The sequence below is a fragment of the Pseudomonas sp. 9Ag genome (assembly GCF_902506445.1).
In the GTDB taxonomy this organism is placed as follows: Bacteria; Pseudomonadota; Gammaproteobacteria; order Pseudomonadales; family Pseudomonadaceae; genus Stutzerimonas; species Stutzerimonas stutzeri_AB.
The window spans coordinates 285,090-737,941 of sequence record NZ_LR733836.1; the positions used below are offsets into that span (position 1 = coordinate 285,090).

At 60.9% G+C, this 452,852-nt stretch carries 424 protein-coding genes, 5 tRNA genes, 1 other RNA gene, 4 pseudogenes and 3 riboswitches (1 of these 437 only partly in view); of the genes and pseudogenes, 227 read left to right on the plus strand and 207 right to left on the minus strand.

Going from position 1 to position 452,852, the window contains the following annotated elements:
• The 4 genes in view from ALTERO38_RS01230 to ALTERO38_RS01245 are tightly spaced (each overlapping or abutting the next) and all read left to right on the plus strand, a layout consistent with a single transcriptional unit that may run on beyond the window.
• Positions 1–479: the 3' portion of a glycosyltransferase gene (locus ALTERO38_RS01230; protein WP_159966972.1), read on the plus strand. 811 nt of this gene lie to the left of the window's left edge; only the last 479 of its 1,290 coding nucleotides appear in the window; the start codon falls outside the window, past its left edge; it ends in the stop codon at positions 477–479.
• A complete protein-coding gene (gene crtY, locus ALTERO38_RS01235) occupies positions 472–1,638 on the plus strand; it encodes a lycopene beta-cyclase CrtY (protein ID WP_159966973.1) in 1,167 nt (388 codons plus the stop codon). The genes ALTERO38_RS01230 and crtY overlap by 8 nt, the downstream gene beginning before the upstream one ends.
• Complete coding sequence (locus ALTERO38_RS01240) at positions 1,635–3,137, plus strand: phytoene desaturase (protein ID WP_148925383.1); 1,503 nt, start codon at positions 1,635–1,637, stop codon at positions 3,135–3,137. Before crtY ends, ALTERO38_RS01240 begins: the two co-directional genes overlap by 4 nt.
• Entirely contained in the window at positions 3,134–4,066 is a 933-nt protein-coding gene (locus ALTERO38_RS01245) for a phytoene/squalene synthase family protein (RefSeq protein WP_159966974.1), read from the plus strand. The genes ALTERO38_RS01240 and ALTERO38_RS01245 overlap by 4 nt, the downstream gene beginning before the upstream one ends.
• On the opposite strand, the gene ALTERO38_RS01250 is transcribed toward ALTERO38_RS01245, so the two are convergent.
• Together ALTERO38_RS01250 and ALTERO38_RS01255 are read right to left on the minus strand one after the other, a co-directional pair.
• Entirely contained in the window at positions 4,020–4,553 is a 534-nt protein-coding gene (locus tag ALTERO38_RS01250; protein WP_102836767.1) for a sterol desaturase family protein, read from the minus strand. The genes ALTERO38_RS01245 and ALTERO38_RS01250 overlap by 47 nt on opposite strands.
• A gap of 93 nt (positions 4,554–4,646) precedes the next feature.
• Positions 4,647–5,690 carry a nitronate monooxygenase family protein gene (locus ALTERO38_RS01255; protein ID WP_159966975.1) on the minus strand — a complete coding sequence of 348 codons (1,044 nt, stop codon included), beginning with the start codon at positions 5,688–5,690 and terminating at the stop codon, positions 4,647–4,649.
• Positions 5,691–5,836: 146 nt separating this feature from the next.
• On the opposite strand from ALTERO38_RS01255, the gene ALTERO38_RS01260 reads away from it, so the two are divergent.
• Positions 5,837–6,676 (plus strand): 23S rRNA (adenine(2030)-N(6))-methyltransferase RlmJ, encoded by an 840-nt coding sequence (locus tag ALTERO38_RS01260; protein ID WP_159966976.1) that lies wholly within the window; start codon positions 5,837–5,839, stop codon positions 6,674–6,676.
• Positions 6,677–6,787: 111 nt separating this feature from the next.
• Here the strand turns inward: ALTERO38_RS01260 and ALTERO38_RS01265 are convergent, their stop codons facing one another.
• Both ALTERO38_RS01265 and ALTERO38_RS01270 read right to left on the minus strand, forming a co-directional pair.
• On the minus strand, positions 6,788–7,762 hold the full coding sequence (locus ALTERO38_RS01265) for a serine/threonine protein kinase (RefSeq protein WP_159966977.1): 975 nt from the start codon (positions 7,760–7,762) through the stop codon (positions 6,788–6,790).
• Positions 7,763–7,829: 67 nt separating this feature from the next.
• The gene (locus tag ALTERO38_RS01270) at positions 7,830–8,537 is read right to left on the minus strand and encodes a ComF family protein (protein WP_159966978.1); all 708 of its coding nucleotides are present in this window, start codon (positions 8,535–8,537) and stop codon (positions 7,830–7,832) included.
• A 93-nt stretch (positions 8,538–8,630) separates the two neighbouring features.
• On the opposite strand from ALTERO38_RS01270, the gene bioB reads away from it, so the two are divergent.
• The 10 genes from bioB (at position 8,631) to ALTERO38_RS01320 (ending at position 20,999) form a co-directional block, all read left to right on the plus strand.
• Entirely contained in the window at positions 8,631–9,689 is a 1,059-nt protein-coding gene (bioB, locus tag ALTERO38_RS01275; RefSeq protein WP_159966979.1) for a biotin synthase BioB, read from the plus strand.
• Between the two features lie 103 nt (positions 9,690–9,792).
• Complete coding sequence (gene bioF, locus ALTERO38_RS01280) at positions 9,793–10,974, plus strand: 8-amino-7-oxononanoate synthase (RefSeq protein WP_159966980.1); 1,182 nt, start codon at positions 9,793–9,795, stop codon at positions 10,972–10,974.
• Positions 10,967–11,689: an alpha/beta fold hydrolase gene (locus ALTERO38_RS01285; protein ID WP_159966981.1), complete on the plus strand. Its 723-nt coding sequence runs from the start codon at positions 10,967–10,969 to the stop codon at positions 11,687–11,689. The genes bioF and ALTERO38_RS01285 overlap by 8 nt, the downstream gene beginning before the upstream one ends.
• Positions 11,686–12,510: a malonyl-ACP O-methyltransferase BioC gene (gene bioC, locus ALTERO38_RS01290; protein WP_159966982.1), complete on the plus strand. Its 825-nt coding sequence runs from the start codon at positions 11,686–11,688 to the stop codon at positions 12,508–12,510. Before ALTERO38_RS01285 ends, bioC begins: the two co-directional genes overlap by 4 nt.
• The gene (bioD, locus tag ALTERO38_RS01295) at positions 12,507–13,205 is read left to right on the plus strand and encodes a dethiobiotin synthase (protein WP_159966983.1); all 699 of its coding nucleotides are present in this window, start codon (positions 12,507–12,509) and stop codon (positions 13,203–13,205) included. Before bioC ends, bioD begins: the two co-directional genes overlap by 4 nt.
• Before the next feature lie 89 nt (positions 13,206–13,294).
• The gene (locus ALTERO38_RS01300) at positions 13,295–13,552 is read left to right on the plus strand and encodes a hypothetical protein (protein ID WP_102837545.1); all 258 of its coding nucleotides are present in this window, start codon (positions 13,295–13,297) and stop codon (positions 13,550–13,552) included.
• A 238-nt stretch (positions 13,553–13,790) separates the two neighbouring features.
• Complete coding sequence (locus ALTERO38_RS01305) at positions 13,791–15,596, plus strand: phenylacyl-CoA dehydrogenase (RefSeq protein ID WP_159966984.1); 1,806 nt, start codon at positions 13,791–13,793, stop codon at positions 15,594–15,596.
• Between the two features lie 115 nt (positions 15,597–15,711).
• A complete protein-coding gene (locus ALTERO38_RS01310) occupies positions 15,712–17,049 on the plus strand; it encodes a GGDEF domain-containing protein (RefSeq protein ID WP_159966985.1) in 1,338 nt (445 codons plus the stop codon).
• 155 nt (positions 17,050–17,204) lie between these two features.
• Positions 17,205–18,998 (plus strand): acyl-CoA dehydrogenase C-terminal domain-containing protein, encoded by a 1,794-nt coding sequence (locus ALTERO38_RS01315; RefSeq protein WP_159966986.1) that lies wholly within the window; start codon positions 17,205–17,207, stop codon positions 18,996–18,998.
• Between the two features lie 222 nt (positions 18,999–19,220).
• The gene (locus ALTERO38_RS01320; protein ID WP_159966987.1) at positions 19,221–20,999 is read left to right on the plus strand and encodes an acyl-CoA dehydrogenase C-terminal domain-containing protein; all 1,779 of its coding nucleotides are present in this window, start codon (positions 19,221–19,223) and stop codon (positions 20,997–20,999) included.
• Between the two features lie 526 nt (positions 21,000–21,525).
• Here the strand turns inward: ALTERO38_RS01320 and msrA are convergent.
• Positions 21,526–22,173, minus strand: coding sequence for a peptide-methionine (S)-S-oxide reductase MsrA (gene msrA / locus ALTERO38_RS01325; RefSeq protein ID WP_159966988.1), 648 nt, complete (start codon positions 22,171–22,173; stop codon positions 21,526–21,528).
• Positions 22,174–22,267: 94 nt separating this feature from the next.
• A complete protein-coding gene (locus tag ALTERO38_RS01330; protein WP_148925366.1) occupies positions 22,268–24,943 on the minus strand; it encodes an EAL domain-containing protein in 2,676 nt (891 codons plus the stop codon).
• A gap of 110 nt (positions 24,944–25,053) precedes the next feature.
• Between ALTERO38_RS01330 and ALTERO38_RS01335 the strand changes: the two genes are divergently transcribed.
• A complete protein-coding gene (locus ALTERO38_RS01335; RefSeq protein WP_159966989.1) occupies positions 25,054–25,581 on the plus strand; it encodes a hypothetical protein in 528 nt (175 codons plus the stop codon).
• Positions 25,582–25,647: 66 nt separating this feature from the next.
• Here the strand turns inward: ALTERO38_RS01335 and aceF are convergent, their stop codons facing one another.
• Together aceF and aceE are read right to left on the minus strand one after the other, a co-directional pair.
• Positions 25,648–27,657 (minus strand): dihydrolipoyllysine-residue acetyltransferase, encoded by a 2,010-nt coding sequence (aceF, locus tag ALTERO38_RS01340; RefSeq protein ID WP_159966990.1) that lies wholly within the window; start codon positions 27,655–27,657, stop codon positions 25,648–25,650.
• 24 nt (positions 27,658–27,681) lie between these two features.
• Complete coding sequence (aceE, locus tag ALTERO38_RS01345; protein ID WP_159966991.1) at positions 27,682–30,327, minus strand: pyruvate dehydrogenase (acetyl-transferring), homodimeric type; 2,646 nt, start codon at positions 30,325–30,327, stop codon at positions 27,682–27,684.
• Between the two features lie 276 nt (positions 30,328–30,603).
• On the opposite strand from aceE, the gene glnE reads away from it, so the two are divergent.
• The 13 genes from glnE to ALTERO38_RS01410 all read left to right on the plus strand — a co-directional run bounded on the left by glnE (position 30,604) and on the right by ALTERO38_RS01410 (position 46,226).
• Positions 30,604–33,549: a bifunctional [glutamate--ammonia ligase]-adenylyl-L-tyrosine phosphorylase/[glutamate--ammonia-ligase] adenylyltransferase gene (gene glnE / locus ALTERO38_RS01350; protein ID WP_159966992.1), complete on the plus strand. Its 2,946-nt coding sequence runs from the start codon at positions 30,604–30,606 to the stop codon at positions 33,547–33,549.
• Between the two features lie 43 nt (positions 33,550–33,592).
• Positions 33,593–34,516: a branched-chain-amino-acid transaminase gene (gene ilvE, locus ALTERO38_RS01355; protein ID WP_159966993.1), complete on the plus strand. Its 924-nt coding sequence runs from the start codon at positions 33,593–33,595 to the stop codon at positions 34,514–34,516.
• Between the two features lie 79 nt (positions 34,517–34,595).
• Positions 34,596–35,630, plus strand: a complete 1,035-nt coding sequence (gene waaF / locus ALTERO38_RS01360) for a lipopolysaccharide heptosyltransferase II (RefSeq protein WP_159966994.1) — start codon at positions 34,596–34,598, stop codon at positions 35,628–35,630.
• Positions 35,631–36,632: a lipopolysaccharide heptosyltransferase I gene (gene waaC / locus ALTERO38_RS01365; protein WP_159966995.1), complete on the plus strand. Its 1,002-nt coding sequence runs from the start codon at positions 35,631–35,633 to the stop codon at positions 36,630–36,632.
• Positions 36,632–37,753, plus strand: a complete 1,122-nt coding sequence (locus tag ALTERO38_RS01370) for a glycosyltransferase family 4 protein (RefSeq protein WP_159966996.1) — start codon at positions 36,632–36,634, stop codon at positions 37,751–37,753. The genes waaC and ALTERO38_RS01370 overlap by 1 nt, the downstream gene beginning before the upstream one ends.
• Complete coding sequence (rfaP, locus tag ALTERO38_RS01375; protein ID WP_159966997.1) at positions 37,750–38,565, plus strand: lipopolysaccharide core heptose(I) kinase RfaP; 816 nt, start codon at positions 37,750–37,752, stop codon at positions 38,563–38,565. The genes ALTERO38_RS01370 and rfaP overlap by 4 nt, the downstream gene beginning before the upstream one ends.
• Positions 38,562–39,299, plus strand: a complete 738-nt coding sequence (locus tag ALTERO38_RS01380; RefSeq protein ID WP_159966998.1) for a lipopolysaccharide kinase InaA family protein — start codon at positions 38,562–38,564, stop codon at positions 39,297–39,299. Before rfaP ends, ALTERO38_RS01380 begins: the two co-directional genes overlap by 4 nt.
• On the plus strand, positions 39,296–40,048 hold the full coding sequence (locus ALTERO38_RS01385) for a lipopolysaccharide kinase InaA family protein (RefSeq protein WP_159966999.1): 753 nt from the start codon (positions 39,296–39,298) through the stop codon (positions 40,046–40,048). The genes ALTERO38_RS01380 and ALTERO38_RS01385 overlap by 4 nt, the downstream gene beginning before the upstream one ends.
• A complete protein-coding gene (locus ALTERO38_RS01390) occupies positions 40,045–41,484 on the plus strand; it encodes a lipopolysaccharide kinase InaA family protein (RefSeq protein WP_159967000.1) in 1,440 nt (479 codons plus the stop codon). The genes ALTERO38_RS01385 and ALTERO38_RS01390 overlap by 4 nt, the downstream gene beginning before the upstream one ends.
• A 97-nt stretch (positions 41,485–41,581) precedes the next feature.
• Positions 41,582–43,336: a carbamoyltransferase gene (locus ALTERO38_RS01395; RefSeq protein WP_159967001.1), complete on the plus strand. Its 1,755-nt coding sequence runs from the start codon at positions 41,582–41,584 to the stop codon at positions 43,334–43,336.
• Positions 43,323–44,237, plus strand: coding sequence for a glycosyltransferase family 2 protein (locus ALTERO38_RS01400; protein WP_159967002.1), 915 nt, complete (start codon positions 43,323–43,325; stop codon positions 44,235–44,237). The genes ALTERO38_RS01395 and ALTERO38_RS01400 overlap by 14 nt, the downstream gene beginning before the upstream one ends.
• Positions 44,237–45,373 (plus strand): glycosyltransferase, encoded by a 1,137-nt coding sequence (locus ALTERO38_RS01405; protein ID WP_159967003.1) that lies wholly within the window; start codon positions 44,237–44,239, stop codon positions 45,371–45,373. The genes ALTERO38_RS01400 and ALTERO38_RS01405 overlap by 1 nt, the downstream gene beginning before the upstream one ends.
• Positions 45,366–46,226 (plus strand): glycosyltransferase, encoded by an 861-nt coding sequence (locus ALTERO38_RS01410; RefSeq protein ID WP_159967004.1) that lies wholly within the window; start codon positions 45,366–45,368, stop codon positions 46,224–46,226. Before ALTERO38_RS01405 ends, ALTERO38_RS01410 begins: the two co-directional genes overlap by 8 nt.
• A 209-nt stretch (positions 46,227–46,435) precedes the next feature.
• Here ALTERO38_RS01410 and ALTERO38_RS01415 read toward each other — a convergent pair whose 3' ends face one another.
• On the minus strand, positions 46,436–48,265 hold the full coding sequence (locus ALTERO38_RS01415; RefSeq protein ID WP_159967005.1) for an O-antigen ligase family protein: 1,830 nt from the start codon (positions 48,263–48,265) through the stop codon (positions 46,436–46,438).
• A gap of 115 nt (positions 48,266–48,380) precedes the next feature.
• Between ALTERO38_RS01415 and msbA the strand changes: the two genes are divergently transcribed.
• A complete protein-coding gene (gene msbA / locus ALTERO38_RS01420; protein WP_159967006.1) occupies positions 48,381–50,198 on the plus strand; it encodes a lipid A export permease/ATP-binding protein MsbA in 1,818 nt (605 codons plus the stop codon).
• A 112-nt stretch (positions 50,199–50,310) separates the two neighbouring features.
• Positions 50,311–51,732, plus strand: coding sequence for a bifunctional D-glycero-beta-D-manno-heptose-7-phosphate kinase/D-glycero-beta-D-manno-heptose 1-phosphate adenylyltransferase HldE (gene hldE, locus ALTERO38_RS01425; protein WP_159967007.1), 1,422 nt, complete (start codon positions 50,311–50,313; stop codon positions 51,730–51,732).
• Between the two features lie 49 nt (positions 51,733–51,781).
• Here the strand turns inward: hldE and ALTERO38_RS01430 are convergent, their stop codons facing one another.
• The 4 genes and pseudogenes from ALTERO38_RS01430 to ALTERO38_RS01445 all read right to left on the minus strand — a co-directional run bounded on the left by ALTERO38_RS01430 (position 51,782) and on the right by ALTERO38_RS01445 (position 55,078).
• Positions 51,782–52,669, minus strand: a complete 888-nt coding sequence (locus ALTERO38_RS01430; protein WP_159967008.1) for a metal ABC transporter ATPase — start codon at positions 52,667–52,669, stop codon at positions 51,782–51,784.
• 36 nt (positions 52,670–52,705) lie between these two features.
• Positions 52,706–53,521 (minus strand): aldo/keto reductase, encoded by an 816-nt coding sequence (locus ALTERO38_RS01435; RefSeq protein ID WP_178114615.1) that lies wholly within the window; start codon positions 53,519–53,521, stop codon positions 52,706–52,708.
• Positions 53,518–54,690 carry an FAD-binding oxidoreductase gene (locus ALTERO38_RS01440; RefSeq protein WP_159967010.1) on the minus strand — a complete coding sequence of 391 codons (1,173 nt, stop codon included), beginning with the start codon at positions 54,688–54,690 and terminating at the stop codon, positions 53,518–53,520. Before ALTERO38_RS01440 ends, ALTERO38_RS01435 begins: the two co-directional genes overlap by 4 nt.
• Before the next feature lie 68 nt (positions 54,691–54,758).
• Positions 54,759–55,078: pseudogene (locus ALTERO38_RS01445) on the minus strand (multidrug efflux SMR transporter).
• Positions 55,079–55,222: 144 nt separating this feature from the next.
• Between ALTERO38_RS01445 and waaA the strand changes: the two are divergent.
• A complete protein-coding gene (waaA, locus tag ALTERO38_RS01450) occupies positions 55,223–56,491 on the plus strand; it encodes a lipid IV(A) 3-deoxy-D-manno-octulosonic acid transferase (protein WP_159967011.1) in 1,269 nt (422 codons plus the stop codon).
• A 150-nt stretch (positions 56,492–56,641) separates the two neighbouring features.
• Here waaA and ALTERO38_RS01455 read toward each other — a convergent pair whose 3' ends face one another.
• On the minus strand, positions 56,642–58,093 hold the full coding sequence (locus tag ALTERO38_RS01455) for a TolC family outer membrane protein (RefSeq protein ID WP_159967012.1): 1,452 nt from the start codon (positions 58,091–58,093) through the stop codon (positions 56,642–56,644).
• Positions 58,094–58,288: 195 nt separating this feature from the next.
• A riboswitch (TPP riboswitch) is annotated at positions 58,289–58,395 on the plus strand.
• Between the two features lie 103 nt (positions 58,396–58,498).
• Between ALTERO38_RS01455 and thiC the strand changes: the two genes are divergently transcribed.
• Positions 58,499–60,379 carry a phosphomethylpyrimidine synthase ThiC gene (gene thiC, locus ALTERO38_RS01460; protein WP_159967013.1) on the plus strand — a complete coding sequence of 627 codons (1,881 nt, stop codon included), beginning with the start codon at positions 58,499–58,501 and terminating at the stop codon, positions 60,377–60,379.
• 414 nt (positions 60,380–60,793) lie between these two features.
• The gene (cytX, locus tag ALTERO38_RS01465; RefSeq protein ID WP_372239394.1) at positions 60,794–62,062 is read left to right on the plus strand and encodes a putative hydroxymethylpyrimidine transporter CytX; all 1,269 of its coding nucleotides are present in this window, start codon (positions 60,794–60,796) and stop codon (positions 62,060–62,062) included.
• Here the strand turns inward: cytX and ALTERO38_RS01470 are convergent.
• Both ALTERO38_RS01470 and ALTERO38_RS01475 read right to left on the minus strand, forming a co-directional pair.
• Complete coding sequence (locus ALTERO38_RS01470) at positions 62,028–62,756, minus strand: RsiV family protein (protein ID WP_159967015.1); 729 nt, start codon at positions 62,754–62,756, stop codon at positions 62,028–62,030. The genes cytX and ALTERO38_RS01470 overlap by 35 nt on opposite strands.
• Complete coding sequence (locus ALTERO38_RS01475; protein ID WP_159967016.1) at positions 62,756–62,986, minus strand: hypothetical protein; 231 nt, start codon at positions 62,984–62,986, stop codon at positions 62,756–62,758. Before ALTERO38_RS01475 ends, ALTERO38_RS01470 begins: the two co-directional genes overlap by 1 nt.
• Here ALTERO38_RS01475 and ALTERO38_RS01480 point away from each other — a divergent pair.
• The 9 genes from ALTERO38_RS01480 (at position 62,985) to ALTERO38_RS01520 (ending at position 72,333) form a co-directional block, all read left to right on the plus strand.
• Complete coding sequence (locus ALTERO38_RS01480) at positions 62,985–63,602, plus strand: NUDIX domain-containing protein (RefSeq protein WP_102837507.1); 618 nt, start codon at positions 62,985–62,987, stop codon at positions 63,600–63,602. The genes ALTERO38_RS01475 and ALTERO38_RS01480 overlap by 2 nt on opposite strands.
• Positions 63,599–64,045, plus strand: coding sequence for a DUF1249 domain-containing protein (locus ALTERO38_RS01485; protein WP_102837506.1), 447 nt, complete (start codon positions 63,599–63,601; stop codon positions 64,043–64,045). Before ALTERO38_RS01480 ends, ALTERO38_RS01485 begins: the two co-directional genes overlap by 4 nt.
• A 155-nt stretch (positions 64,046–64,200) precedes the next feature.
• Entirely contained in the window at positions 64,201–65,016 is an 816-nt protein-coding gene (gene cpdA, locus ALTERO38_RS01490; RefSeq protein WP_159967017.1) for a 3',5'-cyclic-AMP phosphodiesterase, read from the plus strand.
• A 132-nt stretch (positions 65,017–65,148) separates the two neighbouring features.
• The gene (locus tag ALTERO38_RS01495; RefSeq protein ID WP_159967018.1) at positions 65,149–65,766 is read left to right on the plus strand and encodes a YqiA/YcfP family alpha/beta fold hydrolase; all 618 of its coding nucleotides are present in this window, start codon (positions 65,149–65,151) and stop codon (positions 65,764–65,766) included.
• An 18-nt stretch (positions 65,767–65,784) separates the two neighbouring features.
• Positions 65,785–67,671 (plus strand): DNA topoisomerase IV subunit B, encoded by a 1,887-nt coding sequence (gene parE, locus ALTERO38_RS01500; RefSeq protein ID WP_159967019.1) that lies wholly within the window; start codon positions 65,785–65,787, stop codon positions 67,669–67,671.
• Positions 67,668–68,648, plus strand: coding sequence for an esterase-like activity of phytase family protein (locus ALTERO38_RS01505; protein WP_159967020.1), 981 nt, complete (start codon positions 67,668–67,670; stop codon positions 68,646–68,648). The genes parE and ALTERO38_RS01505 overlap by 4 nt, the downstream gene beginning before the upstream one ends.
• Positions 68,645–69,172 carry a TIGR02281 family clan AA aspartic protease gene (locus tag ALTERO38_RS01510; protein ID WP_159967021.1) on the plus strand — a complete coding sequence of 176 codons (528 nt, stop codon included), beginning with the start codon at positions 68,645–68,647 and terminating at the stop codon, positions 69,170–69,172. Before ALTERO38_RS01505 ends, ALTERO38_RS01510 begins: the two co-directional genes overlap by 4 nt.
• A complete protein-coding gene (gene parC / locus ALTERO38_RS01515; protein WP_159967022.1) occupies positions 69,169–71,418 on the plus strand; it encodes a DNA topoisomerase IV subunit A in 2,250 nt (749 codons plus the stop codon). Before ALTERO38_RS01510 ends, parC begins: the two co-directional genes overlap by 4 nt.
• A gap of 219 nt (positions 71,419–71,637) precedes the next feature.
• The gene (locus ALTERO38_RS01520) at positions 71,638–72,333 is read left to right on the plus strand and encodes a membrane integrity-associated transporter subunit PqiC (RefSeq protein WP_159967023.1); all 696 of its coding nucleotides are present in this window, start codon (positions 71,638–71,640) and stop codon (positions 72,331–72,333) included.
• 252 nt (positions 72,334–72,585) lie between these two features.
• On the opposite strand, the gene ALTERO38_RS01525 is transcribed toward ALTERO38_RS01520, so the two are convergent.
• Positions 72,586–74,133 (minus strand): AhpA/YtjB family protein, encoded by a 1,548-nt coding sequence (locus tag ALTERO38_RS01525; protein WP_159967024.1) that lies wholly within the window; start codon positions 74,131–74,133, stop codon positions 72,586–72,588.
• A gap of 198 nt (positions 74,134–74,331) precedes the next feature.
• Between ALTERO38_RS01525 and serB the strand changes: the two genes are divergently transcribed.
• On the plus strand, positions 74,332–75,546 hold the full coding sequence (gene serB / locus ALTERO38_RS01530) for a phosphoserine phosphatase SerB (RefSeq protein ID WP_159967025.1): 1,215 nt from the start codon (positions 74,332–74,334) through the stop codon (positions 75,544–75,546).
• Between the two features lie 51 nt (positions 75,547–75,597).
• On the opposite strand, the gene ALTERO38_RS01535 is transcribed toward serB, so the two are convergent.
• The 6 genes from ALTERO38_RS01535 to ALTERO38_RS01560 all read right to left on the minus strand — a co-directional run bounded on the left by ALTERO38_RS01535 (position 75,598) and on the right by ALTERO38_RS01560 (position 84,218).
• Positions 75,598–76,674: an NAD(P)-dependent alcohol dehydrogenase gene (locus ALTERO38_RS01535; RefSeq protein WP_178114617.1), complete on the minus strand. Its 1,077-nt coding sequence runs from the start codon at positions 76,672–76,674 to the stop codon at positions 75,598–75,600.
• 150 nt (positions 76,675–76,824) lie between these two features.
• Positions 76,825–78,891, minus strand: a complete 2,067-nt coding sequence (locus ALTERO38_RS01540) for an EAL domain-containing protein (RefSeq protein WP_159967027.1) — start codon at positions 78,889–78,891, stop codon at positions 76,825–76,827.
• A 62-nt stretch (positions 78,892–78,953) separates the two neighbouring features.
• Positions 78,954–80,777: a molecular chaperone gene (locus ALTERO38_RS01545; RefSeq protein WP_159967028.1), complete on the minus strand. Its 1,824-nt coding sequence runs from the start codon at positions 80,775–80,777 to the stop codon at positions 78,954–78,956.
• Positions 80,778–80,930: 153 nt separating this feature from the next.
• The gene (asd, locus tag ALTERO38_RS01550; RefSeq protein ID WP_148925330.1) at positions 80,931–81,833 is read right to left on the minus strand and encodes an archaetidylserine decarboxylase; all 903 of its coding nucleotides are present in this window, start codon (positions 81,831–81,833) and stop codon (positions 80,931–80,933) included.
• 11 nt (positions 81,834–81,844) lie between these two features.
• The gene (locus ALTERO38_RS01555; RefSeq protein ID WP_159967029.1) at positions 81,845–82,660 is read right to left on the minus strand and encodes a rhodanese-like domain-containing protein; all 816 of its coding nucleotides are present in this window, start codon (positions 82,658–82,660) and stop codon (positions 81,845–81,847) included.
• 43 nt (positions 82,661–82,703) lie between these two features.
• Positions 82,704–84,218, minus strand: a complete 1,515-nt coding sequence (locus tag ALTERO38_RS01560; protein WP_159967030.1) for an HDOD domain-containing protein — start codon at positions 84,216–84,218, stop codon at positions 82,704–82,706.
• 170 nt (positions 84,219–84,388) lie between these two features.
• On the opposite strand from ALTERO38_RS01560, the gene motA reads away from it, so the two are divergent.
• Together motA and motB are read left to right on the plus strand one after the other, a co-directional pair.
• Positions 84,389–85,240 carry a flagellar motor stator protein MotA gene (gene motA, locus ALTERO38_RS01565; RefSeq protein WP_102837490.1) on the plus strand — a complete coding sequence of 284 codons (852 nt, stop codon included), beginning with the start codon at positions 84,389–84,391 and terminating at the stop codon, positions 85,238–85,240.
• 8 nt (positions 85,241–85,248) lie between these two features.
• Complete coding sequence (gene motB, locus ALTERO38_RS01570) at positions 85,249–86,277, plus strand: flagellar motor protein MotB (protein ID WP_148925327.1); 1,029 nt, start codon at positions 85,249–85,251, stop codon at positions 86,275–86,277.
• Between the two features lie 34 nt (positions 86,278–86,311).
• Here the strand turns inward: motB and rsgA are convergent, their stop codons facing one another.
• On the minus strand, positions 86,312–87,343 hold the full coding sequence (gene rsgA, locus ALTERO38_RS01575) for a small ribosomal subunit biogenesis GTPase RsgA (RefSeq protein ID WP_159967031.1): 1,032 nt from the start codon (positions 87,341–87,343) through the stop codon (positions 86,312–86,314).
• A 128-nt stretch (positions 87,344–87,471) separates the two neighbouring features.
• Here rsgA and ALTERO38_RS01580 point away from each other — a divergent pair, with 128 nt between their 5' ends.
• Both ALTERO38_RS01580 and orn read left to right on the plus strand, forming a co-directional pair.
• On the plus strand, positions 87,472–88,281 hold the full coding sequence (locus ALTERO38_RS01580; RefSeq protein ID WP_159967032.1) for a class I SAM-dependent methyltransferase: 810 nt from the start codon (positions 87,472–87,474) through the stop codon (positions 88,279–88,281).
• A 28-nt stretch (positions 88,282–88,309) separates the two neighbouring features.
• Positions 88,310–88,852, plus strand: coding sequence for an oligoribonuclease (gene orn / locus ALTERO38_RS01585; RefSeq protein WP_148925324.1), 543 nt, complete (start codon positions 88,310–88,312; stop codon positions 88,850–88,852).
• Between the two features lie 74 nt (positions 88,853–88,926).
• Here the strand turns inward: orn and ALTERO38_RS01590 are convergent, their stop codons facing one another.
• The 3 genes from ALTERO38_RS01590 to ALTERO38_RS01600 form a co-directional block, all read right to left on the minus strand.
• A complete protein-coding gene (locus ALTERO38_RS01590) occupies positions 88,927–89,568 on the minus strand; it encodes an oxidoreductase (protein ID WP_159967033.1) in 642 nt (213 codons plus the stop codon).
• 20 nt (positions 89,569–89,588) lie between these two features.
• Positions 89,589–91,268 (minus strand): C13 family peptidase, encoded by a 1,680-nt coding sequence (locus tag ALTERO38_RS01595; RefSeq protein WP_159967034.1) that lies wholly within the window; start codon positions 91,266–91,268, stop codon positions 89,589–89,591.
• Positions 91,269–91,339: 71 nt separating this feature from the next.
• On the minus strand, positions 91,340–91,795 hold the full coding sequence (locus ALTERO38_RS01600; protein ID WP_159967035.1) for a MaoC family dehydratase: 456 nt from the start codon (positions 91,793–91,795) through the stop codon (positions 91,340–91,342).
• A 181-nt stretch (positions 91,796–91,976) separates the two neighbouring features.
• Here ALTERO38_RS01600 and ALTERO38_RS01605 point away from each other — a divergent pair, with 181 nt between their 5' ends.
• From ALTERO38_RS01605 to ALTERO38_RS01615, 3 genes are read left to right on the plus strand one after another with little or no spacing between them, the layout of a single operon-like run.
• Positions 91,977–92,339 carry a CidA/LrgA family protein gene (locus tag ALTERO38_RS01605; protein ID WP_102837482.1) on the plus strand — a complete coding sequence of 121 codons (363 nt, stop codon included), beginning with the start codon at positions 91,977–91,979 and terminating at the stop codon, positions 92,337–92,339.
• A gap of 5 nt (positions 92,340–92,344) precedes the next feature.
• The gene (locus ALTERO38_RS01610; RefSeq protein ID WP_256663930.1) at positions 92,345–93,055 is read left to right on the plus strand and encodes an LrgB family protein; all 711 of its coding nucleotides are present in this window, start codon (positions 92,345–92,347) and stop codon (positions 93,053–93,055) included.
• A 9-nt stretch (positions 93,056–93,064) separates the two neighbouring features.
• The gene (locus ALTERO38_RS01615) at positions 93,065–93,655 is read left to right on the plus strand and encodes an LON peptidase substrate-binding domain-containing protein (protein WP_159967037.1); all 591 of its coding nucleotides are present in this window, start codon (positions 93,065–93,067) and stop codon (positions 93,653–93,655) included.
• A gap of 23 nt (positions 93,656–93,678) precedes the next feature.
• Here the strand turns inward: ALTERO38_RS01615 and ALTERO38_RS01620 are convergent, their stop codons facing one another.
• Positions 93,679–94,998 (minus strand): bifunctional DedA family/phosphatase PAP2 family protein, encoded by a 1,320-nt coding sequence (locus ALTERO38_RS01620; RefSeq protein ID WP_159967038.1) that lies wholly within the window; start codon positions 94,996–94,998, stop codon positions 93,679–93,681.
• A gap of 244 nt (positions 94,999–95,242) precedes the next feature.
• Between ALTERO38_RS01620 and ALTERO38_RS01625 the strand changes: the two genes are divergently transcribed.
• The 11 genes from ALTERO38_RS01625 (at position 95,243) to lipB (ending at position 105,372) form a co-directional block, all read left to right on the plus strand.
• Positions 95,243–96,508 (plus strand): glutamate-5-semialdehyde dehydrogenase, encoded by a 1,266-nt coding sequence (locus tag ALTERO38_RS01625; RefSeq protein WP_159967039.1) that lies wholly within the window; start codon positions 95,243–95,245, stop codon positions 96,506–96,508.
• The gene (nadD, locus tag ALTERO38_RS01630) at positions 96,508–97,161 is read left to right on the plus strand and encodes a nicotinate-nucleotide adenylyltransferase (protein WP_159967040.1); all 654 of its coding nucleotides are present in this window, start codon (positions 96,508–96,510) and stop codon (positions 97,159–97,161) included. The genes ALTERO38_RS01625 and nadD overlap by 1 nt, the downstream gene beginning before the upstream one ends.
• Before the next feature lie 20 nt (positions 97,162–97,181).
• A complete protein-coding gene (rsfS, locus tag ALTERO38_RS01635; protein WP_102837477.1) occupies positions 97,182–97,541 on the plus strand; it encodes a ribosome silencing factor in 360 nt (119 codons plus the stop codon).
• A gap of 7 nt (positions 97,542–97,548) precedes the next feature.
• Positions 97,549–98,016 carry a 23S rRNA (pseudouridine(1915)-N(3))-methyltransferase RlmH gene (gene rlmH / locus ALTERO38_RS01640; RefSeq protein WP_159967041.1) on the plus strand — a complete coding sequence of 156 codons (468 nt, stop codon included), beginning with the start codon at positions 97,549–97,551 and terminating at the stop codon, positions 98,014–98,016.
• Between the two features lie 17 nt (positions 98,017–98,033).
• Positions 98,034–99,923: a penicillin-binding protein 2 gene (mrdA, locus tag ALTERO38_RS01645; RefSeq protein ID WP_159967042.1), complete on the plus strand. Its 1,890-nt coding sequence runs from the start codon at positions 98,034–98,036 to the stop codon at positions 99,921–99,923.
• A 38-nt stretch (positions 99,924–99,961) separates the two neighbouring features.
• Positions 99,962–101,065, plus strand: coding sequence for a rod shape-determining protein RodA (gene rodA / locus ALTERO38_RS01650; RefSeq protein WP_178114618.1), 1,104 nt, complete (start codon positions 99,962–99,964; stop codon positions 101,063–101,065).
• Positions 101,066–101,211: 146 nt separating this feature from the next.
• Positions 101,212–102,096, plus strand: a complete 885-nt coding sequence (mltB, locus tag ALTERO38_RS01655; protein ID WP_372239346.1) for a lytic murein transglycosylase B — start codon at positions 101,212–101,214, stop codon at positions 102,094–102,096.
• Positions 102,093–103,076 (plus strand): septal ring lytic transglycosylase RlpA family protein, encoded by a 984-nt coding sequence (locus ALTERO38_RS01660; RefSeq protein WP_159967045.1) that lies wholly within the window; start codon positions 102,093–102,095, stop codon positions 103,074–103,076. Before mltB ends, ALTERO38_RS01660 begins: the two co-directional genes overlap by 4 nt.
• Before the next feature lie 72 nt (positions 103,077–103,148).
• Positions 103,149–104,306 carry a D-alanyl-D-alanine carboxypeptidase family protein gene (locus tag ALTERO38_RS01665; protein ID WP_159967046.1) on the plus strand — a complete coding sequence of 386 codons (1,158 nt, stop codon included), beginning with the start codon at positions 103,149–103,151 and terminating at the stop codon, positions 104,304–104,306.
• 62 nt (positions 104,307–104,368) lie between these two features.
• Entirely contained in the window at positions 104,369–104,653 is a 285-nt protein-coding gene (locus tag ALTERO38_RS01670; protein WP_159967047.1) for a DUF493 domain-containing protein, read from the plus strand.
• A 62-nt stretch (positions 104,654–104,715) separates the two neighbouring features.
• Positions 104,716–105,372, plus strand: coding sequence for a lipoyl(octanoyl) transferase LipB (gene lipB, locus ALTERO38_RS01675; RefSeq protein ID WP_102837561.1), 657 nt, complete (start codon positions 104,716–104,718; stop codon positions 105,370–105,372).
• Between the two features lie 96 nt (positions 105,373–105,468).
• Here the strand turns inward: lipB and lipA are convergent, their stop codons facing one another.
• From lipA to leuS, 6 genes are all read right to left on the minus strand, one after another.
• Positions 105,469–106,521, minus strand: a complete 1,053-nt coding sequence (lipA, locus tag ALTERO38_RS01680) for a lipoyl synthase (RefSeq protein ID WP_102837470.1) — start codon at positions 106,519–106,521, stop codon at positions 105,469–105,471.
• A 176-nt stretch (positions 106,522–106,697) separates the two neighbouring features.
• A complete protein-coding gene (locus ALTERO38_RS01685; protein ID WP_159967048.1) occupies positions 106,698–107,999 on the minus strand; it encodes a lytic murein transglycosylase in 1,302 nt (433 codons plus the stop codon).
• 60 nt (positions 108,000–108,059) lie between these two features.
• Positions 108,060–108,218: an alternative ribosome rescue factor ArfA gene (gene arfA, locus ALTERO38_RS01690; protein ID WP_102837468.1), complete on the minus strand. Its 159-nt coding sequence runs from the start codon at positions 108,216–108,218 to the stop codon at positions 108,060–108,062.
• Between the two features lie 150 nt (positions 108,219–108,368).
• On the minus strand, positions 108,369–109,397 hold the full coding sequence (gene holA, locus ALTERO38_RS01695; RefSeq protein ID WP_159967049.1) for a DNA polymerase III subunit delta: 1,029 nt from the start codon (positions 109,395–109,397) through the stop codon (positions 108,369–108,371).
• Between the two features lie 40 nt (positions 109,398–109,437).
• Positions 109,438–110,043: an LPS assembly lipoprotein LptE gene (gene lptE, locus ALTERO38_RS01700; protein WP_159967050.1), complete on the minus strand. Its 606-nt coding sequence runs from the start codon at positions 110,041–110,043 to the stop codon at positions 109,438–109,440.
• A gap of 43 nt (positions 110,044–110,086) precedes the next feature.
• A complete protein-coding gene (gene leuS, locus ALTERO38_RS01705; RefSeq protein ID WP_159969613.1) occupies positions 110,087–112,693 on the minus strand; it encodes a leucine--tRNA ligase in 2,607 nt (868 codons plus the stop codon).
• A 250-nt stretch (positions 112,694–112,943) separates the two neighbouring features.
• Here leuS and ALTERO38_RS01710 point away from each other — a divergent pair, with 250 nt between their 5' ends.
• Both ALTERO38_RS01710 and ALTERO38_RS01715 read left to right on the plus strand, forming a co-directional pair.
• Positions 112,944–113,396: a hypothetical protein gene (locus tag ALTERO38_RS01710; RefSeq protein ID WP_178114563.1), complete on the plus strand. Its 453-nt coding sequence runs from the start codon at positions 112,944–112,946 to the stop codon at positions 113,394–113,396.
• 72 nt (positions 113,397–113,468) lie between these two features.
• On the plus strand, positions 113,469–114,242 hold the full coding sequence (locus ALTERO38_RS01715; RefSeq protein WP_159967051.1) for a YdcF family protein: 774 nt from the start codon (positions 113,469–113,471) through the stop codon (positions 114,240–114,242).
• A gap of 33 nt (positions 114,243–114,275) precedes the next feature.
• On the opposite strand, the gene lnt is transcribed toward ALTERO38_RS01715, so the two are convergent.
• From lnt to ALTERO38_RS01765, 10 genes are all read right to left on the minus strand, one after another.
• Positions 114,276–115,787: an apolipoprotein N-acyltransferase gene (gene lnt, locus ALTERO38_RS01720; RefSeq protein ID WP_159967052.1), complete on the minus strand. Its 1,512-nt coding sequence runs from the start codon at positions 115,785–115,787 to the stop codon at positions 114,276–114,278.
• Between the two features lie 85 nt (positions 115,788–115,872).
• Positions 115,873–116,721, minus strand: coding sequence for an HlyC/CorC family transporter (locus tag ALTERO38_RS01725; protein ID WP_102837463.1), 849 nt, complete (start codon positions 116,719–116,721; stop codon positions 115,873–115,875).
• A 40-nt stretch (positions 116,722–116,761) separates the two neighbouring features.
• Entirely contained in the window at positions 116,762–117,229 is a 468-nt protein-coding gene (ybeY, locus tag ALTERO38_RS01730) for an rRNA maturation RNase YbeY (protein ID WP_159967053.1), read from the minus strand.
• Positions 117,222–118,229, minus strand: a complete 1,008-nt coding sequence (locus tag ALTERO38_RS01735; protein ID WP_159967054.1) for a PhoH family protein — start codon at positions 118,227–118,229, stop codon at positions 117,222–117,224. Before ALTERO38_RS01735 ends, ybeY begins: the two co-directional genes overlap by 8 nt.
• 134 nt (positions 118,230–118,363) lie before the next feature.
• Complete coding sequence (gene miaB / locus ALTERO38_RS01740; protein WP_148925305.1) at positions 118,364–119,710, minus strand: tRNA (N6-isopentenyl adenosine(37)-C2)-methylthiotransferase MiaB; 1,347 nt, start codon at positions 119,708–119,710, stop codon at positions 118,364–118,366.
• 156 nt (positions 119,711–119,866) lie between these two features.
• Positions 119,867–120,391, minus strand: a complete 525-nt coding sequence (locus ALTERO38_RS01745; RefSeq protein WP_102837459.1) for a tetratricopeptide repeat protein — start codon at positions 120,389–120,391, stop codon at positions 119,867–119,869.
• A 124-nt stretch (positions 120,392–120,515) separates the two neighbouring features.
• Complete coding sequence (locus ALTERO38_RS01750; RefSeq protein ID WP_159967055.1) at positions 120,516–121,154, minus strand: hypothetical protein; 639 nt, start codon at positions 121,152–121,154, stop codon at positions 120,516–120,518.
• Positions 121,151–122,434, minus strand: coding sequence for a glutamate-1-semialdehyde 2,1-aminomutase (hemL, locus tag ALTERO38_RS01755; protein WP_159967056.1), 1,284 nt, complete (start codon positions 122,432–122,434; stop codon positions 121,151–121,153). Before hemL ends, ALTERO38_RS01750 begins: the two co-directional genes overlap by 4 nt.
• Before the next feature lie 60 nt (positions 122,435–122,494).
• Positions 122,495–123,136, minus strand: a complete 642-nt coding sequence (thiE, locus tag ALTERO38_RS01760; RefSeq protein ID WP_159967057.1) for a thiamine phosphate synthase — start codon at positions 123,134–123,136, stop codon at positions 122,495–122,497.
• A gap of 12 nt (positions 123,137–123,148) precedes the next feature.
• Positions 123,149–123,943: a hydroxymethylpyrimidine/phosphomethylpyrimidine kinase gene (locus tag ALTERO38_RS01765; RefSeq protein ID WP_159967058.1), complete on the minus strand. Its 795-nt coding sequence runs from the start codon at positions 123,941–123,943 to the stop codon at positions 123,149–123,151.
• A 265-nt stretch (positions 123,944–124,208) separates the two neighbouring features.
• On the opposite strand from ALTERO38_RS01765, the pseudogene ALTERO38_RS01770 reads away from it, so the two are divergent.
• Together ALTERO38_RS01770 and ALTERO38_RS01775 are read left to right on the plus strand one after the other, a co-directional pair.
• Positions 124,209–126,131 (plus strand): annotated as a pseudogene (locus ALTERO38_RS01770) (sensor histidine kinase); the annotation flags it as partial.
• A gap of 258 nt (positions 126,132–126,389) precedes the next feature.
• Positions 126,390–128,039, plus strand: a complete 1,650-nt coding sequence (locus ALTERO38_RS01775) for an acyl-CoA dehydrogenase family protein (protein ID WP_159967060.1) — start codon at positions 126,390–126,392, stop codon at positions 128,037–128,039.
• On the opposite strand, the gene ALTERO38_RS01780 is transcribed toward ALTERO38_RS01775, so the two are convergent.
• Positions 128,036–129,016, minus strand: a complete 981-nt coding sequence (locus ALTERO38_RS01780) for a threonine dehydratase (RefSeq protein WP_159967061.1) — start codon at positions 129,014–129,016, stop codon at positions 128,036–128,038. The genes ALTERO38_RS01775 and ALTERO38_RS01780 overlap by 4 nt on opposite strands.
• Before the next feature lie 80 nt (positions 129,017–129,096).
• On the opposite strand from ALTERO38_RS01780, the gene ALTERO38_RS01785 reads away from it, so the two are divergent.
• Entirely contained in the window at positions 129,097–130,443 is a 1,347-nt protein-coding gene (locus tag ALTERO38_RS01785; protein WP_159967062.1) for a PLP-dependent aminotransferase family protein, read from the plus strand.
• 76 nt (positions 130,444–130,519) lie between these two features.
• On the plus strand, positions 130,520–131,992 hold the full coding sequence (gene amn, locus ALTERO38_RS01790; RefSeq protein WP_159967063.1) for an AMP nucleosidase: 1,473 nt from the start codon (positions 130,520–130,522) through the stop codon (positions 131,990–131,992).
• A 22-nt stretch (positions 131,993–132,014) separates the two neighbouring features.
• On the opposite strand, the gene ALTERO38_RS01795 is transcribed toward amn, so the two are convergent.
• The 7 genes from ALTERO38_RS01795 to ALTERO38_RS01825 form a co-directional block, all read right to left on the minus strand.
• Complete coding sequence (locus ALTERO38_RS01795) at positions 132,015–134,084, minus strand: pyrroloquinoline quinone-dependent dehydrogenase (RefSeq protein ID WP_159967064.1); 2,070 nt, start codon at positions 134,082–134,084, stop codon at positions 132,015–132,017.
• Positions 134,081–134,452 (minus strand): glucose dehydrogenase, encoded by a 372-nt coding sequence (locus ALTERO38_RS01800; RefSeq protein WP_159967065.1) that lies wholly within the window; start codon positions 134,450–134,452, stop codon positions 134,081–134,083. Before ALTERO38_RS01800 ends, ALTERO38_RS01795 begins: the two co-directional genes overlap by 4 nt.
• 120 nt (positions 134,453–134,572) lie before the next feature.
• Positions 134,573–135,145, minus strand: coding sequence for a HupE/UreJ family protein (locus ALTERO38_RS01805; RefSeq protein ID WP_159967066.1), 573 nt, complete (start codon positions 135,143–135,145; stop codon positions 134,573–134,575).
• 31 nt (positions 135,146–135,176) lie between these two features.
• On the minus strand, positions 135,177–135,791 hold the full coding sequence (gene ureG, locus ALTERO38_RS01810) for an urease accessory protein UreG (RefSeq protein WP_102837447.1): 615 nt from the start codon (positions 135,789–135,791) through the stop codon (positions 135,177–135,179).
• Positions 135,792–135,819: 28 nt separating this feature from the next.
• Positions 135,820–136,497 carry an urease accessory protein UreF gene (locus ALTERO38_RS01815; RefSeq protein WP_102837446.1) on the minus strand — a complete coding sequence of 226 codons (678 nt, stop codon included), beginning with the start codon at positions 136,495–136,497 and terminating at the stop codon, positions 135,820–135,822.
• On the minus strand, positions 136,494–136,994 hold the full coding sequence (gene ureE / locus ALTERO38_RS01820; RefSeq protein ID WP_102837557.1) for an urease accessory protein UreE: 501 nt from the start codon (positions 136,992–136,994) through the stop codon (positions 136,494–136,496). The genes ALTERO38_RS01815 and ureE overlap by 4 nt, the downstream gene beginning before the upstream one ends.
• Positions 136,995–137,158: 164 nt before the next feature.
• Positions 137,159–137,641 carry a GNAT family N-acetyltransferase gene (locus ALTERO38_RS01825; RefSeq protein WP_102837445.1) on the minus strand — a complete coding sequence of 161 codons (483 nt, stop codon included), beginning with the start codon at positions 137,639–137,641 and terminating at the stop codon, positions 137,159–137,161.
• Positions 137,642–137,962: 321 nt separating this feature from the next.
• Here ALTERO38_RS01825 and ALTERO38_RS01830 point away from each other — a divergent pair, with 321 nt between their 5' ends.
• The 3 genes from ALTERO38_RS01830 to ALTERO38_RS01840 all read left to right on the plus strand — a co-directional run bounded on the left by ALTERO38_RS01830 (position 137,963) and on the right by ALTERO38_RS01840 (position 141,012).
• Complete coding sequence (locus ALTERO38_RS01830; RefSeq protein WP_102837443.1) at positions 137,963–138,835, plus strand: DMT family transporter; 873 nt, start codon at positions 137,963–137,965, stop codon at positions 138,833–138,835.
• A gap of 93 nt (positions 138,836–138,928) precedes the next feature.
• Positions 138,929–139,792: an oxaloacetate decarboxylase gene (locus ALTERO38_RS01835; RefSeq protein WP_159967067.1), complete on the plus strand. Its 864-nt coding sequence runs from the start codon at positions 138,929–138,931 to the stop codon at positions 139,790–139,792.
• A gap of 59 nt (positions 139,793–139,851) precedes the next feature.
• The gene (locus ALTERO38_RS01840; RefSeq protein WP_159967068.1) at positions 139,852–141,012 is read left to right on the plus strand and encodes an MFS transporter; all 1,161 of its coding nucleotides are present in this window, start codon (positions 139,852–139,854) and stop codon (positions 141,010–141,012) included.
• Between the two features lie 7 nt (positions 141,013–141,019).
• On the opposite strand, the gene ALTERO38_RS01845 is transcribed toward ALTERO38_RS01840, so the two are convergent.
• Positions 141,020–141,739: a TorF family putative porin gene (locus ALTERO38_RS01845; RefSeq protein ID WP_102837440.1), complete on the minus strand. Its 720-nt coding sequence runs from the start codon at positions 141,737–141,739 to the stop codon at positions 141,020–141,022.
• Positions 141,740–142,024: 285 nt separating this feature from the next.
• Between ALTERO38_RS01845 and ALTERO38_RS01850 the strand changes: the two genes are divergently transcribed.
• Both ALTERO38_RS01850 and ALTERO38_RS01855 read left to right on the plus strand, forming a co-directional pair.
• Positions 142,025–142,291, plus strand: a complete 267-nt coding sequence (locus ALTERO38_RS01850) for a DksA/TraR family C4-type zinc finger protein (RefSeq protein ID WP_102837439.1) — start codon at positions 142,025–142,027, stop codon at positions 142,289–142,291.
• A 90-nt stretch (positions 142,292–142,381) separates the two neighbouring features.
• Positions 142,382–142,828: a hemerythrin domain-containing protein gene (locus ALTERO38_RS01855; RefSeq protein WP_159967069.1), complete on the plus strand. Its 447-nt coding sequence runs from the start codon at positions 142,382–142,384 to the stop codon at positions 142,826–142,828.
• On the opposite strand, the gene ALTERO38_RS01860 is transcribed toward ALTERO38_RS01855, so the two are convergent.
• From ALTERO38_RS01860 to ALTERO38_RS01895, 8 genes are all read right to left on the minus strand, one after another.
• Positions 142,825–144,012 (minus strand): GAF domain-containing sensor histidine kinase, encoded by a 1,188-nt coding sequence (locus tag ALTERO38_RS01860; protein WP_159969614.1) that lies wholly within the window; start codon positions 144,010–144,012, stop codon positions 142,825–142,827. The two genes, ALTERO38_RS01855 and ALTERO38_RS01860, sit on opposite strands and share 4 nt — an antisense overlap.
• A gap of 104 nt (positions 144,013–144,116) precedes the next feature.
• A complete protein-coding gene (locus ALTERO38_RS01865) occupies positions 144,117–145,589 on the minus strand; it encodes an NCS1 family nucleobase:cation symporter-1 (RefSeq protein ID WP_159967070.1) in 1,473 nt (490 codons plus the stop codon).
• A gap of 527 nt (positions 145,590–146,116) precedes the next feature.
• Positions 146,117–146,845 carry a hypothetical protein gene (locus ALTERO38_RS01870; protein WP_102837436.1) on the minus strand — a complete coding sequence of 243 codons (729 nt, stop codon included), beginning with the start codon at positions 146,843–146,845 and terminating at the stop codon, positions 146,117–146,119.
• Between the two features lie 469 nt (positions 146,846–147,314).
• Complete coding sequence (gene ureC / locus ALTERO38_RS01875) at positions 147,315–149,015, minus strand: urease subunit alpha (protein ID WP_102837435.1); 1,701 nt, start codon at positions 149,013–149,015, stop codon at positions 147,315–147,317.
• 116 nt (positions 149,016–149,131) lie between these two features.
• Positions 149,132–149,437 (minus strand): urease subunit beta, encoded by a 306-nt coding sequence (locus ALTERO38_RS01880; RefSeq protein WP_159967071.1) that lies wholly within the window; start codon positions 149,435–149,437, stop codon positions 149,132–149,134.
• Positions 149,434–149,943, minus strand: a complete 510-nt coding sequence (locus tag ALTERO38_RS01885) for a GNAT family N-acetyltransferase (protein ID WP_148925276.1) — start codon at positions 149,941–149,943, stop codon at positions 149,434–149,436. The genes ALTERO38_RS01880 and ALTERO38_RS01885 overlap by 4 nt, the downstream gene beginning before the upstream one ends.
• Positions 149,944–149,998: 55 nt before the next feature.
• Positions 149,999–150,301: an urease subunit gamma gene (gene ureA / locus ALTERO38_RS01890; RefSeq protein ID WP_102837432.1), complete on the minus strand. Its 303-nt coding sequence runs from the start codon at positions 150,299–150,301 to the stop codon at positions 149,999–150,001.
• A gap of 141 nt (positions 150,302–150,442) precedes the next feature.
• Complete coding sequence (locus ALTERO38_RS01895; protein WP_159967072.1) at positions 150,443–151,276, minus strand: urease accessory protein UreD; 834 nt, start codon at positions 151,274–151,276, stop codon at positions 150,443–150,445.
• Between the two features lie 486 nt (positions 151,277–151,762).
• On the opposite strand from ALTERO38_RS01895, the gene ALTERO38_RS01900 reads away from it, so the two are divergent.
• The 5 genes from ALTERO38_RS01900 to ALTERO38_RS01920 are packed head-to-tail and all read left to right on the plus strand — an operon-like array spanning position 151,763 to position 156,278.
• A complete protein-coding gene (locus ALTERO38_RS01900; protein ID WP_073298949.1) occupies positions 151,763–152,626 on the plus strand; it encodes a branched-chain amino acid ABC transporter permease in 864 nt (287 codons plus the stop codon).
• Entirely contained in the window at positions 152,626–153,654 is a 1,029-nt protein-coding gene (locus ALTERO38_RS01905) for a branched-chain amino acid ABC transporter permease (RefSeq protein WP_159967073.1), read from the plus strand. The genes ALTERO38_RS01900 and ALTERO38_RS01905 overlap by 1 nt, the downstream gene beginning before the upstream one ends.
• Entirely contained in the window at positions 153,647–154,414 is a 768-nt protein-coding gene (locus ALTERO38_RS01910) for an ABC transporter ATP-binding protein (RefSeq protein ID WP_102837429.1), read from the plus strand. The genes ALTERO38_RS01905 and ALTERO38_RS01910 overlap by 8 nt, the downstream gene beginning before the upstream one ends.
• On the plus strand, positions 154,401–155,108 hold the full coding sequence (locus tag ALTERO38_RS01915) for an ABC transporter ATP-binding protein (protein WP_102837428.1): 708 nt from the start codon (positions 154,401–154,403) through the stop codon (positions 155,106–155,108). Before ALTERO38_RS01910 ends, ALTERO38_RS01915 begins: the two co-directional genes overlap by 14 nt.
• Positions 155,109–155,132: 24 nt before the next feature.
• Positions 155,133–156,278 carry an ABC transporter substrate-binding protein gene (locus ALTERO38_RS01920; protein WP_159967074.1) on the plus strand — a complete coding sequence of 382 codons (1,146 nt, stop codon included), beginning with the start codon at positions 155,133–155,135 and terminating at the stop codon, positions 156,276–156,278.
• Positions 156,279–156,568: 290 nt separating this feature from the next.
• On the opposite strand, the gene ALTERO38_RS01925 is transcribed toward ALTERO38_RS01920, so the two are convergent.
• From ALTERO38_RS01925 to urtA, 6 genes are all read right to left on the minus strand, one after another.
• Complete coding sequence (locus tag ALTERO38_RS01925; RefSeq protein ID WP_102837426.1) at positions 156,569–157,330, minus strand: SDR family oxidoreductase; 762 nt, start codon at positions 157,328–157,330, stop codon at positions 156,569–156,571.
• Positions 157,331–157,551: 221 nt separating this feature from the next.
• Positions 157,552–158,250, minus strand: coding sequence for an urea ABC transporter ATP-binding subunit UrtE (gene urtE, locus ALTERO38_RS01930; protein WP_159967075.1), 699 nt, complete (start codon positions 158,248–158,250; stop codon positions 157,552–157,554).
• Between the two features lie 241 nt (positions 158,251–158,491).
• Positions 158,492–159,343 carry an urea ABC transporter ATP-binding protein UrtD gene (urtD, locus tag ALTERO38_RS01935; RefSeq protein ID WP_159967076.1) on the minus strand — a complete coding sequence of 284 codons (852 nt, stop codon included), beginning with the start codon at positions 159,341–159,343 and terminating at the stop codon, positions 158,492–158,494.
• On the minus strand, positions 159,340–160,419 hold the full coding sequence (urtC, locus tag ALTERO38_RS01940) for an urea ABC transporter permease subunit UrtC (protein WP_159967077.1): 1,080 nt from the start codon (positions 160,417–160,419) through the stop codon (positions 159,340–159,342). The genes urtD and urtC overlap by 4 nt, the downstream gene beginning before the upstream one ends.
• 184 nt (positions 160,420–160,603) lie before the next feature.
• Positions 160,604–162,175 (minus strand): urea ABC transporter permease subunit UrtB, encoded by a 1,572-nt coding sequence (gene urtB, locus ALTERO38_RS01945; RefSeq protein WP_159967078.1) that lies wholly within the window; start codon positions 162,173–162,175, stop codon positions 160,604–160,606.
• 155 nt (positions 162,176–162,330) lie between these two features.
• Complete coding sequence (gene urtA, locus ALTERO38_RS01950; protein ID WP_102837421.1) at positions 162,331–163,599, minus strand: urea ABC transporter substrate-binding protein; 1,269 nt, start codon at positions 163,597–163,599, stop codon at positions 162,331–162,333.
• A gap of 494 nt (positions 163,600–164,093) precedes the next feature.
• On the opposite strand from urtA, the gene ALTERO38_RS01955 reads away from it, so the two are divergent.
• Positions 164,094–164,723: a pseudouridine synthase gene (locus ALTERO38_RS01955; protein ID WP_159967079.1), complete on the plus strand. Its 630-nt coding sequence runs from the start codon at positions 164,094–164,096 to the stop codon at positions 164,721–164,723.
• A 21-nt stretch (positions 164,724–164,744) separates the two neighbouring features.
• On the opposite strand, the gene ALTERO38_RS01960 is transcribed toward ALTERO38_RS01955, so the two are convergent.
• From ALTERO38_RS01960 to ALTERO38_RS01980, 5 genes are all read right to left on the minus strand, one after another.
• Entirely contained in the window at positions 164,745–164,963 is a 219-nt protein-coding gene (locus ALTERO38_RS01960; RefSeq protein WP_046161811.1) for a DUF2788 domain-containing protein, read from the minus strand.
• 160 nt (positions 164,964–165,123) lie between these two features.
• Complete coding sequence (locus ALTERO38_RS01965; protein ID WP_102837419.1) at positions 165,124–165,516, minus strand: globin; 393 nt, start codon at positions 165,514–165,516, stop codon at positions 165,124–165,126.
• Between the two features lie 131 nt (positions 165,517–165,647).
• Complete coding sequence (locus ALTERO38_RS01970; RefSeq protein ID WP_019340274.1) at positions 165,648–166,127, minus strand: Lrp/AsnC family transcriptional regulator; 480 nt, start codon at positions 166,125–166,127, stop codon at positions 165,648–165,650.
• Between the two features lie 305 nt (positions 166,128–166,432).
• Complete coding sequence (locus tag ALTERO38_RS01975; protein WP_159967080.1) at positions 166,433–167,368, minus strand: cation diffusion facilitator family transporter; 936 nt, start codon at positions 167,366–167,368, stop codon at positions 166,433–166,435.
• Positions 167,368–167,784, minus strand: coding sequence for a polyribonucleotide nucleotidyltransferase (locus ALTERO38_RS01980; protein ID WP_159967081.1), 417 nt, complete (start codon positions 167,782–167,784; stop codon positions 167,368–167,370). The genes ALTERO38_RS01975 and ALTERO38_RS01980 overlap by 1 nt, the downstream gene beginning before the upstream one ends.
• A 178-nt stretch (positions 167,785–167,962) precedes the next feature.
• On the opposite strand from ALTERO38_RS01980, the gene hrpB reads away from it, so the two are divergent.
• Entirely contained in the window at positions 167,963–170,482 is a 2,520-nt protein-coding gene (gene hrpB, locus ALTERO38_RS01985) for an ATP-dependent helicase HrpB (protein ID WP_159967082.1), read from the plus strand.
• An 89-nt stretch (positions 170,483–170,571) separates the two neighbouring features.
• On the opposite strand, the gene ALTERO38_RS01990 is transcribed toward hrpB, so the two are convergent.
• Positions 170,572–171,309: an ABC transporter substrate-binding protein gene (locus ALTERO38_RS01990; protein WP_256663746.1), complete on the minus strand. Its 738-nt coding sequence runs from the start codon at positions 171,307–171,309 to the stop codon at positions 170,572–170,574.
• A 204-nt stretch (positions 171,310–171,513) separates the two neighbouring features.
• On the opposite strand from ALTERO38_RS01990, the gene ALTERO38_RS01995 reads away from it, so the two are divergent.
• Complete coding sequence (locus tag ALTERO38_RS01995; RefSeq protein WP_159967083.1) at positions 171,514–172,356, plus strand: SDR family oxidoreductase; 843 nt, start codon at positions 171,514–171,516, stop codon at positions 172,354–172,356.
• Here the strand turns inward: ALTERO38_RS01995 and ALTERO38_RS02000 are convergent.
• Together ALTERO38_RS02000 and ALTERO38_RS02005 are read right to left on the minus strand one after the other, a co-directional pair.
• Positions 172,353–172,787 (minus strand): VOC family protein, encoded by a 435-nt coding sequence (locus tag ALTERO38_RS02000; protein WP_159967084.1) that lies wholly within the window; start codon positions 172,785–172,787, stop codon positions 172,353–172,355. The two genes, ALTERO38_RS01995 and ALTERO38_RS02000, sit on opposite strands and share 4 nt — an antisense overlap.
• Before the next feature lie 68 nt (positions 172,788–172,855).
• Positions 172,856–173,536: a YciC family protein gene (locus ALTERO38_RS02005; protein WP_159969616.1), complete on the minus strand. Its 681-nt coding sequence runs from the start codon at positions 173,534–173,536 to the stop codon at positions 172,856–172,858.
• Positions 173,537–173,666: 130 nt separating this feature from the next.
• Between ALTERO38_RS02005 and ALTERO38_RS02010 the strand changes: the two genes are divergently transcribed.
• The 5 genes from ALTERO38_RS02010 to ALTERO38_RS02030 all read left to right on the plus strand — a co-directional run bounded on the left by ALTERO38_RS02010 (position 173,667) and on the right by ALTERO38_RS02030 (position 177,279).
• Positions 173,667–173,828 (plus strand): hypothetical protein, encoded by a 162-nt coding sequence (locus ALTERO38_RS02010; protein ID WP_159967085.1) that lies wholly within the window; start codon positions 173,667–173,669, stop codon positions 173,826–173,828.
• A complete protein-coding gene (locus tag ALTERO38_RS02015) occupies positions 173,825–174,298 on the plus strand; it encodes an NYN domain-containing protein (RefSeq protein ID WP_159967086.1) in 474 nt (157 codons plus the stop codon). The genes ALTERO38_RS02010 and ALTERO38_RS02015 overlap by 4 nt, the downstream gene beginning before the upstream one ends.
• Positions 174,299–174,761: 463 nt before the next feature.
• Complete coding sequence (locus ALTERO38_RS02020) at positions 174,762–176,087, plus strand: DEAD/DEAH box helicase (RefSeq protein ID WP_159967087.1); 1,326 nt, start codon at positions 174,762–174,764, stop codon at positions 176,085–176,087.
• Positions 176,088–176,260: 173 nt separating this feature from the next.
• Positions 176,261–176,971 (plus strand): AzlC family ABC transporter permease, encoded by a 711-nt coding sequence (locus ALTERO38_RS02025; RefSeq protein WP_159967088.1) that lies wholly within the window; start codon positions 176,261–176,263, stop codon positions 176,969–176,971.
• Positions 176,968–177,279, plus strand: coding sequence for an AzlD family protein (locus tag ALTERO38_RS02030; protein WP_159967089.1), 312 nt, complete (start codon positions 176,968–176,970; stop codon positions 177,277–177,279). The genes ALTERO38_RS02025 and ALTERO38_RS02030 overlap by 4 nt, the downstream gene beginning before the upstream one ends.
• 15 nt (positions 177,280–177,294) lie before the next feature.
• Here ALTERO38_RS02030 and ALTERO38_RS02035 read toward each other — a convergent pair whose 3' ends face one another.
• The 3 genes from ALTERO38_RS02035 to ALTERO38_RS02045 all read right to left on the minus strand — a co-directional run bounded on the left by ALTERO38_RS02035 (position 177,295) and on the right by ALTERO38_RS02045 (position 180,729).
• A complete protein-coding gene (locus ALTERO38_RS02035) occupies positions 177,295–178,536 on the minus strand; it encodes a TIGR03862 family flavoprotein (RefSeq protein WP_159967090.1) in 1,242 nt (413 codons plus the stop codon).
• A 135-nt stretch (positions 178,537–178,671) separates the two neighbouring features.
• Complete coding sequence (locus ALTERO38_RS02040) at positions 178,672–179,670, minus strand: YrzE family protein (protein ID WP_102837047.1); 999 nt, start codon at positions 179,668–179,670, stop codon at positions 178,672–178,674.
• Positions 179,671–179,808: 138 nt separating this feature from the next.
• Positions 179,809–180,729: a histone deacetylase gene (locus ALTERO38_RS02045; RefSeq protein WP_159967091.1), complete on the minus strand. Its 921-nt coding sequence runs from the start codon at positions 180,727–180,729 to the stop codon at positions 179,809–179,811.
• A gap of 79 nt (positions 180,730–180,808) precedes the next feature.
• Between ALTERO38_RS02045 and ALTERO38_RS02050 the strand changes: the two genes are divergently transcribed.
• From ALTERO38_RS02050 to ALTERO38_RS02060, 3 genes are all read left to right on the plus strand, one after another.
• The gene (locus ALTERO38_RS02050) at positions 180,809–181,372 is read left to right on the plus strand and encodes a GNAT family N-acetyltransferase (RefSeq protein ID WP_159967092.1); all 564 of its coding nucleotides are present in this window, start codon (positions 180,809–180,811) and stop codon (positions 181,370–181,372) included.
• An 82-nt stretch (positions 181,373–181,454) separates the two neighbouring features.
• Positions 181,455–182,324, plus strand: a complete 870-nt coding sequence (gene tesB, locus ALTERO38_RS02055; protein WP_102837044.1) for an acyl-CoA thioesterase II — start codon at positions 181,455–181,457, stop codon at positions 182,322–182,324.
• Entirely contained in the window at positions 182,321–182,914 is a 594-nt protein-coding gene (locus ALTERO38_RS02060; RefSeq protein WP_159967093.1) for an HAD family hydrolase, read from the plus strand. The genes tesB and ALTERO38_RS02060 overlap by 4 nt, the downstream gene beginning before the upstream one ends.
• 180 nt (positions 182,915–183,094) lie before the next feature.
• On the opposite strand, the gene trxA is transcribed toward ALTERO38_RS02060, so the two are convergent.
• The 4 genes from trxA to ALTERO38_RS02080 form a co-directional block, all read right to left on the minus strand.
• On the minus strand, positions 183,095–183,964 hold the full coding sequence (trxA, locus tag ALTERO38_RS02065; RefSeq protein ID WP_159967094.1) for a thioredoxin: 870 nt from the start codon (positions 183,962–183,964) through the stop codon (positions 183,095–183,097).
• A gap of 90 nt (positions 183,965–184,054) precedes the next feature.
• Positions 184,055–184,585 carry an RNA 2',3'-cyclic phosphodiesterase gene (thpR, locus tag ALTERO38_RS02070; RefSeq protein WP_159967095.1) on the minus strand — a complete coding sequence of 177 codons (531 nt, stop codon included), beginning with the start codon at positions 184,583–184,585 and terminating at the stop codon, positions 184,055–184,057.
• 31 nt (positions 184,586–184,616) lie between these two features.
• The gene (locus tag ALTERO38_RS02075) at positions 184,617–185,294 is read right to left on the minus strand and encodes a methyltransferase (RefSeq protein WP_159967096.1); all 678 of its coding nucleotides are present in this window, start codon (positions 185,292–185,294) and stop codon (positions 184,617–184,619) included.
• Positions 185,291–185,731, minus strand: coding sequence for a YbaY family lipoprotein (locus tag ALTERO38_RS02080; RefSeq protein WP_102837039.1), 441 nt, complete (start codon positions 185,729–185,731; stop codon positions 185,291–185,293). Before ALTERO38_RS02080 ends, ALTERO38_RS02075 begins: the two co-directional genes overlap by 4 nt.
• 102 nt (positions 185,732–185,833) lie before the next feature.
• On the opposite strand from ALTERO38_RS02080, the gene nrdR reads away from it, so the two are divergent.
• Positions 185,834–186,301 carry a transcriptional regulator NrdR gene (nrdR, locus tag ALTERO38_RS02085; RefSeq protein ID WP_045424280.1) on the plus strand — a complete coding sequence of 156 codons (468 nt, stop codon included), beginning with the start codon at positions 185,834–185,836 and terminating at the stop codon, positions 186,299–186,301.
• Entirely contained in the window at positions 186,298–187,407 is a 1,110-nt protein-coding gene (ribD, locus tag ALTERO38_RS02090) for a bifunctional diaminohydroxyphosphoribosylaminopyrimidine deaminase/5-amino-6-(5-phosphoribosylamino)uracil reductase RibD (protein WP_159967097.1), read from the plus strand. Before nrdR ends, ribD begins: the two co-directional genes overlap by 4 nt.
• A 10-nt stretch (positions 187,408–187,417) precedes the next feature.
• Here the strand turns inward: ribD and ALTERO38_RS02095 are convergent, their stop codons facing one another.
• Positions 187,418–187,915, minus strand: a complete 498-nt coding sequence (locus ALTERO38_RS02095) for a GNAT family N-acetyltransferase (RefSeq protein ID WP_372239347.1) — start codon at positions 187,913–187,915, stop codon at positions 187,418–187,420.
• Positions 187,916–188,040: 125 nt separating this feature from the next.
• The gene (locus tag ALTERO38_RS02100) at positions 188,041–188,790 is read right to left on the minus strand and encodes a hypothetical protein (RefSeq protein ID WP_159967098.1); all 750 of its coding nucleotides are present in this window, start codon (positions 188,788–188,790) and stop codon (positions 188,041–188,043) included.
• 355 nt (positions 188,791–189,145) lie between these two features.
• Positions 189,146–189,290: riboswitch (FMN riboswitch) on the plus strand.
• A 119-nt stretch (positions 189,291–189,409) separates the two neighbouring features.
• On the opposite strand from ALTERO38_RS02100, the gene ALTERO38_RS02105 reads away from it, so the two are divergent.
• The 10 genes from ALTERO38_RS02105 to ALTERO38_RS02150 all read left to right on the plus strand — a co-directional run bounded on the left by ALTERO38_RS02105 (position 189,410) and on the right by ALTERO38_RS02150 (position 196,408).
• On the plus strand, positions 189,410–190,078 hold the full coding sequence (locus ALTERO38_RS02105) for a riboflavin synthase (protein ID WP_102837036.1): 669 nt from the start codon (positions 189,410–189,412) through the stop codon (positions 190,076–190,078).
• Positions 190,079–190,100: 22 nt separating this feature from the next.
• Positions 190,101–191,180 carry a bifunctional 3,4-dihydroxy-2-butanone-4-phosphate synthase/GTP cyclohydrolase II gene (ribBA, locus tag ALTERO38_RS02110; RefSeq protein WP_159967099.1) on the plus strand — a complete coding sequence of 360 codons (1,080 nt, stop codon included), beginning with the start codon at positions 190,101–190,103 and terminating at the stop codon, positions 191,178–191,180.
• A 64-nt stretch (positions 191,181–191,244) separates the two neighbouring features.
• Positions 191,245–191,721 carry a 6,7-dimethyl-8-ribityllumazine synthase gene (ribE, locus tag ALTERO38_RS02115; RefSeq protein WP_019340068.1) on the plus strand — a complete coding sequence of 159 codons (477 nt, stop codon included), beginning with the start codon at positions 191,245–191,247 and terminating at the stop codon, positions 191,719–191,721.
• Positions 191,718–192,203, plus strand: a complete 486-nt coding sequence (gene nusB / locus ALTERO38_RS02120; protein ID WP_159967100.1) for a transcription antitermination factor NusB — start codon at positions 191,718–191,720, stop codon at positions 192,201–192,203. Before ribE ends, nusB begins: the two co-directional genes overlap by 4 nt.
• Before the next feature lie 12 nt (positions 192,204–192,215).
• Positions 192,216–193,175 carry a thiamine-phosphate kinase gene (thiL, locus tag ALTERO38_RS02125; RefSeq protein ID WP_159967101.1) on the plus strand — a complete coding sequence of 320 codons (960 nt, stop codon included), beginning with the start codon at positions 192,216–192,218 and terminating at the stop codon, positions 193,173–193,175.
• Positions 193,176–193,211: 36 nt separating this feature from the next.
• On the plus strand, positions 193,212–193,712 hold the full coding sequence (locus ALTERO38_RS02130) for a phosphatidylglycerophosphatase A (RefSeq protein WP_102837033.1): 501 nt from the start codon (positions 193,212–193,214) through the stop codon (positions 193,710–193,712).
• 94 nt (positions 193,713–193,806) lie between these two features.
• Complete coding sequence (locus tag ALTERO38_RS02135) at positions 193,807–194,454, plus strand: TIGR02281 family clan AA aspartic protease (RefSeq protein ID WP_159967102.1); 648 nt, start codon at positions 193,807–193,809, stop codon at positions 194,452–194,454.
• A gap of 120 nt (positions 194,455–194,574) precedes the next feature.
• Positions 194,575–195,192, plus strand: a complete 618-nt coding sequence (gene ribA, locus ALTERO38_RS02140; RefSeq protein WP_102837031.1) for a GTP cyclohydrolase II — start codon at positions 194,575–194,577, stop codon at positions 195,190–195,192.
• Positions 195,189–195,608, plus strand: a complete 420-nt coding sequence (locus ALTERO38_RS02145; protein ID WP_159967103.1) for a hypothetical protein — start codon at positions 195,189–195,191, stop codon at positions 195,606–195,608. Before ribA ends, ALTERO38_RS02145 begins: the two co-directional genes overlap by 4 nt.
• A complete protein-coding gene (locus tag ALTERO38_RS02150) occupies positions 195,608–196,408 on the plus strand; it encodes a cobalamin-binding protein (RefSeq protein WP_159967104.1) in 801 nt (266 codons plus the stop codon). The genes ALTERO38_RS02145 and ALTERO38_RS02150 overlap by 1 nt, the downstream gene beginning before the upstream one ends.
• Before the next feature lie 59 nt (positions 196,409–196,467).
• Here ALTERO38_RS02150 and ALTERO38_RS02155 read toward each other — a convergent pair whose 3' ends face one another.
• From ALTERO38_RS02155 to cadR, 6 genes are all read right to left on the minus strand, one after another.
• On the minus strand, positions 196,468–198,381 hold the full coding sequence (locus ALTERO38_RS02155; RefSeq protein ID WP_256663747.1) for a TonB-dependent receptor: 1,914 nt from the start codon (positions 198,379–198,381) through the stop codon (positions 196,468–196,470).
• Between the two features lie 94 nt (positions 198,382–198,475).
• Positions 198,476–198,689, minus strand: a riboswitch (cobalamin riboswitch).
• A 256-nt stretch (positions 198,690–198,945) separates the two neighbouring features.
• Positions 198,946–200,847, minus strand: a complete 1,902-nt coding sequence (gene dxs, locus ALTERO38_RS02160) for a 1-deoxy-D-xylulose-5-phosphate synthase (RefSeq protein WP_159967105.1) — start codon at positions 200,845–200,847, stop codon at positions 198,946–198,948.
• 129 nt (positions 200,848–200,976) lie between these two features.
• Complete coding sequence (locus ALTERO38_RS02165) at positions 200,977–201,864, minus strand: polyprenyl synthetase family protein (RefSeq protein ID WP_159967106.1); 888 nt, start codon at positions 201,862–201,864, stop codon at positions 200,977–200,979.
• On the minus strand, positions 201,861–202,103 hold the full coding sequence (locus ALTERO38_RS02170; protein WP_102837024.1) for an exodeoxyribonuclease VII small subunit: 243 nt from the start codon (positions 202,101–202,103) through the stop codon (positions 201,861–201,863). Before ALTERO38_RS02170 ends, ALTERO38_RS02165 begins: the two co-directional genes overlap by 4 nt.
• 97 nt (positions 202,104–202,200) lie before the next feature.
• The gene (locus tag ALTERO38_RS02175; protein WP_102837023.1) at positions 202,201–202,971 is read right to left on the minus strand and encodes a sulfite exporter TauE/SafE family protein; all 771 of its coding nucleotides are present in this window, start codon (positions 202,969–202,971) and stop codon (positions 202,201–202,203) included.
• A gap of 189 nt (positions 202,972–203,160) precedes the next feature.
• Complete coding sequence (cadR, locus tag ALTERO38_RS02180; protein ID WP_256663748.1) at positions 203,161–203,583, minus strand: Cd(II)/Pb(II)-responsive transcriptional regulator; 423 nt, start codon at positions 203,581–203,583, stop codon at positions 203,161–203,163.
• 98 nt (positions 203,584–203,681) lie between these two features.
• Between cadR and ALTERO38_RS02185 the strand changes: the two genes are divergently transcribed.
• A complete protein-coding gene (locus ALTERO38_RS02185) occupies positions 203,682–204,341 on the plus strand; it encodes a cation transporter (protein ID WP_159967107.1) in 660 nt (219 codons plus the stop codon).
• A 58-nt stretch (positions 204,342–204,399) separates the two neighbouring features.
• On the opposite strand, the gene ALTERO38_RS02190 is transcribed toward ALTERO38_RS02185, so the two are convergent.
• The 3 genes from ALTERO38_RS02190 to ALTERO38_RS02200 form a co-directional block, all read right to left on the minus strand.
• Positions 204,400–205,398: an SDR family oxidoreductase gene (locus tag ALTERO38_RS02190; protein WP_159967108.1), complete on the minus strand. Its 999-nt coding sequence runs from the start codon at positions 205,396–205,398 to the stop codon at positions 204,400–204,402.
• A gap of 25 nt (positions 205,399–205,423) precedes the next feature.
• Positions 205,424–206,884, minus strand: a complete 1,461-nt coding sequence (locus tag ALTERO38_RS02195) for a vitamin K epoxide reductase family protein (protein ID WP_256663749.1) — start codon at positions 206,882–206,884, stop codon at positions 205,424–205,426.
• Between the two features lie 203 nt (positions 206,885–207,087).
• Positions 207,088–207,627 (minus strand): ATP-dependent zinc protease, encoded by a 540-nt coding sequence (locus ALTERO38_RS02200; protein ID WP_159967109.1) that lies wholly within the window; start codon positions 207,625–207,627, stop codon positions 207,088–207,090.
• Positions 207,628–207,914: 287 nt separating this feature from the next.
• Between ALTERO38_RS02200 and ALTERO38_RS02205 the strand changes: the two genes are divergently transcribed.
• Positions 207,915–208,802: a manganese catalase family protein gene (locus ALTERO38_RS02205; RefSeq protein ID WP_159967110.1), complete on the plus strand. Its 888-nt coding sequence runs from the start codon at positions 207,915–207,917 to the stop codon at positions 208,800–208,802.
• Between the two features lie 314 nt (positions 208,803–209,116).
• On the opposite strand, the gene ALTERO38_RS02210 is transcribed toward ALTERO38_RS02205, so the two are convergent.
• The 10 genes from ALTERO38_RS02210 to ALTERO38_RS02255 form a co-directional block, all read right to left on the minus strand.
• A complete protein-coding gene (locus ALTERO38_RS02210; protein ID WP_159967111.1) occupies positions 209,117–211,348 on the minus strand; it encodes a xanthine dehydrogenase family protein molybdopterin-binding subunit in 2,232 nt (743 codons plus the stop codon).
• Positions 211,349–211,373: 25 nt separating this feature from the next.
• Positions 211,374–212,360, minus strand: a complete 987-nt coding sequence (locus ALTERO38_RS02215; protein WP_159967112.1) for a xanthine dehydrogenase family protein subunit M — start codon at positions 212,358–212,360, stop codon at positions 211,374–211,376.
• 9 nt (positions 212,361–212,369) lie between these two features.
• A complete protein-coding gene (locus ALTERO38_RS02220; RefSeq protein ID WP_256663750.1) occupies positions 212,370–213,146 on the minus strand; it encodes a (2Fe-2S)-binding protein in 777 nt (258 codons plus the stop codon).
• Between the two features lie 318 nt (positions 213,147–213,464).
• Entirely contained in the window at positions 213,465–215,732 is a 2,268-nt protein-coding gene (locus tag ALTERO38_RS02225; protein ID WP_159967113.1) for an MHYT domain-containing protein, read from the minus strand.
• Positions 215,733–215,981: 249 nt separating this feature from the next.
• Positions 215,982–216,509 carry an inorganic diphosphatase gene (gene ppa / locus ALTERO38_RS02230; RefSeq protein ID WP_102837015.1) on the minus strand — a complete coding sequence of 176 codons (528 nt, stop codon included), beginning with the start codon at positions 216,507–216,509 and terminating at the stop codon, positions 215,982–215,984.
• A 139-nt stretch (positions 216,510–216,648) separates the two neighbouring features.
• Positions 216,649–217,461 carry a zinc-dependent peptidase gene (locus ALTERO38_RS02235; protein ID WP_159967114.1) on the minus strand — a complete coding sequence of 271 codons (813 nt, stop codon included), beginning with the start codon at positions 217,459–217,461 and terminating at the stop codon, positions 216,649–216,651.
• 226 nt (positions 217,462–217,687) lie between these two features.
• The gene (gene eutC / locus ALTERO38_RS02240) at positions 217,688–218,503 is read right to left on the minus strand and encodes an ethanolamine ammonia-lyase subunit EutC (protein ID WP_159967115.1); all 816 of its coding nucleotides are present in this window, start codon (positions 218,501–218,503) and stop codon (positions 217,688–217,690) included.
• A gap of 46 nt (positions 218,504–218,549) precedes the next feature.
• Positions 218,550–219,944 (minus strand): ethanolamine ammonia-lyase subunit EutB, encoded by a 1,395-nt coding sequence (locus ALTERO38_RS02245; RefSeq protein WP_159967116.1) that lies wholly within the window; start codon positions 219,942–219,944, stop codon positions 218,550–218,552.
• 13 nt (positions 219,945–219,957) lie between these two features.
• Positions 219,958–221,406, minus strand: coding sequence for an ethanolamine permease (eat, locus tag ALTERO38_RS02250; protein WP_159967117.1), 1,449 nt, complete (start codon positions 221,404–221,406; stop codon positions 219,958–219,960).
• A gap of 172 nt (positions 221,407–221,578) precedes the next feature.
• Positions 221,579–223,099: an aldehyde dehydrogenase family protein gene (locus ALTERO38_RS02255; RefSeq protein ID WP_159967118.1), complete on the minus strand. Its 1,521-nt coding sequence runs from the start codon at positions 223,097–223,099 to the stop codon at positions 221,579–221,581.
• Between the two features lie 216 nt (positions 223,100–223,315).
• Between ALTERO38_RS02255 and mpl the strand changes: the two genes are divergently transcribed.
• The 4 genes from mpl to ftsH all read left to right on the plus strand — a co-directional run bounded on the left by mpl (position 223,316) and on the right by ftsH (position 227,818).
• Entirely contained in the window at positions 223,316–224,665 is a 1,350-nt protein-coding gene (gene mpl, locus ALTERO38_RS02260; RefSeq protein ID WP_159967119.1) for a UDP-N-acetylmuramate:L-alanyl-gamma-D-glutamyl-meso-diaminopimelate ligase, read from the plus strand.
• A gap of 195 nt (positions 224,666–224,860) precedes the next feature.
• A complete protein-coding gene (gene ubiX / locus ALTERO38_RS02265; RefSeq protein ID WP_159967120.1) occupies positions 224,861–225,490 on the plus strand; it encodes a flavin prenyltransferase UbiX in 630 nt (209 codons plus the stop codon).
• Between the two features lie 63 nt (positions 225,491–225,553).
• Entirely contained in the window at positions 225,554–225,853 is a 300-nt protein-coding gene (locus ALTERO38_RS02270) for a YceK/YidQ family lipoprotein (RefSeq protein WP_159967121.1), read from the plus strand.
• A 123-nt stretch (positions 225,854–225,976) separates the two neighbouring features.
• Positions 225,977–227,818: an ATP-dependent zinc metalloprotease FtsH gene (gene ftsH / locus ALTERO38_RS02275; protein WP_159967122.1), complete on the plus strand. Its 1,842-nt coding sequence runs from the start codon at positions 225,977–225,979 to the stop codon at positions 227,816–227,818.
• Here ftsH and queG read toward each other — a convergent pair.
• Positions 227,815–228,906 (minus strand): tRNA epoxyqueuosine(34) reductase QueG, encoded by a 1,092-nt coding sequence (gene queG / locus ALTERO38_RS02280; protein ID WP_159967123.1) that lies wholly within the window; start codon positions 228,904–228,906, stop codon positions 227,815–227,817. The genes ftsH and queG overlap by 4 nt on opposite strands.
• A gap of 185 nt (positions 228,907–229,091) precedes the next feature.
• Between queG and ALTERO38_RS02285 the strand changes: the two genes are divergently transcribed.
• From ALTERO38_RS02285 to ALTERO38_RS02335, 11 genes are all read left to right on the plus strand, one after another.
• On the plus strand, positions 229,092–230,591 hold the full coding sequence (locus ALTERO38_RS02285) for an NAD(P)H-hydrate dehydratase (RefSeq protein ID WP_159967124.1): 1,500 nt from the start codon (positions 229,092–229,094) through the stop codon (positions 230,589–230,591).
• On the plus strand, positions 230,579–231,049 hold the full coding sequence (gene tsaE / locus ALTERO38_RS02290; RefSeq protein WP_159967125.1) for a tRNA (adenosine(37)-N6)-threonylcarbamoyltransferase complex ATPase subunit type 1 TsaE: 471 nt from the start codon (positions 230,579–230,581) through the stop codon (positions 231,047–231,049). Before ALTERO38_RS02285 ends, tsaE begins: the two co-directional genes overlap by 13 nt.
• Positions 231,050–231,066: 17 nt before the next feature.
• A complete protein-coding gene (locus ALTERO38_RS02295; RefSeq protein ID WP_159969620.1) occupies positions 231,067–232,488 on the plus strand; it encodes an N-acetylmuramoyl-L-alanine amidase in 1,422 nt (473 codons plus the stop codon).
• Positions 232,485–234,362, plus strand: coding sequence for a DNA mismatch repair endonuclease MutL (gene mutL / locus ALTERO38_RS02300; protein ID WP_159967126.1), 1,878 nt, complete (start codon positions 232,485–232,487; stop codon positions 234,360–234,362). Before ALTERO38_RS02295 ends, mutL begins: the two co-directional genes overlap by 4 nt.
• Before the next feature lie 63 nt (positions 234,363–234,425).
• On the plus strand, positions 234,426–235,397 hold the full coding sequence (gene miaA / locus ALTERO38_RS02305) for a tRNA (adenosine(37)-N6)-dimethylallyltransferase MiaA (protein ID WP_159967127.1): 972 nt from the start codon (positions 234,426–234,428) through the stop codon (positions 235,395–235,397).
• 90 nt (positions 235,398–235,487) lie between these two features.
• A complete protein-coding gene (gene hfq / locus ALTERO38_RS02310) occupies positions 235,488–235,742 on the plus strand; it encodes an RNA chaperone Hfq (RefSeq protein WP_019340119.1) in 255 nt (84 codons plus the stop codon).
• A gap of 12 nt (positions 235,743–235,754) precedes the next feature.
• Positions 235,755–237,056: a ribosome rescue GTPase HflX gene (hflX, locus tag ALTERO38_RS02315; protein ID WP_148925215.1), complete on the plus strand. Its 1,302-nt coding sequence runs from the start codon at positions 235,755–235,757 to the stop codon at positions 237,054–237,056.
• A 97-nt stretch (positions 237,057–237,153) separates the two neighbouring features.
• A complete protein-coding gene (hflK, locus tag ALTERO38_RS02320; protein ID WP_102837000.1) occupies positions 237,154–238,338 on the plus strand; it encodes an FtsH protease activity modulator HflK in 1,185 nt (394 codons plus the stop codon).
• A complete protein-coding gene (gene hflC, locus ALTERO38_RS02325) occupies positions 238,338–239,210 on the plus strand; it encodes a protease modulator HflC (RefSeq protein WP_102836999.1) in 873 nt (290 codons plus the stop codon). The genes hflK and hflC overlap by 1 nt, the downstream gene beginning before the upstream one ends.
• A gap of 283 nt (positions 239,211–239,493) precedes the next feature.
• The gene (locus ALTERO38_RS02330) at positions 239,494–240,681 is read left to right on the plus strand and encodes an ATP phosphoribosyltransferase regulatory subunit (RefSeq protein ID WP_159967128.1); all 1,188 of its coding nucleotides are present in this window, start codon (positions 239,494–239,496) and stop codon (positions 240,679–240,681) included.
• A gap of 74 nt (positions 240,682–240,755) precedes the next feature.
• Positions 240,756–242,051: an adenylosuccinate synthase gene (locus ALTERO38_RS02335; protein ID WP_159967129.1), complete on the plus strand. Its 1,296-nt coding sequence runs from the start codon at positions 240,756–240,758 to the stop codon at positions 242,049–242,051.
• A gap of 186 nt (positions 242,052–242,237) precedes the next feature.
• On the opposite strand, the gene ALTERO38_RS02340 is transcribed toward ALTERO38_RS02335, so the two are convergent.
• Together ALTERO38_RS02340 and ALTERO38_RS02345 are read right to left on the minus strand one after the other, a co-directional pair.
• A tRNA-Leu gene (locus ALTERO38_RS02340) sits at positions 242,238–242,324 on the minus strand.
• 102 nt (positions 242,325–242,426) lie between these two features.
• Positions 242,427–242,513 (minus strand) — tRNA-Leu (locus tag ALTERO38_RS02345).
• Positions 242,514–242,717: 204 nt separating this feature from the next.
• Between ALTERO38_RS02345 and rnr the strand changes: the two genes are divergently transcribed.
• The 10 genes from rnr to ALTERO38_RS02395 all read left to right on the plus strand — a co-directional run bounded on the left by rnr (position 242,718) and on the right by ALTERO38_RS02395 (position 255,676).
• Entirely contained in the window at positions 242,718–245,252 is a 2,535-nt protein-coding gene (gene rnr / locus ALTERO38_RS02350; protein WP_159967130.1) for a ribonuclease R, read from the plus strand.
• Positions 245,249–246,004 carry a 23S rRNA (guanosine(2251)-2'-O)-methyltransferase RlmB gene (gene rlmB / locus ALTERO38_RS02355; protein WP_159967131.1) on the plus strand — a complete coding sequence of 252 codons (756 nt, stop codon included), beginning with the start codon at positions 245,249–245,251 and terminating at the stop codon, positions 246,002–246,004. The genes rnr and rlmB overlap by 4 nt, the downstream gene beginning before the upstream one ends.
• Positions 246,005–246,191: 187 nt before the next feature.
• Positions 246,192–248,357 (plus strand): PAS domain-containing protein, encoded by a 2,166-nt coding sequence (locus tag ALTERO38_RS02360; RefSeq protein ID WP_159967132.1) that lies wholly within the window; start codon positions 246,192–246,194, stop codon positions 248,355–248,357.
• Between the two features lie 181 nt (positions 248,358–248,538).
• Complete coding sequence (rpsF, locus tag ALTERO38_RS02365; protein ID WP_045424432.1) at positions 248,539–248,961, plus strand: 30S ribosomal protein S6; 423 nt, start codon at positions 248,539–248,541, stop codon at positions 248,959–248,961.
• Between the two features lie 28 nt (positions 248,962–248,989).
• Complete coding sequence (gene rpsR, locus ALTERO38_RS02370; RefSeq protein ID WP_019340128.1) at positions 248,990–249,220, plus strand: 30S ribosomal protein S18; 231 nt, start codon at positions 248,990–248,992, stop codon at positions 249,218–249,220.
• A gap of 34 nt (positions 249,221–249,254) precedes the next feature.
• Complete coding sequence (locus ALTERO38_RS02375) at positions 249,255–250,148, plus strand: hypothetical protein (RefSeq protein WP_159967133.1); 894 nt, start codon at positions 249,255–249,257, stop codon at positions 250,146–250,148.
• Positions 250,149–250,168: 20 nt separating this feature from the next.
• Positions 250,169–250,615: a 50S ribosomal protein L9 gene (gene rplI / locus ALTERO38_RS02380; RefSeq protein WP_102836992.1), complete on the plus strand. Its 447-nt coding sequence runs from the start codon at positions 250,169–250,171 to the stop codon at positions 250,613–250,615.
• A 110-nt stretch (positions 250,616–250,725) separates the two neighbouring features.
• A complete protein-coding gene (gene dnaB, locus ALTERO38_RS02385) occupies positions 250,726–252,120 on the plus strand; it encodes a replicative DNA helicase (protein ID WP_148925206.1) in 1,395 nt (464 codons plus the stop codon).
• Positions 252,121–252,200: 80 nt separating this feature from the next.
• Positions 252,201–253,280, plus strand: a complete 1,080-nt coding sequence (gene alr / locus ALTERO38_RS02390) for an alanine racemase (protein ID WP_159967134.1) — start codon at positions 252,201–252,203, stop codon at positions 253,278–253,280.
• A 110-nt stretch (positions 253,281–253,390) separates the two neighbouring features.
• Positions 253,391–255,676 (plus strand): YgiQ family radical SAM protein, encoded by a 2,286-nt coding sequence (locus ALTERO38_RS02395; RefSeq protein ID WP_159967135.1) that lies wholly within the window; start codon positions 253,391–253,393, stop codon positions 255,674–255,676.
• A 33-nt stretch (positions 255,677–255,709) separates the two neighbouring features.
• Here the strand turns inward: ALTERO38_RS02395 and ALTERO38_RS21620 are convergent, their stop codons facing one another.
• The gene (locus ALTERO38_RS21620; protein ID WP_159967136.1) at positions 255,710–257,674 is read right to left on the minus strand and encodes a methyl-accepting chemotaxis protein; all 1,965 of its coding nucleotides are present in this window, start codon (positions 257,672–257,674) and stop codon (positions 255,710–255,712) included.
• Between the two features lie 47 nt (positions 257,675–257,721).
• Entirely contained in the window at positions 257,722–259,335 is a 1,614-nt protein-coding gene (locus ALTERO38_RS02405) for a PleD family two-component system response regulator (protein WP_159967137.1), read from the minus strand.
• A gap of 217 nt (positions 259,336–259,552) precedes the next feature.
• Between ALTERO38_RS02405 and ALTERO38_RS02410 the strand changes: the two genes are divergently transcribed.
• Positions 259,553–260,608 (plus strand): DUF2333 family protein, encoded by a 1,056-nt coding sequence (locus tag ALTERO38_RS02410; RefSeq protein ID WP_148925201.1) that lies wholly within the window; start codon positions 259,553–259,555, stop codon positions 260,606–260,608.
• 39 nt (positions 260,609–260,647) lie between these two features.
• Here the strand turns inward: ALTERO38_RS02410 and ALTERO38_RS02415 are convergent, their stop codons facing one another.
• The 4 genes from ALTERO38_RS02415 to ALTERO38_RS02430 all read right to left on the minus strand — a co-directional run bounded on the left by ALTERO38_RS02415 (position 260,648) and on the right by ALTERO38_RS02430 (position 264,983).
• Positions 260,648–261,988: a sigma-54 dependent transcriptional regulator gene (locus ALTERO38_RS02415; RefSeq protein WP_159967138.1), complete on the minus strand. Its 1,341-nt coding sequence runs from the start codon at positions 261,986–261,988 to the stop codon at positions 260,648–260,650.
• Between the two features lie 108 nt (positions 261,989–262,096).
• Positions 262,097–263,689 carry a PAS domain-containing sensor histidine kinase gene (locus ALTERO38_RS02420; protein WP_159967139.1) on the minus strand — a complete coding sequence of 531 codons (1,593 nt, stop codon included), beginning with the start codon at positions 263,687–263,689 and terminating at the stop codon, positions 262,097–262,099.
• Positions 263,679–263,915 (minus strand): PP0621 family protein, encoded by a 237-nt coding sequence (locus ALTERO38_RS02425; protein WP_159967140.1) that lies wholly within the window; start codon positions 263,913–263,915, stop codon positions 263,679–263,681. The genes ALTERO38_RS02420 and ALTERO38_RS02425 overlap by 11 nt, the downstream gene beginning before the upstream one ends.
• A gap of 60 nt (positions 263,916–263,975) precedes the next feature.
• Complete coding sequence (locus ALTERO38_RS02430) at positions 263,976–264,983, minus strand: outer membrane protein assembly factor BamD (protein WP_159967141.1); 1,008 nt, start codon at positions 264,981–264,983, stop codon at positions 263,976–263,978.
• A gap of 288 nt (positions 264,984–265,271) precedes the next feature.
• Here ALTERO38_RS02430 and rluD point away from each other — a divergent pair, with 288 nt between their 5' ends.
• The 6 genes from rluD (at position 265,272) to ALTERO38_RS02460 (ending at position 270,170) form a co-directional block, all read left to right on the plus strand.
• Positions 265,272–266,246, plus strand: a complete 975-nt coding sequence (gene rluD / locus ALTERO38_RS02435; protein ID WP_102836981.1) for a 23S rRNA pseudouridine(1911/1915/1917) synthase RluD — start codon at positions 265,272–265,274, stop codon at positions 266,244–266,246.
• Complete coding sequence (gene pgeF / locus ALTERO38_RS02440; RefSeq protein ID WP_159967142.1) at positions 266,243–266,977, plus strand: peptidoglycan editing factor PgeF; 735 nt, start codon at positions 266,243–266,245, stop codon at positions 266,975–266,977. The genes rluD and pgeF overlap by 4 nt, the downstream gene beginning before the upstream one ends.
• A gap of 180 nt (positions 266,978–267,157) precedes the next feature.
• Positions 267,158–269,722, plus strand: a complete 2,565-nt coding sequence (gene clpB, locus ALTERO38_RS02445; protein WP_159967143.1) for an ATP-dependent chaperone ClpB — start codon at positions 267,158–267,160, stop codon at positions 269,720–269,722.
• A gap of 205 nt (positions 269,723–269,927) precedes the next feature.
• Positions 269,928–270,003 (plus strand) — tRNA-Asn (locus ALTERO38_RS02450).
• Positions 270,004–270,012: 9 nt separating this feature from the next.
• A tRNA-Pro gene (locus tag ALTERO38_RS02455) sits at positions 270,013–270,089 on the plus strand.
• 5 nt (positions 270,090–270,094) lie between these two features.
• Positions 270,095–270,170, plus strand: a tRNA-Lys gene (locus ALTERO38_RS02460).
• Between the two features lie 165 nt (positions 270,171–270,335).
• Here ALTERO38_RS02460 and ALTERO38_RS02465 read toward each other — a convergent pair.
• From ALTERO38_RS02465 to ALTERO38_RS02475, 3 genes are all read right to left on the minus strand, one after another.
• Positions 270,336–271,631 (minus strand): NAD(P)/FAD-dependent oxidoreductase, encoded by a 1,296-nt coding sequence (locus tag ALTERO38_RS02465; RefSeq protein ID WP_159967144.1) that lies wholly within the window; start codon positions 271,629–271,631, stop codon positions 270,336–270,338.
• A 60-nt stretch (positions 271,632–271,691) separates the two neighbouring features.
• Positions 271,692–271,865, minus strand: coding sequence for a DUF3094 family protein (locus ALTERO38_RS02470; protein ID WP_148925194.1), 174 nt, complete (start codon positions 271,863–271,865; stop codon positions 271,692–271,694).
• Between the two features lie 151 nt (positions 271,866–272,016).
• The gene (locus ALTERO38_RS02475) at positions 272,017–274,308 is read right to left on the minus strand and encodes a DUF1631 domain-containing protein (RefSeq protein ID WP_159967145.1); all 2,292 of its coding nucleotides are present in this window, start codon (positions 274,306–274,308) and stop codon (positions 272,017–272,019) included.
• A gap of 330 nt (positions 274,309–274,638) precedes the next feature.
• Between ALTERO38_RS02475 and nadC the strand changes: the two genes are divergently transcribed.
• A complete protein-coding gene (gene nadC, locus ALTERO38_RS02480; protein ID WP_159967146.1) occupies positions 274,639–275,487 on the plus strand; it encodes a carboxylating nicotinate-nucleotide diphosphorylase in 849 nt (282 codons plus the stop codon).
• A gap of 38 nt (positions 275,488–275,525) precedes the next feature.
• Here the strand turns inward: nadC and ALTERO38_RS02485 are convergent, their stop codons facing one another.
• On the minus strand, positions 275,526–275,957 hold the full coding sequence (locus tag ALTERO38_RS02485; RefSeq protein WP_159969621.1) for a YhcB family protein: 432 nt from the start codon (positions 275,955–275,957) through the stop codon (positions 275,526–275,528).
• 246 nt (positions 275,958–276,203) lie between these two features.
• Here ALTERO38_RS02485 and ALTERO38_RS02490 point away from each other — a divergent pair, with 246 nt between their 5' ends.
• The 3 genes from ALTERO38_RS02490 (at position 276,204) to zapE (ending at position 279,478) form a co-directional block, all read left to right on the plus strand.
• Positions 276,204–276,833 (plus strand): alpha/beta hydrolase, encoded by a 630-nt coding sequence (locus ALTERO38_RS02490; RefSeq protein WP_159969622.1) that lies wholly within the window; start codon positions 276,204–276,206, stop codon positions 276,831–276,833.
• Between the two features lie 37 nt (positions 276,834–276,870).
• Positions 276,871–278,229: a tryptophan--tRNA ligase gene (locus ALTERO38_RS02495; protein WP_159967147.1), complete on the plus strand. Its 1,359-nt coding sequence runs from the start codon at positions 276,871–276,873 to the stop codon at positions 278,227–278,229.
• Positions 278,230–278,383: 154 nt separating this feature from the next.
• Complete coding sequence (gene zapE / locus ALTERO38_RS02500; protein WP_148925944.1) at positions 278,384–279,478, plus strand: cell division protein ZapE; 1,095 nt, start codon at positions 278,384–278,386, stop codon at positions 279,476–279,478.
• Between the two features lie 64 nt (positions 279,479–279,542).
• Here the strand turns inward: zapE and ALTERO38_RS02505 are convergent, their stop codons facing one another.
• Positions 279,543–280,535: a GlxA family transcriptional regulator gene (locus ALTERO38_RS02505; protein ID WP_102836973.1), complete on the minus strand. Its 993-nt coding sequence runs from the start codon at positions 280,533–280,535 to the stop codon at positions 279,543–279,545.
• A gap of 167 nt (positions 280,536–280,702) precedes the next feature.
• Here ALTERO38_RS02505 and nfi point away from each other — a divergent pair, with 167 nt between their 5' ends.
• From nfi to ALTERO38_RS02535, 7 genes and pseudogenes are all read left to right on the plus strand, one after another.
• Positions 280,703–281,413 carry a deoxyribonuclease V gene (nfi, locus tag ALTERO38_RS02510; RefSeq protein WP_159967148.1) on the plus strand — a complete coding sequence of 237 codons (711 nt, stop codon included), beginning with the start codon at positions 280,703–280,705 and terminating at the stop codon, positions 281,411–281,413.
• Positions 281,414–281,497: 84 nt separating this feature from the next.
• Complete coding sequence (gene ampD, locus ALTERO38_RS02515) at positions 281,498–282,049, plus strand: 1,6-anhydro-N-acetylmuramyl-L-alanine amidase AmpD (protein ID WP_159967149.1); 552 nt, start codon at positions 281,498–281,500, stop codon at positions 282,047–282,049.
• Positions 282,050–282,073: 24 nt separating this feature from the next.
• The gene (gene ampE / locus ALTERO38_RS02520) at positions 282,074–282,910 is read left to right on the plus strand and encodes a regulatory signaling modulator protein AmpE (protein ID WP_159967150.1); all 837 of its coding nucleotides are present in this window, start codon (positions 282,074–282,076) and stop codon (positions 282,908–282,910) included.
• Positions 282,911–284,104: 1,194 nt separating this feature from the next.
• Positions 284,105–284,311: pseudogene (locus tag ALTERO38_RS21670) on the plus strand (HAMP domain-containing protein); the annotation flags it as partial.
• Between the two features lie 150 nt (positions 284,312–284,461).
• A complete protein-coding gene (locus ALTERO38_RS21675; protein WP_372239396.1) occupies positions 284,462–285,166 on the plus strand; it encodes a methyl-accepting chemotaxis protein in 705 nt (234 codons plus the stop codon).
• Between the two features lie 95 nt (positions 285,167–285,261).
• Positions 285,262–285,780 (plus strand): DUF5872 domain-containing protein, encoded by a 519-nt coding sequence (locus tag ALTERO38_RS02530; RefSeq protein ID WP_148925187.1) that lies wholly within the window; start codon positions 285,262–285,264, stop codon positions 285,778–285,780.
• Entirely contained in the window at positions 285,777–286,145 is a 369-nt protein-coding gene (locus ALTERO38_RS02535; RefSeq protein WP_159967151.1) for a DUF3140 domain-containing protein, read from the plus strand. Before ALTERO38_RS02530 ends, ALTERO38_RS02535 begins: the two co-directional genes overlap by 4 nt.
• 62 nt (positions 286,146–286,207) lie before the next feature.
• Here ALTERO38_RS02535 and ALTERO38_RS02540 read toward each other — a convergent pair whose 3' ends face one another.
• Genes ALTERO38_RS02540 through ada form a run of 3 tightly spaced genes read right to left on the minus strand, consistent with a single transcriptional unit; the run spans position 286,208 to position 288,366 of the window.
• Positions 286,208–286,990: a TatD family hydrolase gene (locus ALTERO38_RS02540; RefSeq protein WP_178114564.1), complete on the minus strand. Its 783-nt coding sequence runs from the start codon at positions 286,988–286,990 to the stop codon at positions 286,208–286,210.
• A gap of 41 nt (positions 286,991–287,031) precedes the next feature.
• A complete protein-coding gene (locus ALTERO38_RS02545; protein WP_159967153.1) occupies positions 287,032–287,277 on the minus strand; it encodes a hypothetical protein in 246 nt (81 codons plus the stop codon).
• Positions 287,278–287,328: 51 nt separating this feature from the next.
• Positions 287,329–288,366, minus strand: a complete 1,038-nt coding sequence (gene ada / locus ALTERO38_RS02550) for a bifunctional DNA-binding transcriptional regulator/O6-methylguanine-DNA methyltransferase Ada (RefSeq protein WP_159967154.1) — start codon at positions 288,364–288,366, stop codon at positions 287,329–287,331.
• 158 nt (positions 288,367–288,524) lie between these two features.
• Here ada and ALTERO38_RS02555 point away from each other — a divergent pair, with 158 nt between their 5' ends.
• Positions 288,525–289,415: a PA4780 family RIO1-like protein kinase gene (locus tag ALTERO38_RS02555; RefSeq protein WP_102836963.1), complete on the plus strand. Its 891-nt coding sequence runs from the start codon at positions 288,525–288,527 to the stop codon at positions 289,413–289,415.
• Between the two features lie 67 nt (positions 289,416–289,482).
• On the opposite strand, the gene ALTERO38_RS02560 is transcribed toward ALTERO38_RS02555, so the two are convergent.
• Genes ALTERO38_RS02560 through ALTERO38_RS02570 form a run of 3 tightly spaced genes read right to left on the minus strand, consistent with a single transcriptional unit; the run spans position 289,483 to position 295,119 of the window.
• Positions 289,483–290,979 carry an efflux transporter outer membrane subunit gene (locus tag ALTERO38_RS02560; RefSeq protein ID WP_159967155.1) on the minus strand — a complete coding sequence of 499 codons (1,497 nt, stop codon included), beginning with the start codon at positions 290,977–290,979 and terminating at the stop codon, positions 289,483–289,485.
• A complete protein-coding gene (locus ALTERO38_RS02565; protein ID WP_159967156.1) occupies positions 290,979–294,032 on the minus strand; it encodes an efflux RND transporter permease subunit in 3,054 nt (1,017 codons plus the stop codon). Before ALTERO38_RS02565 ends, ALTERO38_RS02560 begins: the two co-directional genes overlap by 1 nt.
• A gap of 4 nt (positions 294,033–294,036) precedes the next feature.
• Positions 294,037–295,119, minus strand: a complete 1,083-nt coding sequence (locus ALTERO38_RS02570) for an efflux RND transporter periplasmic adaptor subunit (protein WP_159967157.1) — start codon at positions 295,117–295,119, stop codon at positions 294,037–294,039.
• A gap of 218 nt (positions 295,120–295,337) precedes the next feature.
• Between ALTERO38_RS02570 and bfr the strand changes: the two genes are divergently transcribed.
• Positions 295,338–295,805, plus strand: coding sequence for a bacterioferritin (gene bfr, locus ALTERO38_RS02575; RefSeq protein WP_102836959.1), 468 nt, complete (start codon positions 295,338–295,340; stop codon positions 295,803–295,805).
• Between the two features lie 68 nt (positions 295,806–295,873).
• On the opposite strand, the gene cueR is transcribed toward bfr, so the two are convergent.
• Both cueR and ALTERO38_RS02585 read right to left on the minus strand, forming a co-directional pair.
• Positions 295,874–296,299: a Cu(I)-responsive transcriptional regulator gene (cueR, locus tag ALTERO38_RS02580; RefSeq protein ID WP_159967158.1), complete on the minus strand. Its 426-nt coding sequence runs from the start codon at positions 296,297–296,299 to the stop codon at positions 295,874–295,876.
• A 100-nt stretch (positions 296,300–296,399) separates the two neighbouring features.
• Positions 296,400–298,781: a heavy metal translocating P-type ATPase gene (locus tag ALTERO38_RS02585; protein ID WP_159967159.1), complete on the minus strand. Its 2,382-nt coding sequence runs from the start codon at positions 298,779–298,781 to the stop codon at positions 296,400–296,402.
• Positions 298,782–298,937: 156 nt separating this feature from the next.
• Here ALTERO38_RS02585 and ALTERO38_RS02590 point away from each other — a divergent pair, with 156 nt between their 5' ends.
• On the plus strand, positions 298,938–299,129 hold the full coding sequence (locus ALTERO38_RS02590; RefSeq protein WP_159967160.1) for a heavy-metal-associated domain-containing protein: 192 nt from the start codon (positions 298,938–298,940) through the stop codon (positions 299,127–299,129).
• Between the two features lie 44 nt (positions 299,130–299,173).
• On the opposite strand, the gene ALTERO38_RS02595 is transcribed toward ALTERO38_RS02590, so the two are convergent.
• Positions 299,174–299,803 (minus strand): TetR family transcriptional regulator, encoded by a 630-nt coding sequence (locus tag ALTERO38_RS02595; protein WP_159967161.1) that lies wholly within the window; start codon positions 299,801–299,803, stop codon positions 299,174–299,176.
• Positions 299,804–300,007: 204 nt separating this feature from the next.
• Between ALTERO38_RS02595 and ALTERO38_RS02600 the strand changes: the two genes are divergently transcribed.
• Entirely contained in the window at positions 300,008–301,204 is a 1,197-nt protein-coding gene (locus ALTERO38_RS02600; protein WP_159967162.1) for a Bcr/CflA family multidrug efflux MFS transporter, read from the plus strand.
• Positions 301,205–301,220: 16 nt separating this feature from the next.
• Here ALTERO38_RS02600 and ALTERO38_RS02605 read toward each other — a convergent pair whose 3' ends face one another.
• Positions 301,221–302,234 (minus strand): zinc-binding alcohol dehydrogenase family protein, encoded by a 1,014-nt coding sequence (locus ALTERO38_RS02605; protein ID WP_159967163.1) that lies wholly within the window; start codon positions 302,232–302,234, stop codon positions 301,221–301,223.
• A 106-nt stretch (positions 302,235–302,340) separates the two neighbouring features.
• On the opposite strand from ALTERO38_RS02605, the gene ALTERO38_RS02610 reads away from it, so the two are divergent.
• A complete protein-coding gene (locus tag ALTERO38_RS02610; RefSeq protein WP_159967164.1) occupies positions 302,341–303,258 on the plus strand; it encodes a LysR family transcriptional regulator in 918 nt (305 codons plus the stop codon).
• 28 nt (positions 303,259–303,286) lie between these two features.
• Here the strand turns inward: ALTERO38_RS02610 and ALTERO38_RS02615 are convergent, their stop codons facing one another.
• The 3 genes from ALTERO38_RS02615 to ALTERO38_RS02625 form a co-directional block, all read right to left on the minus strand.
• Positions 303,287–304,237 (minus strand): adenosine deaminase, encoded by a 951-nt coding sequence (locus tag ALTERO38_RS02615; RefSeq protein WP_159967165.1) that lies wholly within the window; start codon positions 304,235–304,237, stop codon positions 303,287–303,289.
• A 523-nt stretch (positions 304,238–304,760) separates the two neighbouring features.
• Positions 304,761–305,033, minus strand: coding sequence for a hypothetical protein (locus ALTERO38_RS02620; RefSeq protein ID WP_200636635.1), 273 nt, complete (start codon positions 305,031–305,033; stop codon positions 304,761–304,763).
• 151 nt (positions 305,034–305,184) lie between these two features.
• Positions 305,185–305,775: a YigZ family protein gene (locus ALTERO38_RS02625; RefSeq protein ID WP_159967166.1), complete on the minus strand. Its 591-nt coding sequence runs from the start codon at positions 305,773–305,775 to the stop codon at positions 305,185–305,187.
• Between the two features lie 194 nt (positions 305,776–305,969).
• Here ALTERO38_RS02625 and ALTERO38_RS02630 point away from each other — a divergent pair, with 194 nt between their 5' ends.
• A complete protein-coding gene (locus tag ALTERO38_RS02630) occupies positions 305,970–306,299 on the plus strand; it encodes a four-helix bundle copper-binding protein (protein ID WP_159967167.1) in 330 nt (109 codons plus the stop codon).
• 52 nt (positions 306,300–306,351) lie between these two features.
• On the opposite strand, the gene ALTERO38_RS02635 is transcribed toward ALTERO38_RS02630, so the two are convergent.
• The 9 genes from ALTERO38_RS02635 to rutA all read right to left on the minus strand — a co-directional run bounded on the left by ALTERO38_RS02635 (position 306,352) and on the right by rutA (position 313,154).
• On the minus strand, positions 306,352–306,987 hold the full coding sequence (locus ALTERO38_RS02635; RefSeq protein WP_159967168.1) for a DUF1826 domain-containing protein: 636 nt from the start codon (positions 306,985–306,987) through the stop codon (positions 306,352–306,354).
• On the minus strand, positions 306,987–308,189 hold the full coding sequence (gene zigA / locus ALTERO38_RS02640) for a zinc metallochaperone GTPase ZigA (protein ID WP_159967169.1): 1,203 nt from the start codon (positions 308,187–308,189) through the stop codon (positions 306,987–306,989). The genes ALTERO38_RS02635 and zigA overlap by 1 nt, the downstream gene beginning before the upstream one ends.
• A gap of 9 nt (positions 308,190–308,198) precedes the next feature.
• Complete coding sequence (gene dksA / locus ALTERO38_RS02645) at positions 308,199–308,603, minus strand: RNA polymerase-binding protein DksA (protein WP_159967170.1); 405 nt, start codon at positions 308,601–308,603, stop codon at positions 308,199–308,201.
• Positions 308,604–308,748: 145 nt separating this feature from the next.
• The gene (rutF, locus tag ALTERO38_RS02650) at positions 308,749–309,276 is read right to left on the minus strand and encodes an NADH-dependent FMN reductase RutF (RefSeq protein WP_159967171.1); all 528 of its coding nucleotides are present in this window, start codon (positions 309,274–309,276) and stop codon (positions 308,749–308,751) included.
• A 12-nt stretch (positions 309,277–309,288) separates the two neighbouring features.
• Positions 309,289–309,879 (minus strand): malonic semialdehyde reductase, encoded by a 591-nt coding sequence (locus ALTERO38_RS02655; protein WP_159967172.1) that lies wholly within the window; start codon positions 309,877–309,879, stop codon positions 309,289–309,291.
• A gap of 11 nt (positions 309,880–309,890) precedes the next feature.
• Complete coding sequence (gene rutD, locus ALTERO38_RS02660; RefSeq protein WP_159967173.1) at positions 309,891–310,688, minus strand: pyrimidine utilization protein D; 798 nt, start codon at positions 310,686–310,688, stop codon at positions 309,891–309,893.
• A gap of 183 nt (positions 310,689–310,871) precedes the next feature.
• Positions 310,872–311,258, minus strand: coding sequence for a pyrimidine utilization protein C (rutC, locus tag ALTERO38_RS02665; RefSeq protein ID WP_014819103.1), 387 nt, complete (start codon positions 311,256–311,258; stop codon positions 310,872–310,874).
• Positions 311,259–311,319: 61 nt separating this feature from the next.
• Positions 311,320–312,066, minus strand: coding sequence for a pyrimidine utilization protein B (gene rutB / locus ALTERO38_RS02670; protein ID WP_159967174.1), 747 nt, complete (start codon positions 312,064–312,066; stop codon positions 311,320–311,322).
• Complete coding sequence (gene rutA / locus ALTERO38_RS02675; protein ID WP_159967175.1) at positions 312,066–313,154, minus strand: pyrimidine utilization protein A; 1,089 nt, start codon at positions 313,152–313,154, stop codon at positions 312,066–312,068. Before rutA ends, rutB begins: the two co-directional genes overlap by 1 nt.
• A 293-nt stretch (positions 313,155–313,447) precedes the next feature.
• Here rutA and rutR point away from each other — a divergent pair, with 293 nt between their 5' ends.
• The 3 genes from rutR to ALTERO38_RS02690 all read left to right on the plus strand — a co-directional run bounded on the left by rutR (position 313,448) and on the right by ALTERO38_RS02690 (position 315,183).
• Entirely contained in the window at positions 313,448–314,158 is a 711-nt protein-coding gene (gene rutR / locus ALTERO38_RS02680) for an HTH-type transcriptional regulator RutR (RefSeq protein WP_159967176.1), read from the plus strand.
• Between the two features lie 116 nt (positions 314,159–314,274).
• Positions 314,275–314,646 (plus strand): VOC family protein, encoded by a 372-nt coding sequence (locus tag ALTERO38_RS02685; protein ID WP_159967177.1) that lies wholly within the window; start codon positions 314,275–314,277, stop codon positions 314,644–314,646.
• A 78-nt stretch (positions 314,647–314,724) separates the two neighbouring features.
• Positions 314,725–315,183 carry a hypothetical protein gene (locus ALTERO38_RS02690; RefSeq protein ID WP_256663752.1) on the plus strand — a complete coding sequence of 153 codons (459 nt, stop codon included), beginning with the start codon at positions 314,725–314,727 and terminating at the stop codon, positions 315,181–315,183.
• Positions 315,184–315,207: 24 nt separating this feature from the next.
• Here the strand turns inward: ALTERO38_RS02690 and ALTERO38_RS02695 are convergent, their stop codons facing one another.
• The 3 genes from ALTERO38_RS02695 to ALTERO38_RS02705 form a co-directional block, all read right to left on the minus strand.
• Positions 315,208–316,401: an MFS transporter gene (locus ALTERO38_RS02695; protein ID WP_159967178.1), complete on the minus strand. Its 1,194-nt coding sequence runs from the start codon at positions 316,399–316,401 to the stop codon at positions 315,208–315,210.
• A 93-nt stretch (positions 316,402–316,494) separates the two neighbouring features.
• Positions 316,495–317,484, minus strand: a complete 990-nt coding sequence (locus ALTERO38_RS02700; protein ID WP_159967179.1) for a GlxA family transcriptional regulator — start codon at positions 317,482–317,484, stop codon at positions 316,495–316,497.
• A 206-nt stretch (positions 317,485–317,690) separates the two neighbouring features.
• Positions 317,691–318,491 carry a helix-turn-helix transcriptional regulator gene (locus ALTERO38_RS02705; RefSeq protein WP_148925159.1) on the minus strand — a complete coding sequence of 267 codons (801 nt, stop codon included), beginning with the start codon at positions 318,489–318,491 and terminating at the stop codon, positions 317,691–317,693.
• 93 nt (positions 318,492–318,584) lie between these two features.
• Between ALTERO38_RS02705 and ALTERO38_RS02710 the strand changes: the two genes are divergently transcribed.
• Positions 318,585–319,043 (plus strand): carboxymuconolactone decarboxylase family protein, encoded by a 459-nt coding sequence (locus ALTERO38_RS02710; RefSeq protein ID WP_159967180.1) that lies wholly within the window; start codon positions 318,585–318,587, stop codon positions 319,041–319,043.
• Positions 319,044–319,080: 37 nt separating this feature from the next.
• Here the strand turns inward: ALTERO38_RS02710 and ALTERO38_RS02715 are convergent, their stop codons facing one another.
• A complete protein-coding gene (locus ALTERO38_RS02715; protein WP_148925943.1) occupies positions 319,081–319,539 on the minus strand; it encodes a hypothetical protein in 459 nt (152 codons plus the stop codon).
• Between the two features lie 295 nt (positions 319,540–319,834).
• On the opposite strand from ALTERO38_RS02715, the gene ALTERO38_RS02720 reads away from it, so the two are divergent.
• Positions 319,835–320,860 carry a CNNM domain-containing protein gene (locus tag ALTERO38_RS02720; RefSeq protein ID WP_159967181.1) on the plus strand — a complete coding sequence of 342 codons (1,026 nt, stop codon included), beginning with the start codon at positions 319,835–319,837 and terminating at the stop codon, positions 320,858–320,860.
• An 89-nt stretch (positions 320,861–320,949) separates the two neighbouring features.
• Here ALTERO38_RS02720 and ALTERO38_RS02725 read toward each other — a convergent pair whose 3' ends face one another.
• The 19 genes from ALTERO38_RS02725 to ALTERO38_RS02815 all read right to left on the minus strand — a co-directional run bounded on the left by ALTERO38_RS02725 (position 320,950) and on the right by ALTERO38_RS02815 (position 334,732).
• Complete coding sequence (locus ALTERO38_RS02725) at positions 320,950–322,074, minus strand: PQQ-dependent sugar dehydrogenase (RefSeq protein ID WP_159967182.1); 1,125 nt, start codon at positions 322,072–322,074, stop codon at positions 320,950–320,952.
• Between the two features lie 107 nt (positions 322,075–322,181).
• Positions 322,182–323,474, minus strand: a complete 1,293-nt coding sequence (locus tag ALTERO38_RS02730) for a sorbosone dehydrogenase family protein (RefSeq protein WP_159967183.1) — start codon at positions 323,472–323,474, stop codon at positions 322,182–322,184.
• Positions 323,471–323,920, minus strand: a complete 450-nt coding sequence (locus tag ALTERO38_RS02735) for a DUF2231 domain-containing protein (protein WP_159967184.1) — start codon at positions 323,918–323,920, stop codon at positions 323,471–323,473. The genes ALTERO38_RS02730 and ALTERO38_RS02735 overlap by 4 nt, the downstream gene beginning before the upstream one ends.
• A 386-nt stretch (positions 323,921–324,306) precedes the next feature.
• Positions 324,307–325,251, minus strand: coding sequence for an ABC transporter substrate-binding protein (locus ALTERO38_RS02740; RefSeq protein WP_159967185.1), 945 nt, complete (start codon positions 325,249–325,251; stop codon positions 324,307–324,309).
• A gap of 545 nt (positions 325,252–325,796) precedes the next feature.
• On the minus strand, positions 325,797–326,456 hold the full coding sequence (locus ALTERO38_RS02745; protein WP_159967186.1) for a hypothetical protein: 660 nt from the start codon (positions 326,454–326,456) through the stop codon (positions 325,797–325,799).
• 105 nt (positions 326,457–326,561) lie between these two features.
• Positions 326,562–326,972 carry a DUF4279 domain-containing protein gene (locus ALTERO38_RS02750; RefSeq protein WP_159967187.1) on the minus strand — a complete coding sequence of 137 codons (411 nt, stop codon included), beginning with the start codon at positions 326,970–326,972 and terminating at the stop codon, positions 326,562–326,564.
• A gap of 89 nt (positions 326,973–327,061) precedes the next feature.
• Positions 327,062–327,313, minus strand: coding sequence for a hypothetical protein (locus ALTERO38_RS02755; RefSeq protein WP_218581717.1), 252 nt, complete (start codon positions 327,311–327,313; stop codon positions 327,062–327,064).
• A 150-nt stretch (positions 327,314–327,463) separates the two neighbouring features.
• Positions 327,464–327,868 carry a GNAT family N-acetyltransferase gene (locus ALTERO38_RS02760; RefSeq protein WP_159967189.1) on the minus strand — a complete coding sequence of 135 codons (405 nt, stop codon included), beginning with the start codon at positions 327,866–327,868 and terminating at the stop codon, positions 327,464–327,466.
• A gap of 72 nt (positions 327,869–327,940) precedes the next feature.
• Positions 327,941–328,483: a hypothetical protein gene (locus ALTERO38_RS02765; RefSeq protein ID WP_159967190.1), complete on the minus strand. Its 543-nt coding sequence runs from the start codon at positions 328,481–328,483 to the stop codon at positions 327,941–327,943.
• 345 nt (positions 328,484–328,828) lie between these two features.
• A complete protein-coding gene (locus ALTERO38_RS02770) occupies positions 328,829–329,230 on the minus strand; it encodes an ATP-binding protein (RefSeq protein WP_159967191.1) in 402 nt (133 codons plus the stop codon).
• A gap of 126 nt (positions 329,231–329,356) precedes the next feature.
• The gene (locus ALTERO38_RS02775) at positions 329,357–329,782 is read right to left on the minus strand and encodes a hypothetical protein (RefSeq protein WP_159967192.1); all 426 of its coding nucleotides are present in this window, start codon (positions 329,780–329,782) and stop codon (positions 329,357–329,359) included.
• 82 nt (positions 329,783–329,864) lie between these two features.
• Positions 329,865–330,116: a hypothetical protein gene (locus ALTERO38_RS02780; RefSeq protein WP_159967193.1), complete on the minus strand. Its 252-nt coding sequence runs from the start codon at positions 330,114–330,116 to the stop codon at positions 329,865–329,867.
• A 98-nt stretch (positions 330,117–330,214) separates the two neighbouring features.
• Positions 330,215–330,886: a cold shock domain-containing protein gene (locus ALTERO38_RS02785; RefSeq protein ID WP_159967194.1), complete on the minus strand. Its 672-nt coding sequence runs from the start codon at positions 330,884–330,886 to the stop codon at positions 330,215–330,217.
• A 442-nt stretch (positions 330,887–331,328) separates the two neighbouring features.
• Positions 331,329–331,871, minus strand: a complete 543-nt coding sequence (locus tag ALTERO38_RS02790) for a TonB C-terminal domain-containing protein (protein ID WP_159967195.1) — start codon at positions 331,869–331,871, stop codon at positions 331,329–331,331.
• A 91-nt stretch (positions 331,872–331,962) separates the two neighbouring features.
• Positions 331,963–332,523, minus strand: a complete 561-nt coding sequence (locus tag ALTERO38_RS02795) for a hypothetical protein (protein WP_159967196.1) — start codon at positions 332,521–332,523, stop codon at positions 331,963–331,965.
• Between the two features lie 84 nt (positions 332,524–332,607).
• A complete protein-coding gene (locus ALTERO38_RS02800; protein WP_159967197.1) occupies positions 332,608–333,024 on the minus strand; it encodes a hypothetical protein in 417 nt (138 codons plus the stop codon).
• A 96-nt stretch (positions 333,025–333,120) separates the two neighbouring features.
• Complete coding sequence (locus ALTERO38_RS02805; RefSeq protein WP_159967198.1) at positions 333,121–333,507, minus strand: tautomerase family protein; 387 nt, start codon at positions 333,505–333,507, stop codon at positions 333,121–333,123.
• Positions 333,508–333,601: 94 nt separating this feature from the next.
• Complete coding sequence (locus tag ALTERO38_RS02810; protein WP_159967199.1) at positions 333,602–334,054, minus strand: hypothetical protein; 453 nt, start codon at positions 334,052–334,054, stop codon at positions 333,602–333,604.
• Between the two features lie 213 nt (positions 334,055–334,267).
• Positions 334,268–334,732 carry a hypothetical protein gene (locus ALTERO38_RS02815; RefSeq protein WP_218581719.1) on the minus strand — a complete coding sequence of 155 codons (465 nt, stop codon included), beginning with the start codon at positions 334,730–334,732 and terminating at the stop codon, positions 334,268–334,270.
• Between the two features lie 152 nt (positions 334,733–334,884).
• Here ALTERO38_RS02815 and ALTERO38_RS02820 point away from each other — a divergent pair, with 152 nt between their 5' ends.
• Positions 334,885–335,850: an integron integrase gene (locus tag ALTERO38_RS02820; RefSeq protein WP_159967200.1), complete on the plus strand. Its 966-nt coding sequence runs from the start codon at positions 334,885–334,887 to the stop codon at positions 335,848–335,850.
• 179 nt (positions 335,851–336,029) lie between these two features.
• Here the strand turns inward: ALTERO38_RS02820 and ALTERO38_RS02825 are convergent, their stop codons facing one another.
• Positions 336,030–338,168 (minus strand): TonB-dependent siderophore receptor, encoded by a 2,139-nt coding sequence (locus ALTERO38_RS02825; RefSeq protein ID WP_159967201.1) that lies wholly within the window; start codon positions 338,166–338,168, stop codon positions 336,030–336,032.
• A gap of 374 nt (positions 338,169–338,542) precedes the next feature.
• Between ALTERO38_RS02825 and ALTERO38_RS02830 the strand changes: the two genes are divergently transcribed.
• From ALTERO38_RS02830 to ALTERO38_RS02855, 6 genes are read left to right on the plus strand one after another with little or no spacing between them, the layout of a single operon-like run.
• On the plus strand, positions 338,543–339,553 hold the full coding sequence (locus ALTERO38_RS02830; protein ID WP_159967202.1) for an isopenicillin N synthase family oxygenase: 1,011 nt from the start codon (positions 338,543–338,545) through the stop codon (positions 339,551–339,553).
• A complete protein-coding gene (locus ALTERO38_RS02835; protein WP_159967203.1) occupies positions 339,550–339,936 on the plus strand; it encodes a VOC family protein in 387 nt (128 codons plus the stop codon). Before ALTERO38_RS02830 ends, ALTERO38_RS02835 begins: the two co-directional genes overlap by 4 nt.
• Before the next feature lie 25 nt (positions 339,937–339,961).
• Complete coding sequence (locus ALTERO38_RS02840) at positions 339,962–341,068, plus strand: BMP family ABC transporter substrate-binding protein (protein ID WP_159967204.1); 1,107 nt, start codon at positions 339,962–339,964, stop codon at positions 341,066–341,068.
• Complete coding sequence (locus ALTERO38_RS02845; RefSeq protein WP_159967205.1) at positions 341,065–342,654, plus strand: ABC transporter ATP-binding protein; 1,590 nt, start codon at positions 341,065–341,067, stop codon at positions 342,652–342,654. Before ALTERO38_RS02840 ends, ALTERO38_RS02845 begins: the two co-directional genes overlap by 4 nt.
• Positions 342,651–343,787 (plus strand): ABC transporter permease, encoded by a 1,137-nt coding sequence (locus ALTERO38_RS02850; RefSeq protein WP_159967206.1) that lies wholly within the window; start codon positions 342,651–342,653, stop codon positions 343,785–343,787. Before ALTERO38_RS02845 ends, ALTERO38_RS02850 begins: the two co-directional genes overlap by 4 nt.
• Positions 343,787–344,713 carry an ABC transporter permease gene (locus tag ALTERO38_RS02855; RefSeq protein WP_159967207.1) on the plus strand — a complete coding sequence of 309 codons (927 nt, stop codon included), beginning with the start codon at positions 343,787–343,789 and terminating at the stop codon, positions 344,711–344,713. Before ALTERO38_RS02850 ends, ALTERO38_RS02855 begins: the two co-directional genes overlap by 1 nt.
• Positions 344,714–344,970: 257 nt before the next feature.
• On the opposite strand, the pseudogene ALTERO38_RS02860 reads toward ALTERO38_RS02855, so the two are convergent.
• Positions 344,971–345,339: pseudogene (locus tag ALTERO38_RS02860) on the minus strand (hypothetical protein); the annotation flags it as partial.
• Positions 345,340–345,443: 104 nt separating this feature from the next.
• Complete coding sequence (locus ALTERO38_RS02865) at positions 345,444–346,274, minus strand: NYN domain-containing protein (protein ID WP_159967209.1); 831 nt, start codon at positions 346,272–346,274, stop codon at positions 345,444–345,446.
• Between the two features lie 228 nt (positions 346,275–346,502).
• Between ALTERO38_RS02865 and ALTERO38_RS02870 the strand changes: the two genes are divergently transcribed.
• Positions 346,503–347,915: a sodium:alanine symporter family protein gene (locus tag ALTERO38_RS02870; RefSeq protein ID WP_159967210.1), complete on the plus strand. Its 1,413-nt coding sequence runs from the start codon at positions 346,503–346,505 to the stop codon at positions 347,913–347,915.
• Positions 347,916–347,967: 52 nt separating this feature from the next.
• On the opposite strand, the gene ALTERO38_RS02875 is transcribed toward ALTERO38_RS02870, so the two are convergent.
• The 4 genes from ALTERO38_RS02875 to ALTERO38_RS02890 form a co-directional block, all read right to left on the minus strand.
• The gene (locus ALTERO38_RS02875; protein WP_159967211.1) at positions 347,968–349,074 is read right to left on the minus strand and encodes a catalase family protein; all 1,107 of its coding nucleotides are present in this window, start codon (positions 349,072–349,074) and stop codon (positions 347,968–347,970) included.
• Between the two features lie 168 nt (positions 349,075–349,242).
• On the minus strand, positions 349,243–349,701 hold the full coding sequence (locus ALTERO38_RS02880; protein ID WP_159967212.1) for a DUF2214 family protein: 459 nt from the start codon (positions 349,699–349,701) through the stop codon (positions 349,243–349,245).
• Between the two features lie 18 nt (positions 349,702–349,719).
• The gene (locus ALTERO38_RS02885; protein ID WP_159967213.1) at positions 349,720–351,096 is read right to left on the minus strand and encodes an MATE family efflux transporter; all 1,377 of its coding nucleotides are present in this window, start codon (positions 351,094–351,096) and stop codon (positions 349,720–349,722) included.
• Between the two features lie 115 nt (positions 351,097–351,211).
• Positions 351,212–351,505, minus strand: coding sequence for a hypothetical protein (locus ALTERO38_RS02890; RefSeq protein WP_045424622.1), 294 nt, complete (start codon positions 351,503–351,505; stop codon positions 351,212–351,214).
• A gap of 213 nt (positions 351,506–351,718) precedes the next feature.
• Between ALTERO38_RS02890 and ALTERO38_RS02895 the strand changes: the two genes are divergently transcribed.
• Positions 351,719–352,654: an SdiA-regulated domain-containing protein gene (locus tag ALTERO38_RS02895; protein WP_159967214.1), complete on the plus strand. Its 936-nt coding sequence runs from the start codon at positions 351,719–351,721 to the stop codon at positions 352,652–352,654.
• Between the two features lie 14 nt (positions 352,655–352,668).
• Here the strand turns inward: ALTERO38_RS02895 and ALTERO38_RS02900 are convergent, their stop codons facing one another.
• The 6 genes from ALTERO38_RS02900 to cra form a co-directional block, all read right to left on the minus strand.
• Positions 352,669–353,118: a DMT family transporter gene (locus tag ALTERO38_RS02900; RefSeq protein WP_148925137.1), complete on the minus strand. Its 450-nt coding sequence runs from the start codon at positions 353,116–353,118 to the stop codon at positions 352,669–352,671.
• A 71-nt stretch (positions 353,119–353,189) separates the two neighbouring features.
• Complete coding sequence (locus ALTERO38_RS02905; RefSeq protein ID WP_148925136.1) at positions 353,190–353,750, minus strand: DUF4136 domain-containing protein; 561 nt, start codon at positions 353,748–353,750, stop codon at positions 353,190–353,192.
• A gap of 30 nt (positions 353,751–353,780) precedes the next feature.
• Positions 353,781–354,410, minus strand: a complete 630-nt coding sequence (locus ALTERO38_RS02910) for a DUF4136 domain-containing protein (protein WP_159967215.1) — start codon at positions 354,408–354,410, stop codon at positions 353,781–353,783.
• Positions 354,411–354,428: 18 nt separating this feature from the next.
• The gene (locus ALTERO38_RS02915) at positions 354,429–355,178 is read right to left on the minus strand and encodes a methyltransferase domain-containing protein (RefSeq protein ID WP_159967216.1); all 750 of its coding nucleotides are present in this window, start codon (positions 355,176–355,178) and stop codon (positions 354,429–354,431) included.
• The gene (locus ALTERO38_RS02920) at positions 355,175–355,480 is read right to left on the minus strand and encodes a nucleotide pyrophosphohydrolase (RefSeq protein ID WP_102836912.1); all 306 of its coding nucleotides are present in this window, start codon (positions 355,478–355,480) and stop codon (positions 355,175–355,177) included. Before ALTERO38_RS02920 ends, ALTERO38_RS02915 begins: the two co-directional genes overlap by 4 nt.
• 66 nt (positions 355,481–355,546) lie before the next feature.
• Positions 355,547–356,536, minus strand: a complete 990-nt coding sequence (gene cra / locus ALTERO38_RS02925; protein ID WP_159967217.1) for a catabolite repressor/activator — start codon at positions 356,534–356,536, stop codon at positions 355,547–355,549.
• Between the two features lie 182 nt (positions 356,537–356,718).
• Between cra and ptsP the strand changes: the two genes are divergently transcribed.
• The 4 genes from ptsP (at position 356,719) to ALTERO38_RS02945 (ending at position 364,828) form a co-directional block, all read left to right on the plus strand.
• Positions 356,719–359,601, plus strand: coding sequence for a phosphoenolpyruvate--protein phosphotransferase (ptsP, locus tag ALTERO38_RS02930; RefSeq protein WP_159967218.1), 2,883 nt, complete (start codon positions 356,719–356,721; stop codon positions 359,599–359,601).
• Complete coding sequence (pfkB, locus tag ALTERO38_RS02935) at positions 359,601–360,539, plus strand: 1-phosphofructokinase (protein ID WP_159967219.1); 939 nt, start codon at positions 359,601–359,603, stop codon at positions 360,537–360,539. Before ptsP ends, pfkB begins: the two co-directional genes overlap by 1 nt.
• A gap of 20 nt (positions 360,540–360,559) precedes the next feature.
• Complete coding sequence (locus ALTERO38_RS02940) at positions 360,560–362,299, plus strand: fructose-specific PTS transporter subunit EIIC (protein WP_159967220.1); 1,740 nt, start codon at positions 360,560–360,562, stop codon at positions 362,297–362,299.
• A gap of 123 nt (positions 362,300–362,422) precedes the next feature.
• Positions 362,423–364,828, plus strand: a complete 2,406-nt coding sequence (locus tag ALTERO38_RS02945) for a membrane-bound PQQ-dependent dehydrogenase, glucose/quinate/shikimate family (RefSeq protein ID WP_159967221.1) — start codon at positions 362,423–362,425, stop codon at positions 364,826–364,828.
• A gap of 127 nt (positions 364,829–364,955) precedes the next feature.
• Here ALTERO38_RS02945 and ALTERO38_RS02950 read toward each other — a convergent pair whose 3' ends face one another.
• Positions 364,956–365,408 carry a transposase gene (locus tag ALTERO38_RS02950; protein WP_102836906.1) on the minus strand — a complete coding sequence of 151 codons (453 nt, stop codon included), beginning with the start codon at positions 365,406–365,408 and terminating at the stop codon, positions 364,956–364,958.
• A gap of 145 nt (positions 365,409–365,553) precedes the next feature.
• Complete coding sequence (locus tag ALTERO38_RS02955) at positions 365,554–367,137, minus strand: peptide chain release factor 3 (RefSeq protein ID WP_148925128.1); 1,584 nt, start codon at positions 367,135–367,137, stop codon at positions 365,554–365,556.
• Positions 367,138–367,575: 438 nt separating this feature from the next.
• On the opposite strand from ALTERO38_RS02955, the gene ALTERO38_RS02960 reads away from it, so the two are divergent.
• Positions 367,576–368,739, plus strand: a complete 1,164-nt coding sequence (locus ALTERO38_RS02960) for a type III PLP-dependent enzyme (RefSeq protein WP_102836904.1) — start codon at positions 367,576–367,578, stop codon at positions 368,737–368,739.
• A gap of 158 nt (positions 368,740–368,897) precedes the next feature.
• On the opposite strand, the gene ALTERO38_RS02965 is transcribed toward ALTERO38_RS02960, so the two are convergent.
• Positions 368,898–369,593: an SIMPL domain-containing protein gene (locus ALTERO38_RS02965; protein WP_159967222.1), complete on the minus strand. Its 696-nt coding sequence runs from the start codon at positions 369,591–369,593 to the stop codon at positions 368,898–368,900.
• 149 nt (positions 369,594–369,742) lie between these two features.
• On the opposite strand from ALTERO38_RS02965, the gene ALTERO38_RS02970 reads away from it, so the two are divergent.
• The 3 genes from ALTERO38_RS02970 to ALTERO38_RS02980 all read left to right on the plus strand — a co-directional run bounded on the left by ALTERO38_RS02970 (position 369,743) and on the right by ALTERO38_RS02980 (position 372,664).
• Complete coding sequence (locus tag ALTERO38_RS02970; RefSeq protein WP_102836902.1) at positions 369,743–370,999, plus strand: ATP-binding protein; 1,257 nt, start codon at positions 369,743–369,745, stop codon at positions 370,997–370,999.
• 32 nt (positions 371,000–371,031) lie between these two features.
• Positions 371,032–371,592, plus strand: coding sequence for a response regulator transcription factor (locus ALTERO38_RS02975; RefSeq protein ID WP_102836901.1), 561 nt, complete (start codon positions 371,032–371,034; stop codon positions 371,590–371,592).
• Between the two features lie 130 nt (positions 371,593–371,722).
• On the plus strand, positions 371,723–372,664 hold the full coding sequence (locus tag ALTERO38_RS02980; protein WP_159967223.1) for an AEC family transporter: 942 nt from the start codon (positions 371,723–371,725) through the stop codon (positions 372,662–372,664).
• A 17-nt stretch (positions 372,665–372,681) separates the two neighbouring features.
• On the opposite strand, the gene ALTERO38_RS02985 is transcribed toward ALTERO38_RS02980, so the two are convergent.
• From ALTERO38_RS02985 to gatC, 6 genes are all read right to left on the minus strand, one after another.
• Positions 372,682–373,773 carry a calcium/sodium antiporter gene (locus ALTERO38_RS02985; RefSeq protein WP_159967224.1) on the minus strand — a complete coding sequence of 364 codons (1,092 nt, stop codon included), beginning with the start codon at positions 373,771–373,773 and terminating at the stop codon, positions 372,682–372,684.
• 37 nt (positions 373,774–373,810) lie between these two features.
• A complete protein-coding gene (locus tag ALTERO38_RS02990) occupies positions 373,811–374,893 on the minus strand; it encodes a calcium/sodium antiporter (protein ID WP_148925123.1) in 1,083 nt (360 codons plus the stop codon).
• A gap of 28 nt (positions 374,894–374,921) precedes the next feature.
• A complete protein-coding gene (locus tag ALTERO38_RS02995) occupies positions 374,922–375,302 on the minus strand; it encodes a septal ring lytic transglycosylase RlpA family protein (protein ID WP_102836897.1) in 381 nt (126 codons plus the stop codon).
• A gap of 169 nt (positions 375,303–375,471) precedes the next feature.
• Positions 375,472–376,917: an Asp-tRNA(Asn)/Glu-tRNA(Gln) amidotransferase subunit GatB gene (gene gatB / locus ALTERO38_RS03000; protein ID WP_159967225.1), complete on the minus strand. Its 1,446-nt coding sequence runs from the start codon at positions 376,915–376,917 to the stop codon at positions 375,472–375,474.
• An 11-nt stretch (positions 376,918–376,928) separates the two neighbouring features.
• A complete protein-coding gene (gatA, locus tag ALTERO38_RS03005; protein WP_159967226.1) occupies positions 376,929–378,380 on the minus strand; it encodes an Asp-tRNA(Asn)/Glu-tRNA(Gln) amidotransferase subunit GatA in 1,452 nt (483 codons plus the stop codon).
• Positions 378,381–378,394: 14 nt separating this feature from the next.
• Positions 378,395–378,682 (minus strand): Asp-tRNA(Asn)/Glu-tRNA(Gln) amidotransferase subunit GatC, encoded by a 288-nt coding sequence (gatC, locus tag ALTERO38_RS03010; protein WP_148925119.1) that lies wholly within the window; start codon positions 378,680–378,682, stop codon positions 378,395–378,397.
• A gap of 300 nt (positions 378,683–378,982) precedes the next feature.
• Here gatC and mreB point away from each other — a divergent pair, with 300 nt between their 5' ends.
• The 8 genes from mreB to tldD all read left to right on the plus strand — a co-directional run bounded on the left by mreB (position 378,983) and on the right by tldD (position 390,021).
• Positions 378,983–380,020 (plus strand): rod shape-determining protein MreB, encoded by a 1,038-nt coding sequence (gene mreB / locus ALTERO38_RS03015; protein WP_045424672.1) that lies wholly within the window; start codon positions 378,983–378,985, stop codon positions 380,018–380,020.
• Positions 380,021–380,164: 144 nt separating this feature from the next.
• Positions 380,165–381,133 carry a rod shape-determining protein MreC gene (gene mreC / locus ALTERO38_RS03020; protein WP_372239397.1) on the plus strand — a complete coding sequence of 323 codons (969 nt, stop codon included), beginning with the start codon at positions 380,165–380,167 and terminating at the stop codon, positions 381,131–381,133.
• The gene (mreD, locus tag ALTERO38_RS03025; RefSeq protein ID WP_102836893.1) at positions 381,130–381,618 is read left to right on the plus strand and encodes a rod shape-determining protein MreD; all 489 of its coding nucleotides are present in this window, start codon (positions 381,130–381,132) and stop codon (positions 381,616–381,618) included. Before mreC ends, mreD begins: the two co-directional genes overlap by 4 nt.
• 79 nt (positions 381,619–381,697) lie before the next feature.
• Positions 381,698–382,288 carry a nucleoside triphosphate pyrophosphatase gene (locus ALTERO38_RS03030; protein WP_159967227.1) on the plus strand — a complete coding sequence of 197 codons (591 nt, stop codon included), beginning with the start codon at positions 381,698–381,700 and terminating at the stop codon, positions 382,286–382,288.
• Between the two features lie 89 nt (positions 382,289–382,377).
• The gene (gene rng, locus ALTERO38_RS03035) at positions 382,378–383,835 is read left to right on the plus strand and encodes a ribonuclease G (RefSeq protein ID WP_159967228.1); all 1,458 of its coding nucleotides are present in this window, start codon (positions 382,378–382,380) and stop codon (positions 383,833–383,835) included.
• 49 nt (positions 383,836–383,884) lie between these two features.
• On the plus strand, positions 383,885–387,685 hold the full coding sequence (locus ALTERO38_RS03040; RefSeq protein WP_159967229.1) for a YhdP family protein: 3,801 nt from the start codon (positions 383,885–383,887) through the stop codon (positions 387,683–387,685).
• 45 nt (positions 387,686–387,730) lie between these two features.
• Entirely contained in the window at positions 387,731–388,576 is an 846-nt protein-coding gene (locus ALTERO38_RS03045) for a carbon-nitrogen hydrolase family protein (protein ID WP_159967230.1), read from the plus strand.
• Positions 388,577–388,578: 2 nt separating this feature from the next.
• Positions 388,579–390,021, plus strand: coding sequence for a metalloprotease TldD (gene tldD, locus ALTERO38_RS03050; RefSeq protein ID WP_159967231.1), 1,443 nt, complete (start codon positions 388,579–388,581; stop codon positions 390,019–390,021).
• Positions 390,022–390,058: 37 nt separating this feature from the next.
• Here tldD and yjgA read toward each other — a convergent pair whose 3' ends face one another.
• Positions 390,059–390,580 carry a ribosome biogenesis factor YjgA gene (gene yjgA / locus ALTERO38_RS03055; protein ID WP_159967232.1) on the minus strand — a complete coding sequence of 174 codons (522 nt, stop codon included), beginning with the start codon at positions 390,578–390,580 and terminating at the stop codon, positions 390,059–390,061.
• Between the two features lie 105 nt (positions 390,581–390,685).
• On the opposite strand from yjgA, the gene pmbA reads away from it, so the two are divergent.
• Positions 390,686–392,032 (plus strand): metalloprotease PmbA, encoded by a 1,347-nt coding sequence (gene pmbA / locus ALTERO38_RS03060; RefSeq protein WP_159967233.1) that lies wholly within the window; start codon positions 390,686–390,688, stop codon positions 392,030–392,032.
• Positions 392,033–392,124: 92 nt separating this feature from the next.
• On the opposite strand, the gene ALTERO38_RS03065 is transcribed toward pmbA, so the two are convergent.
• The 10 genes from ALTERO38_RS03065 to ALTERO38_RS03110 all read right to left on the minus strand — a co-directional run bounded on the left by ALTERO38_RS03065 (position 392,125) and on the right by ALTERO38_RS03110 (position 399,250).
• Entirely contained in the window at positions 392,125–392,397 is a 273-nt protein-coding gene (locus tag ALTERO38_RS03065; RefSeq protein ID WP_102836885.1) for an HPr family phosphocarrier protein, read from the minus strand.
• An 8-nt stretch (positions 392,398–392,405) separates the two neighbouring features.
• On the minus strand, positions 392,406–393,263 hold the full coding sequence (rapZ, locus tag ALTERO38_RS03070) for an RNase adapter RapZ (protein ID WP_159967234.1): 858 nt from the start codon (positions 393,261–393,263) through the stop codon (positions 392,406–392,408).
• A 131-nt stretch (positions 393,264–393,394) separates the two neighbouring features.
• Positions 393,395–393,859, minus strand: coding sequence for a PTS IIA-like nitrogen regulatory protein PtsN (gene ptsN / locus ALTERO38_RS03075; RefSeq protein WP_148925109.1), 465 nt, complete (start codon positions 393,857–393,859; stop codon positions 393,395–393,397).
• 6 nt (positions 393,860–393,865) lie between these two features.
• The gene (gene hpf / locus ALTERO38_RS03080) at positions 393,866–394,174 is read right to left on the minus strand and encodes a ribosome hibernation-promoting factor, HPF/YfiA family (protein WP_102836882.1); all 309 of its coding nucleotides are present in this window, start codon (positions 394,172–394,174) and stop codon (positions 393,866–393,868) included.
• A 78-nt stretch (positions 394,175–394,252) separates the two neighbouring features.
• Positions 394,253–395,770: an RNA polymerase factor sigma-54 gene (locus ALTERO38_RS03085; protein WP_159967235.1), complete on the minus strand. Its 1,518-nt coding sequence runs from the start codon at positions 395,768–395,770 to the stop codon at positions 394,253–394,255.
• A 145-nt stretch (positions 395,771–395,915) separates the two neighbouring features.
• Complete coding sequence (gene lptB / locus ALTERO38_RS03090; protein WP_159967236.1) at positions 395,916–396,641, minus strand: LPS export ABC transporter ATP-binding protein; 726 nt, start codon at positions 396,639–396,641, stop codon at positions 395,916–395,918.
• Entirely contained in the window at positions 396,641–397,186 is a 546-nt protein-coding gene (lptA, locus tag ALTERO38_RS03095; RefSeq protein ID WP_159967237.1) for a lipopolysaccharide transport periplasmic protein LptA, read from the minus strand. Before lptA ends, lptB begins: the two co-directional genes overlap by 1 nt.
• Entirely contained in the window at positions 397,173–397,745 is a 573-nt protein-coding gene (gene lptC, locus ALTERO38_RS03100; protein WP_159967238.1) for an LPS export ABC transporter periplasmic protein LptC, read from the minus strand. The genes lptA and lptC overlap by 14 nt, the downstream gene beginning before the upstream one ends.
• An 8-nt stretch (positions 397,746–397,753) precedes the next feature.
• Positions 397,754–398,275, minus strand: coding sequence for an HAD family hydrolase (locus ALTERO38_RS03105; RefSeq protein WP_102836877.1), 522 nt, complete (start codon positions 398,273–398,275; stop codon positions 397,754–397,756).
• Positions 398,276–399,250: a KpsF/GutQ family sugar-phosphate isomerase gene (locus ALTERO38_RS03110; protein ID WP_102836876.1), complete on the minus strand. Its 975-nt coding sequence runs from the start codon at positions 399,248–399,250 to the stop codon at positions 398,276–398,278.
• 258 nt (positions 399,251–399,508) lie between these two features.
• On the opposite strand from ALTERO38_RS03110, the gene ALTERO38_RS03115 reads away from it, so the two are divergent.
• From ALTERO38_RS03115 to hisC, 11 genes are all read left to right on the plus strand, one after another.
• Positions 399,509–400,324, plus strand: coding sequence for an ATP-binding cassette domain-containing protein (locus ALTERO38_RS03115; protein WP_159967239.1), 816 nt, complete (start codon positions 399,509–399,511; stop codon positions 400,322–400,324).
• Complete coding sequence (gene mlaE / locus ALTERO38_RS03120; RefSeq protein ID WP_159967240.1) at positions 400,317–401,114, plus strand: lipid asymmetry maintenance ABC transporter permease subunit MlaE; 798 nt, start codon at positions 400,317–400,319, stop codon at positions 401,112–401,114. The genes ALTERO38_RS03115 and mlaE overlap by 8 nt, the downstream gene beginning before the upstream one ends.
• On the plus strand, positions 401,114–401,572 hold the full coding sequence (gene mlaD, locus ALTERO38_RS03125; protein WP_019342622.1) for an outer membrane lipid asymmetry maintenance protein MlaD: 459 nt from the start codon (positions 401,114–401,116) through the stop codon (positions 401,570–401,572). Before mlaE ends, mlaD begins: the two co-directional genes overlap by 1 nt.
• Before the next feature lie 11 nt (positions 401,573–401,583).
• A complete protein-coding gene (locus tag ALTERO38_RS03130; RefSeq protein ID WP_102836872.1) occupies positions 401,584–402,234 on the plus strand; it encodes a phospholipid-binding protein MlaC in 651 nt (216 codons plus the stop codon).
• A complete protein-coding gene (locus ALTERO38_RS03135; RefSeq protein WP_102836871.1) occupies positions 402,227–402,553 on the plus strand; it encodes a lipid asymmetry maintenance protein MlaB in 327 nt (108 codons plus the stop codon). The genes ALTERO38_RS03130 and ALTERO38_RS03135 overlap by 8 nt, the downstream gene beginning before the upstream one ends.
• Positions 402,553–403,035 carry a phosphate-starvation-inducible protein PsiE gene (locus tag ALTERO38_RS03140; protein ID WP_102836870.1) on the plus strand — a complete coding sequence of 161 codons (483 nt, stop codon included), beginning with the start codon at positions 402,553–402,555 and terminating at the stop codon, positions 403,033–403,035. Before ALTERO38_RS03135 ends, ALTERO38_RS03140 begins: the two co-directional genes overlap by 1 nt.
• A 100-nt stretch (positions 403,036–403,135) precedes the next feature.
• The gene (locus tag ALTERO38_RS03145) at positions 403,136–403,375 is read left to right on the plus strand and encodes a BolA family protein (RefSeq protein WP_073298764.1); all 240 of its coding nucleotides are present in this window, start codon (positions 403,136–403,138) and stop codon (positions 403,373–403,375) included.
• A gap of 102 nt (positions 403,376–403,477) precedes the next feature.
• Complete coding sequence (murA, locus tag ALTERO38_RS03150; RefSeq protein WP_102836869.1) at positions 403,478–404,743, plus strand: UDP-N-acetylglucosamine 1-carboxyvinyltransferase; 1,266 nt, start codon at positions 403,478–403,480, stop codon at positions 404,741–404,743.
• A 111-nt stretch (positions 404,744–404,854) separates the two neighbouring features.
• Positions 404,855–405,484, plus strand: coding sequence for an ATP phosphoribosyltransferase (gene hisG, locus ALTERO38_RS03155; RefSeq protein ID WP_159967241.1), 630 nt, complete (start codon positions 404,855–404,857; stop codon positions 405,482–405,484).
• A 131-nt stretch (positions 405,485–405,615) separates the two neighbouring features.
• Positions 405,616–406,926: a histidinol dehydrogenase gene (gene hisD / locus ALTERO38_RS03160; RefSeq protein ID WP_159967242.1), complete on the plus strand. Its 1,311-nt coding sequence runs from the start codon at positions 405,616–405,618 to the stop codon at positions 406,924–406,926.
• 127 nt (positions 406,927–407,053) lie between these two features.
• Positions 407,054–408,109, plus strand: coding sequence for a histidinol-phosphate transaminase (hisC, locus tag ALTERO38_RS03165; protein ID WP_148925105.1), 1,056 nt, complete (start codon positions 407,054–407,056; stop codon positions 408,107–408,109).
• 264 nt (positions 408,110–408,373) lie between these two features.
• Here the strand turns inward: hisC and algW are convergent, their stop codons facing one another.
• Positions 408,374–409,531, minus strand: a complete 1,158-nt coding sequence (algW, locus tag ALTERO38_RS03170) for a Do family serine endopeptidase AlgW (protein WP_159967243.1) — start codon at positions 409,529–409,531, stop codon at positions 408,374–408,376.
• 213 nt (positions 409,532–409,744) lie between these two features.
• On the opposite strand from algW, the gene ALTERO38_RS03175 reads away from it, so the two are divergent.
• From ALTERO38_RS03175 to cysN, 3 genes are all read left to right on the plus strand, one after another.
• On the plus strand, positions 409,745–410,503 hold the full coding sequence (locus ALTERO38_RS03175) for a Nif3-like dinuclear metal center hexameric protein (RefSeq protein ID WP_159967244.1): 759 nt from the start codon (positions 409,745–409,747) through the stop codon (positions 410,501–410,503).
• A gap of 176 nt (positions 410,504–410,679) precedes the next feature.
• Positions 410,680–411,597 (plus strand): sulfate adenylyltransferase subunit CysD, encoded by a 918-nt coding sequence (cysD, locus tag ALTERO38_RS03180; protein WP_159967245.1) that lies wholly within the window; start codon positions 410,680–410,682, stop codon positions 411,595–411,597.
• A 12-nt stretch (positions 411,598–411,609) separates the two neighbouring features.
• On the plus strand, positions 411,610–413,508 hold the full coding sequence (gene cysN, locus ALTERO38_RS03185; protein WP_159967246.1) for a sulfate adenylyltransferase subunit CysN: 1,899 nt from the start codon (positions 411,610–411,612) through the stop codon (positions 413,506–413,508).
• Positions 413,509–413,734: 226 nt separating this feature from the next.
• Here cysN and ALTERO38_RS03190 read toward each other — a convergent pair whose 3' ends face one another.
• Both ALTERO38_RS03190 and ALTERO38_RS03195 read right to left on the minus strand, forming a co-directional pair.
• The gene (locus ALTERO38_RS03190) at positions 413,735–415,432 is read right to left on the minus strand and encodes a PglL family O-oligosaccharyltransferase (RefSeq protein WP_159967247.1); all 1,698 of its coding nucleotides are present in this window, start codon (positions 415,430–415,432) and stop codon (positions 413,735–413,737) included.
• 90 nt (positions 415,433–415,522) lie between these two features.
• Entirely contained in the window at positions 415,523–415,939 is a 417-nt protein-coding gene (locus tag ALTERO38_RS03195; protein WP_306109782.1) for a pilin, read from the minus strand.
• A 225-nt stretch (positions 415,940–416,164) separates the two neighbouring features.
• Here ALTERO38_RS03195 and pilB point away from each other — a divergent pair, with 225 nt between their 5' ends.
• From pilB to yacG, 5 genes are all read left to right on the plus strand, one after another.
• Positions 416,165–417,871: a type IV-A pilus assembly ATPase PilB gene (gene pilB / locus ALTERO38_RS03200; protein ID WP_159967249.1), complete on the plus strand. Its 1,707-nt coding sequence runs from the start codon at positions 416,165–416,167 to the stop codon at positions 417,869–417,871.
• A 1-nt stretch (position 417,872) separates the two neighbouring features.
• Positions 417,873–419,090, plus strand: coding sequence for a type II secretion system F family protein (locus tag ALTERO38_RS03205; protein WP_159967250.1), 1,218 nt, complete (start codon positions 417,873–417,875; stop codon positions 419,088–419,090).
• A gap of 2 nt (positions 419,091–419,092) precedes the next feature.
• Complete coding sequence (locus ALTERO38_RS03210) at positions 419,093–419,959, plus strand: A24 family peptidase (protein WP_159967251.1); 867 nt, start codon at positions 419,093–419,095, stop codon at positions 419,957–419,959.
• Between the two features lie 356 nt (positions 419,960–420,315).
• The gene (gene coaE / locus ALTERO38_RS03215; protein WP_159967252.1) at positions 420,316–420,924 is read left to right on the plus strand and encodes a dephospho-CoA kinase; all 609 of its coding nucleotides are present in this window, start codon (positions 420,316–420,318) and stop codon (positions 420,922–420,924) included.
• A complete protein-coding gene (yacG, locus tag ALTERO38_RS03220) occupies positions 420,921–421,118 on the plus strand; it encodes a DNA gyrase inhibitor YacG (RefSeq protein ID WP_148925090.1) in 198 nt (65 codons plus the stop codon). The genes coaE and yacG overlap by 4 nt, the downstream gene beginning before the upstream one ends.
• Before the next feature lie 53 nt (positions 421,119–421,171).
• Here yacG and ALTERO38_RS03225 read toward each other — a convergent pair whose 3' ends face one another.
• Entirely contained in the window at positions 421,172–421,864 is a 693-nt protein-coding gene (locus ALTERO38_RS03225) for an energy-coupling factor ABC transporter permease (RefSeq protein ID WP_159967253.1), read from the minus strand.
• 90 nt (positions 421,865–421,954) lie between these two features.
• On the minus strand, positions 421,955–422,992 hold the full coding sequence (locus ALTERO38_RS03230; protein WP_159967254.1) for an NADP(H)-dependent aldo-keto reductase: 1,038 nt from the start codon (positions 422,990–422,992) through the stop codon (positions 421,955–421,957).
• Positions 422,993–423,390: 398 nt separating this feature from the next.
• On the opposite strand from ALTERO38_RS03230, the gene rplM reads away from it, so the two are divergent.
• From rplM to ALTERO38_RS03265, 7 genes are all read left to right on the plus strand, one after another.
• Positions 423,391–423,819, plus strand: a complete 429-nt coding sequence (gene rplM, locus ALTERO38_RS03235) for a 50S ribosomal protein L13 (RefSeq protein WP_019342644.1) — start codon at positions 423,391–423,393, stop codon at positions 423,817–423,819.
• Positions 423,820–423,833: 14 nt separating this feature from the next.
• Positions 423,834–424,226 carry a 30S ribosomal protein S9 gene (rpsI, locus tag ALTERO38_RS03240; protein WP_021209313.1) on the plus strand — a complete coding sequence of 131 codons (393 nt, stop codon included), beginning with the start codon at positions 423,834–423,836 and terminating at the stop codon, positions 424,224–424,226.
• A 251-nt stretch (positions 424,227–424,477) separates the two neighbouring features.
• Positions 424,478–425,071 carry a ubiquinol-cytochrome c reductase iron-sulfur subunit gene (petA, locus tag ALTERO38_RS03245; RefSeq protein ID WP_159967255.1) on the plus strand — a complete coding sequence of 198 codons (594 nt, stop codon included), beginning with the start codon at positions 424,478–424,480 and terminating at the stop codon, positions 425,069–425,071.
• Complete coding sequence (locus ALTERO38_RS03250) at positions 425,071–426,282, plus strand: cytochrome bc complex cytochrome b subunit (protein ID WP_148925086.1); 1,212 nt, start codon at positions 425,071–425,073, stop codon at positions 426,280–426,282. The genes petA and ALTERO38_RS03250 overlap by 1 nt, the downstream gene beginning before the upstream one ends.
• The gene (locus ALTERO38_RS03255; protein WP_159967256.1) at positions 426,282–427,091 is read left to right on the plus strand and encodes a cytochrome c1; all 810 of its coding nucleotides are present in this window, start codon (positions 426,282–426,284) and stop codon (positions 427,089–427,091) included. Before ALTERO38_RS03250 ends, ALTERO38_RS03255 begins: the two co-directional genes overlap by 1 nt.
• An 84-nt stretch (positions 427,092–427,175) precedes the next feature.
• On the plus strand, positions 427,176–427,793 hold the full coding sequence (locus tag ALTERO38_RS03260) for a glutathione S-transferase N-terminal domain-containing protein (protein WP_159967257.1): 618 nt from the start codon (positions 427,176–427,178) through the stop codon (positions 427,791–427,793).
• A 12-nt stretch (positions 427,794–427,805) separates the two neighbouring features.
• Entirely contained in the window at positions 427,806–428,219 is a 414-nt protein-coding gene (locus tag ALTERO38_RS03265; protein ID WP_159967258.1) for a ClpXP protease specificity-enhancing factor, read from the plus strand.
• 116 nt (positions 428,220–428,335) lie between these two features.
• On the opposite strand, the gene ALTERO38_RS03270 is transcribed toward ALTERO38_RS03265, so the two are convergent.
• The 4 genes from ALTERO38_RS03270 to ALTERO38_RS03285 form a co-directional block, all read right to left on the minus strand.
• Positions 428,336–428,914: a BON domain-containing protein gene (locus tag ALTERO38_RS03270; protein WP_159967259.1), complete on the minus strand. Its 579-nt coding sequence runs from the start codon at positions 428,912–428,914 to the stop codon at positions 428,336–428,338.
• Positions 428,911–429,504: a phosphoheptose isomerase gene (locus ALTERO38_RS03275; protein WP_148925081.1), complete on the minus strand. Its 594-nt coding sequence runs from the start codon at positions 429,502–429,504 to the stop codon at positions 428,911–428,913. Before ALTERO38_RS03275 ends, ALTERO38_RS03270 begins: the two co-directional genes overlap by 4 nt.
• Before the next feature lie 107 nt (positions 429,505–429,611).
• Positions 429,612–430,031, minus strand: coding sequence for a YraN family protein (locus ALTERO38_RS03280; RefSeq protein WP_148925080.1), 420 nt, complete (start codon positions 430,029–430,031; stop codon positions 429,612–429,614).
• Positions 429,977–431,743: a penicillin-binding protein activator gene (locus tag ALTERO38_RS03285; RefSeq protein WP_159967260.1), complete on the minus strand. Its 1,767-nt coding sequence runs from the start codon at positions 431,741–431,743 to the stop codon at positions 429,977–429,979. Before ALTERO38_RS03285 ends, ALTERO38_RS03280 begins: the two co-directional genes overlap by 55 nt.
• Positions 431,744–431,864: 121 nt before the next feature.
• Between ALTERO38_RS03285 and rsmI the strand changes: the two genes are divergently transcribed.
• The 18 genes from rsmI (at position 431,865) to lpxC (ending at position 451,228) form a co-directional block, all read left to right on the plus strand.
• The gene (rsmI, locus tag ALTERO38_RS03290) at positions 431,865–432,740 is read left to right on the plus strand and encodes a 16S rRNA (cytidine(1402)-2'-O)-methyltransferase (protein WP_159967261.1); all 876 of its coding nucleotides are present in this window, start codon (positions 431,865–431,867) and stop codon (positions 432,738–432,740) included.
• Positions 432,741–432,835: 95 nt separating this feature from the next.
• Positions 432,836–433,194, plus strand: an RNA gene (gene rnpB / locus ALTERO38_RS03295) — RNase P RNA component class A.
• Positions 433,195–433,485: 291 nt separating this feature from the next.
• A complete protein-coding gene (gene mraZ / locus ALTERO38_RS03300; protein WP_159967262.1) occupies positions 433,486–433,941 on the plus strand; it encodes a division/cell wall cluster transcriptional repressor MraZ in 456 nt (151 codons plus the stop codon).
• A complete protein-coding gene (gene rsmH / locus ALTERO38_RS03305) occupies positions 433,938–434,885 on the plus strand; it encodes a 16S rRNA (cytosine(1402)-N(4))-methyltransferase RsmH (protein WP_159967263.1) in 948 nt (315 codons plus the stop codon). The genes mraZ and rsmH overlap by 4 nt, the downstream gene beginning before the upstream one ends.
• 17 nt (positions 434,886–434,902) lie before the next feature.
• On the plus strand, positions 434,903–435,172 hold the full coding sequence (gene ftsL, locus ALTERO38_RS03310; protein ID WP_200637112.1) for a cell division protein FtsL: 270 nt from the start codon (positions 434,903–434,905) through the stop codon (positions 435,170–435,172).
• Complete coding sequence (locus ALTERO38_RS03315) at positions 435,169–436,899, plus strand: penicillin-binding protein 2 (RefSeq protein WP_159967264.1); 1,731 nt, start codon at positions 435,169–435,171, stop codon at positions 436,897–436,899. Before ftsL ends, ALTERO38_RS03315 begins: the two co-directional genes overlap by 4 nt.
• A complete protein-coding gene (locus ALTERO38_RS03320) occupies positions 436,899–438,362 on the plus strand; it encodes a UDP-N-acetylmuramoyl-L-alanyl-D-glutamate--2,6-diaminopimelate ligase (protein WP_159967265.1) in 1,464 nt (487 codons plus the stop codon). The genes ALTERO38_RS03315 and ALTERO38_RS03320 overlap by 1 nt, the downstream gene beginning before the upstream one ends.
• Positions 438,355–439,731, plus strand: a complete 1,377-nt coding sequence (gene murF, locus ALTERO38_RS03325; protein WP_159967266.1) for a UDP-N-acetylmuramoyl-tripeptide--D-alanyl-D-alanine ligase — start codon at positions 438,355–438,357, stop codon at positions 439,729–439,731. Before ALTERO38_RS03320 ends, murF begins: the two co-directional genes overlap by 8 nt.
• Positions 439,731–440,813 (plus strand): phospho-N-acetylmuramoyl-pentapeptide-transferase, encoded by a 1,083-nt coding sequence (mraY, locus tag ALTERO38_RS03330; protein WP_148925072.1) that lies wholly within the window; start codon positions 439,731–439,733, stop codon positions 440,811–440,813. Before murF ends, mraY begins: the two co-directional genes overlap by 1 nt.
• A gap of 6 nt (positions 440,814–440,819) precedes the next feature.
• Positions 440,820–442,163, plus strand: coding sequence for a UDP-N-acetylmuramoyl-L-alanine--D-glutamate ligase (gene murD, locus ALTERO38_RS03335; protein ID WP_159967267.1), 1,344 nt, complete (start codon positions 440,820–440,822; stop codon positions 442,161–442,163).
• Positions 442,163–443,395, plus strand: a complete 1,233-nt coding sequence (gene ftsW, locus ALTERO38_RS03340) for a putative lipid II flippase FtsW (protein ID WP_159967268.1) — start codon at positions 442,163–442,165, stop codon at positions 443,393–443,395. The genes murD and ftsW overlap by 1 nt, the downstream gene beginning before the upstream one ends.
• Positions 443,385–444,455, plus strand: a complete 1,071-nt coding sequence (gene murG / locus ALTERO38_RS03345) for an undecaprenyldiphospho-muramoylpentapeptide beta-N-acetylglucosaminyltransferase (RefSeq protein WP_159967269.1) — start codon at positions 443,385–443,387, stop codon at positions 444,453–444,455. The genes ftsW and murG overlap by 11 nt, the downstream gene beginning before the upstream one ends.
• Positions 444,448–445,908, plus strand: a complete 1,461-nt coding sequence (murC, locus tag ALTERO38_RS03350) for a UDP-N-acetylmuramate--L-alanine ligase (protein WP_159967270.1) — start codon at positions 444,448–444,450, stop codon at positions 445,906–445,908. The genes murG and murC overlap by 8 nt, the downstream gene beginning before the upstream one ends.
• Positions 445,905–446,849, plus strand: a complete 945-nt coding sequence (locus tag ALTERO38_RS03355; RefSeq protein ID WP_159967271.1) for a D-alanine--D-alanine ligase — start codon at positions 445,905–445,907, stop codon at positions 446,847–446,849. Before murC ends, ALTERO38_RS03355 begins: the two co-directional genes overlap by 4 nt.
• A 3-nt stretch (positions 446,850–446,852) precedes the next feature.
• Positions 446,853–447,710: a cell division protein FtsQ/DivIB gene (locus ALTERO38_RS03360; RefSeq protein ID WP_159967272.1), complete on the plus strand. Its 858-nt coding sequence runs from the start codon at positions 446,853–446,855 to the stop codon at positions 447,708–447,710.
• 12 nt (positions 447,711–447,722) lie between these two features.
• Entirely contained in the window at positions 447,723–448,970 is a 1,248-nt protein-coding gene (gene ftsA, locus ALTERO38_RS03365) for a cell division protein FtsA (RefSeq protein WP_159967273.1), read from the plus strand.
• A gap of 47 nt (positions 448,971–449,017) precedes the next feature.
• A complete protein-coding gene (ftsZ, locus tag ALTERO38_RS03370; RefSeq protein WP_148925064.1) occupies positions 449,018–450,205 on the plus strand; it encodes a cell division protein FtsZ in 1,188 nt (395 codons plus the stop codon).
• A gap of 111 nt (positions 450,206–450,316) precedes the next feature.
• Positions 450,317–451,228, plus strand: a complete 912-nt coding sequence (gene lpxC / locus ALTERO38_RS03375) for a UDP-3-O-acyl-N-acetylglucosamine deacetylase (protein ID WP_102836824.1) — start codon at positions 450,317–450,319, stop codon at positions 451,226–451,228.
• 80 nt (positions 451,229–451,308) lie between these two features.
• On the opposite strand, the gene ALTERO38_RS03380 is transcribed toward lpxC, so the two are convergent.
• The 3 genes from ALTERO38_RS03380 to ALTERO38_RS03385 all read right to left on the minus strand — a co-directional run bounded on the left by ALTERO38_RS03380 (position 451,309) and on the right by ALTERO38_RS03385 (position 452,491).
• Positions 451,309–451,842: a bacterioferritin gene (locus ALTERO38_RS03380; RefSeq protein WP_102836823.1), complete on the minus strand. Its 534-nt coding sequence runs from the start codon at positions 451,840–451,842 to the stop codon at positions 451,309–451,311.
• 107 nt (positions 451,843–451,949) lie between these two features.
• Entirely contained in the window at positions 451,950–452,081 is a 132-nt protein-coding gene (locus tag ALTERO38_RS21435) for a hypothetical protein (RefSeq protein WP_256663759.1), read from the minus strand.
• Positions 452,082–452,092: 11 nt separating this feature from the next.
• Positions 452,093–452,491 carry a Rho termination factor N-terminal domain-containing protein gene (locus tag ALTERO38_RS03385; RefSeq protein ID WP_159967274.1) on the minus strand — a complete coding sequence of 133 codons (399 nt, stop codon included), beginning with the start codon at positions 452,489–452,491 and terminating at the stop codon, positions 452,093–452,095.
• Positions 452,492–452,852: the final 361 nt, after the last annotated feature.

Sequence of the window (452,852 nt, forward strand, 5' to 3'; positions counted from 1 at the left end):
CTGCGGCCTGTCGCGAGCTGGATCTGCAGCTCTTGATCGCCCACTGTGGTCGTCTGGATGCGTCGCAAGAGCGACGGCTGCTCAAGGCAGGCGCCAGCTGGGTCACCGATTTCGCGCCGCAGCGTGCGGTGCTGGCGCGAGCGGATGCCGTGATTACCCATGCCGGGCTCAACACCGTGCTCGACGCGCTAGAAGCAGGGGTGCCAAGCCTTGCATTGCCGATTGCGTTCGATCAGCCCGGTGTGGCTGCTCGGGTGGTGCATGCCGGCGTGGGCTTGAAGCTCGACCCGCGCTTGGCCAGTCGTCGACGCATTGTGCAGGGGCTGCGGCGACTGTTACGCGAGCCCGGCTTTGCCGAGCGTGCCAGGGAGCTGGGCGACGAGGTACGCGCGGCCGGCGGGGCGCCGCGGGCGGCAAAATTGATCGAGGCGGCGCTCGATGCTGAAGCACCGGCCTTGCAGAGGGCAGAACATGGCTGATGCGGACCTGATCCTGGTCGGTGGCGGTCTGGCCAATGGGCTGCTGGCCCTGCGCTTGCGGCAGGCGCGTCCGGATTTGCGGTTGTTGATTATCGAGCAGGGTGAAACCCTCGGCGGCAACCATACCTGGTCCTTTCACGAGCACGACCTGACGCCAGCCCAGCAGGCCTGGCTGGAGCCGCTGGTGGGCAATCGCTGGCCTGGCTATGAAGTGATTTTCCCGGATATGCAGCGCCGGCTGGGCAGTGGCTACGCCAGCATTTTTTCTGATCGATTTCATCGGCTGCTGATGTCGGAACTGGCAGACGGGGTGCGCCTGAACACCACCGTCACCCGGGCAGAGCCGCGCCAGGTGCGACTGGGTTGCGGCGATGTTCTGCGCGCCGGGGCGGTGATTGATGGGCGCGGCGTGCGCCGGACCGATCAGCTGGCGCTGGGCTTCCAGAAGTTTCTCGGGCAGGAGCTGCGCCTGCATGAGCCGCATGGCTTGCAGGAGCCGATCATCATGGACGCCAGCGTCGCTCAGCAGGATGGTTACCGGTTCGTCTATGTGTTGCCGCTCAGCGCCGACACCCTCCTGATTGAGGACACCTATTACGCCGACGGCGATGCCGTTGCGCCGGGCACTTCGCGAGACAACATCCGGCGCTACGCCGAGGCACGCGACTGGCGCATCGCCAAGATGCTGCGCGAAGAGCAGGGCGTATTGCCCATCGTGCTGTCAGGCGACCTGCCGGCGTTCTGGGATGAGGCGTGCGGCGTGCCGCAGACGGGGCTGTCAGCCGCCCTGTTCCACCCCACCACTGGCTATTCCCTGCCTGATGCGGTGCGTCTGGCCGATCATCTGGTCGCGCTGGACCGCTGGGATGCCGACAGCCTGTTCGCGGCGATTCGCGACTATTCGATGCTGCAGTGGCGGCAGCGCGGGTTCTTCCGCCTGCTCAATCGCATGCTGTTCATGGCTGGGCCGGCGGATCGACGCTGGGCGGTCATGCAGCGCTTCTACGGTCTGCGGGAATCGCTGATCCAGCGCTTCTACGCAGCAGACCTGACCACCTGGGACCGCTTGCGCATCGTCTCGGGCAAACCTCCCGTGCCGGTGGGCGAAGCGCTGCGAGCGCTGGCCGCCGGCAATCTGCACCACAAGGAAAAGCAATGAACGAGGCAACTGGCGTTGTGAAGCGGGCGGTGGTGATTGGGGCCGGTTTCGGCGGACTGGCGCTGGCGATTCGGCTACAACGTGCCGGCATCCAGACCACGGTGCTGGAAAAGCGCGACAAGCCGGGCGGCCGCGCCTACGTCTATCACGACCAGGGCTTCACCTTCGATGCGGGGCCGACGGTCATCACCGATCCGCCTGCGCTGGAAGAACTCTTCACCGGCGCCGGCAAGCGCATGGCCGATTACGTCGAACTGCTGCCGGTCAGCCCGTTCTACAGGCTGTGCTGGGAAGATGGCTACAGTTTCGACTACGTCAACGACCAGGCCGAGCTGGACAAACAGATCCATGCGCTGAACCCGAAGGATGTTGCCGGCTACCAGCGCTTTCTCGCCTATTCACGTGCGGTGTACGAGGAGGGCTACGTCAAGCTCGGCACCGTGCCCTTCCTGTCGTTCCGCAGCATGATTGGCGTCGCGCCGCAGCTGGCCAAGCTGCAGGCCTGGCGCAACGTGTACAGCATGGTGTCGAGCTTCGTGGAGAACGAGCGCCTGCGCCAGGCGTTGTCATTCCACTCGCTGTTGGTGGGCGGCAACCCGTTCGAGACCTCCTCCATCTATGCGTTGATCCACGCGCTGGAGCGGCAGGGGGGCGTCTGGTTTCCACGCGGTGGCACTGGCGCGCTGGTGCAGGGCATGGTCAGGCTGTTCGAAGACCTGGGCGGCAAGCTGGAACTGAACGCCGAGGTCGCGAGCATCGAACTTTCCGGTGGGCTGGCAAGGACAGTGGTCACCTGGGACGGGCGCCGCTTCGTCACGGATGCGGTGGCTTCGAATGCCGATGTGGTGAATACCTACAAGCAGCTGCTCGGGCATGAACAGCGTGGTCGCGACGAAGCCAAACGGCTTTCCGGCAAGCGCTTTTCCATGTCGTTGTTCGTGATTCATTTCGGCCTCAAGCGCCGTCACGAACACTTGCAGCACCACACGGTGTGCTTCGGGCCGCGCTACCGCGAACTGATCGATGAGATCTTCAAGCGCGAGACCCTGGCTGATGACTTCTCGCTCTACCTGCATGCGCCTTGCGTCACTGACCCCTCGCTGGCGCCGGAAGGCTGTGCCAGTCATTACGTGCTGGCGCCGGTGCCGCACCTGGGCACGGCCGACATCGACTGGGCCGTGGAGGGGCCAAAGTACCGCGACCGCATCTTCGAATACCTCGAACGTCACTACATTCCCGGGCTGCGCGAGGATTTGGTCACGCACAGGATCTTCACCCCGTTCGATTTTCGCGACGAGCTCAACGCCCATCTCGGCTCGGCGTTTTCGCTGGAGCCGATCCTCACCCAGAGCGCCTGGTTCCGCACGCACAACCGTGATGACGTGATTCCCAACCTCTACATCGTCGGTGCCGGCACGCATCCCGGTGCGGGTGTGCCGGGCGTGGTGGGTTCGGCCAAGGCCACGGCCGGCCTGATGCTGGAGGATCTCTCCGGATGAACGATCAGGTGATTGATCACTCGACCCAGGCGATCAACGTCGGCTCCAAGAGTTTTGCGGCGGCGGCCAAGCTGTTCGACGAGCGCACCCGTCAAAGCGCGGTGATGCTTTATGCCTGGTGCAGGCATTGCGACGACGTGATCGATGGCCAGACTCTCGGGCACGGCCAGGTCGAAGGTGACCGTTCCACCGGAGAAGCGCGCCTGGCCGAGCTGGTGGACCTGACCGAGCGCGCTTATGCCGGCGAGCCCATGCAGGATCCGGCTTTTGCTGCGTTTCAGCAGGTCATCCAACGTCATCGGATTCCTCTGGAATATCCGTTGGAGCATCTGGCGGGCTTCCGCATGGATGTGCAGGACTACCGCTATCAGACTCTCGACGACACGCTGCTGTACTGCTACCGCGTCGCCGGGGTGGTGGGCCTGATGATGGCGAAGGTGATGGGCGCCGAAGCGGAGGGGACGCTAGACCGGGCCTGCGATTTGGGGTTGGCGTTTCAGTTGACCAATATTGCGCGGGATATCGTCGAGGACGCAGAGATCGGTCGTGTCTATCTGCCGGCCGACTGGCTCGCGGAAGTGGGAATCCCGGCTGATCAAATAGGCATGCCGTACAACCGGCCAGCGCTGGCGCTGCTCGCGGCGCGCCTGGTCGACCTGGCGGAGCCTTACTACCTGTCGGCCTCGCAGGGGTTGCGCGACCTGCCATTGCGTTCGGCCTGGTCCATTGCCACGGCGCACGGCGTTTATCGGCAGATTGGTGTGGAAGTGAAAGCGCGAGGCGCTGCGGCCTGGGACACGCGTGTATCGACGACCAGCGCGCAGAAACTGCAGTTTCTCCTCGGCGGTGGTGTGCTGGCGTTGGCTTCGCGTCGGATGCAACTCACGCCGCGTCCCGATTCCCTCTGGACACGTCCGCGTCGGGCTTAGCGTTTGTCTTGCGCAGCGGCCCGTCATGCAGCTCGCGCAGCTGCTGCTTGAGCACCGGCAGCGGCGGCGCATAAAGGAATCCAAAGGACACGCAGCGCTCTTTCCCTTCAACGGCATGGTGCATGCGGTGCGCCTGATAGAGCCGCTTGAGGTAGCCATTGCGCGGTACGAAGCGCAGCGGCCAGCGGTGATGCACCAGCCCGTCATGGGCGACGAAGTAGAGAAAGCCATAGGCCGTCATCCCGGCGCCGATCCATTCCAGCGGGCCGTAGCCCGCCGTGCCCAGCGCGATCAGCAGGATCGCGACCCCCGCGAAGACCACCGCATACAGATCGTTCTTCTCGAACCAGCCGGTGCGCGGCTCATGGTGTGACTTGTGCCAGCCCCAGCCCCAGCCATGCATCACGTACTTGTGCGCCCACCAGGCAAACAGCTCCATGCCGGCCAGGGTCGCTAGAAATACCAGTGTGTTAGTCAGCACGGTCATATCCGATCCGTTCATCTGCAGGTCACGCCAGTTTACGCGCTACGTCGCCGTAATGGACCCAGCTCCGACGCCTGGCGCCGCCCTGATTGTCGCCTAACTTTTCCATCCGGATGCAAGCGTTTCGGTCAGCTGTGCCGCCGGGATCGGCTGACAACCGCTGACGTTCTGCCCGGCCCACAGCGGTGAGAAGTGATCAAGGCCTTGAGGCTCAGCAGCGGCGCGCAAACTGCCGATAGCATTGCCTGCCAGCGGAAACGCCGGCACGGCGTCTGGCCGTGCGCCCAGTTCGCGGATGAGGCGATTGACGATGCCCCGCGCGGGCCGTCCGGAGAACAAGGTGGTCAGCACAGTGTGCTCGGCAGAAGGGCTCTGCAAAGCCTGGCGGTGCAGCGGACTGGCGCGGCTTTCGTCGCACAGCAGATAAGCGGTGCCAACCTGCACCCCCGCTGCGCCAAGTGCCTGTGCGGCGGATACGCAGCGAGCACTCGCAACCCCGCCGGCCGCGATCACCGGCACGTCCAGCGCGGCAACCAGCTGTGGCAGCAAGGCAAAGGTGCCGAGCTGCCCGTTGATGTCTTCGCTGAGAAACATGCCGCGATGCCCGCCCGCTTCAACGCCTTGGGCAATTACCGCATCGACGCCTTGCGCCTGCAGCCAGCGGCCTTCTTCCAGCGTCGTGGCGCTGGATAGAATCTTCGCACCGGTTGCTTTAACGCGCTGCAGCAGGTCTGGCGCTGGCAGGCCGAAGTGGAAGCTGACCACCGGCGGACGATGCCGCTCCACCACTTCCGCCATTGCAGCATCGAACGGCTTGCGGGTTGCGCCGCTGGGGATGCTCGCCGGGTCGATGGCGAGTTCTTTCAAGTAAGGCGCCAGCGCTGCCAGCCAGGCCTCGGTTCGTGAGGCGTGGTCGGCAGGCGTCTGATGACAGAAGAAGTTCACGTTGTAGGGTTTGCGCGTCAGTGCTGCGATAGCGGCCAGCTCAGCATCAAGCGTCTCTGCATTGAGCATGCCGGCTGGAATCGAACCCAGCCCGCCGGCGTTGGATACTGCTGCTGCGAGCTGATGGTTCTGCGAGCCGGCCATCGGTGCCTGAATCACGGGTAGGCTGATCTCGAAGAAGGTGCGGATATCCATCGGAATTCCTTTGAGCGGCTGGGCGAGACTGCTGACTGTATCAGCCGTTTGTCGTGGATTCGCCTCTCAGGTTGCGTCTCAGCTTAGCGAGGCCCTGCGAATCGCCGCACTGCGCAGTTAGACTGTGCGCACTTCAGGAGTACCCGATGAACTACCGCCACGCTTTCCACGCCGGCAATCACGCCGACGTCTTCAAACACCTCGTGTTGTCCCGTCTGTTCGCCATGCTGGCTCGCAAGGAGGCGCCGTTCGCCTACCTCGACAGCCACGCTGGCGTCGGCCTGTATGACCTCGCCGGCGACCAGGCCAGCCGCACCGGCGAATGGCTGCAGGGCATCGCCCGCCTGTGGCAGGCAGAGGATGTGCCGGCTATGGCGCAGGGCTATCTGGACGTGATTCGTGCGCTCAATCCCGACGGCACCCTGCGTTACTACCCCGGCTCACCGGAGCTGGCACGACAGCTGACGCGCCCGCAGGATCACCTGCAGCTCAACGAGAAGCACCCGGAAGACGGCCGCCTGCTGAAAGACAACATGACAGGCGACCGCCGCGTGGCGGTGCACCTGGGGGAGGGCTGGCACGTGCCACGCGCCTTGATGCCGACTGCCGAAAAACGCGTCGTCCTGCTGATCGATCCGCCTTTCGAGCAGGCCGACGAGCTGAGCCGCTGCGTGACAGCGCTGAAAGAAGCGCTGGGGCGTATGCGCCAGACCATCGGCGTGATCTGGTATCCAATCAAGGATGAGCGTCAGCTCAAGCGCTTCTATCAGGACCTGTCACGCAGCGGCGCACCCAAGCTGCTGCGTGCTGAGCTGTTCGTCCATCCCACCGACGAGGCGCTGCGACTGAACGGCTCCGGCCTTGCGATCAGCAATCCGCCGTGGGGGCTGGAAGAGGAACTGCGCGAGCTGCTGCCCTGGCTGGCCAAGCTGCTAGGCCAGAGCGAGGGCGGCTGGCGGCTTGATTGGCTGATCGAAGAGGCCTGATGCGGCGTGATCCACCCTACGAAACGGTGTCTGTAGGGTGGGCTTCAGCCCATCGGAGGAGCGCCCCGAGCGTCGTAGGATGCGCCAGTCGCTCGGTGATCAAGGCTGCAGCTAGAACAGCTTTAGCGGCTCTTCCTGCAGCGCCGACATCTGCTCACGGAGGATCAGCACCTGATCACCCCAGTAGCGTTCGGTGCCGAACCAGGGAAAGCTCATCGGGAAAGCCGGATCATCCCAGCGGCGCGCCAGCCAGGCGCTGTAATGCATCAGGCGAAGCGCGCGCAAGGCTTCGATCAGCGGCAGTTCGCGTGGGGCGAAGTCGTGGAATTCGCTGTAGCCATCCACCAGTTCAGACAGCTGCCCGAGGCGTTCGTGACGCTCGCCGGCCAGCATCATCCAGATGTCCTGCACCGACGGCCCCATGCGGCAATCGTCCAGATCGACCAGGTGAAACGCATCGTCACGGGCGAGGATGTTGCCGGGGTGGCAGTCGCCATGCAGGCGGATCGGCTGAAACTCGGTGCGGGCGAAGACATCGTCGACGCGCTTCAGCAGGTCGCGCGCCACCGACTCGTAAGCCGGTAGCAGACTCTTGGGCACAAAATCCCCTTCAAGCAGCGTCGCCAGCGACTCATGGCCGAAATGCTGGGCGTTCAGCGTTTCCCTGTGTTCGAACGGGCGGCTGGCGCTGACCGCGTGCATGCGACCCAGCAGCTGGCCGAGGCGGTAGAGCTGATCCAGATTGCCCGGCTCCGGGGCGCGGCCGCCGCGGCGCGGAAACAGCGCAAAGCGAAAACCAGCATGCTCGAACAGGGTTTTGCCATCACGCTCGAATGGTGCCACGACCGGAATCTCCCGATCAGCCAGTTCCTTGGAGAACTGATGCTCTTCGAGAATGGCCTCGTTGCTCCAACGGCCTGGGCGATAAAACTTCGCCACGATGGGTGTTTCGTCCTCGATGCCCACTTGATAGACGCGGTTTTCGTAGCTGTTCAATGCCAGTACGCGGGCGTCGCTGATAAAGCCGGTGCTTTCCACCGCATCGAGCACAAGGTCAGGCGTAAGCGTGTCGAAGGGGTGGCTCATAGTCGGCTCCGCAGGCGGGCAACCAGTGTATTGCACTGGTGTGTTTACACAACCGCGCAGTGCCTTGCTACTCGCCAGGCTTCGGTGTTCGCGCCAGGCAATAGACATCCACACGTGCCGCGCCAGCGCGCTTGAGCAGGCGGGCCAGTGCCTCGGCGGTTGCGCCCGTGGTAAGCACATCGTCGATGATCGCCAGATGACGGCCAGTCAGGCTCCGGTCGTCACTCAGAGCAAACGCCTGGCGCAGGTTTCGGCGCCGACTCGCCGCATCGAGCTGCTGTTGCGACTGGGTGTCTTGGACTCGCTGCAGAATCTTCGTATCGACCGGGATCACCAATGCAGTGCTCAGCCAGTCGGCGATCATATTCGCTTGATTGAAGCCGCGTTGACGCAAGCGTTTGCGGGCCAGGGGCACCGGCAGCAAGGCGTCGGGACGCGGTAAACCCTCATCGAACGCATGCTGCAAATGACGTGAGAGCTGCTCTGCCAGCAGTCGGCCGAGTGGCCACTGGGATTGGTGTTTGAAGCGGGTGATCAGGGCGTCTACCGGAAAGGCGAAGCGCCACGGCACGCTGACCTGGTCGAACGCGGGCGGTCGCTTCAGACATTCGCCGCAGATCAGTCCGGAGGTCGGCAATGGCAAGGCGCAACGGGAGCAGTGCTCGCGCAGCCAGGGAAGCTCGGCTTCGCAGGGACCGCAAACCGATTGACCGGTTTCACAGCGCTCATCACACAGCGCGCAGCAATGCTCAATAGTTAACCAGTTGTAAACCATGATTCCTTTCCTGGTTGACAGCGCCTCGGCCTTGGCTAACCATTTCGCATCCGTGCCTGGCCACCGAGCCGCCATTCATTACAAGGATTACTCATGAGCGCCACTGCCGCTTCCGTTACCCGTCACGACTGGAGCCTCGCTGAAGTCAAGGCGCTCTTCGAACAACCCTTCAATGACCTGATCTTCCAGGCTCAGGGCGTGCACCGCCAGCACTTCGATGCCAACCGCGTCCAGGTTTCGACATTGCTGTCGATCAAAACCGGCGCCTGTCCGGAAGACTGCAAGTACTGCCCGCAGTCAGGCCACTACAACACCGGCCTCGATAAAGAAAAGCTGATGGAAGTGCAGAAGGTCCTGGAAGCGGCTGCCGAAGCCAAGGCCATCGGCTCGACGCGCTTCTGCATGGGTGCAGCCTGGAAGCATCCGTCCGCGAAGGACATGCCTTACGTCCTGAAAATGGTTGAAGGCGTGAAAGCCCTGGGGCTGGAAACCTGCATGACGCTCGGCAAGCTCGATCAGGAGCAAACCAAGGCACTGGCTGCCGCGGGTCTGGACTACTACAACCACAACCTCGATACCTCGGCGGAGTTCTACGGCAACATCATCACCACCCGCACCTATGCCGACCGTCTGGAGACGCTGAGCTACGTACGCGAGTCGGGAATGAAGATCTGCTCAGGCGGCATCCTCGGGATGGGCGAGTCGCTGAACGACCGCGCTGGCCTGCTGATTCAACTGGCCAACCTGCCCGAGCATCCCGAGTCGGTGCCGATCAACATGCTGGTGAAGGTCAAGGGCACGCCGCTGGCCGAGGAGCAGGACGTCGATCCCTTCGACTTCATTCGTATGCTTGCCGTGGCGCGGATCATGATGCCGAAATCCCACGTGCGGCTGTCCGCCGGTCGCGAGCAGATGAACGAGCAGATGCAGGCCCTGGCCTTCCTCGCCGGCGCCAACTCGATTTTCTATGGCGAGAAGTTGCTGACCACCGGTAACCCGCAGGCCGACAAGGACATGCTGCTGTTCAAGCGTCTGGGCATTCAGCCCGAAGCGCGCGAAGAGCACGACGACGAAGTGCATCAGGCTGCCATCGAGCAGGCGCTGGTCGAGCAACGTGACAGCAAGCTGTTTTACGACGCCGCGTCGGCCTGAGTAGCGCCAACGAAAAGTACGACCCCTGTAGCCGCGAAGCTCCCGATGCATCGGCGCGGCTACAGGTTCGCCAGCAAGCTGGCTCCTACAGAAGCCCTCTGCCATGCCGTTCGATCTTGCTTCACGTCTCGCCGAGCGCCGCGCCGCCCATCTCTATCGCCATCGCCCGTTGCTGGAAACACCGCAGCAGCCGGAGGTGACGGTCGATGGCGAACCGTTGTTGGCGTTCTGCTCCAACGACTATCTCGGGCTGGCCAGCCACCCTGATGTGATCCGCGCTATGCAGCAGGGCGCCGAGCGCTGGGGCGTGGGCGGCGGTGCTTCGCATCTGGTCATGGGGCACAGCACACCGCATCACCAGCTCGAAGAGGCGCTGGCCGAGTTCACCGGTCGACCGCGGGCGCTGCTGTTCTCCACCGGTTATATGGCCAACCTCGCAGCCGTCACCGCGCTGGTGGGGCAGGGCGATACGGTGCTGGAGGACCGGATCAATCATGCGTCGCTGCTCGACGCCGGCTTGCTCAGCGGCGCGCGCTTCTCCCGTTACCTGCACAACGATGCGGACAGCCTGGCCAAGCGCCTGGGCAAGGCCACCGGCGACACGCTGGTGGTCACTGACGGTGTATTCAGCATGGACGGTGATCTGGCTGACCTGCCCGTGATCTGCGCGACTGCGAACGCCAAGAATGCGTGGGTCATGGTGGACGACGCCCACGGCTTCGGCCCGTTGGGCAAGACCGGCGGCGGCATTGTCGAGCATTTCGGCCTGGGCATTGATGACGTGCCAGTGCTGGTCGGCACGCTCGGCAAGGCCTTCGGCACCGCTGGGGCCTTCGTAGCGGGCAGCGAGGACCTGATCGAAACGCTGATCCAGTTTGCACGTCCCTACATCTACACCACTAGCCAGCCGCCTGCGGTGGCCTGCGCCACGCTGAAAAGTCTGGAGCTGTTGCGCAGCGAGGGCTGGCGTCGAGATCATCTGAACGGCTTGATTGCACGATTCCGCCAGGGCGCCGCCGAGATCGGCCTGACCTTGATGGACAGCCCGACGCCAATCCAGCCGATTCTCATCGGTAGCAGCGAGCGGGCCCTGAAGCTTTCGGCGGCGTTGCGCGAGCGCGGGATTCTGGTCGGTGCCATTCGCCCGCCAACCGTGCCTGCCGGCAGTGCTCGGCTGCGGGTGACCTTCAGCGCGTCGCATAGCGAAGCGCAGGTGGAACGACTCTTGGATATCCTGGCCGAATGCTGGAATCGAATGGCCGAGGAGCCTGAAGCAAATGCCTGATCAGCTGTTTTTGCTGCCCGGATGGGCGTTTGGCCCGGCTGCGTTGCAGCCTTTGTGCGAGGCTTTGTCAGAGCTTGCGCCGGATCTCGATGTAATCATCGAGCCCTTGCCGGAGCTTGCCGAGGCCGGTGCCTGGCTGGATGAACTCGACCGCCGTGTACCCGATGACAGCTGGTTGGCCGGTTGGTCGTTGGGCGGGATGCTGGCGTCGCAGCTCGCAGCGCGGCGCGTGAATTCCTGCCGTGGGCTGGTCACCATCGCCAGCAACCCGTGCTTCCGCGCTCGACCACAATGGCCCGAGGGCATGGCGCCGGATATTTTTGACGCCTTTCAAGAGGCGTTCCGGCTTGATCCCGAGGAAACACTGAAACGTTTCCGTCTGCTCTGCAGTCGCGGTGGCTACGATCCGCGAACGCTGGCCCGTCAGCTGGAGGTCAGCCAGTCCGATTCAGCGCCGGCTGTGCTCGATGCAGGCTTGCAGTTGCTCGCTGAGCTGGACGGACGCGGCGCGTTGCACGGCTATTTCGGACCGCAATTGCACCTGTTCGCCGGTGGCGACGCGTTGGTGCCCTCGACGGCCTGTGACGCACTTCGACGCTGGATGCCGGGGATCGAAGCCGAACTGATCGCGTCGACCAGTCATGCCCTGCCGCTGGAGCGGCCGGATGACGTGGCGGCAACCATCGCGGCATTCATCAAGGGCAGAGCGAAATGACGGATGCGGCCACGGCACCGACGTTGGAGACGGAAAGCGCCCTGCCTGACAAACGTCAGGTCGCGGCGTCATTCTCCCGCGCTGCGTCCAGCTATGACGCCGTGGCCGAGCTGCAGCGCACGGTCGGTAACACGCTGATCGAGCGTTTGCCATGCTCAACGGCGCCGGCGCGCTGGCTCGACCTGGGATGTGGCACCGGCTATTTCTCTCGAAGCCTTGCGAGCCGTTTCCCTGTTGGCGAGGGCATCGCGCTGGATATTGCCGAAGGCATGCTGCGCCACGCCCGACCTCAGGGCGGAGCGAGCCGTTTCATCGCTGGCGATGCCGAATGCTTGCCGCTGCGTGATGCGTCGGTGGATCTGATCTTTTCGAGCTTGGCACTTCAGTGGTGTGAAGACTTCTCCGCCGTAGTCGGCGAGGCGAAGCGGGTGCTGCGTCCTGGTGGTGTGTTCGCCTTCAGCAGTCTGTGCAGTGGCACGCTGCAAGAGTTACGCGACAGCTGGCAGGCGGTGGACGGTTTTGCTCATGTGAATCGCTTTCGTTCGTTCGGCGCGTACCAGCATCACTGCACTCACAGTGGTTTGCAGCTGGAGCGGTTGGAGGTCGAGCCGGAGGTGCTGCATTTCGCCGAGCTGCGGCAGCTGACCCACGAACTCAAAGCGCTCGGCGCACATAATCTGAACCCTGGCCGTCCGGGCGGGCTGACCGGTCGCGCACGTATTCGTGCGCTGATCGATGCCTACGAGCGGTTCCGTACGCCGAGCGGGCTCCCAGCGACCTATCAGGTTGTGTATGGCGTGTTGCGCAAGGAAATGACATGACCGTGGCTTATTTCGTCACAGGCACAGACACCGAGGTCGGCAAGACCACCATCGCTGCCGGGCTTCTACATGCGGCGCGGCTGGCCGGTCTCAGTACCGCGGCGGCGAAGCCTGTGGCATCCGGTTGCGAAATCACGGCCAACGGCCTGCGCAACAGCGACGCGCTGGCGCTGCTCGGTGAGTGCACACTGCCGCTGCGCTACGAACAGGTCAATCCCATGGCCTTCGAGCCGGCGATAGCGCCGCACCTGGCCGCTCGCGAGGCTGGTGTCGAACTGACTGTCGCGGCGCTGGCCGAGCCGGTTCGTCGAGTGTTGGCGTTGCACGCTCAGTTCTCTCTGGTGGAAGGCGCAGGTGGTTGGCGCGTTCCGCTGGCAGGAGACGAAATACTTTCCGATCTCGCCATAGCGCTCAGCCTCCCGGTCATCCTCGTGGTCGGCGTGCGCCTTGGCTGTATCAACCATGCGCTGCTCAGCGCCGAGGCCATCGAGCGAGATGGACTTAGGCTGGCAGGCTGGGTCGCCAACATCGTCGATCCTGCCACCTCACGGTTGCAGGAAAATCTCGCGACCTTGGAGCAGCGCCTTGAGGCATCATGCCTCGGCCGGGTGCCGCGCTTGGCGACTGCAAGCCCGGCCGAGGTTGCGCGCTACCTCGACCTGTCAGCGCTCCGGCTCATGCCGTCCAGGGCGTGAACACGCGTTTGTTATAGCGACGTGGAACTGGCGTCAGCGGAGCGGCTCTGGTATCAATGATAGCTATGTGATCTCAGAGGGGTTGAATCATGCAGATCAACAACAGCCTTTTATCTGCCGGCCTTGGCGCGTACCAAGCCGGACAGCAGCGAGTTGACCAGGCCAGTGGCGTCGTGGCTGATCGCACACTGCCGGCTGCTCAAACCTCTCAGGCCGTGGCTGACACGGTCGAGCTGACCGAGCAACTGGTTCAGATGAAAGTGGGTGAGCATCAAGCCAAAGCCGGCGTCCGCCTTCTGCAGACTGCCGACGAAGTACTCGGCACCTTGGTCAACACCAAAGCCTGACCTGCGCCGGCCTGTCTGGCCGGCCGTCTCGCCCGATCTCGGGCACCGTTACCCCTGTCTATGGTTATTCAGATGCCGACGAATGGCGTCATGGGCACTGCTTGACATCGTTCAGGCCTAAACGTATGTTTCAAACGCCTGTTTGACCTGCCGGGGCGATGCCGGATGGTCCAATCAAATCAAGCGTGGCTGATCTGTCGGCCACCTGAATCAAGAACCCACCGCTGAGGTTTACGATATGCCTGACTACAAGGCCCCCTTGCGCGATATCCGCTTTGTACGTGACGAATTGCTCGGCTACGAAGCGCACTACCAAAGCCTTCCGGGTTGTGAAGACGCCACCCCGGACATGGTCAACGCCATCCTTGATGAAGGCGCCAAGTTCTGTGAGCAGGTGATTGCACCCCTCAACCGAGTAGGCGACACCGAAGGTTGTACCTGGAGCGAGAGCGGCGTGAAGACGCCCACCGGCTTCAAAGAGGCTTATCAGCAGTTCGTGGAAGGCGGCTGGCCGAGCCTCGCCCATGATGTCGAGCACGGTGGTCAGGGCTTGCCTGAATCGCTGGGCATGGCCATCAGCGAAATGGTCGGCGAAGCCAACTGGTCTTGGGGCATGTACCCCGGCCTGTCTCATGGCGCCATGAACACCCTGCACGAGCACGGCACGCCCGAGCAGCAGCAGGCCTATCTGACCAAGCTGGTGTCCGGCGAGTGGACCGGCACTATGTGCCTGACCGAGCCGCATTGCGGCACCGACCTGGGCATGCTGCGCACCAAGGCCGAGCCTCAGGCTGACGGCAGCTACAAGGTTTCAGGCACCAAGATCTTCATTTCTGCTGGCGAACACGACATGGCCGACAACATCGTCCATATCGTTCTGGCTCGCCTGCCCGATGCGCCGCAAGGCACCAAGGGTATTTCGCTGTTCATCGTGCCGAAGTTCCTGCCGAACGCCGAAGGCGGCGTAGGCGAGCGCAATGGTGTGTCCTGTGGCTCGCTCGAGCACAAGATGGGCATCCACGGTAATGCTACTTGCGTGATGAACTTCGACGCTGCCACCGGCTTCCTGATCGGCCCGCCGAACAAGGGCCTGAACTGCATGTTCACCTTCATGAACACGGCCCGCCTGGGTACTGCTCTGCAGGGCCTGGCTCACGCCGAGATCGGTTTCCAGGGTGGCATCAAGTATGCGCGTGAGCGCCTGCAGATGCGTTCGCTGACCGGCCCGAAAGCTCCTGAGAAAGCCGCTGACCCGATCATCGTGCATCCGGACGTACGCCGTATGCTGCTGACCATGAAGGCCTTCGCTGAAGGCAACCGTGCAATGCTTTACTTCGCTGCCAAGCAGGTGGATATCACCCAGCGCAGCAAGGATGAAGAGCAGCGCAAGGCTGCCGATGCAATGCTGGCGTTCCTGACGCCGATCGCCAAGGCTTTCATGACCGAAGTTGGCTTTGAAGCGGCCAACCATGGCGTGCAGATCTACGGTGGTCACGGCTTCATCGCCGAGTGGGGCATGGAGCAGAACGTTCGCGACAGCCGTATCTCCTGCCTGTACGAAGGTACCACCGGCATCCAGGCGCTCGACCTGCTGGGCCGCAAGGTGCTAATGACCCAGGGCGAGGCGCTGAAAGGCTTCACCAAGGTCGTGCACAAGTTCTGCCAGGCCAATGAGGGCAACGAGGCGGTCAAGCAGTTCGTCGAGCCGCTGGCCAAGCTGAACAAGGAGTGGGGCGACCTGACCATGAAGGTCGGCATGGCCGCGATGAAGAACCGCGAAGAAGTCGGTGCCGCTTCGGTGGACTACCTGATGTACTGCGGTTATGCCTGCCTGGCCTACTTCTGGGCCGACATGGCGCGCCTGGCTTCGGAAAAGATCGCAGCTGGCGAAGACGCGGATGGCTTCTACACCGCCAAGGTGCAGACGGCGCGTTTCTACTTCCAGCGCATCCTGCCGCGCACCCGCACCCACGTTGAAACCATGCTGTCCGGAGCTGACAACCTGATGGACATGGATGAAGCGCACTTCGAGCTGGCCTACTAAGGTCTCTCGCAAAAAAGAAACCGCTGCTACGGCAGCGGTTTTTTTTGTCTGTTTTTCGCTATGCAAGTCATTGTTGTTCACCTCGTGGGTGAACCTGTCATCAAGTGCAGGCAGAATGCCTGCTTTCCTCACGGGCGTTACCGGAACCGCCGTGCCTCGTCTGAGTCCAGCTCGCTTCAGTCATTTCTATGCACCCCTGACGTTATTGGCCGGAGGGCTTGTCGCTGCGCGTCAACCGACGCTGAATGAGTTCTTCACGTCGCTGTTCAATGTGCTGCCCACCGTGTTGCTGTTGCTAGGTGGGGCCTTCTGCATCGCCTATGCGCGGGTTCGGGAGACCTTTCTGCTGCTGACGGTTTATATCGTCTATTTCCTACTCGATACCCAGGTCGACCATTACCGGCTCACCGGCGCGCTTCTGCCAGAGGCTGCACTCACGTTCCACCTGTGCAGTCTTCTCTTGCCGGCGCTCTACGGTCTGTATGCCCTTTGGCAAGAGCGTGCACATCTGTTGCAGGACGGTCTGGCACGGCTCGCTGTCGTATTTGCCGTCTCGGTCCTGGCGCTGGCTTTGGCGCGGCGCTTCCCTGCGGGGGTGCTCGACTGGCTGACGGACGTTCGCTGGCCGTCATTGCAGGCTGACTGGCTGCAATTGATCCAGCTGGCCTATCCAGTATTTCTGATCGCCATACTCGGGGTGCTGGCGCAGTACCTGCGGCGGCCACGGCCAGTGCACGCGGCGCAGTTGATTGCGCTGATCGGCCTGCTCCTGATGCTGCCTCAGGTATTCAGTCGACCCGGTGCGCTCAACGTCTTGAGCAGCTTGATGATGCTGGTGCTGGTGGTCTCCATTGCCCAGGAGGCCTATCAAATGGCGTTTCGTGACGAGTTGACCGGCCTGCCTGGCCGTCGCGCCCTGAACGAACGGCTGCAGCGCCTGGGGCGTCACTATGTAATCGCCATGGCTGACGTCGATCGGTTCAAGGCCTTCAACGACACCCACGGACACGACGTGGGGGACGAAGTGCTGCGCCTCGTTGCGAGCCGGTTGCGCAAGGTCGGTGGCGGTGGTCGTGCCTATCGCTACGGGGGCGAAGAGTTTGCGCTGGTATTTCCTGGGCGTGAGCTGGCGCATTGCCTGCCGCATCTTGAAGCCGTGCGGCAGGCCGTCGAGAGCTATCCACTGCAGCTGCGCGACAAGTCCAGCCGGCCAAAGGATGCGGAGCAGGGGCGGCAGCGCCGCGGTGTCGCTTCGGCAGCCGCGGTCTCGGTGACCATCAGCATCGGCGTCGCCGAGCGCCTGATGACGCAGCGCAGCCCCGAGGAAGTCATCAAGAAGGCCGATCAGGCGCTTTATAGCGCCAAAGGTGCAGGGCGCAACTGCATCCGATCGCATGGAGAGAACCGCCGCGGTGCGATGCGTACGTTGAAAGAGGTGAGCGCCGACGGCTAGGGCGCAGCTGGAAAACAGCCGGTGTTGACGGTGCGATCGGTGGGGCAGCCGGCGGTTATGGCGGCGCATTCAGCGCCTGCAATGTGATGGCGAGCGGGTCGATCTGACAGTAGCGTGGCGGCATAACAATGCACTGTGCTGTTCTGGAGAACGATATGCCCGCTTACAAGGCTCCCCTGCGTGATATGCGCTTTTTGATCGACGAAGTGTTCGACTTTCATGGCAGCTACGCGGCCAACGGTGCAGAAGACGCGACGCCTGACACGGTCAGCGCCATCCTCGAAGAGGGCGCCAAGTTCTGCGAGCAGGTCCTTGCGCCACTTAACCGAAGCGGTGACGAGGAAGGCTGCCATTTCGACGACGGTGTGGTAGTGACCCCGAAGGGCTTCAAGGAAGCCTTTGCGCAGTATGCTGAAGGCGGCTGGATGGGCCTTGCCTCGGATCCTACCTATGGCGGTCAAGGTCTGCCTCACTCGCTGGGGCTGGTGGTCGGCGAGATGGTCGGCTCGGCGAATACCTCCTTTGGGATGTATCCGGGGCTGACCCATGGCGCCATGGCTGCGATAGCCGCCCACGGTACCGACCAGCAAAAACAGGCCTACCTGACGCGCATGACCGAGGGCCGCTGGACCGGCACCATGTGCCTCACCGAATCTCATTGCGGCACGGATCTGGGCATCATCAAGACCCGTGCGGTACCGCAGGCTGATGGCGGCTATGCGATCAGCGGCACGAAGATCTTCATCTCCGCCGGCGAGCACGACATGAGCGAGAACATCGTGCATCTGGTTCTGGCGAAACTCCCCGACGCCCCGGCCGGAACCAAGGGTATTTCACTGTTCATCGTGCCCAAGTTCCTGCCTGACGCGACCGGAGAAGCGGGCGAGCGCAACGCTGTCGCCTGTGGCTCCATCGAGCACAAGATGGGAATCAAGGCCTCGGCGACCTGCGTGATCAACTTTGATGGTGCCAAGGGTTTCCTCATCGGTGAGCCCAACAAGGGTCTCAACTGCATGTTCACCATGATGAATCATGCTCGGCTTGGCACCGGCATGCAGGGCTTGTGCAGTGGCGAGGCGAGCTTCCAAGGCGCCATCCAATACGCCAACGAGCGTTTGCAGATGCGCGCACTGACCGGGGCGAAGTTTCCCGAGAAGCCTGCCGACCCAATCATCGTGCACCCCGATGTGCGACGCATGCTGCTGACCATGAAGGCGTTCAACGAGGGCAACCGAGCCCTGGCCTACTTCACCGCGCAGTTGCTCGATCAAATACACAGCCCGGACGCCGACAAGCGCAAGGAAGCCGAGGATCTGCTCGCGTTTCTCACCCCTATCTGCAAGGCCTTCATGACCGACACGGGGTTGGAAGTGACCAATCTCGGCATGCAGATATTTGGCGGCCACGGGTACATTCGAGAGTGGGGCATGGAACAGCTGGTGCGGGATTGCCGCATCGCGCCGATCTACGAAGGTACCAACGGCATTCAGGCACTCGATCTGCTGGGCCGCAAGGTGCTCGGCAGCCAGGGCAAGCTGATGCTTGGTTTCACCAAGCAGGTACACAAGTTCTGCGAGGCTAACGCGCAGCATCCTCAGCTGCAGCAATACGTCACGCAGCTGGCTGGCCTGAATCGCGAGCTGGGCGAGATCACCACCCGAATCGGCATGGCCGCGATGAAGAACCCTGACGAAGTTGGCGCGGCCTCGGTCGACTACCTGATGTACTGCGGCTACCTGATTCTCGGCTACTTCTGGCTGCGCATGGCCGTAGTGGCACAGGGCCGGCTCGACGAGGCGGGCAGCGATGCGGCCTTCTATCAGTCGAAGCTGACCACTGCCGAGTTCTACTTTGCTCGCCTGCTGCCGCGCACCGCAGCCCACAAAGCAGCCATCGAGGCCGGTAGTGCCAGCCTGATGAAGCTGGCCGCTGACCAATTCGCTTTCTGATCCATCAGCAAACTCTTTAGCCCGCCTCGTGCGGGCTTTTTTATGGGCGATATCAGCTGGGCCTCGTGGATGGTGGGCGCACCAGCAAGTCTGCCTTAAGCGTCGAGATGGGAACCGGTCAGTCATTTAAAGACGCTTCGGGCGCCGATTGGTCTTCAGTTAGACTCGCGAAACTGCTGCGGCCAATCGGCCGGGTGACATGTTTTCTGCGAGGTCCTTTCCATGGCTGACTACAAAGCACCGCTGCGCGACATGCGTTTCGTCCTAAACGAAGTCTTCGACGCCCCGAAGCTCTGGCAGACGATGCCAGCGCTGGCGGAAGTCGTCGATGCGGAAACCGCCGAAGCCATCCTCGAGGAGGCGGGCAAGATCACTGCCAATTCCATTGCGCCCCTCAACCGCAGTGGTGATGAGGAAGGCTGCCGCTGGGTCGACGGCGCGGTAACCACCCCGGCGGGATACCCGGAGGCCTATCGCCTTTATGCTGAAGGCGGTTGGGTCGGTGTAGGCGGTGACCCAGCCTACGGCGGCATGGGTATGCCGAAAGCAATCTCGGCGCAGGTCGAGGAGATGATGAACTCGGCCAGCTTGGCGTTCGGTTTGTACCCCATGCTGACCTCCGGCGCCTGCCTGTCCATTTACGCCCATGCCAGCGAAGAGCTGAAGCAGAAGTACCTGCCGAACATGTATGCCGGTGTCTGGTCCGGCTCCATGTGCCTGACCGAGCCACACGCTGGTACCGATCTGGGCATCATTCGCACCAAGGCCGAGCCGCAGGCGGACGGATCGTACAAGGTCAGCGGCACCAAGATCTTCATCACCGGTGGTGAGCACGATCTCACCGAGAACATAATACACCTCGTACTGGCCAAGCTGCCCGATGCGCCGGCAGGTTCACGCGGTATCTCGTTGTTCCTGGTCCCCAAAGTGATGGTCAACGAAGACGGCAGCCTTGGTGAGCGCAACAGCCTCGGCTGCGGCTCGATCGAGCACAAGATGGGCATCCAGGCCTCGGCCACCTGCGTCATGAACTTTGACGGGGCCACCGGTTGGATGGTCGGCGAGCCGAACAAGGGCCTGGCAGCGATGTTCACCATGATGAACTATGAGCGTCTAGGCGTGGGTATCCAGGGATTGGCCACGGGCGAGCGTTCCTATCAGAGCGCCATTGAGTACGCGCGTGAGCGTATCCAAAGTCGCGCGCCGACTGGTCCGGTAGCGCAAGAAAAGGCCGCCGACCCAATCATCGTGCATCCGGACGTGCGCCGTATGCTGTTGACGATGAAAGCGCTGAATGAAGGTGGCCGCGCTTTTTCCAGTTACGTGGCGCTTCAACTGGACATCGCCAAGTTCAGCGATGACGTCGAAGCCCGCGAGCGTGCCGAGGCGCAGGTGGCTCTGCTAACGCCAGTTGCCAAGGCGTTCCTCACCGACATGGGGTTGGAGACCACTGTCCATGGTCAGCAGGTGTTTGGCGGCCACGGCTTCATTCGTGAGTGGGGGCAGGAGCAGCTGGTGCGCGACTGCAGGATCACCCAGATTTACGAAGGTACCAATGGTATCCAGGCGCTGGACCTGCTTGGACGTAAGGTTGTGGGCAGTGGTGGTGAGCTTTACAGCGCGTTTGCCGAAGAAATCCGCGGCTTCTGTGCAGCAGCGGGCAGTGAGCTTGAAGAGTTCACGGCCCCTCTGAAAGCAGCACTGGAGAACCTTGACGCGCTCACCGCCTCTGTCATCGACAGCGCGAAGCGCAATCCCAACGAGATCGGTGCGGCCTCGGTCGAATATCTGCATGTGTTCGGTTACACGGCTTACGCCTATATGTGGGCCCGGATGGCTGAAGCCGCACTGGGCAAAGAGGCCCAGGACGACTTCTATGCCAGCAAGCTAGGCACCGCGCGGTTCTATTTCGCACGACTGCTGCCTCGCATCCACTCGTTGAGCGCCACCGTACGGGCCGGCAGTGAATCGTTGTATTTGCTGGATGCTGCGCAGTTCTAAAAAAGCTTAATCCGTGAAGGCATATTGAAATTAATTGGCCATCTTTGGGGACAATGTGCCATTGCCTCAGTCATAGATCTGCTTCGCTTGTAGTCAATCGCTTACACGCAACGCCAAGAAAAGGTTTGTGTGTAAGTGAATGCTTACAAGTCGTGGTGCGAACTGCTACTACAGGTTTCTCTGACCGATCGGTAGTCTTTTCCGCCATGGACGCTGCGTAGGGAAGCGCTTCAGCCACAAAACGGACGCGTAGCGGAACGACGCCAGGAAGGCGTAAGTCACGGATGTCGGTTACAGTCTGCAAAGGCCCCGCTTCGGCGGGGTTTTCTTTTTTCATACAGCAGAAACCAGGCGTTACCTGAGTCATTGAATTCTCAATGATTCGAGTTTCTATCGACTAGCTCCAACCGAGTTTCGCCTGAGGCTCAGGCGATCTGGCGCAACGGCGTCACACAAGCCGCTAACAATCCGTGCTCCCTGGTTTGGCGCCTAATGACCATCAGTCAGTCATCGACGCCGTGTCGCTTCAGGCCGGCATGCAGACGCCGGTGCCTCCCAGCCCACAGTATCCGCCTGGGTTTTTCGCCAAATATTGCTGGTGATAGGCCTCGGCGTAGTAGAACGCTGGCAGATCGCCAATCTCTGTGGTGATGCTGCCCAACCCGTGCTTGTTCAGTTCTGTCTGAAAGCGCGCTTCGCTATCGCGTGCCATTTCGAGTTGAGCCTCGGTAAAGCAATAGATCGCCGAGCGGTACTGAGTGCCAATGTCGTTGCCTTGGCGCATGCCCTGTGTAGGGTTGTGCGCCTCCCAGAACAGCTTGAGCAGGTCACCATAGGAGATCTGCTGGGGATCGAAGACCACCAGCACGGCTTCAGTGTGCCCGGTGAGGCCGGAGCAAACTTCTTCGTAGGTGGGGTTTGGCGTGTGGCCGCCGGCATAGATCACCGCGGTTGTCCAAACACCGGGCTGCTCCCAAAAACGTCGCTCGGCTCCCCAGAAACAGCCCATGGCAAACATGGCCTGCTGCAGGTGCGCCGGGAAAGGTGGTTGCAGCGGGTTGCCGCTGACGAAGTGGGCTTCGGGTACCGGGACGGGTGTGGCGCGTCCGGGCAGGGCTTGTCCCGCATCAGGTAGCGCTTGTTTATGAACGAGAATTTGCGAGCGCAGGGTCATTGTGGTCCTCATGCCTTGGGCAGGTTTTCAGCTAGCCTAGGCTACCAAGCTGACAAATCCAACGCGCGCGTGCCTGGACGGTAGGCGCAGACCGTTAGAGCCAGTGTGGGTATCGGCGTAGCGAGGTCAGTAGCTGGTCGCCGGGGATGGGTTTGTCGAACAGGTAGCCCTGCCCGATATCGCAGCGCTGATGGCGCAGGAAGTTCAGCTGCTCGACCGTCTCGATGCCTTCCGCAACCACCTTCAGATTAAGGTTGCGAGCCATGGCAATGACCGCTGAGGTGATCTCGATATCGTCCTGGTTAACCGGGATGTCCTTGATGAAGCTGCGGTCGATCTTGATCACGTCGATGGGGAATTTCTTCAGGTAGCTCAGCGAGGAATAGCCGGTACCAAAGTCGTCCATGGCCAGCGTGACCCCGAGGGCCTTGAGGCCTAACAGTTGCTGGCGGGTCTCTTCGGTCGCTTCGAGCAGCAGGCTTTCGGTCAATTCCAGCTCCAGGCGGTCCGGCGGCAGCTGTTCTTCGGAGAGAATGGCGGCGATAGAGCCGACCAGGTCGGGGTCTGAGAACTGCTTGGGTGAAAGGTTGATCGCGACCTGCGGTGTGCCGATACCCAACGCTGCCAGCTGCAGTCCCATCTTGCACGCTTCACGTGCAACCCACTTGCCTATCGGGATGATCAGCCCGGTTTCTTCGGCAACGCCGATGAATTGATCTGGGCGAATCATGCCTTTTTCCGGATGGTTCCAGCGCAGCAGCGCTTCCAGGCCTTGCAGCCGACCGCTGCGCAGACAGAGCTTGGGTTGATAGAAGACCTCAAGCTCATTCTGCACCAGCGCACGGCGCAGATTGTTTTCGACGAACAACTTGTAGTTGGCCTCGGCATGCAAGGCTTCGGTAAACACCTGTACCTGATTCTTGCCGTTGGCCTTGGCCTTGTGCAGGGCTTGGCCGGCGTGTTTCATCAGTGTCTCTGGATCACGGCCATGCAGAGGCGAGCAGGCCAGGCCGAGGGAGGCGCTGACGCTGATCAGCTGCTTGTCGACGAACAGGGGTTTGTCGAGTATGCGCAACACTTGATGCGCCAGCAGCTGGCCCTCTTCCAAGTCCATGTTGTCGAGTAGGAGGGCAAATTCGTTGCTGGCAAAGCGCGCGAGCACGCTGTCGCGGTTGAGGCTATTGCGCAAACGGCGAGCCAGGCTGGCGAGCAATTTGTCACCGGTCTGGTGCCCGAGGCTGTCATTGATGCGCTTGAAGTTGTCGATATCCACCAGCAACAGACACAGCTGAGGATCTTTGCTGGCGGCGAAACGCTCCTCGATGCTGCGGATGAAAAACGGACGATTTCCGAGGCTGGTCAAGTTATCGGTATAGGCCAGGCGTTCGATGTGCTGCTGCGCCAGCTTGCTCTGCGTGATGTCTTCGTAAATGCCGATGTAATGCGTGAGCTCACCGCTTTCGCCAAATACCTTGGAAATCGACAGCTGCCCCCAGTAAGGCTCCAGATTTTTGCGGCGGCTTCGGAATTCGCCCTGCCAGCTGTTGCTCTGTGACAACGCCGATGAGGTGTCAAAAAGCAATTCGCTGAGGTTTTCCAATGCAGTCAGGTCCGCCAGGCGGCGACCACGCACTTCATCGGCTGAAAACTGGGTGATGGAGGTGAAGCTCGGGTTCACGTATTCGACGATGCCGTCACGGTCGACCAGGATGAACGCGCTTGCACTCTGTTCGACGGCGCGTTGGAAGAGGTGCAGGGTGTGAGTGGCACTGACGCGCTGCTGATTGGCCAGTACTTGAGCGTACTGATCGGCCAGTTCGCCAGCGAACGCTACCTCATCGGCATGCCAGACCCTGACGCAGCCGGAGTGTTCCAGGCAGAGCACGCCGAAAACTTCCCCACCCACCCGGATCGTTGCGTCAAGGATCGACGTGATGCCTCGTGGCTTGAAGAATGACTGCGTGAGTTCCGCTGTGCGGGTGTCTTCGGCAACGTTTTGCACGTCGATCACTCGTCCACTGTGCAGCGCGTCCATATAACGCGGGCAAGCCGATATGTTCAGTGATGACGGGTATTCCAAACTGCCGCTGTCGCGGCAGTAGGCCGCAATAGCCTCTAGCTGATCTCCCTTCAGATGCCATATCGAGGCCCGAGCAATCCCATAGGCTTCGCTGGCGGCCTGGGTGATCAGCTGGGCTGCTTCGAGCTGTGGGTCAGCTGCGCTGTAACGGTGCCGTGCCAGGCGCACAATAAGGCTCTGTTGAGCACGGGAGCGAATCAGGTGCTCGAGGTGCTCATCCTGGGCCTGCTGATAAAACTCCAGCGTCGACCGTAACTTTGCGTTCTCGGATTCCAGGGCCGGGGAGGCCCGCTCTGCATGGGGTTCGACAATCAGGTAGCCACGCACCAATTCTCGACCATACTGTTGGCAGAGTTCGCCGATCTCCAACATGTCCAGCGGCCCACCGTAGGTGTGTAGGCAGTAACGAATGGAGTAGTGGCCCAGGGTTGCCAGCTGCGCCTGCACGACGTCATGAAGTTTAAGGCGAGCCTGCGGCTCCATGAGGCTGGCGTAAGGCGAGTCGATGAGAGAGCAGAGATCCTGCGCTGGTTGGCCCAGGTAACGCTCGCAGGCGGGATCGAGAAACAGCAGGGCCCAGCTGGATTCGTTCAAACGCTCGAAACGCAGCATGCCCAGCCTCGAAGGCACTGGCAACTGCGTCACAACCTCGGTCGCCAAACGGCTGGCGGCATCGGTATGTATTTTCATCGAGCGGTTTGCTTCCAGTATGCTGCGGGAGTCGCTTCGTTAGCCGCAGCTTAGACGCTTTCTATGGCGTGGCGATGGCTAAATAATATTAATTACCGCAAGGGTGCATCATGCAGCAGGGACTGACAAGTCGGCTATCAAAGTTACTGTTAATCTCGATTTTCCTGATCACCAGCGGACAGCTCAAGGCTGCCGAGCCAAATACCCTGGGCTCGGATGAATCGTCCCGCTATCTGGGCGAGCTCAAGACGCTTTATCTCACCCAGAACGAACGAAAAGCCCTGCTTGCGCACAGCAATGCGCTGCTTAAAACCTATGGATTGCGTGCGGCCTATCAAGTCGGGCAAGCCAACCCAGAGGATCTCGAATACCAGCTCAGCGCTGGAGCGCCTGGCGAGTTGCGTATTCGTGAGGAGCGCCGCGATGCGTCCGGCAACGTCGCTGTACGTAACCGTGGGTTCTCGGTGTTCGGCATGGACCCCTACATTCAGTACCAGTGCCCGCCGCAAGGCGTGGCCTGCACTTTCGTCGGCGCAGCGGGCGGCGAACCATGGCTGACCATCCTCCGTGACCCCAAGGGGGCCGAGGAGCTGGCGAAGGCGCTGTCGTTCCTGTTCCGCAATCTGCAGAAGGGCTAAGGACGTTTAGCGTTATCTCACAGACAAAAAACCCGCCTGAAGGCGGGTTTTTTGTAACTCATCGGATCACAACAGCATCGTGCGGATGTCCGCCAGCAGCTCGGACAGGCGCTTGGTAAAGCGCGCCGCTGCGGCGCCGTTGATGACGCGGTGGTCGTAGGACAGCGACAGCGGCAACATCAGGCGAGGCTGGAAGGCCTTGCCATCCCACACCGGCTGCATGGTCGCCTTGGAGACACCGAGGATCGCCACTTCCGGCGCGTTGACGATTGGCGTGAAGCCGGTGCCGCCAATGTGGCCGAGGCTGGAGATGGTGAAGCAGGCGCCCTGCATGGCGTCGGGCGACAGCTTCTTGGTGCGTGCCTTCTCGGCGAGCTCAGCTGCCTCGGCTGCCAGTTGCAACAGGCTCTTCTGATCGACGTTCTTGATTACCGGCACCAGCAGGCCGTCAGGCGTATCGACGGCAAAACCGATGTGCACGTACTTTTTGCGGATCACAGCCTTGCCGCTAGGGGCTAGCGAGGCATTGAACTCCGGCAGTTCCTTAAGCAGGTGTGCACAGGCCTTGAGCAGCAGCGGCAGCACGGTCAGTTTGACGCCTGCTTTCTCGGCGACAGCCTTTTGCGAAACGCGGAAGGCTTCCATTTCGGTAATGTCGGATGACTCGAACTGGGTCACGTGCGGGACGTTGAGCCAGCTTCGATGCAGATTGGCAGCGCCCACCTGCATTAGCCGGGTCATTGGCACTTCTTCGACTTCGCCAAACTTGCTGAAATCGACCTCCGGTATCGGCGGAATGCCCGCGCCACCGGTAGCACCCGCGGCCGGCGCTTGCTTGGCCTTGTGCATCATATTCTTGACGTAGGCCTGCACGTCTTCCTTGAGGATCCGTCCTTTCGGCCCGGTGCCAGGAACATCGGCCAATTCGACACCGAACTCCCGTGCAGTCATGCGGACCGCAGGGCCGGCATGTACCTTGGCGCCGGCCTTGCTTGGGCCGCTCACGGCCGGAGCAGGGGCAGCGGCCGCTCTAGATTCAGGTACGCCTTGCTTGTTCGGCGCGACTGCCTGCTGTTGCGGGGCTGCTTCCTGCGGTTTGGCTTCGGCCTTCTTCGCCGGCGCTGTGCCAGCCACCTTCAGGGTCAGGATCAGGTCGCCGGTCTTGGCATCATCACCGACCTTGATCGACAGGGACTCCACCACGCCAGCCTTGGGCGCGGGAATCTCCATGCTGGCCTTGTCCGATTCAAGGGTGATCAGCGACTGGTCAGCCTCGACGCTGTCGCCGGCCTTGATCATGACTTCGATAACCTTGGCGCTGCCGCTGGAGCCGATGTCCGGAATCCGTACTTCCTCCACGGATCCGCCAGCTGCTTCGGCGGGCTCTTCAGTCGCCTGCTCGCTAAGCTTTTCCTTGGGTGCACTTGGCGCCTGGCCTGCGGGGGCAGGGCTGGCCGCGGCTGGCTTGCTCGCCGCCTCACCCTTGAGAATCAGGATCAGATCGCCAGTGCCGACTTCATCGCCCACCTTGACCGATATGCTTTCGACCACGCCGGCGGCGGGAGAGGGGATCTCCATGCTCGCCTTGTCGGATTCCAGGGTGATCAGCGGCTGCTCGGCGGCAATGGTGTCACCGGCCTTCACTGAGATTTCGATCACGCTGGCCTTGCCGGAAGAGCCAATGTCCGGAACCTTGATCTCTTGCGATTCGCCTTCGTCGGCGGAAGCCGATGCGTTGTCATCGCCCGCTGGTGTAGGTGCTTCGGCTTCATCAGTCGCACCGCCACTGCTGGCACCGGCTGGCTCGGCAGCGGCTTGCGCCGGCGCCTCGCTGGTCTGTTCTTCTTCGCTCTCAAGCTCCAGCAGCTCATCACCTTCTTTCAGGCGGTCGCCGAGCTTGACCTTCAAGGCTTTCACCACGCCCGCCTTGGGCGCCGGAATTTCCATGCTGGCCTTGTCGGATTCGAGCGTCAGGATGCTCTGGTCGGCTTTGATACGGTCGCCGACCTTGATGAACAACTCGATTACTTCACCCTCACCGCTGCCGATGTCGGGTACGCGTATGGTTTCACTCACAATAGGTTCTCCTGTGCGCACGCATCAGCAATCCAGAGGATTGCGCTTCTCGGGGTCGATACCGAACTCGGTGATGGCGTTGGCCACGACCGTGCGTTCGATGGCGCCGCGAGCGGCGAGTGCCTGCAGGGCAGCGACCGCGACCCAGCGACGGTCGACTTCGAAGAAGTCACGCAGCTTGGCGCGCGAGTCGCTGCGGCCGAAGCCGTCGGTGCCCAGCACTTGGTATTCACGCGACGGAACCCACTGGCGAATCTGATCGGCGAACAGCTTCATGTAGTCGGTGGACGCGATGACCGGACCTTCGCGGCCTTCCAGGCACTGCTCGACATAGCTCTTGCGGGGTTCGTCGGTTGGGTGCAAGCGGTTCCAGTGGTCCACCGCCAGGCCATCGCGGCGCAGCTCGTTGAAACTGGTCACGCTCCAGACGTCAGCGCCCACGCCCATCTTGGCGAGGATGTCCACCGCGGCGCGTACCTCGCGCAGGATGGTGCCCGAGCCCATCAGCTGCACGCGGTGCTTGAAGTCGCCTTTGGCTTCTTCGAGCAGGTACATGCCTTTGAGAATGCCTTCCTCGACACCCTGCGGCATGGCTGGCTGCTGGTAGTTCTCGTTCATCACCGTGATGTAGTAATAGACGCTCTTCTGCAGCTCCATCATCTCGTGCATGCCGTGGTGCATGATCACCGCCAGCTCGTAGCCGTAGGTGGGGTCATAGCTGCGGCAGTTGGGGATGGTGCTGGCGAGGATGTGGCTGTGACCGTCCTCATGCTGGAGGCCTTCGCCGTTCAGCGTGGTACGGCCCGCGGTGCCGCCCAGCAGGAAGCCACGGGTCTGTGCATCGCCCGCCGCCCAGGCCAGGTCGCCGATCCGCTGGAAGCCGAACATCGAGTAGAAGATGTAGACCGGCAGCATTGGCTGGTTGTAGTTGCTGTAAGCGGTACCGGCTGCGATAAACGAGGAGAATGCACCGGCTTCGTTCAGGCCTTCCTGAAGAATCTGGCCGTCCTTCTCTTCGCGGTAGTACATCACCTGGTCGCGGTCGACCGGCTCGTACAGCTGCCCCACTGGGGAATAGATACCCAGCTGGCGGAACATGCCTTCCATACCAAAGGTGCGCGCCTCGTCAGCGAGGATCGGCACGATGCGCTTGCCCAGGTCCTTGTCCTTGACCAGCTGGGACAGAATGCGGCCAAAGGCCATGGTGGTGGAAATCTCGCGATCGCCGGAGCCGTCGAGTACGGCCTTGAGCGTTTCCAATGGCGGCGTCGGAATGCTGAAGCTCTTCGGCCGGCGCTGCGGCAGCGAACCACCCAGCTTTTCGCGGCACTTGCGCAGGTAGCGCATCTCGGCGCTGTCTTCGGCTGGTCGGTAGAACGGCAGTTCTTCGAGCTGCGAATCGTTGACCGGGATGTCGAAGCGGTCGCGGAATTTCTTCAGACTGTCGATATCGACTTTCTTGGTGTTGTGGGCGATGTTTTTCGCCTCACCGGCACCGGTGCCGTAGCCCTTGATGGTCTTGGCCAGGATGACGGTTGGCTGGCCCTTGTGGTTGACCGCCTGGTGGTAGGCTGCATAAACCTTGTAGGGGTCGTGGCCGCCGCGGTTGAGCTTCCAGACTTCCTCATCCGACATGCTCTCGACACGCTTGAGCAGCTCGGGGTCGGCGCCAAAGAAATGTTTGCGCACGTAGGCGCCATCTTTGGCCTTGTAGTTCTGGTACTCCCCGTCGATTGCCTCGTCCATGCGGCGCTGCATGCGGCCGTCTTCGTCGGCGGCGAACAGTGGGTCCCACAGGCGGCCCCAGACGACCTTGTTGACGTTCCAGTTGGCGCCTTTGAACACGCCTTCCAGTTCCTGAATGATTTTGCTGTTGCCGCGAACCGGGCCGTCGAGACGCTGCAGGTTGCAGTTGATGACGAATACCAAGTTGTCGAGGTTTTCACGGCCGGCCAGGGAGATGGCACCCAGGGTTTCCGGCTCGTCGCACTCGCCGTCGCCGATGAAGCACCAGACGCGCTGCTTGCCCTTCGGAATGAATCCGCGGTTTTCCAGGTACTTCATGAAGCGCGCCTGGTAGATCGCGGTGATCGGCCCGAGGCCCATGGACACGGTCGGGAACTGCCAGAAGTCCGGCATCAGGTGCGGGTGCGGGTAGCTCGACAGGCCCTTGCCATCCACTTCCTGACGGAAGTTGAGCATCTGGTCTTCGCTCAGGCGGCCTTCCAGGAACGCGCGCGAATAGATGCCGGGGGAGGCGTGACCTTGGTAATAGATCAGGTCGCCGCCATGCTCTTCGGTCGGAGCCTGGAAGAAGTAGTTGAAGCCGATGTCATAGAGCGTCGCGCTGGAGGCAAAGGTGGAAATGTGTCCACCCAGGTCCGGGTCCTTCATGTTTGCACGCATCACCATCGCCAGCGCGTTCCAGCGGACCAGGGAGCGGATTCGACGCTCCATGAACAAGTCGCCGGGCATTTTCGCTTCACGGGTGACGGGGATGGTGTTGCGGTACGGCGTAGTGATGCCGTAGGGCAGCGGGGTGCCGCTACGGGTTGCCAGCTCCCCCATCCGGGTCATGAGATAGTGGGCGCGGTCTTCACCTTCGCGGTCGAGAACTGACTCGAGGGCGTCCAGCCATTCCTGGGTTTCGACGGGATCGAGATCTTGCATGGCTTGCTCCAGGGCGGAAAGGCTTCCAGAATCGGTTGCCTGCTTCGCGGCCGGCTTTGTGAGCCGGTGCGTATATGTTCTTGGATGTGGTGCCGGGGGTAGAGCCGGGCTCTGTAGTTTTACTACAAAACCGCAACCGATTCAGCCCCCTGTTGGGGTATTTCGTAGTAAAACTACAATGTGACGGGTCGGTCGGGCGGGCTGGCTCCGGCGTCAGGGGCTCTACTCCGGACGTTATCGCTATCCTTCTGGCCGTTCTTGTACAAAGGAACATTCATGAGTTTGCCATCGCTGGTTGCACTGCCGACGTCGCTTCAACCTTTGGTCACCCGTGCTGAGGAGACGTTCCTCGACGCCTTGCGCGACACATCGGAGCAGGCCGAGCAGCTGTTTTCAGCATGGCCAGCCTCTCGCCGCGAGGCCTTCGGTCGGGTTTGCGCCGCCAGCGACTTCGTCAGCGAACAGGTTAGCCGAGATCCCGAGATGCTGCTGCAGCTGGCCGAAAGCGGCTTGCTGGAGCGATCGCTAAAGGATGGTGAAATGCGTGCGGCGCTCACCCAGCTGCTTGGCGATTGCACTGATGAAGATAGCCTGGCTCGCCGGCTGCGGCGGTTCCGCAACCGCCAGCAGGTGCGAATTATCTGGCGTGACCTGACTCGCCAGGCTGCTCTTGCCGAGACCTGCGGCGATCTGTCCGACATGGCTGACGCCTGTATCGACCTGGCGTACCAGTGGCTATACGAGCGCCACTGCGAGCAGTTTGGCGTTCCGACTGGTCGACGCAGCGGCGATGCTCAGCACATGGTTGTGCTTGGCATGGGCAAGCTGGGCGCACGTGAACTGAATCTGTCCTCGGATATCGACCTGATCTTTGGCTATCCAGAAGGTGGCGAGACAGTTGGGGCAAAGCGCTCTCTGGATAATCAGGAGTTCTTCGTTCGCCTCGGGCAGCGGCTGATCAAGGCGCTCGACGCGCCGACAGTCGATGGTTTCGTTTTTCGCGTGGACATGCGATTGCGGCCCTATGGCTCGTCCGGCTCGCTGGTGTTGAGCTTCAATGCGCTTGAGCAGTATTACCAGGATCAGGGGCGCGACTGGGAGCGCTACGCCATGATCAAGGCGCGCGTGGTCGGCGGCAGCGAAGCGGCGGGCAAAGAGCTGCTGGAAATGCTCAGGCCCTTTGTTTACCGGCGCTATCTCGATTTTTCCGCGATCGATGCGCTGCGCACCATGAAACAGTTGATCCAGCAGGAGGTCCGGCGCAAAGGCATGGCCGCCAACATCAAGCTGGGCTCCGGTGGCATCCGCGAGGTGGAGTTCATCGCCCAGGCTTTCCAGCTCATCCATGGAGGGCGCGACCTTAGCTTGCAGCAGCGCCCCTTGCTCAAGGTGCTGACAACCTTGGCCGGGCAGGGCTATCTGCCGGCTGCTGCCGTGGAAGAGTTGCGCGAAGGCTATGAGTTTTTGCGCTACACCGAACATGCGCTGCAGGCCATCGATGATCGACAGACGCAGATGCTGCCGGAGAATCAGACCGACTGTGATCGCGTCGCCTTGATCATGGGCTTCGCTGACTGGGAGGCCTTTCACCAGCAGCTTCTCTATTGGCGCGGCCGGGTTGACTGGCATTTCCGTCAGGTCATTGCCGATCCCGATGAAGACGAAAGCGCCGAAGGCGAGACGTTGGTCGGCGGCGAATGGCTGCCGTTGTGGGAGCAGGACTGGGACGAGGAATTCGCCTGTCGTCAGTTGAGCGATGCGGGTTTTCGTGATGGTCAGACCGCTTGCCAGCGACTCGCTGCCTTGCGCAGCGGCAATCAGGTGCGCACCATGCAGCGGTTGGGGCGGGAGCGTCTCGATGCCTTCATCCCGCGGCTTCTGGCTCAGGCGGTTGAACAGGACGATCCGGATCTGGTGCTGGAACGCGTGCTTCCTCTGGTCGAGGCGGTGGCTCGGCGTTCGGCTTATCTCGTACTGCTGACTGAAAACCCAGGCGCGTTGCAGCGGCTGCTTGAGCTTTGTGCCGGAAGCCCTTGGATCGCTGAGCAGATCACCCGCTTCCCGTTGCTGCTCGACGAGCTGCTCAATGCCGGCCGGCTGTTCAGTCCTCCACAGGCGCCGGAGCTCGCTGCCGAGTTGCGCGAGCGGCTAGCACGCATTCCCGAAGACGATCTCGAACAGCAAATGGAAGCATTGCGCCACTTCAAGCTGGCGCACCGTTTACGTGTCGCAGCGTCCGAGATTGCCGGCACGCTGCCGCTTATGAAAGTCAGCGATTACCTGACCTGGCTCGCGGAGGCCATTCTCGAAGAGGTGTTGGCACTGGCCTGGCGCCACACCGTCGCACGGCACGGCCAGCCGCAGCGTGCAGACGGTTCGCTGTGCGATCCGGCCTTTATCATCGTGGGCTATGGCAAAGTCGGTGGAATCGAGCTGGGACACGGCTCCGACCTGGATCTGGTGTTCATTCATGACGGTGACCCGAACGCCGAGACCGACGGCGCCAAACCCATCGATGGCGCGCAGTTCTATACCCGCCTCGGGCAGCGCATCATTCATCTCCTTACTACGCAGACTACCTCGGGGCAGCTCTACGAGGTCGATATGCGCCTTCGTCCGTCAGGCGTCTCCGGCTTGCTAGTGAGCTCGCTGGGCGCCTTCAATCGCTACCAGAGTGAGGAGGCCTGGACCTGGGAGCATCAGGCGCTGGTGCGCGCTCGAGTCTTGGTGGGCTGCTCTCAGCTGGCAGCAGATTTCGAGAAGGTTCGGGCTTCGGTGCTAGGGCGCTCGCGAGATCTTGAGCAGTTGCGTGGTGAGGTCGGCGAGATGCGCGCCAAGATGCGCGACAACCTTGGCACTCGTGCAACCGGTGCCGGCACTGCTGAAAAAGCCTTCCTGGCTGATAGCGAGTTCAATCTCAAGCAGGACGCCGGTGGTATCGTGGATATCGAATTTATGGTGCAATACGCGGCTTTGGCGTGGTCGCACCAGCATCCGCAACTGCTGCGCTATACCGACAATATCCGCATCCTCGATGGGTTGGAGCAGGCCGGATTGATGACCGGCGATGAGGTTCGGCTGCTGCAGGATGCCTACAAGGCATACCGCGCCGCGGCCCACCGGCAATCACTGCAGAAACTGCCTGGCGTTGTGAGCGGGGACCAATTTCAAGACGAGCGTCGCGCGGTGATGCGCATCTGGCGTGAGCTGGGACTCAGCTGAACTCGTCTGCAAACAGCATTTATCGAATCTTGAGGTGGCAACAATGTCGATGGCCGATCGTGATGGCGTGATCTGGTATGACGGTGAGATGGTGCAGTGGCGCGATGCGACCACTCATGTGCTGACCCACACCCTGCATTACGGCATGGGCGTGTTTGAGGGCGTGCGTGCCTACAACACACCGGCCGGCACCGCGATCTTCCGCTTGCAGGCCCACACGGATCGCCTGTTCGATTCGGCGCACATCATGAATATGAAGATGCCGTACTCGAAAGAGGAAATTAACGAGGCGACCCGCGCCGCTGTACGTGAGAACAACCTTGAAAGCGCCTATATCCGTCCGATGGTTTTCTACGGATCAGAAGGTATGGGGCTGCGCGCCAGCGGCCTGAAAGTACATGTGATCGTCGCCGCCTGGCACTGGGGCGCCTACATGGGCGACGAAGCGCTGGAAGTCGGTATCAAGGTCCGCACCAGTTCCTTCACGCGTCATCACGTCAACATCAGCATGACCCGCGCCAAATCCAACGGCGCTTACATCAACTCCATGCTGGCACTACAGGAAGCCATCTCCGGCGGCGCGGACGAGGCATTGATGCTGGATCCGGAAGGCTATGTGGCTGAGGGTTCAGGCGAGAATATTTTCATCATCAAAGACGGCGTGATCTACACCCCTGAAGTTACTGCGTGCCTCAATGGCATCACTCGTGGCACCGTGCTGACCCTGGCCGACGAGCTGGGTATCAAAGTGGTCGAGAAGCGCATTACCCGCGATGAGGTTTATATCGCTGATGAAGCCTTCTTCACCGGTACTGCTGCAGAAGTCACTCCGATCCGCGAAGTTGATGGTCGAAATATTGGTGCTGGCCGTCGCGGCCCGGTAACCGAGCGCATCCAGAAAGCCTATTTCGATCTGGTTTCCGGCAAGACCGATGCGCACGCTGAATGGCGGACGCTGGTCAAGTAAGCGCCGTGTCCGCCGTAAGCGCGACCTGCTTGAGCGGCCTGCGCTTGCAGCCTGAGGCCCGAAGCGTGAAGCTGCCTTTATGAATATTCTGATTGTGGGTCCTAGTTGGGTCGGCGACATGGCGATGGCGCAGACGTTGTTCGTCTGCCTGAAACAACGCCATCCCGACTGCCAGATCGACGTGCTCGCGCCGGAGTGGAGCCGGCCGATCCTCGAACGAATGCCCGAGGTCAGGCAGGCGTTGAGTTTTCCGGTGGGTCACGGTGTGCTCGACATGGCGACCCGACGCACTATCGCGGCGAGCCTGCGTGGGCAGTATCAGCAGGCAATCCTGCTGCCCAACTCGCTGAAGTCTGCGTTGGTGCCGTTTTTTGCGGGCATACCCAAGCGTACCGGCTGGCGTGGTGAGATGCGATTCGGCCTGCTCAATGACATGCGCAAGCTGGATAAACAACGCTATCCGCTGATGATCGAGCGCTTCATGGCGCTGGCCTTCGAGCCCGGCGCCGAGCTGCCCCAGCCGTACCCGAAGCCGTCGCTGCGGATCGTCGAGGAGACCCGCGACGCAGCGTTGGCGCGTTTCGGGCTTTCACTGGATCGCCCGGTGCTGGCGCTTTGTCCCGGTGCCGAGTTTGGTGAGTCCAAGCGTTGGCCGGCCGAGCATTTTGCCAAGGTCGCCGAGGTGAAGATCCGTGAAGGCTGGCAGGTCTGGTTGTTTGGCTCGAAGAACGACCATGCTGTCGGTGAAGAGATCCTGCAGCAGTTGATTCCCGGGCTGCGTGAAGAGGCCCTGAACCTGGCGGGCGACACCAGTCTGGCTGAAGCCATCGATTTGCTCTCCTGCGCCGAGGCGGTGGTGTCCAACGACTCGGGGCTGATGCACGTAGCCGCCGCGCTCGGGCGGCCGCTGGTTTCCGTCTATGGCTCGACATCGCCGGCTTTCACGCCACCTTTGTCCGAGCAGGTTGAGGTTGTACGTCTGGGGCTCGATTGCAGTCCATGTTTCGAGCGCACCTGCCGTTTCGGTCATAACAACTGCATGCGCGAACTGAAACCGCGCCCGGTCATCGAGGCGCTGGGGCGCCTGGTTCCCCAGCCGGTCGAGGTGCGCTGAGTGAGGGTTTTGCTGGTCAAGACCTCTTCGCTGGGTGACGTGGTCCATACGCTTCCGGCGTTGACCGACGCCCAGCGCGCCATTCCGGGTATCCAGTTCGACTGGGTGGTGGAGGAGGGTTTCGCTGAGATCCCTGCCTGGCACCCTGCGGTGGCGCAGGTGATCCCCGTGGCGATTCGTCGCTGGCGCAAACATCCTCTGCAAACCCTTCGCTCAGGTGAGTGGAGGCGCTTCAAGGCGCGTCTGCGCGAGACCCGTTACGACCTGGTCATCGATGCCCAGGGACTGCTGAAAAGCGCTTGGTTAACCCGTTACGTCACGGCGCCTGTCGCCGGTTTCGATCGTGCCTCGATTCGCGAACCGCTGGCGGCGCGGTTTTATGACCGATGCTACAGCGTGCCGCGGGAACAGCATGCTCTCGAGCGGGTACGACAGTTATTTGCCCAGGCGCTCGGTTATCCGGCTCCCGCAGCAGTCGCTGAGTACGGCTTGGATCGCAGCCAGCTGGCTACGCCCGTCGAGCAGCCTTATTTACTTTTCCTGCACGGCACCACCTGGGCAAGCAAGCATTGGCCGGAGCGTTACTGGCGCGAACTGGCCGAGCGCATGAGCGAGTTCGGCTGGGCGATCCGCTTGCCCTGGGGTAACGCGGAGGAAAAGGCCCGAGCCGAACGAATCGCTAAAGATCTGCCAGGTGCTTCGGTATTGCCCAGGCTCAATCTGGGTGGTGTTGCCAAGGTGGTCGCCGGCGCGCGTGCTTGTGTAGCGGTTGATACGGGGCTTGGTCATCTCGCCGCCGCCTTGGATGTTCCGAGTATTTCGCTCTACGGCCCCACGTTGCCGGGCCGCGTCGGTGCATATGGCCGTTCCCAAATACACCTGTGCGCGCCTGGGCCGAACGCCGGCAAAGGTGACCGCCACAAACCCTGTTTTGACGAGCTGCCTTCTGAGCGCGTCGCAAGTGAACTCAAGGCCCTGTTGCGGTCATCGGAGACGCCCTGATGCAACTGGCCTTTATCCTCTATAAGTACTTTCCGTTCGGCGGGCTACAGCGCGACTTCATGCGCATAGCCCTGGAGTGCCAGCGCCGCGGCCATGCAATCCGGGTCTACGCGATGATTTGGGAGGGCGAAGTGCCTGCGGGTTTCGAAGTCTTGATAGCGCCGGTCAAGGCGATCTTCAATCACACCCGCAACGAGCGCTTCACTGCCTGGGTTGAAACCGACCTGGCCAAGCGACCAGTAGATCGAGTGGTCGGCTTCAACAAGATGCCGGGGCTTGACGTTTATTACGCCGCAGATCCCTGTTTTGAAGATAAAGCTCAGACACTGCGCAATCCGATCTACCGCCGCTGGGGCCGCTACAAGCATTTCGCGGAATACGAGCGAGCAGTATTCGAGCCTCGGTCCAATACCGAAATCCTGATGATTTCAGAGGTGCAGCAGCCGCTGTTCGTCAAACACTACGCGACGCCCGCCGGCCGTTTTCATCTACTGCCGCCGGGCATTGCCCAGGATCGACGGGCGCCGTCCAATGCCGCAGAGATTCGGGCCGATTTCCGTCGTGAGTTCAAGCTAGAGGACGATGACCTCTTGTTGGTGCAGATCGGTTCCGGGTTCAAAACTAAGGGACTCGACCGCAGCCTTAGAGCCGTCGCTTCGCTGCCTCGCGAACTGAAGAAGCGGACACGCCTGTTCGTTGTAGGTCAGGACGATCCCCAGCCGTTTTTAATGCAGGCCAAGAAGCTGGGTGTAGCCACTCAGGTCGAGTTTCTCAAAGGCCGCAGCGACATCCCCCGCTTTCTGCTCGGAGCGGACCTGCTGATCCATCCTGCGTACAACGAAAATACCGGTACTGTGTTGCTAGAAGCGCTGGTTGCCGGGCTTCCGGTCTTGGTCACTGATGTGTGCGGCTATGCACACTACATTGCCGATGCCGACTGTGGCCGTGTAGTGCCCACGCCGTTCGTCCAAGACACCCTTGATCGTCTGCTGGCCGAAATGTTGGCGAGCAATGAACAGCGAGTTCTTTGGTCGCAGAATGCCCTCGCGTTTGCCGAGCGCGCCGATCTTTACAGCATGCCCGAGCGGGCTGCCGACGTGATCCTTGCGGAGCGCTCATGAAGCTGATCGTCGCTGAACCCTTCAAAACCCTATGGGCCGGTCGCGATCCGTTCGAGGCCGTGGAGCAGTTGCAAGGGCAGGTCTACCGAGAGCTTGAAGGCCGGCGCACGCTGCGCACAGAGGTCGACGGACGCGGTTACTTCGTCAAGATCCACCGCGGCATCGGCTGGGGCGAGATCGTCAAGAACCTCAGCACGGCCAAGCTGCCAGTGCTCGGAGCGGGGCAGGAGTGGCGAGCCATCCAGCGCCTGCATGATGTGGGTGTACCGACCATGACGGCAGTAGCCTACGGCGAGCGCGGCAGCAATCCCGCCACACAACATTCGTTCATCATCACCGAAGAGCTGGCGCCGACAGTCAGCCTCGAAGATTACAGCGCCGACTGGTTAAGCAACCCGCCCGATCCGCGCTTAAAACGAGCACTGATCGTTGAGGTGGCGCGCATGACCGGCGCTATGCATAACGCCGGTGTAAACCATCGAGACTGTTACATCTGCCATTTCCTATTGCACACCGATAGGCCGGTAACGGCCGATGGCTTCCGTCTTTCCTTGATCGACCTGCATCGTGCCCAGACCCGCAGCAATACCCCCCGGCGCTGGCGCGACAAGGACCTGGCAGGGTTGTACTTTTCAGCGTTGGGCATCGGCCTGACGCAGCGCGACAAGTTGCGTTTTCTGCAGGTCTATTTTCAGCGGCCATTACGCGAGGTCTTGCGCGAGGAGGCTTCGTTACTCTCCTGGCTGCAACGCAAGTCCGAAAAGCTGCAGAGCCGATTCCAACGCAAATACGCGACAGGTGCGCAGGGGTGATTCGTTGGCAAGTCGCTGATGGAGTAAACGCCGACGCGGTGCGTGCCTTTGGCAGTCTTGAGACAGTGTTCGCATTGAGCGGCGAGCCAATAACGCGTGATCCATTGTCCGAGGTACTTCGTGTCAGCGTTGCCGGGCAGCGTTATTACATAAAACGCTATTGGGCTGCGGGTAAAGGTTTGCGGCGTTTCATCGGGCGTCCGCGGGTCGAAGCTGAGTGGCAGAACTTGCAGCATTTCCACGATTGGGGTGTGGCTGTTGCGCCACTGGTTGCCTGGGGGCAGCAGCGCCGTGCGGGATTCTTTCAGCGAGGGGCGTTGATCACTCTGGAGGTGCCCGGCACTGTCGATATGGCGGCCATGGCTAAGGATGGCGATGCGCGCTTGGCGGATCCTTTGTGGGTGCGCCAGCTTAGTGAACAGTTGGCAAGCGCGACGCGGACGCTGCACGACCATCGCTTCGCTCACAACGATCTGAAGTGGCGCAACCTATTGGTCAATGAGGCGGGCAAGCTGTTCCTGATTGATTGTCCGTCGGGTGACTTTTGGTGGGGGCCGATTCTGCGGCATCGTATCGTCAAGGACCTGGCCTGCCTGGATAAGGTGGCCAGATGCACCTTGTCTCGAACCCAGCGACTGCGGTTCTTCCTACTCTATCGTCGGCGAGGGCGGCTTGGTGCCGACGACAGGGCGCTGATCAGGCAGATATTGGTCTATTTCAAAGGACGAGAATGAGAGATTTCATTTCGCCAGCGCACGCCCGCTCACTGCGCAGCGCAGGCCTTGATAGTTTCGACGCGTTGTGGCGTTTGGAGCTGAACGCCGTCGATGCGCCGAATGCGGCCGAAGGCGGTTGGAGCAGTGTGTACCGACTGGACATCGGTGGCGCTGGTTATTACCTCAAGCGGCAAAGTAATTATCTGTCGCGCAGCTGGCGCCATCCTTTCGGAGAGCCGACGTTCGCCGCTGAGTTTCGCAACATTTGTCGCTATCAGCACAAGCAACTCCCCACTCTGGACGTTGCATTCTTCGCCCAGCGCCGCGCTCAAGGTGAGGTTAGCGCCGTACTGCTGACTCGTGCGCTGGATGGTTGGCAGGACCTGAGTAGTCTGCTTGATCGGTGGTCTGGTATAGGGATTGTGAGCCGCAACGCGGTACTCGCTTCCTGCGGGAGGCTGGCTCGTCAGCTACATGGCGCAGGGGAGGTGCATGGTTGTTTTTATCCCAAGCATATTTTCTTACGTGAACATCTCGGCGCTTACGAAGCATGTCTGATCGATCTGGAAAAGACTCGCTTGCTGCTGGGGCGAAGAGACCGCATACGTGATCTAGAGGCATTGGTCCGTCGTGCGGAGTTGTGGCGCGAAGAGGAGTTGCGATACCTCTTGGCCTCTTACCTGGATGAAAACGCTGACAGCCGAGCGATTGAAGACTGGCTGAAATCTATCCGTGCGCGCCACCACTACAAGGCAGCCAAGGCATGAAGCTCGCACAGCTGCGCTCGGCTGGCCGTACCCCGTCTCTTCCGATGATCATCGCGCTGGGAGCCGACGAGCTGCATATCATGCAGTGGCTGCGTGTACTGCCGGGGCAGCGCTATGTGGCTCGCGCTCAGTGGCGAGGTGTCCAGGTACTTGCCAAACTCATGGTGGGTGATCGCGCCCGGCGTCATTTCGATCGTGAACTCGCCGGTGCGCAGCTGCTCGCCGCGCACCGTCTCACAACGCCAAACTTGCTGGACAAGGGATTTGAGGATAGCGGCGGTGGATGGCTGCTGTTCGAATATCTCGAAGATGCAAAGAGCCTGCACGAGGCCTGGCTCGCTGCGGCTCGTCAGCTGCCATTGAGCGAAGCCCAGCGAGATGTGCTTGGCAGTGCGCTGGCCGAAATTGCAACGCTACATGCCAAGGGTCTCTGGCAGAGCGATTTGCATCTGGACAACCTGATGCGCCACGAGCAGCGGCTCTACCTTATCGATGGTGGTGGCATTCGTGCCGAGACCCCTGGCCAGCCGTTATCGAGGGATCGCGTGCTGGAAAACCTGGCTGTCTTCTTCGCCCAGCTTCCCACAGCTCTTGAGTTCTTCATTGAAGAACTATTGGTGAACTACTTGTTGGTCAACAGTGCACATGCCCTTCCGCTCGAGGCGCTTGTGGACAAGACTCGTGTGGCCCGCCAGCAGCGCCTCGCCAGCTACCTCAAGAAGGTCGGACGCGATTGCACGGCGTTCAGCGTGCACCGCGATCATGGCGGGGTAGTTGCTGTACGCCGCGAGTACGAAGCCGAACTGCGCGGCGTGTTAGCAGACCCGGATGGCTTCATTGCCGCAGGCGTAGCGCTCAAGCGGGGCGGCAGTGCCACGGTTGCGCTTGTTGATACCCAAGACCGACCCTTGGTGGTCAAACGCTACAACATCAAGGGCGTCATGCACTGGCTCAAGCGCTTCTGGCGGCCATCTCGGGCGTGGCACAGCTGGGTAGAGGCGCATCGCCTCGAGGTGCTGGGTATCGCCACGCCGCAGCCGCTAGCCATGATCGAGATGCGTCGTCTCGGTCTTCGCGCACGCAGCTATCTGATTACCGACTATATAGGCGGGCAGGATATAATCGCGCGCTTCGCCCCCTACGTGGATGGTGCTCCGCCGGAGCATGAACTGCTGGCGCTTGAACAGTTACTCGCAGCGCTGATTCGTGAGCGCATCAGCCATGGCGATCTGAAAGGTACCAACGTTCTATGGCAGGACGGCAGCTGGGCGCTGATCGACTTGGATGCGCTGCAGCAGCACCATAGCCATGCTCGATTCCGTCAAGCTTTTGCCAAGGACCGTGAGCGCTTACTGCGCAACTGGCCCGTCGACAGCGCTTTGTACCGTTTGCTGGACCATCGTTTACCGAAAGGCAGCTTGGAGCAGGACGCTTGAAGCTGGAAGAAACGCCCACGGGCTAGTACTACAACGCGCTATTGCTTCGAGCCTCCGGCTTTGAGCTCCAGGCTGCTTTCTCAAGAGGCTTTTTACAGTGGCACTGACAATTCTCGGCCTTTCCGGCGCCCTCAGTCATGACCCATCCGCCGCCCTTTATATCGACGGCAAGCTGATCGCTGCCGTCGAGGAAGAGCGTTTCGTACGCGACAAGCATGCGAAAAATCGTATGCCCTACGAATCAGCAAAATTCTGCCTGGAGCAGGCTGGTATCAAACCTGCCGATGTCGATGTGGTCGCCATTCCGTTTGCACCGATCAGCATCCTCGAGAAAGCTCGCTGGCATTACGCCAAGCGCTATTGGTACGCGCCGGATCGAGCGCTAGATGCCATTCTGTTTGGTAATCGCCGCTACAAGCGCTACCACAAGCGAATCCAGTGGTGCCTGCAGCAACTGGGATTCGATCTGAAGAAGATAAAAATCGAGCCGGTTGAACATCATCTGGCCCATGCATCGAGTGCCTATCACTGCTCCGGTTTCACCGAGAAAACAGCAATCCTGGGTATCGACGGCAAGGGTGAGTACGCCACGACGTTTTTCGGCTACGGCGAGAACGGCCGCATCCATAAGATAAAAGAATTCTACGATCCGGATTCGCTTGGTGGGCTCTACGGCGCGATTACCGAATTCCTTGGCTTCGAGATGCTCGATGGCGAGTTCAAGGTCATGGGCATGGCGCCGTATGGCGATGCCGCCAAGTATGATTTTTCGCGCCTGGCCAAATTCGAGAATGGCGAGCTGGTCATCAATACTGATTACGCCAACGTGATCGGCTTCCGCCGCTACAAGGAAAAGGGCAAGGGCTATTACTTCTCTCCCAAACTGATCGAGTGGCTGGGGCCTAAGCGCGAAGGCGATATCGCCGACGACCCCTACATCCACTATGCCGCTGCCATGCAAGCCTTGTTCGAGAAGCTGGCGCTGCAGATGATGGATCACTACCTAGGCGACATCATCCGCGAAACCGGCAAGATCGCCTTCGCGGGTGGCTGTGCGTTGAACGTCAAACTCAACCAGAAGATCATCGCCCGGGACGAGGTCAAAGAGCTCTTCGTCCAACCCGCTTCAGGCGATGCAGGAACGGCGGTAGGCGCGGCGGCGTATGTCTCGCATCAACGGGGCGTGCCTGTCGAGAAAATGGAGCATGTCTACCTCGGGCCCTCTTACTCGAACGAAGACATCATCGCAGCATGCGCGCGCCATCCGAGCAAGCCGACTTGGCAGCAGATCGACGACATGCCGCAGCGAATCGCGCAGATCATGGTCGACGGCAATCCGGTGGCCTGGTTTCAGGGGCGTATGGAATTCGGCCCGCGCGCGCTTGGCGGCCGCTCGATTATTGGTTGCCCGAGCGTTCCTGGTGTGGCCAACCGGATTAACGAGCAAATCAAGTTCCGCGAGCGCTGGAGGCCATTCTGCCCATCCATGCTCGATACCGTTGCAGCTCAGATGCTCAAGGTCGACCATCCTAGCCCGTTCATGACCTTCACCTTCGAGGTCAACGAGGGCTGGAAAGAGCGCGTCGGTGAAGTGGTGCATGAGGACGGCACCTCGCGCGCCCAGGTCCTGGAACGCCGCCATAATCCACGCTGGTACGATCTGATGCTGGAGCTGGAAAAACTCACCGGTAACGGCGTGTCGCTGAACACCTCTCTCAACCGTCGCGGCGAGCCAATGATCTGCTCACCGACGGATGCATTGAACATGTTCTACGGATCGGACTTGCAGTATTTGATCATGGAAGATGTGTTGGTGGTCAAAGATGGGATGGGTAGGAATGACGGTGCATGAACCGCTGATAAGCGTCGTTATCCCTGCTTACAACTATGCGGCAACGTTACCTCGTGCTGTTGAGTCGGTGCTCGTTCAACTGGATGAAGCTTCAGCTGAACTTATCGTAATCGACGATGGTTCAACTGATGATACGCCAGTAATAATCGAAGCATTACTAGCAGCCCGGCCGCAATTCCGATCATTGCGCAAGGAAAATGGCGGTGCGGCATCGGTGCGCAACCGTGGCATCCGCGAAGCACGTGGGACCTATCTGATTTTTCTCGATGCGGATGATGAGCTGGCGCCTGGCGCTTTGGGGTTGCTCGCTAGACATATTGCCGAGCATGGGCATGCCCGCATGGTGATTGGTGGGCATTGCGCCATCTCAGATACCGGTAAGCGCCGTGTTCATCTGCCCCAGGCCCTGCCCAATACGCCAGTGGAACGGCTTCGAGGCTACCTGCTGGGCAAGCATATCGCGCTCTCCAACGGCGCTTGTGCGATGCACCGAGAAGTCTTTTCTCGCGGGGACTACCCAGAGCGGTTTCGTAGCGCCGAAGATATTCCCGTATTTAGCCAAGTGTTGGCTAATTATCCGTGCACCGTTTTAGCTGAGCCTTTGGCCTTGATCCACAAGCACGACGACAGTCTTCGTCATCAATTTAGTCATGCAAAATCCGGAGGGCTGGCTCTCGTAGATGAGGTTTTTTCCCCGCAACGACTGGGTAAAGAATTTCAGGCGCTGAGAAATGAGTTCTTTGTTCAGCGCTGTTTGTCGCTGTTTCGAAGTGCCTATCTGGCAGGTGACGTTGAGGCTGCTAAATCATACTTCCAAACAGCATTACGGCATGATTGGCGTGTTGTATTGAATGGCTCTTATGTTCGTAAAGCGTTCCGGTTGTGGTTGGGTCATTACTGATGGCGACGAAAATAAAAGTCTTACAATTGCAAAATAGCTTTAACGTGAATGCCTCTGATTTAGCTGAGCAGATAATCCAGGGGCTACCAAGCGATATATACGAGGTGACCACTGTTTTCCTGCGTGGTGGTCCAGAGCCCGGCGAACCTGAGAGTAGGGCGGTGCGCTCGGAGTATTTTGGTCTGAGTAGTGCCTCGACTAAGGGGCTGCGTGTCAACGCGCTATGGAGGCTCTACAAGCACTGCCGTGCTCAAAATTACGATGCCGTCGTTGCGCATCGCTTCAAACCCATCAATATGATGATGTTGCTCAACCGCTTCTTACGCATTCCTGTCTGCATTGGGGTTTTACATGGTCTTGGCGAATATGATCGTGCATATCGTCGGTGGGAGTCGCGGTTATTAATGAATAAAGCTTGGCGGTTAGTTGGCGTGTCTCGAGCCGTCTACAATGATTTAATCGCAAGCGGCGCGGGCAGTCCGGAAAATGTTCGCCAGATCAATAATGCCATCGATATATCCCGTGCCGAGCGCTTGCAACATTCTAAGTCGCATGCGCGTCAGCTACTCGATTTACCTCAAGACGCATTTGTAATTGGAACAATAGGCCGACTGGTGCCGGTAAAGGCGCACATACACTTGCTGCAAGCGTTTGTCGAGATAAAGGATGAGTTTCCTAAAGCGCTGCTTGCCATTATCGGCGAAGGGCGCTCACGTCAGGAGCTAGAAGCTTTCATCCGCGCTCATGGCGTGGAGGCGCGAGTGCGTTTGCTGGGGTCGCGTGATGATGCATTGCAATTTGTCAAAGCATACGACGTGTTTGTAATGTCTTCGATTAGTGAGGGCTTGCCACTCGCATTGCTCGAGGGAATGAGTGCCGGGTTGCCAGTTATAGGCTCTGATATCGATAGCATGCGACCTATCTTGGAAGATAGCGGCGGGCGTACGTATCCAGTAGGCAAACCCTTGGTGTTGGCGGAGCGACTGCGTGAAGTTATGTCGCTGTCAGAAAATGAGCGTGTGCAAGAAGGGCGGCACTCATATGATTATCTTTGCCGGGCACATGCTATCGATGATTTTCGGAAGCAATATCGAGAGCTATTAGAAGATATGTTGAATAGGTCGTGCCATGACTGAACTTCCTTTGGTGACGGTAATAATTGCCTCTTATAATCATGCGCCGTATATCGAGGAAAGCATTCTTAGTGTTATTGAGCAAACCTATCCGAACATCGAATTGCTGGTTGTAGATGATGGGTCCAAGGATGACAGTGTGGAGCGTATTCGGCGCTTACATGAAAAATACGGGTTTGATTTCAGAGTTCAGCCGAACCAAGGGCTTTCTAGGACGCTAAACGAGAGTATTGCCCGTGCAAAAGGGAGTCTGATTGCGCCGCTGGGCTCAGACGATGTGATGTTGTCGGAACGTATAGCGACACAGGTCGCCTATATGGAAGGTAAGCCCGAAGTCGGGATATGTGCAGGCAATATTAAAACGATTGATGCGCAAGGAAATCTCATTCAGAAGCGGTGCCGTGCGAGGCCATTTCGTCGACTCGATTTCAATTCAATGTTTAACGCTCTTGAAGATGGGCCGCCAGCACCTACCTTGTTGTTTCGTCGCGAAGCTTTGCAAGCTGTGGGTGGGTTTGATCCGACAATTCGTCTCGAAGATTTACAGGTCGAGTTAAAAATCGCTTATGCAGGCTATTTCATCGATGTGCTAAGCGAGGTTCTGGCCAAATACCGAGTACATGGTGCCAACACCTATAAGGACCGGCGCTTCATGGTGGAGCAAGTCATGGCAACTTACGCATGCTTCAGTGATCATCCAGCTTATCCAAGCGCTTGCGCAAAGTTTTTAAATTCCATGGTGCTAAAGAGCGCCCGTGACGATAAGCAGCTTTCGCGGGAATTGCTGCGGCAACTGCCAGTACGCTTCTGGAACGGAAAGACAATACGTGGCTTGGTGCGTTTGGTTTTTGGCTAAGCGTGAAAACTTCAGCCTAGGCGCTCCATATAGTGTTGGCGAAATCGCACAACGCAGTGGCGACTTGGGTTTTCCATTTCGGAAAAATCAAGGAGATACTGCGTTCTTGCCGGGCAGCAGGCGAGAGGGCATCGCAGGTTAACTGATGGATCCAGCCCTATGCCCGTGCGATGATGGCAAGCATCTTTTCGCTTTGCAGTAATATCGAGTCACTGGGTGGCATGAACGAGCCGGTTGAGTTGTTGGTTCAGCTTCAGGGCGGCTCTTTGACCGCAATGTTCCGCATAGCCTTCCGTCAAAGAGGAGACGTGCTGTACCGCTAGCCAGTTACTATCCTCTCCATAGCGCAGCATATGGGTTAGGTTACGGCGACGCTTCCAAGGCTTAAGCGGTTCGTTGCTGATCGACATGTCGGATACGTCAATCAGGCCAAAACTTCCGTCCGGCAGCTTGATGACGTTACCCAGATGCAGCGAGCGAAAATAAATCCCTAGTTGGTGAAGGTGTCCGAGAAAGGCTCCAAATGCTTCTATTTCTAATTCCCGCTCGGCATCGGTTAGGGCTCTCCAGCGGTTGCGTAGCGTATCGCCTGGAAGGGGCAGGTATAGAACGCCATCGACCTTTGACGTCTTAATTTGTATGAGCTTACTTACTGCTGGTGCTGGCACGCCCAGTAGTCGTAAGTGCTGTGCGTTACTTGCAAACCGGCGCGATGGAGGCGCCCAAAGTGCAGTTGAAAAAAAGCGCTTGCGCCTAAACAGTTTCAGGTATGTGCCGTCCGCAAGTTTCGCGACCTTTACCCCATGGCCGTCTGCTTCGATTACATCCGCACCTTGCAGTAAGTGGTTGAACTGTTCCTCAGTTAGGGCATTGAGCAGTGGCCCCTTTTGACGCAGGCTGATGGAGAGTGCGGCGATGAACGAAAGCGGTATCCAGATAAGAAACCAATTTTCGTTCGGGCGAGATAGGAAATTGCTGCCTTCAGTAAGGCCGGCAGCCAGTCCGTACACCGCCAGTGCGGATGCCAGCTGGAGGCATGCTTGTTTGTTCAGGCAGCGTACAAGCGCAATCGCATACATGACTAGCCAAAGGGTTAAACCGACTATTCCGAGCTCTAGGAGCACTGCCAGTTCAACATTATGTGGATCGCTTAAGGTACGTCCGAGCCCTGCTATCGTGAATGTGAACTCAGCGCCGTATCCGTGACCGACCCATGGGTGCTCAGACGCCTGGCGTATGGCTTCGCCCCATAGTTCAGGTCGGAATGACAAACCCCGTTGTAGCAATACGTCTGGCCTCAGTAAGAATCCAGATATGACGATAAAAGCCATCGCAGCTACCAAATAGAGTGCCCGCCGCCCTCCTAAAGCCGCCATCCAGATGCTCACCATACCCAGCGCCATTAAGGGGGTTCGTGAACCCGTCGCCAGCAAGGCCGCTATTAGTGGCGCCGCGAACATGATGGGAAGCCAAGATGGGCCGTCGCGATCCGTCAGCCATACGGCCATCCAGTAAGCACAAAAAAAACCGTATACATGAGACGACAGAAGGGGGTTGGACAGGGCTCCGGTGCCGATCATGCGCCCGCCGTCATTCCTTGACAGAAAAATTGCCAAGCCCGCCATGGCTGCTGCCGACGCCAGCATGGCTGCAATGCGTAGCGCTTTTAATAACCTTTGCTGATCCTTCAGCGCGATGATGGCGCAGGCAGCGAACATCATGAATACGTATAACGGCCGTTTGGCGAGACTGCTTGGGTCATCTTCAGTCTGAGTCCAGGAAAGACTCAACAATAGCCACGCGGCCATGACGAGAAACGCCATCACGATAGGTTCACGAATCAGCATTCGCCAATACTGAGGTTTGGCAAGCATAACGATTAGCGTGGGCGCGGCCAGCAGCGCGTAGTAGAGCTTGGTGTATGAGCTGGTGTCGTTTACCCAGAACAAGCCGGTCAACAACACCACATAACCAGCTATAAGCAAGCGGCCGGCGACGAACGCATCCAGCCAGCGAGTACAGTGGGCTAATCGAATCACAGGAATACTTCGGCTATTGCTAAAAGCCCAGCATAGTAATGCATTAGCCCGGACCGAGGCAGCCATGGCTGTATGGTAATCTCTCGCGTCTCTTCAAACGTTAACGCGTGGACGTATGCCTGATAACCGCTCTAGCGAGAGCCAGACTTCAAGCGTGACCATTTATTTTCGGCTGCTTGGCTATGTGAAGCCCTATGTGGGGTTATTCGGCCTCAGCATTTTGGGCTTTCTGATTTTTGCCTCTACCCAGCCGATGCTCGGCTATATCCTCAAGTTCTTTGTGGATGGGCTGAACAATCCGGGCGGCAGTTTTTTTGCTCAGGTGCCTTACCTAAACGGTCAGGCTTGGCTGGCAGACCTCAAGCTTTTGCAAGCCGTCCCACTGTTGATCGTGCTGATTGCCATCATGCAAGGCGTAGGCTCCTTCTTGGGCAACTATTTTCTTGCCCGCGTTTCTCTGGGCTTGGTGCATGATTTGCGGGTGTCGCTATTCAACAACCTGCTCGTCTTGCCTAACCGCTACTTTGATAGCCACAATTCCGGCCATCTAATTTCGCGTATTACCTATAACGTGACGATGGTGACCGGTGCCGCGACGGACGCGATAAAGGTAGTGGTGCGGGAGGGCATGACCGTGATCTTCTTGTTCGCCACGCTGTTGTGGATGAACTGGAAGCTGACGCTCGTGATGGTGGCGATTCTGCCACTCATCGGTGTAATGGTATCCAGCGCCAGCAAGAAGTTTCGCAAGCAGAGCAAGAAGATTCAGGTCGCGATGGGTGACGTCACCCATGTGGCGTCCGAGACGATTCAAGGTTACCGGGTGGTGCGTAGCTTCGGTGGCGAGTCGTATGAGCAGAGTCGATTTTTTGATGCCAGTAGCGACAACACCGGCAAGCAGCTCCGCATGGTCAAGACCAATGCGGTCTACACCCCTACATTGCAGTTGGTAATTTACAGCGCGATGGCAGTGCTGATGTTCCTGGTGCTGTACATGCGTGGAGACGCGTCGGCGGGTGATCTGGTCGCCTACATTACGCTTGCCGGTTTGCTGCCCAAACCCATCCGGCAGCTCTCAGAGGTGAGTTCTACGATCCAGAAAGGCGTTTCTGGAGCAGAAAGTATTTTCGAGCAACTCGACGAGTCGCCAGAAGTCGACAAGGGCACGTTCGAGCGCGAGAAAGTAACCGGAAAACTGGACGTCAGCGACCTGAGCTTCGTCTATCCAGGTACGGACAAGCAGGTGCTGCACGACGTCAGTTTCAACGTCGAGCCTGGGCAGATGGTGGCGCTGGTTGGGCGGTCGGGCAGTGGCAAGTCGACCCTGGCCAACCTGATTCCGCGCTTCTACCACCATGATCGTGGGCAGATCCTGCTCGACGGTATGGAGATCGAGGATTACACCCTTCGCAATCTGCGCCGGCACATCGCTTTAGTCACTCAGCAGGTCACACTGTTCAATGATACGGTCGCCAACAACATCGCTTATGGCGACCTGGCGGGCGCCCCGCTCGAGGATATCCAGCGCGCCGCTCGCGATGCCTATGCCGATGAATTTATTCAGCAGATGCCTCAGGGCTACGATACTCCTGTCGGTGAGAATGGCGTGCTGCTTTCCGGTGGGCAGCGCCAGCGTCTGGCCATTGCCCGCGCGCTGCTGAAGAACGCACCGGTTCTGATTCTGGACGAGGCTACGTCAGCGCTGGATACAGAGTCTGAGAGGCATATTCAGGGTGCACTGGATCATGCGATGGCAGGGCGTACGACGCTGGTCATCGCCCATCGGCTAAGCACGATCGAGAAGGCCGATCTGATCCTGGTGATGGAGCAAGGTCGCATTGTGGAGCGTGGCACCCATGCGCAACTGCTCCTGACCAACGGCCCATACTCCCGCTTGCACGAAACACAATTCAGGAGCGATGAATCGGCATAAGCGGGCATTGCGCGCCAAGGCCGATGCTTGCCATGCCCGCTCAAGCCAGCGCTGCGCCGGCCTGGGCGGTTCGTCATGTTATGATCGCGTGTTTTTTTGCCCCGGAGCCCTCATGAAACTGTCCATGCCCCGTTTCGACCAAGCCTCCGTCCTGGTGGTTGGCGACGTCATGCTCGATCGTTACTGGCATGGCGGCACGTCGAGGATTTCGCCGGAGGCGCCGGTGCCGGTGGTCAAGGTCGAGCAGGTAGAGGATCGGCCGGGTGGCGCCGCCAACGTGGCTCTTAACATCTCGGCATTAGGTGCGCCGGCCGCGCTGGTTGGTGTCACGGGCGTGGATGAAGCCCGCCAAAGCCTGATTGATAGCCTGGCTGCAGCTGGTGTGCAGGCACACTTTCAATCCATCGAGCATCAGCCGACCATCATCAAGCTGCGGGTGATGAGCCGGCACCAGCAACTGTTGCGGATGGACTTCGAAGAGCCGTTCGACACCGATCCGGCCGCGTTGCTGCGCGACGTCGAGCAGCTGTTGCTGGGTGTGAAGGTGCTGATTCTTTCCGACTACGGCAAAGGTGCGCTGCGCAATCATCAGTCGCTGATTCAGGCCGCGCGCAAGCGTGGCATTCCGGTGCTGGCTGACCCTAAAGGTAAGGACTTCGAAATATATCGCGGCGCTTCGGTTATTACGCCGAACCTCGGTGAGTTCGAGGCCATTGTCGGTCACTGCGCAGACGAGGCCGAACTGGTCGCAAAGGGCGCGGAACTGATGCACAACCTGGAACTTGGTGCCCTCTTGGTGACCCGCGGCGAGCACGGCATGACGCTGTTGCGTCCGGAGTATTCACCGCTACACCTGCCTGCCCGCGCACGTGAAGTATTCGATGTCACTGGCGCTGGCGATACGGTGATTTCGACGTTAGCGGCGGCCATTGCTGCTGGAGAGGAGCTGCCGCAAGCGGTCGCACTGGCCAATCTTGCCGCCGGTATCGTGGTCGGCAAGCTGGGCACCGCCTGCATTAGCGCGCCGGAACTGCGCCGAGCAGTGCAGCGCGAGGAAGGTTCCGAGCGTGGGGTAATGACGCTCGAGCAGTTGCTCACCGCGATAGAAGATGCGCGCGCCCAAGGCGAGAAGATCGTGTTTACGAATGGCTGTTTCGACATCCTGCACGCCGGGCATGTGACCTATCTGGAGCAAGCCCGCGCTCAAGGGGATCGCTTGATCGTCGCAGTGAATGACGATGGGTCGGTGAGTCGTCTGAAGGGGCCGGGCCGGCCAATCAACTCGGTTGATCGGCGCATGGCGGTGCTGGCTGGGCTCGGCGCGGTCGATTGGGTTGTATGTTTCGCGGAGGACACACCTGAAAATCTGCTCGCCGAGGTCAAGCCGGATGTGCTGGTCAAGGGCGGAGATTACGGTGTCGATCAGGTTGTCGGTGCGGACCTGGTCACCGCCTATGGCGGTGAGGTCAAGGTGTTGGGGTTGGTCGAAAACAGCTCTACTACGGCCATCGTTGAAAAAATCCGCAAGCGCTAAGCCTGGCCGCTGCCCAGCCGACCAGGCTGGGCAGCCTTTCCAGTTCAAATCAACCGGATGCCGCCACGGCGAGGGTCTTGATCCAGTCGCGCCAGCTAATTCGCTCTTCGCGCACGACCAAATCGTCTTGGCCTGCAAAGCTTTCCGACAGCCACAACCCGCGCGTACTGGCCGGAACGGGCTGTCCTTTGCGCAAGGTGTACAACGCGGCGGTCGGACGGCCCTGCAGCAGCGGAACCAGATAAAGATCGGGTCTGCTGCGGGACAGCTCTGCGACGAGCTTGCCGTCTTCCAGCCGTTCATCGACATGAAACAGGCTGAGCTCTCGGGTTTCCTTCGGTAGATCGAGGCGCATGTCGTACACCAACTGCAGGGAAGCGGTCGGCAGATGAACGTAGGCTCGCGGGCGCTCCATCAAGGTCATCTGGCCGCATTGCACCGGTCTCGCCGAGCCTGAAAGCGAGGCCAGGTTGAAATGCACAGCCTCCCGATAGCGCAGGCTGCCCTCATAGGGAGCCGGTAGCCATGTGTCCCCGAAGCGCCCGGCGAGCCAGCCCTCAGGCGTTTCCAGCAAACATTCTTCTGCAACTTCCTGAATCGCGGTGAGCAGAGGCAGACTGAGTTCGTGGGCCGGTACGTAGCCGGAAATCAGCTTGAGTACCACGTCGCCTCGGTCCTGGCGTTGCTGGCGCACCAGTACCCAGTACTCCTGGCCCTGCCAGCAGATCGTCAGGCGTACCGAGACGCCGAGGTTAGCCAGTTCGATATTGAAGCGGCTCGGATCGTTCACGGCTACCGGTCGGCGACGTTCGAGCATCTCGCTGAAGTTCAGCGGACGCCCAAGGCTCTGGTAGCGCAAGCCTTCCGGGCTGGCTTCGACGAGCAGCGGCAGGGTCTTGAAGGCGGTCGGATTCTTGCGGATCAGTACGCGCGGCATTCGGCTCCTCCTGGCAGTCGGCGGCCGTCTGGCCATTTATTGTTGTTGGGATAAAACGGATGCGGCGGTACGTACGTTAGCTGACAAGTGTTGCGGGTTGATGGTGCCGATGATTGCCGCGCCGACGCCAGGATGACTGAACAACAGCTCGAAGCTGAGCCGTACGGGGTTCTCGTCTGGCTTCAGGCAAACATGGCCGCTGGCGAGCGCCTTCTTGACCAGGATGCCCTTGGCGTTTGCCTGAGCGTAGTCGAGCACTGGCCGTTCGGCCTGCTCGTTGAGGTTGTAGGTCACCATCGCACAGTCGCCCTGCTCAAGGGCAAAAAGGCCGCCTTCGACGGTTTTGCCGGACAGGCCGTAGCCAAGAATCTTACCTTCGCGCTTGAGCTCGGCGAGCGTTTCGTAAACGCCGCTGTTCTGCAGAATGTCCAGGTCGCGCCCATCCGAATGCACTAACACCAGTTCGATACGGTCGGTCTTTAGCCGCTGAAGGCTGCGTTCCACGGAAAAACGGGTATGGGCTGGCGAGAAATCGAACTGCGATTGACCGTCGACGAACTCCTCGCCGACCTTGCTGACCACCACCCAATGATCGCGCTGGCCCAGCAACAGCGGGCCCAGGCGCTGTTCGCTGACGCCGTAGGCGGGGGCGGTATCGATCAGGTTGATGCCTAGATCGCGCGCCAAATCGAGCAAGTGACGCGCCTGTGCATCGTCGGGAATGCGAAAGCCGCTGGGGTACTTCACGCCTTGATCACGGCCCAGCTTGACCGTGCCCAAGCCCAATGGCGATACATTCAAGCCGGTGCTGCCCAGCCGGCGGTGCAAGGCATGAAGGGTGGTTTCCATCAGACCAACCCTTCCCAGAATGGCCCAGTGATCGCGGGGCGCGGCAATTCGGGCAGTGGCGTCAAGGGTTGCGGCTGGATACCGTCGCGGATCAATGCGGCCTCGACCCGATCGGCGAAGTCTGGGGACAGCGCCAGTTTGGTCGGCCAGCCCACCAGCAGGCGCCCCTGTTCGGCGAGGAAGGCGTTATCCGGTCTGGCCAGTGCGGATTGCGCAGGCTCGGCCCGGTCGATACGCAGCGTGGCCCATTTGGCTGCCGACAGATCTATCCAGGGAACCAGCTCGGCCAGCTCCTTCTTCGCGGCGGCAATCTGCGACGCTTCATCGCGCGCAACCCCGCCGGCCTCGGCCAGATCGCCGCCCAGGTACCACACCCATTCGCCGTCGGCAGCGGGGTGGCTGGTTACCGTAATGCGGGGTTTGGAACCGCCGCCCAAGCAGTGCGCATAGAGTGGCTTCAATGTCGGCGCCTTGACGATGACCATGTGCAACGGGCGCTTCTGCATCGCAGGCTGAGCGAGGCCCAGCGCATTCAGCAGTTCGGCATTCCCCGCGCCGGCAGTCAGGACAATGCGTTGAGCGCGGAACGAGCGACCGTCGACAATCAACCCGCTCAGCTCGCCGTTTTCCTGTAGAGGCTCGATTCGCTCGGCCTTCAGCAGGCCTGGGCCCGACAGCTCTGCGAGTCGCTGGATCAGGCTGGGCACGTCCAGCACCAGCTCGCTGAGGCGGTAGACCTTACCTTTGAAGCGAGGGTCCTGGAGCGCCTGTGGCAGCTCACCGCCCTTGACCTGGCCGACACGCGACCTGACGGCCTTGCTGGCGAAGAAGCTGGTGAGGTTGCCCGTCAGGGTGCCTGGCGACCATAAATAGTGAGCGTCCGATAGCAGGCGTACACCTGAGAGGTCCAGCTCGCCGCTACCGGCAAGCGCCTCGCGCCAGCGTCGTGGCATGTCGGCGATTGCTTCCGATGCGCCGGTCAACGCGCCGCTCAATGCGTACTTGGTCCCGCCGTGGATGATGCCCTGAGACTTGACGCTTTGTCCGCCGCCGAGCACACCCTTGTCCACCAGCAGCGTCGAATAGCCCAGTCGGCGTAGGCGTGCGTTCAGCCACAGGCCGGCGACTCCGCCGCCAACGATCAGAACATCGGTGCTCAGTGACTCGGACATGAAGGGACCTCTTGGAGAAATCAGGCGCGCAGTATAACCGCTCACCCCTGAACATCAGCCGATCCGGCTCAGTGTCCGGTACTGCCGGAAAACATCTGGATGACCACCACGCCAGCGACGATCAGCGCCATGCCTAGCACCGCCGGTAGATCGAGCTTCTGCTGATAGATTACTGCTGCGGCGATGCTCACCAAGACGATGCCGAGGCCTGCCCAGATGGCGTAGGCAATGCCCACCGGTATGGTCCTGACCACCAGAATGAGAGGCTGTAGCCCGCGATCACCAGAAACAGCGGTAGCGGGCGACTGAAGCCAGCCAGCGACTTCATGGAGGTGGTGGCAATCACCTCGGCGGTGATAGCGATGGCGAGATAGAAATAGCCAGTCATACGGTCTCCGGTTGAGGGCAGTGCCGGTCTGCGCTGCGTTCATTCGGCTCCCGCGGAACGGGCAAGTTCTGCGCAACGGTAGCGGATTTCGCTTTGCGCTTCGCTGTGGCCGTTGCGTCCGACGCTTTGCTAAGCTCCGCGCCCATGAATCGTGCCCTCTATACCTTGCTGTTTCATCTCGCCTTGCCTCTGGTGTTTGCGCGTCTGTTCTGGCGTGCTCGTCGAGCGCCGGCTTATGGCGCGCGAATCGGCGAGCGCTTCGCTGTAGGGCTTCCGGCGTTCCAGCCGGGTGGCATCTGGGTGCATGCGGTGTCGGTCGGCGAAAGCATTGCTGCGGCACCGATGATTCGGGCGCTGATGGAGCGCTATCCATTGCTGCCGATCACCGTGACCTGCATGACCCCGACGGGCTCCGAACGCATCGAGGCGCTGTTCGGCGACAGGGTGCAGCACTGCTATCTGCCCTATGACCTACCGTGGGCAGCGGCTCGCTTTCTGCAACGCCTGCAGCCAAAGCTGGCGGTGGTGATGGAAACCGAGTTATGGCCTAACCATATTCATCAATGTGCGCAGCGGGGCATCCCTGTAGCGCTGGCCAACGCGCGCCTGTCTGAGCGTTCAGCGCGCGGCTACGCACGCTTCGCCCGACTGACCGCGCCGATGCTGGCCGAACTGAGCCTGATCGCCGTGCAGACCAGTGCCGAGGCCGCACGCTTTCGAAAACTAGGTGCTCGTAAGGAGAGCGTGCAGGTCACCGGCTCGATCAAGTTCGACCTGAATATTGATCCGGCGCTGCCCGAGCGCGCTTCGCAACTTCGTCAGCAGTGGGATGCCATGTCGCGACCGATCTGGATCGGTGCCAGCACCCACTCGGGTGAAGACGAGATTTTGCTCGCAGCGCATCGACTGCTCCTCGCTGAAAGGCCCGATGCGCTGTTGATCCTGGTGCCGCGTCATCCTGAGCGCTTTCGTTCGGTGTATGAGCTGTGCGGCAAACAGGGCTTCAGCACGGTTCGCCGGTCCCTCGCTGAGCTGCCGAAGCCCGAGACTCAAGTGGTGCTTGGCGACACCATGGGCGAGTTGCTGTTTCTGTTCGCCTTGGCCGATGTCGCTTTCGTCGGTGGCAGCCTGGTGCCTACGGGTGGCCATAACCTGCTGGAGCCAGCCGCGTTGGGCAAGCCCGTGCTGACGGGGCCACATCTTTTCAATTTCCTCGATATCGCCGCACAACTGCGTGATGCAGCTGCACTTGCTCAAGTCAGCAATGCACCTGAGCTGGCATCGGCGATAGAGCTGTTCTGGAACGATCCCGAGCGCGTCGGAAAGGCACGCAGCGCAGGCCTGAAGGTTCTGAAGAACAATCAGGGCGCGCTTGGGCGTTTGCTGGAGGGGTTGGGTGCCTTGCTCAAGTAGCGAGGCGTCAGGCTGTTCGGCCGTTTCCGCCCTGTCGGCCACGAGTGTCCGCTAGACCCCGCGCTGAACCGGTTGTAGATCAGGCCCGTTTTGGGCCCCGATCATGGCGTGCCTCGATCCGCCTCAGAATATTGGGTCGGCTCGCCACGATTAATCGATGCGCACCGGGCGGGCGAAATTCTCAGACAGGTCCGGCGGCAGGAAATCGGTATCCGGGTCGTAGTCGGTTTTCAGATACCGCTGCAGATCTTCCAGATCACCAGGGTTGAGTGTTCCGGCGGCCTGTTTCAGGCGCAGGCTGTCGATGATGTAGTCGTAGCGGGCATTGTTGTAGTCACGCACCGAAGCAAACAGGCGGCGTTGCGTGTCGAGCACATCGACAATATTGCGAGTACCGACCTGATAGCCGATATCGGTGGCTTCTAGCGCGCTCTGGTTGGAAACGATCGATTGCCGCCGCGCCTGCACTTGCTCCACATCGGTATTCACCGCGCGATAGAGGTTGCGCGTGGTCTCGACCACCTGGCGACGCAGGCTTTCGCGCTGTTGCTCGGTCTGGGTTAGCTGATGGAAGGCTTCGCGGCGCCGAGAGCTGATCAGGCCGCCGCTATAAAGTGGAATGTTCAGCTGCAGCCCGATGCTGCGCTGCTCGACATCACCGGTGTAGCGAGGGATACCGGTCACCGCTTCGCTACCTGTATTGGTGAACCCCAGGCTGTCGTTGTCGCCCTTGCTGTAACGCGCCACGGCGTCGAGTGTTGGTGCATGACCCGAACGGCGCTGGCGTAGGGTTTCCTCAGCCGCGTTGACGGCCTGATTGCTGGCCAGCAAATCGAGGTTCTGTTGCGTGGCGGTGTTGACCCAGGCGCTGGCGTCGTTAGGAATGGGCGGCAGCACCGGCAAGCTGTGCTCAATGCCTTCTAGAGCCAGGTATTCGCGGTTGGTCAGGGTAAACAGGGCCTGGAACGCATCGTCCACTTGCCGTTGCGTGAGCAGCCGGTTGGCGCGTGCGGTATCGAAGCCTGCTTGTGCTTCCAGAACATCGGTCCGGTCGGACAAGCCAACTTCGAAACGCTCATTGGCCTGGTCGAGCTGGCGCTGAAAAGCTGACTCTTCGGCCTTGGCCGCGGCCAGGTTGTCCTGGGCGCGCAATACGGCAAAGTAGGCTTGCGCGGTCAGGCGAATCAGATCCTGTTCGGCGATTGAATATTCCAGCGCGGCCTGTTCGCTGATGGCTTCAGCCGCCTGTAACTGGAACCAGCGTTCAGGGCGAAAGATCGGCTGGCTGAGGGTTGCCTGATAGACGGTGCCGCTGCGTGACAGCGAACGCGAACCCATGGATGTATCGACATCGGTGCGCGTATTGCTGAGCTCCGCGCCGCCGCTGAGGTTCGGTAGCAAACCGGCACGGGCCTGGGGCACGACTTCCTGGATCGCCTGGAGCTGCGCGCGAGCCGCCGCAAGGTCGGCGTTGTTCTCAACGGCCTGTCGGTAGACGCTGACCAGGTCGGTCCGAGCGGAAAGCGGTGGCGCTGTCTGGGCCCAGGTCAGCCCGGACGAGGCGGCGGTCACGGCGAGTGCCAGCGTGAGTCTGCGCAGCATGTGCGTCTTTCCCTGAAGCGAAGTGATGGGCAAGGCTATGCGTGGTCATGCGGGCGGTCAAGGCGCTTGAGCAGGGTGTTCGGGACCTTGTTGGAGGCGATCAGGCAGCAGGGTGGGCGGGGAGGGATGTGACCCGACGGTCGCGGCGCTTGCCATCGGCATGGTATTCCCGGTCAGTCTTGATTAGACTCGGCCCCGTTCTTGTCGGGGTGCCTTGAAGCGAAGGCTGAGATCGGAAAGTTCCGGATCCCGTTGAACCTGATCAGGTTAAGGCCTGCGTAGGGAACAAGATGTGCTCGCCAGTCGTTCCGGCAAGCTCTCTCGGCGCCAGTTCCGGCGCGCCCGATGCCCTTTATCCGCCGTGTTTTTCAGGTTCGCCCCGACAACTTTCGAGGAGCCAGCCTGATGCGTGCAGAACAACAAAACCTGAGTGAATCAGCCCAGGTCGACCAGGGGTCGATCCAGCCTTTTCCGCGTTCGCGGAAAATCTATGTGCAAGGTTCGCGACCCGACATCCGCGTGCCGATGCGCGAGATCAGTCTCGACGTCACACCCACGGATTTCGGCGGTGAGATCAACGCGCCGGTGCTGGTGTACGACACCTCCGGTCCCTACACCGATCCGAGCGTGACCATCGATGTGCGGAAAGGCTTGGCCGACGTGCGCTCGGCCTGGATCGATGACCGTGGCGACACCGAACTGCTTGACGGCCTGACCTCGCAGTTCGGCCAGCAGCGCCTGGCCGATGCCGAGCTGACCAAGATGCGCTTCGCCCATGTGCGCAATCCGCGCCGCGCCAAGCCGGGCAAGAACGTCAGCCAGATGCATTACGCGCGTCAGGGCATCATCACGCCCGAGATGGAATACATCGCCATCCGCGAAAACATGAAGCTGCAGGAAGCGCGCGCCGCCGGCCTGCTCACCGAGCAACATGCCGGGCAGAGTTTCGGGGCGTCGATCCCGAAGGAGATCACCGCCGAGTTCGTGCGTGACGAAGTGGCCCGCGGCCGCGCGATCATCCCCGCCAACATCAACCACACCGAGCTGGAGCCGATGATCATCGGGCGTAACTTCCTGGTGAAGATCAACGGCAATATCGGCAACTCGGCGCTGGGCTCCTCGATTGAAGAAGAAGTCGCCAAGCTGACCTGGGGCATCCGCTGGGGCTCGGACACGGTGATGGACCTGTCGACCGGCAAGCACATCCACGAAACCCGCGAGTGGATCATCCGCAACTCGCCGGTTCCGATCGGTACCGTGCCGATCTACCAGGCGCTGGAGAAGGTCAACGGCGTGGCCGAGGACCTGACCTGGGAGCTGTTCCGCGACACCCTGATTGAACAGGCCGAGCAGGGCGTTGACTACTTCACCATCCATGCCGGTGTGCTGTTGCGCTACGTCCCGCTGACCGCCAAGCGCGTGACCGGCATCGTCAGCCGCGGCGGCTCGATCATGGCCAAGTGGTGCCTGGCGCATCACCAGGAGAATTTCCTCTACACCCACTTCGAGGAAATCTGCGAAATCATGAAGGCCTACGACGTCAGCTTCTCGCTGGGCGACGGCCTGCGTCCGGGCTCGATTGCCGATGCCAACGACGCCGCGCAGTTCGGTGAGCTTGAAACCCTCGGTGAGCTGACCAAGATTGCCTGGAAGCACGACGTGCAGTGCATGATCGAAGGCCCCGGCCACGTGCCGATGCAGATGATCAAGGAGAACATGGACAAGCAGCTGGAATGCTGCGATGAGGCGCCGTTCTACACCCTCGGCCCGCTGACCACCGACATCGCGCCCGGCTACGATCACATCACCAGCGGTATCGGTGCGGCCATGATCGGCTGGTTCGGTTGCGCCATGCTCTGCTACGTCACGCCGAAAGAGCACCTGGGGCTGCCGAACAAGGATGACGTCAAGACCGGCATCATCACCTACAAAATCGCCGCCCACGCCGCTGACCTCGCCAAAGGCCATCCGGGTGCCCAGATCCGCGACAACGCCTTGAGCAAGGCGCGCTTCGAATTCCGTTGGGAAGATCAGTTCAACCTCGGCCTCGACCCAGACACCGCACGCGCCTTCCATGACGAGACCCTGCCGAAGGATTCGGCCAAGGTCGCGCATTTCTGCTCCATGTGCGGGCCGAAGTTCTGCTCGATGAAGATCACCCAGGAAGTGCGCGAATACGCGTCGCAGAACGGGCTGACCGATGAGCAAAAAGCGATCGAGGCCGGCTTCAAGGAGCAGTCCTCGCGCTTCAAGGACGAAGGCTCGGTGATCTACAAGCAGGTGTAGCGGCAGGGTCGCTATCACTCCGGTGACTGTGTCGTAGGGTGGATGTCGCTGATGCATCCACCGTGCTGCGGCTTGGTGGGTCGATGAAGCGTGATTCACCCTGCGACACAGCAGGACCGCGCCTAGCCGCTTATCGCGGCGCGGTCACGCCGGGCGCAGCTGCATGGCTCAACTGTAGGGTGGAAAACGGCGGAGCCTTTTACACCCATCGACCAACCGGTCCTGCCGAAAATGATTCGGCGGCCAATTGGTACCTCTCTATTTGAAGCAGATAAGCCTTCGGCGTCATCCGCTCTTTGGATCGCTGCTGAAATTCCTTTCGTGAGGCGAAACATCGTGCTCACGGTTGTGCCGGGCGACCGGTTTCTCTGAGATAACAATGTGAACATTCCAGGTCGTTATTCCCCGCATCAGATGATCGCCGCTGAGCACCGTGTATTCGGAGGGCGTGATCTGTTCTCCCTGTGGTTCTCGCTGGGCGTCGGCCTGATGGTGCTGCAACTCGGCGCGTTGCTGGCGCCGGGCCTGGGCATGAGCGGCGCCTTGCTGGCGATCCTCAGCGGAACCGCTGTCGGCGTGATATTGCTCGGGGCGGTTGCGGTGATCGGCAGCGACACTGGATTGTCCTCGATGGCCAATCTGAAGCGAACACTGGGTGACCGCGGCGCGGTGCTCCCGGCCTTGTTGAATCTGGTTCAGCTGGTCGGCTGGGGCGCCTTCGAGATCATTGTCATGCGCGATGCGGCAAGCGTGCTGTCTGCGCGGGCGTTTGGCGAGCAAAGCGGTTGGGTCAACCCCGCACTCTGGACGTTGTTCTTCGGTGCGCTGGCGACGCTACTGGCAATCACCGGCCCGTTGACCTTCGTCCGTAAGATTCTGCGCAAATGGGGCATATGGTTGCTGCTCGGCGCCTGCGTCTGGCTGACCTGGAACCTGTTCGACAAGGCCGATCTCCAGGCGCTGTGGGTACGTCAGGGTGACGGCTCGCTGCCGTTTGCGCTGGGCTTCGACATTGCCATCGCTATGCCGCTGTCCTGGCTTCCGCTGATCGCAGACTACTCGCGCTTCGGTAAGGCGGCGCGGCGCGTTTTCGGCGGCACCGTGCTGGGCTTTTTTGTGGGTAACGTCTGGCTGATGAGCCTTGGTGTTGCTTATACCCTGGCCTTTGCTGACAGCGGTGAGGTTAACGCCCTGCTGTTGGCGCTCGCCGGTGCTGGCCTGGGGATCCCGCTGCTATTGATCCTGCTGGACGAGTCGGAGAATGCTTTTGCCGACATCCATTCCGCTGCGGTCTCGGTTGGCCTGCTGCTGCCGTTCAAGGTTGAGCGGCTGGCGCTGGCCATCGGTGCGTTGTGTACCTTGATCGCCTGGTTTGCACCGTTGGCGGAGTACCAGAACTTCCTGCTGCTGATCGGCTCGGTGTTCGCTCCGCTGTTTGGTGTGGTGCTGGTGGATCACTACCTGCTCAGAAGGCGGGGCCGGCTGCAGGTAGCCAGTACGATGTTGCGCTGGGAGACGCTCCTGGCGTGGGGCTGCGGCGCGGCCGTCTACCATTTGCTGGCAAACGCCTGGCCGGAAATTGGTGCCAGCCTGCCGGCACTGTTCCTCTCCGGCGGGTTGCTGCTGGTTTTGAGTCGCTTTGGCGGGGCTACGGCAGGTAGGCCGGTTTCAGTATCCCGCTGAGCTCGCGGTACGCAATCTCCAGTTCAGGGTGGCCGCTCGAATACGGCGCGATGCTGTAGACGTCATATTTGAGCAGCACCTTGTCTCGTAGCAGCGCAATGTTGGCGGTCCGCTGGAAGGGCCATTGGCGGCTGAAAGCGGCGTCGTGCTCGTTGACTTGCAGCCATTGCTGGTGCGCCTTCGCTGCGACACGCCAGAAAGCGCCTTCCTTTCCGGGCAGTACAACATCGGCAAGCTTCAGCTCACGGTCCTGCTCTCGGTCGTAATTGATGAAGCCGCGCCCGGGCATTCCGTGAGCGCCGCCGGTGTGTATATAGCTCGAAAGCTCCACCACCAGCAGCGGCCCATGCTGCTCACGCAACTTGGCTTGAAGGTAGCTGCTCCAGCCGGGTTCCGCGTCTTGCAGGAAGGTCTGTTGATAGCCCTCGAGTGACGCCGGGACCTGAGCATCCAGGCTGACTACCGTCATCTCGCGCAACCGCTGGTCGATCAGCGCGTTCAGTGCCGGCTCGTTTTCAAACAGCTGAGTATCTATGTTCACCAAGGGGCAGCTATCGTCTTGCTCAGGGCAGCTGGTCGGACGTTGCTCGCTGAGGATCTGACGAACGTCTACGGGCGGCTCGCCACCGAAGTGTTGGCAGCCGCCGATGAGCAGGCTGAAAGCTGTTAAGACGATGGCATTGCGAAGTGGCATCAATGGACTGGCTCCTGCGGCGGCTTCAGTGCGGGTTCGAGTGCGTGGGCGGAGCGAAGTTCGAGAATAGCCAGCTGGGCATCTTCCTTCATGCGAGCGGTCTGCAAGGGGCTGCGCCTGAGCAAGCGGCGCGCTAGGATGGCAGCAGAGAGACCGCTCACGCTGTGACGGTTGCAGCCTTTTTCCGGCGCCGGCAGGTGCTGGAACAACCCGATATGTGAGTAGTGCATGAACGATATTTTCAAAGCAGGCGCCGACGATGTCGAGATCATCAGCCGCGAGCGCTGCTTCAGTGGCTTTTACAACCTTGACCGCTTCCGCCTTCGCCATCGTCTGTTCCGAGGGGGCATGGGCGCCGAGATCGAGCGCGAGCTGTTTGTTCGGCACGATGCCGTCTGCGTGCTTCCTTATGATCCTCAGCGCGACGAGGTCGTATTGATCGAGCAGTTTCGTGTCGGCGCCATGGCGCATGGCGACAACCCGTGGTTGGTGGAAACGGTGGCCGGCCTGATCGACAAGGACGAGCAGCCTGAAGAGGTGGCGCGCAGGGAGTCGGTGGAAGAGGCAGGCCTGGAGCTCGGCGAGCTCTGGCCGGTGTCTGTTTACTATCCTTCGCCAGGAGGCAGCACCGAGCGCATACATCTCTACGTCGGTCGCTGCAGCAGTGTTGGCGCCGGCGGCGTGTTCGGGCTGGAAGAGGAGGGTGAAGACATCCGTGCAGCGGTGTGGTCTCTTGATGAAGCATTGGAGGCGCTGCGCGACGGCCGGATCGATAACGCGGCGACGATCATCGCGCTGCAGTGGCTGGCGTTGAACCGCAGCGAGATCAGGGAGGCATGGATATGAGGCGAACCCGCGAGCGATACCGCGTCGACCTGCTGGAACTTCAGGCGGCCTGCGAGGCAAATTATCTGCGTCTGATGCGTTTGCTTCCGGAGATGCGCAACCGCCCGGACACGCGCCGGATCGCCATGAGCCAAGGGGACCGACTGCTCGGCGTGCTGGTGCTGACTGTCACCGAGAGCTGCCCCTACACCACCACCGTTCAGATCAGTCAGCAGGACTGTCTGCCCTGGTTGCCAGTGCCGCAGATGGACGTGCGTGTCTACCATGATGCGCGTATGGCTGAAGTGATTGGCGCCGAGAACGCCCGGCGTTTCCGCGGCATCTATAGCTATCCCAACGCGCAAATGCATCAGCCCGATGAAAAAAATCAGCTCAACCTGTTCCTCGGGGAGTGGCTCGGTCACTGCCTGGCCTGCGGTCACGAGCTGGAGTCTGTGCTTTAAGCGGAACAGCGCGCGTCTGAAGTGGTGATGGCGTTGTGCTATTGATTCTGTGATGCTCCCAAGCGGTTCTGTGATGCATGCCCGCATCGCGCGGTTTACCCCTGCAACTCCCAGCCACCATAATTCTTCTGCGATTTCGCCAAAGGAGACGGGTCTTGGCTGCTGCGCCGCTCACTGTTGAAAACGACTCGGTATTGCTCGTACAACTGACCGATAGCCACCTGTTCGCGGAAGCAGGCGGCAAGCTATTGGGGATGGATACGGCTGAGAGTTTGCAGCGCGTCGTCGATCTGGTTCTCGATGAGCAGCCGCGTATCGACCTGATGTTGGCGACCGGCGACCTTTCGCAGGACGGCTCCCTTGCCTCCTATAAGCGGTTTCGCCAGTTGTCCGAGCGTATCGACGCGCCGGTTCGCTGGTGTCCAGGCAACCATGACGAGTTGGCCCCGATGCAAGAGGCGACCCGTGGCAGCGACATGATGGCGCCCGTGCTTGATATCGGTGCGTGGCGGGTCGTCATGCTCGATACGCTGGTGCCAGGCGCGGTCTTCGGCATGCTGCGTGAAGAGCAATTGGCCTTGCTGGAGCGAACCCTGCAGCAGGCGTCGGACCGGCCTCATCTGGTCTGCCTGCACCATCACCCGGTCTCGATTGGCAGCCGCTGGATGGACAGTATCGGACTGCACAACCGTGAGGCGCTGTTCGAAGTGCTTGACCGTTTCAGCTGCGTCAAAGCGCTGCTCTGGGGGCACATCCATCAGGCGTTCGATAGCGAACGTCGTGGTGTTCGCCTGCTAGCCACTCCCTCTACCGGTGTGCAGTTCGCGCCCGGCAGCGAAGACTTTCAAGTCGATACGCTTGCGCCCGGCTACCGCTGGTTGCGTCTGTACGCTGACGGCTCGCTCGATACCGGTATTTCGCGAGTGGTTGGCATCGACTTCGTAGTCGATTACTGCGTCAAAGGGTATTGATCGTCGCAGGTCTGTGAAGGTGTTGGCGCTGACGCAGTCCCGCACTGATTGGCCTCGGGCTTCCCTGGCGGCTTGCAGCGTGCGCGCCTCGCCTTGTAGCCTTCCCATCCTTTGTCAGTCCAGCGAATCAGCATGCCTCGCGAACAGCCCACCATTCTCTATATGCATGGCCTCAACAGCTCACCGTTGTCGCATAAGGCCAGCCAGCTGACAGCAGCGCTGGGTCGGCTGGACCGAACTGACTCGCTGCAGGTGCCGGCGTTGCATCATCATCCACGACAGGCCATTGCGCAGCTTGAGACGGCGATTGCAGAGCTGGGGCGGCCGCTGCTGGTCGGCAGCTCCCTCGGCGGATACTATGCAACGCATCTCGCCGAACGACACGGGCTCAAGGCCCTGCTGATCAATCCGGCCGTTACGCCTCATTGCCGTTTCGATGGTTATCTCGGGCCCCAGACCAACCTCTACAGCGGCGAGGTTTGGGATCTGACCGAAGACCATGTCACCGCACTAGCCGAGCTGGAGGTGCCATCGCCGCAAGATGCCGAGCGCTACCAGGTCTGGTTGCAGACAGGTGACGAAACGCTGGATTACCGCCATGCGGCTGATTACTACAGGGGCTGTGCGGTGCGCATCCAGGCCGGTGGCGATCATGGTTTCCAGGGGTTTGCCGAGCGGCTTCCTGCCTTGCTGGCGTTTGCCGGCTTCGATCCGGCCCTGTTTGCAGACGTCGATTTTTCCGATTTATAAGGACATCACGAGACGCACATGTCTTATACCGCCGAAGCCATTGAAGTCCTCTCCGGCCTGGATCCGGTGCGCAAGCGACCAGGCATGTACACCGACACCTCGCGGCCCAACCACCTCGCCCAGGAAGTCATCGACAACAGTGTCGACGAAGCGTTGGCGGGGCACGCCAGCTCGGTCCAGGTCATCTTGCATCAGGATAATTCCCTTCAGGTGATCGACGATGGTCGCGGCATGCCGGTGGACATCCACCCGGAGGAGGGGGTATCGGGCGTCGAGCTGATCCTCACCAAGCTGCACGCCGGCGGCAAGTTCTCGAACAAGAACTACCAGTTTTCCGGTGGTCTTCACGGGGTTGGCATTTCCGTAGTCAACGCGTTGTCGACCCGAGTGGAAGTGACGGTCAAGCGTGAGAGCAACGAATACCGCATGGCATTCGTCGACGGTTTCAAAGCCAGCGAGCTGGACATCATCGGAACGGTTGGCAAGCGCAATACCGGCACCAGCGTTCACTTTTGGGCCGATCCGAAGTACTTCGATAGCCCGAAATTCTCGATCAGTCGACTCAAGCATGTGCTCAAGGCCAAAGCCGTGCTTTGTCCGGGACTGAATGTCAGCTTCGAGGACAAGAACACCGGGGAGAAGACCGAGTGGCATTACGAGGACGGTCTGCGCTCATATCTGGTCGACGCTGTCAGCGAGTTTGCTCGGCTACCCGACGAGCCCTTCTGCGGCAGCTTGGCCGGCAGCAAGGAGGCGGTTGACTGGGCCCTTTTGTGGCTACCGGAGGGCGGGGACAGTGTTCAGGAAAGCTATGTCAACCTGATCCCCACTGCGCAGGGCGGCACCCACGTCAACGGCCTGCGTCAGGGGTTGCTGGATGCCATGCGGGAATTCTGTGAGTTCCGCAATCTTCTGCCACGTGGCGTCAAGCTTGCGCCGGAAGACGTCTGGGAGCGGATCGCATTCGTGCTCTCGACAAAGATGCAGGAGCCGCAGTTCTCCGGTCAGACCAAGGAGCGTCTGTCTTCGCGGGAGTCGGCCGCGTTCGTCTCCGGGGTGGTCAAGGATGCCTTCAGCCTGTGGCTGAATGCCCACCCTGAGCTGGGCTTGCAGCTCGCCGAACTGGCCATAAGCAACGCCGGGCGCCGGCTCAAAGCGAGCAAGAAGGTCGAACGCAAGCGCGTCACCCAGGGGCCGGCGCTGCCCGGCAAGCTGGCCGACTGCGCGGGGCAGGATCCGGCGCGCTCCGAGTTGTTTCTGGTCGAGGGTGATTCCGCAGGCGGTTCCGCCAAGCAGGCGCGCGACAAGGAATTTCAGGCAATCATGCCGTTACGCGGCAAGATCCTGAATACCTGGGAAGTCGACGGTGGCGAGGTGCTGGCCAGCCAGGAGGTGCACGATATCGCCGTGGCCATCGGCGTCGATCCCGGCGCGGCGGACATTTCCCAGTTGCGCTACGGCAAGATTTGCATTCTCGCTGACGCTGACTCGGATGGCCTGCACATCGCAACCCTGCTCTGCGCGCTGTTCGTTCGTCACTTCCGCCCGCTGGTGGATGCTGGTCATGTCTATGTGGCCATGCCGCCGCTGTACCGCATCGACCTGGGCAAGGACATCTTTTATGCACTCGACGAAGCCGAGCGTGACGGCATCCTCGATCGCCTGCTGGCGGAGAAACGTCGTGGCAAGCCGCAGGTCACGCGCTTCAAGGGTTTGGGCGAAATGAACCCACCCCAGCTGCGCGAAACCACCATGGACCCGAATACACGCCGACTCGTGCAATTGACCCTGGATGACTTCGACGGCACGCGTGAAATCATGGACATGCTGTTGGCCAAGAAGCGCGCCGGCGATCGCAAGAGCTGGCTGGAATCCAAGGGCAACCTCGCGGAGGTGCTGCTTTGAGCCTTCGTTGGGCGGCGCTGCTGTGCGCGCTGGCGGTGCCGTTCTCGGCAACGGCCGCGCCTGAACTGACCATGCTCAGCGAGCATCCCGTCGAGGGGATCGCCGCGGGCAATCTGTCCGGGCTGGCCTGGTGCGGTGATGCACTCTGGGCAGTATCGGACCGAGAGGACAATGTCCTGTACCGCCTTGATGGCAGCGATACCGTCTGGCAGGCGGAGGTCGAGCGCTTCGAGTTGCCGCCGGTACCAAGTACCGGATTGTCTTGGGGCGTGCGTATGCGCTCTGCGTTCACCGGCATGCTGCGTGGTGGTGAAATGGATTTCGAAGGCCTGAGCTGCGACAGCCTGGGCAATCGTTATCTGGTCAGCGAAGCGCATGCCGCTGTGCTGCGAGTGAGTCCAGCGGGCACTGCAGAGTGGCTCAATTTGCCGGGTGCGGTGGTGCGTCAGGCACGGGCTAGCGGGATGCTGCTCAAGTTCAACGCCATGTTCGAAGGCGTAGCGGTCGATCCGGGCGCCGATCGTCTGTGGCTGGCCGCAGAGCACAGTCGCCGAGGTCTGATGGTGACCCACCGAACACAGAACAGCTGGCGCTGTACTGGCGGCTGTGTATTGCTGGTAGGCGGCGGGCGCGATTCAACGCCCCCCGAGATGGGCGACGACACCCAGCCGCGGCGCTTTTCAGGGCTCACCTTCCATAACGGAAAACTGTTTACGCTCGAACCGGTGACTCACCGGGTCTGTCGGCGGAACGTGGAGAATGGGCACCGTGAGGCATGCTGGTCCTATGCGGACACGGCAATGGCTGAGTCGCGCCGTTACGACACGCCTTTCGGCAATGCCGAAGCCCTCTGGGTCGACGCGGAAGGCGCCTGGATCGGGCTCGACAACAATGAGCTTACGCGTGCCGACGGCGAGAAGCGTCCTGTCGTCTGGCGCTTTGCTGCGCCCAAGGGCGGTTGGGGTGCCAAGCAGTGAGTCAGCCTGCCGGGCGTCGCGCCGGGCGCATCATGCTGGTCCTGGCCTGGGGGGCCGGGTTGCTGCTGGCCACGCGGTTCTTTTCGGACTGGGAACAGAGCCGCTTCAACCCCAATCGCGAACCGGTGTCGGTCATCCAGGGCGAGCAGATAGAGGTGCACCTGGACAGCAACCCCCAGGGGCATTTCGTGGCCGATGGCCAAATCAATGGCGAGACAGTGACCTTTCTGCTGGACACCGGCGCTACAGATGTCGCAATTCCCGCCAAGCTGGGTGATCGCCTTGGCCTGTCCCGCGGCGCTCCGGTGATGCTGCACACCGCCAACGGGCAGACCACCGGTTACCGGACCGTACTGGACAGTCTCGCCCTTGGCGACATTCTGCTGCACGACGTACGTGCCATCGTGGCGCCAGGCTTTGGTGGTGAGCAGATCCTGCTTGGTATGAGCGCCCTGAAACAACTCGAATTCACCCAGCGCGCCGGCACTCTGGTGCTGCGCCAACACGCCACGGATCGACCATGAGCGAAACTATCGACCTGAGCCTGGACGGCGTGGAGCGTCGCTCCCTTGCCGACTTCACCGAGCAGGCCTACCTGAATTATTCGATGTACGTGATCATGGATCGCGCACTGCCGCATATCGGCGATGGGCTCAAGCCCGTGCAGCGGCGCATCATCTATGCGATGAGCGAACTGGGACTGAACGCTGATTCGAAGCACAAGAAGTCGGCGCGAACGGTGGGCGACGTGCTCGGCAAGTTTCATCCCCACGGTGATTCGGCCTGTTATGAAGCCATGGTGCTGATGGCTCAGCCGTTCAGCTACCGCTATACGCTGGTCGACGGTCAAGGTAACTGGGGCGCGCCGGACGATCCAAAATCCTTCGCGGCCATGCGTTACACCGAGGCGCGGCTGTCGCGCTACTCCGAGGTCTTGCTCACCGAGCTGGGGCAGGGGACCGTGGAGTGGGTGCCCAATTTCGACGGCACCCTCAACGAGCCCGCGACCCTGCCCGCGCGCCTGCCCAACCTGCTGCTCAATGGCACTACGGGGATCGCGGTCGGCATGGCGACCGACGTGCCGCCGCACAACCTGCGCGAAGTGGCCGCCGCGTGCGTGCGTTTGCTAGACGACCCGAAAACCACCGTCGAACAGCTCTGTGAGCATGTGCAGGGCCCGGACTACCCGACCGAGGCGGAAATCGTCACACCACGCGCTGATCTGCTGAAGATTTACGAAACCGGCCGAGGCTCGGTGCGTATGCGCGCGGTGTATCGCGTCGAGGACGGCGATATCGTGGTCACCTCGCTGCCGCATCAGGTCTCCGGCTCCAAGGTGCTGGAGCAGATCGCGGCGCAGATGCAGGCGAAGAAGCTGCCGATGGTCGCTGATCTTCGTGACGAATCGGATCACGAGAACCCGTGCCGGATCGTCATCATTCCACGATCCAACCGGGTAGACGCCGACGAGCTGATGCAGCACCTGTTCGCCACGACCGAGCTGGAGTCGAGTTACCGGGTCAACACCAACGTTATCGGCCTTGATGGTCGACCGCAGGTGAAGAACCTCCAGGTGCTGCTCAGCGAGTGGCTGACTTACCGCATCGGCACCGTCCGGCGGCGCCTGCAGTTCCGTCTGGACAAGGTCGAGCGACGCCTGCACCTGTTGGAAGGCTTGCTGGTCGCCTTTCTCAACCTCGACGAGGTGATCCATATCATCCGTACCGAGGATCAGCCCAAGCCTGTGTTGATGGCGCGCTTCGAGCTGTCCGAGCTTCAGGCCGATTACATCCTCGACACCCGCTTGCGCCAGTTGGCGCGGCTGGAGGAAATGAAGATCCGCGGCGAGCAGGACGAGCTGGCCAAAGAGCGCGAAAAGCTGTTGGCATTGCTCGGCAGCGAGGCCAAGCTGAAGAAGCTGGTACGCAAGGAGCTGATCGCTGACGCCGGGACCTACGGCGACGACCGCCGTTCGCCAATCGTTGCGCGCGCCGAAGCCCGCGCGCTATCGGAAAACGAGCTACTGCCTTCCGAGCCGGTCACCGTGGTGATTTCCGAGAAGGGCTGGGCGCGCTGCGCCAAGGGCCATGACATCGATGCCACCGGGCTGTCCTACAAGGCCGGCGACGGCTTCAGGGCGGCCGCTGCAGGTCGCTCCAATCAATACGCCGTGTTTATCGATTCGACCGGGCGCAGCTATTCGCTGGCGGCCCACTCGCTGCCCTCGGCGCGTGGCCAGGGCGAGCCACTCACAGGCCGTCTGACACCACCTCCTGGCGCCGGTTTCGAGTGCGTCTTGCTGCCTGAAGACGAGTCGCTGTATGTAATTGCTTCGGATGCCGGTTATGGCTTTGTGGTTAAAGGCGAGGATCTGCAGGCCAAGAACAAGGCCGGTAAGGCTTTGCTGTCGTTGCCGGCGGGTGCGCGAGTTGTCGCGCCTCGGCCGCTGAAAAGCCGTGATCAGGACTGGTTGGCGGCCGTTACGACCGAGGGGCGTCTGCTGGTATTCCCGGTGCGCGATCTACCGCAGCTGGGCAAGGGCAAAGGCAACAAGATCATCGGCATTCCGGGGGATCGGGTCGCCAGTCGTGAAGAGTATCTGACGGATCTCGCCGTGCTGCCGGAAGGCTCAACGCTGGTCTTGCAGGCCGGCAAGCGTACCTTGTCGCTGAAGAGCGAGGATCTGGAACATTACAAGGGCGAGCGCGGGCGGCGGGGCAACAAGCTGCCGCGCGGCTTCCAGCGCGTGGATGCGCTGTTGGTCGAATAAGTTACCGGGTCGAAGAGGCCCTGAAGGCTGGCTTCTGATGGGCGTTTCGCGGAAGATAGCCGCCTTCCGATTTAGCCGATTAGCGATGCGGTGGCTGCAATTGCCGGCTGCGTCGCGGGCCAAAAAGACAATCAGCGCGGTGGCTGACGGTAAAGGATGGCGGCGGCGCCGACAGATAGCCGCCTTGCGACGTCGCCCAAGCCCGGTGCAAAGGTAGAGATGAACGTGCAACGCTTCACAACTGTATTGCTACTTGCCTGTGCCAGTCTGGCCGGGTGTGTCACCCAACCCGTGCCGATGTATCGACTCGACAACGGCGCTGTGGAATTGCCGGCGCAAGCGGCGGATGGCGCAGCGGTTCTCTTGGGGCCGGTGAGGTTGGCAGACTATCTGCAGCACGACGCCTTGCTGCAGCGGCTGCCGGATGGCAGCCTCGCCGCTGACGGCCAGCGGGCGCGCTGGGCAGGCAGCCTGCAGGGCGACATCAGTCAGTTGCTGTTGCGCCAGTTGGCCTCACGCCTGAAGACTCAGAGCCTGGAGCTGAGTCCCGGCAGTAAGGGCTTCAGCCCTGAGGTTCAGATTGAGCTTGAGATTACCCGCCTGGATTCCGGTCCTCAGCATCCTGCTGTGCTGGAAGCTCAATGGCGCGTGCTGGACGGGCAGGGCAAGCGCCAAAGCAGTCGTCTGGTTCGGTTGCAGGAGCAGCATCAAGGCAGCGCGACCGATCAGGTGCGCGCGCAAAGCCTGCTCCTGCAGCGGCTTGGCGAGATGATGGCGAGTGCGGTGGAGCCAGTGATGGTGGCCAAGGCGCGGACCAAACACAGCGTCAGCAAAGCACCGAACAAGCCAGAGGCTGCTCCAGCAATCCCAGCGGTGGAGCCCATCAGGACAGACCTGGAAGTGTTTCGCTTCTGAGCAGGTGACCCTTGCCCAAAGCGTCGATACGCACCGTTGCGCTCAGTTCGGGCAATCCCCGGTAGGTGGATCGTACCCACTACGCCGTGGACAGTTTCGCTGGCGTAGCTGGCGCCAGCCTCTTGTAGTAGCTATCCGACAATCGCTCCGCAGCGATGCGGGCGCGCTGATTGCGCTCTGCGGATTTTCAACCTTTCCGACTGACGCCACGGCCACGATGGCCGACTCTCATGTTTCGGCCGAGTGCTGGCGTCAGCTGATGCGGTTGCGCAGCTCGTGCATGCGCGCGAGCTGGCGCTCCAGTAGCGAGGGGTAGGGTTCGAGCAGCCGTTCGACGCAGCAGGCGCCCTCCGGGCTTGCAATGGGGCGGATGCGAGCACGCTGGCGAATCAGGTTGTCTTCGCCAATTCCGCGTTCGACCAGCAGCAGGTTACGGCTGTGCTGCGACATGGCCAGCGCGGCCTGTGCCGGCTCGCTGAGCAGCAGATCACCCTGGCTCAGGTCATAAAGCCCTTCGCCTTGAGTGAGCCCCAGCTGCAGTTGCAGCGTGATGCCGCTATCGGCGACCTCGATCTGCAGGGCGTGACCCAGCGCGCGCATCAGCTCGCCACAGCAGAGCGCATGGGTCAGGTAGTTCTGCTCGTCGTCCTGGCTGTGGAAGAGCATCAGGCTGCTGCCGTCGTTGAGCGTATGCAGCTCGGCCTGATACAGCGTCGAGGCCTGTTGCAGGCAGTCGCTGTAGCGCTGCAGCAGCTCAGTCAGCCGTGCGCGGGGTAGGCGGCGCAGTTGTTCCTGGGCGCCGAGCTGAATCGCCAGCACACCGCTTTTGCCAGTCGTGGCTGGCGCTGCGGGGGTGACCACTGCCGGGGAGGGCGCTGGCTGCGACTTGGGCTCATCGAAGGGCGGGTCGTCATCGAAATCGTCGTCGAATGAGTCGTCCGTAGCCTGATCTTCCGTCGGGAGGCTTTCAGCCACATCGTCGAGATGGCTCCGAAGATCCGTGTCAGAACGCTCGTAGTCGTTGACCGGAACTGCGACTGGCACCTCGAAATGCGCCGAATAGAGATCCTCCATGCTGTCGTCCAGCTCGATCTCTGGCTCCGGCTTCTCGGGCACCAGCCGTGCCTGCAGCTGCCGCGCAAGTTCACCAATCTCATCTTGCCGACCTGCGCCCGGCGCCGGGTCATCGGGGTCGCGCAACCACAGGCGCAACTGCATCAGGGGAAGCGAGAGCTGCCGGCCCAGGCGCATGCTTAGCGTAAGCGTCAGCGCCAGCAGGATGAGGCTGAGCAACCCCATGCTTTGCAGGCTGATGGTCATGGGTTGCTGGAACTGCTGCATGTCGAGGCTGATGCGCAAGTGCCCGGCGATCACCTCCTGGAAACTGATGGGGGTGGAGTAGAGGCCTTCCTCGTCGCCCAACAGACTTCGCTGCGGGCGGGCGCCCGACTCGGCCAGCACGCGGTTGTCCACACTGTAGATCGCCGCATGCGCCACCAGCGGGTTCTTCACCAGATTGCTCAGCAGCACATTGAGGCTAAGGATGTCGTTGGCCACCAGCAGATCCGTCGCCGAGGCGGCCGTCTGGGTGATCAGGCTTTGCCCCAGGGCATCGGCCTGCTGCTCCATCGCATGCTTGAATTGCATGCCCATGACCCAGGCGTAGATGATCAAGGCCAGCGCGACCAGCAGTAGCGTGTGGCTGGCTACCCGCAGAACCAGCGGAACACGACGCTGGCGCAATGCGCGATAGATCAGCAGGAAGAAATTGTCGGGCTTGACGGATGCGGGCCGGTTCACAGAGCGCGGCTCTACTCTTGAGGAAAGTGGCGCGCAGTATACGGAAAGCGCTGTGGGGGCTAAAGGTCACTCGGTCAAAGCAGACGAATTGCAGACCCGGCAGAGTGCAGATGCATGTTGAAAACTGGTGGTGTGCTGAAGCGTTAGCGCAGTCCTGCTGTTATAGAATGCCGGTCTTCTTTGCATAGGAGCTGCGCCTTGCGCGAAATCGTCCTGATTAACATCACTGGGGAAGACCGCCCCGGGCTGACCGCGGCAATCACCGGCGTACTCGCTCAAGGTGGTGTGAATATCTTGGATATCGGTCAGGCCGTGATCCACGACACCCTGTCGTTTGGCATTCTGGTGGAAATACCCGATACCGAGCGTGCCTCTTCTGTCCTCAAGGACGTGCTGTTCATGGGATACAAACATGATCAGCAGGTGCGCTTCACGCCCGTTGCGGAGGCAGACTACCAGCAGTGGGTGGCCGGGCAGGGCAAGGCCCGGCACATCGTCACCCTGTTGACCCGCAAGGTGACCGCCGAGCAGTTGCAGCGCGTCAGTTCGATCACCGCCAAGTATGGCCTGAACATCGATCACATCGACCGGCTTTCCGGTCGCCAGCCGCTGGACATGCCGGAAGAGCTGGGCAAGGGTTGCATCGAGTTTTCTGTTCGCGGCGAGCCTGCCGATACTGCGGCGTTGCGCGCCGAGTTTCTCAGTGTGGCGCAGGAGCTCAACGTCGATATCGCTTTTCAGCGCGACTCGGTTTTCCGTCGCAATCGCCGGCTGGCGGTGTTCGACATGGACTCGACACTGATCGAGGCGGAAGTCATTGACGAGTTGGCCAAGGTGGCCGGCGTTGGTGACCAGGTTTCGGAAATCACCGAACGCGCCATGCGCGGCGAGTTGGACTTTCGCGCGAGCTTCCGGGAGCGTCTGGCATTGCTGGAAGGCCTTGAGGAGCGCGCGCTGGCGGAAGTGGGTGCCCGGCTCAGGCTCACCGAAGGCGCCGAACTGCTTTTTGCCGAGCTGAAGCGCCTCGGCTACAAGACCGCCATCCTGTCGGGGGGCTTCACTTATTTTGCCAAACAGCTGCAAGCCAGACTGGGTATCGACTACGTCTATGCCAACGAGTTGGAGATAGTCGATGGCAAGCTCACCGGTGTAGCGCAGGAGCCTATTGTCGACGCACAGCGCAAGGCGGATCTGCTTCGCGAGCTGGCCGAGCGGGAGGGCCTGAGGCTGGAGCAGACCATTGCCGTTGGCGACGGTGCCAATGATTTGCCGATGCTTGGGTTGGCGGGGTTGGGTGTCGCCTTCCGAGCCAAGCCTCTGGTCAAACAGTCGGCCAAGCAAGCTATCTCGACATTGGGTTTGGACGGGATTCTTTACCTGCTTGGCTTCCGCGATCGTGAAGGAACGGAATAGGTGAACTGGAAGCTAAGCGGTTAAGGCTTCAGCTTCCAGCTAAGGCTTGCCTTATGGCTTTATCGCCACCTTGAGCACCCCGTCGCGCTGATTGGCGAAGAGCTCATAGGCGTTGGTGATGTCGTCGAGGGCGTAATGATGGGTCACCAAAGGGGCGAGGTCTACGCGCCCTGAGGCCACCACGTTCAGCAACCGTCGCATCCGCTCCTTTCCTCCCGGGCACAGCGAGGTCACGATCTTGTGGTCGCCGAGCCCGGCATGGAAGGCGCCAAGCGGAATGGTGAGGTCGGCTGAATACACGCCCAGGCTAGAAAGCGTGCCGCCAGGCTTGAGCACGCGCAAGGCGCTTTCGAACGTCGACTGTTGGCCAAGTGCTTCGATGGAGGCGTCGACGCCGCGGCCACCGGTGAGCCGGAGGATTTCCTCGACTACATCCGTTTGCTTGAAATTCAATGTCACGTCAGCGCCCATCTGTCGCGCAATGTCCAGGCGTGCATCGACACCGTCGACAACGATGATCATCCCGGCACCCCGCAGGCGTGCCCCAGCGGTCGCGCAGAGTCCGATCGGGCCCTGAGCAAAGATGGCCACTATGTCGCCGATCTTGATCTTGGCTGCTTCGGCGCCAGCGAATCCGGTAGACATGATGTCGGGACACATCAGCACCTGTTCGTCGGTGAGGCCGTCTGGGACCGGCGCCAGGTTGCCCTGAGCGTCCGGGACCAGTACGTACTCGGCCTGGGTGCCGTCGATGGTGTTACCGAACCGCCAGCCGCCCATCGGCTTGTAGCCGTGGCAGGCGCAGCCGCCGTCCTGAGAGGAAAGACCGTCCTGGCTGGCATAGGAAGAGAAGTTAGGGCAGATCGCGCCGGCGATGACGCGCTGACCCTCCTGGTAGCCTTGAACATTGCTGCCGAGCTTCTCGATTATCCCCACGGGTTCGTGACCAATGGTCAGGCCGGCGGCGACGGGGTACTCACCCTTGAGAATGTGTACATCGGTGCCGCAGATGGTCGTGGTGGTGATGCGGACCAGGGCTTCGTTGGGTCCGACGTCAGGGATGGGTTTGTCAACAAGCTCGATTCGACCGGGTTCGACGAACGCGGCGGCTCTCATCATGGTCATGATGTTTTCCTCGCAGGCTGGGTCAGAACACTCTAGTCCAACCCTGGCAATGGGGCCTGACAGAGGTCAATTACTGCGGGATCGCGGTGGGTTGGACCGGTCCTTTGGTCGGGAGAGATACGAGCGGTCGCAGGGAGGCCGTTCCGCTGGCAGTCAATCCTCGTCAGAGGAAAAGTTGTAGTCCATCGACTGGCTCGGGCCCTGCAGGTATTGCCCTTGGATATAGCCGACGCCCGCCTGCCAGAGTGTGGCCAGTACGGTGGCGCTGTCTACGAAGGGCACAATGGTCTGCTTGGCCTGTTCATGCAGCTGCGCCAGGAGCTGCTTGAGCGCTTCCTGATTCTCCTGACGGCTCAGGTCCTGAGTATAGGAACCATCGATCTTCACAAAATCGGCGTCAAGGTGCTTCAGTGTATTGAGTGGGTTAAGCACGCAGCCGAACTGGTTCAGCGCTACGCGGCAGCCGAGTCCTGCAAGCCCCTGAGTAAGTGCCTTGGCCTGTCTCAGGTAAGCGACGGCGTCGTTTTCGTCCAGTTGGAAAACCAGTGAATCAGGCGGCAGTCTTGAAGCCTTGAGAGCCGCTCCCAGCCAGCTAAGCAGGGATGGATCCTGCAGGCTGGTGCCGGACAGGTGAACCATCAATCGCGTGCTGTGGCCCTTGTTGCGGTGCTCGGCGAGCAGTTTGATCGAGTTGAGCAGCACCCAGCGATCGATCTTGCTGGCCAGTCCTGCCTCTTTCGCCGCATCGAGGAACTCGCCCGGTGGCACCTCTGCGCCTTCGGGATCGAGCAGGCGAAGCAGCACCTCATAGTGTTCGTGGCTATCTCCGCGCAGACTGATGATCGGTTGGAACAGCAGGCGGAAGCTGTTCTTTTCCAGCGCCTGCTGCAGCATCGCGAGGACATTGCCCCGGCTGGCGGCAGCCGCCAGCTCGCGGGCCGGGTCATAGACTCTCAGGGCATTGCCATCGGTCAGCTCTTCGGCGCAGCGGTGCGCGCGGTCAACCACGTCCCGAGCTTTCGCAGTCTGTTCGTCGAGAGCGGCAACACCGATACTCAGACTGGTCTGAACGGTACGACCGCCGACATCGAACAGATGTCCTTCGACCTTCTGCAGCAATTCGGTCAGGGGCTGTTCGAGCTGCTTGGGCGTAGCCTCCTCCATCAGGACCGCGAAGGCATCATCCCCGAAGCGCGCCAGCTCGGCATTTTGCGGAAACTGCCCGCGCAGCAGTTGCGCCAGTTCGGCCAGCAATCGATCCGAATCGCCAAGGCCGATCTCGGCCTGCAGGCTGGCGAAGCGATCAATGCGGATGTAAGCGAGGCTGGAGTTCTTTCCGGCATTCACGGCGCGCTCAACTGCGCCATCCAGCGACTCAAGGAAATGGTTGCGGTTGTAAAGGCCGGTGACCAGATCCTGGCTGCTGATCTCGCGCAGCTTTTCCAGTTCGGCATTGTCGCTCTCTGCACGTATGACGACCTGAATGCAGGGCTCTCCGTCGTAGCTGGCAGGCGAAAAATGCATGCTTGCCTTGAAGCCGCTGCCATCGGCGCGGACGCCTCCGCAAACCAGTTCGGCGCTGCCCTGCAAGCTTTGATAGTTCTTCAGGAAACCTTTGAACTCGCCCTGATCGCAGGATGCAATCAGGTCAATCATCGGCATGCCTTCGAGCTCTTCCACATCCTCGTAGCCAAACAGCTCGAGGTAGGCGCGGTTGGCGTAGATATGCATGCCGTCATGGACATAGGCAATGGCATCCACCGAGCTCTCGAGCAGCAGCTGACAACGCTTTTCGGCTTCGCGTAGCGCCAGTTCAGCGGAGCGGCGAGCGCGGCGCTCTTCGAGGTTCGCCAGCTCCCTGCTGGCTACCAGAATCAGCCATTCATCCTCACCTTGTGGCAGCGCGCCCTGAGCGCCCAGAGCAAGGGCTTCGGTGATCGCGTCGCTGTCGTTGCCGTCGATCAGTTGGATGACCGGGATGTCCTTGGCTTGCTTGCGGATCGCAACTATAGCTTCGCTAGGATCGAGGTTGGTGCTGGCTGGCGCGTTGATCAGCAAATCCCAGGTCTGCTGCAGCACATCGGCCAGGTCTTCGCTGGACGTCAGTCGATGAACGCGCGTCGCCTGGCCTGCGTTACGAAACAGGCTGACCAGTCGCTCAGCTTCATTCTGCGAATCCTCGAGGATCAGCAGGCGGATGGTTTTCTTTTGCGGGGCCATGGCTGCAGCTTTAGAACGCGCCGTAGAAGGGGCGTGGAGGCTAAAAAACGGTGATCGGCAATCTACAGCGTGTTCCAGAGTGAGTCAAAATCTTCGCCCCGTGAAGTCGCCTGGGTGCCGCGCGCTGTGATCGGCGTCTCCTGAGCGGAAGCGGTGAGGCCCAGCAATTGATACTCGAACTGGTTATAGCTGCTGGTGCCCGCTTGCCGGCAACAGAGCATTGCGCGGTGCTCGTCACCGTTCTGGTTTATCTGCACCTTCTGGCCTTCCTGAAAGGGCAGGCGCGGAACGATCAGCGTAGCTGGGCGCGAGATCACGCTGATTTCCGGTAGCAGCAGGGCGCGCAGGTATTCGCTGCCCTGATCAGTCTTGCGTAGCAAGCGAAGCCCGCAGGGCTGTGCCTGAGGCGCGATGAGCTCAACCCCCATCTGCGGTCCGCTGCCGCGGACTTGGCGGACCCAGCGCACCACTGCGACGCTCCAGGTTTTGCTGGCGGTGTCCTGCAGGCCGAGCAGCTCGCCTGCCTGAAGTTGCGCGGGGACCTCGCCCGGCCAGGACAGGCAGTAACCACCAGGGCTCTGGTCGACCCGTTGCACTTCGAATGTGGGAAACAGGTTCTCGGCTGCAGGCTGCGCGGCGTCGCCTTCCTCAATCATCTTGGTCGATGCGGTAACAGGGCGCACGAACTCAATATGGTCCTCCTCGGGCAGTCGCTCTTCCTCCACGACTTGGGCGTCGAACGCCACGGACCAGACGTCAGGTGCGGCATTGTTCAGTTTGAATACAGCGGAGCGAGTCGCGTCAGGACGTTTCAGCAGCTCGCCGAAGGGGCGTTGATCTGCCAGGTAGTAGTGCAATGCGCTCATGCCGATGCACAGGGTCATCGCGCCCTGTGTCGGCGCACGTTGAAAGCTGCGCTCGGAAATGTCGCCCCAGGCGGCAGCCAGATGTTGCAACAGGTCCGGGTTCAGCCCTTCTGGGATGGCGAGGGCTTTGTGCTCAGGAGCCTCTGCGGGCGACTGCAGGTGTGACTGGATGGCTTTGACCAGTCCATGCGGATCGATGCCGAGTAGATCGGCGCGGGCATTGGCGGGATACATCGATCTGTAGCGCGGTGGTCCATCGATACGCGTGGATACGCCGAACAGGCTGGTTGGGCCCAGTCCGGCTTGCAGATGGACCAGGACACTCCAGGGTTCGAGCAGTTGCGCGAGTTGACCGATACCTTGCTGGCGCATCTGGTTGCAGCGCGCGCTGCCCAGCATCAGCGCAACGATATAGCTCTGTTCCGCGCTGAGGCCTGGGACCCTGTAGCACAGGTCGTCATTAACGATGGTGCGGTGTACGCCGTGAGTAACCGCCAACGCGTACAGCTGATGCAGCTCCAGCCACAGGCCTTCAGGAGTTGGACTGTAGAGCTGTGTAGAGCGCACGAGCATGGTGCTGAGGCTGCGGATAGCACGCTGCAGGGCAATGGTGAGCAGTTGCAGGCGGTCACGCCCAGTCTGTGGGGCCAGCTCGGCGGAGATCAGCTTGTAACCGATGGCGAGGTGGTTGTGCAGTGCCTGGCAAAGGCTCGCCACCTTTCGCGGTCGCTCGCCGAGCACGATGGGCTGGTTGATGAAGTAGCGTTCCAGTTCCCGGCAGACGAAATGGATTTCTGGCCGCAGCAATTCAAGCAGCTGCAGTCTGTTCGTTGCCGGTGTACGAAACTGATTGATCTCGCGCATGGCCTGATACAGCTGCCGCGCAGTCTCTCCAAGGTTCGCCTTGGGCAGGCCTGAAAGCCAGCGTCTGACGCCGCGCACGCTGGGCTCGCAGAAGGATAATTCCTGACAATCCGGCGTCGGCACGCGCAACAATAATGGCTGGCTCTGATTATCCAAGCGATGAACTCCGTGGCATGCCTGCAGGCGTACCACCAACGGCGATGGTGGCCTTTGGGGGCTCGTCACGCCGTAATGTCAATATGCAATCGTTATGGTCAATCATAGCGAACCAGCAGCAATTGGCCAGCGCTAGCCGACCATTGGCGGGTGTCAGAGCTGAGGAGCGTCAGATGGCGTTAGCGCTATGTCGCTCGCCGGCTTGGCTTGGCCAAGCCCTTCTCCCATGCGGACCGGTGTCAGTGCCGACAGCTGCTCGGACCAGGCAATCCGGTCCGCTCCAAACAGCAGAATAACGGTGGAGCCGAGCTTGAAGCGGCCCATTTCTGCCCCCTTCTCCAGATGTATGGGTCCGCGCGCTGCTTCGTCGTAGTGAAAGGTCTTGAGCGTGCGTTTGGGCGGCGTAACCAGTCCGGCCCAGACGGTTTCGATGCTGGCGACGATCATTGCGCCCACCAGCACCATGGCCATCGGTCCGTGTTCGGTATCGAACAGGCAGACCACCCGCTCGTTGCGAGCGAACAACTCCGGGACCCCTTCAGCCGTGACGGTGTTCACCGAGAAGATGCGGCCCGGGACGTACACCATTTCCCTCAGGGTGCCCGCCAACGGCATATGCACACGATGGTAGTCCTTCGGCGACAGGTAAACGGTGGCGAAATCTCCACCCATGAAGGGCGCGGCACGTTGATGGTCGCCGCCAAGCAGTTCCATCACGCTGTAGCTGTGACCCTTGGCTTGAAAAATTCGCCCTTGCTCGATCTTGCCGAGCTGGCTGATGGCGCCGTCACAGGGGTTGAGGACCGCGCCGGGGGTCGGGTCGAGCGGGCGGGCGCCGTCTTTCAGCGCTCTGGTAAAGAAGGCATTAAAATGTTCGAAGGCAGTCGGCTCTTCGATCTGCGCTTCGTGCATCGGCACGCCGAAATGACGAATGAAGGCCTTGATGAAGCTGTTTTTCACCCAGGGCAGGCGGCACTCGGCGAGGCAGCCGGCGAGGCGCGAAATAAGGTGATGTGGCAGCAGATACTGAATGAATACAAACAAGCGATCTTTCATGGATGACCTTTTCATTGCTGGATCGGGGTATCGGGTAGGTTGCCCCATTCGCCCCAGGAGCCAGGGTACCCCTTGACCCGCGGATAGCCCAAGGCCTTGGCCAGCAGGTAGGTGAAGCCGGAGCGGTGGTGCGTCTGGCAGTGGGTGATAATTTCCTTGTCGGCCGTAATGCCGAGCGCTTCCAGCCGTTCAGCGATGTCTTCGCGGATGCGCATCGCGCGTGCCGGGTCCATGGCTGCGGTCCACTCGAAGTTGACGGCGCCGGGGATGTGCCCCGCGCGTGCTGCGAGTGCTTTCTCGCCGCGGTATTCCTCAGGCGAACGCGCATCCCAGATGACCAGGTCGGAAGCACCGAGCCGGCTTTCGAGATACTCACGGGTCGCGCTAGGGGCTTCGTCGAGCTGCAGCGGAACCGGCCCGCCTGCAGCGACAGGGCTGTCTTGCGACAGAGGGCGCTGTTCCGCCAGCCAGGCGTGCAACCCGCCGTTCAGATAGTGGTAATGGGAATGGCCGATGACATCAAGCAGCCAGATGAAACGGCCGGCCCAGCCACCCCCTTCGTCGTCGTAAACCACGTAGACGGCGTCGGCACGATGCCCTAGCGCGCCAAACAGCGCTTCCAGCTGAGGCTTTCCGGGCAGTTGCCCCGGCGCCGGCGGTTGACCGAGCTGAGTCTGCTTGGGATCGACGAAGCGTGCGCCAGGCAGGTGCCCTTCGGCGTAGCGGGCCGCGCTGGTCAGGTCGACCAGAATCAGCTCCGGTGCATTCAGGCGCTCGGCCAGATCGGCCGGTTCGATTACCAGCGGCAGGGTGGAAAAGGCGGACACGGCAAGCCTCAAGCGGATGGAAAGGGGCAGTCTAGCGAAAAAATCAGCGGACGCGTTTGCTGAACGTCGCCAGGGCGCGCTCGATGCACTGGGTCGTTTTGGTGAAGGCCTGCAACCCCATCTCGCTGAATGCCGTGTTGTTCTGATCGACCACCAGCAGCATCACCACACGATCGTCCAAGCCGACTGAGCGCAACAGGATGTGTTCGCTGGGGAACAGTGCTTTCAGTGCGCCGGGTAACAGCGCGGTGAATTGGGCAAGGTTATCCGGCTTCAGCCTCAGTAGAGCTGGTTTTTCCAACAGTCCGCGCAACACCTGGCTTTGCTCGGGTTCAAGTGTCAAGCGGGTGGCCTCGCTTGGCAGTCCGCTGGCTTGCTGGCCGACCAGGCGCTGTTGCTTGCGATCTACCAGCAGCAACAGAACGCGTTCCATGCCGGCGCACGTCAGTGCTTTGCAGGCCGTCGCAGTGAGTTGCAGCACATTGTCGAATGGGCAGGGGACGCTGAGCAGCTCGCGGCAATGCTCGCGCCATTGGGCCAGGGTTTCGGTGTCTGGCAGTTTCGCGGCTTTTTCCACCTGGAATAGGCTTTCCCATGGCCAGAGCAAGCCCTGGGCCGGATGCCACAGTTCGGTTGGGCCGATCACGCGGGCGCTGGCCACCGCCTGCTGATGCGCCATTTGCTGCAATTCGGCGAGCGGGACCTGAAGGTAGAGCCCGGCGAGCCGCTGCCAGCGCAGGCTGTGAATGCCGCTCCAGCTGTGGTGCGCCGACAGCGCCAGGCCGTTGGCGAGCACAATGGTGTTGCTCGGCAAGGTGAGCCAGCGGCGCAGCGCGGGGTCGGCGTCGAGCATTTGTTGCTGGTGCAAGGGGTGTTCATTATCGCGGGCGATATGCAGTGCCTTGATCAGCATCCGCCGGTGTTCGTTGAGGAGCCGGTAGCCTTGGGCAATCCAGCCGGGCAGCCCCCAATGCTCGGCGGTGGCAATGCAGAGCTCGAGCAAGGAGACGCCGAGCAACGACTGCTCGACCTGGCGAGCGGGCTCGCGCTTGACCAGGACGCGTTGCTCCCAGTCTTCCAGCAATTGCGGGTGTGCGGCGACCAATGCCCATGCTGGCGATAGAAACAGCAGACTGCTCCAGTGGATCTCCTGCCAGAGCCGCGCGAGGCGTGAAGCGAACAACCCGTTAGCCTGCTGGCTGGCGTGACTGCTGATCAACATCAACTGCCGCAATGGCGCTGGAATATCGGTTGGCTGCGCGGCGGGCACTTTCGCAAACAGGGCTTCGGCGCGCTTCAAGCCGATGCGGCTCAGCGCAACCTCAAGGCTCTCGGCCGGTTTGCTGGTTGATGCCGCGCTGCGGTTGGCTTCGCGGATCACGGTAAGTGCGAGGACCGGGCTTTCCTGGATGAGATCTGAAATCTCGCGCATGGAAAGGCTGCTGTCGCCCAAGGCCCGTTGCACGCGGGCATAGGGACCGGCAGCCGCCGGCAGGACAACGGCGTCCAACGTCTTGAGCCAGGCTTCAAGCGTGCGGGGGAGTGGTGTCGTAGTCATGGCGCCGCCGAACTAGCATTTCATCGGGATGGCCTTTAGTCTGGCGCAAAAGTTCCGATAACCAGAACAATTCTTTTCATCTGCCCTTCCGCCTGACCCCAATCGAGCTCGTGCGACATCGCGCGGCTTGTTTCAGGTGCCCTGAGATCAGGTTTTAGACGTACCTACCTATGGCAAAAATAATCGGCATCATCGTGGTAATCGCCAGCGTCCTTGGCGGTTTCATTCTGTCCGGCGGCAAAGTCGCCGCACTCATTCACCCGTTCGAGGTAATGATCATCGGTGGTGCCGCACTTGGCGGCTTTCTGCAGGCCAACCCTGGCAGCACGACCAAAATCGTGTTCAAGAAATCGCTGCAGATGTTTGGCAATCGCTTTACGCACAAGTACTACCTGGAAGTGCTGGGGATGCTCTACGAGATCCTCAACAAGAGCCGCCGCGAGGGCATGATGGCCATCGAAGCAGACCTCGAAGATCCAGCCGCCAGCCCGATTTTCAGCAAGTACCCGGCGATCCTGAAGGACGAGCGGATGACGGCCTTCGTCTGTGATTACCTGCGCATCATGTCCTCGGGAAACATGGCCCCGCACGAGCTGGAAGGCCTGTTCGACATGGAACTCAATGGCCTCAAGGAGGAACTTGAACATCCGTCTCACGCCGTGGCGAAGATTGCCGACGGCTTGCCCGCGATGGGGATCGTAGCTGCGGTACTGGGTATCGTGATCACCATGTCGGTGCTCGCTTCGGCAACCAACGCGGAGATCGGTGAGAAAGTTGGTACGGCCCTGGTAGGTACCTTCCTCGGTATTCTGGCGTCCTACGGCTTCTTCGGCCCGCTGGCGGCGGCGCTTGAGCACGACGCCAAGGAAGAACTGAATCTGTACGAGGGCATCAAGGCGACCCTGGTGGCCTCGGCGTCCGGCATGCCGCCGACGCTGGCGGTGGAGTTTGGTCGCAAGGTGCTGCTGCCGGCGCACCGTCCAAGTTTCGCTGAGCTTGAACAAGCGATGCGTGGTAGCTAAGCGCAATCATGGACAATACCCAACCAATCATCGTCAAGCGGGTCAAGAAGGTCGCCGCGGGCCACCACGGTGGCGCCTGGAAGATTGCTTTCGCCGACTTTGCGACCGCCATGATGGCGTTCTTTCTGGTGATGTGGCTGATGTCCTCGGCCACGCCTGAACAGAAGCGTGCGATTTCAGGCTATTTCCAGGACCCGATTGGCTTCACCGAAAGCGCCAGTCCGCATGTGATCGATCTGGGCGGTACGCCAACGCCTGCGCCGGACCGTACGCTAAACGACGTTGTCGACCCTGCCATGCAGCAGAGCCAAAGCCAGGGCCAGAGCGAATCGGCGATGGATGCAGCACAGGCGGAAACCTTTGCCGAGCAGTTGGAGCGTGAACGTCTCGACCTGTTGCTTCAGGAGCTGCAGAACAAGGTTGACGAAAATCCGGAGCTGACACGCTTCAAGGATCAGATCCTCTTTGAAATCACCCAGGACGGTTTGCGTATCCAGATCATGGATGCGGCCAACCGTCCAATGTTCGCCCTCGGCAGTGCCCAATTGCAGCCGTACTTCGAGGATATTCTGTTGGCCATGGCCGACACCATCCGTGCGGTGCCGAACAAGATCAGCATCAGCGGCCACACCGATGCCAAGCCTTATTCCGGGCGCGGCGAGTTCGGTAACTGGGAGTTGTCGGCCGGGCGCGCCAATGCGGCTCGGCGCACGCTGGTTGCCGGTGGCTATCCGGATGAGCAGATTGCTCGGGTGGTGGGCTATGCCTCTTCGGCCTTGTTCGATCGAGAGAACCCGCTGAACCCCGTCAACCGCCGCATCGATATTCTGGTGCTGACCAGAAAGGCGCAGCGCGACATCGAGGGCGAGCAGTCGGACGCGACGGGGAAAAGCGCAGACTCAGCAGCCACATCAGCAGGCAACGGGCCGGCGCCCTCGGCTGCGCCACCTGATCCGCTGCAAGCGCCGCAGTTGCGCGAGCGGCTGAACATCTTCGAGGACGGCGTGCTGCAGTTCGATCAGCCCGGCGGGAACTGAGCCGGGCATCTCAACCGCTTCTGTTTGGCGCTTGTCAGTAGTCGGCTTCTGTCAGGCCGCTGATGATATGTCGGTAGCTGGCCATGCGCTGTGGCTGGATCTGGCCCTCCTCCAGTGCTTTGAGCAGGGCGCAGCCTGGCTCGCGGTCATGCTTGCAGTCGCGGAAGCGACAGTGCCCCAGCAGCTCCTGGAACTCGATGAAACCGGCCTCGACGTCAAAGCGGCTTACGTGGCCCAGGCCGAATTCACGAATGCCTGGAGAGTCGATCAGCTCGCCCCCTCCAGGGAAATGAAACAGTCGTGCGGTCGTGGTGGTGTGCGTGCCCTTGCCGGTCATTTCTGACAGCGCGCCCACCCGAGTATCGACACCGGGCAGCAGGCTGTTGACCAGCGACGACTTGCCCACCCCTGACTGGCCGACAAATACGCTGACGTGCCCGTCGAGGCGCGCCTGCAATGCATCCATGCCCGCGCCGCCGTGTGCTGAAACCTCCATCAGCGGATAGCCCAGCTGGCGATAAACCCCTAGCAACGAGTTCAGCGCGCCTTCGTTCTGTGCGTCGATCAGATCTGCCTTGTTCAGCAGCAACAGCGGCGTGATGCCGGCATGCTCGGCGGCAATCAGGTAGCGGTCGATGAGATTGGCGTGGGGTTCGGGCAGTGGGGCAAAGACGATAACGATCAGGTCGACGTTGGCGGCCACCGGCTTGAGCTGACCGCGTGTGTCAGGTCGGCAGAGTTCGGACAGACGCGGCAGTTGCGCAACGATGACGCCGATGCCCTGGTTGCCCGGCCGCCAGACCACTCGATCGCCAGTTACCAGTGCTGGCAGGTTTGCCCGCAGGTGGCAGCGGAAGACCTGACCACAGTGCTCGCCTTCCTGAGCCTCGACTTCGACCTGCACGCCGAAGTGGGCGATGACCAGGCCTGTCTGCTCCGGGCCAAGATCGCCGCCCTCGAGCTCTTCCACCGCGCGCGATTCACGGCGCGCTGCGCGAGTGGCGCGTTCTTCCTGGATCTTCTCGATGCGCCAGCTTTGCCGGCGGTTGAGTTGGCGTTTGGCCATTTGTGTGCGGTGCCCAGGTATGAAAAGAGGGCGAGTCTAACATGCCCGTGAGAACACGCTGCGGGCCTGTTTTTGCTGGGCTTTCGGCCGGTAGACTAGCCAGTATCTACCGCTGGCGGCGAGCGCCCATGCCTGTCTCCTCATTGACCCGTTATCCCGCCTTGCTGGCGATGCTCAGTCAACTGCTGTCGCTGCTGCTCTGTTGGCTGTTGCTACTTGCACTGGCACGACTGCTTGGCTGGCATCTCAGCCTTTTAGGGGCAGCCTGTGTGCAAGGTGCGGTTGCTGCAGCGATCGGTCAGCGCCTCGGATTGTCGTGCTGGTGGCTGTCAATCAATCTTGGCTTCGTCCCCGGATTGGTGCTGTTACAAGATCATGCGTTGCCGCCCTGGTTGCTGCTGCTCGGCTTTCTGGTCTTGCTGATGTTGAACTGGAACGCCCTGACGGAAAGGGTGCCGTTGTACCTCACCGGTTCGGCAGCCGAGCAGTGCCTGGCACGTCGGCTAGCCGCTTTACCTGACGGGTTCCGCTTTATCGATCTGGGCAGTGGACTCGGCGGCACCCTGCTGCGGCTGGCACGGCAGTACCCGTCGGCACACTTCGTCGGTGTCGAGACGGCGCCGCTCACTTTTGCGTTGTGCTGGTTGCGCTGCCTGTTCCAGCGCAACTGCCGGGTCCGTTTCCGCAGTTTCTGGCGCGAGCCGCTGGCTGACTACGATGTGGTCTATTGCTTTCTATCGCCGGCACCCATGCCGGCGCTGTGGGATAAGGCCCGCGTGGAGATGAACCCAGGCTCGCTGTTGATCAGCAACAGTTTCGAGGTGCCTGACGTTGAGCCACAGGAAATCCTCGCCATCGATGACTGGCGGCATTCGCGCCTGTTTATATGGCGGCCTGGGGCGGCCGCACAACCTGACGGCCACTCCGCGAGCGGCTAAACTGCGCGACAAAGCCAAGGAGCTCACCATGCAGAACCCGCAGAATCTCATCTGGATCGACCTGGAAATGACCGGCCTGGATCCGGACAATGACGTCATCATCGAGATGGCAACCATCGTTACCGACAGTCAGCTCAATGTGCTGGCCGAAGGGCCGGTCATCGCCATCCACCAGAGCGATGAAATCCTCGCCGGTATGGACGAGTGGAATACGCGCCAGCACGGTGGCTCCGGCCTGACTCAGCGGGTGCGCGACAGCCAGGTTTCTACCGAGGAAGCCGAAGCCCAGACGCTGGCGTTTCTTGAGCAATGGGTGCCCAAGGGCAAGTCGCCTATCTGTGGCAACAGCATCTGCCAAGATCGGCGTTTTCTCTACCGCCGCATGCCTCGCCTGGAGGCCTACTTCCACTACCGCAACCTGGACGTCTCGACGCTCAAAGAACTAGCGGCGCGCTGGGCACCGGAAGTGCTGGCTGGATTTAAGAAAGGTGGCACACATCTGGCGCTGGACGACATCCGCGAGTCGATTGCCGAGCTGCGCCATTACCGCGAGCACTTCATCAAGTACTGATCACATTGCCGCGTGGGTTATGCAGAAACACGCTGGTCACGGGCTTCGTTTGCATGGACGCAGCCTGTAGCCGGTTACCGCCCCAATTTGCGTAGCTCGTCCGACTCGATCACTCGCGTGCCTTCGGCTTCTTCCAGCGCCAGGCGCCAGAGCGCGCGCGCCAAGGTGCAGGCCGATATGCCGCGGTATTTGCCCGGCAGCAGATAAGAGAGCGGGGCGGTAAGGCGTTCGACCGGACGTACTTGCATGCGCGGCCCCAGCAGCTGCGAAGGTCGCACGATGGTCAGTTGCGGCCAGCCCTGGGCGCGTAGCGCTTGCTCCATTTCGCCTTTGACGCGGCAGTAGAAAATCGAACTGGCGGGGTCGGCGCCCAGTGAGCTGACGACCAGCAGATGCCGTGCGCCCAGTTCCCGGGAGCGTTTAGCGAAGGCGACAACCAGGTCATGATCGATGGTGCGGAACGCTTCCTGGCTTCCGGCGTCCTTCAGCGTGCTGCCCAGGCAGCAGAACGCAGTGTCGATACTACCCGACAGCTGCGGCAGTAGCGCCTGCAGCGGCCCGATCGGGTTCTCGAGCCGCGGATGGCCGGCCAGCTGCTTGCGGCTGGGGGCGAGCACGCATTCCACGGTGGGTTCGTTGAGCAGGCGGTCGAGCAGGTGCTCGCCGGTTAGCCCGGTGGCGCCGGCAAGCAAAATACGCTGTGGCGTCAAATACATGGTTTGGCTTCCTGTAACGATCAGTCAGATGGCACTGGCTGCTGGTTGCTCAGCTTCCGCCAGTGTTCGACAACCTGCTCGGGCGCCCATATTTGCGGCTCCGAAGCTTGATAGTGGTCGGCTTGCTCCCGTTCGGCAACCTTCGCCTGTGCCAGCGTGAATGCCTGCACAATATCCGAAGTTTCCTGCAAGGCCTCGGCGAAGAGGGCGCGGCCGAAGTAGGTGAAGTCGCTTTCCTCGGAGCAGCCGAAGGACACTCGGTCGGCGCGAGCTGCGGTAATCACGAGCGTATTGGGGCTCTTCAGTGGCTCGATAAAACCGCCGGAATAGCAGGCCGAGATGACTAGGATCTTGTTGCGGTCGGCGAGTGGCTGCATCAGCGCGGCCAGGTCCTCGGCGGGCAAATCTTCCAGGGCCAATCGGGGCTGGGCCAGTACCAGCTGGTGGTCGGCCGAGCCGTGACTGGTCAAGTAGATGAAGATCAGGTCTTCCGGGCCGCTGCGCTCGGCCAGGCGGGCAATTGCGCGCTTGAGGTTTTCGCGCGTCGCCAGTGGCCGGTCTGCAAGGTGGTCGCGGTGGTTGACGAGGCTTATCTGACCGCGGGCGGCGAAGCGTTCGGCCAAGAAGTTGTCGACATAGTCGACCTCACGCATAAACACGCTCTGCTGGCCATCGCCGGCAAGGGTCAGGCCGTAGAGTTCGGCTGCCGGAGTGGAGGCCGGCACCGCATCAAGGGCGTCCGCCAGCAGCGCTCCCTGGCGCAGCAGGCCTAGCTCCAGCGGGTCGGCGAGGCGCTTGCCTTGAACGTTCTCAATCAGATGGCCGGCCCGCCAGGTGCCGCTCCTTTGAGTGCCGTCCGCGAGGAGAAGCGTGCCAACTCCATTGAACTGGCCTTCGCGAAAACGGCCACTGTAGCGGCCACCACCAGGCTGTTGCAGGTCACCTTCGCCGTGGTACTGCCAGCGCTTGAAGTGTCCGCCGTAGCGCGTGCCGTCAATGCCGACATATTCACCGCTGCCGCTGAGTTCGCCGTTTTTAAACTCGCCTTTCCAGACGTTGCCGGCAGCGTCTTCGTAGCGGCCCTGGCCATGGAAGAGGTCATCCTCGAACTGGCCCAGGTAATGCTCACCGTCGTTGCCGCGGTAAAGACCCTCGCCGCTGAGTCGGCCGTCGGTGAAGGTGCCGCTGAATACGCCGCTTGGGTCGCTGCGGGTGCCCTCGCCATTGGGCTGGCCACTGGCAAACGCACCCTCATAGTTGGAGCCCTCTGCCTCCTGCAGCTTGCCAGTGCCGTGGTAGAGGCCATCCTTGAAATCCCCCTCGTAGCTCAGTCCGGGCTCGTTGTAGCGGCCCTTGCCGTTGAGGCTTCCTCGTTCGAAATGCCCCTCATAAACGCCTCCGCTGGCGTAGCTGAAGCGACCCTGGCCATCGAATAATCCCTGTTTGAACGCGCCTTCGTAGCGATCGCCATTAGCGCCTCGCCAGACACCCTGGCCATGCCACTGCCCGTCCCTGAAAGATCCGATGTAATGGCTGCCGTTGGGGTAGTCGATACGCCCCTCGCCCTGCAATAGCCCATCGATCACCTCGCCCCGGTAGCGGCCGCCATCGGGCAGCACGGCGTCGGCGGGCATTAACGGTTCGCCATCACCGCAAGCGGTCAGAAAGCAGGCGAGCAGAGCTGGAGCGAGGTGGCGCATGCGGCTATCCAGAGGGGCGACGCCGCAGTATGCCGCAAACTCAGCGGGGTGCGACAACTGCGCCCATTTGGTCAGACAACGCAGAGTGCCAGGGTCTCGGCAATGTAAGCAGGCTTCTCCACACCCTCGATTTCCATCACGGCACGCGATTTCAGGAGCCACTGGCCCGGGTTCTTCTCGTAAGCGTCGAGCAGCGTCGCTGCTACGCGAACCCGCGAGCCCACTCTGACCGGCTGGATAAAGCGCAGGCTGTCGAGCCCGTAGTTGACGCCCATCTTGGTCCCTTCGGGACGGATCATCAGCTCGTCCATCAACATCGGCAGTAGCGACAGCGAGAGGAAACCGTGCGCGATGGTTCCGCCGAACGGGGTCTGCGCGGCCTTTTCCGGGTCTATGTGGATGAACTGGTGATCACCGGTGCAGTTGGCGAACTGATCGACTCGCTGCTGATCGACGGTGAACCATTCGGAGCGGCCTAGCTCTTTGCCAATGTAATCCTTGAGTTCTGCTACGGGTACTTGCGGCATATATCCTCCGGCGTTTGTTGTTTTGTTCGGATGTGGCGCAACGCTAGATCAGCACGCAGCCGAGGGCGAATCAACCAAGCATGGTTGGTGCGAATGGCGCGCCATAGGCTGATCGGAAGCTGCGCCGCGTGTCGCGGTGGCGAGATGCTTATAATTGCGCTCCTTTGCTCTGGAGGCTTCCATGCTGCTACGCGGACTAACCTGGCTGCTGTTGTTTCAATTGCTTGGCACTGCGCTCAACGTAATGGTGCTGCCGATGTTGCCGGGGCCCATCATTGGCTTGCTGTTGCTGTTCATGGCGTTGTTGGCTCGTGGCCAGGCGAGCGAATCGCTGCAGGTCGCTGCGAGTAGTCTTTTGCGTTATCTGCCCCTGTTGCTGGTGCCGCCCGCCGTGGGCGTGATGGCCTACACCGGGGCGATTCTCGAGGATTTCTGGGCCATCGTTGGCGTGCTAGTGCTCTCGCTGGTGGTGTCACTGGTGTTTACTGGCTGGCTGATGCAGACGCTGATTCGCCGTCAGCAACGCAAGGCAGGTCGCGCATGATCGCCATGCAGTGGCAGGCGGCCTGGGAGGCGGTAATCCATCACCCTTTGTTTGGCGTGTCGATCACCTTGGCAGCATTCCAGGTGGCCTATGCGGCTTACGAAAAAACACGCTGGGTATTTCTGCAGCCAGTGCTGGTGTCGATGGTGGTGGTGGTCGGTACGCTTGTGCTTTGCGGCCTGAGCTATGAGGAATATCGCGACAGCGCCCAGATGCTGACCGTGCTCCTCGGGCCGACTACGGTGGCGCTTGCCGTGCCGTTGTATCTGAATCTACGAAGGATCCGCGAACTGTTCGGGCCGATCATGCTTACCCTGCTACTGGCTGGCATCGGCGCCACGGCGCTGGGGATGGTGCTGGCCTGGGCTTTTGGTGCCGACCAGATGATCCTGATGACCCTGGCGCCCAAGTCAGTTACCTCGCCAATCGCCATGCTGGTGGCCGAGCAGATCGGTGGCGTGGTGGCGCTGGCAGCCGTGTTCGTGATGATCACCGGCATCATCGGTGCGATCATTGGTCCGGAACTGTTGCACCGCTTTGGCGTTCAGCATCCTGCCGCCCGCGGCATGGCGCTGGGTCTGACTGCGCATGCGGTGGGAACCGCCCAGGCCCTGCAGGAGGGCGATGAATGCGGCGCCTTTGCGGCGCTGGCCATGAGCCTGATGGGTGTGATGACCGCGGTGCTGTTGCCCTTGGCCGTGCTGATGCTGTCGTAAGGAGGCTGAATGAAGCTACCGTTGTTTCCGCTCGATACCGTGTTGTTTCCGGGGTGCACCCTCGATTTGCAGCTTTTTGAGGCGCGCTATCTGGACATGGTCAGCAGCTGTCTGAAGGCCGGGCATGGCTTCGGTGTGGTGCGCCTCATCGAGGGCAGCGAGGTGGGGCTGGCGCCGGCCGAATATGCCCTGACTGGTTGTGAAGCGCTGATTCGAGACTGGCAGCAGCGGCCTAATGGGTTGCTGGGGATTCGCGTCGAAGGCGGTCGTCGCTTCGATGTGCTGTCGGCCGAAGTGCAGCGCGATCAGCTGACCGTTGCCGAAGTCACCTGGCGCGATGAAGGCGGCGATCCGCCCTTGGGCGATGAGCATCTCGAGCTGGCGCTGCTGCTGGAGGCGCTCGGTCGCCACCCGATGGTCGAGGCGCTGGGGATGGGCAGTGCTGCTCAGGGTCAGCGATCCCTGGCACACCAGTTGGCCTACCTGTTGCCGTTTCGGCCTGATCAGAAACTCGACTTGCTGCAGCTGGACGATCCTGAGCTGCAGTTGCAGTCCATCCAGCGCTGGCTGGAGCAGTTGCAGGGCGATTCGACCGAATAGCAACGACGCCCGGTCGCTGGATGCTACTGATAGCGATACAGCAGCATGGCGCCTGGCAATGCCCAGATCGCAAAGGCCCCGATCAGTCCCAGCGTGGCCGGCAGGATCAGCCACCATATCTTCGGCGACAGTGCCGTCATCGGGGCGCGCCATTGAACAACGGCCAGGCTGGCGGCGCAGATACTCGCTGCCAGCACCGCGCCGGCGATGACGTCGGTTGGCCAGTGAACACCCAGGTAAACCCGCGACAGTGCGATTGCGGTGGCCGGCAGTGCGCCCAATAGCACCCAGGCCAGACGCAGGCGCGGCGGCTGTCCGCGACCGGCGAGAACTCCCAGCGTGAGAAAGAAGGCAAAGGCTGCCGAGCTATGACCGCTGGGGAAGCTGTAACTGTGCAGAGGTTCCAGCAGGATTTCCGGCCGGATCCTGCCGAATGTGGCTTTAAGCGCGCCGTTGGCCAGTGCGGTGCCCAGCAGCGTGAGAATGGCGAATGCTGCCGCGCGCGCCTGTTTGGTGACGATCAACAACAGGCTCAGTAATACAGCCGCCCACAGCTGGGTGTGGAAATCACCGGCTCGTGTGACGACCACCATGAAACGGTCGAATATCGGGCTGCGCTCACCCTGAACGACCGTCATCAGCCCTTCATCGAATTCCACCAGATAGGGCCAGGCGATAAACAGGCCGATCAGAACGGCGGCGCTGAGGCCAGCCGCAAGCGGCGTAACCCAGCGCATCTGATGCAGGCTGCCATGCACTACGCCGCCGACGAGCAGGAGCAACGCGGCGGTGACGAAGCCGGCCTCGCTCCAGAAACCCTCCGGTAAAGGCAGTCGCACGGCAGCTCCCGCTGCCCAGCCGGGCAGCAGATAAGCCATCGACCAGCCGGCCGCGGCGACCAGGCTGACTAAGAGAAAGCGCCCGAACGGCATATCGAGCATGCCAGCGGTTACCGGCAGCATGGGCCGCAGCGGACCGATGAAGCGTCCAACAAGAAGGCTGGCGATGCCGTAACGCTCGAAGTACACCTCGGCGCGATTCAGCCATTCCGGATGGTCGCGCAGGCCGCCGATGCTGCGAATATTCTGGTGGTAGCGTCGTCCCAGCCCGTACGACAGCAGATCGCCGAGCAGTCCGCCAGCGTAACCCAAAAGCAATGTCTCGCCGAGACTCAGTACGCCGCTTCCGGCAACTACCGCGATGGCGAATACCAACACTGTACCGGGCATCAGCAAGCCCACAACGGCGAGGCATTCGAGACAGGCGACGACAAACAGGCTAAGGCCAAGCCACTGAGGGTTTTCAGCCAGCCAACTGGAGAGTGCGGTGAGCCATTCCGGCATGGGTCTTTTTTTCCTTGGTTCGAGACGCTTCGACCCGGCATCTGGCGCCCGGGTTTCAAACGACTAATCATGATAGCGCTGGCGATGGCCTCTTGCGGTTGCCGACCCTGGTGGTTACGCACAGCCCGCTGGGCTGTGTAACCTGCAGTCAGGGGCTTTTTAGCCATTCGCCCGGCGCCGCTGTGCGCGAGGCGTGTGGGTCGCTATAATCAGCCGCTTTCCCTTCGATCAGGCCAGCCAGACCATGACCGAGTCCGTACTCGACTACATGACCCGCCTCGGTCGCGCCGCGCGCGAGGCGTCGCGCGTACTAGCGCGTGCCACCACGGCGCAGAAGAACCGTGCCTTGCAGGCCGCCGCCGCCGCGCTTGATGCGGCGCGCGAGGAGCTGGTCCGTGCCAATCGTGAAGACCTCGAGGCCGGGCGTGCCAATGGTCTGGACGAGGCGATGCTTGATCGTCTGGCGCTAACGCCGGCGCGTATCGACGACATGATCGAGGGGCTGCGCCAGGTTGCGAGCCTGCCTGACCCCATCGGTAAGATCCGCGACATGCGCTACCTGCCATCCGGCATTCAGGTTGGCAAGATGCGCGTGCCGCTAGGCGTCGTCGGTATCATCTACGAGTCGCGGCCCAATGTGACCATCGATGCGGCCAGCCTGTGTCTCAAGTCAGGCAACGCCACGATTTTGCGTGGCGGCTCGGAAGCGATTCATTCGAACCAGGCCATCGCTCGCTGCATTCAGCTGGGCCTGGCCGAGGCCGAGCTGCCAGCTGCGGCGGTGCAGGTTGTCGAGACCACCGACCGCGCCGCCGTTGGGGCGTTGATCACCATGCCGGAGTACGTGGATGTGATCGTGCCGCGCGGTGGCAAGGGGCTGATCGAACGCATCAGCCGAGACGCCAAGGTGCCGGTGATCAAGCATCTGGACGGCATCTGCCACGTGTTCATCGATCAGGCGGCCGACGTCGACAAGGCCATCCGCATCGCCGACAACGCCAAGACCCAGCGCTATGCGCCATGCAACACCATGGAAACCCTTCTGGTCCACGCGTCCATCGCTACCCGAGTGCTGCCACCGCTGGCGGCAATCTATTGCGAAAAGGGCGTTGAACTGCGTGGCTGCCCACGGACCCGTGAACTGCTGGGTAGCCACGTGTTGGCTGCCAGCGAAGAGGACTGGTCTACCGAATACAACGCGCCGATCCTGTCGATCCGCATCGTCGATTCTCTGGATGAAGCCATCCAGCACATCAACCGCTACGGCTCGCAGCATACCGACGCGATCGTCACGGAAAACTTCACCGATGCGCGGCGCTTTATTACTGAGGTCGATTCGGCGTCGGTGATGATCAACGCCTCCACTCGCTTTGCCGACGGTTTCGAGTACGGGCTAGGGGCTGAGATCGGCATTTCCACCGACAAACTGCACGCCCGCGGTCCGGTCGGCCTGGAAGGCCTGACCAGTGAGAAGTACGTGGTATTCGGCGACGGCCACGTGCGTACTTGATGAGGGAGACCGGCACCCCTCGGCGAATTGGCCTGCTCGGTGGCACCTTTGACCCGGTGCATATCGGGCATTTGCGCGGCGCTCTGGAAGTGTCCGAAATGGTTGGGCTTGATGAGGTTCGTCTGGTCCCCAACTTTCGTCCGCCGCACCGTGAGGCGCCAAACAGCTCCGCGCAGGATCGCTTGACCATGGTTCGACTGGCGGTGCAGGACTTGCCTCCGCTGACGGTCGATGCGCGCGAATTGGAGCGTGACAAGCCGTCCTACACCCTCGACACGCTGGAGTCCTTGCGTGCCGAGCTGAACGATGATGATCAGATTTTTCTCATTGTGGGTTGGGATGCCTTCTGCGGACTTCCTACTTGGCATCGCTGGGATGAGCTACTCGAGCATTGCCATATTTTGGTTATGCAACGGCCAGATGCCGACAGCGAAGCGCCGGAAGCGCTGCGGGACCTGCTGGCGGCTCGCAGCGTGAACGACCCGCTGACCATTGCCGGCAGCAGTGGGCAAATTGCTTTCGTCTGGCAGGCGCCGCTAGGGGTGTCGGCAACGCGTATTCGTCATTTTCTGGCCAGCGGCCGGTCTGTACGCTTTCTCGTACCGGACGCCGTACTGGCTTATATCAACGCGCACGGACTGTACCGGGCGTAGAACTGAGGTTGTTTCACATTATGCAAAATGATTCTTTGGCCCAGCTGGCCGTTAGCGCCCTGGAAGATCTGAAAGGCGCTGACATCACGACCATCGATGTCCGCGGCAAGACCAGCGTTACCGACTTCATGGTGATCGCCAGCGGCACCTCCAGCCGTCACGTAAAATCACTGGCCGAAAACGTGCTCGAGAAGGTCAAGGAGCAGGGCGTGCGCCCTCTGGGCAGCGAAGGTCTGGACGGCGGTGAGTGGGCTCTGCTCGACCTGGGCGATGTCGTGGTGCATGTGATGCAAGTGCCTACTCGTCAGTTCTATGACCTCGAGCGCCTCTGGCAGGGTGCCGAGCAGAGCCGTGCGCAGCACGCGGGCGAGCAGGAATAGCCGATCCGTGCGGATCAAGCTGATTGCGGTGGGCTCGAAGATGCCGCGCTGGGTGGAGGACGGTTGGCATGAGTATGCCAAGCGTCTGCCGTCCGAGCTGCCGCTGGAGCTGCATGAAATATCCCTCAACACTCGCGGCAAGAATGCCGACGTGGCGCGGTTGATTCGTCAGGAAGGCGAGGCCATGCTGGCGAAGGTGCAACCCGGCGAGCGCATCGTCACGCTTGAAGTGACGGGGCGACTCTGGAGCACTGAGCAGCTGGCTGGTGAGCTGGAGCGTTGGCGGCTCGATGCGCGCAACGTCAATCTCATGGTGGGCGGACCGGAAGGGCTGGCCCCTGAGGTGTGCGCACGAAGCGAACAACGCTGGTCGTTGTCACCGCTGACGTTGCCCCACCCGCTGGTTCGTATTCTCATCGGCGAACAGATCTATCGGGCCTGGACGTTGCTGTCAGGTCACCCTTACCACAAGTAGTTCAGCCAAAACCGAAGATGTCCCAGCCGATTCCCCTCAAGGACCACGAAAAAGACGCCCGTTTGGTGCGTAGTCGCGTTTTTGTGGGCGGGGCAATCGTATTGCTGCTGATCGGCGTGTTGATTGCGCGCCTGTATTACCTGCAAGTGGTGCAGTACCAGCACCATTCGACGCTTTCGGAAAACAACCGGGTCCATGTGCAGCCCATTCCGCCCAATCGGGGCCTGATCTTTGATCGTAACGGCAAGATCATCGCCGATAACCGGCCAAGCTTCAGCTTGACGGTGACGCGCGAGCGCGCTGGAGACTGGCGCGAGACCCTGGACGCGGTGGTCGAGGTGCTGGCGCTCTCGAGTGAAGAGCGCGAATTGTTCGAAAAGCGGGTGCTGCAGGGGCGCAGGCCGTTCGAGCCGGTGCCGATCATGTACGAACTGTCCGAAGAGCAGATTGCGCGGATTGCCGTCGATCAGTTCCGTCTGCCGGGGGTTGAGGTCGCAGCCCAGCTGGTGCGGCATTATCCAGAGGGCGAGCACTTCGCTCATTCGGTCGGATATGTCGGTCGAATCAACGAGGCCGAGCTCAAACAGCTCGATCCGGTCAATTACAGCGGCACCCACCACATTGGCAAGACTGGCATCGAGCGCTTCTACGAGGACTCGCTGCACGGGCAGGTGGGTTACGAGGAGGTTGAAACCAACGCGCGTGGGCGGGTGCTACGGGTGCTCAAGCGCACCGATCCGATCCCTGGCAAGGACCTGATGCTGACCCTCGATCTTGAACTGCAGCAAGCCGCCGAGGCTGCGCTGGCAGGCCGCCGAGGTGCGGTGGTCGCGCTGCAGCCGAAGACGGGCGAGGTGCTGGCGATGGTCAGTCAGCCTAGCTTCGACCCCAATCTGTTCGTCACTGGAATCAGTTTCAAGGCGTATGGCGCGCTTCGCGATTCCATAAATCGCCCGTTGTTCAACCGTGTCCTGCGCGGGCTCTACCCACCGGGGTCGACGATCAAACCGATGATGGCGGTGGCTGGCCTGGATGCCGGTGTGGTGACCGAGAACAGTCGCGTGTTCGACCCAGGCTTCTTTCAGCTGCCCAATGTCAAGCACAAATACCGGAACTGGAATCGCGGCGGCGACGGTTGGGTAGATCTGGAAACCGCGATCATGCGGTCCAATGACACCTATTTTTACGACCTCGCCCACAAGATGGGCATCGACCGCATGTATGACTACATGAGCCGCTTCGGTCTCGGCCAGCGCGTGGCGCTGGACATGTTCGAGGAAACTGCCGGCCTGATGCCGTCGCGAGACTGGAAGCGTGGCCGTTACCGGCAGGCTTGGTATCCGGGCGAGACAGTCATCCTCGGCATCGGTCAGGGTTACATGCAAACCACGCCCTTGCAGCTCGCCCAGGCGACAGCGCTAATGGCGACTCACGGTAAGTGGATCAGGCCGCACCTAGCGAAAAGCATCGAAGGAGAAATACCTGTCGATCCTGAACCGATGCCCGACATTCAGCTTCGCGACCCCGATTACTGGGACGCTTCCATCAACGGAATGGTGAAGGTATTGCACGGCGCCCGCGGCACGGCAAAGAAGGTTGGCGACACCGCCGCCTACCTCATCGCCGGCAAGAGCGGTACGGCGCAGGTCGTGGCCATCAAACAAGGCGAAAAGTACGACAGCGGCAAACTCGCCGAACGCCATCGCGACCACGCCTTGTTCGTCGCCTTCGCGCCTGTGCATGACCCGCAGATTGCTGTGGCTGTCATGGTCGAGAACGGCGAGTCCGGCTCCGGCGTAGCCGCGCCAGTGGCCAAGCAGGTGATGGATGCATGGCTGCTCAACGAGGCGGGCGAATTGAAGGCCGAGTACGCCCCGCCCCTGACGGCAGAGAGGCCCAAACCGTGAGCGGAACGTTTGACCGCACGCTTTCAACGACCGATGTGATGCGTCGCCGGGCGTCACTCTTACAGCGTATGCACATCGATGGGGTGCTGCTCCTGCTGCTGCTGATGCTCGCGGCCGGAAGCCTGTTCGTTCTTTATTCCGCTGGCGGCAAGAACGTTGATCTGCTGATCAAACAGGCGACTTCCTATGGCTTCGGACTGGGCGCCATGCTGGTCATAGCGCAGTTAGAACCAAGGTTCATGGCGCGCTGGGTGCCGGCGGGTTATCTGGCGGTTGTGGCATTGCTGGTTGCTGTGGAGTTCGTCGGCTACACCGCAATGGGGGCGACCCGCTGGATCAATATACCCGGGGTGATTCGCTTCCAGCCGTCCGAGTTCATGAAGATCATCATGCCGATGACCATCGCCTGGTATCTGTCCGCGCGCGCCTTGCCGCCTGGTATCAAGCACACCATGGTCAGTCTGGGCCTGATCCTCACGCCCTTCGTGTTGATCCTCAAGCAGCCGGACCTTGGCACTTCGTTGCTGGTACTGGTCTCCGGTGCTTTCGTGTTGTTCATCGCCGGGTTGCGCTGGCGCTGGATCATGAGTGCGATTGCGGCGCTGGTGCCGATTGCCGTGGCCATGTGGTATTTCGTGCTGCACAACTACCAGAAACAGCGCGTGCACACATTCCTCGATCCGGAAAGCGACCCGCTGGGAACCGGCTGGAACATCATCCAGTCGAAGGCCGCGATTGGTTCGGGCGGCGTGTTTGGCAAGGGTTGGTTGCTGGGTACTCAGTCGCATCTGGATTTTTTGCCCGAAAGCCATACGGACTTTATCATTGCGGTTCTGGCTGAAGAGTTCGGCCTGGTGGGCGTTTGCCTGCTGCTGCTGCTGTACCTGCTGCTGATTGCGCGTGGTTTGGTCATCACCGTTCAGGCGCAAACGCTGTTTGGCAAGTTGCTGGCCGGTGCGCTGACGATGACCTTCTTCGTCTACGTATTCATCAACATCGGCATGGTCAGTGGTCTGTTGCCGGTGGTAGGGGTGCCGTTGCCCTTCATCAGTTTTGGTGGCACTTCATTGGTAACCCTGCTATCAGGGTTCGGGGTTTTGATGTCGATCCACACCCATCGCAAGTGGATCGCACAGGTTTGAATAGAGTGAATTTCTTGGATCGATTACGGCGTGGCTGGTTGACACGAGCACTCTGCGGAGCGGGTCTTTTCGCGGCGCTAGGAAACTCCCCGGCAGTTTTTGCAGCAGATTATCAGGGCGAAAAGGTCGCCGATTTTGTGCGCGAAATGACTCAGGACTACGGGTTTGCCAGTGAGCAGGTGGCCGAAATATTGGCGCAGGCAGAGCGCAAGCAGGTGATCCTCGATGCTATCTCCCGACCGGCCGAGCGCGTCAAAGCGTGGAAAGAATATCGGCCGATCTTCATGACCGATTCACGAATTGCCCAAGGCGTGGATTTCTGGCGCGAGAATGAGGCAGCGCTGGCGCGCGCCGAGCAGCAATTCGGTGTGCCGGCACAGGTGATCGTCGCCATCATCGGCGTTGAAACCTTCTACGGTCGCAACACGGGCAACTACCGGGTCATCGATGCCCTGTCGACCCTGGGCTTCGACTACCCGCCGCGCCAGCCATTCTTCCGCCAACAGCTCAAAGAGTTCCTCTTGCTGGCCCGTGAAGAGCAAGTCGACCCTCTCACTCTGACCGGTTCCTATGCCGGTGCCATGGGGCTGCCGCAATTCATGCCGAGCAGCTTTCGCGCCTATGCGGTGGACTTCGATGCAGACGGTCGCATCGATATCTGGAAGAACCCGGTCGATGCCATTGGCAGCGCCGCGAACTATTTCAAGCAGCACGGTTGGACCGCCGGCGCGCCAGTCGTGGCGCGGGCTACGGTCAACGGTGAGCGACATGGCGAAGGTCTGACCGAAGGACTTGAGCCTGTGAAGAATGCCGCGGAATTGCGCGAGCTGGGTTGGCAGTGGCCAGCCGAAACGAAGATGCCCGACGACACTGCGGTAACGGCCTTTCGCCTGGAGGGTGCCGACGGCGACGAGTACTGGGTCGGCTTGCCCAACTTCTATGTCATCACCCGTTATAACCGCAGCGTCATGTACGCCATGGCAGTCCATCAGCTCTCCGAGCAGCTGGTCCAGGCGCGGGGTGCGCAATGACCGCTCGTTTACTGGCGGTAGCGGCCTCTGCTGTGCTGGTAGTCGGATGTTCGTCGGCGCCGACACCGTCGCCGGCTCCCGCGAAAAGCGCAGGCATCAGCGGGCCGGGTGACTACTCACGGCCGCACAAGGATGGCGCGCCCTGGTGGGATGTCGACGTTTCCAGCATTCCAGACGCAACGCCAACACCGCACAACGGCCCGTTCAAGGCCAATCCCTACACTGTGCTGGGCAAGACTTATTACCCGATTGGGGACGGACGCAATTATCGGGCGACCGGAACGGCATCCTGGTACGGCACCAAGTTTCATGGTCAGCCAACGGCCAACGGCGAAAAGTACGATCTGTATGGTATGAGTGCCGCGCATAAGACGCTGCCGCTACCCAGTTATGTTCGGGTCACCAACCTCGACAATGGCAAGGCCGTGGTGCTTCGAGTCAACGATCGCGGTCCGTTCTACTCGGATCGAATCATTGATCTGTCTTTTGCTGCGGCGAAGAAACTGGGCTATGCCGAAACCGGGACCGCGCGGGTCAAGGTCGAAGGCATCGATCCGGAGCAGTGGTGGGCCGAGCGTGGCAGGCCAGCGCCTATGGTACTGGCCCAGCCTCAACGGGTTGCAAAGCCTTCAGTTGCTGCGCTGGCGCAACCTGTCGAGCAATACACGCCGCCACCGGCGCAGCATGCTGGCGCAACTGTGCCGGTTGAGGTTGCCAATGAAACCTCGCGAGACGTATCTGGGGCGGGGGTCTACCTGCAGGTCGGCGCGTTTGCAAACCCGGATGCGGCTCAGTTGCTGCGTGACAAGCTCAGCAGCATGACCGGTGCGCCGGTGTTCGTAAGTTCGGTTGTCCATCAGCAGCAGATCTTGCACCGGGTACGCCTGGGGCCCATTGATTCCCCCGATGAAGCTGCGCAGCTCGAACAGAGCGTTCGCCTTGCCAATCTGGGAAACCCGCGGCGAGTAAGCGGCGATTAAAGCTGTACCTCGTTGATAGATACACCACGCTGACCTGTACCGTTTTTGCCACACCACCTTTCTGAGAGCGCAATGACTATCACCACCTTCGTGCACCGGCTGTTCCTCCTAACCGTGCTGGCCGTAGCGCCCACCGCCTGGGCCGAGCCGATCATTCCGTCACCGCCACAGCTGGCGGCCAAATCCTACGTCCTGATGGACGCCGCCAGCGGCAAGGTTCTGGTCGAGAATGCCGGTGATGAGCGCCTGCCGCCCGCCAGCCTGACCAAGCTGATGACGGCTTACATCGCCACCCTGGAAATCAAGAAGGGTCAGATCTCCGAAAGCGACATGGTGACCGTCAGCGAAAAAGCCTGGCGCACTGGCGGCTCGCGGATGTTCATTCAGGTCAATACGCAGGTTTCGGTGGACGATCTGCTGCACGGCATCATTATCCAGTCCGGTAATGACGCCAGCGTGGCAATGGCTGAGCATATCGCCGGTAGCGAAGAGGCCTTCGCCGACCTCATGAACAGCACAGCGCAGCGGTTGGGCATGAGCAATACGCACTTCATGAATGCCACCGGGCTGCCTCATCCAGAGCATTATTCGTCCGCTGCCGACATGGCCAAGCTGGCTCGCGCGATCATCCATGAGGATCCCGCGCACTACGGCATCTATGCGCAAAAGGAGTTCTTCTGGAACAACATCAAGCAGCCGAACCGCAACCTTCTACTGTGGCGTGACAAAACCGTCGACGGCCTTAAGACTGGCCACACTGAAGAGGCTGGCTACTGCTTGGTAGCTTCTGCAGTGCGTGATGACATGCGTCTGATCACCGCTGTCTTCGGCACCAATAGCGAGCAGGCGCGTGCCGCCGAGACGCAGAAGCTGCTTACCTATGGCTTCCGCTTCTTCGAGACCCGGACCTTCTATCAGAAAGGCGTTGAGCTAGCGACGTCCCGTGTCTGGAAGGGCCAGCAGAACCAGGTGAGCGCCGGGCTTGCCAGTGATCTGACCATGACCCTGCCGCGCGGGCAGATGGACAAGCTGCAGGCCGGCCTGACCTTTAATCCCGAACTCACGGCGCCAATCCAGCAGGGTGATGTGGTTGGCAAGGTTGAGGTCAGTCTCGATGGACAGGTGGTGCAAAGCACCGATCTGATTGCACTGCAGACCGTGGAAGAAGGTGGGCTGTTCAGTCGTCTGTGGGATAGCATTCAGCTGTTCTTCTTCAATCTCTTCAACTGACCTCTTGAGCGCGCCCAGGCTACCCGTCGGGCGCGCCCTTTGCGGATCATGAGTCCGTTGCCATGACTGTAAGTAAAAGTGAAACACAGCCGCCAAAAATCGAATTTCCCTGCGAGCGTTATCCGATCAAAGTAATTGGAGATGCGGGGGAGGGCTTCAGCGACACGGTGGTCGAGGTGATCCGTCGGCATGCGCCGGATTTTGACGAAACCACTCTGGTGACTCGAGACAGTCGCAACGGACGGTTTCTGTCCGTGCAGGTCTTGATCACCGCCACCAGCGTCGATCAGCTGCAGGCGATCCATGTCGATCTGCGCGCTACCGGGCGCGTGCACATGGTGCTGTGATGAGCGGCGAGCCCGCCAATCCGGTCTTGGGTGCTAGCTCTGTGGTAGAGGATGCCTCAACGATGAGTGGCCCCTCGTTGGTGGTGCGCGAGCTCGGCCTGGTGGACTATCCGATCGCCTGGCAAGCCATGCAGCGCTTTACCAACGAACGGCTGCCGGACACCCTTGACGAGATCTGGTTGCTACAGCATCCGCGGGTGTTTACTCAGGGGCAGGCTGGCAAGCCGGAGCACTTGCTGTTACCAGGCGATATTCCTGTAGTTCAGGCCGATCGGGGCGGTCAGGTGACCTACCATGGTCCTGGGCAGCTGGTGTGCTATTTGATGTTGGATGTCAGGCGGCTGGGCTTTGGTGTGCGCGAGCTGGTCAGCCGGATCGAGCTTAGCTTGATTGATCTGCTTGCCAGCTACGGTGTAGACGCCTTGGCCAAGCCCGATGCGCCTGGCGTGTACGTTAATGGCGCCAAGATCGCCTCTCTCGGCCTGCGCATCCGTAACGGCCGCTCGTTCCATGGTCTGGCGCTCAATGTGGACATGGACCTCGAGCCCTTCGGGCGCATCAACCCATGCGGTTATGCCGGCATGCGCATGACACAGTTGGCGGATCTGGTCGCTGGGCCAATAGCCTTTGCCGAGGTCAGTGCCCGTATGCGCGAACAGCTGGTCAAGCACCTCGGCTACGCGCAGCAGCAAACCCTGACAGGCGTAGCAATAAGCTAGGTAGGGCGACTGCCAGCTTTTCCAGTGCCCAAGGTTTGGCGGATAGGACGCCGCCTGCCCAGGCGCGTTGCCAGGAGCAGGCGGTGTCCGGTTCGATCAGTTCAGATTGAGGGTTGGTATCAGGCTGCTGTCGAATGGCTGACCGGGTACCGGCACCGGGGCGGCCAGGCCCAGGTTGTTCTTCTCGAAGACCCGGTCGGCTCTGTAGCTGGAGCGCACCAGTGGGCCGGCGGCTACTTCCATAAAGCCCTTCGCCAGACCGATATCGCGGAAGCGGTTGAATTCTTCCGGACTGACCCAGCGTTTGACCGGCAGGTGGTTACGAGTTGGCTGCAGGTACTGGCCAAGGGTAAGGATGTCCACACCAATGGCGCGCAGATCATCCATTGTCTGCAACACTTCCTCGTCGGTTTCGCCCAAGCCCAGCATCAGGCTGGTCTTGGTCAGCATCTCGGGGCGATGGCGCTTGGCGTGCTCCAGCACGCGCAGGGTCTTCTCGTAGCCTGCACGGGGGTCGCGTACTTCATGGGTCAGGCGTTCGACTGTCTCGACATTCTGCGCGAACACTTCAAGGCCTGAGTCCGCCACGCGTTCAATAGCTTGCAGGTCGCCGTCAAAGTCGGGCGTCAGGGCCTCCACGACCACCTGTGGCGTGCGCTCCTTGATCGCGCGGACACAGGCGGCGTAGTGTGCGGCGCCGCCGTCATCCAGATCGTCGCGGTCCACTGAGGTCAGCACGATATAGCGCAGTGCCATCAGCTCCACCGACTTGGCAGTGTTCTGTGGCTCTTCCTGATCCAGCCAGCCGTTGGGATTGCCGGTGTCTACCGCGCAGAAGCGGCACGCGCGGGTGCACACCGAGCCCATCAGCATGATGGTGGCAGTACCGTTGGACCAGCATTCGCCCATATTCGGGCAGTGGGATTCCTGGCATACGGTGCTCAGACGGTGTTCGCCGACATTGCGCTTGACCGCTTCGAAGCGGCTACCGCTTGGTGCCTTGACCCGCAGCCATTTGGGTTTGGGTTCGAAGACCTGAGGCTCGCTTGAGGCGCGACGCTTTTGGCCGTCCTTGATTGCGGTGATGCCCTGGGTGGTGCGGAATTTTTCGCCGCTGGCAATGGCCTTGGGTTGGGACGTGTCGGACATCGGCTTTCTGGGCTCCGCTAGAGGCTCCGTGGACGAGGCGGCTTGTGGCCGCCGCGCAGTTTATCACAGGCACTGACCGTTCAGTCGCGTCAGGCGAGCCGTGCGGTTGCTACATGAGCTGCCAGTGAAGAGGGCGGTTTGAGGCAAATGATGGCCGATTAAACGGGCCATGTGCGCTAAGGTTCCGCGCGGAGCCGTCCCAGCAATTCCTGCGTCGGATGGCCATCGGCGGGCCAGCCCAACAGTTGCTGAAAGCCACGGATAGCACTGCGGGTATTGGCGCCAATGATGCCGTCCGGTGTGCCTGGGTCAAAACCATGCATCGTCAGGCGCTCCTGCAATTCGACGCGCTCGGAGCGGCTCAGTGGCTGCTCACCTTTTGGCCAGCTTGCACGCACCCGGCCGGCACCGTTGAAGCGCTCGGACAGCAGCCCGATCGCCAGCGCATAGGATGACGAGTTGTTGTAGCGCAGAATGGCCCGGAAATTATCCAGCACCAGGAACGCCGGTCCGCGATAGCCAGCGGGGAGCAACAGCGTAGCTGTTGCCTCATCCATATCAGTGCCGCTCGGTAGTCCGGTCAATCCGAGCTGGCGCCAGGCGGCTACCGTTTTGCGGATAGCGTTGTCAGCCTGCGCATACTCGAACCCGTCCGGTAGCTTGACCTCGAAGCCCCACCGTTGCCCGGCGTTCCAGCCAGACGCCTGCAGGTAGTGCGCGGCCGAAGCCAGCGCATCGGCAGAGCTGCTCCAGATGTTACGGCTGCCGTCGCCATCGAAATCCACGGCATGAGTGTTGTAGGTGGTTGGAATGAACTGGGTCTGTCCCATTGCGCCGGCCCAGGAACCCCGTAGCTGATCGGCACTCACGTCGCCATGCTCGAGGATTTCCAGCGCAGCCAGCAACTGGCTTTTGGCAAAGCCCGGACGTCGCCCCTCGTGTGCCAAAGTTGCGAGCGAGCGAATAACGCTCTTGTCGCCCATGATCTGTCCGTAGCTGCTTTCCAGGCCCCAGATGGCCACCAGCGTGTTCCGGTCCACACCATAGCGCGCCTCAATGTCGTCCAGCGTCGCTTGATGTTGGGTTAGCAGGCGCTGGCCGCGCTCGACCCGCTGTTTTGATAGCGCGCCGTCCAGATATTGCCAGACCGGACGACTGAATTCTGGCTGGCTGCGATCCGCAATGATGATGCTCGGGTCAGGCGTGACACCTGCAAAGGCGCGGTCGAAAACCTGCGCCGAGACACCCGCCTGAAGGGCCTCGCTGCGAAAAGCGTCGCGCCATTCAGCGAAGCTCAGTTGAGCAGGCTCGGCTTCGGGTGGCACCACGTTGGATTCGGCAGTGCTCTGAGCCGGCTGGCTAGTCGCGGCCACCTCGGTTGGTGCGGCCGGCTCTGCGGCACAGGCAACCATTATGCTCAGGGCTGATCCGGCAATCAGAGTTCGCAGCAGCAGGACGGGGACGAAGGTGTAAAGCATGCACCACTCTCGGCAGGTCATCGGCAGATGACATTATCACGCTTTGAAGGGCTTGGCTTTTCAAGCCGCCAGAAGGACCGAAGCCTCCCAGTTGGTGGACTGGGAGGCTTCGCGGCGGTAGCTGCCTTTGCCTTTTTTCGGCTGTTCCTGGCGACAGCGGAACAGAGGTTGCGCTGCCAGGCTTTTGGCCTTGTTCGGCCGCTTTCGTTGCTTGCTCATCACGTACCCTCTTGCTTGCTCATGATCAGGCGAGGGCATCATAGGGGTTGTACAAAAAATGTCCAGCACCTGCCGAGGGCTGGCAAGCCTGGAGCGCTGATTCAACTCGCGAGAATCAGGCGGCCGATGCCAGCACTGCTTCGCCTCGCGCTACAACCGGATCTGACGTCCACACAGCTGTAGGCACAGATCAGTCAATCCGATCCAGGGATCGCCTTCGGCCTGGCCCTTGATCTGTTCGTCAATCTGTTGCGCGCCTATCAGCAGGCGTTGCCAGCCCGCTGCATCGTGACGTTGAAGCGCTTTGCTGACCAGAGGTTTGCGCTTATCCCATACCGGTGGTCGAGCCTGGCTGAACGCACGGTCTAGCGGTACGCCCTGAGCGTACTGATGGGCAATATTGGCGAGCTGGCGGACTTCGCGCGCGACGGCCCAGAGAATCACCGGCGCCTCGACCCCTTCGGCGCGCAAGCCAGCCAGCATCTGCAGAATGTGCTCCGGCTGACCAAGCAGCGCGGCATCAATCAGCCCAAAGACGTCGTAGCGGGCGCTGTCAGCCACGGCAGCCTGCACGGTTTCGGTGGTTACCTGGCCGCCCTCGGCTAGCAGTTTTAACCTTTCGATTTCCTGCGCAGCGGCCAACAGATTGCCCTCGACGCGGGCTGCGATCAGTTCTACGGCTTCCTGGTCTGCGGCGAGACCGGCCTGTGCCAGGCGCTGTCGAATCCACTGCGGCAGCTGTTGCGCATCGACCGGCCAGATCTGCAGGAACAGCACCTGTTTGCCATCGATCAGCGCCTTGGCCCATTTGGTCTTTTGGGTGTTGCCGTCGAGCTTGGGCAGGCTGATCAGCAGCACGGTGTCTTCGGCAGGTCGTGCAAGGTAGTCGATCAGCGCCGCGGCGCCCTTGTCGCCGGGTTTGCCGTTGGGGATGCGCAGCTCCAGCAAGCGCCTTTCCGCAAATAGGGAGAGGCTGGCCCCGGCTTCGATGAGCTGGCCCCAGTCGAAACCGGTTTCGACGTTGAGTACCTGGCGCTCGCTGAAGTCTTGTTGGCGGCAGGCCGCACGGATGGCGTCGCTGGCTTCCTGGCAGAGCAGGTGCTCGTCGCCACTGACCACATAGACCGGCGCTAGGGGGCCTTGCAGGTGCTTGGCAAGCTGGGCGGGAGGTAACTTCATCGGAAGGATCGAGAGCCTGCGTCAGCAGGCTCCCCGGTCTTCATTGCAGCGGCAGTTCGACGGGCGACTGCAACGGTTGTGCAGACTGCTCGCGCATCTGTGCCTCTATCGCCTCGGCTTCGGCGCGCTTCTTCGCTTCCGCGGTCTGCTGCAGCTGGTCGAGCTGTGCCGGCGTGATGTTGCGTAGGCGCATGCCCAGCTGCTGCAGGAGTTCGCGGCGCATTTCCCGACGCAGCTGGCTGGCTTCCTGATCCGAACTGATCAGGTTGCTGCTGTCATGGACATACACCTTGGATACTTCGACCTGGTCTTCCAGCAGCACTGTGTTCTGCGGGCCGCGGATCTCGTAGTCGAGACTCTGGGTCAGTTCGTACTCGGCAGTGCGTGCTGCGGTCGTATAGCTGGCGGTGCGTTGACGGGTCTGCTCACGCACCAGATCAAGGGTGTAGCGAGCACCCGGATAAACCCTGACGCCGCTGTCCTTGAGTAACTCTTCAAGCTGCTGCACGGTTTCGCCGTAGCTGTTGCGGGCTTGCAGATTGACTTCATCGAGCGCGAAGTTGGTATCGCCCGTTCCCCGCAGCTGGAAGCCGCAGGCGCTCAACAGCAGGGCCAGGCCAACCACCACCAGATTGCGTTTGATCATGTTGTTTTCCCCTTGCCAGCCTTAGCGCACGCGCCAAGACGAATCAGTTAGCGACGATATTGACCAGCTTGCCCGGTACCACGATGACCTTGCGGATCGTCAGACCTTCAGTGAAGCGCACAACGTTCTCGTTGGCGCGGGCCGTGGCCTCGACCTCTTCACGAGTGGCGCTCGCGGACACTTCGATCTGTCCGCGCAACTTGCCGTTGACCTGGACCACCAGTGTCAGGCTGTCCTGAACCAGGGCAGTCTCGTCGACCGTCGGCCATTGTGCATCGATGATCGAGCCGCTGTGACCTAGCTGTTGCCAGAGCTCATGACAGATATGCGGCGTAATTGGAGCCAGCAGCAGCGCAACGGTTTCGAGGCCTTCTTGAAGCAGCGCGCGGTCCTGCTCGGTACCCGTGGCTGCCTTCTCTAGCACGTTCATCAGCGTCATCACCTGGGCAATGGCGGTGTTGAATTTGTGGTGCTGGCCGACATCTTGACTGGCCTGCTTGATCGCCAGGTGAATCGCGCGGCGTACGGCCTTTTGCTCATCACCGAGGTTGGAGATATCCAGTCGCGCAACGGCACCCGCGCTGACGTGGGCGTGTGCCAGGCGCCAGACGCGGCGCAGGAAGCGACTGGCACCCTCGACGCCGGAATCGGACCACTCCAGGCTCATGTCCGGCGGCGAGGCGAACATCATGAACAGGCGGCAGGTATCGGCGCCGTAGCTGTCGATCATCGCCTGCGGGTCGACACCATTGTTCTTCGACTTGGACATCTTCTCGGTACCGCCGATTTCCACCGGCAGGCCATCACTGGCGAGTTTGGCGCCAATCACTTTGGCCTTGGCATCGCGCTCGACGATGACGTCGGCCGGGTTGAACCAGTCCTTGCCGCCATTTTCCAGGGTGCGGTAGTAGGTGTCCGCGATGACCATGCCCTGCGTGAGCAGGTTCTTGAACGGCTCGTTGGAGCTGACCAGCCCCTCGTCACGCATCAGCTTGTGGAAGAAGCGCGCATAGAGCAGATGCAGGATCGCGTGCTCGATACCGCCGATGTACTGATCGACTGGCAGCCAGTGGTTGGCTGCGGCCGGATCGACCATGCCCTTGTCATAATGCGGCGAGGCATAGCGAGCGAAGTACCAGGACGACTCGACAAAGGTGTCCATGGTGTCGGTTTCGCGCTTGGCTGCGGCGCCGCACTTGGGACAGCTGCAGTCATAGAACGCTGGCATGCGCGCCAGCGGTGAGCCGGCACCATCCGGTACGACGTCTTCTGGCAGCACGACCGGCAGCTGGTCTTCGGGTACCGGTACATCGCCGCAGCTCTGGCAGTGGATGATCGGGATCGGGCAGCCCCAGTAGCGCTGGCGGCTGATGCCCCAATCGCGCAGGCGGAACTGGGTGCGGGCCTGGCCGAGGCCTTTGCGCTGCAAGGCAACTTCCATGGCATCGAAGGCGCCGTCGAAGTCCAGGCCGTCGAACTCGGCGGAGTTGATCAGCTCGCCATGTTCACTGTAGGCATCGTTCCAGGGCGCGGGCGTCTGGTCACCGGCGCTGGTGCGTACAACAGGCTTGATTGGCAGATCGTATTTAGTGGCGAAGGCAAAGTCGCGCTCGTCGTGGGCGGGTACGGCCATTACCGCGCCTTCGCCATAATTCATCAGCACGTAGTTGGCGACCCAGACCGGCAGCAGTTCGCCAGTCAATGGGTGTTCAACACGCAACGACGTGGCGAGACCTTTCTTTTCCTGTGTCGCAATGTCGGCTTCGGCAACGCCGCCACGCTTGCATTCATCGATGAACGCTTGCAGTTCTGGATCGTTTTGAGCTGCAAGGGTGGCCAGCGGATGTTCAGCGGCAACGGCAACGTAGGTCGCACCCATCAGCGTATCGGGGCGTGTGGTGAATACCTTCATCACACCTTCGCTGCCGATGCTGGCGACGTCGTAAGGGAAGCTGATCTCCATCCCGCGCGACTTGCCGATCCAGTTGCGCTGCATGGTCTTGACCTGTTCCGGCCAGCCGTCCAGTTCGTCCAGGCTCTCCAGCAGCTCATCCGCATAGGCGGTGATCTTGAAGTAGTACATCGGGATTTCGCGCTTTTCGATCAGCGCGCCGGAACGCCAGCCGCGACCGTCGATGACCTGCTCGTTAGCCAGCACAGTTTGATCGACCGGGTCCCAGTTGACGGTACCGTTCTTGCGATAGATCACGCCCTTTTCATACAGGCGGGTGAACAACCACTGCTCCCAACGATAGTAGTCAGGCTTGCAGGTGGTGACTTCGCGCGTCCAGTCGACGGCCAGCCCCAGGCTTTTCAGCTGGGTGCGCATGTAGTCGATGTTTTCGTAGGTCCATTTGGCCGGCGCGACCTTGTTCTTCATGGCCGCGTTTTCCGCCGGCATGCCGAACGCGTCCCAGCCCATGGGCTGTAGAACGTTCTTGCCCTGCATGCGCTGGTAGCGGGCAATCACATCGCCAATGGTGTAATTGCGCACATGCCCCATGTGCAGCTTGCCGCTGGGGTAGGGGAACATCGACAGGCAATAGAAAGTGTCCTTGCCTGGCTGTTCGCTTACTTCAAAGGATTTCTGCGAGTCCCAGTGGGACTGCGCGGCGGCTTCGATTTCGCGGGGCTGATACTGTTCGTGCATGGCTACTGGCGTTGGAAAGGGGGCTGGCTGTTCGCATGCCAGCTCGGGCTGTCGCATGGCTGGCTCTAGGCCTGACACGGCGGCGCAACGGGTTGGATACGAACGCATAGAAGCGCCGTAGCATACATGACCCTTTGCAACCGAGGGAAACCCGATTTGCCAGCGCTGAGCGCCCCGTTTGTCGCGCGCGAGGTGGATGTTCGAGTCTGAACTACGCTTGTACAGGGGCGGGATGAACACGAGGTGAATCATGGGTAAAGAACGCCAGGCGGATGAGGGCAATCTGTACGGACGCGTGCTGCAGCGGCTGACACTGGCCTTGGAAGAAGCCGAACGAAGAACGGGTGATGAGACTGGTGCTACGGCCGAATTGGAGGTCGGCGGGTTGACCCCTGCGGAGTTCGACCTAATCCGTGCCTACCTGCAGCAGGATTCGCAGTGGTTGTCCGGTTGGCACGCCGCTGCCGAAGAGCAGGCGCAGCTGGACCGTCAGGCGACCCGGCCAGCGTTGCGCAATGTGTTGCGGCAGCACTCGAGCAAGCACTGCAAGCAGAGCCCGCCTGCGCTGCGGCAATCAATGGTCTGCGCGCTCTGTGGCACCAGCGTGCATTGGCCAGAGGGCGCCGGCGCGGTCGCTTGCTCGGCTTGCGGTTCGCAGTTGCTTCGTGCTCGGCAACGGTTGCATACCTACCCAAAGCACTGACGGCGTCCGTGCTGCCGACAAGCGGGCGCCTCGGCAGGTAAAGTGGCAGCGGCCGATCGACCGGAGCTGCACATGCCAATACGCTATTTCTTCAAACAGTTACTGCTGCCGCCCGGTGGGCTGCTGTTGTTATTGCTCGCGGCCTGGTGGCTGCGGCGTCGCTCACCACGGCTGGCAGCGTTCTGTTTCATGCTGGGGTTCGGCGGGTTGTGGCTGATGAGCCTGCCGGTGACTGTTGAGTGGGCAGCGCGAGCGATCGAAAGTGAAGTGGCGCTGAATCGGTCGCAGTGGGATGAGCTTGGGAAACGTGCGCAGGCGATTGTCGTGCTGGGCGCGGGTCGAGAACAGGCAGACCCTGCCTGGGGTTCCGATCAGCCCAGCCATATCGCCCTCGAGCGGCTGCGTTATGCCTCGCGGTTGGCGAAGGCGTCGGGTTTGCCGCTCCTGGCGAGCGGTGGGCTGCACTTTGGCGAGCCACCGAGCGAAGCGCAGTTGGCGGCCGAGGCGCTGGAACGCGACTTCGCTACGTCGACGCAGTGGCTCGAGGAGCGCAGCCGGACCACCTGGGAGAATGCGCGCTATAGCGCGGAAATGCTCAAGGCTGCGGGAATCAAACGCATCGTGCTGGTGACGTCCGCGTCGCACATGCCGCGGTCGCGCTGGTGCTTTGAGGAGGTCGGGCTGGAAGTGATCACTGCCCCGGTAGGATTCATGGGTGTCCCCAACGGGCGACCCTTTGGCGGCTGGCTGCCCGAGGCGAAGGCCGTCTGGCAGAACGGCATGCTGCTCAACGAAGCAGTTGGCATGCTGGTCTACCCGCTGCTTTATGACGGCGCCTCTGAGTAGAGGCACGTTGGACGCCGGCGGGCGCGATGAATATCAGCCTCGCCGACGTCGTACCAGGCCCCAGCCGAGCAGCAGCGCACAGATGGTGATCAAGGGCCAGGAGCGCCATTGCAGATAAGGCGTTAATCCCTGCATGGGCGTGACCTCGCCGTATAGCACCGCTTCTTGAAAAGCCGGGATTTGCTCGACGATGCCGCCGTGCGGGTCGATCAGCACCGTAACGCCGTTATTGGTGGCACGAATCATCCAGCGGCCTGCCTCTAGCGCTCGCATCTGGGCCATCTGCAGATGCTGCAGCGGGCCGATGGAGTGGCCGAACCAAGCGTCGTTGCTGACCGTGAGCAGGATGTCGCTCTGCGCCGCGAGGCCGGCGGCAAACTCGGGATAGACGACTTCGTAGCAAATGAACGGGGCGATCTGGAATCCCTTCGCCTGCAGCAGTGGTTGCTCGGGTGAACCGCGGGCGAAGTCCGACATGGGTAGATCGAAAAAGGCGATGAGGCCACGCAACAGATCTTGCAGCGGCACGTATTCACCGAACGGCACCAGCTTCTGCTTCAGGTAGGTACCTTGCGCGTCGCCTGCCGTGGTCAGGCCGTTGTAGTAGCGCAGCTCCCCGTCGGCGTTGGGCTGGCGTACCGGGACGCCGGTGATCAGGGCTGACTGCCGGTCCTGGGCGAAGCGGCTCATCATCGTCAGGTAGCCTTCAGCGTGCTCCTTGAGAATGGGCACCGCCGTTTCTGGCCACACTATGAGGTCCGCGGGCTTGCTGCGGAAGGTCATGTCGCGGTAGAGCAGCAGCTGCATCTCGAGCTTTTTCGGGTCCCACTTGATGCTTTGCGCAACATTGCCCTGCAGTGCGGCGACGGTAATCGGTTCGGCTTTTGCGGAGGTCCAGGCGTGTTTGCCGAAGGCCAGTGCGCCGCCCCAGAAGGCGACCAGCAGTATCAGGGCGCCACTCAGCGATGCCTTGTGGCGAAGGAGTTGCGGCAGCTCGACAAGCAGCGTGGCAGTCAGCGCGAGCGCAAAGGTCAGCAGCCAGACGCCGCCGACCGGCGCGAGCCCGGCCAAGGGTCCACCCAGTTGGCTGTAACCGGCGTAAAGCCAGGGGAAACCTGTCAGTACCCAGCCGCGCAGGGCGTCCAGGGCGAGCCAAAGTGCGGCGAACAGCAGGGCGTTGAGCAGTGGCGCCGCCGTCTGCCGTAACCAGCGGGCCCAAACCCAGCCCAGCAGCATGAAGAACAGTGCCAAACCGGCCACGAAGCCCAGTGTCAACGCGCCGGCCAGCACCGGCGGCGCCGAGCCAAAGTCGTGAATGCTGACGTAAACCCAGCTGACGCCCGAGGCGAACAGGCCGAAGCCATAGCACCAGCCGCGGCCAGCCGCCTGTTTGGGCGTCAGCTCGCGCAGGCCCAGATAAATCACACCCATCGATACCAAGGCCAGCGGCCAGATATCGAACGGAGCGAGAGACAGGGTGGTCAGGGCGCCGGCGGCGAGCGCCAGCAGGTTGCCGAGCCAGCCGGGGCGGGTAATCCAACGCATGGATGTTCCTTGGATAGCCGCCGCGAGCGCGAACGGCGTGCGGCGGGTGAATGCTAAAACGAGCTCATAAGTCAGCGCAGCAGCGCTAGCGGTTTTCGACTTCGGTACGGGTCAGGCGCAGCATGTGCACGCGGCGACTGTCGGCATTCAGCACGCGGAAACGGAAGCCATCTATCTCTGTCACCTCGTTACGCTTGGGCAGGTGACCGAAAGTGCTCATCACAAGGCCTGCGACGGTGTCGAATTCTTCGTCGGGGAACTCGCTTTGGAAGAACTCGTTGAAGCTGTCGATGGGCGTCAGCGCCTTGACCAGAAAATCCCCGCTCGGCAGCGGTCGGATGTAGCTGTCTTCTTCGATGTCATGCTCGTCTTCGATGTCGCCAACGATCTGTTCGAGCACGTCCTCGATGGTAACCAGCCCGGCTACGCCGCCATATTCATCGATGACGATCGCCATATGGCTGTGGTTGGCGCGGAACTCGCGCAGCAGCACGTTGAGGCGTTTGGACTCGGGCACGAAGGTGGCGGGGCGCAGCAGGTCCTTGATGTCGAAACTCTGCTGATCGCCCTGCAGGATCAGCGGCAGCAAGTCCTTGGCCAGCAACACGCCAATGACTTCGTCGAGGCTGTCACCGACTACCGGATAGCGCGAGTGCGCTGCGGAAATGATCGCTGGGAGAAACTCCTTTGGCGACTGGTCGGCCCTGATGCTCATCACCTGCGAGCGCGGCACCATGATGTCTCGCACTTGCAGGTCGGCGACTTGAATGGCGCCCTCGACAATCGCCAGGGCTTCGTTGTCGAGCAGTTTGTTCTGGTGGGCGCCGCGCAATACTTCCAGCAGCTCCTCACGGTTTTTCGGCTCATGGGCAAAAGCCTGGCTGATTTTCCCAAACCAGGACTTTTGCCCGTTGCTCGATCGGTCTTCGCTCATGTCTTTGACTCAATGGTCCTTGCAGTTGCCCGTTCGCGGGCTATTCGTCGGCATAGGGGTCAGCATGACCCAATTCGGCCAGCAATTGACGCTCGAGGCTTTCCATCTCCTCTGCCTCGTCGTCTTCGATGTGATCGTAGCCCAGCAGATGCAGACAGCCATGTATTACCAGATGCGCCCAGTGCGCCTGCGGCGGTTTGCCCTGCTCGGAGGCCTCGCGCTCGACCACTGGCACGCAAATCACCAGATCGCCAAGCAGCGGGATATCCAGAAGCGGAATGCCGTCCGGTCCGTCAGGCACATCAGCCGGGAAGGACAGCACGTTGGTGGCGTAATCCTTCTGCCGCCAGGTGCGATTGAGTTCGCGCCCTTCGGCTTCATCAACCAGGCGGATGGTCAGCTCGGAGTCGCCCTTGCGCTGGCGTAGCGCCAGCTCGCACCAGCGGTGCAGGGCGGCTTCGTCCGGAACGGTACCGTCAGTTGCAATCTGCAGGTCGAGCTCAATCACCTTGGCTGTCCTGTGACATGCGCTTGCCGGCCTGTGCCTGATTGCCCTCGAAGGCCTCGTATGCCTCGACGATGCGCTGCACCAGCGGGTGACGCACGACGTCCTTCGGCTTGAAGTGCGTGAAGCTGATGCCGTTGACGTCCTTCAGGACTTCGATCACGTGGGCCAGGCCGCTCTTGGTGCCGCGAGGCAGGTCGACCTGGGTGATATCGCCGGTAATCACAGCTGTGGAGCCGAAGCCGATCCGGGTCAGAAACATTTTCATCTGTTCGAGCGTGGTGTTCTGGCTTTCGTCGAGGATGATGAAGCTGTTGTTCAGCGTGCGCCCACGCATGTAGGCCAGCGGGGCAATTTCAATAACCTGTTTCTCGATGAGCCTGGCGACCTGCTCGAAGCCGAGCATCTCGTAAAGTGCGTCGTACAAGGGGCGCAGGTAAGGATCGATCTTCTGAGCCAGATCGCCGGGGAGGAAGCCGAGCTTCTCACCCGCTTCGACTGCCGGGCGTACCAGCAGGATGCGACGAATCTGCTCGCGCTCCAGCGCGTCGACCGCGCAGGCCACCGCCAGATAAGTCTTGCCCGTACCGGCTGGGCCGATGCCGAAGTTGATGTCGTTGTCGAGGATCGACTGCACGTAACGTTGCTGATTGACGCCGCGTGGACGGATATTGCCCTTGCGGGTGCGCAACGAAATGTTCGGGGTCGTGGATGAGTTGTTCAGCTCTTCCATTGCCGATTCCTGCAGGAACAGGTGAACCGTGTCCGGCGAGAGCTCAATGCTCTTGGTCTCGCGGTACAGGCGTCGCAGGAGGTGCTCTGCCGCTTGGGCCACATCGGGGGGGGCGACCAACTCGAACTGATTGCCGCGGTTGCGGATTTCCAGATCGAGGCGCTGCTCAATGAGGCGCAGATGCTCGTCGAACTGGCCGCAGAGATTGGCGAAGCGGTTGGCTTCAAAGGGTTCGAGGGTGAAACGATGAGGTTCTATGGGGGCGTTCAAGGGCTTTTAAGTGACCTGCTTTGCAAATAGGTTGGGTGAGAATAGCGCCGCGCGAGAAAAAAAGCAGCGCGCACCGGTCGTCGCGACCCGTGGCGAAAACGCAGCCGATGCCTTCGTTATCAGCTGCGGTTCAGTTATGCCGTGCGACTCACTGACTCTAGCAGCGTGCCACGCAACGAGTGCGGCAGCGCATCGTCAATGAACACATCAACGAACTGGCCGATCAGTCGGGGGTTGTCGCAACGGAAATTGACGATCCGATTGTGCTCGGTACGGCCCTGTAGCATGCCCGGGTCTTTCTTGGAGTAATCGGTGACGAGAATGCGCTGCTGCGTACCGGCCATCTTTCGGCTGTTCTCGAAGCCTTGCTGGTTGATCCGTTGTTGCAGGATCGCCAGTCGTTGCTTCTTCACCTCTTCCGGTGTTTCGTCCACCAAATCCGCCGCCGGCGTGCCGGGCCGCGAGCTGTAGACGAAGGAGTAGGAAAAGTCGAAGCCAACGTCTTCGATCAGCTTCATGGTCTGTTCGAAGTCCTTCTCGGTTTCGCCGGGGAAGCCGACGATGAAGTCAGAGCTGATCAGGATATCCGGCACGGCGGCCTTGAGCTTGCGGATCCGCGACTTGTATTCGAGCGCTGTGTGGTTGCGCTTCATTCCGGCTAGCACGCGATCTGAACCCGATTGAACCGGTAGGTGCAGATACTTCACCAGTTCTGGCACTTCGGCGTGCGCCTGAATCAGCGCGTCGGAGAACTCCAGCGGATGACTGGTGGTGTAGCGGATCCGGTCGATGCCATCGACTGCCGCGACCACGCGAATCAGCTCGGCTAGGTCGGCGGTGCGGCCGTCATGGGTAGCGCCGCGGTAACCGTTGACGTTCTGCCCGAGCAAGGTGACTTCCCGAACGCCGTTTTCAGCCAGATGGATGACTTCGGCGAGCACATCGTCGAACGGCCGGCTGACTTCTTCGCCGCGAGTGTACGGCACGACGCAGAAAGTGCAGTACTTGCTGCAGCCTTCCATGACCGAAACAAACGCGGTTGGGCCATCGACGCGTGGCTCCGGCAAACGGTCGAATTTCTCGATTTCGGGAAACGAAATGTCTACCTGAGGCTTTTTTGTGGTGCGCGCAGCATCGATCATTTCTGGTAATCGGTGCAGGGTCTGTGGGCCAAACACCACGTCGACATAGGGCGCGCGGTCACGGATTGCCGCGCCTTCCTGGCTGGCGACGCAACCCCCAACACCGATCACCAGCTGCGGATTTTCAAGCTTGAGCTCCCGCCAGCGACCCAGCTGGGAGAACACTTTCTCCTGTGCCTTTTCGCGAATCGAGCAGGTGTTGAGCAGGATCACGTCGGCTTCCGCCGGGTTCGCGGTGATCTCCAAGGGCTGCTGCTCACCCAGCAGGTCCACCATGCGCGAGCTGTCGTACTCGTTCATTTGGCAGCCGTGGGTTTCGATATAGAGCTTGCGGGTCATGTCTCGGGCCGGCGTTGTGCAAAAAATGACCGGCGATTATACGGCGAGGGCGTGGGCGATAAAAGTGAAAGCACTGCGGCAGGCGACGAGCTCAAGCGAAAGCAGCAGATACGACGGCGCGAGGCGGTAGGACGCAAGGGTATGGCTTGCCGAGTGTTACTCGCCTGCCGTCTGCAATTCCATCAGATAGTCACGAAATATCTGTCCAAGGACCTGGGTCGCGATTTCGTGCTCTTCGCGGCCCATCTGCGCCGAGACGCGGTCAGCGGTATCCAGCGCCTCTTCTTCGCCGTTGACCGCCGACATCTTCAATACCACGTAAGCCTGGACGTTGTTGGCTGGCACCCCTTCACCGCGAAAGAACATGACACCGAGTCGGTGCTGGGCCAGCGCGTGGCCCTTCAGCGACGCCTGCTCGAACCAGTGAAGCGCTTTGGCCAGATCACGTGGCGCGCGCCGACCGTTGTAGTAATAGTCACCGAGCTCATAGGCTGCCTGCAGGTCGCCCTGGCTGGCGGCGTGCTCGCACGCACGCAGCGCTTCGTTCATCGCTTCCGGGACGGTGTTCAGCGCGCAGCGGGAAGTGGCGGGAATCAGCAGCGAGTTGCCGCCCGCCATGCCCAGCAGGGGTGTGAGTAGCAGCAGGCAGCCAAGAGCGAGGCTGCGGCCGGTGCAAGTCATGAATCAAGGCGCCTCGAAGATCAGGGCGGTGACTGAAAAGTCCGGCGTGAAACGAGCCGACTGTCACATTATGGATAACCAGTGCCCTGCTTACAAAGGCTTTAACGGCAGGCACTCGGCTTTTTTATGTGGGGGCAGGGCTTTCTTCGCGCAAGTTGCCGGGCAGATGAAGCAATAGCCAGGCGATGATCGGAATGGCCAGTGCCAGCCACAGCTGCTGATAGGCCTGCAGCGGATTGGAGTTGAGCAGCAGCCCACCCCACGGCAGCAGTGCCATGAGCAAAGCACCTCCAGTCAACCCTGCTGCGGTCTGCAGGCGCACTGGCCACTGCAGCAACCCCGCATAAACGACCAGCAGAGCACTCAGCAGGCCCAGCGACAGTGCGTATGGCGCGCTCCAGCCCAACTGCCTGGCCAGCTCGAAAAACGCACACAATCCGATGACCACCCGACCCCAGGTGGGGCGGCTCCAGATCCATCTGCGCGACAGCGTGAGCGCGACTACGCCGACGAGCGGCAGGCCGAGCAGCAGCGTTGCCTGCAGCAGCCAGCGTTCTGCCTCGAGCGTATCGGCACCGAGCGCCAAACGTGCCGTCGCGCATGCGCCCGTTCCAGCAGCCAGACTGAACGCTAGCAACGCGGAGAACAGAGCCGGTTGATCCGGCTCGCCGTAGCCTCGCCGGGCGCTGCCGATCCAGATGGCGCTCGCCAGCCCCGTCAGCATCAAAAGCACGGCTTGTAGCAGGTCAGGCACCAGGCTCATTTCAGCTGAGCGAAGGCGCGTTCGGCCGCATCGAAGGTGATCTGCAGTTCCTTGTCGCCATGGGCGATGGAGGTGAAGCCGGCTTCGAAGGCGCTGGGCGCCAGGTACACGCCACCCTCGAGCATCAGGTGGAAGAAGCGCTTGAAACGTTCGGCGTCGCTGGCCATCACGTCGTCGAAGGTAACGATGGCGTCCGCTTGGCTGAAATACAGGCCGAACATGCCGCCAACCTGGGTGGTGACGAAAGGAATGCCGGCAGTTTCGGCCCGCTCTTTCAGCCCCTGCAGCATGCGTGTGGTGTAGGCGGTGAGTTCTTCATGAAACCCAGGGCGGTTGATCAGCTTCAGTGTCGTCAGTCCTGCCGCCATCGCCAGTGGATTACCCGACAGGGTGCCGGCCTGGTAGACGGGGCCGAGCGGAGCAATGCGTTCCATGATGGCGCGCTTGCCGCCGAAGCAGCCGACCGGCATGCCGCCGCCGATGATCTTGCCGAAGGTGGTCAGGTCCGGGGTGACGCCGTAGTGAGCCTGAGCTCCGCCGAGGGCGACGCGAAAGCCGGTCATCACTTCATCGAAGATAAGCACTATGCCGTGCTTGTCGCACTGCTCGCGCAGCCCCTGTAGGTAGCCGGGCGCTGGCGGTACGCAATTCATGTTGCCGGCAACCGGCTCGACGATGATGCACGCCACTTCGTTGCCCACCTCGGCGAGCATTTGCTCGACGGCTGCCAGGTCGTTGAAGGGCAGTGTCAGGGTGTGCTTGGCGAATGCTGCCGGTACGCCTGCAGAGCTGGGAACGCCCTGGGTCAGGGCGCCGGAACCGGCCTTGACCAGCAGGCTGTCGGAGTGGCCGTGATAGCAGCCCTCGAACTTGATAATGCTGTCACGTCCGGTATAGCCGCGGGCCAGGCGGATCGCGCTCATGGTTGCCTCGGTGCCCGAGCTGACCATGCGCATCATTTCCATGGACGGCACCAGGCTGCAGACCAGCTCAGCCATTTCGGTTTCCATCGCCGTCGGTGCGCCGTAGGACAGACCGTGTTGCAGCTGATTGCGGACCGCGTCGAGTACCTCAGGATGGCCGTGGCCGAGGATCATTGGGCCCCAGGAACCGACGTAATCGACGTAGCGCTTGTCATCTTCGTCGGTCACGTAGGCGCCTTCGGCATGCTTGAAGAACAACGGTGTACCGCCAACGCTGCGGAAGGCGCGTACCGGCGAGTTCACGCCGCCTGGAATTCGGTTCTGAGCACTTGCAAAGAGGGTTTCGGAACGGGACATGGGGCCTCTCTCGATACAGGAAAAGGGTTGATAAGCACGGCGATAGGCGCCGTGCAGTGTTCAATTAGTGGCGAATAGCTCGCTGAAAGCCCGCGCGCGGCGCTCGACTTCGCTGGCCGTATCGGCAGCGAACAGGGCGTGGACAACGGCGATCAGACTGGCGCCCTGGGCGATCAGCCCCGGCGCATTGTCGAGCGTCACGCCGCCGATCGCAGCGATCGGCACGTTGAAGCGCTGATGCGCCTCTGTCAGCAAATCAGGCGTCGCGGCGGGCGCGCCTGGTTTGGTGTTGGAGTCGAAGAACCGGCCGAAAGCGATGTAGCTGGCCCCCTCACGGATCGCCTGTTCAGCCAGATCCAGACGCGCATGGCAGGTTCCGCCAATGATGGCTTTACGTCCGAGCAGGGCGCGGGCTACCGACAGCGAGCCGTCTTCCTGGCCGAGGTGCAGGCCTACGCCCAATCGTGCAGCAAGCTCGGCGTCATCATTGATGATCAGCTGGGTCCCGTGACGATCGCAGATTTCTCGTAGCGCTTCGGCTTCGCGCAGGCGGCGCGCATCGTCATGGGATTTGTCGCGGTATTGCAGCAGGCGAGCGCCGCCTTTTACGGCGGCTTCGGCGTAGGGCAGCAGGCGCCCTTCGCCGAGCAGCTTACTGTCGGTGATAGCGTACAGGCCGCGCAGCTTCGTGTTGTCCTTCATCGGATGGCCTCCTCAGGCCAGGTCCAGCGGCAGACGCCGTGGAATGTATTGACCACGGCCTGGCGCTTCGGCGTCACGCAGGGTGCGCCAGGTGTAATCGAGGGCGGACTTCACTGCGCTGGCCAGGTCCTCGCCGAGGGCCAGCCTTCCAGATAGCGCGCTGGCCAGAGTGCAGCCAGACCCGTGATAGCTTCCCGGCAGGCGCTGGCAGCTGAAATCGTAGCGGCTACCGTCGCGGCAATAGAGACGGTTGTGAACTTCGGTCTCGTCGCCATGACCGCCAGTGATCAGCAGGTGACGGATGAAGGGCAGCAACTTCTCCGCGCACTCATCGGCGCTGCCATTCGGGAGTTCGGCAAGAATCCGGGCTTCGGGCAGGTTCGGTGTGGCAATAGTAGACACCGGGAACAGCCGTTCGCGCATGGCGTAGCCGACTTCGTCCTTGCCCAGCGCACCGCCGCCACCGGCGCGCAGCACCGGATCACAGACCAGCGGGACGCCCGGCAGCTTCTGCATGATTTGCAGTACCGTCTCGACCATCTCCACCGAGCCGAGCATGCCCAGCTTGACGGCGGCCACTGGCAGGTCGGCTATCACCGCGTGGGCCTGAGCCAGCACCCACTCCCGATCGAGCACGCGAAAGTCAGTGACATTGACGGTGTCCTGAACAGTGAGTGCGGTCACCGCCGGCGAGGCGTGACAACCTTGGGCAATCAGCGCTTCGATGTCCGCCTGCAGCCCGGCACCGCCGCTCGGGTCGTGGCCGGAAAGGCAAAGAACGACAGGGCGGGAGCAGTGGCCGGACATCGATGGGTTCCCCGAGTCATGGTGTGGTGGATTCGGCCGGGGCTAGGCGCAGCCGGATTTCATGGCGTGCGAGCTTATCACCAATCCTGCCAGGCAGCTCATGCCGGCACGGCTCGCTACTGCCGACCTATACGTTCGTCTGCTGCCCGGATGTCGTCGATTCTATGGCGCCAGAACCATGTTAAAGTGCCAGCACTTAGCTTCGGCTGTGTGCATTCGGAAGAACGGGGGTTCTTCTGGCGCAGCTCGACGGATTGTCTTCTTCATGCACCATATCCTCTTTTTTCTGCTCGCCCTGCTTCCAGCCATGGCGGGTGCCGTCGAGTTCAGCAGCGACACTCAGCGTCTTCCATTGGGCCACGTCATGGCAGTGCTGGAGGACCCAAGCGGTGACGCCACGATTGAGGAGGTGGTCGCACTCGATGCGGCTGGTCGCTTCGTCGAGAACCGTGAGGATGTCCTCAATGCCGGCTATTCACGCTCAGCGTTCTGGTTGCGCGTCGATCTGCACTACCGTGCCGAGCCGCCGGCCGCGCGCAGCCGCTGGTGGTTGGAGCTGGCGTATCCGCCGCTCGACCATCTCGATCTTTATCTGCCAGATGGCCGCGGTGGGTATCGCCTTGCCCAGCAGAGCGGCGACGCGCTGCCTTTCCACGAGCGCCAGATCAAACAGCGCAACCATCTTTTCGAACTGCAGTTGACGCCTGACCAGCCACAGCGGATTTACCTGCGTCTGGAGAGTCAGGGCTCGATTCAGGTTCCGCTGGCGCTGTGGGCACCGGTGGCTTACCTGGAAGAGCAGTCCGGGCATGTCTACGTGCTGGCCATCATCTATGGCGTGCTGCTGGTGATGCTGTTCTACAACCTGTTTATCTACCTCAGCGTGCGTGATCGCAGCTATCTCTATTACATCCTCTACATCGCCTCGTTCGGCCTGTATCAGGTCTCGGTCAACGGCCTGGGCGTGCAGTATCTGTGGCCTAACTGGCCGTGGTGGGCGAATGCCTCGACGCCATTTCTAATCGGCGCGGCCGGACTGTTTGGCTGCCAATTCGCGCGCAGCTTTCTGCATACCGCTGAGCACAGTCCCTGGATCGACCGCACCTTGATGCTGCTGATGGCGTTGGGCGCGGTGACGATGGTTGTATCGCTGACCTCCAGCTACGCATTGGCGCTGCGCATGGCGACCTTCCTTGCGCTCTGGTTCATTCTGGTGATTTTCGTCGCTGCCATCGTGGCATGGCGTAGGGGGATGCGGGTGGCGCGCTATTTCCTCATCGCCTGGTCGGCCTTTCTCATTGGCGGACAGATCAACACGCTGATGGTGCTGGGCTACCTGCCGCACATGTTCATTACCATGTACGCCGGACAGATCGGTTCGGCGCTCGAGGTGGCGCTGCTGTCGCTGGCCCTGGCCGACCGGATCAACATGATGAAGGAAGAGCGGGCTCAGGTGCTGGAGGAGACCGGGCGCAAACTCGAAGCCATGAACCGTGAGCTGGCCGAGAACAATCGCCTCAAGGATCAGTTCCTCGCCAACGTCACCCACGAGCTGCGCACCCCCATGCACGGTGTGATCGGTAGTCTCGACCTGATGCGCACCCTGGAGCTGAGCGGCGAGCTGGAGCAATACCAGCGTATCGCCACCGGATCGGCGCGCGACATGATGCAGCTGGTCAATGACATCCTCGCCTTGACTGAACTGCAGGCGGGCAAGTTGCGGGTGCGCAACGAGCCGTTCAGCGTGCGGATGTTGGCCGATGAGCTTTATGCCGAGTATGGCGCGCGTGCCGCAATGCGGGGTTTGAGCTTCGATCTCGAGCTCAATGGCGAGCTACCGGAGATACTGGTCGGTGACGTCGGAAAGCTGAAACAGAGCCTAGGCTACCTGCTCGACAACGCCATCAAGTTCACCTTGCGCGGGGGTGTCACGCTGGCGGTCAAGGGTTATGAGAGCACCCCCGGTTATATGCTCGATGTGACGGTGATCGATACAGGCGTCGGGTTCGACGCGCCTGTGGATGACTCGCTGTTCCAGTACTTCCGCCAACTCGATGGCAGCATGACTCGCCAGTACGGCGGGTTGGGTATCGGCCTGTCACTGTGCAAGCAGCTGGTGGCATTGCAGGGCGGAACGGTTTCCTGCCAATCCGAGCCTGGACGCGGCAGTCGTTTTCAGGTGCTCCTGCCCGTTGAAGTGAGCTAAGCGCGCAAGACCAAGCGTCTGAAGCTCAGGCGTATGGTCAGTTCTGGCCGTTGCATCGCGCAGACTTTGGCCGAAACCTCACTTTTGCCCTGCATAGCTGCGTGCTTCACTTCTCTGGCGGGTGCCACCAGACGATGCCCGCATCGGCCCGGTGATCTATTCCCATGACAGCGGTGAGTATCGCTAACCCATGGTTGCATGCCGTCGGGCCCCTTGCCGCTTCTGCCGAGGAGACCCGAGATGAGCCTGCAGCAATACGCCGAAACCCATGAGGTGCTGAATCAGGTGCCACCGCTGGACGGGGCCAACCTGTACCGCCTCGACCTGCCGCTGCAGGATTGGGTGCGGCGATACCGCGGCGGCTGGGCCGAGTCGCGCCTGGATGCGTACGGTGCATTGGCTGGCGGTCCGTTGATGGCCGCCGGATTTCTGGCCAACGAAAACAAACCTGTTTTCAAGAGCCACGACCGCTACGGCCACCGCATCGACCTGGTGGAGTTTCATCCGGCTTACCATGAGTTGATGGGCGCCGCGATTGCTCATGGCATCCCGTCGTTGCCCTGGACCGATCCGCAGGCCGGCGCTCAGGTGGCGCGTGCCGGGTTGATGTATCTGCACAATCAGGCCGAGTCCGGCAGCAGCTGCCCGCTGACCATGACCTACGCCAGCGTCCCGGCGCTACGACAGCAGCCGGGCATCGCCGACGTCTGGCTGCCGAAGATTCTCAGCCGGGACTATGACCCGCGCAACCTGCCGATGGAGCAGAAAAGCGGCGTCACCATCGGCATGGCCATGACTGAAAAACAGGGTGGTACCGACGTGCGCGCCAATACCACCCGAGCGTATGCGGTCGGCGCTGGCGGCCCCGGTCAGCCCTACGAGTTGGTCGGGCATAAATGGTTCTGCTCTGCGCCGATGTGCGATGCCTTTCTGACCCTGGCGCAAACCGATAAGGGACTGAGCTGCTTTCTCCTGCCACGACACCAGCCGGATGGTAGCCGCAACGGGTTCTATATCCAGCGGCTGAAGAACAAGCTGGGCAATTGGTCCAACGCTTCCAGCGAAGTGGAGTACCGCGGGGCCCTGGCCTGGATGATCGGAGAGGAAGGCCGCGGCGTGCCGACCATCATCGAAATGGTGTCTTCGACCCGCTTCGATTGCATGATCGGTTCCAGTTCCCTGATGCGCCAGGCGCTGACGCAGGCCATGCATCACTGCGCACATCGGCAGGTTGGTGGCCGTGCACTGATTGAGCAGCCACTGATGCAGAACGTGCTGGCCGACCTCGCGCTGGAGAGTGAGGCGGCGTTGGCGCTGACCATGCGTATGGGGCGCGCGCTCGACCACCCGTTCGATGAGCAGGAAGAAAAGTTCGCTCGGTTGGTAACGGCGATCGGCAAATACTGGATCTGCAAACGCGCCCCGGAAATGATCGCCGAGGCCAGCGAATGCCTGGGGGGTGCCGGTTACGTCGAGGACACCATCATGCCGCGGCTGTACCGCGAGGCGCCGGTGAACTCCATCTGGGAAGGCTCGGGCAACGTGCAATGCCTCGACGTGCTGCGCGCGCTGTCGAAGGAAGCCGGTGTGCTCGATGTGTTGTTCGCCGAGCTGGGAGACGGTCACGGCGATGCGCGTTTGAAGCATCAGATCAACAGGCTGCAAAGCGCTTTTGCCGATAAAGACGACATCCAGTACCGCGCGCGCCAACTGACCGAAGACGTCGCCGTCGCGCTGCAGGCCAAGCTGCTGCTTGAGGCCGGTAACGATGCCGTGTCGGATGCCTTTATCGCCAGCCGCCTGGAGGGCTGCGGTCGGGTCTTCGGCACGCTGCCGCGTGGTCTCGACATCAGTGCGCTGTTGGCGCGCAGCGCACCCTTTCTCGACTAGTTAGCGGTTGGGGCCGCCCCGTTGAGTTCGGCGAGAATGCCGGCCAACAGCGGCCGATCAATATTGCCGCCACTGAGCACCACGGCAATCCGTTCGCCTCGGTTGCGCTCGCGCTCCTGGATCGCCGCAGCCAGCGCAGCGGCACCAGCACCTTCGGCTAGATTATGGGTGTCCTCGTGCAATGCGCAGATGGCCTGGCGGATCTCGGCATCGTTCACACGCACGATGCGCGCGGCACCTCCACGGATGATCTCGAGCGCTTCGGGCGCAGGCATGCGGCAGGCCATGCCGTCAGCAAAGGTGTTCGCCGTGTCGGTGGTGACAATGCGTCCTTGCTCAACACTCTGCGCATAGGCGTCGGCCGCGCTGGACACCACCCCGATGATCTCGGTATCCAGACCCAGCAGGTCGCGGGTGCGGATCATCCCGCAAATGCCTGAGCCAAGCCCGATAGGCACATAGACGCGGCGCAGGTTCGGCACTGCTTCGAGCAGTTCCAGCGCATAGGTCGCGACGCCCCTGATCAGGTCCGGGTGCAGGGACGGGACAAAATGCCAGCCATTGGCCTCGGCCAGTTCGGCTGCCCGCAAACGAGCGGTATCGAAGTCGCGGCCGTATTCAACGACCTCGGCTCCGCAGGCGCGCATGGCGGCGTTCTTTTCCATGGAGTTGCCTTCGGGCACCAGAATCTGCAGTGGCAAGCCGGCCTTGCGCGCGGCCATCGCCAGGCTGATGCCGTGATTGCCACGAGTCGCGGTGATGAGGCCCGGTAGGTGCGGCTCCCGCTTGATCAACTCGTTCACGTAGAGCAGGCCGCCACGCACCTTGAAGGCGCTTGCTGGTGTGTGGTTCTCGTGTTTGACCCAAACCTCGCAGCCAAGCCGCTTGGCCAACAGCGGCCATGCGTATTGCGGAGTCGGCGGTACGCTCTGGTGGATCAATTCGGCTGCTTGGCGCAGTTGGTGAAGATCGAACATCGAAAGCTCCTCAGCGGGTTTGACGTCGATCCTAGGCGGCGGGCATTGTATGGGTAAATCGTTATATTGCATGGCAAACAATGTGGTTACCCAAACTCGAATCTGATAGTCAGCCACGTTACTTGGCACTGGTTGACGCCATCTCAGCCGCCATTGCAACTGGCGAGCTCAAGGCTGGGGATCGCCTGCCACCGCAGCGACGCCTCGCCTGGGCGCTCGACCTCAATCCGAGTACGACGATGCAGGCTTATCGAGAAGCCGCGCGTCGGCACCTGGTCGGTGGCGAGGTTGGGCGCGGCACCTATGTGCTGGCCAGCAGCCGCGAGGCCAGTCTATTCCGGCTGAAAACGCCGGACGCTCACCCTGAATTGGTCGATCTGTCGACCAACCTGCCGGTCCTCGACCCAGCCGATGAAGATATGCAGCGCAGCATGGCGGCGCTGTGCGCGACCGGAGAACTGGCGAGCCTGCAGGGATATCCTTCGGCGCGCAGCCTGCAACGTGGTCAATTGGCGGTGAGTGGCTGGTTGCGTGCTCGAGCGCTCGAGATCCCGCCGCAACAGGTGTTGCTCTGTGCCGGGGCGCAGCAAGGTGTGTTCGCTGCGCTGATCGGTTTGTGCGAGCCGGGCGAGCCGGTGCTGGTCGAGGCGTTGACCTCGCCAGGTATCAAGGCCGCCGGGCGCCAATTGCGCCTGCCGCTGCACGGCGTGGCGATGGACGAATTCGGCATCCTGCCGGACGACCTCGACCGTATGGCCCGAGCCACCTCGGCGCGCGTGGCTGTCCTGACACCCTGTATGCAGAACCCGACCGCTGTCAGCATGGATGCGCGGCGCCGCGAAGCCATTGCTGCCGTGGCGCGGCGACGCGGCTTGCTGATTATTGAGGACGACATCTACGGCGCACTGGGCGACGAGCCGCCGCTCGCTGCGGCACTGCCCGATCGCACGCTGCTGATCAGCAGCTTGTCGAAGACGGTCGCGCCCGGTTTACGCTTGGGTTTCATCGCCGGACCGGACCAGTGGCTGTCGCGTATCGATCCGGAAAGACAGGCGACCAGCTGGGCCTTGTCGACGTTATGCCTACGAATAGGTTGCGAGTGGCTCGAAGATGGCACTGCGGCTCGCCGGCTGGCCTGGCAACGTGAGCAGGTAACACGTCGCTGGCGGCTGGCGCAGAAACTGCTTGGGTCTGCTTCGTCAAATGCCTCGCCGCATCTGTGGCTTGAACTGGCGAAGGGTAGAGATCTGCCAATGCTTTGCCGCGAACTGGGGATCGAGGCGGCCACCGCGGACGTGTTCGCCGTTGGCCATGGCGCGCCCAACGCGCTGCGTCTGAGTTTGACCGCAGCGCCCAGCCTTGCGGTTCTGAAGGCGCGGCTGGAGGCGCTGGCGCTGGCGCTGCGGCTGGCGGCGGCTGATCCATGATCGCAGCGCTCCGGTGCTACCGCTGTCATCGAACAGCAGGCAAGATGTTTTCAACGAATAGACAAGGAAACCCACCATGAACCCAGCAGGCGAGACCTTTCGCATTGCCACCAGCGCTGAAGCGGCGGTGGACCAGCTTGCCGAGCTGCATCAGCAGGCTACCCGCGCACTGAACCAGGCGCTCAAACGTTATGTCACCACGCGCGAAGAGCCCGACGCGGCCGAGCGTGCGCTGTTCCGCTATCCCGAACTACGCCTGACCTACGAATGCCACGGCGAAGTGCCGGCCTCCACCCGCGCTTATGCCAAGGTGCAGGCGCCGGGGGTCTACAGCGTGACCGTGACCCATCCGGCGGCATTTCGCAGCTACCTGCTCGACCAGTTGCGACCCTTGATCAAGGATTTCGGTGTAACGGTCGAGGTGGGCATCAGCGAGCGGTACATTCCGTACCCCTATGTTATCGAGCAGGGCGACGAACTGGCGGGAACCGGCGTGACAGCCGCCGAGCTGGCTCGCGTGTTCCCCAGCACCGATCTGTCCGCCGCCACCGATGACATCGCCGACGGCCTCTACGACTGGGAGCATGCCGACCCTTATCCGCTGGCGCTCTTCGATGGTGCGCGGGTGGATTTCTCGCTGCGCCGGCTGGTGCATTACACCGGTAGCGACTGGCGTCATGTGCAGCCCTGGATCCTGCTGACCAACTACCACCGTTACGTCGACCAGTTCATCCGCCATGGCCTCGACATGTTGCGCGACGACACCCGTTTCGTGCGCATGGTGCTGCCGGGCAACATCATCATCGAGCGCGGCATGGACGAGGGCGAGGCGCAGTCCATCATCGGCGGCGTGCTCTGGCATCGGTACCAGATGCCGGCTTATCACCTGCAGGCCAAAGATGGCGACGGCGTTACCCTGGTCAATATTGGTGTTGGGCCCTCGAACGCCAAGAACATCACCGATCACCTGGCCGTACTGCGCCCGCATTGCTGGCTGATGATCGGCCACTGCGGCGGGCTGCGGCAGTCGCAGTCCATCGGCGATTACGTGTTGGCTCACGCCTACATGCGTCGTGACGGCATTCTCGACCGGGTGCTGCCTCCGCACATTCCGCTGCCGGCCCTCGCCGAAGTGCAGCAGGCGCTGCAGGAAGCGGCGGCTCAAGTCACCGGGGAGAAAGGCGAAGCGCTCAAGCGGCGTCTGCGCACCGGCACCGTGCTGACTTATGACGACCGCAACTGGGAGTTGCGCTGGGCGCAGGAGCGGCCGCTGATCAATCTCTCACGAGCCGTGGCGGTGGACATGGAGAGCGGCACCATTGCTGCCCAGGGCTATCGCCTGCGGGTGCCCTACGGGACGCTGCTTTGCGTATCGGACAAGCCGCTGCACAGCGAGATCAAGCTGCCGGGTTCGGCCAACGCCTTCTATGAGCGCGCCGTGACCCAGCACCTGAAAATCGGCATCGCTGCGCTGGACCTGCTGCGCAACCAGCTCAACTCGTTGCACTCGCGCAAGCTGCGCAGCTTCGACGAGCCACCGTTCCGCTAACGGATGGCGGCTCGCCGGACGCTTAGTCCTTCAGGAACTCCGGCAATATGGGGTCGCCTTTAGCCGGCAGGCTGTAGGCAACCACATAGTCGCCCGGCGGCGTCTCCATGAAGTGATGGCCGCCCGCGACGATCACCAGGTACTGGCGACCGTTGGCCTCGTAGGTCATCGGCGTCGCCTGGCCACCGGCGGGCAGTACGTCCTGCCACAGCACCTCGCCGGTATCAATGTCGATCGCGCGGATGAGGTTGTCGGTTGCTGCGGCGATGAAGATCAAACCGCCTGCGGTGATGACAGGGCCGCCGTTGTTCGGCGTGCCGACTTTCACCGGAAGGTGTGACGAGATACCGAATGGCCCGTTGTGGCGAGCGGTGCCCAATGGCTCGTTCCACAGCACTTTGCGAGTGTTGAGGTCGATAGCCATGATGCCGCCGAAGGGTGGGCGACTGCAGGGCACGCCTGTGAAGCCGTTGCGCCAGGCCTCGATGGACACGGCATAGGGCGAGCCCGCTTGCGGCACTGAGCCGCCAGACGAGGTGCTGCCGCCTGGTACCCCGAGTGGAACCATGCCGCGCTCGTTGGCCTCTTCGCGCGGGATGAGCTGGTCATACATGGCGATGTGGTTGTAGTTCAACACCAGGATGTTGCGGTCGGTGTTCACCGCCGCGCTGCCCCAGTCGTTACCGCCGTTGTAGCTCGGCCACTGCAGGAATGGCCTGTCCACGCTCGGCGGTGTGTACATGCCTTCATAACTGGCACGCTTGAACTGGATGCGGCACCACAGCTGGTCCAGCGGTGTCACTCCCCATGCGTCGGTCTCAGTCAGCTGCTCGCGTGGCGTGGACGGCATACCGACAGAGAAGGGTTGCGTCGGTGACAGCGTTTCGTCAGGCAAAGTGCTTGCGGGCACCGGGCGCTCCTCGACGGGCGTCAATGGCTCGCCAGTGCGGCGGTCGAGCACGTAGATATCGCCCATCTTGGTGGGTAGCACGACCGCTGGAACAGTACGTCCGTCGCCGACCGGAAAGTCGATCAGGCTGCCCTGGGAGCCGAGGTCATAGTCCCAGACATCGTTATGCACGGTCTGAAAGACCCAGCGCACTGTTCCATTGGTCACGTCCAAGGCCACAAGCGCGGTCGAGTAGGGTTTCTCGAACTCGCGGCGGTTGCCGCTCCAGTAGTCGACCGACGAGTTGCCCATCGGCACGTAGACCAGGCCGAGGGCCTCGTCGCCGGAGAAGATCGTCCAGGCGTTGGGCGTGCCTCGGGTGTAGACATCATCCCCTTCTGGCAGCCCGGTCTCGCCAGGGCGACCCATGTCCCAGGCCCAGGCCAGCTCGCCGGTGGCCGCATCGTATCCGCGGATCACGCCGGACGGCGCGTCTTCCTTCTGGCCGTCGAGCACTTGGTGCCCGACCACCGCGACACCGCGAACGATGGTCGGCGGCGACGTCACCGCGACGTAACCCGGTACAGAGTCGCCCATGCCTTCCATCAGATCGACGTGCCCGGCGTGGCCGAAATCGGCGCAGGGCACGCCCGTATCGGCATCGACCGCGACCAGTTCGGCGTCAAGCGTGCCCTCGATGATGCGGCGCTTGCAGGCGGTGTCATCGGGTACATCCGGCACCTCGTAGTAGCTCACGCCGCGGCAGGTGGCCGAGTAGGGAATATGGTCGGTGGAGACCTTCGGGTCATAGCGCCAGCGTTCACGACCGCTGCTAGCATCGAGCGAAATCAGCACGTTCAGCGCATCGCACAGGTAGAGATTATCGCCGACCTTGAGCGGTGTGGTTTCCGGCGCCCACTTCTTGTCCACCACTGATTGAGCGGGCAGGTTGCCGGTGCGATAGCCCCAGACTGGCTTGAGCTCGGAGACATTGTCGCGATCGATCTGATCGAGCGGCGAATAACGGGTGGCTGCATTGTTGCGGCCATAGGCGGTCCAGTCGGCTGGCTCGGGGGCGCCGGCAACCGTACTGGCTACGGTCGTGGCCGGCTCCAGCGTAGGGTCATAGGCGGTTGTTTGGGCATGGCTGAGTGGCAGCCAGATGAGTGTCATCAAGCCAAACAATCTAATCAGGTGCGTCATGCGTGCGCCTCTTTGCGAGTGTGGCGCCGCAGCACCGGAATAAAAGCCAGGGTAAGAAGGGCGATCACAGCCAGCGCCACCAGGCGTGGTGTCAGCGCCCAGGGGTCAAGGCCGACCTCCCAGATAGCCCAGACAACAGTCGCTAGGAATACCGCCCAGTAAAGCCAGACGCCGCTGATGCGTTGCATGAGCAGCAGCACGCCGGCAATCAGCATGCCGGCGCCAGCGATGAGGTAGTACCAGGAGCCGCCAAGCGTGATCAGCCAGACGCCGCCAGCGGCGAGGGCGAGACCAAACAGGGCGACGATGACGGCGAAGACTTTGAGCGCCCAGTAGGCGAAACCGTGGGCGTGAGGGGGGTTGGACACGTTGCGCTTCCTCTGTATGACCGATGGCTGAGGCGTCGCCGGTAGCGAACCGGCGAATGTGCTCAGCATTTGGGTCTCAGGGAGCGCTCAGGTTCCGTAATTGTTTCGATTTGTGTCCGATCAGGCTGCGAGCAACCAGGCACCGGTCAGCGCCGACGCGGCACCGGCGATGCGCACCAGTGGGGCAGCCACCTGTGGCAGGTTGCGTGCTATCGCGTAGCCGATACCGTGCAGTGCAGCGGTCGCGACGGCGAAGCCGGCTGCGTAACCCCAAGGGCTCGACAGCATGGGCAGCTCCAGGCCATGAGCCACGCCATGGCTAAGCGCAAACAGGGCGGTTAGCCCCGCCGCGAGGGCTAGCGGCGGGCGCACCGCCAATGCCACCAACAGTCCAAGGGCCAGCACCGATCCGGCGATGCCGGTTTCCATCGACGGTATTTCGAGGCCGGCAAAACCGAGCAGGCCGCCCAGCAACATCGTGGCGACGAACGTCAGGGGTAAAGCCCAGCGTGCCTTGCCGGTTTGCTGCGCCGCCCAGAGGCCAACGGCGACCATTGCCAGCAGGTGATCAAGGCCAAAGATTGGATGGGCGATGCCGGACATGACGCCCGCATGATCATGGCCGGGGTGTGCGACAGCCAATGCCGGGCTGAGTATCAGGGCTGCGGTGAACATCGATTTGCGCAGGTTCATCAGTGACTCCTTTGAATGGCGAATGAGGTTGTCAGGCGGCGCTGAGCATTCCTTGTTGTTCGATGAAGGCGATGATTTCGTCGAGGCCCTGGCCCACCTTCTGGTTGCTGAACACGAACGGCTTGTCGCCACGCATCTTGCGAGTGTCGCGGTCCATGACCTCCAGCGACGCGCCGACCATGGGCGCCAGGTCGACCTTGTTGATCACCAGCAAATCCGACTTGCAGATGCCCGGTCCGCCCTTGCGCGGCAGCTTGTCGCCAGCCGATACGTCGATCACGTAAATGGTCAGGTCTGAAAGCTCCGGGCTGAAGGTGGCAGACAGGTTGTCGCCACCGGACTCGACAATGATCAGGTCGAGCCCAGGGAAACGGCGGTTGAGTTGTTCGACCGCCTCGAGGTTGATCGAAGCATCCTCGCGGATTGCCGTGTGCGGACAGCCGCCGGTCTCGACACCGATGATGCGCTCGGGCGCCAAGGCCTCGTTCCGCACGAGGAATTGCGCGTCTTCCTGGGTGTAGATGTCGTTGGTCACCACCGCCAGGTTGTAGCGCTCGCGAAGGGCCAGGCAGAGCGCGAGAGTCAATGCGGTCTTGCCGGAGCCGACCGGGCCACCGATGCCAATGCGCAGGGGTTGGGTGTTCATGGTCTGTTTCCTCTTGTGAAATCTGGGCTCATGAGCGGAACAGGCGGCTGTACTGGCGCTCGTGCGCCATGCTCGCCAGAGATAGGCCAAAGGCGGCGCTGCCCCAATGTTCAGGCTCGATAACGGTTGCGTCGCGCTGGGCCTGTTGCAGTGTCGGCAGCAGTTGTGAGGTCAAGCGTTGTGCCGCCTGCTGGCCAAGCGGCAGGGTTTTCATCAGGACGGCCAACTGATTCTCCAACCAGCCCCAGAGCCAGGCGGTCAATGCGTCTTCGGGGCTGATGCCCCAGGCACGCGCGGCCAGGGCCCAACCCAGGGCAAGACCGGGTTCGTCGATGCGTTGAAACAGAGCGCGGGCCGGGGCGTCGAGTTCGGGCAGATTGTCCAGCAGTTGCTTCAGCGAATAGCCCATCTGCCGGCTTTCCAGCCGCAGCTCGCGGGTTTCGCGGCTGGCGCGATGGCACGCGGCTAGCCGCTCGACTTCGTCCCATTCTTCAGCCGCGGCGGCCTGACAATGTGCGAGCAGTAAAGGCGCTTCGAAGCGCGCCAGATTTAGCATCAGCTGGTCGCCCAGCCAGCGGCTGGCGCTGCTTTCGTCATTCACGCGTTGCTGTTCGACCGCCATTTCCAGGCCCTGCGAATAGCTGTAGCCACCAATCGGCAACTGCGGGCTGGCGAGCCGCAGCAGCGCGAAGGCAGCCGGGTTCACTTGCGGGCGCCAAATTGATGCAGGCGTGGCGCGTAGCTGAACTCGGCTTCGCCTGCGTGGGAGTGGTGATGGCCGCCACCGTAGGCGCCGTGCTCGGGCTGGAAGGGCGCCTCGATGGCTTCGACGCTGGCGCCCAGCTGCAGCAGCATGTCTTTCAAGACGTAATCATCCAGCAGGCGCAGCCAGCCGTCGCCTACCTGCAACGCCACATGACGGTTGCCGAGGTGATAGGCGGCACGTGTCAGCTCGAATGCACTGCTGCAGGTCACATGAAGAAGCTGCTCGGCGCGGGCCCGCACGCGGACAATGCGGCCATCCTCGGCACGCAGGCATTCGCCGTCATGCAGGGGTTGCTGACCGCGCTCGAGGAACAGGCCGACGTCTTCGCCGGTAGTGGTGAAGCAACGCAGACGCGATTTGCTACGGGCCTCGAAGGTCAGCGCCAGCTCGGCGTCGGCGTTGGCCTGCGGGGAGATGCGGTGGTGGATGACCAGCATGGAGAACAGTTCCGGTTGTGCAATGACGCACACCAGAGCAAGGCCCTTGCCAACGCGGCGCAACAGACGCGGTCCGCTGGCTGTGGCGGGTTCGTGCTTGAAAATGGGGCTTGAGGTTGTTCCGTTTCGGTGCGTGCGAATCGGCATCGCACCAAATTCGCGCGCTAATGCAGTGCGCGGACCATGTAGACGGCTGGTATTTGGTAGCTGGCCAGGTTGCTGGCTTGCGGCGGCTCCAACTCGGTCTGCGCAGCATAGCCAAGACGCGACCAGAAGGCTTCGGACTCCTGCACCGATACCAGCGCCGAATAGCGCAACTGATGCGCGCGTGCCTGTTCCAGGTTCTTGCGCACCAAAGCCGGGCCTATGCCGCGACCGCTGGCGCGTCGGGAAACGGCAAGGTCGTGCAGATACAGGCAGTCAGCTTCGGCGTGCGGTTGGAATTCGCCGTCCAGCGGGGTCACTTTGCCGACGCGCGAGCGGTAGGCAAACAGATAGGCGCAGACGCCCTCGTCATCCTCGGCCACCCAGGCAAGCTGCGGGCTGGCGGCGAGACGGTTGCAGATCACCGCTTCGCTCTCGAGTAATTCGGCGGAATAGGATTCTTCCTGAATCGACATCACCGCAGGTATATCGCGCACCTGCATCGCTCGTAACTGAAACATCAAAACAACACTCGGACGGAGGCGGCCAGCCATGAGGCTCGCCTGGGGGCGGCGATCATACGCGATTGCCGCGCGAGCGGAGCGGGTGCCGACAGACGTAGCGCAAACCAGCCATAAGGGTGGCCGTGACTGGATCAGGTGGCGTATTGAGCTTCTGCAGAGGCATGCAAGCGCTACGAGGTAAGCCGGCGTACTGCCCCTTCATCGGCTTCGTCTGGTCGGGTAGGCCAATGCCATCGCTGACGAAATGCCGATTTGCAGGCATAATTCTTAGGTTGCTACCTATTGTCGCGGTTTCTCCCATTGAATAACTCTCACCGGCCCCTGCTTGGCGTGTCGCTGATCTTGGTTTCTTGCCTGACGCTCGCCAGCCATGACGGGCTGTCCAAGTACCTGACGCAGCTGTACCCCGTGTTCCTGGTCATCTGGGCACGCTATATGGCGCAGACGACTCTGATGCTTGCCCTGTTCACGCCGCGCATGGGGCGGCGGGTGTTTCGTACCCTGCGGCCGAAGCTGCAGATCTGCCGTGGCCTGAGTCTGGTCAGCGTCAGCATGCTGTTCATCAGCGGCCTCAGTTACATTCCGCTGGCCGAAGCGACCGCGGTGATCTTCCTGACCCCGTTGCTCGTTACCATCGCCTCCGCCTTGCTCGGTGAGCAGGTCAGCCGCGCCCAGTGGCTGGCGGTCGGCTGCGGGCTGATCGGGGTGATGATCATCGTGCGGCCGGGTGGTGCCTTGTTCACGCCGGCGATCCTGCTGCCGCTCGGCGCTGCCCTGAGTTTTACCCTCTATCAGTTGATCACCCGCCGACTCAGCGCGACGGATCATCCCGTGACCAGCAACTTCATCACCAGCCTGGTCGGCAGCCTGGTGATGAGCGTGCTGGTCGTCTTCAATTGGCAGACGCCGACGCTGCATGACGCGCTGATGATGGCGGGGCTCGGCGCCATGGCCATGAGCGGTCATCTGCTGCTGACCAATGCGTTTCGATTCGCCAGCGCTGCGGCGCTGGCACCGTTCACCTATTCGCAGATCATCTTTGCCGGGGTGGTGGGGCTGGTTGCCTTTGGACACACGCCGGATCTCGGCGCCATCGTCGGCATGGCCATCATCATCGCCAGCGGGCTGGTCATGGCGTATGTGCAAGGGCGGCGACCGCGCCCGCCACTGTGAAACACCACGACGTGCCGGTGGCCGTCCGTACCGTTACCAACACTGAACAGACAAGGGCGATCGACCCTTGCGTGCGATTCATCAGGAAACCACATGCAACGTATTTCTCATCACACCCTGCGCAGCGAATTCCGTCGGCTGCTGGCCTCCGACCGCTGCTACCACACCGCTTCGGTGTTCGACCCGATGTCGGCGCGTATCGCCGCCGATCTTGAATTCGAAGTCGGCATTCTCGGCGGCTCGGTCGCCTCGCTTCAGGTTCTGGCTGCCCCTGACTTTGCGCTGATCACTCTCAGCGAGTTCGTCGAGCAGGCGACCCGCATCGGCCGCGTATCGCGCCTGCCGATCATCGCAGATGCCGACCATGGCTACGGCAACGCGCTCAACGTGATGCGCACCGTGGTTGAGCTGGAGCGCGCCGGGATCGCCGCGCTGACCATCGAAGACACGCTGTTGCCTGCCAAATTCGGCCGCAAGTCCACCGACCTGATCGGCATGTTCGAAGCGGTCGGCAAGATCCGCGCAGCGCTTGAGGCGCGCATCGATCCCGAACTCGCGATCATCGCGCGGACCAACGCCGGTGTGATCGGGCTGGAAGAAGTGATTGCACGCGTACAGGCCTACGAGGCAGCAGGCGCCGATGCGATCTGCCTGGTTGGCCTCGAGGATTTCGAGCAGCTGGAGCAGGTCGCCGAGAAACTCAGCGTGCCGCTGATGCTGGTGACCTATGGCAATCCGAAGCTGCGCGATAACAGTCGCCTGGCCGCGCTCGGCGTACGCATCGTGGTTAATGGCCACGCGGCCTATTTCGCGGCGATCAAGGCGACCTATGACTGCCTGCGCGAGCAGCGCCAGATCGATGCCTCCGACCTCAACGCCTCGCAGCTGTCGGTGAAGTACTCGACTGCCGAGGAGTACATGGTCTGGGCCGAGGAATACATGCAGGTCAAGGAGTGACCGGTTGCGCCCGGCGGCATGCGCCGTCGTGCATCTGCCTATGAGCTAGCGGAGAACCGATGAGCCCACGCCTGCTGACCTTCATGGTGGCGTTCGCTGCCTTTCTGGGGCCCTTCACCCAGACGGTCTACGCGCCAATCCTGCCGGAGCTGGGCGAGTCGCTGCAGACCACGCCGCTGCTGATCAACCTCAGCATCTCGATCTTCACCTTTGTCCTGGCGTTCATGCAGATCGTCTACGGGCCGCTGGTGGATCGGAGCGGCCGCAGGCGCACCCTGTTGCTCGGTCTAGCGTGCTACATCGGCGCGTCCATCGGTTGTTTTCTCTCGCCCAACATCGAGACGCTGCTGCTGTTCCGCGCCCTGCAGGCGGTAGGTATCGCAGCCGGTGCGGTGGTGGCGGTAACCGTGATCGGGGATCGGTTCGAAGGCGCCGAGCGTGGTCGGGCGATGGGCTCGTTCCAAATGATGGTGGCGCTGGGGCCGGTGGTCGGCCCGGTGGTGGGTGGCTTCATCGGCGAGCACCTCGATTTCCATTACGTGTTTTTGCTGCTCGCCGTGGTCGGTGCTGTTGCGTTGCTGAGTAATGCGATCTGGCTGCAAGAAACCCGTCCGGCTGGGAGCGCGCCGCGCGCCTTCCACCCCAGGGAGTACCTGGAGGTGGTGCGCAATCGTCAAGGGCTGGCAATCATGCTGCTGAGCTTTGTGCAGTACTACGCCTTCTACAACTACCTGGTGTTCATGCCGCGCGTGCTCGGCGCCACTTACGGCCTGAGTGCCAGTGAAAAGGGCCTGGTGTTTCTGCCGCTGTCGGTTGCCGTGGTGGTCGGCAGTTTTGCCGGTGGACGGCTATTGGCGCGCTGGCGGCCCCGCCCGGTGCTGGTGACGACGGCGGCGCTCAATGCCCTCAGCCTGCTGCTGTTTCTCGCGGTTGCGCAGTGGTCGCTGGCGGCGCTGGTGGTGGCGGTCAGCGCGTTTGGGCTGTTTCTCGGTCTTTCGCTGCCGGTACAGACCAGCCTGCTGATGGACCTGTACCCGCACAACCGCGCCACCGCGGTGGGCAGCTACAACTTCTTCCGTTTCATGGGCATGGCCACCGGGCCAGTGCTCGGCTCTTGGCTATATCGGGACGGCAACCTCGGCCTGCTCTATGGCTTCGCCGCGACTGCTTTCCTCATCGCTGTCTGGCATGCGCGGATGCGCTTCAAGCAAGGCTCATGACCATTGCCTAGAACAGCGAACGCTCGGCCTTGAACATGAAGTAGCTCTCGCAATAGGTGTTCTGGCCCGAGTAGACGCCGCACTCGCGGCCGCGAAGGCTCGAGTCGGTGTAGGAGAGATCCAGGCGTACGCCGAGCCAGGGGCGAGACAGGTTCAGCGACCAGTCATTGAAGACTTCAACACTGCCGCCCGGGTGATACATCGGGCTGTCCATCGAGTGGCTGGCGTATTTCAGCCGCAGGTCCAGCTCCAATGGACTGAGCCCACCAAGCTCCAAGAGCAGGGTACTGTCGGTGCGCCCCGGGCGGCTGCTGAGTGCGCCACCAAGGCGACTGCCGGCCAGGTTGAAGCCTGCGTAGTATTCGTGGCGATCGGCACCTTCCAGTTCCGGAAAGCTGTAGCGGATCACGCCCAGTTCGTAGCCTGGCGCCTGGTCGAAGCGGTGCTGGACGTAACCGATATAGCTGTCCAGCTCCAGCTGGTTGCCCTCGAGGATGCCCATGCTGGGTGCCCATTGGCCAACGTACCAACCACTCTCGTGGGTGAGGTCCAGCCCGCCGCGAAAGGTGCTGGCGGTTGCTGGGTTGACCAGTCCTTGGGCCATGCTGCGGGTAGGAGCCGTGCCGAGTCGCAGGTCGAATTGGCCCACCTCGCGCTCGACGACTTCAGATTGACTGGCGCATCCGCTCAAACCAATGATCAGCGCCGTCAGGATCTTCGTGTGCATCACCACTTCCCTGGGAGTGTTTACAGACAGTCGCGAGGCGACCTCGATCAGACAAAGCCGCGACGCAGAGCGTCTGGATTGGGCTTGCCGCTCAATCGGCTGGAAGGATAGACACTGCATTAGGCCGCCGAGGTCCGTTCGTCGATCCGGCGTCAGCGAATCGACGGGTGGCGCTGTAGCGTTGACGAAGCCAAAGGCGTGCCGCGCCCTTTGCGCGACTGAACGGTGCTCGTGGCTGATGTTCCAAACAGAAACACGGGCAAGTCCTGATGCTGGGAGGTCGCAATGGCTACGGGTTGGGCGAATGAAGGTGCGGTTCAGGAACAGATCGACAGCACCATTGAAGACGCGGTGCAACGGGCCCGCAGCCGCCTCGGGCGAGGTGAAAGTCTGGAGCGCTGCGAGGAATGCGACGCCAAGATTCCCGAGGCGAGGCGCCAGGCTGTGCCGGGCGTGCGCCTGTGCGTGAAGTGCCAGACTGAGCTCGACAAGCAAGAAGCCAAGTTCAGCGGCTACAACCGTCGGGGCAGCAAGGACAGCCAGCTGCGCTGAGACAATAAATCACGTCGCCGGATCGCACTCGCCGCGCGGGCACGGGTCACACAGCGGGACACCCACCCTTTCATGGAAGAGGAACACCCCATGACGATTTTCGAAGCCCTGCGGCTGAGTCACGACATCCAGCGCGACCTGTCCGAACGCCTGACGCAGACAAGCGGCGACTCCGCAGACCGCCAGGAGCTGTTCGCCCAACTCAAACACGAACTCTGGGTGCACTCGGTCGCCGAAGAGCGCCACTTCTACATCCCGCTGATGCGCGATGACAGCGGTGTCGACCTGTCCCGTCATGCCATCGCTGAGCACCATGAAATGGACGAGATGGTCGAGGCACTGGAAGAGACGGATCCCAGCAGCCCGAGCTGGCTGGTGCAGGCCCGCAAGCTGTCGGACAAGGTTCACCACCATCTGCAGGAAGAGGAGCACAAATTCTTCCAGATGGCCGGCAAGCTGCTCAGTGATCAGCAGAAGAGCCAGCTGGCCGGTGCGTACCTTGGCGCCTACGATGTGATGAAAGCCGAGCACGCTTAAACGAGCGCGGCACCTGTCGGCATGCTGAAGGTAAAGGTGGTGCCCGCCTCGGCGGTAGACGTCACCTGCATGCTGCCCCCATGCGACGCGGCAATCTCGTTGGCGATGTAGAGGCCGAGGCCAAGTCCAGACTGCGTGTTCGAAACCTCTCGCCAGTAGGGCTTGAACAACTGCGCCAGGCGATCGGGTGCTATCGGTTCACCCTGATTGTTCACCGACAGCGACAGTCGCCCATTTTCGATGACCGCGCGGACGAACACGCGTCCGGCCGCCGACCCGTGGACCAGCGCATTGGCAAGCAAGTTGGAAAGCAACTGTGCGAGGCGGTCCGCATCGCAACGGATCCCTCCCAGCGGGGCGATATCAGCTTCGATTGCGCGCTGCGGATGGGCACTTTGCATCTCCGAGACAATATGCGTCAGGGTGATGTGCAGGTCGTGGCATTCATCACGCTGCAACGGAATACCATTGCCCAGGCGGCCGCGGGCAAAGTCCAGCACGTCGTCCACCAGACGTGACGCGCGACGGGTCGCCGTCAGCATGTGTTCGGCAATGCCGGCGATCGACGCATCCTTCGAACGCCTGATCAGCAGCTGCGCGCCGGACAGGATCGACGAGAGCGGGTTGCGCAGGTCGTGCCCAAGCAGGGCGATGAATTGCTCGCGTAGTTCGGCTGTTTGCTGAGCATCCAGTAACGCCGCCTCGGTTGCCTCGAATTGCTCTTCGGCCTCCAGCTGGATGGCCAGCAGCTTGGCGAAGGACTCCATCATCGCCAGGATCGGCATCTCCGACAGATCCGCCGGTTGCGGGTCGAGCGCACAGACGGTGCCGAAAAAACTGCCATCGGTGCGAAACACCGGCGTCGAGATATAACTTTCGAAACCGTACATCTTTGGCGTGTGATGGTCGCAGTAGCGCCGGTCCTCACTTGCCTTGCTGATGATGATGGTTTCGTGAGACGTGTGAATTTCGTGGCACAGGGTGGTGGTGACATCCAGCTCGCCGCCGATCTGCAAACCGAAGTTGATCCGGTCGAGCACGGCGCAGGCTGTCCAGGAATCTTCAGTAACTCGCGCAACGGCTGCAAACCGTAAACCCGTGGTTTCGGATATCACCTGGAGGATCGCCGGCACGGCGTTGATGCGGCTGATCGCCGAAATGTCGTCGGTTATCGATCGGTTCATGCGGGTGTAATGGCGGCGCGTGAGGATGGCCGAGCACTTTATCACGGGCCGTTCGTTGCGCTGAATCGAGCCGACAGTCAGCCGGCTCGACTCGGATAGGCGGCTTACACCTGGGGTGTCAGCGGAGGTGTCTCGCCAGCCGGTACGATGTGTTTGCGCATCAGCAGGTAGTGCACCACGGCGCCGAACAGTGCGCCCAGCAGCCAGGCGAAGCCGGACAGGCTTTCCAGCCCCGGCATCCAGACCGAAGCCACCGAGAACACAGAGCTGATACCGAAGGCGATGATCGCCTTGCGGTTCCAGCCGGCGTTGAAGTAGTAGGTCGAGTTGGGCGCTGCCGAGAACAGCTGCTGCACATCCAGCCGCTGGCGGCGCACCAGGTAGTAGTCCGCCACGATGATGCCGTACAGCGGCGCCAGTACCGCGCCCAGGGTGTCTACGAAGGCGGCGATGCCCACCGCACTGATGAACGACACCCAAAGCGCACCGATGAAGAAGGCGATCGCAGCGGTAATGTAGCCACCGGTGCGCGCACTGATGCGTGCAGGTGCCAGGTTGGCGATGTCATAGGCCGGTGGGATGAAGTTGGCGACCAGGTTGATGCCCACTGTGGCGGCGAAGAAAGTGACTGCGGCGATCAGCGTCAGGCCGACATTGTCGATGCGCGCCACGATATCGGTGGGGTTGGTCAAGGTTTCGCCAAACACCACCACGGTTCCGGCGGTGATCACCAGGGCGATCAGCGAGAAGATCGCCAGGCTCACCGGTAGGCCGAGAAAGTTGCCGATACGCATCTGCCGCTCGTTCTTCACGAAGCGGGCAAAGTCACCGTAGTTGATTACCACCGCCGCGAAGTAGGCGACCATGGTGCCGACCACCGCAGCGAAGGCAGCAATCGGCCCGCCGGCATAGCTGCCAGTGCCACTGAAAATGGTACCCAGCGCGCCCGCGAGGCTGGGGCCGGCCTTGTAGCAGATGGCGATCATCATCGCGATCATCACTACATAGACCAGCGGCCCGGCCCAGTTCAGAAAGCGCGTCACCCAGTCCACGCCTCTCACGAACAATGCAACCTGGAATACGCAGACGATCACGTAGGCGATCCAGTCGATGGTAGTCAGCCCCAGCAAAGACGCTTCAGAGCCTTGACCGAACAACGTGCGGATCAGCAGCGCCACCGCGGTCGAAGCGAAGTAGGTCTGCACGCCGTACCAGAAGATCGCCACGATGCCTCGCACCACGGCCGGGAAGTTCGCCCCGCGTACGCCCATGCTGGCACGCGCCATGACCGGGAAGGGGATGCCGTACTTCACACTCGGTTTGCCGGTCAGCTGCACCAACCCCATGACGATGAAACCCGCCAGCACGATCCCGGCCAGTACTGCCCAGCCATTCAGGCCATAACTGATGAACAGCGTCGCGGCCAGGGTATAGCCGAACAGGCTCTGGATATCGTTGGACCAGACGTTGAAGATCTCGAACCAGCCCCACTTGCGCTTGTTGGGGGCGAGTGGGGCGAGGTCCTCGTTATACAGAGTAGGGTCGATCTGCTTGATCCGGAAATCGTCGTGATTCATAGGTGGGTGCTCTGTGCATGACTATCGTTGGTTTTTGTATGCAGTTCTTGTTCCGCGTAAGGCAGCAGTCGCGAAATCAGGAGGTTGATTATTGGGCGCAGCGCAGCCTCGCTGCCGGAAGCGTAGACGTCCCGGCTTGGTTCGGTGGGTGATCTGTATACAAGCGCGGGTGCGGGTTTGCCTGAAAAGACATTCACTTCTGGTTCGAAAGTGCATCGATGGCTCACACAACCCTCTTCGATGCACCAATTACGTGCTTTGCAGGCGATGCCAGGCGGTGGCAAGGAGAAGCGTGCGGTGATGAGCGGCCAGGAATCCGTGGCAGTGTGTGTTTGGAGACTTTCGAAGCAACGCGAGACAGACGCTCGTTTGCTCTAGAGCGGCAGTGGTGCAGTTCTGCCAGAGCATTGGTGCTGGCCCTGCATCTCGCGAGTTGCCTCGGCTCAGGAGCTGCAAACAAAAACCCCAGGCCCATCGTGGAGGCCTGGGGTTTTAATCGTTAGCCGAAGCGTGGCGACGCGGCCTGATTAGCGCTGCGTGACGGTTGCCCTGTTGCCGTTGCCCATTTGGCTGACGTTGGCGGTATTGGCAAATCCTGCCTGATCCACGGTGGCGATATTGAGTGCGCCGTCCTGCAACACGCTGACCCTGCTCGATTCACTGCTCTGGTCGACCATGGCGAAGTTTTCGCTGCCCAGCTGCATCAGGTCAACAGTGCTACCAAGACCTGTTTGATCTATGTCAGCGACGTTTTCGTTGCCGGTTTGGCTTACCAGGATAGAGCTCTCTTGGCCGGTTTGATCGATGAAAGCGTCGTTGCTTTCGCCGGCTTGATCAACGGTGGTGTCGTTGTATGCGCCTTCCTGGTTGAGCTCGACGTCATTGTTCCAACCGGTCTGGGTTACGTCAGCGATGTTCAGGGAGCCAGCCTGAGTGACGGTGGTGTCGTTGTTCCAGTTGTTCTGGGTAATGGTGACCTGGCCTTCCATGCCGGTTTGGATAACGGTTGCGTCGTGCCAAGCGCCGTCTTGGGTCACCTGGGAAAAGTTGTCCTGACCTGATTGCTGGGTGGTAGCGGTGTTCCGATAGAAAAAGCCGGTCTGGTATACCTCGGAAGTCTGGCCGACGCCTTCCTGATAGACGTTGGCGAGCTGATTCTTACCGGTTTGCTCGATAGTCGCTTCACTGCTGGCGGCGAACGCCTGGCTGGCGGATACCGCTAGGACGGCAGCGAACAGCGCGTTGAATTTGAACATTGGTTGTTTCTCCCTGGATTTATCGGTCGCGCAGCCTGTTGTTGTTTTTGGCCGACGCGGTTACCCGCAGCGCACAACGTTTCCTGAAGCGTTGCCAGCAATGCCTACCTTGAGCCTTGGTAGCTGGCGGCGCTTCGCATCCTTGCGTCCTTGGGGCGGGTGTTGCGCTTGGGTAGTCGAGAAGGTAGTTCACTGCCTTGTTTGCCTAATCAACCGTACGGTTGAAATTCGTGCATCAATCAACAGGCAGAGCAAGTCGCAAGCAGCTGGCCTGAATATTCTTTCGCTTTTTTGAGGGGGCGTTTGAATCGACTCGGGGAGGTTCAGGCTCCGATCAGCGGAGCTCGAATCGCGCAGTTTTTTTTATCAAGGATGGCGGGGTGGCGCTCCGCTTCAATCCGGTACAGCGGAGGATATCGACCCCGCACATGCGGCGGGGTGACTAAGTCGCGCCGGGTTACCAACGCGGTCAGAACAGAAAGTACCGCTGCGCCATTGGCAGTACTTCGGCCGGTTCGCACCAGAGCAGCTGGCCGTCGGCGCGAACCTGGTAGTTCTGCGGGTCGACCTGGATGTCCGGTGTGTAGTCATTGTGGATCAGGTCTTTCTTCTGCACCGAGCGGCAGCCTTTCACCACCCCGATCTTCTTCTTCAGCCCCAACTGCTCTGGCACGCCGGCCTCGAACGCAGCCTGGCTGATAAAGGTGAAACTCGAGGCATGCAGCGAGCCGCCGTAGCTGGCGAACATGGGACGGTAGTGCACCGGCTGCGGGGTCGGAATCGAGGCGTTGGCGTCGCCCATCAGGCTCGCGGCGATGGCGCCGCCCTTGAGGATCAGCGTCGGCTTGACGCCAAAGAACGCCGGGCGCCACAGCACCAGATCGGCCCACTTGCCCACTTCGATGGAACCCACTTCATGGCTGACGCCATGGGTGATCGCCGGGTTGATGGTGTACTTGGCGATGTAGCGCTTGGCGCGGAAGTTGTCGTTGCTCGCGCCGTCGCCCGGCAGGGCGCCGCGCTGCTTTTTCATCTTGTCGGCGGTCTGCCAGGTGCGAGTGATCACTTCACCGACGCGGCCCATGGCTTGGCTGTCGGAGCTGATCATCGAGAAGGCGCCGAGGTCGTGGAGGATGTCTTCGGCGGCGATGGTCTCGCGGCGAATGCGTGATTCGGCAAACGCCACGTCCTCGGCGATGCTCGGGTCCAGGTGGTGGCAGACCATGAGCATGTCCAGGTGCTCATCGATGGTGTTCTTGGTGAACGGCCGGGTCGGGTTGGTCGAGCTGGGCAGCACGTTGGGCAAGCCGCAGGCCTTGATGATGTCCGGCGCATGACCGCCACCGGCACCCTCGGTGTGGTAGGTGTGGATGGTGCGGCCCTTGAACGCGCCCAGTGTCGTTTCGACAAAACCGGATTCGTTCAGCGTGTCGGTGTGGATGGCCACCTGCACGTCGTACTGGTCTGCCACGTTCAGGCAGTTGTCGATGGCCGCCGGGGTGGTGCCCCAATCTTCATGCAGCTTCAGCCCGATGGCGCCGGCCTTGACCTGCTCGATCAGCGGTTCGGGCAGTGACGCGTTGCCCTTGCCGGTGAAGCCAATGTTCATCGGGAAGGCGTCAGCGGCCTTGAGCATCATCGCCATGTGCCAGGGGCCGGGGGTCACCGTGGTGGCGTTGGTGCCGGTGGCTGGTCCGGTGCCGCCACCGATCATGGTGGTGACGCCGCTCATCAGCGCCTCTTCGATCTGCTGTGGGCAGATGAAGTGGATATGCGAGTCGATGCCGCCCGCGGTGAGGATCATGCCTTCGCCGGCGATGACTTCCGTCGCCGCGCCGATGGCGATGGTCACGTCGGGCTGAATGTCCGGGTTACCCGCCTTGCCGATGGCAGCGATGCGGCCATCCTTCAAACCCACGTCAGCCTTGACGATGCCCCAGTGGTCGAGGATCAGCGCGTTGGTGATCAGCGTATCGACCACATCCGCAGCGCACAGCTGGCCCTGGCCCATGCCATCGCGGATCACCTTGCCGCCGCCGAACTTCACTTCCTCGCCGTAGGTGGTGAAATCCTTCTCGACCTCGATCCACAGGTCGGTGTCGGCCAGGCGCACCTTGTCGCCGACGGTGGGGCCGAACATGTCGGCGTAGGCTTGGCGGGAAATCTTCATTGAATCTCATCCTGTCCGTAGGGTGGACAACGCGAAGCTTGTCCACCAGCAATCTGGGTGGTGGAAAAGCCTTCGGCGTTTTCCACGGGGTGGCCATCCACCCTGCGAATCTGTAATCAGAGCGCGCCCATCACCCGCCCGGCAAAGCCAAACACCCGCCGATCACCGGCCAGCTCGACCAGCTCCACCTCGCGGCTCTGCCCCGGCTCGAAGCGCACCGCGGTGCCGGCCGGAATGTTTAGACGCATGCCGCGAGCGGCAGCCCGGTCGAAGGCGAGCGCGTCGTTGGTTTCGAAGAAGTGGTAGTGCGAGCCGACCTGAATCGGCCGGTCGCCGCTGTTGGCCACGTTGAGCGTCAAGGTGAGGCGGCCGGCGTTGAGCTCGATCTCGCCGTCCTGAATCTGGTATTCGCCGGGGATCATGGCTGGGACGTCCTGTTCAGGGTCAGTTGCATCATGGTCAGGTCCAGCCAGCGGCCGAACTTGCAGCCCACCTGGCGCATCTGGGCCGCGTGGATGAAGCCAAGCTGCTGATGCATGTGGATGGACGCGCGGTTCTCGCTCTCGATGGCCGCGATCATCACGTGCTTATGCATTTCGCGGGCGCGCTTGATCAGCGCCTGCATCAGGCTGCGGCCCACGCCGCCACCGCGTTGGCCGGGGCGCACGTAGACGGAATTCTCCACGGTGTGGCGGAAACCGTCGTGCGGGCGCCAGGGGCCGAAGGAGGCATAGCCGGCCACCTGTCCTTGATCGTCAATCGCGACCAGCACCGGGTAGCCCTGTTCGTGGCGCTCGGCCAGCCAGGCGCGGCGGTTCTCGAGGTCGACGACCTTGTCGTTCCAGATCGCCGTGCTGTTCTGCACCGCGTCGTTGTAGATCTCTAGGATGCCTGCGAGGTCGGCATCCAGGGCGTCACGTATCTGCACGTTGAGTTCCTTCAGTAACGGTTCAATTCGGCTGCAGTAGACATTGACCCGCGTTTCAGGGAATAGGTTGGTGCACCGTGACCAGCTTGGTGCCGTCCGGAAAGGTCGCTTCGACCTGGATCTCCGGAATCATTTCCGGCACGCCTTCCATCACCTGCTCGCGGCTTAGCAGGGTGGTGCCGAAGTGCATCAGCTCGGCGACCGTCTGGCCGTCGCGGGCACCTTCTAGCAGGGCGGCGGAGATGTAGGCCATCGCTTCCGGGTAGTTGAGCTTCAACCCGCGGGCGAGACGGCGCTCAGCCACCAGCCCGGCGGTGAAGATCAGCATCTTGTCTTTTTCTCTTGGCGACAAATCCATAACAGCTCCAGTCGTGGGGTGGATGTCACTGTTCACATCCACCGGCTCGTGGCGGCAGACCACGCAGCGTTATTCAGTGCAGCGCGCACGCAGGCGCGCCAGGGTTGGGTGGGCAACGGCGCAGCCTTGCCCACCGCTCATTCACGTACTCCAGATTCGTGGCGCCACCGCCTCGCGGCCCAGCAGTTCGGGGCGCAATAGCCGCCATAAATCGATCAACCAGGCGCGCGCATGCAGCGCTTCGTCGCAGAGGCAGCGCGCTACTACCAAGCCGGGCAATTGCGTGAGGTCGCCGCGCACGCGGCCGGGCAATTCACGGCAGCGCTCCATCAGATCAGCGTGGATCTCGCCGCTGACAATCATGGTCGCAAACACCGGCTGACCATCGAGACCGATTGGCGAATCCAGCAGGCCATCGTTGCCCACCACACGCTGGCGTTCGTGCCAGAGCAGGTCACCGTCGCGGCGGATATTCAGCTGTGCCTGAAAGTGGCCCGCATCGAAGCGCTCGCCACTGGCCGGTCGGCCCAGCGCAATGATGTCCCAATAGAACAACCGGGCGTTGCCCTCCAGTTCGATGGTCGTGGTGAGCTCGGCCTGTGCCGCCGAATAGACGATGGTTTCCTGCGGCAGCCATTCCAGCGTCGCGCCGGCCTCGACGCGCAATTGCACGTTCTGGAACGCCGGGCCGCCAGCGCGGTACCACTTCGCCGCGCCAGGGCTGGTCAGCTGTGCCCAGGCGCCGCTGCGGACCGAGGCGCTGATATCCAGTCGGTCGCCACCAGCTATACCGCCCGGCGGGTGCACGATGATGTGCTGACAGACTTCCGGCCCTTCGGGATAGAGATGCTTCTGCACTCTCAGCGGCCCGCTGTGGCGGCGCAACACCGGACGTGTCGAGCCGTCGAAGCGGGCGTAGGCCAGTTCGAGTTCGGCATTCCAATGAGGCGTGAACAACGGGGTAAGGGCAGTCATGAGCCGGAAGTCAGCATATTGATGACTGACGTCGAGCAATTGTCATGCCTCCCGCGCCATGGCGGTGCGCTGAACGGGCTCGCGGGGTGGTAAGGCGATAAATGAACCGGTCCATGCGGCTCGGCTATCGGCCGCTGACGCCCCCGATTGGTGCATCGTAAAGCCACAACATCCATAGCGAACCAATTTGGTGCGAATGACCCAACGTTTTAATGGCGCGTTCCGCTTGATTTGACCCGTTATGCATTAAGGCTCGCTCTGCACAGGCTGGAGAGTCGCTGAAACAGATTGTTGCCAGCATCACGCTGCTTTATGGGCCTTTATCTCTTCCAAGCGGCTCGTTTGACGAGGGTGCAAGCGAGTGCCAATGTCAGTCAGGCGCAGTTCCGATGCCCAGCGGCGGTCGAGCGTTCGACCCGCTTGTCTGGCGGCACACGGTAATCGCTCGGTGGCACCCATAAAAACAAGATCCACGGAGACGCCGCATTGAATCTATTGTTTCAGCAAGTGCTCAACGGCTTGACCTTGGGCAGCATCTACGGGCTGGTCGCCCTTGGCCTGACGCTCGTCTACGGCATCCTGCACATTCCCAACTTCGCCCACGGCGCGCTCTACATGGTGGGGGCCTTCGCGTCGTTCTTTTTCATGACCGATCTGGGCCTGCATTACTGGATCGCCATGCTGCTGTCCGGTCTGGTGGTGGCCGCGCTGGCGGTGCTCTGCGAGCGATTGGTGTTTCACCCGCTGCGCAATGCCCCGCCGATTCACGACAAGATCGCCGCCATCGGCATCCTGCTGTTTCTCGAAGCGGTGGTGCAGATGTTCTGGGGTTCGGACTTCCGCCGCATGGCCTCGCCCTATGCTGGCATCCTCAATTTCGACGGGCTGATCATTCCCGAGCAGCGCCTGTTGATCATCGTCGGCGCCTTTACCCTGATGCTGGCGCTGCACCTGTTCCTGCGCAAGACGATGCTGGGCTCGACCATCATCGCCATGGCGCAGAGCCGTGAAGGTGCCTTCCTCGTCGGCATCGACTCCAACCGCGTGGCGATGCTGACCTTCGCCATCTCCGGCATGCTCGCGGCTTTTGCCGCGACACTCTATGCGCCGATCAACCTGGTGTACCCGGCGATGGGGCATCTGGTGATCATGAAGGCCTTCGTCATCATCGTGCTCGGCGGCATGGGCAGCATTCCCGGCGCCATCATCGGGGCAATGATCCTCGGCTTTGCCGAGAGCTTCGGCGGCTTCTACCTGTCTTCGGATTACAAGGACATCATCGCCTTCTCGTTGCTGGTGGTGATCCTGTCCTTCCGCCCGACCGGGCTGTTCGCCAAGGGGGCTCACTGATGCATCGGTTCGCCTCGTTACTGACTGGTCGCGGCTGCAAGCTGGTCCTGCTGGCTTTGGCCCTTGCGTTCCCTCTGTTCGCCAAAAGCGAGTACCAGGTCTACGTGATGGCCAGCGCTTTTATTTGGGCCATTGCGGTGTACGGCCTGAACATCATCACCGGCTACTGCGGGCAACTGAACCTGGCCCACGGCGGCTTCTTCGCCATCGGCGCCTATGCGCTGGCCATCCTTACTGCTGACCATGGCTGGAATTTCTGGCCGGCGTTCGTGGCGGCGGCGCTGGTTTCCGCTGCGGTTGGCGCGCTGGTCGGCATCGTCTCGCTGCGCTTGAAGGAGCACTTCTTCGCCATCTTCACGCTGTGCGTCGGCTTCATCATCTACCTGCTGATCGACAAGTGGGAGGAGCTGACCCACGGCGCCATCGGCATCCGGAGCATTGCGGCGCCGGACGGCTTCGGGCTGGTGGACTTCAGCCAGACGGTGCCGTTCTACTACCTGGCGCTGTTGTTTCTGCTGTTGGCGATCTGGTTCGCCGGTCGCCTGGCGCGCTCCCTGTTGGGGCGCACCTTTATGGCGATCCGCAACGGCGATGCGCTGGCCCAATCGCTGGGCATCGACCTGATGCGCAACAAGCTGCTGGCGTTCGTGCTCTCTACTACCTACGCCGGTATCGCCGGAGCGCTCTATGCCTCGATGATCCGCTTCATCGGTCCGGAGGAGGCCAACCCGAACCATACCTTCGACATGATCACCTACCTGCTGGTCGGCGGCTTCGGCACCCTGTTCGGACCGCTGGTCGGTACTGTTGGAGTGGTCTGGATCACCCAGTCGCTGCAGTTCCTCGAGGACTACCGGATGATCATCTTCGGCCCGCTGATCGTGGTGCTGGTGATCTTCATGCCGCGCGGTGTCACCGGCACTTTCCTCGGCTGGAAACTGCGCAAGGACACTGAAGCGGCGCGGGCTCAAGACCCAAAAGCCAGTAGCAAAGTCACCCCAGGCAGCGAGGTGAACAACAATGCTTAAGGTCGAAAACTTAACGAAGATGTTCGGCGGCCTCGCGGCAGTGCACGATGTCAGCATTGAGTTCGAAGCGCGCAAGATCAACGCCATCATCGGCCCCAACGGCGCCGGCAAGAGCACCTTCTTCAACCTGATTTCCGGCGTACACAAGCCCAGCTCGGGACGCATCCTCATTGACGGGCATGACGTGTCGCGGATGCGCTGCGACCATGTCGCCCGGCTCGGTGTCGGCCGTACCTTCCAGACCACGCACCTGTTCGAGCAGGCTACTGTGCTCGACAACCTCATCGTCGGCCACCGTTTGCGCACCCATTCGGGCCTGTGGGACGTGTTGATCAACTCCAAGCGTCTGCAGCGCGAGGAGCGTGAATGCCGCGAGAAGGCCCGCGCCGCGCTGGACTTCGTTGGTCTGGCGCATCTGGAAAATCGGGTGGTGCTGGATATCTCTCAGGAAGAACGCAAGCGCGTCGCCTTCGCCCTGGCGCTGGCTACCGAACCGAAGCTGGTGCTGCTCGATGAGCCGGCGGCGGGCGTCAACCCGGAGGAAACCGAAGGCCTTACGCTGCTGATCCGCAAGATGGCCGAGCACGGCCTGACCGTGTGCCTGATCGAACACAAGATGGACATGATCATGGGGCTGGCGGACAAGATCATGGTGCTCAACTACGGCGAGAAAATCGCCGAGGGTACGCCCGCCGAGATCAAGGCGAACCCGGCCGTCATCGAAGCCTACCTGGGGAGTGACTACGATGCTGCAGCTTGATCGGGTCGATGTCTGCTACGGCAGCTTCAAGGCACTCACCGAGGTCTCAATGACGGTTGGCGTCGGCGAGCTGGTGGTCCTGCTCGGCGCCAATGGCGCGGGCAAGACCACCTTGTTCAACACCATCAGCGGGCTGCTCAAGCCGACTGCCGGAAGCATCACGCTGGAGGGCAAGCGCATCGATGGGCTCAAGCCGTCAGCGCTGGTCGCCGCCGGCGTGGTGCATTGCCCGGAGGGACGCAAGCTGTTCCCGCAGATGTCGGTGGCGCAGAACCTCGCGCTCGGCGCCTACCTGCACCGCCGCGACAGTGCGGGGAACAAGCGCAACCTGCAGGAGGTGTTGGACCTGTTCCCGATTCTTCACGACAAGCGCAACCAGCCCGCCGGCTCGCTCAGCGGTGGCCAGCAGCAAATGGTGGCGATCGGGCGCGCGCTGATGAGCCGACCAAGGCTGTTGATGCTCGACGAGCCCTCGCTCGGGCTGGCGCCGCTGGTGGTCAACCAGATGTTCGAGGTGATTTCCCGCATCAACAAGTCCGGCACAAGCGTGCTGCTGGCCGAACAGAATGCCTTCGCAGCCTTGAAGATCGCCCACCGCGCCTACGTCATCGAGGGCGGCAGCCTGGTGATGGAAGGTGACCAGCAGGCCATGCTGGGTAACGAAGCCGTGCGCAAAGCCTACATCGGCGCCTGATCAGTCATGACCAAGGAGACAACAATGAAAACGCTCAAAGCGCTTGGACTGGCGATTGCCACCCTGACCGCGGCCCAGGCCAGCGGTGTATATGCCGAGCAGACGCTCAACATTGGTTTTACCGGCCCGCTCAGCGGCGGCGCTGCACTCTATGGCGAGAACACCCTGTCGGGCTTGCGCATGGCAGTTGAGGACACCAACGAGGCAGGCGGCATCAAGGTTGGAGACGAAACCTACAAGGTCAACCTCATCAGCCTCGATGACAAGTACTCGCCGAGCCAGGCCGCGACCAACGCCAAGCGGCTGGTGAAGGAGTCGAATGCCGCGGCGGTTTTCGTCCCCCATACCGGCGGCGTGTTCGCGCTGCAGGACTTCAACGTTGCCGACGACTTCCTGATCATGGCCTACACCAGCGTGCCGTCGGTAACTGAGCAGGGCAATCCGCTGACCGTGCGTATCCCGCCGGAATTCACCGGCTATGTCGATGCCTTTTCTGACTACGCGCTCGAGCATAACGGCAAGAAACTCGGCATCGCCGGCGCAACGCACGAGTACGCGAAAATCTGGACCGACATGATCACCAAAGCCTGGGAGCAGAAGGGCGGCGAGATCGTCGAAAGCAATCCCATGGACTACAACAAATCGGCCGATTTCTATACCGGTGTGAGCCGGGTGATCGCGTCGAACCCGGATGTGATGTTTGTTGGCGGCGCCTCGGAGCCCACTGGGCTGGTCATGCAGCAGGCGCGTCAGATGGGTTTCCAGGGCGGCTTTATCGTCATGGATCAGGCCAAACTGGATGAGATCGCCGCCGTCACGGGCGGGCTGGAACTGCTGGAAGGCGCGATCGGTGTGGTGCCGCTGTCCGAATACGACGGTGAGGAGGCGAAGGCCTTCGTCGAGCGGTACAAAAAAGCGCATGGCAAAGTGCCGGGCTCCGAAGCTGCCTACAACTACCTGGCTTTCCACGCACTGGTCAAGGCCATGGAACTGGCTGGCAGCACCGAGCCGCAGCAGGTAAGAGCAAAAATGGAGGAAGCGCTCAAGAGCATGGACCCGAAGTTCAACCTCTACTCCGTACAGGGCATGACCGAAAACGGCGGCTTCATTACGCCGACGACCATGGCCGTGGTGGAGGGAGGCAAGATCGTTCGCAAGGAGATCGAGTAACCTCCACAGCCAAACGGCCCTCTTGGGCCGCTTCGGTGACAGGCTTCTGCAGTTACTCTCGATTCTCTTCACGCCCTGCAGGGCGACCGGTCATGATCGGTTCCCCCTGACAGCTGGCTCGCTTCCAACGCCGAGCTGGCCCATCTGCCTGCTTACCGCACAGCTCGTCCATCTTCGTGATGCCTGATGCAGTACTCGAACTGAGGCATCACCGAAAGTGGGACGCATGCCTTCGCCGTTACGAGGCACTTAGCCTGGAGGCGAAGCTCATGCATCCCTCGATGCCGACTTTACTGGTCCCGATCGATGTTGAAAGGCGACCACGCCTGCCGGGTGGGCATCACTTCGAGGCGGTTGATGTTGATGTGGTCCGGCAGGGTCGCGACGTAGAAGATCTGCTCCGCGATGTCCTCGGCGGTCAGCGGAGTGGTGCCGCGGTAGAGCTTGTCGGAAGCGTCCTGGTTGCCCTTGGTGCGGACCAGGGTGAATTCGGTTTCGGCCATGCCGGGGGCAATGTCGGTGACCCGAACGCCCGTGCCCAGCAGGTCGCAGCGCAGGTTGTAGCTGAACTGCTCGACGAATGCCTTGGTGGCGCCGTAGACGTGGCCGCCCGGATACGGCCAGTGGCCGGCAACCGAGCCGATGCTGATGATGCTTGCGCCTTTGCCCGTTTCGATCAGGCGCGGCAGGAGCGCGTGGGTGACGTTGACCAGCCCCGTCACGTTGGTATCGATCATGGTGTGCCAGTCGCGCAGGTCGACCTTCTGCGCCGGCTCCGGGGCGAGCGCCAGGCCTGCGTTGTTGATCAATGCCTTGACCTCGCGGAAGCCTGCGGGCAGCTCGGCAACCACCTGCTTCACCGCCTCGGCGTCACGTACGTCGAGCGTGGCGATGTGCACCGGGACCTTGGCCGACAGTTCTTGCTGCAGCGCTTCGAGCCGCTCCTGGCGGCGCCCGGTCAGGACCAGCGCCCAGCCGGCCTCGGCAAAGCGGCGGGCAGTGGCTCGGCCGAAGCCGGATGTTGCACCCGTGATGAAAACCACGTTGTTCATGCAGGGACCTCTTGTCTGTTAGGCAGGCCGTATGCGGCCGACTCAGGGAGCTTACTGCGTCAGGCGGCCAAGATCAGCAGCCTGTTGCCCCCGACGGCTGGAGCCGGTCGGCTAAGGGTGTTGATAGGCGAATACGGCGGATAGGCTCGCCGCTGTTTGAGTGCGGCCAGAAAGCCAGAATTCCGCCAGCGGGTGGCTGTCGAATCAGGACGGCTTGAGCGCTATATCGCTACCAGCCCCCGCACGCCCTCGGCCTCCATGGTCTCGCCGCGGCCTTGCTGGATGATCTCGCCGCGGCTCATCACCAGGTACTGGTCGGCCAGCTCGGCGGCGAAGTCGTAGAACTGTTCGACCAGCAAGATCGCCATGTCGCCGCGCGCGGCGAGTTTCTTGATGACCGCGCCGATTTCCTTGATCACCGAGGGCTGGATGCCTTCGGTGGGTTCGTCGAGGATCAAGAGGCGCGGCTTGCTCGCCAGCGCGCGGCCGATGGCCAATTGTTGCTGTTGGCCGCCGGACAGGTCGCCGCCACGGCGGTGCTTCATTTCCTTGAGTACCGGAAACAGCTCGTAGATGAACTCGGGTACTTCCTTGGCTTCCTTGGCACTGAAACGGGACAGGCCCATCAGCAAGTTCTCTTCGACGGTCAGCCGACCAAAGATTTCGCGTCCCTGGGGCACGTAGGCAATCCCGGCGTGCACGCGCTGGTGCGGTTTGAAGCCGGTGATCGGCTTGCCTTCCCAGGTCACCGCGCCTTCCTTGGCCGGGATCAGGCCCATCAGGCATTTCAGCAACGTGGTCTTGCCGACGCCGTTGCGCCCGAGCAGGCAGGTGACTTCGCCGACCCTGGCGTCGAACGACAAGCCTCGCAGGATGTGGCTACCGCCGTAGTACTGATGCAGTTGCTGGACTTGCAGCATGTGCGACTCCTTCACTTTGGTGGATAAGCCAGATAAGCCTCTGGCGTTATCCACCCTACGATTAGCTTGCGATGATGCGGACGCCGGGGTCCGGCCAGGCCTACCGGGTGCGCGTGGAAAAGGCTCCGCCGTTTTCGGTGGATAAGCCTGCGGCGTTATCCACCCTACGTTGCCGGGCGGTGGATGACGCTTCACCCATCCACCTTCATGCGGCCTCGATGGACGAACGGCGCCGAAGCATTCACCGCCCCAGATACACCTCGATCACGCGCTCATCGTTCTGCACGGTCTGCAGCGAACCCTCGGCCAGCACCTGGCCCTGATGCAGCACGGTCACGTGATCGGCAATGGTGTCGACGAAGCCCATGTCATGCTCGACCACCATCAGCGAGTGCTTGCGCGCCAGGCTTTTGAACAGCTCGGCGGTGAACTCGGTTTCGGCGTCGGTCATGCCCGCCACGGGCTCGTCGAGCAGCAGCAGTTGCGGGTCCTGCATCAAGAGCATGCCGATTTCCAGAAACTGCTTCTGGCCGTGGGACAGCAGCCCGGCCGGGCGATTGCGCGACGTATTCAGGCGAATGGTGGCGAGGACTTCGTCGATGCGGTCGCGCTGTTCGCCGTTGAGCTTGGCTTTCAAGCTGGCCCACACCGATTTGTCTGTCTTCTGCGCCAGTTCGAGATTCTCGAACACGCTGAGTGCCTCGAATACCGTGGGTTTCTGGAATTTTCGACCGATGCCGGACTGGGCAATCTCGACTTCACTCATGCGCGTCAGGTCGAGGGTGTCGCCGAAGAAAGCGGTGCCGCTGTCGGGTCGGGTTTTACCGGTGATGACATCCATCATGGTGGTCTTGCCGGCGCCGTTGGGGCCGATGATGCAGCGCAGTTCGCCGACGCCGACGCCGATGTAGAGGCTGAGGTTGGTCAGCGCCTTGAAACCGTCGAAGCTGACGTTGATGTCTTCCAGGCTAAGGATGGTGCCGTGACGGGCATCAAGACCTTTGGTCTTCACCCGGCCAAGGCCGATGGCGTCGCGGCCGCTGCCGAGTGCATCTGTTGGTTCGATCAGTTCGGGTACGGGTGCGGTTTTCATTGTTCGCCCCTCCGGCGCAGCAATCCGATGACGCCTTTCGGCAGGTACAGGGTGACAACGATGAACAGCGCACCGAGAGCGAACAGCCAGTATTCGGGGAAAGCCACGGTGAACCAGCTCTTCATGCCGTTGACGATGCCAGCACCGAGCAGCGGGCCGATCAGCGTGCCGCGCCCGCCAAGGGCAACCCAGACGGCGGCTTCGATGGATTGCGTCGGCGCCATCTCGCTGGGGTTGATGATGCCCACCTGCGGCACGTAGAGCGCACCGGCCAACCCGCAAAGCACTGCCGAAAGGGTCCAGATGAACAACTTGTAGCCTCGCGGATCGTAGCCGCAGAACATCAGCCGGTTCTCCGCATCACGCAGGGCCGTCAGCACCCGACCGAACTTGCTGCGCGCCAGCTGCCAGCCCAGCAGCAGGCTACCGGTCAGCAGCAGTACCGTCGCGAAGAACAACGCCGCACGGGTGGCTGGTGCGGTGATGTCGAAGCCGAGGATGCGGGTGAATCCGGTGAAACCGTTGTTACCGCCGAAGCCGGTTTCGTTACGGAAGAACAACAGCATGCCGGCGAAGGTCAGCGCCTGCGTCATGATCGAGAAGTACACGCCTTTGATCCGCGAACGGAAGGCAAAGAAGCCGAACACGAAGGCCAGCAGCCCCGGCGCCAGCACCACCAGACACATCGCCCAAAGAAAGCTGGAGGTGCCGTACCAGTACCAGGGCAGTTCGGTCCAGGCGAGAAAGCTCATGAACGCGGGCAAGCCGTCGCCTGCGCTTTCACGCATCAGGTACATGCCCATGGCGTAGCCACCGAGGGCAAAGAACAGACCGTGGCCGAGGGACAGCAGGCCGGCGTAACCCCAGACCAGATCCAGCGCCAGGGCGACGATGGCGTAGCAGAGAATCTTGCCCACCAGCGTGAGGGTGTAGGCCGAGACGTGAAAGGCGTTGTCTGCGGGGAGCAGGTGCAGCAGCGGCATCGCCAGCAGGATGACCAGCACCAAGCCGAGGGCAACGACTGTGAGTGTCGGGCCGGCTTTCTGCGCGGCTGTGACGGTGAGTGGCTGGTTCATGCGCAGCTCTCCTGTAGGAGCGAGCTTGCTCGCGAACAAAGGGTTGGTACCTGCACGCAAGCCGATACGCATGCAAGGCGTGGCGTAACGCCGTGGAAATTCTGCGTTCTGCAGCTCGGCGTGTAGCGCGGTTCGCGAGCCAGCTCGCTCCTACGGCGATGCAGGCGGTGAGTCGATGAGGAAATCAATCGATCACCCTCCCTTTCAGCGCGAACAACCCCTGCGGACGCTTCTGGATGAACAGGATGATCAGCGCGAGGATGAGGATCTTGCCTAACACGGCGCCAATCTGCGGTTCGAGGATCTTGTTGGCGATGCCGAGGCCGAACGCGGCAAAGATGCTGCCGGCCAGCTGACCAACGCCGCCGAGCACCACAACCAGGAAGGAGTCGATGATGTAGCCCTGTCCCAGGTCCGGGCCGACGTTGCCGATTTGCGAGAGCGCCACGCCGCCGAGCCCTGCGATACCCGAGCCCAAGCCGAAGGCCATCATGTCGATACGCCCGGTCGGCACGCCGCAGCAGGCAGCCATGCTGCGGTTCTGGGTCACGGCTCGCACGTTCAGGCCGAGGCGAGTCTTGTTTAGCAACAGCCAGGTCAGCAGTACCACGAACAGCGCAAAGCCAATGATCACCATGCGGTTGTAGGGCAGCACAAGATTCGGCAGTACTTGCAGGCCGCCGGAGAGCCAGCCGGGGTTGGCGACCTCGACGTTCTGCGCGCCGAACATTACGCGCACCAGCTGGATCAGAATCAGGCTGATACCCCAGGTGGCCAGCAGGGTTTCCAGCGGGCGACCGTAGAGGTGACGGATCACGGTGCGTTCCAGCGCCATGCCGATGGCGGCGGTCACAAAGAAGGCCACCGGCAGCGCCACCAGCGGGTAGAAGGCCAACGCATCCGGCATGAGTCGGGCCATCAGCACTTGCACCATGTAGGTGGTGTAGGCGCCGAGCATGAGCATCTCGCCGTGGGCCATGTTGATCACGCCCAGCAGGCCGAACGTGATGGCTAGGCCCAGCGCCGCGAGCAGCAGGATCGAGCCCAGCGACAATCCGCTGAACGCCTGGCCGAGCAGCTCGCCAATCAACAGTTTGCGTTTGACCTGGGTGAGGCTGGTTTCAGCGGCCTTGCGTACGGTGGCGTCGGTTTCCGTCTCATCGGCGAGCAGGTTTTCCAGACGGACACGGGCCAGCGGCGCGCCGGTTTCGCCGAGCAGGCGTACGGCGGCCAGGCGCACGGCGGGGTCTTCTGCGCTCAGTTGCAGGTTGGCCAGCGTCAGGGTAAGGGCTTCGCGTACGGCCGGGTCATCTTCCGCCTCGAGGCGCTGTTGCAGGAGTGGAAGCTGCTCCGGTTGACCACTGCGCTGCAGGCGCTTGGCGGCGCTGAGACGGTCTGCTGGGTCGTCTGAGAACAACCGATGGCTGGCCAGCGCGGTGTTGAGCAAGCCGCGTAAACGGTTGTTCAAGCGCAGTTTCTTCGGCGTGCCGACGGGTTCGGCGTCGCCTTCGAAGGCACGATATGTGTCGCCGTCGTTAAGAAAGGGGGTCTTGTTCTTGTCGATGACGACGCGGCTGGCACGCAGCGCTTCGATCAATGCCAGGCGCTCGGGGACCGGCGCGATGGCCCATTCTTCAAGGAGCTTGGCCTGCTTGGACGAGCTCGCCTTGGCGTAGTCGGCTGCGTCTCCGGCGTGGGCTGCCCAGGGCAGGGCCAGCAAGAGCAGCAGAAATATTCGGTACAGGGCAGTGTTCATCTGTGCATTCCCCAAGGGGTGCCGCGGGCTCTCTTGATGGAGCTGGCGACGATCGAGGTGGATGCCCAGAGGGCATCCACCTGCGGAGTCGAGCTGACGTAGGGTGGATCGGGACGCGTAGTCGGTGCTTCATCCATCCATCACGAAGGCCATCCTCAGTTCGACTTCACCGGGTGATCCGGCTTCTTGTCGTTGCCCGGAATGTACGGGCTCCACGGCTGGGCGCGGACCGGACTTTCGGTTTCCCAAACCACCGAGAACTGACCGTCGTCCTGGACTTCGCCGATCATCACCGGCTTGTGCAGGTGGTGGTTTTTCTCGTCCATGGTCAGGGTGTAGCCGCTCGGTGCTTCGAAGGTCTGGCCGGCCAGCGCCTTGACCACGGGCTTGACGTCGGTAGTCCCTGCCTTCTCGACCGCCTGCGCCCACATGTGGATGCCGACGTAGGTGGCTTCCATCGGATCGTTGGTCACCGCCTTGTCAGCACCCGGCAGGCCTTTTTCCTTGGCGTAGGCCTTCCATTGGCTCACGAACTTGTCGTTGACCGGGTTTTCCACCGACTGGAAGTAGTTCCACGCGGCCAGGTGACCCACCAGCGGCTTAGTATCGATGCCGCGCAGTTCTTCTTCACCGACCGAGAAGGCCACGACCGGCACGTCGGTCGCTTCCAGGCCCTGGTTGGCCAATTCCTTGTAGAACGGCACGTTGGAGTCGCCGTTGATGGTCGAAACGACGGCGGTTTTGCCGCCTGCGGAGAACTTCTTGATGTCGGCGACGATGGTCTGGTAATCGCTGTGGCCGAAGGGGGTGTAGACCTCTTCGATGTTCGATTCCGGTACGCCCTTGCTGATCAGGAAGGCGCGCAGGATCTTGTTGGTGGTTCGCGGGTAGACGTAGTCGGTGCCGAGCAGGAAAAAGCGCTCGGCGCTGCCGCCGTCTTCGCTCATCAGGTACTCGACGGCCGGAATGGCCTGCTGGTTTGGCGCCGCGCCGGTGTAGAAGACGTTCGGCGACATCTCTTCGCCCTCGTACTGCACTGGGTAGAAGAGCAGGCCGTCGAGCTCTTCAAAGACCGGCAGCACGGATTTACGCGAAACCGACGTCCAGCAACCAAAGGTCACCGCGACCTTGTCCTGGGTCAGCAGCTGCCGGGCTTTTTCAGCGAACAGCGGCCAGTTGGACGCAGGGTCGACCACCACCGGCTCGAGCTGCTTGCCCAATACGCCGCCGTTGGCGTTGATTTCGTCGATGGTCATCAGCGCCATGTCTTTCAGGGATGTTTCTGAAATGGCCATGGTGCCGGACAGCGAATGCAGGATGCCGACCTTGATGGTCTCGGCGGCCTGCAGGGTGAACGGGAACAGACCGCTGAGCATCAGGGCACTGGCGGCGAGGGTGGACTTCAGTAGGGGACGGCGTTTCATTGTGGGCGGCTCCTTGGCTGTCCATGCGCAACTGTGGGGTTGGTCCTTTGGGACAGGGAGCGCTATCGCAGCATCCGTGCCAATTCACTGTAAGCCCTCTGATTCGGTGCTTCTGGCGCGTTTGGGAAATGCGCTCTAATGGAGCACTAGGCCCCGGTCGTCCGATTTCGGGGCGTCCCATGAGACGGCGGGGCACGCCATGCACCGCACTGGTGCGCTTCGCCTGTTGGCGTTCGACGTATTGGCGGGTGTCGCATCGCTCCACGCCATCCTGGGGCGCGGTCGTGTGGCGAGATGAATCTGTGGGGGCTTGGGTAGGATGGATGTCGCTTTCTACATCCACGGCTGGCCATTGGGTGTTTCGTAGATGGATTGAGCCAGCGATACCGGCTGCCGTATGCGCCGCGTTCATAGGTTCAGCCGGAATGGCACTGTCGCTTGCCGGCTGGCAGGGCTCGCCCTAGCATGGCCGGCCTGTTCATGAAGGCCTCGTTATGTCGCGTACTTCACCCCCACGCCCACCGCGCTCTGTTCAAGGTCGCACTCAACCCCGCCGGGTCGCCAAGGCGCCGCCTGCGGAACCGCGCCTGTTGCTGTTGAACAAGCCGTTCGATGTGCTCACCCAGTTCAACGATGCCGATGGTCGCGCCACTCTGAAGGACTTCGTGCCAGTGCCGGGTGTTTACCCGGCCGGGCGGCTGGATCGCGACAGCGAAGGCCTGCTGCTGCTGACTAATGACGGACAGCTGCAGGCGCGCATAGCCGACCCCAAACACAAGCTGGCGAAAACCTACTGGGTGCAGGTGGAAGGCGAAATCAGCGCCGAACAGCTGCGGCGGCTATGCGAGGGGGTCGAGCTCAACGATGGCATGACGCTGCCCGCCGAAGCCCGGGCGCTCGACGAGCCGCAGCTGTGGCCGCGCACTCCGCCGGTGCGGTTTCGCAAGAGCGTGCCGACCAGTTGGCTGGAACTGGTGATTCGTGAAGGGCGTAACCGTCAGGTGCGCAGGATGACCGCAGCGGTCGGTCTGCCAACGCTGCGGCTGGTGCGGGTCAGGATCGGGCCCTGGTCGCTGGACGGTCTGCAGCCAGGCGAGTGGCGGGAAGTGGCGGCGCAGTTGTGAGGCGTCGGCAGGGCCAAGCGATCAGTGCGGAATGCCCTGGGTCACTTCGATGACATAGCCGATGATCGGCTTCGCCAGAAAGGCAAACAGGCACAGGCCCAAGCCCAGAAACAGAATGGCAGTGCCAAGGCGCCCGGCTTTCGACTTCTTCGCCAGGTCCCAGATGATGAACGCCATGAAGGCCATCAGGCCGCCGACCAGGACGATCATCATCCACTTCTCAAATACTTCAGGCTCCACGCGTTACTCCTGACTGACATCGACGAATGCGCCCGAGGCTGATGGGGCGCGGCAGCGGTGCAGTATACGCCCGCGGCGGGCGCTCAGCTGCTCCGGGAGATTGGACGGCGCAGCGCTAGATGGGTTCGAACGGGAGGCTGTTTCGAGCTTGGGTGCTTGATCAGTAGTGGGACTTGATAACGTCGATACCCTTGTTGAGCACTGTGCGCCAGGCCTGAAGGTCTTCTTTTTCCAGCTGCCGATCATGCTGACCGATGGTTTTCAGCAGCGCGGCGATCCAGAGGTCATAGAGCTCGGGACGGATGTCCAGATGGCCGCGAGAGTGGCTCTTGCCCAAGGCCTGGAGTTTGGTGTCGGGCATGCCGCGGGCGAACAGGACCAAATTGAGGATGCCGGCCCGCAGCAGCTGTTTCTGCGCCGTCATGTCGGTTTTGACGAACTTCTCCCGCACTGCCGGCGAGCTGGCCAGAAAGGAGGCATAGAAGTCGTCGAAGAAGTCTGCGCTCGCGCAGCAGCGGCCGTAGCTCTGCATGACGCGGTTGGTGTCTTTCATGAGGCATTTCCCTTGCACGAAGGCTGATCGCTGCGCCTGCCAGAAACCATTCGGAGGTGAGCAGAATAGAAAGGCGCGAATTATAGGTAATAGCCCTTCGAGCTGTGTGGGTTGCAAGTGTGAGCGGTGTCTCAGCCTCGCAAATGCTCCAGTGGCAGTTCGGTACTCGATGACACCTGCCGCAGGACAAAGCTTGACCGCACGCTGGTGACACCTTCGATGCGGGTCAGTGTGCCAAGCAGAAAGGCCTGATAGTGGTCCATGTCCGGTACCACGACCTTGAGTTGATAGTCGGCGTCCATCCCTGTGACCAGGCTGCATTCGAGCACTTCCGGGCATTTCCCGATCATTCCTTCGAAGTGTTCGAAGCGCTCCGGCGTGTGCCGGTCCATGCCGATCAGCACGTAGGCGGTCAACGTCAGGCCGAGCTTCTTGCGGTCGAGCAGGGCGACCTGGCGCGCAATGTAGCCGTCGTCTTCGAGCTGTTTGACCCGCCGCGAACAGGGCGACGGTGAAAGGCCGATGCGCTCGGCCAGATCCTGATTGGAAATGCGCGCGTCGTGCTGCAGTTCGGCAAGAATACGCAGGTCGTAGCGATCCAGTTTGCTCATGATTGGCTACTCGCGGGGTTTGGTTGCGCGTAACTATGCATCCGGGCGCAATGATTGCGCAACAGGCCTTGATATGAGCAATTTTCGCAAACATCTGTCGGGGCGCGGGGCGTAAGCTTTATCCAACTTCAGCCCCCGGCAGAACTGACGCGGTACTTACCCCGCCGCGCCAACCGTATACCTTACCGAGGTCATCGGTCCGGGCCAGCACCGCCCACAAGGCGCTGTCAAAGAATCCGCCACAAGCGGCCAGCGAATTCAGAGCAGTATTGAAAAAAGACCACGTCTCGCCACGTGGTCTTTTTTTATGGGCTGGTGGTCGGTTCCAGGCTGGGTTGGGGCCTCACCACTTCCAGCGGATCGGCATGCACCAGCACCTCGGCGCGCGGGTACTTGGCGTGGATGGCGCCTTCGACCTGGTCACAGAGTGCGTGAGCCTCGATCAGCGGCAGATTTCCGGGCAACTCCAGGTGCATCTGCACGAACCAGCGGGTGCCCGAGACGCGGGTGCGCAGGTCATGACAGCCAACCACGCCGGGTACATCGCAGGCCAACCGATGCATGTCCTCGCTGATCTCGGGCGGGAGCTCGGTATCCATCAGTACCGCACCGGCCTCGCGGACGATGCTCAGCGCGCTCCAGAAGATGTAGACGGCGATGGCGATGCCGAATACGGCGTCAAGCCGTTCCCAGCCATAACCGGCGAGTACCAGCGCGACAAGGATGCTGCTGTTGAGCAGCAGGTCGGAACGGTAATGCAACGAGTCGGCACGGATCGCCGTGGAGCCGGTTTCGCGCACCACGCGGCGTTGATACATCAGCAGCGCCACTGTTAGCGCCAGTGACAGCAGCATCACCGCGATGCCCAGCGTGGGTGCGCCCAGCGGCTCAGGATGCAGCATGCGATCGACGCCCTGGACGCAGACCAGAATCGCACTCACCGAAATGAAGGCACCCTGACCAAGCCCGGCCAGTGCTTCGGCCTTGCCGTGGCCATAGCGATGATCCTCGTCCGCGGGGCGCAGTGAGTAGTGCACCGCCAACAGGTTGAGCAGCGAGGCGGCGCCGTCCAGCAGTGAGTCGGTGAGCCCCGCCAGCAAGCTGACCGAGCCACTCAACCACCAGGCCAGCGCCTTGCTCGCGGCCAGCGTCAGCGCGACGGCCAGCGCCAGTCGCGTGGCGCGTCGCATCAATCTGGCGTGTTCGGCACTGACGCCTTTGCGCTCGCGGGTGTGCTGCATCAGGCGGCCGGACGCAGTCCGAAGGCGGCAAGTTGCTCGACGCTGCCGTTGTGCTGGATCAGGCGAGGATCATCCAGGGGCAGACTGCGTCCGGTTTCGGTCTCGATGATCGCCTTGAGCTTGGCCTGGTCGATCACGCCATCGGCGCCGATGGCTTCCTGCAGTTTTTCCGGGGCCATGGAGTAGTTGTCGTCGGGCAGGTAGATCGCGCCGGTGGCGAAGTCGATGCCAAAGGCGATCAGGCCGGGGATGAGATAGAAAATCAGCCCTACCGCGTTCAACGCGGCGATGGCGGGATCGATCCGGCCATCGATCTGCCCACGGCGGTCGGGGTAGAACAGCGTGCCGCAAGCGGTCAGTTGGGTGAACAGGGAGACGGCCAGCACGCCGCCGATGACACGGGAACGAGTACGCATAAGGACCTCCGGGGAAAGTGGCGCAACTATACAAGGGCTGAGTGATGTTTTCCCGATATCAGACACTCCCGCTGCACGCTCTGTTCGGCGTTGTTGCACCGCGTATAACCACAGCGCTCTGTGAGGCTGCGTCGAGGACTGCGCCCGCTATAATCGCGGCCCTTGAAGCGGAGTTCCCATGATTGCCCTGCCCATCGATGAAGCCCTGCCGGCGCTGCGCCAGGCCCTGCTAGCGCGTGACGAAGCGGTGCTAAAAGCACCGCCCGGTGCCGGCAAGACCACCCGAGTGCCGCTGGCCTTGTTGAACGAGTCATGGCTCGGTGGGCAGTCGATCGTCATGCTCGAGCCGCGCCGGCTGGCGGCCCGTGCGGCGGCTGAGCGCCTGGCCAGCGAGCTGGGCGAGAAGGTTGGCGAAACTGTCGGCTATCGCATTCGGCTGGACAGCAAGGTCGGGCCGAACACCCGCATCGAGGTTGTCACCGAAGGCATCCTTGCGCGTCGCTTGCAGGACGATCCGGCCCTTGAAGGCGTGGGGCTGGTGATCTTCGATGAGTTTCACGAGCGCAGCCTGGACGCCGATCTGGCCCTTGCGCTGACCCTCAATGCGCGCGTGCTGCTGCGCGATGAACCGCTCAAGCTGTTGCTCATGTCCGCCACGCTGGAAGGCGCGCGGCTGTCGACTTTGCTGGATGACGCACCGGTGGTGCGCAGCGAGGGCCGCATGTTTCCGGTCGTGCAGCGCTGGGGACGACCGTTTCAGGCCGGTGAACGCATCGAGCCGCGGGTCGTGCAGACGGTGATGCAGGCGTTGGATGAGGAATCCGGCAGCGTACTGGTCTTCCTGCCGGGCCAGGCTGAGATACGTCGTGCGAACGATTTGCTGGCCGAGCAGCTGGCAGGTCGAGACGAGGTCATGCTTTGCCCGCTGCATGGCGAGCTGGAGCTGACCGCCCAGCGCGCCGCCATCGAGCCTGCGCCGGCGGGCAAGCGCAAGGTGGTGCTGGCGACCAACATTGCCGAGACCAGCCTCACTATCGAGGGCGTGCGGGTGGTGGTCGATGCCGGGCTGGCGCGGGTGCCGCGGTTCGATCCCGGCAGTGGCATGACCCGTCTGGAAACCCGGCGTATTTCGCGTGCTTCGGCGACCCAGCGTGCCGGGCGCGCGGGGCGGCTGGAGCCTGGCGCCTGCTATCGGCTGTGGTCGGAGGATCAGCACGCGCAGCTGGCAGCTTATGGCGACGCGGAAATCCTTCAGGCCGATCTGGCCGGCGTCGCGCTGCAGTTGGCGCGCTGGGGTGTCGAACCGGATGAACTGGCCTGGCTCGATGTGCCGCCTGCTGCGGCCTACCGACAGGCGCAGGACCTGCTCCAGCGCCTCGGTGCACTCAGTATTAATGTCCGTGGCGGTTGGCAGTTGACCGCGCACGGCCAGGCCATGGCTGAGTTGCCGGCGCATCCGCGTATTGCGCATCTGTTGTTGCGCGGCCAGGCACTTGGCTTGGCGTCGCTGGCTGCCGACATTGCCGCCTTGTTGGTCGAGCGCGATATCCAGCGCGGCGGCGGCGTGGACATCTCAACCCGTCTCGGGCTGCTCGATGGCAGCGCGGGCCGGCATTCCGGCGCGCAGCGGGTGCGCCAGTTGGCGCGACAGTTTCGCAGCCTGCTGCGAGGTGCCTCGGCTGTTGCTCCTGCCGAGGCGACCGATCATCGCTGGCACGGGGCGCTGCTGGCGTTCGCCTATCCCGACCGTATCGCTCGCCAACGTCGGGACGGTGGTGGCGAGTACCGTTTGGCTAACGGTCGCGCTGCGGTCTTCGGTGAGCCGGATGCGCTGATGAAAGAATCCTGGCTGGTGATCGCCGAGCTGGGCAGCCGCCAGGGCCAGCGAGAAGAGCGCATCTACCGCGCGGCGGCGCTGGACCCAGGGTTGTTCGAGGCGGAGCTGGCCGAGATGGTCAGCTTGCGCGACGAGCTGGAATGGGACGAGCGCGAAGGCGTGCTGCGGGCCGAGCGGCAGCGGCGGGTTGGTGAGCTGGTGCTCAGTCGCGAGCCTCTTCCTGGCCTGGATGACGAAGCGCGTGGGCGAGCGCTGCTCGGGCTGGTCCGGCGCAAGGGGCTGGAGCTGTTGCCGTGGACGCCGGAACTGCGGCAGTGGCAGGCGCGTATCAGCCTGCTCCGGCAGATCGACCTGGCGGCTGGCGCTGACAGTGACTGGCCTGACGTCAGCGACGAAGCGCTGCTGGCTCGGCTGGAGGACTGGTTATTGCCGTATCTGGGCAAGGTTTCGCGTCTGGCGCATTTCGCCCAGCTGGATCTGAAAGCCATGCTCGCCACCTTGTTGCCCTGGCCGCTGCCGCAGCGCCTTGACGAACTGGCACCGGTCGCCATCGGCGTGCCGTCCGGGTCGCGGGTGCGGCTCGATTACAGTGAATCGCCGCCGGTGCTGGCGGTGCGCTTGCAGGAGTTGTTCGGCCTGGGAGATACGCCACGTATCGCCGGTGGGCGTTTGCCGGTGAAGCTGCACTTGCTGTCACCTGCGCGCCGCCCGGTGCAGGTAACACAGGACCTGGCGAGCTTCTGGGCAAACACCTATATCGATGTGAAGAAGGATTTGAAAGGCAGATACCCGAAACACTATTGGCCCGATGACCCGCTGGTAGCAGAGCCCACCGCGCGCGCCAAGCCGCGCGGGACCTGAAGTTACGGCTGCACGCCGCCTGCTTCACAAGTAGCGCGCACCCGGGCTGATCACCGCCGATGCCTGTCAGCGCCCATATGCGCTTGCGTCTATTCAGGCAAGCTTAGATCTTCTCCGGCCGCTGCCATCTCGGCATAGGCGCGATCCAGCGAGTCGACCACCGTCTGGCTGTCTTTGGCATGGCGCGACACGATGAATCGTATGGCGACCTTATGCAGCTCGACATGGGGAAGCGCCTCCATGCCGAGCTGTTTCATCGCCTGGTTCACCGGGGCCTGGTAGTCGAGCAGATAGTCGGCGCGGCGATGCTTCAACATCTCCAGCGCCGACGTGTGGGTGGCAGTCCGGTGCAGGAGAATCTGCAGTTGCGGGTCGTGCAGCATCCGGTTCACCTGCGGCAAATAGTTATAACCGCCGATGGTGATGACACCGCGTTTGCGCAGGCTGTCGGGGATGCTCGGGGGCGGTGTGTCGGGCCGGTGATAGAGGTTGAGGCTGATGTGGGTGAGCGTTTCGCGGCCCTCGAGCGTATCGGCAAGCAGCTCCGGCTTTCCCGGCGCGCCGGGCCAGAGGTCGACCGTGCCGCTTTGCAAGGCGCCATACAAGCGGGCACTCGGCAGGCCGCGGAACTGCGCCTCAAAGCCCGCATGGGCGAGTACACGCCGAGTGAGGTCGACCAGTGGTCCGCTTGGGCGGCCCTGGGCATCGCTGTAGATCGCTGGAGGGAAGTCGTAGTAACCGACGGTCAGGGTTCTCTGCGTTTCGGACGAGGCAACGCAAGGCGCTGCCAGAGCCGCTGCTAACGGTATCCAGAATAATGGCTTCAAGGTAATTCACTGCCCCTTGTGATTCGCGCACGCCCAAGCATGGCGCGCGACGCCTCCGGCTGTCCAGAAGGGGTGCGCGGGCTGGTCCCGGCTACTGCGCCGCGGCGATGCCCCCAGCGGACAAGGAGCAGGCTGGCTATGCTTGAGGCTAGCGCTGCCGGGCTGATCGGGTTCGGTGACCCGGAACATTCGATGGAGAGGTTTATGTATCGCAAGGTATTCACCAGCAAGGTGTTCGATCGCAAGGTGGTGGTGATCACCGGCGGCTGTGCGGGCATCGGCCGCGCGCTGGCCGAGCGGATGGCCCAAGCTGGAGCACGGGTCGTCATCTTCGACCTCGAGCAGAACGTCATCGACGGACTGGTGCAGCATCTGGCGGACCATCACAACGCCGATGCGCTGGGGCTGTGCTGCGACGTGTCGGATGCCGTGGCGGTGCAGCGGGCCGTTGCGCTGGTGGTGGAACGCTTCGGCGGTATCGATGTGCTGATCAACAACGCCGGAATCACCCATCGCAGCCGTGTTGCCGATACCAGCCTGGCGGTGTTCGAACGGATCATGGCGGTCAACTTCTACGGCGCGTTGCATTGCACCCAGGCGGCGCTGCCGAGCCTTGTCTCGCGGGGCGGGCAGATCATCGTGCTCAGCTCGCTGTCGCAGTACGCGCCGGTGCCCGATCGCGGCGCTTACAACGCCAGCAAGCATGCGCTGCACGGGCTGTTCGAAACCCTGCGCAGCGAGCTGGCCGATACTGCCGTCAATGTGATGCTGGTGTGTCCGGGGTATACCGCGACGGACCTGCGCAAAAACGTGCTGATCGGTGATGGGTCCACCGCGCCGCAGCCGGTTCTGACGGTAGGGCGCGTAGCGTCGCCGCAGGATGTGGCGGAATCCATCTACCAAGGCGCCCTGAAACGACGGCGGTTGCTGGTGCTGTCGAACCTGGACTGGCGTGCGCGCCTGGTGGCGCGCTGCTTTCCGCGCGCCTTCGAGCACCTGCTGTTACCGCGGCTGGCAGGTGCGCGAACTTCGCAGGGCACGGGCTAGGCGATCGGCGCGTCGCCGTAGAGCTTTTGCATCAACTCGACGTCCCAGTAGGCAGCTTCGATCTTGTGGCCATCGAGATCGCGGACAAAACAGCCGTAGTAGGGCTCGCCATACGCTTCGCGTGGTCCCGGAGCGCCTTCGTCGGTGGCGCCGGCGGCCAGCGCCGCACGGTGAAAGGCATCGACAGAGGCCTTGTCAGGTGCGAAGAAACCGATATGTGTGCCGTTGCCAACGCTGGCCGCCTGGCCGTTGATCGGCGTCTGCAGCCAAAACTCGGGGTAGTCACGGCCCCAGGCAATAGCGCCCGGGTGGGCCATGATGCGCTTGCAGCCGAGGGCGGCAAGGGCCTGATCGTAGAAGGCAGCCGCCTCATCGAAACGGTTGCTGCCCAGGGAAACGTGGGAAAGGATGCTGGGGTTGTGATCGCTCATGGGAACGGCCTCCGCAAAGGATGGAGACCAAGCCTAGACCCGCAGGTCGTCTCTTGCCTCCAGCTACGTCACCTGGATTCGTCGCGCGCGATGGCCGGCGCGCTGCAGAGCATGAAGCAGCGAAACAAAACGACCGTAGCCAATAGCTGCACCAGTCCGACCACAGAGTCGACCACCACGGCGAGCGCGCCTGGCGCTGTATCGCCAGCCCAGAACTGTGCGGCCATCCAGGCCTCCAGAAGCCACAGCGGCGCCAGCACGACGAGGATGCAGCCGAGTATCAGCAGGAAGTGACCACGGGTTTCCAGGAAACTCTGCTTCAGTGCCGCCAGCGGGCTCAAACCGCGTATCACCAGCAGGTATTCGGCAAAGGCGATTTTGACCATCACCCACAGCCCGGGCAGCACGAACAGCGAGGCGCCGAGCATGATCAGCAGGGTGCCCAGACCGGCCAGCACCGCCATCGATGGCCATAGCGGTAACGCGCGCATCATCACCTCACGCAGCGGCGGTGCGTGACCGCGGCTACGTGCGTCAAGAAACAGGATCAGCGCGGCGATATACAGCGGATAGAAGATCAGGCCGACCAGCAGCTCCTGAGCCGGCATGGCGCCCTTGCCGATCAGCTGGTCGATGGCCAGGCGAACGATGCTCTCCAGCAGGATCAGTGGCAGGCACAGCCGCGCGATGGACAGCAGGTTGCGGGAATAGAAAAACCAGGCGTCACGGAGGATGGACAGGACATTCATCGCAGGGCGGCAGCTCATGGGGAAATCAGGCGCGCACTTTAACAGGCCGGTGGAAAAGTAGACGAGGCAGGCAAGGCGAGGGGCAACGATCATCGGCAGTAATAGCCGAGAAGCGCAGTGTGGTGGCCAAGTGAGTATTTCGACCGGGCTGGCGATCCTGGCTGTGTTCAACGAAGTATTGCCAATGCAAGTGGTTTGCATCGGGCTGGTTATGCCAGGCGACCGGCCGGCGACACGGGCGCTGCCGCAGTCCATACTGGTTGGCCATTCATCCGCCCGGGTCGCCGCGTGAAGAAGATTGCCCTGTTTGCTGATGTGCAGAATCTCTACTACACGGTGCGCCAGGCCCACGGTTGCCACTTCAACTATGCGGCGTTGTGGGCCGAGGTCAGCGAGCGCGGTGAAATCGTTGAGGCGTACGCCTATGCCATTGACCGGGGCGATGCCAAGCAGCAGCAGTTCCAGCAGATCCTGCGCAACCTCGGGTTCACGGTGAAGCTCAAGCCCTATATCCAGCGCAGCGACGGCTCGGCCAAGGGCGACTGGGATGTGGGCATCACCATCGATGTGCTGGATGTGATCGGGCGTGTCGATGAGGTGGTGCTGGCTTCGGGCGATGGTGACTTTGATCTGCTGCTCGACCGGGTGCGTGCCGGCGGTGCCGAAGCAACGGCCTATGGCGCGCCCGGTCTGACGGCGAACTCGCTGATTCGCGCCGCCACGCGCTACGTGCCCATCGAAGGCAAGCTGTTGCTGCGTTAAACATCGGAACGCACGAGCTGAAGCTTGAAGCGAGTTTGCCGGTTGGTGCGACCTGTCCACGCTGTTTTCGCTTGTAGGTTGCGTCTTATGCCTCCGAGCGGAGTTGCGGTGGATGTAAACAGCGACATCCACCCTTGTATCTCGACTACCACGCTATGTTGGGGTGATAGTTCCCGACTGATCATCGGGGGAAGGCCAGGAAGCCGTATCCACCCTTAGGCTTTGAGCCTGCGACGTAGATAGCGCTGGAAAACAAATCGTCTGTGCAGCGATGCGCAAGCTGCTGCACATCGCCTATGGGGTACTTAAATCGGGCCAGCGTTTCGACCCTCAACTGGCCCTTGCTCGGTAATGGGGAAGACGGTATCTACGCTTGGCTTCCAGCTTCCAGCTTCCAGCTTCCAGCTTCCAGCTTGCTTTCGAGTAAACTGCGCAACCTGTTTTCGTCCTCCCGGTTACCGTCATGACCTTCGCCTCTTTGGGCCTGATCGATCAGCTGCTACGCACCCTCGAATCGCTTGATTACACCCAGCCGACGCCCGTCCAGATCAAGGCGATACCGGCCGTGCTCAAGGGCCGCGACCTGATGGCCGCCGCGCAGACCGGCACCGGCAAGACTGCGGGTTTCGCCTTGCCGCTGCTGCAGCGGCTGCTCCATGAAGGCCCGCAGGTGACCAGCAATTCGGTCCGAGCGTTGGTGCTGGTGCCGACTCGGGAGCTTGCGGAACAGGTGCACGAGTCCTTCAAGACTTACGGGCAGGACCTTCCGCTGCGCGCCTATGCGGTCTACGGCGGCGTCAGCATCAACCCGCAGATGATGGCCTTGCGCAAGGGCATCGACGTGCTGGTGGCAACGCCTGGTCGGCTGCTCGATCTGTACCGGCAGAACGCTGTGAAGTTCAGCCAGGTGCAGGCGCTGGTGCTGGACGAGGCCGACCGCATGCTCGACCTCGGCTTCTCCGAAGAGCTCGAAGCGCTGTTCAGTGCACTGCCGAAAAAGCGCCAGACGCTGCTGTTTTCCGCGACCTTTTCCGATGCGATTCGGCAGATGGCGCAGAAGCTGTTGCGCGACCCGCTGTCCATCGAGGTCAGCCCGCGGAATGCCGCCGCCAAGACGGTCAAACAGTGGCTGGTGCCTGTCGACAAGAAGCGCAAGTCTGAGTTGTTTCTGCATCTGCTGGCCGAAAAGCGCTGGGGCCAGGTGCTGGTATTCGTCAAGACGCGCAAGGGCGTCGATCAGTTGGTGGAGGAGCTGCAGGCCGAAGGCATCGCCAGTGACGCGATCCACGGGGACAAGCCGCAGGCGTCGCGGCTGCGCGCATTGGAGCGCTTCAAAACCGGAGAGGTACAGGTGTTGGTGGCGACCGATGTGGCTGCACGCGGCCTGGACATTCATGACCTGCCGCAGGTGGTCAATTTCGACCTGCCCATCGTCGCCGAGGATTACGTGCACCGCATCGGCCGCACCGGGCGGGCGGGCGCCACGGGTGAAGCGGTGTCGCTGGTCGCTGCTGACGAAGTCGATCAGCTGGCGGCCATCGAAACCCTGATCCAGCAGGTTCTGCCGCGCCACGACGAGCCGGGCTTCGTCCCGGATCATCGGGTGCCGACGACCCAGCCGGGCGGGCAGATCATCAAGAAACCGAAAAAACCAAAGAAACCCAAGGAGGGTGCCGGCAAGGGCCGCATCCACCTGGGCAACTGGTTCGATGAAAGCGAGAAGCCCAACGCCAAGCCGATCCGCAAGGTGCCGAGCCTGGGCGGCTCGAAACCGGCGAAAAAACGCTAGTCGGCATATGCCCTGACGCGCTGTGGTTGCCTCGCCACCATTGAGTAGCAGAAGCATCCGAATGAAACGCTGGTCAACGCGGCTGTCATATCGACAACGCCGAGCATCGCTGGAACCGTCAGCGGCTCGGAGCTTTCCGTGAATCATCCTGACAGATAGTTGAGAGGTCTCTTGTGGCAAACGCGGAAGCGGAGCTGTACTCGCTTGGCCGAGCTGACGTATGGGCTGGCTTCAAGCAGCTGACGCCGATTTCGCTGTTCGTCGTGGTGTTCGGACTGGCCTTTGGTCTGGCCGCGACACAGGCCGGGCTAGACGACTATTCGATCCTGACGATGAGCGCGCTGGTATTCGCCGGGGCTTCGCAGTTCGCCTCGTTGGAGCTCTGGGGCACCCATGTTCCGGTCGTTCCGCTGGTGGTCACGGTGTTTGCCGTCAATGCGCGACATCTGTTGATGGGCGCGACGCTGTATCCCTATCTGCGCCATTTGCCGCCGGCGAAGCGCTTTGCCGTGATGTTGGTCGTCTCGGATGCCAACTGGGCGATGTCCATGCAAGCCTTCAATCTTGGCAAGCCGGGGCTTGGCATCCTCTTCGGTGGTGGCCTGGCGCTCTGGACGTTCTGGGTGCTGGGCACCTGGTTGGGGCTTTATTTCGGCAGTGCCATCCATGATCCGGTCAGTTGGGGACTGGACATGGTTATGGGCTGTTTTCTGCTGGCGATGGTCGTCGGCGGCAAGAAGGATCTGCGGATGACCGTGATCTGGATCGTCGCCGGCGGGACGTCGATGTTGGCGTACTGGTACCTGCCCGCCAACAGCCATGTGGTAGTCGGAGCGCTGGCCGGTGGCCTGTTGGGCGCGCTGTGGATGGAGAAGTCGAAGTGACGCTGCAGACGGCGGGATCCGGAGCGCTGGTCATCATTCTGATCATGGCCGTGGTCACCCTGGTGACCCGTTGGGGCGGAGTGTTTGCCATGTCGTTCGTGCCCATCAGCCGGCGAACTGAACAGTTCATCAGCGCCATGTCCGGTTCGGTGCTGGTGGCCCTGCTGACGCCGATGGCGGTCAACGGGGATAACGGCGCGCGACTAGCCTTTCTGGCCACCGCGGTGACGATGCTCCTGGTCAAGAAGCCGCTGCCGGCGATCACGGCAGGGATCGTCGTCGTGGCGTTGTTCAGGCATCTGGCTTAAGCGAATGCCATCCGCTCAGGGCTTGGTCGAGCCATCAATCCCCAGCCAGCGCAGCATGCCCACCGCTGCAGCTCGACCACTGGCAAAACAGGCGGTCAACAGATAGCCACCGGTGGGCGCTTCCCAGTCGAGCATCTCGCCGGCGCAGAACACGCCTGGCGCCTGGCGCAGCATCAGGCCCTCGTCCAGTGCTTCGAACGGCACGCCGCCGGCACTGCTGATGGCTTCGTCCAACGGACGTGTGCGCAGCAACCTGATCGGCAGCGCCTTGATCGCGGCTGCCAACTGTTGCGGATCATCGAAGGCCTCGGCGGGCGCGAGCTCCCGCAACAGCCCCGCCTTGACACCCTCAAGGCCGTGCTGACGCTTGAGGTGCTTGGCCATCGATTGCGAACCGCGCGGCTTGGCCAGCGAGCGAAGGATACGCTCCGGTGCATGGTCGGGCAGCAGGTCCAGCGTGACGGTAGCGCTGCCGTTCTGCTCGATTGCCTGGCGGATCTCGGCGGACAGCGCGTAGACCAGACTGCCTTCGATTCCTTTGGCCGTAACGACGAACTCACCCTTGCGCGGGGCGCCACCGGTAAGTGCGAGGCTTACCGTTTTCAGCGGCGCGCCGGCAAATTTATCCAGCAGATGCTGGCTCCAGGCTTTCACTTCGAAGCCACAGTTTGCGGGACGCAGTGAAGCAATCGAGATACCGTGCTGTTCCAGCAGCGCAACCCAGGCGCCGTCGGAACCCAGGCGAGCCCAGCTGCCTCCGCCCAAAGCAAGCAGCACGGCGTCCGCGCGGACGCTGAGGTCGCCATCCGGGCTGTGCAGCTTGAGCTTGCCGTCAGCGTGCCAGCCCAGCCAGCGGTGACGCGTATGAATCTGTACGCCGGCGTCACGCAGGCGGCGCAGCCAGGCACGCAGCAGCGGTGCAGCTTTCATGTCCGTGGGAAACACACGCCCTGAGGTGCCGACGAAGGTGTCGATGCCAAGCCCGTGAATCCACTCGCGCAGCTGCTCGGGTGTGAACGCCTCCAGTTGAGGACGAAGTGCCGTTGCGCGTTCGCGATAGCGCGCGACGAAAGGCTCGAAAGGCTCGGAATGGGTGATGTTCATTCCGCCGACGCCGGCCAGCAGAAACTTGCGGCCGACCGAGGGCATGGCGTCATACAGGTCGACGGCAATGCCTGCCTGACTCAGCACTTCGGCCGCCATCAACCCGGCGGGGCCGCCGCCGATAATGGCGACGCGAGATTCTGGTGTGCGCATTGAATAACGTGGCCGTGGTTCGGAGGCGGCCATTCTAGCGGTTCGCGATCGGAAGTCTGCAGCGAGGGAAAAGAGAGTGGGGCGGGTTACGGAGTTGAAGAAGCCCCGGCGCTGGGAGCGCCGGGGTGCAGAGGGTTAAACCGCGTCGGACTGTTTTGGCTGACGGCGGAAGCCGAACATGCCGGCGAAACCAGCCACAACGGCGTTGATCAACAGGGTGATCAACAGCGCCCAGCTCGCTTGGGAAACCCGTTTGGCAGCCTGCTCGGCAGCTTCACGGGCTTTCATCTCGGCCTGAGCGCGCAGTTCCTGGAACTTGATGTAGGCCTGCTGATACTGCTGCTCGATCTGGCTGACCATTTGCTCGGCTTGCTGCTCGCTCATGTTGCCGCGCTCTTGCATCAGGTTGACCAGCGCTTCGCGGTCGGCGGCGTTCAGCGTTTCCTCAGCCTTCTGCTGGATCTGTTCGATCAGCTGGGTCAGTTGCTCATCGGCCTGCTGCGGTTGCTGTTGAGCCTGTTCGACGCGGGTTTGCGCCTGCTGCTGAACCGCTTCGGCGTCCTGTTCGAGGTTCTGTGGCGCCAGCTGCGGCTTGCCGGTCTGACGCAGCGCCTGCTTGATTTCCGCCTGGATGTCGCTGAGGTCAAGGTTGATATCCGCCTCTTTGACCTGCTGCTTGATCTCACCGCCAATCGCTGGCGCTACCGAGGCAATGCCGGAGCCGACTGCCTGCAGGCCCGAACCGACCATGCTGGCCGTGCCCGATACGGCGGAACCGACCAGGCTGGCGATTAGATAGACCGTGACCAGCGTCGTCACTGCCCAGACCAGCAAGCCGTGCAGCATGCCGTGACGAGGCGCCATGCGACCCGCGACATAACCCCCTATGGCCAGCGACACGATGCCGGCGAGCACCATCCAGATAACGGCGCCTTTTCCAAGGCCTGCAACAGGATTGGCTTCGGTGGCCGGGTCGATGGTGGCTGTGCCAATGGCAGTACCCAGGAGGTGCAGCAGCAACGAAATGGCCAGAGCCAATGCGATGCCGGCGAACACGGCACTCCAAGATGCGTGGGGCCGGTAGCGAGTGCGAACGTTGCGATAGGCCGTGGTGTCGCGGTCAGTTTCGAGCATTGGAGCGTCCTCATTGTTATGTTTGCCAGTGCTTGAACAGCGGTCCAGACGTGCCGGGGCAGTTCATTCACACATAGAAGTGAGGGTTTCGCTGTCGATCGAAGTTCCGCACTGCGGTCTTCGGTGTGACCAGTGGTGTCAGCCTAAGCCGTGGCGCTGCCAGGCGTCGGCGGCGCTGATGTGCAGCTGCGCATGGCGTCGGGCAAGCCGCGCGCGGTCCTTGTCGTAGCCGCCGCCAATCACGCCGACCACCGGAATGTCCCGCCCCAGACAGTGTTCGATCACGGCGCTGTCGCGCATGGCCAGGCCTTCGTCGCTGAGCGCGAGCAGGCCCAGCGCGTCGTCGCGGTGTACATCGACGCCAGCGTCATAGATGACCAGATCCGGCTGATACAGCGGCAGCAGGTAGCTGAGCGTATCGTCGACGACTTTCAGGTAGTCGGCATCGCCCAGGCCTGGCGCCAAACCGATGTCCCAGTCGCTGCGGGCCTTGCGCGTCGGGAAATTCTTTTCGCAATGCAGTGACACGGTGACCGCGTCCGGCACCTGCTCGAGAATTCGTGCAGTGCCGTCGCCCTGATGCACATCACAGTCGAAGATCAGTACACGACCGACGCGGCCGCTCTCCAGCAGCGAAAGGGCGATAATGGCCAGGTCGTTGAATATGCAGAACCCAGAGGCATGGTCGTAATGGGCATGGTGGGTGCCGCCCGCCAGGTGACAGGCCAGCCCGTGCTGCAAGGCAAGGTCCGCGGCCAGCAGCGAGCCGCCGACCGCGCGTACGGTGCGCTGCGCCAGTTGCGGGCTCCAGGGCAGGCCCAGGCGGCGCAGCTCCTCGCGGCTCATGTCGCCGCTGCAGTAGCGCTCGACATAACCACGGTCATGGGCGAGTGCCAGCCTATCGGGCGGGCAGAGTTCGGGACGTAACAGCGCTGCATCCGTGGTCAAACCGCAATCGACGAGGTGGTCGCGCAGCAGCCGGAACTTCTCCATGGGAAAGCGGTGCCCCGGCGGCAAGGCTGGGCTGTAATCGTCGTGAAAAACCAGCGGCAGAGACATCGAATCGGGCCCATTGAGGTCAACAGCGAGTATGCAGAGCCGCCACCGAAATCTTCAAGGAAACAGCACGGACGAACCGATGGAACGTATTGAACTGGAAACACCGCGTTTGCGCCTGCGCGCCTGGCATGATGCCGATCTCGATTATCTGTATGAGTTGTGCAGCGATCCGCTGGTGATGCGCTATTTCCCCAAGCTGCTCTCGCGTGATGAATGCGCTGCGGTGATGGCGCGCAGCCGGATGCATTTCGCGCGATTCGGCTTCGGTTTCTGGGCGTTGGAGCTGAAGAGTGACGGCCGTTTCATCGGTATAGCCGGGCTGTCCTGGAGCCGTTTGCCGCTGCCGTTCTGCCCGGTTGTGGAAATCGGCTGGCGGCTCGCCCATGAGCATTGGGGGCAAGGCTTCGCCCGCGAAGCGGCGGAGGCGTCGCTGGCATGCGGTTTCGATCAGTTGCAGCTGCCGGAGGTGGTGGCTTACACGGCAGCAATCAATGAGCCTTCACTGGCGTTGATGCAGGCGCTTGGCATGAGGCACGAACCTGAGGATGACTTCGACCATCCGATGATTTCCGAGGGTGATCCCTTGCGCCCTCACGTGCTGTATCGAATGACGCAGGATCGCTGGGCTGAACGGCGTCGATAAGCGCAAGCAGTGGAGCCGCTTCGGTGGAATCCGTAACATTGCGCGCCTGCCTCGTGCCTCGCATACATAAAGGAACTACACCATGAGCGACACCCTAGACACGCTGGTCAACCTGCTGTCGCTGGAGCGTATCGAAGAAAACCTCTTCCGCGGTGCCAGCCAGGACCTGGGCTTTCCCCAGCTGTTCGGCGGCCAGGTGGTCGGTCAGGCGCTGTCCGCCGCCAGCCAGACGGTGGCGCCGGAGCGTCACGTGCATTCGATGCACGGTTACTTCCTGCGCCCTGGGGATTCGCATCATCCGGTGGTCTACGACGTCGACCGGGTGCGTGACGGTGGCAGTTTCACCACGCGCCGCGTGAGCGCGATCCAGAAAGGGCAGACCATCTTTACCTGCAGCGCCTCGTTTCAGGCCGACGAGACCGGGTTCGAGCATCAGTTGCCGATGCCTGACGTGGTCGGCCCCGAAGACCTGCTCAGCGAATGGGAGCTGTTGCACAAGCTGACACCACTGGTCCCGGCGCGCGTGGCAGAAAAGCTGCGCCGTCCAAAACCCATCGAGATCCGTCCGGTCACGCTGCAGGACCCCATCAATCCGCAGCCGATCGAGCCTGTTCGGCACATCTGGTTCCGCGCCGATGGCTCGCTACCGGACAACCCGGCCCTGCACAAGTACCTGGTCGCCTACGCCTCGGACTTCAGCTTTATCGGCACCGCCCTGCAGCCACACGGCGTCAGCTCCTGGAGCAAGTTCATCCAGCTGGCGAGCCTTGACCATGCCATCTGGTTCCACCGCGAAGTGCGCGCCGATGAATGGCTGCTGTACTCCATGGACAGCCCATGGGCCGGTAACGCGCGTGGTTTCGCCCGCGGCAGTATCTTCAACCGCGCGGGTGAACTGGTCGCTTCGGTGGCGCAGGAAGGCCTGATTCGCGTGCGTGAGGACTGGAAGTGAGCCTGGCCGATGCGCGGCACTGGGTGTTCGACATGGACGGCACCCTGACCCTTGCCGTGCATGATTTCCCAGCGATCAAGCGGGCGCTCGACATTTCCCAGGAGGACGACATTCTGCATCACCTGGCTGCGCTGCCGGCTGACGAAGCCGCCAGCAAGCGCGCCTGGCTGCTCGATCACGAGCGCGAGCTGGCTCATGCGGCGACACCCGCGCCAGGCGCCCGTGAGCTCCTGCACATGCTGCGTGACCGGGGTTGCCGGCTTGGCGTGCTGACGCGCAATGCCCATGAGCTGGCGCTGGTAACCCTGCAGGCGGTGGGCATGGGTGACTGCTTTGCCAGTGAAGACATCCTCGGCCGTGACGAAGCACCACCGAAGCCCGATCCGGGCGGCTTGCTGCATCTGGCGGACAAATGGAGCATCGAACCCAGCGAGCTGGTGATGGTGGGTGATTTCCGTTTCGACCTGGAATGCGCCAAGGCGGCAGGCGCGCGCGGCGTGCTGGTCAACCTGCCAGAAAACCCCTGGCCTGAGCTGACCGATCTGCACGCCCGTGATTGCCTGGCGTTGCGCCAGCTACTCAGTGGCTAGCCCAAGCATCGCCCAAAGATCGGCATGCATTCAGCGGTAGGGTGGATCACGCTCTACCGATCCGCCGCGCTGTCAGGCTGGACCAGGACGCGGGTATGAGAAAAGGGACATCCCCGAAACGGATAGCCGACCTATCCGAGTCGGGAGGATGCAATTGCTGAAGACGCTTCCGTAGATGGCTCAGTAAAGCGCCTGATACAGCTTGCGGCGGTAGGTTGTGACCAGCGGATGGTCGCTTCCCAATAAATCGAATACCTGCAGCAACGTCTTGTGCGGCAGGCCGTCCGCGTAGCCGCGATTGCGCACGAACAACTTCAACAAACCGTCCAGCGCCGCTTCGTGCTGCTGGCGTGCCAGCTGCTGAATGGCCAGCTGGTAAGCCGCCTCGTCATCTTCGGCGTCCTGCGCCAGGCGGCTTTTCAGATCGGCCACTTCCGGCAGATCAGCGGCTTGGCGCAGAAAGGTCAGCTGCGCGCGGGCGCCGGCAAGTGCCTGCTTGTGCTCGTCGCCCTTGACCGCGTCGAGCACCAGTTCGGCTTCGCCAAGCTCGCCACGCTCGGCCAGGCAGCGCGCATAGAGAATCAGTGCTGCCGCGTTTTCGTTGTCTTCGGCCAGCAATTGCTTGAGCAGATTTTCCGCGTCGCTGATGCGCCCTTCGGCGAACAGCGCTTGGGCGGTTTCGAGCAGATCAGCTTCCGGCGCGGCTGGCGCCTGCACGTGTGGCTCAAGCATGGCGCGAATGGCCGATTCCGGCTGAGCACCGGCAAAACCGTCGACCGGCTGACCGTCCTTGAACAGCACCACGGTAGGCAGGCTGCGTACGCCGAAACGCGCCACCACGTCCTGCTCGATATCGCAGTTGACCTTGGCCAGTACCAGTTGGCCCTGATACTCCTCGGTAATCTTCGCCAGGAGCGGCATCAGCGCTTTGCACGGCGCACACCACTCGGCCCAGAAGTCCACCAGCACCGGCTTGTGAAAGGAGTTTTCCAGCACCAGCTGCTCGAAATTGGCGCTGGTGACGTCAAAGATGTAGGGAGTCTGGCTCATTGAAATTCTCGGAATGGGCACATGCGAAGTAGGCGTGCATGTTAAGTGGGGGCGAGGCGATTCGGAAGCAAGGGTGCAGGTTGCAGATGCTCAGCGGCTGGGTGCAGCCAGCGGCCAGCTTGCCAGCTCGGTGTAATGAGCACCTTGTGCGGTGTTTTCTGAGAGGTAGAGCCCGAAGTGGTTCACGGCCCAACGGAAAGCCCGTGGCTCCATAGTGGGCAAGGCGTGAACCTGCCGCGACAGGGTGACATGCGGCAGGAACGGGCGAGAATCAAGCACGACACCTTGCGCGGACAGTCCGGCGTGCAATTGCCCGACGAGGTCAATCAAGGGCGAGGGGCTCAGGCTGGGCGTCAAACAGGCGAAATTCTTGCCGATCATCTGCAGCTGGTCGAGCTGCAGCAAGAAAGCGTCAACACGCAGGCTGTCCGCAAGCTGCTTCAAGCCATCCACCGCTGTTGCCGGTTGGTTACCGAGAAAAGCCAGAGTCATATGCAGGTTGGCCTGGGCGACAGGGCGACCGCCCAGCGCGTGACTGTCGCGCCAGTTGCAGATGGCACTCGCAATGTCGGGAGGGCAGGACAGGGCGAAGAACAGGCGTAATGGTTTGTCGGTCTGCATGTGTCCTCCAGAGCAAAGCCTGCGCTGCGCTTCAGCACATTGCGATGGGCACAGCTTGGCGATGGGCGTGGTAGAGGCTGACCCGGCGAAACTCCGCCGGTTCGGCCAGATCCGTCCAGGTGCAGGCGTCGAGAATATCCAGACGCTCATACAGGGGGTGCTGAAAGTCCCGCACGCGGGAATCGGCGACCAGTGCCACCTGGCCGCGGCTGAGAAACTCATCGAGCAGGGGCAGGTTGGCCCGGTCATAAAGCACATCGGCGACGATGATCAGGTCGTAGCGGTCAGCCTCGGTAAAAAAATCGTCCGAATAGTTGAGCTGCACACCGTTGAGCTCCGCGTTGGCGCGACACGCGGCCAGGGCCAGCGGGTCCAGATCACAGGCCACAACCTCTGCGGCGCCGGCCTTTGCTGCGGCAATAGCCGCGACACCTGATCCCGCACCGAAGTCCAGGACGCGCTTGCCTCGCACCCATTCCGGACGCTCGGCCAGCCAGCGCGCCAGGACCAGGCCGCTGGCCCAACAGAAGCACCAATAGGGCGGCTCTTCGAGAATCCTCCGGGTTTCCTCGGGGCTGAAGGCGCGGTCCATGTTCAGCGCATCGATCAACCACAGTTGGACATCCGTGCCGGGCAATGACTCGATACTCAGCGAAGCATCGCCGAGCAGTTCTGCCAGTGCCTGTTGCAGCGCAGCGGGCGGCTTCATGGGGCTGGCACCAGATGCAACGGGCCGAGGGACTGGTTGGCCGAACTGCTGACCTGCACGGCGGGCAGGCGCATAATCAGTTGCCCAGAACGGGTCACGCGTCCGCGCAGTTCCACATCCCGGCCCTTGGGGAATTTCTCGGCATTGAACTTGAGAATGAACGGCAGCTCGGTTCCCCGGCCTTGCAGCCTCACATTGCTCAGCAGTCGGTCTGGCTGGTCACGACGGTTGACCTCCAGCAGCGCCAGCTCGACTTCACTGTCAGCGGGTACGCCGATCAGGCTGCCGTGCAATTCGTGCATCAAGGTGCTGGCCTCGGGCGGCTCTTCGAAGGTGACGGCCGCGGTAGGGCGCTGGGAACGCTCATTCGCACAACCAACCAGAACCAGCAGCAGAGCAGGTAGAACAAAGTGGCGTAACAGCACGAACGGCTCCATAACATGACGTAGATGCGCGCCTGTATAGCAACAATCCGCTCGATTTGTCTTGCTGGCGGGATGCGCTACCATGGCTCTCCCGACGTCTGACAGCTCTAGCCCATGCATTGTCCCTTCTGTGGTGCACATGACACCAAAGTCATCGACTCGCGCCTCGTGGCCGAAGGCGATCAGGTGCGCCGTCGCCGTGAGTGCCTCGCTTGCGGTGAGCGTTTCACCACCTTCGAGACCGCTGAGCTGGTCATGCCTCGGCTGATCAAACAGGACGGCAGCCGTCAGCCGTTCGACGAGGAAAAGCTCCGTGCGGGCATGCAGCGCGCGCTGGAAAAACGCCCGGTCAGTGTCGAGCGCCTCGAAGAAGCCATCGCTCATATCAAGCATCGCCTGCGTGCCACCGGCGAACGCGAAATCAAGTCGCGTGTGCTCGGCGAGCTGGTAATGGTCGAGCTGCAGAAACTCGATGAGGTCGCCTATATCCGCTTCGCGTCCGTTTACCGCCGCTTTCAGGACCTCAACGAGTTCCGTGAGGAAATCGAGCGCCTGTCCCGCGAACCCGCCAAAACCGAATGAGCGCCAACGATCACCTCTGGATGGCCCGTGCGCTGCAGCTGGCGCGCAAGGGGCTCTATTCGACGCACCCTAATCCGCGGGTCGGCTGCGTCATCGTCAAGAGCGGTGAACTGGTGGGTGAAGGTTGGCACGTGCGTGCTGGCGAGCCGCATGCCGAAGTCCACGCCCTACGTCAGGCTGGCGAGCGCGCCGCTGGCGCAACCGCTTATGTCACCCTTGAGCCATGCAGCCACTACGGCCGCACACCGCCCTGCGCCGAGGCGCTGGTCAAGGCGGGGGTTGGCCGGGTAGTCGCAGCCATGCAGGACCCCAATCCACAGGTGGCCGGTCGTGGCCTGGAGCTGTTGCGCAGCTCGGGCATCGAAGTCGCCAGCGGCGTGCTGGAAAGCGAGGCCCGCGCCTTGAACCCTGGTTTCATCAAGCGCATGGAAACGGGGCTGCCTTACCTGCGGGCCAAGCTGGCGATGAGCCTGGATGGGCGCACCGCGATGGCCAGCGGCGAGAGTCAATGGATCACCGGGCCGGATGCACGCGCCGAGGTACAGCTTTTGAGAGCGCAGTCAAGCGTGGTGCTCACCGGCGCCGACACGGTGCTGATGGACAACGCTCGGCTGACCGTGCGTGCTGCCGAGCTGCGATTGGATGACGAACTGTCCGCGCTGGCGTTGCAACGGCAACCGCTGCGGGTTCTGGTCGACGGGCGACTACGTGTGCCGTTGGACGCTCCCTTCTTCCAGGCCGGACCTGCACTCGTGGTGACCAGCAACGAAGTTCAGGCCGCTCGCTATAGGTCGGCGGGCCATGAGCTGCTGGCGCTTCCCGGCGAGGCGGGGCGTGTCGATCTGCGTCGTCTGTTGCATGAACTGGCCAAGCGCGATGTCAACGAGGTGCTGCTCGAAGCCGGGCCGCGCTTGGCCGGCGCCTTTGCCGCGCTGGGCCTGATCGACGAATACCAGATATTCGTTGCCGCCAAGTTCCTTGGCTCCTCGGCGCGGCCTCTCCTCGATCTGCCGCTGGAACGTATGAGTGAGGCGCGCGAACTGCACATAAAAGACATCCGCGCCGTTGGCAGTGACTGGAAGGTTGTTGCCGTTCCGACCAACTGAAGCCCGGTGTTTATTCGATGCCGATCTGCGTGTCGTAAAGTGTGAAGCCGCGGGCTTGGTAATTCTGAAGTGCGCTCAGGTGGTCGAGGGTGCAGGTATGGACCCAAACCCTTCGCGTGCCCGCCCACTCCCAGGCGCTGCTAGTGGCATGACTTAGCAGGCCCCCGCCAAAACCGCGGCCGAAGAAGGCAGCCTCCAATCCGAAATAAAGGATTTCCACGTCGTCACCCTGTCGACGCAGCTCGTAATAGCCCGCGATGGCACCTCGGTGGTAAGCGACCCAGGTGCGATGGTTTGGGTCTTCAATTTCTTGTTGCCAGACTTCGTCGGGCTGGTCGAGTCGCTCGGTCCACTGCCAGGGGGCGCCAATCAATCGATACAGAAACTGATTGAAGTGGAACTGCTTTATCTCGCATTCGCTGACTAGCAAGTCATTCGGGATCGGCTTTGCCCGAAGCTGCGAAGGGGCAGTCATTTCGAGAAAGTACGTTACTGTTTGATCAGTCAATGCGGCACCTCGCAGCACATCAAAGGGCAGCACAGCATACGGGATCGAGCCCGGTCATTGGCCTGAGCATGAAGCCCGGCATGGTCTCGCTGCCCGAGGCGTGCGAGAACATGCCTTCCTGGCTTCTAGTTAACCGGCCTTAGCCCATTGTGATCCAGCTTGGCCCGGCGTTTATTCGCTCCCAGTAATGATCGCGCCAGCGCGCTTTCGTGATGCGGATTGCCGAAGTGAAACAGCGCCGTGGCGCGCAGCATAGAGGGATCGCATACGTCATTCGCATGCAGGCTGCGGTAGCCCGAGAACAGATACAGGTTGCCGGGCACCAGCTTCAGGCGGATCGGTTTCAGCCAGCCGCGCCGCACCGCAAAGGCGACCAGCTTCTGACTTACAGTGTTATGCAGCACGGCCTTTTCAATAACGTTGCGCAACGCGTTGAATCGGATATGCCGCGTATTGGGAAAGATGATCAGGTCGCCGCAGTGTTCGCCTTCAGTCGGAATGTACAACGGTAGCAATGCGGTAACGGCCGTGGCGTCGAAGTGGTAGAAGTGCGATTGCCTGAGCCCACTACGCCCTTGCAGACAGCGAATAACCGGAAAGACCTGCTCCTCAGTGGCCGGCTCTCGGCCCGACTGAAGGCGGTAAAGCTGCGCCATTCGGTCCTTGAATGGCATTGAGAGCGCCAATCCTGCAAACATGGTGCCGCTCAGCTCTTCGATACCATGAATGCAGAAATACTCACCGTCGCGGGTGGCCGTTTGTTGCTTGATGAAGGCGCGGCCCAGTTCGAGTTGTTCGGGTGAGATGTAGTGCTCTATGACCGTGTAGCCCTTGCGGTCGATCTGGGCAGCATGTGCCTCAGCCGACGGTTCCATAGCCGTAACCTCTGACATACCCATCCCTCATGGCACATGTGAAGGTTCGGAGCGTTCGTCCTGATCGTGTCCTGGTCGGCGCGGAGGATCTGCAACTACGAGCGGATCCTGGCTCGGCGTGTCGGTACGAAGAATGCGGGCGTGACGTTCCTTCCTGATCGTCTTGTGTTGCACGGGTGCAGCTGGCGGCGTCGGCGCGCGAATAGACCGCTGCGACGCGTATGGACAAACAAACGCAACGGTAGTTGCTTAGATGTTTAAAAATGTTTCGCTGCCGCAGCGCCGGTCTGGCGGTCGTTTGTCGGCTGCAGAATCGACGCAACTGTGGTAAAAACTGCGCCGGGCCTGAAAGGGCCCACGTTCTCAGGGCGGGGTGAGATTCCCCACCGGCGGTAATGGCACAGTTCTGTGCCTAGCCCGCGAGCGCTTGCTCAGGCAAGGTCAGCAGACTCGGTGTGATTCCGGGGCCGACGGTATAGTCCGGATGAGAGAGAGCGGGATGCCTCGACGGGCGCCTTTCGTGCGCGCGTCCACTCCCTATCGATCTGCAGCGCCCTGTTTTATCCAAAACAGGAGTTCGTCATATGCATCGTTTCAACAGCCTTCCACGGGAGGCCGCATGTTCACAGGAATAATCGAATCCATCGGGACCATTGGTGCCATGACGCCGAAGGGCGGCGACGTTCGAGTGCTGGTCGAGACCGGCAAACTGGATCTGGGCGACGTCAAGCTCGGCGACAGTATTGCGGTCAATGGCGTCTGTCTGACCGCCGTTGAGCTGCCGGGCAACGGCTTCTGGGCCGATGTCAGCCGTGAGACGCTCGCGCGCACCGCCTTCGTTGATCTCAAGACCGGTAGCCGGGTGAATCTGGAGAAGGCCCTGACGCCGACCAGTCGCCTCGGCGGGCACCTGGTCAGCGGTCACGTCGATGGCGTGGGTGAGGTGGTTTCGCGTGAAGAGAATGCCCGCGCCGTGCAGTTCCGTATCCGCGCGCCACGCGAATTGGCCAAGTACATCGCGCTCAAGGGCTCGATCACCGTCGATGGCACCAGCCTGACGGTCAATTCAGTCAATGGCGCGGAGTTCGAACTCACCATTGTTCCGCATACCCTGGCCGAAACCATCATGGTCGACTACCGCCCCGGGCGGAAGGTGAATCTGGAAGTGGATCTGCTGGCGCGTTACCTGGAGCGCCTGCTGATGGGTGACAAGGCCGCCGAACCCAATGCCTCGGGCCTGACCGAAAGCTTCCTCGCCGAACACGGCTACCTGAACCCGGCTCGGTAAACGAATAGAAGGAATGGCCACCATGGCTCTGAACACCGCTGAAGAACTGATCGAAGATATTCGCGCCGGCAAGATGGTCATCCTCATGGATGACGAGGACCGGGAAAACGAGGGCGACATCATCATCGCCTCCGAATGCGTGACTGCCGAGCACATCAATTTCATGGCTCGTTTCGCCCGCGGCCTGATCTGCATGCCGATGACCCGCGAGCGCTGCGAAACCCTGCAGCTGCCGCTGATGGCGCCGCGCAACGGCTCCGGCTTTGGCACCAAATTCACCGTCTCCATCGAGGCGGCAGAAGGTGTCACCACCGGTATCTCTGCCGCCGACCGCGCGCGCACCGTGCAGGCCGCCGTGGCACGGAATGCCGTGGCCGAAGACATCGTCAGCCCCGGTCATATCTTCCCCCTGATGGCGCAGCCGGGCGGCGTCCTGGCGCGCGCCGGGCATACGGAAGCGGCCTGTGACCTCGCTCGCATGGCCGGTTTCGAGCCGTCTGGCGTGATCTGCGAAATCATGAATGACGACGGCACCATGGCGCGTCGCCCAGAGCTCGAGCTTTTCGCTGAGCAGCACGGCCTGAAGATCGGCACCATCGCCGACCTGATCCACTACCGCATGATTCACGAGCGCACCGTCGAGCGGGTTTCCGAGCAGCCATTGGAAACCGAGCTGGGTCAGTTCACGCTGGTCACCTATCGCGACGACGTGGAAGACACGGTGCACATGGCGTTGACGCGCGGTGAGATTTCCCCCGAAGAGCCAACCCTTGTGCGCGTGCACAACATGGAACCCCTGCGCGACCTGTTGCTGGTGACCGTGCCGGGGCGCTGGAGTCTGCGCGCGGCGATGAGCGAAGTGGCAAAAGCCGGCAGCGGCGTGGTACTGCTGCTAGGCAATCCACTGACCGGACCGCATCTGCTGGCCCAGCTCAACCGTCAGCAATCTCCGAGCCCGGCAACTTACAGCACCGTCGGTGCCGGATCTCAGATCCTCCGCGACCTCGGTGTTCGAAAGATGCGCTTGCTGAGCTCGCCGATGAAGTTCAATGCGATATCCGGCTTTGATCTGGAAGTTGTAGAATACCTGCCCGCCGAATAAACGATGTCAGGGCGCCGCGATGCAACGCGGCGCCTTCGTTCTTTAAAGAGATGAGAAACCACCTATGACACTGAAGACCATCGAAGGTACCTTCATCGCCCCGCAGGGCAAGTTCGCCCTGGTCGTCGGCCGCTTCAACAGCTTCGTTGTCGAGAGCCTGGTGAGTGGCGCAGTCGATGCGCTGGTGCGCCACGGCATCGCTGAAGACGCCATCACCATCATCCGCGCGCCGGGTGCCTTCGAGATTCCGCTGGTCGCACAGAAAGTTGCCCAGCAGGGCGAGTACGACGCGATCATCGCCCTCGGCGCGGTCATCCGTGGTGGCACCCCGCACTTCGAATACGTGGCTGGCGAATGCACCAAGGGCCTGTCGCAGGTTTCCATGGAGTTCGGTGTGCCGGTCGCCTTCGGCGTGTTGACTGTCGATTCCATCGAACAGGCTATCGAGCGCTCCGGCACCAAAGCTGGCAACAAAGGCGCCGAAGCTGCCCTGTCCGCGCTTGAAATGGTGAGTCTGCTGGCGCAGCTGGAGGCCAAGTGAGCCTTAATCACGACGACAGTCAGGATGCTCCGCAGCCAAAGGCCAAGGGCAAGATCGCGACGCGCCGCGTCGCGCGTAGCCTGGCAATGCAGGCGCTGTACCAGTGGCACATGGCAGGCCAAAGCCTCAACGAAATCGAGGCGCAGTTTCGCGTCGACAACGATTTCTCCGGCGTCGATGGCAACTACTTCCATGAGCTGCTGACTGGCGTTGCGCGCGCGAAGACTGAAGTCGACGGCGCCATCGTGCCGCATCTCGATCGTCCGCTCGAAGAGCTCGATCCGGTTGAACTGGCCATTCTGCGCCTGTCCACCTTTGAGCTGATGCATCGCGTCGACGTCCCGTATCGCGTGGTGATCAACGAGGGCATCGAGCTGGCCAAGGTGTTCGGCGCCACTGACGGGCACAAGTTCGTCAATGGTGTGCTGGACAAGCTGGCGCCCAGCCTGCGCAATGCCGAGGTCAGCGCACACAAGCGCTGAGCCATCCGCCTGATGGGTGAGTTCGAGCTGATCCGCCACTACTTCGCCGCCGCCGCTTGTGCCAGGGCTGGCGGCGATGTCGCGCTGGGCATCGGCGATGACTGCGCGTTGCTGACCGTCCCGGTCGGCGAGCAGCTGACAGTTTCCACAGACACGCTGGTTGCTGGCGTGCATTTCTCCGATCCGTGCGATCCCTATCTGCTTGGTCAGCGTGCGTTGGCTGTATCGACCAGCGATCTCGCCGGGATGGGCGCGACGCCCATTGGTTTCACGCTGGCGCTGACGATTCCTTCCGTTGATCCCGACTGGCTGAGCGAGTTCGCCCGTGGTCTCGACACCATGGCTGCTGGCTGTGACATGCGCCTGATCGGCGGCGACACTACGCGCGGCCCGCTGAGTATGACGCTGACGGTCTTTGGGCGCGTACCGATAGGCCAGGCGTTGTTGCGCAGCGGCGCGCAACCAGGCGATCTGCTGTGTGTTGGTGGAGCGCTTGGCGATGCGGCTGGGGCGTTGCCAGTGGTGCTCGGCGAGCGAGAAGCGAGCTCAGTCGAGGCTGCAGCGCTGCTAAGGCGCTACTGGTCGCCGCAACCGCAGCTCGCGCTCGGTCAGGCGCTGCGGGGCAAGGCAACCGCGGCGTTGGACATATCCGATGGCCTCTTGGCCGACTGCTCGCATATTGCCAACGCGTCCTCTGTTTCCCTGGTCGTCGAGCAAGCGAGGGTGCCGCTGTCGGATTCGCTGCTGCGTTTTGCCGGTGCCCAGCGGGCGCTGCAGTGCGGCTTGGCAGGAGGCGATGACTACGTTCTTGCGTTTACCTTGCCAGCTGATGCGTTTCCCATCATGCAGGCTGAAGGCTGGCCCATTCATGCGATCGGCCACGTGGCCGCGGGTGAGGGCGTTCGGTTGGTCGATGCAGAAGGGCATTTCGTGGACGTCAGCCATCAGGGCTACAACCACTTCACGAGCTGAGCCGTTGCTGCTCGATTAGAACAAGAGGACCACCGTTTGACCGATTCCCTGCAGCCTGTCGCCGAACCAATCCCTCATTCGGTGTGGAGCAATCCGTGGCATAACCTGGCCTTTGGTTTCGGCTCCGGCACGCTGCCCAAGGCACCCGGCACCTGGGGATCCCTTGTGGCGCTAGCGTTCGTGCCCCTGTGGCAGATGCTGCCGGCGTGGGGCTACGGCGCGCTAATCCTCGCCAGCATGCTGTTCGGCATCTGGTTATGTGGCAAGGTCGCCCAGGATCTGGGCGTGCATGACCACGAGGGCATTGTCTGGGACGAGTTTGCCGGTATCTGGATTACCTTCTGGCTGGTGCCGGCGGGCTGGTACTGGCTGCTGCTCGGTTTTGTCGTGTTCCGCCTGCTGGATATCCTCAAGCCCTGGCCGATCAGTTGGGTGGATCGTCAGGTGCATGGTGGGCTGGGCATCATGCTTGACGACATCCTCGCCGGCTTCGCCGCTTGCGGTGTGATGCATATTGCAGTGCGGTTGCTGGCCTGACCCGGCTTGGGCTCTGGCTGTGCATCGGATCGCTGCAAGGCCTGGATGCTCTATGAAAGAATGCGACCTGCCCAGATTCTAGGAGCCGCCGCTGATGCGCCCTGTTGCCCTGCTGTTCGCCGTTGGCCTTTCACTCGTCTCGCTCGCTGTCACGGCCGCGCCCCGGGTGCAGGTTGTCGGCCTGTTTCCTGGCGCTGCGGTATTGAATGTCGATGGCCAGCGCAAGCTCGTACGGGTTGGCCAGGTGGCGCCGGGCGGTGTAGAGGTGGTCAGCGCAGATTCGAAAGGCGCCGTTCTGCGGGTAGATGGCGTCGAGCGCAATTATGGGCTTTCCCGTGAGCTGAGTTCAGGGTTCGCCGAGCCTGATCGTCGCCAAGTGAGCATCGCTCAGGGGCAGGGCGGTCACTACTGGATAGCCGGTTCGGTCAATGGACAGCCCGTGCAGTTTCTCGTCGATACCGGCGCCACCTCGGTAGCGATCAACGAAATCCAGGCGCGGCGCCTCGGTATCGACTATCGAGTTGACGGCCGGCAGATCGTCGTAGGCACGGCAAGCGGCACGGCGAAGGCCTGGCGGGTCAACCTCAACAGCGTGAAAGTCGGCGCGATCGACGTGCTCAGGGTCGAAGCCGTGGTGGTGGAAGGCAGCTCACCTACCGACGCCCTGCTTGGCATGAGCTTTCTCAGTCGCGTCAGCTGGCGCGAGGATCAAGGCGTTCTGAAGCTCGAATCCAAGATATAGGCGAGGCCCCTCGTGATAGAGCCTTGCCTATATCCACCGAGGTCTGCGGTATCTTCCGATACAGCTTGCCGCAGCACTGCTGTTACAATATCCGCTTTTCCGCCTTCTGGAGTTTCTCCGGTGTCAGTCGTGTTCGTCGCCGCTTCCCAACTGCCGACGCCGTTCGGTGTGTTCACCATGCATGGTTTTCTCGATCAGGACACTGGCAAGGAACATGTCGTACTGACTCTGGGCAATGTGGCCGACGGCAAGCCCGTTTTGGGTCGCCTGCATTCCGAGTGCCTCACCGGTGATGCCCTGTTCAGCCTGCGTTGCGATTGCGGGTTTCAACTAGAAGCTGCGCTGCGTGCGATCTCCGACGAGGGTCGTGGGGCGTTGTTGTATCTGCGTCAGGAAGGCCGCGGCATCGGCTTGCTGAACAAGATCCGCGCCTACGAGCTGCAGGATGCCGGCGCCGATACTGTCGAGGCCAACGAGCGCCTGGGCTTTGCCCCGGACATGCGTGACTACGCTATCTGCCTGCCAATGCTCGAGCATTTGGGCATTGCCGAAATCAAGCTGATGACCAACAACCCACGCAAGGTAAAGGCTTTGCAAGGGTTCGGCATTCGTGTCGCCCAGCGCATGCCGCTTGAAATCGCTCACAACCCGCATAACGAAAAATACCTCGCTACCAAGGCCGGCAAGCTCGGTCACATGCTCGGCGAGATCCATCAGGGCGAAGCCGAGCAGTCGTGAATCGTGCTGCCGCCCGTCGCCAGCTGTCACTTGATGGCTGGCTGCAACTGCTGCTGGTAGTAGTGCCGGTGCTTGCTGCCAACCAGCTTCCCGAGCTGACTGGTAGCCACCAAGATTTCCTTGCGTTCCCGTTGTTCTTTATCGGCCTGGGCCTGTTGTTTCTCAGCTTGCCGCGCTTCACCACGTACAAGCATGCGCTGATCAAAACCGAGCGAGCGTTCGACAGCGAGGCAGAGCCCTCAGCGTGGTCCGCGTTGCGAAATGTTCGTCTACGCGCCCTACGAATTGCCGGGCTGCCGGCCTGGGTCGCTGCATTTGGCGCACCGCTCGGGGTCGAACCAGTGGCACAGCTGCTGCTGGTGTGCGGCAGCCTGATGCTGCTTGTTCTCTATCGCGTCCCACGTCAGCTTCAGTGATGCGTACCTTTCTGCTGTGCCTTGCGCTGCTGGCGTCGCCGCAATTGTCGGCCGTCGAGCGCGTAATCAGCCTGGCGCCCTCGCTCAGCGAGATCATGCTGGAGCTGGACGCCAGCGATCTTCTGGTCGGCGTTCTCGACGGTGGCGAACGGCCGGTGGCGCTGGAGGGGGTGCCCTCGGTCGGGCGTGTGGGACAGCTCGAAATGGAGAGCCTGCTCGAGCTGCAGCCAACTCTGGTGCTGCTCTGGCCAGACAGTATCAGCCGTGCGCAGCGCGACCAGCTCACTCAATTTGGCATTCCGGTACTTGTCGCTCAGCCGACCTCTTTAGCGCAACTCGCCAACCAGTTTGCCGTGATCGGTCAACGCGTGGGGCGAAGCGAACAGGGACAAGCACTCCAGCGCCAGTTCAATCAGGGTTTGGATCAGCTGCGTCAGCGCTATCGCCGTGAGCCCCCGCTGGACGTGTTCTACCAGATATGGAATCGCCCGCTTTACACGCTCGGAGGTCCTCAGATCATTGGTGAAGCCATCGAAATCTGCGGTGGTCGCAATGTCTTCGCCGATCTGCAACTCCCCGCGCCGCAGGTCAGCGTGGAGTCCGTGCTGTCCCGTAACCCTGACGTAATCCTGGCTGGCAGCGGTGCTCAGCTGTCCGAATGGAACGCCTGGCCCCAGCTGAAAGCGGTGCGTAAAGGGCAGCTCTGGGAAGTGCCCGATAAGGGGCTGGAGCGACCGAGCTTCCAGATGCTTGGGGCGATCGAGAAGCTCTGCGAGGTGATGGGGCAGGCGGTTTACTGACCGGGCGCAAGACGCCCGCACTCCACTGCGAACTGGACAGCCGGCCTTATCCCCTGGGTTCAAAAGCGATAGCCCACACTTAGCTGAATATCTTCTTCTGGCGCTGGGTACAAAGCCTTGTTGCCTGCTTGCCAGCTGTTGTAAATGGCGTAGCTGTCGTAGCGCTTTCCAGTCAGGTTGTTGATGCGAAGTTTGGCGTTGAGGTTTCGGTATTCGTACCGGATAGCGGCATTGAACAACGTATAACCACCCTCCTTTGGTAGCGCCAGGCCATCATCGCTGGCTAAGTAACGCGGGCCTGTATAGATGGCCTCAAGATATCCGTGAAGATTAGCAATGATCTGGTAGTCCAGATGCATGGCGGCACTGTGGCGTGATACCCAGGGGATTTCATTGCCCTTGTTGGCACCTGCACGCAGCTCCGTATCGGTAAAACTGTATTGGCCTCCGACGCGAAGTCGATCGGTCAGTTTACGCTCAGCCTCGAGCAGCAGGCCTTCGCGCCGAGTCTGGTCCAAGTTTACATTAGCGCCCCAGCCACCAAAGGCATAAGGCGCGTAGAGCAACTCATCGTCGAGATCGAGCCGGTAGAGGCTGGCCTGGTAGAGTTGGGTGGCGTCTTGCCAGGCGATTCCCGCTTCCCATGACTCGCCCGTCTGTGGTTTGAGAAATTCGATGCCAGGCTCGACGAGCGCGTTTTCGTTGACGTTGGCCCAGCGCAGAACTTCCTCGCGTTTAATGAATGCGTGAGTCTGGTCATTCACCTGCCAGCTCAGCGCTACGCTCGAGCTGTCTTCGCTGTCGCTGCGCGTACGGCCGTTGTGTCTGTTATTCACTTCACTGATGCGATAGCCGAGGCTTAGAGTCAGGCGATCGGTTAGCGGTTGGTTGACTTGCGTGTACCAGTCTCGCTGCGTTTGCTCGGCGTCGCTGCTTAGCGTCGGGTAGAACGCATACGTTGCCTGGTAATCGGCCTTCAGGTAATCGAAGCCCAACAGCCACTCGCCGCGGCCTGACGTACTGTCCCAATTGGCGGTGAGGCGAGGGCTGATGGTTTCGACGCGGGTCCCTTCTGTGAACGGACTACCTGAAATCAGGCCCGCCCCATCGCTGTCTCTGATGCTGTAGTCCAGGTTCGCGGTCCAATGGCGACCTAATGCCTGTTCGCCCGCAAAGCGATGCACGTCCGTCTTGCTGTTGTTCCATTCGTTCGAGGTGCTTGCTCTGCGGTCGGCGCGGCGTTGCGCGATGGTGAGGCTGCGCGGGTAGAGCAGCTCATCGTCGATGTTCTGGTATTCGTACAGAAGCCAGCCGCTGTCATGGTCATAGCGGAGGCGTCCGAACAGGTCGCGGTAGCTGGCGTCGTTGTGGTCGCGATAGTTGTCCGTATTCCGGGTCTCGCCGCTGATATACGCCGAAAGACCACCTCCGAATGACTGAGAAACATGGCCTCGGTATGCCTCCAGATCATGACTGCCTTGGGTGGTTTCGATATAGGCTTCGTTGCCGGACGGGCGTCGCGTAACGATGTTGACCACCCCACCGACAGCCTGGTCGCCGTATAGGACTGTTCCGGCGCCGCGCAAGATCTCGATCCGCTCGATGTTTGCAAGCGGTACGCTATTCAGGTCCGGGCCGCTGAGACTTGGATTGTTCAGCCTCCGGCCGTCGACCAGAACCAGCACGTTGTTCACCGCGTTGTCCCCGAAACCACGCAGGCTGATGGAGGCATGGTTGCCGTCACCGAGCGTGTCACGGATCTGGATACCAGCTTTCCCGTTCAGCACCTCTATCAGGCTACTGGCTGCACTCCGCTCGATTTCGTTCCTGTCGATCACTCGAGTGCTGGCCGGAGCAGGCTTTTCCAGGGCAGTCGCTCGGGTGATGACCATTGGAGGAGCTTGGTAAGGCTCCAGGGCGGCAGCAATGCTCGGCAGCAGCGCCACGGCCAAGGCAATAGGAGACAGTTTCATCAGGTTCGATCCTCAAAAGTTCAACGCTTTTGAGAAGGGCAGGAACAAGGGCGGAATGACGGGCAGCCGCGCTTGACGGTGCTGCCCTCCGCAACACCAGTCGAATCCGTCAGGCCGGTCTCCGGGCTTTCGACACGCACCTTGCTCGCCTTCCCGTGACGTGCACAGTGGCGGTTGAGCGGGCGGTGATCCTCTGATCACGGTCGATTACCGTTGCGGGGGCAGCGCCGGCCTTGCTCTTCGAGCGCACCGGCTTCCCGTTTAATGCGGACCTGGAGGTCGCGCACACCTGGGCGGATTGGAAATCGCGCGAACCTTACGGCCTGGGCTGGGGAAAGACAAGCGAATGAATGGTGCGCCTCAACGCAAGCGTTTCGACGGTCAGAATTGGTCAATTGGATCTTGATGTGGCGCATGGTGCGCTAGGTCGACCTGCCAAGCCGGCTGTAGAAGCCCAGCGCGAATCATGCTGTCCTCGATCCGCCGAGCATGGGGCGGATCGAGGTGACGCAACTTTCGCGGTGTGGCTAGCCGTCTCGCTGCTACCTGCGGTGGCGCTGGACCCTACGGCTGGGTGCGCAAGTCCGCCAGGCGCGCCTGAACCGCAGCTTCAATTCCGGCGGCGTCCAGTCCGCACTCCTTGATCATCTCGGTGGGTTTGGCATGTTCGACATAGTAGTCGGGCAGGCCAAGATGAAGGATCGGTGTGCTCAGGTTCTGCGAAGCGAGGAACTCGCCGACCGCGCTGCCAGCACCGCCCATGATGCTGTTCTCCTCGATGGTCACCAGTAGGTCGTGGCTGTCGGCCATCTGGCGAACCATCGCCTCGTCCAGGGGTTTGACGAAACGCATGTCGACGACGGTTGCGTCCAGGGCTTCGGCAACCTGCATGGCTTCCGGCAGTTGCACACCGAACACCAGCAAAGCGACCTGCTTACCTTCGCGCCGCACCACTGCCTTGCCGATTTCCAGCGGTTCGAGGCCCGGTTCCAGGCTTGCGTTCGGGCCGGTACCACGCGGATATCGCACGGCGGCGGGACCTTCGAAATGATAGCCGGTGGTGAGCATCCGGCGCATCTCGTTCTCATCGCTTGGGGTCATCACCAGCATGCCGGGGATGCAACGCAGATAGGTCAGGTCGAAGCTGCCCGCGTGGGTCGGACCGTCCTCGCCAACCAAACCAGCGCGGTCGATGGCGAAGAGTACGTCGAGGTTTTGCACCGCGACGTCATGAATCAGCTGGTCGTAGGCACGCTGCAGGAAGGTCGAATAGATCGCCACCACGGGCTTGGCGCCTTCACAGGCCATGCCGGCAGCGAGGGTAACCGCATGCTGTTCGGCAATCGCGACATCGAAGTAGCGGTCAGGGTAGCGCTCGCTGAAATCGACCAGGTCGGAGCCTTCTTTCATCGCCGGGGTGATACCCATCAGGCGCGGGTCTGCCGCAGCCATATCGCACAGCCACTGGCCGAACACATTGGAATATTTGGGACCGCTGGGTTTCTTAGGCTTGACCGGCGCGCCGATGGGTTCGAGCTTGCTGATCGCGTGCCAAGTGATCGGGTCGACTTCGGCCGGGGCGAAGCCTTTGCCCTTTTTTGTCACCACGTGCAGAAACTGCGGGCCGGAGAGATCTCGCATGTTACGCAGGGTGCCGATCAGGGTCGGCAGGTCATGGCCGTCGATGGGGCCGATGTAGTTCCAGCCGAGCTCTTCGAACAGTGTGCCGGGGACCAGCATGCCCTTGGCGTATTCCTCGGTGCGACGCGCAATTTCCCAGGCGCCGGGCAGGCGCGAGAGGACCTTTTTGCTGCCTTCGCGCATGCTCGAATAGGTACGACTGGAGAGAATCTTCGCCAAATAGTTGGATAGGCCGCCAACGTTGCGCGAGATCGACATGTCGTTGTCGTTGAGCACCACGAGCATGTCTGCACCGACTTCCGGTGCGTGGTTCAGCGCTTCGAAGGCCATCCCGGCGGTAAGCGCACCGTCGCCAATGACCGCAATCGACTTGCGTTTCTTGCCTTGCATTCGGGCGGCGATGGCCATGCCCAGGGCGGCACTGATGGAGGTGCTGGAGTGGCCGACGCCAAAGGTGTCGTACTCGCTCTCGCTGCGGCGCGGAAAGGCAGCGAGGCCATCCTTCTGACGCAGACTTTCCATGCGCTCGCGGCGCCCGGTGAGGATTTTGTGCGGATAGGCCTGATGACCGACATCCCAGACCAGGCGGTCTTTCGGCGTGTCGTAGACATAATGCAGGGCAATGGTCAGCTCGATCACGCCAAGGCCAGCACCGAAGTGCCCGCCGGTCCGGCCCACGCTGTAGAGGAGGTCCTGACGCAGTTCGTTGGCGAGTTCTTCGAGTTCCGCTTCGCCTAGGCGGCGCAGCTGCTCGGGCGTAGCCGCGCGATCTAGAACGGGCGTCGCAGGGCGGACCCGAGGAATCTCATGAAACGTCTTGGGCATCGGGCGAATCATTTTGGCTGAAAAAAGAGCCGCAGTTTACCCGATGGTTACAACGATAAGAACGCCTCAAGCATCAACGGTCACCGCTGGGGCGAACAGCCACAGCGGCGAGCACTTGCGATTTGGCTTTCAGCTGCGGCGTTCGACGATAAAGCAGGCCAGCTGGCGCAGCGGCTCGGCTCTAGTTCCGAACGGGGCGAGTGCGGCGAGCGCCAAGTCGCGCAACTCAAGCGCATAAGCCTTGGCGCTGTCCATGCCCAGCAGCGCCGGGTAGGTCGGTTTGTCACGCGCGATGTCGGCACCCTGGTGCTTGCCCAGCGTCGCGGTGTCGCTTTCCACGTCGAGGATGTCGTCCTGTACCTGGAAGGCCAGGCCCACGGCTTGCGCATATTGCTGCAGCGCTGACAGCGTCGACGCGTCGGCACGGCCGCTGGCAAGGGCGCCGAGGCGCACGCTGACCTCGATCAGAGCACCAGTCTTATGCCGGTGCATCAGCTCCAGCGCGGTTCGATCAAGCTTCAGACCCACCGAACCAAGATCGATGGCCTGGCCACCGACCATGCCGGCCGGTCCGGCTGCGCGTGCGAGGCTGGCGACCATGTCCAAGCGCAGTGACGGATCCGCAGGATTATGGGCATCCAGCGCCAGGGCCTCGAACGCCAGGCTCTGCAGGCCGTCTCCGGCGAGAATGGCGCAGGCTTCATCGAACGCTTTGTGCGTGGTGGGCTGGCCACGACGCAGGTCATCGTCATCCATCGCTGGCAGATCGTCATGGACCAGCGAATAGGCATGAATCAGTTCGACAGCACAGGCTGCACCATCTGCCAGCGCAACCTCGCCCTCGAGCGCTTCGCATGCGGCGTAGACCAGCAGCGGGCGGACGCGCTTGCCCCCATTCATCACGCTGTAGCGCATGGCCTGATAGAGACGGTCGAGTTGCGGCCGAGGCGGGGAGAAGAGCGTGTCTAGGCAGCTGTCTACGCGTTGCTGGCAGCGTTTCTGGTAGGCGCCGATCATGCTTCCGGGTCCACCTCGAATGGCGCTTCCTGCAGTTTGCCGTCGCGCTCGAGGAGGATCTGCACCTTCTGCTCAGCCTGGCTCAAAGCAGCCTGGCAATCGCGAGTCAGGCCGATGCCCTGCTCGAAGCAGGTCAGCGAATCCTCCAGCGACAGCTCGCCACTTTCCAGACGCTCGACCAGCTGCTGTAACTCGGCGAGGGATTGTTCGAAATCGAGGGCGACTTTCTTGCGGGCCATGCGGGAACCTGTTCTCTGCGGCTGCTCTGAATCGGGCGCGACACTAGCAGAGCTCTGCGGCAGAAGCCATAAGCCGAGCGGGCTAGATGCCTGTCGGTCAAGGCAGGTACATGGCCTTGAAGTAGTAAACGGTCATGACGCTGCCGACCAGGATGACGAACAAACGCAGCCAGGTGGCGGGTAGTTTCTTGCTCAACGCGCCGCCCGCGTAGCCGCCGAGCGTGGTGCCCACCAGCAGGATCGCCAGCTCGTAGCCGCTGACTCGTCCGGCAATCACGAAGGTCGCCGTTGCCACGCTGTAGATCACTGCAGAGATCAGGTTTTTCAGCGCGTTGGCGCGGACCAGCTGATGGCCTTCGATGGAAAAGGCCGCCAGTTGCAGGATGCCCATGCCGGCGCCGAAGTAGCCGCCGTAGATCGAGACCAGTCCGTGAGCGGCCAGCGATGTTGGTGCGTGAGGCGGCACCGCATTGGTGTCCTTGCGGCGCGCCGCGAGCCAGCGGCTCAGCCAGGGACTGGCGGCGAACAGTGCGGTGGCGAGCAATAGCAGCCAGGGAATGAGCAGACTGAAGACGTCATCGCCGCTGGCCAGCAGCAACAGGCCGCCCAGCAGACCCCCGACCAGGCCCGCCAGCAGTAGGGGGATCAGGTAGCGACCAAGGGGGCGCAAGGCCGAGCGTGCGGCCCAGGCGGCGGCGAGGCTGGCGGGCCAGAGCGCTACGGCATTCGTCGCGTTGGCGGTCACGGGTGGCAAGCCGGTTGCCAGCAGTGCGGGAAACGAAAAGAAGGTGCCGCCGCCTGCGAGTGCGTTCATGCCTCCCGCAGCAAAGCCGGCGGCGATCAACAGCAGCATATCGAACAGGGGCATTGGAAAGGCTCGCGGCAAAAGAGCCGAAGAGTATCGCTGCCGCTTTGTTGCGCCAAGCATCCCGTTTGCAGCTCTTAGCAGCGACCCGTGTCAGCGAGGCGCCTGCAGGCCGTGTTTTGTTCTCGGATGGAACGGTGCGCATGCCAGGTCTCGTTGACACCGGACTGGCCGCAAGCGAGGAACTACTGCCTACGGCTGCGTATCGTCGCCAGCCAGCGGCGCACTGCTCAGCTCGTTGAGGATGCCGCAGCCGTGCATCGCGCTGTTGCCAGTGCAGCAGCTGCGCAATTCCTGCAACTGACGTTCAAGGGCATGGAGGTTTTCCAGTCGCGTGCGGACGCGTTCGAGCTGCTCGTCGATCAGCAGGTTAATGTCTCCGCAGCTGGCATCCGGGTGGTTGGAGAACTCCAGCAGCCGGCGGATATCAGCCAGGCCAATGTCCAGTGCGCGGCAATGGCGAATGAACGTCAGCTGCGCCAGCTGCTTGGATGAATAGGACCGATAGCCGTTGGCGCCGCGCTGCGGGGCGGGCATCAAGCCGATCTTTTCGTAATAGCGAATGGTCTCGACGTCAACCTCGGCCGCTGTGCTCAGCTCGCCTATGCGCATCATGGCCTCCTATGTGTCGGCTTGATTCGGTAAATGGGGCTTGACCCTGGAGTTGCTTCAGGGTGTGCAATGGCTTCGAATATAGTTCAGGAGGACATCCGATGTCGTCGAGATGCTGTGATTCCGGTTGCTCTACCCCGGCGGTCAATCCGGGCTTCCGCAAGGCGTTGTGGGTCGCGCTGGCGATCAATCTGCTCATGTTTGTCGTGGAAATCATCAGCGGGATTCGTTCCGGCTCGGTTTCCTTGCTGGCCGATGCCATCGACTTTGCGGGCGATGCGGCCAACTACGGGATCACCCTGGTGGTGTTGTCGATGGGGCTGGTCTGGCGATCGCGCGCGGCCATGGTGAAGGGCTTGTCGATGCTGGCCTTTGGCGTGCTCGTACTGGGCAGAGCCGGCTGGTCAGTGTATGCCGACGTGGTGCCCGAACCGCTGACCATGGGCATCGTCGGCACGCTGGCATTGGTTGCCAATGTCATCGTTGCGGTGATGCTCTACACCTTCCGCGAAGGCGATTCCAACATGCGTTCGGTCTGGCTGTGCAGCCGCAATGACGCAATCGGCAACATCGCCGTGATGATTGCCGCCGTCGGGGTGTTCGGCACTGGCGCCGGCTGGCCTGATCTGGTCGTGGCGCTGGTCATGGCCGGGCTTGCATTGTCAGCCGGCTTCTCGGTCGTTCGGCAGGCGCGGCAGGAGTTGAAGTCCCACTCAGCGACTCCGGCCGAAGCTGTCTCGACAGACACCAAGGCAGGTTGACCGAGCCATGGGTCGAAATCTGCCCGGCCGGGCCGTGGCAGGGCGCCCATGCGTGGCCCTAACTGGCGATGGCGGCGACCAGCGCGATGACGAGTACGGCGATCACTGCCAGGCCACCGGCGGCCAGTTTACCGACCGTTTCGGCACTCAAACCGAGTGCCTTGTCCTTCACCTGACTGCCGAACCGGCCGTCGATTCGGTGCAGTCCGTCGACCGGCTGGAACAGGTTGTCAGGCTGTTCATCACTGACCGGCTCATCGGTCATCTGCCCGCTCCAGGCCTGCTTGGCCATCATCCGGTCGAGCAGGCCAGGCATGAACATGTTGCCGATGATCGCCTGGAACGAGGCGCGCCCCAACCAGAGTTCACGCGGTGCATCGGTCGCGGCGCGCAAAATGGCGCGTGCGGCCACCTCTGGGGTATGGATGGGCGGAACCGGCTGCGGGCGTTTGCCCATCTTGTTACGCGACCAATCGAACTGCGGCGTGTTGTGCGCAGGAAGCTGGACCATGGTCAACCGGACCTTGCTGTTGGTATGGATCAGTTCGCAGCGCAGCGAATCGGTGAAACCTCGGATCGCGAATTTCGCCGCGCAGTAGGCGGATTGCAGCGGAATCGAACGGTAGGACAACGCCGAGCCGACCTGAACAATGGTGCCCCGGTTGCGGGCCTCCATATAGCGTAGCGCCGCCAGCGTGCCGTGAACGAAGCCCAGATAAGTCACCTCGGTGACCCGCTTGAATTCCGCGGCGCTGGTCTTGTTGACCGGTCCGAACACCGTGGCCATGGCGGCATTGACCCAGACCTCGATCGGGCCCAGCTCCGCCTCGATTCGCTCGGCGGCGTGGTCGACGGCATCGGCATCGGCAACATCGGCTGAAATCGCCAACACCTTCGCCCCGGCCGCTTCCAGTTCTTCGCGTGTGTCGGCCAGGCCCTGCTCACCGCGTGCGATCACCGCCACGCGAAAGCCCGCCTGCGCGAACGCATGGGCCGTTGCGCGGCCTACGCCAGCAGTGCCTCCACAGATCACGGCAGTCTGTTCGCGGTCGCTCATCTAAAAGCTCCTTGTCTTTGATGGGTTAGCGCAGCAGCGCGTTCCAGCCCGCATAGCGGTGGCGAATCGGTCCGCGCGGCAGGCTCAGGCCAATGACCAGTACGCCGGCGATCAGGCTGCCAACGGTGGCGGCGAAGCCGGCACCCTCCAGAAAGGACGGAGCGGCGATCAGCCAGGCACCGATCGGCAAGTTGAGAAAACGTAGCGGGCGCGCCACTTCGGCAAAGGCCAGCACCGAGACGGTGATCAACAATGCGCCCATCAGGTGGTCGCTGTTGGCCATGGAACCCTCGGTGCCGAATATCAGGCGTGTGCACATCTGCCAGACGCCGAGGATGCAGAGCAGCGCAAGGCCCCACGGGGGATTCACGCCGCGAAGCCCTTTCAAAGTCATGGACGACAGGCTGTTATCGAATTCGGGTGTGTTGTCCTCGCGCGCGCCTTCCATCGCGTCGCCTTGCCAGAAGGTTTTCCAGAACGGCTTACCACGCCTCTTGGCGTCTTTGAGGAATTGGCCCATGGCCACCAGCTCATTCAAGGCGTAAGGCATCATCACCAGCATCGCCAGCGCCTGGACCAGGCAGAGCGTGCACCAGGTGTCGATGAAGATCGGCTGGGCGATGATGAAGAAGATACTCACCGCGCCCAATGGCACCACGACCACGCCAAACCCGGCGACCATCCAGGGCATGGTCCGCCAGCGACGCGCGTCGCCCATTACCGCCATCAACAGTTCGATCATGTAGGCCATGACACCGACTCCGGCGTCGGAGACCGGCCAGGCGCGGGACATGTCGGAGGTGATGATGGTCTCGGTGCCGTTGGGCTCGGTCCCAAAGAACGGATCCCAGGCGTTGGCGGTATGCCCCAACTGATAGCCGGCCAGGTACCGGGCCAGCAGGATGCCGATCACCGCCAGAAAGGCGATGGGCAACCGCTGCAGCCAGGTCGATGGATTGTAGTCCCAACCCGGCGGCACGGCTGCCTTCTGCATCATGCCGCTCATGCTCATGCCGGGCATCATCGGCACCAGGGTCGAGAAGGCGATCACCAGCCCGCCGACCAGAAGTGCATTGCCGTAGCCGGCGGGCGAGGGCGTCCAGAACAGCAGCGGTGCCAGCATCAGCCAGAGACCCATGACCGTGTTAGCCCATTGCGCCCAGGCGATACGCTTCAGCGAAAGGATCGAAAAAAGCACGATCAACGCACCACTGACGACGTCGTTCCAGGTCATCAGCAGGGCGCGGGTGGCGACACTCGGTAGGTCACGTTCGGCCGCCAGTCTTGGCAAGTCCAGATCGGTTGGTGCGATGTTCAAGTAGCCAAAGATGAAGGGGGCGCTAAGCACCCATAGCCCCAGCAGTGCATTGACGAAATGGCACCAGAGCGTGGCGAGCCGGCGTCGCTCCATCATCTGCATGTGTGCGTCCATGCTCATGTCGGATGGCATGGCGCCCTGTCTCAGGTATTCACCTTGATGCTCCACGAATCCCCCGCATGACTGGTCGTTTTGCTGAGATCTGCCCAGGCAGCCAGGGCTGTCGCCTCGCTGGCGGCGACAGGCTGCTGTTCAGTTGACCGGAGGGGCTTGGGTGAGTTGCAGAAAAAGCGCCGGGCTTGCGGATCGATGCCGACCGCAGCACTGAGCGTGCTGGCTAGCGCGCAATGCCCGGTCGGGTTTGATGGCTGTTACTGCTCAGGCTCGGAGCAACTTGGCTCGATGGTAAAGGTCTTGGATGAATCCACCAGGCCAACCTTTTCCAGCGTGCGGCGGCCAATCAGCACCGGGTAATTCATCTTGTCCCGGTCGTTTAGCGAGAACTGCTCTTCATACATTTGGCTGCCGAGGCAGACCTTCATCAGCACCACCGGCCGCTCTTCGGCGCCGCCTGCACCACGCACCTTTATGTCGCGGATCAGCGGGCGTTCCAGGCGAGTCCGCACCTGCTTGTCGGTGTTGATGTCTTCCAGCTCGACGGTAAATCGTACCCAGTCTTCGCCATCCTTCTCGAAATGATCGATGTTTTCCGCATGCATGGAAGAAGTCAGGGCGCCGGTGTCGAGCTTGAATTTCACCGCGACCCTTTCAGGAAGGATCAACCCTTCCTCGACCCAACCGAGCACCTGTGGCGAGTCAGCAAGGCCTGGCGTGCTGCCGAGCGAGAGTGCTGCGGCTGCAAGCATTAAGGTGGCGAAGCGGTTACGGATGGAACCTAGGGGATGACGCATCTGAGACCTCGATCAGCAAAAGCTGTGGTTTCGATAGAGTCGTCTCGTTTGGAACCGTTCACGTTTTTTCATGACGGGAACAGCAAAGTGGCAGGGGCGAGGGACCGTCAAACGGCGACGACAAGCCATTGCTATTTCTCATGGCCTTCATTGAAAAAAACAATCGGACGGCTGCCGCGCCTTGCACTCCATCTTTAGGGTCGCCTGCAATCAGTGCAGTTCGCAGCGACCATTTTTGACCACATAGGAGGCAGTGAATTAGGGAAGCCCAACCTGAGAGGTGAACCATGTTCGTCCATAACAAACGACTTCAATACACCGTGCGAGTAGCCGCTCCGAATCCGGGACTGGCCAACCTGATGCTCGAGCAGTTCGGCGGACCGCAAGGCGAGTTGGCCGCTGCGATGCGCTACTTCGTCCAAGGCGTAGCCGAGGATGACCCAGGCCGCAAAGACATGCTCATGGACATTGCGACCGAAGAGCTCAGCCACCTGGAAGTCATTGGCTCCATCGTCGGCATGCTCAACAAGGGTGCCAAGGGTGAGTTGTCCGAAGGTGTCGAAAAGGAAGCGGATTTGTATCGCTCTTTGACCGGTGGCGGTAACGATTCGCACATCACCTCGCTGCTCTACGGCGGCGGTCCGGCGCTGACCAATTCGGCGGGTGTGCCCTGGACGGCAGCGTATGTCGACTCCATCGGCGAACCGACCGCAGATCTGCGTTCCAACATTGCCGCCGAGGCGCGCGCCAAGATCGTCTACGAGCGTCTGATCAACGTGACCGATGACCCAGGCATCAAGGATGCACTCAAATTTCTGATGACCCGCGAAATTGCGCATCAGAAATCCTTCGAGAAGGCCTTGCACGCGATTCAGCCCAACTTCCCTCAGGGCAAACTGCCGGGTGATCCGCAATTTGCCAACGTCTACTACAACCTTTCGCAGGGCGAAGGCGACTTGCGCGGCCCTTGGAACCAGGGGCCGGAGTGGGAGTTCGTCGAGAACCCAGAGCCGGCTGTAGATGGCGGAGATGGAAAACCCTCCGTCGATCTGAGCAAGGCACAGCAGAAAGTAGTGCAGCAGATGGCGGTGCGGACCCAGTCCGACGTCTCCGTCGATCCGCTGACCGGTGCCGATCTCGGTTCGGGAGAGGCAATCAAGAAAGGCAAGAGCTGACGGGCGAACGCTGCCGATTCGTCTGTAATCAGACGCATCGGTAGCGTTCTGTTTGCGGCCTCGTGAGCCGGCCTTTCAGGCCGGCTTTTTCGTGTCGGACGACCCGTTGCCGCGAGGTGAGCAGTGGCGTCGGCGTGTTTCGTCTGGCTGCATGTGCGTGTGGACGTGTAGCTCGCATCAGTCTCAACGCTGGGACGGAACCGAAGCGCCACCTGCAGAGCTCTAGCAGCAAAACCCTGGCCAGGCGGCCAGAGCCTGCAGCTGTCTGGTCGGCCGCGCCTGAGCGAGCAGGCTGCCTTCCAGCAGCCTCGCCGTTACGCCTGTTTCACCGAAGCCGAGGCGTCCATCAGCTTGTCCATGGTGATCGGCAGGTCGCGGATGCGCTTGCCGGTGGCGTGGTAGACCGCGTTGGCAACCGCGGCGGGTATCCCGGTGATGCCGATTTCGCCAATGCCGCGCGCGCCGAACTCGTTGAACTTGAAGTCCGGATAGTCGAGCAGGATGACGTCGACGTCCGGCTGGTCAGCATGAACCGGCACCAGGTATTCGGCGTAGTTGTTGTTCACCGGGCGTGCATCGCGGTGGTCGTAGTCAGTCTGCTCGAAACGCGCCATGCCGATGCCCATGACAATGGCGCCCTCGACCTGGTTGCGCGACGTCAACGCGTTGATGGCGCGGCCGACATCGATGGCGCTGACCACGCGGGTGACGCGCAGGTTGGAGATACCCGGGTCCCAGCGTACCTCGACAAAATGTGCACCGAACGAGCGGAAGGCATAGGTCTCGGTGGGGGCGCCTTCGGTATGCGCCTCACCGTCGGCACTGGCCAGCTTGCGGGCCTTGAGCACCTCGGCGAAACCGATCGACTTCCCATCGGTGTTCTTCAGCTGACCGTCTTCGAAAGTAAGGTCCTCTGGCTTGGCATCTGGAAAGGCCCCGTTTTCCGACGTCGCATACTCCTTGAGCACCTCGATGGCCTTGCGCCCGGCTGCGGCGATGGCGGGCAGGGTGGTCGCCGTCGCCCAGGAACCGCCGGAGATCGGCCCGGACGGATAGGAAGAGTCACCGAGCTCGACCTCGATCTTCTCCAGCGGTACGCCGGTTACATCACTGACCGCCTGGGCCACGATGGTGTAGGTGCCGGTACCGATGTCTTGGGTTGCACAGGAAGCAAAAGCGGAACCGTCGGCACGCAGCGAAACCCGCGCATCGCAGGGCCGGCGGATCGCCTCCCAGTTGCAGCTCGCCATGCCCCAGCCAATGATTTCATTGCCCTCGCGCATCGAGCCGATTGCTGGATTGCGTTTGGCCCAGCCAAAACGCTCGGCGGCCTGGTCGTAGGCTTCACGAATCTGATTGCTCGACCAGGGCAGTCCCTTGCTCTCGTCAGTGTCGGAGACATTGCGACGGCGGAATTCGAGAGGGTCCATGCCGAGTTGCTCGGCCATCTCGTCCATCGCCGATTCCAGCGCAAACATGCCCGGCGCCGCGCCTGGCGCGCGCATCGAGGTGGGCGTGCCGCGGTTGGTGCGGGCCGCAGCGTGGGTCACGCTCAGGTTGTCGCAGCTGTACAGGCCCTGGGTCATCTTTCCGCACGACTCGACGTAGGTATCGACCTGGTCGACCGTGGACGTGGTGTAGATCGTCTCATGGCGCAGCGAGACCAATCGACCAGAGTTATCGGTGCCCAGTCGCATCCGCTGGCGAGTCTCGGGGCGGTGGCCAGTGGTGGTGAACATCTCCTGGCGCGGTACCACCAGCTGCACGGGCCGACCGACTTCACGGGCGGCCGCCGCCGCGGCAATGGCGTTCGGCCAGGGCCATAACTTGCTGCCGAAACCCGAGCCGAGAAACGGCGTCAGCACCTCGACCCGATCAGGCGATAGGCCAAACACCTTGGCGTAGACGTTGCGTGCATTCACCACGCCCTGGGTCGTGTCGTACATGGTCAGCTTGCCGTCATTCCAGGCCGCCACGGTGGCGTGCATCTCCATCGGGTTGTGCGTCTCGACCGGCGTGTAGTACGTGGCATCAATGGTCTTGGCCGCGTTCCCGTACGCCTGTTCGGGATTGCCCCGGGTATGGTTGGATTTTTTCTGCATCTTGCTGCCGTTGCGTTCGACAGCCTGGTCAAGATTGGCGATGGCGGCGCTCTTCTGATAATCGACCTTGACCTTGTAGGCGGCTGCACGGGCGTTCTCGAAGGTGTCAGCCACCACCAGCGCGACGAACTGGCCGGCGTAATAGACCTTGTTGTCTTCGAACGGCAGGCGCACCTCGTCGACCTTGTTTTCCTGCGCCATACTGCTGGGCGTGTGGTACAGCTTCGGGAAGTGGTTGTGATGAAAGATGTCGATCACGCCGGGAGACTGTTTCGCCACGCGGGTATCGATGTTGGTGATTTCGCCGCGGGCGATGGTGCTGAACACGCCGTAGGCATACACCATGCCGGGCAGGTTGTTGTCCGAGGAATACTTGGCGCGGCCGGTCAGCTTCTGTGGGCCGTCGATGCGCGGCTTGGCGGCACCGATGATTTTCTCGCTCATGGTTGCGGTCCTGTATTGGCTGGCTTCATCCGGCGGTGAGGTTGGTCAGCGTGCGCACGATGGCTTGCTGCCCCAGCGGAATCTTGAATGCGTTGTGCTCGTAGCCCTTGGCCCCTTGCATGGCGATGCGCGCAGCCTTCTCGAACGTGGCGGTGTTAGCCGGTTGCCCTTTGAGGGCCTGCTCGGCTTCCAGGGCGCGCCAGGGTTTGGTCGCGACGCCGCCAAGTGCCAAACGCGCATCACGGATGGTGTTGCCGTCGAGCGCAACGATGACTGCGCTCGAGGCCAGGGCAAACTGGTACGAGGAACGATCGCGCAGCTTCAGATAGCCGGATTTCCCGCCCTGCAGCGGCGCATCCAGGGTGACGTGGGTGATCAGCTCATCATCCTTGAGCGCGAACTCTTCCCAGGGCTTGTCGCCCGGTAGCAGGTGAAAGTCGAGAAAGTCGATATCACGTGCCCCATTGGGGCCGACCACGTTGACCTTGGCGCCAATGGCTGCCATGGCCACGCACATATCGGAGGGATGACTGGCGATGCACTGATCGCTGGTCCCGAGCACCGCATGCACCGAGCGGTTGTAACCGCCAATGGCCGAGCAGCCTGAGCCGGGGTCACGCTTGTTGCAGGCCGAGGTGCCATCGCGGAAGTAGGGGCAGCGCACCCGTTGCATGACGTTGCCACCGGTGGTCGCCTTGTTGCGCAATTGCGTCGAGGCGCCGGACAGCAGCGCTTCGGACAGCACCCGGTAGTCCTGTTCTACACGCGGATGGCGGGCCAGCGCGGCGTTGGAGACCATGGCGCCGACCTTGAGTCGTCCGTCATCCAGTTCTTCAACCTGACCGAGTTGCAGCCGATTGACGTCGACCAACAACTCCGGGCGCATGATGTCGAGCTTGACCATATCCAGCAGGTTGGTACCGCCGGCGAGAAACGAGGCGTTTTTGCCCGCGGAATAAGTTGCGACCGCCTGCTCGACGCTGTCGGCGCGGCTATATTCAAAATGGCGCATGGCGATCTCCTAGGCGGGCTTCATCTGCTTACGCGCCGACTGGATGGCGCTGAGGATGTTCTTATAGGCACCGCAGCGGCAGATGTTGCCGCTCATGGCCTCACGCACGGAGAGATCGTCCTTGCCGACACTGGGGTCGTTGAGGATGGCCACGGCCGTCATCATCTGGCCCGAGGTGCAGTAGCCGCATTGATAGGCGTCGTGTTCGAGAAACGCCTGCTGGATGGGATGCATCTGGCCGTCGCGCTCCAGGCCTTCGACCGTGGTGATCTCGTCACCGCCGTGGGCAATCGCCAGGCTCAGGCAGGAATTGATCGCCTGACCGTTGACGTGAATGGTGCACGCGCCGCACTGGCCGTGATCGCAGCCTTTCTTAGTGCCGGTCAGATCGAGCTGATGTCGCAGCACGTCGAGCAAGACCATGTTGGCCGCGACATTCAGGGTATGGGGTTTGCCGTTGACCTTGAGCGTGATTCGCTGTTGGCCGGCCGCCGGGCCCGCTTCGCCATCCGCGCGCTGCGCAGCCGGCTCTTCCTTGTCGTCATTGACGTACCCGACCCGACCCCAGGCGGGCACCGCTGCCGCCGCCAGGCCGGTCGCCCCGACCGCCTTGAGAAAGGCGCGGCGCGATCTGGATGCGGCGTCGGGGTCATGAATCTCGACACCGTTGCGCGGGTTGCTGTCGCGGGCGTCCTGGCCCGGAGGGTTGCGGTTGTCATCGGCCATGGTCTGCCCCATCGCTGGGCTGCCTTGTGGCAGCGGGTTGCTGACTAGCGTTCTTCGCACGCCGTCCTGATTCCTGCGACGGTTGTGCCGGCAGGGTTGCGATCCAACCGTTTGGACTGCCATAGGTCGGCAAGCGTTTCAGGGACGTGGGTGCGCAGGGGATGGGAGTAGAGTCAGCCGAGCGGGGGCAGGCCACAACAGACCTTGCTATAAGGACCAGAAGCCCCGGCATCAGCGGGCAGGGCTTCGGCTTTTGACGTTGCAGACGGGGCGCTGCCGTTCGTCGATTTTGAAACCGTGTGCGGCTTGGCCGGCCCTACGGCAGCCCCGTCGGGCCTAGGATCGTCGGCGGTAACGTTGTTTGCCGTCTTTGACGGGTCACCGCCGGCTGAGCAGGGGGACCACGACATTCGAACTGGGACGGCCCAGCGCTTCGCTGATCGCACCGCTCAGCGCCTGCTGTGTAAAAGGCTTGGCCAGCGTGTGCAGCAGGCGACCTTCCTCAGACAGATCTGCATAGCCGCTGACCAACAGGATTGGCAGGGCGGGGTGCTCGGCTTTAACGGTTTTTGCCAGTTGGGTTCCGGTCATTCCAGGCATCATCTGGTCGGTAATCAGAATATCGAAGGGCTGGGCTTGGCGTAGCGCGTCGAGGGCCGCGTCGCCACTGCTGACAGCAGTCACTCGATGCCCCAGATCCTCAAGCAGTGCGACCGTGTTGTCCAACACGAGTGGATCGTCGTCGACTACGAGAATCGTCAAGTTTGATAGAGGTCGAGTAGTCAGCTCACTGTCATCGACTGCTGCGGGAGCGGCTGTTCTGGCAGACACGCCCAGGGGCAGCCAAAGCTCGATGGTGGTGCCCACGCCTGCACTGCTGGTGATTTCCATTAGGCCGCCGGACTGCTCGGCGAGCCCATGCGCCATCGACAGACCCAGGCCGGTGCCTTTACCGGGGCCTTTGGTGGTAAAGAAAGGTTCGGTTGCGCGGGCTAATGTTTCGGGATTCATGCCGGTGCCGTTGTCATTCACGATCAGTGCGACAAACTCCTGGGCCCGTTGTCCGGCGGACTCCAGCGCTCGCAGCTGCCCTTCGATGCAGATCAGGCCGCCTTCCGGCATCGCGTCTCGGGCATTGACGACCAGGTTGATCAACACCATTTCGAGCTGATTTGCGTCAACGTAGGCCGGAGGCAGACTGAGAGGAAACCGCGTGTCGATGGTGATGCCGGTTCCGACTGAACGTTGCAGCAGCTCACGCATGTTCAGTACCAGGTCCGGCAGTTCGACTGAACTGGGGTTTAACTCCTGCTTGCGTGCAAAGGCCAGCATGCGTTGAACCAGACTTGCGCCACGTTGGGTAGCCAGCAACGCGTTATCGATCAAGGTACTCGCCCGGGCCGGGTCGTGCGGCAACCGCTTGCGCAGCAGTTCGAGATTTCCGCTCACCACCGCGAGCAGGTTGTTGAAGTCATGTGCGATACCGCCAGTCAGCTTGCCGATGGCTTCCATCTTCTGAGCCTGGCGAAGGGCGGCTTCGGCGTTACGGCGCTCGGTGATGTTTACCAGCCCACCAATGATGAGTGCGCCTTGGATGGTCTTCTCCAGGCGAGTGGAAGCCAGTACATCGATGAAGACACCGCCCCTTGCGACCAAGCGGTACTCGGCGTTCAGGCATTCGCCAGTACCCAGCAGCACGGGCCAGTCCTGATCCAGCATTTGCCGCGCCGAGCGCTCGGTCATGAAATTGATCAGTGGACGGCCGATCACGTCCTCACGGCGATAGCCCATCAATATGAGCCATGCATCGCTGACCGACTCCAATCGGCCCTGGTCATCCAGCGAATGCAGCGGCAACGGAGTCTTGCTGTACAGCTCCCGGAAGCGCTCTTCGCTCTGGCGCAATGCAGCTGCTTCGTGATCGCTGATAATCGCCATGCGTCTGTCGTACATGGAGGCGGTAAGGCCCAGAAACAGCACGACGAAAGTTGAACCGGCCACCGCTAGCGCCAGTGTCAGTAGATCCAGATTGCTGGACGGGGCCGGCATCGCGTCGTCCATGGGCGTGAAGTTCGCGCCAATCATCGCCGAGTAATGCATGCCCGCCACGGCAAAACCCATGGCAACGGCTGACCCAGCCTGCAACAGAAAGCGCCGACTTTGTGCCGAAAGCCAGAGAGATGTGGTTGCTGCGCCAATGGCAATGGCGAACGAAATGCCAACCCAAAGCGGGTCGTAGGTCAGTTCGGCGTGCATCGTCATGGCAGCCATGCCCATGTAATGCATGGCCCCGATCCCGATCCCCATGAGCAGCCCGCCGACGCCGAGCGTCTTGCTTCCAGGCCCACGGATGTTTACTGCGAAAAAGCCGATGGCGGTTACCACAATCGGCACGGCCAGCGACCAGAGCGTGAGCGCCAGGTCGTACTTGATTTCCATACCAGGCATGCCGAACGCGAGCATCCCGACAAAATGCATCGACCAGACGCTGCCGCCCATGCATACGGCCGCCGCGCACAGCCAGGCGTGCTTCATCCAGTTCTCTGCCGCGCGTGCCCGGCTGGCCAGGTCCAGGGCCGTAAAGGAACCGGCGATGGAGATCAGGATGGAGAGGCACACCATTGCGGTGTTGTAGGTGGCAGGCATCGTTGAATCCGCTAGACGTTGATGGCAGTCGCCCTGTTTAGTAGACGAGTCACAACTGGTGTTAGGGTTCCCGGTCGCGGTGGAGTTTCCTGAGAATTGTGATCGCCTCGCGGCTGACGCTTAGCAGGAGGCGGGCACGTCTACGGCTTACGCCATCCGCCGGGTCTGAGAGCGGCTGTGTCTGTTGACGAGAAACATGCAGGCAATAAAAAAGCCGGCTTGTGGCCGGCTTTTCTTCAGTGCTTCGGCTTACTTCTGGTAAGCCTCGGCAGCTTTCATGATGGCTGCGCGAGCGGCGTCGGCGCCTTCCCAGCCTTCGACCTTGACCCACTTGCCCTTCTCGAGATCCTTGTAGTTCTCGAAGAAGTGCTTGATCTGCTCGATCAGCAGCGGGGGCAGGTCGGTGTATTCCTTGATGTCTGTGTAGAGCTGGGTCAGCTTGTCGTGCGGGACGGCGATCAGCTTGGCGTCGCCGCCGGCTTCGTCGGTCATATTCAGCACGCCGACCGGACGGCAGCGGATAACCGAGCCCGGCGCAACCGGATAGGGGGTTACAACCAGTACGTCGAGCGGGTCGCCGTCGTCAGCCAGGGTGTGCGGGATGAAGCCGTAGTTGGCCGGGTAGAACATCGGCGTAGCCATGAAGCGGTCGACGAACAGGCAGTCAGTGTCGTGATCGATTTCGTATTTGATCGGCGCGTGGTTGGCCGGGATTTCGATGGCGACGTAGATGTCGTTTGGCAGGTCTTTGCCGGCCGGGACTTTGCTGTAGCTCATGAACATTGCTCCGTGGTCGGCCGAGGCGGCCTGGGGCGAAAAAAGTGGGCGCGATTATAGGCGCAGTGTCGGGCGTTTTGCCATGCCGGCGGTGGCGAAGCTCGCTGGTCCGGCAATGCGCGCATTCGACGGTCACAAATCAGTGAGGTTCCGCGTACTGCGGATGGCTGGCTTGCAGTTGCTGCAGGCGTTTCAGCGGGTCTTGTCGATAGAAGGCCGCGAGCTGCCGGTAGACCTCTGGATAGGCCTCGTGCAGCACGTCCGGAGCGCTGAAGAAGTACTCGCTGGTGACGGCGAAGAATTCGGCCGGGTTCTCCGCGGCGTAGGGGTCGATGGCGGTGTGGGCATGGGGATGGGCGTCCAGCCGGGCGTTGAGGGCGTCGTACGCCTTTTGCATGGCGTGAGCCCAATCCTCGATACGCATGGTGCGGTGCAGCGGGGGCAGGCCGTTGGCGTCGCCGTTGAGCATGTCGAGCTTGTGGGCGAGCTCGTGGATCACCAGGTTGTAGCCTTCCCAGGCGCCGCTTTGCCGGACACCTGGCAGGGCGAGAATTACCGGCCCCTGCAACCAGGCTTCGCCGCTGTGCTCGCCGTCCCACTCATGCATCACGCCAGTGGAGTCGCGGTGCTTTTGCGGGCTGTGGAAATCGTCGGGGTAGATGACGATTTCATGGAAGCCCTGATACCAGTCCAGATCCGCCAGGTGCAGCAAGGGCAGCTCGGCCTGGGCGGCCAGGCGCAGCCGGTCAGCCGGCTCCAGTTCGACGCCGGGCAGAGCGGTCAATCGTTTGGCATGCAGGAACAACAAGCTGCGTTCGCGCAGGCGTTCGGTTTCTTCGGAAGTTAGTCCATCGAGAATCGGCAGGCTGTCGAGCACGCTTTGCCAGAGCGCCGGTTCGATGGCGAGACGGGCGAGGATGCGCTTGCGGCGCCAGTCGCGAAAAGACCACATGAACGAGCTTCCAACCTGGGGGCGATCACCTTAAGCGCGGTGGCGATGGGCAGCAAGCGGGTGGCTCTGTGGTAAGGGCGCAAGTGGCGCGCCTATGTGGGTGAAATGGTGCGGACGCTGGCCTATCGATGCGTTCAGTCGTCAAAGCATCTGCGGTTGAGTCTCGCGTGCCTCGGGCAGCTGGCAGCAACTCCGCTGTGCATCGTCTGTCGCGACAGGCGATTCATCAACCGAGCAGGAAATTGCCGACCTTCGGCGTGCCGTCATCCAGGCTGAGCATTTCCGCTTCGTCTTTGAGATTTACGCCAGAGAGCTGCCGACGGCAGGCTTCACGCATCAAGTGAATCAGGCGGTGGGCGGCGAGGTTGTAGCTCAGGCCTTCGAGGCGGATGTTGGAGATGCAGTTGCGGTCGGCATCGGTGCGCCCGACCTTGGGCGCATAGGTGAAGTACAAACCCAGACTGTCCGGTGAGCTCAGGCCGGGGCGTTCGCCGAGCAGCATGACCACCATCTTCGCCTTCAGCCGCTCGCCCACCTCGTCACCGAGCGCGACGCGGCTCTGCTGCACCAGGCTGATCGGCGCAAGGCTCCAGCCGTCTTTCTCGATCTGCTCCTCGATTCGCTGTAGCAGCGGCAGGGCGTGGCGCTGTACGGCGAGCGCCGAAAGCCCGTCGGCAATGACGATGGCCAAGTCGTAGCCCGCCTCATGTTGCTGCGCGTGGTCGTCTACCTGCTCGGCCGACTCGTCGCTCAGTCGCCGTCCCAGGTCTGGCCGTTGCAGATAGGTGTCGCGGTCCGGTGCGGCGCTGTGCAGCTGCAGGACGCGATGGCCGCGTTGTTCCAGCTGCATGGCCAGAGCTTCGGTGTCCAGAGTGAGGTGTACGGCGTCGCGGGCCTGGGCGTGGGCGTATTGGAAATCCAGTTGAGCCTCGGTGGGCAAGCTGGCGCCGGCTCGGCCCAGTGCGATCCGTGCCGGGGTGTGTTGACGTAGGTGCGCCCAGGGATTGGTGATCGCGGTGGGTGCTGGAGGTTGGCGGCTCATAGAGCACTCCTTGGAGCGGGTAGACCAGTGCGTGCGATGCGGGGCTTCATGTCATGCGCTCCAGCGCCTGGCGGAAGGCCGGTGGGAGCTGGCTGCCCATCTGCAAGCGGCCGCCGTCCTGGCGCAGGATCTCCATCTTCGCTAGCCATTCCTCGAACTCTGGCGCCGGGCGGAGGCCGAGGCTCTGACGCAGGTAGAGCGCATCGTGGAAGGAGGTGGTCTGATAGTTGAGCATCACGTCGTCCGAGCCGGGTATGCCCATGATGAAGTTGATGCCGGCGGTGCCGAGCAGGGTCAGCAGCACATCCATGTCGTCCTGATCGGCTTCGGCGTGGTTGGTGTAACAGATGTCGCAGCCCATGGGCACGCCGAGCAGCTTGGCGCAGAAATGGTCTTCGAGCCCGGCGCGAATGATCTGCTTGCCGTTGTAGAGGTATTCCGGGCCGATGAAACCGACCACGGTGTTCACCAGCAGCGGTTTGAATTTACGGGCCACGGCATAAGCGCGCGCTTCGCAGGTTTGCTGATCGACGCCGTGATGGGCATTGGCCGACAAGGCGCTGCCCTGGCCGGTCTCGAAATACATCAGGTTGTCACCCACCGTGCCGCGCTTCTGCGACAGGCCTGCCTCGTAGCCTTCCTGCAGCAGCGCTAGGTTGATGCCGAAACTGCTGTTAGCCGCTTCGGTGCCGGCGATGGACTGGAACACCAGGTCCAGCGGCGCACCGCGGTTGATCGCCTCGATAGAGGTGGTGACATGGGTGAGGATGCAGCCTTGAGTCGGAATTTCGTAGCGACTGATGACCGCGTCGAGCATCTTCAGCAGCTCGCAGATGCCGCTGGTGCTGTCGGTGGCCGGGTTGATGCCAATGACCGCATCGCCATTACCGTAGAGCAGACCGTCGACGATGCTCGCCGCGATGCCGGCGGCTTCGTCGGTGGGATGATTGGGCTGCAGGCGGGTGGACATGCGCCCGCGCAGGCCGATGGTGTTGCGAAAGCGCGTCACCACGCGGACCTTTTGCGCCACCAGAATCAGGTCCTGCACGCGCATGATCTTCGATACCGCGGCGACCATCTCCGGCGTCAGCCCTGGCGCCAGGGATTTCAGCACCGCCTCGTCTGCATCGTCCCCGAGCAGCCAGTTGCGGAAGTCGCCCACAGTCAGGTGGCTGACCGGGGCGAAGGCTTCGGCGTCGTGACTGTCGATGATCAGCCGCGTGACTTCGTCGGTTTCATAGGGGATCAGCGCTTCCTCGAGAAAGCGCTTGAGCGGGATTTGCGCGAGACACATCTGCGCGGCGACCCGCTCGGCATCGCTGCCCGCCGCGACTTCGGCGAGAAAGTCGCCGGAGCGCGCCGGGCTGGCCTTGGCCATGACCTCGCGCAGGCTGTCGAAGCGCCACTGGGTGCCGCCTACGCTGTGGGTGTATGCCGCCATGACCCGTCTCCTGCTAGTTAAGCGACGCCTCGGCGTTCTCAATCGCCGCAAATTCCTCTTCCGGCGTACCGGCCACCAGATGATGCCGGCTGTAGAGAGCGAAGTAGGCGATGAAGGTTCCGTAGATCACCACGGCGGCGATCACCACCCGTGGGTCGACCAGAAATCCGGCGACCACCGCGATGCAGGCCAGCACCAGCGCCACGCCTGAGGTCAGCACGCCGCCGGGCGTCTTGTAGGGGCGGGGCAGATCCGGCCGGCGCATGCGCAGGACGATGTGCGAGGCCATCATCAGCACGTAGGAGATGGTCGCGCCGAACACTGCGACGAGAATCAACAGGTCGCCCTGGCCGGTTAGTGACAGCAGGAAACCGATAATGCCGGGGATGACCAATGCCATGACGGGCGCTTTGTTCTTGTTGGTCAGCGACAGCTTGCGCGGCAGGTAGCCAGCCCGCGACAGCGCAAAGATCTGCCGCGAGTAGGCGTAGATGATCGAGAAGAAGCTGGCGATCAGCCCAGCCAGGCCGACAAGATTGACGAAGCCGCTCATCCAGGTCGAAGAGCCGTAGGCGGTGGTCAGCGCTTCCACCAGCGGGTTGCCGGATTCGACCAGCGTGCTGGAACCCGCGCCACCAGGGCCGACGAGCAAGATCAGCCCGGCGAACGCGGCCAGAATCAGCATGGCGCCGATCAGCCCGCGCGGCATGTCGCGCTGTGGATTCTTGGTTTCCTCAGCGGCCAGCGGCACGCCTTCGACGGCAAGGAAGAACCAGATCGCATAGGGGATCGCTGCCCAGATGCCCACATAGCCGTAAGGCAGGAAATTGCTGGCGCCAGCGGCCGTGGTCGGTGCGATGTCCAGCAGCTTGTCGACGGAGAAGTGCGGCACCATCGCGACGATGAACACCGCGAGCGCCAGCGCGGCGATCGCCGTGATGATGAACATCAGCTTCAGCGCCTCGCCGACGCCAAAAATGTGGATGCCGATAAAGATGATGTAGAAGGCCAGGTAGATAGCCCAGCCGCCGATGCCGAACAGCGACTCGCAGTAGGCACCGATGAACACGGCGATTGCGGCCGGCGCGATGGCGTATTCGATAAGGATTGCAGTGCCGGTGAGAAAGCCGCCCAGCGGGCCGAACGCGCTACGAGCAAAGCCATAACCGCCGCCTGCAGTGGGAATCATCGAGGACAGCTCGGCGAGCGAGAAGCACATGCACAGGTACATCGTCGCCATCAGCAGCGTGGCGATGAAGAGGCCGCCCCAACCCCCTTGGGCGAGGCCGAAGTTCCAACCGGCGTAGTCGCCCGAGATGACGTAGGCGACGCCGAGGCCAACCAGCAGCACCCAACCAGCGGCGCCTTTCTTGAGCTCGCGTTCCTGAAAATAGGTACTGCCAACTGCTTCGAAATCGGTGGCGTGGGTCGCGGGTGTCGCACTGCTGCGTTCGAGAGCCATGGAGGATCATCCTTTGATGGGGTCGGGTACGGCAGGATCGTTAAAGCAAGCGCTGTGCCTTTGCGCGATCTACGGCGTTTGGGAGCCTCTTGAGTGGAAGTGCAGCCACGGGTGCACCAGCCCGACGCCTTGCGGCGCGGGCGGGCACTCTTTATGGGCTAGAAGTTATGGGCTAGAAAAACCCCAGTGGATTGATGTCGTAGCTGATCAGCAGGTTCTTGGTCTGCTGGTAGCTGTCGAGAATCATCTTGTGGGTCTCGCGACCGACGCCGGACTTCTTGTAGCCACCGAACGCCGCATGCGCCGGATAGAGGTGATAGCAGTTGGTCCAGACGCGCCCGGCCTTGATCGCGCGGCCCATGCGATAGGCGCGGTTGATGTCGCGGGTCCAGACGCCCGCGCCGAGGCCGTACTCGGTGTCGTTGGCGATGGCCAGGGCCTCGGCTTCGTCCTTGAAGGTGGTCACGCCGATCACCGGGCCGAAGATTTCCTCCTGGAACACGCGCATCTTGTTGGTGCCCTTGAGTAGCGTCGGCTGGATGTAATAGCCGGTGGCGAGGGAGCCTTCGAGTTTCTCTGCTGCGCCACCGGTGAGCACTTCGGCGCCTTCCTGTTTGGCGATTTCCAGATAGGACATGATCTTGTCGAACTGCTGCTGGCTGGCCTGGGCGCCGACCATGGTGTCGGTGTCCAATGGATCGCCACGCTTGATCTGCGCGACCTTCTTCATTACCGCTTCCATGAACGGTCCGTAAATCGACTCCTGCACCAACGCCCGAGACGGACAGGTGCACACCTCGCCCTGGTTGAAGAAGCCCAGCACCAGCCCTTCGGCTGCCTTTTCGATAAAGGTCGGCTCGGCCTGCATGATGTCTTCGAAATAAATATTCGGGCTCTTGCCGCCCAGCTCAACGGTGCTCGGGATGATGGCCTCAGCGGCGCGCTTCATGATGTGCGAGCCCACCGGTGTCGAGCCGGTGAAGGCAATCTTGGCGATGCGCTTGCTGCTTGCCAGGGCCTCGCCGGCTTCACGGCCATAGCCCTGAACCACGTTGAGCACACCGGGTGGCAGCAGGTCACCGATCACTTCCATCAGCACGGCGATGCCCAGCGGCGTTTGCTCGGCAGGCTTGAGCACCACGCAGTTGCCGGCGGCCAGCGCTGGGGCGAGCTTCCAGGCGGCCATCAGGATCGGGAAGTTCCACGGAATGATTTGCCCGACCACGCCCAGCGGTTCGTGGAAATGGTAGGCAGCAGTGTGCTCATCAATCTCCGCAGCGGTGCCTTCCTGGGCGCGGATGCAGCCGGCGAAGTAACGGAAGTGGTCGGCGGCGAGTGGAATGTCGGCGTTAAGGGTTTCGCGCACGGCCTTGCCGTTGTCCCAGGTTTCGGTAATGGCGAGCATCTCGAGGTTCTGCTCGATGCGGTCGGCGATCTGCAGCAGGATCAATGAGCGCGCCTGTACGCTGGTCTTGCCCCAGGCATCGGCGGCGGCGTGGGCGGCGTCCAGCGCCTTCTCGATGTCGGCAGAGTCGGAGCGTGGAAACTCGGCAATGGGCTGACCGTTAACCGGGGACAGGTTGGTGAAGTACTGGCCGTTGGCAGGCTCGACGAACTCGCCGTTGATGAAGTTGCCGTAACGGGACTTGAAGGAAACGACAGCGCCTTCGCTGCCGGGATGGGCGTAACGCATGGTGAGTCTCCGGGGCTTGTAATTGTGTTGGGACTGCTGTCATCCAGCGTAGAACAAAGTCCGTTCGTCGGCTGGCGAGGCGACGTGCGGTGTACCGCTGGTCGGGCATTGGCAGCGCCAGTGCTGTGCTAATCTGCGCCGCAGTTTTCGGCGCCCACAGGCGTGGCTGTGCCACTTGCTCCGATTGCTCGGCGCGGCGCTTTTCAGAGGTCATTCATGCATATCCATATTCTCGGCATCTGCGGCACCTTCATGGGTTCGCTGGCAGTGCTGGCCAAGGAACTTGGCCATCGCGTCACCGGTTCGGACGCCAACGTCTATCCCCCGATGAGCACTCAGCTTGAGGCTCAGAGCATCGAGCTGACCCAAGGCTACGAGCCCAGTCAGCTCGAACCGGCGCCGGACCTGGTAGTGATCGGCAATGCGTTGTCACGTGGCAACCCGGCCGTGGAATACGTGCTGAACAAGGGGTTGCCTTATGTGTCCGGCCCGCAATGGTTGGCCGATCACGTGCTGCAGGGCCGCTGGGTGCTGGCCGCTGCAGGCACGCACGGCAAGACCACCACCAGCAGCATGCTTGCGTGGGTGCTGGAACACGCCGGCATGAGCCCGGGCTTTCTCATCGGCGGCGTGCCGCAGAATTTCGGCATCTCGGCGCGTTTGGGTGGCACGCCGTTCTTCGTGGTTGAGGCGGACGAGTACGACAGCGCGTTCTTCGACAAGCGCAGCAAGTTTGTCCACTACCGCCCGCGCACGGCGATCCTCAATAACCTTGAGTTCGACCACGCGGATATCTTCCCGGACCTCGCTTCAATTGAACGCCAGTTCCACCATCTGGTGCGCACGGTGCCGGGCGAAGGTTTGGTCATCCATCCTCAGTCCGAAGAAGCGCTCAAGCGCGTTATCGGCATGGGCTGCTGGACGCCGGTGCAAACCACCGGCGAAGGCGGGCAGTGGAAGGCCAACTTGCTCAGCGCTGACGGATCAAGGTTCGAAGTCATTTTCGACGGTGACCTACAGGGCGTAGTCGACTGGGAGCTGACCGGCCAGCACAACGTCAACAACGCACTGGCAACGCTGGCTGCAGCGCGGCACGTGGGCGTATTGCCGAAGCAGGGCGCCGAAGCGCTGAGCGAATTTCGCAGCGTCAAGCGACGCATGGAAAAGGTCGCCGAGGTCAACGGCGTGACCATCTATGACGACTTTGCTCATCACCCAACCGCGATCGCCACCACGCTCGATGGGCTGCGCAAGCGTGTTGGTGATACGCCAATCATTGCGGTGGTCGAGCCGCGCTCGAACTCGATGAAGCTCGGCGCCCATCGTGAGGGCTTGGCCGAATCGGTCGCGCTGGCGGATCAGGCGATCTGGTACGCGCCGCCGAATCTCGGCTGGGACCTGGCCGCTACGGTCGCCGGCTCGCCGGTCAAGACGACTGTGTGCGATTCGCTGGACGCCATCATCGCCAAGGTCAAAGCCGACGCCACGCCGGGGACGCAGGTGGTGGTGATGAGTAACGGTGGCTTTGGGGGCTTACACGTCAAGCTGGCCGCCGCACTGGCGTAGGGTGGAAAACGCCGAAGGCTTTTCCACGCGTAAGGGTGCGGTGGTGGAAAACGCTTCGCGGTTTTCCACCCTACGATTCTAATGGTGGGCTGAAGCGGAGCGCCGCCCGGCCCACCCTACCTCAATGCTCATCCACGCCCCGTAAGGTGGGCTTCAGCCCACCAGGAACAGCACGCACCAGGACAAGAACAACTTATGAACGGACCGGAACGCATCACCCTCGCCATGACCGGCGCCTCTGGCGCGCAATATGGCCTGCGCCTGCTCGATTGCCTGATTCAAGAAGACCGCGAGGTGCACTTCCTGATTTCCAAGGCGGCGCAATTGGTGATGGCGACCGAGACCGATGTTGTGCTGCCGGCCAAGCCGCAGGCCATGCAAGCGTTTCTCTCCGAGTACACCGGAGCGGCGTCGGGGCAAATTCGCGTGTTCGCCAAGGAAGACTGGATGGCGCCGCCGGCTTCCGGCTCCGGCGCACCGACCGCGATGGTGGTGGTGCCGTGCTCGACCGGCACCTTGTCGGCCATCGCCACCGGCGCCTGCAATAACCTGATCGAGCGTGCGGCGGATGTTGCCCTTAAGGAACGCCGACAGCTGATCCTGGTGCCGCGTGAAGCGCCGTACTCGAGCATCCATCTGGAACACATGCTCAAGCTGTCCAATCTCGGAGTGACCATCCTGCCGGCATCACCGGGCTTCTATCACCAGCCGCAGACTATCGATGACCTCGTCGACTTCATCGTGGCGCGCATTCTCAACCTGCTCAACATCCCGCAGGACATGCTGCCGCGTTGGGGCGAGCACCATATCGTCAGTGACGATTGAGTGTGGCTGCGTAACCGGGCAGAGGCACCGTCTCCATCCCGTGACTAATGACCAGGAGCGGTTATGAAACGATCTGTCATGCGGCGCTGCTCGATACTCCTGACTGTTCTGCTGCTCTCCGGCTGCGGCACCGTGCGCACCCTGGATGCCGCCAAACCCGGCGCACCCATTGTCTATTCCGGCACCCGCTTGGACTGGTACAGCCTCAACGGGGGTTGCTGTCCGCAGGACCGTTTTGGTGCCAAGGCGCCCAGGTATGCGGCGGTCGATCTGCCTGCCAGCGTGTTGCTTGACACGCTGTTGTTGCCCTTTGCCCTCGCCGCCGTATTGGGTGTTGGGCTTGGCGTCAGCGGCGGTCTCTGAAACGTTCTGAGGTGACACTGCCTGGCCTGTTACTGATCTGGGTCCAGCGTGGGGCCACGGAAAGGGCCATAGTCGCCGTATCTGCAATATGTTGCACATGGTGGTCAGGACCAGGAGGGAAGGGTGAAAGAACAAGCTCAGTTTCACGTGAGTTACTGGTTTATCGCCGTCCTGGCGTTTCTCGGCATTCAATACCTGCTGACGGTACAGCAGGAAGTGGCGACGATCCCCTACAGCGAGTTCGAGCAGCACCTCAAGGATGGGCGCATCGACGAGCTAGCGATCACCGAGCGACGTATCGAAGGCACTTTCAAGGAGCCGTTGCCCAGCGGGCAGCGACGCTTCGTCAGTAACCGCGTCGAGCCACAGTTGGCCGAGCACCTGCAGCAATATCCGGTGCGCTACACCGGCAGGGTGGAAAGCACACTGGTGCGCGACCTGCTGTCGTGGGTCGTTCCGGCGGCGCTGTTCTTTGGCATCTGGCTGTTTCTGCTGCGCCGCATGAGCGGTGGCCTTGGCGGCGGCATGATGCAGATCGGCAAGAGCAAAGCGCGGGTCTACGTCGAGACTGACATGAAGGTCAGCTTCGCTGATGTGGCCGGCGTCGACGAGGCCAAGGACGAACTCAAGGAAATTATCGAGTTCTTGCGTGATCCGCAGGCCTACGGCCGCCTCGGCGGACGCATGCCCAAGGGCGTGCTGCTGGTTGGCCCGCCCGGCACCGGCAAGACGTTGTTGGCGCGGGCCGTGGCCGGCGAGGCAAAGGTGCCGTTCTTCTCCATTTCCGGCTCCGAGTTTGTCGAGATGTTTGTCGGGGTGGGTGCCGCGCGGGTGCGTGACCTGTTCGAGCAGGCCCGTGCCCAGGCACCGGCGATCATCTTCATTGATGAACTGGACGCCCTCGGTCGCGCCCGTGGCGCCGGGCCGCTGTCCGGCGGGCACGATGAGAAGGAGCAGACGCTCAACCAATTGCTGGTCGAGATGGACGGCTTCGATACCTCCAGCGGACTGGTCTTGCTGGCCGCCACCAACCGGCCGGAGATTCTCGATCCGGCACTGCTCCGCGCTGGCCGGTTCGACCGTCAGGTGCTGGTCGATCGCCCGGACAAAGTCGGGCGGGTACAAATTCTCAACGTCCACCTGAAAAAAGCCAGGCTGGACGCTGATGTCGATCCCCAGGCCATCGCTGCGTTGACGCCTGGATTCACCGGTGCCGACCTGGCCAACCTGGTCAACGAGGCGACGCTACTGGCGACCCGGCGTCACGCCGAGGCGGTGAACATGGAAGACTTCACCGCCGCCATCGAGCGCATCGTTGCTGGTCTGGAGAAGCGTAATCGGTTGCTCAACCCACGTGAGCGCGAGATCGTCGCCTATCACGAAATGGGCCACGCGCTGGTCGCCATGGCACTGCCGGGCGTCGACCCGGTGCACAAGGTATCGATCATTCCCCGTGGCATGGGCGCGCTGGGCTATACCATTCAGCGACCCATCGAAGATCGCTTCCTGATGACCCGCGAAGAGCTGGAAAACAAGATGGCGGTACTGCTCGGCGGCCGGGCTGCGGAGTGGTTGGTGTTTGCCCACCTGTCCACCGGTGCGGCGGACGACCTGGCCAAGGTCACCGACATTGCCCGGGCGATGGTCACCCGCTACGGCATGTCCCGGCGCCTCGGCCATATGGCATTGGAGCGCGAGCCGAACTCCCTTTTGGGCAACGAAGCGATGCTCGGCCTCAAGCCGCAGCATGATTACTCGGAAAGTACCGCCACAGCGATCGACGAAGAGGTGCAGGAGCTTGTTCAGTCCGCTTTTCAGCGCAGCCTTGCGCTGCTTGAGGCACGACGGGAGCTACTCGAGCGCAGCGCGAGCAGGCTACTGCAGCAGGAAACGCTGGAAGGTGAAGAGTTACTCAGCTTGAGTGCTGCTTCAATTAGCGCCTCGGCGGAGCCGATGCGCCCTTAGTTCCCCCTATTTGAGGCAGACGAAGAGCGTTGTTCATGCTGCATCAGTGCCCACTCGACATGCTCGCGCACCAGCTCGGCCGGGTCATCGCGGCGCGCCTGCAGCGCTTCCAGTACAGGAATGCTGGACGGAGCGTTGCCGAGCCCAACGGCCAGGTTGCGTAACCAGTTCTGATAGCCCGTCCGCCGCAGCGGCGAGCCCTCGGTGCGGCTCAGAAATTCGTCTTCTGTCCAGCGGAACAGCGTGGCCAGTTCGGCATTGTCCAGGCTGTGGCGGGGCTGGAAGTCGGTCTGCTGGGTCGGTTTGGCGAAGCGGTTCCAGGGGCAGACGATCTGGCAGTCATCGCATCCGAACACGCGGTTGCCGATTTTCGAGCGCAGCTCGACGGGGATCGGACCTTTCAGTTCGATGGTCAGGTAGGAAATACATTTTCGGGCATCCAGCACGCGTTCGCCGACGAAGGCCTCGGTCGGGCAGATGTCCAAACAGGCGTGGCAGCTGCCGCAGTGGTCGCGCGGGGTCGGCTCGTCGACAGGCAGGGCGATGTCGACGAAGAGTTCGCCAAGGAAGAACCAGCTGCCGGCTTTCCGATTGAGCACCAGGGTGTTCTTGCCGATCCAGCCGAGGCCGGCCTGCTGTGCCACGGCCTTTTCCAGCACCGGTGCGCTGTCGACGAATGCGCGGAAACCGAACGGGCCGATCACCTGCTGAATGCGCTCGGCCAGCTGTTGCAGGCGCTTGCGGATCAGTTTGTGATAGTCGCGGCCCAACGCGTAGCGGGACACGTAGGCTTTTTCCGGGTGCGCCAGTCGCTCGGCCATGCGGGTGTCGCCTGGCAGGTAGTCCATGCGCAACGACACGACTCGCAGCGTACCCGGCACCAGTTGCTCCGGGTGGGAACGTTTGCTGCCATGAGCAGCCATATAGTCCATCTCGCCGTGGTAGCCGGCTGCCAGCCAGCGTTCGAGGTGGGCCTCGTGCTCGCCCAGATCGACACCGGTGATGCCGACCTGCTGGAAGCCGAGCTCGCGGCCCCACTCCTTGATGGAGTCGGCAAGAACGGCTGGGTCGAGGGTGGTGCTGGACATGGCTTCGAATCGTCGGGCATTGCGGTGGGGGAGCGGGTTAACGAGGCGGCCCCGCGGAGGCGATCGCCGATCTGCCGCGGTGCGCACCACGAGACGACCGTGACGCTTTGATCCGCCACCGATGCGCGGGAGCGGGTCGGGCTGCGCATGCGTATAATTCTGCCAGATATTCGCTCGGGTGATTCATGTCCCAGACCACCGATACATTTCCCATCCCGCTTTACTCTGCCGCTCAAGTGCGTGAGCTCGATGCTCGGTTGATCGCGGCCGGGACCCCCGGTTACGAACTGATGCAGCGTGCCGCGCATGCGGCGTGGCGTGCCTTAAGGCGCCGCTGGCCTGATGCAGACGAGATCAGCGTGCTTGCTGGTCGGGGCAACAATGCCGGGGATGGCTATTTGATTGCGGCGTTGGCGCAACGTGCCGGTCGTCAGGTCAGGGTGTTGGCCGTGGGCGATCCGCAGCAACTGCAGGGCGATGCCGCCCAGGCCTTTGCTGAAGCCCAGGCAGCCGGCGTTGAGGTCACGCCTTGGGCAGCCGGTACGGAGTTGCACGGCGTGCTGGTCGATGCGCTGCTCGGTACGGGTATTGCCGGCGAGGTGCGTGAACCCTATGCCAGCGCCATACGCGCGATGAATGAAAGCGCGCAGCCGATCCTCTCGGTCGACCTGCCGTCCGGATTGTGTGCCGACACGGGGCATCAGCTCGGCGACGCAGTGCGGGCCGAGCTGACTGTAACCTTTATCGGCCTCAAGTTCGGCCTGTTTACAGGCCAGGGTCCGGATTGTATCGGAGCGCTGGTATTCGATGACCTGCAGGCCGATGCGGAGGTCGTCGCACAGATCAAGCCGTCCGCTCTGCGCTTGTGTGAGGCGAACTTGCCGACTCTATCGCCCCGCTCGCCAACTGCTCATAAGGGCAGCTTTGGTCAGGTGCTGGTCATCGGTGGCGACCTCGGCACCGGCGGCGCCGCATTGCTCAGTGCCGAAGCCGCGCTACGCTGCGGCGCCGGCATGGTAACCCTGGCGACGCGTCCCGAGCATGTCACTGCCTCGCTGGTGCGGCGTCCGGAAATCATGTGCAATGGCGTCGAATCCACCTATGCATTGACGGCGCTGACCCAACGCGCCGATGTGCTGGTCATCGGGCCTGGCATGGGCCAGGCGCCCTGGGGGCGCAGTTTGCTGTCGCTGGCACCGCAGTGTCGCGTCCCGCAGGTGTGGGATGCCGACGCACTGAATCTGCTGGCGAGAGGTGCGGTCGAATTGCCAAGTGACTGTCTGCTCACACCGCATCCCGGAGAGGCGGCGCGGCTGCTGGGTATTTCCGTGGCTGATCTTCAGGCCGACCGACCCGCCGCCGCTCGTGCTCTGGCGGCTCGCTTCGGTTGTGCCGTATTGCTCAAGGGCGCCGGAACCCTGATTGCCGATCACAACGGTCGGTTGGTGCTGTGTGATCGCGGGCATCCGGCCATGGCCAGCGCGGGCCTCGGCGATGTCTTGGCGGGGGTTGCGGGTGCATTGCTGGCGCAGGGGCTGGAGCCTTTCGAAGCGGCCTGCCTTGCGGTCTGGTTGCATGCAGTGGCAGGCGAACGTCTTGGTGCCGAGGGACGCGGGCTGGTTGCCGCCGATCTGATTCCTATGGTCCGCCAGTTGCTCGAGGAGCATTCGCCATGTCTGACCTAACACTGTTGGCTGCCGACGAAGACGCCATGCTGTTGCTGGGGGCGCGCATCGCCCAGGCGACCGGCGGCCTAGGTGTGATCTACCTCCACGGTGACCTTGGCGCCGGCAAGACCACGCTGTCGCGTGGGCTGATCCGTGGGCTGGGGCACAAGGGCAAGGTCAAGAGCCCGACCTTTACCCTGGTCGAACCTTATGAGACTCCGGCTGCACGAGTGTTCCATTTCGACCTGTACCGTCTGGTCGACCCGGAAGAGCTGGAATTTCTCGGCATTCGCGACTATTTCGAAGGGGACGCCCTGTGCCTGGTAGAGTGGCCAGAGCGTGGCGCCGGCATTTTGCCAAAGGCTGACCTGGACATTACCATTACGCCGCACGGGGCCGGTCGTATGCTGCGCCTGACGCCACATGGCGAGCGCGGTGAAGGCTGGTGTTCCATCCTGACCGTCGGCAATCAATGAACATCATGGGGTTGGGTATGCGCATGCGCGCGCTGGTGAGTGGTTTGGCATTGATGTTCGCGGCCATGCAGGTTCTGGCGGCTTCCGACGTCCAGAGCGTGCGTCTATGGCGAGCGCCGGACAACACACGGTTGGTCTTTGACCTGTCCGGCCCTGTCCAGCACAAGGTATTCACCTTGACGGCTCCGGATCGCATCGTCATTGACGTCGACGGCGCCAATCTGGCCAAGCCATTCGATCAGCTGCCGCTGCAGAACACGCCCATCTCGGGGCTGCGCGCAGCGAAATACGATGCGGACACCTTGCGGGTGGTCATTGACCTGAGCGCCGAGGTTTCGCCAAAAAGCTTTACGCTCACGCCGAACCAGCAGTACGGCCATCGGCTGGTGGTCGATCTGTTCGACAATGCTGCTGATGCGGCCGCGGCGTCCACTGCCAGCGTCCCGGCGACTGCTACGCCGAGTACGCCAACTGCTCCTGTATCGCCGACCTTGCCGGCGATCAAGCTGCCCCCGCTGCCAAGCAGCAAGCGTGATATCGTCATTGCGATCGACGCCGGGCACGGCGGAGAAGACCCCGGCGCCATCGGTCCTGGCAAGATTTATGAGAAAACCGTGGTGCTGGCGCTTGCCAAGGAGCTGCAGCGCCAGATCAATACCGACAAAGGCTTCCGCGCCGAGCTGGTGCGCACCGGTGATTACTTTATCCCCTTGCGTAAACGCACCGAAATTGCCCGCAAGAAGGGCGCTGATCTGTTCGTCTCCATTCATGCCGATGCGGCGCCGCGGTCGTCGGCCTACGGCGCGTCGGTGTTTGCTTTGTCGGATCGCGGTGCGACATCGGAAACTGCACGTTGGCTGGCTGACAGTGAAAACCGTTCGGACCTGATCGGCGGTGCCGGAAATGTCAGCCTGGGCGACAAGGACCAGATGCTTGCCGGCGTGCTGTTGGATTTGTCGATGACCGCTTCGTTGTCCTCCAGTCTTAACGTCGGGCAGAAGGTGCTGAGCAACATGGGTCGGATCACGCCGTTGCACAAACGTCGCGTGGAACAGGCCGGGTTCATGGTGCTGAAATCACCAGATATCCCGTCGATCCTGGTAGAGACCGGGTTCATTTCCAATCCATCCGAGGCGCGGAAGCTGCAAACCGCAGCGCATCAGCAGGCCTTGGCGCGCTCAATCCACAGCGGCGTGCGACAGTTCTTCCATGAAAATCCGCCGCCCGGCACCTACGTTGCCTGGATGCGCGACTCCGGCAAGATTGCCAGCGCGGCGCGCGAGCATGTCGTTCGTTCAGGCGAAAGCCTGGCGCTGCTTGCTCAGCGCTATCAGATCAGCTTGCCTGCGTTGCGCAGTGCCAACAGCTTGAAAAGCGACGTGATCAAGGTTGGCCAAACGCTGAATATTCCAGCGACGACACTGGCCTCACAGCCATGATCGAGGCTGCGCGCATCCAGCTGCTCAGTCCGCGGCTGGCGAACCAGATTGCCGCCGGTGAAGTGGTTGAACGACCCGCTTCGGTGATCAAAGAGCTGCTGGAGAACAGCCTCGACTCGGGGGCGACCCGGATCGAAGTGGACGTCGAACAAGGCGGCATCAAACTGCTGCGGGTGCGTGATGATGGCTGCGGTATCCCCGCCGAAGATTTGCCGCTGGCCCTGGCTCGGCATGCGACCAGCAAGATCCGGGACCTGGAAGACCTCGAGCGGGTGATGAGCCTGGGTTTTCGCGGTGAGGCGCTGGCGTCGATCAGTTCGGTTTCTCGGTTGACCTTGACCTCCCGTACGGCCGAGGCAGCCGAGGCGTGGCAGGTCGAAACCGAGGGCCGGGACATGGAGGCTCGCGTTCAGCCAGCGGCGCATCCGGTCGGTACTTCAGTGGAAGTGCGCGACCTGTTCTTCAATACGCCGGCGCGGCGCAAGTTTCTGCGTACCGAAAAGACCGAGTTCGATCACCTGCAGGAAGTGATCAAGCGGCTGGCTCTGGCGCGGTTCGATGTGGCCTTTCACCTTCGGCACAACGGCAAGGTGGTTCTTGCGCTGCACCCGGCCAATGACCCGGCATCCAGGGCTCGCCGCGTCGCATCGGTCTGCGGTCCGGCCTTTCTCGAGCAGGCGTTGCCGGTTGAGATTGAGCGTACCGGCTTGCATCTCTGGGGGTGGGTCGGCTTGCCTACGTTCTCCCGCAGCCAGGCGGATCTGCAGTATTTCTATGTGAATGGACGCATGGTGCGCGACAAGCTGGTCGCGCATGCGGTGCGGCAGGCTTACCGCGATGTCCTGTTCAATGGTCGGCACCCGACCTTCGTGTTGTTCCTCGATGTCGACCCGGCGGTAGTGGACGTCAATGTTCATCCGACCAAACATGAGGTGCGATTTCGCGACAATCGCATGGTGCATGATTTCCTGTACGGCACCTTGCACCGCGCGCTCGGTGATGTGCGTCCGGAGGATCAGCTTGCCGCGCCAGCGAGTGTGGCGCCGGTAACCAAGGTCTCCGGTCGTGATGCCGGAGAGTTCGCCGGGCAGAACGAAATGAGCCTTGCTGCCAACGTGCTGGAACAGCCGCAAGCAGAGCAGCCTGCCTGGCGCGGAGCCGGCGCGGGTTATCAGGCGCCTCGGCCGATGCCAGTCGGCAACCTTGCAGAAGCGCAGGGCGCTTACCGGGAGTTCTTCTCGCCGCTGGCTGAGGCGAATGCAGCGGCCCTGCCGGAAAGCCAGGACGATGTGCCGCCGCTTGGCTATGCGCTGGCTCAACTCAAGGGCATCTATATCCTCTCGGAAAATGCTCAAGGGCTTGTGCTGGTGGATATGCACGCCGCTCATGAGCGAATCATGTATGAGCGCCTGAAAACCGCGATGGCCAGCGAAGGGCTGCGTGGCCAGCCGCTGCTGGTTCCCGAATCGATCGCCGTCAGCCAGCGCGAAGCCGATTGTGCTGAAGAACATGCGCAGTGGTTTCAAAGGCTTGGCTTCGAGTTGCAGCGATTGGGCCCGGAAAGCTTGGCGATCCGCCAGATTCCGTCCTTGCTCAAGCAGGCCGAGGCGACCCGGCTGGTACAGGATGTGCTGGCCGACCTGCTTGAATACGGCACCAGCGACCGCATTCAGGCACACCTTAACGAACTGCTTGGCACCATGGCATGTCACGGCGCGGTCCGTGCAAACCGACGCCTGACCGTGCCGGAGATGAACGGCCTGTTGCGTGATATGGAGCAGACCGAGCGCAGTGGTCAGTGCAATCATGGGCGTCCGACCTGGACTCAGCTGGGCATGGGCGACCTGGACAAGCTCTTTCTCCGGGGGCGATAGGCAGGCGGTCCGGCCTTTACGCTGGCGCCTGCATCACCCTCGATACATTTCTTTGAGCATCCGATGTCACGACTACCTCCCGCGATTTTTCTCATGGGTCCGACCGCCGCCGGTAAAACGGACCTGGCGATCGAGCTTGCTCGTGCCTTGCCATGTGACCTGATTAGCGTCGATTCCGCCCTGGTCTACCGCGACATGGACATCGGAACCGCCAAACCTTCTGCCGAGCTGTTGAGAGCCTTCCCGCATCGGCTGATCGATATCAGGGACCCGGTCCAGAGCTACTCGGCCGCCGAGTTCGTCAGCGATGCCCTGGCCGCAATGGCTCAGAGCACCGATGCAGGGCGCATTCCGCTGCTGGTCGGCGGTACTATGTTGTACTTCAAGTCGTTGCTCGAAGGGCTGGCGGATATGCCGGCCGCCGATGCAGAGGTGCGCGCGGCGCTCGAAGCACAGATGCGGGCGGAGGGCGCTGGGGTGCTGCATCGCCAACTCAGCGAAATCGATCCGGTATCGGCCGCGCGTATCCATCCGAATGATCCGCAGCGTCTGATCAGGGCGCTTGAAGTCTATCGAGTCAGCGGTATCAGCATGACCGAGCATCGTGCTCGGCAATCCGCTCAAAAAGCCGGAGCCGGCACGCCAGACGGCTGCGTCTTGCCTTATACTGTCGCGCAGTTGTCCATAGCGCCTGCTCAACGGCAGGTCTTGCACCAGCGTATCGAGCAGCGTTTCGTTCAGATGGTTGAACAGGGCTTTGTTGCAGAGGTCGAAGCTCTTCGCGGGCGCCCTGATTTGCATGCCGAACTGCCGTCAATGCGAGCGGTCGGCTATCGTCAGGTCTGGCGCTATCTGGACGGTGAGTATTCGGCGCCGGAAATGGTTGAGCGTGGGGTGATCGCAACCCGGCAACTGGCCAAGCGTCAAATGACCTGGTTGAGGGGATGGGAGGGGGTTCACTGGCTGGAAAGTTCGGCCCGCGACAATCTGCCGCGAGCATTGAAATACTTGGATAGGCTCGCCATATTGAGCTGACACTGCTATTTGACCGGCTATTCTCAATCACTGATCGGCCGTGTTCGATTTCGAATAATTAATGAAAAGATCCTTTAAGGAGTGCGGCACATGTCAAAAGGGCATTCGCTACAAGACCCTTACCTGAACACCCTGCGTAAGGAGCGCGTTCCGGTTTCCATCTACTTGGTCAACGGTATCAAGCTTCAGGGTCAGATCGAGTCATTCGACCAGTTTGTCATTCTGTTGAAGAACACGGTTAGTCAGATGGTTTACAAGCATGCCATCTCGACTGTCGTTCCTGGCCGTCCGGTGCGCCTGCCTGCTGCTGGCGATGCTGAGCAGTCCGAGTCGGGTAACGAATAAAGGGAGCCTTCTTTGTTCTTCGAACGTCCCGGTGGTGGTGAGCGGGCTATCCTGGTTCATCTGGATGCTCAGGATCCAGCGGCGCGTGAAGACCCCCAAGAGTTTCGGGAGCTGGCGCGGTCAGCTGGCGCTGAGACAGTTGGTTTCGTCAATGTTGCCAAGCATCAACCTTCCGCCAAATTTCTAATCGGCAGCGGCAAAGTCGAAGAGCTGCATGACCTTGTCAGGGATGGCGAGGTCGAGCTGGTCATTTTCAATCACACCCTGACGCCCAGCCAGGAGCGCAACCTCGAGCGAGCGCTCGAATGCCGTGTGCTTGATCGGACCGGGCTGATCCTCGATATCTTTGCTCAACGGGCACGCACGCACGAAGGCAAGTTGCAGGTTGAGCTGGCTCAGTTGGATCATATGAGCACTCGACTGGTGCGGGGCTGGACTCACCTTGAGCGGCAGAAGGGGGGGATTGGTCTGCGCGGCCCTGGCGAGACACAGCTTGAAACTGACAGGCGCTTGCTGCGTGTGCGTATCCGCCAGATCAAGCAGCGGCTGGAAAAGGTTCGTAGTCAGCGTGAGCAGGCTCGCCGTGGCCGCAGACGTGCTGACATTCCGCTTATATCCCTGGTGGGCTATACCAACGCGGGGAAGTCCACTCTTTTCAATGCTTTGACCGAATCCGAGGTTTACGCCGCCAACCAGCTTTTCGCTACGCTGGATCCCACCTTGCGTCGTCTGGATCTGGATGACCTGGGGCCGGTGGTGATTGCTGATACGGTTGGATTCATTCGTCACTTGCCGCACAAACTGGTCGAATCGTTCCGGGCCACGCTCGAAGAGTCGAGTAATGCTGATCTGCTGCTGCATGTCATCGATGCTCACGAGCCTGAGCGGGATCAGCAGATCGAGCAGGTGCTGGCGGTGTTGACCGAGATCGGTGCGAATGAACTACCGATTCTTGAGGTTTACAACAAAGTGGATCTGCTTGAAGGCATCGAGCCGCAGATCCAGCGCGATGCCGATGGCGTACCGCAGCGGGTATGGGTCTCGGCGCAACAAGGGTTGGGGCTGGATCTGCTGAAGCAGGCCATTGCTGAACTGCTTGGTAACGACCTTTACGTAGGGACGCTTCGGTTGCCTCAGCAGCTTGGGCGCATGCGTGCGCAGTTGTTCGACCTTGGGGCCGTGCAGTCCGAAGTTCACGATGAAGAGGGTGTCAGCCTGCTTGATGTACGTTTGCAGCGTGTCGAGCTGCATCGACTGATTAGTCGCGCGGGCTTTGAGGCGGAACAGTTCTTCGAGCAACACACTTTGCAATAAAGCTCGGGGGGCTTTTAAGCCGTTCGTTCCGGGCTTTCGGTAGCATTGGCGGACGCGCCGCTGGCGCGTCTTTAGCTTTATTTGAATGGAGAGCGCTATGGCTTGGAATGAGCCGGGTGGCAACTCGAACAACCAGGATCCCTGGGGTAGTGGTGGTGGCGGTGGTCGTCGCGGTGGTGACGATCAGAAAGGTCCGCCTGACCTGGATGAAGCTTTTCGCAAACTGCAGGACAGCCTTAACGGCATGTTCGGCGGCAAGAAACGCAGTGGTGGCTCCTCGGGTGGTGGTTCGGGGCGCCGCGGTGGGTTTGCGCTGGTCTGGGTTGGTCTGGTGGTGTTGCTCGCTGTCTGGCTGTTCAATGCCATCTACATTGTCGATGAGCAAGAGCAGGCTGTGGTGTTGCGCTTCGGGAAATATCACGAAACCGTGGGCCCAGGTCTGAATATCTACTTCCCGCCGTTTGATCGGAAGTTCCAGGCGAACGTGACTCGAGAGCGTTCCTACAGCAAGCAAGGGCAGATGCTTACCGAGGATGAGAACATCATCGAAGTGCCTTTGACCGTGCAGTACAAAATCAGCGACCTTCAAGCGTTCGTTCTCAATGTCGAAGATCCGGAAGCATCGCTGCAGCACGCTACTGATAGTGCTGTACGCCACGTTGTGGGTTCGACTGCGATGGATCAGGTGCTGACCGAGGGCCGCGAGGCTATGGCTGGCGAGGTCAAAGAGCGTCTGCAACGGTTTCTCGACAACTATGGGACCGGCATTATCGTGACTCAGGTGAACTTGCAGAGTGCCGCTGCGCCGCGCGAGGTTCAGGAAGCGTTCGATGACGTTATTCGTGCCCGAGAAGATGAACAGCGCGAGAAGAACCAGGCCGAGTCCTACGCTAACGGAGTGATCCCTGAAGCGCGCGGTCAGGCCCAGCGCATGCTGGAGGAAGCCAGTGGTTATCGTGATGCGGTGATTTCGCGGGCACAGGGTGAGGCGGATCGCTTCTCCAAGCTGGTGACCGAGTATCGAAAAGCGCCAGACGTAACGCGTGAGCGCCTCTATCTGGAAACCATGCAGGAGCTGATGAGCAATACCAGCAAGGTTCTCGTCACCGGCGAGCAGGGCCAAAATAATCTGCTGTATCTGCCGCTGGACAAGATGGTCAACAGTCGCGGTGCTGCGTCCGAGCGATCCCCTGCAGCATCGGCGTCAGGTGCTTCGACCCAAACTACGAGGCTGCCGCCGGAGTTGGATCCGCGTGAAGTGCGTACAAGGGAGGTCCGCTAATGAGCAATAAATCCCTTACCGCCCTTATTGTGGGTGTGGTGCTAGCGATCGTGGCGTGGAATAGCTTTTACATCGTCTCGCAGACGGAGCGAGCGGTAATGCTGCGATTCGGTCGTATCGTCGAGCCCGACGTGAAGCCAGGCCTGCACCTGAAGATTCCTTACGTCAATAGCGTGCGCAAGTTCGATGCGCGGCTGATGACGCTGGATACCACGACGTCGCGCTTTCTGACGCTGGAGAAGAAGGCGTTGATGGTTGATTCCTATGCCAAGTGGCGTGTGGACGATGCCGAGCGGTTCTACACGGCGACTTCGGGTGTGAAGCAGATCGCCGACGAGCGTCTCGCGCGGCGTCTCGAAGCTGCACTACGCGACCAGTTTGGTAAGCGGACCTTGCACGAGTCGGTGTCCGGTCAGCGCGACGAGCTGATGAGTCTGGTAACCAACAGTCTGAACCGAGCTGCGCAACAGGAACTCGGGATTGAAGTGGTGGATGTTCGGGTCAAGGGCATCGATCTTCCGCGCGAAGTGAACCGCAGCGTGTTCGAGCGGATGAGCTCCGAGCGTGAGCGTGAAGCCCGTGAGCACCGCGCGAAAGGCAAGGAGTTGGCCGAAGGCATTCGTGCCGACGCCGATCGTCAGCGTCGGGTGCTATTGGCTGAAGCGTTCCGTGAGGCTGAAGAGCTGCGCGGTGATGGCGATGCGCAGGCGGCAGCCATCTATGCCGCTGCTTACGGGCAAGATCGGGAATTCTATTCCTTCCATCGCAGCCTTCAAGCCTACCGTGAGAGCTTCGCCAACAAAGAAGATGTCCTGGTGCTCGACCCTAAAAGCGATTTCTTCCGTTATCTGGAGTCCGCAACCGCGCAGTGATAGCAAATGGGTCGTCCGGCGGGATGAGAACTGTCCGCCGGGTGACCCGTTAGCGAAACATTGTTATGATCCGCGAGCCGGGAAAATCCCGGCTTTTTTGCGTCTGCGCCCCGGCGGTAGCAGGCTGATCCGGGCATGGCCAGCCATGCTGATCCCCTGGGAGGGGCGTGGCGCTGTCGTCATGGTTCGAACACAATCGCACGCGACCGATGGGCGGCTAAGGCTTTTGCCCCGGCGTTCGTCTGCTTGACTAGGCTTGCCGTATCGAGAGGTGATTGGCGAAATGGCAACGATAGACCGCTGGCTTCTGCCAGATGGCATTGAAGAAGTGCTGCCCCCCGAAGCGGCGCGTATCGAAACTGCACGGCGTCGTGTGCTGGATCTGTTCCAGTGCTGGGGCTATGAGCTGGTTATCACCCCTCATGTAGAGTTTCTCGAATCGCTCCTGATTGGCGCTGGGCAGGACCTCGACCTCAAGACGTTCAAGGTCGTCGATCCGTTGTCAGGCCGTCAGATGGGGCTACGAGCGGACATCACGCCTCAGGTGGCGCGTGTTGACGCGCATACGTTGCGCCGTGAAGGCCCTAGCCGCCTGTGCTATGCCGGCAGCGTTCTGCACGCCAAGCCACAGGCTCTCGCCACGTCGCGAAGCCCGATTCAGTTGGGCGCTGAGCTTTATGGCGACAGCAGTACTTCCAGCGACCTTGAGGTGATCAGCCTGATGCTGGAGACCCTTCTGCTCGCTGATGTGCCGGACTTGCACATGGATCTCGGGCATGTGGGGATCTATCGCGGGTTGGCGCGCGCCGCCGGCCTCTCTGGAGATGCAGAGCAGCGCCTTTTCGATGCCTTGCAGCGTAAGGCCATGGACGAGATCGCGGCGCTGACCGCTGATGTCGAGCCTTCGCTGGCAGCCATGTTGCGCGCGTTGGCGCGGCTCTGTGGTGGACGCGAGACGCTCGATGCTGCGCGCGAGCTGCTTGCCGATGCACCTGCTCCTGTTCTTGAGGCGCTGGAAGGTTTGGCGCAAGTCGCCGACCAGTTGGCGATGCGGTATCCCGAGCTGCCGTTGTATTTCGATCTGGGCGAGCTGCGCGGCTATCACTACCACACAGGTGTCGTTTTCGCGGTATTCGTCCCAGGCGTCGGTCAGTCGATCGCTCAAGGCGGGCGGTATGACGATATTGGTGCAGATTTTGGTCGGGCGCGTCCGGCGACCGGCTTTTCAACAGATTTGAAAACGTTGGTCAGGCTGGGCAATGCCGAACTCGTTGGCCCGTCGGCCGGTGTGTGGGCGCCGCACGGTACGGATTCGGCGTTGTGGCAGGCAATCCGTAAGCTGCGTGCGCGGGGCGAGCGGGTGGTTCAAGCGTTGAGCGGGCAGCAGGTTGATGCGGCGCCGGGCGTTGGCTGTGACCGGCAGCTACTGTTGCAAGAAGGTTCCTGGGTTGTTTCGCCGCTGGACCGCTGATGTGGCTGTGCTGGCAGGTTTTCCAGATTTTTCGCCGGTCATGACCGGTATGCTTCGCCAAGAGGACAAGGTTTATGGGTAAGAATGTCGTGGTCCTGGGCACCCAATGGGGTGATGAGGGCAAGGGCAAGATCGTTGATCTGCTGACCGACCAGGCTGCGGCCGTGGTGCGTTTCCAGGGCGGTCATAACGCCGGGCACACACTGGTCATCGATGGCGAGAAAACCGTACTGCACCTGATTCCGTCCGGAATCTTGCGTGAAAACGTCCAGTGCCTGATCGGTAATGGCGTGGTCGTGGCGCCGGATGCCCTGATGCGTGAGATCACCAAGCTCGAAGAAAAGGGTGTCCCGGTTCGCGAGCGTCTGCGTATCAGTCCGGCCTGCACCCTGATCCTGCCGTATCACGTAGCTCTGGATCAGGCGCGTGAAGCATCGCGGTCCGAAGGTAAGATAGGTACAACAGGGCGTGGTATAGGGCCGGCTTACGAGGACAAGGTCGCTCGCCGTGGCTTGCGGATTGGTGATCTGTTCAATCCTGAGCGCTTCACGGTCAAGTTGCGTGAGCTGCTCGAGTACCACAACTTCATTCTGCAGAATTTCTACAAGGTCGAGCCTGTCGACTTCCAGAAGACTCTGGATGAGGCACTGGGCTACGCCGAAATTCTTCGCCCGATGATGACCGATGTCTCGGCGCGGCTGCACGAGTTGCGTAAGCAGGGTGCGCGCATCATGTTCGAAGGCGCCCAGGGCTCGCTGCTCGACATCGATCATGGTACCTACCCCTATGTCACCAGCTCCAGCACCACGGCGGGGGGTACAGCTACCGGTTCCGGTTTTGGTCCGCTCTATCTGGACTATATCCTCGGCATTACCAAGGCCTACACCACGCGCGTCGGCTCTGGTCCGTTCCCGACGGAATTGTTTGATGACGTGGGTGCTCGTCTGGCTGAGCGTGGCCATGAGTTCGGCTCGACTACCGGCCGCGCTCGGCGCTGCGGTTGGTTCGATGCGGTAATCCTGCGTCGCGCAATCGAGATCAACAGTGTCTCGGGTATCTGCCTGACCAAGCTGGACGTACTGGATGGCCTCGAGACCATCCGCATCTGCGTCGCTTACAAGGACCGCAACGGTGAAATGCTGGTCGATGCGCCGACCGATGCGGACAGTTATCAGGGCTTGCAGCCGGTTTACGAGGAGCTTCCCGGATGGGCTGAGTCCACTGTCGGGGTAAAGTCGCTTGAGGCGCTGCCGGCTAATGCGCGTGCTTACATCAAGCGCATTGAAGAGCTCGTCGAGGCACCAGTCGACATTATTTCAACTGGCCCGGACCGCAACGAGACCATCGTGCTGCGTCATCCCTACGCCTGATCGCTGGTGTGACATTAAAAAACCGCCCTCGGGCGGTTTTTTTGGCCAAGGCTAATGGCTTGTAGCTGCCAAGAAAGAGCATCAGTAGAGCGTTGAGCTACCGCTTATGGCTTGGCGGCCCTTCGGGTGGAGTCCAGGCAGCAGAAACGAAAAAACCGAGCCAGTGGCTCGGTTTTTTCTGAAGAGTGGTGCCCAGGAGAAGACTCGAACTTCCACGATGTTGCCATCGCTAGGACCTGAACCTAGTGCGTCTACCAATTCCGCCACCTGGGCACATTGCGATGATTGCTCATCGACTTCTGTCGATTGCTGGTCGAGGCCGACAAACCTCGTGTCTATGAGGCGCTTGCTGTTGCAAATGTCTCATCGGATAAATGGTGCCCAGGAGAAGACTCGAACTTCCACGGTGTTGCCACCGCTAGGACCTGAACCTAGTGCGTCTACCAATTCCGCCACCTGGGCACTGCAAACGATGATACTTCATCGTTTCCGTGTTACAACGTCTACCAGACATTGTGGGCGCGAACTATACGGGCGAGGTTATGCCTTGTAAAGCCCCGTCCAGGAAAAATAATTTGTGCGAAAGCTGCCGTCGGACGGCGTTTCGCGCTTCAATAGATATAGGGCGTTCTGCCTCTATAAATGAATGAAAGGTGACATCTCTTAATGGCCGATTGGCAATCCCTCGATCCCGAGGCCGCACGTGAAGCGGAAAAGTACGAAAACCCCATCCCTAGTCGCGAATTGATCCTCCAGCACCTGAGCGAGCGCGGCTCGCCAGCGGCGCGTGAGCAGCTGGTGGAAGAGTTCGGATTGTCCTCCGAAGATGACATTGAAGCTCTGCGCCGCCGTTTGCGTGCGATGGAGCGTGACGGCCAGCTTATCTATACCCGGCGTGGCACCTATGCCCCGGTAGACAAACTGGACCTGGTTTGCGGTCGTGTTAGCGGCCATCGCGACGGCTTTGGCTTTCTGATTCCCGATGACCGCAGCGACGACCTGTTCCTGAGCCCGGCGCAGATGCGTCTGGTATTCGATGGCGACCGCTGCCTGGCTCGCGTAGCCGGCCTTGATCGTCGCGGCCGCCGCGAAGGCGCCATCGTGGAGATCATCGGTCGTGCCCACGAAACAATCGTAGGTCGCTATCAGGAAGAGAGTGGCATCGGCTTTGTGATGGCCGATAACCCCAAAATCCAACAGGAAGTCCTGGTCACGCCCGGCCGTTCCATGGATGCCAAACCGGGTCAGTTCGTCGAGATCAAGATCACCCACTGGCCCACTCAGCGGTTTCAGCCTCAGGGCGATGTGGTCGAGGTGATCGGCAACTACATGGCGCCCGGTATGGAGATCGATGTCGCGCTTCGCAGTTTCGATATTCCGCATGTCTGGCCGGATGCGGTCAAGCGTGAAGCCTCCAAGCTCAAGCCGGAAGTCGAGGAAAAGGACAAACAGAAGCGCGTCGACCTTCGCCATCTGCCGTTCGTTACCATCGATGGCGAGGATGCGCGTGACTTCGATGACGCCGTCTATTGCGAGAAGCTCAGTGGCTGGAAGCTGTTTTCCGGTGGTTTCCGTCTGTACGTGGCGATTGCCGACGTTTCGCACTATGTGAAGGTTGGCTCGGCGCTGGATCAGGAAGCCGAAGTGCGTGGGACTTCGGTGTACTTCCCCGAGCGGGTTGTCCCGATGCTGCCGGAAGAGTTGTCGAATGGGCTCTGTTCACTGAATCCGCACGTCGACCGCCTGGCAATGGTCTGCGAAATCACCCTGAGCAAATCGGGGAAAATGACGGATTATCAGTTCTACGAAGCGGTCATCCATTCCCACGCACGGCTGACCTACAACAAGGTCAGCAGCATGCTGGAGCAGCCGTCTTCAGCCGAAGGTAAGCGCCTCGTAGGTGAGTACGGTGAGGTGCTGCCTCATCTCAAGCAGCTCTACGCGCTGTACAAGATACTGCTCAAGGCGCGCCATACCCGCGGGGCAATCGATTTCGAGACGCAAGAAACCCGCATTGTTTTCGGTGCAGGGCGCAAGATTTCGGAAATCAAGCCAACCGAGCGCAACGATGCGCACAAGTTGATTGAGGAATGCATGCTCTGCGCTAACGTGGCCACAGCACGTTTCCTGCAAGACCATGAGATTCCTGGCTTGTACCGTGTGCATGATGGCCCGCCGTTGGAGCGCCAAGAAAAGCTCCGGGCATTTCTCGGTGAGCTGGGCCTTACATTACACAAGGGCAAGGAGGGGCCGACGCCCAAGGATTACCAGGCGCTGCTTGAGCATATCCAGGGTCGTCCCGACTTCCACGTGATTCAAACGGTCATGCTGCGTTCGCTTAGTCAGGCGGTCTATAGCCCCGATAACAACGGGCATTTCGGCCTGAATTACGAGGCCTACGCACATTTCACATCGCCGATTCGCCGCTACCCCGACCTGTTGATTCATCGGGCGATCCGCAGCGTGATTCGCTCCAAGCGCGATACGTCCCATGTCCGCCGGGCGGGCGCGACCAGCATGCCTAAAGCGCGCATCTACCCGTATGACGAGGCTGCGCTGGAGCAGTTGGGCGAGCAGTGCTCGATGACCGAGCGCCGCGCTGACGAAGCGACCCGTGATGTTGTGAACTGGCTGAAATGCGAGTTCATGAAAGACCGCGTCGGTGAGAATTTCCCCGGCGTCATCACGGCCGTGACCGGCTTCGGTCTGTTCGTCGAGCTGACTGATATCTACGTCGAAGGGCTGGTGCACGTAACGGCAATGCCCGGCGACTACTACCACTTCGATCCCCTGCATCATCGTCTCTCCGGGGAACGTAGTGGGCGCAGTTTCCGTCTTGGTGACAGCGTCGAGGTGCGCGTCATGCGTGTCGACCTGGACGAGCGCAAGATTGATTTCGAGTTGATTGGCGGTGGCAGCAAGACCGGGATCGGCGAGCGAGGTGCCTCTGACGCCCGCGGCGCGCGCAAGGACGGCCGCAGCAAGAAGAGCGCCGATGCACCTTCATCGAGGGGCCGGGAATCAGTCAGCGATGACGTGCGCAAGAGTCGTGAAATGAAAAAGGCGCTGCTGAGCGACGCCAAGGCAGGCAAGCCCTCGAAGAGCAAGCCCAAGCGCAGTAGCACGAAACCGAAAGCAACCGGCAAGGCGGCGCCAAAGTCCGACGGTGCCTCGCCGCGCAAGCGTAAGGCCAAGCCATGAGTGATCTTGAAAAGATCTATGGCCTTCATGCCGTCGAAGCGTTGCTCCGCCATCACCCGAAGCGGGTCAAGCAGATCTGGTTGGCAGAGGGGCGAGACGATCCGCGCGTGCAGAGCCTGCTGCAGTTAGCTGCCGACTCCAAAGTGCGCGTCGGTCAGTGCGAGCGTCGCGAAATGGACGCCTGGGTCGAGGGCGTGCATCAGGGCGTGATTGCCGAGGTCAGCCCCAGTCAGGTTTGGGGCGATGCGATGCTAGAGGAGTTGCTAGATCGGACCGAGGGTGCACCCTTATTGCTTGTGCTCGACGGTGTAACGGACCCGCATAATTTGGGAGCCTGCCTGCGTACTGCCGATGCGGCCGGCGCACTGGCAGTGATCATCCCGAAGGACAAATCCGCCACACTGAACGCTACGGTGCGCAAGGTGGCCTGTGGAGCTGCTGAAGTCATTCCGCTGGTCGCCGTCACCAACTTGGCTCGAACGCTGGAAAAACTGCAACAGCGGGGCCTGTGGATCGTCGGCACGGCTGGAGAAGCCGAGCAGGAGATCTACGATCAGGATCTCAGTGGGCCGATCGTCATGGTAATGGGGGCCGAGGGCAAGGGCATGCGGCGCCTGACCCGTGAGCACTGCGACTTCCTGGTTCGCTTGCCCATGGGCGGCAGCGTCAGCAGTCTCAATGTCTCGGTTGCCACCGGGGTATGCCTGTTCGAAGCCCTGCGTCAGCGACGCTCTGCACGGCGCGCCAGCTAGTGCCCGCATAGCCGGGATTTTCCCGTTAGGAACGTTGGCTTCAGCGGAAACGGATCGTTTTCGCTGCGGTCAATTGTCCGTTCTGAATCTGACGCAAGATCGTCACTTTTTGCTTGGCTGGGCGTCGGGTTGTCCGGGCGCCAGCTTATGGTTGCAGCCAGCGCCAGGCTTGCATCACGGAGGTGGTATGTCGCAACGCCCTTCTTTCGAGGCCCTGTTCAGGGTTTCGCCAAACGCCTACCTGCTGCTCGATCCCGATCTGGTGATCCTGGATGCGAACGCGGCGTACCTGAAGCTGACCGCGCGCAGCCTCGAAGAGATTGCGGGACGGCGAATTCAGGATGCGTTTGCCGCCGACCCGCAGTTTCCTGAGTCGACTCATGTCGACGAACTGCTCGACTCGTTTGCTCGGGTCCTGAGTACCAAGGCGTTGGATACTCTTCCCGTGATCCGCTATTCAATTGCGGTCAACTCCAGCAGCGGTGCGGCGTATGAGGACCGCTATTGGAGTGCGACACATACGCCACTGTTGGATGACCAGGGCGAAGTCGTCGCCATCCTCCAGCACACTGTGGATATCACTGAGCTGCAGCAGCTGAAGGATTCCATGCGCTCGGCTGAATCGTCTGGACAACCGGCGCAACAGATCGAGGCGGCGATCATTTCCCGAGCGCGGTTCATCCAGGATGAAGGCAATCAGCTGCGCCGATTGTTTGCACAGGCGCCTGGTTTCGTCTGTTTTCTGCGCGGCCCCGAGCACGTATTCGAGCTGGTCAACGAGGCGTATCAGCAGCTTACCGGACACCGCCAGCTGCTCGGTAAGCCGGTGCGCGACGGGTTGCCCGAGCTGGAAGGGCAGGTCTTCATGTCGCTGCTCGACGAGGTCTACCGTACGGGCGAGCCCTATACCGGCAGAGGAATGCGTGCGCTGCTGCGTCGTCGTCCAGGCGCCGAGCCCGAGGAAGTGTTTGTAGATCTGGTGTTTCAGCCAATCATCGAGCGCGATGGCCGGACGTCCGGTGTTTTCGTGCTCGGCAGCGACGTTACCGAGCAGCATCGCAGTCAGCAGGAGCTGCGTGAGTACCGCGAGCATCTTGAGGAATTGGTGCGTGAGCGCACCCGCGAATTACTGGACAGCGAGTCCGCGCGCCGCGCCGCACAGGCAGCCCTGATGCAGGCGCAAAAGCTTGAGGCTGTTGGCAAGCTTACCGGGGGCATTGCGCATGATTTCAACAACATGCTGCAAATCATCGGGGGAAATCTGCAGCTGTTGCGCCGCAACATTGGCAATGACGAGACGGCTCAGCGGCGGCTGGAATCAGCCGTTGGTGGTGTAGAGAAAGGTGCTCGTCTGGCTTCGCAGCTTTTGGCCTTCGCCAGCCGCCAGCCTTTGCAGCCGCAGTCCGTGGACATCGGTAATTTGCTGGATCAGATGAGTGAGCTGCTCAATGGCGCCTTGGGGCGCGCGGTGCAGGTTGAAGTCGATGTGGCGCCCGGTCTGTGGCCGGTGTTGGCCGATGTCGGCAATCTCCAGGCGGCAATACTCAATCTCGCGGTCAATGCGCGCGACGCGATGAGCGGTGGCGGCACCCTCTGCCTGCGTCTGCGCAATTGTGATCTGGGCTCAAGCGAGCTTGCCGGGCAGCCTGGGGTCGAGCCCGGTCCATTCGTGGAGCTCGCAGTTACCGATGTGGGCGAGGGCATGCGTCCGGAAATCCTCGAGCGCGCGTTCGAGCCCTTCTTTACCACGCGTAAAGACAGCAACGCGTCCGGTCTAGGTCTGAGCATGGTCTATGGCTTCGTCAAGCAAAGTGGTGGATTCGTTGTGCTGGAAAGCGACGAAGGCGAGGGTACGTCGGTCCGGGTCTACTTGCCGTGTAAGGTTGCTTTGGGCGAACAAGGTATCGATTCTGTCGGGATGTCCGAGCAGCGCGGGTCGGTACCAGCATCGTCCGAACAGATCGAGGGGGAGTCCGCTTCAGGTCTGAGGATCCTCTTCGTCGAAGACGATCCGACTCTGCGCATGCTCACCGGTGAAGTCATGGACGAGCTGGGACACCAGGTCAGCCTTTGCGAGTCGGCCGAGGCTGCGCTTAAGCAGCTCGAACAGCATTCATTCGACGTGTTGCTTACTGATGTCGGGCTGGCCGGCATGAGCGGCATTGAGCTGGTTCGAGAGGCCAGGATGCGCGATGCCAGCCTGAGTGTCGTTATTGCTTCGGGCTACGCAGTCGATGCGCGGGAAGTGGGGCTGGATGACCTGCGTACCATGCTCAAGCCCTACGATATCCACCAGGTCCGATCGTTGCTTGAAAGCATCCAGGCCGAGCGGACCATCGCCGGGCGCGACTGATCGCGGGTTGGTTAAATATTCACCAAATCGCCTTGCGTGGTTGTCCGGGCTTCTCTAGAATTGCGCCCCTTGCCCGGATGGCAGGCGTTTGCGCGCCTCTCTGGCTGGCAAGTCAACATAACTGATTCACTCCTTGCCTGATCCGCGTGGTGCGGCAGGCTGCAACCCGTAAGGAGCAACAATGCGTCATTACGAAATCATCTTTCTGGTCCACCCCGACCAGAGCGAGCAGGTTGGCGGCATGGTGGAGCGTTACACCAAGCTGATCGAAGAAGACGGTGGCAAGATTCATCGTCTGGAAGACTGGGGCCGTCGTCAGCTGGCTTATGCCATCAACAATGTTCACAAGGCTCACTACGTGATGCTGAACGTTGAGTGCAGCGGCAAGGCACTGGCTGAACTGGAAGACAACTTCCGCTACAACGACGCCGTCATCCGTAACCTGGTCATCCGTCGCGACGAAGCCGTGACTGAGCAGTCCGAGATGCTGAAGGCTGAGGAAAACCGTAGCGAGCGCCGTGAGCGTCGTGATCGCCCTGAATCTGACTCTGCCAATGAAAATGACAGTGACAGCGACAGCCGCGACAACAACGCTGACGAGTAATCCACGGACCTATTGAGGAGCCTATTTCATGGCACGTTTTTTCCGTCGTCGTAAGTTCTGCCGTTTCACTGCAGAAAACGTGAAAGAGATCGACTACAAGGATCTCAACACGCTGAAGGCCTACATTTCCGAAACCGGCAAGATTGTTCCTAGCCGTATCACCGGAACCAAAGCACGTTATCAGCGCCAGCTGGCTACCGCTATCAAGCGCGCCCGCTTCCTGGCCCTGCTGCCCTACACCGACAGCCACGGCCGTTAATCGAACTGTTGGACAGACGTAAAGGATAGATCGCATGCGCGCCCTGGCTGAGTTCATCATGCGCGGCCGTATGCAGGCAATTGTTGTGGTGGCTGGCTCTGCAGCGCTGCCAATGTTGTTCTGGCTGTCCGCTGCGGCGGGAAGTCTGGTGTTGCTGCGTCGCGGGTTGAACGACGCACTGGGCGTAGTGGCATGGGCTCTGTTGCCCGCTCTGGTCTGGTGGTACTTCGGTGATCCGCGGACCTTGCTGGTACTGCTGGGATCGTTCGGGTTAGCGCTGCTGTTGCGCAACCAGAGCTCCTGGTCTCGTGTGATGTTGTGCAGCGTAGGGCTCGGGATGTTGTACGCCTGGGCGCTGGGAATGGTTTTCGGCGAGCCAATCGCGGCACTCGCTACCGAGTTGCAGAAAGTGCTACCCGACATGCTGTCGGATGCCTATCAGCAGCTTTCGGTGGAAGAGCAAGCCCGATTGGGAGCATTGCTGGCTCCGGTTCTGACCGGTTTGTTGGCAGGGCTACTGCAGATCACCACGCTGCTCAGTCTGATGCTCGGGCGGTACTGGCAGGCCTTGTTGTTCAACCCGGGTGGGTTTGGCCTCGAGTTTCGGTCGCTGCGATTTTCAGCGTTGCCTGCGATGGTGTTGTTGATGGGCGTGCTGCTGGGACCAAGTCTCGGTGTGCAGGTGGCGATGCTGGCGCCGTTGTGCAGTGTTCCGCTGGTCTTTGCCGGTATCGCACTAATACACGGGTTGGTGGCAAAGAACCGGATGTCACGGTTCTGGCTGGTGGGGCTTTACGTCACGCTGGTGCTGTTCATGCAGTTGATTTATCCGTTACTGGCCGTTATGGCCATTGTCGACAGCTTGTTTGATTTTCGCGGTCGGGCATCTCGTGATGACGATGCGGGACCTGCGAACGGTGAAGGTTAAGTTAAAGAGGTAAGACTCAAATGGAAGTCATCCTGCTAGAAAAAGTCGCAAACTTGGGCAACCTGGGCGACAAGGTAAACGTCAAGTCTGGTTACGGCCGCAACTATCTGCTGCCGCAGCGCAAGGCTACTGCTGCAACTCCGGCGAACATCGCCGAGTTCGAAGCTCGCCGTGCTGATCTGGAAAAAGCTGCTGCCGAGCGTAAGGCTTCTGCCGAAACTCGCGCCGCTCAGCTGGCCGAGCTGGAAGTCACCATCACCGCTACTGCGGGCGATGAGGGCAAGCTGTTCGGTTCCATCGGCACTCACGACATCGCCGACGCACTGACCGCCTCCGGCGTTGAAGTGGCGAAGAGCGAAGTCCGTCTGCCGAACGGCACCATCCGCCAGGTTGGTGAGTACGACGTAGCTGTGCACCTGCACACCGACGTCGAAGCGACCGTCAAGCTGATCGTCATCGCTGGCTAACAGCGGCTATCGTCTGGCACCTCGGGTGCCTGACGGTTACCATCGGGCACGTTTCCACGCGAGTGGAACGTGCCCTTTGTTTTTCTGAATGCCAAAGAATTCCGAGTGCCATGAACGACATCAGTGTGCCCCAGCAGTACGACCTGGAAACCGCAGCGCTCAAGGTGCCGCCACATTCCATCGAGGCCGAGCAGGCCGTGCTGGGCGGCTTGATGCTGGACAACAATGCGTGGGAGCGCGTGTTGGATCAGGTATCGGACGGTGACTTTTACCGCCATGACCACCGACTGATCTTCCGCGCTATTTTCACGCTTGCCGAGCGAAACTCTCCCTTCGACGTAGTGACGCTCTCAGAGCAGCTGGATAAAGAAGGCCATCTGCCGCAGGTCGGTGGGCTGGCCTATCTGGGTGAGCTCGCCAAGAACACCCCGTCCGTGGCAAACATCAAAGCCTACGCGCAGATCATTCGTGAGCGTGCAACGTTGCGCCAACTGATCGGCATCAGCAACGACATCGCCGACAGCGCTTATGCGCCGCAGGGGCGCACAGGCGACGAGATCCTCGACGAAGCTGAGCGGATGATCTTCCAGATCGCCGAAGCGCGCCCCAATACCGGTGGGCCGATCGGGATCAATGACATTCTGGTCAAGGCTATCGACCGGATCGACTCCCTGTTCAATGCGGGCGAGGACATTACCGGGCTGTCGACTGGCTTTACCGATCTGGATGAGGCGACGAGCGGCCTGCAGCCCGCGGACCTGATCATCGTTGCCGGCCGTCCTTCCATGGGCAAGACCACCTTCGCGATGAACCTTGTGGAAAACGCTGCCTTGCGCTCCGATAAGGCCATCCTGGTCTTCTCGCTGGAAATGCCCGCCGACTCTATCGTGATTCGTATGCTGGCTTCCCTGGGCCGAATCGATCAGACCAAGGTGCGAACCGGTAAGCTCAGCGACGACGACTGGCCGCGGTTGACCTCGGCGGTCAACCTGCTCAACGACCGTAAACTGTTCATCGACGATACTGCTGGTATCTCGCCGTCGGAAATGCGCGCCCGCACACGCCGTCTGGCCCGCGAGCATGGCGAAATCGGCATGATCATGGTCGACTACCTGCAGTTGATGCAGATTCCCGGTTCCAGCGGCGACAACCGGACCAATGAGATTTCCGAGATTTCGCGCTCTCTGAAAGGCCTGGCCAAGGAATTCAATTGCCCGGTGATCGCGCTTTCCCAGCTCAACCGCTCGCTTGAACAGCGACCCAACAAACGTCCGATCAACTCTGACCTTCGTGAGTCTGGAGCCATCGAGCAGGACGCCGACATCATCATGTTCGTCTACCGGGACGAGGTGTATCACCCCGAAACGGAATACAAGGGCGTCGCCGAAATCATCATCGGCAAACAACGTAATGGTCCAATCGGTACCACCCGGCTGGCGTTCCTCGGTAAGTACTCGCGCTTCGAGAACCTGGCGCCGGGCAGTTATCAGTTTGACGATGAGTAACCAGCCGACGCTCAGCGGCTTGCGGGCCTGACGGAAAGCGCCGGACAATACCGGCTCACTCCTGTCCTGAAGGGCTTTCCATGCGTCCCCTGGTTGCTACGGTCGATCTTGCCGCGCTTCGTCACAACTATCAGCTAGCCAAGCAGTGCGCTCCAGGGCGCAAAGCCTTTGCCGTAGTCAAGGCGAATGCCTATGGGCACGGTGCAGCAGCTGCGGTTGAGTGCTTGCGCGACATGGCTGACGGATTTGCGGTGGCGTCTCTGGAGGAAGCGGAGCAGGTTCGGTTGGTCGACGCGAACGCACGGCTGTTACTGCTCGAAGGCTGCTTCGAGCCGAGCGAGTATGTCGCCGCAGCCGAGCTTGGGTTGGACGTTGCAGTTCAAGGCGAGGCTCAACTTGATGCGCTGCTAGCTGCAGTTATCGAACGGCCCTTGAATCTGTGGCTGAAGCTCGACTCCGGCATGCACCGCTTAGGCTTCAGCGCCGATGGTTTGCGTCGCGCCCATGCTCGTCTGCAAGGCGCGCCGCAGGTTGCCGAACTGAACCTTATGAGCCATTTTGCCTGCGCCGATGAGCGGGGGCATCCGCTCAACGAAGCGCAGCTGGAGCAGTTCAGCAGTCTTCTGGATCTCGCATTCGACAACCGCTCATTCGCCAATTCTGCCGCTGTGCTGACGATGTCTGCTGCGCACATGGATTGGCTACGTCCCGGAATCATGCTCTACGGTGCTACGCCTTTCGCCGAGCTGAGCGCCGAAACCCTGGGGCTGAAGCCGGTGATGACGCTGACGGCATCGATCATTGCAATCCGCGAGGTTCCTGTGGACGACAGTGTCGGCTACGGCGCCAGTTGGGTCGCCCAGCGTCCTTCGCGCATCGCCACGGTCAGCTGCGGTTATGCCGACGGGTATCCACGTACGGTGCCGCCCGGCACTTGCGTAATGATCTGTGGGGAGCGGGTGCCTCTGGCGGGCCGGGTCTCGATGGACATGCTCGCTGTCGATATCACCGATCTGCCGCAAGCGGTGCTCGGCGATGAAGTAGAGCTGTGGGGCAACGAGATTCCAATTGACGAATTAGCGCAGGCCTGCGGCACCATTGGCTACGAGCTGCTGACCAAGGTTACCCAGCGCGTACCGCGGCGTTATATCAACGGTTGAACGCGGTTTCGCCTGTGCAGCGACGGTAAAAGCCGACCGACGTGGTCGGCCTTCCTGATCATTTTTTGTGCTATATTCCGCGCCCGTTTTCGTTGCCCCGGTTTCTAGCCATGCACGCAGCCAAGCCCCTGTTCGACTATCCCAAGTACTGGGCCGAGTGTTTCGGTCCAGCGCCATTCCTGCCGATGAGCAGGGAGGAGATGGATCAGCTCGGCTGGGATTCGTGTGATGTCATCATCGTGACCGGTGATGCCTATGTCGACCATCCGTCGTTTGGTATGGCGATCATTGGGCGGCTGCTGGAAGCCCAGGGCTTTCGCGTTGGCATCATCAGCCAGCCGGATTGGCAGAGCAAAGACGACTTCATGAAGCTCGGTCAGCCAAATCTGTTTTTTGGCATCGCTGCCGGCAACATGGACTCGATGATCAATCGCTACACGGCTGACCGCAAGGTCCGATCGGACGACGCCTACACGCCGGGCGGGCAAGCCGGAAAGCGCCCGGATCGAGCGAGCCTGGTCTACAGCCAGCGCTGCAAGGAAGCTTACACCGACACCCCGGTTGTGCTCGGCGGCATCGAAGCATCGTTGCGCCGCATTGCCCACTATGACTACTGGCAGGACAAGGTACGTCGCTCGATCCTGATGGACGCCACGGCTGACATCCTGCTGTATGGCAACGCCGAGCGTGCCATCGTCGAAGTAGCGCAGCGCCTTGCGCGCGGTGAGGCGGTCGAGCAGATCACCGATGTGCGCGGCACAGCATTTATCCGCCGTGACGCCCCGGAGGGCTGGTTCGAAATCGACTCCACCCGTATCGATCGTCCGGGCAAGGTCGACAAGATCATCAACCCCTATGTAAATACTCAAGATTTGCAGGCGTGCGCCATCGAGCAGGAGAAGGGTGCGATTGAGGACCCGAACGAGGCCAAGGTCGTTCAGCTTCTGCCCAACCCGAAGATCGAGCGGGATAGGACCGTCATCCGGTTGCCTTCTTTCGAGAAGGTTCGCAACGATCCTGCGCTATATGCTCATGCCAACCGCGTGCTGCACCTGGAAACCAACCCAGGCAACGCTCGCGCGCTGGTGCAGCGACACGGCGATCACGACATCTGGCTGAACGCGCCTCCCATCCCGCTGACAACCGAGGAGATGGACTACGTATTCGCCTCTCCGTACGCTCGTGTGCCGCATCCGTCCTATGGCGGCGAGAAGATTCCCGCCTATGACATGATTCGCTTCTCGGTGAACATCATGCGCGGGTGCTTCGGTGGCTGTACCTTCTGCTCCATCACCGAGCACGAAGGCCGGATCATTCAGAACCGCTCGCACGAGTCGATCCTGCACGAGATCGAAGAGATGAAAAAGCTGCCGGGCTTTACCGGCGTGGTATCGGACCTTGGTGGGCCGACGGCCAACATGTACCGCATCGCCTGCAAAAGCCCGGAAATCGAGCAGCATTGCCGCAAGCCGTCCTGCGTCTATCCGGGCATCTGCGAGAACCTCAATACCGACCACAGTTCGCTGATCGAGTTGTACCGCAAGGCCCGGGCTTTGCCAGGCGTCAAGAAAATTCTGATCGCCTCCGGGCTGCGCTACGACCTAGCTGTCGAGTCGCCGGAGTATGTGAAGGAGCTGGTTACTCATCACGTTGGCGGTTATCTGAAAATTGCGCCTGAGCACACCGAGCGCGGCCCGCTGGACAAGATGATGAAGCCGGGTATCGGCAGCTACGACAAATTCAAGCGGATGTTCGACAAGTATTCGAAGGAGGCGGGCAAGGAGCAATACCTGATTCCGTACTTCATCGCGGCGCACCCTGGCACCACCGACGAGGACATGATGAACCTCGCGCTCTGGCTGAAAGCCAATGGTTTCCGCGCTGATCAGGTTCAGGCGTTCTACCCGTCACCCATGGCGAGCGCCACGGCGATGTACCACAGCGGCAAGAACCCGCTGCGCAAGGTTACTTACAAGAGTGAAGGCGTGCCCATTGTCAAAAGCGAGGAGCAGCGTCGTCTTCACAAGGCCTTTCTGCGTTATCACGACCCGAAGGGCTGGCCGATGCTGCGCGAAGCCCTGCAGCGAATGGGTCGAGCCGACCTGATCGGCAATGGCAAAAATCAGCTGATTCCGACGCACCAGCCCGCGACCGAAGGCTATCAAAGCGCCCGTCGCAAGAATTCAACGCCGGTGGGCAGTAAAAAGGCCGGGCAGGGCGGGAAGATTCTCACCCAGCACAACGGCTTGCCTCCGCGTAGCCACGACGGCAACGCGTGGGACAAGCGCGAGGAGGCCAAGGCGGCAGCTGAAGCGCGGCGTAAGGCAGCGGCCGGTGGCGGTAAGCCTGGCGGAAAGAGCCGAAAGCCATCCCAGCGTCCGGCTGTCCCTCGCTAATCGACAGCAGGCGCCTGCCTGAGGCACCTGCTTTCAGCCTTTGAAAGCCAGCGTCGCCTGGTCTAGCTCGCTGGCCAGCTGCAGCATCTGTTCGCTCTGCTCTCGGCCCCGGCTGATATGTGTCAGGTTGCTGTTGCCCAGCTGGTGGATGCGCTCGCTGTGGCCGCGGATTTCACTGACCGCTTCGCTCTGCTGTGCGGTGGCCAGCGCGATCTGTGCGGCCATCTGTTCAATTGAGCCGATGGTGGTCACGATCTGGTTTAGCGCCGAATCCGCTGTTTCGGCCAGTTCAGCCGTTTCTTCGGCGTGACTGACCTGCATGCGCATGGCCTGGAGCGATTGATGCGCAGCCGTCTGCAGACTACCGATCAGCAGTTGAATTTCCTCGGTAGCGCCGCTGGTGCGCTGCGCCAGGGTACGCACTTCGTCTGCCACGACGGCAAACCCTCGGCCCTGTTCCCCAGCTCTCGCGGCCTCGATCGCTGCATTGAGCGCAAGCAGGTTGGTCTGCTCGGCGATCGAGCGGATGACGGTCAGTACCTTGCCGATGGTCCCGGTTTCGTCCGCCAGGCGTTCAATCGCCAAGGCATTGTTCTGGACCTCACTGACCAGCCCGTGCAGTCCGCTCAGGCTTCTGCCGATCACCTCCTGGCCCTGGGTGACGGCCTGGCCTGCTGCGCGCCCGGCCGTGGCCGTCTGGTCTGCACTGCTAGCAACATCCTGGATGGTGGCTTCCAGCTCTCCCAGTGCGTCCCGGATCTGCGCGGTGTCGCTGCTCTGGCGGCTGGCGCCGCGGTGCAGGTCGTTGCTCATTTCTGCCAGGCTGCGACTGTTTCCGGTCACCGCCTGCGCCTGCTGGCGCAGCGTGCCGACAAGCGTGAGCAGATAGGTGCGTAACTGATTCAGCGATGCGCCAATTTCCACCAGTTCCGGGGTCTTAGAGTGCAGGGCGACTGGCTTTTCGAAATCGCCAGCTGCCCAGGCCGAGAGCGCTGGCGCGAGCTGGCCCAGCGAGCGAGTGAGCTGCCGCTGTAGACGGTCGATGGCGAGCGCGACCAGCAGGATTATCCCGATGATGGTGCCCTGAATCAGCCGAACTTCTGTCTGGATTCGTCCATGTTCACTGCGGATCTCCGGCTCCAGATCGTCCAATGCCGTCTGTAGGGAGGCTATTTTCTGCTCGGTGCTGTCCCGAAGTTTCAGGCGTTGCACGATCAGCTCGCGGGTGCGTTTCAGCTCACCCGGATATCGGGTGAGGAGACTGGATAGGTCGCGCTTGAGAGCGATGCCCATGTCTTCCGCGGGTCGCGCCTGGGCTTGCTCGTCAAGATCAAGTAGCGCTGCGAATGCGCTCGCACCGGATTTTTGTTCGCTCGCCACCCCGAGTAGTGGCAGCGCATCGAGCGTTTGAGCTTCCTGCGCTAGCGCTTGTAGTGCTTGCTCCACCTCGACGACCAAATCGTCGTTGCCGCTGGCGGTCAGCCTGGCGCGCGCGTGGCTGAGGCGAAGCAGCTGCCGGCTGGCTTCGAACAACGGGGGTTGATACTGGGTTGCGGCTTCATGCTGATCTTGCGCGGCATAGCGATGCAGTTGCTCCAGCGTGCCCGCTATCTCACGCTCGGCCTGCAGTAGCAGGCCTTGGGGATCGCCGGCCAGCTTGCCTGCAGCGAGGAGCTCGGTAGCCGTGAACTGGCGCAGCTGTTCGAGGCTTGGCTGCAGGCGATTGGCGAACGGGCCGGGTAGGGCGCTGACGTCTTCTGCTAGCCCCTTCAGCTCAGTCAGCGCGGTGTTGTGTCGCAGTGCGTCGCCGCTGCTCAGGTAATCCTGAATGTTGTTGGCGACCTGGTGCTGAAAGCGCTGGGAAAGGCTCAGGTACTGCCCCATCAGCTGGTACGGACGTCCCAGCGCATGCTCTGACCACCAGAGCGTTGCGCCCAAGGCAAAGCAAATGGCGATGAGCAGCAGGGTGTTCAGCGTAGTAAGCGACTTCAAGCGCATCCTGGCCTCCGGAGGTTCTGGAGGCTAGAAGATATGGCTATTTGATGTCAGTTCTGTGACGGCAGGAACCACTCCACCCGGTTTCGGCCAGCGTGCTTGGCAGTGTAAAGCGCTTCGTCGGCTTGCTGTGTGAGCAATTTGGTGTCTGCGTCGGGCGTGAGCTCGGCAATGCCGCAGCTGAAGGTGCACGACAAGTCTGCGGGCTGTGCCGGGTAGCGAATCTCGGAAAAGCGTTCGCGGATCTCGTCCAGGACCTTGGCTGCGTTGTGCACAGTGGTGTCGGGCATCACCACCGCGAATTCTTCACCGCCGTAGCGACCGATATGGTCGGTCTTGCGCAGGCGTTGCTTGAGAAACAGCGCGAGGCTTTTGATCACCCGGTCCCCCATTGGGTGGCCAAAGGTGTCGTTGACCTTCTTGAAATGGTCGATATCGATCATCGCGAAGCACAGCGGTTGCCCGTCGCGGCGGGCGCGTGAGCTGGCGTCTTCGAGTAACTGCAGGCTGTGCGTATGGTTATACAAACCGGTCAAGCTGTCCCGGACGATTCTGGCTTTCAAGCTGCGGGCTCGCTCGGCGCGGGTTCGAACGGTCGCGATCAGGTGGCTAGGTTTGATCGGTTTGGTCAGAAAGTCATCGCCGCCTTCGTTCATGGCGTCGAGCTGCTTGTCGAGGTCGTCCTCGGCCGAGAGGTAAATGATCGGCACGCTGACGTAGCGTTCATGCTGCCGGATCACTTTGGCCAACTCAGTACCCATGCATTCGGGCATGTACATGTCGAGGATGATCAGATCCGGTTGGAATTCAGCCAGGTAGTTGATCGCCTGGATCGGCTCGTTGAGCGTCTGGGTGATGATCCCGGCATTGTTCAAGACCCTTTCGGTGTGGGTCGCCTGGGCCCGCGAATCGTCAATGATCAGAACGCGGAAAGGCTCGGAGTGGGCGGTGCGGGTGAAAATCTCGATCTTTTCCAGCAGGCATGAGGCATCGATGGTGCCGGTAAAGAATTCCAGCCCGCCGGCGCGCACGGCCGCCAGTCGCATAGGTGTGTCGGTTTCCTGGTGGCTGAAGAAAATCAGCGGCAGCTTTTCTTCCAGCCCTTGCTGGATGCGCTCGGCAAGCCGAAGGCCCTCGCCGGGACCATTGAAATCGACATCCATGACGATTGCAGCCGGGTGCCGTTCATGCATCGCAGCGCGGAATTCGCTATCACTGCCGAAGGCCTGCGCATTCATGCTGAAGAATTCGAGCTGGCGAACCACGTGCTGGGCGCGTTGATGGTCTTCCAGCGCAATGTAGACCGGTTTGCTCAATGGCGGTACGTAGGCGGACTGCCCGCGCGGATCGCCGTGGCGCAAACCGGTACGTGCGAGACGGTAGACCAGTTGGCTGAGTGTGGCGATGGTATCGCTCGACAACCGTCCGCGATTGTCGCTGATGTCGCTCAGGCAATCTTCGATGCCAAGCGCGAGCAGCCGATGTTCGGTTTGTTCGAAGCGCTCGGCGAATTTCCTCAACCGCTTGTTGGCATCTGCCAGCGCCGACCGGCAACCGTCATTCCATTCGCTGCGCTGCAGTTGTTGCCAGACTTCGAGCACCTCCCGAGCCTGATGAATGACCCGTTGTGCGAAGTGCTGTTTAAGTTCTTCCTGGTCCGACATGTCCGGTTCCCTGGCCCGCTGCGGCAGTGCTCTCAGAGGCCACTGTGGTGGCTCAATGCTACCACCTATCCGTCGTTTGCAAAGATGCCGCATAGGCGGTCTGGTTCTCATTATGAGGCTTGCTTTCGACCGGCTGCGTTATAGTGGTTCACATGCCGCACGCTCCGCGTGACCGGCGATCGAATCTTTGAATTTATGAAGAGAAGGACAGACGCCCATGTTGGATTGGAAGAATCGCTTCGGCCGCCTCGGCTTTTCGGGAAATTCAGCCAGAGCGGATGGGGCGACTCGCAATCCGCTACTGCTGGGGCTTGCCGTTCTGATCGGGCTGTACTTGCTCGTGGCGCTTTTGGTCGGCTGGTACTGGAGCTCCGAACCTGACCGATTCCCGGTACAGCAGAATGTGCGGCAAGCCGCTGAGGCCTCGCAGCAGCAGATCGTTAACGGCTACACCACGGTCGAAACCCTTAAGCAGGTAGCTGGCACCTTGCTCGACAAGCCCGGCGGCTATCTGACTAATGACATTGCCCCGCCCGGCCTGTGGCTGGACAACATGCCAAGCTGGGAATATGGCGTGCTGGTTCAGGTCCGCGACCTCAGTCGCGCTCTGCGCAAGGACTTTGCGCGCTCGCAATCCCAGTCGACGGAAGACCCTGATCTGTCCAAAGCCGAACCGCTGTTCAATTTCGACAATCGCAGCTGGGCACTGCCGGCGAGCGAATCGGAATACCGTAACGGGATCCGTTACCTGAATCGCTACTTGGCACGCTTGAGCGATCCGGCATCCAAAGCTCAGTTCTATTCGCGCGCTGACAACCTGAATAACTGGCTTGGAGATGTCGGTACTCGGCTGGGGTCTTTGTCCCAGCGCCTGTCGGCCAGCGTCGGTCGCGTGCGCCTGGACGGGCAGTTGGCGACGGAGCTTGAGCGCGAAGGCGTAAGTCAGGTGGTTGAAGAAGAGCGCGTCGAGACGTCCTGGATGCAGATCGATAACGTGTTCTATGAGGCGCGAGGGCAGGCATGGGCCTTGTCGCATCTGCTGCGCGCTATTGAAGTGGACTTTGCCGACGTATTGGCGAAAAAGAACGCGGCGATTAGCGTGAGGCAGATCATCCGCGAGCTGGAAGCTGCGCAGGAACCGCTGTGGAGCCCAATGGTGCTCAACGGTAGCGGCTATGGGGTCTTGGCCAATCACTCTCTGGTGATGGCGAATTACATCTCGCGAGCCAACGCGGCGGTCATCGATTTGCGTAACTTGCTGTCACAGGGATAACGGGCGCTCCGCGACCCTGCGGGGTCGCGGTCTGGGTGCTCAATCCAGTCCCAGTTTCTTCAGCCGATAGCGCATGGAGCGGAAGGACAGCCCCAGCCGTTGGGCTGCTGCTGTGCGGTTCCAGCGGGTTTCTTCCAGCGCCTGCATGATCAGTTTGCGTTCGACCTCTTCGAGATGGTCTTCGAGATTGTCGATCTGCGCCAGACTTGCTTCGCCATTCTCGGGCATGCCCGGAGCGTCGGACAGGCGCAGGTCGCTGGGTTTGATCTCCTCGCCTTCACAGAGCGTGTAAGCGCGTTCAAGCATGTTTTCCAGCTCACGTACGTTGCCGGGAAAGCGATAGCTCTGCAGTTTTGCCAGTGCGTCAGGTTGCAGTCTGGCCGGCGTCTCTCCGCATTCCTGGGCGAGACGGCGAAGCATCACTTCAGCCAGCTGGGCGATATCCTCACGGCGTTCGCGCAGAGGCGGCACGCGCAATTCGATGACATTAAGCCGGTAGTACAGGTCCTGGCGGAAGCGGCCCGCCGCGACTTCACTGGCCAGATCTTTATGAGTGGCGCACAGAATCCGCACATCGACCACCACTTCCTTAGCTCCGCCAACCGCGCGCACGGCCTTTTCCTGAATGGCGCGCAGCAGTTTCACCTGCATCGGAAGCGGCAGATCGGCGACTTCGTCGAGAAACAATGTGCCGCCATTGGCTGCCTGGAAAAGGCCCGGTTTGTCTTCCATCGCGCCGGTGAAACTGCCCTTCTTGTGCCCGAAGAATTCGCTCTCCATCAGTTCTGTCGGGATCGCCCCGCAGTTGACTGGAACGAAGGGCTGTTCATGTCGCGGCCCTTGTTCGTGAATCAGCCGCGCAACCAGCTCCTTGCCGCTGCCCGACTCGCCGCTGATATAGACAGGTGCCTGGCTGCGCGCCAGTTTGCCGATCTGCTTGCGCAACAGGTTCATTGGCGGCGAAGCGCCAAGCAGGCGACTGTCGACTGTCAGCTCATTGGGGTTCGGTGTGCGCAGCCGTAATGCCGTATTGACCAGTTCGCGGAGACGGCCGAGGTCCACCGGTTTGGTCAGGAAATCAAAAGCGCCGGCCTTGAGCGCGCCAATGGCAGTGTCAAGACTGCCATAGGCGGTAATCATGGCCACAGGCAGTTGTGGATACTGCTGCTGAATGAATTGCACCAGCTCCAAACCGCATCCGTCCGGCAGTCGCATATCGGTGAGGCAGAGGTCGTAGTGCTCGCGTGCTAGGCACTCGCGGGCCTCCTTGAGGTTGCGGGCGCTGCGGGTGTCCAACTTCATACGTCCGAGGGTGATCTCCAGGAGTTCACGGATATCGGGTTCGTCATCGATGATCAGCGCTTTCTGGCGGGCGGTCATGGTCTCGGTCTTTGAAAAGAAGAAGCGGGATGCCCAATGTTAACGCCACAGGGCCTGCCTTGTACCGCCGCATGGCCGATGTGTGATCCGTTGCGTCTTAAGCAGGCCTCAGCTCAGCTTGCGTGGGTGCGCAAAGACAATGCGAAAGCAGCTGCCGCCCTCGTCTCGCTCACGGTAATCCAACCGTGCCTGATTGCTTTCGCAGAGCTCTCGGGAGATATACAGCCCAAGGCCCGTGCCCTTGTTTTCTGTGGTGAAGAACGGCTCGAAGATGTTCTGTACCTGCTCGGTCGGCACACCTGCACCATCGTCGAGCACTTCCAGCACGGGCAGATCACTGGCCTCGTCCCGGAAGACTTTTAGCCACACCTGTGCTTGGTCGTGCTTCTGTCCACTGTAGCGCAGGCCGTTCTGCACCAGGTTGGTCAGTACTTGAATCAACTGGTTTGGGTCCATGCGCGTCTGCAGCGAGCTGCCCTGAGTCTCCACGTGGACAATTTGCTGAGGCGGCAGCGTCTGGCGAAATTCGCTGGCAAATCGGTGCACCCAGTATTTCAGATCCAGCAGCTGGGGTTCGGCCTGGCGCCGGCGCGACAGCTGCAGCACATTTTCAATGACCAGATTCATGCGCCGCGAATGATCCTGAATGATCTGCGTAAGCCGCAGATCTGCAGCGTCTAACACCTCCGACTCCTGCAGCAACTGCGCCGCATGACTGATGGCACCGAGCGGGTTGCGAATTTCGTGAGCAATGCTGGCGGTCAGTCTGCCAAGCGACGCGAGTTTGAGCTGCTGGGCCTTTTGCGCGATCTGAGAAATGTCTTCGAGAAACACCAGCGTGTCCTGCTTCACGCCATGCTGGAGCGTGGCGAAGCTCGGCTGCAGGGTCGCGCCGTCGGGCGTGGCCTTGAAGTTACTCGGCCGCAGAGTGGGGTTGTCTCGCCAGCGTTGCAGGCCTCGAATGACCTCCGGGCAACGAGGTCCTAGCCGTTCGCCCGTCAGGGCCTCTTGTCCGAGCAGCTCGAGGGCTCCCTGATTGGCAAGCAGCACGCGCTCCTGTGCATCGAGGACGAGGATTCCAGTGCGCATGCGCTGCAGAATCTGGGCATTCAGGGCTTCAAGGTTGGCGACCTCTTCGGCGCGCTGGCGGGCAAGGGTTTCGCTATCCTGAAGTCGTCTGGTCAGGCCCTGCACCAGCAACGCGGCAGCGAAGCACAGCGTGCCAAGTGCGGCGGCCTGTACATACTGACTGCTCGCCGCGCTGTCGCTTAGGCTGAGGTAGAACGTCAGGTAGATGAGTCCGGTGGCGGCGACTGCCGCGATGAAAAAGCCGACGCGGCCGTGCAGCAAGATATTGGCAATAGCTACCGCTACGATCAGCAGGTTACCGATACCACTTGGCGTACCGCCGGCGAAGTAGAACAGCGCGGCCAGCAGGGTGACGTCCACCAGCGCGAGCGCCAGTACCGGCAGTTCCCGCTTCGGGTTCTGCAGCAGTACGGCGGCAAAAATGTTGAGAATCAGATAGAGCCAGGCGCCGTAGTAGAACGCCGTCGGGTTGATCATGCGCATCAGGTCGTTGTGCAGGTCGCTGCTGATGAGCAGAACCAGCACCAAGCCGATTACGACGCGATAGAGATGGTAGAGCCGAAGGATTCGTCGGCCCGTGTAACCGAAAAACGTCAGGCGTTCAGTTCCCACCCGACTTGTTGTCCTGTTCCAGATGCGCCTGGCTGCAATACCACCGGTCATGACTCTGCAGTGCTTGCTCACGTGGCAGGTGTACGCCGCACTGAACACAGCGGACGGTCATGACCGTGGTCTCTTGCGGTTTATCGGAGGCTGTGGGCTTGCTGGTCAGACGGCGCCAGAGCCAGAACGCCGCCGCGATCAGGATGATCCAGAACAACAGTCGAAACAGGCCCATATCTCTACTTCCTGGCTAAGCTGTTCGGGCCTGCCGTTCTGGCAGGCTGCGGTTGGGAACTCAGTCGAACAGGCCGAAGGTCATATAGCTCCACCAGGAGCGGTCTTCGCCTTGCTCTTCTTTTGCGGCTTCGGTTTCCGCTTCCCTCAACACCGGGCGCAGTTCATCCGGCAGATCCTGGGCGGCATTCTCATACTGACGCACCACGTCGCGGTTGGATTGCGAGCGGTCAGGCGCTTTGTTTTCAGTGTCGATCAAGCCGAGTGTGGCGCGGGACAACCAGCTGCGGTTGTCGGCCTCTTCCTGGCTTGGCACGAATTCGCCGTCTTCCAGGCTGGGGTGTTGCGGGTAGTTGAGTTTGAGCGTTTCGAGGCTAGTGCCAGCGAGCTCCTCGAGACCAAGGCGCTGATAGGCTTCAGTCATGACGGCCAAACCATCGCCGACTGCGGGCGTACCCTGGAAGTTTTCTACAACATAGCGACCACGGTTGGCGGCCGCTACGTAGGCCTGGCGACGCAGGTAATAGTCAGCAACATGGATTTCGTTCGCGGCCAGCAGGTTACGCAGGTAGACCATCCGTGCCTTGGCATCCGGGGAGTAACGGCTGTTTGGAAAGCGTGTGGTCAGCTGGGCGAATTCGTTGAAGGAGTCACGTGCAGCGCCGGGGTCACGTTTGGTCATGTCCAGCGGCAGGAAACGCGCCAGCAGTCCGCGGTCCTGGTCGAAGGAAGCCAGGCCCTTCAGGTAGTACGCGTAGTCCACGCTTGGGTGCTGCGGATGCAGGCGGATGAATCGTTCGGCCGACGAGCGAGCGGCTTCCGGCTCGGTGTTGCGGTAATAAGCGTAGATCAGCTCAAGCTGCGCCTGTTCGGCGAAGCGGCCGAACGGATAGCGGGATTCCAGTGCCTTCAGCTTGTTGATCGCGCTGGTGAAGCTCTTATTGTCCAGGTCGGCTTGTGCCTGCCGGTACAGTTCCGCTTCGCCGAGGTTTTCACTGATGGTTTCGTTGGACGAACAGGCAGCGGTAAGGGCGAAAATGGCGATCAGCAGCAGGTGTTTCACTTGCATGGCGGCTTGCGTCCCTGTGACGGCTGGCTGTCTTGCGCTGAGCCGTCCTGTTATGATGGGCGCCCCGGCTGGCCGGGACAAAGACGCGGTATTTAAACACAAGCGTGTTACTGAAACCAAAGGCTGCACCCGTGTCGCTGTCGAGGGGCTGCTCAGGCTTAGGATCTGCCCGTAGGCGTCCTGCCTGCCGACAAGGTCACGCCCCCCTTTCTCATGTCCCGGCTCATCGCCTGTCGCAACCGGCCAAACCGCACGGTTGCCTCTCCAACTATTGAAGCGCCCTTAATTATGTCCACGATCACCACCCAGGCCATCCATCTCCGCGCCGAGGTGCCATTCGACCTCGGCGGGCAGCGCCTTGATCAAGTCGCGGCACAGCTGTTCTCCGAGCATTCCCGTTCGCGTCTTGCAGCCTGGATCAAGGAGGGACAGCTCACGGTCGACGGCGCTGTATTGCGCCCCCGCGACACTGTACATGCGGGTGCCATCCTGGAGCTTTCTGCCGAGCAGCAGGCCCAGGGCGAGTGGGTGGCTCAGGACATTCCGCTGGATATCGTTTTCGAAGACGAGCACATTCTGGTACTGAACAAGCCGTCCGGGTTAGTGGTGCATCCTGCCGCAGGGCATGCCGATGGCACCTTGCTCAACGCCTTGCTGCACCATGTTCCGGATTTGATCAACGTGCCGCGTGCCGGCATCGTGCATCGCCTGGACAAGGACACCACCGGATTGATGGTGGTGGCCAAGACTCTGCAGGCCCAGACGCGCCTTGTCGAGCAGCTGCAGGCGCGCAGCGTCAGCCGCATCTACGAGGCCATCGTTATCGGCGTGATCATTACTGGCGGCACCGTCAATGCCGCCATTGGGCGTCATGGCCAGCAGCGTCAGCGCATGGCGGTGGTGGAGGGCGGCAAGCCTGCCGTGAGTCACTATCGGGTGCTCGAGCGCTTCCGGTCGCACACGCATGTCCGGGTCAAGCTTGAAACCGGGCGAACCCACCAGATCCGTGTGCATATGACACACATTGGCTATCCGCTGGTGGGTGATCCGCTTTATAGCGGGCGTTTTCGTATCCCACCAGCCGCTAACCCGACCATGGTGCAAACGCTGAAAGATTTTCCGCGGCAGGCATTGCATGCGCGCTTTCTTGAATTGAACCATCCTGTCAGTGGCGAGCGGCTGAAATGGGAATCGCCATTGCCGGACGACTTCGTCTGGCTACTGACACTCTTGCAGCAGGATCGCGAGGCGTTTAGCGGATGACGGAATGGCCAGAGGACTGGATCCGTCCCGACTGGCCGGTGCCTCCGCGTGTAAGGGCTTGCGTCACCACGCGCCGCGGCGGCTTGAGCCAAGCTCCGTTTGATGGCTTCAACCTGGGGGATCATGTTGGCGATGCGCCCGACCGGGTGTCGGCGAATCGACAGCACTTGCAGCGGCTGCTCGGCTGCGAGCCGGCCTGGATGAGCCAGATCCATTCTAGTATCGCCGTTGAGGCGGACCCGCGCAGTTGTCCGACTGCCGATGCCTGCTGGACGGGCGAGGCGGGGGTCGCCTGTGCGGTGCTGACTGCGGATTGCCTACCGGTATTGCTCTGCGACGTCGACGGCGCACGCGTTGCGGCTGCGCACGCGGGGTGGCGCGGTCTGGCTTCAGGCGTGCTGGAAGCCACCGTGGCGGCTATGGCGGTTCCGGGGTCACATTTGATTGCCTGGCTCGGTCCGGCGATAGGGCCGACGGCGTTCGAGGTTGGCGGCGAGGTGTGCGATGCGTTCATCGCTGGCCATCCTGAATGCTCCGAAGCCTTTGTGCCCAGCCATCGCGCGGATCGCTTCATGGCGGATATCTACCAGCTCGCCCGAATCCGCCTGGCGGCTTGCGGCGTTACAGCGGTCTATGGCGGTGGTTTCTGTACTGTCAGCGATGCTCGTTTCTACTCCTATCGCCGTGCCGCCCGTACAGGGCGCTTCGCCAGCCTGATCTGGCTGGACTGAGCGGCCGTTCACCTGTTCCTGGTATTTCACCCCTGACTCGCTTTACGCCATGGGGCTGACCTGCGTCAAGGTCGTGCGGCTTGAATCTCCAACAATCAGCCTTATCTAAGGTTCATCTCGCAGGCTTTCGTTCGGAGTGCGTTTCATTGCACGGCCTGCTTTACCTAGAAAGGTGATTCCATGCGTATCGATCGTTTGACCAGCAAGCTTCAACTTGCGCTTTCTGATGCCCAATCCATTGCTGTTGGCTTCGACCACTCGTCCATTGAGCCTTTGCATCTGATGCAGGCGCTGCTCGAGCAGCAGGGCGGTTCGATCAAACCACTGCTGATGCAGGTGGGTTTTGACATCAATGGTTTGCGCCAGGCATTGACCAAAGAGCTCGATCAGCTGCCGAAACTGCAAAATCCGACCGGTGACATGAATATGTCTCAGGACTTGGCGCGCCTGTTGAACCAGGCCGACCGCCTTGCGCAGCAGAAGGGTGACCAATACATCTCCAGCGAGCTGGTGTTGCTCGCTGCTCTGGAAGGCAGCACCCGGCTGGGCAAGCTATTGCTCGAGCAGGGCGTCAGCAAAAAGGCTCTGGAAAACGCGATCAGCAATCTGCGGGGCGGCGACGCTGTCAACGACCCGAATGCTGAAGAGTCACGGCAAGCATTGGACAAGTACACCGTGGACATGACCAAGCGCGCCGAGGACGGCAAGCTCGACCCGGTGATCGGCCGCGATGATGAAATTCGCCGGACCATTCAGGTGCTGCAGCGGCGCACCAAGAACAACCCGGTGCTGATCGGCGAGCCAGGCGTGGGCAAGACCGCCATCGTTGAGGGCTTGGCGCAGCGCATCGTCAATGGCGAGGTGCCGGACGGCCTCAAAGACAAGCGTTTGCTCGCGCTGGACATGGGCTCACTTATTGCGGGGGCCAAATTCCGCGGCGAGTTCGAAGAGCGGCTGAAGGCAGTCCTCAATGAACTCGGCAAACAGGAAGGCCGCGTCATTCTATTTATCGACGAGCTGCACACCATGGTTGGTGCCGGCAAGGCGGAAGGCGCGATGGATGCCGGCAACATGCTCAAGCCTGCGCTCGCGCGCGGAGAGTTGCATTGCGTTGGGGCAACCACTCTTGATGAGTACCGCCAGTACATTGAGAAGGATGCTGCGTTGGAGCGTCGCTTTCAGCGTGTGCAAGTCGATGAGCCGAGCGAGGAGGACACCATCGCTATCCTGCGTGGCTTGAAAGAGCGCTACGAGGTGCACCATGGCGTGTCTATCACCGATGGCGCGATCATTGCGGCGGCAAAACTATCGCACCGCTATATCACGGATCGGCAGCTGCCAGACAAGGCCATCGACCTGATCGATGAGGCGGGCAGTCGCATCCGCATGGAAATCGATTCCAAGCCGGAGGAGCTCGATCGTCTTGACCGGCGTCTGATCCAGCTGAAGATCGAGCGCGAAGCATTGAAGAACGAGGACGACGAGGCGACCAAGAAGCGTCTGGCCAAGCTCGACGAGGAAATCGTCAAGCTGGAACGCGAATATGCCGACCTCGAAGAGATCTGGAAGGCGGAAAAGGCTGAAGTGCAAGGCTCCGCCCAGATGCAGCAGAAGATCGAGCAGGCCAAGGCGGATCTGGAGGCTGCGCGGCGTAAGGGCGACCTGGCGCGTATGGCCGAGCTGCAATACGGCATCATCCCCGACCTCGAGCGCAGCCTGCAGATGGTCGACCAGCATGGAAAGACCGAGAACCAGCTGCTGCGTAACAAGGTAACTGATGAGGAGATCGCCGAAGTCGTCTCGAAGTGGACGGGCATCCCTGTGTCGAAAATGCTCGAAGGCGAGCGCGAGAAACTGCTGAAGATGGAAGACCTGCTGCATCAGCGCGTGATTGGGCAGCACGAGGCGGTTGTATCGGTGGCCAATGCGGTTCGCCGCTCGCGGGCCGGGTTGGCCGACCCGAATCGCCCCAGCGGTTCCTTCCTGTTCCTTGGCCCGACCGGGGTAGGCAAGACTGAGCTGTGCAAGGCCTTGGCCGAGTTCCTCTTCGACACCGAAGAGGCGATGATCCGCATCGATATGTCGGAGTTCATGGAGAAGCACTCGGTTGCGCGCCTGATCGGAGCCCCACCGGGCTATGTAGGTTATGAAGAAGGTGGCTATCTGACCGAGGCCGTGCGCCGTAAACCCTATTCGGTGGTTCTGCTTGATGAGGTCGAGAAGGCTCATCCTGATGTCTTCAATATTCTGCTGCAGGTTCTGGAAGATGGTCGTCTGACCGACAGCCATGGGCGAACCGTGGATTTCCGCAATACCGTGATCGTCATGACCTCAAATCTTGGATCCACCCAGATCCAGGAGTTGGTGGGCGATCCTGATGCGCAGCGTGCTGCTGTCATGGACGCTGTAAGTCATCACTTCCGGCCGGAGTTCATCAACCGGATCGACGAGGTGGTGGTTTTCGATCCGCTGGCTCGCGATCAGATTGCTGGCATCGCTCGCATCCAGCTGAGCCGCCTGCGGCAACGACTGGCTGAGCGGGAGCTGAGTCTGGAGCTGAGTGACGAAGCGATGGATAAGCTGGTCGCAGTGGGTTACGACCCGGTCTACGGTGCGCGGCCTTTGAAGCGAGCTATTCAGCGCTGGATCGAGAATCCGCTGGCGCAGCAGATACTGTCTGGCGCCTTCGAGCCCGGTACAAGCATCTCAGCTAAGGTGGAGGGTGACGACATCGTCTTCGGCTGATTTGAGGGGCGATGGCGCCGTTCTTTCGTGCGGTGCCGGCAGTTCCAATACCAGCGGAGCGGGGTAGTGCCACCGCATCGTGCAAATCATTGTAGTAAATCGCATTTTTTCTGTTGACAGCCGCGCCGAGAACCGTAAAATGGCGCGCCTCGGAGGGGGGAAGGCAAGCGGTAGCGCGGACCACCTGAAGAGCTGGAAATGAAGTTCCGCGATAGCTCAGTCGGTAGAGCAAATGACTGTTAATCATTGGGTCCCAGGTTCGAGTCCTGGTCGCGGAGCCAAAATCCAATCGGGGTATAGCGCAGTCCGGTAGCGCGCCTGCTTTGGGAGCAGGATGTCGGGAGTTCGAATCCCCCTACCCCGACCATTTTTGGGTCGTTAGCTCAGTTGGTAGAGCAGTTGGCTTTTAACCAATTGGTCGTAGGTTCGAATCCCACACGACCCACCAAAACCGCCTCGCAAGGGGCGTAAGAAGCCGGGAGATCCGAAAGGGTTTCCCGGTTTTTTTTGCATTGAAGTTTATCGGCGCGTTTGTTCCGCTCGTCTCGCTAAAAATCTGTTCTCAGTGCCAGTGCCTCTCGTGATGAGTTGGCGCTGGCACTGTCTGTGGAAGTTAATGCAACTTGAGGCGCGGCACTGTGCTGGTGCTGAGTTTGTCCCCGATCATCATCAGGCCGGTACGAGCGACGCCGTACAGTGCGATCTGGTGCATCCGATACAGGGACACATAGAACATTCGTGCCAGCCAGCCTTCCAGCATCACGTTGCCGGTGAGATTGCCCATCAGGTTGCCTACGGCAGAGAAGCTCGACAGAGAGATCAGCGAGCCGTAATCGCGATAGCGGTAGGTGGGCAGGTCCCTGCCCTCAAGCCGCCGGGCGATCGATTTGGCGAGCAGTGACGCTTGCTGGTGCGCAGCCTGCGCTCGTGGGGGTACGTTGCGGTCACTGTCCGGTTGCGGACATGCAGCGCAATCGCCGAAGGCGAAAATGTTCTCGTCGCGAGTGGTCTGCAGGGTAGAAAGGACTTGCAGCTGGTTGATCCTATTACTTTCCAGCCCGTCTATCTCTTTCAGAAAGCTTGGCGCCCTGATGCCTGCTGCCCAGACTTTCAATGTGGCTGGGACGAAGTGGCCATCTTTGGTGTGCAGCCCTTCATCGGTCACTTCACTCACTGCGGCGTCAGTCAGTACCGTAACGCCCAAATCTCTCAGCGTCTGGTGCACTGGCTGGCTGATCCGTTCCGGCAACGCGGGCAGCACCCGCGGCCCTGCCTCAATAAGCGTGATGTGGACGTTTTCAGGCTTGATGCCAGTCAGTCCGTAGGCGGCGAGCTCACGCGCGGCGTGGTGAAGCTCGGCGGCAAGCTCGACGCCAGTTGCGCCAGCGCCGACGATAGCCATGTTGATGGTGCCCTGGTGGCCTTCGCTGGCGTGGGCGCGCATGTAGTGGCTCAGCAGTAGGCGGTGGAAACGCTCCGCTTGCTCGCGTGTGTCGAGAAAGATGCAATGCTCGGCGGCGCCCTTTGTGCCGAAGTCGTTGGTCGTGCTGCCAACTGCGATTACAAGCGTGTCGTAGCTCAGTGTGCGAGCCGGCACCAGTTCAACGCCGTGGTCGTCGAATGAGGCGGCAAGGTGAACGCATTTGCGCTCACGCTCCAGGCCGCTCATGCGGCCCATCTGGAATTCGAAGTGGTTCCACTTTGCCTGCGCCACATAGTTGAGCTCGTCAGCCGACGAATTCAGCGAGCCTGCGGCCACTTCATGCAGCAAAGGTTTCCAGATGTGGGTCAGGTTGGCGTCGATCAATGTAATGCGGGCCTTGCCACGCTTGCCCAAGGTTCTACCCAGGCGGGTGGCAAGCTCCAGGCCGCCAGCGCCGCCGCCGACTATTACGATGCGATGTGTCATGGAATGAACTCATAAGGCTTTGCGGGATTCGGTTTGGCGCCTTGGTGGTGACCATGTTAGTCACAGGACCAGGCGACTCAGGAGGCGGCTCAGCAGGCCCAAGCCGAGCACCGTTACCAGGACCAGCACAAGGAGCAGCCAGGGGCGGAAGGGCCGGCGCTCGACTTGGTGCTGAGGTGCGTTGAGATAGTGGTCAACGCGCTCCTGGTCTTCGGGTTTTAGGCGGCTGGGCATACGCACCTCGAATGGGGGATGCAGGCATTCTAGCGGCGCAGGGGCAAAAGCCAAGCAAGACGCTGCCTGGGCATTGGCTCTCGGTTGGCAGATTGACGGGAAGGGGAGAGCTACTGACTACAACACTAGGGTGGGGAGCAGCCCCTGGACCCTAGCGGCCGTTGTTGTTCTTCAGGCTCCGAAGATTGCCAATCACCGACTCAAGGGCGCGATCAAACAGCAACGCGTCGTTTAGCAGGCGTATGGCGCCGCGGCGGAACTCTATCGCCAGGCCCGTGCGGGTCTTTTCCAAGACTTTCATACCGGTGCGGTTGACGAAGATGTATTTGCCCGTGGGTTTGATCACCGCAGCAAGCTTGCAGCGGAGCTTGTGCTCTTCGTCTTCCTGGAACTCGACCCAGCTGCCGACTCTCAGGTTATCGACCTGCGTCAGTGCTTCGTCGTTATCGTCCAGATCTATTTCCGGCTCATGTTCGCGGGTTTCACCTGGGGCGAGGAGAACAATCTCCTCGTTAACCTCGATCATCGCCTGGTTTGCCGCCTGATTGGCGGATTCTTCGCGCGGTGGCAGCACAAGCTTCTGTTCGCCTGCGACATCGCCCTGATCGAGCAGTTCGGTGGCTGGAGCGGGATTGGCCGGCTGGTTCAGTTGCTGCAATGTCTGCACATGCAGCGCTTCGAGACGAGTGAAAAAGTCGCTGGTGGAGAAAGGGTCGAACGCCGCGCTGACCAGGCCTTCTCGAAGGTTCTTGAGCAAGCTTGGTACCAGCTCCAGCAGCTGTGCGCGCGACTCGACGTCTTCGTGAGGGGCGACGCTCCAGATCAGGTCATCCATGGTCGCCAGCGCGGCCTGCCACTGTTCCGACTGGGTGCCATGCTTCAGGCAGGTCAGTAGCAGAACCTTGCTCCACGCCTCTTGCAGCAGACGGACAACCACCTCGGGTAGCGTTTTGCCAAGCAGGCGCTGATTGAGCGCATGTTCAACCTCCTGGCGGGCCATTTCGGCCTTGGCGCGACCTTCCTCGGCGTCTCTTGTGCGCTGCTCCAGCAGTTCGCTCCGGCGTCGCTCGTCACCAGTGAAGGCGAGGAAATCGGCGAGCAGTTCGGAGAAGATAGCAGGGTCATCGACGAAATCGTTCAGTAGCCGAGCCACAATCTGCTCGATCTTCTGATACAGGCCCTCACGCTGGACTTCGTCCTGATCGGCCCAGCCCATGGCGGCTGAGGCGATCTCGTTGAGCAGGCGTCGGGCTGGGTGGCTGCCGCGGCTGAAGAAGGTCTTGTCCAGAACCGCTACTTTCAGGACGGGGATCTGCAGCCTTGCGATCAGTGCCTTGAGCGAGTCGGGGAGGGTGCGGTCGTCGAGGATGAATTCGAACAGCATCGATACGAGGTTGATCACATCCTCATCGACTTCACCAACTACACGTGACTTGCCGCTCTTGGCGCTGACGCGGTGTAGCAGTTGCTCAAGCTGACCTTGGAGGTCGAATTCATCGACCTGCTGCGGAGCACGTGACTGCAGATGAGAGAGCAGCCGCATCAGGTCATTGCTGGAGATCGGGATGGCGTCGCTGGGCAGGTTGCGGGCAGGTAGCGCACTTCCGCGCAGTTCTGACAGCAAGGCTTGCAAGTTTCCGAATGCTTCCTGCACGCCGCTGTCGGCGTAAGCGGGTGCATCGCCAAGACCTGTTCCGTGCCTCGAGGCGCTGCTTCCTGGTGTAGTTGGGCGATTCGGCGAACGGCGCGGCTGAGCTGATTGCAGCTCCGGCAGGACGTTAGCCGCGACCAGCACCTGATTAGATTCGGCATAAAGCTGCTCAAGATCTGTCAGCACGTAGCGCTCGAACAGTTTGAGAATGATCAGCTTGACCTTGATCTCGACGCCCAGGCTTCGGCAGGCTTCGAGAAAGTACTCGCAGAGTTGCTGAGGACCCAGGGGGTTGTTCTTGTCGTCCAGCTTTTTGCTCACCAGCACATTTATGCGGGTGGTGAGGTGGCTGAGTGACTGGCTGGTGCGACTCATCACCTTGGCAACCATGGTGTCGATCGCAACGGACTCTTCCAGTTCGTCGTTCTGCACCAGTGCCAGGTTTTCAAAGGAGGCTTCTGGCTCTGCCGGCTTGCCGATCTCGTATTGGTTAAGTTTGGAAAAAGACTCGAAAACCTGCTGCAAGAAGCTGCGCTCGATGCCGCGGCGCTTCATGCGCAGGTCCCGCATCGCTTCAAAGAAGGCGTTCTGTTCGGCGTTGCTCGTAGCGCGGTCCGCTATCTCGAAAAGCGAGTCGTCGGCATTGTCGAATAGCGTCTGCAGCGCCAGGCGCAGTTGCTGAGCGGCTTTGTCACGCACACTGATGAGTGCGACAGGCAATCTGCCTGCCGCTGAATTCTGCTTTTGCTCAGGGGCAGCCTTGAGGTGCACCACTTTCGCATCAGTTCGCATTGGAACGCTCCGGTCGCCTGCTTTCAAGGCGCTCAACAACACTTGTCAGGCCGCTGATAGTGAATAGAGGGCAACGGCTAGTAAAGTAGTGGCATATAGCCATTTCCATGGCGCCAATCTATCGTCTGATTATAGGCTTCTCGTTCGGCAATGAATTCCGAGTTCTGTCTTGGACATGATGCAGCTCACAGATGCTCACGGAAAACCTCTGAACTGCAAGAAGCCTTGCAGATTATAGGGATAAATCCATATTTTGCTGAGACGTTCCCCTTCCGCTGCGACAGGTCAAAGCTCGCCGTATACTTTCGCCCAATTTCATGGGAGCTCTTCGTGACCAATCTCACTCTTGCGGATCTTTCCGCCGAAATCGAATCCAACGTCCGCCGCGCACTGGCCGAAGACGTAGGCACTGGTGACATCACCGCGCAATTGATTCCTGCCGAGCGCCTCGCCCAGGCAAAAATCATCACGCGAGAGGCGGCTGTTATCAGTGGCACTGCATGGGTCGATGCCGTGTTCCGACAGCTGGACCCGCGGGTGGCGGTGCATTGGCGCGTGGTCGATGGTGAGCGAGTAGACGCAGACCGCGTGCTGTTCCATCTGGAGGGGCCTGCGCGCGCACTTCTCAGCGGCGAGCGTGCAGCGCTGAATTTTTTGCAGACGCTGTCGGGGGTTGCGACCCGTTGCCGACAGTATGCCGACCTGGTCGAAGGCACCGGCGTACGGCTGCTCGATACACGCAAGACTATTCCCGGGCTGCGTATGGCGCAGAAGTACGCCGTTACTTGTGGCGGTTGCCACAACCATCGGGTCGGTCTGTACGATGCTTTTCTGATCAAGGAAAACCATATCGCCGCCTGCGGCGGGATAGCAGAAGCCGTTGCGGCTGCGCATCGCATTGCTCCGGGAAAACCCGTAGAAGTCGAAGTAGAGAGCCTGGACGAGCTGGAGCAGGCGCTCCATGCAGGAGCTGACGTCGTTATGCTTGATGAGCTGAGTCTGGCTGATATGCGCACCGCAGTAGGCATAACAGCGGGGCGGGCAAAGCTGGAGGCGTCAGGAGGGATAGATGACGGCACCCTGCGTGCGATTGCCGAGACCGGTGTTGACTATATTTCCATCGGCGCGTTGACCAAGCATGTGCGGGCGATTGACCTGTCCATGCGTCTGACGCAGTAGCGCAATAACGAGGCGGCACTGAGTGCCGCCGGTCAGCCTTAGTGTTTGCTTTTCAAACCGAAGTTTTCATGCAGCGTGCCCGGTACATCCTCGTCTTTGGGCGCGTAGTCCTTCGGCGGCTCGGTGAATGTCGGTGAACTGAGGCGCTCGCGATGGCTGTGGTTTTCTTCGCTGTGCAGCGCCGCGAGCAAGCGTTGGCGAGTCTGCTCGTCGAGCGCCAGCTTGTCCGCACCTTCGGATAAGTGATCCTGCATGTCCTGATAGCTGTTGGTCAGCTTGCGTAACAAGCTGGCCGTGGTATTGAAATGGGTAACCACTTCGCTTTGATAGGTATCCAACCGTTCCTGCAGTTCGTCCACCTGACGTTGCGTGCTATTCGGTGCGCTGTTTCGCGCAATCAGGTAACCAATGACGATGCCGACGATCACGCCGACGATCGGGAGCAACCAGGTCGCGAAGGTCTGTTCCACGAATACTTCCTCTATAAAAACGGCTGTGCTGTTCAGCGGCGAAACCTTGCGCTGGCGGTCGGGCAGGGCGGCTGTCGGGCCGGGACGCAACTGCTTTTGCGCGGGCTGCACCGCCTGATGCGGTGGTTTTTCCACGGCTTGATACGTTAACGTCTCGTTCCTGCCCTGTATACCGCAACGCGATATGCGATCACTACGCAGGTGCAAGCAAGACGAGCCAACTAGCCCCAAGGTCACGGAGTTACCCTGTTGAAACGCGAAAACCCCATTTCCATAGAGGGACCGGCCGGCGCGCTGGAAGGATTGTATTTCGATCAGCCCGAAGCATGCGGACTGGCGTTGATCTGTCATCCCAATCCGGTCAAGGGAGGGACCATGCTGAACAAAGTGGTCTCGACCTTGCAGCGCACCGCCCGCGATGCCGGCTATGCAACGCTGCGTTTCAACTTTCGCGGTGTCGGTGGCAGCGCCGGCAGCCACGACATGAACATGGGTGAAGTTGAAGACGCCGAAGCCGCCCTGGTCTGGCTGCGGTCTCAGTATCCCGAGCTGCCGCTCACCCTGCTGGGCTTCTCTTTTGGAGGCTTCGTTGCGGCTGCGTTGGCCGGCCGCATTGAGGCGCGCGGCGAGTCGCTGGAGCGACTGTTCATGGTGGCGCCCGCGGTATCGCGGCTGTCAAACCTGCCCCTGGCCGAACGGTGTGCACTGACCATTATCCAGCCCGACGACGATGAAGTGATCGATCCAGCCACGGTGCATGCGTTTTCAGCCGAGCTTCAGCGCCCCCACGAGTTGTTGAAAGTGGCAGAATGCGGGCACTTTTTCCACGGCAAGCTGGTGGAACTCAAGGACCTGGTTGCGCCGCGGCTGGGCTGATTCCGGCCAGGCCGCGCTGACTGATCGAGAAGACCGAATGAAAACCCGAATCCTCACCGGTATCACTACCACGGGCACACCACACCTGGGCAACTATGCTGGCGCCATCCGGCCGGCCATCGTGGCCAGCCGCGAAGCCGATGCCGACTCGTTCTATTTCCTGGCGGACTACCATGCGCTGATCAAGTGTGACGATCCGCAACGGATCCAGCAGTCGCGTCTTGAGATCGCAGCCACCTGGCTGGCGAGCGGGCTGGATGCGGAGCGCGTAACCTTCTATCGCCAGTCGGACATCCCCGAGATTCCCGAGCTGACCTGGCTGCTGACCTGCGTCGCCGGCAAGGGCTTGTTGAACCGGGCGCACGCTTATAAGGCATCGGTAGACAAGAATGTCGAGAAGGGTGAAGACCCGGACGCCGGGATCACCATGGGTTTGTTCAGCTATCCGGTGCTGATGGCCGCAGACATCCTCATGTTCAACGCACACAAGGTCCCGGTCGGCCGCGATCAGATTCAGCATGTGGAAATGGCCCGGGATATTGGCCAGCGATTCAACCACCTGTTCGGCAACGGCAAGGAGCTGTTTACCGCGCCCGAGGCGCTGATTGAAGACAGCGTTGCAACCCTGCCCGGCCTCGATGGCCGCAAGATGTCGAAGAGCTACGACAACACCATCCCGTTGTTTGGCAGCGCCAAGCAGCTGAAAAGCACCATCGCTAGGATCGTTACCGACTCCCGGCTGCCTGGCGAGCCAAAGGATCCGGACGACTCTCACCTGTTTACTCTGTACCAGGCGTTTGCCACGCCGGCTCAGCTGGCCGAGTTCCGTGCCGAGCTGCTGGGCGGGCTTGCCTGGGGCGAAGCCAAGCAGCGGCTGTTCGAACTGCTGGATAACGAGCTGAGCGAGGCCCGTGAGCGTTACCACGCGCTGATGGCGCGTCCTGGCGACCTGGAAGACATCCTTCAGGCTGGCGCTGCCAAGGCGCGCAAGGTGGCGACGCCGTTCCTCGGGGAATTACGCGAGGCGGTCGGGCTGCGCAACTTCCGCAGCGATGTGACAAGTGCCGCGCCGGCAAAGAAGAAAGGTGGCAAGACTGCCCGCTTCGCCAGTTTCCGTGAAACCGACGGCAGCTTCCGTTTCCGCTTCTTCGCCGCGGATGGCGAGGAACTGTTGCTGTCCCGCGGATTCAGCGATCCAAAGGCTATTGGCGTCGTCACGCAGCGCCTGGTCGCGCAAGGTGTTGACGCGCTGGAACTCCGTGCCGATGAAGACGATCAATTCAGCTTGTGGCTCGACGGCGAATGCCTTGCCGACAGCCCGAGCTACGCTGATGAGCAGTCGCTGGAAGCAGCCATGTTGCGACTGCGCCAGGCGTTGGCGACATTGATGGCTTAATTGCCGGCAGATACGCCGACCGCTAGCCGGTCGGCCGGATGCATCCGGTATCCCGTTTTCACTCGAGGCTGAGCGCTTGAACGATCTGCGTAAATTGCCAACCACCGAGCGCGCGGCTAAAGTGTCGGCCCCGTTTCACTACCCAGACCCCGCCATGACCCCTCTTGAGCGCTATCAGGCAGACCTGAAACGTCCCGACTTCTTCCATGATGCAGCCCAGGAAACTGCGGTCCGTCATTTGCAGCGTCTATACGACGATCTGGTCGCAGACGACCGCACGAAGACCGGGCTGATGGGCAAGCTGTTCGGCAAGAAGCACCAGGAGCCTGTGAAAGGCCTGTATTTCTGGGGCGGCGTTGGCCGCGGCAAGACCTATCTGGTCGACACCTTCTTCGATGCGCTGCCATTCGAACAGAAGACCCGTACGCACTTTCACCGCTTCATGAAGCGCGTGCACGAAGAGATGCGCACACTCAAAGGTGAGAAGAACCCGCTGACCATCATCGGCAAGCGCTTCGCTGACGAGTCGCGGGTGATCTGCTTTGACGAATTCTTTGTCTCGGACATCACTGACGCGATGATTCTCGCGACACTGCTCGAAGAACTCTTCAAGAACGGTGTCAGCCTGGTCGCGACGTCCAACATCGTGCCAGACGGACTCTACAAGGATGGTCTGCAGCGTGCGCGCTTCCTGCCAGCGATCGAGCTGCTGAAAAAGCACACCGAAATCGTCAACGTCGACAGCGGCATCGACTATCGTCTGCGCGCGCTGGAGCAGGCTGAGCTCTATCACTTCCCGCTCGACGCCGAAGCCGAGCAGAGCCTGGAGAAGAGCTTCCGCAGCCTGTTGCCCGAGCAGTGCCGCATTCAGGAAAACGAGGCGCTGATGATCGAGAATCGCGAGATCGTTGCGCGCAAGGTTGCCAGCGGCGTGGCCTGGTTCGAGTTCCGCGAGCTGTGCGACGGTCCGCGCAGCCAGAACGACTACATCGAGCTGGGCAAGATCTTCGATGCAGTGCTGGTTTCCAACATCGAGCGGATGGACGTCTCCAAGGACGACATGGCCCGCCGCTTCATCAACATGGTCGATGAGTTCTACGACCGCAACGTCAAGTTGATCCTCTCCGCCGAGGTCGAGCTCAAGGATTTGTATGCTGGTGGGCGCCTGGAGTTCGAGTTCCAGCGCACGCTGAGCCGCCTGCTGGAAATGCAGTCGCACGAATACCTGGCGCGCCCACATAAGCCCTGATCCCGTCAGGCGACAGGAACGGCAAGTCTGCGCCCTGGCGTGACTTGCCGTTTGTGTTTATGGCTCAAGCGATTTTGTGGCGGTACTGCTGCCGGTACTGATTCGGTGACAGTTCGGTGTGCTGGCGGAACAGTCGGGCAAAGAAGCTTGCATCGTCGTAACCCACTTCATAGCTGATCGTCTTGATGCTCTTGCGGGTGGTGGAGAGCAGGGTCTTTGCCGTTTCGATGCGCAAGCGCTGAAGGTAGTGAAGTGGCTTGTCGCCGGTCGCTGTCTGGAACCGTCGCATGAAGTTGCGAATGCTCATGCCATGATCCCGCGCCACGTCTTCGAAGCGAAATTTCTCCGCAAAATGCTCTTCAAGCCATTCCTGGATCTGCAGAACGCGGGTGTCCAGATGCAGCTTCTGCCCGCCAAAACCAATTCTGCCCGGGCTGTAGTTGCGCCGAACCTCGAACAGGATGTCTCGCGCCATGCCCTGAGCGATATGTGCGCCGCAATAGCGCTCGACCAGATGGATGTACAGATCGCAGGCCGAGGTGGTGCCCCCCGCACAGTAGAGATTGTCGCTGTCGGTCAGATGCTTTTCCTGGGTAAACAGCACGCGCGGAAAGCGCTCCACAAATTCCTGAGCGAAGCGCCAGTGAGTGGTGCTCTCGCGGCCGTCGAGCAACCCCGCCGCAGCCATCCAGAAGGCCCCGCTGGCCTCACCGCAGATCGCGCTACCCGCCGCATGCCGCTCCTGTAACCATTGCGACACCTGTGGATAGCGTTGGCTGATGGCGTCGAAGTCGCCCCAAAACGCTGGCAGAATCACTGCATCTGCGTCATCCAGGGCGCCGTCCACTTCAATGCGTGGGCCGCTGAATGTATTGACCGCAAGACCGTCCGGGCTGACCAGTGAGGTCTCGAAGGCGGGGTTGAGGTCGAGCCCCAGCTGCTTGCCATAACGCAGGCTGGCCATGTGAAAGAAGTCTTTGGCATGCAGCAGGGTGGATGCGAACACTCCGTCTGTAGCCAGAATGCTGATGCGTTTAAGGGGGTGGTCGGTGAGCATGCGAGATCAGGCTGTTCCATTGTTATTGTTTGGGACAAAGCAGGGTAAAACTGCCGCAGTCCGGCGGGAGCGTCTTATTTTTTTGCCTGACTGTCCAGTCCCAATCATGAATGGATCGTGGAACCGTACCTTCGGTTGACCGTCTGAACACGCAGAAGAGGGCCATCATGACTGCACACACACCGCAAACACGTGCCGAATTCTGCGGCTGGGATGGAAGCACCAGTGCAGCGCGCGAGATCCAGAATCAGCTGGCGAAGAAGGTTGTTTTGACCGACGACTTCGGTCCCTTAAAGCTGGTCGCCGGCGTCGATGTCGGCTTCGAGGATGGCGGCAAGATTACCCGTGCCGCGGTCGTTCTCCTCGATGCCGAAACCCTCGAGCCATTGGGCCACGCACTGGCAAGAATTCCGACGTGCATGCCCTACATTCCGGGGCTACTGTCGTTCCGCGAGCTGCCTGCCGTGCTGCAGGCGCTCGACTCTCTCGGTCAGACGCCCGATCTGATCTTTTCCGATGGGCATGGCATTGCGCATCCGCGGGGGCTTGGCATTGCTGCTCATCTGGGTGTAGTTACCGGCCTGCCGACCATCGGCGTGGCGAAAAAAATCCTCACCGGGCTTCATCAGCCGCTCGGCGAGCAGCGCGGCAATCAGGTCGACCTGCTGGACAAAGCAGGAAAGGTGATCGGCACGGTTTTACGCAGCAAGGATAAGGTTCGCCCTCTGATCATTTCGCCGGGCAACCGGGTCAGCCTGGAAAGCGCCCCGCAATTGGTCATGCGTTACGTCACCCGCTATCGACTGCCTGAGCCGACGCGCCTGGCCGATCGTCTGGCCTCGCGCCGTGATGAGAAGCGCGTGGCCGTCAGTAAGTGATGGATCCGGAATAGCCTGGCCGCTTGCAGCGGGGCAGCTGCAGGCGCTAGCCTGCAGGCCTCCGTTCAGCCAGGTTTCGCCGCGATGCAGTTGGATCATGCGACAGGATGGTGCCGAGGCATTCGCCATTGCCCTTCGCCCAACTTCAACCTGCGTCCGGACGGCGAGATTTCGCTGCTGGTCATTCACAACATCAGTCTGCCACCGGGCCAGTTCGGAACCGGAAAGGTCCAGCAATTCTTCCAGAACTGTCTGCCCTGTGACGAGCACCCCTTCTTCGGAGAAATAGCGAACCTGCAGGTGTCCGCGCATTTCCTGATCGAACGTGACGGCGCGATTACCCAATTCGTCTCCTGCCTCGATCGCGCATGGCACACCGGTGTGTCGTGCTTCGGTGATCGGCAAAGCTGCAACGATTTCTCCCTTGGTATCGAGCTGGAGGGCACCGACGAAATGCCGTTCAGCGAAGCCCAGTACGACAGCCTGACTTCTCTGTGTCGTCTGCTTCAGCAAGCCTATCCGGCAATCACGCCGGAGCGGGTTTGTGGCCATAGCGATATCGCGCCGGGTCGCAAGACCGACCCCGGCCCCGCATTTGACTGGCAGCGTTTGCGCACCGCTTCGATCGTGGCGTGAAACTGCCTTGATAGGATTCGACAGATGATTTTTCTCGTGGTGTTCTTGGCGCTGGTCATCGATAAGCTCACCGATTGGCGTCGCGTGGTACAGGATGACGGGCCTTGGCTGCGCTTGCTGGGGCGGGTCGAGGGCGGTGCGGGGACGGCTTATGGGTCATGGCTGAGCCTGTTCTTTCTGGTGCTGCTGCCTGTGCTGTTGCTTAGCATGCTGTTGCTGGCGCTTGAGCCGCTTGCCTATGGCTGGCTAAGCCTGCCTCTGCACTTGCTGGTGTTGCTCTACAGCCTGGGCCGCGGTCAGGGCAAACGTGAGCTCGGGCCGTTCCGCGATGCCTGGCGTCGTGGCGATGACGAAGCCGCTGCGCTGGTTGCCGAACGTGATTTGGGGCTCAGCGCGACGGACGCTCCGGGCCTGTTGCGTGCTGTGGAAGCACAACTGCTCTGGCGCAGCCATCAAGGCTTTTTTGCGGTGATCTTCTGGTACGTGCTGCTCGGTCCCGTCGCGGCGCTCGCCTATCGGCTGTTGGCGTTGACCATGGATCACGCGAAGGCCGAGGCCGTACGCGAGCGGGCCAGCCAGTTCAGGCATGCCTTCGACTGGCTGCCGGTGCGGGTTCTGCTTGCCAGCTTCGGCTTGGTCGGCAATTTCGTCGCTGCCAATCGCGCCATGCTTGAGGACCTGTTGCACTGGGGCGTGCCAGCGCCACAGTTGCTGGCCAAGGTCGGTCCCGTGGCGGCGGACCTTGAAGAGTCTTACACGGGGCAGGCGGGCATCCTGAGGCTCGACAGCCTTGCCGCCTTGCTGGTGCGTGCTCGCATCCTCTGGTATGCGGCAATCGCGCTGTGGATTCTCTTTCTCTAACGCGTCAATAACGCCCAGCGCGAGCTGCGGACGCCCTGCATAAGTGTGGTGGATATGCCGGAATCGGCGTGTCTTCTGCCAGTTGTCGGGGTGTCACTCTGCCATTACCTTAAGTTACACAAGCCCCGTCCGATATCCCGTATAAGTTTTCTCGCACCATTCTCTGACGAGCCCTGCCGCAGCCTCGACGCTGACGGCAATACAACAAAAATTGGGAGACGTCTTTTGAAAAGTCTGTTGTATCCGGCTATCGCCCTGATGAACCGTCTGAGCTTCGGCATGAAGTTCAGCCTGATCAGCGTTCTCTTTTTCGTCCCCATGCTGTTGACCAACTTCTATCTGGTGCGCGATTCGTACCAAGAGTTTGTAGGCACTCGCACTGAACTGCGCAGCCTGGAACTACTGGGCACGGCGTTGCAGCTGCGCCGGGAAATGGAAGACTGGAAAGATCTGGTCGAGATCGAAGGCATCATCGGCCAGACCGGTGAAGTGCAGGCGTTGGTAACACGCCTGGCCAATGCCGAACGAGAACTTTCCGCCAGGATGCAGAACCTGACGCCGGTCAGCGACAACCCCGAGCAGGTCGCCGAATTCACCCAGCGTCGAGATGAACTGGACGCCGCGCTGCGTGAAGCGCAGTCGCAGCAGTCGCTGCAGGCCAAGGCGGCGATGGCTCGTGCGTTGCTGGGCAAGGCCCAGGTTATGATCAAGCTGATCGCTAGCCAGTCGGGCCTAAGCCAGGACAGTCAGCGCGATGTGCGGCTGCTCTCCGAACTGCTGACCTCGGCGACGCCGTCCATCACTGCCGCGCTCGGTGAAGGTCGGGCAGTGGGCTCCTATACCTTTGGCCAGGGTTACCTGAACTCCGATGCCAGCAACAAACTGGACGACCTCTTGCTCGAGCTGGAGAAGCAGCAGGCGCAATACGCTGCCCAGCTGCAGGATGTGCTGGGCAGCAGCCCTGCCGCGCAGCGCCAACTGGATGCTCAGGCGACGGCAAGTCGCAACTCGCTGCAGTCGAGCAGCGACATCTTCCAGGACCAGGTGATCATGGCTGAAGCCCTGGATCAGCCATGGGATAAATTCTACGACCTGATCAGCGCCGAGATGGCGAAGACCTATGCGCTCAATGACGCCATTCTCAGCTTTCTTGACGATGAGCTCGAGCAGCGCCTCGAGCAGAAACAACTGCTGATGGTGCTGCTGCTGACCGCGCTGGCGTTGGTTTTTGTGCTCGTCGTTTACCTCTACAGCGCGTTCTACATATCGACTCGTGCGTCGTTGCGCAGCCTCGGCGCGACCATGGATAAAGTGGCTGCCGGCGACATGACGGCACGCTTCAAGGTGCAAAGCCGCGACGAACTCGGTGAGCTGGGCCAGGTGTTCAACGAGACCGTTTCGAAGATCCGTGAACTCATCGAGCGCGTCGGGCACACGGTGGGCGAGGTGGAGCGTCAGGCTTCGCGCGTCGAGACTGTTTCCGGCGAGAGCAACCAGACGGTGTCCGAGCAGCGCGGGCAGATCGAGCAAGTTGCCACGGCAATGAACGAGATGTCAGCGACTGCGCAGGAAGTAGCCACCAGCGCCGAAGCCGCAGTGGGCAGCGCGCAAAGCGTCAACGACGAAACCGTCAGCGGTCGTACCCTGGTCGAGGCGCAGGTGAGCGGCATTGGTCTGCTGGCTGCCGAGATCGAACAATCGGTCACCGTGATCAATCAGCTGGCAAGCGACAGCAAAGCCATCAGCCAGGTGCTGGATGTCATCAAGGGCGTGGCAGAACAGACCAACCTGCTGGCGCTCAATGCCGCAATCGAGGCGGCGCGCGCAGGTGAGCAGGGTCGCGGCTTCGCTGTTGTGGCCGATGAAGTGCGCAGCCTGGCCAAGCGCACTCAGCAGTCCACCGAAGAAATCGAGCAGATGATTGGCCGCCTGCAGGGCGGGGTCGGCGCAGCAGTCAAGACCATGCACTCCAGCCATTCGATGGCAGAAGAGACCGTAAGCCAGTCGGCACAGGTTCAGCAGGCGCTCGAGAACATCCTTGGCGCGGTCGGTGTCATCGTCGATCAGAACCAGCAGATCGCCGCGGCCGCGGAGCAACAGACCGCTGTCGCCCATGACATCGACCGCAACATTGTCGCGATCAATGAGGCTGGGCAGCGCACCGCCGAAGGCGCAGGCCATACCGAGCAGGCGAGTCGCGAACTCACCGAATTGGTTGGCCGCCTGCAGCAATTGATCGGCGCGTTCCGCGTCTGATCCTCTCTCCGTTTGGCGCTTAGCCGCTCATCGGCGTTGTTGAACAGCGCCTCCTGCGCCCGGGTCTGCCGAACAGGCAAACCCGGGAGTGCGTCATGTCCAGCACCGCAAAGAAAACCGATCCGAAGCTATGGGAGCAGGTGAAGCGGGAAGTCACCGACGGCGACAAGGGCGGCGAGCCTGGCCAGTGGTCGGCGCGCAAGGCCCAGTACGCCGTGCAGGAATACAAGAAGCGCGGCGGCGGCTATGACGGCAAGAAAACCGCCGACAACCACTTGCGCGAGTGGACCCGCGAAGACTGGGATACCAAATCCGGAAAGCCGTCCGGGGAAACCGGCGAGCGCTATTTGCCCAAGAAGGCTCGCGAGTCAATCAGCGACGACGAATACGCCCGAACGACGCAAAAGAAACGAGCCGATAGCCGTCGCGGGCAGCAACACTCCAGCCAGCCGGCCGATGTGGCGCGCAAGACCAGCCGCGGGCAGGAGCCAGCACTTAGCGGGCTGAACAAGACCGAGCTGGTGCGCCGCGCTGCTCAGCGCGGCATTCGTGGACGATCAACGATGAAGAAAGATGAGTTGGTTGCGGCGCTCAAGCGCGAGGGCGAGCAATGAACGAGCTGAGTGACGAGGCCAAGCGAGACGTTCGCGATGAATTCCATCGGGTGGTCAATATGTCGCCAGCCAAGCTCCGCGATTGGCTTGAGAGCGAGACCAGCCGCAGCGTTGGCATGACTTCTGGCGGTGAAAAGGTCACCGCCTCGGATGATGGCGAGGCGGTAGGGCACGCCATGGGTGAGCGTATCCTCGCGCTCAAGGCAAAGCGGCAGGCTGAACTGGGCGAGGACGATTACCAGGCCATGCGCAAGGTTATCGGTTATGTCCACCGGCACCTTGCTCAGCGTCCCAAGGCGGACATTCGCGACAGCCGCTGGCGTCATTCGCTGATGAACTGGGGACACGACCCGCTAGAGGACTGATTAGCTGTCTGGATCGGAGCCCAGCGCTTGCCAGCTTTCTGCCCTCGGCTTCGGCCAGCCGATTAGCGGTTCCAGCCAAACAGCTCGCAGCTGTTGCGGTAACTGGCATCCGCCAATTCCTCAGGGCTGATGCCGCGCAGCTCCGCCAGCTCGCGACAGATGTCAGGGAGGAATTCAGGGCTGTTGCGCTGGCCGGCGTGGCTGTGGGGCGTGATGTCCGGGGCGTCGGTTTCCAGCACGATGCTTTCAAGCGGCAATTGTTGCAGCACCCGGTGCATTCGATGCGCCTGGGGCCAGGTTCCCGCGCCGCCCAGTCCAAGTTTGTAACCCAGCTTGATGTATTCGCGGGCTTCTTCCCAGCTGCCGCTGAATGCATGGGCAATGCCGGTGCGCTTGAGCTTGTAACGCTTAAGGGTGGCGATCATCTGCGCATGAGCGCGGCGGACATGCAGCAGCACCGGCAGCTCGAACGCGTTGGCTAGCTCGAGCTGCGCTTCAAGTAGCTGTTGCTGCCGGTCCTTGTCCGGGTCTTCGATGTAATAGTCGAGGCCGATTTCCCCAATTGCGCAGAGCTTGTCCTCGCCGCGCAGGCGTTGAAGCCAACCGCGCAATGCGTCGATGTGTTCTGGTCGGTGGTCCTGTAAGAACACGGGATGCAGCCCCAGCGCGGCATATACGGCCGGCTCATCCAGCGCCATCTGCCAGACCCTGTCCCAGTTCGCTTGATGCACACCGAGCACCAGGACCCGCTCGACACCTGCGCTGGCGCAGCGGGCCAGTACCTCTCCGCGGTCGGCATCGAAGGGGTCGAAGTCGAGGTGGGTGTGGGTGTCGATCAGGGGCACGGCAGTCATCTCCTTGTTTTAGCAGTTTGCAGCGGCGTGGTTCAGCGGTGCGCTTCTTCTTCGATCTGGATGTCGCTGACGCCCAGCTCGGCCATCCGGCTGTGCTCGCTGGCGCGTTCCGGGATTTCCCAAGGCGCGTCGACGCTGGCGCGCGGCTCTCTGACGTGGTGCAACAAGATTTCCAGTTCGGCCTGCTCTAGTGCAGGCGCTTCGAAGGCGCTCAACGTCAGGGACGCCGGCTCGCCATTGATCAGGTAATGGATGCGGTAGCGCTTCAGTTCGGTCATGGCTGGTCTCTCTTGCGGTGGCATGTACTGCATGCGACCGCTGAAACCTCGTCAGGCTCCCGATTCATCACGCTCTGATTCAAGCAGGGCAGCCTTGCGCTCGACACCCCAGCGGTAGCCGGTCAGTGCCTGGTTGGCACCGACAACGCGATGGCAGGGCACCAAGAGCCCGACCGGATTGCTGGCGCAAGCACGGGCCACGGCGCGCGCATGGCTGCCAAGGTTCGCCGCCAACTCACCGTAACGGCGAGTCTCACCAGGCGGAATGCCCTGCAATGCCTGCCAGACCCGTTGCTGGAAGGCGCTGCCACGCAGGTCCAGCGGTAGTTGGGCAGCTCGGCTCGGCTCCTTCAGCTGAGCGACAATTGCCTTCAGCCATTCGCCGAGCCCGGCCTGATCAGGCACCAGCTCCGCCGCCGCGAAACGTGACTGCAGATCGTCGAGTAGCGCTTGTTGTTCATCGCCGAACAGCAGGGCACAGATGCCCTTGTCGCTGGCAGCCACCAGCAGCAGTCCCAACGGACAGGCGCTGGTGGCGTAGCGCAGGGTCTCTCCGGCGCCTTTACGTCGGCGCTTAGCCGGGCTGAGTGCTGCAGTGTGCTGATAGACACCACGCGTGCTGCCGTAGCCGGCGTCCAGTGCGGCACCGAGTACTGTTTCGGCGTCTGGCAGCTGCATCTCAAGCCGCTCGCGTCGGCGCGCTGTGGCCCAGGCGCGCGGCGTCAGGCCGGTTCGTGCTTTGAAGGCACGAGCCAGGTGCGAGGAGGACAGACCGATGCGGCCGGCCAGCTGATCCAGGGTCATCGGCTCAGGACTTTCATCCAGCAGCCGGCAGGCCGCCACCACCAGCTCGTCGAGCTGCTCAGCGAAACTCTTGCCCTGGGGGGAGCAGCGCCGGCAAGCCCGGAAACCCGCAGCCTCGGCCTCGTGGTTGTGTCTGAAGAAACTGACACCTTCCCGCTTGGGGCGACGCGCCGGGCAGCTGGGGCGGCAGAAAATATGAGTCGAGTGCACGGCAAACACGAAGCGCCCATCGAAGCTTGGATCGCGATTGCAGAGCGCTTGCCAGCAGTGGTCGAAATCGAGCATTGGGAGGCTCCGTGGGTGAAGGATTCCGATTGTCCGCCCTGGCCGATCCCGATGCCAATCCACAGTGCGCTTTCAAACTTGCGGGCGAACATGGAAGCCCGTTCGCGATTGCCGTAACCTGCAGATCTGCATAGCCAAAAAGGGTCTGTAAGCCGCTGATGAAAACGCCAAAACGACTCGAGCCGTTGGTCGAGGATGGGCTGATCGACGAAGTGTTGCGCCCGCTGATGAGCGGCAAGGAAGCAGCGGTTTATGTAGTGCGCTGTGGTGACGAGCTGCGTTGCGCCAAGGTCTACAAGGAAGCCAACAACCGCAGCTTTCGCCAAGCCGTCAAATATCAGGAGGGCCGCAAGGTCCGTAGCAGCCGCGATGCGAGGGCCATGGCCAAGGGTTCCAAACACGGGCGCAAGGAAAAAGAGGAAAACTGGCAGAACGCTGAAGTGGCCGCCTTGTTCAGGCTGGCAGACGCTGGCGTGCGCGTGCCTAAACCGTACGACTTCCTCGATGGCGTGCTTCTGATGGAGATGATCTCAGGCGAAGACGGCGATGCCGCGCCGCGTCTGAACGACGTCGATCTTCACCCTGACGATGCACGTGAATTTCATGCCTTCATGATCGGCGAAGTGGTGAAGATGCTCTGTGCCGGCCTGGTGCATGGCGACTTGTCCGAATTCAACGTGCTGCTCGACGAGCATGGCCCGGTCATCATTGACCTGCCACAGGCGGTAGATGCGGCGGGCAACAACCACGCCTTTGAAATGCTCGAACGGGACGTTGGCAACATGTCGGCCTATTTCGGCCAGTTTGCGCCCGAGCTCAAATTCACCCGCTACGCCAAGGAAATGTGGGCGCTGTACGAGGACGGCAAGCTGACGCCGGAGTCCGAGCTGACCGGTGAGTTTGCCGAGCCGGAAGATGCCGCCGACTTAGACGCTGTGATGCGGGAGATCAAGGCGACCCTGGCCGACCAGGCGCGTAAGGAAGCCTTGCGTAACGCAACGGATGAGCCCAGCGATGAGCCGCCGACACCGCCATGGATGCGTAACTGAACGGTGAGCGATGGTGTGCGGGCCGTCTCTTTGGTTGGCTTGCCGAGGAGACTCTAGCCTAACGCCGTTATTCCACAGCATTCGAGCCCGACGTTGCTGACGCGGGCTCGTTAGTCTGCACCGCACTTGGGTTGATTTCCCAGCCGCCGCCGAGTGCTACAAACAGTGCGACTTGTGCCGTCGCAAGTGCGGTACGGCCCTGCAGCGCTTGTTGCCGAGCACGCAGGGAGCCGCGCTGGGCGTCCAATACTTCGTTGAGATTCGCCTCACCCAGTCGATAGCTGGTCTGCGCCAGCTCATAGGCGTATTCACGATGACGAAGGGTGGTCCGTAGCGAGTCCAGGCGGCGTTTCTGTCCGTCGATGCGCACCAGTGATCGCTCGACCTCTTCCAGCGCTTCGGCCAGCGCCTGCTGGAAGCCGAGGTAGGCGCTTTCACCTTCCACATCAGCCAGGTCGATTGCCGCGCCCCGTCGGCGATAATCGAGGAAGGGCAAGCCAAAGGTCGCACCGAGACGCGCGAAGTTCGAAGCGGTGGAGAAGGCATTGCCCAGTGCCAGGCCAGAACGCCCGACTGCCGCCTGTAGCGCCAGGGTCGGGAACAGGTCGCGGCGGGCGGCCAGAGATTGCAGCTGTGCGGCCTGCAGCTGCGCCGCTTCGGCAATCAAATCCGGACGACGGCGCAAGAGATCCAGCGGTTGTCCGGGCGGGATGGGCCTGTCAGCGAGCGGCACCTTGGCCGGCGCTTCGAACTCGCGCGCCACGCTACCCGGCGGTTCGGCGAGCAGCGTATCGAGCGCCAGCCTGGCTTCGGCCAGGTTGATTTCCAGTTCATCCAGATCCGCCTGCAGAGAGGCGCGCTCAGCGGCACTGGCCTCGACATCCAGCCGGGTCACCTCGCCAGCTTGGAACATTCGACTGGCGATGTGCTCGAGCTCTGCTGCAAGTTCGATCCCCTCCAGCAGCAGCGCCCGCTGCCCCTCGAACGCGCGCACCTGCATGTAACCCTGTGCAGCATTGGAGGCCACCGCCAGCCGCGCGGCGATGGCTTGGGCTTGCGCCGAGCGAATCTGCTGCCGCGCACTGTCGGTTCGCGCCCGGGTAGCGCCGAAGATGTCCAGCTCCCAGCTGGCTTGCAGGGCGAGTTCCCAGGTATCGAAGGTGATCACGTCTTCGTCGGGAATGAACTGGCCTATGGGGCTATTGGGGTTCGGTTCATTGTTGTTCTCGATCCACTGACGGCTGGCCGAGCCTGGCAGCGCGAATGTGGGGAACAGGCCGGCGCGAGCCTGGCGCAATTGCGCGCGTGCAGTATCGACCCGCAGCATGGCCGAGCGAATGTCACGGTTGTTGTTCAGAGCCTTGCGGACTAGCCGAGTCAGCACCGGGTCATCGAACTGCTGCCACCAGTCGGCGAGCGTCTCGGCATCGGCTGGCTGCTGGCGCACCGCGTGGAACCAGCTGTCCGGAACATCCGGGACAGGCCGTTCCGGCACGCTGGAGCAAGCGCCGAGCGCCAACGCCAGCGCCCAGACCAGGGGGGTACGAGCCAATCGGCAGGGCATCAGGTTTCCTCCGGTTTGACGCGCATGAACAACAGGTACAGACAGGGCACGGCCAGCAGGGTAAGCAATGTGGCGAAGCCCAGCCCACCCATGATGGTGACGGCCATGTTGGCAAAGAAGGGGTCGAACAGCAGCGGCACCATACCCAGTACCGTGGTGCCTGCAGCCATCATCACCGGGCGAAGACGCGACGCCGAGGCCTCGACGATGGCCGTTAGCCGCGGTACCTCATCGGCAATCTGCCGGTCGATCTCGTCCACCAGCACCACGGCGTTCTTGATCAACATACCGGTCAGACTCAGCAGCCCGAGCAGCGCCATGAAGCCAAATGGCTGGCCGGTGATCAGCAGCCCCAGGGTGACGCCGCACAGCGCCATCGGCACCACCAGCCAGATCATCAGCGGCTGGCGGACCTTGGCAAACAGCAGCACCGTGACCAGCACCATCGCCAGGTACGGCACTGCAAGCGTGCTGGCCAGTGCCTGCTGCGCGTCCGAAGATTGCTCGTGGTCACCGCCCCATTCCAGTGAGTAGCCGGTCGGCAGTTCGATGTCCTCGAGCAGCGGTCGAATCCGCTCGAATGCGACATTGGTATTCTCCCCGTCGCGCGGCTCAGCACGCACGGCGATGGTTCGTTCGCGGCCGTAGCGGCGGATCATTGAGTCCTCGGTGGTCGCCTCGATGCCGTCCGCGACCTGCGCCAGCGGCACGTAGCTGCGCGTTGCCGGGCTCCAGATCAGCCGTTGCAGCAGTTCGCCCGGTTCGACGCGATCCTCTGGAGTGGCGCGCAGGAGGATCGGAATCAGCTCGTCCTGATCGCGGAACACGCTGACCTGCTGGCCTTCACTGGCGACAGACAAGGCTTGCGCGACCTGCTGGCGAGTAAGGCCAGCATCGGCCAGGCGGTCCAGGGCCAGCTGTGGGCGCAGTACGGGTACGGGGGATCGCCAGTCGTCACGGATGTTGAAGACATTGCCTTGTTCCTGAAGGATGCGCTGACCTTCGGCCGACAATCGTCGCAACTCGTCGAGTTCAGGGCCACTGATCCGCGCTTCGAGCTTGGCCTCGGCATTGGGGCCGAACATGAACTGCGCTGCGGCGACATCGGCGGAGGGGTAACGGCCTGGTAGCGTCTGGTTGATCTCACGAACCAGATCGGCGATCACCCCGGCCTCCTTGGTGCGAACCAGAAAGTGCATCAGCGCCGGGTTGGGCTGTTCCGGCGCGTAGGTGAGCATGAAGCGCGACGCGCCCGCACCAACAAAGGTCGACACATCGGTGACGCCGTCGAGCTGCTTCAGATAGCCCTCGACATCCTCGGCGGTGCGGCTGGTCTCGCGAATATGCGTACCCTGCGGCAGGAACAGGTTCAGATAGAAGATCGGCGTACTCGAAGGTGGGAAAAAGCTCTGCGGCACCCGACTGAAGCCCACTACGCTGAGGACGGTCAGCACAACCAGAACGCCCAGCGTTAGCCAGGGACGCGCGAGCACGGCGCCTGCCATGCGTCGGTAGCGGTTGTAGATCGGCCCGCTGTAGGCATCGTCCGGATCGGCATCCTCGTCCGTTTGGCCACCCTTGCGCTCAAGCAGGTAGTGCCCGAACAGCGGCACCACCAGCAGCGCCAGCAACCAGCTCAGCAACAGCGATGTGGCGATGACGAAGAACAGCGAAAAGAGAAACTCGCCGGTGGTGTCCTGGGACAGGCCGATCCCGGCAAACGCGAGGATTCCGATGATGGTCGCGCCCAACAGCGACCATTGCGTCTGCTGCAGGGTCTTGCGTGAGGCTTCCAGAATGCTCATGCCGCGCTGCTTCTGAATCAGCATTCCGTCGCAAACCACCACCGCGTTATCCACCAGCATGCCCATGGCGATGATCAGCGCGCCGAGGGAGATGCGTTCCAGCTCGATCCCGGCCATCCACATGACCAGCAAGGTGCCGAGTACCGTGAGAAACAGCACCGCGCCGATGATCGCGCCCGCACGTACGCCCATGGCCAGACAAAGCACGCCGACGACAATGGCCACCGAGAGGAACACATTGAGCGCGAAGCTGTTGACCGACTCGTTGACGATGCTGTGCTGCTGGTACAGCGGATGCAGCTCGGCGCCAAGCGGCATCAACCGCTGCATGGATTGCAGCTTCGCCTCGACACTGCGACCCACCTCGACGATGTTGCTGCCGGAAATACCGCTGATGCCTATCGTCAGTGCTGGCTCGCCGTTGTGGCGGATGATCTGCCGTGGCCGCTCGGCATAGTCGCGTTTCAGCGTGGCAATCGAGCCCAGATCCACACTCTGCTGGCCCTGGCCGACCGGCAGGGCGCGCAAAGCATCCAGCGAGTCGAAGGCACCTGTCGGGCGGATGTGTACAAAGAATTCGCCAGCACGCACGCCTCCCGCTTCAACGGCCGCATCGGCATCGGCCAATGCCGCGAGCAGTTCCTGAGGGGACAGGCGCAGCGCGGCCAGGCGCGCCTGGTCGACCTCCACCAGAATCCGCTCCTCACGCACGCCAGCGAGTTCGACCTGACCGACGCCGTCAGCGGTGATCAGCCCGCGACGCAGATCCTTGCCCACTTCATGCAGCTCTTCCAGCGTCAGGCCATCGCCGGTGAGGGCGAAGAAGATGCCATAGACATCGCCAAAGTCATCATTGACCAGCGGCGGGTCCAGGCCCGGGGGCAACTTCTGTCGGGCGTCCTCGACCTTGCTGCGTAGCTGGTCCCAGATCTGATCGAGCTGATCGCCCGAATAGCGGTCCTGGATCTCGACTCGGATTTCGGCCAGGCCGATCATCGAGCGCGAACGGATTTCCTTGACCTCGGAAAGCTCCTGAATGGCGCTTTCCAACGGCTCGGTTACTTCTTGCTCGACCTCCAGCGCGGTTGCGCCCGGGTACTGCACCGTGACGATGGCTTCCTTGATGGTGAATTCGGGGTCTTCCAGGCGGCCCATCTCGAAGAACGCGACGACGCCGCCGATCAGGCAGATCAGCACCAGAACCCAGATATTGACCGGCTTGCAGATGGCGTAACGGGCTAAATCCATCCGCTTACTTCCGCCGCTCGGCTTTGATCGGTTGGTCTTCCGAGAGCTTGCTGCCACCCGCTACGACCACCAGCATGTCGTTGTTCAGCTCGCCGCTGACCACCGCGTGGTCGTCTTCGATCCGTTCGAGCTGCAGGTCATGGCGCTGGGCGTGTCCGTCCACCGCCAGCCACAGGTAATGGCTGCCATTGGGTGCTGTCTGCACCGCATTGAGCGGCACGCGAAAACGCGGTGTTTTCTCGCTCTGTGGCTCGGCAGGCCGCTCGAGGCGAACCCGCATGGCCATACCTGGCAGCAGGTTGAAGTCCTCCGGCGGTTGGCCCTGTAGCGTCAGGCTGTAGGTGCGCGAGCCTTCGCGCGGCTGGGTGCTGTGTTCCTTGTATTCAAGCGGCAGCGTCAGGTCGGCAATCACCAGCTCGCCGACAGCCTGCAGCGTTTCATTCAGGGGGATGCTCAGCGCGGCTGTTTCGGGCAGGTCAACGGTGACTTCAATGTGCTGGTTGTTCTGCAACTCGAGCACCGGTGTACCCGTGGCGACCACCATGTCCGGCTCGACCAGCCGCCGCGCGACGACGCCGTCGAACGGTGCCTCCAGTGTGCTGTGCTTGATATTGCGCTGCGCGCTGTCGCGAGCGACGCGTGCTGCCACCACACTGGCCTGCAGCGGCTCTACCGCGGCGGGGGCGAGAATACCTTCGTCTAGCAACGCACGCTTGCGGCTCAGATCAGCCTCCAGCTGACGCAGCCGCGCTTGGGCCTCGCGCAGTTGCAGCTGGTAATCGGTGTCGTCGAGTTCGGCTACCGGCTGGCCTTTTTCGACGTGCTCGCCCTCGTCGACAAGGATGCGCTCGACGCGCCCCGGCACCTGGAACGCCAGCTGCGTGCTGGTCACGCTTTCGACCACACCGGGAAAGCGCAACGACTCGGGGCCGTTATCAATACGTTGCAGCGGCTCGACGAAGGCAACGCGTGGCGGCACCTGAACAGGTTCCTTGTCCTCGGCACAGCCGGACAGGGTCAGCCCAATGCAGATTGAGGCGATGGTAAAGCGATGTCGTGAGTGGCCTCGGGACGTTAAGAGCGGCATCCGTTCTCCTGGACAATGGCGACGAGCAAGACGTCGCGACAATGCGAAACGCCGCGACAGATTCAGTAGAACCCCGCTCTGGCTCGGGAGTTCGGCCTATGCTGAACTGACCCACTGGTCAGCTGGTTTTGCCTGCGGCAACGGGGCCACGGTCAATCCGCCGCCGATTGGGCGTATCATTGTTCGGCGTTCAAAAGTCAGTGCAGGAGAGAGTCGCAATGCAAGGTCAGCCACAGGTCATCGAATATCTCAAAGAACTGCTGCGTGGGGAGCTGGCGGCGCGCGATCAGTATTTCCTGCACTCGCGGATGTATGCCGACTGGGGGTTCACCAAGCTCTACGAGCGGATCAACCACGAAATGCAGGAGGAAACCGAGCACGCCGATGCGCTGCTCAAGCGCATCCTGTTCCTCGAAGGCACACCGGACATGACGCCGGAGGCAATGCATCCCGGCCACACCGTGCCCGAGATGTTGCGCGCCGATCTGGCACTCGAATACAAGGTGCGCGAAGCCCTGGCCAAGGGCATCACCCTGGCCGAGCAGCACGGTGATTACCAGACCCGTGAAATTCTCGAGCTGCAGCTGATGGACACTGAAGAAGATCACGCCTACTGGCTGGAGCAGCAGCTCGGCATGATCGACCGCATCGGGCTGCAGAACTACCTGCAATCGCAGGCTAGCTGATCTATCGCGAGGCCAGGCGCAATGCCTGGCCTTGTTGTATCCCGGATGGAAAAGCGGCGTTGCTCTGTCTAGCTGCGCTCAAGGGATGCGCTGGACGAGCAGCACCCGCCGGATTCCAGGTCCTTGAGGATGGGGCAATCCGGCCGGTCATCACCCTGGCAGGTGTCGACCAGATCCTGCAGGGTGTCGCGTAACCCCACCAGTTCGGCAATCTTCTGATTGAGCGCATCGATATGTGCGCCAGCCACGGCTTTCACATCGGCGCTGGCGCGCTGACGGTCCTGCCAGAGCCTGAGCAGCTTGCTCACTTCCTCCAACGAGAAGCCCATATCCCGCGAGCGCTTGATGAACGCGAGGCGATGCAGGTCTTCCTCGCCGTAGTGGCGGTAGCCGTTGGCGCTGCGTCCGGCAGGCGAGATCAGGTCGATGGACTCGTAGTAGCGAATCATCTTGGCTGACAACCCGCTTTTCTTTGCTGCTTGGCCAATATTCATGTGGGCATCCAGACAAGTCAGTGTTGGGCTGGTGGTGTAGCGAACCGCGCGCGGTGGCCCAGGACCTTGAGAGGCCGGTAGCGCGCGCGGGCTGCAGGTTCTATTCCTTCGGCTCCCAACGCTTGAGCAACAGCGCGTTGCTGACCACGCTGACACTCGACAACGCCATCGCCGCGCCCGCCACTACCGGACTCAGGAAACCGAAAGCTGCCAGGGGAATCCCCACCAGGTTGTAGATGAACGCCCAGAAGAGGTTCTGCTGGATCTTGCGATAGGTGCGTCGGCTGATCTCCAGCGCAGCTGGCACCAGCTTGGGATCGCCGCGCATCAGGGTGATCCCCGCCGCATGCATGGCAACGTCCGTTCCGCCGCCCATGGCGATGCCGACATCGGCGGCGGCCAAGGCCGGGGCATCGTTGATGCCGTCGCCCACCATCGCCACTACTGCGCCGCCTTTTCTTAGTTCGGCGACCGTGGCGGCCTTGTCCGCTGGCAGTACTTCGGCGTGCACACTGTCGATCTGCAGCGCCTCGGCCACCACGCGAGCGCTGCCGCGGTTATCGCCGGTGATCAGGTGGCTGCGAATATGCCGCGCATTGAGGGCAGCGATGGCTTGCGCAGCGCCATCCTTGAGGCTGTCGCCAAAGGCGAACAGGCCGAGCACGTGCTGCTGCGGTGCCGTTTCGATCAGCCAGGAGAGCGTGCGGCCTTCGCTTTCCCAGGCCTCGGCTTTGCCCGCCAGCTCGCCCGGCTGCAGGCCGCTGTCGTCCAGCAGCCGGCGGTTGCCCAGCGCCAGCGAGCGGCCATCGAGATCGCCGGCGATGCCGCGTCCGGTGAGCGACTGGCTGCGATCCACGTCGGCCACTGTCAGCCCTTGCTCGGCGCAGCGGTCCAGTACTGCCTGCGCCAGCGGATGTTCGCTGCCGCGTTGCAGCGCGCCGGCCTGTTGCAACAGCGCGGACTCGTCGCCATCAACGGCGTGCAGGTGAACGATGCGCGGTTTGCCGGACGTAAGCGTTCCGGTCTTGTCGAAGGCGACCGCCGTCACTGCATGGGCGACCTCCAGCGCTTCAGCGTCCTTGATCAGAATGCCGTGGCGCGCGGCGACACCGGTGCCAGCCATGATCGCAGCGGGCGTCGCAAGGCCAAGCGCACAGGGACAGGCGATGACCAGCACGGCAACCGCATTGATCAGCGCCACCTCGGCGGGCGCGCCAACGAACAGCCAGCCGGCCAGGGTCAACAGTGCAATCACCAGCACCGCAGGGACGAACACCTGACTGACCTTGTCCACCAGCTTCTGGATGGGGGCCTTGGCGGCCTGGGCATCTTCGACCAAGCGGATGATGCGTGCCAGCACCGTTTCGCCGCCGAGGGCCGTGGTGCGTACCAGCAACCGGCCTTCACCGTTGATCGCCCCGCCGGTGATGCTGTCGCCCGGCGCCTTCGCCACCGGCAGGCTTTCACCGCTGATCAGGGCCTCGTCGGCCTGGCTTTCGCCTTCGACCACTTCGCCGTCAACCGGAAAACGTTCACCGGGCTTGACCAGCACCAGGTCGTTCAGACGCAGGACCGCAATCGCTACCTCTTCTTCGCGGCCGTCGACCACACGTACGGCGCGATCGGGCCGAAGCGCCTCCAGTGCACGAATGGCTGCGCTGGTCTGGCGTTTGGCACGGCTTTCCAGGTACTTGCCCAACAAGACGAGGGCTATCACCACGGCGGACGCTTCGAAATACAGATGCGGCATCTGCCCGGCCTCCGCGACCCACCACTGGTAGAGACTCAGGCCATAGCCGGCGCTGGTGCCGATCGCGACCAGCAGGTCCATGTTGCCAGCCCCGGCCCGCACGGCCTTCCAACCCGCCACGTAGAAACGCGCACCAAGCATGAATTGCACCGGCGTGGCGAGCACGAACTGCATCCAGGGCGGCAACATCCAATGCAGGCCCAGCAGGTCGCCAAACATTGGAATGACCAGCGGTGCGGCGAGCAGCAGCGCGGCAATAACGGCCCAGCGTTCACGGCGCAGGCGGCTTTCGCTCTGGTCAGTGGCCGGCTCGCTATCGCTGCTGGCTTGTGCTTTGTAGCCGGCGGCCTCGACCGCTGCGATCAGTACTGACGAGTCGACCGCGCCGAGCACTTCGATACGGGCACGTTCGTTGGCCAGGTTCACCGAGGCGCTGCGCACGCCCGGCACCTTGAGCAATGCACGCTCGATGCGACCGGCACAGCTGGCGCAGGTCATGCCTTCGATGGCCAGTTCCAGGGTTTGTACCGGCACGCCGTAGCCCGCTTTTTCCACCGCCTGAACCAGTTCGGCGAGGTCGCCTTCATGGGTCTGCACGCGGACTTGCTCGGCGGCAAGATTCACCGCAGCGCTGTCGACGCCGGGCACCTTCAGCAGGGCGCGCTCGACCCGTCCGGCGCAGCTTGCGCAGGTCATGCCGGAGATAGGCAGCGTGTAGGTTGCGCTCGTCATGGTTTGCTCCGAATAGGCCAGTTGCCGCTGAGGATCAACCTTCACCTTGTGGGAAGGTCAAGTCCAGTAACAGGATGTCGCAGCCAAGCCTATTGACCCTGTCAGTGTGGCAAGGTTGAGCATGCTGGTGTGTCCAACGAGCGAAAGGAGCAACCGATGAAGACGTTCAACGTGAAAGGCATGACCTGCGAGCATTGCCGGCGCGCCGTCATTCAGGCGATCCAGTCCCGTGATAGCGATGCCAAGGTCGATGTCGACCTTGAGGCGGGCGTGGTGCAAGTGGAAGGCGGGCTGGACGAGGCGTCCATCCGCGAGGCGATTGAAGAAGAGGGCTATCAGGTCCAGTGATGCAGCACGCGGCAGCTGGTGCTGCCGCGTTTGCTAGGGATACGTCAGCGTACGGCGGAACTGTCCCAGTCCTTGACCAAGCCACGGAACACCGGGTCGATCAGTGCGGCGCAATCTTTTTCCGGATCGAACAGGGTCGGGTCGCGGGTCCAGTCGCTGAACACGCCGACGATCAGCGCGTGCAAAGTGCGTGCGGCCAGCCGCGGGGTGATGCCTGGGTACAGGCTGTCAACGGCGCTCTCCAGCAGTTTTTCGCAGAGCTCAATGAACTGGTTGATGAACGCCTGGTGGCGCTCTTCCGCTTCGCGTAATTCATCGGTGAATTCGCAACGGTGCAGGAGGATGGTCATGACCCGGCGCTTCTGCTCATCCCGACCCAAGGCACCGATGCCTTCGATACAAAGGTCATACAGCGCCCTCAGCGGCTGCTGCTGGGTGCAGCCGCAAAGCCGCTCGGCCATCTGTTCCGGGGGCAGGCGAACCTGGTTGAGCATTTCGTGAAACAGATGAGCCTTGTTCTGGAAGTGCCAGTACACGGCGCCGCGGGTCACGCCGGCGTCGCGGGCAATCTGATCGAGACTGGTGTGCGCCACCCCCTTGTCGAGAAACAGCCGCTCGGCAGAGGCGAGCAGGGCAACACGGGTCTTTTCGGCGTCTTCTTTGGTTCTTCGCATGGGTGAGCTACGGCAGCCTGTTGCTGCATTGAATAAGCCTTCGCGGCGGGCAATGCGGAGTTCGTCCTTTAACCTCTGCAACTTTGGATGTTTACAATCGTCTGTGTATGTAACAGCATCTCAGCTTCTCTGTAAACGTTCGATCTCGGTCGCGGCTTCGCTGCGTGTCGATGCTTCGGCTTTTTCCGCCCCGCGAGTTTCTCCATGCCCCTTCAGATTCTGCTCATTCTGGGCGCGCTCAGCGCCTTTGGTCCGTTGGCTATCGATTTCTACCTGCCGGCGTTTCCCTCGATGGCGCGCGCTTTTGCCACGGATGTGGAACACGTGCAGCTGTCACTGGCGGCTTACTTCATCGGCCTGGCCCTTGGGCAGCTGATCTATGGGCCGCTGGCGGATCGGTATGGACGCCGCTGGCCGCTGCTGGTGGGCGTGACGCTGTTTACCCTGGCGTCGCTGGCGTGTGCCTTTGCGCCGTCACTGGACTGGCTGATCGCTGCGCGTTTCGTCCAGGCGCTGGGTGGCTGCGCTGGCATCGTGGTGACTCGCGCGGTGGTCCGCGACTGGTGCGATCCGGTGCAGGGCGCCAAAGTCTTTTCGCAGCTGATGCTGGTGATGGGGCTGGCGCCGATCCTCGCGCCGCTGGCCGGCGGGCTGCTGATGAACGCCTTCGGCTGGCAGGCGATCTTCGTCTCGCTGATGATATTCAGCGCGCTGTGTGGCGTTGCGGTCGCGCTACGGCTGCCGGAGACCTTGCCGGCCGATGCACCCAAACACGCCTTGCGCGGAACCCTTGGGCGCTACGTCGCGCTGTTTCGTGACCGCGAATTCATCGCCTTTGCGCTCTCGGGCGGCGTGGCGATGGCCGGCATGTTTGCTTATATCGCCGGCTCGCCCTTCGTCTTCATCGAATTGTATGGCGTTCCGGCCGAGCACTACGGGTGGCTGTTCGGCAGCAATGCGGCGGGGTTCATCCTCGTCTCACAGATCAATGCACGGCTGTTGCGTCTGCGCGGCCCTGGTTTCTGGCTGCGGCGCCTGGTCTGGCTCTACTTTGCCTGCGGCGCGGCGTTACTGATGATTGCGCTGAGCAAGCCGGAGGCGCTCTGGCCGTTGCTTATTCCGTTATTCGCCGGCCTGGCGAGCCTTGGCAGCATTCTGCCCAATGCAACCGCCTGCGCCATGGCTAAGCAGGGCAAGCAGGCGGGCTTGGCGTCGGCGTTGATGGGCAGCATGCAGTTCTGTGTTGCCGCCTTCGCCTCGGCGGCCGTGGGTTGGATGCACAACGGCACAGCCGTGCCGATGGCCTTGGCTATCACGGTGTGTGCGGGCCTGGCGGCGTGCCTGGCTTGGTATACCGGCCAGAGCAGCCTATCCCAACGCAGCGAGACCGCCTCGTCCTGAGGCGGTCCCGCATCCGTCAGAACCCTTCAAGGACGATCTTGCCTTTGGCCTTGCCGCTCTCGATGAAGGCATGGGCGCGGCGCAGATTTTCAGCGTTGATGGTGCCGTAGTGCTCACCCAGGGTGGTCTTCAGCACGCCGGTGTCGATCAGTTCCGCGACCCGGTTGAGCAGTTGGTGCTGCGCAATCATGTCTGGCGTCTGGAACAGCGAACGGGTGTACATGAACTCCCAGTGCAGCGACAGGCTCTTGCGCTTGAGCAGGCTGATGTCGAGGCTCGCCGGGTCGTCGATCAGCGCCAGGCGACCCTGTGGCTGCAGCGCTTCGACAATCTGCGGCAGATGCGTATCGGTGTGGGTCAGGCTCGCGACGTGGGTTACGTCATTGATGCCCAGACGTTGCAGCTCGGCGGCCAACGGCTGGCTGTGATCGATCACCTCATGAGCGCCCAGCTCGCGCACCCAGGTTTGGGTATCGCTGCGCGAGGCGGTGCCGATCACTTTCAGCCCGGTCAACTGGCGCGCCAGCTGTGTGAGGATTGAGCCCACACCTCCCGCTGCACCGACGATAAGCAGACGCTGATCGCGATCTTCCTTGCCTTCGCTGATCTGCAAGCGCTCAAACAGCAGCTCCCAGGCGGTGATCGAGGTCAACGGCAAGGCCGCGGCGTCGGCAAAGCCAAGTGTGGCGGGCTTGCGTCCAACGATGCGCTCATCGACCAGGTGCAGTTCGCTGTTGGCCCCCGGCCGATCCAGCGCGCCGGCGTAGAACACCTCGTCGCCCGGGGCAAACAGGGTGACCTCGCTGCCTACCGAGCGCACCACACCGGCTACGTCCCAACCCAGCACCTGATGCTGGCCCGCTTCGGGCTGTACGCGCATGCGGATCTTGGTGTCGACTGGGTTCACCGAGATGGCGCGCACTTCAACCAGCAGGTCGCGCGGGCCGGGTGTGGGCTCGGGCAGTTCGATATCCAGCAGTGAATGCGGATCGTCGATGGACAGGGACTGTTGGTAGCCGATGGCTTTCATCGTGGGTCTCCTTTAGAAATGGGCGTTGAATGCCGCCATGTTCGGCTTTCGCGCTGCGATGAAAAACAGCATATTTCGCAGAGACTCTTTCAATGGAATATTGAAAATGCTGCGCAGCGATGACCTACAGGTATTTGTGCTGACCGCTGAACTGGGGAGCCTGTCGGCCGCTGCTCGGCAGCTGGAATTGTCGCCAGCCGTTGCCAGCGCGGCCCTCAAGCGACTGGAGACGCAGTTGGGCTGTCGTTTGCTGGTGCGTTCGACCCGGAGCCTGAGGCTGACCGATGACGGCGAGGCTTATCTGCCCCATGCGCGTTCAGCGCTGCAGAGCCTGCTCGAGGGTCGGCAACTGCTGGCCGGTGGGAAAGCGAGTATCAGCGGCACGCTGCAGCTGTCGGCGCCGTCGGACTTCGGCCGCAATGTGCTCTTGCCATGGCTGGACGAGTTTCAGCTGCAGCACCCGCGATTGAGCCTTCGGCTGTTGTTGGCCGATCGCAACGCTGATCTATTTCGACAGCAGGTCGACGTCGCGCTGCGCTACGGTCTGCCGGAAGACTCCAGTCTGGTGGCGCTACCGGTAGCTTCAGCAAACAGGCGAGTGCTTTGCGCCTCGCCGGGCTACCTTGGCATACACGGAGCGCCGCGCTCCCTTGCCGAGCTTGCCGACCATAACTGCCTGCGCTTCATGCTGGCGGGACGGGTGCACGAACGCTGGTGCTTCAGCGACGGTCGCCGTCCGCTGGAACAGGCAGTCAGCGGAGATCGCATCAGCGATGATGCCGATGTGGTGCGGCGCTGGGCGCTGGCCGGGCGGGGCGTTGTGTATAAATCCTGGCTGGACATCGCTCAGGATGTGCAGGCGGGGCGACTGGTCGTGCTGATGCCGGAGCTGCTGGGCGAGCCGACGCCGCTGAACCTGATCTGCGCCCACCGTGCGCATCTGGGCGAACGGGTGCGGCTGTTGCGCGAACATCTGGTCGAACGATGCCAGGTGCTGATGCAGCTGGCTCCGTTCTCGAGCTGACGGGCCGCGCTGCGGCGGCCCTTGCCGATCACTTCGCCAAGCGGGCGTCGAGGCTGTTCTGAGCCAGGCGGCGCGCCTGATCTTCGGTCATCCCCAGGCTTTCATGCAGCGCCATGAAATTCTCGGTGACGTAACCGCCGAAGTAGGCCGGGTCGTCGGAGTTCACCGTCACCTTCACGCCCTGTTCAAGCATCTGCAGGATGTTGTGCTGACTCATGTCGTCGAACACGCAAAGTTTGGTATTGGACAACGGGCAGACCGTGAGCGGAATCTGCTCGTCGATCAGGCGCTGGATCAACTTCGGATCTTCGGAGGCGCGCACGCCGTGGTCGATGCGGCTGACCTTGAGCAGGTCCAGCGCTTCCCAGATGTATTCGGGTGGGCCTTCTTCACCGGCATGTGCCACGGCGAGGAAGCCTTCGGCACGGGCCTTGGCAAAGACGCGCTCGAACTTGCTCGGCGGATGGCCCATTTCTGAACTGTCCAGACCGACCGCGAAGAAAGCGTCGCGGAACGGCATCGCCTGTTCCAGCGTCTTGAACGCGGCCTCTTCGGGCAGGTGACGCAGAAAGCTCAGGATCAGGCCGCTGCTGATGCCGAGCAGCTCGCGGCCGTCAGCCAGGGCGCCGCTGATGCCGCGCATGGCAACTTCGAACGGGATGCCGCGATCCGTGTGGGTCTGCGGATCGTAGAAAGGCTCAGTGTGGACGACGTTCTGCTCTTCGCACTTCTGCAGGTAGGCCCAGGTCAGGTCGTAGAAATCCTGCTCGGTGCGAAGTACGTCGGCCCCGGCGTAGTACAGATCAAGAAACTCCTGCAAATTGCCGAAGTTGTAGGCGCTGCGCAGCGCGTCGACATTGTCCCAGGGCAGGGCAATCTTGTTGCGTTCGGCCAGGCGAAACAGCAGCTCGGGTTCGAGCGAGCCCTCGAGGTGTAGATGAAGCTCGGCTTTGGGCAAGGCGTTGAGCCAGTCGTACATGAGAAACCCCCGTCCTGAAAAATTGCATTTAAGCATGTTGGAGGAGTTGACCCAAAGGTCAACTAACGATCCGACTGCACGTTGCCGAGCATTGCCCGAAATTGTTTGCCAGTCAGCTATTTGGCCTGTGCAAAAAACGAGCAAGTTGTTCCAAGCGAGGCCGGACGGGGCCGGCCGCTGACAGCCCAAAGCTTATCCACAAGCTTGTCCACTGCAATTGCGAATAACCAGACGAAACGATGATAGCGATCTGCAATCGCACGCTGGGCATGTTTTAGACAATAAAAAACGATGAAAATCAATGCGTTTTGGTGATATTTGCAGGCTTCCGGTGGCGCAGATCAAAAAATGATCGATATTGCCGGGGCCGCATTAAGACTGGGGTTGCAGGGTTGCTCACATTGTTATCCACAACTTGATGCACATAAATGGTGGAAAACCTGACGACATAAAAAAGCCGCACTTGCTGGTGCAAGCACGGCTTTCGAGCCTGGCGCGCCGTTATGACACGCGTCGCTACTTGTCAGTTTTGCTTGATGGGCTCGACAGGTTCACGCACAACGTCAGGCTCATCATCGTCAGGCATGGTCACATCGACATCAGGAACAGTGATGACCTTTTCCTTGGTGCCAACATCCACTTCTGGCGCATCGACGTCGTACTCAGGCATGTTGCCGCCTTCGACTTCTACGTCTGGCAGCGAGCCTTCTTCGGTTTTCTCGACATCGCAACCGGCCATGCCCAAGGTGGTCAGCAGCACGGCGCCGGGGATCAGCCACTTATATTTGCTTTTCATTCGTCAGACTCCTGTTTCGCAGCGGAATGCGTGTCTCGGCACTTCCACTCGTTTATGTTGGGGGACATGCGCATGACTGCGCCGACCCAACGGCAAGTGCCGCTGTTATAGGGACTTCTCTGATATCGAGCAGTTCAACGAGACGCGATGCTCAAGGCTCCAACAAGTGCAGTTCGGAGCGGCCACGGCTGATGTCGGACAGTAGTTTCTGCACCTGCGGCTGCAGCGCCGCTGGGAAGGCCAGTTGCAATTCGGCGCCTTCTGCGTCGAAGGTTTCGCTGTCAATCAGTGCGTCATAGTCACTCAGGCGCGACTTGAGCAGCGCCAACTCGGCGAAGCGGCAGTGACAGCTGCAGCGAACCCTGGCAACCAGCTCGACGCGCTCGCCAGCCTGCAGACATTTCGCCGCAGCGCCGCCATAGGCTCGGGCCAGGCCGCCAGTCCCTAGCTGGATACCGCCGAACCAGCGAATCACCACCACGACCACCTGGTCGCAGTCCTGCCCCTCGATGGCGGTCAGCATGGGTCGGCCTGCAGTTCCGCCGGGCTCGCCGTCATCACTGAATCGGTACTGATTGCCGACCCTCCACGCCCAACAGTTATGCGTGGCGCTGGCATCGCTGACTGCTTGGATGAACGCGTGGGCGTCTTCGGGGCTGGACACCGGCGCAGCCTTAGCGAGGAAGCGGCTCTTGCGGATGGTTTCCTGATATTCGCAAGGCGAGGCAAGGGTGGAGGTCATGTGCATCGCGGGCTGTGAAAAGGGATCGAGGATTGTAGCGGCGACCGTAGCCGAGCGGGGACCCGATGCTCCGGCCGCAGGGGGATGGAAGGACCACTGGGTCGATCAGACTGAACTTAGAACGGCGCGATCGGCACGAAATATCTGAAAGGGCGAACCATCGCTCCCCTCAACATCGACCATGGAGGTATCCAATGCTCAATGCCAAATTCGACGCATGCATCCAGGCTTGTTCCAACTGCGCCATCGCTTGTGAAACCTGCGCTGCATCCTGTCTGCGCGAAGACGACGTGAAAATGATGGCCCGCTGCATCGAGCTTGACCGAGACTGCGCCGACCTGTGTGCACTTGCCGCCACGCTGATGGCCCGTGACAGCAAGCTCGCCCAAGAGATTTGCCGCATCTGTGCGCAAGCCTGCCGCGACTGTGCTGAAGAATGTGGCAAGCACCAGATGGACCACTGCGAGGCCTGCGCCGAAGCCTGTCGCCAATGCGCTGAAGAGTGCGAAAAGATGGCGGCGTAATCGATATGCCGTTGGTTTCGAGGGTCGAGCAGCCACAGTTGCCGGCCCTTTTTCAGGCCAGCCAGTCCAAGGTCAGGATCAGCCTGCGCTCGCCGGGCGCCGCCTGCGGTGAGCGGTGGATGATGCCGGCGCCTTCGTTACCCTCCCATCTCTCTCCCTTGAACAGCGCGACTTCACCCGCCAACAGTCGCTCGATGCCCTGCGGTGCGACCGTGGGATCGCCAAGGCGATGGCGCGGTATGGCGTGTTCAGGCAGCCATTCGCTGCCCGCGCCGGCATAGGTGGTAAGCAGGCGCAAGGGCACATGGTCGACGTGGAAGCGTGGGCACATTGCCTTGTCCAGAATCCTCAGTCGCAGCCCGATCCGGCGTGCTTCGACAAGAGAGCTAAACGCACGGACCAACCAGGCGACGTCAGCCACGAAACCAGCGTGCCCGGCAATATCGCGGTAGGCCGTCGCCAGAGCAAACGTATCGACCTCGCCGTTTGCATCAGGCTCGATGGTCAGCGATTCGGCCAAGGGCTCGCCCAACGCCATCAAGGTCTGTGCGAAGCCGGCGATATGAGGCGGCAGCTGGCGCTGCCACACAGAGAGGTTGACGTTCTCAAGCAGCGCATCGCCCAGGACTGCCGGGGCGTGTCCGAATACTTGCTGAGGGATTGCGCTGACCGGCTGCCGCGCAAGCATCACGCAACCTCCTGATGCCAGGGCACGAACGGGTCCGGTAGGCGCAGCCATTGCTCAGGACCTAGGTTCCACTCGTAGTCGCTGAGCAGGCAGGCGTCGAGTTCGGCGCGCAGGCGATGGAAGTCGATGTGCTGGCCGATAAAGACCAGTTCCTGACGGCAATCCCCGCTGTCATCGCGCCATTTCGAGCGGATTGCCGCACGCGATTCCTCGTCTACGGGCCACTGGGCGTCCGGAGTGAAACGCCACCAGCGGCCGGCATATTCGTAGCGCATCAGCCCGCCGGCTTGGGACCAGCTACCGGCTTCCTGCGGGCGGCTGGCCAGCCAGAAATAGCCCTTCGAGCGAAGCAGCCGGCCGTTGCTCCACTCCCGGTTGAGGAAGGCATGGAAGCGTTCTGGATGGAATGGGCGACGCGCCAGGTAAGCGGTTGACGCGATACCGTAGGCTTCGCTCTCAGGAATGTGCTCGCCGCGCAGTTCCTTGAGCCAGCCCGGCGCCTGAGCTGCGCGCTCGAAATCGAAGCGTCCGGTGTCGAGTATTTTCGACAGCGCCACGTTGCCCATGCTGATGGGCAGGATTTCGGCGTGGGAGTTCAAACGGGCCAGGATGGCGCCCAGCTCTTCACGTTCGGCACTGGAGATGAGATCGATCTTGCTGATGAGGATCACGTCAGCGAATTCCACTTGCTCAATCAGCAGGTCGGTGATCGAGCGCTCATCCTCTTCGCCCAGGGTTTCGCCACGACTGGCCAGACTCTCGGCCTCGTGGAAGTCGCGCAGGAAGTTGACCCCGTCGACTACCGTGACCATGGTGTCCAGCCGTGCCAGGTCGGCGAGGCTCTGGCCCTGTTCGTCGCGAAAGGTGAAGGTCTCGGCCACCGGCAAGGGCTCGGAAATGCCGGTTGACTCGATCAGCAGGTAATCGAAGCGGCCTTCACGCGCCAGCTTGGCCACTTCCTCGAGCAGGTCCTCGCGCAGCGTGCAGCAGATGCAGCCATTACTCATCTCGACCAGTTTCTCTTCGGCACGGTTGAGACTGACGTCGCGCTGGACCTCGCCACCGTCGATGTTGATTTCGCTCATGTCGTTGACGATCACCGCGACGCGGCGACCCTCGCGATTCTTCAGGATGTGGTTCAGCAGCGTGCTTTTGCCGGCGCCCAGAAAGCCGGACAGCACGGTGACGGGAAGGCGATTCATGGCGGTCTCTCAGGCGGTTCGTTGGTGTTTTTCGCGCAGTTCCTGGCGCTCTTTGGCTTCAATGCAGAGCGTCGTGGTGGGCCGCAGCAACAGGCGCTTCAGCCCGATGGGCTCGCCGGTTTCGGCGCACCAGCCGTATTCGCCGCGGGCGAGGGCGTCCAGCGAGTCGTCAATCTTGTCGAGCAGCTTCTTTTCCCGCTCCAGCAGCCGGAGCTGCCACTGACGTTGCTCTTCAGCTGTGCCGATATCGGATGGATCGCTGCTGGGCTCTTGTTCGCGCAACTGCTGAAATTCGTCCTCAATGCGAGCCTGCAAATCGGCGCGCTGGTGCAATAGCAAGTCTCGGAAGAACCCTTGTTGGGCTTCATTCATGTAGGCGTCGGCGGGTAGCGCGAGGAGTTCGGTTTCGGTCATGGAGGTATGCACAGCCAGTTGGATGCAATAGTTATAACATAACATAAGGCACGCTGCGCAAACGGGAACGTTGGCCGGACGGCCAGCCGTGGCGGGTATCGGAAAGACAACCTGCGCTTGGTCAGGCGCAGGTCAGGTTTGCGGGTTAGTGACTGCCTTGCAGGCCGTGATAGGCGCGGTCGAAATACACCAGGCCGTCCGCGTCGTTCTGGTGCTTGAGTGCAAGTACTTCGCAAAAAAGGATGTCGTGAGTGCCGACAGTGATGCTGTGGCTGACGCGGCAATCGAAGGAGACAGCGGCACCTTCCAGTACGGGCGAGCCCGTCAGCCAGGTGGTCCAGCTCGCGGCAGCGAAACGTTCGGCCATCGGCGTTTTGCCGCCAAACTGGTTGGACAGGTTGCGCTGACCGCTGGCCAGTGTATTGACGCAGAGCTGCGCGTTGGCCGTTACAGCCGCGTGCGCTGATGCCGCTCGGTTCAGGCAGACCAGCAAAGTTGGCGGATCATCTGTCACGCTACACACGGCTGTCGCGGTAAAGCCGGCGCGCCCAGCGGGGCCATCGGTAGTGATCACGTTGACCGCAGCGGCGAGGCGCGCCATGGCGTCGCGGTAGTCCTGCTTGATCACAGGCGGGGTGGTGACGTTGGTGGGGTCGAGTTCAGCCAGGTTCATATCGGGGCTCCATCAGGCGAACGCGCAGGCGCGGTCGAAAGGCAGGCGCGGTAGCCGGTCGCGCAGCTTGCTGGTATCGCCATAGCCAAGGTTGATCAGCAGGTTGGATTTCCAGGTCGTGTCGTGGAAGAAGGCTTCGTCCAGAGCCTTGGCGTCAAAGCCGGACATCGGGCCGCAATCGAGGCCCAGAGCACGCGCGGCGAGGATCAGGTAGCCAGCCTGCATGGAGCTGTTGCGCAGGGCATTTTCAGCGATCAGTGCCGGCTGGCCGGCATACCAGCTACGGGCGTCGGCGAAGGGAAACAACTCGGGCAGCGTCTCGGGAAAATCCTCGTCATAGGCGACGATCACCGTCACCGGAGCACTCATGGTTTTGTCCAGATTGCCCTTGGACAGGCACGGCGCGAGCTTTTCCTTGGCCTCGGCTGTGCGCACGAAAACGAAGCGCCCGGGGCAGCTGTTGACGGCGGTCGGGCCCAGGCGAACCTGGTCATAGAGCTGTTCGAGCAGCGCGTCCGGCACCGGTTTGTCCAGCCAGGCGCTGTGTGTGCGGCCTTCGCTGAACAGGGTCGCAAGGGCTTGTGAATCAAATGGGGTGTGCATGTTCAGTGTCCTCAGGCTGCCGCGGCCTGGCCGCATTGCTCGGCCAGGAAGTCCAGCAGGACTCGGTTGAAGGGTTCGCTGTCGCTGACGCTGGAGGCATGTCCGCCGTATTCCAGCAATGCCAGTCGCGCGTTGGGCAGGACCTCTGCCATGTGCTGCGAGCGATTCCAGGGCACCAACATGTCGTCGCGGTTGGCGACCAGCAGCGTGGGCGTCTGGATCGTTGGCAGCTCGGCCTCGATATCGAAGCTCAGCAACGCGCCGATCCGCCGCAGCAGACTGGCCGTGGTCGGGAAGTTTGCCAGTGCGTGTTCATCGTCCTTCGCCAGTTTCTCGCTGTTGGCGACGATCCAGTCCGCCGGGTAGAGAAACAGCGATTGCGCCTGCACGTACGCGGCCGGACCGCTGTCGCGCAAAAGGTTCTGGCGTACGGCAAAGCACCGTGCGCTGTGAGGGTTGGGGCTGCTCCAGGCATTGACCAGCACCTGGCTCTGTAACCGTTGCGGGCTCAGCAGGGCCATTTGCAGACCAACAAGCCCGCCCAGCGCGTGACCGATGAAATGACACTGGTGAATATTCAGGCTGTCGAGCAGGTCCAGCAGTTCGAGCGCCATGGTGTTGATCGAGTAGCCCTCGGGTAACGAGGCCTGGCTCTTGTTAGTGCCGAGCTGGTCATAGACGACTACGCGGTAGTCTTGGCTCAGCACCGGCAATTGCGGCGTCCAGAACGCGCCCGCGCCGCCAAGGCCTGAGCTGCAGACCAGCGTCGGGGCGTCCGCCTCCTGGCGGCCGTAGATTTCATAATGCATAACGAACCTCCTTACAGATCAGAGCACGCCTGGGGGGCGCATCTGCCGCGAGAGGCCACGCCGGATGCTCGCCAACAGCACCTATGGATGTCTGGCAGAGGAAGCACGAGGCTGCTGGCCGAGCCGATTTAACTGATGGCCGACCCAGCCGCCCTGCGCTTCAGCGTGGCGCCTCGCACGTTGCTATTGGCCGACGTGCGCGATGCTGGCGATCTCGATCAGCGCATCGGGTTTCACCAGCCCGCACTGGATGCAATAGCGCGCGGGTTTCTCGCCGGGGAAGTACTCGGCATACACCTCGTTGACCTTCGCGTAATTGGCCCAGTCGGTAAGCATGATCATGTTGAAGGTGACGTCGTCCATGCTGCCGCCGGCGGCCTCGACGACGCCCTTGATGGTTTCCAGGACGTGTCGGGTCTGGGCGGCGGCGTCGCCGACGTGAACGACGTTGTTGTCCTTGTCGAAGGGCAGGGTGCCGGAGACGTAGACCACGCCATCGGCCATGGAGCCGGGGACGTAGGGCGCGAGCGGTTTGCCGGAGCCGGCGGGGATGATGGATTGCTTGGGCATGACGGTGATTCCTTGCAAGGCGATATTTGGGGCCGCTGCGAGGCGGCTCTGTCGTTATGAATCAGGAAACAGTGGCTGTGGCTTCGACCTGGGCGAAGGTGTTGCAGAAATCGTCCACGCTGGAGACCCAGCCAAAGAACGTCTCGATGTTGTACAGCGCTGCCTGCTGGGCGAACTCCGGCCCGGCCTGATGGGTTGCATCGGCCAGCACCACGCCGAAATATTCGAGATGGAAGCCATCGCGCAGCGTCGACTCCACGCACACATTGGTGGCAATGCCGGTGAACACCAGATTGCGGATGCCACGGGCGCGCAGCGTGCTGTCCAAGTGCGAGTTGAAGAACCCGCTGTAGCGCGGCTTGGGCACCACGATGTCGCCGGGCTGCGGCGTGAGCTCATCCACCAACTGATAATCCCAGCCGCCTTTGGCCAGCAGTGTGCCGCCCAGCTCGGGGCGCTTTCGCATGGTTTTCAGGGCGTTGGATTTGTGCCAATTGGGCGAACCCGGACCGCCGGCCTCAACATACTGAGCGTCCCAGCCGTTCTGCAGGAAAATCACCTGGATGCCCGCCGCTCGCGCAGCGGCCAGGGCCTGAAGAATCTTGTCGATTACCGGCCCGGTACTCGACACATCGAAGCCGGCCAGATCCAGATACCCGCCCTTTGTGGAGTAAGCGTTCTGCATATCCACGACAATCAGTGCCGTCTCGCTGGCGCTCATTGCCAGTGGTTCCGGACGTGCCGGCATTTTCATGATGTCGCCGGCGGGCTTCAGTCCGTAGCCTGAAAAATGCTCCGCGGCGTTCATCAGGCGGACTCCTTCAGCGGCTCGATGTGACGACGGCTCTGCATCAGCGGTTGGATCTTCTGGCCGAACGCCTCGATGCCCTCTAAGAAGTCATCGAATGTCAGCATCACGCCCTGCATGCCGGGCACCGTGGCGATCTCGTCGAGCATCCTGGCGACGTTGGCGTAGGAGCCGACGAGTGTGCCCATGTTGATGTTCACCGCTGAGGTGGGGTCCGCCATCTGCCTGATGTTGGTGTCGCTGCCGGAGGTCTTGTCCGCCGCGCCCTGTTCGCCCAGCCAGGCGATGGCTTCCTGATCGACGCCAGCCTTGTAGTGCTCCCACTTGGCGCGGGCGGCTTCGTCGGTCTCGTCGGCGATAACCATGAACAGCACACAGGAAGTCACGTTGCGGCCCGTCTTCTCGGTGGCCTTGAGCAACCGCTCCGTGGCCGGCGCGAAGGCGGTCGGCGTATTCACGCCCTTGCCGAAGCAAAAGTTGTAATCGGCGTACTGTGCGGAGAAGGCCATTCCGGCATCCGAAGAGCCCGCGCAGATGATCTTCATGTCCGCCTGCGGTACCGGGCTGACTCGGCAATCTTCCATCTGGAAGTGCTCGCCCTTGAAGTCGCTATGACCGGTAGCCCACAGATCGCGCAACACCTGGGCGTACTCGCCGAGGTACTGGTAACGGTTACCGAAGAATTCGTCGCCCGGCCACATGCCCATCTGGCTGTACTCGGGCTTCTGCCAGCCGGTCACCAGATTCACCCCGAAGCGGCCATTGGAAATCGAGTCGATGGTCGAAGCCATGCGCGCCACGATGGCCGGCGGCAGGGTGAGGGTAGCGGCGGTGGCGAACAGCTGGATCTTGCTGGTGACAGCCGCCAGCCCCGCCATCAGCGTGAAGGACTCCAGGTTGTGCTCCCAGAATTCGGTCTTACCGCCAAAGCCGCGCAGCTTGATCATCGACAGCGCGAAATCGAAACCGTAGCCCTCGGCCTTCTGCACGATGGCCTTGTTGAGTTCGAAGGTCGGCATGTACTGCGGCGCGTTTTCGGAAATGAGCCAGCCGTTGTTGCCGATCGGAATGAAAACACCAACATCCATGGGAAGCACCTCTGTACGCAATGGCTAGAAAGCGCTGCCCGAACGTGGCGGGCAGGGTCACAGAGGCTTTTGCAGAAAGCAGGCCAGAAGTTGAATTAACTTATATATCAATAAGATGGATCTGAATTGGATGGCTAGGTAGACCATTTGGTCCGAAACAGAGCACCTGGTTTGTGCGGGCGGCCCCTCCGTTGCGCAAAAAGCGCGCAAACAGCTTGCAGAGCGTCTGCTTGTGCCGCACTGGCCTCTGGCGCGCTACAGTAACGTCCCGTTTGCGCCCGACCGGTAATGCAGTGACAGACCAGACCCCAACAGCTCCACGCCGACGCCTGACCGCCGGCAAAACCGCCAAGAAGAAGGGCGCGGCACGTGTTCCCAGTGCCAGCGCAGTGGACCGCCGTGCCCGCATGATCGAGAGCAAGCGGGCCACCATCCTCAGCGCTGCCCTTGGGCTTTTTTCGCGCTTCGGCCTGCACGGCACCAGCCTGGATCAGGTCGCGACCCAGGCCGACGTGTCAAAGACCAACCTGCTGTACTACTTCGGCAGCAAGGAAGACCTCTATATAAACGTACTGCGGCAACTGCTCGAGGTCTGGCTGCGGCCGCTGCAGGCGTTTTCAGCGGAGCAGGACCCGATCGAGGCGATCAGCGACTACTTGCGCGTCAAGCTCGAACTCTCCCGCGACCATCCCGAAGAATCCCGGCTGTTCTGCATGGAGATCATGCAAGGCGCGCCGTTGCTGTTGGGCGAGTTGGAGCAGCCCTTGCGTGAGCTTGTCGAGAACAAGGTCGCCGTGATCCAAGCCTGGATAGATGCCGGCAAGCTGGCGGCAGTCAGTCCTCATCATCTGATCTTTTCGCTCTGGGCAACCACCCAGCACTACGCCGACTTCCGCGTGCAGATCGAAGCCGTCGCCGGCAAGACGCTGGATGATCCGGCATTCTTCGAGCAAACGCTCAAGAGCTTGCAGGCGTTGATACTGGATGGCGTCAGGCCGCGCTGACAGCGCATCGGGCTCCAGCCGGAGGCGCCCGAACATGAGCAAACCCTTGATCAACTGGCCGCTCAAGCGTAGCCGTACCGCAGTTCTCCTGTATCCATCCTTCAAGGAGCTTTTCAGTGTTCACGGTTAAAGCCACCCAGCACGTGCTCGCCGTAGATGACCTGGAGAAAACCGAGCGCTACTTTCTCGACGTGCTTGGTTTCTCTGTGCGATTCCGCGTCGAGGGCTGGTCATTCATCAGCCTCGGGGATTTTCACGTGATGCTCGGGCACTGCCCGGACGAAGTGCCGGCCCGTGATACCCATGAGCACGCCTATTTCGCATACGTTAACTGCGACGGCATTGACGAGCTTTACGCCAGATACCAGCAGCGAGGCGTCGTTATTTTCCAGCCGATATCCGACAAGCCATGGGGCATGCGCGAGTTTGGCGTTGCGACGCCCGAAGGACATCGGATGATGTTCGGCGAAGACATTGGCGATGTCTGATTGGTTGGGCCCAGTGGGTTTCCAATTCGACCAACCTCACTCCTGTTTTTTGTATCGCACCCGGATATCTACGGCTCAATGACCCACGCAGACAGCGCTTCATTCCCAGCGATGGATATCCGATTCTCGGAGATCGAACAAAACGTCCCTGCCTTGCCAGGGATCTACGAGATCCACACGAACGATGGCGAAGCGCTAAAAGTCGGGATCGGCGTCAACCTACGCAAGCGGCTGATTCAGCATCGCAGGTCGCGCCAGAGTCGGTTGGTGCTCAAGCCCGGTGGCAGTTGGGGAGACCCCGCCGATGTCAGAAGCACACAGTCGATATTGGCGAAGCACCTGTACTTCGCTGGTTGTGCCGATGGATATGATCTCAGCACGGAGGCGGGGCGACAGGCGTTCCTCGAGGAGCGCTGCTTCATCCGCTTCCGGGTTACTTCGAGCCGCAAGGAGGCCCGTTCGCTGGAGCTCGCGCTGGAGGCCAGCGGAGCCTTCCTTTTTCAAGGGCGGGTAAGTCGTCCCTTGCAGCGAAGCTGACCTCTGCGGGGGAGGCGTCAGCCGCTACAGGCTCCTCTCGGCTGGCTGCCTCCGCCGATCCCATTGCGCGATCTGCACCAGAACCACCAGCGTCACGATCGGCAGCAGCCCGATATTCACTGCGGCCCAGCCGGCCTGGGCGATCAATGCGCCGGAGGCGAAGGACATCACTGCGGCGACGCTACCGTTGCTCAATTCCATCAAGCCCTGCGCCCGTGCGCGCTCATTCGGCGCATGCCCGTGGCCGAGTTGCGTGGTGCCGGCCACCAGCATCAGGTTCCAACCGACGCCGAGCAGGCAGCTGCTGATCATGAAGTGCCAGTGGGTGATGCCGAGCAGCGCGACTATCGCACTGACGATCAGCAGGGCCGCGCCGCCGCAGGCGACCAGTCGGCAGCCCCAGCGGTCCACCAACGGCCCGGCGACGAAAGCCGGGAGGAACATGCCGAGCATGTGCCACTGGATGACTTGCCCGCTGGCCTGCAGATTCAGGCCTTCGCCATGCATCGCCAAGGGCGTGGCGTTCATCACCAGAATCATCAGACCGTGGCCGGCGGCAGTGGTCAGCACCGCGGCGCGAATGGTCGGCCGCGCCAGCAGTGCCCGCCAACTGACCGCTGGCAGGGCGGCGTGAGCAGCTGGTGCACCGCTGCTCGCCGGCAATCCAGCAAGCACCAGTACGCCCAGCGCCGCGAGGCTGGCAATCAGCAGATAGGTGCCGGCAAAGGGGACGGCAGTGATATCGCGCGCCATATGGCCGAGCGTGGGCGCGATCAGCGCAGCTAATACGCCGCCGCCGATCACGCAGGCGGTGGCGCGACCCTTGAAGGCATCACTCACCGCTTCCAGCGCGGCGAAGCGGTAGAACATGGCTGAAGCCTGGTAGGCGCCGATCGGCAACGCGCCAAGACACAGCAGGGTGAAGCTGTCGAGCCAGAGCGACAGCGCGCTGATCAGCCCGCCCAGCACGCCGGCCAAGGCACCGATCAGAAAACCGGCCCGCCGGCCGCGGCGCTGCATCAGCCCCGCTAGCGGCTGCAGGGCGAGCAAGCCGCCGAGCATCAGCAGTGCAAGCGGCAGGGTGGCGAGACCGGCCCCTGGTGCCAGGCGCAGCCCGACGATGGCGGTGAAGATGATCCCGGTCATCGAGCATGACCAGAACAACGCTTGAGCGATGAACAGGCGCAGGACCTGCGGATTGTTGAGCAGTAAGTGCATAGGTGCGGCTCCTTGAGGGTGACGAGCGGGCACAGCGCTGCCTGGCCAGATGCCGAGCGCGCTGGTGAACAGTGAGTGAGGTCGGACGAGGCGTCAGCCGAAGCGCTGGTAAAACTCTCGCGGGCTGACAGACAGGTGTTTCTGAAAGCTGCGCCTGAGGTTTTCCGGATGACCGAAACCGGTTAACCGCGCCACCGTCGCAATCGAGGCCTGCGCGTCGAGCAGCAGATTGCGCGCGGCCTCCAGACGCACCCTTTCGATGTACTGCCCCGGCCCTATGCCGGTTTCCTGGCTGAACAGGCGACAGAGAGTGCGCGGCGTCATGTGCGCCTGGGCGGCCAGTGCTTCGATAGAAAGATCGTCGCCCAGATGCCCGGGAATCCATTCCAGCAGCGCGGCCAGACGCGCCGCACTGCTGGTCGGTGCCATCAGCAGCGGGCTGAACTGGGTCTGTCCGCCGGGCCGACGCAGGAACATCACCAAACGCTGGGCGACTGCCAACGCCAGCGCGCGGCCGAGATCCGCCTCGACCAGGGCCAGCGCCAGATCGATGCCCGCGGTAACGCCCGCCGAGCTGAACAGGTGCGCCGCCTGCGAGTCGGTCGGGTCGTAGGTGTGCAGCCGATCGCCCTGCACCTCGATGGCCGGGTATGAGCCCAGGGCGGCAAGATCAGCCCAGTGCGTGGTTGCCTTGCGCCCGTCGAACAGCCCCGCCTCGGCCAGGATCAGCGCGCCGGAGCAGACCGATCCCAGGCGGCGTACCCTGGGTTCTGCCCTTCGCAGCCAGTCGAGCAGCGGTTGGTCATGCTTCTGCACATCCACGCCGACGCCGCCTGGCACCAGCAGCGTATCCAGCGTGGCGGGATCGCACCCGGCCCAGCTCGCATCCGCCACCAGCTTCAGCCCCGCCGAGGTCGCGACCGGGCCGGCACTGGCGCCGAGCAGCATCAGCTCGTAATGGCGCGGCAGGCCTTGTCGCTGCCGCTCGACGTTGGCCGAGGCGAACACCTGCATTGGGCCGGTGACGTCCAGGCTCATGACATCCGGGTAGATCAGGCAGGCGACGGTGCGGGTGGTGTCCATGGAACACCTCTCAGGGAAGATGCCTGCAGTCTGCTGCCGACACGCATCTGTCGCAATGACAAGGTTCCCACGAATCTTGCCAGAACTGCTGCGGGCGGCCATTCACCACCATCGCCCCCATGAGTGGAGCGTGACCTCTGCATACGGGCGCTGCGGGGTACGTGGGATCGGCGAGCGGACGGCTCTATTTCGATTGCGGCCTGGGCTCAGCTGTTCTTGGCCCGCAACCGATACTGCCCCGGTGTCATGCCCACCACGCGCTTGAAGTCGTGAATGAAGTGAGCCTGGTCGCTGTATCCGCAGGCGAGGGCGGTATCGAGCAGCGGCTGGCCGGTGCGTAGCTGATTGCGCACCAGTGCCACACGCTGAATGCGGCTGAACTGCTTAGGCGTCATCCCCACCTGATGGCGGAACAGGCGTTCCAGTTGCCGCTGGCCGAGCGGTACGCTCTGGAGCAGGTCGGTCAGGCGGGCACGGCCGCCCTCGGCCGCGATCTGCGCCAGCAGCTGTTGCACCGGCGTGCGACGCGCTTGGCTTGCTCTGAGGCGCCAGAGCAGTTCGCGCTCGACCACAGCCTGCTGCGCGTCCCGTTCCAGTTCAGCCAGCTGATCGATCAGGTGCGCGAGTCCAAGCCTGGGCCAGCTGGCGTCGTGGAATCCAGCCAGCTCGTCGAGACCGATGCCGAATACCGCGTCGCCCATGCCGGGGTGAAAGCGCACGCCCATCATCCTGACTTCACCGACCAGCTGGAGGCGTGCGCTGGCCAGCTGCGGGCCAGCGATCAGCGTCCGCAGGCTGCATTGAGTGCCATCGAAATTCAGCGGGTCGGCAAAGTTGAAGATGACGCCACTGCCGCCGTCCGGGTGCAGCATCTGCTCGTCGAACGTCTGCGAGCCGTCGCCTTCCACCCACCAGAAACGCTGAACGTACGCAGCCAACGCCGGGCTTGGCGGACGTGTGATGAAACCCTGAAGGGAGGGCAGGCGACCGTGGACGGAATCGGACATGACGGGCCCGTAGGAGGATGTCGAAAATCTACAATAGCGCAGCCTGTGGCCTGCGTAGCCTTGGTTGCATATTCAAACCGAGGAGTGACTCCAATGCGCATGAACTACCAGGCCGCCGCCCCCGACGTAATGACCGCCATGATTGGGCTGGAAACATACCTGGCACGGCAAAGCCGCCGCGAAGACGGTATCGACAAACCGCTGATGGAGCTGGTGAAGATTCGCGTCTCGCAGATCAATCACTGTGCATTCTGTATCGACATGCATACCAGGGACGCCCGCGCCATCGGTGAAACCGAGCAGCGCATCTATGCCTTGAGTGCCTGGCGCGAAACGCCGTTTTTCACTGAGCGCGAGCGCGCCGCGTTGGCCTGGGCCGAGGCCAATACGCTGCTGCCAAACGGAATAGAGCAAGCCCTGTTCGACGAGGTGCGCCAGCAATTTTCCGAGGCCCAGCTGGCCAACCTCACGCTGGCGATAGCGACCATTAATACCTGGAACCGCTTTGGTGTGTCCTTCGCGCCGGTGCCGGGCAGCTATCAGCCGGAGTAGTACAACCCTCTGCCGCCTGGCTGGAAAGGCGGGCGGCTCAAGGTTTGAGGTCCTGGTTGCTCATGGCGCAGAAGCTCTGCGCCTGCCTGGACGAAGTAAGCGCCCGCAGTTGAGTCATGCATTGGGCCTGGCTCGACGTTCGCGCTGCGCTGAGCATGGCCTGCCCATCGACGCTGATCAGGTAAGGCCGGTTGTAGCGGGGTCCGTCTCGCCAGACGCTAAAGCGAAGATCGCTCAAGGCGCAGCGGTATTGCATGTGGCCGGAAAACCCCTTGAACCGGTCGCTCCGGAAAACATGGTGGTATTTCTGCCAGTCACGGGCGCGCTGGCCTTCGCGCACTGCTTCGATGCAGCCGTCCAGCTCGGTGATGTCTGGTTCATGCAGGAAAATGCTCTGCGCCAGGCTCGAACCATCGAGTTGCATGGTTGCCACCAGATAGACCCGTTGTTCGGCCGCCTGCGTCGTGAGCGCCCCTAGCAGACCCAACGCCAACATCCCTGTCCTGATCAATTCGCCTGCTCCTGAATGGCTGTCTCTTCGAGGGACGCACCCTAGCCGAGGATGCTGTCTGCAAACAAGCGGGAGGCTTGAACGGAACGGCCCGCCGCGCTTGCCAGCCTCAACAACATGGGGGCGAACCCCCTCATAAGCCCGCATCGTCGAACTCAGTGTCCCCGCGTGAGCGTTGAGGTTGGAGACATCAAATGTTGCAAGCCCATCGTCGAAGCCGGCTAACGTTTGCCCGCTTTGCTGTAAATTGGCCTGCCATGAGCAACGAAACCTTTCTTACATGACCCTCCTGATAGCGTTCGCTGTCTTATCCATTCTCGTTTCATTCATCTGCTCGATCCTCGAGGCTGCGCTGCTGTCACTAACGCCCAGCTTCATCGCTCATCAAAAGGCTTCCCGTCCGAAGCTTTATGAACGTTTGAAAGAATTGAAAGACAAGGTCGACCAGCCGCTGGCTGCGATCCTGACGCTCAACACCGTCGCCCACACTGTTGGCGCGACTGGCGTCGGGGCGCAGGTCACCGTGGTGTTCGGCAATGGCTATGTCGGTATCGCATCCGCCTTGATGACGGTGCTGATCCTGGTGCTGTCCGAGATACTTCCCAAGACCATCGGCGCCCGCTACTGGCGCACCCTTGCGCCGTTCCTGCCGCCCATTCTCAATGGCATGATCTGGGTCCTCAAACCCTTCATCTTCATGTCGGACATGATCATGCGGCTCGTCGGCGACAAAGAGCCTGAGCACGATATCCGTCAGGAGATCAAAGCCCTGACAGTGCTTGGTCGCGAGAACAAGAGCCTTGATGAGGATGAGCAGCGCGTCATCCGCAATATCCTCGACCTGCACGACATCAAGGTTCGCGACGTGATGACGCCGCGCACGGTATGCGACTACACCTCGCCGGACACCAGCATCGAAGCGTTCAAGGAAAAGGTCGCCGACAGCCAGTTTTCGCGCTACCCGGTGATTGGCGATGATGAGAGCCCGCTGGGCCTTGTTTTCCGCTATGACGCCCTGGCGGCGCCGGACGACCAGGCTCCGGTTTCGACGATCATGAAGCCGCTGCGGGTAGCGCCGGAAATGACGAGCGTCGAAAACCTCATGACGCAGCTGCTGCAGGAGCGTCAGCACATGTGCCTGGTTTACGACGAGTTCGGTAGCTGGCGTGGGCTGGTTACGCTGGAAGACATCATGGAAACCATCATCGGCAAGCCGATCATGGACGAAACCGATGACATCCCCAACATGCGCCGCTTCGCCAAGCGCCGCTGGGATCACCGGATCAAGAGAGCTCGCCAAAACTGATCTGCGAGCGGAAACATGGACATCGCGAAGCGTTCCGCTGATGGCCTCAACCAGCACCGCCGTGCAACACGGCGGCGCCTTTTTCCGTCCTACTTCGGCTGCAATTCCAGCAAGCGACCCCCGTCGCCATCTTCCAGCAACCAGACGCTTCCGTCCGGGCCTTGTTCAACTTCGCGGATGCGCGTTCTCATGTTGTACCGTGCGGCCTCGCTAGCTTCTTCACCGTTCAAGGTGACACGGACCAAAGCCTCGGCCGACAGGCCACCGATAAACGCATCACCTTTCCAGTCAGCAAACCGGTCGCCGTCATAGATGACCAGGCCTGCAGGTGAGATCACCGGCGTCCAGGAAACCTTCGGTGCGATGAACTCGGGGCGCGTGTCGTGATCGGGAATCGGTCGGCCGCCGTAGTGGTCGCCGTTGGAGACTTCCGGATAACCGTAATTGCCGCCTTTCTGGATCAGGTTGAACTCATCGCCGCCTTCCGGGCCCATCTCGTGTTCCCACAGACGACCCTGCCCGTCGAAGGCGATCCCCAAGGGGTTGCGATGCCCCAGCGACCAGATCTGCGCCGTCACACCGCCTTTGTCCGCGAACGGATTGTCAGCCGGCACGCTGCCGTCTTCGTTCAGGCGGATCACTTTGCCGAGATTGGCGTTCATGTCCTGCGCGGGCGTGAATTTCTGCCGCTCCCCGGAGGTGATCCACAACTTGCCGTCCGGGCCGAACGCGAGACGATGCCCGTAATGGCCTTTGCCGGAAACCTTGGGCGACTGCCGCCAGATCACTTTCGGGTCTACTAGCTCGCCGCCGGCGGCGCTTCGCTTCAGGGTCGCGCGGGCGACGGCTGCGCCCCGGTTGCCGTCCTCGCCATGCTCGGCATAGCTGAGGTAGATGACGTTGTTCTGAGCGAAGTCCGGATGAAGGATGACGTCACCCAGCCCGCCCTGACCGCCATAGGCCACCTCTGGCACGCCGGTGATCTCATGAACCGTTCCGGTCTTTACGTCGACGTGCTTGAGCGCACCGCGCTTTTCCGTGACCAATGCCGTGCCGTCCGGCAGAAAGGTCATGGCCCAGGGTTCGGAGAAGCTGGCTCGTGGCGTCACGCTAAATGGCCACTGGCTCTTCTCAACCGTAGCGGGTGCGGCAATGGCGAGGGAAGCCGCGCCGGCAGCCACAGCGCTAAGGATCTGCAACGAAAGCTTTTTCATCGCCGTCTGTCTCCAAAAATCAGGCCCCAGTAAAACCGCACTGGGGCCATTCGAGCTGTGCTGGAACCTGTGTTGGCCATCTCGCCCAGCGCAGCCGGTCGTGGGCATTACTGTGTCCGGGTCACCCGCCATACGATGTTAGCCAAGTCGTCCGCGACGATGAGCGCCCCCTTCGGATCGACCGTCACGCCCACCGGCCTGCCGTGCGTTCCTTCGGCGGTGCGAAACCCGGTCACGAAATCCACCGGTTCGCCCGAGGGTTTTCCGTTCCTGAAGGGCACGAACACCACCTGATAACCGGACGGATCTTCACGGTTCCAGCTGCCGTGCTCGCCGACGAACACACCTTCGGCAAATTTTTCACCCATGACCGGCGACGAGAAGTCCACCCCCAGCGCCGCCACGTGCGGGCCTAACGCGTAGTCAGGTTTGATCGCCCTGGCGACCAGATCCGGGTCTTGTGGGCGCACGCGCTCGTCGACATTCTGCCCCCAGTAGCTATAGGGCCAGCCGTAGAAGCCGCCTTCCTGTACCGAGGTGAGGTAGTCAGGGACCAGGTTCGGTCCAAGCTCGTCCCGCTCGTTCACCACCGCCCACAGCTGGTCCGTGTCGGGGCGAAACGTCAGTGCTGTTGGGTTGCGCAGGCCCGTTGCGTAGGGCTTGTGAGCGCCGGTTTCTGCGTCGATTTGCCAGATCATCGCCCGGTCGACTTCAGCCTCCATCCCGCGTTCGGTGATGTTGCTGTTCGAACCGATGCCCACATACAGAAAGCGCCCGTCGGGGCTCGCCGTCAGCGCCTTGGTCCAGTGATGATTGATCCGGTAAGGCAGGTCGGTCACCTTCACCGGTTCGCCACTGGCTTCGGTCTGACCTTCCTGATACTCGAATCGCACCAGCGCATCCTGATTGGCGACGTACAGGTTACCGTTGGCCAGCGCCAGGCCGTACGGCGCATTGAGGTCATCCGCAAACACCTTCTGTAGTTCGTACACGCCGTCGCCATCCGCATCACGTAGCAGGGTCAGGCGATTGCCGCTTTTGACCGAAGTCGTGCCCTTTCCCTTGATGTAACCGGCGATCACATCCTTGGGCCTGAGCTTGGGCGCATTGCCTCCGCGACCTTCAGCCACCAGGATGTCCCCGTTCGGCAATACCAGCGTCTGCCGCGGGATCTGCAGATCGGTCGCGATCGCGCTTACCGTGAAGCCCTCGGGTACCGTTGGCTTCTTGTCGCCCCAGCCTACAGGGTCGGCAATCGTCATGCTTGGCAGCAGCCCGCGCTGAGGCTCGTCAAGTTTCGGGTTTTCGCCTTTTACCAAGGCGATGTCCTGATCCGCGCCGCCGCAGGCGCTCAAGAACAGCGCCACGGTCAGGGCGCTCAGTGGGCCTGCGTAATTCATGCTTCACCTCCCGAACGTAGATTGGTAAAGCCAATCCAGGTCGCTGCGCAGGCTAGGAGCGTCACGATCACCGACAGAACCAGGCCGGAGGGCATGCTCGCCCAGGCATCCTTGGCGTGTACCAGAGCGTTGAAAAAGCCGAGCACCCAGGTGGCAGCCAGCAACAGTAGATAGATCAGCGGCCGCCCATTCTTATGCGTGGCTTTGACCAGGTTGACCAGCGCGAACAGGATCGCCAACCCGCAGAAAACCAGGCCTCCAGCAATCAGCCAAGACGCAAAATTGGTCCACTGGATTTCGTAGGTCTGGAAATAGGCAATATCACTTAGCAGGCCGCCAAGAAACAGCGGAACGGTCCCCGCGAGCAGCGTCGCATGAGCCGGGTTCGGTACATGCCGGGAGATACTGTGTGTCGTGTGGTGCGTGCTGTGGGTGATAACGGTCACGGAGGCATCCTCATCGCTGGGCGATCCAGGCCTGATGCATCGCGCGGATGCGCCTGCTGCCTGGCTCGCTCTGACTGTGCATTAATGGGGATCGCACCGTTGGGCAGGAAGTTCACTTGTATCGACGAGGCGCTTGTTTACAGCGAAGTGAATCGGGATTGAGCGCCAACCGCGACCAATGGCTGCGCGAAGAAGACGAATGACCAAGGCCTCGCTTCTAGCTATCCATGTGAGTACGGGTATCAGGTCGAATGCTGCTTATACCCAGAGCTACTGAAAGTAGCAGGCTAAATGGCCGTCACGGAATGCGCCGTGTCGGTGAGCAGCATCGCCTAACCGGGCGCCCGAAATATGCCATCTAGCAGGGTTTCCTAGCCCGTCCAGTCTTAATTGGCTGAAGCCAGAGGCGTGCCGAGTATCGTCGTAATCGCTCCGCCCTCACGAAGGCTGACTCCTTTGAGCCAGTTAGCAACGGCACCTGGATTGTCTTTAATCCATTGCTTGGCGACCCGCCGGCGGTTGGTATTGGGTTCTTGTACCGCAGCCATCAGTTTGCTGACCGAAGCGATGGTGAAGGTCATGTTGGTAAACAACTGGTTAAGGTTCTGACAGTCCTTCGAGAAGCCGCCGCGCGCGACTGTACTGACCTCTGCCGCGCCGTTGTTTGGGCCGAAATAGGCGTCACCACCAGACAGGTAGGACATGCGAAGCTGTTCGTTCATAGGGTGCGGCTCCCAGCCCAGAAACACCGCAGATTTGCCCAGCCGTTGGGCGAGCTCGACATGATTGAGCATGTCGTTCTCGCTCGATTCCACCAGCGTAAAATCCTGCAGGCCGAATACGTTTCCGTCGATCATGCTCTGCACCATCTTGTTACCGCCATTGCCACGCTCAAGCCCGTAGATTTTCCCACCTAGCTCTTTCTGGAAGCGCTGAATGTCAGCGAAATCGTGCAGCCCAGCCTTGTAGGCAGGCTCCAGAACGGCGAGGGTATAGCGGACAACAGGTAAGTTGGTTTGAAGCTTTTCGATCCGGCCTGTATCCAGATGCGGCTGAGCAAGCGCGGCCTGCGCGGGCATCCAGCTGCCAAGAAATACATCAATCTTCCCGCCTGCCAATGCTGCGTACGTTTCCGGAAGCGATAGCCGTGAGACCTGGGTTCGGTAGCCTAGCTCCCCGAGTAGAAGCCGCGTGACAGCTGTGGTCATGGTGACGTCGGTCCAGCCGACATCCGCAAACCGCACCACCTCACATTGCGGAGACTCAGAAGCCTCAAGACTCCCTACACAAGTCAGTGAAACTGCAAGTATCCAGGTCATTAGACGTTTCATAAAACCTACCTGTTTCTGTTGAAGGTCTGTCAACTGGGAATTAATCACCCAGTGAGTGGCTAACAGCTATCACAGAGCAAATAGTGGACCACTCGCATTTGAGTTACGTCCCATTTTGGAACATCTATCCTCCTGGCAGGGCAGGGCAGGGTGAGAAAGGAATGGAACACAAGGGAGCGGGACAGACTTATTAAGGATAATCTGGGCTCATCACGGCCTCTCGCTCAAGATCGGCCACAGTCTAAACGAAGCGCCGACCTTTACCCGCGGCCCGGCCAATATCAATACAAGTGCTGTATTGCGTGTCACTATCACGTTCTTAAACGGATTCTAGTCTGCCCGTAAATTTCGAATGCGAACTTATATCTCTGCGATTTCGGCAGGCCCGCAGAGCTGAGAAATTTCTCGCCGTTAATCTGGAATTCGCTCCTGGACCACCAATCCACACCTAGCCTCATAGATAAGCGTCTGCAGATCATAACGTTTGGTTAAGGGGCGGGCTTTAGCCCGTCCCAGTGAGCGAAGCGAACGGTTTGATCCATTTGTTAGCGATCATCTGGAGATGGCAGTTGAGCATAGTACGAAGAATTTGAGTTCTCTGGATCAAGAAATGTTGGGCGCTTTTTTAAATCGAATGACTTCCGATATGACAAGTGTTCTGGATTGTATAGAGGATGGAACCTCTCGTCCAAGTTAGTCATGAGTAAATTAATGTCCTCTGGGAACTCCATCTCGTATGTTAGCTCTTGAACTGCTTTTAGAATTCGCCGAAGCCTAGCCTTTGCTTCTTCTTCTGCGAACTCTGGGAGTTGCTGCTCGAATCGATCAATGCGCGTCAACAATCGACGAACTCGTTCTGGGGTTGCTGCAAGCTGTCTTTGTTTGAGAATCACAGCCTCTGCGACGCCATCCTTTCTAAGCGAAGAGACGAGGATATTCTTGAGAGCTTTAGTGTCCTCAACGATCTGCTTTACACCCGAGCGGAAAGAACCGTAGTTACCAATTGCGACATAAATTGAGCCGGCCACCATTATCCAAACTTCGAGGCTTCCTTGTCGAAAACGAACCTCAGCTTTAACGTCTTGGCGATAAATTTCGGACGACAATCGTTTAACTAAGTTTTGTAGGTATGTCCGGCTCGGTTCTTGTTCATGAATTGGGATTTCCAGATCCAGCTTCAAGTAAAGGGCAGCGAGCCGACTCATTTGGTCTCCCTAGTTTTCGATTTGATCGCTAACGCTTAGTTCAGCAGCAGCAGCAGCAGCGGCCGCTGCGAAGCAGTGGGCGTCGGCTGGAACGTAAGGTTAGCATTAGTGCCTATATGTATCGATGTCGATGAAAGCACCAATTTCCCCTAAAAATTTCGTTGTTTCTACGTCAAATCCTATTGCCGGTGTCGATATATTGTCATCGACGGAAATAGACAGTACAACTTGAAGCTTCGAGAAAAGACCAAATCTTTTTATTGCATCGATAATCAACGTCTTCTTCGGCTGGAGCTGCTTCACGATTTCGCCTGCTATTTCGTATACATCAATGCACTCGTCAACAACATTGTCTGTGGAGAGGACCCAAGAACTGAACTTTGGAACACGGTCAGGGATTTTCTCACCTTTGCGCTTGGTAGACGTCGGCTTCATCCCCAAAAACTGCGTCAATTCCCCAGGGTCAAAGTCATCTCCGTTTAAGGCAAAATATACCCTACATTCATTGTTCTGCAACGTGATCTCCGTTCATAAGCGCTAACGTTTGGTTAAGGGGCGGGCTTTAGCCCGTCCCAGTGAGCGAAGCGAACGATTTGAACCAGCAGTTAGAAGTTCTCGCGCACGGATAACTTATTCTTTGGCTCCCAATAACCGCCGCTACCGTGATATGTCTCGGCGTGTAGGGAAAAGCGCTCGCTGCAATTTGAACAACAAAAATTGTATTCAACAATGTCGCCCCAACCTTCGCCTGATGCAACAGCTTCAAATGAATTTTGATTTATAGACTCAAGGTCTGGCAGTTCGATGATTGTGCCGTCTTCCACGTTTTGCTTGGCGATTTTGATTGCTTTGAGCAAGTCGTTTGGCTGCCGAATCGGGTAGCGAACACAAAGACTGGTGCACTTTTCACATGGCATCGGACGCTAACCTCTAACGTTTGGTTAAGGGGCGGGCTTTAGCCCGTCCCAGTGAGCGAAGCGAACAATTTGAACCACTAGTTAGGCATTTCATGCTGAGGTTGCACTCTTGAAAAGCACTGTAAGCCCTGTGCTCGGCGATTTATACCCGTGCGCGACGAAGAAGCTTTTCGCTTCTCCCAACGCCTTGATATAGACAGGTGCGCTCGGGAACCTTGCCTCGACTCGAGCTAGTAGATTGGCGGCTATACCTTGTCTTTGATAATTCGGATGCACTAGAAGCTCGCCAAGCATCGTATAAAATACTTCATCACTGAATGCGCTTACATAGCCAACAAGCAAACCTGTATCTATGCGTGCATGAGCCACAAAGGGATACGCGTCAATTGACTGTTGTAATTGTTCAGTAGAATTTTGGCCCCAGCCAACATCGACGAATAGCGTATTAAGCTCTTCGGGATCTACGGACTTCGATTCAGAAAAGAAGTATTTCATTTCGAAGCCTAACGGCAGAGGTAATGGGCGCCAACGGAGCGCAGCACAGCTGGCGTCCCGTTGGTCACCTTGTCATGAAACTTCAAAGCCAGATCGCTTATAGTTAACGATCCAACCTCTTGAGGTTACGACAATTGTCCTTCTTCTTTTGTCTGATTCATCAATGGCGCTTTCAATAAGATTGGCATCTTCAAGCAGCTTAAGTTGAGGGCGCATCGCCTGCTGTGTTTCGTATCCGAATTGCTCGTATTCACTGGGTGATGCAGCCCCGCCCTGTGCTATCAGATCATCGAAGACTCTCCAGGCTCTATTACCAACCCCACTGGTATCCTGTTCATATCTATCAGCAGTTTCCGCCATCCAAGCCTCTATGAGTTTCAGCTTGTCTTGGGAATCTTCAGTCAAGTTTCCTTCCAAGTAGGCCCACAACGAGAAGTCTTCGCAATACTTAAGAGCATTCCGGAGATTTCTGTTGCCAATTCTATATATATGACCAAAGCCTTCTGCTTCCACTGGCGCTTTAGCTTCGCCCATTGAGTAAACTTCTATTCGCTTCAAAAGTGCTTTTTCCGCACTCACGTCGTCTATTGGCTTAATATCAATTGGTTCGGCCAAAACTCCCTGCAGCCTGGGAGAAGATGCAGAACTCCGAACTATGCCTCGTGCTCCGCAAAGGACCCATCGGAGGCCGCTGATATTCAGCAATTCATCACGTATCGCTTCCAATAATTCCCTCGCTCCCCTTGAGGTTTCTAGCAATTCGAGATTATCAATTACGCAGATAAAGCCGCCTGCCGCACGAGAAGGAAAGCACTCTTGCAACCATCCCTTCACAGTTGCAATGAATCCTGACTCTGAAAAACCTGCGGAACTATTGGGCGCGGTCGATCGAGTTGCGTTTCCGCCAAAGCCAGCGACGGAGGCACCTCCCCCTATCAAGTGGAATAGCGGAGAATTAAGTCACTGATCGATTTTGTCGTCATCTGGAACGCTATATCCCTTTTCTTTCAGCAGTCCACTGCTAGCTATAAATTGCTGTGCAACGGCATACAAGACTCTTTGTTTGAAAGATTGCAGTGTGTCTTCACTGGTAAGTTGAAAAGGAGAAGATAGGGGAATGTAAGCCCCATGCTTACCATCTTCAAACTCTTTCAGTAACTTGTATCCGGCCACGGAAACTAGGCTGGTCTTGCCAACGCCGTTAGGGCCCTCAAGCGTCGGGTGCGTATCTGATGATCTGATGTAAGTCATCAGCTTACGAAGCTCAACATCTCGTCCAACTAGGAGTTCTGAACCCTCTTTATTAGCCAGGATTGGTTTTGGGCTATATGGATTGTCTCTAAACCCCAATTCTTCCCACATAATTCACCCTTAGAATCGTCAGATTTCTTTCATAACGTTTGGTTAAGGGGCGGGCTTTAGCCCGTCCCAGTGAGCGAAGCGAACGATTTGAACCACTTGTTAGGCATTCACAAAAGTCGAGCACGGTTACGGAAAACCTTTTTCGACGAGCCACGCCTTATATAATTTTTTGCCTACATACTTGAGTTTTAAATGATCTGCGCAGCTAGTTGCACGTTGAATCATCATGAACGCCTCGCCAAACCGATCATGGTTCAAGTTTTGTGGTTCGCCTAGGTTGTGATGTTTAACAGTATTTCGACCCGCATTCCATGACTTAAATATTTCCTGCTTTGATAAATGTGGGTGCCCCAAGCGTGTTCTTGTTCGATTTGCCCATTGCCATAAATTTTCTAGGGGATGAGTGCCTGTTTGTTCTTGAATGATTCTAGAGAGAATTTCTTCGGAGGCACCAAGTAGTGTGAGTGCAGAGACATATCGGCCACTCAGAAACAGGCCGATTCCGTCCTCTAACTGCTCGCGCGCTAATGCGATTTTTGTTGTTCGAGCCATTTTGCCTAACGATTAAGATAGGGGCCGGCTTAGCCGGTCCAAGCGAACGGAGTGAGCGATTCCAGCGGCTTGTTAGACGCATTCAGCCTTCGGTTGCGCTTGAATCATCTGGACGAAGCATTGCATATATAGCCATACCTACGAGAGCGATGAAGCCGAAAGCCATAATTTTTACTCCGCTTATCTCCAGTAATAAGCCAAGCCCTACACAAGCTATGGGATACCCGGTAATCCCCGCGACAAAATAGAGCGCTTTACCATCAGCTCCTCGGACGGTTGTGGCTAGAAGCCAGCCTGCCGCCATAGTTCCCAGTACTGCCCAGAGTGTAATCACGGAATTACTCCGTTTTTGTCTAACGTTTGGTTAAGGGGCGGGCTTTAGCCCGTCCCAGTGAGCGAAGCGAACGACTTGAACCACTAGTTAGGTTTAGCTTACACAAACCATGTGACTGCACCGACGACACAAATGATCGGAACGGACGCAATAACCAAAAATATGCCAAGGCAACCTGAACTGGATGAAGAATGAGAGTTTCGGCTTTCTTGTTGCTCTTTAGGTTGTTCGCGCAGCCACGCTTGGTGACAGGATTTGCAATATAGCCTATTCAGCCCTCTATTCCAGGCAAGCACTGTTCTCTCGTCGTGACTGGAGACCGCTCTGCACTTTGAGCATGAGAACAGTTTGTTTGCAGGCTGCTTCTTTCTGCTTGATATGAAGAAAATAACTAGTAGAAAAATTGCGCCAGGCACCAAGGCTGACTCTGGTGTACCTGTTTTTATGAATAGACCTAATGAGATAGCAAGAAGTACAGCCAGAGCAACGTAAGCAAAATAATCTAGCGCATCTTTCTTGACGGGCTCTGTGATTATTTTTTTAGAGCTCCCTGAGTTGGAAAGTGATACACCTTCAAGCAGCACATGCGTTGCTTTGAGTCGACCTTGAGAGTCTTTGGCCACTTCAAAAATTACGGCGTCACCAGCTTCAGGCTTACGAGTTGCCTTTTTGACGCTTGAGATGTGAAAGAAAACCTGTTCGTTTTTACCTTCAGGACTGATGAAGCCGAAGCCCTTATCATCCTTCCATGAGACTATTTTTCCTTTCATTCTTGCGGACCTCTCATTTTTAACGGCGTACCTAACGATTAAGCTAAGGGGCCGGCTTCGCCGGTCCCAGCGAACGTAGTGAGCGCTTTGAGCGCATTGTTAGGCATGATTAACACTCATCTCTGAGCCTGTCTTGCGCAGCACGCAAAATTTCGGCGTAGTTAGCATCAAATGGGACTGATAAGTGCTTTTCGAAAAGGCAGCATAGGTTCCAAAGCGCTCGCTGCTCCGATTGATCTTCGATAGTTAATTCATCGGTACTGCTGAATCGCTGCAAGAACTCAAATAGGACAAGTGCTTCGTCAGCTGTGAGAGGAATTAGCACGCTGTCAGATTGCTGGTGGCTCATGATGAATGCCTAACGTTTGGTTAAGGGGCGGGCTTTAGCCCGTCCCAGTGAGCGAAGCGAACGATTTGAACCAGTTGTTAGACCTGTGCGCGATTAGTTGCCAGAAAGTATAAGTGGGCTAAATTTAATTTTATGAAATTTAAAGTATTTATTATAGGCGGCTTCGCTAAGGTTTTTTACTTCACTGAATATACCAATGCTGCGTATTGCCAAAATTGCTGAGTTATCGAATTGATATTCACCGCTAGTCTGAGCTATTTCAATTGATGAGATTTTACCGTCTGCGCTCATTTGAACGTCAAGGATAAGGTGCGTTTCAGGCTTTATGTCTTTGGGTACTGTGAAGTTATTAAATATTTTGTTCGTATAAAGTACAAACAAGTCTTCTGGGTCGTTAGTGTTTAAAGTGTGCGCTTGCTGGTAGGTGAAATCTTCGGATAAAAGCTCTCTAAGGGCGCGTTGCTTCTTAGACTCTGTCGGTTCAGCTGGAATTGAGTTCTTAGGCGAAATTTCCTGTACTTGAACAGGCGTACTAACTGCTATTTCATCCCGGTTGGTATTTATAACTGTTTCTGTGGGATTGCAGCCTGACAGAAATGAGTAAGAAATAACTAGAGCTATTACGCATAGTTTCATGACACACAAATTCCAAGGTTGAGTCTAACGTTTGGTTAAGGGGCGGGCTTTAGCCCGTCCTAGGAGCGTAGCGAACGGTTTGAACCAGTTGTTAGGCGATAACGGTGCTGTAACGTTTGTTGATGGTATTTTGTAGCTTGATTAGCTCTTTGATTGTTCGCTGATACTCTTTCATTTCTTTGTTTGGAAGACTTATTTCGCCGTGTTCGTATGTTCGCTGACCGCGGTTTAAAATTTGAAAGCGCTTTGTGCTTAAATACAAGAATCGAATCACGTCGTTGTCATTTACCAGTGGCTTGCGAATATTGTCTATTTGCTTTTCTTCGTATTTTATTTTCTTGTCTGGAACGAACAGTATTGTCTTTATATTGAATGCCGGGTTGCGTGGGTTTATGTCAAGGTAGGTTCCGTTAGGCTGCTGCCATACTGAGTGAAACTCAGCCTCTATGAAAACCCCCGGCTTTTCCCAAACAGCCCAGCCAAATACCTGATTTCCGCCGAACTCCTGGACTTTTCTTCCAACCAATTCAAAGCATTCGTTTTCGGCTGTGCCGTGTACCGGAGAGCATTCAACTATCACGGGTTCGCTATGTGCACAAATGCTAGAGCAAAATTCCATCACATAAATTTGATTTGCATCGGCAGTTTTCATGCGACCTCTTTATAGCCTAACGTTTGGTTAAGGGGCGGGCTTTAGCCCGTCCCAGTGAGCGAAGCGAGCGATTTGAACCAGTTGTTATGCATTATTGACCGCGATAAACCACTTGGGCTGCATGGCCTCGAAATCCTGGCGGATATTGGACGGCAGGTAGCTGGCCGAATCCAGCACGAAAGGTTCGCCATCCATGCGCTTGAATACAACCCAGTGCCAGAAGTCTTTGCCTTCTTCCTGATGATGCTTGATGGACAACAACGCCAGATCGGGCAATGCCTCCCAGGATTCAAAAGGTACTTCGTCCTTGGAGGTTTGAACGCCTGTGCTGGACAGCATGCGTCGAACATACTGGGTATCGGACCACAGCGATTTGTCCGAAGCATGAATGCCCATGGCATTGGCTATGGCTTTCATCTCTGAATACGTTTTGCCAAGAATGTTAGCAACCGATGCAATTCCGCACCCAGTGATTTCTTCTTGTACTACCGGAGTGCGCACTGGCAACCCCTTAATGCATAACGCAAAGCTAAGCGGCGGCCCGTCAGGGACGTCCGGTGGACGGCCGTCAGGCCGGGAACGTACTTGAGCGATTTGTTACACATTGACTGAGTACTTGAGATCACGTGCCTCGTCTCCAGTCATGCCCCGAAACCCCCAACAATGGGCAGGTTGCTCCTTAATTGTTACTTCGATATCCACAGGAGATATGCCAACCACAGACTCAATCTTGTTGAAGAGCTCTTTGATCAGAGCTTTTTGGGTCTCGGGAGCCCGCCCCTGCATCATGTTGATCTCGATGGCAGTGTAGGCTGGAGTTCTGCCACCTGGGTAATAAAAATCCTCGGAATCCATCGGGATAAAACGATGAGCCCGCTTGTCTTCCGGCATTCCGAGTACGGACTGCATGCATCCGTGAATGACTTCGGAGAGCTGAGCCTTGACCGGGTTAAGGTGTTCTTTGATTCCATAGATGACTATCACGATGCCTCCTGCAATGTGTAACGTTTGGTTAAGGGGCGGGCTTTAGCCCGTCCCAGTGAGCGAAGCGAGCGATTTGAACCGATTGTTAGGCTTTTCAGGAGAACTCATGGAGTTCACCTTCTGTAACGTTCCACTCTAGAACCTCATGCCTCAGCTCAGCAAATGTTCGGAGTAGTTTGCCAAGCCTGTTTATCTGTGATGGTTCAGCACGGATACAAAAATCAAATATCTCTCGATCCGGCAGGCTCTGATTATTATTGAAGCGAAGCTGGATTGCACAGCCTCCGGCTGAGTTTGTGTTGAAAACGCGCAGTCGGAAGTAGTAAGCGGTGCGATCTTCTGGAGTTTCTGAGCCGATTTCGTGAAGAAAAATATCGCTACTATGTCGCGGGAACTGCTCTAACACGCTTGCCCATTCATGCATGGCTCTCGCATTTTCATAATATTCAAACCTGGCAGACAAGTTGCCGTTTGACGCGCTCACTACCAGATTTAAATGGTCAGGCTCTTCATACGGATGCCTTACGATGCGGAGGTGTGGTTTCATTGTTACGCCTAACGTTTGGTTAAGGGGCGGGCTTTAGCCCGTCCCAGTGAGCGAAGCGAGCGGTTTGAACCTGGTGTTAGCAGCTGCGCTAATACGGGGCAGCGATTTCAACCTCACTTGCAAGCTCTTTAAGTTTGTCCGAGATGGCGCCGTAACGACCTTTTACTTTTAACCACGAGCCTGCGGAGCCGACTCTTTCTTGGCCGATGGCATTTAGAACGGCCCGTTTAGACTTGGCGCTTTCATGGGCGGCATAATTTCTGACGCAGATAACTGCTCTAAAATTTGTTTGTATTTTTCTTTCTTGATTATTGTGATCAAGTAATGGTTGTCTGGAACAAATTTTTTGAGAGTTTTTATAAGTCCGTCCCGACCCTTGAAGTCGAAATAACTACCGCCAAGTACAAGATACTCACACACCTCGTCAGTAAGATGTTTTGGGAACTCGACACCTGTTGTTGAAGATATCGTTGCTGTGCTGTTGTTTATTGCACCAACTATTGCTGCTAGCATCATCTGCTCGAATTCGCGATAAAGTCGAATAACAGCATAGTCGTGGCACCAAGAATTTTGTTGATCTGAAAGACCTTGCGCCGGCCCGGCTACGAACTGTTGTAGTTCGTTGGCGTGCTCTATAAATTCCCGGGCAGATTTCTTGACACTCTTCTTTTTGGGCAAGGTAATTTCCTAGTAGCTAACTATAATTAGACACCAATTGGTGTATAAGACGCCCGACGGGACTGGTGTATAACATTCCTTGCCATGACTGCGCTCCTTGTCTAGGCTCAGCGGTTCGAAAGGACGATGACTGTATAAGGGAGTTATGCACCATGGACGGAAAGCCCCGATTGCTCGATCAGGTACGCGATCAGATCAGGCTGAAACACTACTCGATTAGAACTGAACGTGTCTATTGCGAGTGGATCAAGCGCTACGTACGGTTTCACAATTATCGGCACCCTATTGAGATGGGGGCTGCGGAAGTAGAAGTCTTTCTTTCTGACCTCGCGGTTCGCCGCGACGTTTCTGCTTCTACGCAGAACCAAGCGCTTGCCGCGCTGTTGTTTCTTTATAAGCAGGTGCTCAAGCAGGATTTACCCTGGCTGGGCGAAGTAGTGCGCGCCAAGAAACCTGCGCGTCTGCCCGTTGTACTGTCTATTCAAGAAGTGCAGCAGATACTCAGTCGGCTTGAGGGGGAGGTCGGCCTTGTCGCTCGACTCTTATATGGGGCCGGGCTTCGCTTGATGGAGGCCTTGCGGCTGAGGGTGAAAGACGTGGACTTTGCACGTAACGAACTCATCATCCGTGACGGTAAGGGGCAAAAAGATCGCGTCACGGTGCTGCCGGTCAGTGTGATCGAGCCTCTTAGACTCCACTTCGCGAGGGTGCGGGTGATGCATCAACAGGCGTTGGCCGAAGGCAACGGGGATGTCTATCTCCCGGACGCTTTGTCTCGTAAATACCCCAAGGCTCCTTGGGAGTGGGCTTGGCAGTATGTATTTCCAGCGACGGGACTGTCAGTGGACCCACGCAGCGGGGCCGTACGCCGTCACCATATGGATGAGAAGCGGGTGCAGCGCGCCTTTAAGCGTGCGGTAACGGCATCGGGGATTGCGAAGTTGGCAACGCCGCATACGCTCCGCCACAGCTTCGCGACGCATCTATTGGAAAGCGGCCAGGACATACGCACCGTACAAGAGCTGCTCGGGCACGCTGACGTCAAGACAACCATGATCTATACCCACGTGCTAAATCGAGGTGGTCTTGCCGTGTTGAGCCCGCTGGATCGCCTATAGAAAAAGGCTGGATGCGGTGCTGGCGTTTTCGGCGATGGCTCCATGGTCGCCGCAGAGAACCGATATAGCGCGTCGTTAGCCTCACGCTGTGAAACTGGGCGCTTCATGCTGCGGAGAGAACGTAGCTAACACCACCGTCTCGGAAAGCGACAGTCCGCTTTCCGAGAAACGGCGGGCGGTTACAGTTCGATGGAAATGCCAGCCTGCAACGTACGCGGGGCGCCTGGATAGGCCCAGACGTTCCAGGCACGCTCGTAATACTCTTCGTCGAATACGTTATCGAGGTTGAGGTTGAGGCGAACGCGGTCAGTCAGCGGGTAGTAGGCCAGCAGGTCGACAACGGTGTAGGCGTCCATGTCATACGCCGTGCTGGTTGTGGTGCCCTTGCGCGAGCTGACGTACTTCACGCCAACGCCGAGGCCCAGCCCATTTAGAGCGCCGTTGTCGAACTCGTAGGTGTCGAGCAGGTTGAAGCTGTGCTCCGGTACGTTGGCGAGGCGGGTTCCCACCGGTACGGCGGCACTGTTGCTTTCAGTGATTTCAGCATCAACGTAGGCATAACCACCGATGACACGCCATTGCGGTGTGATGTTACCCGCGACACTGAGGTCGAAACCGCGGCTGCGGACTTCACCGGCAGCAACTTGGAAGGCCTGGGAGCCAACGTTTGCCGGGTCAGCCGTCAGCACGTTTTCCTTGGTGATGTGGAACAGTGCGGCGGTCACGCTCAGGTTGTGTTCCGGCAGTTCGTACTTCACGCCGGTTTCGTAGGCGATGCCTTCTTCCGGGTCGAATGCCTGGCTGTTGCGGTCGGCGCCACGGTTGGGCTTGAACGAGCGAGAGGCGTTGGCGTAAACGGCCAATGCTTCGGTCAGGTCGTAGATTGCGCCAATGCGCGGCGACACGGCGTTATGCGATTGGTCCCAGCTGTTAGCAGCCGAAAGTTTGTTCACGTAGTTCTGCTCGAAGCGTTCCAGGCGAGCACCCAGCTGCAGGGTGAAGCGGTCGGTCACTTCGACTTGGTCCTGCATATAGAAGGCATAGGACTTCAGGTCTTCGTCGTCCCAATATTTTGGGCCTTCAATCGCTGGAAGTGGCTGGCCATAGACCGGCTCGTACATGTCGATGGGGAAGGCGCTCACGCCACCCGCGGAACGGTCGATCCGTGAGCTGTAGTTAAAGTCGTCGTACTCGATACCGGTCAGCAGCGTATGCATGAAGCCCAGTGCGCTGAAGCGGCCTTCGAGGTTGGCCTGAACGGCGAAGTCGTTCCACTCCAGCCAGCGCTCGCTGTAGTTGCGGCCTACAGTGCGGCCATCAGCGGCCAAGCCGTTGTTTTCGACTGCGCCGCCTTCGAGGCTGCCGTCTAGGTATTGCACGCCACCGCGCAGGGTCCATTGATCATCCAGCAGATGCTCGATGCGCAGCTGGGTCGTGGCGTTTTCGTTCGTGAACTTGCCGGCGCTTTCCTCGCCGAGGAAACGATCGCGCGGCAGTTCGCCTTGCTGGTTGGGGTAGCGCGGGAGGCCGCGGTCGAGCGGGTGGCGGTTATGGAGGTAATCGCCTTCGAAGATGATTGCGGTGGCGTCGCTGAGGTCCCAGCGAAGCACCGGCGCGATGTTGTAGCGTTCGCTTTCGACGTGATCGCGGAAGCTGTCAGCACCTTCGGCCACAAGATTCAGGCGATAGGTGAACTCGGCCTGCTCGTCCAGCGCGCCGGTGGTGTCTAGCGTGCCGCGACGCAGCCCTTCGGTGTTGAACTGGGTACCCAGTACGGTACGACGTTCGGCTTGCGGTTGCTTGCTGACGATGTTGAAGGTGCCGCCCGGGTCGCCACGGCCATACAGCATGGAGGCCGGGCCGCGCAGCACTTCGATGCGTTCGATCGTGGCGGCGTCCGGCATGTTGGGGTAGCCGCGGTTGATGGCGAAGCCATTGCGGTAGAACTCCTGGGAGCTGAAGCCGCGCACCAGGAACTCAGTCAGGCCCTGGCCGCCGAAGTTGTTGCCGCGCTCGACGCCACCGGCATAGTCCAGCGCGTCTTCAAGGCGCGTTGCGGCAATGTCTTCCACGACCTGTGCCGGGACCACGCTGATCGACTGTGGGATTTCGTGTATCGGCGTGTCGGTGCGGGTCGCGCTGACCGAGCGGGTCGCTCGATAACCGTCTACCGGCCCGTCGCCGCGCTCGGCCCCAGTGGCGGTGACTTCCATCTGCTCAAGCGCGATGGGCTCGTTGTTTGATTCCGGTTTTTCGGCAGCGTAAGCGGTGGCGGCGAGCGCCTGTAGCGACAGTACAGGCACGAGAAGTCGACGCATTGAGGCATTTCCTTTGGGGGCTTCGAGCGGAGGGGTGCAGATGCTATAGCTGTTGATAACTATTATCAATAACTCATGGCTGTTGGCTCGACAGCCGGATGCGTTGTGACGCCGCAAGCTGCTTGTGGTGAGCGCCCGCTTTTCGTGCTTGACGCACAAACCAAGTGCTCCGAAGCGGACCATTTGATCCGCTTTTGCATCGCTGGGCAGTTAAGTCATTGATCTCTAATCCAATTGAATCGGTGGCACGCTTTCTGCTCTGTCCTCGCCTGTCGTCCTAGCGTGCAAGCGGACTGCGGCGTGCAAACAGAGAAGCGCCTGCGCCACTGGCGACGCGCTCAGGTTCAGCCTTGCGACAGAGGAGTGCGTCATCCATGACTCTGCAATACGTTCCCATCATCGACCTGGCGCCGTACTTTTCCGGCACACCGGAGGGCAAGGCCCAGGTAGCCAAGGCCGTCGACCAGGCCTGCCGCGACATCGGCTTTCTGGTCATCACCAACCATCAGATCCCCACGGAACTGATCGAGCGCGTGTCGCGGTTGACGCGGCAATTCTTCGCTTTGCCACTCCCGGAAAAGCGCAAGGTCGACCGGCCCAGCCCTGACATGGTGCGTGGCTACAGTGCCGTCGCCGAGGAGAGCCTGTCGTACTCACTGGAGGAGGCGGCGCCGGGCGATCTCAAGGAATCCTTTTCCATCGGCCCCAGCGATGTGCCGGCGAAGGACTACTACCGCTGCGCCGCTGCCGGCCCGCATTTCGCGCCGAATGTCTGGCCGGCCGACATTGAAGGCTTCGAGCGGGCCTATCGCGACTATTTCGCCGCGATGAGCGAATTGGCGCAGTCGCTGATGCGCATCTTCGCCCTGGCGCTGGACCTGCCGGAAACCTTCTTCGACGACAAGATCGACAAGCACATCAGCATGTTCCGCAGCCTGAGCTATCCGGACCTAAAGGGTGAAGTCGAGCCAGGTCAGCTACGCGCCGGTGCCCATACCGATTACGGCAGCTTGACCATCGTCAAGCCGGACAACGCGTTGGGCGGTCTGCAGGCGCGCAACCGCCAGGGCGACTGGGTGGACGTGCCTTATGTGGAGAACGGATTCGCGGTGAACATCGGCGACCTGATGATGCAGTGGACCAACGACCAGTGGATTTCCACGCTGCATAGGGTGGTCAACCCGCCGGCCGACAGCGCCGCCGACAACGGTCGCCAGTCGCTGGTGTTTTTCCATCAGCCCAACTACGACGCGCTGATCGAGTGCCTGCCGAGTTGCTGCAGCGCCGCCAATCCGCCGCGCCACGCGCCGGTCACCTCCGGCGACAACCTGCTCTCCAAGTTCGTCAAGCAGACCACCTTCGGCAAAGGCCTGGAGGTCGCATGAGCACGCTGTCCTACGTCAACGTTTTCGCCCGCGACATCGAAGCCCTGAGCGGCTTCTACCGCGAGCTGTTCGGCTTCCGGAACATTCCCGAGATCGCCTCACCGATCTTTCGCGGGCTGGGTACCGGCAAGAGCTGCATCGGCTTCAACGCGCCGGAAGCCTATGAACTGCTGCATCTGGACGAATTCGCCGACACCCGCGGCTGCAAGTTCCTGCTGAATATCGACGTCGATTCGAAAGAAGAGGTCGACCGCTTGGTGCCCATTGCCGCCGCCATGGGCGCGACGCTGATCAAGGCGCCCTACGAAACCTACTACCACTGGTACCAAGCGGTGCTGCTGGACCCCGAGAAAAACGTGTTTCGCATCAACCACATGCTTTGACGATCCCACCATCAGGAAATCAAAAATGTTGAATAAGTTCATGAAACGGACCTTGTGTGCGGCGGTGGCTCTCGGCCTGGCGGCGACTGTTGGCGCCGCCTCGGCGCAGGAAGGGCAGGGGCTGACCCTCGATAAGCCGGCGAAGATCGCCATGCTCTACATCAGCCCGCGCAACGACGGCGGCTGGACCCAGGCCTTCGATGAAGCGCGGCAGAAGCTCGAAACCGAGCTGGATACCAAGATTCAGTACGTCGAGAGCGTGCCGGAGAACGCCTCTTCGATCCGCCCGGCGGTGGACCGCCTCATCCAGCGCGGCGCCAACGTGATCATCGGCACCGCCTTCGGCTACTCGGACACCTTCAAAGAACTGGCCGAAAAATACCCTGACGTGGCGTTCCTCAACGGCTCGGGCACCACCAACAGCGGCAATCTCGAATCCTTCTACGGCCGTACCTACGAAAGCCAGTACCTCTGCGGCATGGCCGCGGGCGCGGCGTCGAAGACCGGCAAGCTCGGCTTTGTTGCGGCCAACCCCTTCGGTCAGGTGAACTGGACGGTCAATGCGTTTGCCCTCGGCGCCCAGCAGATCAACCCGGAGGCCACTGTCACCGTGGTCTATACCGGCGCGTGGAACGATCCGGTCAAGGAACGCGCCGCCGCCATGGCGTTGATCGACGCCGGCGCTGATGTGCTCGGCCAACACGTCGATAGCCCGACGCCGCAGATCGTCGCCCAGGAGCGCGGCGTGCACGGCACCGGCCACCACCGAGACATGCGCGAGTTCGCCCCGGACGCAACCGTCTGCTCCTCGGTCTGGGTGTGGGACAAGTTCCTCGCCCCGGAGCTGAAGAAGCTCAGCGCCGGTAACTGGACGCCACCGGAAAACGGCGCGCTGCTGTCCATGGCCGAAGGCGGCACCGACGCTGCCTGCTGCGGCCCGGCGGTTTCCGAAGCAGACAAGGCGAAGATCATGGCCGCCCGCGAAGAGCTGCTCAAAGGCGAGAAGAAGATCTATGCCGGGCCCATGGTCGACCGTGACGGCACCGAGCGCATCGCCGCCGGCGAGGTCATGGCCGACCCTGCGCTGTGGCAGATGGACTGGTTCGTCAAGGGAGTGATCACCCAGCAATGAGCAACCTCAACGCGATCCAGCTGACCGGGGTGAGCAAGTCGTTCGACGGCTTCATGGCCCTGTCCCAGGCAGACCTCACCGTCAAGTGGGGCGAAGTGCACGCGCTGCTTGGCGAGAACGGCGCAGGCAAATCCTCGCTGATGAACATCGCCGCTGGCTTGTACGCACCGGAAAGCGGATCGCTGTTGATCAATGACAACGCGGTGCGGCTCAGCGGCCCGCGCGATGCGAGCCGCTACCACATCGGCATGGTTCATCAGCATTTCAAGCTGGTGAAGCCTTTTACCGTGGCCGAGAACATTCAGCTGGCCCTGCCCGAAGGGCCGGGTAACCACGCCTTCTCGGGCAGCCATCGGCAGCGCTTGGCCGCATTGGAGCAGCGGATCAGCGACAAGGCAGCAGAGCTGGGTTTCACCATCGACCCGCAGCAGGTCACCGAGTCACTGTCCGTGGCCGAGCAACAGCGGGTGGAAATTCTCAAGGTCTTGCTGGCGGGGGCGCGGATATTGATTCTCGACGAGCCGACAGCGGTGCTGACCGATGGGGAAGCCGAGCGCCTGCTGGAAACGGTGCGGGCCTTTGCTCGTCAGGGCGCGGCGGTGATCCTGGTCACCCACAAGATGACCGATGTGAAACGCTTTGCCGACCGCGTCACCGTGATGCGCGGCGGACGGACGATTCAAACCCTTGATCCGCAGACGGTCTCGGTGCCCGAACTGGTGCGCCTGACCGTGGGTGATTCCGCGCCGGCCAGCGAGTATCAGCCGGCGACGCCGGGCGAGGTGCGGCTGCAGGTGCGCGATTTGCGTTCGACCGGGGCTGGCGGACATGGCGCGCTAAATGGCGTGACGCTGAGCCTGCGTGCCGGCGAGATCTATGGCGTCGCCGGTGTCGGCGGCAACGGCCAGAGCGAACTGGCCAACGTGCTGATGGGGTTGCCGGAGCCCTGCCAGGGCACGCTGGACTTGGCGGGCTTCGGCGACTTGCGACGGGCCAGCCCGGAACAGCGGCGCCAGCTGCGCATCGCTGCGATCCCCGCTGACCGCTACGGCACGGCACTGGCCGGCGAGCTGTCGGTGGCCGAGAACTTCGGCGTCGGGCAGGTTCACAGCGGGCGCTATGGCTCGTTCTTCAACCTGCGGCGCAAGCGGCTGGAGGCCGAGGCCGCCGAGGCGGTGGCCGGGTTTGATGTGCAGGGCGTGCGCTCGCTGAAACAGAAAGCTGCGCTGCTCTCCGGAGGCAACGCGCAGAAGCTGGTGATTGCCCGCGAATTTTCCCGCGACCCGCAACTGGTGCTGGTGCACAGCCCCAGCCGCGGGTTGGACGTGCGCGCCACCGCCGCGGTGCACGGCCGGCTGCGTGCCGCTCGCGACGCCGGCGCGGCTGTGCTGGTGATCAGTGAAGACCTCGACGAAGTGCTGGCCCTGGCCGACCGCATCGGCGTGATGAGTGGCGGGCGCATGGTGGCCGAATTCGAGCGCCCGGCTGACCGACAGGCCATCGGCAGGGCCATGGTCAATCATGAAGAGCCTGTTCACCGAAAGCTCAGTGATGCAGCGGGTCAGCCAGAAGAGGTTCGGTCATGAATGAGCAGGTACGCCCCGTGATGCTGGATCAGGCTGCGTCAGTGGCGAAGCGGTCGAAACAGCCGCTGCTGTCGCGTCGTTACGCATTGGAGATCCGTCAGCAGCTGGCCTGGCATTGGCAGGCGCTGATTATCGGTCTCGCGCTATTGCTCGGCCTGGGCATTTCCGCCGCGATTCTGGTCGCCGCCGGGGTGCCGGCCGGCGAACTGCTCAACGAATTCGTCATCCTCACAGTGTTCGACGCGCAGAGCCTGAAGGCCGTTTTGTTCCAGGCCGCGCCGATGATTCTCGTCGGCTTGGCCGGGTGCATGGCCTTTCGCGCCAAATTCTGGAACCTGGGCCTGGAAGGCCAGATGATCTGGGGCGCCATCGGTGCCACGGCGATTTCGCTGTTCGAGGTCGGCCCTGCGGCGCTGCGCCTGCCGCTGATGCTGGCGGCGGCGATCTTCTGCGGCCTGCTCTGGGCGCTGGCGCCGGTGCTGCTCAAGCTGCGGCTGAAGGTCAACGAGATCATCTCGACGCTGATGCTCAATTACCTGGCGATCAATTTCCTGCTGCACCTGCTCTACGGCAGCTGGAAGGACCCGAAGAGTTCGTTTCCCTATTCGCCGCAGTTTCAGCCGTTCGAGCGCCTGCCCGAACTGTTCGAGGGCATCAGCGCGGCGGTGCCGCTGGCGGTGGTCGTCGCGTTGCTGGCGCTGTGGTTTCTCGGCATTTCCCGCGCGGGGTTGTACCTGCGCTTTGTCGATGCCAACCCGCGGGTGGCGGGGGCAGTCGGGGTGCCGGTGCAGAAGATGATCATCGGCACGGTGCTGATCTCTGGCGCCATGGCGGGTATCGCCGGGTTTCTGGTCACGGCGGGGCAGGAGGGACGGCTGACCCAGTCGTTCTATCAGGGCTACGGCTTCTCCGGCATCCTGATTGCCTTTCTCGCGCGCAACAATCCGCTGGCCGCGCTGGTGGTGGCATTGCTGATGGCGATGCTGTTCGTTGCCGGGCGCAGCCTGCAGGTGTTCTACCAGATCCCCTTTTCCATGGTGCAGCTGATCCAGGCGATCCTGGTGATCTGCGTCGCCTCCTCGGATTTCTTTATCCGCCACCGTATCCGCCGCGTTCAGGGAGGCGAAAGCTGATGGAGATGATCGCCAACTGGCTCGGCAATACGCCGGACTTCGCCGTGCCTTTCGCCCTCGCGGCGCTGGGGCTGATTCTCACCGAGCGTGCCGGGGTGCTGTCGCTGGGGGCCGAAGGGCTGATGCTGGTCGGCGCGTTGGCCGGTATCGGCGCTCAGCTGAACTACGGCACGCCGGGCATCTCCCTTTTCCTGGCCATGGTTGCAGCAGCGGTGGTGTCGTTGCTGTTCGCACTGATGGTGCTGGTGCTACGGATCAACCAGGTGATCGCAGGGTTGGCGCTGGTGTTCTTCTGCCAGGGGCTGACCGGGCTGCTCGGCACGCTGCTGGACTGGACCAACAAGCCGGTGAAGGGATTGGGCGCGGTCGAGCTGTGGCCGCTGTCGGAGTTACCGCTCCTGGGCAAAGTCTTCGTGCAGAACCCGCTGGTGTTCATGACGCCCTTGATCGTGCTCGCGGTGGTCGCCTTTCTCACACGCAGTACGACAGGGCTGCGGATGCGCGCGGTCGGGGAGAATCCGCAGGCGGCGGATGCGGCGGGCATTTCCGTAATGGGCTACCGGTTGGCGGCGATTCTCGCCGGCTCCGCGCTGATCGGCCTCGCGGGGGGCTATATCTCGGTGCTCAGTACCAAACTGTGGATTGCCGACATGACCGGTGGCCGTGGCTGGATTGCCGTGGCGCTGGTGATTTTTGCGCGCTGGTCGCCGTGGAAGGCGCTGGCCGGTGCGTTGCTGTTCGGCTGCATCGAGGCGCTGATCCCGCAACTGGCTGCCGCTGGCGTGCGCCTGCCGCAGTACTTCGTGCTGATGACACCCTACGCCGTCACCCTGGCGGTGATGATCTGGGTGGCCAGCGGCAAGCACATCAGCGGCAATCAGCCGGGCGCGCTGGGCATTCCCTTCATCCGCGAAGAGCGGCGCTAGCAACGCCGTAGTCTCTGGTTGCCGTCCGCCTGAAGCGGAAACTCACGGGCACTGTGCCGCAGCCGATGCGCCCGTAGTTTACGAGCGCATTATCCGACCGATCCGGATCAACGATCGCGGCTCGCGCCTTCGCGAGTCCGCGTTGAGTCGGCTGGCGTTTCGCTGGCGGGCGTTGGTGAAGCCTCGGTTTCGAGCGGGGTGCCGGCAGCGGGCTCGGCTTCCGGCTCGCTGGTCGGTTCGACCGTTGGCGTGCCGATGCTTTGCGCGGCGCCGCGGCAGGTCAGTTCCGCAAAGGGCCGGTCCGGGGAGTATTCGCCTGGCACTCGCTCTACCCGCTGAGTATTGGGGCTCACGCTGAAAACGGGCGGGGCGGAAGTGTCCGCCCGCGCATCGTCCGGCACGTGAAATTCGCAGGTCACGGTATCACCCGTGTTGTTCATCACCTTTACCGCCCGAATCCCCACCAGCTCACCGCCAGCCTCGGTGGTAGAGGTCGGCACGCCCATGGCGCTGACCTCTATATCCAGGTCGTTCAGGTGAGTAATCACGTCGGGCTTGGGTGTCTGGGCAAACGCAACAGGTGCGCAAAGGGCTAAACCTAGGGTGGTGAGCAGTGCCTTGGTCATGGAAACCTCCTCGAGTCGATGACTGCTTAGAAGGGTTCGAGGGGTGAGGGTTCGGTGCTGCACGCCGATTTGGTTGCGCGATGCCTGGTCTCGTTCAGTCAGGGCTACCTGTTCGACTTGAGATTACGGGCATAAAGCGCCTTGCCGCCGGTCGAGGTGGTGCCTCTTGCCTCCAGTTCGAAGCGCTTGGGGTGCGATTTGATCAGGTCACTGAGTTTCTTGAAGCCATACAGGCGCGGGTCGAAGGCGGGGCGGAGCTTGCTGATGTTGGAGCCGAGTTCGCCGAGCTGCACCCAGTCATCTTCATCATCGGCAATGTCGCTCAGCACCTTGGCGATGAACTCCACCGGAGCTTTCTGCGCTTTGACCTGGCTGCTCTTTTCGCTGCTCTTGGCGTCGTCGTCGCTCTTCTCTGCAGACACAGGAGCAGGCGTTTTGTCGCCATTGGCGGGCGGTTCCTGTGAGGTCTTGGGTGCGTCGGCGCGAAGGATTTCGGTGTAGATGAACTTGTCACAGGCTGAAACGAAGGGCGATGGAGTCTTCTGTTCGCCAAAGCCGTAGACGGTCAGGCCTTCTTCGCGGATTCGAGCGGCCAGACGGGTGAAGTCGCTGTCGCTCGAGACCAGGCAGAAGCCGTCGAAGCGTCGTGTGTACAGCAAGTCCATCGCATCGATGATCAGCGAGCTGTCGGTGGCGTTCTTGCCGGAGGTGTAGGCGAATTGCTGAATCGGCTGGATCGAATAGTCGAGCAGGACCTTTTTCCAGCTCCCCAGGTTGGGCTTGGTCCAGTCGCCGTAGATGCGCTTGACGCTGGCGACGCCGTATTTGGCGATTTCCTCGAACAGGCCTTCGACAATCGCGGCGGGGGCGTTATCGGCGTCGATAAGCACCGCAAGATGGATCTGCTGACGGGCGTTGCTGGGTTTGGCGGCCATGATTCGTCCTTGGATGGAAATGTGCCGACCATAACGCCAGTCGCAGCTGGGGGCCAGGGCGGCACTGCAGCTGTAGCGGTGACAGGCTTTGCCGTTCCGATTGAACCCTCGCGGCAGAGTCGGTTCCGACCTTGCGTCCAGGCTGCTCTACGCGCTCTGGCTGGTGCTGCCCAGCGTAGCGACTAGAGTAAGCCGTACCCCTTACGTTTCTCACGAAAAGGCGCCTTCATGACTTTCATCGTCGACTTTCTCAACACCATCTTCTGGGGCTACGTTCTTATCTACGGGCTGCTTGCGGTGGGTGTGTTCTTCACCATCCGCCTGGGCTTCCTGCAGTTTCTGCATTTCGGTGAGATGGTTCGGGCAATCAGAGGCGCGCGACAAAGCGATTCGTCAGGTATCTCACCGTTCCAGGCATTGTGTACCAGCCTTGCGTCGCGGGTCGGCACCGGCAACCTGGCCGGGGTAGCCGTTGCGCTTTACCTGGGCGGTGCCGGCGCGATCTTCTGGATGTGGGTTGTCGCGCTGGTGGGCATGGCCACGGCCTATGCGGAAAGCTCACTCGCGCAGCTGTACAAGGTGCGCGACGGGGAGGGTCAGTACCGGGGCGGCCCGGCGTTCTACATTGCCAAGGGCTTGAAGGCGCCGTGGGCTGGCGGCGTGTTTTCCGTGGCGCTGATCATCTCGTTCGGGCTGGTGTTCAACGCGGTGCAGGCCAATTCCATCGCCGACGCCATGGAGGGCGCGTTTGGTGTCCCGAAACTCTGGGTTGGCATTGCCATCGCCATTCTCGCCGGGCTGGTGATCTTCGGCGGGCTACGCTCCATCGCGCGCTTCGCCGAACTCGTGGTGCCGCTGATGGCGGGCCTGTATGTGCTGATGGCACTGGTCGTGTTGCTGATGAACATCACCGAGGTGCCAGGCGTGCTGATGACCATCGTCCGCAGCGCCTTTGGCCTTGAAGAGGCCGCCGGTGGTGTCGCCGGCTCGGTGACCGCGGCGATGCTCAATGGCATCAAGCGCGGCTTGTTCTCCAACGAGGCAGGCATGGGCTCGGCGCCCAACGTGGCGGCGACCGCGACCCCAGCGCCGCATCATCCGTCTTCCCAGGGGCTGGTGCAGGCGATGGGCGTGTTCATCGACACCATCGTCATCTGCACCGCGACCGCGGTGATGATTCTTCTGTCGGGCGTTCTGGAGCCCGGTTCGGGTGTGACCGGCACGCAGCTCACCCAGCAGGCAATGGAAAGCCACATCGGCGTGGCTGGGACCTACTTCATCGCCATCGCTATTCTGTTTTTCGCCTTTACCTCGATTGTCGCCAACTACGCCTATGCGGAGAACGCGCTGATCTTCCTGGGTGCCGGTAACAAACTCGGGCTGACCCTGCTGCGCCTGGCGGCATTGGGAATGGTGATCTGGGGCGCTTACGAGGCAGTCACGACCGTGTTCAACGCGGCGGATGCGTCGATGGGGCTGATGGCGACGATCAACCTGATCGCAATCACGCTGCTTTCCGGCACGGTGGTGAAGTTGACCAAGGACTATATGGCGCAGATCAAGGCGGGCGAGGTGCCGACGTTCAAGGCCGCGGATTACCCGGAGTTGAAAGCCAAGATCAACAACAATATCTGGCGCTGATGTGAAAACGCCCCGGCAAGCCTGCCGGGGCGTCGCATTACAGCTCGGTGGTTCAGCTCGGTAGCCGGTCCAGTGTTTTCGGCTCATGCATCGGGCAGCCGTTGTGACGAGCACGGAACTCGGATGACATCTCATAGGCTGGCTTGCGCGAACGCATGATGCCGCCGAGCGGTCGATGGGCCGCCAGTCCATGCCAGGGGCTGAAGGACATCTGGTCATCCACCACCGCTGCGCGGGCTTCGCTCCAGGCCGATTGCGGCTGCACCTCGATCCGCGCCACCGTGACGTAAGGGCTGGCATCTTCTGGCCAGACCACGCTGGCATCCTCGATGGGCATTTTCTCGATGTCGGTGGCGAGCTGAACGCGCAGCTCCCAGGTCCCGCCGTGCTGAGCGAAATGGTCGTTGATCGCCTCGCGCAACCCGTTCGGCTTGTCCTTCAGGTCGACGTTCTGGTCGGTCAAGGCTTTCAGCTCCGGGGACACCGGGGCCAGCGAAAGCTTGGCGAAATAGCGGCCGTAGAGCACTGGAACCACGCTGTAGTAAGTCTCCCCAAGCAGGTTGGTGGTGGGATGACCGCCCATGCCTTTGAGCGTTGCGCTTTCCCCTCCGGCTTTTTCCACCAAGCTCTCGGCACCGCGCAGGGCAGCAGACAGCGCTTGCTTGGCGCGGGGCGCGCGGTCGGTGGTCTTGGCGATCAGCTTCACCGACTTTAGGAAATCCTTGGGCGTCGGCACCATGAAGGCCGGCGCGTTGACCATGACGAAATCCTGGGTGACCTCGGCATCGCTGTTGGGCAGGCGTTCGCCCTCGACGCCGATGAGCTTGATCGCCAGCCCGCGCGGGGTCGAAACCTTGTCATCAAGAATGTCGCCTGGGTTGGTCGAGTAGCGCATCACCACCGGCATTTTTCCTGCTTTGGCGAAAGCACCCTGGGCCAGTTCCGGCGGCAGGTCGGGCAGAACCTCGATTTCGCCCTGCAACAGGCCGTGGCTCTTGGCATGTACGCTGCGAATGGCATGGCCGCCGTCAGCAAAGGTCGTCTCGGCGATCTCGCGCATCGCCTGGATCAGACCGGAAATGGTCTCGGACTCATCGTCCGGCACTTGCTCGAAATCGGGATTGAAAGGGAGGGGCGTTATGCTCAGGCGTTCGGTCATCGGCTCGGCTCCGTCGGGTGATGCGGGCTTATGAACTGCTGCGCCGCGGTCTTGAGTCGACAGTCGATGTCTGGAATCGTTTTCGAAGAATTTCGCCGCTGTTCCAACGCGGACGCTCAGATCAGCCTCGAAGGCAGGAGTTGACCAAGCGGCCGGAAGGTTGCGGGCCTACTGCGGAATCACGCCAAGCCCGCGCGCCATAAACGTCGCCAGCAGAGGAATCAGCAACAGAGCAAGCAGCTCGATGCGGATTACCGTTTTCACCCAGCGCGCAGCCGAAGGCGTGATCGACGGGACCTGCCCGGCCTTCAGTGCCGGACGCCACTTGAGGAAGGTCACGGTGGGGTAGATCGATAGCAGCGCGACGGCGACGAACAAGCCGACCTTGGCGTGAAAGAAGCTGTTGTTGAGGTAGTAGTCCAACCCCTTGCCATAGCGCATTGCTCGTGCGGCGCCGGTCAGCAGCACCAGGCCGGCTGCGATACCAAAGGCCAGATCAACGCGAAACAGGCTGCGGGCGCGTTTGAAATTCAGCGGCAGGCGGAACAGCTGGTGTTCGAGCACCAGCAGGGAGAACAGTAGGAAGATCGCCACGAAGTGCAGGTAGGCGGCGACGGCATAGGCCATTTTCTAAAGGTCCTTTGGTTAGGGTTGTTGCGCTGTGGCGTTGACAGCTGGCGCCGTATGGATCGAAGCGAACCATTGCCCCTGGCGTTGCAGGCGTCTGGCGATGCTCCCCAGACACAGGCCCCGCAGGAGCATGAAGGCGAGGAAGGCCAACCACAATCCGTGATTGCCCATGCCACGCAGCAACCAGCCCAATGGTAACGAAATCAGGACGGCTAGCAGCATGGCGTTTCGCATTTCCCGCGCGCGGGTGGCGCCAATGAACAAGCCGTCGAGCAGATAGCTCCAGACCGCGACCAGGGGCAGCGCGGCGAGATAGGGGAGGTAAGTCGTGGCGGTCTCGCGTACTGAGGGGATGTCGGTCTGCAGGCTGATGAACAGCTCGCCGCCCAGCAGGAAGAACAGCCCGAAGGCCAGACTTGCCAGCAGCGACCAGCCGCCGGCAACGGTCAGGATCCGACGCAGCTCGGTGCGGCTCTGTGCGCCGATGGCATGGCCACTGAGCGCTTCGACTGCATGGGCCAAGCCGTCGAGGGCGTGCGCCGTGAGCATCAAACCGTTCAGCAGCAAGGCATTGGCCGCCACCGTCGCATCGCCCAGCCGCGTCCCCTGTACGGTGACGAGGAAGAACACCAGCTGCAGCGCCAGCGAGCGCAGGAAAATGTCCCGATTGACTGACATCAGCGGGCGCCAACTGGCCCACAGGCGCAGCGCGTGGCGGTCCAGGCGCCCGGCATAACGCAACAGCGCGCCTCGGGTCAGCGCGAGACCGACCAGTACACCGCTCCATTCGGCAATGACCGAGGCGCGTGCGGCACCGGCCACGCCCCACTCCAGCCCGATGACGAACCACAGGTCCAGCGCGACGTTGATCAGGTTCGTCGTCAGCAGGATGGCCAGCGGCGCGCGGGCATTCTGGGTGCCGAGAAACCAGCCGATCAGTGCCAGGCTCGCCAACGCGGCGGGCAGGCCGAACAGGCGGGTGTGGAAATAGGCCTGGGTCAGGTTGTCCAGCTCCGCCGATGGCTGCATCAGCTGCAATGCGTAGCCTTTGAGTGGCAGTGCGACCAGGCTCAACAGCAGGGCGAAGCCCAGTGCCAGCAGTAACCCTTGCAGCAACACCTGGCGCAGCGCGCCGCCATCCTCGCGCCCGGCGGCCTGGGCGGCGAAGCCGGTGGTGCCCATGCGCAGAAATCCCATGACCCATACCAGCAGGGTATAGAGGCTGCCGCCGACGGCGACCGACGCCAGCTGATGCGCATGCGGCAGGTGGCCGATGACAGCACTGTCGACCAGCGCCACCAGCGGCACGGAGAGGTTGGACAGAATCATCGGCGCAGCCAGCGCCCAGACCCGTTTATGGGTGGGGGCGTGCCGCCAGGCGGTCAAAAACATGAAGGGCTCCAGAGCAGCCGCGCATGATACGTCGCGAGGGGCCGGAGCGCAGCCGAGTGATGGGGCTGGAGCGTGTTCGGCCTAGTGGTCGATGATGCAGGGCGCTACGAATCGCTCAGTGGATCAGCCAGCTCAGCAGCCAGAGCCCGAGGAACAGATAGATCACGCCAGCGATGATCGAGCGGCGGAAAAAGGCGCGAAAGGCGCCGACCAGCAGCATCAGGCCGATGGCCAGTGCAATGAGGCTGATCAGTGAACGGTCCATGCCAAGGGTGCGCGACAGACCCTCGAGAAAGTTGGCGCCAGCATCGGCGAACAGCCCGAAAAACCCACTGAGTGCATCGACGATGTAACGAATCACGGTGCCGAGCGCCTGGCCCAACCATTCGAAAAAGCTTTCCACCTGCATGCTGCACTCCTGACAAACGATATGCGGCCGCAAGCGCAGCCGTTCCCTGGCCATTGGGCTGTCAATCGGCCTGGCAGTTCCCGGCGTTGCGATTGAACCGCCACTGCGGCGATGGGTCAGTAGCAGGCTGATCGTCGCCATCGCGCGCACCGTCATGCAATTGCAATCCGTCCCGATCAGGCTATCCCGCTAGCGCCCAACGAGAAAAAGACGATGCCGACTGCCACCAGTACCCGCCCGCGTTGGTTGCCCCAGGTTCGCCCGCAGGTCTGGGCGTTGGGAATGCTGGCTGCAGGTCTGTTGCACGTTGCTGCCACCTTCCACCTCGATGAGCGGCTGTTCTATGCGCTGCAGTCGGCCTGGAACGCAGAGACCCACCAGGCGCGCAGCCTCTGGTTGCCCGAATATCAGGTGCGGGTCGAGGCAAAGCCGGTGGCGACCGTCGCCAACAACCTTTCCGGGCTGACCTTCGATGAGCAGCGCAACCAGCTCTGGGCCGTGGTGAACAACCCCGAAGAGCTGATTGCGCTCGACCTCAATGGCGAATTCATTGCCCGTTATCCGCTCAAGGGCTTCATCGATGTCGAAGCGGTCACCTACCTGGGTGACAACCTGCTGGCGGTGGCCGAGGAGCGCAGCCAGTCGATTGTGATCCTGCCGGTCCCCACAAGTCCTGGTGAGCTGGTGCGGGAGGATTACGCGGCTGTGTCGCTGTCGATGGGCGCGTCGGATAACGCGGGCTTCGAGGGACTGGGCTACGACCGTGCCGGTGATCGACTGTTTGTAGTGAAGGAACATTCGCCGCGCAAGCTCTACGAGATCCAGGGCATCAAGGCCAGCTTCAACGGGCAGCTGAATCTAAACGTCATCGACCGCGAAGCCTGGATCGAAGACAAAGACATGGCCAGCGATCTCGCCTCGGTTCACTACGACGAGCGCACCGGCCACCTGGTGCTGCTCAGCGACGAAGCCAAGATGATGCTCGAACTCGACAGTGAGGGCGAGCTGGTCAGCTTCCGCTCACTGTGGAGCGGCTTCGCCGGTCTCGATAACAGCGTGCCTCAGGCTGAGGGCATGACCTTTGACGACCGTGGTGACCTGTATCTGGTCAGCGAGCCCAACCTGTTCTACGCCTTCGAGCGCAAATAGTTCGACCGCCGCGCTCAGCCGCGGCGGATCATCCAGACGCCTGCGAAAATCAGCACCAACCCGCCTAGCTTGCCCAGGCTGATCGACGACTGACGAAAGCCCGCCCAGCCGAAATGGTCCAGCAGCAGCGCCATGCCCAGCTGCCCGGCCAGCACCAGTGCCATGAACAGCAGCGCACCGATGCGCGGGCCGGCAAAGGCGGCGGTGGCAATAAAGAACATGCCCAGCAGGCCGGCGCACCAGTGATACCAATTAAGCCCGCGTAACGCCTGGAGGCCCGGCATGTCTCGCTGGAACAACACGACACAGAGCAGCGCCGCTGTGCCCACCGCAAAGGAGAGCATTGCCGCGCCCATGACGCTGCCAAAGTGCTTGGCGACCTGTCCGTTGATGCCGGCTTGTAGGGGCAGGAAAGCCCCGGCAATCAATGGCATCACAAGAAGCCACCAGGCTGTGACAGGCATGCGAATGTCTCCGAGAGGCGAAATAAAAACCCGCCGGAGCGGCGGGTTGAAAGGGGAGCCAGCCGGCAATGTTAGCGCGGTGGGTATTGTGAAAGAACCTTGTTGACGGTTTCGCGGAACATCCCGGCCCGCTCCTGAGGGCTGCCGGGGTTGTCGCGCAGGACCTGTTCTGCGCTGCCGCGCCAGACCAGCTTGCCGTCGTCAGCGTCGTACAGATCCAGCTGCAAGGTGCCGACCTGATAGTGGATGGTGCGGGTGTCGGCGATCATCGGGCCACCCCAGTAACCGTGCCAGGGGCCGCCCCAGGCGCCGATCGACGAGGTGGTGTATTGCTGGCTGCGCTCATCGACGAGAAACCAGGCCTGCACCAGCAGATCCGGTTGCGCGCCTGACGCTGCCTGGCGCAGTCCGCGCTGATCCAGCTGTTCGCTGACGGCGCTGCGAATGCGCTGTTCGGTCAGGTCGCTCTTGATGCGCGGATCATCGGGGCGGTACTGCAGGGCAGGCTCTTTCCAGCTCCAAGTACGGTAGGCGGAAAAGTCGCGCTGCGGGTCGAAGTCGCGCTGCACCTGGGTGCTCTGGCAGGCAGCCAGCACCAGCAGCAGGGGCAGCATCAGCAGTGAACGGAGCATCTCGGTTCTCCTTACGTAAATTATGCAATCTCAGCGCGGCGGATAATCGGCGAGCGCCCGGTTCACGGCTTCTCGCGCGGCGTCCTTGCGTTCGGCCTGATCTCCGCCACTGCGGGCCTCGGCACGATTGCTCCAGACGGTCTGGCCAGAGCCGCTGTCGATCATCTCGATGCGCACCGTGACCACTTCTTCTTCATAGTTGCGCACCATCGGGGTGCTGCCGCCAATGCCGTAACCGGTGTTGTACCCCGGGCCGTAACCACCATAGCGCCCGGCACCGACGCCTACTCGGGGGCCATAGTCATCGTAGACCTGCCGCACGCGTGTCTCCATCTGTGCGCTGGCGCTGATCTGCACATCGCCCTTGGCGCCGGCTGGTGCCGGGCGCAAGCCGCGTTGATCGAGCGCGCCGGAGATCATTTCCTGCAGCTCCTCGGCACCCAGCGAAGCCGTACCCGCCGGAGGGTTGCGCCAACTCCAGTTCTGGTAGCTGGAAAAGTCCTGCGGCGCCGCCGGGTAGGTGGGCGACTGGATGCGTTCGATGGGCGGAGCCGGTGGAATCGGCGCAGAGTCGATGGTGTACGGGTTGCTGCCCTGGCACGCCGCGAGGCTCAATCCAAGCAGCGAGTAAAACAGGGGCAGCGCAGGGCGGATCGACATCGGGACCTCCCGGTCGGCTCAGAGCGGCCGACACAACCAGTGCAGGTAACGCCCAAGGCCGGCGAAGGTCGGATGGCGGCGGTAGGCCAGTTCCATCTCGATCAGGTCGGCAGCCTCGGTACGGGCCTGGAAATCGGCGGGCATGTAGTCATGGAATACGCGCACGCCACTGGTTGATTCGACCTGCCAGTGCGGTGCGAGTTGCGCCGCCAGTTCGCGCGGGTCGAGCGGCTGTTGCGGGGTCAGGCTCTGACGCTCGCCGGCATAGGTCTGGCTGCGCAACTTCTTGAAATGGCCCTTGAGCAAATTGCGATAGATCAGCGCATCGCGGTTGTAGAAGGCCAGCGACAGCCAGCCGTCTTCGGCGATCAGGCGGTGCAGAACCGGCAGGATCGCTTGCGGTTCGGCCAGCCATTCCAGCACCGCATGGCAGATGACCAGATCGAAACGACCTTCGACGTGGCTTTCTACATCCTGCCAGGGCGCCTGAATAAACGTACCGGTCTGGCCTGCTTCGGCGAACTGCTTGCGAGCGCCTTCGAGCATGGGTTCGGCGGGTTCGGCCAGCGTCACCTGATGGCCCTGCTGCGCCAGCCACAGGCTCATGTGACCGAGGCCGGCGCCAATGTCCAGAACGCGCAAAGGCCGCTCTGGCAGTACCTCGGTGAGATCCGCCTGCAGCACGGCGAGGCGGATTGCGCCCTTGGCGCCGCCGTAGATTTTCTCGGCGAAGCGCGTCGCCAGCTCATCGAAATGCCGGTCGCTCATCGGGCGAACCGCCGCTCGTTGTCGGCGAGCTTGGCCAGCAAGGCCTGCTCCATGTCGATGCCCAGCTCGCTGCACATCAGCAGCAGGTACATGAGGATGTCGCCGACCTCCTGGCCGGCATGCGCGAGTTTGTCGCTTGGCAGCTGGCGCGACTCGTCTTCGGTCTGCCACTGGAAGATTTCCACCAGCTCGGCCATTTCCACACTGGCGGCCATCGCAAGGTTCTTCGGGCTGTGATAACGCTGCCACTCGTTCTGATCGCGGATCGCGTGCAGGCGTTGGGTGATCTGTTCGATGTTCATCTAGGCTAGGGCGGCTCGTTGAAAGGCGACAAGCTTCCGCCAGCGCGTCGGCGCCCGCAAGGGGCGTCAGTGACGGCGCTGTTTCAGGACCCGTTCGATGGCGATAACGCCGGGGCGATAGTCGTTCTGCTCGATGGCGCGAATCGCGTGGCTCAACGCTTGTTCGGCGATCTGCTCATGCTGCTGGGAGATCGCGTTGACCTTGATTGGCAGGAAATCCAGCAATTGCGCATCGCCAAAAGTGGCCAGTTGCAGATTGTCCGGCCACAGCAGATCACGCTCGCGCAGCGCATCGAAGACGCCTTCTAGCAACACGTAGGCGGTGGTGATCAGGGCGTCAGGTAGTGACCCTTTGTCGAGCAGGGTCAGCATCTGTTGCCGGCCGCAGGCACGGCTGAACTGCTCGGCCCGCAGCACGCTGACCTGACCGGAATGGTTAGCCAAGGCGCGATGGAAACCTTCCTCGCGCTGCTGGCTGATCCGCAGGGCTGGCCGTGCACTGATCAATGCGATGTGGGCGGTGGGCGGGAGGTGCAGCGAGCGGGTCAATTGCACCGCCGCCTCGCAGTCGGCACTGACCACCGAACAGAAATGCTCCGCATCCAACGCCCGGTCGAGGGCGATTACCGGTAGGCCTGCAGCGAGCAGTTTTTGATAGCTGGCGTCGTCCCCTGGCAGGCAGCTGGCGACGATCAAGGCATCGCAGCGGCGCGAGCGCAGCAGCTGAATGACCTGACGCTCGGTGTCTGGCTCGTCATCGGTTCCGGCGATCAGCAGCTGGTAGCCGCGCTGCCGTGCCCGCTGCTCCAGCAGCTTGGCCAGGCGTGCATAACTGGGGTTTTCCAGATCCGGAACAACGAAGCCCAGCGTGCGCGACTGTCCTCGGCGCAGGCCGGCAGCCTGCTGGTCGAGCTGAAAACCCTGCTGCTCAGCCACAGCCATCACCCGTTCGACCGTGGCCGCGCTGATCCGCCGCTGAGCGGCCTTGCCGTTGAGCACGTAGCTGGCCGTGGTTACCGAAACGTTAGCAAGGCGGGCGATGTCGGTCAGTTTCAAACAGAGGGTCCTGAGACGGGTGGTATGAAATCGGGCTTCTAGAATTACCCAATATTGCGTAATGTGCCAGCCTTAGGTGAAACGTTTCAGCAGTCTTTCGGTCTGAAGCGCCAGCCCAGGATTCGGGCAATGCCGACGCAGCCGTCGGCCACAACAATCGCGAGCCCCGCAGGAGTTCTCCCATGCTTGAGTTGAATGCACAGCACATCCACATGCATCAAGCCGCAGCAGATAAGCCCGCGGCGCTGGCTCTGCTGGGCGAGGTGCTGGTCGCCGACGGGCTGGTGGCGCCCGGTTACCTCGACGGTTTGCGCGCGCGCGAAGCGCAAGGCTCGACCTTTCTCGGTCAGGGCATCGCGATTCCCCACGGCACGCCGGAGACCCGCGATCAGGTGTTCACCACCGGCGTACGGCTGCTGCACTTTCCCGCAGGTGTGGATTGGGGAAACGGTCAGCAGGTGTACCTCGCCATCGGCATTGCCGCGCGTTCGGATGAGCATCTGCGGTTGCTGCAGCTGTTGACCCGAGCGCTGGGCGAAGGCGATCTGAGCGAGGCGCTGCAAAAGGCGCAGAGCCCCGAGGCGATCATTGATCTGCTGCAGGGTGCGCCGCAGGCACTGGCGCTCGATGGCGAGCTGGTCGGGCTGGGCGTCGTCGCCGATGACTTCGATGAGCTGGCCTGGCAGGGCGTCAAGCTGCTCAAGCGGGCGCAATGCGTGGAGCCTGGCTTCAATGCCAGTCTGCCGCTCGGCCAGTCGCTGCCGCTGGGGGATGGCCTGTGGTGGCTCAGCAGCGAGCAGTCGGTGCAGCGTCCTGGCCTCGCTTTCGTCACGCCAGTCTCGAATCTCGAGCATCAGGGCCAGCCGCTCAATGGGCTGTTCGTGTTGGCCAGCATGGGTGAGGCGCATCAGGCCATGCTCGAGCGGCTGTGCAACCTGCTGATCGAAGGCCGCGGGCAGGAGCTGAGTCAGGCGACTTCCAGCCGCACGGTGCTCGAAGCTCTGGGCGGCGAGGTGCCCGCCGACTGGCCAAGCGCGCAGGTGCCGCTGGCCAACGCCCATGGTCTGCACGCGCGCCCGGCCAAGGTGCTCACCGAAATTGCCCAGTCCTTCGAGGGAGAGATTCGCGTCCGTCAGGCTGGCAGCGAAAACGCCGGCGTGTCGGTCAAGAGCCTGAGCAAACTGTTGGCGATGGGCGCGCAGCGCGGTCAGGTTCTGGAATTCATGGCCGAGCCCGGCATTGCCGGCGATGCGCTGCCGGCGCTGGTGCGCGCTGTCGAGGAAGGCTTGGGCGAAGAGATCGAACCGCTACCGGTCGCGGGGAGCGCGAGCGAGCCCCTCGAGATCACCGAGGGGCCTGCAGCGTCAGCCATCGAGCAGGCCGCGCTGCGCGCCGGTGAGCAGGTGAACGGCATCGCCGCGTCGCCGGGCATCGCCATCGGTCCGGTGCTGGTGCGCAAACCGCAGGTGATTGATTACCCCAAGCGCGGCGAGTCGCCGGCAGCTGAACTGCAACGACTGGACGCCGCGCTGGACAAGGTTCATGCGGAAATCGGCACGCTGATCGAAGAAAGCCAGGTCGCCAGCATCCGCGACATCTTCACCACTCACCAGGCCATGCTAAAAGACCCGGCGCTACGCGAAGAAGTCCAGGTGCGCTTGCAAAAGGGCTTGAGCGCCGAAGCAGCCTGGATGGAGGAAATCGACAGCGCAGCGCAGCAGCAGGAAGCCCTGCACGACAAGCTGCTGGCCGAGCGCGCCGCGGACCTGCGGGATGTGGGTCGCCGCATGCTGGCCTGTCTGACCGGTGTCGAAGCCGAGCAGGCGCCGGACGAACCCTACATTTTGGTGATGGACGAGGTAGCGCCCTCGGACGTCGCCACGCTCAATGCCCAGCGCGTCGCCGGCATCCTTACCGCTGGCGGCGGCGCCACCTCCCACAGCGCGATCATCGCCCGCGCACTGGGCATTCCCGCGATTGTCGGCGCTGGGCCGGGTGTGCTCGGGCTGGCACCCAACACCTTGTTGTTGCTCGACGGCGAGCGCGGCGAGCTGCTGGTCGCGCCGACCGACGCGCAGCTGGAACAGGCCCGTAGCGAGCGCGCTACCCGCGAGGAGCGCAAGCGCCTGGCAAATGAGCGACGCCTGGAGCCGGCCATCACCCGAGACGGACATCCGGTGGAAATCGCCGCCAACATCGGCGCAGCCGGCGAGACGCCTGAAGCGGTGGCGATGGGGGCCGAGGGCATCGGCCTGCTGCGTACTGAACTGGTGTTCATGAACCATGCCCAGGCGCCGGATCAGGCCACCCAGGAGGCCGAGTACCGCCGCGTGCTGGAAGCCCTCGAAGGCCGTCCGCTGGTGGTGCGAACCCTGGATGTCGGCGGCGACAAACCGCTGCCGTACTGGCCGATGCCGGCCGAAGAAAACCCCTTCCTCGGCGTGCGCGGCATTCGCCTGAGCCTGCAGCGTCCGGACATTCTCGAAACCCAGCTACGCGCCTTGCTCGCCTCGGCCGAGGGCCGTCCGCTGCGGATCATGTTCCCCATGGTCGGCAACATTGACGAATGGCGCAGCGCCAAGGCCATGGTCGATCGCCTGCGTCAGGAGCTGCCAGTGGCCGACCTGCAGGTCGGCATCATGATCGAGATCCCCTCCGCTGCGCTGATCGCGCCGGTGCTGGCGCAGGAGGTCGATTTCTTCAGCATCGGCACCAATGACCTCACTCAGTACACCCTGGCCATCGACCGTGGGCACCCGACGCTTTCGGGGCAGGCCGACGGCTTGCACCCGGCCGTGTTGCGCCTGATCGGCATGACCGTCGAGGCCGCTCACGCCCATGGCAAGTGGGTCGGCGTCTGCGGCGAGCTGGCCGCTGATGCGCTCGCCGTGCCGATGCTGGTCGGCCTGGGTGTGGATGAACTCAGCGTGTCGGCGCGCAGTATTGCGCTTGTGAAGGCGCGGGTGCGCGAGCTGGATTTTGCCGCCTGCCAGCAACTGGCCAAGCAAGCGCTGATGTTGCCCGGTGCACATGAAGTTCGCGCCTTCGTTGGGGAGCACTGCTGATGGCCCGCGTCCTCACTGTCACGCTTAATCCGGCCCTCGACCTGACGGTGCAGCTGCCGTCGCTGCGCCTGGGCGAGGTCAATCGCAGCGACAGCCTGCAGGTGCATGCTGCAGGCAAGGGCCTCAACGTGGCGCAGGTGCTGGCTGATCTCGGTCATCAACTGACCGTCACCGGCTTTCTCGGCGAAGGCAACCCGCAAGCCTTCGAGCAGCTGTTCGCCGCACGGGGCTTTGCCGACGAATTTGTCCGCGTGCCGGGTGATACCCGTAGCAACATCAAACTGGCCGAAGCGGGTGGGCAGGTCACCGACATCAACGGACCGGGGCTGATGGTGAGCGAGGCGCACTGCGCCGAGCTGCTGGCCCGCCTGGAGCGCCTGGCGCCTGTCCATGACCTGGTGGTGGTCGCTGGCAGCTTGCCTCGCGGCATCGCCAGCCAGTGGTTCGTCCAGCTGCTCAACACGCTCAAAGCGCTCGGCGTGCGGGTGGCGCTGGACACCAGTGGCGACGCCCTGCGTGAAGGCCTGTCGGCCTCGCCCTGGCTGATCAAACCCAACGAGGAGGAGCTGGGCGAGGCCCGTGGCATCGCGCTGAGCAAGTCGTCGGAGCTGACCGCCGAAGCGCGACGTCTGCAAGCCGAAGGTATCGAACACGTGGTGGTTTCGCAGGGCGCAAACGGCGTCAGCTGGTTCTCGCCGAACCTGGCACTGCATGCCATCCCGCCCAAGGTTCAGGTTGTCAGCACCGTTGGTGCGGGAGACTCACTGCTCGCCGGCATGCTCCACGGCCTGCTGGAAGGCTGGCCAGCCGAGCGAACGCTCACACACGCTACCGCAATCGCCGCGCAGGCAGTCGGGCAGGTCGGCTTTGGTATCACCGACACGACACAACTGGCCGGCCTCGAGGCCGCAGTGCGCCTCCAGCCGCTGAGCCAATAAATCGAACAAGAGGTGAAGGAATGAATCTTCTCATCGTCACGGCCTGCCCCAACGGAATGGTCACCAGCGTGCTGACGTCACGCCTGCTTGAAGCGGCGGCCCAGCGTCTGGGCTGGTCGACCGCCGTAGAAGTCCACGACCCCAAGGCCATCGGCTCGCCACTGACTCCCGCACAGATCGCCAACGCCGACCTGGTCGTCGTGGTAAAGACCGGTCCGTTATCGCTGCAACGCTTCGTCGGCAAGCGCGTCGCCCAGTCCACGCCACCCGAAGCATTGCTCGATCCGGAAGCCTTCCTGCGCAGCGCTGCCGAGACGGCGACCGAGTTGCAGGCGGCAGATGATGCCGAGCCCACGCCCGCCACCGGCAAGCCCAAACTGGTCGCCATCACCGCCTGCCCAACCGGCGTCGCGCACACCTTTATGGCAGCCGAAGCGCTGCAGCAGGCGGCCATACGTAAAGGCTATGAGCTGCAGGTCGAGACGCGCGGCTCGGTGGGCGCGCGTAATGTGCTCGAACCCCAGGCCATCGAGGACGCCGATGTGGTGTTGCTCGCCGCCGACATCGAGGTGGACGTGGCGCGCTTCGCCGGCAAGCGCGTGTATCGCTGCGGCACCGGCGTCGCGCTCAAGCAGCCCGAGGCAACGCTGGACCGCGCACTGAAGGAAGGCGCTGTACTCAGCGGTGGCACTGCGGCAAGTGATGCCGGTGGTGAACAGAAAGGTGAGAAGACAGGCGTCTATAAGCACTTGCTGACCGGCGTGTCTTACATGCTGCCGATGGTCGTCGCGGGCGGCCTGCTGATCGCGCTGTCGTTTGTCTTTGGCATCGAGGCATTCAAGGAGGAGGGCACGCTGGCCGCCGCGCTGATGAAGATCGGCGGCGAGACGGCCTTCCAGTTGATGGTGCCGCTCTTGGCGGGCTACATCGCCTACTCCATCGCTGACCGACCCGGCCTTGCGCCCGGCATGATTGGCGGTTTGCTGGCGGGCACGCTCGGCGCCGGCTTCATCGGCGGCATCATTGCGGGCTTTGTCGCCGGCTACGCGGCCAAAGCTGTCAGTCGCTGGATTCCCTTGCCAGCCAGTATCGAATCGCTGAAGCCGATCCTGATCATTCCGCTGCTGGCGAGCCTGGTGACTGGCCTGGTGATGATCTACATCGTCGGCACGCCGGTGGCCAAGCTGCTCGCCGGGCTGACCGAGTTCCTCGACACCATGGGCACCTCCAACGCCGTACTGCTCGGGTTGCTGCTCGGCACCATGATGTGCGTCGACCTCGGTGGGCCGGTGAACAAGGCGGCATACGCGTTCTCGGTCGGGCTGCTCGCGTCGCAAAGCTACGCGCCGATGGCCGCTACCATGGCCGCCGGCATGGTGCCGCCAATCGGCATGGGCATCGCCACGCTGATTGCGCGACGCAAGTTCGCGCAGACCGAACGCGAAGCCGGGAAGGCGGCGCTGGTGCTGGGCTGCTGCTTTATCTCCGAAGGCGCGATTCCCTTTGCGGCGAAAGACCCGCTGCGGGTGATCCCGGCCAGCATCGCTGGCGGCGCCCTGACCGGCGCGCTGTCCATGGCCTTCGGCGCGAAGCTGCTGGCGCCTCATGGTGGGCTGTTCGTGCTGCTGATCCCTAACGCCATCAATCATGCGCTGTTGTACCTGGTCGCGATCCTCGCGGGCAGCCTGGTGACCGGGGTGATCTATGCGGTGATCAAGCGGCCGGAAGCTCAGCCGCTTGCCGTTAGTGCGGCGAGTTGATCGGCAGACCGAAACCGCTGAACTAAAGGCCCTGCTGCCGCATCCACTTAAGGCCGGCGAAACTTGTGTCAGGAAGTTTCACCGGCCTTTTTGATTTAGACCCAACCGGCTGGAGCGTTTTACATGAGCATCGATTATGGGCCGCGGCCCTTGCGGATCACCCTGACGGCCGTCGTCGTTCTGGTGCTGGGTGTGCTGATGACAGGCGGGGGCGGATACCTGGCCGTGCTCGGTGGCTCCTGGTACTACCTGCTGGCTGGCATTGGCTTGCTGGTGGTGGCCGGTTTGCTGTTGGCACGACGCCGTGCCGCGATCTGGTTGTACGCGGTGTTGCTGCTGGCAACCCTGGCGTGGACGCTTTACGAGGTGCGTTTCGACTGGTGGCAGCTGGCCCCGCGGATCGATCTCTGGTGCATCCTCGGCCTCTGGCTGATCCTGCCCTTCGTCAATCGCTACGTCAGCGACCGGTTGGTCTGGCGAGATGGCGCGAGCGGCTTGCTCGGGATCGGCTTGCTGGCCGGTGCGCTGATGGCGGGCTACGCGCTGACGCAGGATTACCACTCGATCTCGGGCGAGTTCAGCGATGCGCAGATGCAGGGTCTGGACCCACAGGGCCAGGCCGGTCGCTCGAATAGCGAATGGCCCTCGTACGGCGGATCGGAACAGGGCGACCGCTATTCCACTGCTGACCTGATCACGCCGGATAACGTCGGCAACTTGGTTAAAGCCTGGGAATACCACACCGGCGACCTGCCAGGTCCGAACGATCCGGGCGAATTCACCTATGAGGTAACACCGCTTAAGGTGGGCAATAGCCTGTTCATCTGCACGCCGCACAGCATCGCTATCGCCATTGATGCCGATACCGGCGAAGAGCGCTGGCGCTATGACCCGAATATCAACCGCGAGGCCGGGTACTACCAGCACATGACCTGCCGTGGCCTGGCCTACCACGATGGGGCCCGCTATCTCTCCGCGGCCACGAATGGCGGTCATTCGAATCAACCGGCGGCTCGCTGTGCGCGTCGGCTGTTCTTGCCCACCAACGACGCCACGCTGGTCGCTCTAGACGTCGAGGATGGCAAACCCTGTGAGGATTTCGGCAATGGCGGCGTGGTCGATCTGAAGCTGCGGCTGGGCGAAGGGGCGCTGGGCGTTTATCTACCGACATCGCCGCCGGTGGTCACGGAGAAGCTGGTCATCATTGGCGGTGCCGTCACCGATAACGGCGCTGTGGATTCGCCCGGCGGCGTGGTTCGCGCCTACGATGTGAACACAGGTCGTTTGGTCTGGAATTTCGACCCGGGCAACCCGGACGCCACTGAGCCATTGCCGCCAGGTGAAACCTACACGCGCAGCACGCCGAACTGGTGGACGACTGCGACGGCCGACGAATCGCTCGGTCTGGTTTATATCCCTACCGGCAACCAGACACCGGACCAGTGGGCTATCGAGCGTTCCGCGCAGGCTGAGCGCTTTACCGACAGCCTGGTTGCGCTGGACTTGGCAACCGGCCAGGTACGCTGGGAGTTCCAGACTGTTCACCATGATCTCTGGGACCGCGATCTGCCCTCCCAGCCAACGCTGGTCGACATCGACCGGCCGGAAGGCAAAGTGCCTGCCATCATCCAGCCGACCAAGCGCGGCGACCTGTATGTGCTAGACCGCCGCACCGGTGAGCCCATCGTGCCGGTCACCGAGGTGCCTGTTCCGCAAGGCACCGATTATGGCGATTTCACCGCGCCCACTCAGCCGGTCTCGGCGCTGACCTATGCGCCGCAGGAGCCGCTGTACGAGAAGGACATGTGGGGCGGGACGCCGCTGGATCAGATGATGTGCCGCATCCAGTTCCGTCAGCTGCGCTATGAGGGCGACTTCACGCCGCCCTCTCAGAAGGGCTCGCTGATCTATCCAGGCAACGTCGGTACCTTCAACTGGCCATCGGTGGCGGTCGATCCGAGTCGGCAATTGCTGTTCGGTGCGCCTAATTACCTGGCATTCGTCTCGAAGATGTACAAGCGCAGCGAGGTCGATCCCGAGGCGCGTACCGGCGGTGGCGAAACCGGCCTGCAACCCAACCTCGGTGCGCCCTATATGGTCAGCCTGAAGCCTTTGCTGTCCGTACTGGGGCTGCCCTGCCAGAGCCCGCCGTGGGGTTACGTCACCGCCGTGGATCTTCGCACCATGAAGAAGGTCTGGATGCACAAGAATGGCACTAGCCGCGACAGCGCGCCGCTCGGCCTTCCTTTTCCTGTGGGCACGCCCGCGCTCGGAGGGCCCATCGTGACGGCAGGTGGCGTGGCTTTTATGAGCGGTACGCTGGACTACTACCTGCGCGCCTATGACCTGCAGAACGGCAGAGAGCTCTGGAAAGCGCGCCTGCCAGCCGGTGGCCAGGCCACGCCTATGACCTATGTATCCGAGCAGACCGGTAAGCAGTACGTGGTGCAAGTGGCCGGTGGGCATGGGTCGTTCGGGACGAAGATTGGCGATTCGGTGGTGGCTTTTACCTTGGAAGAGGAGCAGTAGCAAGGCGAGCTGGTTCAACGGCTAATTCGCGAGCAAGCTCGCTCCTACAGATACAGCGTGGGGCTTGGACTGCGGATGTATGAGCGAGCTTGCTCGCAAAGCTGTTTAACGTCGACCAGCAGCCTCGTCACAACCAGGCCGCATCCCAGAACGGGTAATCACCAAGGCGCTTGACCAACCCGGCGCGCAGCGGGTTCGCGACGATGTACCGGGCAACGTTGCGCAGGTCTTCCTCACTACGGACGGCTCTGTCGTGGTAACCCTTTTGCCAGATCGGGCCATGGTCGCCACGAAGCCTGTTGGTGGTGATTGCGCTCCGCGATTTTAGGCTCTGCATCACCTGGCTGAGCGAACCAGTTTTCAGCTGCACGAGCCAATGCAGATGGTCGGGCATGACGACCCAGGCTAAAGACTGAACGGGTCCGGAATTGCCGATCATGTGAATCTCACGCGCCAGTGTCGCCGCTGCGCCTGCCTCTATAAAGATGGACGATCGGTCCAGCGTTACACAGGTCAGTACGTAGGCCTGGTTTGGGAGGCTGACTCGCCCTTTGCGTAAGTCCCGTCCATGAAAGCGCATTCCGTTGCGTCCTTCTGTTGATAGCTGGGAGAGCGATCGTCACCTCATTCGCGAGCAAGCTCGCTCCTACAAGGTCGCTATGTTGGCCGTAGGAGCGAGCTTGCTCGCGAAGCCTTTGATGCATGCATGCTGGCGTGTTGCTGACTCAATGATGCTCGCGCGTCGCCCTGAATTTCACATCCGGCCAGCGCTCTTCCATCAGGCTCAGATTCACCCGAGTCGGCGCGAGATAGGTCAGGTGACCGCCACCATCGACCGCCAGGTTCTCGTAGGCCTTGTCGCTGAATTCCTTCAGCTTCTTCTCGTTATCACACTCGATCCAGCGCGCGGACCAGACGTTAATTGCCTCGTAGGCGCACTCGACCTTGTACTCCTCCTTCAGCCGACTGGCGACGACGTCGAACTGCAGCACGCCGACCGCGCCGAGGATGATGTCGTTGTTGCGCTCGGGGAAGAACACCTGGGTGGCGCCTTCCTCAGCCAGTTCCTGCAGGCCCTGGCGCAGCTGCTTGGATTTGAGCGGGTCCTTCAGGCGCACACGGCGGAACAGTTCGGGAGCAAAGTGCGGAATGCCGGTGAAGCCGAGGTTTTCGCCTTCGGTGAAGGTGTCACCGATCTGGATGGTGCCGTGGTTATGCAGGCCGATGATGTCGCCAGCCCAGGCCTCTTCCAGCTGCTCACGCTCGCTGGAGAAGAAGGTGAGGGCATCGGCGATGCGGATGTCCTTGCCGATGCGGGCGTGACGCAGCTTCATGCCTTTTTCGTACTTGCCCGAGCAGATGCGCATGAAGGCGATGCGGTCGCGGTGCTTGGGGTCCATGTTCGCCTGGATCTTGAAGACGAAGCCTGTGAACTTGTCCTCGACCGGCTCGACAACACGCTCGTTGGCTTCGCGCGGCAGCGGGCGCGGCGCCCAGTCGACCACGGCATCGAGTACATGGTCGACACCGAAGTTGCCCAGCGCGGTGCCAAAGAACACCGGGGTCAGTTGCCCCTTGATGAACTCGTCCTGATCGAATTCATGGCAGGCGCCCTGGACCAGCTCAAGTTGCTCGACGAAGCGGTCGTACTCGTCGCCGATGTGCTTGCGCGCTTCGTCGGAGTCGAGGTTTTGGATGATCTTCACGTCGGTGCGTTCATGCCCGTGGCCCGGCGTGTAGACGATGATGTAGTCGTCCTTGAGGTGATACACGCCCTTGAAGTCGCGGTAGCAGCCGATCGGCCAGGTGATGGGCGCGGCCTTGATCTTGAGGACCGCCTCGATCTCGTCGAGCAATTCGATAGGGTCGCGGATGTCGCGGTCGAGCTTGTTGATGAAGCTGACGATGGGCGTGTCGCGCAGCCGGCAGACGTCCATCAGGGCGATGGTGCGTGGTTCGACACCCTTACCGCCGTCGAGGACCATCAGCGCCGAGTCCACCGCGGTCAGGGTGCGGTAGGTGTCTTCCGAGAAGTCTTCGTGGCCGGGGGTGTCGAGCAGGTTGATCATGTGCTCGCGGTAGGGGAACTGCATCACCGACGTGGTAATGGAGATGCCGCGCTGCTTTTCCATTTCCATCCAGTCGGAGGTCGCATGACGGTCGGATTTACGCGACTTCACAGTACCCGCCACGGCAATCGCCTTGCCCATCAGCAGCAGCTTTTCGGTGATGGTGGTCTTACCCGCGTCGGGGTGGGAAATGATGGCGAAGGTGCGGCGCTTCGCGACTTCGGCGGCCTGAGAGGTCATGGCGGTCCCGGTATAGAAAGCATGTCGGAAAAAGCCGGCGATTATAGCGCAAAGGGCGCCGGAGGACTGCCGTGGCTGAAGCCCGCTCAGCCGCCTCGGTGCGAGACGGATGGAACATCCCCGCAGCGCATCTGTCGGTTTGAATACGGTAGGTTCGCCTGGAGCGATAAAAAAGGGAGTGAGTGCGGATTTTTCATTGATCTGAAACAGCTGTGGTTCTAAAGTTCGCGCCCGAACGTCCATGCTGGCAACGATCCATCCGGCTCAAGTACTGACGACGAGAGATCAGGATTCACCAGGTCGCCGCGCGGTTGCGACGATTTGGCCATGATACTCGGCGACATGCCTTGGGAAGTAGGCGAACCAAAGTGGGGAAACTGATCAGGCGTTCTTGCTCACCCCTAATCCGACTTTACGTTTCCCGATTTGGAGCCTTGCATGTCGATCAAGATCGAAGACTACTATTCCCGATCCACTTTCCAGAAGATGAAGTCCTTCGCTGACCAGCACGAGACGCCGTTTGTGGTCATCGATACCGAAACCATCGACAAGGCGTACGACGATCTGCGCGCCGGTTTCGAGTTTGCCAAGGTCTACTACGCCGTGAAGGCCAACCCGGCGGTCGAAATCATCGACTTGCTGCGTGACAAGGGCTCGAGCTTCGACATCGCCTCGATCTACGAGCTGGACAAGGTCATGTCCCGTGGTGTCGGCCCGGAGCGCATCAGCTACGGCAACACCATCAAGAAAGCCAAGGACATCCGCTACTTCTACGACAAGGGCGTGCGCATGTTCGCCACCGACTCGGAAGCGGATCTGCGCAACATCGCCAAGGCCGCCCCGGGTTCGAAAGTCTACGTCCGCATCCTCACCGAGGGCTCGACCACGGCCGATTGGCCCTTGTCGCGCAAGTTCGGCTGCCAGACCGACATGGCGATGGACCTGCTGATCCTCGCTCGTCAGCTGAAGCTGGAGCCCTACGGCATCTCCTTCCACGTCGGTTCGCAGCAGCGCGACATTTCCGTATGGGACGCAGCGATTGCCAAGGTCAAGGTGATCTTCGAGCGTTTGAAGGAAGAAGATGGCATCGAGCTGAAGATGATCAACATGGGTGGCGGCTTCCCGGCCAACTACATCACCCGCACCAACAGCCTCGAAACCTATGCCGAGGAAATCATCCGCTTCCTCAAGGAAGACTTTGGCGACGAACTGCCGGAAATCATCCTTGAGCCGGGCCGTTCGCTGATCGCCAACGCGGGCATTCTGGTCAGCGAAGTGGTGCTGGTGGCGCGCAAGTCGCGCACCGCTGTCGAGCGCTGGGTATACACCGACGTCGGCATGTTCTCCGGCCTGATCGAAACCATGGGCGAAGCCATCAAGTTCCCGATCTGGACCGAGAAGAAGGGCGAGATGGAAGAAGTGGTGATCGCCGGTCCAACCTGCGACAGCGCCGACATCATGTATGAGAACTACAAGTACGGCTTGCCACTGAACCTGGCCATCGGCGATCGCATGTACTGGATCTCCACCGGAGCCTACACCACCAGCTACAGCGCGGTGGAATTCAACGGCTTCCCGCCATTGAAAGCCTTCTACATCTAAGCCTCTGCGCTTATACAAAACGCCGCGAAGTTCGCGGCGTTTTTGTTTCCGCCTTCCGGCCGTTTCAAAGGCTGCTCTGTCAGCGTCGGCCGAACGATGCTTGTTGTGGGTCATTGCTCGCTAGAAACGCGGCCCGCTGCGGGCCGCGTGGCATGGCTTCAAGGCATCTGAACTTCGATCACACCGTCGGCGTTGATGCTGATTTGCCGGGTCCCGGCCTCGACATCAGGCGTCGGCATGGCATCCATGCTCTTCATCGATACGCTGCGCATCATCTCCGGCCGAAAGTTGCCGCCGCTGTTCAGGTTCAGGCTGACGATCTTGTAGTCATTTCCGCCCAGCGCCTCGGTGGCCAGCTGCGCGCGGGCGCGGAAGGCGGTTACAGCATCCTTGAGCAGGGCGTCTTCGTTCTGTTGGCGGATCGAGTCGGACACGCTGAAATACATGCCGCCCATCTGCAGGTCTTGCATCAGCTCTCCGGTGAGCTTCGAGAGCGCGGCAAAGTCTCCGCTTTCCAGGCGCAGTTCGGCGCGTTCACGCCATGCGGTGATCTTCTGGCCCTTTTCCTCATAGACCGGGTAGCTGCTACGGCTGCCCTGGCTGACTTCGACCTCTTTTACCTTCCGGGCGCGTTGCAGTGCCTTGTTGATTGCACGGGTGGTCTGCGCTGCCAGCTGCGCCGGGTCTTCATGCTGCGACTCGGTGAACAGCGTTACATGCATGCGGTCCTGGGCGACCTCGCTGCTGGCCTCGGCGCGCAGCGAAATCTGATTGTAGTGTTGCTCATCCGCTACGGCGGGAAGGCAGGCAATGCAGGCCAGCAGCGCAATGCTGCGCGGAACGGAAACGAACATGAGAGCTCCTGAATTCGAGGCACCAGCGGTGCGGCGCAAAGACTTTAGCCCTTTGCTCGCGAGTGCGCAGTTTTTCCGTGCGGCGCGTTGCCGCAGACAGGCTGTGTTTCGGGCGGCTTGGTTATACTCGCGACTTCTTTGGAGACCCCATGCACGCATCCGTTCACCTGCTGTCTGCCAGCCGCCAGAACCTCCGTCTGCTCACCCTGATCCGCGTCCTCGTGCTGGCTGCCCAGGCAGGCGCGGTAGGGCTTGCCTACGCCACCCAGCTGTTCGGTCTGCCGTGGTTTCATCTAGGGGTCACGCTTGGTGTTTCGGCGCTGATCTGTCTGGGTACGGCATTGCGGCTTCGCGGGCCTTGGCCGGTCACAGAGCTTGAATATGCCGGACACCTGGCGACCGATCTGTTGATCCACAGCGCCCTGTTGTATTACTCGGGCGGCTCGACCAATCCGTTCGTTTCCTACTATCTGGTGCCGCTTACCATTGCGGCGGCAACGCTACCGTGGCTGTACTCGGTGGCCTTGTCCGGACTCGCGCTTGCTGGGTACACCTTGATGCTGGTCTGGTATGACCCTGTCATTGTGCCGCCGGTTGATCGCACCACGCTGCTGGTCTATGGCATGTGGTTGAGTTTCGCGCTGGCCGCGGCGTTGATCACTTTTTTCGTAGCGCGCATGGCCGAACAACTGCGGCGTCAGGAGCAGCTTCAGGCTCAGCGTCGTGAAGAAAGCATGCGCGACCAACAGCTGTTGGCCGTGGCGACCCAGGCCGCCGGTGCTGCTCATGAGTTGGGCACGCCGCTGGCGACCATGAGTGTGCTGCTCAAGGAGTTGCGTCAGGATTACAAGGAGCCTGCGGAGCTCAGCGAGGATCTGGCATTGCTGCAATCGCAGGTCCAGTTGTGCAAGGACAGTCTGCGCCAGTTGGTCCGTGCTGCCGAAGCCGATCGGCGTCAGGCCATCGTCGAGCAGACCGTCCGCGAATGGGTCGAGTTGGTGTTACAGCGCTGGCACCTGATGCACCCGGAAGCCACCTATCGCTTCCAGTGCCTTGGCAAGGGCACGCCCCCGCGGCTGATGCCGCCGGCGGATTTGGGGCAATCGCTGCTCAATCTGCTGAACAACGCCACCGATGCCAGCCCGGACAATCTGGACATTCGGCTGGACTGGGACGCACAGTGGATCAGATTGACCATCCGCGACCACGGCGCTGGCGTACCGCTCGCCATTGCCGAGCAGATCGGCAGACCGTTTATCACGACCAAGGGCAAGGGGTTTGGTCTTGGCCTTTTCCTGAGTCAGGCAAGCGTTACGCGCGCGGGTGGCACCGTGAAGCTTTACAATCACGAAGAGGGTGGCACCCTGACCGAGCTGCGTCTGCCGCACGGCTCGGTACGGGCCTGACCAGACGCGATCATTACGCGAGGAATGCAAACATGACCGAAGAGTTGCAGCACGAAGGCGAAGAACAGCCTCATCTGCTGCTGGTAGACGACGACCCGACCTTTACTCGCGTCATGGCACGCGCCATGAGCCGCCGCGGTCTGCACGTCAGCATCGCCGGGTCGGCGGAAGAGGGCCTGGAGATGGCCAAGCAGGACCTGCCTGACTACGCCGTGCTGGACCTGAAGATGGAAGGCGACTCCGGACTGGTGCTGCTGCCCAAGCTGCTCGAGCTGGACCCTGAGATGAAGGTGCTGATCCTGACCGGATATTCGAGCATCGCCACGGCTGTGGAAGCGATCAAGCGTGGCGCCTGCAACTATCTGTGCAAGCCCGCCGACGCTGACGATGTGCTGGCTGCGTTGCTGTCCAAGCATGCCGATCTGGATACGCTGGTGCCGGAAAACCCCATGTCGGTGGACCGTTTGCAGTGGGAACACATTCAGCGCGTGCTCGCCGAGCACGACGGCAACATTTCCGCGACTGCCCGTGCGCTGGGCATGCACCGGCGGACGCTGCAGCGCAAACTGCAGAAGCGCCCCGTGCGGCGCTGACCGCACCCAGCGCCAATGGCTCCGGCTGTTGGCGCAGTGTTCTTTCAATGCCGGATCGATAGCCTGCCAAGGCTCGATCCGGCATCGTCGTTACCGTATGGTCCTCTGACTTTTCTTCTCGAGCCTCGCCATGTTGCCCGTGGTTCTGCAGACCCTGAGCGTTACCGCTCCGGTATTCGTGATGCTGTTCATCGGCGTCGCCTTGATGCGCCTGCGCTTGATCGACGCCACGTTCATCCACACCGCATCGACACTGGTGTTCAAGGCTACGATGCCAACCCTGCTGTTCCTGTCGGTCATCAAGGCGGACCTGAGCGCTGCGCTACAGCCAGGGCTGCTGATCTACTACGTTGGCGCTACGGTGGGTGGGTTTCTACTGGCGTGGGTCTGGGCGATCTGGCGCTGTCCGGTTGCCGATCGTGGCGTCTACGTTCAGGGCGCGTTTCGCGGCAATAACGGTGTAGTGGGGCTGGCCTTGGCGACCAGCCTCTACGGAGACTACGGGCTGTCCCTCGGCGGTGTGCTGGCTGGTCTGGTGATCCTCTTGTACAACAGTCTGTCCGCCATGGTACTGGCCATCTATAGCCCAGACGGGGAGGCCGATGCGGGGGCAATCATTCGCAGCATTTTGCGCAACCCTTTGATCATCGGCGTGACAGCGGCGCTACCTTTCGCCTACTGGCAGATCGCGTTGCCCGACTGGCTGATGACGTCTGGGCAGTATTTCGCTCAGCTGACCCTGCCGCTGGCTCTGATCTGCATCGGCGGCACGCTCTCGATTTCCGTGCTGCGCGAGAGCAGCAGCGTGGCGATGAGCTCGAGCCTGATGAAGATGGTCTGGTTCCCTGCGTTGGCAACGCTGGGTGCCTGGCTATGCGGCTTTCGAGGCGCCGAGCTGGGCATCCTGTTCCTTTACTTCGGCTGCCCGACAGCATCGTCCAGCTTCGTCATGGCGCGTGCGGTCAACTCCAATCACCAGTTGGCCGCGACCATTATCGTCATCACCACGCTCGGCGCGGCGCTGACTATCAATGCCGGGTTGTTTCTGCTGGGCTGGGCCGGCTGGATCTGACCAGCCGGCCCTGTGCGTCAGTTGCGCTGGGTCTTCCAGGCCCGACCGGAGATCACCAGCAAGGTGACCATGGTCAGAGGCACTACGTAGCCGATCATCGCGTCGCCGAAAACCTCAGCCAACGGCCGGCCGGTGCTGACCAGCACCAGGTAGACGGTATAGGCGACGTAGTACGCGACGAAAAGCAGACCTTCCCAGCGATTAATGGCGTAACCGGTAAAGAAGATCGGCAGGCAGGCCAGGGCGACGGCGATCATGACCGGGAAGTCGAAAGCCAGTGCATTGGCAGCCACGCCAATCGCATCGGGTGAGACCAGCGAGGCCAGGCCCAGGACGCAGAGCAGGTTGAAGATGTTGCTGCCGACGATGTTGCCGACTGCGATATCACGCTCGCCGCGTATGGCTGCGAGGATTGATGTGGCCAGTTCCGGCAGCGAGGTGCCGATGGCTATTACGGTCAGCCCGATGACCAGTTCCGACAGTCCCAGTGCGCGAGCCAGCGACACGGCGCCCTCCACCAGGAAATTCGAGCCGGTCACCAGCAGAACCAGGCCGGCAACGACCAGGCCGGCGTTGATCAAAGAAGCGTAAGGCTTGGGTGTTTCGTCGAGGCCGAACTCCTTGGCGAACTCGTCGTCGGCTGTGGCCGCTGCAGTGGCGCGGCGGCTGCTGATGATCAGAAACGCCGTGTAGGCGATCACCGCCGAAAACAGCAGTGCGCCGTCAAGGCGGCTAAGCGAGCCATCCCAGGCCAAGGCGTAGGTGACCAGACTGGCCCCGATCATGATCGGCACGTCGAGTCGAATCAGCTGGCGGGAGACGATCAGCGGCGCGACCAGCGACGTCACGCCAAGAATCAGCAGAACGTTGGCGATGTTGCTGCCGAGCACGTTGCCGATGGCGATGTCACCGCTGCCGTTAAGGGCGGCCTGCACGCTGACTGCGGTTTCCGGTGCGCTGGTGCCGAAAGCGACCACGGTGAGGCCGATGATCAACGGCGGGATGCCGAACTGAGCGGCCAGTTTTGCGGCGCCACGGACCAGTACCTCAGCTCCAGCCACGAGCAGTACCAGACCGGCTATCAAGTAAACAAACGTCATCGCGGACACGATGGGTAACTCCAAATGGGACAGGAAACGAAGGGACTTAGCGCTGGTGTTTCCAGGCGCGCAGAAAGATCACCAAAAGCGTGATGGCGGTCAAGGGCAATACGTACCAAGTCATTGCATGGCGCAGCAGGTTGATCGCCGGTAGGCCAGTGGAAAACATGATGAGGTAAAGCGTATAGGCGACGTAGTAGCCAAAGAACATCGTGCCTTCCCAGCGGTTGATCCGGTAACCGGAGAAAAAGATCGGCAGGCAGGCGGCGAACACGGCAAGCATCACGGGCAGATCGAACGCCAGCGCATTGGGAGAAATGGACAGGCCTTCAGGCGAAATTGCAGCACCGGCACCTAGCACCAGCAACAGGTTGAAGATGCAACTGCCTACGATATTGCCCACGGCGATGTCGCGTTCGCCGCGATAGACCGCCAGCAGCGAGGTCGCGAGTTCCGGCATGGATGTCCCAACAGCTATTACGGTCAGGCCGATGACCAGTTCCGACAATCCCAGCGTCCGAGCCAAAGCCACCGCGCCCTCGATGAGCAGGTTTGAACCCAATATCAGCAAACCCAGACCGACCAGCACCAGGGTCAGTTGAAGCACCCAGCCGAGCGGCTCGGCGTTACGGTCTGGGCCGTATTCGTCCCTAAACTCGTCAGCCTGAACACGTGCTTCCCGCTTGCTGGCGATCACCAGAAAGCCCGTATAGAGCAGCAGCAATGCGAGCAGGATCAATCCGTCAAGCTGGCTGATGCGGCCATTCCACGCCAGCGCGAAGGTCAGCAGGCCTGCGCCGATCATCACGGGTACGTCGAGGCGCACCAATTGTCGAGACACCACCAACGGCGCGACCAGCGCCGAAAGACCGAGGATGAGCAGGATGTTGGCAATGTTGCTGCCGATCACATTGCCAACGGCGATATCCCCGCTACCGTTCAGCGAGGCCTGAATGCTCACCGCCGTCTCAGGTGCGCTGGTACCGAACGCGACGACGGTCAAGCCAATGATCAGTGGCGAAATGCCGAAGCGTGCAGCCAGCTTGGAGGCGCCTCGTACCAGCGCTTCGGCGCCAGCAACCAGCAGCACCAGGCCGCCGATCAGGTAGGCCAGGGTCATCAAACTCATCAGTGTTCCTTAGAAAGCAATTCGGCAATCAGTCCAGCGTTTCGATCCTTACTGGCGCGATACCGTCTTCGAGCAGATCGATTCGATTCGCCGCCACTCGTGAGAGATCGATGATCCGGCCCGGTTTGAAAGGCCCGCGATCATTGATGCGTACGGTGACTTGCTTGCCGTTCTCCAGGTTGGTGACTTCCACGCGCGTGTCGAAGGGAAGCGTCTTGTGTGCGGCCACCAGCTCGTTCTGGTTGAAGGTTTCGCCGCTTGCGGTTTCCTTGCCTTGAAAACTGCGAGCGTAGTACGAAGCCTTGCCTTTCTGGACAACGGTGCTTTCGGTGGCATCCGCCTCCGGCGACTCGGAACAACCAGCGGCGAGGGCGAGCAGGATCGGGGCGGTCAGCATTCGGGTTTGCATCAGCAATCCTTCCTGAACGGATCAGGCTGCGGTTACGGGTTCAATCTCGTCAGTGTTGGATCGTCAATGGGCGCGGCCGTTCACTCGCTCATGAAGTTGCGGCGGGCGAGGTTGGCATCAGTAAAGGAGTGAAGGAGTAAAGGAACGGGCCCTGTCGGGCCCGTATCGGTCAGCCTTCCAGCTTGCTTTTGAGCACCTGGTTGACCTGAGCGGGGTTGGCTTTGCCTTTCGAGGCCTTCATGGCCTGACCGACAAAGAAACCAAACATCTTGCCGCGCTTGGCTTCGTCACTGGCGCGGTACTGTTCGACCTGCTCTGCATTGGCAGCCAGAACCTCATCAAGCATCTTCTCGATCGCACCAGTGTCGGTGACCTGCTTGAGGCCGTTCTTTTCGATGATCTCGTCGGCCGAGCCTTCGCCCGCCGCCATCGCTTCGAAGACCATCTTGGCGATCTTGCCGCTGATGGTGTTGTCCTTGATGCGCTGAATCATGCCACCCAGTTGCTCGGCGGAAACGGGCGACTGCTCAATAGCCAGGTTGTCCTTGTTGAGCAGGCTCGACAGCTCGCCCATTACCCAGTTGGCAGCCAGCTTGGCGTCGCCGCAAACCCTTTGCACAGCTTCGAAGTAATCGGCCATCTCACGGCTGGCAGCCAGTACGTCGGCGTCGTAGGCGGACAGGCCGAACTCGCGCTCGAAGCGCTCGCGCTTCTCGACGGGTAGCTCAGGCAGGCTGGCGCGTACCTCGTCGAGAAAGCTCTGCTCGATCACCACTGGCAGCAGGTCGGGGCAGGGGAAGTAGCGGTAGTCATTGGCTTCTTCCTTGCTGCGCATGGAGCGCGTCTCGTCCTTGTTCGGGTCGTACAGGCGGGTTTCCTGGACTACCTTACCGCCGTCCTCGATCAGTTCGATCTGGCGCTGGACCTCGTGGTTGATCGCCTTCTCGATAAAGCGGAACGAGTTGACGTTCTTAATCTCGGCGCGGGTACCGAACTCGGTCTGGCCTTTGGGGCGTACCGATACGTTGCAGTCGCAGCGCAGTGAGCCTTCGGCCATGTTGCCGTCACAGATGCCGAGGTAGCGCACCAGGGCGTGGATCGCCTTGACGTAGGCCACCGCTTCCTTGGCTGAACGGATGTCCGGCTCGGAAACAATTTCCAGCAACGGCGTGCCGGCACGGTTGAGGTCGATACCGCTCATGCCCTGGAAGTCTTCGTGCAGGCTTTTGCCGGCGTCCTCTTCCAGGTGCGCGCGAGTGATGCCAATGCGGCGGGTGCTGCCGTCTTCCAGGGTGATGTCCAGATGGCCTTTGCCGACGATCGGGTGATCCATCTGGCTGGTCTGGTAGCCCTTGGGAAGGTCCGGGTAGAAGTAGTTCTTGCGCGCGAAGACGTTCTTGTCAGCGATCTCGGCATCAATCGCCAAACCGAACTTGCAAGCCATCCGCACGGCTTCGGCGTTTAGCACCGGCAGGGTGCCGGGCATGCCGAGGTCGACCAGGCTGGCCTGGGTGTTGGGCTCAGCACCAAAGGTGGTGGCGCTGCCCGAAAAGATCTTCGACTGAGTGGCGAGCTGAGCGTGGATTTCCAGCCCGATGACGGTTTCCCATTGCATGTTTTTCGTCCTCAGAATCCGCTCGGAGCTTGTTTGTGCCACTCGGTGACCTGCTGGTACTGATGAGCGACGTTGAGCAGGCGACCTTCCTGGAAGTACGGGGCCAGCAGCTGCACACCTACCGGTAAGCCGTCGATGAAACCGGCTGGCATGGAGAGGCCCGGGATGCCGGCCAGGTTGGCGGTGATCGTATAGATGTCTTCGAGATAGGCCGACACCGGGTCGTTGTTCTTTTCGCCAAGCTCCCAGGCCAGATTCGGTGTGGTCGGGCCGAGGATGACGTCGACCTCGTCGAAGGCGCTGACGAAGTCATTCTTGATCAAGCGGCGGATCTTCTGTGCCTTCAAGTAGTAGGCGTCGTAATAGCCCGCTGACAGCGCATAGGTGCCGACCATGATGCGGCGGCGGACTTCGTCACCGAAGCCTTCGGCGCGGGAGCGCTTGTAGAGATCGGTCAGGTCTACGGGGTTCTCGCAGCGGTAGCCGAAGCGCACACCGTCGAAGCGTGACAGGTTCGAAGAGGCCTCGGCCGGGGCGATCACATAATAGGAAGGGATCGCATGCTGCATGTTTGGCAGGCTGATTCCCTTCACGGTGGCACCGAGCTTCTTCAACTCCTCAACGGCCGCCATGACTGCATCCGCGATCTTGGCGTCCAGGCCGTTTCCGAAATACTCCTTCGGCAGGCCGATACGCAGCCCAGAGAGTGGCTTGTCCAGCGAGCCTAGATAGTCATCCAGTGGCTGATCGACGCTGGTCGAATCCTTCGGGTCGAAACCGGCCATGGCGCCCAGCATCAGGGCGCAGTCTTCAGCCGTACGGGCAATCGGGCCGCCCTGGTCGAGGCTGGAGGCGTAGGCAATCATGCCCCAGCGCGAAACGCGGCCGTAGGTGGGCTTGAGCCCCGTCAGGTTGGTCAGCGCCGCTGGTTGGCGGATCGATCCACCAGTATCGCTGCCGGTGGCGGCAGGTAAGAGGCGCGCCGCGACGGCTGCTGCGGAACCGCCGGACGAGCCGCCCGGTACGCGGCTCATGTCCCAGGGGTTCTTCACTGCGCCGTAGTAGCTCGACTCGTTAGCCGAGCCCATGGCGAATTCGTCCATGTTCAGCTTGCCCAACGAGACCGCGCCAGCGGCAGAAAGCCGTTCAACGACGGTGGCGTCGTAGGGTGCTTGGAAATTGTCGAGAATCTTCGAGCCGCAGCTGGTGCGAATGCCCTGCGTGCAGAACAAGTCCTTGTGACCGATCGGCGCACCTAGCAGCGCACCATTTTCACCCTTGGCGCGGCGTGCGTCGGCGGCCTTAGCCTGGGCGATGGCCTGCTCTTCGGTGACGGTGATAAAGCTGTTGAGCTGTGGGTCGAGCTGCTGGATGCGGGTCAGCAGCGAGCGGGTCAGCTCTTCGGCCGAGAACTGTTTAGCAGCCAGTGCGCGAGTAATCTCTGCAAGGGTCAATTGATGCATGTCGGCGTCCTTCATTACTCGATCACCTTTGGAACCAGGTACAGGCCATCTTCCACGGCCGGGGCAATGGCCTGGTAGGCATCGCGCTGGTTGGTTTCGGTGACCGTGTCGGCGCGCAGGCGTTGGCTGGTCTCCAGCGGGTGGGCCAGAGGCTCGATGCCAGTGGTGTCCACGGCCTGCATGCGATCGATCAGGCCGAGGATGTTGTTCAAGGTCTCGGTGGTGCGGGGCAGGTCGTCTTCATTCAGACCCAGGCGGGCCAGATGAGCGATCTTTTCCACCTCGGAGCGTTCAAGCGCCATCGGAATTCTCCAGCGGGAAGCGAGTCGGGTGCCTTTCGTCGGCAAAGCGCGGCGAGTGGCGGCGGGTTCGAGTCGCAGCGGTGGGCATTCGAGCCCGGAAAAGCCGTCAATCTTACATGCCTGAGGGGCTTCTCGGTAGCGCAGCTGCGGCTTGCGGGGTTTTTCAGGGATGGCTGTATTTCGCGCAGTGGCTCACGTATGCCCCGATAACCGCGGACTCTCGCCTTGCCCTAACTTCGCACCATTGTTAGAGTTTGCGGCACTTTTTTCCCCACGCGTTTGCCCCAGGGCCCTTTTCCCATGTTCAAGAAACTGCGTGGCATGTTTTCCAGCGATTTGTCGATCGACCTGGGCACTGCCAATACCCTTATTTATGTGCGCGATCGCGGCATCGTCCTGAACGAGCCTTCAGTCGTTGCCATCCGTACCCATGGCAACCAGAAAAGTGTTGTCGCCGTGGGCACCGACGCCAAACGCATGCTTGGTCGTACCCCGGGTAACATCAACGCCATCCGCCCGATGAAAGATGGCGTCATCGCCGATTTCAGCGTCTGCGAAAAGATGCTTCAGTACTTCATCAACAAGGTTCACGAAAACAGCTTCCTGCAGCCCAGCCCCCGAGTATTGATCTGCGTTCCCTGCAAATCCACTCAGGTTGAGCGTCGTGCGATTCGCGAATCCGCTTTGGGCGCGGGCGCGCGTGAAGTGTTCCTGATTGAAGAGCCCATGGCCGCCGCCATCGGTGCCGGTCTGCCAGTAGACGAAGCACGTGGCTCCATGGTTGTGGATATCGGTGGGGGCACCACTGAAATTGCTCTGATTTCTCTGAATGGCGTGGTCTACGCCGAATCCGTTCGCGTCGGTGGTGACCGTTTCGACGAATCCATCGTGACCTACGTGCGCCGTAACTACGGCAGCCTGATCGGCGAGTCCACTGCCGAGCGCATCAAGCAGGAAATCGGTACCGCTTTCCCCAGCAGCGACATCCGTGAAGTCGACGTTCGTGGCCGCAACCTGGCCGAAGGCGTGCCGCGTAGCTTCACCCTCAATTCCAATGAGGTCCTCGAAGCGCTGCAGGAGTCCCTGGCCACCATCGTCCAGGCAGTCAAGAGTGCGCTGGAGCAATCACCACCAGAGCTCGCTTCCGATATCGCCGAGCGTGGTCTGGTCCTGACCGGCGGCGGCGCGCTGCTGCGTGATTTGGACAAGCTGCTGGCGCAGGAAACCGGTTTGCCGGTCATCGTCGCTGAAGAGCCGCTGACCTGCGTAGCGCGTGGCGGCGGCCGCGCACTGGAAATGATGGACCGTCACGCCATGGACCTGCTGTCCACCGAGTGACCTAGAAGCGGTAAGCTCCAAGCGACAAGCCGACAGCAGGCTCTGCTCTCGGCTTGTCGCGTTTAGTTTGAAGCCTGCAGCTGCGAGGATCCCTCCATCAAACCACTATTCGCAAAAGGACCGCTGCTCGGTGTGCGCCTGCTGGTGCTCGCTGTGCTTTGTGTCGCGCTGATGGTGGTGGATGCGCGCTTCGATACCTTGAAGCCACTGCGCAGTCAGATGGGGTTGGTTCTCACACCCTTCTATTGGCTTGCCGATCTGCCGGTGCGCACCTGGCAGCGCGCCACCGAGCAGATCAGCAGCAGCACCAGCCTGGTGGCCGAAAACGAAAAGCTGAAGGCCGAAGCATTGCTCATGCAGCGGCGTTTGCAAAAGCTCGCGATGCTGACGGAGCAGAACGTGCGCCTGCGCGAGCTGCTCAATTCTGCTGCGCTGGTGGATGACAAGGTAATCGTCAGTGAGCTTATCGGCTTGGACCCGAACCCGTTCACGCACCGCATCCTGATCGACAAGGGCGAGCGCGACGGCGTGTTTCTTGGCCAGCCAGTGCTTGATGCCAGCGGGCTGATGGGGCAGGTCGTTGAGGTCATGCCCTACGCCGCACGCGTGCTGCTGCTGACGGATGTGACCCATAGCATCCCGGTGCAGGTCAATCGCAATGGATTGCGCGCCATCGCGGTCGGTACGGGCAGCCCCGACTATCTGGAACTGCGCCATGTCGCCGAAACGGCAGACATCAAGGAAGGCGATCTTCTGGTCAGTTCCGGTTTGGGGCAGCGCTTTCCCAGTGGCTATCCGGTTGCCCAGGTTACTGAGGTGGTGCGGGGCTCCGGTCAACCTTTCCTGATCGTTCGTGCCATTCCCACCGCCATGCTCAACCGCAGCCGCTACCTGCTGCTGGTGTTCAGTGACTCGAGAACACCTGAAGAGCGGGCCACTGCTGCTGCCCAGGCCCAGGAGTCCGCCGACCGCCAGGCAGAAGAGGGAGCAGCCGCTGAAAGTCCTGCATCAGAGTCGCCGGCCTCCGTCGAGTCCGCCGCATCAACATCGACCGATGCGGCAACGCCAACGCCAACGCCAGCGCCAGTGCCGGAACCGGAGGAGCGACCATGATCCACGGTCGTTCAAACAACGGATGGGTTATCTGGCTGTCGCTGTTGTTGGCGCTGCTGCTCAGCGTGGCCCCCATGCCCCAGAGTTTCGGCCTGGCACGTCCGCTCTGGCTTGGCATGTTCATCGCCTACTGGGCAATTGCCCTGCCTCATCGCGGCGGCATGGCGGCGGCGTTTTTCTTTGGGCTGATGCTGGACGTGCTGTCCGGGACCCTGCTTGGGCAGAACGGCCTGCCGCTGCTGCTGATTATCTTTCTGGTGCTGAGCCTTCAGCAGCGCCTACGCATGTTCCCGTTGCTGCAGCAGAGTTTGGTGCTGCTGGTGATCCTCGGCATCGGGCAACTGGTGCAGTTGTGGCTCAACACTCTGACCGGAAACCGTCCACCGACACTGTTGTTCCTCGTCCCCGTGCCGGTGAGTGCACTCTTCTGGCCTTGGGTTTTCGTCGGGCTGGAATGGGCGCGTCGGCGCTTCAACGTTTACTGAGCCTTCCGTCCACGCTGGACGGCTTTCGGTCGTTGTCCGGATGTGTGAATCTGCTGCGCTCGCCCACCAAGGAGCCGGCATGTCCACTTTGTTTCTCGCCTCCGCGTCGCCACGACGCCGTGAATTGCTGACCCAGATCGGCGTTCCATTCTCCCTTCTTGCTGTTTCCATCGACGAAACGCCCAGTGCGGCGGAAACGCCCGACGACTATGTTCAGCGCTTGGCGCGGGAGAAGGCCTTGGCCGGCCTTTCACTCGTCAGCGACGGCTCGGCCTGTGTACTGGGTGCAGACACCACGGTCGTACTGGATCAGCGAATCCTGGGCAAACCAGTCGACAAGGCCGATGCGCTGGCAATGTTGAAGGCATTATCCGGACGTGAGCACCGGGTCATGACCGCCGTTGCGATAGCGAACAACTCAGGTTGCGAGGTGCGTCTGGTTACCAGTCGGGTGCGCTTCCGTCCGATCAGTGTCGACGAAGCCGAGGCGTACTGGGCCAGTGGCGAACCCCAGGACAAGGCCGGTAGTTACGCAATTCAGGGCTGGGGCGCGGTTTTCGTCAGTGCGATGGAAGGCAGCTATTCGGCCGTGGTCGGGCTGCCGTTATGTGAAACAGCCCAGCTGCTCGAGGCATACGGACTTCCGTACTGGTGTAAAAGCTCGGTATAGAGCCTGTGGCTTGGCGGCTTATGCCGTTAGAATCGAGGCAACTCGTCAGCTTCGGCTGCTATACCCACCGCCATCGGCCGAGAACAATAATGAGCGAAGAAATCCTGATGAACATCACCCCCATGGAGTCACGGGTGGCGGTGGTGGAAAACGGTGTTCTGCAGGAGGTGCATGTCGAGCGCACCCAGCGCCGGGGCATTGTTGGCAACATCTACAAAGGCAAGATAGTGCGGGTACTGCCTGGCATGCAGGCGGCTTTCGTCGATATCGGACTGGAGCGCGCAGCCTTCATCCATGCGTCGGAGATTTCCAGTCGCGAGGGTAACGCTGTCGAACCTATCAGCGCCCTGGTCCATGACGGGCAGGCGCTGGTCGTGCAGGTTACCAAGGATCCGATCGGCACCAAGGGCGCGCGGCTGACGACCCAGTTGTCGATCCCTTCGCGCTACCTCGTGTACATGCCCAAGACCAGCCATGTCGGCATCTCACTGCGGATCGAGGACGAAGCTGAGCGTGAGCGCCTCAAGCAAGTTGTGGCTGAGTGCGTTGCGGCCGAAGGCATCAAGGAAACCGGCGGTTTCATTCTGCGTACCGCAGCGGAAGGCGCCGGCAGCGATGAGATCCTGATGGACATCCGCTACCTGCGCCGCCTGTGGGAGCAGATCGACGGGCAAATAAAAACCGCTGGCGCGCCTTCGGTCATCTATGAAGACCTGTCGCTGGCCATGCGCACTCTGAGGGATCTGGTCAATCCGCGGATCGAGAAGATTCGCATCGACTCACGGGAGAACTTTCAGAAGGTCAGCCAGTTCGTTGGCGAGCTGATGCCCGAGCTCGGTGAGCACCTTGAGCATTACCCCGGTGAGCGGCCAATCTTCGACCTGTACAGCGTGGAGGACGAAATACAGAAGGCGCTCGAGCGTAAAGTAATGCTCAAGTCCGGCGGTTATCTGATCATCGACCCGGCCGAAGCGATGACCACCATAGACGTCAACACCGGTGCCTTCGTCGGTCATCGCACCCTCGAAGAAACCATTTTCAAGACGAATCTCGAGTCCGCGACAGCAATTGCACGCCAGCTGCGCCTGCGTAACATCGGCGGAATCATCATCATCGATTTCATCGACATGGAGGACGAGGAGCATCGACGCCAGGTGCTGCGAACACTGGAAAAGCAGCTGGAGCGCGATCACGCCAAAACCAACATCATTGGCATCACCGAGCTTGGGCTGGTGCAGATGACCCGCAAACGCACCCGCGAAAGCCTTGAGCAGGTGCTGTGCGAGCCGTGCATGTGTTGCCAGGGGCGGGGCAAGTTGAAAACCCCGGAGACTGTCTGCTACGAGATCTTCCGCGAAATTCTACGCGAGGCCCGCGCCTATCAGCCGGAAGGTTACCGGGTGCTGGCGAACCAGAAGGTTATCGACAGGCTGCTCGATGAGGAATCGGGCAACGTTGCCGACCTTGAGAGCTTCATCGGCCGCTCGATCAAATTCCAGGTCGAGACCATGTATTCCCAGGAACAGTACGACGTGGTGCTGCTCTGAAGAGAGGCAAGCCTGACCGTTCGGGCCTAGGTGTGCGGGGCATTTCCGTATGAGTCGGCTCTTGGCTTTCGTACTCGCCGCATTGCGCCGCAGTCTCTGGCTGGGTGCAATGGGCCTGATGTTGCTTGCGCTCTATGTGAGCCTTGGCCGACAGCTCGTGCCGCTGGCGGCTGAATATCGCCTCGAGGTACAGAACGCCGCTCGCGACCTGCTCCATATGCCGGTTACGCTCGGCGAGCTGGAAGGCCGCTGGCAGGGTTTATCTCCAGAGCTGGTGGCGCACAACGTGATGCTTGGTGTAGGCGACGGGGCGGTACGGCTGGATCGCTTGGCACTGGTCCCCGACGTTTCAGGCAGTCTCATGGCACGACAGCTGAAGCTGGACACCGTGGAATTTGCCGGCCTTCATCTCAGCATTGTGCAAACCGCTGACGGTCAATGGCGGGTCGATGGGCTGCCCGAGCGCGGCGATCAGCCGCCGCCGGACCTGCAGAAGCTGGTCACCCAGTTGCAGAGCGTCGGGCGTCTGCGGCTGCTGGACAGCCAGGTTACCGTCGAGGCTCACGATCAAGCGCCGATGACCTTGACCTATGCCAACCTTCAGTTGCGAACCCAAGGGCAGCGTCTGTGGCTGGACGGCCGTCTTTTGCTACCTGACGGCCAGCCCCTTAGTTTGCATGCCGAGGCATGGGCTCAGTCGAACGACTGGCTGGGGAGTAGAGCAGAACTGTACCTCAGCCTGCCGCAAAGTGATTGGGCCAACTGGCTGCCGGCCAGTCTGACGGGCAGCTGGAACCTCGCAAAACTCCAGGCGGGTGGCGAGATGTGGTTCGAGTGGCACGACCGCCGCTTGTCCCGGGCGGTGGCTCGGCTGAATTCACCGGCTTTGCGGCTGGGTCGGCTGTCCCTTGATCCGGTGCAGATGAATGATCTGGTGGTCAACGCCTACCTGGATCACGCGAGCGATGGCTATCGACTTCAACTTGACGGGTTGGCTTTTACCTTCGAGGAAGGTCGCTGGCGGGATACGACGCTGGTTGCCAGGCAAGACATGGCCAAAGACAGCTGGCATCTGCTGGCTGACCGCATCGCTGTTGCCCCGGTGGCTGAGCTGGTCCAGGCAATGATGCCACTGCCGGAGCGGGCCAGTGAATATCTGCAAGGGCTTGGGCCCAGCGGAACGCTGCGCAATCTGCAGGTCGACTACCGGCCTGCGCTGGGTGGCGACGAGCGTCTGGCTTTCACTGCCAATCTTGATGCGATCAGTATCGCGGCGCATGAATGGGTTCCGGCGATACGCAATGTGAGCGGCGCGGTACGAGGCAACCTGGGCGGCGGAGAGCTGCGTTTCGACAACCGTGATTTCGAGCTGCATCTGGCCAAGCTGTTTCCACGTCCCTGGGACTATCGGCGTGCCCGTGGGACCTTTCGTTGGGCCCTTGATGATGAGGCGGTCACCCTTGCTGCTCCTTACTTGCAGGTAGAGGGAGAGGAAGGCGATATCGCCGGTGATTTCCTGATACGTCTGATGCGCGATCCCGCGGCAGAAGACTACATGGACCTGCGTGTCGGGCTCTCGGATGGCGATGCGCGCTTCACCGAAAAATATTTGCCGACACGTTCGCCGGCGCTAAGCCCGGCTTTGACCGAGTGGCTCAATACGGCGATTCGAGGCGGCACCGTTGAGCAGGGTTATTTCGAGTATCAGGGTGCGCTGGCCGGCGAAGCGGCTGCCACAGCGCGCAGCCTGAGTCTGTATTTCAAGGTGAAAGACGCCGAGCTGGCGTTTCAGCCCGGTTGGCCAGTGTTGCGTGACGGTCGCGGAGAGGTGCTCATCGAGAACAGCGGTGTGCGCGTGCGCCTCGCGGAGGCCCGGATGCTCGACAGCCGCGTGCACGACGCCACGGCTGAGATTCTCCGCAACCATGACGGCCAGCCGCCTAGGCTGGATATCGATGGGCAGGTGGACGGCCATGTTCGGGATGCGTTGACCCTGATGCAGGTCGCGCCCATCGGCACAAACGGGATATTCGCCGACTGGCGAGGCGATGGGCCCCTGAACGGTACGCTCAGGCTCGGGATTCCATTGGCAAAAGGCGGACAGCCTCAGGTTGATGCCGAGTTTTCCACCGCCAATGCCTCACTGTTCATTGCACAGGCGAATCTGCAGGTCGACGCGTTAAGGGGTGACTTTCGCTATGAAAGCGAGCGCGGGTTCAGCGCGAAGACGTTCAGTGGCCAAACCTTGGGCAGTGCGATCAAGGGCAGGGCGACGGCGACCGGCGCGCCGGGCACGCCATCCACGCGAATCGAGGCGGCAGGAACAGTTGGTGTGTCACCCTTGTTGGCATGGCGAAAGATTGAACAGCCCGTCCCCGTGTCTGGGCAACTACCCGTTCGGTTGAGTCTCTTTCTGAGCAGTGCTGACAATCATCTGCAGGTTGATTCTTCGCTCTTGGGAACCTCTCTGGCGTTGCCTGAACCCTTCGGTAAATCAGCTGGGGATCGGCGCGACACCACATTGCGAATGACCTTTGGCGGTGAGCGACAGCGCTATACGCTTAGATATGACGCCCTCGCAGCACTCACTTTTGTTGCGCCAAGCGAAAACTGGCGCGACGGGGGCGGCGAGCTGGTGCTCGGTGGCGCCGCAGCGAACCTGCGCACCGACCAGGGATTCTACGTGCGTGGCAGTGTGCCGCGGTTTGATCTGAGCGAATGGCAGGCGTTGAGCGATCAATATGCTGGCGCGGCGACAAATCCAGGTAGCTCGATGTTACGACGAGCACAGCTCCAGATAGGCGTTTTCTCCGGATTCGGCACCGAGGTTGATGATCTTCGTGTCGACTTGCGGCGTCGTTCTGCGGGGTGGCTGCTTGGCTTGCAGAGCGAGACCGTGGCCGGGAACGTCCGCTTGCCGGATGCCGAAGACCGCCCGATTGTGTTGGGCCTCTCGCACTTGCGCTTTCCTGCAGCCGAGCCAAAAGAAGGTGACGCGCCGCCGCAGGACCGCCTGGCCGGCGTCGATCCAAAGGATCTTCCAGCAGTGGATATCTCGGTAGACAGGTTGTTCTTGGGCAATGAGCTGCTGGGGGCGGGCGCAATGAAAATTCGCCCCAGCGCCGAGGGGGTCTCATTTCAGGACCTCGACCTGGATCTCAAGGGGATCAAGCTCAAGGGGAGCGGCGGATGGGACGGTGAAAGAACCACCTACAAGGGGCGGCTTGCGGGCGGCAATCTGGCCGACGTGTTGCAGGCCTGGGGTTTTGCTCCTTCGACCACAAGCGAGGACTTCAGGCTGGACGTGGACGGGGGCTGGTCCGGCTCACCGGCTTTCTTCGCCTTGAATCGATTCTCCGGCCGGCTCGACGCCCGGTTGCGTAAAGGTCAGCTCAGGGAGGTGGATGGTGGCGCGCAGGCGCTGCGGGTCTTCGGTTTGCTGAATTTCGACTCGATTGGTCGACGGCTGCGGCTGGATTTTTCCGATCTGTTCAGCAAGGGGTTGAGCTATGACCGAATCAAGGCCGAGTTGCGTGCGACAGACGGCGTTTACGTGACGGCTGAGCCGCTAACGGTCGACGGGCCGTCCAGCAACCTGGAGCTAGACGGTCGGTTGAATCTTGTCGAAGATCGGATCGATGCCAAGCTGTTGGTGACACTCCCGGTCAGCAACAACCTGCCGTTGGCCGCGCTGATTGTCGGCGCGCCAGCCATCGGCGGCGCGCTGTTTGTGGTCGACAAATTGCTTGGCGATAAGGTCGCACGCTTCGCGACTGTTCAATACAACGTCGAGGGACCCTGGAAGTCGCCAAAGATCACCTTCGACAAGCCCTTTGAAAAGCCCAACTGAGCCTCGTTCCGGCAGTCGGGCGCTGCGTTCAAGTGAGCACCTAACATGACCCTCGCGGTTATTCAGATGGCCAGTCAGGCCGACATTCAGGCGAATCTCGCTAACGCCAGAAGGCTTTTGGAAAGCGCCGCTGAAGCGGGTGCGCAGCTCGCGGTGCTACCGGAAAACTTTGCAGCCATGGGGCGAGCCGATCTGCCGGCGGTCGGACGCGCCGAAGCCGAGGGCGCCGGACCGATTCTTCCGTGGTTGAAACAGGCAGCGATAGACCTCAGGTTATGGATAGTGGCTGGCACCTTGCCGCTGCCCGCCGATGGGCAGCCACGTTCACAGGTCAGGGCGTGCTCTCTGCTCGTTGATGATCAGGGGCAGCAGGTGGCGCGCTACGACAAGCTGCATCTATTCGATGCGCAGGTCAGCGATTCACGCGGTCGCTATAGGGAGTCGGATGATTACGCGGCCGGCGATCGCCTGGTGGTGGTCGATACGCCGTTCGGTCGGCTGGGCATGAGTGTCTGTTACGACTTGCGTTTTGCCGAGCTGTATACGGCCCTGCGTCTGGCCGGGGCCGAGCTGATCAGTGTGCCATCGGCGTTCACCACCGTTACTGGCCAGGCGCATTGGGAGATGTTGTTGCGTGCGCGGGCTATCGAGACGCAATGCTATATGCTGGCGGCAGCGCAGGGTGGCGAACACCCGGGCGGACGGTTGACCCATGGCCATTCGTCTATCGTGGATTATTGGGGGCGTGTGATAAGCGAGCAAGCTGTCGGCGAGGCGACGTTGGTTGTCGGACGAGACACAGCTGAGCAGGCGGCGACGCGTCAACGTATGCCGGTGGTGGATCATCGTCGTTTTACCGCGCCCCGTATCGTTTCGGGGACTTTGGAGTAGATATGAGTGAACTGTTGTTACCTGTCACCGAGCGTTTGCTGACCCCCGGCGGGCTGGCTCTCGATGATCTGCCCGAGTTGCTTGGCGAATTGGCGGGCCCAGGCATCGACGCCGCCGATCTTTATTTCCAGGATCAGGTCACCGAATCCTGGGTGCTGGAAGATGGAATCGTGAAGGAGGGTGGCTTCCATCTTGAGCAGGGCGTGGGTGTTCGCGCGCTCTCCGGCGAGAAGACCGGTTTCGCCTACAGCAATGCAATCACCACTGAAGCGCTACGGCAAGCCGCCGAGGCGGCGCGATCAATCGCCAGAAGCGGTGAGCAGGGGCGCGTCAAGGTCCTGTCCAAAGCCGCTTTTTCGCCGCTGTACGGTCAGGATAATCCGCTGGACGGACTTGGTCGGGCGGAAAAGGTCGAGCTGCTCAAGCGGATCGACGTTGCCACTCGGGCCCTGGATCCGCGTATCAAGCAAGTCACGGTGAGCCTGGCGGGTGTCTGGGAGCATATTCTGGTGGCCGGTCTGGACGGCGGTATGGCAGCCGACATAAGACCCCTGGTGCGCTTCAATGTCAGTGTCATCGTCGAGCAGAACGGGCGTCGCGAGCGCGGCGGCCAGGGCGGTGGCGGCCGTACCGGTTATGAGTATTTCCTCAGCGAGGATCGGGCGATGGGCTATGCCCGTGAGGCCCTGCGTCAGGCACTGGTGAATCTGGAAGCCATTGCTGCTCCCGCCGGCACACTGCCGGTGGTGTTGGCACCCGGCTGGTCCGGGGTCTTGCTGCACGAGGCGGTCGGACATGGGCTGGAAGGCGACTTCAATCGCAAGGGCAGTTCGGCCTATAGCGGCCGGATGGGCCAGCAGGTTGCGTCCAAGTTGTGCACCATCGTCGATGACGGCACGCTGGCCAATCGTCGTGGCTCGCTGAGCGTCGACGATGAAGGCACGCCGACCCAGTGCACCACGCTGATCGAGAACGGAATACTCAAGGGGTATATCCAGGACAAGCTCAACGCGCGCTTGATGGGGGTTGCCCCTACCGGAAACGGGCGTCGCGAGTCCTATGCACATCTGCCCATGCCGCGGATGACCAACACCTACATGCTGGCGGGCGAAAGCGACCCCGAGGAGATCATTCGTTCGGTCAAGAAGGGCATCTACTGCGCGAGTCTTGGCGGCGGGCAGGTGGACATCACCAGCGGCAAGTTCGTGTTTTCGACCAGCGAGGCGTACCTGATCGAGGACGGCAAGATTACCGCGCCGGTGAAGGGCGCGACCCTGATCGGCAACGGACCGGAGGTCATGAACAGGGTTTCAATGGTGGGTAACGATCTGGCGCTGGACAGCGGCGTCGGTACCTGCGGAAAAGACGGCCAGTCGGTACCGGTCGGTGTAGGCCAGCCGACTGTGAAAATCGATGGGATCACAGTCGGAGGAACCGGGGCCTGAAGCGCCGTGCTGGACGCGAGTAGACCTGCGCTATCGGTTAGCGCAAGCCTCGTTGGGTTTCGTCCAGCTCGCGGATGTATTTGAAAATCTTGCGGCTGGCCGCCGGCGGTTTGTTTCGCGCCGCTTCGTGCTGGGCATGACGGATGAGGCTGCGCAGGTGCTGACGGTCAGTTTCAGGATATTCGGTGAGGAAGGCTTCGAGGGTCTCGTCGTTGCCCGCGATCAAGCGGTCTCGCCAGCGCTCCAAAGCGTGGAAGCGCTCGTTGTACTGGCGGGTCGAGGCATCGAGTTGATCAACCAGGGCGAGAATGGCGTCGACATCTTGATCACGCATCAGCTTGCCGATGTATTGCAGATGGCGTTTGCGCGCGATATGCGCGGTGTGTTTTGACGAGTCAGCGAGTGCTTTGCGCAGTGCATCGGTAAGCGGCAGACGGTCTAGCACATCGGGTTTGAGGGTAGTAAGGCGTTCACCCAGATCCTGGAGAGCATGCAGTTCGCGCTTGACCTGGGTTTTGCTTTTTTCCTCGAAACCGTCGAGATCGGAAATATCAGACATGGGGCTGGTCCAGTAGGTAATGCCGCCATGATAACAGCAGCCTGGCGACGGGGCTCAGCCGAGCACAGCTGGCTGCAACTTGATCGAATCAGCGTTGGAGTATGTATGAATGAAGTCGAGGGTATCGGTCCGCACGCGTTGCCAGGCTTGCGTGAACAGGTCGCGAAAATCCTAGAAGAGGCCAGCCGACAAGGGGCCAGTGCCTGTGAAGTCTCGGTCTCGATGGAGCAGGGTCTGTCGACGACGGTTCGTCAGCGGGAAGTGGAAACAGTCGAATTCAATCGCGATCAGGGCTTCGGTATCACGCTTTACGTCGGCCAGCGCAAAGGGTCGGCGAGCACCACCGGCAGCGGCGACGAAGCGGTTCGCGAAACCGTGGCTGCGGCGCTGGCGATTGCCAAACATGCGTCGGCCGACGAATTTGCCGGGCTCGCCGACCCGGCACTGATGGCTCAAGATGTGCCGGATTTGGACCTTTATCATCCCTGGCAGATCGCCCCCGACCAAGCAATCGAACTCGCGCTCAGCTGCGAGGCGTCGGCCTTCGCCACGGACAAACGCATTCTCAATGCCGACGGTACCAGCCTGAGCACGCATCAGGGCTGCCGCGGTTATGGCAATAGCAATGGCTTCATCGGGGCTTACTGCAGTTCGCGTCACAGCCTTAGCTGCGTGATGATTGCCGAGTCCGATGGGCAGATGCAGCGGGATTATCACTACGATGTCTCCCGGGTATCAGGTGACTTGGCCTCTGCGGAGTCGATTGGTCGGCGTGCTGCCGAGCGTGCCGTTCGCCGCTTGGGCGCGCGTCCCGTACCGACCTGCGATGTGCCGGTGCTGTTTTCTGCAGAGCTTGCTACGGGGGTTTTCGGGCACTTCCTTGCGGCGATTTCTGGAGGCAATCTCTATCGGCAGTCGTCCTATCTGGAAGGCGCGCTGGGGGAGGTATTGTTTCCTGAATGGCTCAATCTGGACGAGCGACCGCTTCTGCCACGTGGTCTGGCCAGCTCGGCATATGACAGCGATGGCTTGGCGACCTATGCCAAGCCGTTTGTCGAAAATGGCCAGCTGGTCTCTTATGTGCTGGGTACCTATTCAGGCCGCAAGCTGGGCATGCCCAGCACCGCCAATGCGGGCGGGGTGCATAACCTGTTCGTTACCCAGGGTAACGAGGACCAGGCTGAGCTTATCCGCCGTATGGGCCGCGGGTTGTTGGTCACCGAGCTGATGGGACAGGGCTTGAATCTGGTGACCGGGGACTATTCGCGTGGTGCTGGCGGCTTCTGGGTTGAGAACGGCGAAATCCAGTTTCCTGTGCAGGAAGTCACCATTGCGGGCAACCTGCGAGACATGTTCCGCCAGATCGTTGCGGTGGGTTGTGATGTTGAACGGCGCAGTAGCATTCACACCGGGTCGGTATTGATCGAGCGAATGAAAGTGGCGGGGCAGTAGCAATTAGCTGCAAGCGGCATGCAGAGCGACAAGGTAATAACTAGGAGATGCCGGCAGGTATCTGGCTCGAAGTAGCGGCCGCGCTAGCAGCGTTATTCACCTTCCTCGAAATAGTCTTCGATCAAGGCGATCAGCGCTGCAAGCGCTTCGTGCTCCTGGTCGCCCTGGGTGTGCAGGTGCAGCGTGGTGCCTTTGCTGGCGGCAAGCATCATGACTGCCATGATGCTTTTGCCGTCCACCCTGCTTGCAGGGCTGCGACCGACCCGAATGTCACAGGGAAACTGATTGGCAACTCCGACGAACTTCGCTGCCGCTCGGGCATGCAGGCCAAGCTTGTTGATGATGGTAACTTCGCACGAAGGCATGTGGGTTCCTAAGCCAGGTCGCGATGCCGGACCTGGACGTTCTTCAGAGGTTCGCGCAGCGCTTGGCCCAGCCGCTCGGCCAGATACACCGAACGGTGGTGCCCACCGGTACAGCCAATGGCGACAGTGACATAGGCGCGGTTGCTGGCAGCGAAGCGCGGAAGCCATTTGCTCAGGTAGGCAAGGATGTCCTGAAACATTTCCTCTACGTCCGCCTGCCCGGCGAGATAGTCGATCACGAGCTGGTCCAGTCCGGAAAAATCGCGCAGATCGGCTTTCCAGTAAGGGTTAGGCAAACAGCGCACATCAAACACCAAGTCGGCATCGACAGGCATGCCTCGCTTGAAACCGAAGGACTCGAAGAGAAAAGCGGTACCCGGTTCAGGCTTGTTCAGCAGGCGCAGCTTTAGCGTGTCTCGTAGCTGATAGAGATTCAGGTGTGTGGTGTCGATCTTCAGGTCGGCATGATCGATGATGGGCGCTAGAAGCAATTCTTCGTCACGGATAGCTTCGGCCAGGGAGCGGTTCTGATTGGTCAGCGGGTGCCGCCGACGCGTCTCCGAAAAGCGTTTCAGCAGCGTATCGTCCGCCGCATCTAGATAAAGCACATCGCATTGGATGTAGCGGGCACGGACGTCCTCGAGCAGCTCGGGGAAACGTTTCAGCTGACTCGGCAGGTTGCGCGCGTCGATCGACACTGCGACTTGGGGCTGCAGCAACTCTGTGTGCAACAGGGCCCTTTCCGCCAGCTCTGGTAGAAGGCCGGCGGGAAGGTTGTCGATGCAGTAGAAACCATTGTCCTCAAGTACGTCCAAGGCAGTGCTTTTGCCGGACCCAGAGCGCCCACTGACGATGATCAGGCGCATCGAGCAGCGCCGATAGGCCGAGCTCGGCCACGAGGAGATTGCTGCGCGTAGCCGCAGCAGGTTGTGTGCAGGCAGATAGGGGGCACGTCTTTTTCCTCACTCAGCGATGGGCGATGGAGGGTTGCTGCGCCCTAGTGACCGTTCTGGATGTCGACCACGGCCTGGTATAGCTCATGACCCGACGTGGCCCGGCGCAGCCGGTCACGAACTTCTTCGCGATCCAGCATGCTTGCAATCTGACGAAGCAGCTCGAGATGTTCGTCGGTGGCTGCCTCCGGCACCAACAATACAAACAAGAGGTCGACAGGCGCGCCGTCGATGGCGTCGAAGTCCACCGGTGTATCGAGCTTCAACACTGCACTGAGCGGTGATGTGCAGCCAGGCATACGGCAGTGCGGTATTGCGATGCCGTTGCCGAAGCCGGTAGAGCCAAGTTTTTCCCGGGCGATGAAGCTTTCGAAAATCGCTTGGCTGTCTATATCGGGCAGGTCCGCGCCGAGAACCTTGGCAATCTGTTCCAGAACGCGCTTTTTGCTGCCGCCCGGAACGCCAACCAGGGCGCGTCCGGGGGTCAGTATGTTTTCAATACGGATCATGATGGGTCAGCGAGCCAGGGCGCCCTGATGGTGGTCGAGCTGCTTTTCTTTATGTTTGATCAATTGCCGATCGAGTTTGTCGGCAAGCAAGTCGATTGCTGCGTACATATCCTCATGCTCGGCATTGGCAACGACCTCTCGCCCCGCTACGTGCAGCGTGGCCTCGGCCTTTTGCCTGAGTTTTTCGACTTGAAGGATGACTTGTACGGCAATGATGCGGTCGAAATGGCGTTCTATCCGCTCGAATTTCTCCTCGACGTAGTCACGCAGGGCTTCAGTGATTTCAAGGTGAAGGCCAGTGATGTTGACTTGCATACTGCATCTCCTATTGCCACGTGCGAATTGACGGGCTGAACACCCGTCGCCGGAACAAATCCACCAGGTCGCCTGGTGCTACATCAACCGCTTGCGCTCGCTTGAGGGGGCGATCCCGAGTGACTCGCGGTACTTGGCTACGGTGCGGCGCGCAACTTGAATCCCTTGTGCCTCCAGTAGACCAGCGATCTTGCTGTCGCTCAATGGCTTTTTCTGGTTTTCCGCGGCCACCAGTTTCTTGATGATTGCGCGAATGGCGGTGGACGAGCACTCGCCACCTTCAGCAGTGCTCACATGGCTCGAGAAGAAGTATTTGAGTTCGTAGATACCGCGGGGCGTGTGCATGAACTTCTGCGTGGTGACCCGTGAGATCGTCGACTCATGCATGCCCACCGCTTCGGCGATATCGTGCAACACCAGTGGTTTCATGGCTTCGTCGCCATGTTCGAAAAAGCCACGCTGGTGTTCGACGATCTGGGTGGCCACTTTCATCAGCGTTTCGTTGCGGCTGAGCAGGCTTTTGATGAACCAGCGGGCTTCTTGAAGCTGGTTGCGCATGAAGGTGTTGTCGGCGCTCGAGTCGGCACGTTTGACGAACCCGGCATACTGAGCGTTCACCCGCAGGCGCGGCATCGCCTCCTGATTCAGTTCGACCAACCAGCGGCCATTGTGCTTGCGCACGATTACGTCAGGCACGACATACTCAGGCTCGCCTGCTTCGATCTGCGAGCCTGGGCGCGGGTTGAGGGTCTGGATCAAGTCGATGATCTGGCGCAGCTCGTCTTCTTTGAGCTTCATGCGACGCATCAGCAGGCTGTAGTCGCGCGCGCCAAGAGTATCCAGGTGATCGCTGACCAAGCGCACCGCTTCGCTTAGCCACTCGGTACGCTCGGGGAGCTGGCGAAGCTGCAGCAGCAGGCATTCGCGCAAGTCGCGCGCGCCGATGCCAGCGGGCTCGAACTGCTGGATGCGGCGCAGCACCACTTCGACCTCATCGAGTTCGATTTCAAGTTCCGGGTCAAACGACTCGAGGACTTCCTCGAGCGTCTCGTCGAGATAACCCTGGGGGTTGATGCAGTCGATCAGGGTGGCTGCTATGAGACGGTCGGTGTCGCTCATCGGTGCGAGGTTGAGCTGCCAGAGCAAGTGGCTTTGCAGGCTTTCCCCTGATGATGTGCGGGTAGTGAAATCCCATTCATCATCGTCGTTGCTCGGCAGGCTGCTGGCGCTGGTTTGGTAGATGTCTTCCCAGGCGGTGTCGACTGGAAGCTCGTTAGGGATACGATCGCCCCAATCGCCGTCCTCGAGGTTCTCCACCGTGTTGATGGGCTCCTCGTAATGATTATCGGGCTCGTTGTGCTCGGGCGAGTCGGTTGTCGGGCTTTCGCTTTTCTTTTCGATCGACTCGGCCATCGGGTCGGAGTTATCGAAATCTTCTCCGTCTTCTTCGCGCTCGAGCATGGGGTTGGAATCCAGCGCCTCCTGAATCTCCTGCTGAAGATCGAGTGTGGATAGCTGGAGCAATCGTATGGCTTGTTGCAGCTGCGGTGTCATCGTCAGCTGCTGGCCCATCTTCAGGACTAGCGATGGTTTCATGGCAGAGGACTTCGAACCTTGTTTGCCGGCGCAACCGCGCCTGTTCCGATTTCGCTGGCGCCGCGCGCCGATGTAAGCAAATTATATGCCTGGCAACGAAGCCTTTGCCTAGCCCTGTAGCTGCGTAGAGCAGAAAAAACCGCTATCAAAGTCGGAATTCGTGCCCCAGATAGACTTCCTTCACCAGTTGGTTGGCGAGGATGGTCTCTGCATCGCCCTCGGCGATCAACTGGCCGTCATTCACGATATAGGCGGTTTCACAGATATCCAGAGTTTCGCGGACGTTGTGATCGGTGATTAGGACGCCGATGCCCTTGGCCTTGAGATGATGGATGATCTGCTTGATGTCGCCGACCGAAATCGGATCAACGCCGGCAAAGGGTTCATCGAGCAGGATGAACTTGGGCGCCGTGGCCAGGGCGCGGGCAATTTCAACGCGGCGCCGTTCGCCACCCGATAGGCTCATGCCGAGACTGTCGCGGATGTGATGGATGTGAAATTCCTGCAGCAGACCTTCCAGGGCCTGTTGGCGACCGTTGCGGTCAAGGTCCTTGCGCGTCTCCAGGATGGCCATGATGTTGTCAGAGACCGAAAGCTTGCGAAAGATCGATGCTTCCTGCGGTAGGTAACCAATGCCCGCGCGTGCACGGCCATGCATGGGGAGGTGCGTCACATCTTGGTCGTCGATCAGTATACGGCCCTGATCGGCTTTGACCAATCCAACGATCATGTAGAAGCAAGTGGTTTTGCCGGCGCCGTTAGGCCCCAGCAGTCCGACGATCTGTCCGCTTTCGATCGACAGGCTGACATCACGTACGACCTGACGGCTCTTGTAGCTCTTCGCTAAATGCTGGGCCTTGAGAATCGCCATTACTCGGGCTGCTCCGTTGCCGGCTCTTTCTTGCGAGGCTGGATAACCATGTCCACGCGTGGGCGGGGTGTGGTGACATCGGCATTGGTGGCGCGACCAGCATTGACGATCTGTCGCTGGGTGTCATAGACGATCTTCTCGCCTTCGAAGGTATTGCCTTCCTGGACGACCTTGGCCTGGTCGATCAGGACGATGCGTTCGTTCGCGGCAAAATACTGAATCGTTAGGCCGTAAGCCTTGACGATCTCCTTGTCTGCAGCCGGTTTCTGTTCGTAGTAGGCCGGTTTGCCGATGGAGGTGAACACCTCGACATCGCCATTCTGGTTCTGAGTGATGGTCACAGTGTCGCCTGTGATCTTCATTGTTCCCTGGCTAATGACCACGTCGCCGCGGTACACGGCTACGCCTTGCCGGTCGTCCAGCTCAGCGGTATCGGCCTGAACACGGATAGGCTGGTTGCGATCCTCGGGAAGTGCGTGGGCGTTCGCGCCAAGTAAAAAAATGCCTAAACCGATCAGGAGGGGGAGGGTCTTAACGCAGCTCATGCTGGCCTCTTACGTTGGATAGCAGGAGCATCCTGCCTTCGTCTAGATACGCTTTCATGCCCGTAGCGGTCGTCACACCGTTTGCGGCGACGATTCTAACGGGTTGCCTAGTCTCGGCATAATCCTTCTCGGGAAGGACGGTCATCCGGCTGGTAGTGATGATGGTCGGGCGCCCCTTGGCATCGTTGCGTTCGACCTTGACGTTATCGATCAACTCAACTTCCTTGCCTTGCGGGCCGACCTCGCCGCGTTCACTGGTGACATGCCACGGCAGCTCGGAACCGCGAAAGGAGCGCAGGTCCGGGCGGGTCAGTAAGCTGACATCGCTGGCCTTGATATGCTCTACCTTTTCCGCAGTCAGCTCATAGTTACGCTTGCCGTCCGGCTGGTATTGGACTGTGCGTGAATTGGTGACGTAGAAGTCAATGGGCGATTCTATGCCCTGGGTTATCGGCGCCTCCTGCATAAAGCTCTCAGGGCGAACGTTCCAGTAGCCGATCGCGACCAGAAGCAGTGCGATCAGCAGCAGAGTGGCGGGGAAGCGGAGCCTGCTTAGCATGGTTGCCTCTAGAGGTAAGCGGCCTGAGCCGCATCGAGATTGCCCTGGGCGCGCATGATCAGTTCGCAGAACTCTCGCGCCGCGCCCTCGCCACCACGGGCGGCTGTCACGCCGTGGGCATGCTGGCGAACGAACGCATCGGCACTGGCGACGGCCATGCCCAGGCCTACCCGGCGCATTACCGGCAGGTCAGGCAGGTCATCGCCTAGGTAGGCGACTTCAGCGTAGTCGAGACCGAGTTCGCCGAGCAATTCGTCGAGCACCACCAGCTTGTCTTCACGTCCCTGATACAGGTGCTGAATGCCCAGGTTTTGCGCCCGGCGCTCAACCACAGGCGTCTTGCGGCCGCTGATGATCGCGGTGCGTACGCCGGAGTTGATCAGCATCTTGATGCCGTGGCCGTCCAAGGTATTGAACGTCTTGAATTCGCTGCCGTCGACAAGAAAGTACAGCTTGCCGTCGGTTAGCACGCCGTCCACATCAAATATGGCCAGGCGAATGTCGCGAGCACGTCGTAGCAGATCGTTCACTTACATCACCCCTGCGCGCAATAGATCGTGCATGTTCAGCGCACCGATTGGCCGGTCGTTTTCGTCAACCACCACCAGCGCGTTGATCTTGTTGTCTTCCATGATTTTCAATGCTTCGGCGGCAAGCATGTCGGCATGCGCTGTCTTGCCGTGAAGCGTCATGACCTGATCGATGCTTGCCTGGCGAACGTCGATGCCCTTGTCCAGCGTGCGGCGTAGGTCGCCATCGGTGAAGATTCCGGCCAGGCGGCCGTCTGCCTCCACGACCGCCGTCATGCCGAGGCCTTTTTGAGTCATTTCCAACAAGGCTTCGCGCAGCGATGTGCCGCGGCTGATCAGAGGTAGACGATCACCAGCATGCATCACGTGCTCAACTTTCAGCAGAAGGCGTCTGCCCAATGCGCCGCCCGGGTGTGAAAAAGCGAAGTCCTCGGCGGTGAAACCGCGTGCTTCCAATAGCGCGATTGCCAGCGCGTCACCGAGTACCAGGCTGACAGTGGTCGATGAAGTCGGTGCCAGGTTCAGCGGGCAGGCCTCGATGGCGACGCTCGCATCGATGTTGACCGCCGCTGCCTTGGCAAGCACCGACTCGGGATTGCCGGTCATGCTGATCAGGGTGATACCGAGGCGCTTGATCAGCGGCAGTAATGTCACGATTTCGCTGGTGGTCCCTGAATTGGACAGGGCCAGCACCACGTCGTCATGCGTGATCATGCCCATGTCACCGTGGCTGGCCTCGGCTGGGTGGACGAAGAATGCCGTGGTGCCGGTGCTGGCGAGCGTGGCGGCGATCTTGTTGCCGACGTGCCCAGACTTACCCATGCCGACGACGACGACGCGGCCCTTGCACTGCAGGATGAGCTCGCAGGCTTTGACGAAATGTTCATCGATGCGTGTGCTGAGTTGCTCCACCGCCTCAATTTCCATGCGAATGGTGCGCTGGGCAGTCTCGATCAGCTGGCTGCTCTGGCTCATGTCTGTGATCGCCTGAATGAAAACGCGCGATTATAGCGGCAAACCTCGCACTGCCCACTGAAAAGCGTCGTGCTGATCGTCGCGCCTGTAACTGAACCCAGGCTGAACAAATGTGCGCTCGCTCATGCATCGATACAGAGACTGGCTTGGGAGGCCCATAGCGCGGTGCTATAGTTCGCGCCGCTAAAAACGGCTCTGCGAAGTACCTCCGAAAGAGCGGAGGGCGTCTGATTCGCAGGCTGTATCCGAGGAGATCCAATGAGCGCCGCCAACGCTAACGCCGTCGAGCTGAAGGGTGTCACCTTCAAGCGCGGTGAGCGGAGCATTTTCAATAACGTTGACATAGTCATTCCCCGCGGCAAGGTCACGGCCATCATGGGCCCTTCCGGCTGCGGCAAGACTACGTTGCTGCGCCTGATCGCTGCCCAACTCAAACCGACCCATGGCGAGGTCTGGGTGGCGGGCACCAATTTGCCGACGCTGTCGCGCCGCGAGCTGTTCGACATGCGCAAGCAGATGGGTGTGCTCTTCCAGAGCGGCGCCTTGTTCACGGACCTCGATGTGTTCGAAAACGTCGCCTTTCCGCTGCGCGTTCATACCAAACTGCCTGAAGAGATGATCCGCGACATCGTTCTGATGAAGCTTCAGGCGGTTGGCTTGCGCGGCGCGGTCGAGCTGATGCCCGAAGAGCTGTCGGGAGGGATGAAGCGGCGGGTAGCGTTGGCGCGCGCGATTGCGCTGGATCCTCAGATTCTGATGTACGACGAGCCGTTCGCGGGCCAGGACCCCATCGCCATGGGCGTTCTGGTGCAGCTGATTCGATTGCTTACCGACGCGCTGGGGATCACCAGCATCGTTGTCTCCCACGATTTGGCCGAAACGGCGAGCATCGCTGACTACATCTATGTGGTGGGAGACGCCCAGGTACTGGGGCAGGGCACGCCGGCAGAGCTTCACGAGTCGACCAATCCTCGGATTCGGCAGTTCATGAAGGGGGCTGCGGATGGTCCCGTGCCTTTCCACTTTCCGGCGCCGGCGTATGCCGATGATCTGTTGCGAGGCACCGATGCGTAAGCGTTCCTTGATCGAACGGATCCGTCTGGTTGGTGAGGGTGGAATGAATGTGGTCGCAGCGCTGGGGCGTGCGACACTGTTTCTTTTTCACGCCTTGTTCGGTCCCAGTGGCCTGGATAATCGATTTTCGCTGTTGGTGCGGCAGCTCTATTCCGTAGGTGTGCTCTCGCTTGCGATTGTTGTGGTCTCCGGTGTGTTCATCGGCATGGTGCTGGCCCTTCAGGGCTATAGCATTCTCAGCAGCTATGGCTCTGAGCAGGCCGTTGGGCAGATGGTGGCGCTTACGCTATTGCGCGAATTGGGACCTGTGGTCACCGCGCTGTTGTTCGCCGGCCGCGCGGGATCCGCGTTGGCAGCCGAAATCGGCAACATGAAGTCCACCGAGCAGCTGTCCAGTCTGGAAATGATCGGTGTCGATCCGTTGAAGTACATCGTCGCACCGCGACTATGGGCCGGCTTCATATCCCTGCCATTGCTCACCCTGATTTTCAACGTGGTCGGCATCTGGGGCGGGGCTATGGTTGCGGTGGACTGGCTCGGAGTTTACGAAGGCTCGTTCTGGGCCAACATGCAGAACAGTGTTGTCTTTGCCACTGACGTGCTCAACGGCGTCGTCAAGAGCCTGGTATTCGCCGTTGTGGTGACCTGGATCGCGGTGTTTCAGGGCTATGACTGCGAGCCCACTTCCGAAGGCATCAGTCGCGCCACCACACGAACCGTCGTCTATGCCTCGCTGGCCGTGCTCGGCCTCGACTTTATTCTGACCGCCTTGATGTTTGGAGATTTTTGATGCGTATCCGCACCCTGGAAATAGGTGTTGGTCTGTTCCTGCTGGCGGGCGTTCTGGCCTTGCTGTTGCTGTCGCTGCGGGTCAGTGGCCTGAACGTCGACAGTACCGACACCTACAAGCTTTATGCCTATTTCGACAATATTGCCGGTCTGAGTGTCCGATCCAAGGTCACCATGGCTGGCGTGACCATCGGTAAGGTGACCGCCATCGATCTGGACCGCGAAAGCTATACGGGACGTGTCACGCTGGAGGTTCAGAAAGACGTCGATATCCTGCCGACGGACTCAACCGCTTCGATCCTGACGGCCGGGTTGCTCGGCGAGAAATACGTCGGCATCAGCGTCGGTGGTGAAGAAGAAACGCTTGGTGATGGCGATACGATCCGCGATACCCAGTCCTCTTTGGTGCTGGAAGAGCTGATCGGCAAGTTTCTACTCAATTCGGTCAATAAAGAGTGAGGTGCAACCCCATGATGACTGCCCTGCGTCGCGGTTTGCTGGTACTGCTGGCGGCCTTTCCACTGCTGGTCCAGGCGGCGCCTAGCGCCCATGAGGTGATCCAACGGACCACCGACGAACTGCTTGCCGATCTCAAGGCAAACAAGGAGCAGTATCGGCAGGACCCTAGTGCGTTCTACGATTCGCTCAACGACATTCTCGGGCCGGTGGTGGATGCCGAAGGGATTTCACGGAGCATCATGACTGTGAAGTACTCGCGCAATGCCACTCCGGCGCAGATGACGCGCTTCCAGGAAAACTTCAAGCGCAGCCTGATGCAGTTCTATGGAAACGCGTTGCTGGAATACAACAATCAGCAGATCAAGGTCCTGCCCGCCAGTGGCAGGCAGGATCCCGAGCGCACCAGTGTCGGCATGGAGGTGACCGGTCGCCAGGGCGAGATCTATCCGGTCTCCTACACCATGGTCAATCATGGCGGGAATTGGATGGTTCGCAACGTGATCATCAACGGCATCAACATCGGCAAACTGTTCCGTGACCAATTTGCCGACGCCATGCAGAAAAACAACGGCGACCTGGACAAGACCATCGATGGCTGGTCCGAGGTGGTGGCGCGCGCCAAGGACACCGAGGCGGGCCAGCGGGCGGCGGGCGATGAGTGACGGACGGGTTGAGCGAGGCGCTGGCGGTGAGCTTCGCCTGGCCGGCGTGCTTGACTACCAGTCCGGCCCGGCTCTGCGACGGCAAGGCCAGGCACTGATTCGTCAGGCCAAGGGCACACGTATCTCGGTTGATTGCAGTGCGGTTGAGCGATCCAGCAGTGTCGGCTTGTCGTTGCTGCTGGCTTTCACGCGCGACGCGCAGAAACAGGGCGATGAGCTCGTCGTTACCGGGCTGCCTGGAGATATGCGGGAGCTCGCCCGGGTGTCCGGTTTGCTTGATGTCTTTTCGTTTGCGAGCGAAACAGAGGGAGCTGTCTGATGTTGCTGCGCTGGGCGGAATCGACGCGGGCCAAGGTGCATTCGGCCGCCGAGTCATTGGGTAATCTTCTGGTCGAGACCTTCCACTACCTGTCGCTGTTCGCGATTGGAGCTGTGACCGCCTGGGCTGGTCTAGTCGCGTTTCTGGGGATGGTGGAAAAGGGCAGCATCAGCGTTGATGACATTCTGCTGCTGTTCATCTATCTCGAACTCGGTGCGATGGTGGGTATTTATTTCAAGACCAACCACATGCCGGTGCGGTTCTTGATCTATGTGGCAATCACAGCATTGACCCGGCTGCTGATCTCTGATGTCTCGCACCATCACCGTCCGGACATGGGTGTCGTCTATATTTCCGGAGCAATCCTGCTACTGGCGGTGGCTATCCTGGTGGTGCGCTTCGCGTCATCCCGTTTTCCCGCTGTAACGCCAGCCAGCCGGCATCCGCAGCGGCGTGACGCCGATGCCGAAACGCTCGACTGATATGCGGCTTCGTCAGCCAGCGTGGCTGCGGGGTTCGCAGTCTCCGGGCTTTTTTGTATGATGGCCGGCCGTGCGCGTCCGGCGCCGATCGAGGTTGAACATGCAGGCCGTAGAAGTTAAGAATTTCCTGGAAGAAAAACTTTCAGGCGCTCAGGTGGAAGTCGAAGGCGAGGGCTGCAACTTCCAGTTGAATGTGATCAGCGACGAATTGGCAGGCCTGAGCCCGGTCAAGCGTCAGCAGCAAATTTATGCACATCTCAATCCGTGGATTGCGGATGGCAGCATCCACGCCGTTACGATGAAATTCTTCAGTCGTGCCGACTGGCTTGCGCGCAGCTGATTGCCGGTCACTACAGGCATCTCTCCGTCCGCGCGCGATTGCTGATATCGCGCACGGCTCTTCTTCGCCAGTGCTTCGAGCCTGCGGGTTACGGGAACATTCATGGATAAATTGATCATTACCGGCGGTGCCCGCCTCAATGGCGAGATTCGCATCTCCGGCGCGAAGAACTCGGCTCTCCCGATTTTGGCCGCTACCTTACTGGCCGACACCCCGGTGACCGTCTGCAACCTGCCGCACCTGCACGACATCACCACCATGATCGAGCTGTTCGGTCGCATGGGCGTGCAACCGGTTATCGACGAAAAACTCAGCGTTGAAGTCGACGCCAGCAGCATCCAGACACTGGTCGCGCCGTACGAGCTGGTCAAGACCATGCGGGCTTCGATCCTCGTTCTGGGACCAATGGTGGCTCGGTTCGGCGAAGCCGAAGTGGCACTGCCTGGCGGTTGTGCCATTGGTTCGCGTCCTGTGGATCTGCACATTCGCGGTCTGGAGGCGATGGGCGCTCAGATCGACGTCGAGGGCGGCTACATCAAAGCCAAGGCGCCAGCCGGTGGCTTGCGCGGTGCCCACTTCTTCTTCGACATCGTCAGCGTCACCGGTACCGAGAACATCATGATGGCCGCGGCACTGGCCAACGGCCGTTCCGTGCTGGAGAACGCCGCGCGTGAGCCGGAGGTGGTCGACCTGGCCAACTTCCTCAACGCCATGGGTGCGCAGATCTCCGGCGCCGGCACCGATACCATCACCATCGACGGCGTGAAGCGTCTGGGGGGCGGCCGGTACAGCGTGATGCCCGACCGCATCGAGACTGGCACCTATCTCGTGGCTGCTGCCGCTACCGGCGGACGGGTAAAGCTCAAGGACACCGATGCAACCTTGCTTGAGGCGGTGTTGCACAAGCTCGAGGAGGCCGGTGCCCACATCGATACTGGCAGCAACTGGATCGAGCTCGACATGAAGGGCAATCGGCCCAAAGCGGTAAATCTCCGCACAGCGCCGTACCCGGCTTTTCCGACCGACATGCAGGCGCAGTTCATTGCCATGAATGCGGTTGCTGAAGGCACTGGGACAGTTATCGAGACCGTGTTCGAGAACCGCTTCATGCACGTCTACGAAATGAATCGCATGGGCTCGCAGATTCTCGTCGAAGGCAATACCGCTATTGTGACCGGTGTACCCAAGCTTAAAGGTGCTCCGGTCATGGCGACCGACCTACGCGCGTCAGCGAGCCTGGTCATCGCGGGCCTGGTGGCTGAGGGCGATACCTTGATCGACCGCATCTACCACATCGACCGCGGTTACGAGTGCATCGAGGAAAAGCTGCAATTGTTGGGCGCCAAGATTCGCCGCGTCCCGGGCTAGCTGCCGGAATAGGCCGCCGGCTCACTGCTGGCGGCCAGGGCCGAGACCTGCTGCACCTGTGCGGGCCGCTGCCAAGGTCGTCATCAATAGGCTTCAAGGAATAAACCGTTAATGCTCACCATCGCCCTGTCCAAAGGCCGCATCCTCGACGATACCCTGCCGTTGCTTGCGGCGGCCGGTATCGTTCCCACCGAGAACCCGGAAAAAAGCCGCAAGCTGATCATCCCGACGACGCAGGACGACGTGCGTCTGCTGATCGTGCGGGCCACCGATGTGCCGACCTATGTCGAGCACGGCGCAGCTGATCTCGGCGTCGCGGGCAAGGACGTGCTGATGGAATATGGCGGGCAAGGGCTATACGAGCCTCTCGACCTGCAGATCGCCAACTGCAAGCTGATGACGGCTGGAAAGGTTGGCGCAGCAGAGCCCAAGGGACGACTGCGAGTCGCGACTAAATTCGTCAACGTTGCCAAGCGCTATTACGCCGAGCAAGGGCGGCAGGTCGACATCATCAAGCTTTACGGCTCTATGGAACTCGCGCCGCTGGTGGGATTGGCAGACAAGATCATTGACGTTGTCGACACCGGCAATACGCTGCGCGCCAATGGATTGGAGCCTCAGGAGCTGATCGCAATGATCAGCTCGCGTCTGGTGGTCAACAAGGCCTCGATGAAAATGCAGCATGCGCGCATCCAGGCCTTGATCGATGCGCTCCAGAGCGCCATTGCACACCACGATTGATCAAAGGCCGGACGGTTCGCGGCCGGCCAGCCGATGCGCGTCACAGCCTAAATTTTTAGGTGCCCGCGCGGTCGGCTTGTTAATCTAGGGCGCCTGACCATCGCTGTACTCATCCCTTCATGAGGCCCGTTATGACTGCTCCCATCGACATCCGCCGACTCAATGCTGCTGATCCCGATTTCGCGCGACATCTGGATCATCTGCTGAGCTGGGAAAGCGTGTCTGATGATGGCGTCAATCAGCGTGTGTTGGACATTATCAGGGCAGTACGCGAGCGTGGTGATGACGCGTTGGTGGAGCTGACCCAGCGCTTCGACGGCCTTGAAGTCGCCTCCATGGCTGACCTGATTCTGCCGCGCGAACGGCTTGAACTGGCGCTGACGCGGATCAGCCTGGCTCAGCGTCAGGCGTTGGAAGCCGCCGCTGAGCGTGTCCGCATCTACCATGAAAAGCAAAAACAGGACTCCTGGACCTACACCGAAGCTGACGGCACCGTGCTTGGTCAGAAGGTGACGCCGCTCGATCGCGCGGGGCTTTACGTGCCGGGTGGCAAAGCATCTTATCCTTCATCAGTTTTGATGAACGCCATTCCGGCAAAGGTTGCCGGGGTGCCGGAAGTCGTGATGGTGGTCCCCACGCCTCGCGGTGAGATCAACGAACTGGTCTTGGCAGCGGCGTGCATTGCTGGCGTCGACCGGGTATTCACCATCGGTGGCGCTCAAGCCGTCGCGGCGCTGGCCTACGGGACCGAAAGCGTGCCGCCAGTCGACAAGATCGTCGGGCCTGGCAACATCTACGTCGCGACGGCCAAGCGTCACGTATTCGGCAAAGTCGGCATCGATATGATCGCTGGCCCTTCCGAGATCCTGGTGGTGTGCGACGGTCAGACCGATCCCGACTGGATCGCTATGGATCTGTTTTCCCAGGCCGAGCACGACGAGGATGCGCAGTCGATACTGGTCAGTCCGGATGCAGCTTTTCTTGATCGTGTTGCTGAAAGCATTTCCCGTTTGCTGCCCAGCCTTGAGCGTAGCGAGATCGCTCGCGCCTCGCTGCAGGGGCGCGGGGCATTGATTCAGGTTGCCGACATGCAGCAGGCGATCGATGTCGCTAACCGCATTGCGCCGGAGCACCTCGAGCTGTCGGTGGCTGATCCCGATGCGTGGTTGCCGCAGATTCGACATGCAGGGGCGATCTTCATGGGCCGCTACACGGCCGAGGCGCTGGGCGACTATTGCGCAGGCCCGAATCACGTCCTGCCGACGTCGGGCACTGCGCGCTTCTCGTCACCCTTGGGTGTTTACGATTTCCAGAAGCGCTCGTCGATCATCAACTGTTCGGCCGAAGGTGCGTCCGAGTTGGGCAAGGTCGCCTCGGTGCTGGCGCGCGGCGAGTCGCTTACCGCTCACGCCCGCAGCGCCGAGTACCGAATCAAGGGCTAACTGAGCGTCGCAACCAAGCGGAGCGGTCGAGGCTTCGCTTGTTCTGTTTTGCCAGCCCCACCGGTAGGGAGCTGTTCGTCGCTTCCACTGGCGGCAAATCGATCATTTTCTGAGGAGAGAAGGGCGGATGAGCAAATTCTGGAGCCCCTTCGTCAAGGCGCTGGTTCCCTATGTGCCAGGTGAGCAGCCAAAGCTGACCAATCTGGTCAAGCTCAACACCAATGAGAACCCCTACGGCCCCTCGCCCAAGGCGCTTGCAGCGATGCAGGCCGAGCTGAATGACAACCTGCGGTTGTATCCCGATCCGAACGGCGAGCGCCTCAAGCGCGCTGTTGCTGATTACTACCACGTTCGCCCTGAGCAGGTTTTCGTCGGCAATGGCTCCGACGAGGTGCTCGCCCACGTTTTCCACGGGCTGTTCCAGCATGGCAAGCCGCTGCTGTTCCCCGATGTGACCTACAGCTTCTACCCGGTCTATTGCGGCCTGTATGGCATCGACTACGAGACCATCGCGCTGGACGACCGTTTTCAGATCGAGGTAGCCGATTACGCCCGGCCCAACGGGGGCATCATTTTCCCCAATCCCAACGCGCCGACGGGTTGCTTGCTGGCGCTTGAGGCGATTGAGCAGCTGCTGCAGGCAAACCCCGATTCGGTGGTTGTGGTCGACGAGGCCTACATCGACTTTGGCGGTGAGTCAGCAATCGCGCTAGTGGACCGCTACCCGAACCTGCTGGTCACCCAGACGCTTTCCAAATCGCGCTCCCTGGCAGGGCTGCGAGTCGGTCTGGCGGTAGGGCATCCGGATCTGATCGAGGCGCTGGAGCGCATCAAGAACAGTTTCAACTCTTATCCGTTAGACCGTATTGCCATTGCCGGCGCAGCGGCAGCATTCGAAGATCGCGCCTATTTCGAGCAGACCTGTCAGCAGGTGATTGCGAGTCGTGAGGCCGTCACGGTAGCGATGCAGGCGTTGGGCTTTGAGGTACTGCCCTCGGCGGCGAACTTCATCTTCGCGCGCCATCCGCAGCACGATGCTGCTGCGCTGGCGGCCGGGCTGCGCGAGCACGGCGTCATCGTGCGGCATTTCAAGATGGGGCGAATCGACCAGTTTCTGCGGATCAGTGTCGGGGCGCCGGAGCAAAATCAGGCATTGCTCGATGCGCTAAAGCGCATCGGCTAACCCGTGCGCGCTGCGAGCCTCGTGTTGCTTGCAGCGCCTGCCTCTGGTCGGTGGCGATTGCAGCGCGGCTCGCTGTCTCCGAGCCTTGTGCTCGGTGCAGAACCGGGCAATAAGGTAATTGCAAGAGCGTATCGAGCATCTGCGGCGGCCTCTCTACCTTGTTGAGGCGGCGCTAAGGGTTTCGCTTTGTGGCAGCTCGAAGAAATCTACTTGATGAGCGTCGAGTGCGATTAGCGACAGTGACCGCTTTGCCCGAACAGGCGGTTACTGCGTAGTTTTCTCCACCAGTGGCCGCATGCCCACTTCGGCCGTCAGCGTCAGCGGCTTGCCGTTGCGCAGAATGTCGATATCGATCTTGTCTCCAGGCCGCACGCGGGCAACCTGGTTCATCGAGCTGCGACCGTCGCTGGCTTGGTGCCCATCGATGCTGAGGATAAGGTCGCCCGGCAACAGGCCGGCGCGTTCAGCAGGCCCATCCCGATACACGCCGGCCACCACGATCCCGGGCCGGCCGGCCTGACCGAACGACTCAGCCAGCTCCGGTGTGAGCGATTGCACCTCGACGCCGAGCCAGCCGCGAATGACCTGGCCGTGCTCGATGATGGACTTCATCACGTCCATGGCGAGCTTCACCGGGATGGCAAAGCCTATGCCTTGCGAGCCGCCGGACTCGGAAATGATCGCAGTGTTGATACCAATCAGTTGGCCCGCAGTGTCCACCAGTGCGCCACCCGAGTTACCGCGGTTGATCGCTGCGTCCGTCTGGATGAAATCCTCGTAGGTGTTGAGGCCAAGCTGGTTGCGGCCGGTCGCGCTGATGATACCCATCGTCACGGTTTGCCCAACGCCGAACGGGTTACCGATTGCCAGCGTCACGTCCCCAATCCGGATGCCGTCTGAGTGACCAATGGTGATCGCAGGCAGCTTTGCCAGGTCGATCTTGAGCACAGCAAGATCAGTTTCGGGGTCGCTGCCGATCACTCGGGCAAGCGTCTCCCGGCCGTCGCGCAGGGCCACGACGATCTGTTCGGCATTTGCCGTCACGTGATTGTTGGTGAGCAGGTAGCCCTCCGGGCTCATGATCACCGCCGAGCCCAGGCTCGATTCCATGCGACGTTGACGCGGCAGGTTGTCCCCGTAGAAGCGCCGAAACAGCGGATCGTCCTTGAGCATCGGCGGCTGGCTGGCGCTATCGATCACCTTGGTGGTGTAGAGATTGGCCACTGCGGGCGCAGCGCTGCTAACCGCATTGGCGTAGGAGTAGGGGCCTTGCTGGGGAATGCCGATCAGCGGTGCTTGCTGCAGGCTGTATTCCGGCTCGGCGCCAAGTCCAACCAGATGTGGGTAACGCTGAATGATCAGCAGGGCCACTAGCAGGCCTACCAGCAACGGCCAGCCAAAAAAACGCAGGGCATTGATCATCGCGATGGGAAGTCCGGACAGGTTGCGGAAGGCGAGAGCGCCTCTTAAGGTGGCGGCATTATACGAAGCTGGCCGTGAAATGCAGCCTTGCTGGCGGCAAAACTGCAACGCGACCTGTGGATTGCTTAATCCGCAACATATCTGCTGTTTGTCCCGTCTGCTATTCGCCGATGAACCCACTTCGATTCACTGATCCCGTAGGAGAACGACTGCATGGCCGTCGCGCTGACCACTCTGGTCGATGAAGCCGACCGATTCCTGAACGCGGCAAAGATTCCCGACTATTGTCCCAACGGCCTGCAGGTAGAGGGGCGTCCGCAGGTGCGGCGCATCGTCAGTGGCGTGACCGCCAGCCAGGCGCTGCTCGATGCCGCAGTCGAGGCTAATGCCGATGTGGTGCTGGTGCACCATGGCTATTTCTGGAAGAACGAAGACCCACGTGTAGTGGGTATGAAGCAGCGCCGGCTTAAAACGCTGCTCTGCAATGACATCAGCTTGCTGGGCTACCATCTGCCGCTCGACGTTCATCCGGAGGTCGGCAACAACGTGCAGTTGGCTCGCCTGCTTGGGTTGACTGTCGAGGGTGCGCTGGAGCCGGATAATCCTCGTTCGGTCGGGCTTGTCGGTTCCCTTGATACGCCCCTCGCGCCTGTCGAGTTCATGCGGCGGATTCAAAGCGCGCTCGGACGTGAGCCGGTGATGGTCGAAGGCCCTGGCTTGATCAGGCGGGTCGCCTGGTGCACCGGTGGCGCACAGGGCTATATCGACCAAGCGGTAGCAGCAGGCGTCGATGCCTACCTGACGGGAGAAATTTCAGAGCCGACGGCGCACATCGCGCGCGAAAACGAGCTGAGTTTTTTTGCCGCCGGCCATCACGCCACTGAGCGTTACGGCGTGCAGGCGTTGGGTGAGTATCTGGCGAAGCGGTTTGCCATCGAGCATCTGTTCATCGATTGCCCAAACCCCGCGTGATCGGCGCTATGGAGGTTTAGGCGCTGGTTGAAGTGCAACTGAGGCAGGGTTTTGCCCGGCATAAAGCTAGAGCATTTAGATCTAAGTGGCGTCCTGATTAGAATCTTATGCCGTGTTAAAGTGCGCCCTCGTTCCGGCCGTGCCGGCCGTCCCACCTGCAAAATTCGTGAGTAGCCATGGTCGACAAACTGACGCATCTGAAACAGCTGGAGGCGGAAAGCATCCACATCATCCGTGAGGTGGCCGCCGAGTTCGACAACCCGGTGATGCTCTATTCCATCGGCAAGGATTCGGCCGTGATGCTGCATCTGGCGCGTAAGGCCTTCTTCCCCGGGCGTCTGCCGTTTCCGGTGATGCACGTGGATACGCGCTGGAAATTCCAGGAGATGTACCGCTTCCGCGAGCAGATGGTCAATGAAATGGATCTGGACCTGATCACGCACATCAACCCGGACGGCGTGGCGCAAGACATCAATCCGTTCACTCACGGCAGCGCCAAGCACACCGACATCATGAAGACCGAGGGCCTCAAGCAGGCGCTGGACAAACATGGTTTCGACGCCGCTTTCGGCGGTGCCCGCCGCGACGAAGAGAAGTCGCGTGCCAAAGAGCGCGTCTACTCCTTCCGCGACAGCAAGCATCGTTGGGACCCAAAGAATCAGCGCCCGGAACTCTGGAACGTCTACAACGGCAACGTGAAGAAGGGCGAGTCCATCCGCGTCTTCCCCCTGTCGAACTGGACCGAGCTGGACATCTGGCAATACATCTATCTGGAACAGATCCCAATCGTGCCGCTGTACTTCGCTGCAGAACGCGAAGTCATCGAGAAGAACGGCACGCTGATCATGATCGACGACGAGCGCATCCTCGAACACCTCACCGATGAGGAAAAGGCACGCATCGAGAAGCGCATGGTTCGCTTCCGTACCCTCGGCTGCTACCCGTTGACCGGTGCGGTGGAGTCGACTGCATCGAGCCTGCCGGAAATCATCCAGGAAATGCTCCTGACGCGAACTTCCGAACGTCAGGGCCGCGTCATCGACCACGATGGCGCAGGTTCGATGGAAGAAAAGAAACGTCAGGGCTACTTCTAAGGATTCTGCACCATGTCTCATCAGTCTGATTTGATCAGCGAGGACATCCTCGCGTACCTAGCCCAGCACGAGCGCAAAGAGCTGCTGCGCTTCCTGACTTGCGGCAACGTCGACGACGGCAAGAGCACCTTGATCGGGCGCCTGCTGCACGACTCAAAGATGATCTATGAAGATCACCTTGAAGCCATCACCCGTGACTCGAAGAAGTCTGGCACCACCGGCGATGACGTCGACCTGGCGTTGCTGGTCGACGGCCTGCAGGCTGAGCGCGAGCAGGGCATCACCATCGATGTCGCCTACCGCTATTTCTCCACCGCCAAGCGCAAGTTCATCATCGCCGACACTCCCGGCCATGAGCAGTACACGCGCAACATGGCAACCGGCGCCTCCACCTGCGACCTGGCGATCATCCTGGTCGACGCCCGCTACGGCGTGCAGACCCAGACCAAGCGGCACAGCTTCATCACCTCGCTGCTGGGCATCAAGCACATCGTCGTGGCCATCAACAAAATGGACCTGATGGACTTCGATCAGTCGGTGTTCGAGCGCATCAAGGCCGACTACCTGGCCTTTGCCGAGCGTATCGAGCTCAAGCCGTCGTCGCTGCACTTCGTGCCAATGTCCGCGCTCAAGGGCGACAACGTGGTCAATCGTTCCGAGCGCGCGCCCTGGTATGAAGGGCAATCGCTGATGGAAATTCTCGAAAGCGTCGAGATCGCGGGCGACCGCAACTTCGAGGACCTACGCTTCCCGGTGCAGTACGTCAATCGTCCCAACCTCAACTTCCGTGGTTTCGCTGGCACACTGGCCAGCGGCATCGTGCGCAAGGGTGACGAGGTGGTGGTATTGCCGTCCGGCAAGCGCAGCACCGTCAAATCCATCGTCACCTTCGATGGTGAGCTGGAGCAGGCGACTCCGGGCGAAGCCATCACGCTGACGCTTGAAGACGAGATCGATGTGTCGCGCGGCGATATGCTGGTCCACGCGGATAACCAACCGCGCATCACGGACAGCTTCGACGCCATGCTGGTGTGGATGGCCGAAGAGTCCATGCTGCCGGGCAAGAAATACGACATCAAGCGTGCCACCAGTTATGTACCCGGCTCGATTGCCAGCATCACTCACCGAGTGGATGTGAACACCCTGGAGCATGGCCCGGCCAGTAGCCTGCAGCTGAACGAGATCGGGCGGGTCAAGGTCAGCCTCGACGCGCCGATCGCGCTGGACGGTTATGCGAGGAACCCGGCTACCGGCTCGTTTATCATTATTGATCGACTCACCAACGGTACCGTCGGCGCGGGCATGATCATTGCCGACCCGGTCGCCCACGGCTCGTTCGGACACCACGGTGCGCTGGCTCATGTCTCCACCGAAGAGCGTGCCAGCCGTTTCGGTCAGCAGCCGGCAACCGTGCTGTTCACCGGCTTGTCTGGTGCCGGCAAGAGCACCCTGGCCTACGCGGTCGAGCGCAAGCTGTTCGACATGGGCCGCGCCGTGTATGTGCTGGATGGGCAGAACCTGCGCCACGACCTGAACAAAGGTCTTCCGCAGGACCGCGCCGGCCGCACCGAAAACTGGCGCCGTGCCGCCCACGTGGCGCGCCAGTTCAACGAGGCCGGTCTGCTGACCCTGGCTGCGTTTGTCGCTCCGGATGCAGAAGGCCGCGAGCAGGCCAAGGCGCTGATTGGCAGCGACCGGGCTATCACCGTGTATGTTCAGGCTTCCCCGCAGGCTTGCCAGCAGCGCGATCCGCAGGGGTTGTATGCGGCTGGCGGTGACAACATCCCGGGCGAGTCCTTCCCCTACGATGTGCCGGCGAGCGCTGATCTGGTGATCGACACGGAGTCGCTTACGGTCGAGGAGAGTGCCAAGCAGGTGATCGATCTGCTGCGCAAGCGCGGCGCTATCTAGCGCCGTCACGGGATACAAAGCGCCCTGCTTATGCAGGGCGCATTTACTGAAATATAACCATCACGAAGCGCTCTGCGGGCTATCACTGCTCAGCCAAATAATGTTGGATTGATCAAGAGCGCAATCCGACATTCCAGTTGGGCATATAGCCGCGATGCTCGGGTGAGGATGCAGCCGATTTTCGGTAAACGACGGAAGCGCCTTTATCGAATGTATCTCGGAGATCTCAATCAACATTGGATAACTTACTTTGGTCAAGCATTATGAGCAGCTGCGGATGGTGCTCGCTTTCCACGTAAATGCTATCCATACTTTGAAAGTAGACGTCATTCCCATACAGGTTTCGCAATATAAGCAGATGCCTATACCCTTCGACATAACCGCCATTCAAGCCTAACGCCAAGGCGTAACGGTGCAATGTTATTGGGCTAGGGTAACGGTAGGCTATCTTACTAAGTTTCTCTAAATCACCTTCGCTTAGTGTGTCTGTTATCGGTGTGCGGAAAAAACGGATTTTTTCCCGCAGTTGACTGATCATAAGGACGTCTGGTGCTGGTTGTCGTGCTTTAATAGAGCCTATGCGGGCAATCTCAAATCGAAGAAGGCGATAATCCTCTTCCACTGTTCGATACTCTTTCCAGTAAATTGAAAACAGAGCACAGCCCATGATTAGGATAGCGGCCAATGCCCATCGTGGGAAGTTTATCTGAGCTCTAGACGGTAGCTCAGCTGCCGCCACTCCCAATAAAAGACCTAGAGGAAGCAAGTAATAGGCATACTCCAGCGGGTATTCTAATAATCCATGCCCGATAATTAATCCGGAGCATATTAGGGCGAAGAGAGCTTCTTCAGACTTCGCCGTCCAAGCCAAGCGAGCCAGCCATGCAACTATGACCATTATCATCAGCGTTCCAAGTGGAACGCCATTCCAAAGGAGAAGGTCTAGCAAAATGTTGTGACTATGATCGCTTGCGAGAGGTAGAGGGTGAGTTAGAGATACGTTTACTTGTGCAATGCTAATCTGGTTCCAGCCGCATCCCCATATAGGGCATTTCCATGCGGCCTGCCAAAGCTGTAGCCATAAATTCCAGCGCTCTAGAGAACTTGCGCGTGTCAATATGGGGGTGCTGGGTAAAACCAAGTATTCGGATATTTGTGGTAGGGCGGAGACAAAGAGAAAGTAAACCAACGCCCAGCCAATTAGGTGGTGCGTCGATAGGCGGTAGCTTTGTGCAGAGGCCTTCCATTTCCAGAATCCTATTACCGCTATAAGGGTTACCCATGGCGTCCTAGACTGTGTCAATGCAAGGCAAAAGATTAAGATAAGACAAGTTAAGCTGGCTGCTATTCTGCCAATTTTTGCGGTTTGGTAAAAGTATAATGTTCCCGATAATCCAAGGCATAGCAGTGTCGCAAAGTTGTTGGCTTGGGCTAGATTGGCGTACGGGCGAGCGCCAATGGCTATATCTACTTCCCATATGCTGTTTGAAATGATTAGCCACTGACGCAAAGCAATCCAGGATGATAATAGTGCGGCAGCTATAAATGCACCCGAAATAAATTGTGCGCTAATTTTTCGGTAGACTTCGCAGATGGCGAAGTTATACCCAACTACTATCATCAGTGCAAAGCCAGCCAAGTATATGGCGGCGATCCACGCATCACCAGAGAAATGGATTATTTTGAATCCATATTGAAGTGGTGGGATTAAGGTTGGAAAAAATAACAGTAATAGCGAAATAGGTATTGCAATTTTTGAGTGAAGGGTCAGGGCGAATAGGAACAGCAAGCATGCAAAAAAAGCCGCAAATTCCTGATAGGCTGTAGGCCATGGTTGGTTGTGGTTAGGCAGCGTCCAGGCAGCCATAAAGCATACAGAAGCAGCAAGCATTAACAGCCTTAGCGGCTCCATTTTAACGTTCATGTCGCTGTTCGCCTGATCAAGCAAAAAAATGCCCCGAGTTACCGGGGCACTTTCAAAAGCTAATTAGTCATATATGACTATTCTGTTAGTTTAACCTTGGCAGCTGGCCGGACGATACTTAGCAGCAATCGTGCCGCCGCAAACCCAGGTCACTTGGCCGTTTGCAGTCTTGGTTCCAGTCATTGTAATGGTGCCGCCCCCAGCAATTTCACTCGTAGCAGTAGCTGTAACGACACCGGCAGCATATGCAACGCTTGCAACATACTTTGAGGCTTGTGTATCGATTACAACGGCGCTCGCGGTAGGCATGGTCGTCCCTGTCTGGATGGAGGCTGCCTCGGCGACTGCAGTGCGGGCAGACGATGCTGCGAGTATTAACTCAGATACCTTGGCGCGGGTTGTATAGTCCTGATAGGCGGGCAGAGCAACTGCAGCCAGAATACCGATGATTGCCACAACAATCATCAGTTCGATCAGGGTAAAACCTTTTTGTGCTTGAGCTTTCACAGTGTATCTCCTTAAGTATTGAGGCATTGAGCCTGCAATCGCTACTGCAGTCGGCGTGCCAACTATTGCAGCCCATGATTTCCGCGGATTTGCGAAACAATGCGAACTATGCACGCTGCCTGTATTCGCGCGCTTCTGACAAATTTCGTCACCTGCAAGGACGTCATTTGGCACGCTTGGCTATCTGCGCTATAAGGCGAGCATTAATTCAGAAGAACCGCGCTTATGACCGACAACGTTGCCCTTTCCGGCCTAGCCAAGCAGATGGTGTTAGCCGGCCTGCTCGACGACAAGATTGCACAGCAAGCGCAACAGCAGGCGGCGCGTAACAAGCTGTCGCTCGTGACCTATGTCGTGCAGAACAAGCTCGCCAATGGCCGGGCGGTGGCTGAGCTGGCAGCTGAGCAGTTTGGGGTCGCATACATGGACCTCAACGCGCTGGATAAGGAAAGCCAATTAAAGGACGTCGTCTCTGAAAAGTTGGCGCGCCAGCACCGTGTATTGCCGCTGATGAAACGTGGGCACAAGCTGTACCTGGCTGTGTCGGATCCGACCAACCAGCAGGCCGTATCAGATATCCAGTTCAGTACCGGGCTAACAACCGAGGCGATCCTGGTCGAGGACGACAAGCTTGGCTTGGCCCTCGACAAGTTTTTCGAAAGCGCAACCTCGGGCCTTGAGGATCTCGGTGACGTGGACCTGGACGGGGTCGACGTTCAAACCGTTTCGGATGATGATTCAGCGAATGATGGTGCAGGCGAGGCCGCCGACGACGCGCCGGTCGTGCGTTTCGTCAACAAGATGCTGCTCGACGCTATTCGTGGCGGCTCATCGGACCTGCATTTCGAGCCCTATGAGAAAGCATTCCGTGTCCGACTGCGGACGGACGGCATTTTGCACGAGGTAGCCCGTCCACCGATCCAGCTGGCTCCGCGTATTTCAGCACGTCTGAAGGTTATGGCTGGGCTGGATATCTCCGAGCGGCGCAAGCCGCAGGACGGCCGGATCAAGATGAAGCTGTCCAAGACCAAGTCTATCGACTTCCGCGTCAACACATTGCCGACCCTCTGGGGCGAGAAGATCGTCATGCGGATTCTCGACCCGTCTAGTGCACAAATGGGCATCGATGCGCTGGGCTACGAAGAGGATCAGAAAGCGCTGTACATGAATGCCCTAAAGCAGCCGCAGGGCATGATTCTAGTAACCGGCCCTACGGGATCGGGCAAGACGGTATCGCTCTATACCGGCCTGAACATTCTCAACACGGTAGACGTAAACATTTCCACTGCCGAAGACCCGGTAGAAATCAATCTAGAAGGCATCAACCAGGTCAACGTCAACCCGCGTCAGGGCATGGACTTCTCCCAGGCGTTGCGCGCGTTTCTCCGCCAGGATCCGGACATCATCATGGTCGGCGAGATCCGAGACCTGGAAACGGCCGAAATTGCCATCAAGGCCGCACAGACCGGCCACATGGTGATGTCAACGCTGCACACCAACAGCGCGGCGGAAACCCTGACCCGTTTGCGCAACATGGGCGTGGCTGCATTCAATATCGCCACCTCGGTCAACCTGATCATCGCCCAGCGGCTGGCGCGCAAGCTGTGTAGTAGTTGCAAGAAAGAGGTGGAGTTGCCCCGCGAAGCCCTACTGGAGGAGGGTTTTCCTGCCGATAAGATCGGAACCTTCAAAATTTATGGCCCGATAGGCTGTGAGAATTGCAAAGGCGGATACAAAGGCCGTGTCGGTATTTATGAAGTGGTTAAAAACACGCCGGCACTGGCCAGGATTATCATGGAAGACGGCAACTCCATCGACATTTCCACCCAGATGCGTAAAGACGGCTTCAACGATCTGCGTACTTCGGCTCTCGTAAAAGCCATGCAGGGCGTGACAAGCCTGGAAGAAGTCAACCGGGTGACCAAGGATTAACATGGCGCAGAAAGCGATAAAGACCAGTGTGTTCACCTGGGAAGGGACGAACAGGCAGGGCGCGAAGATCAAAGGCGAGTTGAGCGGGGTAAGCCCGGCGCTGGTCAAGGCGCAGCTGCGCAAGCAGGGGGTTAACCCGCAGAAGGTGCGCAAGAAGTCGGTGTCGCTGTTCAGCGCTGGCAAAAAGATCAAGCCGATGGACATCGCGCTGTTCACTCGCCAAATGGCAACGATGATGAAGGCCGGCGTGCCGCTGCTGCAGTCATTCGACATCATTGGCGAGGGTTTCGATAACCCGAACATGCGCAAGCTGGTCGACGACCTCAAGCAGGAGGTTGCGGCGGGTAACAGCTTCGCTACGGCGCTGCGTAAGAAACCTCAATACTTCGATGATCTCTATTGCAACCTGGTCGATTCTGGCGAGCAGTCCGGCTCCCTGGAAACCTTGCTGGATCGCGTTGCGACCTATAAGGAAAAGACCGAGGCGCTGAAGGCCAAGATCAAGAAAGCGATGAATTACCCCATCGCGGTGGTGCTGGTAGCGATTATCGTGTCGGCCATTCTATTGATCAAAGTGGTGCCTCAGTTCCAAGACGTGTTCGCCAACTTTGGCGCCGAACTGCCGGCGTTTACCTTGATGGTTATCGGGTTGTCGGAGGCTTTGCAGGCCTGGTGGCACGTTGTTCTGCTTGGTTTATTCGGCGCTGCTTACGCGTTTAAAACGGCCCACAGCAAGTCCGAAGGTTTTCGCAACTGGTTTGATCGTTTCCTGCTCAAAATGCCAATTGTGGGAGATATCCTCTACAAGTCGGCGGTGGCGCGGTTTGCGCGGACCCTGGCGACCACCTTCGCGGCGGGTGTACCGTTGGTTGATGCGCTTGACTCGGTCGCAGGTGCTACCGGCAACGTGGTGTTCCGCAACGCTACGATGAAGGTCAAGAGCGATGTATCCAGCGGTATGCAGCTGAACTTCTCCATGCGCACCACTGGGACCTTCCCGAGCATGGCGATTCAGATGACCGCCATTGGTGAAGAGTCGGGCTCTCTGGATGAGATGTTGGCGAAGGTCGCGACCTTCTACGAAGATGAAGTGGACAACATGGTGGATGGGCTTACCGCGCTCATGGAACCAATGATCATGGCGGTATTGGGCGTACTGGTGGGTGGTTTGATCATTGCCATGTACCTGCCGATCTTCCAGCTTGGGGCTGTCGTCTAAAAATGGATGTGGTGACTTTTCTGGCCAGCAACACGCTGGCCTTTGTTTTATGCGTACTGGTGCTCGGCCTGCTGGTGGGCAGTTTTCTCAACGTGGTGATCCATCGCCTGCCGATCATGATGCAGCGGGACTGGCGCGCTCAGGCGCGTGAATATCTTGAGTTGCCCGTTGAGCCGACTACGACCTTCAATCTGATTCTGCCTAACTCTCACTGCCCGCAGTGCGCTCACGAAATACGTCCTTGGGAAAACATTCCCTTGGTTAGCTGGTTAGCGCTGCGTGGCAAGTGCTCGTCGTGTCGTGCGCCGATCAGCCGTCGCTACCCGTTGGTCGAGCTGCTCTGCGGCCTCTTGTCCTCCTATGTGGCCTGGCATTTCGGCTTCTCGTGGCAGGCTGGGGCAATGCTGTTGCTAACCTGGGGCCTGCTGGCGATGAGCATGATCGATGTCGATCATCAGCTGCTGCCTGACTCCATTGTGTTGCCTTTGCTTTGGCTGGGCTTGATTGTCAATTATTTTGGATTGTTCGCGCCGTTGCCTGATGCGGTGTGGGGAGCGGTTGCCGGTTATCTAAGTCTCTGGTCTGTGTACTGGCTTTTCAAGCTCGTGACCGGCAAGGAGGGTATGGGCTATGGCGACTTCAAGCTGCTGGCGATGCTGGGCGCCTGGGGTGGATGGCAAGTATTACCGCAGACCATTCTTCTCTCGTCAGTTGTGGGCGCGGTGCTAGGCACCATCATGCTGCGCATGCAAAAGGCTGACAGCGGCACGACCATTCCCTTTGGTCCTTACCTAGCGATTGCGGGTTGGGTTGCGCTGCTCTGGGGTGATCAGATCACTGCAGCCTATCTGCAATTCGCCAGGTTCTAATGGCCCGGGCATTAGGGGTTGATCATCGTTTCCCCGTCCCACTATTTGGCCACTCCCTGGCAGCGGTGGGGCGATCGCGGGCTCCATTGACTGAGCAGCAGCTCGTTGCTGCTTGCAGTTGTCGCACAGCTTCTTGTGACCGGAAATGTTGAGTCCCTGCGCTCGGGTGTGCATCTTCCCTTCAAGGTTCTACAGGCTGCGATGTGCTGTGTTGATGGGCATACCACCGTCTGTGAAAGCTGGCTTATTCAGTTCTGGAAAGGTCGAGCGATTCCGCTGGGAATCGACCTCGCGCTTGCATCCTTGTATCTCAAACGGTACTACTGCGCGTCGTTTAATCCTCGGGACGTTTTTTAATGAAGCCTTGGGTGCTTGGTTTGACGGGTGGTATCGGCAGCGGCAAGAGCGCAGTGGTGGAAGCATTCGGCCGCCTCGGTGTGCACTGGGTCGATGCCGATCATGCTGCGCGCTGGGTTGTCGAGCCGGGCCGGCCGGCTCTGGGGCTGATTGTTGATCGTTTCGGCGACGGTGTTCTTGCGTCCGACGGGGGGCTGGATAGGGCGGCACTGCGCGAGTTGGTGTTTCGAGAGCCTGAACAGCGCAAATGGCTTGAGCAACTGTTGCACCCGCTGATACGCCGGGAAGTCGCTGAGCACCTCTCTCGGGCGACCTCGCCGTACGCGATCATGGTATCGCCCCTATTGGTGGAGTCCGGTCAACACCAGCAAGTTGCGCGCGTGTTGGTGGTTGATGTGCCAGAGGCGCTGCAGCTGGAGCGCGCCATCCAGCGTGACCAATCCAGCGAAGCGCAGATCCGCGCCATTCTCAACGCACAAATCAGCCGCGAAGAGCGTTTGCGTCATGCTGATGATGTGCTGGTCAATGATCGGGACCGGGCTTGGCTGGAAAGCGAGGTCAAACGGCTACATGAATTTTATCTGACGCTACGAGGAGGTCAGGAATGAGTGCTACGGTTGTTGAATGTCCCACATGCGGCGCGCCGGTCGAGTGGAGTGTGAAAAGTGCGAATCGTCCTTTCTGTTCGGAGCGGTGCAAACTGATCGACTTGGGTGCCTGGGCGTCGGAAGAGCACGCGATCCCAGGTAATGAGCTTGAAGATGATCTGTTCTCTGACGATATGCCGCCGCGCCAGCACTGAGGGCGCGTTCGCGTCGCGGCTTGGTTGTGCGGCTGGCTAGCGCTACGGCTTACTCACATATCATCGTTGCTGTCGTCTTTCCACGGAGCTTGCAAGTAGCGACTGCGGTTGAATGTTTCCATCCAGTCCGGATAGAACACCACTAACGCACTGACGACCGCGCCGTTGATAAATGCCTCGGGAAACATCACCAGCCAGATGTACCCGGCGAAGTCGTCCAGCCAGGGCGGCATTGGATAGAGGCCGTCGATCAGCAAGATCCCGAGCCCTGCCAGGATGCAGATCAGGGTCGCGAGGCCGGCTGCAAAAAAACCTGAAAAGAATATATAGACGAATAGGTTGCGAGGCTGGGTGCGCTCCACGGCGATCGCGCAAGCTTCGGTGACCGTCACCGGTATCAATACCAGCAGCACGCCATTCAGGCCGAGGGCAACCAATTGCTGGTGGCCTGTGACCGTCAATCCAAGCTGGGCGACAAAGGCGGCGAGAATCGCCAAGGGCCAGTCGAGCAGTAACGTGACCGCAGTCAGTCCAATGAAGTGGAAAGACAAGCCCGAATCGAAGTCTCGGCGGACCAACCAAAGCAGAAAGATCGCCAGGACCGCACCGAACAGCAGGTGCTGGCGCCGCGTATCGCTGAACAGCTCCACCCAGGGTGCACGCATGCAGGCCCATATCAGTCCGGCGGCATAAAGCAGCCACCCCAGCACAAGGCTGGTCGGGGCAAGCAATTCGGCAGCGATCATCTATGCGCTCCTTGCGCCAAGAGTTATGACTGGTGGCGACGGCAACGCTTGCACAGTGTCACCATTGCCGGGTGATTGGTCCATGATTCCTCAGGGGGCGGGATTGGGTTGCGCGGTGTGAATGGCTTCTATGGATTCGAGTACTTCGGCTGACAAACGCAATTCAGAACTGGCGAGATTGCTTTCGAGTTGCTCAATTGAAGTTGCACCGATGATGTTGCTGGTTACGAAAGGCTGTTGAGTTACATAGGCCAGGGCCGTTTGTGCAGGGTCCAGTCCGTGCTCCCTGGCAAGCGCCACATACCGTGAGCATGCCGCCTGCGACTCCGGCTTGGCGTAGCGCGCGAAGCGACTGAATAGGGTCAGTCGTGCTCCGGCTGGTCGTGCACCCTGCTCGTATTTACCGCTGAGCATGCCGAAGGCCAGTGGCGAGTAAGCGAGGAGACCGCATTGCTCGCGCATGGCAATTTCGGCGAGGCCGACTTCAAAGGTCCTGTTAAGTAAGTTGTACGGGTTCTGGATCGAAACGGCGCGGGGCCAACCTCGGGATTCGGCGAGTTGTAGAAACTTCATGGTGCCCCATGGCGTTTCGTTCGACAGACCGATATGGCGGATCTTGCCGGCTTTCACTTGCTGGTCGAGCACTTCCAGGGTTTCTTCGATTGGGGTGAAGTCTTGGTCCAGATGGTGGTAGCCCAGCTGACCAAAGAAATTGGTGCTGCGCTCTGGCCAATGCAGCTGATAGAGATCGATCCAGTCCGTCTGCAGGCGCTGCAAGCTGGCGTCAAGTGCCGCAACGATGTGCTGCCGGTTCATTTTCAACTTGCCATCGCGGATGTGGCTGATGCCGTTGCCGGGGCCAGCGATCTTGCTGGCCAGGATCCAGTCGGCACGATTACCGCGTGCCTTGAAGTAATTGCCTATGTAGCGCTCCGTGGTGGCATAGGTCTCAGGCTTAGGTGGCACCGGATACATTTCGGCGGTGTCGACGAAATTGATGCCTGCAGCTTTCGCGCAGTCCATTTGGGCGAAAGCTTCACTTTCATCATTCTGCTCGCCCCAGGTCATGGTGCCCAGGCAGAGCGCCGTGACATCAAGATCAGTACGGCCTAGTTGGCGCTTTTCCATGCAGTGTCCTTGCGTTTGAATAGATATCGGTTTGGGATGGTAACGCTGGCGATAAGTTTCCTGTTTCGCAGTGGTGCGGGGCTACCCGTCGCCGTAGGCGGCTACTGGCAGCGGCTCAATGATTTCGCCCCGACACGCCGTTTGCTCAGAACGGCGAGAAGCTGCTTGCTATTTGCCTGGTAATCCGGATAATTCCGCAGCCTGTCGCCGGGGATGCCTAGCCCGTTGACGCAAAAACAAGGTAGGGGATGCCAAGCCTACCGAACACTGCCGTAGCGGACGCGCTGACCCGAGCCCCCGATAGCGTCTGTTTCCGGCTGTCCTGGTCTTGCCAGGGCGAGCACCATTCAGTAAGATTCGCCGTCTTATTTTCAGGGCGGCCCCTGAGGCTATAACGAATGAAGACTTTTACTGCTAAACCGGAAACCGTCAAGCGCGACTGGTTCGTCGTCGACGCTGCCGGCCAGACCCTGGGTCGTCTGGCAACCGAAATCGCTAGCCGCCTGCGTGGCAAGCACAAGGCGGAATATACCCCTCACGTCGATACCGGTGATTACATCGTCGTTATCAATGCCGAGCAAGTGCGTGTTACCGGTGCGAAAACCACCGACAAGATGTACTACTCTCACTCCGGTTTCCCGGGTGGCATCAAGTCGATCAACTTCGAGAAGCTGATCGCCAAGGCGCCAGAGCGTGTGATCGAGACCGCGGTCAAGGGCATGCTGCCTAAGAACCCGCTGGGTCGCGACATGTACCGTAAGCTGAAGGTGTATAAGGGTGCTAATCATCCGCATACCGCTCAGCAGCCCCAAGAACTGAAGATTTAACGGAATAGTTCATTATGTCGGCGACTCAAAACTACGGCACTGGCCGTCGTAAGACTGCAACCGCACGCGTATTCCTGCGTCCGGGTACTGGCAAAATCTCCATCAACAACCGTGAGCTGGACAACTTCTTCGGGCGTGAAACCGCTCGCATGGTCGTTCGTCAGCCTCTGGAACTGACCGAGACTGTCGAAAAGTTCGACATCTACGTCACCGTTCTGGGTGGTGGTGTGAGTGGTCAGGCCGGTGCGATCCGTCACGGCATCACTCGTGCCCTGATGGAGTATGACGAGACCCTGCGTCCTGCTCTGCGTAAAGCTGGCTTCGTTACTCGCGATGCTCGCGAAGTTGAACGTAAGAAAGTTGGCCTGCGTAAGGCGCGTAAGCGTCCGCAGTACTCGAAGCGCTAATTCAGGCTTCTCAAAAAGAACGCCCAGCTTCTCTCGAGCTGGGCGTTTTTTTATGGGCGGCTTTTCGCTCCTGCGACAGCTTGTCACGCGTAAGGTCCCGATTTTCGGGGCCTTAGGCAGGGTTGTATCCGGTTATTACCTTGTCACGAGAGGGGGTTTTCTTTACCATTTGGCGAATTTTTTCGCGGCTGTTTTTACGTAGTAGACGCCTGCTTTCGGTAGGCCATAAGAAACTGATGGGAGACGACTGAATGAGCAATGACGGCGTGAATGCTGGCCGGCGTCGCTTCCTCGTAGCCGCTACTTCGGTAGTAGGTGCTGCAGGAGCGGTGGGTGCCGCGGTCCCGTTCGTGGGATCGTGGTTCCCAAGTGCCAAGGCCAAGGCAGCCGGTGCACCGGTTAAGGTAAATATCGGTAAGATCGAGCCAGGCCAGCAAATGGTGGCCGAATGGCGCGGTCAGCCGGTGTTTATCGTTCGTCGTACCGAGGAGACGCTGACTAATCTGGACAAGCTGACTGATACGGTCGCTGATCCGAAATCGGAAGCGTCCGTGCAGCCCGCTTATGTTGATCCGGTCGTTCGGTCGATCAAGCCTGAGGTGCTGATAGTCGTCGGACTTTGCACGCACCTCGGTTGTTCCCCATCCTTCCGCCCGGAAGTGGCGGCGGCTGACCTCGGAGCTGATTGGCTTGGTGGCTATTTCTGCCCGTGCCATGGTTCGAAATACGATATGGCTGGCCGTGTCTACAAAGGTCAACCTGCGCCATTGAATCTACCGGTTCCCCCACACAGCTACGAAACTGACTCTGTGGTCATTATCGGCGTGGATCAGGAGAGCGCGTGATGAGCAAGTTCATGGAATGGGTCGATGCGCGTTTCCCCGCGACCAAGATGTGGGAAGACCATCTGAGTAAGTACTACGCGCCGAAGAACTTCAACGTTCTGTATTTCTTCGGCTCTCTCGCCTTGTTGGTTCTGGTGAATCAGATCCTGACCGGCGTTTGGTTGACGATGAGCTTCGAGCCGTCTGCAGAGGGTGCGTTCGCCTCAGTCGAATACATCATGCGGGACGTCGAATACGGCTGGATCATTCGCTACCTGCATTCCACCGGGGCGTCGGCATTCTTCGTCGTGGTCTACCTGCACATGTTCCGAGGGATCCTGTACGGCTCCTACCAGAAGCCGCGCGAGCTGGTCTGGATCTTCGGCATGATGATCTATCTGGCGTTGATGGCTGAGGCCTTCATGGGCTACCTCCTGCCATGGGGTCAGATGTCCTACTGGGGCGCCCAGGTGATCATTTCGCTGTTCGGTGCCATTCCTGTCATCGGCGATGATCTGACTCAGTGGATTCGCGGTGATTACCTGATCTCCGGCATCACCCTGAATCGCTTCTTCGCGCTGCATGTCATCGCTCTGCCGATCGTGATCCTCGGGCTGGTCGTGCTGCACATCCTTGCGCTGCATGAGGTGGGCTCGAACAACCCGATGGGCGTCGACATCAAGAAGACCAAGAACGAAGCCGGCGTGCCGCTCGATGGCATTCCGTTCCATCCGTACTACACGGTTAAAGATATCGTGGGTGTGGTGGTGTTCCTCTTCGTGTTCTGCGCCATCGTATTCTTCTTCCCGGAAATGGGCGGCTACTTCCTCGAGAAGCCGAACTTCGAAGTGGCGAATGCTTTCAAGACGCCTGAACACATTGCGCCGGTTTGGTACTTCACGCCTTACTACGCGATCCTTCGTGCGGTTCCGGACAAGCTGCTTGGCGTGATTGCCATGGGTGCAGCCATCGCCGTCCTGTTCGTGCTGCCATGGCTCGACCGTAGTCCGGTCAAGTCGATGCGCTATAAGGGCTGGATGAGCAAGATTGCTCTCATACTGTTCTGTATCTCCTTCGTCATCCTCGGCGTGCTTGGTGTCCTTTCTCCGACGCCTGAGCGCACATTGGTATCTCGGATCTGTACTGCTATCTACTTCGGCTACTTCATCCTGATGCCGTTCTATACCAAGCTCGAGAAGACCAAAGTAGTTCCGCAAAGGGTGGCTGGCTGATGAAAAAGCAATTTGCTGCATTGATTCTTGCACTGGTGCCAGCCTTCGGTTTCGCCGCGGGCACTGGCGTTCACCTGGATGAGGTCGATATTGATCTGACCGACAAGGTGGCCCTGCAAGACGGTCTACAGACCTTTACAAACTACTGCATGGGCTGCCATAGCGCGAAGTATCAGCGCTATGAGCGTGTTGCGACAGATCTTGGTATCCCCGAAGAGATCATGCTCGACAACATAGTTTTCACTGGCGCCAAAATTGGCGACCACATGAAGATAGGCATGAGCTCTGATGAGGCCAAGACCTGGTTCGGCGCTGCGCCTCCGGATCTGACACTGGTGGCGCGAGTGCGTGGTAACGACTGGCTGTACACCTACCTGCGCAGTTTCTACGAGGATCCTACGCGCCCGTATGGCGTCAACAACACGGTATTCCCGAATGTGGGCATGCCTCACGTGTTGGCTCCGTTGCAGGGTCGTCAGGTTTTGCCAAGCAAACTGCCTGAAGGCGAGTCAGTAGCGTGCAAGCAGGTTCAGATTGTCGAAGACGGCCGTAAGCAGTTCGACCCGCTAACCGGCACTCCGATCACTCACGAAGACTGCCATGCGATGACGGTTGTGCCTGGTACTGGTGAGCTGACTGAAGCCGAGTACGACGAGAAGATCAAGAATCTGGTGTCCTTTCTTGCCTACTCAGCTAACCCGGTCAAGTTGGAGAGCCAGCGCATCGGTACCTATGTACTGCTGTTCCTAGCGTTCTTCTTCGTGTTTGCTTATTTGCTCAAGCGGGAATACTGGAAAGACATCCACTGATTCTTTGCTTGTTAGCTGTACCCCGCGCGCGCCCTTATGGGCGCGCGTTTTTTTCTGCCACGGCATTTTTTAAGGAGGGACCCTATGGCCGCTACCAACCGGTTGGCCTGCTATTCCGATCCCGCCGACCACTATTCACATCGCGTGCGTTATGTGCTTGCTGAGAAGGGTGTAAGCGTCGAAATAATCGATGTTGACTCAGCTCACTGTCCGGTCAGATTGACCGAGGTAAATCCGTACGCCAGCGTGCCGACGCTCGTGGACCGTGATTTGGCGCTTTATGAGCCGAGCGTGATCACCGAGTATCTCGAAGAGCGATATCCGCACCCGCCACTGCTTCCCGTCTATCCTGTAGCAAGAGCGAATACCCGGCTGCTAGTGCATCGGGTGCAGCGGGACTGGTGCACTCTGGTGGATAGAATTGGTGATCGCCGCACAGCTGAAGCGGCTCGTGTGCAAGCGCGGAAAGAGCTGCGTGAGAGCCTAACGGGCGTGTCTCCCGTGTTCGCTGAAAAGCCTTTCTTCATGAGTGATGAAATCAGTTTGGTGGACTGTTGCCTGTTGCCTATCCTGTGGCGTTTACCCAAACTCGGAATTGATTTGCCGCGGGCGGCGAAGCCGCTGCTTGACTACATGGAGATCAATTTTGCACGCGAGGCCTTCCAGGTCAGTCTATCCGCCGTTGAGCGCGGCATGCGCTAAGAGGGGTTGTATATGACATCGAGTCGACCATATCTGGTACGAGCGTTGTACGAATGGATCGTCGACAACGACTGCACGCCGCATCTTTTGGTCAACGCCGATCATGCCGGCGTTCAAGTGCCTGACGGTTTTGCCAGTGATGGCCAGATTGTCTTGAATGTGGCGCCCAGCGCGGTGCGTCAGTTGCAGATGGATAACCAGGCGATCAGTTTCGAGGGGCGCTTTGGCGGCGTTCCGCACAGCTTGCACGTCCCGTCTGCAGCGATCATGGCGATCTACGCAAGGGAGAACGGTCAGGGAATGGTCTTCGAGGTCGAGCCAACTCCGCCGGATGACGACACGCCTTCCGATGACGTCTCAGAAGGAGCTGGCACCTCGTCACGCCCGACCCCAGGCGGGCGCCCTAGTTTAAAAGTGGTCAAATAAGAGCGGCCGTGAGGCCTTTAGGCCGCCAAGGTTGACAGGAAGGTCAGCCTTGGCAAGTTGGGAGTGTCAGTGGGCGCAAGGCTGCATCCCCTGTCGCGCTTCCGGGCCTCGGCTCTTTAATCGATATATTCGAACAGCTTGACGATCCGCTGCACGCCGGAAACGCCTTGCACCACGCTCGTTGCGCGATTGCCTTCCTGGCGTGTGACGAGGCCAAGCAGATAAACGATTCCGTTCTCGGTGATGACTTTTATGCGAGAGCCGGGCACGCTCGCGTCTGCCAGCATCTGTGCCTTGATCTTGGTTGTTAGCCAGGAGTCATTGCTTCGTGCCAGGCCCGACGAGGGCTTCAATACCTGTACTTCGTTGTGTACGCGCTTGACCCGCTGCACTGAGCTGGCGGCTTGTTCGGCGAGCTGCTTTAGCTCTGCGCGTGGCGTTTGCCCCGCCAACAGCACCACGCCGTTGTAGCTCGCAACGACGATATGGGATGCCTGGTCAAGGTCGGGGTGGGCTTTGGCAATATTTACAGCTGCTTTCGTTTCGATTAGCGAGTCGTCAATCGTACTGCCGATCGTGCGAGTGCCACGATTGTCGTTAATTGGCTCGTCGCGTGTGGCGTTGAGCACGGAGCCGCATCCTGTGACGACGAGGCACAGTGCGAGCGTAAGCGTATGCAGATGAACCGAAGTCATTCTTCGCTCCCAAAGAGTTGGTTGTCGATTAGGTCGCATAGGCAATGAATGGTCAGCAGGTGAACCTCTTGAATGCGTGCAGTCACCTTCGCCGGAACCCGTATTTCAACGTCTTCCGGTAGCAGTAGCGAGGCCATGCCGCCTCCATCGCGACCGGTAAGCGCTACGACCACCATCTCCCGGTCGTGCGCGGCCTGTATCGCCTGTATGACATTCGCCGAGTTGCCGCTGGTGGAAATCGCCAGCAGCACATCGCCGGGCTGGCCCAGTGCGCGGATCTGCTTGGAGAACACTTCGTTGTAGCTGTAGTCGTTAGCGATGGACGTTATTGTCGAGCTGTCAGTGGTCAGCGCGATTGCTGGCAGGCTAGGGCGCTCTCGCTCAAAGCGGTTGAGCAGTTCCGAGGAGAAGTGCTGCGCATCGCCGGCGGAGCCACCGTTGCCACAGGTCAGAATTTTGCCTTCACTGAGCAGGGTGTTGACCATCACTTGCCCGGCCTGCTCGATGCTTGGTGCGAGCACTTCCATGGCGTTTTGTTTGGTTTCAATGCTGGCTAGGAAGAGCTGTCGTATACGGGATTGCATGTCCATCGGAAATAAACCTTCAGGTGACGGGCCGGGCTGCTTTAGCCGTGCCGCAAGGAGTCTTCGGTGTAGAGGTGATGTGCACGAGCTGGTGAGAACCCAAAAGGGCATCTTTAACTATCGAAGGCATTTCGAATCCAGCTGGGGTGCGCTCCGCCTTCGGTGGAGCCCATGGCGACAACGTCGAAGCGACAGGGGTGTTTTGCCCAGCGACTCTCCTTCAGCAGGAACAGCTGGGCTGCCTTGATCAGCTTCTGCTGTTTGCGCAGATCCACGCTCTCGAGTGCGCCGCCCCATGCGGCGTGACGCCTGTATCGAACCTCGACGAATACTACTGTATCGCCATCGAGCATGACCAGATCAAGCTCGCCGCTGCGACAGCTCCAGTTTCGGCAGATCAGGCGTAGCCCGCAGGTCTCAAGGTGTCGCAAGGTCAAGTCTTCGGCGAGCTTCCCGCTGATCTGCTTGCTGTTCGTTATCAATAGGACGTATCCGGGAGCGGATGAACTTCGCCGTCGCGGAATTCGGCCCATGGCAGTTCCCGTTCGATCCGCTGCTGCGGAGTCAGGCTGAGTGTGCCGGAAAGGCCTTCGAGTCGAGTATCCGGTAGCGCTAGAAGCTGGTTCAGGCGCGGTGCCAGCTGGTAGGCGTCAGCGCCCATTGCATACAGTCTGCCGAGACTGCCTCGGGCTTGCGGCCATTTGCGCTCGATTTCCTGTCGCAATGGCAATTGTGAATCAAGCAGCCAGGGGGTTTCGGTAAAGCGGATGCCCTCGAGGTCCAGATACTGCGTGCGGTTATCTGTGGCAGCGTGAAGGTGAGAAGTAGCGTAGACGGGTAGGTCTCCAGCGTACTGGAAGATCAGTGTGGGTTTGACTTGTTGCGCCTGCTGCGGAGTCGCAGCAAGGAAGAGAAAATCGATATCCTGGCGGCGCGATGGCTGCGCTTCATCGCCTGTTCCGTTGCTGCGTATCTGCAGCAGATCCGCTATTTGATTTGCCAGCTCGATGGGTTCGGCCAAGGGTTCTGCGGCGACTACGGTGCCACCTAGCGCCTGCCATTCCTGGCGGAAGGCCTCGAATACACGATTACCCCAGTCGCCACGAGGCGTCAGAGCTACGGCGCGGCGGTGACCGTCTGTCCAGGCGCGGCGAGCTACTTCGCGCGCTTCGTCTTCTGCCGCGAGGCCGAACTGAAACAGTTGCGGTGGCACTTTTTGGTTCGCGTCGCTGTAATTGAGGGCAAGAGTGGTGATGGGGAGCTGCTCGCGGTCGGCCAGCTGGCGGACCATGTCCTTTTCCAGTGGGCCGATGACCAGCTCAACGCCCGCGGCAGACGCCTGGCGGTAAAATTCATTGAGCGAAGACAGTCGGGTGCTGTCGAATAATTCGATCTTGAGATCTTGCTGCCCGGCGAGGTGAGCGGCGAGGAACCCGTCGCGCAGCGCGCGCGCAACGCTGGCCAATGGGCCATCCATTGGGAGCAGCAACGCTACATGTGACAAAGGTTTGTCAGCCAGCTCTCTGAGTTTCTGCAGTGGCGCCGGCAGTCGTCGCGCTGCCTGATGGTTGGGGTTCTGCTGTAGCCAGGCGTCGATTGCACGTTGCTGCTGGTTGAGGGTGCCGGCCTGCTTGACGGCTGCTGCAAGGTTTATCCAGCCGGTTAGATCCGTGTCTGTGTTCGGTTGCAGTTGGTCGATCGGCAGACTCGATACAAGCGACCAGATAGCTTCGTGATTGGCTTCGGCCGCCTCGCCGCTTAACAGAGGGGCTATGAAGGTGCGTTCGCGAGCTGCGTCGAGAGCTTGGTCGTTCGCTTCGAATGCTTGGGCGCGGGCCAGTTGGGTTCGTAGCTGCTGGTCTACGGGTAGTTCTGCGAGGCGTTCGAACGCTGGGTGCTGAAGCGCCTGCAGAGCGCTCTTGGGCTCGCCAGCAGCTAAGGCCAGCTCTGCTTGCAGGGTTTTCGCAAACATTTGCTCGGCAGGCATCAATTGATTGAGGTCGATTTGACTGAGGATCTCCTGTGCTTGAGCCTGATTGCCCTGCTGCATGCTCTGGTTGGCTGCAGACAGTCGCAGTGATGCTGCCTTGGCGGGGTCGCTGGCTTCGGCCTCTTTCAATAACTGCTGCGTTGATGCCTGTGGTGTTCTGGGTAATTCACCGAGAGTGGACGACGGCGAGCTGGCGCAAGCCGACAGCAGAGCGGCAATGCATAAAAAGATAAGCGGGCGAAAGCGGGCCGTCATGTGTTCGTTCCTGAAAGGCGATGGCGGGTGTCGGCGGATTGTACCCAAGCATTGGCGGGGTCGCGATGTCGCCGCCCGTAAACGGGCTACAATGCGCGTTTTAGTGACTGAGGTAAGCTCTGTGACTGCGACAGGTGATGTGAATTCCGCGGTGGGTACGCTCTACGTAGTCGCCACGCCAATCGGCAACCTCGAAGATATCAGTGCGCGGGCTTTGCGCGTCCTATCCGAGGTAACGCTGATCGCCGCGGAGGACACTCGTCATTCGTCTCGGCTGCTGCAGCACTTCGGTATTACTACACCGTTGGCAGCGTGCCATGAGCATAACGAGCGAGATGAGGGTGGACGCTTCATCAGGCGACTACTGGCCGGTGACGATGTGGCGCTGATCTCCGATGCGGGTACGCCACTGATATCCGACCCTGGCTACCACCTTGTTCGCCTATCGCGTGCAGCAGGGGTGCGTGTCGTTCCGTTGCCTGGCGCCTGCGCGCTTATCGCGGCACTGTGCGCTGCGGGTCTGCCGTCTGATCGATTCATCTTCGAGGGCTTTTTGCCTGCTAAGCAGGTCGCGCGTCTCGCTCGTCTGGAGCACTTGCGGGATGAGCCGCGTACGCTGATTTTCTATGAGGCGCCGCATCGAATCCTTGCTGCGCTGGCTGATCTTGAGGCTGTGTTCGGTCCCGATCGGCTAGCTGTGCTGGGGCGCGAGTTGACTAAAACCTTCGAGACACTGAAGGGGCTTCCATTGGGCGAACTGCGCGCTTGGGTTGAATCAGATATCAATCAGCAGCGCGGCGAGTGCGTGCTTGTGGTGGGCGGTTGGCGAGCGCCGAACGAGGATGACACAGTCGATGCGAATGCCCGGCGGGTGTTGAGTCTGCTGTTAGCCGAACTTCCGGTTAAGCGTGCCGCGGCGCTTGCCTCGGAGATCACGGGGGTCAGGAAAAATTTGCTGTATCAACTCGCATTACAGGAAAAGGATACGAGCCAATAAAGCTGTTGGATGATTGGCGGAGTGGTTCTGCCACTTCGGTCGCCGGCTAGCCGCAGCTTGCAGCTCTCGCTGTATGCAAGTACTCTGGCCGCCGGAGAGTCGATCGGACAGTCGCTGTCTCTTTTTGTTCCGCAAGAAGGGAGGGAGGAAAGTCCGGGCTCCATAGGGCGAAGTGCCAGGTAACGCCTGGGAGGCGTGAGCCTACGGAAAGTGCCACAGAAAATAACCGCCTAAGCGCTTCGGTGCCGGTAAGGGTGAAAAGGTGCGGTAAGAGCGCACCGCACGGCTGGCAACAGTCCGTGGCTAGGTAAACCCCACTTGGAGCAAGACCAAATAGGGATCCATTGGCGTGGCCCGCGCTGGATCCGGGTAGGTTGCTAGAGGCAGTCAGTGATGGCTGTCGTAGAGGAATGACTGTCCTCGACAGAACCCGGCTTACAGATCGACTCTCCGAATTTTCTCGACACATCCCTCCTGTTTAGACCAAAAAATTCTTGCTCTTCATAAAGTACTTTAACTTCGAAGTGCAGGCTTTTGCGTTTGCTGAATATCTCTATTCGCTATCCCTTACGGTTTACCGTTTATCTCCGTTTCGCTTGCTAAATTCCCGTCACATAAGGGTTTTTCCCGTCCGGCGTACCTTGACGGTGGGGCTGCTGCATTTCTATAGTGCGCACAAGTGGTAGAAAGTGGAATGAAGTGGGTTTTTATGGGCATGGATAGCTAAATCAGGGGAAGCGCAGCCGTGTTTCGCGGAGCAAACGCCATCAGTCTCGATGCCAAAGGCCGGCTAGCGATGCCAAGCCGGTACCGTGACGAGCTCGTTTTGCGTTGCGAGGGCCAGCTGATCATCACCATCGATGCTGTGGATCGATGCCTGGGAATTTACCCATTGCCTGAGTGGGAGCTGATCGAAGCCAAGCTTCGTGAGTTGCCTTCTTTAAGAGAAGAAAGTCGCCGACTGCAGCGTTTGCTGATCGGGAATGCGGTCGATCTGGAAATGGACGGCAATGGTCGCGTTCTGGTGCCGCCGCGTTTGCGTGAATACGCCGGGCTGGATAAGCGGGCCATGCTGGTCGGTCAGCTGAACAAGTTCAGCTTGTGGAACGAGGACGACTGGAACGCACAAGCGGATGCGGACCTGGCGGCCATCAAACAACCCGGTGCTTTGCCGGAAGAACTGCGTGATCTAATCCTGTGAGCCCGACCAGCAACTATAACCATGTCACCGTTTTGCTCGACGAGGCCGTCGCGGCCCTTGGCGTGCGTCCCGACGGTCGTTATCTGGATGGGACCTTCGGTCGCGGCGGACATAGCCGCCTGCTGCTACGGCAGCTTGGGCCTGATGGCTGTTTGCTAGGATTCGACAAAGACCCGCTAGCAATCGCTACGGGGCAAGCACTGGCGGCCGAGGATGGCCGCTTTGTCGTTGTGCAGAGAAGTTTCGCAGAGCTTGGCGCGGAGCTTGAGCAGCGCGGCTGGACCGGCACGTTGAGCGGTGTGCTGCTGGATCTTGGCGTATCTTCACCGCAGCTGGACGACCCCGAGCGCGGCTTCAGCTTTCTGAACGATGGTCCTCTCGATATGCGCATGGACCCCAGTCGAGGGGTCAGTGCTGCTGAGTGGATCGCAACCGCCCACGAAGACGATATCTCCAGAGTATTCCGGGAATACGGCGAAGAGCGCTTTGCCAAGCGCATGGCTCGTGCCGTAGTGCAGCGTCGTGCGGTGCAGCCTTTTGAGCGTACGGCTGATCTCGCACAAGTCATTACGGTGGCCAACCCTGCTTGGGAGAAAGGCAAGAACCCCGCCACACGGGCCTTCCAGGGGTTGCGCATTTTTATCAATAACGAACTTGGCGACTTGGAAGCAGGGCTCGAGGCCGCTCTCGAGGGGCTCGATGTGGGTGGCCGGCTGGTGGTGATCAGCTTTCACTCGCTGGAAGACCGCATCGTCAAACAGTTCATGCGCCGGCATGCGAAAGGCGAGGCCGACACGCTCCCGCGTGACCTGCCGATCATTCCTGAAAAATTCGTGCCTCGGCTGAAGCTGCTGGGCAAACCGCAATACGCGTCCGCCGAAGAGGTCAAGGCGAACCCGCGTTCGCGCAGCGCCGTGATGCGTGTGGCGGAGAAGTTGCAGTGACTCAGCTGCGTCGCGCCATGCCCAACGGCAGCCTGCTGATGCTGGTGCTGTTTATTGCCGTGCTGTTGTCGGCAATTGGCGTCGCTTATAGCGCGCACTGGAACCGGCAGTTACTCAATGAGCTTTACGGTGAGCTCAGTGTGCGCGACAAAGCGCAGGCTGAATGGGGGCGTCTAATTCTTGAGCAGAGCACCTGGACTGCTCACAGCCGGATTGAGACCTTGGCTTCCGAGCAGTTGAAGATGCACATCCCTGAAGCGGCAGCTGTCAGGCTGGTGGCACCATGAAGCTTCAGGGCGCGCTCTATCCGTGGCGTTTTCGCATCGTGCTGGCTCTGCTGGCATTGATGGTTGGTGCCATTGCATGGCGCATCGTTGACCTGCAGGTACTGGATCAGGGGTTTCTGAAGGGCCAGGGAGATGCGCGCAGCGTGCGCCACATTCCAATCCCCGCGCATCGTGGACTCATGACCGATCGTCACGGCGAGCCCCTGGCTGTGAGTACCCCGGTCACTACGCTTTGGGCGAACCCGCGCGAAATGCAAAGCGCACAGGCTCGCTGGCCCGAACTGGCTGAGGCGCTGGGGCAGGACCCCGCCGGATTGCAGCAGCGCCTCAAGGCGCAGGCCGAGCGAGAGTTCATGTACCTGGTGCGCGGTCTGACCCCTGAGCAGGGGCAGCGGGTTCTGGATCTGGATATACCGGGCGTTTACGCGCAAGAGGAATTTCGCCGTTTCTACCCCGCCGGTGAGGTGGCCGCTCACGTGGTCGGCTTTACCGATATCGACGATCACGGTCGTGAAGGTATGGAACTCGCCTACAACGAATGGTTGGCCGGTGTACCGGGTAAGCGGCAGGTGTTGAAGGACCGTCGCGGCCGTTTGATCAAGGATGTTCAGGTGGTCAAGAACGCCAAGGCCGGCAAGGCGCTTGCGCTGTCCCTTGACCTGCGTCTGCAGTATCTGGCGCATCGCGAGCTGCGTAACGCTCTGCTGGAGTTTGGCGCCAAGGCTGGCAGCTTGGTCGTGCTCGACGTGAAGACGGGCGAAGTGCTGGCTATGGTCAATCAGCCGACCTATAACCCGAACAATCGCCGAAATCTGCAGCCAGCGGCGATGCGTAACCGGGCCATGACGGACCTGTTCGAGCCGGGTTCGACGATGAAACCCATCTCTATGAGCGCGGCTCTCGAAACAGGACGGTGGGAGCCCAGCGACTTGGTCGAGGTGTGGCCAGGATCGCTGCGCATCGGTCGCTACACGATCCGAGACGTCTCCAGAACCGAAGGGCGAGAGCTTAGCCTGACGGGCATTCTCATCAATTCTTCCAACGTCGGAATGAGCAAGGTCGCCTTCGATATCGGCGGCGCTGCAATTCATGAGGTCATGCGCAAGATCGGTTTCGGCCAGGACACCGGCTTGGGCTTTCCAGGTGAGCGAGTCGGCAATCTTCCGACCCACCGTGAGTGGCGCCAGGCCGAAACTGCCACGCTTTCGTATGGCTATGGCCTGTCGGTGACCGCTGTGCAATTGGCTCACGCCTATGGCGCACTGGCCAATGACGGGCGCCTGGTGCCGATGTCATTGATCCGGGTGGACCACAAGCCAGAAGGCGTAGAAGTGGTGTCGCCGGAAGTGGCCAAAACCCTTCAGGGCATGCTTCAGGAAGTGATCGAAGCCCCGCGTGGCGTATTCCGTGCCCAGGTGCCGGGCTATCACGTAGCGGGCAAGAGCGGTACCGCGCGCAAGGCCTCGGCTAACAGTCGCGGCTATCAGGAAAATGCCTATCGGTCGATGTTCGCCGGTTTCGGGCCGATGCGAGATCCACGCATCGCCATCGCGGTGGTCATCGACGAGCCCAGCAAGAGCGGCTATTACGGCGGCCTGGTATCGGCCCCCGTGTTCAGTCGCGTGATGTCCGGCGCGCTGCGTCTGATGAATGTTGCTCCTGACAATCTTCCTCCGGAGGACGTCAAGACCGCCGACGCTGACAAGACCAAGGGAGGGCGTATCTGATGCCGATGCCGCTGAATCAGTTACTGCCTCAAGCTGCCAGCGATACCCTCATTCGAGAGCTGACGCTGGACAGCCGCAAGGTCCGCCCAGGCGATCTGTTTCTGGCTGTGCCCGGTTATCAGCAAGACGGCCGCGTGCACATCGCAGATGCGATTGCTCACGGCGCAGCCGCCATCGCGTACGAAGCCGAAGGGGCTGCGAAAATGACCGCGGCTAGCGCTGAGCTGGTCCCGGTTCGCAACCTGGCGGGACAGCTTTCAGCTATTGCCGGGCGGTTCTACGGTGAACCGAGTCGCGGTCTGCATCTGGTCGGCGTGACCGGAACCAACGGCAAGACCAGCGTGACCTACTTGATTGCCCAGGCTCTGGATCGTTTGGGTGAGCGTTGCGGAATCATCGGCACCCTCGGGACCGGCTTTCACGGCGAGTTGGTCCTTGGTCAGCACACCACACCTGATGCCATCGGCGTACAGGCCAATCTGGCGAGCCTGCGGAAGCAGGGCGCGCGCGCAATTGCGATGGAGGTGTCCTCGCATGGGCTGGCGCAGGGCCGGGTTGCCGCGCTCGCGTTCGATGTGGCGGTGTTCACAAATCTGTCCCGAGACCACCTCGACTATCACGGTTCCATGGAAGCCTACGGCGAGGTCAAGGCACAGCTATTCAATATGCCGGGGCTCGGGTGTCGGGTGATCAATCTGGACGACGCGCTGGGCCGATCGCTCGCGCAAGAGCACCCGGAATCGCGCTTGATCACTTATAGCCTGGAAGATGCCTCGGCTTACCTCTACTGCCCAGAGGCGCGGCTGGACGACAGCGGAATCCACGCGCGGCTGGTGACCCCGCAAGGGGAGCGCTCGCTGCGTAGCTCGCTACTCGGCCGGTTCAATGTCAGCAATGTGCTTGCGGCGGTGGGCGCCTTGCTGGGCATGAATTACGCGCTCGACGAAGTTTTAGCAGTGCTGCAGGAGATTGATGGCCCGGCCGGCCGAATGCAGCGGCTAGGTGGTGGCGATCGCCCGTTGGTGGTGGTCGATTACGCTCATACGCCGGATGCGCTTGAAAAGGTTCTTGTCGCTCTACGTCCGCATGCCCGCGGTCAGTTGCTGTGCCTGTTCGGCTGCGGTGGTGATCGAGACCGCGGCAAGCGCTCGCTGATGGCTCAGGTAGCCGAGCGTTTGGCGGACCGCGTCATAGTCACCGATGACAACCCGCGCCATGAAGATCCGCAGCAGATCCTCGATGAGATCCGTGCAGGTTTCAGCGCACCCGAGCAAGCGCTATTTGTGCCAGGGCGCGCCGCGGCCATTGCCCGCTGTATTGAGAGCGCCAGCATTGATGATGTGGTGTTGCTGGCCGGCAAGGGGCATGAGGACTACCAGGAAATAAAGGGCGAGCGTCTGCCATTCTCCGATCTCGAGCAGGCCTCGACGGCCCTGGCTGCCTGGAGGGATTCCCATGCTTGAAGCCAAGCGTCTAAGTGATCTGGTCGAGCCGTTGTCAGCCAAGCTGATCAACGCCGATGCAACCTTTAGCGCTGTCAGCACCGACAGTCGGGCAATCGAGCCTGGGCAGCTTTTCATTGCGCTCACCGGGCCTCGCTTCGACGGCCATACCTACCTTGCGGAAGTTGCGGCCAAAGGCGCTGTCGCCGCTTTGGTCGAGCGTCATGTGCCCGAGGTCTCTTTACCTCAGCTTGTCGTCGCCGATAGCCGTGTCGCCCTCGGTCAGCTGGGAGCGCTCAATCGCGACGCGTTCACCGGTCCGGTCGCGGCGATCACCGGCTCCAGCGGCAAGACCAGCGTCAAGGAACTGCTGGCCAGTATCTTGCGCGCCGCCTATGGCGACGATGCGGTTCTTGCCACACGCGGCAATCTCAACAACGATTTGGGCGCACCGCTCACGCTGCTGGAGTTAGGTCCTCAGCATAAGGCTGCGGTGATTGAGCTAGGTGCTTCACGCGTTGGCGAAATCGCCTATACCGTCAGCCTGACTCGGCCAGATGTCAGCTTGATTACCAACGCGGGCACGGCTCATGTTGGCGAATTCGGTGGGCCGGAAAAAATCGTCGAGGCCAAGGGCGAGATTCTCGATGGTCTCGGCGCCAAAGGTGTCGCCGTGCTCAATCGTGACGACCGCGCCTATTCGGTGTGGGAGCGCCGAGTGGCAGGCAAGCGAGTAGTGAGCTTTGCCGTCACGAGCCCGCTGGCCGACTTTCACCCGGCTTCGATTGCTTACGATCTTCGTGGCTGTCCCAATTTCGTCCTGACCGGCCCGACCGGGTCCGTGCGTGTCCAATTGAGTCTCCTCGGCCGCCATAGCGTGGCCAATGCGCTGGCCGCCGCTGCGGCCGCCAGGGCGCTGGGCGTTGCCGCAGAGCACATCGTCGCCGGGCTTGAAAGTCTGCAGCCCGTGAAGGGCCGAGGCGTTGCGCAGATGCTGAGCAACGGCGTTCGCCTGATAGACGACACCTACAACGCCAACCCTGCGTCCATCTGTGCCGCCATCGATGTGCTGGCCGGCTTTGCTGGCCGCACGGTGCTGGTGCTTGGCGACATGGGGGAGCTGGGCTCCTGGGCCGAGCAGGGCCACCGCGAAGTCGGCAGTTACGCCCGAGGCAAAGTAGACACTTTGTTCGCGGTCGGACCGCTCATGAAGCATGCCGTGGTGGCCTTCGGTCATGGCGCGCGCCATTTCGCCGATCAGCAGAGCCTGATCGAGTCGCTGCGTCTGGAGCAGGGCAATGCGACCACCATTTTGATCAAGGGATCACGGAGCGCAGCGATGGATAACGTCGTTGCAGCACTTTCCGCGTCCGGCATGGAGAAACATTGATGCTGCTGCTACTCGCCGAGTACCTGCAACAGTTCCACACGGGCTTCGCAGTCTTTCAGTACCTGTCCCTGCGTGGGATTCTAGGCGTACTGACCGCGCTGGTGTTGTCGCTGTGGCTGGGGCCCTGGTTGATCCGTACGCTGCAGCTGCGTCAGATCGGTCAGGCGGTAAGGACTGACGGGCCGCAAACGCATCTGTCGAAATCCGGCACGCCGACCATGGGCGGCGCCCTGATCCTCAGTGCAATCGCCATCAGCACCTTGCTTTGGGCCGATCTGTCCAATCGCTATGTGTGGGTGGTGCTGGCCGTGACCCTGCTGTTCGGTGCAATCGGTTGGGTTGATGACTACCGCAAGGTGATCGAAAAAAACTCCCGCGGTCTGCCAAGCCGCTGGAAATATTTCTGGCAATCCGTCTTCGGCCTTGGTGCTGCGATCTTTCTTTACCTGACCGCGCAGACACCGGTCGAAACCACATTGATCCTCCCGCTGCTGAAGAACATCGAAATTCCGCTGGGGATCGGCTTCATCGTCCTGACCTATTTCGTCATCGTCGGCTCCAGCAATGCAGTGAACCTCACCGATGGGCTGGATGGCCTGGCAATCATGCCAACGGTGATGGTGGGCGGCGGTCTGGGCATCTTCTGCTACCTGTCGGGCAACGTGAATTTTGCCGATTACCTGCTGATTCCATACATCCCCGGAGCCGGCGAGCTGATCGTGTTCTGCGGTGCGCTGATCGGTGCCGGGCTCGGCTTTCTCTGGTTCAACACCTATCCAGCCCAGGTCTTCATGGGTGATGTGGGCGCGCTGGCGCTTGGCGCGGCCCTTGGCACCATTGCCGTGATCGTCCGCCAGGAAGTCGTGCTGTTCATCATGGGCGGGATATTCGTGATGGAAACCCTGTCGGTGATGATCCAGGTCGCCTCATTCAAGCTGACCGGCAAGCGGGTGTTCCGCATGGCTCCGATTCATCACCACTTCGAACTCAAGGGCTGGCCAGAGCCCCGCGTGATCGTGCGCTTCTGGATCATCACGGTGATCCTTGTGTTGGTTGGTCTTGCCACATTGAAGTTGAGGTAACGAAGAGTGCTCATCGCTTCCGATCAGTTCCGCATCGTCGTAGGTCTCGGCAAGAGCGGCATGTCCTTGGTTCGCCATCTGGCCAGCCGCGGTGTGCCGTTTGCCGTCGCCGACACGCGCGCGAACCCCCCGGAGTTGGCCACTCTGAAAGCGCAGTACCCGAATATCGAGGTTCATTGTGGAGAGCTCGATCCCCAGTTCCTCTGCCGCGCCAGCGAGCTGTTGGTAAGCCCGGGCCTGCCGATCAGCATGCCCGCATTGCAGGCAGCCGCTGCTAACGGAGTGAAGCTGTCCGGAGATATCGAGCTGTTCGCGCGTGAAGCCAAGGCGCCAATCGTGGCAATCACTGGGTCTAACGCGAAAAGCACTGTGACGAGTCTGGTCGGCGAGATGGCTGCTGCGGCCGGGCGCAAAGTGGCGGTTGGCGGAAACCTGGGAACGCCGGCCCTGGATCTGCTCAACGACGATGTCGAGCTCTACGTCCTCGAACTGTCGAGCTTCCAGCTGGAAATAACCGATCAGCTGAATGCGGAGGTCGCCACCTGCCTGAACATCAGTGAAGATCACATGGATCGTTATGATGGGCTGCCTGCCTACCATCAGTCTAAGCACCGCATTTTTCGGGGTGCTCGGCAGGTTGTAGTCAATCGTGACGACCGCCTTAGCCGCCCGCTGGTTGCCGACGACCTTCCAACTTGGTCCTTCGGCCTCGGCAAGCCCGATTTCAAGGGCTTCGGACTGTTCGAAGAAAGCGGGGAGAAGTACCTCGCTTTCCAGTTCGACGCTCTGATGCCGGCCAACCAGCTGAAGATGCGTGGGGCTCACAACCAGTCCAATGCGCTGGCCGCCCTGGCGCTCGGGCATGCCGTGGGTCTTCCGTTCGAGCCGATGCTCGCCACCTTGCGCAACTTTGCCGGGCTCGCCCATCGCTGCCAGTGGGTGGCGGAGCGCAAAGGCGTGACCTACTACGACGATTCGAAGGCAACCAACGTCGGTGCTGCCCTCGCAGCAATCGATGGGCTGGGTAGCGATATCACCGGTGAATTGGTGCTCATCGCCGGCGGCGATGGCAAGGGTGCGGATTTCTCAGCCTTGCACAGTCCGGTCTCTCATCAGTGCCGCGCGGTCGTCTTGCTTGGCCGCGATGCCGAACAACTGGCGGCGGCGCTTGATGGCGCTGCGCCGATCCACCGCGTTCAGACGCTTCAGGACGCTGTTCAGCTGGCAGCCAAACTGGCCCAATCCGGCGATGCGGTATTGCTCTCGCCGGCCTGTGCAAGCCTGGACATGTTCGAGAATTTCGAAGACCGCGGACGTCAGTTCGCCGCTGCGGTGGGGGCGCTGAGCTGATGATCGCTTTCCTGCGCAGCGCACCGTCACCTCTGTTCAGTCGACGCGGCCTCGACCTCGATTTCCCTATGCTCGCCGGCTGTCTGGCACTGCTAGGCCTCGGATTGGTGATGATCACCTCGGCTTCTTCGGAAGTCGCGGCCGTGAATGCCGATAATCCGATGTACTACATGATCCGCCATCTGGTTTACGTCCTGCTCGGTATTGGCGCGGCGGCATTGGTGCTTCTGGTGCCGCTGTCCGTCTGGCAGCGGCTGGACTGGATGCTGCTGATTGCTGCGTTCGTGCTGTTGATTCTGGTGCTGATTCCCGGCATTGGGCGAGAGGTAAACGGCTCGATGCGCTGGATCGGCTTCGGCGCCTTCAACGTACAGCCGTCGGAACTGGCCAAGCTGTTCGTAGTGGTATATCTCGCCGGTTACCTGGTGCGCCGCCAGCAAGAGGTACGCGAAAGTCTATGGGGCTTCCTCAAGCCGTTTCTTGTATTGCTTCCAATGGCCATGTTGCTTCTGCTCGAGCCGGACTTTGGTGCGACTGTGGTGATGATGGGCGCGGCGGTTGCCATGTTGTTCCTGGGCGGCGTTGGCCTGGTTCGATTCAGCTTGCTGGTTCTGCTCGCTGTCGGCGCGGTCTTCGTGCTGGTACAGACGCAGGAGTACCGACTGCAGCGGTTGATTACCTTCACCGATCCCTGGGCTGATCAGTACGGCGCCGGCTATCAGTTGACTCAGGCCCTGATCGCTTTTGGGCGTGGTGAATGGCTGGGTGTCGGGCTTGGCAACAGCGTCCAGAAGCAGTTCTACCTGCCTGAAGCGCACACCGATTTCGTCTTTTCCGTGCTCGCCGAAGAGCTGGGCATGGTGGGTGCGCTGCTGACCATCCTTCTATTCGCATTCGTCGGTGTCCGCGCGCTATACATCGGGCTTGCGGCCGAGCGAGCACGCCAGTTCTTTGCTGCATTTATAGCCTGGGGCGTTGCGTTCCTCTGGCTCGGTCAGTTCCTGATCAATGTTGGTGTGAACATCGGACTGTTACCTACCAAAGGCCTGACATTGCCGTTCCTGAGTTATGGCGGCAGCTCGCTGGTGGTCACCTGCGCCAGTATGGCCTTGCTGCTGCGCATCGAGTGGGAAAGCCGCACGGTACTGGGCAGCGAAGATGCCGAGTTCAGCGAGGACGATTTTGCCGAAACGCCTGTGCCCCAAAGCAAGGGGGTCGTGCATGGCCGGTAACGTCTTGATCATGGCCGGCGGAACCGGGGGGCATGTCTTCCCGGCGCTGGCCTGCGCGCACGAGTTCCAGAGTCGCGGTTATAGCGTGCACTGGCTGGGTACGCCGCGAGGCATCGAAAATGAAGTGGTTCCTGCGGCTGGATTGCCGCTGCACCTGATTCAGGTAAGCGGGCTGCGTGGTAAAGGTTTCGCTTCCTTGCTGAAGGCTCCGTTCCAGTTGCTGCGCTCGCTGGGTCAGGCCCGCCGAGTGATTCGTACCCTCCAGCCGGTCTGCGTGCTTGGGCTTGGTGGCTATGTGACGGGGCCTGGCGGTCTCGCCGCGAAGCTGGCCGGAACGCCTTTGATCATTCACGAGCAAAACGCTGTCGCTGGGACTGCCAATCGCAGCCTGGTGCCGTTCGCGCACCGCGTCTGCGAGGCGTTTCCGAATACCTTCGCCGCAAGCGACAAGCGGCGAACCACCGGCAATCCGGTGCGTCATGAGCTGTTTCTCGAAACGCCGAGACAGACCTTGCATGGCCGCCGCCCCCGGCTGCTGGTATTAGGCGGCAGTCTGGGTGCTGAGCCGTTGAACAAGCTGTTGCCGGAAGCGCTTGGTCAACTGCCTGGCGATCTGCGCCCCGAGGTGTTCCATCAGGCCGGCAAGCAGCACGCCGAGATTACGCGAGAGCGTTATGTGGCGGCGGGTGTCGACGCTGAGGTTGCACCTTTTATCAAGGACATGGCGCGGGCCTATGCCTGGGCCGATCTGGTGATCTGCCGCTCCGGCGCCTTGACCGTGTGCGAGCTGGCAGCTGCCGGCTTGCCTTCGTTTCTAGTGCCGCTGCCCCACGCAATCGACGACCACCAAACCCGTAATGCCGAATATCTGGCGAAGGAAGGCGCAGCCGTTCTTCTCCCTCAAGCAACGACCGATGCTGCAGCGCTGGCCGCGCAGCTGACCGAGGTAATGATGCAGCCGGAAAAACTCAAGGCCATGGGAGCCACGGCACGTCGTCTGGCTCGGCCGGACGCTACCCGAACCGTCGTCGATATCTGTCTGGAGGTGGCCCATGGCTAAATCCCCAGCGGCGGTCAAGGCAGAAGTAAGGCGCATGCGTCGCATCCGCCGGATTCACTTCGTCGGAGTGGGTGGCGTTGGCATGTGTGGCATCGCCGAAGTCCTTTTGAACCTCGGCTACGACGTGTCCGGCTCGGATCTCAAAACCTCGGCCAGCACCGAGCGACTGGAAAATTTCGGCGCACAGATTTACATCGGCCATCAGGCTGGAAACGTCGCCGGGGCGGACGTGCTGGTGGTGTCCAGCGCGGTAAACGCGTCCAACCCGGAGGTCGCGTTTGCCCTCGAGCAGCGGATACCGGTGGTGCCTCGCGCCGAGATGCTTGCCGAACTGATGCGCTACCGTCATGGCATCGCCGTGGCAGGCACCCATGGCAAGACCACCACTACCAGCTTGCTAGCCTCAGTGTTCGCCGCGGGTGGGCTCGATCCAACCTTTGTTATCGGCGGCCGCCTGACTGCAGCGGGCACCAATGCTCAGCTGGGTTCCAGTCGGTATCTGATTGCCGAGGCCGATGAAAGCGACGCCAGCTTCCTGCACCTGCAGCCGATGGTCGCGGTCGTCACCAACATCGACGCCGATCACATGAGCACTTACGGCGGCGATTTCGGCAAGCTGAAGAAGACCTTTGTCGAGTTCTTGCACAACCTGCCGTTCTACGGGCTGGCGGTGCTCTGTGTCGACGATCCTGTCGTGCGTGAAATCATTCCACAGGTGGGGCGCCCGATCACCACCTACGGTATGCATGAAGATGCCGATGTCAGGGCCATCAATGTTCGCCAGGAAGGGATGCGCACCTATTTCACGGTGCTGCGCGATGGCTTCGATGCGCTCGATGTGTCGGTCAATATGCCGGGCAACCATAACGTCCTCAACGCCCTGGCAACGATCGCCATCGCCACCGACGAAGGGATCGACGACGAGGCGATCGTTCTGGGCTTGTCTCAGTTCGGCGGGGTCGGCCGGCGCTTTCAGGTTTACGGAGAACTGCCGGTTGAAGACGGCAGCGTGATGCTCGTTGACGACTACGGCCATCACCCGCGTGAAGTGGCCGCTGTGATCCAGGCTGTCCGAGGGGGGTGGCCCGATCGCCGCTTGGTCATGGTCTATCAACCCCATCGGTTCAGCCGAACCCGTGATCTGTACGACGACTTCGTACAGGTGCTGAACGATGCGAATGTGTTGCTTTTGATGGAAGTGTATCCAGCCGGCGAGGAGCCCATTCCAGGTGCTGACAGCCGCCATCTTTGCCACAGCATCCGTCAACGCGGCCAGCTCGACCCGATCTATATCGACCGCGGCGTCGATTTGGCTCCGCTGGTCAAACCCCTGCTACGACCCGGCGACATCCTGCTTTGCCAGGGCGCTGGCGACATTGGCGGGCTAGCCCCGCAACTCATCAATAGTCCCCTGTTTGCTGGCGCTGTAAGCGCCACGAGGAAGAGCGAATGACGGCCCTCCAATCGACCCGCGACCCCCAGGCATTCGGCCGGGTCGCCGTGCTCTACGGCGGCAAGAGCGCCGAGCGCGAGGTGTCGCTGAAATCTGGAGCGGCAGTGCTCGCGGCCCTGCAATCGGCTGGCGTTGATGCGTTCGGTATCGATGTTGATGATCAGCTGTTGACTCGGTTGAGCAGCGAACGGATTGATCGCGCCTTTATCGTGCTGCATGGGCGTGGCGGTGAAGACGGCAGCATGCAAGGTCTGCTCGAGTGTGCCGGTATCCCTTATACCGGTAGCGGCATCCTTGCATCGGCTCTGGCCATGGACAAGCTGCGTACCAAGCAGGTCTGGCAGAGCCTTGGCCTACCGACTCCGCGGCACGCCGTTCTGGCGAGCGAGGGCGATTGTCGGGCCGCAGCTGATGGTTTGGGTTTCCCGCTGATCGTCAAGCCAGCGCATGAGGGCTCCAGCATCGGGATGGCCAAAGTTGCAGGTATCGATGAGCTGATTGCGGCCTGGCGCGCCGCGAGTCTCTACGACTCGCAGGTGCTGGTCGAACAGTGGATCCAGGGTCCGGAGTTCACGATCGCCACACTGCGCGGCAAGGTGCTTCCACCGATTGGTCTGGGCACGCCGCACACTTTCTACGACTACGACGCCAAGTATGTCGCCAACGACACCCAGTACCGGATTCCCTGCGGGCTCGACGCTGCGAAAGAACTGGAATTGAAGGACCTGTCCGCCCGTGCCTGTGAAGCCGTGGGCATTCAGGGCTGGGCGCGTGTCGACGTCATGCAGGACAACAGCGGCGCTTTCTGGCTGTTGGAGGTGAACACCGTTCCAGGCATGACTGACCATAGCCTGGTGCCTATGGCCGCGCGGGCAGCAGGGCTGGACTTCCAGCAGTTGGTCCTCGCGATTCTGGATGCCAGCATGGCGACGGGGAACTGATCGATGATCACCACGCTGCGTCACTCTCAACCCGCTACCGGCCGTGCTTCACGCAAGCCGGCACAGCGGGGCGCGAGCCGCCTGGTGCAGCGCGAGCCGCTTTCGGCGCGCTTGCCACGGCCGAGCCTGGGTTCGCTCAAGCGTGCCCTGTGGCCGGTACTACTCATAGGGCTTGCCGTGGGGCTTTACCAGCTGGGCGACCAGCTCGCGCCCTATGCCGATCGGCCGATTGCCAAGGTGAGCGTTCGGGGTGAACTGACCTATGTCGATCAGCAAGCAGTGCAGGCACGCATGGCGCCGTTCGTCGAAGCCAGTTTCTTCAAGGTTGATCTCGACGCTTTGCGTCACGACCTTGAACAGATGCCTTGGATAGCCCATGTCGAAGCGCGCCGAATCTGGCCGGATGAAGTCATGGTGCGTCTTGACGAGCAGCTGCCGATCGCTCGCTGGGGTGACGAATCGCTGCTGAACAATAACGGTCAGGCCTTCGCGCCAGACAATCTGACTCGGTATGAACACTTGCCGCAGTTGTATGGTCCGAAGCGGGCCCAGCAACGGGTGATGCAGCAGTACCAGGTTCTCAGCCAGATGCTGCGGCCACTCGGTTTTTCCATCGCTCGCCTGGAACTGCGGGCGCGGGGCAGCTGGTTTGTGACGACCGGGCAGGGCGTCGAGCTGCTGTTGGGACGGGACCAGATAATCGAAAAAATGCGGCGCTTCACTGCCATTTACCAGCAAGAGCTGGCGCAGGAGAGCGACAAAATTGCGCGGATCGACCTTCGCTACGCCAATGGCCTCGCCGTTGCGTGGCGGGAGCCGAGCCCGACCACGACGGATGAAGCCGTCGTTGCGAAGAATTGAGGAATGAAACACATGTCTAGCGTGCAAAGCGGCAAGATGATCGTCGGTCTCGATATCGGCACCTCGAAGGTGGTGGCGCTGGTCGGCGAAGTGACGCCGGATGGCGAGTTGGAGATTGTCGGGATCGGCACGCATCCGTCGCGTGGCTTGAAAAAGGGCGTAGTGGTCAATATTGAATCCACCGTTCAGTCGATCCAGCGTGCCGTTGAAGAGGCACAGCTGATGGCGGGCTGCCGCATTCACTCAGCATTCGTCGGCCTGGCCGGCAACCACATCCGCAGCCTGAACTCGCATGGGATCGTCGCCATCCGCGACCGTGAAGTCAGCACTGCTGACCTCGAACGTGTGCTTGATGCTGCCCAAGCCGTGGCTATTCCGGCAGATCAGCGCGTGCTGCACACCTTGCCGCAGGACTATGTGATCGACAACCAGGAAGGCGTTCGCGAACCGCTAGGCATGTCCGGGGTGCGCCTGGAAGCCAAGGTTCACGTCGTAACGTGTGCAGTCAATGCCGCGCAGAATATTGAAAAGTGCGTACGCCGTTGTGGTCTTGAGGTTGACGACATCATCCTCGAACAGCTGGCCTCGGCACATGCCGTGCTGACTGATGACGAGAAAGAGCTGGGCGTCTGTCTGGTGGATATCGGTGGCGGGACGACCGACATCTGCATCTTCACCGAAGGCGCTATCCGGCATACCGCTGTTATCCCGATTGCTGGCGATCAGGTCACAAACGACATCGCCATGGCGCTGCGTACTCCGACTCAGTACGCGGAGGAGATCAAGATTCGTTACGCCTGCGCGCTGGCCAAGTTGGCCGGCCCCGGCGAGACCATCAAGGTACCGAGCGTCGGAGATCGGCCGCCGCGGGAACTCTCGCGTCAGGCATTGGCCGAAGTCGTGGAGCCGCGTTATGACGAGCTCTTCACCTTGATTCAGGCCGAGCTGCGTCGCAGCGGCTACGAGGATCTGGTTCCGGCAGGGATCGTCCTCACAGGCGGTACAGCGAAGATGGAAGGTGCCGTCGAGCTCGCCGAGGAGATCTTCCACATGCCGGTGCGCCTTGGCGTACCGCATAGCGTCAACGGACTCGCGGACGTGGTCCGCAATCCCATCTATTCAACGGGCGTGGGCCTGCTGCTCTACGGGATGCGTAAGCAGACCGAGGGCACTTCCATGTCCGGTCTCGGCAACTTTGTCGAAGAACCCAAGACGTCTGTCGTGGACCGGCTCAAGAGCTGGATCCAGGGCAATTTCTGAGCAGTGCGGCTGTACCTAAAACTAGAAAGCTGGAAGGAGAGAGGGAAATGTTCGAACTCGTAGATCATACCCCGCAAAATGCAGTGATCAAGGTCATTGGCGTAGGCGGAGGCGGCGGAAACGCTGTCAATCACATGGTGCGCAACAGCGTTGAAGGCGTGGAATTCATCTGCGCTAACACCGATGCCCAAGCGCTGAAGAAAATCGAAGCGCGGACCGTACTGCAGTTGGGGTCCGCCATTACCAAGGGCTTGGGTGCAGGCACCAATCCCGATATCGGTCGCCAAGCTGCGATGGATGACCGTGAGCGTATCGCCGAGGTGCTGCAGGGCGCCGACATGGTATTCATCACTACCGGTATGGGCGGTGGTACCGGCACTGGCGCAGCGCCAGTCATTGCTTCGGTGGCCAAGGAAATGGGCATTCTCACCGTTGCAGTGGTGACCCGTCCGTTCCCATTCGAAGGGCGCCGCCGCATGCAGGTCGCCGACGAAGGTATCCGTCAGCTGTCCGAGTGCGTCGACTCGCTGATCACTATCCCCAACGAAAAGCTGCTGACCATCCTCGGCAAGGATGCAAGCCTGCTTTCTGCGTTCGCCAAGGCTGACGACGTGTTGACCGGCGCCGTGCGCGGTATCTCTGACATCATGCAGCGTCCGGGCCTGATGAACGTCGACTTTGCAGACGTCAAAACCGTCATGGGCGAGATGGGCATGGCCATGATGGGGACTGGTTGTGCTACTGGTCCGAACCGCGCTCGCGAGGCTACCGAGGCGGCGATCCGCAACCCATTGCTGGAAGACGTCAACCTGCAGGGTGCGCGTGGCATTCTGGTCAATATTACCGCTGGTCTGGATCTTTCCCTGGGCGAGTACGCTGCGGTGGGCGAGATCATCGAGGCGTTCGCGTCCGACGAGGCGACGGTGAAGGTGGGTGCCGTAATCGACCCAGACATGCTCGATGAGCTGCACGTCACGGTTGTGGCGACTGGTCTCGGACCGCGCAACGAGAAACCGGTCAAGGTTGTAGACAACACTCTGCAGGCCGCAGCCGTAGCGCCGCAGCCCGCTCCAGCAGCGCGTCAGGACCAGGCGGCCGTGAACTATCGCGACCTCGACCGCCCAACCGTGATGCGTAATCAGGCTCACGCGGCAGCTACTGCAGCGAAGATGAATCCCCAGGAAGATCTGGATTATTTGGATATTCCTGCGTTTCTGCGCCGTCAGGCTGATTGATTGGATGTATCAGGACTATCGGGGTGATTGGTATTCAGCAAAGTGGGGTTCTGCTATGATCGCCACCTTTGTTGGAAACCATTCGCAACAGCGCACTAGCGAAAACGAGCCATGATCAGACAACGCACCTTAAAGAACATCATTCGCGCCACAGGCGTCGGCCTGCATTCGGGGGAAAAGGTTTACCTGACCCTGAAGCCGGCTCCCGTGGACACCGGAATCGTGTTCTGTCGCACCGATCTCAACCCGCCTGTGCAGATTGCCGCACGGGCCGAGAACGTTGGCGAGACGACCATGTCGACTACGCTGGTCAGCGGTGACGTCAAAGTCGATACGGTTGAGCACTTGCTCTCGGCGATGGCTGGGCTAGGCATCGATAACGCCTACGTCGAGCTTTCCGCTTCGGAAGTGCCGATCATGGACGGTAGTGCTGGTCCCTTTGTATTCCTGATTCAATCGGCCGGACTGCAGGAGCAGGACGCCCCCAAGAAGTTCATCCGAATTATCCGCGAGGTTTCGGTGGAGGACGGCGACAAGCGCGCCACGTTCCTGCCATTCGAAGGCTTTAAGGTGAGTTTCGAGATCGATTTCGACCATCCGGTGTTCCGCGGTCGTACCCAGACAGCCAGCGTGGATTTTTCAAGTACTTCCTTCGTCAAGGAAGTCAGTCGTGCTCGAACCTTTGGTTTTATGCGTGACATTGAATTCCTCCGCTCGCACAACCTGGCCCTGGGTGGGAGCGTCGAAAACGCCATCGTGGTCGATGAAGACCATGTGCTCAACGAAGACGGCCTGCGTTATGAGGACGAGTTCGTGAAGCACAAGATTCTCGATGCAATCGGTGATCTTTACTTGCTGGGCACCAGCCTGATCGGCGAATTCCGCGGCTTTAAATCCGGACATGCTTTGAACAACCGTCTGCTTCGCACCCTAATGGATCAAAAGGATGCGTGGGAAATGGTCACATTCGAAGAGTCCCAGACCGCACCGATCTCCTACATGCGCCCGGCAGCAGCCGGCTGAGCTGTACTCTCTTTCCTTTTTTGAGGCCACCTTTGGGTGGCCTTTTTTTTAACGACAATGCTGCTGGCTGAGTAACCTTGTCAGTTCATACCGTCCAGTAAGCCAGCCAGATCGTCGGCGTGCTCTTCTTCCTGTGCAAGGATGTCCTCGAAGATGCGCCGTGTTGTTGGGTCTTTATCGCCAATGTACTGGACGATTTCTCGATAGCTGTCGATAGCTATCCGTTCGGCCACTAGGTTCTCGAATACCATGTCGCGCAGTCCGTTACCCTCTGCATATTGCGCGTGAGCGCGCTCGGTGAGGCTGTCGGGATTGAAATCCGGAGCGCCACCAAGCTGCACGATACGTTCGGCCAAGCGGTCAGCATGTTCCTGTTCTTCGTTGGCGTGCTCAAGAAACTCGTCGGCGGCAACGCTCGATTTGAGGCCAGTGGCCATGTAGTAGTGGCGCTTGTAGCGTAGGTAGCAGACCAGTTCGGTCGCCAGCGCCTCATTGAGCAGATTGATAACCGTCTCGCGATCCGCCGAATAGCTTTCCGTCACCGCGCCGTTTTCGACATGCTGGCGCGCGCGCTCACGCAAAGTATGTTTGTCGCTCAATTGCACATAACTCATCACGGTCTCCTGGGTATGGGGCGTGCGGTATTGCGCCGCCGTATGGCCGTCGCGCCTGTCGGCGTCTCGCAGGGCCATAAGTTGTGATAGGCGAGGGCGCAGAAAGTTTAACCGCGCCCGCCGTTGGGGCGCTCGGGCTTGGCTGGCTCCTCGATAGGGATTGGTTCGCCTGGGTCCTGGCGTTCAGGCTCCGGTACTGGACTCGGCGTGCCGTCATCCCGAGGATCAGGTTCTTGCATTTTAAGCTCCATCAACTGAGCGCCTTTATCAAATCGTCCTTACGCATCTTGGAGCGGCCCTGCACGTCACGCTCTCGAGCTTTGTCCATCAGTTCGTCGTGGGTCAGGTCGCTAAGGGACGTGCTGCCTGATCGATTGCTACGTGCCGAGCCCTTGGTTGGTGATATGCCGGAGCGCGACTCGGCTGCTCGATGTGCTGAGTCCTTGCGGTCGGCTCGCTTGGCGGTCTCGCTTTTGTCCTGCCCTGAGCCACCGTTGCGTTCGCCCCCGCCGGACTGCTTGTTTACGGTGGCCCATGCTCGGGCTTCCGCCTCTTCAGCGGGTACTCCCCGCTCCTCGTAACTGTCTTCGATATGTTCGGCTTTGCGTTGTTGTTTATCGGTGTATTTGGATTTCTCACCTCTGGGCATGACGGCGTCCTCTTGGTGATGCAACGATGTGGCTCCTGTTGGACATGGCATCGTGGCGAATTAGCTGCGACTTCTATCCTGTTTGGTCCGCATGGCAGGCCTCGAGTTTCACTCGTGTTAGCATTACCGGCTGCTGCAAGCGGTCCGAGGAGCTCAAGAAGGAACATCCTTTTCGCACCCGAGCTGGCATGTAAGGCCTGCACGAGGACAATAATTTCTGCTACGCCTCAAACGGGCGGAACAAAACCCATTTAAGTTGGCCTGAACCAAGCGCGGGCTGCGCTATCTCGGTAGCTGCAGAGTGACGCGTGTATCGAGTCTGCTACAAATCCATGCCAGCCGTTTACGGCGGGCCTTGAAC

Bases quoted from the DNA above. Each gene is read 5' to 3' on its own strand.
- ALTERO38_RS02425 (WP_159967140.1), bottom strand. From the start codon at position 263,915: ATGGGCCTGTTTCGACTGTTGTTCTGGATCATCCTGATCGCGGCGGCG.
- ALTERO38_RS01915 (WP_102837428.1), top strand. From the start codon at position 154,401: ATGCTGCAGCTTGATCGGGTCGATGTCTGCTACGGCAGCTTCAAGGCA.
- ALTERO38_RS01860 (WP_159969614.1), bottom strand. From the start codon at position 144,012: ATGAACCGATCGATAACCGACGACATTTCGGCGATCAGCCGCATCAAC.
- hfq (WP_019340119.1), top strand. From the start codon at position 235,488: ATGTCAAAAGGGCATTCGCTACAAGACCCTTACCTGAACACCCTGCGT.
- ALTERO38_RS02820 (WP_159967200.1), top strand. From the start codon at position 334,885: ATGGACGGAAAGCCCCGATTGCTCGATCAGGTACGCGATCAGATCAGG.
- nfi (WP_159967148.1), top strand. From the start codon at position 280,703: ATGACTGCACACACACCGCAAACACGTGCCGAATTCTGCGGCTGGGAT.
- ALTERO38_RS02395 (WP_159967135.1), top strand. From the start codon at position 253,391: ATGCACGCAGCCAAGCCCCTGTTCGACTATCCCAAGTACTGGGCCGAG.
- ALTERO38_RS01765 (WP_159967058.1), bottom strand. From the start codon at position 123,943: ATGTCCGGCCACTGCTCCCGCCCTGTCGTTCTTTGCCTTTCCGGCCAC.
- asd (WP_148925330.1), bottom strand. From the start codon at position 81,833: ATGAAAGATCGCTTGTTTGTATTCATTCAGTATCTGCTGCCACATCAC.
- rfaP (WP_159966997.1), top strand. From the start codon at position 37,750: ATGAAGCTGATCGTCGCTGAACCCTTCAAAACCCTATGGGCCGGTCGC.
- ALTERO38_RS01240 (WP_148925383.1), top strand. From the start codon at position 1,635: ATGAACGAGGCAACTGGCGTTGTGAAGCGGGCGGTGGTGATTGGGGCC.
- rluD (WP_102836981.1), top strand. From the start codon at position 265,272: ATGTCCACGATCACCACCCAGGCCATCCATCTCCGCGCCGAGGTGCCA.
- ALTERO38_RS03315 (WP_159967264.1), top strand. From the start codon at position 435,169: ATGAAGCTTCAGGGCGCGCTCTATCCGTGGCGTTTTCGCATCGTGCTG.
- ALTERO38_RS01305 (WP_159966984.1), top strand. From the start codon at position 13,791: ATGCCTGACTACAAGGCCCCCTTGCGCGATATCCGCTTTGTACGTGAC.
- thiL (WP_159967101.1), top strand. From the start codon at position 192,216: ATGGGTGAGTTCGAGCTGATCCGCCACTACTTCGCCGCCGCCGCTTGT.
- ALTERO38_RS02730 (WP_159967183.1), bottom strand. From the start codon at position 323,474: ATGAATTACGCAGGCCCACTGAGCGCCCTGACCGTGGCGCTGTTCTTG.
- rsgA (WP_159967031.1), bottom strand. From the start codon at position 87,343: ATGGCCAAACGCCAACTCAACCGCCGGCAAAGCTGGCGCATCGAGAAG.
- ALTERO38_RS01400 (WP_159967002.1), top strand. From the start codon at position 43,323: ATGACGGTGCATGAACCGCTGATAAGCGTCGTTATCCCTGCTTACAAC.
- ALTERO38_RS01825 (WP_102837445.1), bottom strand. From the start codon at position 137,641: ATGCAGGTGCGCGATATACCTGCGGTGATGTCGATTCAGGAAGAATCC.
- bfr (WP_102836959.1), top strand. From the start codon at position 295,338: ATGCAAGGTCAGCCACAGGTCATCGAATATCTCAAAGAACTGCTGCGT.
- ALTERO38_RS02955 (WP_148925128.1), bottom strand. From the start codon at position 367,137: ATGACCTCTCAGGCCGCCGAAGTCGCGAAGCGCCGCACCTTCGCCATC.
- ALTERO38_RS03140 (WP_102836870.1), top strand. From the start codon at position 402,553: ATGTTGCTGCGCTGGGCGGAATCGACGCGGGCCAAGGTGCATTCGGCC.
- ALTERO38_RS02505 (WP_102836973.1), bottom strand. From the start codon at position 280,535: ATGCTCACCGACCACCCCCTTAAACGCATCAGCATTCTGGCTACAGAC.
- ALTERO38_RS02585 (WP_159967159.1), bottom strand. From the start codon at position 298,781: ATGACGAGCGCAACCTACACGCTGCCTATCTCCGGCATGACCTGCGCA.
- ALTERO38_RS01315 (WP_159966986.1), top strand. From the start codon at position 17,205: ATGCCCGCTTACAAGGCTCCCCTGCGTGATATGCGCTTTTTGATCGAC.
- ALTERO38_RS21435 (WP_256663759.1), bottom strand. From the start codon at position 452,081: ATGCAAGAACCTGATCCTCGGGATGACGGCACGCCGAGTCCAGTACCG.
- ALTERO38_RS02565 (WP_159967156.1), bottom strand. From the start codon at position 294,032: ATGGATTTAGCCCGTTACGCCATCTGCAAGCCGGTCAATATCTGGGTT.
- holA (WP_159967049.1), bottom strand. From the start codon at position 109,397: ATGAAGTTACCTCCCGCCCAGCTTGCCAAGCACCTGCAAGGCCCCCTA.
- msrA (WP_159966988.1), bottom strand. From the start codon at position 22,173: ATGACCCTGCGCTCGCAAATTCTCGTTCATAAACAAGCGCTACCTGAT.
- ALTERO38_RS01255 (WP_159966975.1), bottom strand. From the start codon at position 5,690: ATGGATATCCGCACCTTCTTCGAGATCAGCCTACCCGTGATTCAGGCA.
- ALTERO38_RS01300 (WP_102837545.1), top strand. From the start codon at position 13,295: ATGCAGATCAACAACAGCCTTTTATCTGCCGGCCTTGGCGCGTACCAA.
- ALTERO38_RS01485 (WP_102837506.1), top strand. From the start codon at position 63,599: ATGAGGCGAACCCGCGAGCGATACCGCGTCGACCTGCTGGAACTTCAG.
- ALTERO38_RS02190 (WP_159967108.1), bottom strand. From the start codon at position 205,398: ATGAGCGACCGCGAACAGACTGCCGTGATCTGTGGAGGCACTGCTGGC.
- ALTERO38_RS01835 (WP_159967067.1), top strand. From the start codon at position 138,929: ATGCAACGTATTTCTCATCACACCCTGCGCAGCGAATTCCGTCGGCTG.
- ALTERO38_RS02890 (WP_045424622.1), bottom strand. From the start codon at position 351,505: ATGCAGGTGGAAAGCTTTTTCGAATGGTTGGGCCAGGCGCTCGGCACC.
- murG (WP_159967269.1), top strand. From the start codon at position 443,385: ATGGCCGGTAACGTCTTGATCATGGCCGGCGGAACCGGGGGGCATGTC.
- ALTERO38_RS01710 (WP_178114563.1), top strand. From the start codon at position 112,944: ATGGGTAAAGAACGCCAGGCGGATGAGGGCAATCTGTACGGACGCGTG.
- ALTERO38_RS03230 (WP_159967254.1), bottom strand. From the start codon at position 422,992: ATGGAAAAGCGCCAACTAGGCCGTACTGATCTTGATGTCACGGCGCTC.
- ALTERO38_RS02615 (WP_159967165.1), bottom strand. From the start codon at position 304,237: ATGTACGACTGGCTCAACGCCTTGCCCAAAGCCGAGCTTCATCTACAC.
- ALTERO38_RS02940 (WP_159967220.1), top strand. From the start codon at position 360,560: ATGAATCTTCTCATCGTCACGGCCTGCCCCAACGGAATGGTCACCAGC.
- rplI (WP_102836992.1), top strand. From the start codon at position 250,169: ATGGAAGTCATCCTGCTAGAAAAAGTCGCAAACTTGGGCAACCTGGGC.
- ALTERO38_RS02150 (WP_159967104.1), top strand. From the start codon at position 195,608: ATGCGTACCTTTCTGCTGTGCCTTGCGCTGCTGGCGTCGCCGCAATTG.
- cytX (WP_372239394.1), top strand. From the start codon at position 60,794: ATGATCGCCGCTGAGCACCGTGTATTCGGAGGGCGTGATCTGTTCTCC.
- tesB (WP_102837044.1), top strand. From the start codon at position 181,455: ATGAGCGACACCCTAGACACGCTGGTCAACCTGCTGTCGCTGGAGCGT.
- rsfS (WP_102837477.1), top strand. From the start codon at position 97,182: ATGCAAAATGATTCTTTGGCCCAGCTGGCCGTTAGCGCCCTGGAAGAT.
- ALTERO38_RS01785 (WP_159967062.1), top strand. From the start codon at position 129,097: ATGTGGTTACCCAAACTCGAATCTGATAGTCAGCCACGTTACTTGGCA.
- ALTERO38_RS02710 (WP_159967180.1), top strand. From the start codon at position 318,585: ATGCGCATGAACTACCAGGCCGCCGCCCCCGACGTAATGACCGCCATG.
- ALTERO38_RS01665 (WP_159967046.1), top strand. From the start codon at position 103,149: ATGACTATCACCACCTTCGTGCACCGGCTGTTCCTCCTAACCGTGCTG.
- ALTERO38_RS02715 (WP_148925943.1), bottom strand. From the start codon at position 319,539: ATGTTGGCGTTGGGTCTGCTAGGGGCGCTCACGACGCAGGCGGCCGAA.
- ALTERO38_RS02695 (WP_159967178.1), bottom strand. From the start codon at position 316,401: ATGCACTTACTGCTCAACAATCCGCAGGTCCTGCGCCTGTTCATCGCT.
- ALTERO38_RS02835 (WP_159967203.1), top strand. From the start codon at position 339,550: ATGAGCACGCTGTCCTACGTCAACGTTTTCGCCCGCGACATCGAAGCC.
- ALTERO38_RS01905 (WP_159967073.1), top strand. From the start codon at position 152,626: ATGCATCGGTTCGCCTCGTTACTGACTGGTCGCGGCTGCAAGCTGGTC.
- ALTERO38_RS02600 (WP_159967162.1), top strand. From the start codon at position 300,008: ATGCCCCTTCAGATTCTGCTCATTCTGGGCGCGCTCAGCGCCTTTGGT.
- ALTERO38_RS01745 (WP_102837459.1), bottom strand. From the start codon at position 120,391: ATGACTTGCACCGGCCGCAGCCTCGCTCTTGGCTGCCTGCTGCTACTC.
- ALTERO38_RS01965 (WP_102837419.1), bottom strand. From the start codon at position 165,516: ATGAAAGACACCAACCGCGTCATGCAGAGCTACGGCCGCTGCTGCGCG.
- ALTERO38_RS01845 (WP_102837440.1), bottom strand. From the start codon at position 141,739: ATGCACACGAAGATCCTGACGGCGCTGATCATTGGTTTGAGCGGATGC.
- urtB (WP_159967078.1), bottom strand. From the start codon at position 162,175: ATGAACACTGCCCTGTACCGAATATTTCTGCTGCTCTTGCTGGCCCTG.
- ftsL (WP_200637112.1), top strand. From the start codon at position 434,903: ATGCCCAACGGCAGCCTGCTGATGCTGGTGCTGTTTATTGCCGTGCTG.
- amn (WP_159967063.1), top strand. From the start codon at position 130,520: ATGAACCCAGCAGGCGAGACCTTTCGCATTGCCACCAGCGCTGAAGCG.
- ALTERO38_RS02885 (WP_159967213.1), bottom strand. From the start codon at position 351,096: ATGTTTTTGACCGCCTGGCGGCACGCCCCCACCCATAAACGGGTCTGG.
- ALTERO38_RS02285 (WP_159967124.1), top strand. From the start codon at position 229,092: ATGTCCCAGACCACCGATACATTTCCCATCCCGCTTTACTCTGCCGCT.
- ALTERO38_RS02850 (WP_159967206.1), top strand. From the start codon at position 342,651: ATGAATGAGCAGGTACGCCCCGTGATGCTGGATCAGGCTGCGTCAGTG.
- mutL (WP_159967126.1), top strand. From the start codon at position 232,485: ATGATCGAGGCTGCGCGCATCCAGCTGCTCAGTCCGCGGCTGGCGAAC.
- ada (WP_159967154.1), bottom strand. From the start codon at position 288,366: ATGCTCGATTTCGACCACTGCTGGCAAGCGCTCTGCAATCGCGATCCA.
- murF (WP_159967266.1), top strand. From the start codon at position 438,355: ATGCTTGAAGCCAAGCGTCTAAGTGATCTGGTCGAGCCGTTGTCAGCC.
- ALTERO38_RS03355 (WP_159967271.1), top strand. From the start codon at position 445,905: ATGACGGCCCTCCAATCGACCCGCGACCCCCAGGCATTCGGCCGGGTC.
- ALTERO38_RS01895 (WP_159967072.1), bottom strand. From the start codon at position 151,276: ATGACTGCCCTTACCCCGTTGTTCACGCCTCATTGGAATGCCGAACTC.
- ilvE (WP_159966993.1), top strand. From the start codon at position 33,593: ATGTCGATGGCCGATCGTGATGGCGTGATCTGGTATGACGGTGAGATG.
- ALTERO38_RS02415 (WP_159967138.1), bottom strand. From the start codon at position 261,988: ATGACCGCCCGCCAGAAAGCGCTGATCATCGATGACGAACCCGATATC.
- ALTERO38_RS02605 (WP_159967163.1), bottom strand. From the start codon at position 302,234: ATGAAAGCCATCGGCTACCAACAGTCCCTGTCCATCGACGATCCGCAT.
- ALTERO38_RS02255 (WP_159967118.1), bottom strand. From the start codon at position 223,099: ATGCGTTACGCCCATCCCGGCAGCGAAGGCGCTGTCGTTTCCTTCAAG.
- dksA (WP_159967170.1), bottom strand. From the start codon at position 308,603: ATGACCGAAACCGAACTCCTCGCGCTACCCGCCGACGCCTACATGAAT.
- ALTERO38_RS01390 (WP_159967000.1), top strand. From the start codon at position 40,045: ATGAAGCTCGCACAGCTGCGCTCGGCTGGCCGTACCCCGTCTCTTCCG.
- ALTERO38_RS01715 (WP_159967051.1), top strand. From the start codon at position 113,469: ATGCCAATACGCTATTTCTTCAAACAGTTACTGCTGCCGCCCGGTGGG.
- ALTERO38_RS21675 (WP_372239396.1), top strand. From the start codon at position 284,462: ATGTCAGCGACTGCGCAGGAAGTAGCCACCAGCGCCGAAGCCGCAGTG.
- zapE (WP_148925944.1), top strand. From the start codon at position 278,384: ATGACCCCTCTTGAGCGCTATCAGGCAGACCTGAAACGTCCCGACTTC.
- ALTERO38_RS03115 (WP_159967239.1), top strand. From the start codon at position 399,509: ATGAGCGCCGCCAACGCTAACGCCGTCGAGCTGAAGGGTGTCACCTTC.
- ALTERO38_RS02360 (WP_159967132.1), top strand. From the start codon at position 246,192: ATGTCGCAACGCCCTTCTTTCGAGGCCCTGTTCAGGGTTTCGCCAAAC.
- ALTERO38_RS01685 (WP_159967048.1), bottom strand. From the start codon at position 107,999: ATGCTTTACACCTTCGTCCCCGTCCTGCTGCTGCGAACTCTGATTGCC.
- ALTERO38_RS01480 (WP_102837507.1), top strand. From the start codon at position 62,985: ATGAACGATATTTTCAAAGCAGGCGCCGACGATGTCGAGATCATCAGC.
- bioB (WP_159966979.1), top strand. From the start codon at position 8,631: ATGAGCGCCACTGCCGCTTCCGTTACCCGTCACGACTGGAGCCTCGCT.
- rutD (WP_159967173.1), bottom strand. From the start codon at position 310,688: ATGCATTATGAAATCTACGGCCGCCAGGAGGCGGACGCCCCGACGCTG.
- urtD (WP_159967076.1), bottom strand. From the start codon at position 159,343: ATGAAAACCGCACCCGTACCCGAACTGATCGAACCAACAGATGCACTC.
- ALTERO38_RS02235 (WP_159967114.1), bottom strand. From the start codon at position 217,461: ATGTGGTCTTTTCGCGACTGGCGCCGCAAGCGCATCCTCGCCCGTCTC.
- ALTERO38_RS02720 (WP_159967181.1), top strand. From the start codon at position 319,835: ATGACCCTCCTGATAGCGTTCGCTGTCTTATCCATTCTCGTTTCATTC.
- orn (WP_148925324.1), top strand. From the start codon at position 88,310: ATGCAGAACCCGCAGAATCTCATCTGGATCGACCTGGAAATGACCGGC.
- ALTERO38_RS02430 (WP_159967141.1), bottom strand. From the start codon at position 264,983: ATGCAAGTGAAACACCTGCTGCTGATCGCCATTTTCGCCCTTACCGCT.
- ALTERO38_RS01620 (WP_159967038.1), bottom strand. From the start codon at position 94,998: ATGCCGGAATGGCTCACCGCACTCTCCAGTTGGCTGGCTGAAAACCCT.
- ALTERO38_RS01470 (WP_159967015.1), bottom strand. From the start codon at position 62,756: ATGCCACTTCGCAATGCCATCGTCTTAACAGCTTTCAGCCTGCTCATC.
- ALTERO38_RS02005 (WP_159969616.1), bottom strand. From the start codon at position 173,536: ATGAATGTCCTGTCCATCCTCCGTGACGCCTGGTTTTTCTATTCCCGC.
- rutB (WP_159967174.1), bottom strand. From the start codon at position 312,066: ATGAACGCCGCGGAGCATTTTTCAGGCTACGGACTGAAGCCCGCCGGC.
- ALTERO38_RS02245 (WP_159967116.1), bottom strand. From the start codon at position 219,944: ATGGCGGCATACACCCACAGCGTAGGCGGCACCCAGTGGCGCTTCGAC.
- pmbA (WP_159967233.1), top strand. From the start codon at position 390,686: ATGAATGAAGTCGAGGGTATCGGTCCGCACGCGTTGCCAGGCTTGCGT.
- ALTERO38_RS03135 (WP_102836871.1), top strand. From the start codon at position 402,227: ATGAGTGACGGACGGGTTGAGCGAGGCGCTGGCGGTGAGCTTCGCCTG.
- ALTERO38_RS02830 (WP_159967202.1), top strand. From the start codon at position 338,543: ATGACTCTGCAATACGTTCCCATCATCGACCTGGCGCCGTACTTTTCC.
- ALTERO38_RS02875 (WP_159967211.1), bottom strand. From the start codon at position 349,074: ATGACCGAACGCCTGAGCATAACGCCCCTCCCTTTCAATCCCGATTTC.
- ALTERO38_RS02975 (WP_102836901.1), top strand. From the start codon at position 371,032: ATGACCGAAGAGTTGCAGCACGAAGGCGAAGAACAGCCTCATCTGCTG.
- ALTERO38_RS02630 (WP_159967167.1), top strand. From the start codon at position 305,970: ATGCTCAATGCCAAATTCGACGCATGCATCCAGGCTTGTTCCAACTGC.
- crtY (WP_159966973.1), top strand. From the start codon at position 472: ATGGCTGATGCGGACCTGATCCTGGTCGGTGGCGGTCTGGCCAATGGG.
- gatA (WP_159967226.1), bottom strand. From the start codon at position 378,380: ATGCATCAATTGACCCTTGCAGAGATTACTCGCGCACTGGCTGCTAAA.
- rng (WP_159967228.1), top strand. From the start codon at position 382,378: ATGAGCGAAGAAATCCTGATGAACATCACCCCCATGGAGTCACGGGTG.
- ALTERO38_RS01595 (WP_159967034.1), bottom strand. From the start codon at position 91,268: ATGCGCCACCTCGCTCCAGCTCTGCTCGCCTGCTTTCTGACCGCTTGC.
- ALTERO38_RS02790 (WP_159967195.1), bottom strand. From the start codon at position 331,871: ATGAAACTATGCGTAATAGCTCTAGTTATTTCTTACTCATTTCTGTCA.
- mreD (WP_102836893.1), top strand. From the start codon at position 381,130: ATGATCCACGGTCGTTCAAACAACGGATGGGTTATCTGGCTGTCGCTG.
- ALTERO38_RS03260 (WP_159967257.1), top strand. From the start codon at position 427,176: ATGGCCGCTACCAACCGGTTGGCCTGCTATTCCGATCCCGCCGACCAC.
- ALTERO38_RS02200 (WP_159967109.1), bottom strand. From the start codon at position 207,627: ATGCGTCATCCCCTAGGTTCCATCCGTAACCGCTTCGCCACCTTAATG.
- ALTERO38_RS02920 (WP_102836912.1), bottom strand. From the start codon at position 355,480: ATGAACATCGAACAGATCACCCAACGCCTGCACGCGATCCGCGATCAG.
- pilB (WP_159967249.1), top strand. From the start codon at position 416,165: ATGACCGACAACGTTGCCCTTTCCGGCCTAGCCAAGCAGATGGTGTTA.
- ALTERO38_RS01880 (WP_159967071.1), bottom strand. From the start codon at position 149,437: ATGATCCCCGGCGAATACCAGATTCAGGACGGCGAGATCGAGCTCAAC.
- ALTERO38_RS01605 (WP_102837482.1), top strand. From the start codon at position 91,977: ATGCTGCTACGCGGACTAACCTGGCTGCTGTTGTTTCAATTGCTTGGC.
- cueR (WP_159967158.1), bottom strand. From the start codon at position 296,299: ATGAATATTGGCCAAGCAGCAAAGAAAAGCGGGTTGTCAGCCAAGATG.
- eutC (WP_159967115.1), bottom strand. From the start codon at position 218,503: ATGAGCCGCCAACCTCCAGCACCCACCGCGATCACCAATCCCTGGGCG.
- ALTERO38_RS01405 (WP_159967003.1), top strand. From the start codon at position 44,237: ATGGCGACGAAAATAAAAGTCTTACAATTGCAAAATAGCTTTAACGTG.
- mrdA (WP_159967042.1), top strand. From the start codon at position 98,034: ATGTCCCAGCCGATTCCCCTCAAGGACCACGAAAAAGACGCCCGTTTG.
- alr (WP_159967134.1), top strand. From the start codon at position 252,201: ATGCGTCCCCTGGTTGCTACGGTCGATCTTGCCGCGCTTCGTCACAAC.
- queG (WP_159967123.1), bottom strand. From the start codon at position 228,906: ATGTCCAGCACCACCCTCGACCCAGCCGTTCTTGCCGACTCCATCAAG.
- ALTERO38_RS03130 (WP_102836872.1), top strand. From the start codon at position 401,584: ATGATGACTGCCCTGCGTCGCGGTTTGCTGGTACTGCTGGCGGCCTTT.
- hisC (WP_148925105.1), top strand. From the start codon at position 407,054: ATGAGCAAATTCTGGAGCCCCTTCGTCAAGGCGCTGGTTCCCTATGTG.
- thiE (WP_159967057.1), bottom strand. From the start codon at position 123,136: ATGAAGGACAACACGAAGCTGCGCGGCCTGTACGCTATCACCGACAGT.
- ALTERO38_RS02745 (WP_159967186.1), bottom strand. From the start codon at position 326,456: ATGAGTCGGCTCGCTGCCCTTTACTTGAAGCTGGATCTGGAAATCCCA.
- dnaB (WP_148925206.1), top strand. From the start codon at position 250,726: ATGAACGACATCAGTGTGCCCCAGCAGTACGACCTGGAAACCGCAGCG.
- hrpB (WP_159967082.1), top strand. From the start codon at position 167,963: ATGATTGCCCTGCCCATCGATGAAGCCCTGCCGGCGCTGCGCCAGGCC.
- ALTERO38_RS02810 (WP_159967199.1), bottom strand. From the start codon at position 334,054: ATGAAACCACACCTCCGCATCGTAAGGCATCCGTATGAAGAGCCTGAC.
- ALTERO38_RS02880 (WP_159967212.1), bottom strand. From the start codon at position 349,701: ATGGCCTATGCCGTCGCCGCCTACCTGCACTTCGTGGCGATCTTCCTA.
- ureE (WP_102837557.1), bottom strand. From the start codon at position 136,994: ATGCTGGTCATCCACCACCGCATCTCCCCGCAGGCCAACGCCGACGCC.
- ALTERO38_RS02995 (WP_102836897.1), bottom strand. From the start codon at position 375,302: ATGCAAACCCGAATGCTGACCGCCCCGATCCTGCTCGCCCTCGCCGCT.
- lptC (WP_159967238.1), bottom strand. From the start codon at position 397,745: ATGCTAAGCAGGCTCCGCTTCCCCGCCACTCTGCTGCTGATCGCACTG.
- ALTERO38_RS02105 (WP_102837036.1), top strand. From the start codon at position 189,410: ATGTTCACAGGAATAATCGAATCCATCGGGACCATTGGTGCCATGACG.
- ALTERO38_RS02050 (WP_159967092.1), top strand. From the start codon at position 180,809: ATGGAACGTATTGAACTGGAAACACCGCGTTTGCGCCTGCGCGCCTGG.
- ALTERO38_RS02330 (WP_159967128.1), top strand. From the start codon at position 239,494: ATGGCAACGATAGACCGCTGGCTTCTGCCAGATGGCATTGAAGAAGTG.
- ALTERO38_RS02165 (WP_159967106.1), bottom strand. From the start codon at position 201,864: ATGATCGGCGCCTACCAGAAACGCTGCCAGCAACGCGTAGACAGCTGC.
- ALTERO38_RS01615 (WP_159967037.1), top strand. From the start codon at position 93,065: ATGAAGCTACCGTTGTTTCCGCTCGATACCGTGTTGTTTCCGGGGTGC.
- ALTERO38_RS01920 (WP_159967074.1), top strand. From the start codon at position 155,133: ATGAAAACGCTCAAAGCGCTTGGACTGGCGATTGCCACCCTGACCGCG.
- motA (WP_102837490.1), top strand. From the start codon at position 84,389: ATGGCAAAAATAATCGGCATCATCGTGGTAATCGCCAGCGTCCTTGGC.
- ALTERO38_RS02855 (WP_159967207.1), top strand. From the start codon at position 343,787: ATGGAGATGATCGCCAACTGGCTCGGCAATACGCCGGACTTCGCCGTG.
- ALTERO38_RS02555 (WP_102836963.1), top strand. From the start codon at position 288,525: ATGAAAACGCCAAAACGACTCGAGCCGTTGGTCGAGGATGGGCTGATC.
- ALTERO38_RS02840 (WP_159967204.1), top strand. From the start codon at position 339,962: ATGTTGAATAAGTTCATGAAACGGACCTTGTGTGCGGCGGTGGCTCTC.
- hflC (WP_102836999.1), top strand. From the start codon at position 238,338: ATGAGCAATAAATCCCTTACCGCCCTTATTGTGGGTGTGGTGCTAGCG.
- ribBA (WP_159967099.1), top strand. From the start codon at position 190,101: ATGGCTCTGAACACCGCTGAAGAACTGATCGAAGATATTCGCGCCGGC.
- ALTERO38_RS01980 (WP_159967081.1), bottom strand. From the start codon at position 167,784: ATGCGTACTCGTTCCCGTGTCATCGGCGGCGTGCTGGCCGTCTCCCTG.
- lptA (WP_159967237.1), bottom strand. From the start codon at position 397,186: ATGAGCTGCGTTAAGACCCTCCCCCTCCTGATCGGTTTAGGCATTTTT.
- ftsZ (WP_148925064.1), top strand. From the start codon at position 449,018: ATGTTCGAACTCGTAGATCATACCCCGCAAAATGCAGTGATCAAGGTC.
- miaA (WP_159967127.1), top strand. From the start codon at position 234,426: ATGTCACGACTACCTCCCGCGATTTTTCTCATGGGTCCGACCGCCGCC.
- nrdR (WP_045424280.1), top strand. From the start codon at position 185,834: ATGCATTGTCCCTTCTGTGGTGCACATGACACCAAAGTCATCGACTCG.
- hldE (WP_159967007.1), top strand. From the start codon at position 50,311: ATGAAACTGTCCATGCCCCGTTTCGACCAAGCCTCCGTCCTGGTGGTT.
- ALTERO38_RS03270 (WP_159967259.1), bottom strand. From the start codon at position 428,914: ATGACTTCGGTTCATCTGCATACGCTTACGCTCGCACTGTGCCTCGTC.
- ALTERO38_RS03065 (WP_102836885.1), bottom strand. From the start codon at position 392,397: ATGCCTTCGTGCGAAGTTACCATCATCAACAAGCTTGGCCTGCATGCC.
- bioC (WP_159966982.1), top strand. From the start codon at position 11,686: ATGACGGATGCGGCCACGGCACCGACGTTGGAGACGGAAAGCGCCCTG.
- ALTERO38_RS02635 (WP_159967168.1), bottom strand. From the start codon at position 306,987: ATGCTTGCGCGGCAGCCGGTCAGCGCAATCCCTCAGCAAGTATTCGGA.
- ALTERO38_RS01775 (WP_159967060.1), top strand. From the start codon at position 126,390: ATGAGCCTGCAGCAATACGCCGAAACCCATGAGGTGCTGAATCAGGTG.
- ALTERO38_RS02795 (WP_159967196.1), bottom strand. From the start codon at position 332,523: ATGAAAACTGCCGATGCAAATCAAATTTATGTGATGGAATTTTGCTCT.
- ALTERO38_RS01330 (WP_148925366.1), bottom strand. From the start codon at position 24,943: ATGAAAATACATACCGATGCCGCCAGCCGTTTGGCGACCGAGGTTGTG.
- ALTERO38_RS01725 (WP_102837463.1), bottom strand. From the start codon at position 116,721: ATGAGCGAAGACCGATCGAGCAACGGGCAAAAGTCCTGGTTTGGGAAA.
- ppa (WP_102837015.1), bottom strand. From the start codon at position 216,509: ATGAGCTACAGCAAAGTCCCGGCCGGCAAAGACCTGCCAAACGACATC.
- hemL (WP_159967056.1), bottom strand. From the start codon at position 122,434: ATGTCCCGTTCCGAAACCCTCTTTGCAAGTGCTCAGAACCGAATTCCA.
- ALTERO38_RS02215 (WP_159967112.1), bottom strand. From the start codon at position 212,360: ATGCGCCATTTTGAATATAGCCGCGCCGACAGCGTCGAGCAGGCGGTC.
- ALTERO38_RS03190 (WP_159967247.1), bottom strand. From the start codon at position 415,432: ATGAACGTTAAAATGGAGCCGCTAAGGCTGTTAATGCTTGCTGCTTCT.
- ALTERO38_RS02185 (WP_159967107.1), top strand. From the start codon at position 203,682: ATGTCGTCGAGATGCTGTGATTCCGGTTGCTCTACCCCGGCGGTCAAT.
- ALTERO38_RS01265 (WP_159966977.1), bottom strand. From the start codon at position 7,762: ATGAGCCACCCCTTCGACACGCTTACGCCTGACCTTGTGCTCGATGCG.
- murA (WP_102836869.1), top strand. From the start codon at position 403,478: ATGGATAAATTGATCATTACCGGCGGTGCCCGCCTCAATGGCGAGATT.
- ALTERO38_RS03175 (WP_159967244.1), top strand. From the start codon at position 409,745: ATGGCCGTCGCGCTGACCACTCTGGTCGATGAAGCCGACCGATTCCTG.
- tsaE (WP_159967125.1), top strand. From the start codon at position 230,579: ATGTCTGACCTAACACTGTTGGCTGCCGACGAAGACGCCATGCTGTTG.
- thpR (WP_159967095.1), bottom strand. From the start codon at position 184,585: ATGCAGACCGACAAACCATTACGCCTGTTCTTCGCCCTGTCCTGCCCT.
- urtE (WP_159967075.1), bottom strand. From the start codon at position 158,250: ATGCTGCAAGTCCAGCAACTGCATCAGTACTACGGCGGTAGCCACATC.
- ALTERO38_RS02960 (WP_102836904.1), top strand. From the start codon at position 367,576: ATGTCGATCAAGATCGAAGACTACTATTCCCGATCCACTTTCCAGAAG.
- ALTERO38_RS01910 (WP_102837429.1), top strand. From the start codon at position 153,647: ATGCTTAAGGTCGAAAACTTAACGAAGATGTTCGGCGGCCTCGCGGCA.
- bioF (WP_159966980.1), top strand. From the start codon at position 9,793: ATGCCGTTCGATCTTGCTTCACGTCTCGCCGAGCGCCGCGCCGCCCAT.
- waaF (WP_159966994.1), top strand. From the start codon at position 34,596: ATGAATATTCTGATTGTGGGTCCTAGTTGGGTCGGCGACATGGCGATG.
- ALTERO38_RS01580 (WP_159967032.1), top strand. From the start codon at position 87,472: ATGCCTGTCTCCTCATTGACCCGTTATCCCGCCTTGCTGGCGATGCTC.
- ALTERO38_RS01610 (WP_256663930.1), top strand. From the start codon at position 92,345: ATGCAGTGGCAGGCGGCCTGGGAGGCGGTAATCCATCACCCTTTGTTT.
- ALTERO38_RS02700 (WP_159967179.1), bottom strand. From the start codon at position 317,484: ATGGACACCACCCGCACCGTCGCCTGCCTGATCTACCCGGATGTCATG.
- rapZ (WP_159967234.1), bottom strand. From the start codon at position 393,263: ATGCGCCTGATCATCGTCAGTGGGCGCTCTGGGTCCGGCAAAAGCACT.
- zigA (WP_159967169.1), bottom strand. From the start codon at position 308,189: ATGAATCGCCTTCCCGTCACCGTGCTGTCCGGCTTTCTGGGCGCCGGC.
- ALTERO38_RS02590 (WP_159967160.1), top strand. From the start codon at position 298,938: ATGAAGACGTTCAACGTGAAAGGCATGACCTGCGAGCATTGCCGGCGC.
- ftsA (WP_159967273.1), top strand. From the start codon at position 447,723: ATGTCTAGCGTGCAAAGCGGCAAGATGATCGTCGGTCTCGATATCGGC.
- pgeF (WP_159967142.1), top strand. From the start codon at position 266,243: ATGACGGAATGGCCAGAGGACTGGATCCGTCCCGACTGGCCGGTGCCT.
- tldD (WP_159967231.1), top strand. From the start codon at position 388,579: ATGAGTGAACTGTTGTTACCTGTCACCGAGCGTTTGCTGACCCCCGGC.
- ALTERO38_RS03040 (WP_159967229.1), top strand. From the start codon at position 383,885: ATGAGTCGGCTCTTGGCTTTCGTACTCGCCGCATTGCGCCGCAGTCTC.
- ALTERO38_RS02295 (WP_159969620.1), top strand. From the start codon at position 231,067: ATGCGCATGCGCGCGCTGGTGAGTGGTTTGGCATTGATGTTCGCGGCC.
- ALTERO38_RS02865 (WP_159967209.1), bottom strand. From the start codon at position 346,274: ATGGCCGCCAAACCCAGCAACGCCCGTCAGCAGATCCATCTTGCGGTG.
- mlaD (WP_019342622.1), top strand. From the start codon at position 401,114: ATGCGTATCCGCACCCTGGAAATAGGTGTTGGTCTGTTCCTGCTGGCG.
- trxA (WP_159967094.1), bottom strand. From the start codon at position 183,964: ATGAGCCAGACTCCCTACATCTTTGACGTCACCAGCGCCAATTTCGAG.
- ALTERO38_RS03265 (WP_159967258.1), top strand. From the start codon at position 427,806: ATGACATCGAGTCGACCATATCTGGTACGAGCGTTGTACGAATGGATC.
- ALTERO38_RS02175 (WP_102837023.1), bottom strand. From the start codon at position 202,971: ATGCCCCTGTTCGATATGCTGCTGTTGATCGCCGCCGGCTTTGCTGCG.
- ALTERO38_RS03320 (WP_159967265.1), top strand. From the start codon at position 436,899: ATGCCGATGCCGCTGAATCAGTTACTGCCTCAAGCTGCCAGCGATACC.
- ureC (WP_102837435.1), bottom strand. From the start codon at position 149,015: ATGAAGATTTCCCGCCAAGCCTACGCCGACATGTTCGGCCCCACCGTC.
- ALTERO38_RS01865 (WP_159967070.1), bottom strand. From the start codon at position 145,589: ATGAATCACGACGATTTCCGGATCAAGCAGATCGACCCTACTCTGTAT.
- coaE (WP_159967252.1), top strand. From the start codon at position 420,316: ATGAAGCCTTGGGTGCTTGGTTTGACGGGTGGTATCGGCAGCGGCAAG.
- eat (WP_159967117.1), bottom strand. From the start codon at position 221,406: ATGGCTCTCGAACGCAGCAGTGCGACACCCGCGACCCACGCCACCGAT.
- lipA (WP_102837470.1), bottom strand. From the start codon at position 106,521: ATGTCCGACACGTCCCAACCCAAGGCCATTGCCAGCGGCGAAAAATTC.
- ALTERO38_RS02945 (WP_159967221.1), top strand. From the start codon at position 362,423: ATGAGCATCGATTATGGGCCGCGGCCCTTGCGGATCACCCTGACGGCC.
- ALTERO38_RS01670 (WP_159967047.1), top strand. From the start codon at position 104,369: ATGACTGTAAGTAAAAGTGAAACACAGCCGCCAAAAATCGAATTTCCC.
- hflK (WP_102837000.1), top strand. From the start codon at position 237,154: ATGGCTTGGAATGAGCCGGGTGGCAACTCGAACAACCAGGATCCCTGG.
- waaA (WP_159967011.1), top strand. From the start codon at position 55,223: ATGAATCGTGCCCTCTATACCTTGCTGTTTCATCTCGCCTTGCCTCTG.
- ALTERO38_RS01840 (WP_159967068.1), top strand. From the start codon at position 139,852: ATGAGCCCACGCCTGCTGACCTTCATGGTGGCGTTCGCTGCCTTTCTG.
- ALTERO38_RS01660 (WP_159967045.1), top strand. From the start codon at position 102,093: ATGACCGCTCGTTTACTGGCGGTAGCGGCCTCTGCTGTGCTGGTAGTC.
- urtC (WP_159967077.1), bottom strand. From the start codon at position 160,419: ATGAACCAGCCACTCACCGTCACAGCCGCGCAGAAAGCCGGCCCGACA.
- yjgA (WP_159967232.1), bottom strand. From the start codon at position 390,580: ATGTCTGATATTTCCGATCTCGACGGTTTCGAGGAAAAAAGCAAAACC.
- ptsN (WP_148925109.1), bottom strand. From the start codon at position 393,859: ATGATCCGTATTGAAAACATACTGACCCCCGGACGCGCCCTGGTTGGC.
- ALTERO38_RS03225 (WP_159967253.1), bottom strand. From the start codon at position 421,864: ATGATCGCTGCCGAATTGCTTGCCCCGACCAGCCTTGTGCTGGGGTGG.
- cysD (WP_159967245.1), top strand. From the start codon at position 410,680: ATGGTCGACAAACTGACGCATCTGAAACAGCTGGAGGCGGAAAGCATC.
- ALTERO38_RS02205 (WP_159967110.1), top strand. From the start codon at position 207,915: ATGTTCGTCCATAACAAACGACTTCAATACACCGTGCGAGTAGCCGCT.
- ALTERO38_RS02000 (WP_159967084.1), bottom strand. From the start codon at position 172,787: ATGAGCGATCACAACCCCAGCATCCTTTCCCACGTTTCCCTGGGCAGC.
- mraY (WP_148925072.1), top strand. From the start codon at position 439,731: ATGCTGCTGCTACTCGCCGAGTACCTGCAACAGTTCCACACGGGCTTC.
- ALTERO38_RS02900 (WP_148925137.1), bottom strand. From the start codon at position 353,118: ATGCCTGTCACAGCCTGGTGGCTTCTTGTGATGCCATTGATTGCCGGG.
- lipB (WP_102837561.1), top strand. From the start codon at position 104,716: ATGAGTGGCCCCTCGTTGGTGGTGCGCGAGCTCGGCCTGGTGGACTAT.
- ALTERO38_RS03275 (WP_148925081.1), bottom strand. From the start codon at position 429,504: ATGGACATGCAATCCCGTATACGACAGCTCTTCCTAGCCAGCATTGAA.
- ribE (WP_019340068.1), top strand. From the start codon at position 191,245: ATGACACTGAAGACCATCGAAGGTACCTTCATCGCCCCGCAGGGCAAG.
- ALTERO38_RS02610 (WP_159967164.1), top strand. From the start codon at position 302,341: ATGCTGCGCAGCGATGACCTACAGGTATTTGTGCTGACCGCTGAACTG.
- msbA (WP_159967006.1), top strand. From the start codon at position 48,381: ATGCCTGATAACCGCTCTAGCGAGAGCCAGACTTCAAGCGTGACCATT.
- ALTERO38_RS01320 (WP_159966987.1), top strand. From the start codon at position 19,221: ATGGCTGACTACAAAGCACCGCTGCGCGACATGCGTTTCGTCCTAAAC.
- hisD (WP_159967242.1), top strand. From the start codon at position 405,616: ATGACTGCTCCCATCGACATCCGCCGACTCAATGCTGCTGATCCCGAT.
- hpf (WP_102836882.1), bottom strand. From the start codon at position 394,174: ATGCAAGTCAACATCACTGGCCTTCACCTTGAAATCACTGAAGCCCTG.
- ALTERO38_RS02845 (WP_159967205.1), top strand. From the start codon at position 341,065: ATGAGCAACCTCAACGCGATCCAGCTGACCGGGGTGAGCAAGTCGTTC.
- ALTERO38_RS01540 (WP_159967027.1), bottom strand. From the start codon at position 78,891: ATGGCCCCGCAAAAGAAAACCATCCGCCTGCTGATCCTCGAGGATTCG.
- ALTERO38_RS01310 (WP_159966985.1), top strand. From the start codon at position 15,712: ATGCCTGCTTTCCTCACGGGCGTTACCGGAACCGCCGTGCCTCGTCTG.
- ALTERO38_RS03385 (WP_159967274.1), bottom strand. From the start codon at position 452,491: ATGCCCAGAGGTGAGAAATCCAAATACACCGATAAACAACAACGCAAA.
- gatC (WP_148925119.1), bottom strand. From the start codon at position 378,682: ATGGCGCTTGAACGCTCCGAGGTGGAAAAGATCGCTCATCTGGCCCGC.
- ALTERO38_RS01270 (WP_159966978.1), bottom strand. From the start codon at position 8,537: ATGGTTTACAACTGGTTAACTATTGAGCATTGCTGCGCGCTGTGTGAT.
- ubiX (WP_159967120.1), top strand. From the start codon at position 224,861: ATGAACGGACCGGAACGCATCACCCTCGCCATGACCGGCGCCTCTGGC.
- ampE (WP_159967150.1), top strand. From the start codon at position 282,074: ATGATTTTTCTCGTGGTGTTCTTGGCGCTGGTCATCGATAAGCTCACC.
- ALTERO38_RS02075 (WP_159967096.1), bottom strand. From the start codon at position 185,294: ATGAAGCCGCCCGCTGCGCTGCAACAGGCACTGGCAGAACTGCTCGGC.
- ptsP (WP_159967218.1), top strand. From the start codon at position 356,719: ATGCTTGAGTTGAATGCACAGCACATCCACATGCATCAAGCCGCAGCA.
- ALTERO38_RS01560 (WP_159967030.1), bottom strand. From the start codon at position 84,218: ATGACTACGACACCACTCCCCCGCACGCTTGAAGCCTGGCTCAAGACG.
- ALTERO38_RS02410 (WP_148925201.1), top strand. From the start codon at position 259,553: ATGTTGGATTGGAAGAATCGCTTCGGCCGCCTCGGCTTTTCGGGAAAT.
- ALTERO38_RS02595 (WP_159967161.1), bottom strand. From the start codon at position 299,803: ATGCGAAGAACCAAAGAAGACGCCGAAAAGACCCGTGTTGCCCTGCTC.
- ribD (WP_159967097.1), top strand. From the start codon at position 186,298: ATGAGCGCCAACGATCACCTCTGGATGGCCCGTGCGCTGCAGCTGGCG.
- parC (WP_159967022.1), top strand. From the start codon at position 69,169: ATGAGCGAAACTATCGACCTGAGCCTGGACGGCGTGGAGCGTCGCTCC.
- ALTERO38_RS01455 (WP_159967012.1), bottom strand. From the start codon at position 58,093: ATGCTGCGCAGACTCACGCTGGCACTCGCCGTGACCGCCGCCTCGTCC.
- arfA (WP_102837468.1), bottom strand. From the start codon at position 108,218: ATGAGCAAGCAACGAAAGCGGCCGAACAAGGCCAAAAGCCTGGCAGCG.
- ALTERO38_RS01440 (WP_159967010.1), bottom strand. From the start codon at position 54,690: ATGTCCGAGTCACTGAGCACCGATGTTCTGATCGTTGGCGGCGGAGTC.
- murC (WP_159967270.1), top strand. From the start codon at position 444,448: ATGGCTAAATCCCCAGCGGCGGTCAAGGCAGAAGTAAGGCGCATGCGT.
- lptE (WP_159967050.1), bottom strand. From the start codon at position 110,043: ATGATCAAACGCAATCTGGTGGTGGTTGGCCTGGCCCTGCTGTTGAGC.
- ALTERO38_RS02980 (WP_159967223.1), top strand. From the start codon at position 371,723: ATGTTGCCCGTGGTTCTGCAGACCCTGAGCGTTACCGCTCCGGTATTC.
- rodA (WP_178114618.1), top strand. From the start codon at position 99,962: ATGCGTCGCCGGGCGTCACTCTTACAGCGTATGCACATCGATGGGGTG.
- ALTERO38_RS02040 (WP_102837047.1), bottom strand. From the start codon at position 179,670: ATGCTCGAAACTGACCGCGACACCACGGCCTATCGCAACGTTCGCACT.
- ALTERO38_RS02655 (WP_159967172.1), bottom strand. From the start codon at position 309,879: ATGCACACCCCATTTGATTCACAAGCCCTTGCGACCCTGTTCAGCGAA.
- ALTERO38_RS02625 (WP_159967166.1), bottom strand. From the start codon at position 305,775: ATGACCTCCACCCTTGCCTCGCCTTGCGAATATCAGGAAACCATCCGC.
- ALTERO38_RS02990 (WP_148925123.1), bottom strand. From the start codon at position 374,893: ATGAGTTTGATGACCCTGGCCTACCTGATCGGCGGCCTGGTGCTGCTG.
- mreB (WP_045424672.1), top strand. From the start codon at position 378,983: ATGTTCAAGAAACTGCGTGGCATGTTTTCCAGCGATTTGTCGATCGAC.
- ALTERO38_RS02530 (WP_148925187.1), top strand. From the start codon at position 285,262: ATGTCCAGCACCGCAAAGAAAACCGATCCGAAGCTATGGGAGCAGGTG.
- ALTERO38_RS02965 (WP_159967222.1), bottom strand. From the start codon at position 369,593: ATGTTCGTTTCCGTTCCGCGCAGCATTGCGCTGCTGGCCTGCATTGCC.
- ALTERO38_RS03360 (WP_159967272.1), top strand. From the start codon at position 446,853: ATGATCACCACGCTGCGTCACTCTCAACCCGCTACCGGCCGTGCTTCA.
- ALTERO38_RS02725 (WP_159967182.1), bottom strand. From the start codon at position 322,074: ATGAAAAAGCTTTCGTTGCAGATCCTTAGCGCTGTGGCTGCCGGCGCG.
- ALTERO38_RS03030 (WP_159967227.1), top strand. From the start codon at position 381,698: ATGTCCACTTTGTTTCTCGCCTCCGCGTCGCCACGACGCCGTGAATTG.
- ALTERO38_RS02495 (WP_159967147.1), top strand. From the start codon at position 276,871: ATGAAAACCCGAATCCTCACCGGTATCACTACCACGGGCACACCACAC.
- ampD (WP_159967149.1), top strand. From the start codon at position 281,498: ATGCAGTTGGATCATGCGACAGGATGGTGCCGAGGCATTCGCCATTGC.
- ALTERO38_RS01285 (WP_159966981.1), top strand. From the start codon at position 10,967: ATGCCTGATCAGCTGTTTTTGCTGCCCGGATGGGCGTTTGGCCCGGCT.
- ALTERO38_RS02690 (WP_256663752.1), top strand. From the start codon at position 314,725: ATGACCCACGCAGACAGCGCTTCATTCCCAGCGATGGATATCCGATTC.
- ALTERO38_RS03085 (WP_159967235.1), bottom strand. From the start codon at position 395,770: ATGAAACCATCGCTAGTCCTGAAGATGGGCCAGCAGCTGACGATGACA.
- ALTERO38_RS01955 (WP_159967079.1), top strand. From the start codon at position 164,094: ATGTCGCGTACTTCACCCCCACGCCCACCGCGCTCTGTTCAAGGTCGC.
- ALTERO38_RS02475 (WP_159967145.1), bottom strand. From the start codon at position 274,308: ATGCGAACTGATGCGAAAGTGGTGCACCTCAAGGCTGCCCCTGAGCAA.
- lpxC (WP_102836824.1), top strand. From the start codon at position 450,317: ATGATCAGACAACGCACCTTAAAGAACATCATTCGCGCCACAGGCGTC.
- ALTERO38_RS01475 (WP_159967016.1), bottom strand. From the start codon at position 62,986: ATGCACTACTCACATATCGGGTTGTTCCAGCACCTGCCGGCGCCGGAA.
- ALTERO38_RS02080 (WP_102837039.1), bottom strand. From the start codon at position 185,731: ATGGAGCCGTTCGTGCTGTTACGCCACTTTGTTCTACCTGCTCTGCTG.
- ALTERO38_RS02535 (WP_159967151.1), top strand. From the start codon at position 285,777: ATGAACGAGCTGAGTGACGAGGCCAAGCGAGACGTTCGCGATGAATTC.
- ALTERO38_RS02570 (WP_159967157.1), bottom strand. From the start codon at position 295,119: ATGCCGCTCTTAACGTCCCGAGGCCACTCACGACATCGCTTTACCATC.
- ALTERO38_RS01260 (WP_159966976.1), top strand. From the start codon at position 5,837: ATGAACTACCGCCACGCTTTCCACGCCGGCAATCACGCCGACGTCTTC.
- ALTERO38_RS01430 (WP_159967008.1), bottom strand. From the start codon at position 52,669: ATGCCGCGCGTACTGATCCGCAAGAATCCGACCGCCTTCAAGACCCTG.
- ALTERO38_RS02210 (WP_159967111.1), bottom strand. From the start codon at position 211,348: ATGAGCGAGAAAATCATCGGTGCCGCCAAGCCGCGCATCGACGGCCCA.
- ALTERO38_RS01385 (WP_159966999.1), top strand. From the start codon at position 39,296: ATGAGAGATTTCATTTCGCCAGCGCACGCCCGCTCACTGCGCAGCGCA.
- gatB (WP_159967225.1), bottom strand. From the start codon at position 376,917: ATGCAATGGGAAACCGTCATCGGGCTGGAAATCCACGCTCAGCTCGCC.
- lnt (WP_159967052.1), bottom strand. From the start codon at position 115,787: ATGCGTTGGATTACCCGCCCCGGCTGGCTCGGCAACCTGCTGGCGCTC.
- mpl (WP_159967119.1), top strand. From the start codon at position 223,316: ATGCATATCCATATTCTCGGCATCTGCGGCACCTTCATGGGTTCGCTG.
- ALTERO38_RS01495 (WP_159967018.1), top strand. From the start codon at position 65,149: ATGCCTCGCGAACAGCCCACCATTCTCTATATGCATGGCCTCAACAGC.
- ALTERO38_RS01600 (WP_159967035.1), bottom strand. From the start codon at position 91,795: ATGCCGCAAGTACCCGTAGCAGAACTCAAGGATTACATTGGCAAAGAG.
- ALTERO38_RS02470 (WP_148925194.1), bottom strand. From the start codon at position 271,865: ATGCCCAGCCGCCTAAAACCCGAAGACCAGGAGCGCGTTGACCACTAT.
- rpsR (WP_019340128.1), top strand. From the start codon at position 248,990: ATGGCACGTTTTTTCCGTCGTCGTAAGTTCTGCCGTTTCACTGCAGAA.
- ALTERO38_RS01795 (WP_159967064.1), bottom strand. From the start codon at position 134,084: ATGACGCACCTGATTAGATTGTTTGGCTTGATGACACTCATCTGGCTG.
- rlmB (WP_159967131.1), top strand. From the start codon at position 245,249: ATGAGTGATCTTGAAAAGATCTATGGCCTTCATGCCGTCGAAGCGTTG.
- ALTERO38_RS02910 (WP_159967215.1), bottom strand. From the start codon at position 354,410: ATGTCGATCCGCCCTGCGCTGCCCCTGTTTTACTCGCTGCTTGGATTG.
- ALTERO38_RS02760 (WP_159967189.1), bottom strand. From the start codon at position 327,868: ATGAAATACTTCTTTTCTGAATCGAAGTCCGTAGATCCCGAAGAGCTT.
- hisG (WP_159967241.1), top strand. From the start codon at position 404,855: ATGCTCACCATCGCCCTGTCCAAAGGCCGCATCCTCGACGATACCCTG.
- ALTERO38_RS02705 (WP_148925159.1), bottom strand. From the start codon at position 318,491: ATGTCCGATTCCGTCCACGGTCGCCTGCCCTCCCTTCAGGGTTTCATC.
- ALTERO38_RS21620 (WP_159967136.1), bottom strand. From the start codon at position 257,674: ATGCGCTTGAAGTCGCTTACTACGCTGAACACCCTGCTGCTCATCGCC.
- yacG (WP_148925090.1), top strand. From the start codon at position 420,921: ATGAGTGCTACGGTTGTTGAATGTCCCACATGCGGCGCGCCGGTCGAG.
- ALTERO38_RS02155 (WP_256663747.1), bottom strand. From the start codon at position 198,381: ATGAAACTGTCTCCTATTGCCTTGGCCGTGGCGCTGCTGCCGAGCATT.
- ALTERO38_RS02895 (WP_159967214.1), top strand. From the start codon at position 351,719: ATGCCGACTGCCACCAGTACCCGCCCGCGTTGGTTGCCCCAGGTTCGC.
- ALTERO38_RS01245 (WP_159966974.1), top strand. From the start codon at position 3,134: ATGAACGATCAGGTGATTGATCACTCGACCCAGGCGATCAACGTCGGC.
- mltB (WP_372239346.1), top strand. From the start codon at position 101,212: ATGACTCAGGACTACGGGTTTGCCAGTGAGCAGGTGGCCGAAATATTG.
- ALTERO38_RS02100 (WP_159967098.1), bottom strand. From the start codon at position 188,790: ATGGAACCGTCGGCTGAGGCACATGCTGCCCAGATCGACCGCAAGGGC.
- clpB (WP_159967143.1), top strand. From the start codon at position 267,158: ATGCGTATCGATCGTTTGACCAGCAAGCTTCAACTTGCGCTTTCTGAT.
- rutA (WP_159967175.1), bottom strand. From the start codon at position 313,154: ATGGATGTTGGTGTTTTCATTCCGATCGGCAACAACGGCTGGCTCATT.
- rutC (WP_014819103.1), bottom strand. From the start codon at position 311,258: ATGCCCAAGCAATCCATCATCCCCGCCGGCTCCGGCAAACCGCTCGCG.
- ALTERO38_RS01520 (WP_159967023.1), top strand. From the start codon at position 71,638: ATGAACGTGCAACGCTTCACAACTGTATTGCTACTTGCCTGTGCCAGT.
- ALTERO38_RS03110 (WP_102836876.1), bottom strand. From the start codon at position 399,250: ATGAGCCAGAGCAGCCAGCTGATCGAGACTGCCCAGCGCACCATTCGC.
- ALTERO38_RS02135 (WP_159967102.1), top strand. From the start codon at position 193,807: ATGCGCCCTGTTGCCCTGCTGTTCGCCGTTGGCCTTTCACTCGTCTCG.
- ALTERO38_RS03280 (WP_148925080.1), bottom strand. From the start codon at position 430,031: ATGGGCCGAATTCCGCGACGGCGAAGTTCATCCGCTCCCGGATACGTC.
- ALTERO38_RS02970 (WP_102836902.1), top strand. From the start codon at position 369,743: ATGCACGCATCCGTTCACCTGCTGTCTGCCAGCCGCCAGAACCTCCGT.
- rpsF (WP_045424432.1), top strand. From the start codon at position 248,539: ATGCGTCATTACGAAATCATCTTTCTGGTCCACCCCGACCAGAGCGAG.
- rutF (WP_159967171.1), bottom strand. From the start codon at position 309,276: ATGAACCTGGCTGAACTCGACCCCACCAACGTCACCACCCCGCCTGTG.
- ALTERO38_RS01750 (WP_159967055.1), bottom strand. From the start codon at position 121,154: ATGAGCCTGGTGCCTGACCTGCTACAAGCCGTGCTTTTGATGCTGACG.
- ALTERO38_RS02170 (WP_102837024.1), bottom strand. From the start codon at position 202,103: ATGGCCCGCAAGAAAGTCGCCCTCGATTTCGAACAATCCCTCGCCGAG.
- nadD (WP_159967040.1), top strand. From the start codon at position 96,508: ATGAGGGAGACCGGCACCCCTCGGCGAATTGGCCTGCTCGGTGGCACC.
- ALTERO38_RS02950 (WP_102836906.1), bottom strand. From the start codon at position 365,408: ATGCGCTTTCATGGACGGGACTTACGCAAAGGGCGAGTCAGCCTCCCA.
- ALTERO38_RS02775 (WP_159967192.1), bottom strand. From the start codon at position 329,782: ATGGCTCGAACAACAAAAATCGCATTAGCGCGCGAGCAGTTAGAGGAC.
- ALTERO38_RS02045 (WP_159967091.1), bottom strand. From the start codon at position 180,729: ATGTCTCTGCCGCTGGTTTTTCACGACGATTACAGCCCAGCCTTGCCG.
- ALTERO38_RS01850 (WP_102837439.1), top strand. From the start codon at position 142,025: ATGGCTACGGGTTGGGCGAATGAAGGTGCGGTTCAGGAACAGATCGAC.
- parE (WP_159967019.1), top strand. From the start codon at position 65,785: ATGTCTTATACCGCCGAAGCCATTGAAGTCCTCTCCGGCCTGGATCCG.
- rpsI (WP_021209313.1), top strand. From the start codon at position 423,834: ATGTCGGCGACTCAAAACTACGGCACTGGCCGTCGTAAGACTGCAACC.
- ALTERO38_RS02905 (WP_148925136.1), bottom strand. From the start codon at position 353,750: ATGCTCCGTTCACTGCTGATGCTGCCCCTGCTGCTGGTGCTGGCTGCC.
- ALTERO38_RS03205 (WP_159967250.1), top strand. From the start codon at position 417,873: ATGGCGCAGAAAGCGATAAAGACCAGTGTGTTCACCTGGGAAGGGACG.
- glnE (WP_159966992.1), top strand. From the start codon at position 30,604: ATGAGTTTGCCATCGCTGGTTGCACTGCCGACGTCGCTTCAACCTTTG.
- ureA (WP_102837432.1), bottom strand. From the start codon at position 150,301: ATGGATTTGTCGCCAAGAGAAAAAGACAAGATGCTGATCTTCACCGCC.
- ALTERO38_RS02020 (WP_159967087.1), top strand. From the start codon at position 174,762: ATGACCTTCGCCTCTTTGGGCCTGATCGATCAGCTGCTACGCACCCTC.
- ALTERO38_RS02560 (WP_159967155.1), bottom strand. From the start codon at position 290,979: ATGCCCTGCCGATTGGCTCGTACCCCCCTGGTCTGGGCGCTGGCGTTG.
- ALTERO38_RS02620 (WP_200636635.1), bottom strand. From the start codon at position 305,033: ATGAAAAGCAAATATAAGTGGCTGATCCCCGGCGCCGTGCTGCTGACC.
- algW (WP_159967243.1), bottom strand. From the start codon at position 409,531: ATGATCAATGCCCTGCGTTTTTTTGGCTGGCCGTTGCTGGTAGGCCTG.
- ALTERO38_RS03250 (WP_148925086.1), top strand. From the start codon at position 425,071: ATGAGCAAGTTCATGGAATGGGTCGATGCGCGTTTCCCCGCGACCAAG.
- ureG (WP_102837447.1), bottom strand. From the start codon at position 135,791: ATGAACACCCAACCCCTGCGCATTGGCATCGGTGGCCCGGTCGGCTCC.
- ALTERO38_RS01995 (WP_159967083.1), top strand. From the start codon at position 171,514: ATGTATCGCAAGGTATTCACCAGCAAGGTGTTCGATCGCAAGGTGGTG.
- ALTERO38_RS02785 (WP_159967194.1), bottom strand. From the start codon at position 330,886: ATGAAAGGAAAAATAGTCTCATGGAAGGATGATAAGGGCTTCGGCTTC.
- ALTERO38_RS01370 (WP_159966996.1), top strand. From the start codon at position 36,632: ATGCAACTGGCCTTTATCCTCTATAAGTACTTTCCGTTCGGCGGGCTA.
- rplM (WP_019342644.1), top strand. From the start codon at position 423,391: ATGAAGACTTTTACTGCTAAACCGGAAACCGTCAAGCGCGACTGGTTC.
- ALTERO38_RS02225 (WP_159967113.1), bottom strand. From the start codon at position 215,732: ATGCCTGCCACCTACAACACCGCAATGGTGTGCCTCTCCATCCTGATC.
- ALTERO38_RS02915 (WP_159967216.1), bottom strand. From the start codon at position 355,178: ATGAGCGACCGGCATTTCGATGAGCTGGCGACGCGCTTCGCCGAGAAA.
- lptB (WP_159967236.1), bottom strand. From the start codon at position 396,641: ATGGCGATTCTCAAGGCCCAGCATTTAGCGAAGAGCTACAAGAGCCGT.
- ALTERO38_RS02035 (WP_159967090.1), bottom strand. From the start codon at position 178,536: ATGCGCACACCAGAATCTCGCGTCGCCATTATCGGCGGCGGCCCCGCC.
- ALTERO38_RS02335 (WP_159967129.1), top strand. From the start codon at position 240,756: ATGGGTAAGAATGTCGTGGTCCTGGGCACCCAATGGGGTGATGAGGGC.
- ALTERO38_RS02465 (WP_159967144.1), bottom strand. From the start codon at position 271,631: ATGACACATCGCATCGTAATAGTCGGCGGCGGCGCTGGCGGCCTGGAG.
- motB (WP_148925327.1), top strand. From the start codon at position 85,249: ATGGACAATACCCAACCAATCATCGTCAAGCGGGTCAAGAAGGTCGCC.
- ALTERO38_RS02870 (WP_159967210.1), top strand. From the start codon at position 346,503: ATGACTTTCATCGTCGACTTTCTCAACACCATCTTCTGGGGCTACGTT.
- thiC (WP_159967013.1), top strand. From the start codon at position 58,499: ATGCGTGCAGAACAACAAAACCTGAGTGAATCAGCCCAGGTCGACCAG.
- cadR (WP_256663748.1), bottom strand. From the start codon at position 203,583: ATGATGCGCATAGGCGAGCTGAGCACAGCGGCCGAGGTTGACGTCGAG.
- miaB (WP_148925305.1), bottom strand. From the start codon at position 119,710: ATGACCCGCAAGCTCTATATCGAAACCCACGGCTGCCAAATGAACGAG.
- ALTERO38_RS01780 (WP_159967061.1), bottom strand. From the start codon at position 129,016: ATGTTCGATCTTCACCAACTGCGCCAAGCAGCCGAATTGATCCACCAG.
- ALTERO38_RS01590 (WP_159967033.1), bottom strand. From the start codon at position 89,568: ATGTATTTGACGCCACAGCGTATTTTGCTTGCCGGCGCCACCGGGCTA.
- ALTERO38_RS01855 (WP_159967069.1), top strand. From the start codon at position 142,382: ATGACGATTTTCGAAGCCCTGCGGCTGAGTCACGACATCCAGCGCGAC.
- ALTERO38_RS01250 (WP_102836767.1), bottom strand. From the start codon at position 4,553: ATGACCGTGCTGACTAACACACTGGTATTTCTAGCGACCCTGGCCGGC.
- dxs (WP_159967105.1), bottom strand. From the start codon at position 200,847: ATGCCCAAGACGTTTCATGAGATTCCTCGGGTCCGCCCTGCGACGCCC.
- ALTERO38_RS03380 (WP_102836823.1), bottom strand. From the start codon at position 451,842: ATGAGTTATGTGCAATTGAGCGACAAACATACTTTGCGTGAGCGCGCG.
- ALTERO38_RS01410 (WP_159967004.1), top strand. From the start codon at position 45,366: ATGACTGAACTTCCTTTGGTGACGGTAATAATTGCCTCTTATAATCAT.
- ALTERO38_RS02405 (WP_159967137.1), bottom strand. From the start codon at position 259,335: ATGTCGGACCAGGAAGAACTTAAACAGCACTTCGCACAACGGGTCATT.
- rnr (WP_159967130.1), top strand. From the start codon at position 242,718: ATGGCCGATTGGCAATCCCTCGATCCCGAGGCCGCACGTGAAGCGGAA.
- ALTERO38_RS02740 (WP_159967185.1), bottom strand. From the start codon at position 325,251: ATGAAACGTCTAATGACCTGGATACTTGCAGTTTCACTGACTTGTGTA.
- leuS (WP_159969613.1), bottom strand. From the start codon at position 112,693: ATGCACGAACAGTATCAGCCCCGCGAAATCGAAGCCGCCGCGCAGTCC.
- ALTERO38_RS03145 (WP_073298764.1), top strand. From the start codon at position 403,136: ATGCAGGCCGTAGAAGTTAAGAATTTCCTGGAAGAAAAACTTTCAGGC.
- ALTERO38_RS02270 (WP_159967121.1), top strand. From the start codon at position 225,554: ATGAAACGATCTGTCATGCGGCGCTGCTCGATACTCCTGACTGTTCTG.
- ALTERO38_RS02545 (WP_159967153.1), bottom strand. From the start codon at position 287,277: ATGACCGAACTGAAGCGCTACCGCATCCATTACCTGATCAATGGCGAG.
- bioD (WP_159966983.1), top strand. From the start codon at position 12,507: ATGACCGTGGCTTATTTCGTCACAGGCACAGACACCGAGGTCGGCAAG.
- cysN (WP_159967246.1), top strand. From the start codon at position 411,610: ATGTCTCATCAGTCTGATTTGATCAGCGAGGACATCCTCGCGTACCTA.
- ALTERO38_RS03285 (WP_159967260.1), bottom strand. From the start codon at position 431,743: ATGACGGCCCGCTTTCGCCCGCTTATCTTTTTATGCATTGCCGCTCTG.
- ALTERO38_RS03045 (WP_159967230.1), top strand. From the start codon at position 387,731: ATGACCCTCGCGGTTATTCAGATGGCCAGTCAGGCCGACATTCAGGCG.
- aceE (WP_159966991.1), bottom strand. From the start codon at position 30,327: ATGCAAGATCTCGATCCCGTCGAAACCCAGGAATGGCTGGACGCCCTC.
- urtA (WP_102837421.1), bottom strand. From the start codon at position 163,599: ATGAAACGCCGTCCCCTACTGAAGTCCACCCTCGCCGCCAGTGCCCTG.
- ALTERO38_RS03210 (WP_159967251.1), top strand. From the start codon at position 419,093: ATGGATGTGGTGACTTTTCTGGCCAGCAACACGCTGGCCTTTGTTTTA.
- petA (WP_159967255.1), top strand. From the start codon at position 424,478: ATGAGCAATGACGGCGTGAATGCTGGCCGGCGTCGCTTCCTCGTAGCC.
- ALTERO38_RS02825 (WP_159967201.1), bottom strand. From the start codon at position 338,168: ATGCGTCGACTTCTCGTGCCTGTACTGTCGCTACAGGCGCTCGCCGCC.
- ALTERO38_RS01870 (WP_102837436.1), bottom strand. From the start codon at position 146,845: ATGTTCAAATTCAACGCGCTGTTCGCTGCCGTCCTAGCGGTATCCGCC.
- ALTERO38_RS01335 (WP_159966989.1), top strand. From the start codon at position 25,054: ATGCAGCAGGGACTGACAAGTCGGCTATCAAAGTTACTGTTAATCTCG.
- ALTERO38_RS01625 (WP_159967039.1), top strand. From the start codon at position 95,243: ATGACCGAGTCCGTACTCGACTACATGACCCGCCTCGGTCGCGCCGCG.
- ALTERO38_RS01925 (WP_102837426.1), bottom strand. From the start codon at position 157,330: ATGAACAACGTGGTTTTCATCACGGGTGCAACATCCGGCTTCGGCCGA.
- ALTERO38_RS02375 (WP_159967133.1), top strand. From the start codon at position 249,255: ATGCGCGCCCTGGCTGAGTTCATCATGCGCGGCCGTATGCAGGCAATT.
- pfkB (WP_159967219.1), top strand. From the start codon at position 359,601: ATGGCCCGCGTCCTCACTGTCACGCTTAATCCGGCCCTCGACCTGACG.
- ALTERO38_RS01970 (WP_019340274.1), bottom strand. From the start codon at position 166,127: ATGAGCAAACTGGATCGCTACGACCTGCGTATTCTTGCCGAACTGCAG.
- ALTERO38_RS02770 (WP_159967191.1), bottom strand. From the start codon at position 329,230: ATGTGGGAAGAATTGGGGTTTAGAGACAATCCATATAGCCCAAAACCA.
- ALTERO38_RS01805 (WP_159967066.1), bottom strand. From the start codon at position 135,145: ATGAACCTGCGCAAATCGATGTTCACCGCAGCCCTGATACTCAGCCCG.
- ftsW (WP_159967268.1), top strand. From the start codon at position 442,163: ATGATCGCTTTCCTGCGCAGCGCACCGTCACCTCTGTTCAGTCGACGC.
- mlaE (WP_159967240.1), top strand. From the start codon at position 400,317: ATGCGTAAGCGTTCCTTGATCGAACGGATCCGTCTGGTTGGTGAGGGT.
- ALTERO38_RS03255 (WP_159967256.1), top strand. From the start codon at position 426,282: ATGAAAAAGCAATTTGCTGCATTGATTCTTGCACTGGTGCCAGCCTTC.
- ALTERO38_RS01975 (WP_159967080.1), bottom strand. From the start codon at position 167,368: ATGCAGCACACCCGCGAGCGCAAAGGCGTCAGTGCCGAACACGCCAGA.